Source organism: Flavobacterium sp. GNP002 (genome assembly GCF_054343795.1).
In genome coordinates, this window is the sequence record NZ_JBTGUW010000001.1 from 1,441,787 (window position 1) to 1,903,159 (window position 461,373).

General features: G+C 34.5%; 393 protein-coding genes, 10 tRNA genes, 3 rRNA genes, 4 pseudogenes and 2 riboswitches (2 of these 412 only partly in view). Of the genes and pseudogenes, 246 read left to right on the forward strand and 164 right to left on the reverse strand.

Annotation, left to right across the window (positions count from 1 at the left end; all coding sequences use genetic code 11):
- Nucleotides 1-741 carry the 3' portion of a polyprenyl synthetase family protein gene (locus ACXX80_RS06320; RefSeq protein WP_458552471.1) on the forward strand. It extends 234 nt beyond the left edge of the window, so only the last 741 of its 975 coding nucleotides appear in the window; its start codon lies beyond the left edge, outside the window; it ends in the stop codon at nt 739-741.
- A 139-nt stretch (nt 742-880) separates the two neighbouring features.
- Nucleotides 881-1,231: a hypothetical protein gene (locus ACXX80_RS06325; RefSeq protein WP_458552473.1), complete on the forward strand. Its 351-nt coding sequence runs from the start codon at nt 881-883 to the stop codon at nt 1,229-1,231.
- Here ACXX80_RS06325 and ACXX80_RS06330 read toward each other — a convergent pair whose 3' ends face one another.
- Both ACXX80_RS06330 and ACXX80_RS06335 read right to left on the reverse strand, forming a co-directional pair.
- A complete protein-coding gene (locus ACXX80_RS06330) occupies nt 1,232-2,563 on the reverse strand; it encodes an alkaline phosphatase D family protein (RefSeq protein ID WP_458552474.1) in 1,332 nt (443 codons plus the stop codon).
- 9 nt (nt 2,564-2,572) lie between these two features.
- Nucleotides 2,573-3,115 (reverse strand): hypothetical protein, encoded by a 543-nt coding sequence (locus tag ACXX80_RS06335; protein ID WP_458552476.1) that lies wholly within the window; start codon nt 3,113-3,115, stop codon nt 2,573-2,575.
- 119 nt (nt 3,116-3,234) lie between these two features.
- Here ACXX80_RS06335 and ACXX80_RS06340 point away from each other — a divergent pair, with 119 nt between their 5' ends.
- The 3 genes from ACXX80_RS06340 (at nt 3,235) to ACXX80_RS06350 (ending at nt 10,686) form a co-directional block, all read left to right on the forward strand.
- The gene (locus tag ACXX80_RS06340) at nt 3,235-6,006 is read left to right on the forward strand and encodes a 2-oxoglutarate dehydrogenase E1 component (protein ID WP_458552477.1); all 2,772 of its coding nucleotides are present in this window, start codon (nt 3,235-3,237) and stop codon (nt 6,004-6,006) included.
- Nucleotides 6,007-6,165: 159 nt separating this feature from the next.
- The gene (gene odhB, locus ACXX80_RS06345; RefSeq protein WP_458552479.1) at nt 6,166-7,392 is read left to right on the forward strand and encodes a 2-oxoglutarate dehydrogenase complex dihydrolipoyllysine-residue succinyltransferase; all 1,227 of its coding nucleotides are present in this window, start codon (nt 6,166-6,168) and stop codon (nt 7,390-7,392) included.
- A gap of 405 nt (nt 7,393-7,797) precedes the next feature.
- Nucleotides 7,798-10,686, forward strand: coding sequence for a T9SS type A sorting domain-containing protein (locus ACXX80_RS06350; protein ID WP_458552481.1), 2,889 nt, complete (start codon nt 7,798-7,800; stop codon nt 10,684-10,686).
- Nucleotides 10,687-10,744: 58 nt separating this feature from the next.
- Here ACXX80_RS06350 and ACXX80_RS06355 read toward each other — a convergent pair whose 3' ends face one another.
- Entirely contained in the window at nt 10,745-11,185 is a 441-nt protein-coding gene (locus ACXX80_RS06355) for a retropepsin-like aspartic protease (protein ID WP_458552482.1), read from the reverse strand.
- Between the two features lie 168 nt (nt 11,186-11,353).
- Here ACXX80_RS06355 and ACXX80_RS06360 point away from each other — a divergent pair, with 168 nt between their 5' ends.
- The 4 genes from ACXX80_RS06360 to ACXX80_RS06375 all read left to right on the forward strand — a co-directional run bounded on the left by ACXX80_RS06360 (nt 11,354) and on the right by ACXX80_RS06375 (nt 14,489).
- Nucleotides 11,354-12,121 carry a TatD family hydrolase gene (locus ACXX80_RS06360; protein WP_458554083.1) on the forward strand — a complete coding sequence of 256 codons (768 nt, stop codon included), beginning with the start codon at nt 11,354-11,356 and terminating at the stop codon, nt 12,119-12,121.
- 65 nt (nt 12,122-12,186) lie between these two features.
- Entirely contained in the window at nt 12,187-13,323 is a 1,137-nt protein-coding gene (locus tag ACXX80_RS06365) for a 1-acyl-sn-glycerol-3-phosphate acyltransferase (protein ID WP_417992291.1), read from the forward strand.
- Nucleotides 13,313-14,341, forward strand: a complete 1,029-nt coding sequence (locus ACXX80_RS06370) for an asparaginase (protein WP_417992292.1) — start codon at nt 13,313-13,315, stop codon at nt 14,339-14,341. Before ACXX80_RS06365 ends, ACXX80_RS06370 begins: the two co-directional genes overlap by 11 nt.
- Nucleotides 14,342-14,402: 61 nt before the next feature.
- Nucleotides 14,403-14,489 (forward strand) — tRNA-Ser (locus ACXX80_RS06375).
- A gap of 245 nt (nt 14,490-14,734) precedes the next feature.
- Here the strand turns inward: ACXX80_RS06375 and ACXX80_RS06380 are convergent.
- From ACXX80_RS06380 to ACXX80_RS06470, 19 genes are all read right to left on the reverse strand, one after another.
- Nucleotides 14,735-15,829: a Fic family protein gene (locus ACXX80_RS06380; RefSeq protein ID WP_458552484.1), complete on the reverse strand. Its 1,095-nt coding sequence runs from the start codon at nt 15,827-15,829 to the stop codon at nt 14,735-14,737.
- A gap of 65 nt (nt 15,830-15,894) precedes the next feature.
- A complete protein-coding gene (locus ACXX80_RS06385; protein WP_458552485.1) occupies nt 15,895-16,839 on the reverse strand; it encodes an SH3 domain-containing protein in 945 nt (314 codons plus the stop codon).
- Nucleotides 16,840-16,927: 88 nt separating this feature from the next.
- A complete protein-coding gene (locus ACXX80_RS06390; RefSeq protein ID WP_458552487.1) occupies nt 16,928-18,826 on the reverse strand; it encodes an SIR2 family NAD-dependent protein deacylase in 1,899 nt (632 codons plus the stop codon).
- Nucleotides 18,827-19,007: 181 nt separating this feature from the next.
- Nucleotides 19,008-20,321, reverse strand: a complete 1,314-nt coding sequence (locus ACXX80_RS06395; RefSeq protein ID WP_458552489.1) for a hypothetical protein — start codon at nt 20,319-20,321, stop codon at nt 19,008-19,010.
- A 75-nt stretch (nt 20,322-20,396) separates the two neighbouring features.
- Nucleotides 20,397-23,618, reverse strand: a complete 3,222-nt coding sequence (locus tag ACXX80_RS06400) for a type ISP restriction/modification enzyme (RefSeq protein ID WP_458552490.1) — start codon at nt 23,616-23,618, stop codon at nt 20,397-20,399.
- A 225-nt stretch (nt 23,619-23,843) separates the two neighbouring features.
- Complete coding sequence (locus ACXX80_RS06405) at nt 23,844-24,629, reverse strand: plasmid recombination protein (RefSeq protein ID WP_458552492.1); 786 nt, start codon at nt 24,627-24,629, stop codon at nt 23,844-23,846.
- 683 nt (nt 24,630-25,312) lie between these two features.
- Nucleotides 25,313-26,506, reverse strand: coding sequence for a VapE domain-containing protein (locus ACXX80_RS06410; RefSeq protein WP_458552494.1), 1,194 nt, complete (start codon nt 26,504-26,506; stop codon nt 25,313-25,315).
- A 94-nt stretch (nt 26,507-26,600) separates the two neighbouring features.
- A complete protein-coding gene (locus tag ACXX80_RS06415; protein ID WP_458552495.1) occupies nt 26,601-26,915 on the reverse strand; it encodes a DUF3853 family protein in 315 nt (104 codons plus the stop codon).
- 239 nt (nt 26,916-27,154) lie between these two features.
- Nucleotides 27,155-28,141 carry a hypothetical protein gene (locus tag ACXX80_RS06420; RefSeq protein WP_458552496.1) on the reverse strand — a complete coding sequence of 329 codons (987 nt, stop codon included), beginning with the start codon at nt 28,139-28,141 and terminating at the stop codon, nt 27,155-27,157.
- A 2-nt stretch (nt 28,142-28,143) separates the two neighbouring features.
- Nucleotides 28,144-29,430, reverse strand: a complete 1,287-nt coding sequence (locus ACXX80_RS06425) for a site-specific integrase (RefSeq protein ID WP_458552497.1) — start codon at nt 29,428-29,430, stop codon at nt 28,144-28,146.
- A 293-nt stretch (nt 29,431-29,723) separates the two neighbouring features.
- Nucleotides 29,724-31,142 carry a gluconokinase gene (locus ACXX80_RS06430; protein ID WP_458552499.1) on the reverse strand — a complete coding sequence of 473 codons (1,419 nt, stop codon included), beginning with the start codon at nt 31,140-31,142 and terminating at the stop codon, nt 29,724-29,726.
- A 19-nt stretch (nt 31,143-31,161) separates the two neighbouring features.
- Nucleotides 31,162-32,481, reverse strand: coding sequence for a gluconate:H+ symporter (locus tag ACXX80_RS06435; RefSeq protein WP_458552501.1), 1,320 nt, complete (start codon nt 32,479-32,481; stop codon nt 31,162-31,164).
- 56 nt (nt 32,482-32,537) lie between these two features.
- Nucleotides 32,538-33,437, reverse strand: coding sequence for a phosphogluconate dehydrogenase (NAD(+)-dependent, decarboxylating) (gene gnd, locus ACXX80_RS06440; RefSeq protein ID WP_458552503.1), 900 nt, complete (start codon nt 33,435-33,437; stop codon nt 32,538-32,540).
- A 233-nt stretch (nt 33,438-33,670) separates the two neighbouring features.
- Entirely contained in the window at nt 33,671-34,258 is a 588-nt protein-coding gene (locus ACXX80_RS06445) for a hypothetical protein (protein WP_458552504.1), read from the reverse strand.
- Nucleotides 34,259-34,265: 7 nt separating this feature from the next.
- Complete coding sequence (locus ACXX80_RS06450; protein ID WP_458552506.1) at nt 34,266-34,853, reverse strand: hypothetical protein; 588 nt, start codon at nt 34,851-34,853, stop codon at nt 34,266-34,268.
- 2 nt (nt 34,854-34,855) lie between these two features.
- Entirely contained in the window at nt 34,856-38,998 is a 4,143-nt protein-coding gene (locus tag ACXX80_RS06455; RefSeq protein WP_458552508.1) for a hypothetical protein, read from the reverse strand.
- Between the two features lie 38 nt (nt 38,999-39,036).
- A complete protein-coding gene (locus ACXX80_RS06460; RefSeq protein ID WP_458552510.1) occupies nt 39,037-39,819 on the reverse strand; it encodes a hypothetical protein in 783 nt (260 codons plus the stop codon).
- 312 nt (nt 39,820-40,131) lie between these two features.
- Nucleotides 40,132-40,776, reverse strand: coding sequence for a hypothetical protein (locus ACXX80_RS06465; protein WP_458552512.1), 645 nt, complete (start codon nt 40,774-40,776; stop codon nt 40,132-40,134).
- Nucleotides 40,777-41,051: 275 nt separating this feature from the next.
- Nucleotides 41,052-41,696 carry a hypothetical protein gene (locus tag ACXX80_RS06470; RefSeq protein ID WP_458552513.1) on the reverse strand — a complete coding sequence of 215 codons (645 nt, stop codon included), beginning with the start codon at nt 41,694-41,696 and terminating at the stop codon, nt 41,052-41,054.
- A 293-nt stretch (nt 41,697-41,989) separates the two neighbouring features.
- Here ACXX80_RS06470 and ACXX80_RS06475 point away from each other — a divergent pair, with 293 nt between their 5' ends.
- Nucleotides 41,990-42,721 (forward strand): porin family protein, encoded by a 732-nt coding sequence (locus ACXX80_RS06475; RefSeq protein ID WP_458552514.1) that lies wholly within the window; start codon nt 41,990-41,992, stop codon nt 42,719-42,721.
- On the opposite strand, the gene ACXX80_RS06480 is transcribed toward ACXX80_RS06475, so the two are convergent.
- Nucleotides 42,716-43,321 (reverse strand): hypothetical protein, encoded by a 606-nt coding sequence (locus tag ACXX80_RS06480; RefSeq protein ID WP_458552516.1) that lies wholly within the window; start codon nt 43,319-43,321, stop codon nt 42,716-42,718. The two genes, ACXX80_RS06475 and ACXX80_RS06480, sit on opposite strands and share 6 nt — an antisense overlap.
- Nucleotides 43,322-43,790: 469 nt before the next feature.
- Here ACXX80_RS06480 and ACXX80_RS06485 point away from each other — a divergent pair, with 469 nt between their 5' ends.
- The 12 genes from ACXX80_RS06485 to ACXX80_RS06540 all read left to right on the forward strand — a co-directional run bounded on the left by ACXX80_RS06485 (nt 43,791) and on the right by ACXX80_RS06540 (nt 57,765).
- The gene (locus ACXX80_RS06485) at nt 43,791-46,232 is read left to right on the forward strand and encodes a bifunctional UDP-N-acetylmuramoyl-tripeptide:D-alanyl-D-alanine ligase/alanine racemase (RefSeq protein WP_458552517.1); all 2,442 of its coding nucleotides are present in this window, start codon (nt 43,791-43,793) and stop codon (nt 46,230-46,232) included.
- Between the two features lie 85 nt (nt 46,233-46,317).
- Nucleotides 46,318-46,734, forward strand: a complete 417-nt coding sequence (gene mscL, locus ACXX80_RS06490) for a large conductance mechanosensitive channel protein MscL (protein WP_417981542.1) — start codon at nt 46,318-46,320, stop codon at nt 46,732-46,734.
- Nucleotides 46,735-47,127: 393 nt separating this feature from the next.
- Complete coding sequence (locus tag ACXX80_RS06495) at nt 47,128-48,117, forward strand: aspartate-semialdehyde dehydrogenase (RefSeq protein ID WP_458552518.1); 990 nt, start codon at nt 47,128-47,130, stop codon at nt 48,115-48,117.
- Between the two features lie 99 nt (nt 48,118-48,216).
- On the forward strand, nt 48,217-48,570 hold the full coding sequence (locus ACXX80_RS06500; protein WP_458552519.1) for a hypothetical protein: 354 nt from the start codon (nt 48,217-48,219) through the stop codon (nt 48,568-48,570).
- A 147-nt stretch (nt 48,571-48,717) separates the two neighbouring features.
- Nucleotides 48,718-50,937 carry a TonB-dependent receptor gene (locus tag ACXX80_RS06505; protein WP_458552521.1) on the forward strand — a complete coding sequence of 740 codons (2,220 nt, stop codon included), beginning with the start codon at nt 48,718-48,720 and terminating at the stop codon, nt 50,935-50,937.
- A gap of 272 nt (nt 50,938-51,209) precedes the next feature.
- Complete coding sequence (locus tag ACXX80_RS06510) at nt 51,210-53,309, forward strand: prolyl oligopeptidase family serine peptidase (protein WP_458554084.1); 2,100 nt, start codon at nt 51,210-51,212, stop codon at nt 53,307-53,309.
- 317 nt (nt 53,310-53,626) lie between these two features.
- The gene (locus ACXX80_RS06515; protein ID WP_417965097.1) at nt 53,627-53,848 is read left to right on the forward strand and encodes a helix-turn-helix domain-containing protein; all 222 of its coding nucleotides are present in this window, start codon (nt 53,627-53,629) and stop codon (nt 53,846-53,848) included.
- A 2-nt stretch (nt 53,849-53,850) separates the two neighbouring features.
- Complete coding sequence (locus ACXX80_RS06520; RefSeq protein ID WP_417965099.1) at nt 53,851-55,110, forward strand: DNA cytosine methyltransferase; 1,260 nt, start codon at nt 53,851-53,853, stop codon at nt 55,108-55,110.
- A complete protein-coding gene (locus ACXX80_RS06525) occupies nt 55,107-56,186 on the forward strand; it encodes an HpaII family restriction endonuclease (RefSeq protein WP_417965101.1) in 1,080 nt (359 codons plus the stop codon). Before ACXX80_RS06520 ends, ACXX80_RS06525 begins: the two co-directional genes overlap by 4 nt.
- A complete protein-coding gene (locus ACXX80_RS06530; protein ID WP_417965103.1) occupies nt 56,183-56,806 on the forward strand; it encodes a PDDEXK family nuclease in 624 nt (207 codons plus the stop codon). Before ACXX80_RS06525 ends, ACXX80_RS06530 begins: the two co-directional genes overlap by 4 nt.
- Before the next feature lie 75 nt (nt 56,807-56,881).
- Nucleotides 56,882-57,322 (forward strand): very short patch repair endonuclease, encoded by a 441-nt coding sequence (locus tag ACXX80_RS06535; protein WP_417965105.1) that lies wholly within the window; start codon nt 56,882-56,884, stop codon nt 57,320-57,322.
- A 128-nt stretch (nt 57,323-57,450) separates the two neighbouring features.
- Nucleotides 57,451-57,765, forward strand: a complete 315-nt coding sequence (locus tag ACXX80_RS06540; protein ID WP_099713737.1) for an HPF/RaiA family ribosome-associated protein — start codon at nt 57,451-57,453, stop codon at nt 57,763-57,765.
- A gap of 96 nt (nt 57,766-57,861) precedes the next feature.
- Here ACXX80_RS06540 and ACXX80_RS06545 read toward each other — a convergent pair whose 3' ends face one another.
- Nucleotides 57,862-59,439, reverse strand: coding sequence for a L,D-transpeptidase family protein (locus ACXX80_RS06545; RefSeq protein ID WP_458552523.1), 1,578 nt, complete (start codon nt 59,437-59,439; stop codon nt 57,862-57,864).
- A gap of 603 nt (nt 59,440-60,042) precedes the next feature.
- On the opposite strand from ACXX80_RS06545, the gene ACXX80_RS06550 reads away from it, so the two are divergent.
- The 8 genes from ACXX80_RS06550 to ACXX80_RS06585 all read left to right on the forward strand — a co-directional run bounded on the left by ACXX80_RS06550 (nt 60,043) and on the right by ACXX80_RS06585 (nt 67,058).
- Entirely contained in the window at nt 60,043-62,499 is a 2,457-nt protein-coding gene (locus ACXX80_RS06550) for an AsmA family protein (RefSeq protein WP_458552525.1), read from the forward strand.
- 13 nt (nt 62,500-62,512) lie between these two features.
- Complete coding sequence (locus ACXX80_RS06555; RefSeq protein WP_458552527.1) at nt 62,513-63,022, forward strand: nuclear transport factor 2 family protein; 510 nt, start codon at nt 62,513-62,515, stop codon at nt 63,020-63,022.
- A 194-nt stretch (nt 63,023-63,216) separates the two neighbouring features.
- A complete protein-coding gene (trmB, locus tag ACXX80_RS06560) occupies nt 63,217-63,894 on the forward strand; it encodes a tRNA (guanosine(46)-N7)-methyltransferase TrmB (protein ID WP_315211030.1) in 678 nt (225 codons plus the stop codon).
- A 30-nt stretch (nt 63,895-63,924) separates the two neighbouring features.
- Nucleotides 63,925-64,560, forward strand: a complete 636-nt coding sequence (locus ACXX80_RS06565) for a LysE family transporter (protein WP_458552528.1) — start codon at nt 63,925-63,927, stop codon at nt 64,558-64,560.
- Between the two features lie 44 nt (nt 64,561-64,604).
- A complete protein-coding gene (locus ACXX80_RS06570) occupies nt 64,605-64,934 on the forward strand; it encodes an MGMT family protein (protein ID WP_458552529.1) in 330 nt (109 codons plus the stop codon).
- A 202-nt stretch (nt 64,935-65,136) separates the two neighbouring features.
- Nucleotides 65,137-66,264, forward strand: a complete 1,128-nt coding sequence (locus ACXX80_RS06575; RefSeq protein WP_315210915.1) for an Mrp/NBP35 family ATP-binding protein — start codon at nt 65,137-65,139, stop codon at nt 66,262-66,264.
- Between the two features lie 70 nt (nt 66,265-66,334).
- Nucleotides 66,335-66,574 carry a NifU family protein gene (locus ACXX80_RS06580; RefSeq protein ID WP_073205171.1) on the forward strand — a complete coding sequence of 80 codons (240 nt, stop codon included), beginning with the start codon at nt 66,335-66,337 and terminating at the stop codon, nt 66,572-66,574.
- A gap of 166 nt (nt 66,575-66,740) precedes the next feature.
- Nucleotides 66,741-67,058: a 2Fe-2S iron-sulfur cluster-binding family protein gene (locus ACXX80_RS06585; protein ID WP_035668621.1), complete on the forward strand. Its 318-nt coding sequence runs from the start codon at nt 66,741-66,743 to the stop codon at nt 67,056-67,058.
- A 31-nt stretch (nt 67,059-67,089) separates the two neighbouring features.
- Here the strand turns inward: ACXX80_RS06585 and ACXX80_RS06590 are convergent, their stop codons facing one another.
- From ACXX80_RS06590 to ACXX80_RS06625, 8 genes are all read right to left on the reverse strand, one after another.
- Nucleotides 67,090-67,986 carry a serine/threonine protein phosphatase gene (locus ACXX80_RS06590; RefSeq protein ID WP_458552531.1) on the reverse strand — a complete coding sequence of 299 codons (897 nt, stop codon included), beginning with the start codon at nt 67,984-67,986 and terminating at the stop codon, nt 67,090-67,092.
- Nucleotides 67,987-68,067: 81 nt separating this feature from the next.
- Nucleotides 68,068-68,805, reverse strand: coding sequence for an SGNH/GDSL hydrolase family protein (locus ACXX80_RS06595; RefSeq protein WP_458552533.1), 738 nt, complete (start codon nt 68,803-68,805; stop codon nt 68,068-68,070).
- Between the two features lie 63 nt (nt 68,806-68,868).
- Nucleotides 68,869-69,651, reverse strand: a complete 783-nt coding sequence (locus ACXX80_RS06600) for a DUF3050 domain-containing protein (RefSeq protein WP_417951122.1) — start codon at nt 69,649-69,651, stop codon at nt 68,869-68,871.
- Between the two features lie 92 nt (nt 69,652-69,743).
- The gene (locus ACXX80_RS06605; protein WP_458552535.1) at nt 69,744-70,922 is read right to left on the reverse strand and encodes an acyl-CoA dehydrogenase family protein; all 1,179 of its coding nucleotides are present in this window, start codon (nt 70,920-70,922) and stop codon (nt 69,744-69,746) included.
- A 238-nt stretch (nt 70,923-71,160) separates the two neighbouring features.
- Nucleotides 71,161-71,868, reverse strand: a complete 708-nt coding sequence (locus ACXX80_RS06610) for a tRNA1(Val) (adenine(37)-N6)-methyltransferase (RefSeq protein ID WP_458552537.1) — start codon at nt 71,866-71,868, stop codon at nt 71,161-71,163.
- 71 nt (nt 71,869-71,939) lie between these two features.
- Nucleotides 71,940-72,305 carry a four helix bundle protein gene (locus tag ACXX80_RS06615; protein ID WP_458552538.1) on the reverse strand — a complete coding sequence of 122 codons (366 nt, stop codon included), beginning with the start codon at nt 72,303-72,305 and terminating at the stop codon, nt 71,940-71,942.
- Between the two features lie 129 nt (nt 72,306-72,434).
- A complete protein-coding gene (rimM, locus tag ACXX80_RS06620; RefSeq protein ID WP_315210905.1) occupies nt 72,435-72,959 on the reverse strand; it encodes a ribosome maturation factor RimM in 525 nt (174 codons plus the stop codon).
- A gap of 15 nt (nt 72,960-72,974) precedes the next feature.
- Nucleotides 72,975-73,535, reverse strand: a complete 561-nt coding sequence (locus ACXX80_RS06625; protein ID WP_035668607.1) for a 30S ribosomal protein S16 — start codon at nt 73,533-73,535, stop codon at nt 72,975-72,977.
- A gap of 199 nt (nt 73,536-73,734) precedes the next feature.
- Here ACXX80_RS06625 and ACXX80_RS06630 point away from each other — a divergent pair, with 199 nt between their 5' ends.
- Nucleotides 73,735-74,220, forward strand: coding sequence for a DUF6252 domain-containing protein (locus ACXX80_RS06630; protein ID WP_458552540.1), 486 nt, complete (start codon nt 73,735-73,737; stop codon nt 74,218-74,220).
- 154 nt (nt 74,221-74,374) lie between these two features.
- On the forward strand, nt 74,375-74,737 hold the full coding sequence (rbp, locus tag ACXX80_RS06635; RefSeq protein ID WP_066079550.1) for an RNA-binding regulator: 363 nt from the start codon (nt 74,375-74,377) through the stop codon (nt 74,735-74,737).
- A 159-nt stretch (nt 74,738-74,896) separates the two neighbouring features.
- Here rbp and leuB read toward each other — a convergent pair whose 3' ends face one another.
- The 4 genes from leuB to leuC all read right to left on the reverse strand — a co-directional run bounded on the left by leuB (nt 74,897) and on the right by leuC (nt 79,781).
- Nucleotides 74,897-75,958 carry a 3-isopropylmalate dehydrogenase gene (gene leuB, locus ACXX80_RS06640; protein WP_458552542.1) on the reverse strand — a complete coding sequence of 354 codons (1,062 nt, stop codon included), beginning with the start codon at nt 75,956-75,958 and terminating at the stop codon, nt 74,897-74,899.
- A 33-nt stretch (nt 75,959-75,991) separates the two neighbouring features.
- Complete coding sequence (locus ACXX80_RS06645; RefSeq protein ID WP_458552544.1) at nt 75,992-77,518, reverse strand: hydroxymethylglutaryl-CoA lyase-like TIM-barrel protein; 1,527 nt, start codon at nt 77,516-77,518, stop codon at nt 75,992-75,994.
- 137 nt (nt 77,519-77,655) lie between these two features.
- Entirely contained in the window at nt 77,656-78,252 is a 597-nt protein-coding gene (leuD, locus tag ACXX80_RS06650) for a 3-isopropylmalate dehydratase small subunit (protein ID WP_458552545.1), read from the reverse strand.
- Nucleotides 78,253-78,386: 134 nt separating this feature from the next.
- Nucleotides 78,387-79,781 carry a 3-isopropylmalate dehydratase large subunit gene (leuC, locus tag ACXX80_RS06655; protein WP_458552547.1) on the reverse strand — a complete coding sequence of 465 codons (1,395 nt, stop codon included), beginning with the start codon at nt 79,779-79,781 and terminating at the stop codon, nt 78,387-78,389.
- A 721-nt stretch (nt 79,782-80,502) separates the two neighbouring features.
- On the opposite strand from leuC, the gene ACXX80_RS06660 reads away from it, so the two are divergent.
- The 13 genes from ACXX80_RS06660 (at nt 80,503) to ACXX80_RS06720 (ending at nt 98,209) form a co-directional block, all read left to right on the forward strand.
- Nucleotides 80,503-81,579 (forward strand): helix-turn-helix transcriptional regulator, encoded by a 1,077-nt coding sequence (locus ACXX80_RS06660; protein ID WP_458552548.1) that lies wholly within the window; start codon nt 80,503-80,505, stop codon nt 81,577-81,579.
- A gap of 284 nt (nt 81,580-81,863) precedes the next feature.
- Nucleotides 81,864-87,755: an MBG domain-containing protein gene (locus ACXX80_RS06665; RefSeq protein WP_458552549.1), complete on the forward strand. Its 5,892-nt coding sequence runs from the start codon at nt 81,864-81,866 to the stop codon at nt 87,753-87,755.
- A gap of 73 nt (nt 87,756-87,828) precedes the next feature.
- Nucleotides 87,829-88,662, forward strand: a complete 834-nt coding sequence (locus ACXX80_RS06670; RefSeq protein WP_458552550.1) for a hypothetical protein — start codon at nt 87,829-87,831, stop codon at nt 88,660-88,662.
- Between the two features lie 149 nt (nt 88,663-88,811).
- The gene (gene dnaE / locus ACXX80_RS06675) at nt 88,812-93,356 is read left to right on the forward strand and encodes a DNA polymerase III subunit alpha (RefSeq protein WP_458552551.1); all 4,545 of its coding nucleotides are present in this window, start codon (nt 88,812-88,814) and stop codon (nt 93,354-93,356) included.
- 162 nt (nt 93,357-93,518) lie between these two features.
- Nucleotides 93,519-94,382, forward strand: coding sequence for an outer membrane beta-barrel protein (locus tag ACXX80_RS06680; RefSeq protein ID WP_458552552.1), 864 nt, complete (start codon nt 93,519-93,521; stop codon nt 94,380-94,382).
- A 364-nt stretch (nt 94,383-94,746) separates the two neighbouring features.
- Complete coding sequence (gene trxA, locus ACXX80_RS06685) at nt 94,747-95,064, forward strand: thioredoxin (protein ID WP_024980008.1); 318 nt, start codon at nt 94,747-94,749, stop codon at nt 95,062-95,064.
- 166 nt (nt 95,065-95,230) lie between these two features.
- Nucleotides 95,231-96,169, forward strand: coding sequence for a DUF58 domain-containing protein (locus tag ACXX80_RS06690; protein ID WP_458552553.1), 939 nt, complete (start codon nt 95,231-95,233; stop codon nt 96,167-96,169).
- 86 nt (nt 96,170-96,255) lie between these two features.
- Nucleotides 96,256-96,329: transfer RNA gene (locus ACXX80_RS06695), tRNA-Asp, on the forward strand.
- Nucleotides 96,330-96,722: 393 nt separating this feature from the next.
- A tRNA-Asp gene (locus ACXX80_RS06700) sits at nt 96,723-96,799 on the forward strand.
- A gap of 66 nt (nt 96,800-96,865) precedes the next feature.
- The gene (locus tag ACXX80_RS06705) at nt 96,866-97,114 is read left to right on the forward strand and encodes a GIY-YIG nuclease family protein (RefSeq protein WP_458552554.1); all 249 of its coding nucleotides are present in this window, start codon (nt 96,866-96,868) and stop codon (nt 97,112-97,114) included.
- 136 nt (nt 97,115-97,250) lie between these two features.
- Nucleotides 97,251-97,499, forward strand: coding sequence for a GIY-YIG nuclease family protein (locus ACXX80_RS06710; RefSeq protein ID WP_458552554.1), 249 nt, complete (start codon nt 97,251-97,253; stop codon nt 97,497-97,499).
- Between the two features lie 136 nt (nt 97,500-97,635).
- Nucleotides 97,636-97,884 carry a GIY-YIG nuclease family protein gene (locus tag ACXX80_RS06715; protein ID WP_458552556.1) on the forward strand — a complete coding sequence of 83 codons (249 nt, stop codon included), beginning with the start codon at nt 97,636-97,638 and terminating at the stop codon, nt 97,882-97,884.
- 136 nt (nt 97,885-98,020) lie between these two features.
- Nucleotides 98,021-98,209 (forward strand): GIY-YIG nuclease family protein, encoded by a 189-nt coding sequence (locus tag ACXX80_RS06720; RefSeq protein ID WP_458552558.1) that lies wholly within the window; start codon nt 98,021-98,023, stop codon nt 98,207-98,209.
- A gap of 186 nt (nt 98,210-98,395) precedes the next feature.
- On the opposite strand, the gene ACXX80_RS06725 is transcribed toward ACXX80_RS06720, so the two are convergent.
- The gene (locus ACXX80_RS06725) at nt 98,396-98,896 is read right to left on the reverse strand and encodes a DUF456 domain-containing protein (protein WP_458552560.1); all 501 of its coding nucleotides are present in this window, start codon (nt 98,894-98,896) and stop codon (nt 98,396-98,398) included.
- 51 nt (nt 98,897-98,947) lie between these two features.
- Here ACXX80_RS06725 and ACXX80_RS06730 point away from each other — a divergent pair, with 51 nt between their 5' ends.
- Together ACXX80_RS06730 and ACXX80_RS06735 are read left to right on the forward strand one after the other, a co-directional pair.
- Nucleotides 98,948-99,337 carry a hypothetical protein gene (locus ACXX80_RS06730; protein ID WP_458552562.1) on the forward strand — a complete coding sequence of 130 codons (390 nt, stop codon included), beginning with the start codon at nt 98,948-98,950 and terminating at the stop codon, nt 99,335-99,337.
- Nucleotides 99,338-99,379: 42 nt separating this feature from the next.
- Nucleotides 99,380-99,856 carry a hypothetical protein gene (locus tag ACXX80_RS06735; RefSeq protein ID WP_416855312.1) on the forward strand — a complete coding sequence of 159 codons (477 nt, stop codon included), beginning with the start codon at nt 99,380-99,382 and terminating at the stop codon, nt 99,854-99,856.
- Nucleotides 99,857-99,957: 101 nt separating this feature from the next.
- Here ACXX80_RS06735 and ACXX80_RS06740 read toward each other — a convergent pair whose 3' ends face one another.
- Entirely contained in the window at nt 99,958-101,076 is a 1,119-nt protein-coding gene (locus tag ACXX80_RS06740) for a glycosyltransferase family 2 protein (RefSeq protein ID WP_458552565.1), read from the reverse strand.
- A 4-nt stretch (nt 101,077-101,080) separates the two neighbouring features.
- Nucleotides 101,081-102,043, reverse strand: a complete 963-nt coding sequence (locus ACXX80_RS06745) for a hypothetical protein (RefSeq protein WP_458552566.1) — start codon at nt 102,041-102,043, stop codon at nt 101,081-101,083.
- A 55-nt stretch (nt 102,044-102,098) separates the two neighbouring features.
- On the opposite strand from ACXX80_RS06745, the gene ruvC reads away from it, so the two are divergent.
- The 13 genes from ruvC (at nt 102,099) to ACXX80_RS06810 (ending at nt 114,401) form a co-directional block, all read left to right on the forward strand.
- A complete protein-coding gene (gene ruvC, locus ACXX80_RS06750; RefSeq protein ID WP_315208488.1) occupies nt 102,099-102,653 on the forward strand; it encodes a crossover junction endodeoxyribonuclease RuvC in 555 nt (184 codons plus the stop codon).
- 57 nt (nt 102,654-102,710) lie between these two features.
- The gene (hemW, locus tag ACXX80_RS06755) at nt 102,711-103,847 is read left to right on the forward strand and encodes a radical SAM family heme chaperone HemW (RefSeq protein ID WP_458552567.1); all 1,137 of its coding nucleotides are present in this window, start codon (nt 102,711-102,713) and stop codon (nt 103,845-103,847) included.
- 84 nt (nt 103,848-103,931) lie between these two features.
- Complete coding sequence (locus ACXX80_RS06760) at nt 103,932-104,714, forward strand: cyclase family protein (protein WP_458552568.1); 783 nt, start codon at nt 103,932-103,934, stop codon at nt 104,712-104,714.
- A 9-nt stretch (nt 104,715-104,723) separates the two neighbouring features.
- Complete coding sequence (locus ACXX80_RS06765; protein WP_458552569.1) at nt 104,724-105,089, forward strand: MmcQ/YjbR family DNA-binding protein; 366 nt, start codon at nt 104,724-104,726, stop codon at nt 105,087-105,089.
- A gap of 115 nt (nt 105,090-105,204) precedes the next feature.
- A complete protein-coding gene (locus tag ACXX80_RS06770; RefSeq protein ID WP_458552570.1) occupies nt 105,205-105,618 on the forward strand; it encodes a response regulator in 414 nt (137 codons plus the stop codon).
- A 3-nt stretch (nt 105,619-105,621) separates the two neighbouring features.
- The gene (locus ACXX80_RS06775) at nt 105,622-106,164 is read left to right on the forward strand and encodes a heme NO-binding domain-containing protein (RefSeq protein ID WP_458552571.1); all 543 of its coding nucleotides are present in this window, start codon (nt 105,622-105,624) and stop codon (nt 106,162-106,164) included.
- 4 nt (nt 106,165-106,168) lie between these two features.
- Nucleotides 106,169-108,853 carry a PAS domain S-box protein gene (locus ACXX80_RS06780; RefSeq protein WP_458552572.1) on the forward strand — a complete coding sequence of 895 codons (2,685 nt, stop codon included), beginning with the start codon at nt 106,169-106,171 and terminating at the stop codon, nt 108,851-108,853.
- Nucleotides 108,854-108,856: 3 nt separating this feature from the next.
- The gene (locus ACXX80_RS06785) at nt 108,857-109,990 is read left to right on the forward strand and encodes an FIST signal transduction protein (RefSeq protein ID WP_458552573.1); all 1,134 of its coding nucleotides are present in this window, start codon (nt 108,857-108,859) and stop codon (nt 109,988-109,990) included.
- Entirely contained in the window at nt 109,990-111,027 is a 1,038-nt protein-coding gene (locus tag ACXX80_RS06790; protein WP_458552574.1) for a sensor histidine kinase, read from the forward strand. Before ACXX80_RS06785 ends, ACXX80_RS06790 begins: the two co-directional genes overlap by 1 nt.
- Nucleotides 111,014-111,331, forward strand: a complete 318-nt coding sequence (locus ACXX80_RS06795) for an Hpt domain-containing protein (RefSeq protein ID WP_458552575.1) — start codon at nt 111,014-111,016, stop codon at nt 111,329-111,331. The genes ACXX80_RS06790 and ACXX80_RS06795 overlap by 14 nt, the downstream gene beginning before the upstream one ends.
- Before the next feature lie 11 nt (nt 111,332-111,342).
- The gene (locus ACXX80_RS06800; protein WP_458552576.1) at nt 111,343-112,050 is read left to right on the forward strand and encodes a LytR/AlgR family response regulator transcription factor; all 708 of its coding nucleotides are present in this window, start codon (nt 111,343-111,345) and stop codon (nt 112,048-112,050) included.
- Nucleotides 112,051-112,339: 289 nt separating this feature from the next.
- A complete protein-coding gene (locus ACXX80_RS06805; protein ID WP_458552577.1) occupies nt 112,340-113,437 on the forward strand; it encodes a response regulator in 1,098 nt (365 codons plus the stop codon).
- A 253-nt stretch (nt 113,438-113,690) separates the two neighbouring features.
- Complete coding sequence (locus ACXX80_RS06810) at nt 113,691-114,401, forward strand: PH domain-containing protein (protein ID WP_458552578.1); 711 nt, start codon at nt 113,691-113,693, stop codon at nt 114,399-114,401.
- A 74-nt stretch (nt 114,402-114,475) separates the two neighbouring features.
- Here the strand turns inward: ACXX80_RS06810 and ACXX80_RS06815 are convergent, their stop codons facing one another.
- The 3 genes from ACXX80_RS06815 to ACXX80_RS06825 all read right to left on the reverse strand — a co-directional run bounded on the left by ACXX80_RS06815 (nt 114,476) and on the right by ACXX80_RS06825 (nt 117,809).
- Nucleotides 114,476-115,576, reverse strand: a complete 1,101-nt coding sequence (locus tag ACXX80_RS06815) for a DUF4407 domain-containing protein (protein ID WP_458552579.1) — start codon at nt 115,574-115,576, stop codon at nt 114,476-114,478.
- A gap of 164 nt (nt 115,577-115,740) precedes the next feature.
- Nucleotides 115,741-117,342, reverse strand: a complete 1,602-nt coding sequence (gene pckA, locus ACXX80_RS06820; protein WP_458552580.1) for a phosphoenolpyruvate carboxykinase (ATP) — start codon at nt 117,340-117,342, stop codon at nt 115,741-115,743.
- A gap of 74 nt (nt 117,343-117,416) precedes the next feature.
- Nucleotides 117,417-117,809, reverse strand: coding sequence for a DUF423 domain-containing protein (locus ACXX80_RS06825; protein WP_395381109.1), 393 nt, complete (start codon nt 117,807-117,809; stop codon nt 117,417-117,419).
- A gap of 180 nt (nt 117,810-117,989) precedes the next feature.
- Between ACXX80_RS06825 and ACXX80_RS06830 the strand changes: the two genes are divergently transcribed.
- The 3 genes from ACXX80_RS06830 (at nt 117,990) to ACXX80_RS06840 (ending at nt 121,894) form a co-directional block, all read left to right on the forward strand.
- A complete protein-coding gene (locus ACXX80_RS06830) occupies nt 117,990-119,360 on the forward strand; it encodes a saccharopine dehydrogenase family protein (RefSeq protein WP_458552581.1) in 1,371 nt (456 codons plus the stop codon).
- A gap of 403 nt (nt 119,361-119,763) precedes the next feature.
- On the forward strand, nt 119,764-120,858 hold the full coding sequence (locus ACXX80_RS06835) for a DUF3644 domain-containing protein (RefSeq protein WP_458552582.1): 1,095 nt from the start codon (nt 119,764-119,766) through the stop codon (nt 120,856-120,858).
- Between the two features lie 166 nt (nt 120,859-121,024).
- A complete protein-coding gene (locus tag ACXX80_RS06840) occupies nt 121,025-121,894 on the forward strand; it encodes a hypothetical protein (RefSeq protein WP_458552583.1) in 870 nt (289 codons plus the stop codon).
- A 187-nt stretch (nt 121,895-122,081) separates the two neighbouring features.
- Here ACXX80_RS06840 and ACXX80_RS06845 read toward each other — a convergent pair whose 3' ends face one another.
- From ACXX80_RS06845 to ACXX80_RS06860, 4 genes are all read right to left on the reverse strand, one after another.
- Complete coding sequence (locus tag ACXX80_RS06845) at nt 122,082-123,542, reverse strand: M56 family metallopeptidase (protein ID WP_458552584.1); 1,461 nt, start codon at nt 123,540-123,542, stop codon at nt 122,082-122,084.
- Entirely contained in the window at nt 123,539-123,913 is a 375-nt protein-coding gene (locus tag ACXX80_RS06850) for a BlaI/MecI/CopY family transcriptional regulator (protein WP_458552585.1), read from the reverse strand. The genes ACXX80_RS06845 and ACXX80_RS06850 overlap by 4 nt, the downstream gene beginning before the upstream one ends.
- 2 nt (nt 123,914-123,915) lie before the next feature.
- Nucleotides 123,916-124,266 (reverse strand): hypothetical protein, encoded by a 351-nt coding sequence (locus ACXX80_RS06855; RefSeq protein WP_458552586.1) that lies wholly within the window; start codon nt 124,264-124,266, stop codon nt 123,916-123,918.
- 318 nt (nt 124,267-124,584) lie between these two features.
- A complete protein-coding gene (locus ACXX80_RS06860; protein ID WP_458552587.1) occupies nt 124,585-125,973 on the reverse strand; it encodes a dipeptidase in 1,389 nt (462 codons plus the stop codon).
- A 108-nt stretch (nt 125,974-126,081) separates the two neighbouring features.
- Here ACXX80_RS06860 and ACXX80_RS06865 point away from each other — a divergent pair.
- Nucleotides 126,082-126,163: transfer RNA gene (locus tag ACXX80_RS06865), tRNA-Leu, on the forward strand.
- A gap of 474 nt (nt 126,164-126,637) precedes the next feature.
- Here ACXX80_RS06865 and ACXX80_RS06870 read toward each other — a convergent pair.
- Both ACXX80_RS06870 and ACXX80_RS06875 read right to left on the reverse strand, forming a co-directional pair.
- Nucleotides 126,638-128,329, reverse strand: coding sequence for a tetratricopeptide repeat-containing sensor histidine kinase (locus ACXX80_RS06870; RefSeq protein ID WP_458552588.1), 1,692 nt, complete (start codon nt 128,327-128,329; stop codon nt 126,638-126,640).
- Between the two features lie 78 nt (nt 128,330-128,407).
- A complete protein-coding gene (locus ACXX80_RS06875; protein WP_458552589.1) occupies nt 128,408-128,641 on the reverse strand; it encodes a hypothetical protein in 234 nt (77 codons plus the stop codon).
- Nucleotides 128,642-128,986: 345 nt separating this feature from the next.
- Between ACXX80_RS06875 and ACXX80_RS06880 the strand changes: the two genes are divergently transcribed.
- The gene (locus ACXX80_RS06880) at nt 128,987-129,865 is read left to right on the forward strand and encodes a hypothetical protein (RefSeq protein WP_458552590.1); all 879 of its coding nucleotides are present in this window, start codon (nt 128,987-128,989) and stop codon (nt 129,863-129,865) included.
- Between the two features lie 457 nt (nt 129,866-130,322).
- On the opposite strand, the gene ACXX80_RS06885 is transcribed toward ACXX80_RS06880, so the two are convergent.
- The 9 genes from ACXX80_RS06885 to ACXX80_RS06925 form a co-directional block, all read right to left on the reverse strand.
- Complete coding sequence (locus tag ACXX80_RS06885; RefSeq protein ID WP_458552591.1) at nt 130,323-132,080, reverse strand: DUF885 domain-containing protein; 1,758 nt, start codon at nt 132,078-132,080, stop codon at nt 130,323-130,325.
- A 209-nt stretch (nt 132,081-132,289) separates the two neighbouring features.
- Complete coding sequence (locus ACXX80_RS06890; protein WP_458552592.1) at nt 132,290-132,652, reverse strand: nuclear transport factor 2 family protein; 363 nt, start codon at nt 132,650-132,652, stop codon at nt 132,290-132,292.
- Between the two features lie 84 nt (nt 132,653-132,736).
- Complete coding sequence (locus ACXX80_RS06895) at nt 132,737-133,645, reverse strand: pseudouridine synthase (RefSeq protein ID WP_196852801.1); 909 nt, start codon at nt 133,643-133,645, stop codon at nt 132,737-132,739.
- 269 nt (nt 133,646-133,914) lie between these two features.
- Entirely contained in the window at nt 133,915-134,868 is a 954-nt protein-coding gene (locus tag ACXX80_RS06900; protein ID WP_458552593.1) for a geranylgeranylglycerol-phosphate geranylgeranyltransferase, read from the reverse strand.
- A 216-nt stretch (nt 134,869-135,084) separates the two neighbouring features.
- Entirely contained in the window at nt 135,085-135,492 is a 408-nt protein-coding gene (locus tag ACXX80_RS06905) for a response regulator transcription factor (protein ID WP_458552594.1), read from the reverse strand.
- Nucleotides 135,476-136,909 (reverse strand): sensor histidine kinase, encoded by a 1,434-nt coding sequence (locus tag ACXX80_RS06910; protein WP_458552595.1) that lies wholly within the window; start codon nt 136,907-136,909, stop codon nt 135,476-135,478. Before ACXX80_RS06910 ends, ACXX80_RS06905 begins: the two co-directional genes overlap by 17 nt.
- A gap of 294 nt (nt 136,910-137,203) precedes the next feature.
- The gene (locus ACXX80_RS06915; protein WP_417991630.1) at nt 137,204-138,142 is read right to left on the reverse strand and encodes a mevalonate kinase family protein; all 939 of its coding nucleotides are present in this window, start codon (nt 138,140-138,142) and stop codon (nt 137,204-137,206) included.
- 53 nt (nt 138,143-138,195) lie between these two features.
- Entirely contained in the window at nt 138,196-138,390 is a 195-nt protein-coding gene (locus ACXX80_RS06920; RefSeq protein ID WP_417981667.1) for a hypothetical protein, read from the reverse strand.
- Nucleotides 138,391-138,431: 41 nt separating this feature from the next.
- Nucleotides 138,432-139,514, reverse strand: coding sequence for a diphosphomevalonate decarboxylase (locus ACXX80_RS06925; protein WP_458552596.1), 1,083 nt, complete (start codon nt 139,512-139,514; stop codon nt 138,432-138,434).
- A gap of 317 nt (nt 139,515-139,831) precedes the next feature.
- On the opposite strand from ACXX80_RS06925, the gene ACXX80_RS06930 reads away from it, so the two are divergent.
- Nucleotides 139,832-140,308, forward strand: coding sequence for a TspO/MBR family protein (locus tag ACXX80_RS06930; RefSeq protein ID WP_458552597.1), 477 nt, complete (start codon nt 139,832-139,834; stop codon nt 140,306-140,308).
- Between the two features lie 8 nt (nt 140,309-140,316).
- On the opposite strand, the gene ACXX80_RS06935 is transcribed toward ACXX80_RS06930, so the two are convergent.
- From ACXX80_RS06935 to ACXX80_RS06980, 10 genes are all read right to left on the reverse strand, one after another.
- Nucleotides 140,317-141,051 carry a BamP family beta-assembly machinery protein gene (locus tag ACXX80_RS06935; protein WP_458552598.1) on the reverse strand — a complete coding sequence of 245 codons (735 nt, stop codon included), beginning with the start codon at nt 141,049-141,051 and terminating at the stop codon, nt 140,317-140,319.
- A 125-nt stretch (nt 141,052-141,176) separates the two neighbouring features.
- Complete coding sequence (locus ACXX80_RS06940) at nt 141,177-142,397, reverse strand: BaiN/RdsA family NAD(P)/FAD-dependent oxidoreductase (RefSeq protein ID WP_458552599.1); 1,221 nt, start codon at nt 142,395-142,397, stop codon at nt 141,177-141,179.
- 34 nt (nt 142,398-142,431) lie between these two features.
- The gene (locus ACXX80_RS06945) at nt 142,432-142,839 is read right to left on the reverse strand and encodes a GxxExxY protein (protein WP_417991636.1); all 408 of its coding nucleotides are present in this window, start codon (nt 142,837-142,839) and stop codon (nt 142,432-142,434) included.
- Nucleotides 142,840-143,169: 330 nt separating this feature from the next.
- Nucleotides 143,170-143,847, reverse strand: coding sequence for a glycerophosphodiester phosphodiesterase (locus ACXX80_RS06950; RefSeq protein WP_458552600.1), 678 nt, complete (start codon nt 143,845-143,847; stop codon nt 143,170-143,172).
- Nucleotides 143,848-144,169: 322 nt separating this feature from the next.
- Nucleotides 144,170-145,828 carry an alpha-amylase family glycosyl hydrolase gene (locus ACXX80_RS06955; RefSeq protein WP_458552601.1) on the reverse strand — a complete coding sequence of 553 codons (1,659 nt, stop codon included), beginning with the start codon at nt 145,826-145,828 and terminating at the stop codon, nt 144,170-144,172.
- 49 nt (nt 145,829-145,877) lie between these two features.
- On the reverse strand, nt 145,878-147,683 hold the full coding sequence (locus ACXX80_RS06960) for a glycoside hydrolase family 13 protein (protein WP_458552602.1): 1,806 nt from the start codon (nt 147,681-147,683) through the stop codon (nt 145,878-145,880).
- 292 nt (nt 147,684-147,975) lie between these two features.
- Entirely contained in the window at nt 147,976-150,279 is a 2,304-nt protein-coding gene (locus tag ACXX80_RS06965; protein WP_458552603.1) for a maltose phosphorylase MdxK, read from the reverse strand.
- A gap of 93 nt (nt 150,280-150,372) precedes the next feature.
- Nucleotides 150,373-151,032 carry a beta-phosphoglucomutase gene (gene pgmB / locus ACXX80_RS06970; protein ID WP_458552604.1) on the reverse strand — a complete coding sequence of 220 codons (660 nt, stop codon included), beginning with the start codon at nt 151,030-151,032 and terminating at the stop codon, nt 150,373-150,375.
- Nucleotides 151,025-152,545, reverse strand: a complete 1,521-nt coding sequence (locus ACXX80_RS06975) for an MFS transporter (RefSeq protein WP_458552605.1) — start codon at nt 152,543-152,545, stop codon at nt 151,025-151,027. The genes pgmB and ACXX80_RS06975 overlap by 8 nt, the downstream gene beginning before the upstream one ends.
- Before the next feature lie 189 nt (nt 152,546-152,734).
- Nucleotides 152,735-153,757, reverse strand: coding sequence for a LacI family DNA-binding transcriptional regulator (locus ACXX80_RS06980; protein WP_282731121.1), 1,023 nt, complete (start codon nt 153,755-153,757; stop codon nt 152,735-152,737).
- A 411-nt stretch (nt 153,758-154,168) separates the two neighbouring features.
- Between ACXX80_RS06980 and ACXX80_RS06985 the strand changes: the two are divergent.
- The 4 genes and pseudogenes from ACXX80_RS06985 to ACXX80_RS07000 all read left to right on the forward strand — a co-directional run.
- Nucleotides 154,169-156,967 (forward strand): annotated as a pseudogene (locus ACXX80_RS06985) (SusC/RagA family TonB-linked outer membrane protein); the annotation flags it as partial.
- Between the two features lie 41 nt (nt 156,968-157,008).
- Nucleotides 157,009-158,613 (forward strand): RagB/SusD family nutrient uptake outer membrane protein, encoded by a 1,605-nt coding sequence (locus tag ACXX80_RS06990; RefSeq protein WP_458552606.1) that lies wholly within the window; start codon nt 157,009-157,011, stop codon nt 158,611-158,613.
- Nucleotides 158,614-158,635: 22 nt separating this feature from the next.
- Nucleotides 158,636-159,454, forward strand: coding sequence for a SusE domain-containing protein (locus ACXX80_RS06995; protein WP_458552607.1), 819 nt, complete (start codon nt 158,636-158,638; stop codon nt 159,452-159,454).
- 64 nt (nt 159,455-159,518) lie between these two features.
- Entirely contained in the window at nt 159,519-162,425 is a 2,907-nt protein-coding gene (locus tag ACXX80_RS07000) for an alpha-amylase family glycosyl hydrolase (protein ID WP_458552608.1), read from the forward strand.
- Between the two features lie 119 nt (nt 162,426-162,544).
- On the opposite strand, the gene acs is transcribed toward ACXX80_RS07000, so the two are convergent.
- From acs to ACXX80_RS07040, 8 genes are all read right to left on the reverse strand, one after another.
- Nucleotides 162,545-164,452 (reverse strand): acetate--CoA ligase, encoded by a 1,908-nt coding sequence (gene acs / locus ACXX80_RS07005; RefSeq protein ID WP_458552609.1) that lies wholly within the window; start codon nt 164,450-164,452, stop codon nt 162,545-162,547.
- Nucleotides 164,453-164,466: 14 nt separating this feature from the next.
- Nucleotides 164,467-166,365, reverse strand: coding sequence for an acetate--CoA ligase (locus tag ACXX80_RS07010; RefSeq protein WP_458552610.1), 1,899 nt, complete (start codon nt 166,363-166,365; stop codon nt 164,467-164,469).
- A gap of 17 nt (nt 166,366-166,382) precedes the next feature.
- Nucleotides 166,383-166,745 carry a response regulator transcription factor gene (locus ACXX80_RS07015; protein ID WP_315208579.1) on the reverse strand — a complete coding sequence of 121 codons (363 nt, stop codon included), beginning with the start codon at nt 166,743-166,745 and terminating at the stop codon, nt 166,383-166,385.
- 2 nt (nt 166,746-166,747) lie between these two features.
- Nucleotides 166,748-169,453, reverse strand: coding sequence for an ATP-binding protein (locus ACXX80_RS07020; RefSeq protein ID WP_458552611.1), 2,706 nt, complete (start codon nt 169,451-169,453; stop codon nt 166,748-166,750).
- A 321-nt stretch (nt 169,454-169,774) separates the two neighbouring features.
- A complete protein-coding gene (locus tag ACXX80_RS07025; protein WP_417981696.1) occupies nt 169,775-170,002 on the reverse strand; it encodes a DUF6814 family protein in 228 nt (75 codons plus the stop codon).
- 11 nt (nt 170,003-170,013) lie between these two features.
- Nucleotides 170,014-171,549 carry an MFS transporter gene (locus tag ACXX80_RS07030; protein WP_458552612.1) on the reverse strand — a complete coding sequence of 512 codons (1,536 nt, stop codon included), beginning with the start codon at nt 171,547-171,549 and terminating at the stop codon, nt 170,014-170,016.
- Between the two features lie 24 nt (nt 171,550-171,573).
- A complete protein-coding gene (locus tag ACXX80_RS07035) occupies nt 171,574-172,953 on the reverse strand; it encodes a porin (protein ID WP_458552613.1) in 1,380 nt (459 codons plus the stop codon).
- Nucleotides 172,954-173,055: 102 nt separating this feature from the next.
- Nucleotides 173,056-173,475 (reverse strand): IS1/IS1595 family N-terminal zinc-binding domain-containing protein, encoded by a 420-nt coding sequence (locus tag ACXX80_RS07040; protein WP_315208593.1) that lies wholly within the window; start codon nt 173,473-173,475, stop codon nt 173,056-173,058.
- Nucleotides 173,476-173,850: 375 nt separating this feature from the next.
- Here ACXX80_RS07040 and ACXX80_RS07045 point away from each other — a divergent pair.
- From ACXX80_RS07045 to ACXX80_RS07055, 3 genes and pseudogenes are all read left to right on the forward strand, one after another.
- Nucleotides 173,851-174,076 (forward strand): annotated as a pseudogene (locus ACXX80_RS07045) (cyclic pyranopterin phosphate synthase MoaA); the annotation flags it as partial.
- A 505-nt stretch (nt 174,077-174,581) separates the two neighbouring features.
- Complete coding sequence (locus tag ACXX80_RS07050) at nt 174,582-177,395, forward strand: tetratricopeptide repeat protein (protein WP_458552614.1); 2,814 nt, start codon at nt 174,582-174,584, stop codon at nt 177,393-177,395.
- A gap of 467 nt (nt 177,396-177,862) precedes the next feature.
- On the forward strand, nt 177,863-179,173 hold the full coding sequence (locus ACXX80_RS07055) for a M28 family metallopeptidase (RefSeq protein WP_458552615.1): 1,311 nt from the start codon (nt 177,863-177,865) through the stop codon (nt 179,171-179,173).
- A gap of 363 nt (nt 179,174-179,536) precedes the next feature.
- On the opposite strand, the gene ACXX80_RS07060 is transcribed toward ACXX80_RS07055, so the two are convergent.
- The 4 genes and pseudogenes from ACXX80_RS07060 to ACXX80_RS07075 form a co-directional block, all read right to left on the reverse strand.
- Entirely contained in the window at nt 179,537-179,830 is a 294-nt protein-coding gene (locus ACXX80_RS07060; RefSeq protein WP_458552616.1) for a type IV pili methyl-accepting chemotaxis transducer N-terminal domain-containing protein, read from the reverse strand.
- Between the two features lie 125 nt (nt 179,831-179,955).
- Complete coding sequence (locus ACXX80_RS07065) at nt 179,956-180,543, reverse strand: DUF4202 domain-containing protein (RefSeq protein ID WP_458552617.1); 588 nt, start codon at nt 180,541-180,543, stop codon at nt 179,956-179,958.
- Nucleotides 180,544-180,572: 29 nt separating this feature from the next.
- Nucleotides 180,573-180,704: pseudogene (locus tag ACXX80_RS07070) on the reverse strand (Rieske (2Fe-2S) protein); the annotation flags it as partial.
- Nucleotides 180,705-180,951: 247 nt separating this feature from the next.
- A tRNA-Phe gene (locus tag ACXX80_RS07075) sits at nt 180,952-181,024 on the reverse strand.
- Between the two features lie 98 nt (nt 181,025-181,122).
- On the opposite strand from ACXX80_RS07075, the gene ACXX80_RS07080 reads away from it, so the two are divergent.
- From ACXX80_RS07080 to ACXX80_RS07105, 6 genes are all read left to right on the forward strand, one after another.
- Nucleotides 181,123-181,857 (forward strand): type III pantothenate kinase, encoded by a 735-nt coding sequence (locus ACXX80_RS07080; RefSeq protein WP_458552618.1) that lies wholly within the window; start codon nt 181,123-181,125, stop codon nt 181,855-181,857.
- Entirely contained in the window at nt 181,850-183,100 is a 1,251-nt protein-coding gene (bamG, locus tag ACXX80_RS07085) for a BamG family beta-barrel-assembly machinery protein (protein WP_458552619.1), read from the forward strand. Before ACXX80_RS07080 ends, bamG begins: the two co-directional genes overlap by 8 nt.
- A 47-nt stretch (nt 183,101-183,147) precedes the next feature.
- Nucleotides 183,148-183,702: an LPS export ABC transporter periplasmic protein LptC gene (gene lptC / locus ACXX80_RS07090; RefSeq protein WP_458552620.1), complete on the forward strand. Its 555-nt coding sequence runs from the start codon at nt 183,148-183,150 to the stop codon at nt 183,700-183,702.
- An 11-nt stretch (nt 183,703-183,713) separates the two neighbouring features.
- Entirely contained in the window at nt 183,714-183,908 is a 195-nt protein-coding gene (locus ACXX80_RS07095) for a hypothetical protein (protein WP_458552621.1), read from the forward strand.
- A gap of 3 nt (nt 183,909-183,911) precedes the next feature.
- Complete coding sequence (locus ACXX80_RS07100) at nt 183,912-185,171, forward strand: hemolysin family protein (protein ID WP_458552622.1); 1,260 nt, start codon at nt 183,912-183,914, stop codon at nt 185,169-185,171.
- A gap of 108 nt (nt 185,172-185,279) precedes the next feature.
- Entirely contained in the window at nt 185,280-187,376 is a 2,097-nt protein-coding gene (locus tag ACXX80_RS07105; RefSeq protein ID WP_458552623.1) for a peptidylprolyl isomerase, read from the forward strand.
- Nucleotides 187,377-187,485: 109 nt separating this feature from the next.
- On the opposite strand, the gene ACXX80_RS07110 is transcribed toward ACXX80_RS07105, so the two are convergent.
- The gene (locus ACXX80_RS07110) at nt 187,486-188,403 is read right to left on the reverse strand and encodes a GYDIA family GHMP kinase (protein ID WP_458552624.1); all 918 of its coding nucleotides are present in this window, start codon (nt 188,401-188,403) and stop codon (nt 187,486-187,488) included.
- A gap of 51 nt (nt 188,404-188,454) precedes the next feature.
- Nucleotides 188,455-189,771: a hydroxymethylglutaryl-CoA reductase, degradative gene (locus ACXX80_RS07115; RefSeq protein ID WP_458552625.1), complete on the reverse strand. Its 1,317-nt coding sequence runs from the start codon at nt 189,769-189,771 to the stop codon at nt 188,455-188,457.
- Between the two features lie 179 nt (nt 189,772-189,950).
- On the opposite strand from ACXX80_RS07115, the gene ACXX80_RS07120 reads away from it, so the two are divergent.
- The 4 genes from ACXX80_RS07120 to ACXX80_RS07135 are packed head-to-tail and all read left to right on the forward strand — an operon-like array spanning nt 189,951 to nt 195,993.
- Nucleotides 189,951-192,122, forward strand: a complete 2,172-nt coding sequence (locus ACXX80_RS07120) for a S9 family peptidase (protein ID WP_458552626.1) — start codon at nt 189,951-189,953, stop codon at nt 192,120-192,122.
- Nucleotides 192,123-192,131: 9 nt separating this feature from the next.
- Nucleotides 192,132-193,676, forward strand: coding sequence for a peptide MFS transporter (locus ACXX80_RS07125; protein WP_282743533.1), 1,545 nt, complete (start codon nt 192,132-192,134; stop codon nt 193,674-193,676).
- A 4-nt stretch (nt 193,677-193,680) separates the two neighbouring features.
- A complete protein-coding gene (locus ACXX80_RS07130) occupies nt 193,681-195,486 on the forward strand; it encodes a peptide MFS transporter (RefSeq protein ID WP_417991663.1) in 1,806 nt (601 codons plus the stop codon).
- 45 nt (nt 195,487-195,531) lie between these two features.
- A complete protein-coding gene (locus ACXX80_RS07135) occupies nt 195,532-195,993 on the forward strand; it encodes a thioredoxin family protein (RefSeq protein WP_458552627.1) in 462 nt (153 codons plus the stop codon).
- Here the strand turns inward: ACXX80_RS07135 and ACXX80_RS07140 are convergent, their stop codons facing one another.
- The 5 genes from ACXX80_RS07140 to surE all read right to left on the reverse strand — a co-directional run bounded on the left by ACXX80_RS07140 (nt 195,994) and on the right by surE (nt 200,937).
- Nucleotides 195,994-198,033 (reverse strand): ComEC/Rec2 family competence protein, encoded by a 2,040-nt coding sequence (locus ACXX80_RS07140; protein ID WP_458552628.1) that lies wholly within the window; start codon nt 198,031-198,033, stop codon nt 195,994-195,996.
- Nucleotides 198,034-198,105: 72 nt separating this feature from the next.
- Nucleotides 198,106-198,627, reverse strand: a complete 522-nt coding sequence (locus tag ACXX80_RS07145) for a C40 family peptidase (protein ID WP_458552629.1) — start codon at nt 198,625-198,627, stop codon at nt 198,106-198,108.
- 47 nt (nt 198,628-198,674) lie between these two features.
- A complete protein-coding gene (lpxB, locus tag ACXX80_RS07150; RefSeq protein ID WP_458552630.1) occupies nt 198,675-199,787 on the reverse strand; it encodes a lipid-A-disaccharide synthase in 1,113 nt (370 codons plus the stop codon).
- A 105-nt stretch (nt 199,788-199,892) separates the two neighbouring features.
- On the reverse strand, nt 199,893-200,165 hold the full coding sequence (locus ACXX80_RS07155; RefSeq protein ID WP_458552631.1) for a hypothetical protein: 273 nt from the start codon (nt 200,163-200,165) through the stop codon (nt 199,893-199,895).
- Complete coding sequence (gene surE / locus ACXX80_RS07160; protein ID WP_458552632.1) at nt 200,158-200,937, reverse strand: 5'/3'-nucleotidase SurE; 780 nt, start codon at nt 200,935-200,937, stop codon at nt 200,158-200,160. Before surE ends, ACXX80_RS07155 begins: the two co-directional genes overlap by 8 nt.
- A gap of 209 nt (nt 200,938-201,146) precedes the next feature.
- Between surE and ACXX80_RS07165 the strand changes: the two genes are divergently transcribed.
- Together ACXX80_RS07165 and ACXX80_RS07170 are read left to right on the forward strand one after the other, a co-directional pair.
- Nucleotides 201,147-203,324 carry a carboxy terminal-processing peptidase gene (locus tag ACXX80_RS07165; RefSeq protein WP_458552633.1) on the forward strand — a complete coding sequence of 726 codons (2,178 nt, stop codon included), beginning with the start codon at nt 201,147-201,149 and terminating at the stop codon, nt 203,322-203,324.
- Nucleotides 203,325-203,558: 234 nt separating this feature from the next.
- Nucleotides 203,559-204,419 (forward strand): DNA/RNA non-specific endonuclease, encoded by an 861-nt coding sequence (locus tag ACXX80_RS07170; protein ID WP_458552634.1) that lies wholly within the window; start codon nt 203,559-203,561, stop codon nt 204,417-204,419.
- Between the two features lie 37 nt (nt 204,420-204,456).
- Here ACXX80_RS07170 and rodA read toward each other — a convergent pair whose 3' ends face one another.
- The 6 genes from rodA to purH all read right to left on the reverse strand — a co-directional run bounded on the left by rodA (nt 204,457) and on the right by purH (nt 211,679).
- Nucleotides 204,457-205,692 (reverse strand): rod shape-determining protein RodA, encoded by a 1,236-nt coding sequence (rodA, locus tag ACXX80_RS07175; RefSeq protein WP_315208671.1) that lies wholly within the window; start codon nt 205,690-205,692, stop codon nt 204,457-204,459.
- 5 nt (nt 205,693-205,697) lie between these two features.
- Nucleotides 205,698-207,650, reverse strand: a complete 1,953-nt coding sequence (gene mrdA, locus ACXX80_RS07180) for a penicillin-binding protein 2 (RefSeq protein WP_458552635.1) — start codon at nt 207,648-207,650, stop codon at nt 205,698-205,700.
- Nucleotides 207,647-208,153: a rod shape-determining protein MreD gene (locus tag ACXX80_RS07185; protein WP_315208677.1), complete on the reverse strand. Its 507-nt coding sequence runs from the start codon at nt 208,151-208,153 to the stop codon at nt 207,647-207,649. Before ACXX80_RS07185 ends, mrdA begins: the two co-directional genes overlap by 4 nt.
- The gene (gene mreC / locus ACXX80_RS07190) at nt 208,146-208,970 is read right to left on the reverse strand and encodes a rod shape-determining protein MreC (RefSeq protein WP_458552636.1); all 825 of its coding nucleotides are present in this window, start codon (nt 208,968-208,970) and stop codon (nt 208,146-208,148) included. Before mreC ends, ACXX80_RS07185 begins: the two co-directional genes overlap by 8 nt.
- A gap of 100 nt (nt 208,971-209,070) precedes the next feature.
- The gene (locus tag ACXX80_RS07195; RefSeq protein ID WP_035668436.1) at nt 209,071-210,099 is read right to left on the reverse strand and encodes a rod shape-determining protein; all 1,029 of its coding nucleotides are present in this window, start codon (nt 210,097-210,099) and stop codon (nt 209,071-209,073) included.
- A 53-nt stretch (nt 210,100-210,152) separates the two neighbouring features.
- Entirely contained in the window at nt 210,153-211,679 is a 1,527-nt protein-coding gene (gene purH, locus ACXX80_RS07200; RefSeq protein WP_458552637.1) for a bifunctional phosphoribosylaminoimidazolecarboxamide formyltransferase/IMP cyclohydrolase, read from the reverse strand.
- 198 nt (nt 211,680-211,877) lie between these two features.
- Between purH and ACXX80_RS07205 the strand changes: the two genes are divergently transcribed.
- Complete coding sequence (locus tag ACXX80_RS07205) at nt 211,878-213,128, forward strand: ABC transporter permease (protein WP_458552638.1); 1,251 nt, start codon at nt 211,878-211,880, stop codon at nt 213,126-213,128.
- Nucleotides 213,129-213,242: 114 nt separating this feature from the next.
- On the opposite strand, the gene accD is transcribed toward ACXX80_RS07205, so the two are convergent.
- The 3 genes from accD to tamL all read right to left on the reverse strand — a co-directional run bounded on the left by accD (nt 213,243) and on the right by tamL (nt 217,867).
- Nucleotides 213,243-214,097, reverse strand: a complete 855-nt coding sequence (gene accD / locus ACXX80_RS07210) for an acetyl-CoA carboxylase, carboxyltransferase subunit beta (RefSeq protein WP_099713614.1) — start codon at nt 214,095-214,097, stop codon at nt 213,243-213,245.
- 74 nt (nt 214,098-214,171) lie between these two features.
- A complete protein-coding gene (gene fbaA / locus ACXX80_RS07215) occupies nt 214,172-215,239 on the reverse strand; it encodes a class II fructose-bisphosphate aldolase (protein WP_315208690.1) in 1,068 nt (355 codons plus the stop codon).
- A gap of 60 nt (nt 215,240-215,299) precedes the next feature.
- Complete coding sequence (gene tamL / locus ACXX80_RS07220; protein ID WP_458552639.1) at nt 215,300-217,867, reverse strand: translocation and assembly module lipoprotein TamL; 2,568 nt, start codon at nt 217,865-217,867, stop codon at nt 215,300-215,302.
- Nucleotides 217,868-217,904: 37 nt separating this feature from the next.
- Here tamL and ACXX80_RS07225 point away from each other — a divergent pair, with 37 nt between their 5' ends.
- Nucleotides 217,905-218,630: an RNA methyltransferase gene (locus tag ACXX80_RS07225; RefSeq protein ID WP_458552640.1), complete on the forward strand. Its 726-nt coding sequence runs from the start codon at nt 217,905-217,907 to the stop codon at nt 218,628-218,630.
- 3 nt (nt 218,631-218,633) lie between these two features.
- Here ACXX80_RS07225 and porT read toward each other — a convergent pair whose 3' ends face one another.
- From porT to ACXX80_RS07245, 4 genes are all read right to left on the reverse strand, one after another.
- Nucleotides 218,634-219,359: a type IX secretion/gliding motility protein PorT/SprT gene (porT, locus tag ACXX80_RS07230; RefSeq protein WP_458552641.1), complete on the reverse strand. Its 726-nt coding sequence runs from the start codon at nt 219,357-219,359 to the stop codon at nt 218,634-218,636.
- 22 nt (nt 219,360-219,381) lie between these two features.
- Nucleotides 219,382-220,113: a bifunctional demethylmenaquinone methyltransferase/2-methoxy-6-polyprenyl-1,4-benzoquinol methylase UbiE gene (gene ubiE, locus ACXX80_RS07235; protein ID WP_458552642.1), complete on the reverse strand. Its 732-nt coding sequence runs from the start codon at nt 220,111-220,113 to the stop codon at nt 219,382-219,384.
- Nucleotides 220,114-220,687: 574 nt separating this feature from the next.
- On the reverse strand, nt 220,688-221,170 hold the full coding sequence (locus ACXX80_RS07240) for a dihydrofolate reductase (RefSeq protein WP_458552643.1): 483 nt from the start codon (nt 221,168-221,170) through the stop codon (nt 220,688-220,690).
- A 13-nt stretch (nt 221,171-221,183) separates the two neighbouring features.
- On the reverse strand, nt 221,184-221,516 hold the full coding sequence (locus tag ACXX80_RS07245) for a 2TM domain-containing protein (protein ID WP_315208708.1): 333 nt from the start codon (nt 221,514-221,516) through the stop codon (nt 221,184-221,186).
- 237 nt (nt 221,517-221,753) lie between these two features.
- Here ACXX80_RS07245 and ACXX80_RS07250 point away from each other — a divergent pair, with 237 nt between their 5' ends.
- The gene (locus ACXX80_RS07250) at nt 221,754-222,050 is read left to right on the forward strand and encodes an isoamylase early set domain-containing protein (protein ID WP_458552644.1); all 297 of its coding nucleotides are present in this window, start codon (nt 221,754-221,756) and stop codon (nt 222,048-222,050) included.
- Nucleotides 222,051-222,074: 24 nt separating this feature from the next.
- Here ACXX80_RS07250 and ACXX80_RS07255 read toward each other — a convergent pair whose 3' ends face one another.
- From ACXX80_RS07255 to ACXX80_RS07275, 5 genes are all read right to left on the reverse strand, one after another.
- The gene (locus ACXX80_RS07255) at nt 222,075-222,899 is read right to left on the reverse strand and encodes a thymidylate synthase (RefSeq protein WP_458552645.1); all 825 of its coding nucleotides are present in this window, start codon (nt 222,897-222,899) and stop codon (nt 222,075-222,077) included.
- Between the two features lie 31 nt (nt 222,900-222,930).
- Nucleotides 222,931-224,214 (reverse strand): metal-dependent hydrolase family protein, encoded by a 1,284-nt coding sequence (locus ACXX80_RS07260; RefSeq protein ID WP_458552646.1) that lies wholly within the window; start codon nt 224,212-224,214, stop codon nt 222,931-222,933.
- Between the two features lie 125 nt (nt 224,215-224,339).
- Complete coding sequence (locus tag ACXX80_RS07265; protein WP_315208718.1) at nt 224,340-224,963, reverse strand: bifunctional nuclease domain-containing protein; 624 nt, start codon at nt 224,961-224,963, stop codon at nt 224,340-224,342.
- A 146-nt stretch (nt 224,964-225,109) separates the two neighbouring features.
- Complete coding sequence (locus tag ACXX80_RS07270) at nt 225,110-226,078, reverse strand: electron transfer flavoprotein subunit alpha/FixB family protein (RefSeq protein ID WP_417991680.1); 969 nt, start codon at nt 226,076-226,078, stop codon at nt 225,110-225,112.
- A gap of 102 nt (nt 226,079-226,180) precedes the next feature.
- On the reverse strand, nt 226,181-226,927 hold the full coding sequence (locus ACXX80_RS07275) for an electron transfer flavoprotein subunit beta/FixA family protein (RefSeq protein ID WP_458552647.1): 747 nt from the start codon (nt 226,925-226,927) through the stop codon (nt 226,181-226,183).
- A gap of 291 nt (nt 226,928-227,218) precedes the next feature.
- Here ACXX80_RS07275 and ACXX80_RS07280 point away from each other — a divergent pair, with 291 nt between their 5' ends.
- The 5 genes from ACXX80_RS07280 to ACXX80_RS07300 all read left to right on the forward strand — a co-directional run bounded on the left by ACXX80_RS07280 (nt 227,219) and on the right by ACXX80_RS07300 (nt 234,729).
- Nucleotides 227,219-228,199, forward strand: a complete 981-nt coding sequence (locus ACXX80_RS07280) for a pyruvate dehydrogenase complex E1 component subunit beta (protein WP_091204253.1) — start codon at nt 227,219-227,221, stop codon at nt 228,197-228,199.
- A 135-nt stretch (nt 228,200-228,334) separates the two neighbouring features.
- The gene (locus ACXX80_RS07285) at nt 228,335-230,818 is read left to right on the forward strand and encodes a DUF5686 and carboxypeptidase-like regulatory domain-containing protein (RefSeq protein ID WP_458552648.1); all 2,484 of its coding nucleotides are present in this window, start codon (nt 228,335-228,337) and stop codon (nt 230,816-230,818) included.
- Nucleotides 230,819-230,918: 100 nt separating this feature from the next.
- Entirely contained in the window at nt 230,919-231,521 is a 603-nt protein-coding gene (locus ACXX80_RS07290) for a DNA-3-methyladenine glycosylase family protein (protein ID WP_417991682.1), read from the forward strand.
- A gap of 106 nt (nt 231,522-231,627) precedes the next feature.
- Entirely contained in the window at nt 231,628-232,158 is a 531-nt protein-coding gene (locus tag ACXX80_RS07295; RefSeq protein WP_113637499.1) for an inorganic diphosphatase, read from the forward strand.
- Between the two features lie 111 nt (nt 232,159-232,269).
- Nucleotides 232,270-234,729 (forward strand): sodium-translocating pyrophosphatase, encoded by a 2,460-nt coding sequence (locus ACXX80_RS07300; RefSeq protein WP_458552649.1) that lies wholly within the window; start codon nt 232,270-232,272, stop codon nt 234,727-234,729.
- 51 nt (nt 234,730-234,780) lie between these two features.
- On the opposite strand, the gene ACXX80_RS07305 is transcribed toward ACXX80_RS07300, so the two are convergent.
- The 3 genes from ACXX80_RS07305 to ACXX80_RS07315 all read right to left on the reverse strand — a co-directional run bounded on the left by ACXX80_RS07305 (nt 234,781) and on the right by ACXX80_RS07315 (nt 236,173).
- The gene (locus ACXX80_RS07305) at nt 234,781-235,242 is read right to left on the reverse strand and encodes a hypothetical protein (protein WP_417965389.1); all 462 of its coding nucleotides are present in this window, start codon (nt 235,240-235,242) and stop codon (nt 234,781-234,783) included.
- 7 nt (nt 235,243-235,249) lie between these two features.
- Nucleotides 235,250-235,789, reverse strand: coding sequence for a Panacea domain-containing protein (locus ACXX80_RS07310; protein WP_458552650.1), 540 nt, complete (start codon nt 235,787-235,789; stop codon nt 235,250-235,252).
- A gap of 132 nt (nt 235,790-235,921) precedes the next feature.
- A complete protein-coding gene (locus ACXX80_RS07315; RefSeq protein ID WP_417965393.1) occupies nt 235,922-236,173 on the reverse strand; it encodes a helix-turn-helix domain-containing protein in 252 nt (83 codons plus the stop codon).
- A gap of 99 nt (nt 236,174-236,272) precedes the next feature.
- Here ACXX80_RS07315 and ACXX80_RS07320 point away from each other — a divergent pair, with 99 nt between their 5' ends.
- Both ACXX80_RS07320 and ACXX80_RS07325 read left to right on the forward strand, forming a co-directional pair.
- Nucleotides 236,273-237,853, forward strand: coding sequence for a site-specific DNA-methyltransferase (locus tag ACXX80_RS07320; RefSeq protein ID WP_458552651.1), 1,581 nt, complete (start codon nt 236,273-236,275; stop codon nt 237,851-237,853).
- Between the two features lie 2 nt (nt 237,854-237,855).
- Nucleotides 237,856-240,489 carry a DEAD/DEAH box helicase gene (locus ACXX80_RS07325; RefSeq protein ID WP_458552652.1) on the forward strand — a complete coding sequence of 878 codons (2,634 nt, stop codon included), beginning with the start codon at nt 237,856-237,858 and terminating at the stop codon, nt 240,487-240,489.
- Between the two features lie 129 nt (nt 240,490-240,618).
- On the opposite strand, the gene ACXX80_RS07330 is transcribed toward ACXX80_RS07325, so the two are convergent.
- A complete protein-coding gene (locus ACXX80_RS07330) occupies nt 240,619-241,233 on the reverse strand; it encodes a deoxynucleoside kinase (RefSeq protein ID WP_099713600.1) in 615 nt (204 codons plus the stop codon).
- On the reverse strand, nt 241,233-242,024 hold the full coding sequence (locus ACXX80_RS07335; RefSeq protein WP_458552653.1) for a hypothetical protein: 792 nt from the start codon (nt 242,022-242,024) through the stop codon (nt 241,233-241,235). The genes ACXX80_RS07330 and ACXX80_RS07335 overlap by 1 nt, the downstream gene beginning before the upstream one ends.
- A 114-nt stretch (nt 242,025-242,138) precedes the next feature.
- Here ACXX80_RS07335 and ACXX80_RS07340 point away from each other — a divergent pair, with 114 nt between their 5' ends.
- Together ACXX80_RS07340 and ACXX80_RS07345 are read left to right on the forward strand one after the other, a co-directional pair.
- Nucleotides 242,139-243,029 (forward strand): GLPGLI family protein, encoded by an 891-nt coding sequence (locus ACXX80_RS07340; protein WP_458552654.1) that lies wholly within the window; start codon nt 242,139-242,141, stop codon nt 243,027-243,029.
- Nucleotides 243,030-243,085: 56 nt separating this feature from the next.
- Complete coding sequence (locus tag ACXX80_RS07345) at nt 243,086-245,788, forward strand: carboxypeptidase-like regulatory domain-containing protein (RefSeq protein WP_458552655.1); 2,703 nt, start codon at nt 243,086-243,088, stop codon at nt 245,786-245,788.
- 54 nt (nt 245,789-245,842) lie between these two features.
- Here ACXX80_RS07345 and ACXX80_RS07350 read toward each other — a convergent pair whose 3' ends face one another.
- Both ACXX80_RS07350 and metK read right to left on the reverse strand, forming a co-directional pair.
- Complete coding sequence (locus tag ACXX80_RS07350; RefSeq protein WP_458552656.1) at nt 245,843-247,615, reverse strand: DUF4153 domain-containing protein; 1,773 nt, start codon at nt 247,613-247,615, stop codon at nt 245,843-245,845.
- Nucleotides 247,616-247,750: 135 nt separating this feature from the next.
- On the reverse strand, nt 247,751-249,001 hold the full coding sequence (metK, locus tag ACXX80_RS07355; protein ID WP_458552657.1) for a methionine adenosyltransferase: 1,251 nt from the start codon (nt 248,999-249,001) through the stop codon (nt 247,751-247,753).
- Nucleotides 249,002-249,762: 761 nt separating this feature from the next.
- Between metK and ACXX80_RS07360 the strand changes: the two genes are divergently transcribed.
- Complete coding sequence (locus tag ACXX80_RS07360) at nt 249,763-251,055, forward strand: O-acetylhomoserine aminocarboxypropyltransferase/cysteine synthase family protein (RefSeq protein WP_458552658.1); 1,293 nt, start codon at nt 249,763-249,765, stop codon at nt 251,053-251,055.
- A gap of 196 nt (nt 251,056-251,251) precedes the next feature.
- On the opposite strand, the gene ACXX80_RS07365 is transcribed toward ACXX80_RS07360, so the two are convergent.
- Nucleotides 251,252-251,434: a hypothetical protein gene (locus ACXX80_RS07365; RefSeq protein WP_458552659.1), complete on the reverse strand. Its 183-nt coding sequence runs from the start codon at nt 251,432-251,434 to the stop codon at nt 251,252-251,254.
- 144 nt (nt 251,435-251,578) lie between these two features.
- Between ACXX80_RS07365 and ACXX80_RS07370 the strand changes: the two genes are divergently transcribed.
- The 17 genes from ACXX80_RS07370 (at nt 251,579) to metF (ending at nt 272,019) form a co-directional block, all read left to right on the forward strand.
- On the forward strand, nt 251,579-251,788 hold the full coding sequence (locus ACXX80_RS07370; RefSeq protein ID WP_458552660.1) for a hypothetical protein: 210 nt from the start codon (nt 251,579-251,581) through the stop codon (nt 251,786-251,788).
- Between the two features lie 230 nt (nt 251,789-252,018).
- Nucleotides 252,019-252,126: riboswitch (SAM riboswitch) on the forward strand.
- A gap of 78 nt (nt 252,127-252,204) precedes the next feature.
- Nucleotides 252,205-253,167 carry an alpha/beta fold hydrolase gene (locus ACXX80_RS07375; protein ID WP_458552661.1) on the forward strand — a complete coding sequence of 321 codons (963 nt, stop codon included), beginning with the start codon at nt 252,205-252,207 and terminating at the stop codon, nt 253,165-253,167.
- Nucleotides 253,168-253,185: 18 nt separating this feature from the next.
- Nucleotides 253,186-255,600, forward strand: coding sequence for a bifunctional aspartate kinase/homoserine dehydrogenase I (gene thrA, locus ACXX80_RS07380; RefSeq protein ID WP_458552662.1), 2,415 nt, complete (start codon nt 253,186-253,188; stop codon nt 255,598-255,600).
- A gap of 146 nt (nt 255,601-255,746) precedes the next feature.
- Complete coding sequence (locus tag ACXX80_RS07385) at nt 255,747-256,172, forward strand: OsmC family protein (RefSeq protein ID WP_417951226.1); 426 nt, start codon at nt 255,747-255,749, stop codon at nt 256,170-256,172.
- 67 nt (nt 256,173-256,239) lie between these two features.
- Nucleotides 256,240-257,412 (forward strand): trans-sulfuration enzyme family protein, encoded by a 1,173-nt coding sequence (locus ACXX80_RS07390; protein WP_458552663.1) that lies wholly within the window; start codon nt 256,240-256,242, stop codon nt 257,410-257,412.
- 93 nt (nt 257,413-257,505) lie between these two features.
- On the forward strand, nt 257,506-257,916 hold the full coding sequence (locus ACXX80_RS07395) for an RrF2 family transcriptional regulator (RefSeq protein WP_315208763.1): 411 nt from the start codon (nt 257,506-257,508) through the stop codon (nt 257,914-257,916).
- A 117-nt stretch (nt 257,917-258,033) separates the two neighbouring features.
- A complete protein-coding gene (locus ACXX80_RS07400) occupies nt 258,034-258,936 on the forward strand; it encodes a sulfite exporter TauE/SafE family protein (RefSeq protein WP_315208765.1) in 903 nt (300 codons plus the stop codon).
- 14 nt (nt 258,937-258,950) lie between these two features.
- Nucleotides 258,951-259,652 carry a phosphoadenylyl-sulfate reductase gene (locus ACXX80_RS07405; protein WP_458552664.1) on the forward strand — a complete coding sequence of 234 codons (702 nt, stop codon included), beginning with the start codon at nt 258,951-258,953 and terminating at the stop codon, nt 259,650-259,652.
- A gap of 81 nt (nt 259,653-259,733) precedes the next feature.
- A complete protein-coding gene (gene cysD / locus ACXX80_RS07410) occupies nt 259,734-260,633 on the forward strand; it encodes a sulfate adenylyltransferase subunit CysD (protein ID WP_099713587.1) in 900 nt (299 codons plus the stop codon).
- A gap of 159 nt (nt 260,634-260,792) precedes the next feature.
- Nucleotides 260,793-262,037, forward strand: coding sequence for a sulfate adenylyltransferase subunit 1 (locus tag ACXX80_RS07415; protein ID WP_417981787.1), 1,245 nt, complete (start codon nt 260,793-260,795; stop codon nt 262,035-262,037).
- A gap of 67 nt (nt 262,038-262,104) precedes the next feature.
- On the forward strand, nt 262,105-264,195 hold the full coding sequence (locus ACXX80_RS07420) for a ferredoxin-like domain-containing protein (RefSeq protein WP_458552665.1): 2,091 nt from the start codon (nt 262,105-262,107) through the stop codon (nt 264,193-264,195).
- Nucleotides 264,188-264,961: a uroporphyrinogen-III C-methyltransferase gene (cobA, locus tag ACXX80_RS07425; RefSeq protein WP_458552666.1), complete on the forward strand. Its 774-nt coding sequence runs from the start codon at nt 264,188-264,190 to the stop codon at nt 264,959-264,961. The genes ACXX80_RS07420 and cobA overlap by 8 nt, the downstream gene beginning before the upstream one ends.
- A gap of 2 nt (nt 264,962-264,963) precedes the next feature.
- The gene (locus ACXX80_RS07430; RefSeq protein WP_458552667.1) at nt 264,964-265,554 is read left to right on the forward strand and encodes a precorrin-2 dehydrogenase/sirohydrochlorin ferrochelatase family protein; all 591 of its coding nucleotides are present in this window, start codon (nt 264,964-264,966) and stop codon (nt 265,552-265,554) included.
- Between the two features lie 110 nt (nt 265,555-265,664).
- Nucleotides 265,665-266,717, forward strand: coding sequence for an NAD(P)/FAD-dependent oxidoreductase (locus ACXX80_RS07435; RefSeq protein ID WP_315208782.1), 1,053 nt, complete (start codon nt 265,665-265,667; stop codon nt 266,715-266,717).
- Between the two features lie 92 nt (nt 266,718-266,809).
- A riboswitch (SAM riboswitch) is annotated at nt 266,810-266,929 on the forward strand.
- Between the two features lie 271 nt (nt 266,930-267,200).
- Entirely contained in the window at nt 267,201-268,202 is a 1,002-nt protein-coding gene (locus ACXX80_RS07440) for a homocysteine S-methyltransferase family protein (protein ID WP_458552668.1), read from the forward strand.
- 83 nt (nt 268,203-268,285) lie between these two features.
- On the forward strand, nt 268,286-270,967 hold the full coding sequence (gene metH / locus ACXX80_RS07445) for a methionine synthase (RefSeq protein WP_458552669.1): 2,682 nt from the start codon (nt 268,286-268,288) through the stop codon (nt 270,965-270,967).
- Nucleotides 270,968-271,062: 95 nt separating this feature from the next.
- The gene (gene metF / locus ACXX80_RS07450; protein ID WP_458552670.1) at nt 271,063-272,019 is read left to right on the forward strand and encodes a methylenetetrahydrofolate reductase [NAD(P)H]; all 957 of its coding nucleotides are present in this window, start codon (nt 271,063-271,065) and stop codon (nt 272,017-272,019) included.
- A gap of 69 nt (nt 272,020-272,088) precedes the next feature.
- Here metF and gldA read toward each other — a convergent pair whose 3' ends face one another.
- Complete coding sequence (gene gldA / locus ACXX80_RS07455) at nt 272,089-272,985, reverse strand: gliding motility-associated ABC transporter ATP-binding subunit GldA (RefSeq protein ID WP_458552671.1); 897 nt, start codon at nt 272,983-272,985, stop codon at nt 272,089-272,091.
- Between the two features lie 148 nt (nt 272,986-273,133).
- Between gldA and ACXX80_RS07460 the strand changes: the two genes are divergently transcribed.
- The 10 genes from ACXX80_RS07460 (at nt 273,134) to queA (ending at nt 283,375) form a co-directional block, all read left to right on the forward strand.
- Nucleotides 273,134-274,387, forward strand: coding sequence for a dicarboxylate/amino acid:cation symporter (locus ACXX80_RS07460; protein ID WP_458552672.1), 1,254 nt, complete (start codon nt 273,134-273,136; stop codon nt 274,385-274,387).
- 389 nt (nt 274,388-274,776) lie between these two features.
- The gene (locus ACXX80_RS07465) at nt 274,777-275,604 is read left to right on the forward strand and encodes a prephenate dehydratase (protein WP_458552673.1); all 828 of its coding nucleotides are present in this window, start codon (nt 274,777-274,779) and stop codon (nt 275,602-275,604) included.
- 51 nt (nt 275,605-275,655) lie between these two features.
- A complete protein-coding gene (locus ACXX80_RS07470) occupies nt 275,656-276,807 on the forward strand; it encodes an aminotransferase class I/II-fold pyridoxal phosphate-dependent enzyme (RefSeq protein WP_458552674.1) in 1,152 nt (383 codons plus the stop codon).
- A gap of 67 nt (nt 276,808-276,874) precedes the next feature.
- Nucleotides 276,875-277,732: a prephenate dehydrogenase gene (locus tag ACXX80_RS07475; protein WP_458552675.1), complete on the forward strand. Its 858-nt coding sequence runs from the start codon at nt 276,875-276,877 to the stop codon at nt 277,730-277,732.
- A 63-nt stretch (nt 277,733-277,795) separates the two neighbouring features.
- Nucleotides 277,796-278,878, forward strand: a complete 1,083-nt coding sequence (locus ACXX80_RS07480) for a chorismate mutase (RefSeq protein WP_417951245.1) — start codon at nt 277,796-277,798, stop codon at nt 278,876-278,878.
- Nucleotides 278,879-279,020: 142 nt separating this feature from the next.
- Complete coding sequence (rsgA, locus tag ACXX80_RS07485; RefSeq protein ID WP_417965440.1) at nt 279,021-279,998, forward strand: ribosome small subunit-dependent GTPase A; 978 nt, start codon at nt 279,021-279,023, stop codon at nt 279,996-279,998.
- Nucleotides 279,999-280,034: 36 nt separating this feature from the next.
- Nucleotides 280,035-280,487 (forward strand): D-aminoacyl-tRNA deacylase, encoded by a 453-nt coding sequence (gene dtd, locus ACXX80_RS07490; RefSeq protein WP_458552676.1) that lies wholly within the window; start codon nt 280,035-280,037, stop codon nt 280,485-280,487.
- A 1-nt stretch (nt 280,488) separates the two neighbouring features.
- Entirely contained in the window at nt 280,489-280,815 is a 327-nt protein-coding gene (locus ACXX80_RS07495; protein ID WP_035668323.1) for a nucleotide pyrophosphohydrolase, read from the forward strand.
- A 106-nt stretch (nt 280,816-280,921) separates the two neighbouring features.
- Complete coding sequence (gene aroA / locus ACXX80_RS07500) at nt 280,922-282,151, forward strand: 3-phosphoshikimate 1-carboxyvinyltransferase (RefSeq protein ID WP_458552677.1); 1,230 nt, start codon at nt 280,922-280,924, stop codon at nt 282,149-282,151.
- Between the two features lie 174 nt (nt 282,152-282,325).
- Complete coding sequence (gene queA, locus ACXX80_RS07505; protein ID WP_282713097.1) at nt 282,326-283,375, forward strand: tRNA preQ1(34) S-adenosylmethionine ribosyltransferase-isomerase QueA; 1,050 nt, start codon at nt 282,326-282,328, stop codon at nt 283,373-283,375.
- Between the two features lie 191 nt (nt 283,376-283,566).
- On the opposite strand, the gene ACXX80_RS07510 is transcribed toward queA, so the two are convergent.
- Complete coding sequence (locus tag ACXX80_RS07510) at nt 283,567-284,301, reverse strand: SIMPL domain-containing protein (protein WP_458552678.1); 735 nt, start codon at nt 284,299-284,301, stop codon at nt 283,567-283,569.
- A gap of 177 nt (nt 284,302-284,478) precedes the next feature.
- On the opposite strand from ACXX80_RS07510, the gene kynU reads away from it, so the two are divergent.
- A complete protein-coding gene (gene kynU, locus ACXX80_RS07515; RefSeq protein ID WP_458552679.1) occupies nt 284,479-285,765 on the forward strand; it encodes a kynureninase in 1,287 nt (428 codons plus the stop codon).
- Nucleotides 285,766-285,854: 89 nt separating this feature from the next.
- A complete protein-coding gene (locus ACXX80_RS07520) occupies nt 285,855-286,286 on the forward strand; it encodes a YMGG-like glycine zipper-containing protein (protein ID WP_458552680.1) in 432 nt (143 codons plus the stop codon).
- Nucleotides 286,287-286,369: 83 nt separating this feature from the next.
- On the opposite strand, the gene ACXX80_RS07525 is transcribed toward ACXX80_RS07520, so the two are convergent.
- A complete protein-coding gene (locus tag ACXX80_RS07525; protein WP_458552681.1) occupies nt 286,370-287,902 on the reverse strand; it encodes a cryptochrome/photolyase family protein in 1,533 nt (510 codons plus the stop codon).
- 3 nt (nt 287,903-287,905) lie between these two features.
- Nucleotides 287,906-288,547, reverse strand: a complete 642-nt coding sequence (locus ACXX80_RS07530) for a flavin reductase family protein (protein ID WP_417981832.1) — start codon at nt 288,545-288,547, stop codon at nt 287,906-287,908.
- Nucleotides 288,548-288,709: 162 nt separating this feature from the next.
- On the opposite strand from ACXX80_RS07530, the gene ACXX80_RS07535 reads away from it, so the two are divergent.
- Nucleotides 288,710-291,100 carry a penicillin acylase family protein gene (locus ACXX80_RS07535; protein WP_458552682.1) on the forward strand — a complete coding sequence of 797 codons (2,391 nt, stop codon included), beginning with the start codon at nt 288,710-288,712 and terminating at the stop codon, nt 291,098-291,100.
- 62 nt (nt 291,101-291,162) lie between these two features.
- Nucleotides 291,163-292,500, forward strand: coding sequence for an FAD-dependent oxidoreductase (locus tag ACXX80_RS07540; protein WP_417981836.1), 1,338 nt, complete (start codon nt 291,163-291,165; stop codon nt 292,498-292,500).
- Between the two features lie 56 nt (nt 292,501-292,556).
- Here ACXX80_RS07540 and ACXX80_RS07545 read toward each other — a convergent pair whose 3' ends face one another.
- The gene (locus tag ACXX80_RS07545) at nt 292,557-292,919 is read right to left on the reverse strand and encodes a cupin domain-containing protein (RefSeq protein WP_282731201.1); all 363 of its coding nucleotides are present in this window, start codon (nt 292,917-292,919) and stop codon (nt 292,557-292,559) included.
- Nucleotides 292,920-292,980: 61 nt separating this feature from the next.
- The gene (locus ACXX80_RS07550) at nt 292,981-294,501 is read right to left on the reverse strand and encodes a helicase HerA-like domain-containing protein (RefSeq protein ID WP_458552683.1); all 1,521 of its coding nucleotides are present in this window, start codon (nt 294,499-294,501) and stop codon (nt 292,981-292,983) included.
- Nucleotides 294,502-294,875: 374 nt separating this feature from the next.
- On the opposite strand from ACXX80_RS07550, the gene ACXX80_RS07555 reads away from it, so the two are divergent.
- The 7 genes from ACXX80_RS07555 to ACXX80_RS07585 all read left to right on the forward strand — a co-directional run bounded on the left by ACXX80_RS07555 (nt 294,876) and on the right by ACXX80_RS07585 (nt 301,490).
- Nucleotides 294,876-295,694, forward strand: a complete 819-nt coding sequence (locus ACXX80_RS07555; RefSeq protein WP_458552684.1) for a MotA/TolQ/ExbB proton channel family protein — start codon at nt 294,876-294,878, stop codon at nt 295,692-295,694.
- A gap of 90 nt (nt 295,695-295,784) precedes the next feature.
- The gene (locus ACXX80_RS07560) at nt 295,785-296,384 is read left to right on the forward strand and encodes an ExbD/TolR family protein (RefSeq protein ID WP_417981840.1); all 600 of its coding nucleotides are present in this window, start codon (nt 295,785-295,787) and stop codon (nt 296,382-296,384) included.
- Nucleotides 296,385-296,403: 19 nt separating this feature from the next.
- Complete coding sequence (locus ACXX80_RS07565) at nt 296,404-296,952, forward strand: ExbD/TolR family protein (RefSeq protein ID WP_417951262.1); 549 nt, start codon at nt 296,404-296,406, stop codon at nt 296,950-296,952.
- 37 nt (nt 296,953-296,989) lie between these two features.
- Entirely contained in the window at nt 296,990-297,787 is a 798-nt protein-coding gene (locus tag ACXX80_RS07570) for an energy transducer TonB (RefSeq protein ID WP_417951263.1), read from the forward strand.
- Nucleotides 297,788-298,020: 233 nt separating this feature from the next.
- Nucleotides 298,021-298,944, forward strand: a complete 924-nt coding sequence (locus ACXX80_RS07575) for a PstS family phosphate ABC transporter substrate-binding protein (protein WP_458552685.1) — start codon at nt 298,021-298,023, stop codon at nt 298,942-298,944.
- A gap of 16 nt (nt 298,945-298,960) precedes the next feature.
- Entirely contained in the window at nt 298,961-300,628 is a 1,668-nt protein-coding gene (locus tag ACXX80_RS07580) for a tetratricopeptide repeat protein (protein ID WP_458552686.1), read from the forward strand.
- A 229-nt stretch (nt 300,629-300,857) separates the two neighbouring features.
- The gene (locus tag ACXX80_RS07585; RefSeq protein ID WP_315208863.1) at nt 300,858-301,490 is read left to right on the forward strand and encodes a 7-carboxy-7-deazaguanine synthase QueE; all 633 of its coding nucleotides are present in this window, start codon (nt 300,858-300,860) and stop codon (nt 301,488-301,490) included.
- 70 nt (nt 301,491-301,560) lie between these two features.
- Here the strand turns inward: ACXX80_RS07585 and ACXX80_RS07590 are convergent, their stop codons facing one another.
- Together ACXX80_RS07590 and ACXX80_RS07595 are read right to left on the reverse strand one after the other, a co-directional pair.
- Nucleotides 301,561-302,103, reverse strand: a complete 543-nt coding sequence (locus tag ACXX80_RS07590; protein WP_458552687.1) for a YfiT family bacillithiol transferase — start codon at nt 302,101-302,103, stop codon at nt 301,561-301,563.
- A 14-nt stretch (nt 302,104-302,117) separates the two neighbouring features.
- A complete protein-coding gene (locus ACXX80_RS07595; RefSeq protein WP_458552688.1) occupies nt 302,118-302,834 on the reverse strand; it encodes a class I SAM-dependent methyltransferase in 717 nt (238 codons plus the stop codon).
- A gap of 92 nt (nt 302,835-302,926) precedes the next feature.
- Between ACXX80_RS07595 and ACXX80_RS07600 the strand changes: the two genes are divergently transcribed.
- A complete protein-coding gene (locus tag ACXX80_RS07600) occupies nt 302,927-303,424 on the forward strand; it encodes a YkgJ family cysteine cluster protein (RefSeq protein WP_458552689.1) in 498 nt (165 codons plus the stop codon).
- 97 nt (nt 303,425-303,521) lie between these two features.
- Here the strand turns inward: ACXX80_RS07600 and ACXX80_RS07605 are convergent, their stop codons facing one another.
- Nucleotides 303,522-304,718 carry an exo-beta-N-acetylmuramidase NamZ family protein gene (locus ACXX80_RS07605; RefSeq protein ID WP_458552690.1) on the reverse strand — a complete coding sequence of 399 codons (1,197 nt, stop codon included), beginning with the start codon at nt 304,716-304,718 and terminating at the stop codon, nt 303,522-303,524.
- Nucleotides 304,719-304,851: 133 nt separating this feature from the next.
- Here ACXX80_RS07605 and ACXX80_RS07610 point away from each other — a divergent pair, with 133 nt between their 5' ends.
- From ACXX80_RS07610 to ACXX80_RS07650, 9 genes are all read left to right on the forward strand, one after another.
- The gene (locus ACXX80_RS07610) at nt 304,852-306,078 is read left to right on the forward strand and encodes an ABC transporter permease (RefSeq protein WP_458552691.1); all 1,227 of its coding nucleotides are present in this window, start codon (nt 304,852-304,854) and stop codon (nt 306,076-306,078) included.
- Between the two features lie 1,069 nt (nt 306,079-307,147).
- A 16S ribosomal RNA gene (locus tag ACXX80_RS07615) occupies nt 307,148-308,661 on the forward strand.
- A 124-nt stretch (nt 308,662-308,785) separates the two neighbouring features.
- A tRNA-Ile gene (locus ACXX80_RS07620) sits at nt 308,786-308,859 on the forward strand.
- A 92-nt stretch (nt 308,860-308,951) separates the two neighbouring features.
- A tRNA-Ala gene (locus ACXX80_RS07625) sits at nt 308,952-309,025 on the forward strand.
- 130 nt (nt 309,026-309,155) lie between these two features.
- Nucleotides 309,156-312,039 (forward strand): 23S ribosomal RNA (locus tag ACXX80_RS07630).
- A gap of 145 nt (nt 312,040-312,184) precedes the next feature.
- Nucleotides 312,185-312,294: ribosomal RNA gene (gene rrf, locus ACXX80_RS07635) — 5S ribosomal RNA — on the forward strand.
- The 16S, 23S and 5S rRNA genes sit together here with 2 tRNA genes alongside, the layout of an rRNA operon.
- Nucleotides 312,295-312,720: 426 nt before the next feature.
- Nucleotides 312,721-319,605: a T9SS type B sorting domain-containing protein gene (locus ACXX80_RS07640; RefSeq protein WP_458552692.1), complete on the forward strand. Its 6,885-nt coding sequence runs from the start codon at nt 312,721-312,723 to the stop codon at nt 319,603-319,605.
- 60 nt (nt 319,606-319,665) lie between these two features.
- Complete coding sequence (locus tag ACXX80_RS07645) at nt 319,666-320,583, forward strand: PorP/SprF family type IX secretion system membrane protein (RefSeq protein ID WP_458552693.1); 918 nt, start codon at nt 319,666-319,668, stop codon at nt 320,581-320,583.
- Between the two features lie 19 nt (nt 320,584-320,602).
- Nucleotides 320,603-322,468, forward strand: a complete 1,866-nt coding sequence (locus ACXX80_RS07650; RefSeq protein WP_458552694.1) for an OmpA family protein — start codon at nt 320,603-320,605, stop codon at nt 322,466-322,468.
- A 75-nt stretch (nt 322,469-322,543) separates the two neighbouring features.
- Here ACXX80_RS07650 and ACXX80_RS07655 read toward each other — a convergent pair whose 3' ends face one another.
- Entirely contained in the window at nt 322,544-323,125 is a 582-nt protein-coding gene (locus tag ACXX80_RS07655) for a MiaE family protein (RefSeq protein ID WP_091173449.1), read from the reverse strand.
- A 110-nt stretch (nt 323,126-323,235) separates the two neighbouring features.
- Between ACXX80_RS07655 and ACXX80_RS07660 the strand changes: the two genes are divergently transcribed.
- A complete protein-coding gene (locus tag ACXX80_RS07660) occupies nt 323,236-324,477 on the forward strand; it encodes a glycosyltransferase (RefSeq protein ID WP_458552695.1) in 1,242 nt (413 codons plus the stop codon).
- Nucleotides 324,478-324,538: 61 nt separating this feature from the next.
- On the opposite strand, the gene ACXX80_RS07665 is transcribed toward ACXX80_RS07660, so the two are convergent.
- The 5 genes from ACXX80_RS07665 to porU all read right to left on the reverse strand — a co-directional run bounded on the left by ACXX80_RS07665 (nt 324,539) and on the right by porU (nt 332,981).
- A complete protein-coding gene (locus ACXX80_RS07665; protein WP_458552696.1) occupies nt 324,539-326,194 on the reverse strand; it encodes a dihydrolipoamide acetyltransferase family protein in 1,656 nt (551 codons plus the stop codon).
- 7 nt (nt 326,195-326,201) lie between these two features.
- Complete coding sequence (pdhA, locus tag ACXX80_RS07670) at nt 326,202-327,200, reverse strand: pyruvate dehydrogenase (acetyl-transferring) E1 component subunit alpha (RefSeq protein ID WP_315210889.1); 999 nt, start codon at nt 327,198-327,200, stop codon at nt 326,202-326,204.
- Between the two features lie 143 nt (nt 327,201-327,343).
- Nucleotides 327,344-327,826, reverse strand: a complete 483-nt coding sequence (locus tag ACXX80_RS07675) for a cytidine deaminase (protein WP_458552697.1) — start codon at nt 327,824-327,826, stop codon at nt 327,344-327,346.
- A gap of 74 nt (nt 327,827-327,900) precedes the next feature.
- The gene (porV, locus tag ACXX80_RS07680; RefSeq protein ID WP_458552698.1) at nt 327,901-329,106 is read right to left on the reverse strand and encodes a type IX secretion system outer membrane channel protein PorV; all 1,206 of its coding nucleotides are present in this window, start codon (nt 329,104-329,106) and stop codon (nt 327,901-327,903) included.
- Nucleotides 329,107-329,144: 38 nt separating this feature from the next.
- Nucleotides 329,145-332,981 (reverse strand): type IX secretion system sortase PorU, encoded by a 3,837-nt coding sequence (gene porU, locus ACXX80_RS07685; protein WP_458552699.1) that lies wholly within the window; start codon nt 332,979-332,981, stop codon nt 329,145-329,147.
- A 207-nt stretch (nt 332,982-333,188) separates the two neighbouring features.
- On the opposite strand from porU, the gene gldJ reads away from it, so the two are divergent.
- Together gldJ and ACXX80_RS07695 are read left to right on the forward strand one after the other, a co-directional pair.
- Nucleotides 333,189-334,874, forward strand: a complete 1,686-nt coding sequence (gene gldJ / locus ACXX80_RS07690; protein ID WP_315210882.1) for a gliding motility lipoprotein GldJ — start codon at nt 333,189-333,191, stop codon at nt 334,872-334,874.
- A 64-nt stretch (nt 334,875-334,938) separates the two neighbouring features.
- Entirely contained in the window at nt 334,939-336,222 is a 1,284-nt protein-coding gene (locus ACXX80_RS07695) for a UDP-N-acetylmuramoyl-tripeptide--D-alanyl-D-alanine ligase (protein ID WP_458552700.1), read from the forward strand.
- 65 nt (nt 336,223-336,287) lie between these two features.
- Here the strand turns inward: ACXX80_RS07695 and ACXX80_RS07700 are convergent, their stop codons facing one another.
- Nucleotides 336,288-339,161 carry a triple tyrosine motif-containing protein gene (locus ACXX80_RS07700; RefSeq protein ID WP_458552701.1) on the reverse strand — a complete coding sequence of 958 codons (2,874 nt, stop codon included), beginning with the start codon at nt 339,159-339,161 and terminating at the stop codon, nt 336,288-336,290.
- Between the two features lie 347 nt (nt 339,162-339,508).
- Between ACXX80_RS07700 and ACXX80_RS07705 the strand changes: the two genes are divergently transcribed.
- From ACXX80_RS07705 to ACXX80_RS07770, 14 genes are all read left to right on the forward strand, one after another.
- Entirely contained in the window at nt 339,509-342,619 is a 3,111-nt protein-coding gene (locus tag ACXX80_RS07705) for a SusC/RagA family TonB-linked outer membrane protein (protein ID WP_458552702.1), read from the forward strand.
- Nucleotides 342,620-342,633: 14 nt separating this feature from the next.
- Nucleotides 342,634-344,142, forward strand: coding sequence for a RagB/SusD family nutrient uptake outer membrane protein (locus tag ACXX80_RS07710; protein WP_458552703.1), 1,509 nt, complete (start codon nt 342,634-342,636; stop codon nt 344,140-344,142).
- 14 nt (nt 344,143-344,156) lie between these two features.
- Nucleotides 344,157-345,254, forward strand: a complete 1,098-nt coding sequence (locus ACXX80_RS07715) for a hypothetical protein (RefSeq protein WP_458552704.1) — start codon at nt 344,157-344,159, stop codon at nt 345,252-345,254.
- Between the two features lie 7 nt (nt 345,255-345,261).
- Nucleotides 345,262-346,218, forward strand: a complete 957-nt coding sequence (locus ACXX80_RS07720) for a hypothetical protein (RefSeq protein ID WP_458552705.1) — start codon at nt 345,262-345,264, stop codon at nt 346,216-346,218.
- A gap of 80 nt (nt 346,219-346,298) precedes the next feature.
- Nucleotides 346,299-347,387 (forward strand): family 16 glycosylhydrolase, encoded by a 1,089-nt coding sequence (locus ACXX80_RS07725; RefSeq protein ID WP_458552706.1) that lies wholly within the window; start codon nt 346,299-346,301, stop codon nt 347,385-347,387.
- A 142-nt stretch (nt 347,388-347,529) separates the two neighbouring features.
- Nucleotides 347,530-348,330, forward strand: a complete 801-nt coding sequence (locus tag ACXX80_RS07730) for an endonuclease/exonuclease/phosphatase family protein (protein WP_458554085.1) — start codon at nt 347,530-347,532, stop codon at nt 348,328-348,330.
- Between the two features lie 60 nt (nt 348,331-348,390).
- The gene (locus tag ACXX80_RS07735; protein ID WP_458552707.1) at nt 348,391-349,797 is read left to right on the forward strand and encodes a glycoside hydrolase family 30 protein; all 1,407 of its coding nucleotides are present in this window, start codon (nt 348,391-348,393) and stop codon (nt 349,795-349,797) included.
- Between the two features lie 27 nt (nt 349,798-349,824).
- Nucleotides 349,825-351,282: a glycoside hydrolase family 30 protein gene (locus ACXX80_RS07740; RefSeq protein ID WP_458552708.1), complete on the forward strand. Its 1,458-nt coding sequence runs from the start codon at nt 349,825-349,827 to the stop codon at nt 351,280-351,282.
- A gap of 30 nt (nt 351,283-351,312) precedes the next feature.
- The gene (locus ACXX80_RS07745; RefSeq protein WP_458552709.1) at nt 351,313-353,052 is read left to right on the forward strand and encodes a cellulase family glycosylhydrolase; all 1,740 of its coding nucleotides are present in this window, start codon (nt 351,313-351,315) and stop codon (nt 353,050-353,052) included.
- 70 nt (nt 353,053-353,122) lie between these two features.
- Nucleotides 353,123-355,348: a glycoside hydrolase family 3 N-terminal domain-containing protein gene (locus ACXX80_RS07750; protein WP_458554086.1), complete on the forward strand. Its 2,226-nt coding sequence runs from the start codon at nt 353,123-353,125 to the stop codon at nt 355,346-355,348.
- An 18-nt stretch (nt 355,349-355,366) separates the two neighbouring features.
- A complete protein-coding gene (locus tag ACXX80_RS07755; RefSeq protein ID WP_458552710.1) occupies nt 355,367-356,278 on the forward strand; it encodes a sialate O-acetylesterase in 912 nt (303 codons plus the stop codon).
- A 237-nt stretch (nt 356,279-356,515) separates the two neighbouring features.
- The gene (locus tag ACXX80_RS07760; RefSeq protein WP_458552711.1) at nt 356,516-357,925 is read left to right on the forward strand and encodes an ADP-ribosylglycohydrolase family protein; all 1,410 of its coding nucleotides are present in this window, start codon (nt 356,516-356,518) and stop codon (nt 357,923-357,925) included.
- 163 nt (nt 357,926-358,088) lie between these two features.
- Nucleotides 358,089-358,436: a glycoside hydrolase family 3 C-terminal domain-containing protein gene (locus ACXX80_RS07765; RefSeq protein ID WP_458552712.1), complete on the forward strand. Its 348-nt coding sequence runs from the start codon at nt 358,089-358,091 to the stop codon at nt 358,434-358,436.
- Nucleotides 358,387-358,830, forward strand: a complete 444-nt coding sequence (locus ACXX80_RS07770) for a fibronectin type III-like domain-contianing protein (RefSeq protein WP_458552713.1) — start codon at nt 358,387-358,389, stop codon at nt 358,828-358,830. Before ACXX80_RS07765 ends, ACXX80_RS07770 begins: the two co-directional genes overlap by 50 nt.
- A gap of 221 nt (nt 358,831-359,051) precedes the next feature.
- On the opposite strand, the gene ACXX80_RS07775 is transcribed toward ACXX80_RS07770, so the two are convergent.
- A complete protein-coding gene (locus tag ACXX80_RS07775; protein ID WP_458552714.1) occupies nt 359,052-361,382 on the reverse strand; it encodes a glycoside hydrolase family 3 C-terminal domain-containing protein in 2,331 nt (776 codons plus the stop codon).
- Nucleotides 361,383-361,707: 325 nt separating this feature from the next.
- Between ACXX80_RS07775 and ACXX80_RS07780 the strand changes: the two genes are divergently transcribed.
- Nucleotides 361,708-362,463 carry an NUDIX hydrolase gene (locus tag ACXX80_RS07780; protein WP_315210859.1) on the forward strand — a complete coding sequence of 252 codons (756 nt, stop codon included), beginning with the start codon at nt 361,708-361,710 and terminating at the stop codon, nt 362,461-362,463.
- Between the two features lie 113 nt (nt 362,464-362,576).
- On the opposite strand, the gene ACXX80_RS07785 is transcribed toward ACXX80_RS07780, so the two are convergent.
- From ACXX80_RS07785 to ACXX80_RS07815, 7 genes are all read right to left on the reverse strand, one after another.
- A complete protein-coding gene (locus ACXX80_RS07785) occupies nt 362,577-362,828 on the reverse strand; it encodes a GIY-YIG nuclease family protein (RefSeq protein ID WP_458552715.1) in 252 nt (83 codons plus the stop codon).
- Nucleotides 362,829-362,876: 48 nt separating this feature from the next.
- Nucleotides 362,877-362,948 (reverse strand) — tRNA-Arg (locus ACXX80_RS07790).
- Nucleotides 362,943-363,194, reverse strand: coding sequence for a GIY-YIG nuclease family protein (locus tag ACXX80_RS07795; protein WP_458552716.1), 252 nt, complete (start codon nt 363,192-363,194; stop codon nt 362,943-362,945). Before ACXX80_RS07795 ends, ACXX80_RS07790 begins: the two co-directional genes overlap by 6 nt.
- A 48-nt stretch (nt 363,195-363,242) precedes the next feature.
- Nucleotides 363,243-363,314: transfer RNA gene (locus tag ACXX80_RS07800), tRNA-Arg, on the reverse strand.
- A complete protein-coding gene (locus ACXX80_RS07805) occupies nt 363,309-363,560 on the reverse strand; it encodes a GIY-YIG nuclease family protein (protein ID WP_282744019.1) in 252 nt (83 codons plus the stop codon). The genes ACXX80_RS07800 and ACXX80_RS07805 overlap by 6 nt, the downstream gene beginning before the upstream one ends.
- Nucleotides 363,561-363,608: 48 nt before the next feature.
- Nucleotides 363,609-363,683: transfer RNA gene (locus ACXX80_RS07810), tRNA-Val, on the reverse strand.
- An 86-nt stretch (nt 363,684-363,769) separates the two neighbouring features.
- Nucleotides 363,770-365,002 carry a bifunctional folylpolyglutamate synthase/dihydrofolate synthase gene (locus tag ACXX80_RS07815; RefSeq protein WP_458552717.1) on the reverse strand — a complete coding sequence of 411 codons (1,233 nt, stop codon included), beginning with the start codon at nt 365,000-365,002 and terminating at the stop codon, nt 363,770-363,772.
- A 129-nt stretch (nt 365,003-365,131) separates the two neighbouring features.
- On the opposite strand from ACXX80_RS07815, the gene ACXX80_RS07820 reads away from it, so the two are divergent.
- Nucleotides 365,132-365,827: a MotA/TolQ/ExbB proton channel family protein gene (locus ACXX80_RS07820; RefSeq protein ID WP_458552718.1), complete on the forward strand. Its 696-nt coding sequence runs from the start codon at nt 365,132-365,134 to the stop codon at nt 365,825-365,827.
- Nucleotide 365,828: 1 nt separating this feature from the next.
- Nucleotides 365,829-366,224: an ExbD/TolR family protein gene (locus ACXX80_RS07825; RefSeq protein ID WP_099713490.1), complete on the forward strand. Its 396-nt coding sequence runs from the start codon at nt 365,829-365,831 to the stop codon at nt 366,222-366,224.
- Nucleotides 366,225-366,452: 228 nt separating this feature from the next.
- Here ACXX80_RS07825 and ACXX80_RS07830 read toward each other — a convergent pair whose 3' ends face one another.
- The 3 genes from ACXX80_RS07830 to ACXX80_RS07840 all read right to left on the reverse strand — a co-directional run bounded on the left by ACXX80_RS07830 (nt 366,453) and on the right by ACXX80_RS07840 (nt 369,912).
- The gene (locus ACXX80_RS07830; protein ID WP_458552719.1) at nt 366,453-367,352 is read right to left on the reverse strand and encodes an energy transducer TonB; all 900 of its coding nucleotides are present in this window, start codon (nt 367,350-367,352) and stop codon (nt 366,453-366,455) included.
- 195 nt (nt 367,353-367,547) lie between these two features.
- The gene (locus ACXX80_RS07835) at nt 367,548-368,774 is read right to left on the reverse strand and encodes a Glu/Leu/Phe/Val dehydrogenase dimerization domain-containing protein (protein WP_458552720.1); all 1,227 of its coding nucleotides are present in this window, start codon (nt 368,772-368,774) and stop codon (nt 367,548-367,550) included.
- 67 nt (nt 368,775-368,841) lie between these two features.
- Nucleotides 368,842-369,912 carry an anhydro-N-acetylmuramic acid kinase gene (locus ACXX80_RS07840; RefSeq protein ID WP_458552721.1) on the reverse strand — a complete coding sequence of 357 codons (1,071 nt, stop codon included), beginning with the start codon at nt 369,910-369,912 and terminating at the stop codon, nt 368,842-368,844.
- An 88-nt stretch (nt 369,913-370,000) separates the two neighbouring features.
- Here ACXX80_RS07840 and ACXX80_RS07845 point away from each other — a divergent pair, with 88 nt between their 5' ends.
- From ACXX80_RS07845 to ACXX80_RS07890, 10 genes are all read left to right on the forward strand, one after another.
- The gene (locus ACXX80_RS07845) at nt 370,001-371,140 is read left to right on the forward strand and encodes an acyl-CoA dehydrogenase family protein (RefSeq protein ID WP_458552722.1); all 1,140 of its coding nucleotides are present in this window, start codon (nt 370,001-370,003) and stop codon (nt 371,138-371,140) included.
- An 85-nt stretch (nt 371,141-371,225) separates the two neighbouring features.
- The gene (locus tag ACXX80_RS07850; protein ID WP_458552723.1) at nt 371,226-371,903 is read left to right on the forward strand and encodes a Crp/Fnr family transcriptional regulator; all 678 of its coding nucleotides are present in this window, start codon (nt 371,226-371,228) and stop codon (nt 371,901-371,903) included.
- Between the two features lie 80 nt (nt 371,904-371,983).
- Nucleotides 371,984-372,583, forward strand: coding sequence for a peroxiredoxin-like family protein (locus tag ACXX80_RS07855; protein ID WP_417991160.1), 600 nt, complete (start codon nt 371,984-371,986; stop codon nt 372,581-372,583).
- A gap of 2 nt (nt 372,584-372,585) precedes the next feature.
- Nucleotides 372,586-373,044: a YHS domain-containing (seleno)protein gene (locus ACXX80_RS07860; protein ID WP_458552724.1), complete on the forward strand. Its 459-nt coding sequence runs from the start codon at nt 372,586-372,588 to the stop codon at nt 373,042-373,044.
- 13 nt (nt 373,045-373,057) lie between these two features.
- A complete protein-coding gene (locus ACXX80_RS07865) occupies nt 373,058-373,438 on the forward strand; it encodes a DoxX family protein (RefSeq protein ID WP_458552725.1) in 381 nt (126 codons plus the stop codon).
- A gap of 9 nt (nt 373,439-373,447) precedes the next feature.
- Nucleotides 373,448-373,936: a DinB family protein gene (locus ACXX80_RS07870; RefSeq protein WP_458552726.1), complete on the forward strand. Its 489-nt coding sequence runs from the start codon at nt 373,448-373,450 to the stop codon at nt 373,934-373,936.
- A complete protein-coding gene (locus ACXX80_RS07875; RefSeq protein WP_458552727.1) occupies nt 373,924-374,634 on the forward strand; it encodes an NRDE family protein in 711 nt (236 codons plus the stop codon). The genes ACXX80_RS07870 and ACXX80_RS07875 overlap by 13 nt, the downstream gene beginning before the upstream one ends.
- Nucleotides 374,635-374,644: 10 nt before the next feature.
- Entirely contained in the window at nt 374,645-375,679 is a 1,035-nt protein-coding gene (locus ACXX80_RS07880; protein WP_458552728.1) for an ATP-grasp domain-containing protein, read from the forward strand.
- Nucleotides 375,680-375,683: 4 nt separating this feature from the next.
- Complete coding sequence (locus ACXX80_RS07885; protein WP_458552729.1) at nt 375,684-376,337, forward strand: hypothetical protein; 654 nt, start codon at nt 375,684-375,686, stop codon at nt 376,335-376,337.
- Nucleotides 376,338-376,355: 18 nt separating this feature from the next.
- The gene (locus tag ACXX80_RS07890; protein WP_458552730.1) at nt 376,356-377,336 is read left to right on the forward strand and encodes a M28 family peptidase; all 981 of its coding nucleotides are present in this window, start codon (nt 376,356-376,358) and stop codon (nt 377,334-377,336) included.
- Here ACXX80_RS07890 and ACXX80_RS07895 read toward each other — a convergent pair whose 3' ends face one another.
- Nucleotides 377,337-377,906, reverse strand: a complete 570-nt coding sequence (locus ACXX80_RS07895) for a GNAT family N-acetyltransferase (RefSeq protein ID WP_458552731.1) — start codon at nt 377,904-377,906, stop codon at nt 377,337-377,339. It lies immediately after the preceding gene.
- 131 nt (nt 377,907-378,037) lie between these two features.
- Here ACXX80_RS07895 and ACXX80_RS07900 point away from each other — a divergent pair, with 131 nt between their 5' ends.
- On the forward strand, nt 378,038-378,715 hold the full coding sequence (locus ACXX80_RS07900) for an SDR family NAD(P)-dependent oxidoreductase (RefSeq protein ID WP_417991167.1): 678 nt from the start codon (nt 378,038-378,040) through the stop codon (nt 378,713-378,715).
- An 11-nt stretch (nt 378,716-378,726) separates the two neighbouring features.
- Nucleotides 378,727-379,329: a SprT-like domain-containing protein gene (locus tag ACXX80_RS07905; protein WP_113636767.1), complete on the forward strand. Its 603-nt coding sequence runs from the start codon at nt 378,727-378,729 to the stop codon at nt 379,327-379,329.
- A gap of 4 nt (nt 379,330-379,333) precedes the next feature.
- Here ACXX80_RS07905 and ACXX80_RS07910 read toward each other — a convergent pair whose 3' ends face one another.
- The 6 genes from ACXX80_RS07910 to gcvP form a co-directional block, all read right to left on the reverse strand.
- Nucleotides 379,334-380,095, reverse strand: a complete 762-nt coding sequence (locus ACXX80_RS07910) for an ABC transporter ATP-binding protein (protein WP_417981354.1) — start codon at nt 380,093-380,095, stop codon at nt 379,334-379,336.
- Nucleotides 380,092-380,841, reverse strand: a complete 750-nt coding sequence (locus ACXX80_RS07915; RefSeq protein WP_315211282.1) for an MlaE family ABC transporter permease — start codon at nt 380,839-380,841, stop codon at nt 380,092-380,094. Before ACXX80_RS07915 ends, ACXX80_RS07910 begins: the two co-directional genes overlap by 4 nt.
- A 68-nt stretch (nt 380,842-380,909) precedes the next feature.
- Entirely contained in the window at nt 380,910-381,758 is an 849-nt protein-coding gene (locus ACXX80_RS07920) for a glycosyltransferase family 2 protein (RefSeq protein ID WP_458552732.1), read from the reverse strand.
- Nucleotides 381,758-382,282 (reverse strand): class I SAM-dependent methyltransferase, encoded by a 525-nt coding sequence (locus ACXX80_RS07925; protein ID WP_417981350.1) that lies wholly within the window; start codon nt 382,280-382,282, stop codon nt 381,758-381,760. Before ACXX80_RS07925 ends, ACXX80_RS07920 begins: the two co-directional genes overlap by 1 nt.
- Nucleotides 382,283-382,517: 235 nt before the next feature.
- Entirely contained in the window at nt 382,518-383,576 is a 1,059-nt protein-coding gene (locus ACXX80_RS07930) for a 3-oxoacyl-ACP synthase III family protein (RefSeq protein WP_458552733.1), read from the reverse strand.
- A gap of 291 nt (nt 383,577-383,867) precedes the next feature.
- Nucleotides 383,868-386,717, reverse strand: a complete 2,850-nt coding sequence (gene gcvP / locus ACXX80_RS07935) for an aminomethyl-transferring glycine dehydrogenase (RefSeq protein WP_458552734.1) — start codon at nt 386,715-386,717, stop codon at nt 383,868-383,870.
- Between the two features lie 147 nt (nt 386,718-386,864).
- Between gcvP and ACXX80_RS07940 the strand changes: the two genes are divergently transcribed.
- Complete coding sequence (locus tag ACXX80_RS07940; RefSeq protein WP_458552735.1) at nt 386,865-387,677, forward strand: UbiA prenyltransferase family protein; 813 nt, start codon at nt 386,865-386,867, stop codon at nt 387,675-387,677.
- Here the strand turns inward: ACXX80_RS07940 and ACXX80_RS07945 are convergent.
- The 3 genes from ACXX80_RS07945 to ACXX80_RS07955 all read right to left on the reverse strand — a co-directional run bounded on the left by ACXX80_RS07945 (nt 387,657) and on the right by ACXX80_RS07955 (nt 390,943).
- Nucleotides 387,657-388,115, reverse strand: a complete 459-nt coding sequence (locus tag ACXX80_RS07945) for an SRPBCC family protein (protein WP_458552736.1) — start codon at nt 388,113-388,115, stop codon at nt 387,657-387,659. The two genes, ACXX80_RS07940 and ACXX80_RS07945, sit on opposite strands and share 21 nt — an antisense overlap.
- On the reverse strand, nt 388,115-388,828 hold the full coding sequence (locus ACXX80_RS07950; RefSeq protein ID WP_458552737.1) for a YqjF family protein: 714 nt from the start codon (nt 388,826-388,828) through the stop codon (nt 388,115-388,117). Before ACXX80_RS07950 ends, ACXX80_RS07945 begins: the two co-directional genes overlap by 1 nt.
- 87 nt (nt 388,829-388,915) lie before the next feature.
- Complete coding sequence (locus ACXX80_RS07955; protein WP_458552738.1) at nt 388,916-390,943, reverse strand: M3 family metallopeptidase; 2,028 nt, start codon at nt 390,941-390,943, stop codon at nt 388,916-388,918.
- Nucleotides 390,944-391,170: 227 nt separating this feature from the next.
- Here ACXX80_RS07955 and ACXX80_RS07960 point away from each other — a divergent pair, with 227 nt between their 5' ends.
- Nucleotides 391,171-391,842 (forward strand): hypothetical protein, encoded by a 672-nt coding sequence (locus tag ACXX80_RS07960; RefSeq protein ID WP_458552739.1) that lies wholly within the window; start codon nt 391,171-391,173, stop codon nt 391,840-391,842.
- 52 nt (nt 391,843-391,894) lie between these two features.
- On the opposite strand, the gene purE is transcribed toward ACXX80_RS07960, so the two are convergent.
- The 3 genes from purE to ACXX80_RS07975 all read right to left on the reverse strand — a co-directional run bounded on the left by purE (nt 391,895) and on the right by ACXX80_RS07975 (nt 394,236).
- On the reverse strand, nt 391,895-392,377 hold the full coding sequence (purE, locus tag ACXX80_RS07965) for a 5-(carboxyamino)imidazole ribonucleotide mutase (RefSeq protein ID WP_315211270.1): 483 nt from the start codon (nt 392,375-392,377) through the stop codon (nt 391,895-391,897).
- A 107-nt stretch (nt 392,378-392,484) separates the two neighbouring features.
- The gene (locus ACXX80_RS07970; RefSeq protein WP_458552740.1) at nt 392,485-393,636 is read right to left on the reverse strand and encodes a 5-(carboxyamino)imidazole ribonucleotide synthase; all 1,152 of its coding nucleotides are present in this window, start codon (nt 393,634-393,636) and stop codon (nt 392,485-392,487) included.
- A 54-nt stretch (nt 393,637-393,690) separates the two neighbouring features.
- Nucleotides 393,691-394,236 carry a HEAT-like fold family protein gene (locus ACXX80_RS07975; protein ID WP_458552741.1) on the reverse strand — a complete coding sequence of 182 codons (546 nt, stop codon included), beginning with the start codon at nt 394,234-394,236 and terminating at the stop codon, nt 393,691-393,693.
- 99 nt (nt 394,237-394,335) lie between these two features.
- Here ACXX80_RS07975 and hpt point away from each other — a divergent pair, with 99 nt between their 5' ends.
- The 4 genes from hpt to obgE all read left to right on the forward strand — a co-directional run bounded on the left by hpt (nt 394,336) and on the right by obgE (nt 398,010).
- The gene (hpt, locus tag ACXX80_RS07980) at nt 394,336-394,866 is read left to right on the forward strand and encodes a hypoxanthine phosphoribosyltransferase (RefSeq protein WP_458552742.1); all 531 of its coding nucleotides are present in this window, start codon (nt 394,336-394,338) and stop codon (nt 394,864-394,866) included.
- A gap of 12 nt (nt 394,867-394,878) precedes the next feature.
- The gene (locus ACXX80_RS07985) at nt 394,879-395,451 is read left to right on the forward strand and encodes an adenylate kinase (RefSeq protein ID WP_417952029.1); all 573 of its coding nucleotides are present in this window, start codon (nt 394,879-394,881) and stop codon (nt 395,449-395,451) included.
- A 217-nt stretch (nt 395,452-395,668) separates the two neighbouring features.
- Nucleotides 395,669-396,943, forward strand: coding sequence for a hemolysin family protein (locus tag ACXX80_RS07990; RefSeq protein WP_458552743.1), 1,275 nt, complete (start codon nt 395,669-395,671; stop codon nt 396,941-396,943).
- Nucleotides 396,944-397,008: 65 nt separating this feature from the next.
- Entirely contained in the window at nt 397,009-398,010 is a 1,002-nt protein-coding gene (obgE, locus tag ACXX80_RS07995; protein ID WP_309756124.1) for a GTPase ObgE, read from the forward strand.
- A gap of 55 nt (nt 398,011-398,065) precedes the next feature.
- On the opposite strand, the gene ACXX80_RS08000 is transcribed toward obgE, so the two are convergent.
- Both ACXX80_RS08000 and ACXX80_RS08005 read right to left on the reverse strand, forming a co-directional pair.
- Nucleotides 398,066-399,067: a glycosyltransferase family protein gene (locus ACXX80_RS08000; RefSeq protein ID WP_458552744.1), complete on the reverse strand. Its 1,002-nt coding sequence runs from the start codon at nt 399,065-399,067 to the stop codon at nt 398,066-398,068.
- 35 nt (nt 399,068-399,102) lie between these two features.
- Nucleotides 399,103-399,297 (reverse strand): hypothetical protein, encoded by a 195-nt coding sequence (locus tag ACXX80_RS08005; protein ID WP_458552745.1) that lies wholly within the window; start codon nt 399,295-399,297, stop codon nt 399,103-399,105.
- A gap of 255 nt (nt 399,298-399,552) precedes the next feature.
- Between ACXX80_RS08005 and ACXX80_RS08010 the strand changes: the two genes are divergently transcribed.
- Genes ACXX80_RS08010 through ACXX80_RS08035 form a run of 6 tightly spaced genes read left to right on the forward strand, consistent with a single transcriptional unit; the run spans nt 399,553 to nt 404,290 of the window.
- Entirely contained in the window at nt 399,553-400,257 is a 705-nt protein-coding gene (locus tag ACXX80_RS08010; RefSeq protein ID WP_458552746.1) for a tetratricopeptide repeat protein, read from the forward strand.
- Between the two features lie 37 nt (nt 400,258-400,294).
- Nucleotides 400,295-401,650: a UDP-N-acetylmuramate--L-alanine ligase gene (locus ACXX80_RS08015; RefSeq protein ID WP_458552747.1), complete on the forward strand. Its 1,356-nt coding sequence runs from the start codon at nt 400,295-400,297 to the stop codon at nt 401,648-401,650.
- Nucleotides 401,651-401,657: 7 nt separating this feature from the next.
- The gene (locus ACXX80_RS08020; RefSeq protein ID WP_458552748.1) at nt 401,658-402,116 is read left to right on the forward strand and encodes a GNAT family N-acetyltransferase; all 459 of its coding nucleotides are present in this window, start codon (nt 401,658-401,660) and stop codon (nt 402,114-402,116) included.
- Nucleotides 402,117-402,128: 12 nt separating this feature from the next.
- Nucleotides 402,129-402,824, forward strand: coding sequence for a RadC family protein (gene radC, locus ACXX80_RS08025; RefSeq protein ID WP_458552749.1), 696 nt, complete (start codon nt 402,129-402,131; stop codon nt 402,822-402,824).
- Nucleotides 402,825-402,833: 9 nt separating this feature from the next.
- Nucleotides 402,834-403,523 carry a YjjG family noncanonical pyrimidine nucleotidase gene (locus tag ACXX80_RS08030; RefSeq protein WP_458552750.1) on the forward strand — a complete coding sequence of 230 codons (690 nt, stop codon included), beginning with the start codon at nt 402,834-402,836 and terminating at the stop codon, nt 403,521-403,523.
- 2 nt (nt 403,524-403,525) lie between these two features.
- The gene (locus ACXX80_RS08035) at nt 403,526-404,290 is read left to right on the forward strand and encodes a hypothetical protein (RefSeq protein ID WP_458552751.1); all 765 of its coding nucleotides are present in this window, start codon (nt 403,526-403,528) and stop codon (nt 404,288-404,290) included.
- Nucleotides 404,291-404,366: 76 nt separating this feature from the next.
- On the opposite strand, the gene ACXX80_RS08040 is transcribed toward ACXX80_RS08035, so the two are convergent.
- The gene (locus ACXX80_RS08040) at nt 404,367-405,644 is read right to left on the reverse strand and encodes a replication-associated recombination protein A (protein WP_458552752.1); all 1,278 of its coding nucleotides are present in this window, start codon (nt 405,642-405,644) and stop codon (nt 404,367-404,369) included.
- Nucleotides 405,645-405,901: 257 nt separating this feature from the next.
- On the opposite strand from ACXX80_RS08040, the gene ACXX80_RS08045 reads away from it, so the two are divergent.
- A complete protein-coding gene (locus tag ACXX80_RS08045) occupies nt 405,902-406,690 on the forward strand; it encodes a rhomboid family intramembrane serine protease (RefSeq protein WP_458552753.1) in 789 nt (262 codons plus the stop codon).
- Between the two features lie 60 nt (nt 406,691-406,750).
- On the opposite strand, the gene rlmB is transcribed toward ACXX80_RS08045, so the two are convergent.
- The 4 genes from rlmB to ACXX80_RS08065 all read right to left on the reverse strand — a co-directional run bounded on the left by rlmB (nt 406,751) and on the right by ACXX80_RS08065 (nt 414,068).
- Nucleotides 406,751-407,485, reverse strand: coding sequence for a 23S rRNA (guanosine(2251)-2'-O)-methyltransferase RlmB (rlmB, locus tag ACXX80_RS08050; RefSeq protein ID WP_458552754.1), 735 nt, complete (start codon nt 407,483-407,485; stop codon nt 406,751-406,753).
- A 78-nt stretch (nt 407,486-407,563) separates the two neighbouring features.
- The gene (locus tag ACXX80_RS08055; protein ID WP_458552755.1) at nt 407,564-409,015 is read right to left on the reverse strand and encodes a SusD/RagB family nutrient-binding outer membrane lipoprotein; all 1,452 of its coding nucleotides are present in this window, start codon (nt 409,013-409,015) and stop codon (nt 407,564-407,566) included.
- Nucleotides 409,016-409,018: 3 nt separating this feature from the next.
- Nucleotides 409,019-412,276, reverse strand: a complete 3,258-nt coding sequence (locus ACXX80_RS08060) for a SusC/RagA family TonB-linked outer membrane protein (RefSeq protein ID WP_458552756.1) — start codon at nt 412,274-412,276, stop codon at nt 409,019-409,021.
- An 85-nt stretch (nt 412,277-412,361) separates the two neighbouring features.
- Entirely contained in the window at nt 412,362-414,068 is a 1,707-nt protein-coding gene (locus tag ACXX80_RS08065; RefSeq protein ID WP_458552757.1) for a BamA/TamA family outer membrane protein, read from the reverse strand.
- A 181-nt stretch (nt 414,069-414,249) separates the two neighbouring features.
- On the opposite strand from ACXX80_RS08065, the gene rpsL reads away from it, so the two are divergent.
- The 33 genes from rpsL to carA all read left to right on the forward strand — a co-directional run bounded on the left by rpsL (nt 414,250) and on the right by carA (nt 432,866).
- On the forward strand, nt 414,250-414,633 hold the full coding sequence (gene rpsL / locus ACXX80_RS08070; protein ID WP_007136570.1) for a 30S ribosomal protein S12: 384 nt from the start codon (nt 414,250-414,252) through the stop codon (nt 414,631-414,633).
- Nucleotides 414,634-414,707: 74 nt separating this feature from the next.
- Nucleotides 414,708-415,184: a 30S ribosomal protein S7 gene (gene rpsG, locus ACXX80_RS08075; RefSeq protein ID WP_035668130.1), complete on the forward strand. Its 477-nt coding sequence runs from the start codon at nt 414,708-414,710 to the stop codon at nt 415,182-415,184.
- Between the two features lie 10 nt (nt 415,185-415,194).
- A complete protein-coding gene (gene fusA, locus ACXX80_RS08080) occupies nt 415,195-417,351 on the forward strand; it encodes an elongation factor G (protein WP_417952016.1) in 2,157 nt (718 codons plus the stop codon).
- Between the two features lie 11 nt (nt 417,352-417,362).
- Entirely contained in the window at nt 417,363-417,668 is a 306-nt protein-coding gene (gene rpsJ / locus ACXX80_RS08085; RefSeq protein ID WP_011963470.1) for a 30S ribosomal protein S10, read from the forward strand.
- Nucleotides 417,669-417,822: 154 nt separating this feature from the next.
- Nucleotides 417,823-418,440: a 50S ribosomal protein L3 gene (rplC, locus tag ACXX80_RS08090; protein ID WP_099713444.1), complete on the forward strand. Its 618-nt coding sequence runs from the start codon at nt 417,823-417,825 to the stop codon at nt 418,438-418,440.
- Entirely contained in the window at nt 418,440-419,069 is a 630-nt protein-coding gene (gene rplD / locus ACXX80_RS08095) for a 50S ribosomal protein L4 (RefSeq protein ID WP_458552758.1), read from the forward strand. Before rplC ends, rplD begins: the two co-directional genes overlap by 1 nt.
- Before the next feature lie 6 nt (nt 419,070-419,075).
- Nucleotides 419,076-419,366 (forward strand): 50S ribosomal protein L23, encoded by a 291-nt coding sequence (gene rplW / locus ACXX80_RS08100; RefSeq protein WP_035668124.1) that lies wholly within the window; start codon nt 419,076-419,078, stop codon nt 419,364-419,366.
- A 6-nt stretch (nt 419,367-419,372) separates the two neighbouring features.
- Nucleotides 419,373-420,197 carry a 50S ribosomal protein L2 gene (gene rplB, locus ACXX80_RS08105; protein ID WP_035668122.1) on the forward strand — a complete coding sequence of 275 codons (825 nt, stop codon included), beginning with the start codon at nt 419,373-419,375 and terminating at the stop codon, nt 420,195-420,197.
- 6 nt (nt 420,198-420,203) lie between these two features.
- Nucleotides 420,204-420,482 (forward strand): 30S ribosomal protein S19, encoded by a 279-nt coding sequence (rpsS, locus tag ACXX80_RS08110; protein ID WP_007136562.1) that lies wholly within the window; start codon nt 420,204-420,206, stop codon nt 420,480-420,482.
- A 6-nt stretch (nt 420,483-420,488) separates the two neighbouring features.
- Nucleotides 420,489-420,902 carry a 50S ribosomal protein L22 gene (gene rplV, locus ACXX80_RS08115; RefSeq protein WP_113636701.1) on the forward strand — a complete coding sequence of 138 codons (414 nt, stop codon included), beginning with the start codon at nt 420,489-420,491 and terminating at the stop codon, nt 420,900-420,902.
- Between the two features lie 5 nt (nt 420,903-420,907).
- Nucleotides 420,908-421,666 (forward strand): 30S ribosomal protein S3, encoded by a 759-nt coding sequence (gene rpsC / locus ACXX80_RS08120; RefSeq protein ID WP_035668118.1) that lies wholly within the window; start codon nt 420,908-420,910, stop codon nt 421,664-421,666.
- A gap of 19 nt (nt 421,667-421,685) precedes the next feature.
- Nucleotides 421,686-422,111: a 50S ribosomal protein L16 gene (gene rplP / locus ACXX80_RS08125; protein WP_007803637.1), complete on the forward strand. Its 426-nt coding sequence runs from the start codon at nt 421,686-421,688 to the stop codon at nt 422,109-422,111.
- Between the two features lie 13 nt (nt 422,112-422,124).
- On the forward strand, nt 422,125-422,316 hold the full coding sequence (gene rpmC, locus ACXX80_RS08130) for a 50S ribosomal protein L29 (protein ID WP_035668115.1): 192 nt from the start codon (nt 422,125-422,127) through the stop codon (nt 422,314-422,316).
- A gap of 17 nt (nt 422,317-422,333) precedes the next feature.
- Entirely contained in the window at nt 422,334-422,594 is a 261-nt protein-coding gene (gene rpsQ, locus ACXX80_RS08135; RefSeq protein WP_039110222.1) for a 30S ribosomal protein S17, read from the forward strand.
- A gap of 2 nt (nt 422,595-422,596) precedes the next feature.
- Nucleotides 422,597-422,965, forward strand: coding sequence for a 50S ribosomal protein L14 (gene rplN, locus ACXX80_RS08140; protein ID WP_026717863.1), 369 nt, complete (start codon nt 422,597-422,599; stop codon nt 422,963-422,965).
- 11 nt (nt 422,966-422,976) lie between these two features.
- Nucleotides 422,977-423,291, forward strand: coding sequence for a 50S ribosomal protein L24 (gene rplX, locus ACXX80_RS08145; protein WP_282711769.1), 315 nt, complete (start codon nt 422,977-422,979; stop codon nt 423,289-423,291).
- Between the two features lie 2 nt (nt 423,292-423,293).
- Nucleotides 423,294-423,845 (forward strand): 50S ribosomal protein L5, encoded by a 552-nt coding sequence (gene rplE, locus ACXX80_RS08150; RefSeq protein WP_099713443.1) that lies wholly within the window; start codon nt 423,294-423,296, stop codon nt 423,843-423,845.
- Between the two features lie 3 nt (nt 423,846-423,848).
- Complete coding sequence (gene rpsN, locus ACXX80_RS08155) at nt 423,849-424,118, forward strand: 30S ribosomal protein S14 (protein WP_026707007.1); 270 nt, start codon at nt 423,849-423,851, stop codon at nt 424,116-424,118.
- Nucleotides 424,119-424,217: 99 nt separating this feature from the next.
- Nucleotides 424,218-424,616, forward strand: coding sequence for a 30S ribosomal protein S8 (rpsH, locus tag ACXX80_RS08160; protein ID WP_269685551.1), 399 nt, complete (start codon nt 424,218-424,220; stop codon nt 424,614-424,616).
- An 18-nt stretch (nt 424,617-424,634) separates the two neighbouring features.
- Nucleotides 424,635-425,177, forward strand: a complete 543-nt coding sequence (rplF, locus tag ACXX80_RS08165) for a 50S ribosomal protein L6 (protein WP_458552759.1) — start codon at nt 424,635-424,637, stop codon at nt 425,175-425,177.
- Nucleotides 425,178-425,188: 11 nt separating this feature from the next.
- On the forward strand, nt 425,189-425,539 hold the full coding sequence (gene rplR, locus ACXX80_RS08170; RefSeq protein ID WP_039110219.1) for a 50S ribosomal protein L18: 351 nt from the start codon (nt 425,189-425,191) through the stop codon (nt 425,537-425,539).
- Between the two features lie 6 nt (nt 425,540-425,545).
- Nucleotides 425,546-426,073: a 30S ribosomal protein S5 gene (rpsE, locus tag ACXX80_RS08175; protein ID WP_035668102.1), complete on the forward strand. Its 528-nt coding sequence runs from the start codon at nt 425,546-425,548 to the stop codon at nt 426,071-426,073.
- 12 nt (nt 426,074-426,085) lie between these two features.
- Nucleotides 426,086-426,268 (forward strand): 50S ribosomal protein L30, encoded by a 183-nt coding sequence (gene rpmD / locus ACXX80_RS08180; protein ID WP_027310825.1) that lies wholly within the window; start codon nt 426,086-426,088, stop codon nt 426,266-426,268.
- 11 nt (nt 426,269-426,279) lie between these two features.
- Nucleotides 426,280-426,732 (forward strand): 50S ribosomal protein L15, encoded by a 453-nt coding sequence (rplO, locus tag ACXX80_RS08185; protein ID WP_066081007.1) that lies wholly within the window; start codon nt 426,280-426,282, stop codon nt 426,730-426,732.
- Between the two features lie 13 nt (nt 426,733-426,745).
- Complete coding sequence (gene secY, locus ACXX80_RS08190; protein ID WP_099713440.1) at nt 426,746-428,092, forward strand: preprotein translocase subunit SecY; 1,347 nt, start codon at nt 426,746-426,748, stop codon at nt 428,090-428,092.
- A gap of 3 nt (nt 428,093-428,095) precedes the next feature.
- Nucleotides 428,096-428,311 (forward strand): translation initiation factor IF-1, encoded by a 216-nt coding sequence (infA, locus tag ACXX80_RS08195; protein WP_007136545.1) that lies wholly within the window; start codon nt 428,096-428,098, stop codon nt 428,309-428,311.
- Nucleotides 428,312-428,323: 12 nt separating this feature from the next.
- Complete coding sequence (ykgO, locus tag ACXX80_RS08200; protein ID WP_008992256.1) at nt 428,324-428,440, forward strand: type B 50S ribosomal protein L36; 117 nt, start codon at nt 428,324-428,326, stop codon at nt 428,438-428,440.
- Nucleotides 428,441-428,442: 2 nt separating this feature from the next.
- On the forward strand, nt 428,443-428,817 hold the full coding sequence (gene rpsM, locus ACXX80_RS08205) for a 30S ribosomal protein S13 (protein WP_091203660.1): 375 nt from the start codon (nt 428,443-428,445) through the stop codon (nt 428,815-428,817).
- An 8-nt stretch (nt 428,818-428,825) separates the two neighbouring features.
- The gene (rpsK, locus tag ACXX80_RS08210) at nt 428,826-429,209 is read left to right on the forward strand and encodes a 30S ribosomal protein S11 (RefSeq protein WP_024981527.1); all 384 of its coding nucleotides are present in this window, start codon (nt 428,826-428,828) and stop codon (nt 429,207-429,209) included.
- 92 nt (nt 429,210-429,301) lie between these two features.
- Nucleotides 429,302-429,907: a 30S ribosomal protein S4 gene (gene rpsD / locus ACXX80_RS08215; RefSeq protein WP_282711735.1), complete on the forward strand. Its 606-nt coding sequence runs from the start codon at nt 429,302-429,304 to the stop codon at nt 429,905-429,907.
- Between the two features lie 21 nt (nt 429,908-429,928).
- The gene (locus ACXX80_RS08220; protein WP_039110214.1) at nt 429,929-430,921 is read left to right on the forward strand and encodes a DNA-directed RNA polymerase subunit alpha; all 993 of its coding nucleotides are present in this window, start codon (nt 429,929-429,931) and stop codon (nt 430,919-430,921) included.
- Between the two features lie 31 nt (nt 430,922-430,952).
- Nucleotides 430,953-431,438: a 50S ribosomal protein L17 gene (gene rplQ / locus ACXX80_RS08225; protein WP_417981309.1), complete on the forward strand. Its 486-nt coding sequence runs from the start codon at nt 430,953-430,955 to the stop codon at nt 431,436-431,438.
- Between the two features lie 327 nt (nt 431,439-431,765).
- Complete coding sequence (gene carA, locus ACXX80_RS08230; protein WP_458552760.1) at nt 431,766-432,866, forward strand: glutamine-hydrolyzing carbamoyl-phosphate synthase small subunit; 1,101 nt, start codon at nt 431,766-431,768, stop codon at nt 432,864-432,866.
- A gap of 82 nt (nt 432,867-432,948) precedes the next feature.
- On the opposite strand, the gene ACXX80_RS08235 is transcribed toward carA, so the two are convergent.
- The 3 genes and pseudogenes from ACXX80_RS08235 to ACXX80_RS08245 all read right to left on the reverse strand — a co-directional run bounded on the left by ACXX80_RS08235 (nt 432,949) and on the right by ACXX80_RS08245 (nt 434,231).
- On the reverse strand, nt 432,949-433,263 hold the full coding sequence (locus ACXX80_RS08235) for an erythromycin esterase family protein (protein ID WP_458552761.1): 315 nt from the start codon (nt 433,261-433,263) through the stop codon (nt 432,949-432,951).
- A gap of 74 nt (nt 433,264-433,337) precedes the next feature.
- Nucleotides 433,338-433,493: an erythromycin esterase family protein gene (locus ACXX80_RS08240; protein WP_458552762.1), complete on the reverse strand. Its 156-nt coding sequence runs from the start codon at nt 433,491-433,493 to the stop codon at nt 433,338-433,340.
- Between the two features lie 279 nt (nt 433,494-433,772).
- Nucleotides 433,773-434,231: pseudogene (locus ACXX80_RS08245) on the reverse strand (erythromycin esterase family protein).
- Nucleotides 434,232-434,686: 455 nt separating this feature from the next.
- Between ACXX80_RS08245 and eno the strand changes: the two are divergent.
- From eno to ctlX, 4 genes are all read left to right on the forward strand, one after another.
- On the forward strand, nt 434,687-435,979 hold the full coding sequence (gene eno / locus ACXX80_RS08250; RefSeq protein ID WP_458552763.1) for a phosphopyruvate hydratase: 1,293 nt from the start codon (nt 434,687-434,689) through the stop codon (nt 435,977-435,979).
- Nucleotides 435,980-436,135: 156 nt separating this feature from the next.
- The gene (locus ACXX80_RS08255) at nt 436,136-437,419 is read left to right on the forward strand and encodes a citrate synthase (RefSeq protein ID WP_417991194.1); all 1,284 of its coding nucleotides are present in this window, start codon (nt 436,136-436,138) and stop codon (nt 437,417-437,419) included.
- 64 nt (nt 437,420-437,483) lie between these two features.
- The gene (locus ACXX80_RS08260) at nt 437,484-438,395 is read left to right on the forward strand and encodes a dimethylarginine dimethylaminohydrolase family protein (RefSeq protein WP_458552764.1); all 912 of its coding nucleotides are present in this window, start codon (nt 437,484-437,486) and stop codon (nt 438,393-438,395) included.
- A 78-nt stretch (nt 438,396-438,473) separates the two neighbouring features.
- Nucleotides 438,474-439,409: a citrulline utilization hydrolase CtlX gene (gene ctlX, locus ACXX80_RS08265; RefSeq protein WP_458552765.1), complete on the forward strand. Its 936-nt coding sequence runs from the start codon at nt 438,474-438,476 to the stop codon at nt 439,407-439,409.
- A 60-nt stretch (nt 439,410-439,469) separates the two neighbouring features.
- On the opposite strand, the gene ACXX80_RS08270 is transcribed toward ctlX, so the two are convergent.
- Nucleotides 439,470-440,099 carry a MarC family NAAT transporter gene (locus tag ACXX80_RS08270; RefSeq protein WP_315211482.1) on the reverse strand — a complete coding sequence of 210 codons (630 nt, stop codon included), beginning with the start codon at nt 440,097-440,099 and terminating at the stop codon, nt 439,470-439,472.
- Nucleotides 440,100-440,246: 147 nt separating this feature from the next.
- On the opposite strand from ACXX80_RS08270, the gene ACXX80_RS08275 reads away from it, so the two are divergent.
- The gene (locus ACXX80_RS08275) at nt 440,247-440,612 is read left to right on the forward strand and encodes a CoA-binding protein (protein WP_458554087.1); all 366 of its coding nucleotides are present in this window, start codon (nt 440,247-440,249) and stop codon (nt 440,610-440,612) included.
- A 98-nt stretch (nt 440,613-440,710) separates the two neighbouring features.
- Here the strand turns inward: ACXX80_RS08275 and ACXX80_RS08280 are convergent, their stop codons facing one another.
- Entirely contained in the window at nt 440,711-442,219 is a 1,509-nt protein-coding gene (locus ACXX80_RS08280) for a sodium:solute symporter (protein WP_458552766.1), read from the reverse strand.
- A gap of 100 nt (nt 442,220-442,319) precedes the next feature.
- On the opposite strand from ACXX80_RS08280, the gene recR reads away from it, so the two are divergent.
- From recR to ACXX80_RS08365, 17 genes are all read left to right on the forward strand, one after another.
- Nucleotides 442,320-442,940: a recombination mediator RecR gene (gene recR, locus ACXX80_RS08285; RefSeq protein ID WP_458554088.1), complete on the forward strand. Its 621-nt coding sequence runs from the start codon at nt 442,320-442,322 to the stop codon at nt 442,938-442,940.
- Nucleotides 442,941-443,011: 71 nt separating this feature from the next.
- The gene (locus ACXX80_RS08290; RefSeq protein ID WP_458552767.1) at nt 443,012-443,803 is read left to right on the forward strand and encodes a polysaccharide biosynthesis/export family protein; all 792 of its coding nucleotides are present in this window, start codon (nt 443,012-443,014) and stop codon (nt 443,801-443,803) included.
- A gap of 15 nt (nt 443,804-443,818) precedes the next feature.
- Nucleotides 443,819-446,284, forward strand: a complete 2,466-nt coding sequence (locus ACXX80_RS08295; RefSeq protein WP_458552768.1) for a polysaccharide biosynthesis tyrosine autokinase — start codon at nt 443,819-443,821, stop codon at nt 446,282-446,284.
- Between the two features lie 34 nt (nt 446,285-446,318).
- Complete coding sequence (locus tag ACXX80_RS08300) at nt 446,319-447,302, forward strand: SDR family oxidoreductase (protein WP_458552769.1); 984 nt, start codon at nt 446,319-446,321, stop codon at nt 447,300-447,302.
- A 60-nt stretch (nt 447,303-447,362) separates the two neighbouring features.
- Nucleotides 447,363-448,754, forward strand: a complete 1,392-nt coding sequence (locus tag ACXX80_RS08305; RefSeq protein WP_458552770.1) for a UDP-glucose 6-dehydrogenase — start codon at nt 447,363-447,365, stop codon at nt 448,752-448,754.
- Nucleotides 448,755-448,907: 153 nt separating this feature from the next.
- Nucleotides 448,908-449,372, forward strand: a complete 465-nt coding sequence (locus tag ACXX80_RS08310) for a UpxY family transcription antiterminator (RefSeq protein WP_458552771.1) — start codon at nt 448,908-448,910, stop codon at nt 449,370-449,372.
- A 571-nt stretch (nt 449,373-449,943) separates the two neighbouring features.
- The gene (locus ACXX80_RS08315; protein ID WP_458552772.1) at nt 449,944-451,227 is read left to right on the forward strand and encodes a nucleotide sugar dehydrogenase; all 1,284 of its coding nucleotides are present in this window, start codon (nt 449,944-449,946) and stop codon (nt 451,225-451,227) included.
- Between the two features lie 54 nt (nt 451,228-451,281).
- A complete protein-coding gene (locus ACXX80_RS08320; protein ID WP_458552773.1) occupies nt 451,282-452,289 on the forward strand; it encodes a mannose-1-phosphate guanylyltransferase in 1,008 nt (335 codons plus the stop codon).
- Between the two features lie 6 nt (nt 452,290-452,295).
- Nucleotides 452,296-453,246, forward strand: coding sequence for a GDP-L-fucose synthase family protein (locus ACXX80_RS08325; RefSeq protein ID WP_458552774.1), 951 nt, complete (start codon nt 452,296-452,298; stop codon nt 453,244-453,246).
- A gap of 176 nt (nt 453,247-453,422) precedes the next feature.
- A complete protein-coding gene (gmd, locus tag ACXX80_RS08330; protein ID WP_458552775.1) occupies nt 453,423-454,508 on the forward strand; it encodes a GDP-mannose 4,6-dehydratase in 1,086 nt (361 codons plus the stop codon).
- 134 nt (nt 454,509-454,642) lie between these two features.
- Complete coding sequence (locus tag ACXX80_RS08335; protein WP_458552776.1) at nt 454,643-455,938, forward strand: MATE family efflux transporter; 1,296 nt, start codon at nt 454,643-454,645, stop codon at nt 455,936-455,938.
- Nucleotides 455,935-457,041 (forward strand): hypothetical protein, encoded by a 1,107-nt coding sequence (locus ACXX80_RS08340; RefSeq protein ID WP_458552777.1) that lies wholly within the window; start codon nt 455,935-455,937, stop codon nt 457,039-457,041. The genes ACXX80_RS08335 and ACXX80_RS08340 overlap by 4 nt, the downstream gene beginning before the upstream one ends.
- Nucleotides 457,034-457,588: an acyltransferase gene (locus ACXX80_RS08345; protein WP_458552778.1), complete on the forward strand. Its 555-nt coding sequence runs from the start codon at nt 457,034-457,036 to the stop codon at nt 457,586-457,588. Before ACXX80_RS08340 ends, ACXX80_RS08345 begins: the two co-directional genes overlap by 8 nt.
- 113 nt (nt 457,589-457,701) lie before the next feature.
- Nucleotides 457,702-458,826: a glycosyltransferase family protein gene (locus ACXX80_RS08350; RefSeq protein WP_458552779.1), complete on the forward strand. Its 1,125-nt coding sequence runs from the start codon at nt 457,702-457,704 to the stop codon at nt 458,824-458,826.
- A gap of 103 nt (nt 458,827-458,929) precedes the next feature.
- A complete protein-coding gene (locus tag ACXX80_RS08355) occupies nt 458,930-459,421 on the forward strand; it encodes an acyltransferase (protein ID WP_458552780.1) in 492 nt (163 codons plus the stop codon).
- On the forward strand, nt 459,406-460,686 hold the full coding sequence (locus ACXX80_RS08360) for a glycosyltransferase family 4 protein (RefSeq protein WP_458552781.1): 1,281 nt from the start codon (nt 459,406-459,408) through the stop codon (nt 460,684-460,686). Before ACXX80_RS08355 ends, ACXX80_RS08360 begins: the two co-directional genes overlap by 16 nt.
- Nucleotides 460,673-461,373, forward strand: the 5' portion of a protein-coding gene (locus tag ACXX80_RS08365; protein WP_458552782.1) for a hypothetical protein. Its footprint extends 571 nt past the window's final position; 701 of the gene's 1,272 nt are visible here — the first part of the coding sequence; it begins with the start codon at nt 460,673-460,675; its stop codon lies off the right edge, out of view. The genes ACXX80_RS08360 and ACXX80_RS08365 overlap by 14 nt, the downstream gene beginning before the upstream one ends.

Consider the following 461,373-nt stretch of genomic DNA (forward strand, 5'->3'; position numbering starts at 1 on the left):
GATGATATTATGGATGATGCGCCATTGCGCAGAGGTCAGGAAACGGTTCACGAGAAATGGAATTTAAACACCGGAATTTTATCGGGTGATGCAATGCTGATTTTAGCGTACCAGTATTTCGAACAATATGAACCTATTATTTTTCGGAATTTAGCTAAGTTATTCAGCAAAACAGCTCTTGAAGTTTGCGAAGGGCAACAATGGGATGTCGATTTTGAAGAAAGAAATGACGTTACCATTCCGGAATACCTGAAAATGATTCAATATAAAACAGCTGTTTTAGTTGCTGCAGCCATGAAAATGGGGGCGATTATTGCAGAAACTTCAGAAGAAAACGCAAATTTGATTTATGATTTCGGATTGAATTTAGGTTTGGCTTTTCAATTACAGGATGATTTCCTGGACGCTTTTGGTGATCCGGAAACCTTTGGAAAACAAGTAGGCGGGGATATTATAGAAAATAAAAAAACATATTTATATCTAAAAGCTGTTGCTTTTTCAAAAGAAGCAGAAGCAGAAGAATTGAGACGATTGTTCTCTATTCAGCCAGAAGACAATACTGAAAAAATCAAAACGGTAAAAGAGCTTTTTAACAATTCAGGTGCTTCAAAAGCAACTCAAGATGCCATACAAGATTTTACATTTAAGGCTTTTCAAACTTTGGATAAAATGAATATCAGCGTTGATAAAAAAGAAATGTTGAAAGCTTTTGGTGAGAATTTAATGGGAAGAAAAGTGTAATTCAATTTCAATAACAATTTCAATAATCAATAGCAACGTTGATTTTGAAAGTTGATATTTAAAATTAACAAGAAGTAAATTGTACCATAACAACAATATTGAAAATTGCTATTGATATTGCCATTGAAATTTTAAAGATATGTTTATAGTTCCAAAAAATACGGATTTACTACTTAGTGAAGCAGAAGGCGAAAACTTATATTTGAAATTAATCGAACAAATAAATAAGGATTTCAATTTGGCTAATGAAGCAATTGACTTTCCTTTAAGTATTTCTCCTAATGAATTAAAGTTACAGCTTCATGAAAAAATCTACCGACTTATTCAGTATAAATTCGCCGAATACCTCAATTTGCTTTACATAATTGATGTTTCTGAGGAAGAAATAAAAAAACTAGACGGTTCGGATTTAGTAATTCTGGCAGAACAAGTCGCTTTTCTAATTCTAAAAAGGGAATGGCAAAAAGTCTGGTTTAGGAATAAGTATTAGTTATTGTAAGTCTTTTTTTAAGATTGTTTTATTCCATAATTCAATTCCTTTGGAGTCAAAAACAGTTAGTTTAATTTGGCGGTTTTCTTTGGAACCTAAGAATGAAATCGTACCAAAATTATGTTGCGTAATCAAGCTGCCTTTGGTTCTATAAATATTGTTTTCCTTTAACGCAACTTCAGAAGCAACGCCTGAAGTTAATGGTGAAACAGTCCAGTCAAATAAGGAATAAGTATTCTCTCGGGGAACTTCAGAAAACTCAGTAAAATGTCTGTCACCACTTATGAATAAAACTCCTTTAACTTTATTCTCGAGAATTTCTTTTAGCAGTTTTTCTTTCTCTTTAGGATAATTGCTATAGTTTTCTTTTTCTGTTACTGAGTTTAGTACTTGTCCGCCAATCACAATTATTTTAAAGTTGGCTTTTGAAGAACTTAAGGCATTAATCAGCCAATCTAGCTGAGTATTGCCTAAAACCGTTCTCTCGCCTGTAATCCTGTTGTTAGGAGTTTTGAAAAACCGATCATCCAGTAAAAAGAACTGCGCATCACTCCAGCTAAACGTAGAATAAATGCCTTCATTTTGCTCTGGATTCATGCCATAGCTTTTGTTTGCCCAAAAATCTTTAAATGCTTTTTGAGTCAGAAATTTGTTGTAAAAACTGCCATCGCTATCATCCGGACCAAAATCATGATCATCCCAAATGGCAAAATTCTGGGTTTTTGCTAGTAAAGGCTGTATTTCTTTTATGGACCTTGAATGAGTGTACCGATGATAAATTCCGGTTTTACTATCCCAGTCAGCTTCTCGTAAATATATATTGTCACCACTCCAAATCATAATTTCTGGATTTTTGTTGGCAATACTTTCAAAAATACTATATTCACTTCCATACGCTTTTCCTGGTCTGTCCAGTGGAGTTTCGTTAAAATAGGAACAACTTCCAATTGCGACTGTGAAATCAGGAGCATCTTCTCGCCATTCCCAGAGTTTTTTTGATGAAAAAGAAGTCTCGTAAGGCAAGATGATTTTTTTGTCATTTATGAAAACATCATACTTATATTTTTTTCCAGGACTTAATTCGTCTAAAATGATATGATGGGTGAAACCAACTTCTTTTGAAGACGAATAAAAATCTGAGTAAAATATTTTGGTAGGATTGTCAATGGCAAAATAAGCTATTTTAACCGAGGCTTTTTTGCTAGTTTGCAACCAAATGACAGCTTCTGTCATTTCACAATACCCTATCATGGGTCCGGATTGCAAAAGGCTATTTTGCGCAATACTATAGGTTGAAAATACTATAAGTAAGAGTTGAAAAATTTTTTTCATGTGAAATGATTAAAAATAAACTCTGATAAAAGGCATAAAGGCACTGCCATAAATATTATTCTTATCGGTCAAAACATTGTAACGGGCACCAATTGTTGCATTTCCAGATCTATATCCAGCGCCAAGAAACAATCCGGTATTCCAATAATCTTGTGAATTGCTATTAGATCCATCTAAGTTTACATTGACTCTTAATTGTTCCAGTTCAGCCGAAAGTTGAATTTCGTGTATTGGATTAAATAATCCTATAACACTCCCGCCGTACAAATGGGAAGCGTAATAATCTCTTTGCTTTAAATATTTATATTGTAAGCCAACACCCAAAGCCACATATTCATTGAAATTGTAAATGGCGCTTGGTGCTAATGAGATATCCGTATAACCAGAACCAAAGCCTAAGCCAATTCCGCCCCCAAATTGCACATTTCTCCAAAACTGATTTTCTGTTTTTGGAGGCGATGTATTTTGCTGTGCAAACAAGCAACTTGAAAAAAATAGGATAATAATCACCAATAATGATTTGGAATCGTATAAAAAGCTATTCTTTGTCATAAGTTTTCAGTTTTTTAACATTTTTCAATGTAAAAGTATCTTAAAATAAATTATAAATTTATTCTATTATTGTACTTTTGCCAAACTATTTTAACAAAAAAGTATATTCACCACATATTATGGATAGGTTTTCATTTTTAAACGCAGCACACACCGAATTTTTCGCACAATTATACGATCAATATTTAGAGAATCCAGACAGCGTTGAGCCAAGTTGGAGAAGTTTTTTTCAAGGTTTCGATTTTGGGATGACGACTTACAATGAGGAAAACAAAGTGGAGCAAATCGCTAATTTTGCAGCTAATAATTCAGATATCAATTTAGTATCAGATAAGCTTCAAAAGGAATTTAATGTATTGAAATTAATAGATGGGTACCGTTCTCGTGGTCACTTGTTTACCAAAACAAATCCAGTTCGTGAAAGACGTACAACATCGCCAACACTTGAAATCACAAATTTCGGACTATCAGCAGCAGATTTAAATACTGTTTTTGATGCGGCAAAGGTTATTAACATACAGCCTTGTACGCTTCAGGAAATTATAACTCACCTTGACACCATATATTGTCAGCACATTGGTGTGGAGTATATGTATATCCGTAAACCGGAAGTGGTAGAGTGGATTCAGAAAAAATTAGGAGTTAATGACAATCAGCCTAAATTTTCTTTGGACGAAAAGAAATCAATTCTAAATAAATTAAACCAAGCTGTTTCTTTTGAAAACTTTTTGCACACTAAATATGTAGGTCAAAAACGTTTTTCTCTTGAAGGTGGAGAATCAATCATACCTGCTTTAGATGCTTTAATTGAAAAAGCAGCCGAAAAAGGAGTAGAGCAATTTGTAATGGGAATGGCACACCGTGGTCGTTTGAATGTTTTGGCAAATATTTTTGGCAAATCAACCCAAGACATTTTTGGAGAGTTTGATGGTAAGGATTACGACCAGGAATATTTTGACGGAGATGTAAAGTACCATTTAGGACTTACTGCTGACAAAGTTACCAGCACTGGAAAAAATATAAATATCAATTTAGCCCCAAATCCTTCACATCTTGAAACTGTAGGTGCAGTAATCGAAGGAATCACAAGAGCAAAACAAGACAAATATTTCCCTAACGATTTCTCTAAAGTATTGCCAATAGCCGTTCACGGTGATGCTGCAATTGCAGGTCAGGGAATTCTTTATGAGATTGTACAAATGGCACAACTGGACGGTTATAAAACCGGAGGGACAATCCATATTGTAATCAATAATCAAGTAGGTTTTACCACTAATTACCTTGATGCGCGTTCTTCTACATATTGTACGGATGTTGCCAAAGTAACGCTTTCGCCAGTATTACACGTAAACGCAGATGATGCTGAAGCGGTAGTTCACGCAATGTCATTTGCATTGGATTTCAGAATGCAATTTGGTCGTGACGTTTTCATCGATTTATTAGGATATAGAAAATACGGACATAACGAAGGTGATGAGCCTCGTTTTACGCAGCCAGTATTATACAAAATCATTGCAAAGCACAAAAATCCGAGAGATATTTACATGGATAAATTGCTTGCCGAAGGAGTAATCGACAGCACTTTTGTAAAAGGATTGGAACATGAATACAAATCAAACTTGGAGGTAAACTTAGAAGAATCCCGTAAAAAAGATTTGACTATTATTACTCCATTTATGAAAAATGAATGGAAAGGTTTTGAGCAAGTTACCGACAAGCAAATGCTTGAAAAATATGATACTTCTTATACTAAAGACGGATTAGATTCTATCATAAAAACAATCTCAAGCCTACCGTCAGATAAGAAGTTCATAAACAAAATAAGTAAAATTGTCACTGATAGAAAAACAGGTTACGACAATAACACTATAGATTGGGGAACTGCAGAGACATTAGCTTATGGTTCGCTTTTGACAGAAGGTTTTGATATTCGTATTTCAGGTCAAGACGTAGAGCGTGGTACATTCTCTCACCGTCACGCTGTGGTTAAAGTAGAAGATTCTGAGGAAGAAGTAATCTTATTGAATGCTATCGAAAATAAAAAAGGGAAATTCAATATTTTCAATTCTCTTTTGTCTGAATACGGTGTTTTAGGATTTGATTATGGATATGCTTTGGCAAACCCAAATACATTAACCATTTGGGAAGCGCAATTTGGAGATTTCAGTAATGGAGCCCAAATTATGATTGACCAATACATCTCTTGTGGAGAAGATAAATGGAACAACCAAAACGGAATTGTTTTATTGTTGCCTCACGGTTATGAAGGTCAAGGAGCAGAGCACTCCTCAGCCAGAATGGAGCGTTATTTACAACTTTGCGCCAGACATAATATGTATGTTGCGGATTGTACAACGCCAGCCAATTTCTTTCACTTGTTAAGAAGACAAATGAAAACAACGTTCCGTAAACCACTTGTGGTGTTTACACCAAAGAGTTTGTTACGTGATCCAAGATGTGTATCTACAGTAGAGGAATTAGCAACAGGTAGTTTTCAGGAAACATTCGATGATGAAACTGTAAATAAAGCTGATGTGAAAACACTGGTTTTCTGTACTGGAAAATTCTATTATGACATTACTGCCGAAAGAGAAAATAACGGTCGCAAAGATGTAGCAGTTGTTAGAATCGAACAATTATTCCCATTGCCGGTAGAACAATTAAAAGCGATTATAGCTAAATATCCAAACGTTGATGATTATGTTTGGGCACAAGAAGAGCCAAAAAACATGGGAGCATACAGCTTTATGTTGATGAATTTCGATTTAGTGAAATGGAGATTGGCGTCTCTAAAAGCTTACGCGGCTCCTGCAGCTGGTAGTTATACAAGAGCAAAACGCCGTCAGGCCGATGCAATAAAAATGGTTTTTGATAAAAATTTATTTAGATAATAAGGAGCTATTTCCTGCTGTGCACTATATCTTTTCCTAGCTAAAGAAGCTAGAAAAAGGATGCCGTTTCCATCAGGGCTAAAAAATAGTATATATAATAAACATAGGTTGTTCTAGAACAATTTAAAACTTAAAATTCATAATTTAAAATAATAAGAGATGATTTTAGAAATGAAAGTCCCATCACCAGGGGAATCTATAAAGGAAGTTGAAATTGCAACTTGGTTGGTAAAAGACGGAGATTATGTAGAAAAAGACCAAGCAATTGCTGAGGTTGATTCTGATAAAGCAACATTAGAATTGCCAGCAGAAGCAAGCGGAATCATTACTTTAAAAGCAGAAGAAGGCGATGCAGTAGCAGTAGGAGCGGTAGTTTGTTTAATCGATACGAGTGCAGCAAAACCAGCAGGTGATGCACCGGCGGTGGCAGTTGAAGCACCAAAAGCTGAAGTTAAAGCAGAAGCACCAAAAGCAGCTCCCGTAGCAGCAGCTCCAGCAGCAACTTACGCTTCAGGAACTCCATCTCCAGCAGCAAGAAAAATATTAGACGAAAAAAATATAGCGCCAGCTTCAATAACTGGAACTGGAAAAGACGGAAGAATCACTAAAGATGATGCCGTAAATGCTGTGCCTTCAATGGGAACTCCTACAGGTGGATCTCGTGGAACAGAGCGTACTAAATTATCTATGTTGCGTCGTAAAGTGGCTGAAAGATTAGTTGCCGCTAAAAACGAAACAGCAATGTTGACTACTTTTAATGAAGTAAACATGACGCCAATCAATTTGATTCGTAATGAATACAAAGATGCGTTCAAAGCAAAACATGGCGGAATAGGTTTAGGATACATGTCTTTCTTTACTAAAGCAGTAACCAGAGCGTTGCAGCTTTTCCCAGATGTAAACTCAATGATGGATGGTGATCACAAAATTGCTTTCGATTTTTGCGATATTTCAATTGCAGTTTCAGGACCAAAAGGATTAATGGTTCCTGTAGTTCGTAATGCTGAAAACTTGACTTTCCGTGGAGTTGAAGCAGATATTAAAAGATTAGCGCTTAAAGCACGTGACGGACAAATCACAGTTGATGATATGACCGGAGGAACGTTTACGATTACTAATGGTGGTGTTTTTGGAAGTATGTTGAGTACACCAATCATCAATCCTCCACAATCAGGAATTCTTGGAATGCACAACATTATTGAGCGTCCAATTGCTGTAAATGGTAAAGTTGAAATTCATCCAATGATGTATGTAGCATTGTCTTATGACCATAGAATCATTGATGGTCGTGAGTCTGTTGGATTCTTAGTTGCGGTAAAAGAAGCGTTAGAAAACCCAATGGAATTATTGATGGATAACAACCCTAAAAAAGCTTTAGAGTTGTAAAATTGGCTTTGTCAACTTTATAAAAATATATCTTAATCCCGCCTTGTTGAATAACACGGCGGGATTTTTTTGTTGATTAATTTACGAACTATAAAAGCGTATTTATTTTTGTTTTTTATTGCGATTATGATTTTTAATTACATAATTAATTATATTTTATTTAAAAATAGATGTGTTGTCTTAGGAATAAGCCATAACATTACCACAACATTATGGATTTTTATGCTGTTGTGCATCTTTATTTTATGTCTCATAAAATAAAGTTAAGTCCTTGTATTAGTAGGATTTCCGGCAGTTTCTATCTGTAAAATTTCTTTGTGGTACTGTATAGTTTTTAGATAGGTATCATTTTAAATCACAACACAATACCTTCATAAATTTGAGAACAACTTATAACTCAATATTATGAAGAACTTTACTTTAATCATTTTCCTTTTGCTTTTTTCAATTGGATACTCACAAAATGCACCAATTACCTTTGAGAACGGAGAATTCGGTTCAACATGGTCCTTTACAACTTTTGAAAATGGAACTGGGGCTGGATATTCCAAAGTAGCTAATCCATTCCCAGGAGGAATCAATAACTCAGCAACAGTAGGAAAATTTATAGCTGGCAGTACTACTTCAGGAGCTGCTCCTTACGCCGGATTTGAGACGGCTCATGCTTCGGGACTCAATGGCATTGGAACTTTTACCTTGAGCGCATCCAACAGTATTGTCAAAATAATGGTTTATAAATCAGTTATTAGTGATGTAGGAATCAAATTTGCAATAGGGAATGGTGGCGCACAACAGGAAGTTAAAGTGCCTAATACTAAAATTAATGAATGGGAAGAACTGACTTTTGATTTTTCAGGAAAAATAGGCTTGTTTGAAACCATCAATATCGATCAGATTATATTCTTTTTAGATTTCAATGCCAGAACTGCTGAAACGACCACTTATTTTGACAACGTAACTTTTTTAGCAAAACCTGCTGCAACTCTACCAACGGCTGCTGCGCCAACACCAACTGTCGCATCCACAGAAGTTATTTCGTTATTCAGCAATGCTTACACAAATGTTCCAGTAGACAATTGGAGAGCAGATTGGGGGCAATCTGGGAATGTTTTATCTGATATTCAAATTGCTGGAAATGATACTAAAAAGTACACGGATTTAAGTTATTTTGGAGTAATTACTGAAGCCAATAAAATTGATGCTTCAGCAATGCTTAATTTTCATATTGATGTTTGGACTCCGGATGTGACAACTTTTAAAATTAAAATAGTTGATTTTGGAGCTGATGGCGTGTATCAAGGCGGTGATGATAAAGAGTTTGAAATCACCCGCACCTTAACTTTAAGTGGTTGGAACAGTTTAGAAATTCCGCTTTCCCAATTTACTGGTTTGACGACAAAAGCACATATTGCACAGTTTGTTTTCTCGGGTTCTGCAGGAACAATATTTATAGATAATGTTTATTTTAATAAGGTTGCTATTGTTGCTCCGCCACCTGCAGCTCCTTATGCACCCGTTACTTTTGAAACTGGTGAATATGGTTCTACTTGGGTTTTGACTTCTTTTGATAATCCATCGGGAGGTTCAACAGCTTCTTTGTTAGCAGCAAATCCTAATAAAACAGGAATGAACACTTCAAACACAGCAGCTAAGTTTACAGCACTGGTTGCAGGCGCGTGGTATACTGGTTTTGAAACGACTCATGCTTCTGGTACAAATGGTATTGGAACGTTTACGTTGAATGAAACCAATAGTACGATTAAAATGATGGTCTATAAAGATGTAATCAGCAAAGTAGGTATTAAGTTGGCACGCCCTGATGGCGGTTCTACAGGTGAAATCACGGTTACCAATACTAAAATTAATGAATGGGAAGAATTGACATTTAATTTTGCAGGAAAAATAGGAGAAGGAGTTTCCACAGGAATAGATCAAATTATTGTATTTCCTGATTTTATTCCTGAAGGGACAACAAGAACAGCAGATCATGTTTGCTATTTAGATAACATTACGTTTTCTGCAAAAATAGCCGCTCCTGTTGCTGCAACTTCTCCAAGCGTAGCCGCTCCAACGCCTCCTGTAAGAGATGCTTTGGATGTTAAATCAATCTTTAGTGATGCTTATGCTGTATATAAAGCGGGTGACTGGTGTAAATGTTGGGGGCAGTCTACGGATGTTACCGAAGAACTTATTGGGGGTAACAACACAATAAAATTAACAAATTTCAACTATCAAGGGGTTACCTTGCCAGGTACTGAAGTTTTTGATCTTTCGAATATGACAAAAATGCACGTAGATTTATGGTCTTCAAGTGCAACATCTGTAAAAATTAATCTAATCAATCAAGGTCCTGTTGAAGCGGGTGTAACATTGACTATCGCAGCAGGTTGGAATAGTTTTGATATAGTATTAAATGCTACCAATTTTCCTGGGATAAACCTCGCTACCGTTTTTCAAATGAGTTTGTCATCAGTTCCTGCAGGGACAACGGTTTATCTGGATAACTTTTATTTTTATAAATCAACGGTTGTGGTTGCGCCAACAGAGCCAACTATTGCTGCGCCAACGCCTACAGTTTCCGCATCTAATGTTATTTCTATGTTCAGCAATGCCTACACGAATGTTCCTGTTACCACGTGGAGAACGGATTGGTCATCAGGAAGTACTTTGACAGACATCCAGATTGCTGGAAATGATACTAAAAAATATACTAGTTTAAGTTATTTTGGAGTAGATGTTAACGGAACAATAGATGCGACTCAAATGTTGTATTTTCATATCGATGTGTGGACGCCAGATTTAACAGCTTTCCGAGTTAAATTAGTTGATTTTGGTGCAAACGGAGTGTATCAAGGGGGCGATGATGTAGAGTTTGAAGTGACGCGTACCCCAACATTATCTGGTTGGAATAGTTATGATATTCCTTTATCAGATTTTACAGGTTTAACTACCAAAGCACATATTGCTCAGTTAGTCTTATCTGGAGCACCAGCCGGAACGGTTTATATTGATAACGTTTATTTCAGTAAAACAGTTGCTAATTTAAGTGTTGCTAATTTTGAAATTTCAAAAGTGATAATGTATCCAAACCCGGTTACTAATTATTTTACAATTGAAGCCAATAGTGCCATCGAAAAAGTTAGTGTTTACACTATTTTAGGTCAGGAAGTTTTAGTCAAAAGCCCAAAAAGTAATTCCACAACTATTCAAACAAGTCAACTTTCAAAAGGAGTTTATATTGTAAAAACAGTTTTAGATGGAAAAGTAACCACCACCAAAATGGTTAAAGAATAAGTTTGTTTTGGTTTGTAGTTGAAGCAGAGCGTATCGATTTTCGATACGCTCTTTTCTTTTATTTCAACAAATACAAATAATGATTGTAATAATCCACAATCGCTTTTCCTTTCATTAAAATATCAGCGCCAATGATTCCATGAACTGGTTTTGCTTTGTGTTGCAGTAAAGCTTCATTAACGTGAGACAAATCAAAAATAACGAGTTCAAAATCGGAATCTTTCCAAGAACCAAGTTGCAATTGATTTTTTAAAGCTAGTTGGGTAAACATTCCGGTGGCGCCAGCACCTGAGGCTTTTGTCTTTGATTTTTTTGCGTCTAATAAAAACAAATCAATACTCTCAAATCCTACGCAGCTATTTGAAGCTCCTGTATCCAGAATAAAATTCCCTATCACACCATTGATTTTTGCTTTTATCAAAAGATGCTGTGTTTTAGTAATCTTAAATTTTATTTTTTTGTAGTTTTCTTTTTTAAGAATATCTTGGAGGTTCTTCATTTATGCGGAATTTATTTCAGTCATTTTTTTCTGTTTTACAAAGATACATGGAGTTAGTGAAGGAATTGTACGAATCTATTTTTCTATGCGAATCTTTTTAAAACCATTTTTTCAACAACTTTTATTCTTGTAATTTTGTACACTTAAACTTTACACTTGGAAGCAACTATAACAATCACTGATACACATACCCATTTATACTCAGAGGAATTTGATCAAGATCGAAACGAAATGATACAACGCGCTATTGACGCCGGTGTTTCGCGTTTTTTTATTCCCGCAATCGATTCTACCTGCACCCAATCGATGTATGAATTAGAGAAAAACCATCCCAATAATGTTTTCTTGATGATGGGGTTGCACCCAACGTATGTAAAAGACAATTATCTGGAGGAATTGCAACATGTGGAAAGTGAATTGGCGAAAAGAAAATTCTACGCGGTAGGCGAAATTGGAATCGATTTGTATTGGGACAAAACCCATTTGCCTCAGCAACAAATCGCTTTCAAAAAGCAAATTCAATTAGCCAAGCAATACAAATTGCCAATTGTGATTCATTGCCGAGAAGCTTTTGATGAAATCTTTGAAATTTTGGAAGAAGAAAAATCAGATGATTTATTTGGTATTTTTCATTGTTTTACAGGTACTTATGAGCAGGCTTTACAAGCGATTTCGTATAACATGAAGCTGGGAATAGGTGGTGTAGTGACTTTTAAAAATGGAAAAATCGACCAGTTCCTGAACCAAATTGATTTAGAACACATAGTTCTAGAAACGGATTCTCCTTATTTATCACCGATCCCTTTTAGAGGAAAAAGAAATGAAAGTAGTTATATTGTTAATGTAGTAGATAAGTTAGCGCAAATTTATAGCCTTTCGGCAAATGAAATTGCGGCAATCACCACAGAGAATTCTAAAGCTATTTTTGGGATTTAAAGTAGAATTTACCTTATTTTGATATTTTTTTTGTTCATTTGCCCACACAAAAATTGAGAACCAAAATGCAGAAATTTGACGCTATTCGGCCATTTTATGATTCCGAAATAAACGAAGCACTTCAGAATGTTGTTAATCATCCCATGATGAAAGCATTGATGAATTTTACTTTCCCGGATGTTGCGGATGAAGTTTGGAAAGAACAACTTCGCAAAACGCATTCTATTCGTGATTTTCAGTGTAATTTCATTTACCAATCGGTCCAAAAAGTATTGGAAAAAAGCTCCGAAGGCTTGACGACTTCCGGTTTTGAAAATTTAGAACCTAATACTTCTTACTTATTTATATCAAATCATCGCGATATCCTTTTAGATACAACGTTGTTGAATACGGCTTTGTTTGAGCACGGTTTAGTGATGACTGCTTCAGCGATTGGTGATAATTTAGTCAAAAAAGCTTTTTTGAATACATTAGCAAAACTGAACCGGAACTTTCTCGTACAACGTGGCTTAACGCCAAGGGAAATGCTGCAAAGCTCAAAGTTATTGGCAGAATATATTGGGAATTTATTGCTTCATGAAAACCGTTCCGTTTGGATTGCACAACGCGAGGGAAGGACTAAAGATGGGAATGACGAGACTAATCCTGGTGTTTTGAAAATGCTTGGAATGGGTTCTGATGAAAAGAACTTGATGGACTATTTTAAGAAAATAAAAATTGTACCGGTTTCTATTTCATACGAATACGATCCTACTGATGCTTTGAAAATGCCTCAATTAATGGCTGAAGCCAATAATGAAGTATACGTTAAAGAGAAAAATGAAGATTTCATGACGATTCTTAGCGGTGCATTGGGACAAAAGAAAAGAATTCATATTCACGTAGGCAAAGTTTTAGATACAGAAATTGAAGCCATAAAAACAGAAAATGACAGTTCAAACAAGCAAATAGTAGCTTTGGCACAAGTAATTGATGATGCTATATTGAGTAATTATAAATTATGGCCAACAAATTTCATTGCGTTTGATATTGTTAACAAGACCAGTCGCTTTGCTCATTTATACACCGAAAATGAAAAATCATTATTCGAACGTAGACTTGAAATGCGAATTGATCATGACAATCCAGTTGCCTTAGACGGTTTTCTGGCGATGTATGCCAATCCAGTTTTCAATAAATTAAAATACCACGATGTTGTATAAAGCCAGAATACTTTTAATCTATACCGGAGGAACAATCGGGATGAGAAAAGATTTTGAGACGGGAGCGCTCAAAGCTTTCAATTTTAGTAAATTGTTACAGCGCATTCCAGAGTTGAAACAACTTGATTGTGAAATAGAAACCATTTCTTTCGAAAATCCTATTGATTCCTCGAATATGAATCCTGAAGAATGGGCTAAAATTGCTACCATTATTGAGGATAATTACACTTCATTTGACGGATTTGTGGTGCTTCATGGATCAGATACCATGTCTTATTCGGCATCGGCGCTGAGTTTTATGCTCGAAAATTTATCGAAACCCGTAATTTTTACCGGATCTCAATTACCCATTGGAGATTTACGTACGGACGCCAAAGAAAACTTAATTACTGCCATTCAAATTGCATCTTTACGAGAAAATGATGAACCAGTTATCAGCGAAGTGTGTCTTTATTTTGAGTACAAATTATATCGAGGGAACAGGACTACAAAGATAAATGCGGAACATTTCAAAGCATTCACTTCTCCAAATTATCCTGAATTAGTAGAGTCTGGTGTACATTTAAAATTGAATCCAGAATTATTCTTGGCTAAAAATGAGAGCGATGCGTTCAAGGTTCGTAAAAATTTAGACAATAATGTGGCTATCATAAAAATGTTTCCTGGTATCAGCGAAGCAGTTTTGGCAGCGATTTTTGATATTCCAAATCTAAAAGGAATTGTATTAGAAACGTATGGAGCCGGAAATGCACCTACTGAAGATTGGTTTTTGAACTTATTGAAAAAAGCAATTGCTAGAGGTTTACACATCATCAATGTAACACAATGCTCCGGCGGAAGCGTGAGCATGGGGCAATATGAGACTAGTACAGGTATGAAAGAAATTGGAGTGATTTCCGGAAAGGATATCACAACTGAAGCGGCAATCACTAAGTTAATGTATCTGCTAGGCCAAAAAATTGATCAAAAAGACTTTAAAACTATTTTTGAAACTTCTTTGCGAGGAGAAATAGCATAATAGTTAGATTTTACTTTTCTAACTCATTTTTTTTATTGTTATTTGCAACCTCAAATAAAATAGAGAGGTGTCCGAGTGGTTGAAGGAGCTAGCCTGGAAAGCTAGTATGTGGGTAACTGCATCGTGGGTTCGAATCCCATCCTCTCTGCGATATCATTTGATTTTCAGTGTTTTACGAATTTTACACCCAGTTTTACACCCAGAAAACAATATTTGAACGAAGTTTTAAATAAAAAACCAACTGCTTCAGTTGGTTTTTTTGTGTTTTAAAGGGATAGTAATAGCTATTTAAATAAGTTACATTTTATCGATTTGTTTAACATGACTATTGTAACGTGTTAACTTTTTTCTTTTCTTTTAACATGACAAGACAAACGTGTCAACAAAATTGAATTATTTGAACTTGAGTTTTTGTGGAGCATTTTGTAAAAATTCGTAAAGCGCAGTATTTATATAAAAGTTTTCTTTGCCTATTTTATGTAAAGTAATCAGTTTTAATGCTATTAACTGATCCAAGTATTTTGAAGCTGTTTGTCTGGTAATACCTAAGTCTTCAACAATGAAATCGATTTTTGTGTATGGATGTTTAAACAAATTATTGATCAAATCTTGAGAATAAATTTTGGGCAAGTTTAAACGGATTTCTTTTTTATACTCCATCATTAGTTTTTTTATCCCTCGAATAATTGCTGTTGTTTGAATAGAGGTTTGTTCAACTGCTTCAAGCATAAAAAGAATCCAAGGTTCCCAATCTTGAGTTATCCTAGTTTCTTGTAATAGATGGTAGTAATTAGCTTTGTTTTGATTAACATACCTACTTAGATATAGAATAGGTAGATGAAGTAGATCTTCCTTTACAAGGTACAGAATGTTGATTATTCTGCCCGTGCGGCCATTTCCGTCGTAGAATGGATGAATACTTTCGAATTGATGATGTATAATAGCCATTTTTATTAATGGGTCTAAATCGGTTAATTCATCATCATTAATAAAAATTTCCAAATTACGCATCAGGTTTACTATTTCTTCATGTACTTGAGGTGGGGTATAAACTACTTCACCAGTTTGACCATTTTTTAATTCTGTTCCTGGAAGTTTTCTGAAGCCTGATTTTGTTTCTTCTAAAACACCCTGAATTTCTATAATTTGATTGCTAGTTAAGATTTTATTTTCACGAACCGACTTGAAACCCTCCTTTAAAGCGGTGGCATAATTAAAAACTTCTTTTGCAGCTGTACTTGCAAATTGTTGCGCAATACTGTCACTTGAAAATAATTCATCATGTGTCGTTATAATATTTTCAATTGCAGAACTATCTTTTGCTTCCTGTAATGACAAAGTATTTAATACAATAACTTCATTAGGGATTGTCTCGGCAACTCCATTAAGTTCAGCAAGAGCTCGATGTGCTAAGGCTAGTTTTTTTAGGACTACTTTAGTTTCTACATCTTGTTCAAAAGGTAATATAGGAAGTTTAAACTTGCTCATGGTATTCTTGTTGGTAATTAAAAAGGCTTACACTGTAAGATATTATTGCTTCAAAATTAGTTTTTTTATTTGATCTTATCTAAATACTTCTTCATAACCCAACCTGTTTCCATTAAATTGTCTTTGGGGTTAGTATAGCTAATAAAAGCCCATTTGTGATTAGTGCTCAAGATAGTAACTTGATAATTTTGCGGTAACGTTACAATAATAATAGTTTTTGTTTTTGGTTTAAACATAATTTTAGAAATACGATTTGTAACACGGTATTCTTTATGTTCTTTAAACTTTAATTCGATTGCTTTAAATATTTTTGATTCAAATTTTGCCATATCTTCTTTAGTAAAAGCTTTTGGTTTTGTCTGAAACGAGTCATAAATTTGATATACTCCATAAAGAAGAACGATCAAGTTTAAGAAGCTGTAAGCTTTTTTTCCTAAATGCTTGTTCTTTTCAATAAACTCAAAAACAGTATCAATTAGCTGTTGAAATTTTACATTTTCTTCTATAAATATCTCATCAGAATTAATGGTTAAATCAAAAGCCTGCTCATTTATTTCTTCAAAATCATTGATTAACTGCCAATTGCTATGATGGGTAGCAATTTTTAATATCTGCTCTGAAATTCCAGTCATTGCAAATTCTAGGTTATTTACTTGATTTAGAAATGGCATTTGACTTTCAATAATTGCTTTAGAAAGACCTTTTAAATCATCAAAAAAAACTTTTTGCACATGAATTATTTCCGTAAAAGCTTCCAATGAAGAATAAGGAACCTGATATAAATTCGCTTGTATCTGTAAGGTTCTTGAAAGGGATTCAAAACCAGCAAAATTTTTATAAAGATTGTTAACACCTTTCATTAGTTGTTGACTAAAAGATATTCCGGCGTAATTATTCAATAAAGTATGAGATTCCAACATTTGATTAAAAGTGTTATTTATTCCCAAATTTTTATAGAAATTTTGTGCAATCATGTTACCGTTATTAAATTTATCAAACGTATTTTTCATAAACGCAAAATTGTAATTGGATTAATTCTAATTATCTTTAAAAAAAGAGTTCATTTTAAATATTTAATTTTTTACTTCAAACTAATATTTATTCCTGTTCAGAATCATTTTGATTTGAAATAATGTTTTTCTCGTCGCTATATTGAATTTGCATTGAATTTGATTTACTCTTTAGTTTTATGGTTCTAGTTTTTTTGCTCAGAATATCTTGTTTGTTGGCTATGTAAGCATCCATAATAATATGATGTTTAAAGCCTATACTGAAATCTAAATTGTGCAAATTATAACTTGATATTTCTGGTTTTGAATAAAATAGTGCCAATTCATTTTCCGGTGCAGTAAGCATGTGCTGCACTTGTTCGTGGTCATAATCTTTTAAAGTAAGTCCATCAAATTTAACTTTAAGGGCTCGTTTTTCAACATATGCTAATACATTTTCAACAATATTTTCATTTATATGATCACAGTCTATATTAGAGAATTTCACATTATAATGTTGCTCAATTTTTTTTAAGTTCTTAAAATAATCTAAAAGAAATTTCTCATTAAAATTATTTTCGTCAAATTGGATTTTATTATTATAGGTATAAAAAAGTTTGTCTTCTTTAAAGAGTTTAAAAGACTGTCTATTAGTAATTCTTGAAACTATATTGTAAAAATTTAAACCACTTTTTACAGATGAAATGAGTTTCTTTGGAAGGATCTCAATTTTATATTGCGTTCCGTCGTCTTTAAAAATGATTTCAATATTTATGGTAAAATCAATAAAAACAATTTTTATTTCTGATTTATTTTCTTCTGGATTAATTATAAAAATATCCATCTTATAATTGTCAAGTTCAAAACCATCTTCAAAAACAAATTCAAAGTCACCATGGATATCTGGGATTTTTTTCACCAAGAATTTTTTTACATTGTTTTCATCCGAAATTCGAAAACCATTGAAAAAATGGCTGAACTCTCTAATTATTTCTGAATCTATAATGACATCATCAAAATTTTTACCGTTGAGAGCATCTAATATTCTATCCTTTTTGTCGTCTGGTAATTCAAGATTAAACTTTATTTCAGTTTTTCCTAAACCATGCAATGAAGATAATTTGTCAATTTGTAGAGAATCTTTATGTTTACTAATTTGTAAGTCAATTTTATTTAATTGCCCAAATGTAAATGCGGTGTCTGCGGTTCCATTACCTTTCGTCAGACCTGGAATATAATTTAATTTTAAATCTTCGTAGATCTCTTTAATCAAGTCTTCACCTGTGCTTTCAATATAATTAATTTTAGATCTTTCTAAAAACTTTCTTTTAGATGAGTTAATAGATGGTGATACGAAGAAAAGTTCTTTGCCATGATCACCCAATTCACGTAAAATTTTATTGAACATCACCATAATATTGGAATCTTCTAGAGAGTAACCAACAAATAAAATGTGGTTTGATGCTAATCGATCTTTTACAGCGGTCCAAAAAACGGTCTCTGCTTTATTTTCAATAAAAAAATTATTATAATCAGAGTTAGTAAGAATGATGTTTTTTGTGTCCGATAGATCACCATGTATTTTAAATAATAGCTGCTTTTTTGGATCGATAATAGGATAATCTGAACTTCTTCGAATTACTTCTAAATTTTTGTTTGTACTTTCAAAAAGATCATCATAATTGGTAGTTATCACAGTTTTTATTTGTGGTATTTTAGCTAGTATGGTATGTGTTTCAGTATTACTGGGCTCTTTCTGGAACTCTTTCTTTAAAATCTCAATTAGGAAGTTTTTACTACCGTTTTTAAGATTATAGATATCTTCAGTTACTTGTAGTAAATTGGATGTAAGTTCAATTTCATCCTGTTGATTAGGAGTGAGCTTGTTGTGTATTTTTTTGGCTAATTCCTTGCCTGAAGGATATCCAGCATACATGGAAAAGCCTGCGCCTGCAAATAGCAGTACTTCCTCTTTCCTTATTAATTCAAAAAGTCTTTCTTTTTCCATTCATAAAAAATTAAATCTCAATCTTATCAATTTCCTTCATAATCCTATCGCTCTCACTCAGCGCCATAATAACCTTTTTGTAATGTAGAATGTCCTTAAAGGATAATTCTCTTTTCTTGCGGTATTTAAACCATTTTTAGCAGACAAACATGTCAACGATTAAATTATTGACTACAATTTATTAATGCGCGTTTTCAAATTTCCAGTCATTAATTCCCATTAGGTTTAGAATTAGTATGCCATTGATCCTATATAACAATGCATTTGCATCTTTAAGTTGTTCTTTATCTATTTTGTCTATCCTACCGTGCGTTACATTGTCTCTTAACTTCTTTAAATCATTAATACTCACTGAAAAATTTTTTGGATTTAATTTTTGACTTTCTAAAAATGCGACAAGTTGATTTTTCATTGGTTTATAGCCTAAATTTTTTTGTGAATTTTGCCAGTGATCCTTAAACAGCGCATGTTCCTTTGGATCGATCATCTCCAAAAGTATCTCTAACGCTTTATTTCTTTTTTCTTTTTTTTGTTCTTTATTAAGTATGGTGGTGAAATGTTCATTTTTAAACTGTTGTTTATCACAAATTTCAATAATGTTATAACGGATTAAAAAAGCGGAAGAATTATCAACTAAAAGTGATTGATTAAATAATGTAACTGCTTTTGAAAGTAAATGAAAGTTTTTTAAAGTTTCTTCTTGCCAGCTCTTATTTAGAAAGTCCTTAAAGCGACCATTAATTCCGAAGGATGATAGATTTCGATTTCTTTCGGTATAATTTTTTTTCTCTATGTTTTTGATAGTAATTGTACTATCTGGTAAAAACATTCTACGAAATCTAAAATCAATTTGCATGTGATGATAAAATGAAGCTACTAGTAAAACAACCTCTCCATATAAAATAGATTTCTCTTCTGTTATTCCTTCAGGATATTCAAATTGAATTTTTGGCTCTTTTGTAATGGTAGCAGTTCGTCCTCTTTCACTGTCTTCTAAACGAAAATAGAACTCTGGACGAAAGAGCGATTGACCAAGTTTGTAAAAATTTTTAGAATCATTTATTCGATTTATCATAAAATCTTCATTATATCCCGAGTATTCCTTAGGTGATAGGTAACCGTAAAAAGAATTGACAACATTAAAACCTTTATCGTCTAAATAAAATTCTGCTGAATTTTTTCTAGCGGGATTAGGTTCCCAATAGAATTTTACTGTATCGATTTTTATAATTACATATTTATTAACGTCTTCGTAATATCCCGTACTAACTGAAAAACTAAGCCATTTAGAATCAGAAAGATCTATTTTTTGCAAACTGTCGTTTCTCTCATTTGGTGTAAGATTTACTTTCATGAAAGTACCTATATTTTTGTTCTCTCTTAGCCACTCTCCTAATTTTTCCCCAAAATAACTGCTGTCCTCATAAAAAAATCTGAGTTCAATTTCATCTTTTTTTGAGTACAAATGGGCATGATGAACTTTCTCGATTTTCATTTGACTTTCTATATAAAAAACGTCGAAGTCGACCCCTGGAAATTCTATATCGAGGCAATAATAATGTTCTTCCATCTATATCTCAATCTTATCAATTTCTTTCATAATCCTATCGGTCTCACTTAGCGCCACAATAATCTTTTGGTAATGCAGAATGTCCTCAAAGGATAATTCTCTTTCCTTGCGGTCTTTGAGCCATTTTTGAGCGGGTTGGTAGCCACCTATGTAAAAATTCCAAGCTACTTCGGGAACATTGTCAAAATATTGTGTGTCGTTGATGTACACGCGCCCCATTGGTTCGGTAGTATCATTATGGTTTATAGTGTCGTTCTCCATCACGAAGTTGCGTTGTTCGTACTTTGGTTTACCTACAATGTTGTCGCCATCTTCGGGATACTCTGTGATGTAATTTTCTACTGTGTCACTTTCTAGTAAATGGATTTGACGTAACTCGCCACCTAATGCTACTAACTCATAAAACTTTTTAATATCAGTAGGATAAGGAACTCTTGGAAAATCAATTTTTAAAAACTCTTTGTATTTCTCTCTGTAGGTTGGACTGTGTAATACTGCATAGATGTAATCAAGTATGTCAATTGGCGTTAAAAGATCCGATTGCATACTTTCAATCTTTTCAGGCGAAAATTTCATCAACAGATCATTACATATTTTGTAAACAATTTCCATGTTAAGATTAGGCGTGCGAACCACTTCATCTAATAAACTTGGCTGCTCGGTTTTTTCTGGGTATAGGTAGAGTGGGAAATTCATATTACCACCTCTATAAAACATATTGGAATCTAATATATCTTTATTAATATAAACTAAATTCCATGGCATTGAACCGACTGCTTGCCCTTGTCTCCCTAGAACTAAACTAAAATTGTTTTTATTTATGATATGTTGATGAATATTATGTCTTGGATAAGAATGAAAACCTTTTGATTTACCGGTGTAAATTGTTTTTCGATAATCAAAAGGGCGATAATGTACATTGGTTATTGTACTTGGGTTATTTTTTATGTCATTTTGAGCTGTGCTTATTTTCCAATCTCTACCATCTTTTTCTAAGTTATATTTACTACGAAATGCTTCAGGATCCAGTTCAACTATCTCAATTTTTATTTTTTCTAAAGGGGATTCTTGAAATTGAATTGTCAAATTATCTCTTTCTGTTTTAATTCCATTTGCGCCAATTACAAATAAATCATTAACTCCAAAGCAATTATTTTGATAGAATTTTAATTGTTTGTTATCTTGTACTTTAAAAAGTAAATCGTTACTTAAATGTTCAACTTTTCCCCAGTCAATATCATTTAAAGAATTTGAATTTAAATACTCATACTTTAGTTCTCTTTTTCCTTGTAAATCAAACTGCAGTACTTCTCCAAATTCATTTTTCTTTTTCTTTCCTGTTTTTACAAATAAATTAATAGAAACTCCTTGCATGATGTCAAACACATTTTGGTCAGGTGAACCATTAGGACAAACTTCTTTTTTCTTGGCGTTACCGTGTAAATCGAGAATGTAAATTTTATCAAAGCTCTCTAATAAATGTTTTCGCATTTGGCGGTGGATAATACCATCAATAAAACTATTGTTAGAAATATAAGCTAAAACACCACTCCCGTTTTTATCAATAAAATGTTGTCCAAAACGAATGAATTTTATGTAATCATCTGAAAGAGGTTGTATGTTTCGCTCTTTCATATCCTTTTTATAGTCGGCTGTTAAACTTTCTATCCAGGGGCTTTTGTTTGTACTACTCACACTATACGGCGGATTCCCTATGACAACCATAACGGGTGCATCGCGTTTTATGGCGTTGGCTTGGTCGGCTTCGTCAGAAAGCCATGAGCTAAATAAGGTTTGAGTGTCGGGGTGGGCTTCTTCTAAACTATTGGTTAGGAAAATCTTAAAACGTTGGTCATCGGTGGGTTTGTAACCTGTTTCGGTTAATAGCATATCCATTTTCAGGTGCGCCATGGCGTAAGAGGCCATTAATAACTCAAAACCATTCAAGCGCGGTATTAAATCGTTAGTAACATACTTGCTCCAAATGCCTTGTTGCCCCTTGAATTTCTTGTGAATGTGTTTAACCACTTCGGCAAGAAAGGTTCCCGTTCCGGTAGCGGGATCTAAGATTTGAACTTTGTGAACTTCAACTTCGGTTTCTACTTCTACAATTTTAGATTTAGCACCTACACCAGTTTGCGTAACGGCTTTTTTCTTGATTTTAATTTTGCTCGTATCGGCCAAACCTTGTGGTAAGTTGAACTCGGTTTTTAAAATATCATCTACGGCACGCACTATAAAATTTACTACAGGTTGTGGCGTGTACCAAACTCCGCGAGCTTTACGTAAGGCTGGATTGTATTCTCCTAGAAAGGTTTCGTAAAAATGCACCACAGGATCTTCTTGCTTGGTGCTTTTTCCGAAATTCTTCATAATATCTTCGACATCACTAGCCAAGAAAATAGATATTAATTCATCTACTATCCAAACCAAGCGCGTATCTAAGTCATAACCTGCTATATCTTGAAATAATTTTCGCAAGAACGGATTGCTTTTAGGTATAAGCGTGGCAGCTTCTTCTCGTGAAAAATTTTCTAATGTTGGGTCGTGATAACGAGCGGCAAACATTCCGTAAGCAATGGTTTGTGCATAAATATCGGCGAAAGCCTTATTGTCGATATCATGAATTAGCATTTGCTGAAACGACAACATTTGCGATTTTAGTTGCGAACGGTTGTTGTGTTCATCATCATTGATTAGAGATTTTTCAATAACATCGGCCATTAACTTTGCTTTACCGGCCATCATTTGCGCCAGCTTTGTGGGGCTTTTAATGGTTTGCGATATGGTTTCGGCAAAGTTTTTAATCAAGTTTTTAAACTGGTCGAAGTTTTCGGGTTTACCTATTATGCTTCCATTTTCTAAAGAAGCAATTTCAATTTTAATAACAAATTCACCATCTTTATAAAAATGGAAATCCATGTAATCTGTAAATATCAAATTACTTAAACCCGCTTTGTATCGCTCAAACTGTTCTTTGAGTTTTTTATCTTTTAGATCTACACCAATATCTTTAGCTTCTACATACCCAACAGGAATGTCTTTACGTGTCAATACATAATCAGGTGCGCCACAAGCCACTCTAGCGGGCTCATTTGTAACTAAAACATCTGGTAAAATGGCCATTAAAAGATTCTGCAAATCCCCACGGTAGGAGTGTTCTCGTGCGTTACCTGTTTGAAATAAAGTATTTATTTTAGTAATGTATTGTTCAATGGTCATGTAGCGAATTTTTATTGTTTGATTTTTTACATGCAGTGATCCCTTTAATAACAGTTTTAAAATCGTGGTATTTTAAATGCTGTTATCATTTTTTTTAGGTACTGATATGTAATGATGCTTTACTATAGCGTTTGAAGGCTAAATGTAAGAAATTAAGAGTTGAATGTCATAATATCTTATCAACAAAAAAGAATTTGTGGTACAAACACAAAACGGGAGTAGGTTTTAACTAGGTTTATGTTTTTGGTTTGTTCTAATTGTTTTTTTTGTTTTTAGTTCAGCCAGTTTTTCTTTAAACTCTTTGCCCAATGGATGTTGTTCAACAAAAACATTGTACTTGCTCTTCATTTCAAGGTTAAGTTCTTTGATTATAAAGTCAGAAAAAATTTTGCTTTGAAGCAATAGTGCTTCTTTGTTTTTAATTACTGCATGAGATCTTTGAAGTAATAATAGTGCTTCATGTTCTTTTTGTACTTTGTATTCTAATGAATTGAGATGTCTTTTCTCAGATTTTATCCCTCGCTGCATATTTAGAGCTTCGGCAAAAAAATCTTGAATATTAGAGAGATCTTCTTTATTCCATTTGACTGATTTCCCTGTGTTTCTATTTATATTTTCAAGCACAATGTGAGCATGAAGATTTGGTTTCCATTCATTTGTTGATTTTTCATAATGGCCTTCATCTCGGTGAATATGTAATTCTTTTACACGTACCTTGAATTTTTTACTAAATTCTTTTGCAACGTTTAAAAGATCTGTATTGGAATGTTTTTCAGTAAAAAGGAAAACGCCTTCAAGTAAAAATTTGGCTTTGGCTTGTGCAGTCCTTCCAGTTTTATTTTTTACAATATCTTTTAAATCATTTATTACTTCAGGATGTGGCTTCATATCGCCGTAGGATTTATTCATAGGAGTCAAATCCTTGCGGACATAGTCGAACTCTCGTAGCCTGAGATTATGAGATTGACTTGTTGGTTTTACATTTTCAAAATGGACAGAAGATTTATTCATATAGTTCAGATTAGAGGCATCGCAGATTCCCTCGGAAGAGACCACAACTAGAGATTTTTCATCTCTAGTTATAGTGGGCTATAACTACCAAGGTATGTCTTGTGTACATGCATAGATTTTTTTTGATTTTTACTCTTTAGATAACAGTATTAAGCAAGTTTGTATTTATTAAAAAAAAGAGCTTAAAGGGAAAAAAAATACGATAGCAATTTTTATTTCCCTTTAAGCAATCCAATTGTATTTTGTTTTTTAAATGGGAGTTCAATTAATTTTTTGAAATTGGTGAATAACTTACTTACCTACTTACCTAAGCCAATGAATTTAAGAGTTTCTACGTTTTTTACCGCTTACCTTGAGTTACCTCACTTACCTAATTAGGTAAGTGAGGTAGGTTGCCTTTTTAAAACTTACCTAGCAAAAGCATTATAAACAGAGGGTTTAGGTAAGTAGGTAAGTAGGTAGGTTGGATTAATACAATTCTGTAATTCTTCATAGTGTTTCCATTTTAGGTTAACTTATTTCTTTTTAATTTGTTTCTTTTTAATTTATTTCTTTTTAATTTATTTCTTTTTAATTAATTAACTAATTAATTAGTTTCAACATTCTCACATTCTCACATTCTCACATTCTCACATTCTCACATTCTCACATTCTCACATTCTCACATTCTCACATTTTCACATTTATTTTTTCATTAGTTCCTTTGGACTGATATCGAATTTTGGCTTCGCTAGATATCCATATAATGAATTCTTTGGATTTTTGATTTTGGTAAATTTGTAACCTGTCAAGGCTCTACCCATATTTTCTCTACTTAGTTTTAAGCCCAATGGCATTAGTTTCTGTATGATATCGGAGGCATTGTGGAAATAGGCACTATCGTCTGTTACATCGAAATATTTAAGTAAGAGCTCTTGCTCAGTTGTAAGAATAGTATATTTTACATTTCGCTTTTCGTTATCAATAACGTCTTGCTGTGTTAACTCTGGTTCAAAGTTCTTGTCGTGATATGCCAAATAATAAGCCTGTGACCATACATTGTCGATGTTTACTTCTTTGGAATAATTAAAATTTAGTCTTCCTATGACATCAAACACTATCCACCGCACTGATCCTGTTGAATCTGTCAAAAATTCTGCCTTGTTTGTAGATCCAACAAACGAGCATATACGCGGCAAGTTTTCAGCACGTCTTTCATATGGTAAGCGTTCGTTAATGAAAACCTTACTTATTAATGATTTTAAATAATTAACTTCTGTTTTTCCAATAACGGACAGTTCTTCAAGGTTTATAATAAGATTCTTACACATTTTAATTCGAGAGTCCTTATCTGTTCCTAAATCCTCAGCGATATAATTCGAAAGCTTTTTTGGAATAAATTTTTGAAGATACGTTGACTTTCCAGCATGTTGCTCGCCATTAGCAAGGACCAAGCAATGTTTGTTTATTTTATCCTTTTCGCAGGCGCAAATGACAGCTCTTGCAAACCACTTCTTTAAATGATAAATAAAGGCTTCATTGTCATTTGTTGTTACGAAGGAAGCTAAATGTTTGATGTAATCAACTTGATTGTCCCATATAGGTAGCTCTAGCATATACTCTTTGATTGGGTCATATCGTTCAATCAGATTTGATTTTAATAATGTCTCTAGTTTGTTATAATTGGTGTCAATGTTGTTTCTGGTTAATTCGATAAGTAAAGAGTTTATATTTAAAGATTCCCAGTGACTATGTCCAATTATATTAATTTCATAATCCAATGAAATTGTGTTAAATCGAATTCTATATTTAGAATTTACGTATTTGATGATCCTATCAAAAATCGTATTTGAATCTATATCAGATTGATATAGTTTTTCTTGAGGTTTGTTTTTCATACAATAGAAGAATTATTGTATATTTGTAAATATACGGATGGTTACAAAAGGTAAGCACAAGAGAATTCGCAGTTCTTCTGTGCTTTTTTATTGGTTATTTTGTTTGTGTTCTTCTTCTTTTAGAAACTTTAGTTAGCTTAAGTGCTAGTTCAGCATCTACAACTATTATTCTGCCGTCTTGGCTTATTGCGGGCTCAATTTTCCCACTACTTTTTATACGACTTGCTGTTGCGATGCTACAGCCAAAAAGAGTTGCTATTCCCGACAAACCATATACATAAGTTTTGATAGGGGTTGTACTTTCGGTGGTTGCTGTAATTGTACTCTGAGAATCTCTTTTATTAATGAACAAAAATTCTTCGGTAGTAAGTTGAAAAAGGGGTTTTTTTAATAGTTCTTGAATTTCCATAATATTTAAACTGTTACATTAAACAATAACCTTGATCAGAGGTCTGTGGTGTTCGAACAGTGTAATGTTACGAATGGAAAAGGAGGGAAATGGGTGGAATTGCAACTTTTTATTTTTGTAAACGATACAAATTCAATTATTTACAAATTATTTTTTGTAATATGGAGGGAATTGGTGTTGTTTGATAGTTTATGATTCTATTTTTTATTCGAAGATGACATTAAAGCATTTATTGAAGCTTAATTTACGGGATGAAATATCAATTTTAAATCATTAATAAAAACTTCAGCTCTATTGCCATCATTTTTTTTCTGCTCCAAAGTATTAGCTTTCTTTTCAAAGGCTTTTGTCAAATTTAAATTCTTTAAAATCGTATTACGCCAAATTAAACTTTTTGGAGAATCGTTGTTGTCAAAAAGTTTTTTTATTAAATAACATGCGTAGGATAGGTTCCTTTCTTTAACAACCAGATTTTGGTCACTGTTAAGTAAGTTTAGATTATTGTAGAAATCATTGAATGGAATGTCGTTAAAAACTACTTTATTGGTGATGTTGTAAATTCCTTCAATTGTCTTTTTTTCGAAGAATATTTCAATCTTATTATCGAAGATTAAAATGTTTTCAGATATAAACTTTAAAAATTTGTTGTCTAAATAATTGATTTTTTCAAATATATTTTCGGAATAATGCATCACGATATTGATATAATACTCGTTCTGTTCTGATACCATTCTACCATAATCGGCTGATGCTTTTAAATATTCCTGTCTTTTGTTTTGGTATTTATCAAGTAGATGATTTCTTTTGTTTTCATCAAAATCATAACTGTCTAAATGCCTTACCATATTTTGGATTGCATCTTGTTCGTCAGAGATTTTCTTTAGTTCTTTTTCTTTTCCTAAAATAGAAAAACTACTTTTTTCACTTTCAATTTTACAAATTTCTCTAGTATTAAAATCGTCGAAAAATGATTTTTCGTTTGTATAAATGGCTATTAATTCTTTTAGTATTTTGACTAGATATTTAATTTGTATTTTATGATCAATTTCTTCATTCCTAATGTTAATCATTATTGAATAGATGTCATTAATTTTTGCGATATTATCGTAAAATTCTATTAGCGTTTTCTGATTATGAAATGTTAGTACTTTGGATTTATGAATGTGTAGCATTAAATTGTAATAAACGATGTACTTATCTAATATCTGCTTGAAATCTATATTCATATTTAGATAGTATTAAATTTTGACATTGCATCTGCTTTAATGGAATCTGCTATTCCTATGTAGGGTTTCATAGACTTAAAGTCGCTATGCCCTGTCCATTTCATAACGACTTGTGCTGGGATTCCAAGGGCCAAGGCATTGCAAACAAATGACCTACGGCCGGCATGTGTTCCAATTAATGCATATTTGGGGCGAACGATATCAATTCTTTGGTTTCCTTTATAATGAGTTTCACTAACTGGTTCGTTGATCTCCGCTAGTTCAGCGAGTTCCTTTAAATAGACGTTCATGTTCTGGTTTGTTATTACCGGTAGTACTTTGTTTTCCTCAAAGTTTATGTGCTTATACTTTTCGAGAATTGATTCGCTATGTTTATTTAACTCTACAATAAGACGATCGCCAGTTTTTTTGGTTATAAAATCAAGATGGTCCTTTTTAACGTTATTTTTTTTGAGATTATAGGCGTCACTGAATCTAAGTCCGGAGTAGCAAGTAAACAGAAAAACATCACGCACTCGCTCTAGATATTGTTTTTTATCTGGTATTATACAATTAGTGAGTTTTGTCAATTCTTCCACAGTTAGAAAAATCACGGTTTTTGGAGCTTTTTTTAGTTTAGGTCTAAAAAACTCATAAGCTTTGTTTTTGTTGTACCCCTTTTTATCAGCCCATCTTAGAAACCATTTGAAGAAGCTTAACTGCTTTTCAATAGTTGAATTACGCATTTTTTTATCATCACGTAAATAAATTATATAGTCATTTAAGCCGCTTTCTGTAAAAAAATCAAAATCAAGGTTTGGGTTGAAAGATTTGAGATGCTTTTTCATTGTAGTAAACTTTTGGAACGTAGCATCAGTCCAATTGTTTTGCCTGCCCATTTCTGTTGTGAATTCATCAATTACCGCTATGAAATCTATTTTTTTGGATGTAGATTCTTCCGCAGATTCCGACTGGATAGCTGTTTTAAATTCTTTTTTTAATTGTTCCGCACTAGGAATAAAGCCTTGAGCTTCAAAATTTTTAAAGATATTTTGCATGCAAGAATAGTAATCTGAAAGACCAGTGTTAATGTCAGATGAACTTTGTTTTAGTTTATTCGTGCATCCGTTTTTTACTCTTTCTCTATCCTTTTCCCATTTCGAAACATCTATGCGATAGCCAGTAGAAAAATCGATACGGTTATTGGCGAAAATAACGCGCATTCTGATTGGGACATTTTCAACTATGAGAATGTTATCTTTTTTTCTGTTTTCTAAAGTGAAAATTATATTTCGTTTGATAGTATTCATAATTGGGGTCAAATAAATTACACCCAAATCTACACCCAATTATTTTGATATGCAATGATACTTTATGATATTTTATTTTATTAAAGTCCCTATAAGTGCCTGATATATATAAAATTTGACTCTTTGTGATTATTGGTGATTACGTACATTCGAATCCCATCCTCTCTGCGAAAAAATAATGCTTTCCGAAAGGGGAGCATTTTTTGTTTTATGGCGTGGCAAACTTTTTAGTTTGTCTAAGCTATAAAACAAAAAAGAATCAGGCATGAAATGCCGAGCATTAATTTCTTATTTTAAATATCTTTCAACAAAGAATAAATCTTTTTAAATTTTTCAAAGCTTTGTTCGTAGATTTCCTTATGATTTCTATTTGGCGAAAAGGTTTTTCCTATTTTATTTTCGGATGGAACGGCAATATCAGTAGCTTTAAAACCAATCAAAACAGCTCCCCAAGCAGAAGCTTCGATTGTTTCAGCAACGATTACTTTCATTTGAAAAATATCAGCGACCATTTGCAGCCAAAATTCACTTTTTCCAAAACCGCCACTCGCCATTATGGTGATTTTGTGTCTTTCTTCTGGATTTGGGAGTAAGATTTCGGTAATACTTAATAGCCCAAATAAGATGCCTTCCAGTGTCGCTCTAATTAAGTGTGCTTTGGTATGGATAATTTGGATTCCTAAAAGTGTTCCTTGGGCAGAAGCATCCCAAATAGGAGCTCTTTCTCCCAATAAATAAGGGACAAAAAGCAAGCCTTCGGATCCAGCAGTAATTGTTTCAGCTTGTTTGAATAATTCTTCAAAAGATTCGTCTGTTTTTAAGATAGATTCTTTTAGCCATTGCAAAACAATGGCGCCATTATTAACCGCTCCCAGTTTCAAATACTGATTGTCCATCAAATGATAACATTGCGTTCGCATTTCAGGATCAATAAAAGGTTTGTCAGTGGGTAAACGTACCGCGCCACTGGTCCCAATAGATAACGCCATTCGGCCAGCTTCCATAGCGCCGGTTCCTAAATTTGCCAATACACCATCACCACCACCCAAAACATAATAGAATTCATCAGATTGTCCTTTGGTTTTGTGGGTTGGACTAACAATTTTAGAAAGTTGGAATTCATCTATTTTTAAATAATCTAAAATATCTAAATCCCACTGTAGTGTGTGAATGTTCATTAAGCCAGTTCCGGATGCCATCGAGGAATCAATTACATATTCGCCGGTAAGATGATGCCAAATGTATTCTTTGATGCTAATGAACTTATACGTTTTAGAAAAAGTGATTGTGTCGTGTTCTTTTAACCAAGCAATTTTGGTCATGGGTGAAAAGGTATGAATAGGAATTCCTGTTTTTTGATAGAAATTTTTTCCTTGTTCGGATTTTTTTAATGCTTCGGCTAATGCATGCGCTCTATTATCGGCCCAAATAAAGGCATCGGTGAGCGGTTTTCCATTGCTGTCGATTGCTATTATACTTTGCATAGCCGAACTAAAACTGATGAATTCAGGCTGAATCCCTTTTGTGATTTCTTGGATGCATCCTAAAACTGACGCTAGAATTTCATTAGGTTTTTGAATGCTCCAATCTGGCTTCGGATGATACATAGAATAGGATTGACTGCATTCCCGAATCACTTTCCCGGTTCTGTCAAAACACACGGCTTTAGTTGCTGTAGTGCCAATGTCTATTCCGATGTAAAATTGCTCCATTTTTTTAGTTTAATTGGGGTTATCCCACTAGTAAATTCAGTAATAATACACCAATCAATCCCATTATTCCAATGATAGTTTCCATAACGGTCCATGTTTTAAACGTATCCGATATACTGATTCCGAAATACTCTTTAAACATCCAGAATCCCGTGTCATTCACATGAGAACACATTAAACTTCCGGCTCCAATTGATAATACCATCAATTCTGGACTTATTCCTGAGCTTACTACTAAAGGCTGTACAATCCCTGCCGCAGTTAATCCCGCAACAGTTGCTGAGCCTAAAGCTATCCTGATAATTGTTGCTACAAGCCAGCCCAATACTAATGGAGAAAGTGTCGATGTTTCGAAAAAAACAGCTAAATCAGTACCAATGCCACTGTCAATCAATACTTGTTTGAAAGCTCCTCCTGCCGCAATAATCATAATAATCATCGTGGCGGAACTCAGTGCTGAACTGGATTTATCCATTACGTCCTGCATTTTTCTGCCGCGATTAATCCCTAAAAAAACAATGGCAAATAATACCGCGAGAAGCATTGACGTGGTTGGACTTTCAATAAATCCTAGTGTATGACGCAAAGAAGATGTTTCCGGCAAGGTTAATTCGCTTATGGTTGCCATCGCCATTAAGATAACAGGAATCAAAGCCGTCAGAAAACTGATTCCGAAAGAAGGCATTTCGTTTTCAGCGAATGTTTTACTTTCGAATAATCCTTTGGGTGGATTAGCGACAATTTTCTTAATGAATTCCGGGAACACAATTCCCGCAATCAATAAAGTAGGAATGGCAATTATCAATCCGAACAACAGCGTTTTGCCAATGTCAGCCTTGAAAATTACTGCAATGGCTGTAGGTCCCGGATGAGGGGGCAAAAAACCATGTGTCACCGAAAGTGCAGATGCCATAGCAATTCCAAGATAAATTATGGGTTGCTTCGTGCTTTTTGCGACAGCGAAAACCATAGGAATCAAAATCACAAATCCGGCATTGTAAAACATCGAAATTCCTACTGCAAAACCCGTAAGCAACATCGCCCATTTTATGTGCTTAACGCCAAAAGACCGAATCATCACCGAACTTATTCGTTGTGCCGCACCACTATCTGAAAGTATATTTCCCAGTATAACTCCAAGCGCAATAATCAAAATCAAAGAACCGAGTGTGCTTCCAATTCCTTGTTGGAGGGAATTTAGAATGTCAGGAAAGAGCATGCCTTTGGCAATTCCCACAAAAAAGGAAGCGATAATCAACGAGAGGAACGCATTGAGTTTTACTGCGGATATCAAGACAAGTAATAAAAGGATACTTGCAATTAAGATCAATATTGACATGTACTTGAATTTGAAAAATTAAAAATTATCTTCGAATGGGTTTGTTGTGTAATCAGTTATTCGTTTTTTTCGACAGCGTGACCGCCAAATTCATTGCGAAGTGCTGCTACCACTTTTCCGGAGAAAGTATCTTGCATTTGGGAACGGTAACGCATCATTATTGACAATGCAATAACCGGAGTAGGAACGCCCAAATCTAAAGCGGTTTCCAGCGTCCATTTCCCTTCGCCAGATGAGTGCATAATTCCTTTGATGCTGTCTAGTTTTGGGTCTTTTGAGAAGGCATTTTCAGTGAGTTCCATTAGCCAACTGCGCACCACGGAACCGTGATTGAACAGTTTTGCTGTTTTTTCGAAATCAATGTCAAATTCAGAATGTTCAAAAACTTCGAAACCTTCAGCAATAGATTGCATCATTCCGTATTCGATTCCGTTGTGAACCATTTTCGTGAAATGTCCGCTTCCGGCTGCACCAGTATAAAGATGTCCGTTTTCGACAGAAATATCTTTGAAAACTTGCGCGACATATTGAAATACGGCTGGTTCTCCGCCTATCATCGTACAAGCGCCATGTAAAGCTCCCGATGTTCCACCTGAAGTTCCGCAGTCTAAAAAGTCAATGCCGAGTTCCTTGAGTTGTGAATAACGGCGTTTGGAATCTTTATAGTTAGAGTTTCCTCCGTCAATGATAATGTCGTTTTTTTCTAAAAAAGGAAGTAAAGAAGTGATCACTCCGTCTACAATTTCACCTGCAGGAACCATTAGCCAAATCACTTTTCGGTCGTTCAGTTTTTGACATAATTCTTTCACGGAATGCGCGGTTGTGATTCCTTCCTGACCAATTTTTGAAACAAAGTCAGTATTGACATCTTGGGCTATTACTTCGTAACCGTTTCGCTGTAGATTTAAGGCAAGGTTGAAGCCCATTTTTCCTAATCCTATAATTCCAATTTGCATGACTGTTTCGTTTTAAGTGTAATTTGAAAATGCTTTTAAGTAAGCGCTAAAAAATTTTTACAGTAAAAATATTGGTTTTAATTTTTTAACAAGCAATTTATTCGAAAAATATTACACTAGTTATAGTCAATATGTTAATTAGTTTTAATGCATTTTAAAGATTGTGTTTTGAAGAGTCAATACGATATTTAAACCCAAAAAATAGGCCTATTTTTCTGAGTTTTTGCTGCTATTTACAAGGTCAAACTTGCGGTCACGGTATAGTTAATTTCGATATTATAGATACCTGCCGGGCATAAGGAGCTAGGTTTTATCCTGAATTGAATCGGTATATCTTTTCTACAGCCTATGAATTCCATAATTTTTACAGCTTGGGTAGCGTTGTTGGGAACTACAATGTAATTGCCACCATTAGATGGCATTAGGTTTCTTTGACCTAAAGGTTTGATTAATAAAGTATCATAAATACTCACTGTTGGGAAACGTAGTCCGCTGTTTACAGTTGTTTTTGCTTCAAGAATTATGTTTGCTGGTGCATTAACTGAATTGATGTAGACTCTATATCGATATACATTTTGTTCACAGAGAAGAGACGACGAGAGTAATAATATTGGATCTAGTACAAAACCAATTTTAGTCGCGTCAAAATTACTCTCGAATCCTACTGTTGCGTCATCAACACCGGCCTCTACTACAACTGCATTAACAGACTGCGTAAAACTTGGCATTCCTGTAACATTCAAAGTTCCTGCGAAAATTTGGGCTTGTGAATAGCTAAACGATAGCAAGAAAGATACTGTTATGATAAATAAATTTTTCATTTTGGTTCTATTTAATTTCATAAATAATTTCAAATCCATTGGGTAATGATAATCCACTTTGATTCTCTACAGTAATACGAAGATTATAACCAGTGCCTAATCCATTCCCAGTGTAGCCGCCTGCGAAACTGTTTATCAAGACTTGTTCAGCGGTACTCAAGGTAATTGGGCTGTTGTTTTGATTAGCGATATATGAGCCCCCGATATTTGTTGCAGCTATAACTTTAATTTTTATCACAATGCCAGCAGGAACTATTTGGTTTGTGCGAACATAAATTTTAGCATTAGCTAAATTTGATGCTCGATAGGTATAATTCAACCAAATGTTATCATTTGTTGCAATTCCGCCAACACCAGTTGCAGGTAAACCTGCTTCTAAGGTACTACTGCTAAGACCAAAGCTAATAGTGTTGCTAGGGTCTGGCTCTGCATCAACAATAGCAATGGGTTGAAGACTCAAAGTTGCAAAGTTAGAGCGTTGTCCTCCTCCAAAAATGAAATTACTACTAATTGTAACATTCAATATTTCCTGTGCCCCGCAAACGAAGAAGCATAAGGTAAAAAGAGCCGCTAGTATATAGTCTGTGTTTTTCATAATTACCCTCCTATTGTAAAGTTTTTACTTTTAAATTGTACTTTGCGTTCTTTGCCTTTTACTGGTACATTGATAGTGATTTTTTGTCCTTCTTTTACAGTAATTTGTGTCTCTTTCTCAATTTCAAAAAATTCTTTTCCTTTATAACGTGTTAGTGTCAATTTGTATGTTCCTGGAACAATATTTTGAAATTTAAAAACGCCTTGCGCATTAGACTCTACATTGTACGTGAAGTTTTCATTTTCAATTTTTAGATACCCTTCTAGATTATCACCGTTTGGTCTTGTCAATTCTGGAAAAACAAGAGTTCCCAGTATGGTAGAAGCTCTAACGATCGTAATGTTTAATTCTGCTTTTTTATCTTTTTCTACAAGAACCTGAAATGGGGTTTTTGTAGCGGTAATTATTCCAAAAGGCAGTGTGGATTCATCCATCAAGATATAGTTGTTTCCAAGGGGTAGGTTATTGAATTCAAAAACACCTTTTTCATTGGTAACAATGCTTTTTCCAGCCGCTATAATTTTTATTCCTTTTACGTCTATACTTTTATCATTTACTTGAATTAAGCCGTTGACACCACCTTGTTCTAATATTCTTTTTAAAGGTACTCCAAAGGAATACATATAGGTTCCAAAGGCTAGCAGTTCCTTTTTATTGGTTACACCAGGATTTTCAAAATAATTAGCTCGGATTTCAAATAAATGATTTTTAGCTACAGTTACCATTAACATTGCATTTATGAAATCACGTCTTAAATAGGTGTCTTCTGGACTAAAACCACTATTGTATGTGGAATTGAATCTAAAGTTTTTGTTGAAATTATAGTCAATACCAACACTATAGGTATAGAAGTTTTCATTTACATTCATATCATTATATCGATTGCTGTAATTGTGATTAATACCGCTTCTAAGTGAAAAATGATCTGAGAACCTATACGAGGCATCTAGATTATGTGAATATGTTTTTCTGTATTGCAAATCGTTACTTAATAAATTTTGTGTTTCGGCAATTCTTCCAGTAAAGCCAAAAGCAAAAGTCCTACCAGAGAAAATATATCTGTAATCGATTCCAGATTCTCTATAAAAATAACTTTTAGGCTCAAGTTGGTCTTCTCTTATTCTTCTATCTAAGCGAATATCAATATAACTTTTAGGCCCAAAACGGTATCCTATTCTTCCGTAATAGTTTTCAAAATAGGGCTCAGCAGCAAAAAATAAAGGGTCTAAGCGTTTATTTACTTTAGATACGGTTTGTCCAACAACAAAATCGAATTTTCTAAATTTATAGAACAAGCTATTGGTATATTCAATACTGTTTCTAATAATTCCAAAGTAATTTTTACCTGAAAAGGTAAAACTGCCACTATAAGTCAAACCGATCATCTTTTGGACTAGGTTGAAAAAATGAGCATGATCAACATTTTGATTTGTCACGCTTAGCGAAGACTCTGCGTTGATGAAAGTGTTTTTAGCCCGAAGTTCAAAATTAGCAGTGCCAATTTGACCTTTTTCATCAGGGTTAGCTTCTATGTTTTTGTTGGCTCCCATTACAGTTCCTTTAGAGCTTTCTACTGCAAATCCTAAAAAGGCGTTCTTGTTAAAACGATAAACAGATTTAAAACCAAATAGTGCTTCTGAATTAAAGCTGTACAATCTTGGCTTAGAAAAGAAAGCAGATAGTGTCCAATTGTTTACATTTTGATCAACTCTAAAACCCATCCCAAAGCGGCTGTCAAAACCTAATCGATTGATATAGTAGGCGTGATCCCCAAGATATACGGTCGTACTATTATTGTATTTATAGATTAAACTGTATTGATCTGTAATACCGAAATTTTTAAGATTTTTTTGTTGAGGTGCTCTTATGATCAAATTTAAGTGATTTTTTCTATCTAAATCTAAGAATCCATCGCCTATAAATTCCCCTGAAATTGTTGAATAATGTTCATCTTGAAATGTATTACTGTTATAGTTCACACTAAAGCGTACTGGATATCTAAAAAACGGATCTGATTGTTTAAGTTTTGTGGGGAACACTTTTGTGCTGCCGTATGCTTTGTAAGACTTACCAGAGGTAATACTCATTGCACTTAAAGAGGTTCCGATAGTAGTAAAATCATAGTATTTTGCGTCAGTTTTTTGCGTTATTTCAACTGTTGCCGTCATATTTGGGCCTAGTTTAATCAATTTTCCTCCTTTAATAGTGTTTGTGCTGGATAATGAGATTTCTTGTTCCACATTTCCTTTGTTTTTTATTTCATATTTTGCCTCTATAATTTCCCCTGCTTGTACGTTGTTTGATGTGTATAAGTTGTAAACTTCTAGTTCTAAGTTTGGTTCAATGTTGAAAACAACTTCTTTTGAGCCAATTTTATTTCCATTTAAATTTTTAACAGTAAAGGTCGCAGCGATGTTTCCGGATGGATTGTCTACCGGTATATTGAAACTAATTAACACCATTTTTTTTTGGTTCGCTTCCAAGACTCCCAAATCACTTATAGAAATCAAGTTCCAATTGCGAGGTAATTCTGCAGTAAGTTTTAAATTAGATGTGCTGTTTTCACCGTTTTCAATTTCAATAATTAAAGTATGGCTTTTATTTGTTGGATAACTTTCTTTAAGGTTTAAGACACGAATTTTAATTTGCTCGATTCCCGTAGCACTTTGTCTTTTTTCTTTTGTTTCAACAATTGAGGCGTTAGAAATTTTGATGTTTTCGGTTGAGGTCCCACTTTTTTTATTGGTTTCTGGAGTTACTTTAGCTAAATCGTTCTTAGAATTAGTAGTAGGTACAACTTTTTGTTTGTCTGCGGTTTTAGGGTTATTAGTGTTTCCTTTTTCTGGAGCTATTGTATTTTTAGTGTTTCGTTTTGCGGTTGATTTTTCACTCGTGTTACTGTTGTCTTTTATAGTGTTTTGTTTTGATACATTTGATTTCGATGCGTTTGTAGCAGCAAGTTTTGCATTAGCCTCTTTTGCTGGTACTCTTGCTGATGAACTTGTAGCCGTATTTGCTACGCTATTTATTGCTAATTTTTTGTCGTTTTGTTTTGACTGTGGCTCTTTTACTGCTGCAACAGCAGTAGCCTTAATATTCGTTTTTGCCACTGCCGCAGTAGCTGTTTCATTTAGAACAGCACTTGCCTGGGTTTTGTCTTTTGCAATAGTACGTTGCATCTCCTCTTTGGTAAAGGATTTTACATCGGTTTGTTTTTTGTTATCTGCTGTAGTATTTTTAGTCGTATTTACTGCTGTTGTATTGTTATTTTGTTTAGACTTTAATTCCTTTACAGTCGTAACTCCAGTAGTATTGGTGTTCGTTTTTGATGCTGCCATTGGAGCTGTTTCATTTAGGACAGCACTTGCTTGAGATTTATCTTTTGAGAAAGTACGTTGCATTACTTGCATTTCCTCGTTGGTAAAGGATTTTACATCGTTTTGTTTTTTGTTTTCTGCTGTAGTATTTTTAGTCGAGTTTATTGCCGTTGTATTGTTGTTTTGTTTAGATCTTAATTCCTTTACAGCCGTAACTCCAGGAGCGTTACTATTCGTTTTTGCTACTGCCACTGGATCAATTTCATTAGAATCAGAGCTTGCTTGAGATTTATCTTTCGAGAAAGTACGTTGCATTATTTGCATTTCCTCTTTGGTAAAGGATTTTACATCGTTTTGTTTTTTGTTATCTGCAGTGGTATTTTTAGTCGAGTTTATTGCTGTTGTATTGTTATTTTGTCTAGACTTTAATTCTTTTACAGTCGTAACTTCAGGCGCATTAGTATTCGTTTTTGCCACTGTCACAGGAGCAGTTTCATTTACATCAGAGATTACTTGAGATTTATCTTTCGAGAAAGTACGTTGCATTATTTGCATTTCCTCTTTGGTAAAGGATTTTACACCGTTTTGTTTAGAAGTAACAGCATTAGGTTGTTTTTCTGTGATTATTGATGTTGGTTTTGCATTTGATGTCTCACTTGCTTTTTTCTTATAGTAATTCAATGAGTCATTTTCCTCGTACAAAGCAGATGTATTTGAAGATGTTGTACTACTTATATTTACTGTATCCAAATCTTCAGATTGAACTCCCATTCCACATCCTACATAGAGGGGCAGCAAAAGATAGATGAAGTTATATACAGTTTTCATAGGAAGGAGTTTTGATGAATAGAAAGTGACTTTATTCCTTAGTCAATAGCAAGGCTAATGTTAGTCCCTACAAATTTTTCTCTTGAGTCAGCAACTAAAAGGCATTCGTAATTTCCTGTAGGTAAATCGGAAATGTCGATGATGTAATCTTTGCAAAAACCAGGGAAAACTAGACCTCTGATTGTTGTTTTTTTAAAGATATTTTTCCCTTCAGAATCATAAATTTCTAAAGACAATTTCACGCCTTCAATAAATGAATGTTGATTAGCAATTTTTATCGTTAAGTTTTTGTTTCCTGTAGTTTTGTCAATGTCAACTTTTTGGAAATCTAAACTTACTTCATCAAGGCTATTTACGTTTGTTATTAATGCAATAGCATATCTCATTTTTGTATTCAGACCTATGTTTTGAGCAAGTTTTTCTTTTTTAATAGGCTTTTCTATGTCTACCATTAACATGTTCCAAAAGGTGCCTCTTAGTGCTTGGTCTTGTGGGATGTTGATTATAAACTTATAAGTATATTGTTCTCTTGGATTTAGTACTTTGTCCATCAAACTACCATCAAACCATTTTAAAGACGATTTTAAGTGGGATTGTGTAGTTGAAAAAGTTCGATCTCCTGTGCAAGAAAAGATAGCTTCGTGTAAACTAAAGGAGACTGTTTGCGGTTCATCTGAATTATTTAATAATATAATTTCTCCCTGGATTTGAGTTCCAGACATTCCAGAATAAATATGTGTTAATCCGTTTGTTACAATAACACTAGAGTAGGTTAAATTCACGAATAAAAATAACGCGATAATTATGTATGTTTTTTTCATTTTTAGCTTCTTTAGTATAATTATAAAACAGGGGCTTTTAGTCACTATCAAAGTTAACGTGTAAGTTGAGAAATTGATAGTAGTTTTCGATAGCTCGCTAGTTACTGTAGTTAAATGGTATTAATTTGTCTTTAAGCTATTTCAATAAATCAGCATGATATTGATGGGGTATATTTTTGATTGACGATGTCATACAAATTAGACTGCTGTGTTGCTGTTAAGCGTGTTTTTGGAATCAATCCTAAAAGAGAAAGGTTCTATACATAGTGTAAAGAACCTTTTCTTGTAGGTATTAAAAAGATTTGGAATACATTAAATATCTGTCAAAGTATATCTAAGAGTTGCATTGTAATCTCCGGCACGGTATAATGCGAAGTTTCCATTTTGTTCTAGCGTGTAGGTTAATTTTACACCTCTAGCTAAATCGCCAGTGTATACACTTTCAATACTGGTTACTAATAGTGCATCTGTACCAATTGCGTTGGTTACTCCTAAACGTACTCCTGCAGCAGTTACTGTTCCAGCAGAATCTGTTGTACCTCCATTAGCAATAATTGACGGAGCTACAGGTGTGATTCTTAAATCTAAACTTGCTGGAAATGTACTGCCTGCTTCTAACTGAACATTGATCTGACGGGTTAAGTCGTATCCGCTACCATTTACTGCAGTAGCTACAACACTAGTATAATTCAAGTATAAATTTGTGTAACTCAAGGCTGAAAACGCATACAAACCAGCTTCAGCGTTGATACCATTTTGTGTAGCATTTGCCATGTTGAATACAACGGTTGCAGCTTCTGTTCCGGTATTGCTGTCATAAATGTCTATCAGTGCCACTTCTGGTACATTCACATTTAATACGTGTGATGCAATGTTTACATCACTGTTGTCTTGAGCATTTGCATTGCTAGCAAATAATGCGGCAACGGTTACGAGTAGTAGGTTAACTTTTTTCATAATTTGGGGTTTTTTATTAATTAATATGTAGTAAAACTACAATCTAAGTTCGGTCGTAGATCTGGTTTTTCGTTAGACTGCATTGAAGTATAGGCGAATAAAAGCTTTTAAAGTCTTGTCGTAAATTTTGCGCACTTGTTTCAAAGGGAAAAATTGAAATTATTTCTTAATTTTCTATGATTGCTAAGTTTACCTGTCGATTCCTAAAAATAGAAAGGTTCTATACATTGTGTAAAGAACCTTTCGATGTAGATGATAAAAAGAGTTGTAGTTGATTAAATATCTGTCAAAGTATATTTGATAGTTGCATTGTAATCTCCAGCACGGTACATTGCGAAGTTTCCATTTTGTTCTAGTGTGTACGTTAATTTCACACCTCTAGCTAAATCGCCAGTGTATACACTTTCAATACTTGTTACTAATAATGCATCAACACCAATTGCATTAGTCACTCCTAGAGCTACTCCTGCAGCAGTTACTGTTCCAGCAGAATCTGTTGTACCTCCATTAGCTATAAGTGATGGTGCTACTGGTGTGATTCTTAAATCTAAACTCGCTGGAAATGTACTACCTGCTTCTAACTGAACATTGATCTGACGGGTTAAGTCGTATCCGCTACCATTTGCTGCTGTAGCTACAACACTAGTGTAATTCAAGTATAAATTTGTGTAACTCAAGGCTGAAAACGCATAAAGACCAGCTTCACGGTTGACCCCAGTTTGTGTAGCATTTGCCATGTTGAATACAACGGTTGCGGCTTCTGTTCCGGTATTGCTGTCATAAATGTCTATCAGTGCAACTTCTGGTACATTCACATTTAATACATGTGAAGCAATGTTTACATCACTGTTGTCTTGAGCATTTGCGTTGCTAGCAAATAATGCGACAACGGTTACGAGTAGTAGGTTAACTTTTTTCATAATTTTGGGTTTTTTAATTATTAATATGATGTAAAACTACAATCTATGTTCGGTCTTAGATCTGGTTTTTCGTTGGACGGCATTGAAGTATAGACGAATAAAAGATTTTATCAGTTCATGAGAAAATAGGTTTTCAAAAAGGTGTTGGGTTACGTCCTAGTTATTAGTTTTACGTTTCTCTTTTCTCGACGCTGTTACTGTATTCGAGAAAATTCAACAAATAAATGTGTCAAAATCCTATCTTTGTATGGCTATAGAGAATAGCACTCGTCAATACTATATAAAAAGGGAATATGAAAATGATATCTGTCAAGAACAAATCTGCGTGGTTATTAATAAATTGCTTTCTACTACTTCCTTTTACTGCTGTTTTTTCCCAAGAAAATACAACAACTCAAGATACTGTAATTGTAAAAGTTGATTCCTTGTATAGAGAGGATCAGTTTTATTTTGCAATAACATATAATACTTTGATGAATAAGCCATCCGGAGTGTCACAAAGTAAATTTTCTTCAGGGCTATCGGCAGGTTTTCTGAGAGATATGCCTATTAATAAAAAAAGAACGGTAGCCATTGCTTCTGGTATTGGTTTTTCATATAATAATTACAATCAGAATCTAGCCATTTCTTCACCTGCGGGAACGCCGGTATATACTATTATTGATTCGGATATTGCATATGATAAAAACAAGTTCTCTATGCTTTCAGTTGATGTTCCTCTTGAGTTCAGATGGAGAACTTCTACTTATGAAAGTCATAAATTTTGGAGGATTTATGGAGGATTTAAGCTGAGTTATTTGCTTTATGACAGATCTATTTTTAATAGTGCTGATGGGAAAGTGATAGTGACAGGAAATCAAGATTTTAATAAATTTCAGTACGGTGCTTACATTTCATCAGGTTATAATACGATTAATTTATATGCGTATTATGGTTTGAATTCGCTCTTTAAATCTGCAAAAGTAAATGACGAATCTGTAGCTATGAAGTCATTGAATATGGGAATTATATTCTACATTTTATAACCACAGCACTAATAAAAGCAGCTGAGGCACTGCTCCCAGGATAAAACCTATAACCAATTCTTTATTGGTGTGTGCATTCATTTCTAATCGTGAAGAAGCTACAAAACCATTGAGTAGAATCAATACAGCAATTGTAAATGTGTTTTGAAGTTGAAGGTGTAAGCTTAATCCAATTATAAATAACGTCAAGGAACTGATTGCTATCATGTGAAGGCTCGCTTTTACATTGACAAACAAAAGAATAAGCGCTAATATAGTACTCAAAAGCGCACCCAGAAGAAAAAAATGCAACTCAGGATATCGGTCTATTGTAATACTTTTTTTTACCAATAAAATAAGTAAAAAACAGTGAAGTATTAATGGAATTTTACGTTGTGATACTTCGGCAAGCATAATGGAATCTATGTTTCCTGCTGTACGTAATAGTAAAAATGCCAAAGAAGGTAAAATTACAGTTACAACCAGAACCTGAAAAAAAACAAATAGTTTTTCTTGATTTACAAACTCAGCGTCGTTAAAGGAAAGGTAAAACATCGTGGCCATTGCCGGTATGAATATCGGATGGAAAACATAGGAAAACAATGGAAGGATTTTTTTCAAAACGTCTGATTTTTATCTAAAAACAAATATAAGTAATCTGCTAAAATTAGTAAAGCTAATGCTATTGTTTCTTTTTCTTAAATAAACGGAATTGGGTATAATTAACCCGTTGGGTGTAATTAATAAAAATTTCAATTAGTCTTAAATAAAAAAATTGAACCACATAGAAACATAGAAAAAAGAGTCGGATAGCCCAATTGCTTCGCCTGTTCGCTATCGTTCGGGTCTTGGGTTCACATAGCTATGGGTTTCTCTAAAAAAGTGAAACACCCTCCAAAATTTAAATATCTATGTTTCTATGTGGTTAAAAAATTAAACAAATTGAATTACACCCAACGGGTTATAATTATAGTATATCTAAGTCATCGTTTTGAAAAGAAGTGTTATTTTTGAGGAAGTTTTACAAATAGCGAACTATTAAAAGAATAATTTCTAAACCAGAAATCTACTTCAATCTCTTTCTAATTCCATGAGCCAGAAAATCCTAAAAAGTATTCAAAATATCCCTGCTAAATTTATTGGTAACAACACTAGTTTGGCAATAGATGCCATTTCTATTGACAGTCGTTCTTTGCAAAACGGATCACAGACCTTGTTTTTTGCATTGGTCGGAGCCAATAATGATGCACATCGATACATCAAGGATTTAATTGCAACAGGCGTTCAAAATTTTGTAGTTACTCATATTCCGGAAGAATGTGAGGGAAAAGCTAATTTCTTTGTTGTTGAAAACACCCTGATTGCTTTACAGCAATTTGCGGCAAACTATCGCAGTCTTTTTGATTTTCCTATTATTGGACTGACAGGAAGCAACGGTAAAACGATTGTCAAGGAATGGCTTAATTTTTTATTGAGTCCTGATTATAACGTGATCCGAAGTCCAAAGAGTTATAATTCCCAAATTGGTGTTCCGCTTTCTGTGATTGCGATTAATGAAAAACACAATTTAGGTATTTTTGAAGCGGGTATTTCCACTCGTTCTGAAATGGATAAATTACAGGAGATTGTCAAACCAACCATTGGAATCCTTACAAATATTGGAACTGCACACGATGAAGGTTTTTTAAGTACAGAAGAAAAAATAACCGAAAAATTAAAACTCTTTAAGCACGCTGAGGTTTTAATTTATCATAAAAATAAAAGTATTGATATTGTTGTCGACCCGAAAACCAAACTGTTTTCATGGAGTTTCAATGATAAAAGTGCATCTGTTTTTGTTTCCAAAAAAAGTGTTTTAGAAAATACAGTTTTGAATATTGAATTCGGCACCAACCATTTCGACATAAAAATTCCGTTTCAAGACGAGGCATCGGTAGAAAACGCTATCACTTGTTTGATGGTTTTGTTGTATTTTAAATACGATGAAAAAACTATTCAAAACCGAATGGAATTACTATATCCAGTTGAGATGCGGTTGAAAGTCAAGAACGGAATCAACAACTGCAGTATTATTGACGACAGTTACAGTTCTGATTTTCAGTCGTTGAAAATTGCATTGGATTTTCTCGAAAGTCAAAAGCAATACAAGAAGAAAACGGTGATTCTTTCGGATATTTTTCAAAGCGGTTTGTCTAATGACGAGTTGTATACTAAAGTTTCCCAGTTGATTGTTTCGAATAAAATAGATCGTGTAATCGGTATTGGAGAAACCATTTCGGCATTCGAAAAGAAGTTTGCCAATTGCATAACTTATAGAAATACAGCTGAGTTTATATCAAAATTTGATGATTTGAATTTTGCTAATGAAACCATTTTAATCAAAGGAGCAAGAACGTTTCAATTTGAAGAAATTGTCTCTTTATTAGAGGAAAAAACACATGAAACTGTTCTGGAAATCAACCTAAATGCGATTAGTTACAACCTGAACTTCTTTAAATCAAAGTTGAAACCGAATGTCAAGATTATGGTGATGGTGAAGGCTTTTGGATATGGAAATGGCGGTTTTGAAATCGCTAAATTACTGGAACATCATAAAGTAGATTATCTGGGAGTGGCTTTCGCCGATGAGGGAATTTCGCTGAAAAGCGCAGGAATTCATTTGCCTATTATGGTTTTAAATCCTGAAACGACTAGTTTTCCGGCGATTATTCAACACCAGTTAGAACCTGAAATTTATAGTTTAAAAGGACTTCATGCGTTCCTTAAAATTGCCGAACAAAAAAAATTAAACCAATTTCCGATACATATCAAACTTGATACAGGAATGCACCGTTTAGGTTTTGAGGACAATACGATTGATGATTTGATTGCTACTTTAAAAGGAAATCAAACCGTTAAAGTAAAAAGTATTTTGTCGCACATGGCCACAAGTGATGATTTGGAATTCAAGGATTTTGCAAATGCGCAAATTGCTTTATTCGAAAAGTTATCGTCTAAACTGATGTCAGAATTGCAAATTGAGCCGTTACGACATATTTTAAATACGAGCGGAATTAGTAATTATCCGGATTCACAATACGACATGGCGCGTTTGGGTATTGGTCTTTACGGCGTTTCAAATGATGCCGAAGAACAAAAACAGTTGGAAAATGTGGGGACTCTGAAATCAGTGATTTCACAAATCAGAAGTATTAATGCCGGTGAAAGTGTAGGTTATGGCAGACGATTCATTGCGGTGAAGCACACAAAAATAGCCACAATTCCTATTGGGTATGCCGATGGAATTTCTAGAGGTTGGGGAAATGGATTGGGATTTGTGATGGTAAAAAATACCAAGGCCTATATCGTTGGCAGTATCTGTATGGATATGCTTATGGTTGATGTTACGGAGATAGAATGTTCAGAAGGAGATCAGGTGATTGTTTTTGGCGAATGCCCAACAGTATCTTTTATCGCTGAAAAATTAAATACTATTCCCTACGAAATTCTTACCAGTGTTTCTCAGCGGGTAAAACGTGTTTTTTATCGATAAACATTTTTTTTTTGTGTAAAGTATTAAAAGTATGTTAAAATTTAATTATTTTCGTTTTTAATATTTAACAATCTAAAAAAAAAATATGGGATTTTTCAGTGATTTCAAGGCTTCTTTAATGAAAGGAGATGTTTTAAGTTTAGCAACAGCTGTTGTTATTGGTGGTGCATTTGGTAAAGTAATCGGTTCTGCCGTTGACGATATTGTTATGCCAATAGTTGGTTTGTTAACAGGTGGTGTAGATTTTACTACTAAATTTATTGCGTTAAATGGAGAAAGCTACGCTAATCTTGATGCTGCTAAAGCTGCAGGAGCTGCTGTAATGACTTACGGTAATTTAGTTCAAGCAATTATCAATTTTGTTATTATTGCATTTTTTGTTTTTGTAGTTTTAAGAGCTGCAGAAAAAATGAAAAAGAAAGAAGAAGTTGTTGCTGCTGCACCAGCTGGACCATCTCAAGAAGAATTATTGACTCAGATCAGAGATTTATTGAAAAAATAATTTCCGCTACATTATATATTCTAACTAAACCGCTTCATAACCGAAGCGGTTTTTCTTTAAAAGTTTGTCTAAAACAGTAGCAGCTTTTTTATCATTAAGAAATTAAGATACATTGAGAAACACTTTAAAACTTAATCTTCTTAATTTCTTAATGGTTCAAAAATTATATAGAACGTTATTTCACAAGCTTTGCCATTCAAAACAACAACAATTACTAGAAACAATTTTACTTTCTTTTTTTATGTTTCGTAGTTAGATGTTATAAATTTAACAATTTGTTATTTTTTGTTAACACCCTTGTTTTGATTTCAATATTACTTACTTTTGTACTTCAAATTTAATATTCACCCGAGCTTGGAAGGCGAACGGACGAAGTAATAATAAAAATATAAGATGAGAATAGCAGTTGTAGGCGCTACTGGAATGGTTGGCGAAGTAATGTTGAAAGTTTTGGCAGAAAGAAATTTTCCTGTAACAGAATTAATTCCGGTTGCTTCTGAGCGATCAGTTGGGAAAGAAATTGAGTACAAGGGTAAAAAATATAAAGTAGTAGGCATGCAAACGGCAGTCGACATGAAAGCAGATATTGCTTTGTTCTCTGCAGGTGGCGATACTTCACTGGAGTGGGCTCCAAAATTTGCGGCAGCTGGAACAACAGTTATCGATAATTCATCGGCTTGGAGAATGGATCCGACCAAAAAATTAATCGTTCCGGAAATCAATGCTGGAGAATTGACTGCAGCGGATAAAATCATTGCAAATCCTAACTGTTCTACGATACAAATGGTATTGGTTTTGGCTCCTTTGCACAAAAAATACAACATCAAACGTGTGATTGTTTCTACCTACCAATCCATCACTGGAACAGGTGTAAAAGCAGTGCAACAATTAGAAAATGAATACGCAGGCGTTCAAGGTGAAATGGCTTATAAGTACCCAATCCACAGAAATGCGATTCCACAATGTGATTCCTTCGAAGAAAATGGATACACTAAAGAAGAGATGAAACTGGTTCGTGAAACTCAAAAAATTCTTGATGATAGAACGATTGCCGTTACAGCAACTGCGGTTCGTGTGCCAATTGTAGGCGGACACAGTGAAGCCGTAAACGTAGAATTCTCGAATGATTTTGATGTAAATGAAGTACGCAATATTTTGCATCACACCGATGGCGTAGTGGTTCAGGACAATAATGATACGTATACATACCCAATGCCAATGTATGCACAAGGAAAAGATGATGTTTTTGTAGGTAGAATTCGTCGTGACGAAAGCCAGGAAAACACATTGAATATGTGGATCGTTGCGGACAACTTGAGAAAAGGAGCAGCGACAAATACAATTCAAATTGCTGAATATTTGATTGCAGCCAAATTGGTGTAAATCAATTTTTACTTTAAAATGAAACCATTTGTTTAGCAAAAATATATTTTGTGAGACAAATGGTTTTCTTTTTTGCTGTTTTTGTTACCTTTGGTTCGAATGAAAAAGAATAAACTCATAGTAAGTCTTTCTCTGATTTTTACAGTATTGTTCTCAATGCTGTTCCAGTCATTGCATACGTATGAGCATTTGGCTAAACAGCTTTCCCAAAAGCAGTGCCACCATAAATACAATGTTACCGGAACAGAGATAACGCACGAACACCAGAAAGTTGATCATTGTTATGTTTGTGAATTTGCTTTAGGAAGTTACATAACTCCAAAAGATTTCTTCTATCAATTGTATTCCAATATTGAAGAAATCCCTTATTTTTTTACTGCAGCGGAAACAGTTATTTCGTTTTCCGGCAGTTTGTATTCCCTACGAGGCCCACCAGTAAATAGTTTAAGCTGAATTTATTTCAGCTTCTGTTGAATTTATTTTCCATGCAAGTTCATTAATTTGATTTTGTTGGATGCTTTTTTATTTACTAAATAATTCCATTCTCGGCAATAACTCTTTTGGAGAAAGCCGACAGTAGGAATGCTACAATCATTTCCAATGAAAAAATTTTTTATAGCCCTATTCTTGGGGTTTTCAGCGATACTTCAAGCGCAAAATACCCTTTCGGGAACCGTAACTGATTTAAAAAACCAACCCATAAAAGGCGTTTCAGTCTATGCATCAGAACTGCATAAAGGAACCACAACAGATGAAAACGGAAAATACACATTTTCAAATCTGCCCAATAGAAACTTAAAAATTAGCTTTACGTTCGTAGGATTTGCAACCCAAAATAAAACCATAAACAGTCTTCAAAAAGAAAACACACTTGATGTTATTCTCGAAGAGACAATTTTCGAAATGGACGAGGTAATCGTCTCTACCGCTTTCAATAAAATTCAATCGCAAAACGTGATGAAAGTGGAGCACGAAAGCATCAAAAATTTGCAACGAAAAGGAACGGCCACTTTAATTGAAGGATTGGCTACTATTCCCGGAGTTTCTCAAGTTTCTACCGGAACATCTATTGGGAAACCGGTAATTCGCGGGTTGAGCGGCAATCGTGTTTTGGTGTATTCTCAAGGCGTTCGAATAGAAAATCAACAGTTTGGTGACGAACACGGTCTGGGATTGAACGATTCAGGAATAGAAAGCGTTGAGGTAATCAAAGGACCGGCTTCTTTGTTGTATGGTTCCGATGCTTTGGGTGGTGTTTTGTATTTTAACCCAGAAAAATTTGCCGATGCGAATACTTTTAAAGCAAATTTCAGTCAAAAATATTTCTCGAATACCGCCGGAAGCAGTTCTTCTTTAGGTTTGAAAACATCCACAGACAACTGGAAATTCATGGCTCGTGGGAGTTACAACACGCATTCTGATTACAAGATTTCTGGTGGTGACCGAGTAACAAATACTCGTTACAACGAAACCGATTTCAAAACAGGAATTGGCTACAGCAATGCTAAATTCTCAAGTGTATTACGTTACAATTACAACGAATTGGATTTAGGAATTCCGGAAGATGGCATAGCAGATCAAACAACGAGCATGAAAACTGGATTTCCAAAACAAGGCGTTTTCAATCATTTATTGAGTTTAAACAATGTTTTCTTTTTCGAAAAATCAAAATTGGATCTTGATTTAGGTTATGTTGCTAATGATCGAAGCGAGTTTGAAGACAGCGATGTGGCCATTTTACACATGAAATTGAAGACATTCAATTACAATGCAAAATACCATTTACCAAAAATGGGAAAAATAGAAACCATTGTGGGAGTTCAGGGAATGCACCAAACCAATACAAATTCAGGAGAAGAATATTTAATTCCGGATGCTATTACAAATGATTTTGGTGTTTTTGGAACAGCTAATTATGAGTGGAATTCCAATGTGTTGCAAGCGGGATTGCGTTTCGACAATAGAAATATTACTACGGATGCGCAAGGAATTGCAGGTGAAGAAGGTTCTTTTGAAGCAATCGATAAATCATACGACAGTTTTAATGCTTCGTTGGGTTACAAAACCAATCTGGCCGATGATGTAACGTTGCGTTTGAACGTAGCTTCTGGATTTAGAGCGCCAAATCTGGCGGAGTTAACTTCTAATGGAGTGCATGAAGGAACGAATCGCTATGAAATAGGAAACAGCGATTTAAAAACGGAGCAAAACGTACAAACGGATTTAAATTTAGAATACAAAACGGATCATTTTGAGTTTTTTGTGAACGGATTTTACAACCACATTAACAATTATATCTACACTTCGCCAACAGGAGAAGTGATTGACGAAAATGCGGTGTTTGATTATGTTCAGGATAACGCCAAATTATACGGAGGCGAAATTGGATTGCATTTTCACCCGCATCCATTGGATTGGTTGCATTTTGAAACGAGTTTTGAAACCGTGACCGGCGAAAAAGAATCCCGAAGCGTCGGGAGAGATTACTTGCCGTTAATCCCGGCTAACAATTGGAACAACACCATTAGAACCGAATTTAAAATTAAAAACTGGTTGGAAGATGGTTTTGCAACTTTGAATGTTTCCAGCACTTTCAATCAAAAAAATGTAAGCGGATTTGAGACAGAATCAAATGGCTATAACTTGGTGAATTTGGGTTTTGGCGGAACAGTAAAACTGGGTAAAACCGCTTTTGATGTCAATATCAACGGGAATAATTTATTTGATAAAAGATACATTGCGCATCTTTCCCGTCTAAAAACGGATGGCATTCCAAACATTGGAAGAAACATCGTTTTTGGTGTGAATTTTAACTTGTAAATCAGCTGCTTAAGTAAACACACCAAAAAAAAGCTATTCGAAATAGTAGCGTTTTTTTTGGTTTTATTTAAGACTTGGTCAACTTTAGAACACTAACTATTTTCTTATTTTTGTAACAACCTAAAAAATTAACTAATGAAATGAGCATGAAGGTAATTGGGTCGCAAGCACCAATGATCATATGCGACTCGAGCATAGCGAACAGGTGAAACAATTACATATGACCGATGAAAAACAATAAATATAAACATATGAAAAAAACTTTTTTAATAATGGCTGTATCTTCTGCAATGGCGACTTTTGGCCAAAACCAAAAACCGGTAACTTATCCTGTAACTACCAAAGGGGAAACTGTTGATGTGTATTTCGATACTAAACTTCCGGATCCGTACCGCTGGCTCGAAGACGACAAATCTGCTGAAACAGGAGCTTGGGTAAAAGCACAAAACGAAGTGACCTACGGGTATTTAGCCCAAATTCCGTTTCGGGATTTGCTAAAAGCAAGAATGGAAAAACTTTGGAATTATGAAAAAATAGGAGCACCTTTCAAAGAAGGCAATTTTACGTATTACTATAAAAACAATGGTTTACAAAACCAATCGGTGTTGTACAGAAAAGACGCCAAAGGAACCGAAACGGTGTTTTTAGACCCCAACACTTTTTCTAAAGACGGAACCACTTCGCTTGGTGGATTGGATTTCTCCAAAGACGGTTCTAAAGTAGCCTATGCCATTTCAGAAGGTGGAAGCGACTGGAGAAAAGTCATCATCATGGATGCCATTACCCAAAAAATAATTGAAGACACGATTGTCGATGTAAAATTCAGCGGAGTTTCTTGGAAAGCAAACGAAGGTTTCTACTATTCCAGTTATGACAAACCAAAAGGAAGCGAATTATCGGCAAAAACCGACCAACATAAACTGTATTTCCACAAGTTAGGAACCGCACAAAAAGACGATAAAGTAATTTTTGGTGCTGACCAAAAACGCCGTTATGTAGGCGGTGGCGTGACCGAAGATGATCGTTATTTAGTTATCACAGCGTCTAATTCTACCTACGGAAATGAGTTGTACATCAAAGATTTGACAAAACCCAACAGTCCTATTGTGACTATTGTGGATAATTTCAAGAGCGATAACAACATCATCGAAAACGAAGGCGGAAAATTATTCATAGAAACTGATTTGAATGCACCCAACAAACGCATCGTTACCGTGGATGTCAACAACCCAAAGCCGGAAAACTGGAAAGACTTTATTGCAGAAACTGAAAATGTGTTGTCTCCATCAACAGGTGGCGGTTATTTCTTTGCTAATTATATGAAAGATGCCGTTTCGGTGGTGAAACAATATGATTATTCCGGGAAACTGGTTCGTGAAATTAAATTGCCGGGCGTAGGAACTGCCGGTGGTTTTGGCGGTAAGAAAAAAGAGAAAACATTGTATTATTCGTTTACAAATTACATTACTCCAGGTTCTACTTTTTCATTCGAACCACAAACTGGAACTTCGGCGGTGTATCAAAAACCGAAAGTAGATTTCGACAGCGAGCAATACGAGTCCAAACAAGTGTTTTATACTTCTAAAGACGGAACCAAAATCCCGATGATTATCACCCACAAAAAAGGATTGAAACTTGACGGTACAAATCCCACGATGCTTTATGGTTACGGAGGATTCAACGTGAGTTTGACACCAAGTTTCAGTATTGCCAATGCCGTTTGGATGGAAAACGGAGGCGTTTATGCCGTGCCAAATTTACGTGGCGGTGGCGAATACGGAAAAAAATGGCACGATGCGGGAACCAAAATGCAAAAACAAAATGTATTTGATGATTTCATCGCTGCCGCTGAATACCTGATTGCTCAAAAATACACGTCTTCACAATATCTGGCGATTCGTGGTGGGTCAAACGGAGGATTGCTTGTAGGTGCTACCATGACGCAGCGTCCAGAGTTGATGAAAGTCGCTTTGCCGGCGGTGGGCGTGATGGACATGTTGCGCTACCATACCTTTACCGCAGGTGCAGGTTGGGCGTATGATTACGGAACGGCGCAGGACAGCAAGGAAATGTTCAGCTACATCAAAGGGTATTCTCCCGTACACAACATAAAAAAAGGGATTCAATATCCGGCAACCATGGTCACAACGGGCGATCACGATGATAGAGTAGTACCGGCGCACAGTTTTAAATTTGCTGCCGAATTACAGGAAAAACAAACCGGACCTAATCCAACCCTAATCCGTATTGACATCAATGCAGGACACGGCGCCGGAAAATCCGTGGCGGCAACCATTCAGGAAAATGTCGATATTCAGGCCTTTACCTTATTCAATATGGGCGTAACCGAATTGCAAAAATCACCTAAATAAGATTTATTTTTAGGAGCTTATTCCTGCTATCCGTTGCAATCTTTATATCCGCCGAAAAGGCGGAAATAAAGGATTTCCTCTGCTATCAGGGCTAGGGCATTCGATTCCACATACGATTGTCATTGCGAGGAGTTGCGAGGTACGTGGCAAAGCAATCACATCATAAATTGATACAAAATTAAAAAAACGCTATTCGAAAGAGTAGCGTTTTTTTTGTGGAATGAATTTACTTATCAAAAAATCAAGTTGAAAACTAAAAATTAATGAGGACAATTGTAAGCAGGTCAATTGTCCACGCAAAACTATTTTTATAGGTTATGAATATTAAGGAAAAATTCGGTTTTAAAGTCAAACAATTACGAGAAGAAAAAGGCTTCTCGATTGAATATTTGGCCAATATATCAAATGTAGACAGAACCTATATTTCAGATATAGAAAAAGGAAAAAGAAATGTTTCAATAACAATAATTGAAAAAATAATCCTTGCGCTCGATACTGATTTTATAGAATTCTTCAACGATAATAATTTTAAGAAATGAAAATGAAAGAGAAAATATCAATTGAGGAATTTGATAGTAAAAAATTCAAGGCTCAAAATGTAGAGTCTGAAGATAATAAAAAGGCCGTAGTCACGCATTATCTCCATAATTATCATAATGGTGTAAAAAAGCATTATGAAAAAGAAGCAAAAAAATATATAAAGGAAATTGTTGAATACAAAAATGAAGAAGAAAACTTAAACATTCTTTATGATGATGCAGAACAATATTTTTTATTTGAAGTCGAAAACATCCCTTTTCCAACACCTAAAGATTATTCTTTTGAATTCATTGATCTTTTTGCGGGAATTGGCGGGTTTAGAATGGCGCTACAAAACTTAGGAGGGAAATGTGTATTTACATCTGAATGGGATAAAAATGCAAAAGTAACATATAAAGCAAATTATGGCGAGACCCCTTTTGGAGATATCACAAGAGATAGTACTAAAAATTCCATTCCTGATAATTTTGATGTTTTGTGCGCAGGATTTCCTTGTCAAGCTTTTTCGATTGCAGGAAAAAGAGGTGGTTTTGAAGACACAAGAGGGACACTTTTTTTCGATGTGGCTGAAATAATAAAATTGAAGAAACCAAAAGCAATTTTCTTAGAAAATGTAAAAGGTTTAAGAAATCATAATGGTGGTAAGACATTAGCTACAATATTGAATGTTTTACGTAATGATTTGGGTTATTATGTGCCAGAACCGCAAATAATTAATGCTAAGAATTATGGAGTTCCTCAAAACCGAGAACGAATATATATTGTCGGTTTTAGAAATGATTTAAATATTGATTCATTTTCATATCCTGAACCTTTAGAAGAAAAAGTTTTTTTCGGAAAAGTAAAAGAAGAAAATGTAGTTCCTACAAAATATTATTTATCTACTCAATATTTGCGAACCCTAGTTAGTCATAAAGAAAGGCACGCAAGTAAAGGAAATGGATTTGGATATGAAATTATCAAAGATGATGAAATATCAAACGCAATTGTTGTTGGTGGAATGGGTAGAGAAAGAAATTTAGTTATTGATAATCGAATAACAGATTATACTCCAACTACTCATATCAAAGGCGAAGTAAATCGTGAAGGAATTAGAAAAATGACTCCAAGAGAATGGGCAAGATTACAAGGTTTTCCTGATAATTTTATAATTCCTGTAGCCGATGCATCTGCTTACAAACAATTTGGGAATTCTGTTGCGGTTCCTGCGATTCAAGCAACAGCAGAAAAAATAATTGATTTGATAAAAGCTAAATTATGATTACAGGAAATAAAGGGGAATGGAGTGAAATATATACTTTATTCAAACTTTTAGGTGATAAAATACTTCAACCAGGGGATGAAAATATCATGAAAATTGAAAATGTATTTTACCCAATAATCAAAATATTACGCTCTGGCACTAATGGGAATTATGAATATTCAATTCAAGATGATATTGTATTGATTTCAGGTAATGAAGAAGTTCTAAGAATTCCTATTCAAGAATTTAAAGAGAAAGCTATTTTTTTATTAAACTTAATAAAATTAAACAGAGAAACTACATTTTCTATTCCTGAAATCGAGCAGTTTATGCTTAGTATTAATTGTATTTCTTTGAAAGCTAATTCTAATACTAAAACTGATATCACAATTGTTGTGCACGATCAAAGAACAAATCAACAACCAACTCTTGGATTTAGCATAAAATCTCAATTAGGAAACCCTTCAACTCTGCTTAATGCAGGAAGAACTACAAATTTTATTTTTAAAATTAATGGATTGAATCTTGATGAAGAAGAAATTAATACGGTTAACGCTATAGAAACTAGAAGTAAGATAAAAGATCGTATTGAGTGTATAGAAAAAATAGGTGGAGTTTTTGAATTTGCCAGAACCGAACAGAAGGTTTTTTCTAATAATTTAGTTTTAATTGATAGTTTACTACCACAAATTTTAGCAAGTATTATTTTTAATTTTTATACGAGTAACTCTTCAAAAATCATTGATTTGATTTCAAAAGTTGAAGAGGACAATCCTTTAAATTTTGATATTTCTGACAAGCATAAATTTTACACATATAAAACTAAACGACTTTTAACGGATATAGCTTTAGGAATGATGCCTTCAAAAGTTTGGTCTGGAGATTATGATGCAACTGGGGGTTATTTAATCGTAAAGGAAAATGGGGATGTTTTATGCTATCATATTTATAATAAAAATGAATTTGAAAACTATTTAATAAACAATACAAAGTTAGATACTGCCAGTTCAACTAGACATGACTTCGGATGTATTTATGAAGAAAATGGGGAGTTATTTTTTAAACTAAATTTACAAATTCGATTTATAAAATGAGCAAACTTAATCAATTGGGAATAACTTTAGGAAAAGGTAAAAAAGCCAATATTATATTCGATAGCTTGTTTCCAAACTTTTTAGATATTAAATATGAAAAACCTTCCGAATATATTTCGATTTATTGGGAAGCCTATAAAAAACTTCCTGAAGGGAATAACAATCTCAATGGGAAGATATTTGAATACATACTTGCGACTTTATGTGTTCGTGAAAATATTTTGCCTTTATATTTAAGTGCTAAAGTTGCATTTGTACCAAATGTTATATATGATTTGATGTTTTATACAACAGAACGAGGTCCAATATGTTTATCTGCAAAGACAAGTTTAAGAGAAAGATATAAACAAGCCGACCTTGAGGCTATTGCTTTAAAATATGTTCATAGAAAAGCTCTAAGCTATCTGGTAACTCTTGACGACACTGAGGCAAAAGGTGTAAAAGCAAAAATTAAAAGCGGAGATGTTATTGGACTTGACAAAGTTGTGGTAGCAACCAGTGAGGAATTCAATGATTTAATAAAGGAATTAAAACAATATATGTTTTCCGATCCTCCAACGGTTAAAGTAATTGAGAGTTCCCAAATCATAACTAAGGAAAAGCTTTTGAGTCTTAAATGATATAATTTTTATCTTGTTCATAGAGTATGGCAAAAAAAGTACTAGCTTTATATAACGACTTTAAATCGTTATCTCATGGATCGTGTCACACCACAACAACGTTCCAAAAACATGCGAGCCATTCGCAGCACCAACACCAAAGCTGAAGTCCGTTTGGCAAAAGCTTTATGGAATCTCGGCTATCGCTACCGTAAAAACAACAGAACTGTTTTAGGTACACCGGATTTAACTTTCAAAAAATTGAAGATTGCCATTTTCGTTGACAGCGAATTCTTCCACGACAAAGATTGGGAAATCCAAAAAGACCGCGTGAAAACCAATACGGAGTTTTGGCAAAAGAAAATAGAGCGCAATATGCAAAGAGACATTGAAGTCAATAATTATCTCGAATCACAAAATTGGAAAGTCCTTCGTTTCTGGAGTGCGGAGATAGAAAAAAAACTGGAGGATTGCGTGGCTACAATCCAATCCGAAATTATTTTGAGACAAAATCAAAAAGTGCAATCCCAAACTTGAGACAAGAATCCAATCCCTTCCTTAAATCCACTTTTTCTCTCTTTTATTTTCCCAATGTTTTATTAATTGGTTCGGTTTTTTGTGTTTCAATCGGTAAATTTGAGAATAGAACATTAAATAAATAAAAAATGACAGTACAAATCAACACAGACAACAATGTAGAAGGACACGCACGGTTGAAAGCGTATATAGCGGAGGAATTAGGAACAGCTTTGGCGCGTTTTGAAGATAAAGTTACCCGTTTAGAAGTGCATCTTGCAGACGAAAACAGTGATAAATTCGGAATCAATGACAAACGATGCCTAATCGAAGCCAGACCCGTAAATATGCAACCCGTTGCAGTAACGAATCATGCCGATACTACAGAGAAAGCATTTCACGGAGCCTTAGACAAAATAAAAAAAGTGTTGGACACAGCTTTCGAAAAACAGAAAGCGTATTAAATAGTTGCCTTTTGGCAAACCAAAAAATGACACTGTCTAAATAAGATAGTGTCATTTTTTTTTGGTTGTTATTCTTTGTAGGAAGAGGGTATGCTTTTATTTGTCAAACAGTAAGGTTGCTAATGCTTCGTCTTTTTTGTAGACGTCTTCATAGAAATGAACCACGCCGTCCGCATCTACCCAAGCAGTGAAATAACCAATGTATACCGGAATTTTGTTTTTGAGCGTGTACCAATATTCTTCTCCGCCGTTCATCGCGCTTTCTATCTTTTCAGGATTCCATTTCTTGTCATCTTTCATAATCGCGGCAGCCAGTTCTTTTGGCTTGGCGACACGAATACAACCGTGGCTAAAAGCTCGGTCTTCCTTTCCAAAGAGACTTTTGGATGGTGTATCATGTAAATAAATCGCATTCGAATTTGGAAATAAAAACTTCACTAATCCCAATGAGTTTTCCGGTCCAGGTCTTTGTCTTACATTGCTGTCTTTCCATTCCATGTCGTGTTCGGCCAAGTAATTTGGATTCTTTTCAATAGCAGGAAGAATTTCTTTCTTAAGGATACTGGTCGGCACATTCCAATACGGTCTGAACACGATGTACTTCATTGGCGCACTAAAAATCACCGTTTTGTGCATCGCTTTTCCCACAACAACTTTAGAGCGTAATTCCGGTTTTCCATCTCTGAAAAAAGTCAGTTCATAAGCTGGAATATTCACCACGATTAATTCCTCGGATTTGGTGATGTCATTCGAAATCCATCGACAACGTTCCATATTGACCATAACAGTTTTGATGCGATCCGCAACTGATACATTCATGTAATTGATGTGTTCCGGCAGAATCGTTTTGTTGAGCAGATTGCCACTTCTCTTTTTGAATTTCAAAATCCCGGTTGCTAATTCATCATCATAAACGGCACTTTTTGAATCTCGCGAAAGATCATCCGTGATAAACAAGCGGGTTCTGATTTGCGCAATGGTAGTGGCACTGTCGCCGGGTTTGTATGATTTTACATTTGGATCCAATGCAATGGCTTTCCAGCCTCCTTTCTTTTCTATTTTGCGGTATTCCTGCAACACATCTTTAAGCAGGTAATACTGCTTCAATACGCCTTTTTCTTCTTTGTTAATTAACGAAGGATTGATTAACAGCGAATCTAAATAATTGACATACGATTGTTTTTTTCGAGGTAAAAACCACTCTAACTCTTTCGATTTTTCAGTGCTGATGCCATCGTAAACTTTATCAGCATAAAAGAAGTATAGCGCAGAACTCAATAACTCGGTTTCAATACTTGCTTTTTGATTGTCATCCGGATTATCATAAATAGCGTCTAATTTTTCCTTGTATGGAATCTCAGTTTCAATTCCTTCCTGACTCAAATTATTCACTTTGTTGTATAGTAAACCTGCAAATTCATTGAGTCCGTCTTTGTCAAACCAGATGTAATGAAATTGATGCTTGCGGTATAATTTTTCTACATCGCCTTGATACGGCTGCAGTTTTGGATATTTTCCGAAGAATGTTTTGATTTGCGTGCTGTCAAACGCAACTTCTATAGCATTAATACTCGATTCCTTTTTAACTTCGTTTCCATCTTTCTTTTTGCAGGAAACAATAGTAAAAAGCAATATTAAAACAGCCAAAAGGATTGGGGAATGTAACTTTTTCATAGATAAGCTTTTAATTCGCCTTGAATGTGTTTAAGGTATTACAAAAATACATCAAATCCAGTGAGATACTACCATTTTTGGACTGCGTAAGGTTTTACAAAGCGAAACTCAATCTTTACTTTAAGGGTATTTTTGAATTCAGAATCTAAATTAAGTGTATGTAAATTAATTAGTTATGAATTTTATTTTGTTAAGGAGATCTTTTTTTTTGTTCAATATATTTTCATAAATCCAAAAATTATGAAATAAATAGTCTTGCAAGATGTAAAATTGTTCCTGCAACTCCATTTTGTCGAAAGTGACGAAAAACCAATAATATTACCGTTTTTACAAAAGTAAAATCAAACGATAAAACCCAATAATTATTCCTTTTCATGTGATTTTACTCAATGGAAAATTTTAAAATTTTGAACTTTTCAAGACGAAAAGATAGATTGAACTTAGCGGTACTTAATTTTAAAAATGTGGTTCAACAGCCTGAAATTCCAGAAATGAAAATGCCATCACAGTCGTTCAAAAGGGGTATGAAATCCGTTTTTGGATTAATAATTCTTAAACCGAATGTTTTTAGCTACCTTTATTTAAAATAGTAATGGAATACGTATGAATCAATATTTGCAGCGCACAAAGTCTTATTTTCAAACCATAAATTTTCGAAAAATAATCAAAATAATTGGTTTTTTACTTCTCGGAATTGTGGCTTTTTTCGTGATATCTTCCGCGGTTTTTTCAGTGTATTTTAATAATAATAAAGCGAAAATAGTAACGCAAATTAATGCTAAAATCAACAAAAATATTACCGGCACAATCGATATTGGCGATATTGACTACAAGTTTTTTAAGGGTTTCCCCAATATGACTTTGGCATTAAGCCAAGTAGAATTAAAGGATAGTTTGTGGTCTTTACACAAGCGCACGTTGCTCAAAGCGGAACAAATTGAAGTGCGCGTCAATGTTTTGGGATTGCTTTCTAATGAGATCAACATCGATAAAATAGAAATTCAGCAGGCCACTTTGCATTTGTTCAAAGGGAATAATGGAATTGTAAACACAAATATTTTTAGGCCTAAGCCAAAAAACAAAAAGTCAAAAAGCTCCACCGATTCTAAAGTAAAAGAAGTCGTTTTAGACCAAGTGCATTTCATTTCCGAAAATCAAATGGGACATAAATTATTTGATTTTAATATCGTTGCACTGCGAAGCCAAATAGATCATGATAACGAGAATTGGCACACGAATTTATATTTGAAAACGCTTGCTAAAAGTATGGCTTTCAATACCAAAAGGGGAAGTTTTATTCAAAATAGAATGGTAGAAGGGGTTTTGAAAGTTGATTTCTCAGAACCGAAAAACCAAATTAGTGTTGCCACGGAGAATTTCGGAATTGGGGAAGAGTTTTTTGACATTAAGGCGCATTTTAGTTTGGATAAAAACAAATCTCCTTTTGATATTGCCATAAAAACTACGATTTTGTGGCGTGATGCTTCCGCCTTATTGAGCGCTAATATCAGTACTAAAATTGATCAGTTCGATTTAAAAAAACCAATTGATGTAGGTTGCACGATTATTGGCGATATGAATGTTACTGGCGATCCGGAAATTGTGGTGACGACAAAAATAAAAAATAACGAACTCAAAATACCGGACGGAATCATTACGGACTGCAGTTTTGACGCCAGTTTTACCAACCATTATAAAAAAGGCGCCGGTTGTAACGACATTAACTCGACAATAACTTTAACGGATTTTTCAGGGAAATACAAAACGATTCCATTTGCAATTCCAATCGGGATTATTTCCAATTTTGAGAAAACCACTGCGGCAGGAAGTTTTAAATCGGACTTTGCCGTTTCGCAACTAAATGAGATAGTCAATGCGGATTTAATGCATTTTTCTGATGGTCAGGCCAAAGTGAATTTGGATTTTAAATTTGATGTGGTGCACTTAAAAATACAAAAACCCTTATTCACGGGAAGTGTAGCCGTTAAAAATGCAACTGTAAATTATGGCCCACGGAATTTGACTTTTGTAAAAACAGACATTCAGCTTGATTTTACGGAAAAAGCCTTATTAATCAAGAAGATCAATTTTAAAGATCGTCGGAACATGGTTTTTATGGAAGGCAAAATTGATAATTTCCTGACGTTATATTACGAGAATCCTGAAAAAATGGTTGTCAACTGGGATATTTATGCTCCTTTTTTGGACGTGAAACAATTTGTAGGTGTTTTTACAAGTACGGGTAGAAAAGTTCCAAAAACCAAGAACAAAAAAGATGATTTTTCAGATGAATTGTATTCCGTGATTGAAATGAGCCAAATGGCGTTACAAGTTAAAGCGGACAAAATGGTCTACAGTAAACTCGAGGCGACGAATGCGAAAGCAACGATTTTGTTACTCAACAATAAATTAATTGTCAAAAATGGCTGGGTTCAAAGCGTTGGCGGGAGCATTGCTTTTGATGGGGAATTAGTTCCTGATGGAGATCATTTTCTGCTGGAATCCAATGCGAAAATCAACCGGGTTAACATTGGCCAATTCCTTTCCGGCTTGAATAATTTTGGGATTCAATCTTTTGAACCTAAAAACATAGAGGGATTTTTAACAGCTTCGGCAGCGCTTAAAGGGAAACTACTTTCCGGCGGAGAATTAAAAACGAACTCTCTTTCAGGTGCGGCTAAATTTAAGGTGGCTCAAGGTGCTTTAATCGATTTTAAACCCATTACAAATATAGGTAAGTTCGCTTTTCCTTTTAGAAATGTGAACCATATCGTTTTTAGTGATTTGTCCGGAAATTTTAAAATCAATGGAGATTTAGTAGATGTCAATGATTTGAAAGTGAGTTCCAATGTATTGAATTTAGACGTAAATGGTGTTTATTCGTTCAACAGAGGTACAAATTTAGCGATGACTATTCCGTTGAGAAATCCAAAAAAAGATGAACTTATCACCGATGAAGCGGAAAAAGCTGAAAAACGTACGAAAGGAATCGTGCTGCATTTATTGGCCGTTGATGTTGATGGAAAAATAAAAATCAGATGGAATAAAAACCATGAATAAATACTTAAATCAGATGAAAAAAATACTGGCTGTTCTTGTCGTTCTCACTTTATCCGGATGCAAAAGCATGATGGAGAATCAAACAATTTCAAAAACAAACATCAATTCAACACTCGATGCTTGGCACAAAGCCGCAGCAGATGCTAACTATAACGATTATTTCAGTTTAATGACGGATGATGCCGTTTTCATTGGTACTGATGCGACAGAGAATTGGAATAAGACAGCTTTTCAAGCCTATTCAAAACCACATTTTGACAAAGGGAAAGCTTGGAGTTTTACAGCTTTGGAACGCCACATTTATTTTGATGAAACGGGTAAAACAGCTTGGTTTGATGAATTACTGGATACTCAAATGAAGATTTGCCGTGGTTCGGGTGTGTTGATAAAAATAGGCAAGGAGTGGAAAATAAAACATTATGTTTTATCTATGACGATTCCAAATGACAACTCGAATGAAGTTATAAAAGTTAAAGCTTCTATCGAAGATGCTATGATAAAAAAATTACAAGTAAAGCAATAAAATTTTTAGCTCTTGTTTTATTGTTAGTTTTAAATTCCATCAATAAAATGTAGTGTTGTCTAAAAATTATTTTTAATTAAATAATAGATTAAGAGTTGTAATTGGTCTAATTTTCAAAACGTTTTTTCATTTTTTCGTTTGTAGGCCGCTCGGTCTTATATATTTCCTTAATTTTGCCGAAATATTCTGAAAAAGTGGGAAGCAAAAATAAATTAAAAAGGTTCAAGGAAAACGAAACATTCACTAACGTTTTTCAACCAACGAGAGAAGAGGTAGTAGGAGATTTATTTCCGCTTAGAGGCAAATGGAATTCGGAATTCTTCAAAAATGAAAATCCATTAGTGCTGGAATTAGGCTGTGGAAAAGGAGAATATTCAGTAGGTTTAGCTGAAAGATATCCTAATAAGAATTTCGTTGGAATCGATATCAAAGGAGCGCGTTTCTGGCGTGGTGCTAAAACGGCTGTTGAAACCGGATTGCATAATGTGGCTTTTATCAGAACCCAAATCGAATTAATCAATCACATTTTTGCTGAAAATGAAGTAGACGAAATCTGGATTACTTTTCCAGATCCGCAAATTAAATACAAACGCACGAAACACAGAATGACAAATTCAGAGTTTTTGCAATTGTATAAAAAAATCCTTAAAAAAGACGGTGTCGTAAACTTAAAAACCGACAGTGAGTTCATGCACGGATATACTCTTGGGTTGTTACACGGTGAAGGACATGAAGTTTTATATGCCAATCATAATGTGTATGTAAATGAGGGAAGTCCGGAAGAAGTAACCGCATTTCAAACTTTTTATGAAAAACAATATTTGGAAATAAACAAAGCAATTACGTATATTCGATTTAAAATTAAAGAATAATTTTGCTTTTTTGATTCTCGTATCTTGCCTATGAATTTAATTGTTTCTTTGTTTTTGGGTTTAATTACAGCCATTGTAGGGATTACGCCTCCGGGATTAATCAATATGACAGCCGCTAAAGTGAATCTAAAAGAAGGAAAGGTAAGCGCGTATTGGTTTGTTTTAGGAGCGGTAATTGTGATTTTTTTTCAAGCTACATTGGCAATATTATTTGCAAGGTACATTGAAGGCAGACCAGATGTTATTGTATTGCTGCGAGAAGTGGGATTTGTTATATTTTCAGTACTAACCATTTACTTCTTGCTGATTGCCAAAAAGCCAAAAGCAAAGAAAGGGAAAATCAAAAAAAAGAGCACATCTACTCGTTTTTTTCTTGGGATGTTGCTTTCTGCACTTAATTTTTTCCCCATTCCATATTATGTTTTTGTAAGCGTCACTCTGGCTTCTTATAATTTGTTTGTGTTTGATAATTCCCATGTTTTTGTTTTTGTTACCGGTGTGGTATTGGGTTCTTTTTTAGTTTTTTATTTATACATCACTTTCTTTCAGAAAATAGAAGGCAAAACGGATTATATGATGAAAAACATGAATACCATCATAGGAAGTATAACAGGATTGATTGCTTTAATTACTTTGATTAATATTATTCGATATTATTTGAGGTAGTTTTAAACAGCCTAAAAATACCGTTTTACCTGATTTTATAAAATATGTCAAACGACAACTTTTTTGAACGTGTGTACGCCATCGCCAGACAAATTCCTTACGGAAAAGTGACTTCTTATGGCGCTATTGCAAAGGCTTTAGGAACTGCTCGTTCTGCTCGAATGGTGGGTTGGGCAATGAATGCTTCGCATAATCTTGAAGATGTTCCGGCGCATCGTGTGGTGAATCGAAAAGGATTGCTAACAGGAAAACTTCATTTTGACGGAACAAATCTAATGCAGCAATTATTGGAAAACGAAGGTTTGACTGTCATTGACAACCAAATTGTAGATTTCGAAAAACATTTTTGGCAACCGGAAGTTAGGATTGAGTAATCTGTAAAAGTTCAATTCATAAGGTTTGTTACGGTCAAAAAGCGATGTTTTATCTAATAATCGCCCTCAATTTCTTCATCAATAAATGCGATACAAATTCTTTATAATAAGAACTTTTCACAGTATCTTTGTAATCTGAAATCAGTTTAAATAAAGATAATATTCTGGTGGTAAAACACTAATAGAAAACAGTTAACTAAAAATGAAATTAGATAGAAAAGAGATTCTTAAAGCTTTAGAAACGATAACTATAGCTGGAGAAGGAAAAAACATGGTGGAGAGTGGTGCAATAGCAAATGTAGTTACTTTTGGCGATGAGGTTGTAGTTGATTTAGTATTGCATACACCGGCAATGCACATAAAAAAACGTGCCGAAGACGATATCAAAAAAACAATTCTTGAATTAGTATCTCCGGATGCTAAAATCAAAATCAATAGTAAAGTTGAGGTTGCTGACAAACCAGAAATCAAAGGAAAGTCAATACCGGGAATCAAAAATATTATTGGCGTTGCCTCTGGTAAAGGAGGAGTAGGGAAATCTACTGTGACTGCAAACTTAGCGGTATCACTAGCTAAAATGGGTTTCTCAGTTGGAATCCTTGATGCTGATATTTATGGGCCATCTATGCCAATCATGTTTGATGTAGAAAATGAAAAACCAATCTCTGTAACAGTTGATGGGAAATCAAAAATGAAACCTGTTGAAAGCTACGAAGTGAAAATTCTTTCAATAGGATTTTTTACAGCGCCAAGTCAAGCGGTAATTTGGAGAGGACCAATGGCTTCTAAAGCGTTGAACCAGATGATTTTTGATGCTGACTGGGGAGAATTGGATTTCATGTTAGTCGATTTGCCTCCGGGAACAGGTGATATTCACCTTTCAATCGTACAATCATTGCCTATTACAGGTGTTGTGATTGTTAGTACGCCACAAGCAGTAGCTTTGGCCGATGCCAAAAAAGGAGTTTCAATGTTCATGTCTGAAGCTATAAATGTTCCTGTCTTAGGAATTATAGAAAACATGGCGTACTTCACACCAGAAGAATTACCAGAAAATAAATATTACATCTTCGGAAAAGAAGGAGCAAGAAATCTTGCAGAAGATTTAGAAGTTCCGTTCCTTGGCGAAGTACCTATCGTACAATCTATTCGTGAAGCAGGAGATTTTGGTCGTCCAGCAGCGATGCAAACAGGATCAATTATTGAAACTGTTTTCGAAGAAATCACTAGAAATGTAGTACAGGAAGTTGTAAGCAGAAACGAAAATTTACCTGCGACTGAGGCTGTAAAAATAACAACTATGGCTGGTTGTTCAGCAGTAAAAAAATAGAAATTAGAATCTTTTGAAAATGATTTATAATATTTCAATTTTCTAATCTTTCAATCTTTAAATAAAGAAAATGACAACAGAAGAATTAACAATAGAAGTTCAAAAAGCACTCGAAGAAATTAGACCTTTTTTGAATTCTGACGGCGGTGATATCACACTGATTTCCATCGAGGACGACAAACACGTAAAAGTACGTCTCGAGGGGGCATGTACCAGTTGTAGTGTAAACCAAATGACACTAAGAGCCGGGGTGGAAACCACCATCAAAAAGTTTGCACCACAAATAGAAACTGTTGTAAATATTCTATAAATTTTTTAGGCGTGCCCCTTTTAAGAAAAAAGGCTACTCGATAAACTGGGTAGCTGCCTTTTTTCTTAAAAGCGTCGGGCTATCCGCGCTACTTCGGTAGCTTGCTGCTATCCCTCACGCAAATTTGCATACCCACAACTCATAACTTATAACTCATAACTGATTTATGGATGTATTAATAAAAATTAAAGATAGAGAAGGAGTAGTGCACGAATTACAGGCTCCTACAGATATGGCCATGAATATCATGGAATTATGCAAAGCCTACGAGCTTCCTGTAGAAGGAACTTGCGGCGGAATGGCTATGTGTGCTTCTTGTCAATGTTATGTTCTTAATGATGTAGCTTTACCGGAAATGGGCGATGATGAAGAAGCGATGCTTTCAGAAGCATTTTACGTAAAATCAAACAGTCGATTGGGATGTCAAATCCCAATCACCGAAAGTCTCGAAGGATTAGAACTGGAGTTGGCTCCTGAAAATTAATAAAAAAGCGTTTGCCTAGGCAAACGCTTTTTTATTTGTAATCTTTTAGATTTGTCGGACCTTCAAGTACTTCTCTTACAACCTGAAGAATGCCATTCTCCTTTGTGTCGATAAACCATTTTATAAGTGTTATAGTTCCATTTACAATTTCAATTCCAGTGATGCTTCTAGGATGTACGCAGCTTCCATCATTGAAGTAAGGTGTCGTGTTCTGACTTGGATAGGAAAAACTAGGTCGATGCGTATGACCCACAATAGTAATTTTTCGATTATTGTTCTCAATCCATTTTTTGATGCGCAGTTCGATTTTTATTCGCTCTACATAATTTTTAGCGGGACTTGTGGGATCAGATATTCCCCAAATTTGCAACGGTTTCCATAAGATGCGCACCATAAATCTATTGATTTTCCAACCCACATAATTCATGAAATCGGCCTGATGACCATGAGTTAAAAACAATTCCTGATTGGTTTCCTGATGCACTAAAACGATGGCTTCGTGGCATTGTATACCAGTGAACAAGGGTTCAATTCTGTCGTTTTGGGTGTTTGTATACGTCGTAAGCGTTTTTTCTACATGGTCTTTATCTCGAAAAGTCATTTCGTGATTACCCCAAATTTTATGGTACCTATTAGAATCATGAAATTTCTTTAGTAAAAGATAGACGTTTTTGTGTGCTTCGAAAATAGTTTTAAAAAAAATATTCTCCCATAATTCATCCCCATCACCCAGCTCACAATACGTAAAGCCATCGTTATAATATTGGGTCATCGCATGAAAATAGACGTTTCTATTGCTGGCAAAATCATCAGCAAAACTATTGTCGCTTCTGTGGCAGTCACTAAAAAGGATAAATTTTGATTGATTGTCAAAAGGAACTCTTTTGGCTTCTTTGTAAGCTTTTGTTAATCGTTCTTGGGAAGACATTTATTTATTTTAGATATTAAAGATAAAAAAAATAGCGAAGAAAGCTGTTTTTTCATTGATACTTCTTTTACCAAATTGTTTTTAATTGCTTAAAGCTGTTGCCGCTTTTGGTAAAATTCGTTCTACAAATAAAGAGTACGTTAATTCCGAAGGATGCAGTCCATCTTGGGCTACAAGATTTTTATTGATCAAACCTTGTCTGGTGATGTCGGTTATATTTATAAACACTATAGCATTGTCATCACAGTATTTTTTTGCAAAAGCATTATACTGATTTATTTCTGCAGAAATTGTAGTCTGGTTCCCTGATGCTTGGCCAAAAGGAGTATAGGCATAATCTGGAATAGAAACTACAATTATCTTCGTTTTGTCTCCTTTTGCAAGCGCAATAGCCTTATTTACTAATTCAGGAAATTCTTTTTCATATAACAGAAAAGACCTGTTTTGATATTGATTGTTTACTCCTATTAGCAGTGTGACCAAATCATAATTTGAAGTTGGATTTTGTGTATTTATCGCCGAAATTAAATTGGTGGTAGTCCATCCGGTTTGTGCGATAATTTTCAGGGAATGGGTATTGTTCGGATTTAAATTACCTAAACTTTTTGATAATTGTGCCGGGAATCTGCAGGTTTCACAAACGCTCTGTCCAATGGTATAACTGTCTCCAAGTGCTAAATAATTATAGGTTTTCGCTTGTGTTTGCGGAGCTGTAATTATTGGTGTGGGAGTTGTTTCAGGAATTGGGCTTTCAGTGCTGCAGCCCGCAATAAAAAGCAGAAAAAAGAACGCAACTATTACTTGGAATTGTTTTTTCATTATTTTGAAATTTGATAGAATTCATTTCTAAATAATAGTTACGTTTATTAGGAAGTATTGGTTTTATGCCAATTCAACATTCATCATAATTGTTTCTTCGATAGCGTCCCAAAGTCCAATACGTTTTTCCAGTGCTAAAATTGATATTTCTTCTACATCAGACCATTTTTGAGCATCAGTCCCGCAAAGTTCAGTTATCATTTCCATTGCCATTGGGCCATGATCATCAGCATCTAATTCGATATGTCTTTCAAAATAATAAATCAGTTTGCTCAAATCAGTTTGCGGAAAATTTTCTTGAAAGTTTTTCAGAATAGCGGTAAACATACTTGGGATTAAATCTTCTCTACCAAAAGTGAATGCAGCTGCAATTTCATGAGATTTCCCTTCGTCAATAACTCTGAAAGTAAAGTCTAAGAAAGCTTTAATGTTAGGGTGTAAATTGCTTTTTTTGATAGCAACAAATATGTTTTTAAGCGAATTTACTTCAGATAAAAAATGTTCAATTCCAGCGGTGTTTGCTCCGCAAGCTTCCATCGCTTCAATGTACATTTCATAATGACTTTGGCGACGGCCATCAATTGTCAAATCAGATTCTTCCGCAACTACTATTTCATTTATCAAATACCTGGTTTGAGGATTTTGAGTGGCAAACCAAGGAGTAGTTGTGCAGGTCAACTTAGATTGCAGTGCTTTTAATAATGACATGAAATCCCAAACGGCATAAACATGGTTTTCGAGAAAACACTGTAAATCTTCAATGGTTTTTACTTTTTTGTATAAAGAATGTTGTAACAATAGTTCTTTTTGGGGCTGAATGCTATTGTTGATTGTCTCAATATTCATAGGTGGTATTTTTTATGTAAAGATAAAAAAGCTTCCTGTTTCCAAGAAGCTTTTGTTATCAATTTTATATATACTTTAATAGTCGTTTACTACTATTTAAAAGCTGGAATTCCAGTAATATCCATTCCGGTAATCAATAGGTGGATATCATGAGTACCTTCATACGTAATTACGGATTCCAGATTCATCATGTGTCGCATGATAGAATACTCTCCTGTAATTCCCATTCCGCCCAGCATTTGTCTGGCTTCGCGGGCAATATGAATCGCCATATCTACATTGTTTCTTTTTGCCATAGAAATTTGAGCAGTTGTTGCTTTGCCTTCATTTCTTAAAACGCCTAATCTCCAAGTCAATAATTGTGCTTTAGTGATTTCAGTAATCATTTCGGCTAGTTTCTTTTGTTGTAATTGAGTTCCTGCAATAAGTTTGTCAAACTGGATTCTTTCTTTTGCGTAACGCAGTGCCGTATCATAACAATCCATGGCTGCACCAATGGCTCCCCAAGCAATTCCGTAACGTGCTGAATCTAGACAGCCAAGCGGTGCTCCTAGTCCAGATTTATTGGGTAATAAGTTTTCCTTTGGTACTTTTACATTGTCAAAGATTAATTCTCCAGTTGACGAGGCACGAAGTGACCATTTGTTATGTGTTTCTGGAGTAGAAAAACCTTCCATTCCGCGTTCTACGATTAAACCGTGAATTCTTCCTTCTTCATTTTTTGCCCAAACAATAGCAATATCAGCAAACGGAGCGTTTGAAATCCACATTTTGGCGCCATTCAATAAATAATGGTCGCCCATATCTTTAAAGTTTGTAATCATGCTGCCTGGATCTGAACCGTAATTAGGTTCTGTTAATCCAAAACATCCCATGTATTCTCCTGTAGCTAACTTAGGTAAGTATTTTACGCGTTGCTCTTCATTTCCGTATTTCCATATTGGATACATTACTAAAGATGATTGTACAGATGAAGTGGAACGAACACCAGAATCACCGCGTTCAATTTCCTGCATAATTAAACCATATGATATTTGGTCTAAACCTGCACCACCATATTCTTCTGGAATGTAAGGACCAAAACCACCTATTTCACCCAAACCTTTAATGATTTGTTTTGGAAATTCTGCTTTTTGAGCATATTCTTCTATAATAGGAGATACTTCGCGTTTTACCCATGCACGGGCAGAATCACGTACTAGTTTGTGTTCTTCTGTTAGTAAATCGTCTAAGTTATAATAATCTGGAGCTTGAAATAAGTCTGGTTTCATGGTTTGGTAATTTTATATGACGCAAATTTACATAAAGAAATATAACAAAAGCATTAACAAATGTTATATTTTTTTATTTTAATCGAAAATTACGAATTTTGTAATCAAATATGATATTTTTCAAAGCATGATTTTAATGAAAAAATAGCATTGCCTACTAATTTACAATAAAATTGTTAATTGCACTTTCAAATTTATTTTAAATAAGACTGTTGATGTATTTAGATAGAATCCAGAATTACATTTTCAAATAAAAATCTTTTGTCAATTCGATGTATTCTGAGGTGTATTGATGTCTTGAGGTTTCGATAATCAATTCATCAATAGTAATAACGGCGTTTTCATTTCGGCTAAAAGCCAATAAACTGCGTTTGATTTCGGTAGTTGGAGTTCCTTTTACGCGAGTGATTTTTAAAGGAAATAATTCGTATACTTTGGCTAGAGCCAAGAAATTTTCTTCTTCTTTAAAAGGAATTATGACTGCGAAAATTCCGTTTTCAGAAAGTAGTAAAGCGGCAGCTTCGATTAAATCTTCAAAAGGCATAGCGTCAGCAAAACGGGCTAAATCGCGTTGCTCGTTTTCGGATTTGTAATCGTCAGTGTAAAATGGAGGGTTGGAAACAATTAAATCGTACTCGTCTTCTGGTTCTTCTACAAATTCGTCTAAACCGGCATGAAAACAAAATAAGCGATCGCTCCAGGGGGAGTTTTCAAAATTATCTACAGATTGTTCGTACGCTTCTTCGTCGATTTCCAAAGCGTCAATTTGTTCCGCGGTACTTCTCTGCGCAAGCATTAAAGCGATGACACCTGTTCCAGCTCCAATATCTAAAATGCTAAAAGGGTTGTTTTCAATGGGGGTCCAAGCGCCAAGCAAAACACCGTCAGTTCCAATTTTCATGGCGCAACGGTCCTGCTCTATAACAAATTTTTTAAATGAAAACATAATTTAGGATTTAAGGAGATAATGAAAATTCCAAATTTTTTAAATTCCAAATTCCAATAAAAGGAAGAATTTCAATTTTGGAATTTCAATTTTGTTGTTTTTGTTATTATTGCCGATAAAATCTTTCTTAATTCTTCGACTTCAAACAGTAAATTTTCTGAATTTGCTTTTAATTCTGGATTTAATTCTTGTAATAACCGAAGCCAATATTTAGATTCTTTAGCTTCTTTTCTGGCTATTTTCAAACGAAATGATAAATCCTTTTCTCCTAGTTTTTCGTTGGCTTCAATGTAATTTGCGCCAACAGAGCCTGAAGATCTTACTAATTGTTTACCATCTTCAATATTTGAAATAGTTTTCGGCAGCTTTTGAACATAGATTCTACATTCTCTAGCAAACAAAAAAGTTCTTTCTTCTAAATCGAATGGTTTTTCCATAAAATGTTAAATCTCAATTTTTTTAAATTCTAAATTTCAACCAAAGCCCAGATTTTCAAATTTAGATTAAAATATTGGAATTTTCCTTTTTTACGTTGGAATTTGGAATTTAAAATATTGGAATTTCCCCTAAAGATACATTTCGATCAATCCTTCGGGAAGGTCCATGATGACTTTTTTATTTTCTCTGTCAATTTTCACAAGGAAATGGTCAATCATAGGAATAAGAATTTCTACTTCGCCGTTTAAAACTTCAAATAGTGGCTGAGCAGTAGTGTCATTTATGGATTCAATTTTTCCAACAACACCAAGGCGTTTGTCTTCAACTTCAAAACCAATTACTTCATGGAAGTAGAATTTATTACCGGTAAGTTTTGGTAACATATTTAAGGGAAGATATAAGTCGTTACCTATTACAGCATCGGCATCTTCTTCGGTATTCATATCTTCAAAACGAATTCTGAGAAAGTCGTTTTTGTGCAGTGAACTGCTTTCAATAAAAAAAGGAACCAAGTGTTTGTTGCATTCAACAAACACTGATTCCAAGTTTTCGTATAACTCAGGTTCGTCCGTGTCTAAATAGGCAAGAACTTCTCCTTTGAAACTAAATTTTTTAGCGATTTTACCTAAGTAGAAACAATCTTCTTTACGCATCTTCGCCTTCTAAAATTATGCTTCAGTTGTTTCGTTATTTTCTTCTGCAGCAGGAGCTTCTTCAGCTTCAACTTCAGCAACTTCTTCTTCAACAGCTGGAGTTGCAGCAGCAATAGCATCAGCCTCTGCTTGTGCAGCAGCAGCTAAACGTTTTGCATTTACTTCTTGTTCTGCTTTGAAAGCTTTTGCTTTATCAGCAGCTTGTGCTTTAGTCAATCCTTCTTTTTTAGCGTCAACTTTTCCAGCTTTAGCTTCTAACCAAGCTGCTAATTTTGCGTCCGCTTGTTCTTGAGTTAAAGCTCCTTTACGAATACCTCCATCAAGGTGGTGTTTCAATAAAGCACCTTTGTAAGAAAGAATAGCTTTAGCAGTATCAGTAGGTTGAGCACCATTGTGCAACCATTTTACTGCGCTATCAAGGTTCAATTCGATAGTTGCTGGGTTAGTGTTTGGATTGTAAGTACCAATTTTTTCTAGGTATTTACCATCTCTTTTTGAGCGTGCATCTGCAGCTACAACCCAGTAAAAAGGTTTTTGTTTTTTACCGTGTCTTTGTAATCTAATTTTTACTGACATAATCTTGTGATTAAATTTTGAGGTACTCGACCTCGATTAATTAAGGGTGCAAAGATACATTTTTTATCGATAAATACTAATTCGATTGGTATTTTAATGAACAGTAATGTTTTAGGTGTGGCTGTTGTTTTATTTTTTAATGCGATTTTATTTTTTTAAGGTCTAATGTCATACTTTTGTTGCTCTAAAAGATGCGTTTATGAAAAAATATTTTTTGTTTATTGTCGTGCTTTTTTCTTTAGTCTCTTGTGAGGAGGACATTAGTTTTAATAATCCTTCGCTTCAGGGCATGAAGGATAATGTGTTTTGGAGAGGGGTGCAATCTAGAGCAACACTAGCAGCTGATGGATCCTTGCTCATAGAATCTTTTACAGCAAATGAAACACTATCCTTAAAAACTACTTCTACAACTGCTCAAACTTATTTTTTAGGAACCAGTGAGTCTAAAAAAGCAATTTATACAGTAACTGATCCTACGAATGGTTTAGTTACTTTTTCTACGGGTTTTGGTATAGGAGAAGGTCAGATAGTGATAACTCAATATGATGCTGTTAATAATACTGTTACAGGCACTTTTAAGTTTAATGCTAAAAATACAAATAGTAATTCGTTAGCCAGTCCGGTTGTTAATTTTCAACACGGAGTTTTTTATAAGGTTCCTGTAGTTAGTTCTCTTGCTCAGTAATCTATGAGGAGTTGGTTTGATAAAATGCCTAATCATTTGCTTTAGGATGTTCATTTCCTTTTTTTGAAATTAAAATAAAAACATAAATAAGCTAATATATAGTAGATTAGAAAAAAATTAGAGTACATTTGTTCTATTATTTAAATAAGTACATATGAATATTTTTGTTGGAAGCCTTCCATTCAGTATTGAGGAAGCAGATTTAAGAGAGTCTTTCGAGGCTTACGGAGCAGTTGATTCAGTTAAAATTATTACTGATAAATTTACTGGAAGAAGTAAAGGATTTGGTTTTGTTGAGATGCCAAATGATGACGAAGCTCAAAAAGCAATTGACGAATTGAACGGAGCTACTGTTCAAGGACGTGCAATCGTAGTAAACAAATCTGAGCCTAAACCAGAAGGTGAAAGAAGAAGTTTTAACAATAACAGTCGTGGTGGAGATTCACGCGGTGGTTATGGTGGTGGAAACAGCCGTGGTGGAGAAAACCGTGGTGGTGGAAACAGAGGAGGATATTAATATTTTTTTCTAGCTATAAAAAAAGGTGTCAATTTATTGACACCTTTTTTGTTGTTTATTGTTTTGTTTAAAGCTGAGTAAAAGCTAAAAGAGAGTGTTGTTTTTTCAGGTTGTAATCTTAGCTATTACTCAATTTTAAACAAATGAAACTTTGAAAACTTATAGATTAGCAACTAGCCAGTCACCCACTTCACTAGTTTTGTATGCTTTTGAGTCTTTAGAAGCTAAATCCTCGGTTACAATTCCTTGTTCTAATGATTTATTCACAACTGCTCTAATAGCTTCTGCTTCTTCTTTTAATCCAAATGCATCTTCAAACATCATCGCTGCAGATAATACTGTCGCTAGTGGATTTGCAATATTCAATCCCGTGGCTTGTGGATAAGATCCATGAATAGGCTCGTACAATGAAGTATGTTCTCCAACAGATGCAGATGGCATCAATCCCATAGAACCTGATATTACAGAAGCTTCATCTGTTAATATATCTCCAAATAAGTTTTCAGTAATCAATACATCATAAGAGTTTGGCCATTGTACTAAACGCATCGCAACTGCATCTACAAATTCATAACTTACAGTTACTTCAGGATAATCCTTTTCCATTGCTTGTACGGTTTCTCTCCACAAGCGAGAAGTTTCCATTACATTAGCTTTGTCCACGCAACATAGTTTTTTAGTTCGGGTCATAGCAAGTTCAAAACCTTTTTTAGCCAAACGCTGTACTTCAGCTCTGGTGTAAGTACAAGTATCATACGCTGTTTCGCCATCGTCTTTTCTTCCTTTTTCTCCAAAATAAATTCCTCCAGTAAGTTCTCTTAAGAAAATTAAATCAGTTCCTTCGATGCGTTCTCTTTTCAAAGGAGAATTATCAATCAAAGATGGGAATGTAAAGGTTGGACGCACATTGGCAAACAAGCCTAATTTTTTACGCATCAATAATAAACCTTGTTCGGGTCTTACAGGCGCACTTGGGTCGTTATCATATTTTGGATGTCCAATGGCTCCGAATAAAACAGCATCAGCAGCCATACAAATTTCATGCGTTTCATCAGGATAAGGAACTCCTACGGCGTCAATGGCACAAGCTCCTGTAAGTGCAGGTGTCCAAGTGATTTCGTGGTTGAATTTTTTTGCAATAGCATCCGAAACTTTTACAGCTTCATTGATTACTTCGGGTCCAATTCCGTCTCCAGCTAAAAGGGCTATGTTAAATTTCATTAGGTATATTTTATATTAATGTATTTCTATTTATTATTGGGCAGCAACGACATTTAACATCTTTTGTGTTGCAATGATTGCGGCAACTGTTTGGTCTGAATCAAGTCCTCTAGTTTTGAATTCTTTTTCATTATTCGTCCAGGTGATTATGGTTTCGCATAAGGCGTCAGAACTACTTCCTGGCGGAATTCGGACAGCATAATCAATCAATTTAGGTAATTCTAAATTTTTGCTTTTATATATTTTTGCCAGTGCATTCATAAAAGCATCAAATTGCCCGTCACCTTGTGCGTGCTCTTCAATGATTTCACCATCTATTTTTAAAGATAAAGTAGTCGATGGACGCATGCCTTTTGCGTGAGATAGTATATAGGACTCAACAATAATTTTTTCCTGATAGGTCTGGCTGTCTAAAACATCAGAGATTATATAAGGTAAATCTTCTTTGGTAACGGTTTCTTTTTTATCACCTAATTCAATGATACGTTGCGTAACTAATTTTAAATCCTCAGGGTTTAATTGAAGGCCTAATTCCTGAAGATTTTTTTCAATATTAGCTTTTCCAGATGTTTTACCTAGAGCATACTTTCTTTTTCTTCCAAAACGTTCCGGAAGTAAATCATTAAAATATAAATTATTTTTGTTGTCCCCGTCAGCATGAATACCGGCTGTTTGTGTAAATACATTGTCACCAACAATTGGTTTGTTTGCCGGAATTCTATATCCTGTAAAAGTTTCGACCAACTTACTCACAGAATATAATGAAGATTCTTTTACGCCAATTTCTATTTGTGGAAAAAAGTCATTAATTACAGCAACAGTGCTTTCAAGTGGAGCATTTCCAGCGCGTTCTCCCATTCCATTTACAGTCACGTGCAGTCCTTGAATACCAGCTTTTACAGCTTCCATTACATTTGCGATGCTTAAATCGTAGTCGTTGTGGGCATGAAAATCAAAATGGGTGTTTGGGTACCTTGCTATAATTTTCGAAATAAATTCAAAAGTTTCAGAAGGGATCAAAACGCCTAAAGTGTCCGGTAGCAAGACTCTCTTGATAGGTTGTTTGGTCAGAAAATCTAAATATTGAAAAACATATTCAGGTGAATTTCGCATTCCGTTACTCCAATCTTCTAAATATACATTAGTCTCAATATTATTTTCCTTAGCCAAAGCTATGGTTTGTGCAATTTCAGTAAAATGTTGTTCGGGTGTTTTTTTTAACTGATGCGTTAAATGATTCAAAGATCCTTTGGTTAATAAATTCTGGACTTTAGCTCCGGTTTTTTTCATCCAATCTATGGAAAGTCCGCCATCTACAAAGGTTAGAACTTCAATTCTATTGGAGTAGTTTTTTTCGTTAGCCCAAGTCATAATCCCTTTTACACCTTGAAATTCCCCTTCACTCACGCGTGCAGAAGCAATTTCGATTCTATCAATATTTAATTCTTCCAACAACAATTGGGCAATGGTTAGTTTTTCTACAGCAGAAAATGATACTCCCGAGGTTTGTTCACCATCACGGAGTGTCGTATCCATTATTTCAATTTTTCTTTTTTTCATTATAAATTTGAAGCTAAAAGCAGTTTTGATTTCAGTAATTTGAAGTCTTGCTGTTGTGTTTTATAAAAAGGTAAAAGCAGTTATCTGGCTTAACAATACTATTGAGCTTAAGATAACTGCTTTTTTATTGTTTGTTTCTAATAAGGGAGTTGATTGGCAAACCCAACAATTTCTTCTTTGATGTTTTGCAAATAATCAATATCATCAAAACCATTAACCATATTGTCTTTTTTGTATCCGGAAATATCAAAAGATTCTTTTTGACCAGTTGCTTTTAGTGTAATGGTTTGTTCAGGAAGATTAATTTCCAATTCTGTTTTTGGATCATTCTCAATAGCCTTGAAAATAATATCGGCAAATTCTGGACTAACTTGTACCGGTAAAACACCAATGTTTAAACAATTTCCTTTGAAGATATCTGCAAAGAAACTTGAAACTACAGCACGGAATCCATAATCGTATACTGCCCAAGCTGCGTGCTCTCTGGAAGAACCTGAGCCAAAGTTTTTTCCGCCAACTAATATTTTCCCGCTATACGTTGCGTCGTTCAATACGAAATCTGCTTTTGGAGTATCGTCTCCATTATATCTCCAGTCTCTGAATAGGTTGTCTCCAAAAGCTTCCCGTTTGGTAGCTTTTAAGAAACGTGCTGGGATAATTTGATCGGTATCCACATTTTCTATTGGTAGTGGTACTGCACTACTGGTAAGAATATTAAATTTATCGTATGCCATTGTGATTTATGATTTTAGATTTAGGATTTTAGATTTCAGACTTTCCTTTTGAAAAATTGACTTTTAAAAAACTAAAACCTTTATATTTTTAATTCTCTTTTGATATTGTTATTGCCATTGAAATTGACATTCAACTAGAACAAATCTCTTGGATCTGTCAACACTCCTGTTACTGCAGCAGCAGCGGCCATAATTGGACTTGCCAATAAGGTTCTTGAACCAGGACCTTGACGACCTTCGAAGTTTCTGTTTGAAGTACTTACTGCATATTTTCCTGCAGGTACTTTGTCATCATTCATTGCTAAACAAGCCGAGCAGCCTGGCTGGCGTAATACAAAACCAGCTTCAGTAAGAATGTCCAAAAGTCCTTCTTCTTTGATTTGTGCTTCTACTACATGAGAACCGGGAACTAACCAAGCCGTAACATTTTCTGCTTTTTTACGTCCTTTTACAATTTCTGTAAAAGCTCTGAAATCTTCAATTCTACCATTAGTACAACTTCCCAAGAAAACAAAATCGATTGGTTTGCCAATCATTACGTCATTTTCTTCAAAACCCATATAGGCCAAAGACTTTTTATATGTTTCCTCGCCACCTTCTACTTGGTTAGCATTCGGAATATTTTTTGAGATACCAATTCCCATTCCAGGATTCGTACCATATGTAATCATTGGTTCAATATCTGCAGCATCAATATTTAATTCTGCATCAAAAACAGCATCAGCATCGGTTTTTAGAGTTTTCCAATATTCAACTGCTTTTGTCCAAGCTTCGCCTTTTGGAGCGTATAATCTTCCTTCTAAGAAATCGAATGTTTTTTGGTCAGGTGCAATCATACCACCACGAGCACCCATTTCGATACTCAAGTTACAAACAGTCATACGACCTTCCATCGACATATCTTCAAAAACGTTTCCTGCATATTCTGCAAAATATCCGGTACCTCCAGAAGTTGTTAATTGAGAAATAATATAAAGCGCAACGTCTTTAGGGCCAACACCTTTGCTCAATTTACCATTTACGTTGATGCGCATTTTCTTTGGTTTTGGTTGCATGATGCATTGTGTAGCCATAACCATTTCAACCTCTGAAGTTCCGATGCCAAAAGCAATAGCACCAAAAGCACCATGCGTAGAAGTGTGTGAATCTCCACAAACAATAGTGGCACCGGGTAAAGTAATTCCGTTTTCAGGACCTACTACATGTACAATTCCATTTTTTTTATGACCTAATCCCCAGTGCGATATGCCATATTCTGCAGCATTGTCTTCTAATGCTTTTAATTGATTGGCAGATAATGCATCTTGAACTGGTAAATGTTGATTTATAGTTGGTGTGTTGTGATCCGCAGTTGCAAAAGTACGCTCCGGATATAATACTGAAATTCCTCTTTCTTTCAAACCTAAAAAAGCTACAGGACTAGTAACTTCATGGATGAAATGACGGTCAATGAAAAACACGTCTGGTCCATCTTCAATTTTACGCACCACGTGCGAATCCCATACTTTGTCAAATAATGTAGTACTCATTTTAATATGTTTTTAATGTATTTTTTTATAGCCAAGTTGGCTAAGATGATAACAATGAGAGCAAAACTAAAAAAAGAATCAAGTCTTTATTATTTAATATTTCATTATATACGATACCCAAAAACGCTTTATGCAGATATCCGAAAATATTTTTGTAATTATTATATAGAAAGTCTTCTTTTGTTTCTGCTTTAATTCTCTTCTTTAGAAGCTTCAATTTTTAAAGGCAATTGTTTTTAATAATTTATCAAATTAATGTAATTACGATACAATAACTGATTTTTAGCATCAAAAGCATGATTTTTTAATAAAATCAGTAATGATTAGCAGGTTTTGTGTTTGGTTATTAGGTGGTGTTTTTTTTCTATTTTTTAAATTAAAGGCTTTTAAAAGTGGATATTTTTCTTTTTTTTTAAGATTTAATTTTACGACATCCAAAAGAAAATTATTGCCGTTGTTTTTTTTAATTACAAATAGATTTTAGGCTCAAATAAAAATGTAAATGCTGTAATGTGATAAAAATAAAAAAGCAATGTTCATTTAGATGGTTCATATTTATTTAAAAATAATTACGTAGCTTTTTTGGCTTGTAATAGTTTTTTGTTAATTTGCTCCAAATTTAGTCCTCTTTGATGCGGTTTTATAAGTTCTATTGGATTTTTATGTAAAAGAATCTTAATTGAAGGTTTTGTCGCTTAGATATGATATGTAAATTAGAAATATGAATTTAACAAAGTGGTTCCAATTTATCAAACCCAATCTGAAATTTTATCAATCCGGTTTTTTTGAATTTCCTTTTTTGGCAAATACGCCAGAGTTGATGATAGAAGCAACTATAAAAACTCCAGGAAGCAAGCATCATGTAAAAGATCAGCTGGTAGTTAGGAATAATCCTTTTATAAAAGGGACTTTTCGTTATCGGAAAATTGATGAAGGTTGCTGGCTCACGATAACTAACATTGAGTTTAAACAAAACGCTTTGATAAAAACGGTTTATGATGAACTTATTCCGAGTGAACATTATACGCTTACTTTTACGATGTATGAAAGCAAAGTAAAACTGCAAAATAGGTTTATTGATGACATCCCTTTTCAAAATAAATTTTGGGGTTTTAAGAAACCAGGAACTGATGTAGGTGCGCATTTTTACAAAGGTTCTAAATGTGAGTTTTATATCTATCATTTTCATCCAAACTGGATCAAAAAAAACATTCCTTTTGATAAATTAGAGGAGAACCTTCCTTTTAAAAAGTTTTTGGATTCAGATAAAGGATTTATATCTTACCAAGATATTGTGCCAAATGCCGAAGAGTTGTCTCATGAAATTGAACAAACTTTTATAAATTTCAATAATGATATTTTTAGTGATACGCTTTTAAAATCTCAAACATTGAGTTTGGTTTCCACTTTTTTCAAGAATGCTTTCGCCGATTTGAGAAAGGAAGATTACAAAGTAAAAGATACTGTAGATTATAAAAAGATGTCGCAATGTGAGCGGTTAATATCAAGAGATTTAGCGTTACCCTTTTTAGGAATTGAAGCTATAGCTCAAAAGTTAAATGTATCTCCTTCAAAACTAAAAATGGATTTTAAGTTGGTGTATGGAACATCGATCCTGCAGTATAATATTGATAAAAAAATGCAATTTGCCATGCAATTACTTTTGAATACTAATATGCAGGTCAAGCATATTGCGTTAGAAGTTGGGTATGATAATCACAGTAAATTTAGTGCTGTTTTTAAGAAAAAGTTCGGCGAACTCCCGTCAGAATCACGTCCAGAAAGTATGATACATTAAAATTACTTTTTTAGAGTCAAAATTAGCGCTACCGAATAACAAGGATTCATGCAACTTATCATTTTGCTTTAATCCTTTTTTTAGTTGCTTGTTTTTTACTTTGGGAGCATCGTTTTTGTATTCAAGGATTTATGTTTTTTTTTTTTTTCTTCTTAAAAAAAACATAAAAAATGTCCGAATGGGCTATCGATTTGTCCGAATGGGCTACTCGAATGTGATTGGAATTATTAATTTTGCTCCTGCAATGGACTTTGCATTTACATTTAACTTAAATAAAAATATTTATGAAAAAACAATTACTCTTTTTCATGGCACTTTTTTGGAGTGCATGGTCCTTTGGACAATCATTTACCGACGGTGAAATTTTATATAATGTTACTTCCACTTCGCCAGCAACTGTTGAGGTTGGTGATAATTCTTGGGTTGGTTCTAATCCTTTTAATGGTCCTATTGCAAATATACCAAGTACGGTAACATATAATGGTAATACGTACTCCGTAACTGCTATTGGAAATTTTGCTTTTGAGTATAATACTAGTTTAATATCTGTAACTATTCCTAATTCGGTGACATCTATTGGAGGTTATGCTTTTAGGAGTTGTACTAGTTTAACATCTGTAACTATTCCTAATTCGGTGACATCTATTAGAGGTGGTGCTTTTTCTGATTGTACAGGTTTAACATCTGTAACTATTCCTAATTCGGTGATATCTATTGGAAGTTTTGTTTTTCGTAGTTGTATTAGTTTAACTTCCGTAACTATTGGTAATTCGGTGACATCTATTGGAGGTTCTGCTTTTAATAATTGTACTAATTTAAGAACAGTAAATTGTTATGTGCTAAACCCTATTGCTATTAATGCAAATGTTTTTGGCGGAACAACAAACCAAGGAGGATGTGCTTTAAACGTACCTACTGGTAGAGAAGCAGCTTATAGTGCAGCAGCAGTTTGGACAGATTTTAACGCAATAATTGGAAATTTAACTCCTGTAAATATCGCTCCAACAAATATTTCACTTTCTGCATCAGCTATTAATGAAAACGTAGCTGCCAATTCAACCGTTGGAACTTTTGGTTCTACAGATGCAAATACAGCAGATACATTCACATATACTTTAGTTTCGGGAACAGGAAGTACCGACAATGCTTCTTTTACTATCAGCGGAAATGATTTAAGAATTACAGCCAGCCCAGATTTTGAGACTAAAAGCTCGTATGCAATTAGAATTAGAACTACAGATCAAGGTGGTTTGTTTTTTGAAAAGCAGTTTACTGTTACTATTAACAATTTATGTGATGTATCTTTTACAGTGGCTAAAACCAATGTGTCTTGTAATGGAGGATCAAATGGGGCAATCAATTTAACTCCAACTGGAGGAACTGCTCCATACTTTATCGTCTGGTATGATGGAGTCATAGGTAAAGATAGAACAGGATTGGTAGCTGGAACCTATACATTTACAATCGATGATGCAAATTATTGTACACCACCAACACCAATAAGTATTACCATTACCCAACCAACAGTTTTAACAGCAACAACAGCTCAAACCAATGTGTCTTGTAATGGAGGATTAAATGGGGCAATCAATTTAACTCCAACTGGAGGAACTGCTCCATACACTTTCAACTGGGGTGGAGGAATCACAACTGCAGGCAGAACAGGATTAGCCGCAGGAACATATACTTGTACAATCACTGATGCAAATTCGTGTACAACAACAAAAAGTGTTACCATTACCCAACCAACAACAGCTTTAGTAGCAACAACAGTTCAAACCAATGTGTCTTGCAATGGTGGATCTAATGGTGTAGCTTCGGTAAATCCTAATGGTGGCACAACACCTTATACTTACAGTTGGACAGGTGGCGGCACAAATGCAACTAAATCTGGATTAGCCGCAGGAACATATACTTGTACAATCACTGATGCTAATTCTTGTACAACAACAGCAAGTGTTACCATTACCCAACCAACAGCTTTAACAGCAACAACAGCTCAAACCAATGTTGCTTGTAATGGTGGATCTAATGGTTCAGCTTCGGTAACTCCTACTGGTGGAACATCAGGTTATACTTATTCATGGTCTCCAAGTGGTGGAACAGCTGCAACGGCTTCTGGATTAGCCGCAGGAACATATACTTGTACAATCACTGATGCAAATTCTTGTACAACAACAGCAAGTGTTACCATTACCCAACCAACAGCTTTAACAGCAACAACAGCTCAAACCAATGTTGCTTGTAATGGTGGATCTAATGGTTCAGCTTCGGTAACTCCTACTGGTGGAACATCAGGTTATACTTATTCATGGTCTCCAAGTGGTGGAACAGCTGCAACGGCTTCTGGATTAGCCGCAGGAACATATACTTGTACAATCACTGATGCTAATTCTTGTACAACAACAGCAAGTGTTACCATTACACAACCAACAGCTTTAGTAGCAAATCTTGCAACGCAAACCAATGTGTCTTGCAATGGTGGTTCTACTGGAAGTGCAACAGTATCTGTATCTGGTGGCACAGGAACTTATACTTACAGCTGGACAGGTGGCGGCACAAGTGCAACCAAATCTGGATTAGCTGCAGGAACTTATACTTGTACAATCACTGATGCAAATTCGTGTACAACAACTCAAAGTGTTACCATTACTCAACCAGCAGCTTTAGTGGCAAATCTTACAACGCAAACCAATGTGTCTTGCAACGGTGGTTCTACTGGAAGTGCAACAGTTTCTGTATCAGGTGGCACGGGAACTTATACTTACAGCTGGACAGGTGGCGGCACAAGTGCAACCAAATCTGGATTAGCTGCAGGAACTTATACTTGTACAATCACTGATGCAAATTCGTGTACAACAACTCAAAGTGTTACCATTACTCAACCAGCAGCTTTAGTGGCAAATCTTACAACGCAAACCAATGTGTCTTGCAACGGTGGTTCTACTGGAAGTGCAACAGTATCTGTATCTGGTGGAACATCAGGTTATACTTATTCATGGTCTCCAAGTGGTGGAACAGCTGCAACGGCTTCTGGATTAGCCGCAGGAACATATACTTGTACAATCACTGATGCTAATTCTTGTACAACAACTCAAAGTGTTACCATTACTCAACCAACAGCTTTAGTGGCAAATCTTACAACGCAAACCAATGTGTCTTGCAACGGTGGTTCTACTGGAAGTGCAACAGTTTCTGTATCAGGTGGCACAGGAACTTATACTTACAGCTGGACAGGTGGCGGCACAAGTGCAACTAAATCTGGATTAGCTGCAGGAACTTACACTTGTACAATCACTGATGCAAATTCGTGTACAACAACTCAAAGTGTTACCATTACTCAACCAACAGCTTTAGTAGCAAATCTTGCAACGCAAACCAATGTGTCTTGCAATGGAGCTTCTACAGGTAGCGCAACAGTTTCTGTATCAGGTGGCACAACACCTTATACTTACAGCTGGACAGGTGGCGGCACAAGTGCAACGGCTTCTGGATTAGCCGCAGGAACATATACTTGTACAATCACTGATGCTAATTCTTGTACAACAACAGCAAGTGTCACCATTACACAACCAACAGCTTTAGTAGCAAATCTTGCAACGCAAACCAATGTGTCTTGCAACGGTGGTTCTACTGGAAGTGCAACAGTTTCTGTATCAGGTGGCACGGAAACTTATACTTACAGCTGGACAGGTGGCGGCACAAGTGCAACCAAATCTGGATTAGCTGCAGGAACTTATACTTGTACAATCACTGATGCAAATTCGTGTACAACAACTCAAAGTGTTACCATTACTCAACCAACAGCTTTAGTGGCAAATCTTACAACGCAAACCAATGTGTCTTGCAACGGTGGTTCTACTGGAAGTGCAACAGTTTCTGTATCAGGTGGCACAGGAACTTATACTTACAGCTGGACAGGTGGCGGCACAAGTGCAACTAAATCTGGATTAGCTGCAGGAACTTACACTTGTACAATCACTGATGCAAATTCGTGTACAACAACTCAAAGTGTTACCATTACTCAACCAACAGCTTTAGTGGCAAATCTTACAACGCAAACCAATGTGTCTTGCAACGGTGGTTCTACTGGAAGTGCAACAGTTTCTGTATCAGGTGGAACATCAGGTTATACTTATTCATGGTCTCCAAGTGGTGGAACAGCTGCAACGGCTTCTGGATTAGCCGCAGGAACATATACTTGTACAATCACTGATGCTAATTCGTGTACAACAACAGCAATTGTTACCATTACACAACCAACGGTAATTGATTTCACAACAACAGTTTTGTCTGGTTATGATTATAATACTGGATATAGTCAAACTATAGTAGCTTCAGGAGGAACAGGATCTAAAACGTATGCAGTCACAGCGGGAAGTTTGCCTTCTGGTTTTTCGCTATCAACAGCTGGACAGATAACAGGTATTTCAACTCAAATTGCTGATAGTAATTTTACGGTTACCGCTACTGATGCTAATAGTTGTAGTGCTACCTATGATTATGTACTGAAATTAAATCAAATCCCAATTACCGTAACTGCAACACCTTCTCAAACTAAAGTATATGGGGAAAGTGATCCTGTTTTAACTTATACAGCGTCACCAAGTTTGCTTTCTGGAGATTCATTTACAGGATCTTTAACAAGAGTTAGTGGTAAAAACATTGGTAATTATGCTATTAATCAAGGTTCACTTTCAGCTGGGTCTAAATATTTAATTACTTACGCTGGTGCTAACTTTTCTATTACCGCTAAACCAATCACAGTAACAGCTGATGCTAAAACTAAAGTCTATGGAACAGCCGATGTTGCTTTGACATACGTTGCTGTACCTAGTTTATCAGGAACGGATGCTTTTACAGGAACTTTGTCAAGAGTAGCTGGAGAGAATGTGAGTACGTATGCGATTGCACAAGGAACATTAAATGCCGGAGCTAATTATGTAATTAATTTTGTTTCGTCAGATTTTACAATTGCAGCTAAACCAATTACTATAACAGCAACTGCTGGACAAACAAAAGAGTACGGTGCTCAAGATCCTGTTTTCACGTATAGTTCAAGTGAGGTTTTGCTTGCAGGAAATAGTTTTACAGGTAGTTTAGGTCGTGTAGCAAATAATAACGTTGGAACCTACAATTACACTAAAGGAGATTTATCTGCAGGACCAAACTATGAACTGACAGTAGCTGGTACTACTAGTTTTACAATTACTCCTAAATCCATCAACGTAACTGCAGCTGCAAAAACTAAAGTTTACGGAACAACAGATGTTCCTTTAACTTATGTTGATACGCCTAGTTTACTCGGCGGAGACTCCTTTACTGGAGCTTTAAATAGAGTAACAGGTGAGAACGCTGGTACGTATGCAATTGGACAAGGAACATTAAGTGCTGGAGTAAATTATGCGGTTACTTTTGTGCCTGCAAACTATTCTATCACTAAAGCAAATCAAGTAATTACTTGGAATCAAACCTTAGTTTCAGCTTGTGGTAGCTCAGCGTCAATAGCGTTGACTGCGACTTCTACTAGTGGTTTAGGAATCAGTTTTTCATCTTCGAATAGCAATGTGGCAACAATTGTAAATAACGAATTGGTGTTTGTGAATCCTGGTTCAGCGACGCTTACAGCTTCTCAAGCAGGAGATAATAATTACAATGCAGCATCAAGTATTGTATTGCCAATTGTAAATAGCCAGCCAAATTTGATTAGAAAACAATTTGATAATATTATTTTCTTTGACAATAGTTCAAATCAATTTGTGGCTTATACATGGTATAAAAACGGAGTAGTAGTTGCTGGTCAAACAGCGCAATACTTCAAAGAAACAGGCGCTTTAAATGGTTCTTACTATGCAGTTGCAACAAAGAAAGATGGAACAGTAATAAGAACTTGTTCATTAGTTTTAACATCTAATGGAGTAGTAGAAACCATGAATATTGCTCCTAATCCAGTACGAAGTAACTCAAGCTACCAATTAATTACCAATATAGAGGCTGCTAAAATCCAAAATGCTCGCGTTACGGTATTCAACTTACTTGGGGCATTAATGACAGACAAAGTGGTTAATGAAAGCACAATTGAGATGGTTGCACCAAGTGTAGAAGGTATTTATATTGTGAAACTAGTTTTGTCTAATGGTAAGGTGTTCACAAAAAATCTTTTGGTAAGAAATTAACTAATTTAAGGATATGAAATCCTCTTTTTTAAATAAAGAGAGGATGAATTATTCATATGAAAATAACATATATATGAAATTTAACAATAAACAGATACTAGGACTAGTTGCCGCGCTTTTCTCTACAGCAGCAAGTGCCCAGTTTTACGTTGGCGTACAGTCAGGAATCGCTAATATTCAAAGCGATGTCAAAGGCGTTAGAGCGAGTCATGAAATAGGAGGCGCTGTTAAAGCAGGATACATTTATAATATAACAGAACAAATTGGTATTGGATCTGGTGTCGAATTTGCACAATACAAACAAAAAGTATTTTTGACTCAGGGCGATGCAACGCAATCAAGTTTTGAAGTTGATGAGACTACATCTGCATTTATTTATAACGTAATAAGTGCTAATTATCGGGAGGAGCAAACGCTGCAAGCTATTCAAATTCCGTTATTTGTGCAGTATAAAAGAAACATTAATGTAGGTGTTGATTTCAACTTTAGAGCTGGAGTTAAGTATTTTTTACCTGTAAATTATAAGATCGAAGCTGCTGCAAATGCTGTTACTGGAGTTGGTTATTATCCGGATGTTAATTTAACTATTAATGATTTGCCAGAATATGGTTTTGGAACACAGTCAGCTTATTCTCAATCAGGAAAATACCAGACAAAAGGTATATTGATGAGTAGTTTTGAATTGGGTTTTACTTTTCAAATGGGAGAGAAGAACGCCTTGTATGCTGCTATGTTTTTAGATAGTGGTTATGGTACCATTTTAGATCAAAAACAGAATGAGTCTTACATTGGATATAATCAAAAATCGATTACCGATAGAAAAGCAAATGGTTTGTATAGCACAGATAAGGAGGCAACAATTAAACCTGTAGCATTTGGATTGACATTAGGTTGGAATTTTAAATAAGTAGTTTGGTTTTGAATAATTCCTAAGGTCTTGAGAAATCAAGGCCTTTTTTTTGTTCATAACTTCCCTTTTCTTTAGATTAAAAAAAGCCTAAATTTGAAATTCATTTTTTGCGATTTTTTAAAATCACAAACACTTCAACTCCAGATATGTACTTAATATTCGACACCGAAACTACAGGATTACCAAAGCGTTGGGGCGCTCCCATTTCAGATACGGATAACTGGCCGCGTTGTATTCAAATCGCTTGGCAGTTGCACGATGATATGGGAAAACTCATCGAGCATCAAGATTATTTGGTCAAGCCCGAAGGTTTTAATATTCCGTATGACGCGGAACGAATTCACGGTATTTCTACGGAACTAGCGGAAGCTGATGGTATTTCGTTGTCTGAAGTTTTAGAAAAATTCAATATTGCATTAGGCAAAGCCAAATTTATTGTGGGTCAGAATTTAGGTTTTGACATCAATATTATGGGTTGTGAGTTTTATAGAATGGGCGTTGAAAGCCAAATGAGTTCCATGCCCATTCTCGACACTTGTACTGAAGTTACCGCTTCCTTATTGAAATTGCCGGGTGGTCGAGGAGGAAAATTCAAATTGCCTACGTTAACGGAATTGCACTCGTATCTTTTTAATAAACCTTTCGGTGAAGCGCACAATGCGACTGCCGATGTGGAGGCAACTACACGTTGTTTCTTGGAGTTAATACGTCGTGATGTTTTCACAAAAGAGGAGCTCGATGTTCCAGCCAGTTATTTTCAAGATTTCAAAAGTAAGAATCCAAGTGAGATTAAACTCATTGGTTTAAAACATATAAATCTCAAGGAAGCTTCGGATAAAATTCGTCAGCAGTTTGGCGAAAAACAAGCACCGGCCGTTTCCAGAGCAGAACTTTCTGAGAATAAAAAAGTTCTTATTGATGCACCTTTTGTGCATTTGCACAATCACACCCAATTTTCCGTGTTGCAATCTACAATTAGTATTGCGGCATTGGTAAAAGCGGCAGCACAGCAAAAAATGCCTGCGGTTGCTATGACGGATCATGCAAATTTGATGGGTGCTTTCCATTTTGTCCGTGATATTTTATATCATAATAAAGCGGCTGAAGCCAAAAATAAAGCGGCTATCGAAAATGGTGAAGAACCTACTGAAGTTCCGATGAAGCCAATTGTGGGTTGTGAATTTTTTGTGTGTGAAGACCATAAAAACAAGTCGGTTAAGGACAATGGATACCAAATAGTACTTTTGGCGAAGACCAAAAAAGGCTATCATAATTTGGCTAAAATGTCTTCCATCGCTTATACAGAAGGTTTTTACTATGTCCCAAGAATAGACCGAAAAGTCATTCAGGAATTCAAAGAAGATATTATTGTTTTGTCTGGAAACTTATATGGTGAAATCCCAAATAAGATTTTAAATATTGGTGAAAACCAAGCCGAAGAAGCCTTGCTTTGGTGGAAAAACGAGTTCAAGGAAGATTTCTACATTGAAGTAATGCGTCACAATCAAGAAGATGAAAATAGGGTGAATGCGTCTTTGATTTCATTGGCAAGAAAACATGAGGTCAAAATTATTGCGACGAATAATACTTTTTATATAAATAAAGAAAATTCGAATGCACACGATATTTTGCTTTGTGTACGGGATGGCGAAAAGCAAACTACGCCAATAGGTCGTGGTCGTGGCTATCGTTACGGATTGCCGAATCAAGAATACTATTTCAAGTCGGGAGACGAAATGAAACAGCTTTTTGCAAATTTGCCCGAAGCGATTTCGAATATTTCGGAGATTGTGGATAAGATTGAAATTTTCGATCTGGCACGTGAAGTTTTGCTTCCAAAATTTGAAATTCCGGTTGAATTTAATAATCCCGAAGATGCAGTTGATGGCGGTGTGCGAGGTGAAAATGCGTATTTAAGACATCTTACTTTTGAAGGAGCAAGACGACGATATCCAGTAATTACTGAAGAAATTCAGGAACGATTGGATTTCGAATTGTTGACGATATCCAATTCTGGTTATCCAGGTTATTTCCTGATTGTACAGGATTTAATTGCTGAAGCGAGAAGTATGGGCGTTTCTGTAGGGCCGGGAAGGGGATCTGCGGCAGGATCGGTGGTGGCGTATTGTTTAAAAATTACCAATATTGATCCATTGATGTACAACCTGCTTTTTGAGCGTTTCCTGAATCCGGATCGTGTGTCACTGCCCGATATTGATATCGATTTTGATGATGAAGGACGAAGCAGTGTAATGGATTATGTGATTCGAAAATACGGCTCCAAACAAGTGGCGCAAATTATCACCTATGGTAAAATGGCTACGAAATCAGCCATTCGAGATACGGCTCGTGTACTTGATTTGCCCTTATTTGAAGCCGATAAAATTGCCAAATTAATTCCGGGGATGATGCCGTCCAAGTGGAATTTAGCGCGCTTTTTGAACGAAGATGAAAATCTGATTAAAAAAGCGGTTCGTCCGGAAGAATACGATAAAATTAAAGAATTAATAGGTCTAGCTAATGAAGATGATTTGGGTGGAGAAACCATTCAGCAAGCCAAAGTTTTAGAAGGGAACTTAAGAAATACTGGGATTCACGCTTGTGGAGTAATTATTACGCCAAGTGATATTACCAATTTTGTTCCTGTGGCTACCGCCAAAGATTCCGATTTGTATGTGACTCAATTCGATAACTCGGTCGTAGAAAGCGCCGGATTGCTGAAGATGGACTTCTTGGGTTTGAAAACCCTGACTCTGATAAAAGATACCGTTAAATTAGTAAAATATAGAACTGGAATTGATCTTGATCCAGACACGTTTCCAATTGATGATTTGAAGACGTATGAGCTTTTTCAACGCGGAGAAACGGTAGGGATTTTTCAGTATGAGAGTCCGGGAATGCAGAAATACATGAAGGAATTGAAACCAACAGTATTTCCCGATTTGATTGCGATGAACGCCTTGTATCGTCCGGGACCTATTGCTTATATTCCGAGTTTCGTAAAAAGAAAAAATGGCGAAGAGGAGATTATTTATGACCTTGATGCCTGTGAAGAATTACTAAAAGATACTTACGGAATTACCGTTTACCAGGAACAGGTAATGCTCTTGTCTCAAAAACTGGCAGATTTCTCGAAAGGTGATGCCGACGTTTTGCGTAAAGCAATGGGAAAAAAGCAAAAAGACGTTTTGGATAAAATGAAACCCAAATTTATCAGTCAGGCTGCCGCCAAAGGTCATGCCGAAGATAAACTGGAGAAAATATGGAAAGACTGGGAAGCCTTTGCGGAATATGCCTTTAATAAATCACACTCTACTTGTTATGCATGGATTGCATACCAAACAGCATTTTTGAAAGCGAATTATCCTGCCGAATATATGGCTGCGGTTTTGTCCAATAATATGAGTGATATCAAGCAAGTTTCGTTCTTTATGGAAGAATGTAAACGTATGGGATTGCAGGTTTTAGGACCTGATGTAAATGAGTCTTTTTATAAGTTTACCGTTAATGATGATTACGCAGTCCGTTTTGGAATGGGAGCGATAAAAGGCGTTGGTTCTGGAGCTGTAGCGACTATTGTTGAGAGAAGAAAAGACGGAAAATACAAGTCCATTTTTGATTTGACCAAACGAATTGATTTGCGCGCTGCCAATAAAAAAGCGTTAGAAAACTTAGCGTTGGCTGGAGGTTTTGACTCTTTTGGTGATACAACAAGAGCGCAATATTTTCATGATGATGGCGATGGAATTACTTTTTATGAAAAAGCGATTCGGTATGGTGCTAAATTTCAGGAAAATGAGAATTCATCGCAAGTGAGTTTGTTTGGCGACAGCAGTGATGTTCAAATTGCAGAGCCTATCGTGCCGCCTTGCGAGGATTGGAGCACAATGGAAAAACTCGCTAAAGAGAAGGAAGTCGTAGGGATTTATATTTCGGGACATCCATTAGACGATTTTAAATTTGAAATGAAGTATTTCTGCAATTCGAAATTGGAAATGCTTAAAAACATGGAACTTTACGTGGGTAAAACACTTGCTTTTGGTGGTATTGTTTCTAATGTGCAAAGACGAACAGCCAAAAACGGTAAGGAATGGGCGATTTTTAACTTAGAAGGTTTTGACGAAAGTTTTGAATTTAAAATATTTAATGAAGAGTACCTGAATTTTCATAGATACTTGCTTCCTAATAATTTTGTTTATTTTAAAATAATGATCAAAGACGGATGGGTTAATAGAGAAACCGGAAAAAAATCTGAGCCAAGAATGCAGTTTACTGATGCAAAACAATTACAGGATGTATTGAGTATTTTTGCTAAGAAATTAATCTTGCTTCTGAATATATCAGATTTAGAAACGGATTTTATCCATAAATTGAGTCACCTTTTTCAAGAAAATAAAGGCGATAACACGGTGTCTTTTGAAGTTATGGAATTGGAAAAAACAAAACGCCTAGTTGCTGTTGCCCCGGTTGAATTAGAGAATGAAGAAGTTGCTTTTGTTGATGAAAATGAAGATTCTGAAATGGAAGCTCTCGAAATTCCAGAGACAAGTACCACAGCTAAAGTAGAAGAAGTAGAAGAAATAAAAGTGGTTACAAAACTAACAATGCCAAGCAGAAAACTAAAAATCAAGATTTCGAATGAATTGTTAGTGGAGCTGGAAAAAATGCAGATTAACTTTAAGCTGAATTAACTTTTTGAATGCTGATCCTTCAGGAAAATAAAAATGAATTTCAATTTCTATAAGTACTTGAAAATTAAACTTTAATCAGTTTTAACATATATTTGGTACTAAATAGTGGTAAATTTTCATCAAAAATGGTTTATTTTTGTAAAAACAGTAATAAACTAAATTATGAAAAAGGAGTTGATTTTGTTCGGATTTATGTTTTGTTCTATAGTAATGATGGGACAAACTGAAAAGAAAGAAAGTTGGTATTTTAAATTAGGAGGATCCTATTTTGTTCAGACTGCTGCTACTGAGTTTCCTACCGTAGGAGGTCAGGAAGCTTTAAGCAAGGTTTATGTTGGAGGAAATTTGGTTTCTGAAGAAAGCATTACAGGTTCTTTTGGAGAAGGTTTTCGTGCCGGAGGTGCTGTTGGATACCGTTTTACGGATCGTTTGGGTCTGGAAATGGGAATTAATTACTATAACAGTATTGATAAAACAATGGTTAAAAGAGTTGATGATGGAGTAACTACCTTAAAATCTGTTGGTCAAATCACTGCTTTTGATTTAGCTCCGGCAGTTGTGTTGTTCTTGGGTGAAGTAAAAGGATTTGAAACCTATTCTAAAGTAGGGGTAATTGTTCCGGTTCACGGAGATTTAACGATTAAAACAAATGCAGTTGCTGCTCCGGGAGTAAATGTTTTTAGTAAGGATGTAATCAGGCCAAAACCAACTGTAGGTTTTCAAGCGGCTTTAGGTACTTCTTATAAATTAGCTAAAAATCTTTCGGCTTTTGCAGAATTAGAATACCGCAATTTTACGGTGCATGGAAAAGATAAAGAAACTACTGAGTTTACTGTTAATGGAACGGATCGATTGAGTACACGCAACACTTCTCAGGTGCATTCTAATTATACAGATCGCTTGGACAGTAATTCTAATAACGCGCAATTTAATACGGTAGATACAACAAAACCAATGGATGAATTGAGTTCTTATGTTGGTATCAGTGGATTGGGTTTAACTCTTGGGGTCAAATACAGTTTGTAATAAACCATTTTTAAATATTTTTCAAAAGGCTGTCTGAAAAGATGGCTTTTTTTGTTTGCTAGCGAAGGAATTTTCTTTGGAAATTGATTTTGTTGTGACACAAATGTCCTAGCCCTGATGGTCGAATTGCTAACGCAATTACCTTTTCTGGCTTTCTTTAAGCCTGAAAAGATAAAGCGTACAGCAGGAAGTAGCGCTTGATTATTGTAATCTTAAATGCATTGAAATCGAGTGATAAGAATTGACGATATATTAATAGTCAAAACTAATTTATGAATGGCGTTTGATTAGTTTTTAATTTCTAAATTTGTAACCTAGTTTGAGACTTTAAATATTCAAACGATAAACTTAAATAAAAATAAATATGGCATTAGCAATAACAGATGCTACTTTTGAAGAAGTAGTTTTGAAATCAGACAAACCGGTAATGGTGGATTTTTGGGCAGCTTGGTGTGGACCTTGTAGAATGGTAGGTCCAATCATTGATGAATTGAGCAACGAATACGAAGGTAAAGTTGTTGTAGGTAAAGTTGATGTTGATGCAAACCAGGAATTTGCTGCTAAATACGGAGTTAGAAATATCCCAACAGTACTGGTTTTTCATAATGGTGAAGTAGTAGGGAAACAAGTAGGAGTTGCTCCGAAACAAACTTACGCTGATAGTTTAGACGCTTTGTTGTAATCGGTAGATTATGATTTATATAGAATCTGAAAAGATTCAAATAAAAGGTTTGGCGAAAGTCAAGCCTTTTTTTGTTTAAGCGGAATGGATTTCAGCTTCTTGATTAAGTTTTGTTTCGATAATCTTTTAATTTTTAAATCGTTCAATCTTTTAATATATTTGGTAGATGAAGATTGAATCACAAATAGAGAAAATTTCTAGTTTTCAGCATCTGGAATTACTGGCCAATCAAGTGGTTGAAGGTTTTATTTCAGGAATGCATAAAAGTCCGTTTCATGGCTTTTCGGCTGAATTTGCTGAGCATAAAGTCTATAATGTTGGCGAAAGTACCAAGCACATTGATTGGAAGTTGTTTGCTAAAACGGATAGGTTATACACCAAACGATTTGAGGAAGAGACTAATTTACGATGTCATCTTATTATCGATAATTCCTCGTCGATGCATTATCCTAAATTAAAAGACAGTCAACAGTTTTATGAAAACAAAATTGGCTTCTCAGTTTTGGCTTCGGCGGTTTTAATGAATCTTTTAAAGAAGCAACGCGATGCTGTGGGACTTAGTGTGTTTTCTGATGCATACGAGTACTACGCTCCTGAAAAAGGCAGTGATAGGCATCACCGAATGATTTTAAATACACTTGAAGGGCTTTTAGAGAAACCTGTGGTAAAGAAAAGCACTGATACAATTACATTCTTGCATCAAATAGCCGAGAAAATCCACCGTCGTTCGATGATTATACTATTTACAGATATGTTTCAGTCTGGTCCCGAAGCCTCGGGAGAAGAAGCGCTGTTTAATGCCTTGCAACATTTGAAGCATAATAAGCATAAAGTAGTTTTATTTCACGTTGTCGATAATAAAACAGAGCTGAATTTTGACTTTGATAACGCTCCAAGGAAGTTTATTGATGTAGAAACAGGAGAAGAAGTAGCTGTTTTTGCCGATAATGTCAAAGAAGAATACGAAAAACAGATAGAAAGTTACTTCAAGAAACTCGCTTTGACCTGCTCACAAAACCGAATAAAGTATATTCCGGTAAGCGTTGGTGAAAGTTTTGAAAAAATTTTAATGACATACTTGGTTGAAAAACAAAACTTTGGATAATACGGAGAGATTTTGTCAAATTTTTTTTCAAAAAACGCTTGTGTAAACGGAAATCTATTGTATCTTTGCCACCGCAATAACGCAGAGGTTTGGTAGTTCAGTTGGTTAGAATACATGCCTGTCACGCATGGGGTCGCGGGTTCGAGTCCCGTCCAGACCGCAATATTGGGGAAAGCCTTTCGTAACAGAAAGGCTTTTTTGCCCCATAAGGTTTTTAACGTTAGTTGTGTTGTTTGCTACGAATTTGTAACTCGTAGCGGGTTTAGTAGTTAGACCAATGAAAAGCTTTCCACTTTTGTGGATAGCTTTTTTGATTAAAAAGAAAGTAAGGTTTTAGATCGTTAGATTGAGAACGTACAAGATTTTAGTTGATTTTAAAAGCGATTAGGTTACATCGAGCAACTAATTTTAGAATCAAAAAGGTTATAGATTAAAATACTGGTTTGGTAGTTCAGTTGGTTAGAATACATGCCTTTCATCTCGTCTTTTGGGACGAGACGGGTTCGATTCAAGAACTGTGTTTAAGAATTAGAATGTTATAGATTAAAATACTGGTTTGGTAGTTCAGTTGGTTAGAATACATGCCTGTCACGCATGGGGTCGCGGGTTCGAGTCCCGTCCAGACCGCCAGTAACAAGAAGCTTTTCGTAATAGAAAAGCTTTTTTTGTTTTTGTAAAATTCAAATAGTAATCGATATGTATTTTGTTTACATCATAAAAAATCATAAAGGATTATTTTACAAAGGCTTTACTCAAAATCTTGATAAACGTATTTTTGAACACAATAATGATTTAAGCCGATACACTTCTGGAAAAAGTCCATGGGTTTTGGTGTATTTCAAAGAATTGGAAACAAAAACAGAAGCATTGAAAGAGGAATTACGATTAAAAAAGCTTAATGTTGCTTCGATAGAAAGATTAATAAGCAGTTTTCAAGTTGACTAGAATACATGCCTGTCATCTCGTCTTTTGGGACGAGACGGGTTCGAGTCCTCTCGTTCCAAAAACGAGACCAGTAACAAGAAGCTTTTCGTAATAGAAAAGCTTTTTTTGTTTTTGTAAAATTCAAATAGTAATCGATATGTATTTTGTTTACATCATAAAAAATCATAAAGGATTATTTTACAAAGGCTTTACTCAAAATCTTGATAAACGTATTTTTGAACACAATAATGATTTAAGCCGATACACTTCTGGAAAAAGTCCATGGGTTTTGGTGTATTTCAAAGAATTGGAAACAAAAACAGAAGCATTGAAAGAGGAATTACGATTAAAAAAGCTTAATGTTGCTTCGATAGAAAGATTAATAAGCAGTTTTCAAGTTGACTAGAATACATGCCTGTCATCTCGTCTTTTGGGACGAGACGGGTTCGAGTCCTCTCGTTCTAAAAACGAGACCAGTAATAAGAAGCTTTTCGTAATAGAAAAGCTTTTTTTGTTTTTGTAAAATTCAAATAGTAATCGATATGTATTTTGTTTACATCATAAAAAATCATAAAGGATTATTTTACAAAGGATTTACTCAAAATCTTGATAAACGTATTTTTGAACACAATAATGATTTAAGCCGATACACTTCTGGAAAAAGTCCATGGGTTTTGGTGTATTTCAAAGAATTGGAAACAAAAACAGAAGCATTGAAAGAGGAATTACGATTAAAAAAGCTTAATGCTGCTTCGATAGAAAGATTAATAAGCAGTTTTCAAGTTGACTAGAATACATGCCTGTCATCTCGTCTTTTGGGACGAGACGGGTTCGAGTCCTCTCGTTCTAAAAACGAGACCAGTAACAAGAAGCTTTTCGTAATAGAAAAGCTTTTTTTGTTTTTGTAAAATTCAAATAGTAATCGATATGTATTTTGTTTACATCATAAAAAATCATAAAGGATTATTTTACAAAGGATTTACTCAAAATCTTGATAAACGTATTTTTGAACACAATAATGTTTTAAGCCGATACATTTCTGGAAAAAGTCCATGGGTTTTGGTGCATTTCAAAGAATTGGAAACAAAAACAGAAGCATTAAAAGAAGAATTGTGATTGAAAAAGCTTAATGTTGCTTCGATAGAAAGATTAATAAGCAGTTTTCAAGTTGAATAGAACGCATGCCCGTCATCTCGTCTTTTGGGACGAGACGGGTTCTAGTCCTCTCGTTCCAAAAACGAGACCAGTAATAAAAAGCTTTTCGTAATAGAAAAGCTTTTTTTGTTTTAGTATGTTTATAAATTAAAACAACTCGGATTTATAGTTCCACACAATCCATACAAACAATCCCAAATACATCACGCAAACTACAAATTTCATAAAGCTGGAAGCTAAAAAACCTACAAAGGATCCCGCGGCTGCTTTCAAAGCCCGATTATGATCTTTAAAATCATAAATAAGTTCTCCTATCAGCGCACCAACAAAAGGGCCTATAATGAACCCAAAAGGAACAGGAGCAAGAATCCCAACGATCAAACCGATGTTAGTTCCCCAGATACCATACGAGCTTCCACCAAATTTCTTGGTTCCTTTAGCCGGAATGACATAATCTAAAACGGATATGATTACAGTGACTGACAATGCAATTCCTAAAACCCAGTAATTTGCCGGAACAGCATTTGTGAAATACAATAATGCCAATCCAACCCAACTGATGCTGGGTCCGGGTAAAACCGGTAAAAAACTACCGAAAATACCCAAAATCACACACATAAAACCAAGAACCAAAAGGAGTACATCCATAAATTTATTTTTAGTAATTTTGAAAACACAAAAGCAACATTCAACTAGCTTATGAAAAAGATTAAATTAATAGCTTTATTTTCGATTGTCTTTTTTTTTACTTTTTCTTTTTGGGCAGTAAATGCTCAGGAAAAAAATGTAAAAAGTAACGATATGCTTTTAAAGGAAGCTATTTACAACGAGAATAGAGTAAAAGTATTAAATTTTTCCTTGAAAGAGTTTGATGCGCTTTTTTTTGAGTTTTTTGATAAAAAATCAAATCCAAATTTAGTGTTGACAAAGGAGGAATTCTATAAATATACGATTCAGATCGCTATTTTCTCAGATCGATTGGCGGCTCTGTATCCAGATCAAAAAGAAATTGCAGCCGAAAACAAAAAGAAATGGTTTGCTGAAAACTACGAAGATTATTTGCTTTCGAAAGCATCTCAAAAAAAATAATTGTATTTTTATAGAATATTAGTCCAATTCAAAAACAAAACCTTGAAGCAGTATTACCTCTTTTTAGTATTTATATTTTTTAATTCCTGTCAATATTTTGACAAGCAAATTCCTTCGGAAAAGGAATTGTTGCAAAAGGAACTGAAATCCATCAACTGGAAAGAAGTCGATGAATACCCATCGGTAGTAGATTGTGAAAAAATAGAAGATAAAAAGCAACGCCAACAGTGTTTTTTCGAAGTTTTAACGCAGTTGATTCAGGAGAAATTGAGCGTTGATACCCTTTCGGTTCTCTACCCTGAACTCGATACGATTGAAGTAAAGGTCACTGTTTTTCCAAATGCGACGATGCAATTCGAACCTCAATTTCCCAAAGATTCCGTTGCTTACGACAAAATCAAAATCGACAGTATTCTTAAAGTCCGTTTAGTTGATTTTCCAAAAATTAACCCAGCCATTAAACGGGGAATTCCAGTAAAAACACAATTTATTCTTCCGGTTATTCTAAAAGTGGAGTAGTTTTTCAGGAGCTATTTCCAGCTGTTCACTGTATCTTTTTCTTTTTTAAAGGAAAAAATAAAAAGGATGTCGTTTCCATCTGGGCTAGGCATTAGTGTAAATTAGAACTTTCTGCCTTTCCATTCATATTTTCCAAACAAAGAATACAAAGCTACGCTCACACTAAAAAATGGATAGAACAAACTGCTCAAAATTAAATACTGTATTTTATTGTTGTTTAAAAAATCATTGGTTTTGTAAATCAAAATCGTATCAACTGTGAACTTGAAAGTGCATACTAAAAAGATATTTTGAAAAGCAGTTAAGCCTAAGATCCAAGATCCAAGAATCAAGAGCCAACTCAAATTTCCTGCAAACACTAACAGTCCCAATCCTTTCCCGAAACTACTTTGATAGGAGCTGGTTTTAGATGCCCAACGAACGCGCTGGTAAAATAACGAGTTCCAGTCGTTCAATGGTTTTGTGATGACTATATTATTTTGAGATTTTAGATAATGAACTTTTTCAGGCGATTTTGCAATTGCTTTTTGCAACAGGAAAACATCATCGCCACTGGCAATTGCATCGTTTCCTTTAAAACCATTTAGCTCGTAAAAAAACGATTTGGTGTACGCAAAGTTGGCGCCATTACACATAAATCCTTTGTTGATGCCAAAACTTCCAATGGTTGCGCCTTGTAGACTCGCCAAATCTAATTGCTGGAAATAATGCAAAAACGAATTGCCGCAATCGTAGGTGACCGCTCCGGCAATCATCTCCACATCATGAAGTTGAATATAATTATCCAGTGTCAATAACCAGTTTGCATTGACTGTGCAATCTGCATCGGTGGTGATAATCCAGTCCGTATTTGTAATTTGCATTGCGGTTACAATTGCATCTTTTTTGGGTGAATTAGAAACCCGAATGTTATTTATTATTTGAATGTTGTTTCTTGACTGCGCTCGAGATGACAATGGAATGCTGAACTCTTCTTCAGAAAAGTCATCAACCAAAATCACTTCAAACAATTCCATCGGATAATTCAACTTTGATAAACTCTCTAGTAGAATAGGTAAATTTTCGGCTTCATTCCGGAAAGGAACGATAATGGAGAATTTTGTTTTTGGCGCAAAGCCGGTATACTCAATTGTATTCACTTTCGTAAAACCATAAATCAGTGCAATTATCGCAAAGCAATAAGAGAGGATTATGAGGTATAAAACAATTGTAATCACCATCTTTTTATTGCGATTTATCTCCTTCTACTTTAGAGATGATTTTAAAATTCAATACATAATAAGTGCCAATTATCACGGGTAAAACCACATTCAAAAACCACATTAAAGTCGAAATAAAAATCACAATCCATTCATTAACGCCTAGAATCCCAAAGAAATAAACGGCGACACTTCCTTTTACGGCAAAGTCTAAAAACTGAAAAGTAGGCAAGGAAGACGCTAAAAAATAAACAGACGAAATGGTTGCAATCAATGTAGAATAAGGCAAATCAACATCAAAGGCTAAAAACAAAAAGTAATATTGGTGCGAGAAAACCAGATAGCGACAAATTCCCAAAAAGATATTTTTTTGATGAATGGATTTTGGGATTTCATTGATCTTATGAATCAGTTTTTCGATAGAGTAGCCTTTGATAGTAATTTTTTTGACTGAGAATAAAACAATGAAAAGCAGTATTAGAAATCCAAAAAGAATTGCAACCGTTTTTGTTGTTATTACATTATACTGTGCATTGAAATACAACAACCCAAAAATTCCAAAAATAACGGTCAATATCATTTGGATTCCGTTGCAAATCAGGTTCAAGAAAATTACTTTTTTAGTATTTGATTTATCAAAAAACAATGCTTTTCCAGCATATTCTCCAACTCCATTCGGCGTAAAAAGTCCCGCAGTTAATGCACCAAGAACTTGTTTGGTTGCTTCTCCTAAAGAGATTTTATGGATAAATTCGACCAGGTTTTGCCATTTCAAGATTTCAAAAAACCGATTTAGAACACTTAATAACAAAATAAACGCGATTCCGCCAATAGATTGATTTTTTTGGAATAAAACAATGAATTTCTGCCAATCCAGTTTGTCGTTATTGGCCAATTGATTGTAAATAAAATAAAACGCACCGCCCACAATCAAAAGTTTGATTAGAAGTACGAGGAATTGCTTAGTTTTGTGTGGAATTGAAATCATTGGTGCAAAGTAACAAAACTTTAAACTTTTAGACTTTAAACTTTAAACTAAATCATTGGCAAACGAACGCATCATATTAGGAATTGACCCTGGAACCACGATTATGGGTTTTGGATTGATAAAAATTGTCAATAAAAAAATGGAGTTTTTGCAACTGAACGAATTGCAATTATCTAAATACGACAATCATTATCAAAAGCTGAAAATAATTTTCGAACGTACGATTGAGCTAATCGATACACACAATCCAGATGAAATTGCAATTGAAGCGCCTTTCTTTGGTAAAAACGTACAATCGATGCTAAAGTTGGGACGTGCACAAGGCGTTGCCATGGCGGCGGGACTTTCGAGAGATATTCCCATTACGGAATACGAACCAAAAAAAATAAAAATGGCAATTACCGGAAACGGAAACGCCACCAAGGAGCAAGTTGCCAAAATGCTACAACAACTTTTAGGACTGAAAGAATTACCTAAAAACCTAGATTCAACTGATGGATTAGCTGCGGCGGTTTGTCATTTTTTCAACTCTGGAAAAGTGGTTGGTGCCAAAAGTTATACCGGTTGGGATGCTTTTGTAAAACAAAACGAAGAACGAGTTAAAAAATAGTAGTCGGTTTTCAGTTTGCAGAACTGACTACTAAAACTGACCACTGAATACTAATAAATGAGCGGAATCTACATTCATATCCCTTTTTGTAAGCAGGCATGTCATTACTGCGACTTTCATTTTTCGACTTCGATGAAGAAGAAAGAAGAAATGGTTTTGGCTATTGCCAAAGAAATTCGAATGCGCAAAAGCGAATTTGAAAAGGAACAAGTTGAAACCATTTATTTTGGAGGAGGAACGCCAAGCATTTTAACTTCTGAAGAAATTAATTTTTTGATTGCTGCAGTTTATAGTAATTATTCTGTAATTGAAAATCCCGAAATTACACTCGAAGCCAATCCGGATGATTTGTCAAGCGAACGAATAATTGAATTGTCTAAAAGTAAAATTAATCGTTTAAGCATCGGGATTCAGTCTTTCTTTGAAGACGATTTACAATTGATGAACCGCGCTCATAATTCGGCGGAAGCCAAAAAATGTTTGGAAGAAGCCACCAAGTATTTCGACAATATTTCCCTCGATTTAATTTACGGAATTCCGGCAATGAGTAACGACAAGTGGAAACAAAACATTGAAACCGCCCTGTCTTTTGGCATTCCTCATATTTCGAGTTACGCTTTAACGGTAGAACCAAAAACGGCTTTGAATAAACTGATTCAAACAGGAAAAATTGCGGCTCCTAAAGATGAAGTCGCGCAAGAGCATTTTGCTATTTTGGTAGAAACGCTTGAAGCCAATGAATTTATTCATTACGAATTATCAAATTTTGGGAAGGAAAACTATTTTTCCAAGAATAATTCGGCGTATTGGTTGGGTAAAAAATACCTTGGAATTGGTCCTTCGGCGCACAGTTATGATGGCATTTCGAGAAGTTGGAATGTGTCGAATAATGCACTTTATTTAAAATCGATTCAAGAAAATAAACTGCCTAACGAAACTGAAATCCTTTCGATTACGGATCGTTACAACGAATATGTTATGACGGGTTTACGAACGATTTGGGGTGTTTCTTTGGATAGAATTGAAATCGAGTTTGGAAGTAAATATTTAGAATATTTGAACAAACAATCTCAAAAATTCCTTAGTGATGATTTAGTTTTTATCGAAAATAACATTCTAAAACCGACTCCAAAAGGAAAGTTTTTGACGGATGGAATAGCAAGTGATTTGTTTTACTTAAATTTGGAAGAGTAACGTAACCGCAAAGGTCGCAAAGTTTTACGCAAAGTTGAAAGGAATTTTGTGTCGTAGCGTCTGATTAGCATAAAAAAACAACTTGTGTTAGCAACAGTTCAACATAACAATCAAACAATTAAGGTCGACCTATCAAAACCCATTGATATTTCGATTCCATTGACAAATACAGATGAAAATCCAATTGCTTGGTATATAGATAAACCAGTAATTGAACCTGTAGTTTTTGGGGATTGGATTGGTAAAGTTTCGGAAGGTAAATCATCGACGAACTTTAATAATATCTTTTTCAATCCGCACGGACACGGAACTCACACGGAATGCTTGGGCCATATTACACGAGAATTTTACAGTATTAATCAATCGTTGAAACAGTTTTTATTTTTGGCTGAATTGGTTTCGGTTGTACCGGAAATACGAGGAGAAGATTTGGTGATAACTAAAAATCAGATTGAAAAAGGATTGTCTGGAAAAACTCCTGAGGCCATAATAATTAGAACACTTCCTAATTTTAAAATAAAAAAATCATTAAAATATTCGAATACTAATCCGCCATATTTGGAGGAAGATGCTGCGCGTTTAATTCGCGAAAGCGGTATTCAGCATTTATTGATTGATTTGCCAAGTGTAGATAAAGAAAAAGACGATGGCAAATTATTGGCGCACAAAGCATTTTGGAATGTAACCGATGTTAATAATTTGAATGATGATGCACGATTGGACTGTACGATTACCGAAATGATTTTTGTGCATGACGAAGTAAAAGACGGTACGTATTTGCTGAATTTACAAATCGCATCTTTTGAGAATGATGCGAGTCCTAGTAAACCTATTTTGTATGCTATTTTAAATGAGGAATCAAAATAATTTTTAAAAATGAACTTAGAAACGTACTACGAATATTGCTTGTCTAAAAAGGGGGTGACAGAACATTTTCCATTTGATGAAGATACGTTGGTTTTTAAAGTGGGTGGAAAAATGTTTGCATTGTCGTCTTTAAGTCAATGGGAGAAAGGACAACCAGCAGTTAATCTAAAATGTAATCCGGAGCGAGCTGAGGAATTACGTGCTGAATACGATGACATTCAGCCGGGTTTTCACATGAGTAAAATACATTGGAATACAATTGCGATTAACAATGAGGTTCAAGATAAGCAAGTTAAGGAATTAATAGACCACTCTTACGAGTTGGTTTTTAAAAGTTTAACTAAGAAAATACAGGAAGAAATTTTAAAAGAATAAAAACTATTCGTCGACACATTTAGGTTATTCAACGACACCAATATTATAATTAACGAAAATTAAAATCTTATTTTTGGAATTGTAGTATTTTTAAATACAAATTTTACATAAAAAAATGGCAAAATCACTAAATATTTTATTAATTGAAGACGACGCAATTGAAGTTATGAAATTCAATAGAGTTTTAAGTACAATGGATTTAAAACATAAAATTGTTGAAGCTAATAATGGAGAGGAAGCCATCGCAATATTGAAAGTCAAAGAGGTTGTTCCTGATATAATAATTTTAGATTTGAATATGCCAAAAATTAACGGAATAGAATTTTTAGGGATATTAAAAGGGGATGACTACTTAAAATATATTCCAGCAATAATTTTAACTACATCCAACAATCGAAAAGATATTTTAGAATGTTATAAAATAGGAATTGCGGGATATCAGTTAAAACCTCTTAAATATGATGACTATGTCGATAGGGTAAAACGCTTAATAGAGTACTGGAGTGATAATGAATTAATATCTCAATAATGTATGTACGGAATTGTAAATAAGGCAATCGAAGAATTAGTTGTGGCTAATTTTGGAGCGGATAAATGGGAGGCTATTAAACTGCGAAGTGGAGTAGATGTTGATTATTTTATAAGCAGTGAGCCCTATGATGATGATTTGACTTTTAAGTTGGCTCAAGCAGTTTCTGATGAAATGGACATGACATTGAGTGCCGTTTTAATAGCTTTTGGAGAATGGTGGGTTGTTAAAACAACAAAAGATAAATATGGTGGATTGATGGAAGCGGGAGGTGATAATTTAAAAGAATTTTTAATAAACTTGCCTCTCTTTCATAATCGAGTAATGCTGATATACCCAAAACTGACTCCACCGGAATTTAAAGTGAGTGATATTAACGAAAACAGTATTAATTTGCATTATTTTTCAAAAAGAGAGGGGCTTCAGGACTTTGTAAGAGGCCTTATTCAAGGATTGGGGATAATGTACGATACACCTGTTACAATTAATTTACTTCAAACCCGTGACGAAGGAAGTTCACATGAAATTTTTAATGTAATTTGGTAAAAACATGAACAAATTAGAATTTAATTTTGATGAAGATAGTTTTAATAAGCTATTCCCTTTCTATATTTTAATTGATTCTAATTTGAAAATAAAAAGTTTTGGTAAGAGTTTGGCCAAGACTTTGCTTGGAATTAAATTAAATGATACTTTTTCATCCACTTTTGAAGTTAAAAGACCTTTTGTTGAAAATCCAACTTTTGATAGCTTAACAGCTATTTTTGATCAATTAATCGTATTGGGGACAACCTCTGAAACTGTTGATTTAAGGGGGCAGTTTCAGCAATTTAATGATTCTATTTTATTTGTAGGGTCTCCTTGGTTTGTCTCTATGAATCAAGTTAGAGAAAGGAAATTAACGCTACACGATTTCGCTTTTCACGATCCTTTACTTGATCTTCTCCATGTTTTAAAGACGCAGGAAATAACTACCCAAGAACTTAAAGAATTATTAATTAAAATTAATAATCAAAAAAAAGATTTAAAAAGAGATCAAGAAGAGCTAAGCAGACTTTCCCTTGTGGCTAGCGCTAATGAGAATGGCGTTGTTTTTACAAAACCTGATGGTGTGATTTTTTGGTGTAATGATGCTTATTTAAAATTGACGGGCTTTTCTAAAGAGGAAGTAATAGGGAGAACTCCTGTTGAGTTAGGTAAATGCGAGTATACAAACAAGGAAGATTTAAAGAACATGATTGTTCCGTTTTTAAATGGAGAAATGTTTGATGTAGAGCTGGTTCATGGTAGAAAAGACGGAAGCTATTTTTGGACTAAAACAAAAGGGCAACCTGTTCTGGATTCAACAGGAAATGTCATTCAGTATTTTGCGATGATTGAAGATATCACAGAAAAAAAGAATGCAGATTTTAAATTAATTGAATCGGAAGACAGGCTTTCATTTCTAATCCGTAATCTACAAACAGGTATTGTTTTAGAGGACGAAAACAGAAGACTTTTATTAGTAAATAAAAAATTCTGTTCGATGTTTGATTTTGAGGTAGAACTAGATACTTTAATCGGCATGGACTGCTCTGGTTCTGTCGAAGATTCAAAACGTTTTTTCAAAAGTCCGGATATATATGCGGAAAGATTGAACAGTATATTTAAAAGTAAACAACCTGTCTATAATGAAGAATTAGAGCTTATAGACGGAAGGTTTTTTGAGAGAAGCTATATTCCGATCTTTAGTAATGGTATTTATAAAGGCAACCTTAGATCCTATGTTGACATTACTATAAAAAAGAAACACGAGGAAATATTACAAAACGAAAAAGAAAAATACAGCAACATCATAGCTAATATGAACTTAGGTTTGATTGAGGTTAATCAAAACGATCGGATTACTTTAGTGAATCATAGTTTTTGTGAAATTAGCGGGTATACTGCAGCGGAACTAATTGGGAAAAAGGCATCAAATTTATTTCTAGTCGAAGAAAACGGACAGCTTTTTGAAACTAAAAATAAGTTGCGGACTCACGGGGTGACTGATTCGTATGAAGTACAGGTAAAAAACAAAAAAGGAGAAAAAAGATATTGGTTAATAAGCGGGGCACCAAATTATGATATTAATGGAAAAATTGTTGGTTCTATAAGTATTCATTTGGATATAACAGAACAAAAAGAACAGGAAGAAAAACTCTATTTACTCTCCTTAATTGCTGAAAAAAACATCAATGCAGTTGTGATTAGTGATGTAGAGGGCAAGATAGAATGGGTTAATTCCAGTTTTGAAAAAATGTCGGGCTATACTAAGAAAGAATTGATTGGAATAAAACCTGGGAAGCTATTGCAAGGCGCATCCACAAATCCTGAGACTATTAATTACTTAAAAAATCAAATTAGTAAAGGGCAACCCTTTAACTGTGAAATTGTAAACTATTCCAAATCAGGAGAAAAATATTGGGTAAAAATTCAAGGGCAAGCATTATATAATTCTAGAGGTGAGGTAGTTCGATATTTTGCTATTGAAGAAAATGTAACCAATAAGAAACTATTGGAAAATCAACGAGAAGAGTTAGTAGTGAGTTTAGCAAAAACGAATAAAGAACTCGAAGATTATGCTCAAATAGTATCACATGATTTAAAATCTCCTTTGCGAAGTATTCATTCATTAATTTCATGGATAAAAGTGGATAATGATAAGGAATTTAGTGATCAAACGTTAAGTTATTTTTCCATGATTGAGAATAAAGTGGAAAAAATGGATTATTTAATTCAAGGGATATTAACCTATTCTAAAATTGACAAAGAGGAGTTGCCTCAAGAAAGTATAAACACCCATCAAATTATACAGAGTATAATTAACATGATTCATATCCCAAAACACATCAGTATTACTATTAAAAATCAACTACCGATGCTGCATGCCGATCGTTACAGAATTCAGCAATTGTTCCAGAATATAATAGGGAATGCTGTCAATTATATTGAAGAGGAAGTTGGATTAGTTGAGGTCGCTTCGGAAGAATTTGATGACTATTATGTTTTCTCCATTAAAGATAATGGCGTTGGTATTGTAAAAGAGCATCATGAGAAAATATTTAATACCTTCCAGTCCTATACTAAAAGTGAGCACTCAACCGGACTTGGATTGGCAATTGTGAAAAAAATTATAGATGCTTATAATGGTAAAATATGGGTTGATAGCGAATTAGGAAAGGGTTCAACTTTTTTCATAAAGCTTAATAAATAAACTATGAAAATTATTCAGGCATCGAAAGTAAAAAATCAAGGTTGGAACTATTTTCAAGAAAAAACAACTTTAAAAAATCCTTTAGTTTTAGTTTTTGGCAATAGATTTCTGTTGGAGGACGAAGCAGTTATAGAAGATATTCGAAAAGAATTTCCTTATGAGGATATTGTTTTTGGATCTACTTCAGGTGAGATTTTATGTTGTAATGTATATGATAATTCCATCTCAGTAACGGCGATCGAATTTGAAAAAAGTTCTTTTGTAGTGGAACGAGAAAATATTCTAAACTATGATAAGAATGCCAGAACATTAGGGGAAGCACTGTATAATAAAATCCCAAAAGAGAATTTAAAACACCTGTTTGTAGTGTCAGAAGGTAGTTTTGTAAATGGTAGTTCATTGATAAAAGGATTAGAAAGTAATATTGATTTCTCAATTTCAATAACCGGTGGGATGTGTGGTGATGATGCTCGATTTGAAAAAACTCTTGCCTCTTATAAAGAAAATCCAAAAGTTGGGGAAGTCATATTAATAGGTTTTTATGGAGAAACACTAGAAATCACCTATTCCAGTTTTGGTGGTTGGATTCCATTTGGGCCAGAAAGGATAATTACTAAATCAGAAGCAAATATTCTTTATGAAATTGATGGGCAACCAGCACTTGATTTGTATAAAAACTATTTAGGGGAGAAAGCCAGTGAATTGCCTCAAGCGTCTTTATTATATCCTTTGAATGTAACTCCTGAAGATAAAAAAGAACCGGTAGTTCGAACTATATTAAATATAAATGACGATAATCAATCCATGATTTTAGCGGGCGATGTACCAATTTATTCAAGAGTTCAGCTAATGATGGCATCTATTGATGGTATTGGTGCAGGAGCAAAAACGGCTGCTGAATTTGCGATGAAAAACAGAAAAAAGAAACCTGAGTTAGTACTATTAGTCAGTTGTGTCGGTAGAAAATTAGTGATGAATCAAAGAGTGGAAGAGGAATTGGAGGAAGTTCGAGAAACTATTGGAGAGAAGATCCCAATGGCAGGATTTTATTCCTATGGAGAGATGGCGCCTTTTAATGGAAGCAGGTCTTGTGAACTCCACAATCAAACAATGACTTTAACTCTAATTAGCGAATAATGAATTCATTACTAAAAAGGCAAATAGACAAAAAACTTAAAGGAGGACTGAATGATTTAGATCTTTTTTTAGTGGCTATTAATGAGTCCTATGAAAATTTTGAAGACCAAATAGGGTTGTTGCAAAGAGCAATGAAAATTAGTTCAGATGAGCTTTTTGCAGCGAATCAAAAGCTTAGAGATGAAGCCGAAAGTCTGAAAGAAGTTAACAGAAACTTAGAATTTATTCTTAAATCGATGAGTCTTGATGGCATAATTGCGTCCAAAATTGATTCATTTGATTCATCTGAATATATTAAACAACAATCGATAGAAATTGTAAAAATTAACAAGCAAAGAGAGGAGTTGCTTTTAGATCTTGAAAAGCAAAATAAGGCCTTAAATGAATATGCTCATATGGTGTCCCATGATTTAAAAGCGCCATTGCGAAGTATTGATACATTGATAAATTGGTTTATTGAAGATAATAAAGACATGATGAATGAAACCAATATGAAATCATTAAATTTAATACTTTCAAATGTGGAGAAAATGGATTTATTAATCAAAGGAATCCTAAATTATTCTGCTGTTGAAAACATTGATAATCAAGATAGGGTAATTGATTTAAACATTTTAATTGATAAAATTCTTAACGTCATGCCTTTGTCTGAACAAGTTGTGATCACTCTGAAAAATCCATTACCCAAAGTATTTGGAAATGATTTTAGGTATAAACAGTTATTTCAAAACTTGATACAGAATGCCATAAAATACAATGATAAAGATAAAATTTCAGTAGAAATTGGTAATTCAGAAAATGATGTTGAATTCCAGTTCTATATAAAAGACAACGGAATTGGTATTCCTGAAAAATACCACACTAAAGTTTTTGATGTTTTTTCCAAACTTGAAAATAATGATAACTCTCCAGGAATAGGACTTTCGATAGTAAAAAAAATTATAGAATTTTATAAAGGAGAAATTTGGTTGGAAAGTCAAGAAGAGGTAGGCACAATTTTTTATTTTACAATAGCAAAGAGCAATGGAACAGCCTAATCTAAAATACATCAATAAATTGTCAGGGGACAATATCGAATTCAGAACAAAATTAATTGGAATTCTTAAAAAAGAACTTCCAGAAGAAGTAGAGGGATACTTACAGGAAATGAAAAATGTTAATTTTTCATATGCCGCTCAATCCGTGCATAAGCTAAAACATAAGATATCTTTACTTGGTTTAGAAAAAAGTTATTATATTGCTGAAGAATATGAAGATAACTTAATGACGGGAACTACTATACTGAAACTTGAATTTGAAACTATTTTGAAATCCATGCAAGATTTTGTAGACCGCCTATAATCACTTACTTTATGAATTGCATTATTATTGATGACGAAGAGATGGCAAGAGCGATTATGACTGAGATGGTGAACAGGCATCCTGATCTTAAGTTAATCCAAGAATTTCCCAATGCCATTCAAGCAATAAAATTCTTGAATAATTTTGAAGTGGATTTGATTTTTTTAGATATTCATATGCCTGATTTTACTGGGTTTGATTTCATTCAAAGTTTAAAGAATCCTCCCAGAATTATTTTAGTAACTTCAGATAAAAACTTTGCTATTGAAGCTTTTGAATACGAGTGTATAGTAGATTATTTAGTAAAGCCTATTTCTGAAGATCGCTTTCAAAAAGCAATTCAAAAAGCTAATTCCTTTAAAACCGCTGCCAAACCAAGAGAGATAAAAGCAGTAGAAAAGGATAATGTAAACGAGTTTTATATCAATATCGACCGAAGATTGATAAAAATAGACATGGCATCTGTAAATATTGTGGAGGCTAAGGGCGATTATATTCATATAAGAACGGAAAGTAAAAATTATGTGGTCCATTCTACCCTAAAGAAGATAGAAGATAAATTACCTAAAGATTTATTTTTAAAAGTGCATCGCTCTTTTATTATCAATACTAAAAAAATCATTGATATTGAAGACAATAGTGTCTTGATCGCTAAATATGTAATTCCAGTAAGTCGCGCTAATAGATCTGAATTAATGAAAAGATTAAATTTGTTGTAATCAATAAATAGTCAAAAAACAGTTTTGTGTTTATTACTGTATTTAATTTATTTTGCCATACAATATGATTATTTTCATAATATTTAATACATTATTTTGATCTAATAAACTTTTTTAATTCGAATTAATTTACTTTTAATTACTTTCCTCTTTTTTTTAAATAAAGACGATACTGAATATCGTAATATTAAATAATTTCAACGACACTTTTTGCCACTCTGACTTAAAAATAATACTGTAACATATTCTATTTATATTTTTGTAATGTTAAAAATAAAGAATCAGAACGATGAAAATACTTATTATAGACGATCAAGAGTTGGTTTTATTAACATTAGAAAAATATCTACATGATTTAGGATACCTTGTTAAAAAAGCGAATAATATGGCTGATGGAATAGCTATGTATAATGAGTATCAACCTGATTTAGTTATTACCGATGTTGATATGCCAGTTGTTGCAAACTCAAATTTTGAATTTAAAAGCTTGGATTTTATAAAAAAGAAATCAGGTTTAGAGATTATAAAGTATATTCGAGTTTTAAAGAAGGAAACGACTCCAGTTATGGTCCTATCAGGGAATAGGCAAGTAGAAGTAATTTCAAAAGCTTTATCATTAGGGGCCGATGATTATGTAATAAAGCCGGTAAGTCTCGATATAATAAGTAGGCGGGTGGAAAACCTAATAGGGAATATTAGCATTGATAAGAAGAATGTTAATAAGGAAAGCTGTATTCATAATTCTTTTGTAGGAGTCGTAATTCCTTGTTATTATAGCTTAGAAACCATGCTGAGCGACGAATTTTTAAATTTTGTAAACACCAATCTTAATTATCATTTATGTTTTGTTAACTACAGCAATGAGGAAATGTCTGCTAAGATTTTAAATAAATTTAGCAAAGGCAAGGGAAAAAGGATAAGCGTTTTGAATTTTGATCACGCTGTAAATAAAACAGAGGCTATAAGATTAGGGATGTTACAGTTAGAGCAAACGCATCAGTTCGAGTTTATAGGTTTTTTAAACGAAGATTTTTCTGTTAATTTTGATACCTTCAAAGAATTAGTTAGTATAATATCCGCATCTGATTATAAAAATGTTGTGGGTTTAGAAGTTGGTTCAGCAGATTCTACTTTGTGGGGTTTTCCAATAAAGCACTTTGCTAATAAAAAAATAAATAGTTTCTATAAGAAATTTTTAGAAATCCACAGAAAGGAAAAGAGTAAGTTTATAGAGGTGTTTGACAATGAAATAGTAAAAGATATTTTTAAAAATAAATTTTTGTCGGAAAGTAAATTTGAAGAGGAAATATCCAATAGAACAAAATGTTTTTTTGGAGATGAGAAGTGGAATGAGATGGTTTGTGTTAAATTGCTTAAGCTCGCTTAGATTAATAATTAAAGTTATGAATTGCACGTGCCATGGGATAATCGCAATTCATTATAAATAAAACTACTTTTAAGATTAAAGGTCTAAGAGATTATGCAATTTGTATAGTCTCTTTTTTTGTGGATTTCATTTGGTTTTCAAAAGTTTAACAAAGAAATTACAAATCGAAATTATTGAATTAGAAAATTAGGCATTACTTTTGCGAATAAATTTCGAATAAAATTATAAACACTGAAATAATTCAGCCTATCATATGAAAGAACAATTTAAGAAGTTTTTAAACGAGGAACAAGATCCAAAAGCCATCGAAAAAATCGCTGCTAAATTGAGTGATTTATTGATGAAGAATGAAGAAATAGGGTATATCGCTGTACAAAAAAAGCCAGCGATTACCGTTTTACCAGATAGTATTGTATTGACGAATAAAAGAATCATCATTTGTCAGCCTAAAAATCTGGGACTTTCAATGAATTTTATTGATTACACTTGGGACGAGATAGAAGGAACATTTGTAAAAGAAAATATTCTAGGATCAGAGTTTTCTTTTACAACCAGAACTAATATGGAGGTTTCCATTGATTATATCCCTAAAATTCAAGCGAGAAAGATTTTTACATATGCTAAAGAACAATTGGATATATTGAAAGTAGGGTCTGTATTGAATGCAACCATGATGGATGAAGTTCCGGTTGCTCAAATCGATGAGGTGGAGATTATCGAAGAAATGGAAACCGAAGAGGTGACTAGTTTTGCTGAAATAATGCCAGTTTCACAACCCAATTTCATTGCTGAAAATCAAGTATTCGAAGATGTTCCAGCAAGTTCAAAAGACAAATCGTTAAGTGATTTATCACAAGACGAACTTTTTGAAAAACTGCAGAATTATAAAAAATTATTGGATAACGGATTGATTTTACAAGGTGAATATGATACTTTCAAAAAAGAAATTTTGAGTCATATGTAATTAGTCTTAAAGTCGAAAGTCCTAAAGTCAAAAGATAGTTGTACCTTTTGACTTTAGGACTTTAAATCTTTGACTTATAGCGTTCTTTTCTGCTTTTCTACAAAATTATTGGATTGTAATTCTAATAAATCAGTGGCATTCTTTCGCTGCAAATCATACAGTTTTTTATCGTCAGCAATATCTCCGTAGACTTTGTCGTGCATCGTGGCGCTAGTTTTTACAAGCAGAGTGCGTTGGTATTTGTCTTGTTCTATTGTGGCTTTCAAAGCTGTTTCCAGATTCTCCAGTTTATAATCGTATTCGCCTTTTGGAGATAAAAGTTTAGCAATAATAGGAGAGGTTTCAATGGCTAAAAACAAGAGCATGATAAAAAACGAAGGCAGCCAAGGTAATTTATCCAAGGCATTGATTCGAGCCATTAAGCCGTCAAATCCATCAATAATAGGTTGGGTCTCGGTAACTTTCTTGTCTAAATCGGTTTGCAGCGTTTTGGTGTTTTTCTCCATTTCAGCAATTTTAGCCAAGTTTGTTTTTTGTAAGGTGTCCAATTCTTTTTTGGCTAAATCATGTTTAGCAATTTTTTCTTTAAAAACAGGTCCTTTGCCTAATTTTTTGGTTCCTGCGGTTCCTTCGGCTTCAGTGATGTAGGTTTCGTAAAGTGTATTGACTTCTTTTTCTTTCTTAATAATTTCCGATTTCAAACCTGCTATTTCGGCTTTATTTTTGTCTAAATCCGATTTGAAATAATTAGCCACTTCTTTTTTGTTATTCAAAGCCATGGCATTTTTCTCTTTCAATAAGACGGTATTAATTTCTTTCTCGAAGATTTTAATTTCTAACGGTTTCGAAATAACAATGGCAATAATTACCGCCAAAATAATTCGGGGAGTAGCCTGTAGAAATTCACTTCCTAACTTGTCTCTTTTTCGAATAGTGGAAACAATAAAACGGTCCAAATTAAAAATAAGTAAACTCCAAACGATACCAAATGCGATTGCTGGATAAATACTGTCAAAGACGGTAAACAGTGCATATAAACTGGCTAGGAAAGCCATTACTGCGGTGAAGAAAACAGTGGCGCCAATACCGACGTATTTGGTTTGCTCGCCTTCGGAACAGCCTTCAAGAAGGTCTTTGTCAGCTCCGGAACAAAGGATAAAAAATTGTTTTAACATGATTTATGATTTTTTGAGTGATGATTACAAATTTAACGCCAAAAAATGAATCTTGGTATAAATACTTGATAGGTATTTATTTAAGGCTTTTTGTTACGGTTTGTACAAAATAAAATAGAGCCGCTCTTTACGAACGGCTCTATTGGTTTTGAATTAATATTAACTTAAGCTAATGGTGCTCCTGCCATAATTTCGGCATTGGCAAATTCTTCAAATTTGGCGAAGTTAGCTTTGAATTTTTGAGCTAATTCTACCGCTTTCTTATCGTATAGTTCAGGGTCTTCCCAAGTATTTCTTGGATTCAATATTTCACTAGGAACATTTGGACACGTTTGCGGTTTTGCAATTCCAAATACTTTGTGATTCTCGTAAGCCACATCGTCCAATTCTCCGTTTAATGCAGCAGTAATCATGGCACGCGTGTATTTTAATTTCATTCTGCTTCCTATTCCGTATGGACCGCCTGTCCAACCTGTATTGATTAACCAAACTTTTACATTGGCATCTTTCATTTTTTTACTCAACATTTCAGCATATTTTGTTGGGTGTAATGGCATAAATGGTGCGCCAAAACAAGCAGAAAAATTAGGCTGAGGTTCTGTAATTCCAGCTTCAGTTCCAGCTACTTTTGCTGTGTAACCAGAAATAAAGTGGTAAGCAGCCTGTCCTGGAGTCAGTTTAGAAATTGGAGGTAATATTCCGAATGAATCGGCCGTTAAGAAAAATATATTCTTTGGGTTTTTCCCAATAGAACCAGGCTGAATGTTATCTATGTGATAAATAGGATAACTTACTCTGGTGTTTTGAGTGATAGAAATATCCTCAAAATCAACTTCATTAGTGTCTTTATTGATTACTACGTTTTCTAGAATTGCTCCTTTTTTTATAGCTCTAAAAATGTCTGGTTCGTTTTCTTCAGAAAGGTTAATGACTTTTGCATAACAACCTCCTTCAAAGTTGAAAACTGTATTTTCATTAGTCCATCCATGTTCATCATCACCAATTAATTTTCTGTTTGGATCTGCAGATAAAGTTGTTTTTCCGGTTCCTGATAATCCAAAGAAAATAGCAGTATCACCGTCTTTCCCCACATTAGCACTACAGTGCATTGGCAAGGTGTTTTTGAAAACTGGTAAAATAAAATTCAATGCAGAAAAAATTCCTTTTTTCATTTCTCCAGTGTAGCCAGTTCCGCCTATCAAAACTACTTTCCTTGTAAAGTCAAGAATTGCAAAATTGCTTTGACGCGTTCCGTCTACTGATGGATCTGCCATAAAACTTGGTACACATAAAAGAGTCCATTCTGGGTCGAAGTTTGCTAATTCTTCCATTTCAGGTCTCAAAAACATATTGTAACAAAATAAATTTGCCCAAGGGGTTTCTGTGATTACGCGAACGTTTAATCTGTAATTTGGATCAGAACATACGTATGAATCTCTTACATAAACCTCTTTGTTGGATAAATAAGCGGTAACCTTGTTGTATAAAGCTTCAAATGCTGCTGGTTCAAAAGGGATATTTACTTTTCCCCACCAAACTTGATTTTCACTGATACTATCTTTTACGATATATCGGTCTTGTGGCGATCGTCCAGTATATTCTCCGGTATTCACTGCTAATGCTCCAGTAGAAGTCTCAATTCCTTGACCTGTTTTTATAGTTATATCTTGTAATTCTTCAGGGGATAACTGGTAATGAATTTTGGCGTTGTCAATTCCTAATTCTTTTAACGAAATCGATTGCGAGAAAAGCGTGTTATTGTCCATAAATTTATTATTGTGTAGTTACTTTTTATAGACTGCAAAAGTAGAAATTATATTTCAGATAGCCTTTGATTCTTCTAATTTTGTGATTTTTTATTCATAATATTCAGTAATAAAACGCCCCAGCCCAGTATTAATAGGAGTCCGCCAATAGGAGTAACGAATCCGATAATTTTAAAATCAAAAGAAGTAAGATCATTTGTAGCTAACAGATAAATGGATCCAGAGAATAAAATTACTCCAAAAAGAACTAAAAAATAGATGGTTCTTTTTGCTTTTTGAGTGATGTCTTTCATTAATCCCAAAAATAATAAAAACAACGCGTGGTACATTTGATAGCGTACACCGGTTTCAAAAGTTGATAATTGTTCAATAGACAGTACTTTTTTTAGGGCATGTGCGCCAAAAGCGCCAAGAATTATTGCAATCATTCCCAAAATAGTAGCCGTCGAAAGTATCTTTTTGTCCATCTTAATTGTCTTTACTGCAAAAGTATTTCATCTCGAATGAATTTAAAAGGATTTGCAACGATAGTTTTATGTAGTAAAGCAGAATATCTGAAAACGGTTTTTTAATTTATTGCAAAATAAACGATGGCGGTTTGTTATAAATACAACATTTTTGTATGTTTGTGTTATAAATATATAAAAATGAGGACAATTTTAATCATTGGGGCAGGAAGATCTGCTTCATCGCTGATTCAGTATCTTTTAAATAAATCTGAAAAAGAGAATTTGCATCTTGTCATTGGTGATTTGTCTTTGGCTTTAGCCAAAAAAAAGACAAATAATCATCCTAATGCAACGGCGATTGCCTTAGATATTTTTGATGAAAATCAAAGAAAAGAAGCAATTCAGAACGCCAATATTGTCATCTCGATGTTGCCGGCTCATTTACATATTGAGGTAGCTAAGGATTGTATTATTTATAAAAAACACTTAGTTACCGCTTCCTACGTGAGTGATGCGATGCAGGAATTAGACGCTGCCGCAAAGGAAAACAATCTGATTTTCATGAATGAAATTGGACTTGATCCTGGAATTGACCACATGAGTGCCATGAAAGTGATTGACGAGATTAAAGAAAAAGGCGGTGAAATGCTTCTTTTTGAATCTTTTTGTGGTGGACTTGTAGCTCCAGAATCCGATACGAATCTTTGGAATTACAAATTTACCTGGGCACCACGTAATGTAGTTCTTGCCGGTCAGGGTGGCGCTGCTAAGTTTATTCAGGAAGGGACTTATAAATACATTCCGTACTGTAATTTGTTTCGCAGAACTGAGTTTTTGGATGTTGAAGGTTATGGTCGATTTGAAGCGTATTCGAATCGGGATTCCTTGAAATATAGAAGTGTGTATGGTTTAGACAACGTACTCACTTTATACAGAGGAACAATCCGAAGAGTTGGTTTCTCGAAAGCATGGAATATGTTTGTGCAATTAGGAATGACGGATGATAGTTACGTTATGGAGGATTCGGAGAACATGAGTTATCGAGAATTTGTGAATTCTTTCTTGCCGTATCATCCAACGGATTCTGTAGAAATCAAGACCCGTTTGATTCTCAAAATTGATCAGGATGACATCATGTGGGATAAATTGTTGGAACTCGATTTGTTCAATCGTGATAAAAAAGTAGGCTTGAAAAATGCTACTCCGGCACAAATTCTGGAGAAAATATTGACCGATAGCTGGACGCTTCAGCAAGATGATAAAGATATGATTGTCATGTATCACAAATTTGGATACGAATTACATGGCAAAAAAGAACAAATAGATTCTAAAATGGTTTGTATTGGTGACGATCAAACCTATACAGCCATGGCAAAAACCGTTGGTTTACCAGTAGCAATGGCGACTTTGTTAATCTTGAATGGTAAAATTACGACTCCGGGAGTGCAATTGCCTATTCGTAAGGAAGTCTATGAGCCTATTTTGAAAGAATTAGAAGAATACGGTGTTGTTTTCAAGGAACAATCCATGTCGTATTTAGGATACAATCCAGATAAAGAGTTCAGTTAGTAGTTTTTTTTAGATTTTTAGTTTGATAAATCCGCTCTTCTTGAAGCGGATTTGTTTTTTAAAATTCTTTATTTATGCTGAGCGTAGCCGAAGTATGGGCGTGACCCTGCAAATTGCTTCGTCGTTCCTCCTCGCAATTTTGGGTCGGGCTGTTCGCTGCAATCTTTATGTTTTTAAAGAAAAAACATAAAGGATTTTTCCCGAAACTTCGGGACCATCCCTCACGCAACGCATTTCAATGATTTGAAGTCGTTATTGTAATTTGTAAGAAAATTTAATTATATTTGGAAATGACTAAAGCGAATCAAACCTTCGCTTATCTACCTATGTGTGGGTGTGTATACGAAGGTTTGTTTGCTTATATACAAGTTGTGCAACACCTTAAAAAAACCGCTGAAAAAACATGCAATTAAGAAAAGGAAAGACAAAAACACTATTGGAAAGTTCAATAGATTGCGCCTTATTATCAGTGGAAATTTACAACAAGCCAAGAGCACCTTTTAGAGTAGAAAGCTTTATTACTCATATGATAATGTCTTGGACAAGACTTCTGCAAGCACACTTCAATCATACTATTGGAGAAACTTTTTTTTATAAAGAGATTAATGGAAGATATAAATTAATTGACGGCGAAAAAAAGGCTTGGGAATTAAAAACTTGTATTCAAAAATATGGTCAACTTTCAGAAGCTGTTAAATCTAATTTAGAATTTTTCATAAAACTTAGAAATAAAATCGAGCACAGGACAATTTCAAAAGACGAAATTGGATTAATGATTTTTGGAGAGTGTCAGTCTTTACTTTACAATTATGAAAATGAATTAATTAAACTATTCGGTTCAGAATATGCAATAAATGAAAGTTTAGCATATTCACTTCAATTTTCAAGATTAAGAACGGCAAAACAAGTAGAAGCCAATAAACAATTATTATCAACGGAAGTAAAAGAAATTAAAGACTTTATAGAAAAATATCGTTTAAATGTTAAAGAGAGTATTTTTAATACACAAGAGTTTAGCGTAAAATTAATTCAAGTCCCTAAAATTGTTAATACAAATAGAAATGACTTAGCAATTGAATTTGTTCATTGGAATTCAGTTTCTGAGGAGGACAGAGAAAACTATGAAAGAATAACAACTTTAATAAAAGATAAAGTTCAAAAGACCGAAGTTATAAATCCTGCTAAACTAAAACCAGGTGCTATTGTAAAAACAGTAAACCTAAGTTATCAAAATGTTTTCAATCATTACGACCATAAATGTTTGCTCTACATATTTTCAATAAAGCCAACAAAAGAAGATGGCGAAAATATTGACCCATTCGAAACAAATACAAAATATTGTCATTATGACGAAGCTCACAATGACTATCTATTTAAAGAAGAATGGAATTCTTTTATAATAGGAAATATTACTAGTGGCATGTTAACAAGAGAAATTTGGAAAACTAATTTTGACAATAAACGAAAGTTAGATATTACTAGATACGAAATTGAATAAGAAAGGCGATCGCACAACAGCCATTTTGAACTAGCTCGGATTTAGTGGAATTACCCTTTCGCATCAAGATTTCGTTAAGCCGAAAATTGAGCGGTTACGAACTTCCAGCCATCTCAAAGCAGCAAAACGTTAGTGGAACTCTATAAAAACTAAACTAAATTTGGATATGGATTTTAATTATTTGACAAGTCTTTGGAAAAACTACAATAATGCGAGTTCATTATTGACAAAAGCTATGGGGGGAACGGCAAATGAAGTTGGCGAATTTGCTGAAAGATTAGTTGCTGTTTATTATAACGCACAACAACTAACGGCTTCAAATAAAAGTGCTGATTTAAAAACAAGTGATAATAAGCTAATTCAGGTTAAATCACGAAAACTAGACAAATTAACTACAACAAGTTTAAACGTTTTTAGAAGTTGGGATTTTGACATTTTGGTTGTTGTTTTATTCTCAAAAGACGGGAACATTCTTAAAGGTATAGAAATTAACTCAAAAGACGCTCAAAAGATTGCAACTAGTAACAGTCATCAAAACGGTGATGTTCTTACAACTAATAGCTACTTGTTAAATCACTCAAACGCAGTGGACATAACAATCGCTTTACAATCTTTAATTAACGGACAAACAAATACTAAAACTATTCAAAAAGGTGACGTTTCAAGGCTAAACAGTACGCACAATGTAACATCATTAACAACTAAAAATGTTTTTGACCGAATATATAAAACTATTTGTGAGGACCTAAAATCTGGTTCAATTAATGCAGTTGGAATTACGCCAATCACTATTGATAATGAAAAAAATCGGTTTGGCAACGACAAAAGAACAGAAAGCAGAAAAAATATGGCTTTACTTTTTGACTATTTTATTCAAAAAAATAAAACTCAACTTTCGCGCAATCGTGAGGATTGGTTCAGTTTAATTAATGAACTGACAAAAGGAAAGACTAAAACTATTGATTATATTTATTACACGGACTTTTTACAAGAAATGCTAAATCGTTATTATAAACTTTCTCAGAACAAAATATAAGAACAGCGATCGCATTACACACGTTTGGTTAGATTGCGGATTTTGTGATAAAACAGGTTTTCGTTTCGCAAGAAACTTAATTTTTAAAAGAAAATAAGTACTTCTGAAGTCCGCAACCTCGCCAAACGCAGGAGCGTTAGTTTAATAAATCCGCTTCTTTTTAGAAGCGGATTTGTTTTTTTTACTATTATGATTTTGATTGTATAGTTATTGGTAAGCTGTACATTACTCTAACAGGTACGTCGTTCAGTTTTCCGGGAATCCATTTCGGGCATATTTTCAAAACACGGATGGCTTCTTCACCAGTTCCAAAACCAATATCTCGTATGTTTTTTATGTCGCTTAAACTGCCGTCTTTTTCTATGATAAAGGTGATGTATACTTTTCCTTTTAAGTTAGGTTGTTCTGGAGTTTTAAAATTATTACCGACAAATTTATAAAATTCCATAATTCCTCCCGGAAAATCTGGTTTTTCGGTTATTCCAGCAGTATTATAGACTTCATTTTCCCCTTTTTGGACGAACTGATTTTTAGCATCGTACGTGTCAATTTCAATTACTTCAGGAGCTCCTTTGCTTAATGTTGCCAAAAGTTCCTCGTTTGTAGGCAATTCTTTTTGTTTGGATACGATAGAAGGTATAGCTCTCTTTTCTACAGGAGTTAGTTCATTGTATTTTTTTTCGCTGGCAACCTTTCCTTTTTCATCTTTGATTTTAAAAGTAGTTTTGTCGTAATACGTTTTAATTAAATTTTCAGATTTTTTAGGAGTAGCTTCTTTTTTTACATTGGTTTCTTGTGCAACGACTTTCGTACACAATAAAAACAATAAGGCAGTTACTACAGGGATTAGCATTGCTTTTTTTAATAAAGCTTCTGTTTTTGATGTGGTTTTTGTCATCATGAGTAATCGTTTTTTAGTTATTAAATAATTCAAATTACTGGCCAAGTAAAAAGTTTGGTTCTCGTTCGCTTTCGATAATAATAAAGATTGATAAAACGGAACATTGTTATAGGAGGTCACTACTTTCTCGTCAGCAAGAAATTCGTGATTGAGTTGAATTGCTTTTTTGTAAAAAATAAAAATAGGGTTGAACCAAAAAACGCTTTTCAATAGTTCGATAAACAAAATGTCCAAAGTGTGCTTTTGATTCACGTGTGTGAGCTCATGTGTGTACAATTCAGCTTCAATTTCACGGTTGTTATATTCCGTTTCGTTGATGAAAATCGTATTCAGGAAAGTGTGTGGCACCGTTTTTTCGGGGACCAAAATCAATTTGGCATTCTTATAATCAATTGCTGTATTCGACTTCATTTTAGACGAAATCTTGATGATATTGCTGATAAAACGAAATGCTAAAACGAGTGTTACTGCACAATACAAACTCCATAATCCTATTGCCAGATAGTTAGTTTCCTCCATCATTTCAGCGCTTCCTTGCAGTATTTGGATATTTCCCGGATTGACTGCAGGTTGTGCTAATTCCTGAATTACTTCAATAGTTATAAATGGAATCACCATCGAAAAGACAAGACTGAACAACAAGTAAAACCTATTGAAAACGTGTATTTTTTCTTTTTCCAAAAAGAGATAATACACCGCCAGTAGCACGAATAAAGTAATTGTCGATTTGATTAGAAAGTCGGTCATTTTTTCTTTTTTAGAATTTCACTGTCTATTATTTTCTTGAGATCTTCCAATTCCGTTTGCGTTAAATTGGTTTCTTTGGTAAAAAAAGATGCGAATTGTGATGCCGAATTGTTGAAGAAATTACTAATCAATCCGTTGACGTGTTTCGAGAAATAATCGGTTTTCTTGACCAAAGGATAATATTCCCGAGAGTTCCCAAATTCATTATAGGCTACAAATTGCTTGTCGATCATTCTTTTCAATAAAGTAGCGATGGTTGTAGTTGCGGGTTTTGGTTTTGGATAAGCTTCGAGCAAGTCTTTCATGAAGGCTTTCTCGAGTTTCCAAAGATGTTCCATTACTTGTTCTTCGGCGTTCGTTAGTTGTTGCATGTTTATTTAATTTCTATTTCGGAAACTGATTCTCCGTTATAATATTTCTTTATCGTTATTAGTTTTCCATCTTCATTAAAGAAGTTCCAGTCACCAAAATAAAACCAATGCGCGTACTTATCGCTCGTTTCCATTTTTGTTTTTCCTTTTGACTGTATTTTTCCATTTTTATGATAAAAAGTAGTGCTGCAAATGTTGTCTTTGTATTTTTCTCTTTTTATGATTTTGCCATTTAAGTAATAACTCCATTTTTTTACGGGATCTCCTTTTCGATATTTCCCAACCGATTTATATTGGGAACTGTCTTGTGCGTATTCTTCAATCCAAAGTCCTTCTCTAAGTTTATTTTTCATTTGATTGGTTTTGCAGCCAAATAATAAAAACACCAAGCCGATTACAATTACAGTTTGTCGCATAAAATGATTTTGTTCTACGAAAATAGAGTTTGCTCTACAAATGTAGAATATAATTTGAAATAAACAAATTTTGAAGAAAAAATATTATGATAGTCAGCGGTTTGCGTTAAGGATGGGAGTGGAAATCCTTTTTATTTTTTTGTTTTAAAAAATAAAAAGATTGAGAACGGACAGCCTGACCCGCTATTTTCAGCGGGGAACGCCCAAAAAAAATCCGCCCTGTTTAGAGCGGATTTAGTATTTATGGAAAGGAATTTATTTTGATAACTCCACAAAATATTTGTAAAACAACGGAATGGTTTCAATTCCTTTTAGGTAATTGAAGATTCCGAAGTGTTCGTTTGGCGAGTGAATGGCATCGCTGTCCAGACCAAATCCCATTAGGATAGTTTTGCTTTTTAGTTCTTTTTCGAATAACGCTACGATAGGAATACTTCCTCCGGAACGCACCGGAATTGCGGGAACGCCAAAGGTTTCAGTATACGCCATGTTTGCGGCTTTGTAGCCAATGCTGTCTATTGGGGTTACGTAACCTTGTCCGCCATGATGCGGTTTTACTTTCACGGTAACGCCGGCAGGAGCAAGGCTCGTGAAATGTTTGGTGAATAATTCGGTGATTTCTTCCCAGTCTTGATTTGGTACCAAACGCATCGATATTTTAGCGAAAGCTTTGCTGGCAATAACTGTTTTAGCACCTTCTCCGGTGTAACCACCCCAGATTCCGTTGACATCCAATGTAGGACGAATGGAATTTCTTTCGTTTGTTACATAGCCTTTTTCGCCATAAACGTCATTAAGGTCTAATGCTTTTTTATAGTCTTCTAAATTGAAAGGCGCTTTGGCCATTTCAGCTCTTTCTTCTAAGGATAATTCTGCTACATTGTCATAGAAACCGGGAATGGTAATGTGGTTGTTTTCATCATGAAGCGAAGCAATCATTTTAGACAACACATTGATAGGATTGGCAACAGCTCCTCCGTACAATCCAGAATGTAAATCACGGTTTGGTCCTGTAACTTCTACTTCTACATAGCTTAAGCCACGTAAACCTATTGTAATTGACGGCTGCTGATTTGAAATCATTCCGGTATCCGAAATTAAAATCACATCGTTTTTTAGTTTTTCCTGATTGCGTTCTACGAACCAGCTTAAGCTTTTGGAACCAATTTCCTCTTCGCCTTCAATCATGAACTTTACGTTGCAAGGCAAAGTATTGGATTGCACCATATATTCTAATGCTTTTACGTGCATGTACATTTGGCCTTTGTCATCACAAGAACCACGGGCAAAAATTGCACCTTCAGGATGAATTTCGGTTTTCTTGATTACGGGTTCAAAAGGTGGAGAAGTCCATAATTCGATTGGGTCTGGTGGTTGCACATCATAATGTCCATAGACTAAAACGGTTGGTAATGCTGGGTCTATAATCTTTTCACCATATACGATTGGATACCCTGGAGTATCACAAATTTCAACAAAATCACAGCCTGCTTTTTCTAAACTGGCTTTTACGGCATCAGCTGTTTCAAAAACATCGTGAGAATAAGCAGTGTCAGCACTTACGGATGGGATTTTTAATAATTCGATTAACTCATTGATAAAGCGGTCTTTGTGTTCTTGAACGTATGCTTTAATATTTTCCATTATTTGAATTTTGTTTATATTTCAAAAGTACAAAAAAGAGTATGAATATTTTTTATCAAAATTGTTTTGAAAATTGGAAGTTAAGTGTATCTTTGCACCCACAATTGCGCGGATATGGTGAAATTGGTAGACATGCCAGACTTAGGATCTGGTGCCGCAAGGCGTGTAGGTTCGAGTCCTATTATCCGCACTTTAAAAACCCAAAACATTGATAATAAGTGTTTTGGGTTTTTTGTTTTTTAGAGTTGCCCAACCAGTGCCGAGAATATTATAGATCAAGTCCAAAGGGTTTCATTTGTGCTTTTTTCTTTTTTGGGTCTTACTTGTTTTGGGATAACTTGTTTTGGGGTAACTTGTTTGGCCATTAAATTTGATGCTATTTCTGTAAAATTATACTCATCGCTATGGTATTAAAAAATACTCCTTAGAGAATGTGGGAAACCATAAAAGGTATGCGTTTTTCAGATTAATTCTCAATAGTTTATTTAGCATGTGCAGTTGTACCATCGATATGTGCTTTATTAATTTTTAACAAACCTTCATCACATTATTTTGCATATTGAATGTTGGGAACATCAAGTTCCTGGAGTATTTGACCTGCATCCACACCATTAAAAGCTATGTCATCTGCACTTAAAACTTTTGTGAACCTATTTTTCTTGTATTATTTAGGAAGTAAAATTTTAGCTTTGAAACCTTTATTGATTTGAGAATTAAATGTAAGTATCCCTTTTACTGCCTTAATGCGGTTTTCTGCATTTTGAAGTCCATTTTTTAAAATTAGTTTTTCCGCGAAGCCCACCCCATTATCTGAATAGTCAATTATCACATTAGTCTGATCACTATCAAACCCAATGATTACAAAATTGGCTTGGCTGTATTTTTTCATATTAACCATGAGCTCTTGCAATACTCTTTGCAATGCTATCTTTTTTCCGTTTTCGATTTTTGACCAATCTATTGATTTTCCATTTTTTATAATAACTTCAACATTGTCACATTTATAATTACTAAGCATTTGTTTTAGATTGTGTTCAAAACTTTCTCCCGTTTCTATAGTACTATTCTCCTTAGAGAAATCTCGTGTTCTAAGATATATTTTATCAAGATTGTCTAACAGCGTTTCTTTTTTTATGGGGTTTAATAAATCTTGCGTTTCGGCAAAAGTCATAGCATAAAAGATATCATTAGCAAGTTCATCATGGAGTTGTTTAGAAATTCGAGTTTCAGTATTGTAACTTGCTACTAATAGCTCTCGTTTACTTTTATTTTTAAAATAGTGGATAAGGAAACCGATGCCGCCAAGTAGTACAACAACTCCAAAACTAAGCAAGTATTTTTCGTTTTTTTGCGTTTCAAGTTGCAAAAGGGTTTCTGCTCTTTGCCCCTTGTATTTTATATTTTCCAAAGTCGCTTCTCTGGAATCATATTTAATTTTTGCAAACTGATTTTTAGCATTGCTTCGTACGGTTTTAATGCTATCATTGAGATTTACAAACATTTTGGCATAACTATTTACCCCTTTTTCTTGATTATATGACATTAAAAATCCCAAGGCTTCCAATCGTTCATCGATACTTTGATACTTTGTGGCTACCTTATAAGCCTGCAATGCATTCTCCTTCGATTTTTGATGATCCCTATTTTGATAAAAATCCGCTAAATGCAAATGGCTTTCAATGCTTCCATAAGAATCGTTAATTCTGGTTCTGATTACTAAAGCTTTATTCATTAATGCTAGTCCCTTTGGAATCTGATTGTCTTTATAATAAGCAAATCCTAGATTGTCAATAATTCTAGCTTTTTTATTCTGTAGTGTATCTAAAATGGCAGACTTTAAAAATGGTTCTAAAAGTACTATTGCTTTTCTGTACTTTTTGTGTTCCAGATAAACTGTAGCGATATTATTGAGAACTGCGACTCTAGCTACAGAATCTTTTACAGTTTTTAAAATTGTATTATAATAACGAACGGCGTCATCGTAATTTTTCAGTTCTTTTGCTGCAATTCCAAATAAATTATTTGCCGCAACCAGATACTGTGAATCATTTTTTATGTATGGTAAAGCTTCTGTCAAAGTTTCTTCACTGCTATAATAATCTCCATAGGTCTGTTGGATATGTGCCATTCCAACTAAATTATAGGCAATATATGTGCTATTTCCCTCTTCTTTAAATAATTCTGTAGATTTTAAATAATAATAGAAAGCACTATCCAGTTTATTATCCCTCATAAATAAATCACCTGATTCTGAATATTTCTGGGCTATAATTTCTTTTTGGCTTTCTTGTTTTTTAGAAGTATCAATACTTGTTTTTACACTCTTCTGACAAGATACAATAGAAAGCAAAAACACTAAGATTAAAAACGGGGAACGCAACATAAAAGTTTCTTTCCCCGAAATTAGTATTTAATTGTAAATTAATACATCTTCTTATGGTTTTTTTGGTGGTGTTATGATAATTATTTCATCACAAGGGCCGTCACTAGCAATAGGATTATTTGTATTAGACAAGGGACTAGTATAACTTTCGTTGAATTTCTGATCTGTTTTTTGAACTCCAAAATCTTTTGCTTTAGCACTTGCACTATCAATCCCATCGGCATCACAGGATACTATAACTAAGCTCGATACTGCAAAAGCAGCTATAAAAAATATTTTTTTCATGATTGTAATTGTTAAAAATTGGACATAGGTTTGGCCGTTCGATATCTGTAATCGAATAAATAGCAGTGGCCTAACCAGTAAAATGAGAACAGTTTGTTTTGGTTTCGGGAAGTAAAGTGAGCTAGTACAGAACTGTTTGATTATACTTCCCGGAATAAAAATTCTGTTCGATATAGCGTCACTTTTATAGAAGTAGTTTTGTACATTTGTTCGTATCGTGAAATAGAACAACAACTAATTCTGAGGCAAAGTACCGACGCTTCTGAAGTAAAATTGATATGAAATTCCTATGATTCCCAGTATGACGAAGGATTCCTGAAAATTCCTAAAAATTCCTTTAAGCTTATGGTGAAAAATACTTTAGAAGGTTATAAAGCAGCGATTAAATTGAAGTATGAGACAGAAAAATGGGGATGTCATTCCAGTTTTTTGCTAAATCCTTCTCGCGCTAAATTGAGGAAATTATGTGCCGAGTTATTTAAAAATGAGGCAAGCGCTGACGATTTAAAAAGCTTTTCTGTTTTTTTTCAATTTGATTTTCTTCCAAATTGCTCCAACAAATTAAAAGATCAAACAGATAGATTCAGGCCCATTGAAACCTTTTTTAAGGGAGAAACAGATTTAACTGATATTGAAGCGGTGAATATTGCCGCAATATTGGTTGGTTTTAATCCAAGACCTTACCTTAAATTTTCAAAAACAGAATCTTTAAAAAAAGAGTTTAGTCTTATTGATAGTTGTGAAAATAGTGTTGTGCACCAAGTTACCGTAGAAGATAAAAGGGCTATAAATGACTACAGAGAGAATGATGGAATAATCCAACCATCGTTCTTGGTGAAAAAGCGAATGCGATTTTTACAGACGAAGCAAATTATTCCTGTAATGCTTTTGATTTTAGTCCTAGTTGGTTTCGGATATTGGTTTTTTTTAAAAAAAACATGTATGCAATGGCAAAAAGACCATTATGAAGTGGTTGAGTGTGAAACTGAAGAAGTCGGGATTGTAAACATTTACTCGAAACTACCGATAAATGAAAATATGCTAGGTTTTAAAAAAATTGAGGTAACGGATACAACAACTTTTTTTAAGCATAATAAACCCGTTTTATGGTATTGTAAAAATGGAGACCATCTTGATTTTTTTAATGGCCCAGGTTTTCATCCTGAAAATGATAAAACGTTAAAACCCATCACCCAATATATGATAGATAAGTACGTGAGGTAAGTCTTCACTACTGAAACATTCGAACGGTCTCTTTAAGGTTGTTTATTTTTTATCCGTTGGAACGAAATTGCCATTTGTCTTTTAGGATATTGTTACCAAAGTAGAATTAATGGTTTTAAAAGCTTGTATTAGGTTTAAAAGCGTTAAAAATCAGCTTTTAAATAATGTTTCTTTCTTCACTTTACAGTAGAAATTGAAAATCTCTTTGAAATTATATTTGAGAAACTAAACAGTACTAAAAAAAATTTCGAAGAAATACATCAAGATAAACTGATTTCTTCTGCAATTTAACTAATGGATGTATTTGTATATTCAATAAGAGTGAAAGTACTTTATTAAGCTGGCGGTATGAGCTTTTTGGATACCTTAACGAAATTATTAAGATCTGTGATCCGCACAAAAAAAAAGAGCTTCTCAATTGAGAAGCTCTTTTTATACCTGCTTACAAGAATTATTTCTATTCTATCCAAGCATTAATTTTCTTTTCCAATAATGCTAATGGCATTACTCCAGATTCTAATACTTTTTCATGGAATTTTTTGATGTCGAATTTGGTACCCATTTTAGTTTCCGCTTTTTTGCGTAACTCCATGATTTTTAACTGTCCAATTTTATACGAAAGCGCTTGTCCTGGAATCGCCATATAACGCTCAATTTCAGGAATAATGCTCGCTTCGCTTTCGGCTTCATTTGCTAACGAATATTTAATAGCTTGCTCTCTGGTCCAGCCTTTTGAGTGTAATCCGGTATCAACAACTAATCTAACCGCACGGTGCATTTCATTGCCCAGCATTCCAAAATACTGATACGGATCTTGATACAATCCAAGTTCTTTTCCTAAGCTTTCCGTGTACAAAGCCCAACCTTCGCCGTAAGCGCCAAACCAATTGAATTTTCTGAAATCAGGCAAACTTTCGTTTTCTTGTTGTAATGATATTTGAAAGTGATGTCCCGGAATCGCTTCATGCAAAAACAAATCTTCATCTCCGTATATGTTATAATTTGCTACATCAGGAATTGGAACATAGAAAATACCGGGGCGCGTACCATCAGCAGTTCCTTGATTGTATTCAGCACTCGCTGTTTGTTCTCTAAAGGCTTCTGTTCGTCTGATTTCAAATTTTGTTTGCGGTTGTAATGCAAATAATTTGTCTACGTTGGGTTTAATACGAGTATAAATACTTTGAAAATTAGCGATAACCTCTTCTGGTTTTGTAAATGGTTTTAATTCTTTTTTGTTTCGAACTTCCTCAAAGAATTCCAATAAAGTGCCTTTAAAACCCACTTGAGTTTTTACCTTTTCCATTTCGGCTGTTAAACGGGCAACTTCTTTCAATCCCAGTTCATGAATTTGTTCGGGAGTCATTTCGGTAGTGGTCCATTGTTTTACGTAAGTGGCATATAACTCTTTTCCAAAAGGCAAACTTCCAATTCCGCTGGTTGTTCTGGAAGCAGGAAGATATTCTTTATTCAGAAAATCAGCCATTTTCTTATATTGTGGAATCAGTTTGGTATTGATTGTCGCTGTGTATTTTGCTGTTAAATCTTCTTTTATGCTGTCAGGGAAAGAGGCAGGCATTAGTTTTATAGCTGAGTAAAATAAATTGTCTTCTATATTTGGCGTAGCCATTTCTGCAAATTGTGGAATCAGTTTTACCGTTAACGATTTTGGTAAAGCAACACCTTTATCAAGTCCTTTTTTCATGTACACCATCGCTGAATCAATCCAAACAGCATATTTATCCATTCTTTTTAGGAAATTGGTATAGTCCTTTTCTGTTTTAAAAGGTTGCGCGCTGGTTCCGCCTGCAAACTGCCCCATAGTCAGATGTGTTCCCCAAAATTGATGAACAGGAAGCAAATTTGTAGGTTGTTTTAATAAGTCTTTACCAATCTCAACTTCCCATTTGATGATTTCGTAACTGTTTTTTTCTTCTTCGGATAAATCTTCAACAGTGATATTTTGAAGGGCAGATTGGTATTTGTTAAAGAAAGCTTCTTGCGACTTTCTATAGCTGTCTGTCATTTCAAATTGCAACTGATCGTTGTATTGGTTTTGACCACTTTGTGTCGCATCCAATGGGCTCATCGCATTTTTGTCGTCAAAATAATTTTTCGTCAGACTGCTGAAGTCTTGTTTCTTATCTTCGGATTTACAGTTAACCAGCAATAAGGACGCGGTTACGGAAAGTAAAAGAGTGGTTATTTTTTTCATAGTTTAGATGTGATTATTGGAAAAGCTAATTTATCCAAAAATAATTGATTATTACCCAAATATATTACTAATGTAATGCAGTACAGGGACTTTTTATATTTTCATTCCTTATCGGTCAAAAAAAAATCCCATTCGGTTTAAAACGAATGGGGTCTTAGGTTTCAATTTTGGTATATCCTTACAATACCAGATTGGAAAAAAATAATTTTTTATCCGTGATAAACTCTCGAAGCAATTATTTTGTCTTCTCTTATGTCTAATACTTCCGCTACCAGCAAATCTTCTTCACCAGTAACTGTTCTTGTGTATTCCATAAAAACGCGGTCTCCATTGGCGGTAAGCGATTTTACTTTATAATTTAAAGAGGGTAAACGCTCAAAAGCATCTTTCCACCATTCTCGCAAGGCTTCTTTGCCGGTAACAAAACCGTTACTTTCTGGTTTGTACATTTTTAGTTTTGGACTAAAATGAACGGCATCGTCATCGTATAAAGACAATAATTTTTCTAATTCTTTATTATTGAAAGTTTCAAACCATTTAAAAGCAATTGATTGTAATTTTTCTGGTGTCATACTTATTTAGGATTGAATTTTTATTAAAAAAATCCCATTCCGTATAAACGGAAGGGATTTCATATTTATAATTTCAAAGAAATATTAAACGTTCTTCAAATTGATAATTTCTTGTTCAGTAAGCAATCTCCAGTTTCCTCTTGGCAAATTCTTTTTGGTCAAACCAGCAAATGAAACTCTGTCAATACGCAATACATCATAGCTAAAGTGTTCAAAAATAGAACGAACCACTTTCACGTTAGCCGATCTTAATTGTAATCCAATTTCACTTTTCGCTTCACCTTCGATATAGCTTACATCTTCCACAAAAACGCGGTGTCCGTCAAGAGTCAAACCTTTATTTATTTTTTCTAAATCCTCAAATTTCAAGTTTTTATCAAGTGAAACTTGGTAAATTTTAGATGATTTTTGACTTGGTAACGTAAATTTACGAATCATATCCGTGTCATTCGTGAACAATAACAAACCAGTTGTATTCTTGTCCATTCTTCCCACTGCACCAATTTTTGCAGTCGTAGAACCTTTAACTAATTCCAATACATTACGATATTCCTGACCTTCGTCCATCGCAGTGGTAAAGTTTTTAGGTTTGTTCAGTAAGATGTATACTTTTTTCTCCGGAGTCAAAGTAGCACCGTCAAAATTTACAACATCACCTGGTTTTACCATATATCCCATTTCGGTAACAGGAATTCCGTTTACTTTTACCGTTCCGGATTGAATATAAATATCCGCATCACGACGCGAGCACGCACCAGAATTAGCAATGTATTTATTCAAACGAATTTCGTCTTTTACTTTCGGTCTCTTTGGTGCTTGATTTGGTTTTTTCTCTACTTTATCAGTAGCGATATCGGCAACTTTAGTATTTACTTTAACTTTTTTCGGCCCTTGAGCTCGCTTCTGCATGGCAGGTTTTGGCTTATTCGAACTTGGTCTTGAGCTAGCTGCTCTTGGACCACTTTTCTTATTATTGCCTTCCTTGTTATTCATAATATTCCAATAATTTGTGCAAAGATACTATTTATATACTTGACAATCAATAACCACCAATTATAAAAACGCTAACTATCTAGTTAATAAGCTAATTAATATGATTCTTTTGATTTTTTAGAGCTATTTCCCGCTTTCCACTCTATCTTTTTCTTTTTAAAGGAAAAAGAAAAAGGATGCCGTTGCAATCGGGGCTATGCTAATCGGGGAATATAGGAGAATTTCGAGAATGGTTTTTTATCCTTTTAATAATTTGGAAAAAGGCAAAATTAAACCATCAACAATCTTTTCCCGTGCCATAAAACACTTGGGTTAATCAAGACAATGCAAAAAACACCAGCAACAATAAGGAATTTTAAGATGTTGTGAAGCAATAAAAACTGTGGTTTCGCATTAGATTTCCATAAGTATAACAAGAAAAATATCAAAACGATGAGGCAACAGTAAAAATAAATATCCATGTAGCCCACATCGTAAATATCGATTAAAGCGTACACTGGAAGAATAGTCAGAATTGTTAAAACGGTAATGATTTTTTTTGATATTTCTTCGCCATAAACAATAGGAATCGTTTTATAATTATTGGCTAAGTCGCCTTTGAGATTTTCTAAATCTTTAATCATTTCCCGAATCAGCAATAGCAAAAATAAAAAAGTGGCATGCGAAAAAATAACTCCAAGTTGTGTTTTGTAATTTTCAATCTCTTCATATGGAATCCGTGTATAAAAATACAACAGTATGGCAAAAAAGGGTAAAATAGCAAGTAATGCAGCAGTTAGGTTTCCTATTATTGGGTATTTTTTTATTTTGTGGGAATAAAACCAGATGAAAAATATATATCCTGAAAAGAATAAAAATACGCGCCAGGAAACAAAGAACGCCATCAAGGCAACAATAAAATTGAGTGTAAAATAAACCTTCAGTTTTGTTTTTTGACTTACTAATCGATCCAGCATTGACTTGTTAGGTCTATTGATTAAATCTTTTCTGTTGTCATAAAAGTTATTGATGATATATCCCGAAGCAATCGTAAGTGAAGAAGCAAAAACAAGAATGAATAAATTGAAATCGAGCAGAATGTCTAACGCTCTTTTTTCCGGAGCCAAAATAAATATCGCGGAAAGGTATTGCGCCAAAATTATTACTGGAATGTTATAGCCTCTAACGACAGAGAACAAACTGATAATTTTCATTAATAAAAGTTTCTGTTTTCTGCTAAACATTTTTTATTAGTATTTTTTTGTCAAGTTTTTGCATTGGTATAACAAACTTGCCTATTTGTGCTCAAATTTAGGATTTTGTTTTTAAAATTAACTTGATTTTTTTACAAAAACACATGCACGAGAATTCTTTTAAGAGGATATTGTGAAATGCCACGATTATTTTGCGAAAATACACAAATAATAATTCTGATTTCATTTGACCCAAAATCAATTGTTCTATTTTGAAGAAGAATCGGTATTTATCATTTCTCCAAATTCTTTTACTGGCAAAGGTTTGCTTAAAAGATTTTTTACGTATTGATTGTTTTTTGCACGTGCAATATCATTAGGATTTAATGTAGAGGAGAGCATGAAAATTTGAGTTTCTTTTTTCAATTCTTCGGGTAGCGTTTCATATTCCAAAAGGAATTCGAATCCATCCATTTCGGGCATTTTAATGTCTAACAGAATAATTAGAGATTTTTCAGTATTACTTTTGTGATTACGAAGCCATTGAATTCCTTCTTTGCCATTATTAGCAGTACTTATATCAGTTATACCGAGTGTTTTTTTTAGCAATTGTTTCGTGACAATTTGATCAATTATATTATCGTCAATTATCAAAATTTTATAATTGTGCTTCATAAAGTTTCGGTATTGTTACTATAAATGTACTTCCAATATTCATTTTAGAATCTACGGTTATGCTTCCATTAAGATTTTCAACAGCTTCTTTTACTAAGTAAAGCCCTAAACCGGAGCCTTTCTTGTTGTTATTAGTCACAAAAAACATTTCAAAAATTTTGACTTGGTATTCTTTATTAATTCCAATGCCATTATCTTCAATTTCTATTTTGTAAAATTCCCCTTTGGCGTAAGTTTTAATAGAAATATAACGATGCTCTTTTTTTTCATCAGAATACTTGATAGCATTTGATAGTAAGTTATTCAAAATAATCTTTAATCTCAATCCATCACTTTGAACTTCATCAACGGATAAGTTTTTTTTGATAGCAATTTCATGGGTTCCTTTAATATAAAAATGTTGAGAAATGATTTCATCTATAATTTCATTTATACTAACAGCAGCAGCGGTTACTTTTTTTCTTTTATTTCTCGAATAATCAATTATATCTCTTATAAATTGATCTTGCTTATCAAGACTTTGATGCATTAAATCTAAATAATCTCTAATTTCATCCAAATCATCTTCTAATTTTACAATCTCTATTAATCCTTTTAAGGAGGAGATGGGTGACCTTAGATCATGAGAAGCACTGTACACAAATTTATCCAGTTCTTTATTGGCTATGATTAAATTTCTGTTTTTATCATCAGTTTCCTGTTTCGAGCGTCTTAGTCTGTTAACCATTACGGAGTAGTAAATGCAGACGCTTCCAATGATTATCAACGTAAAAAAGATATTGGTAAAAAGAAGGTAGGATTTAATTAAACGAGTACCTTCTCCTAGTGCATCAGAGAAATTACGCTCATATATTGTTAATTTATCAGTAATGCTGTTTATCCGTTGAAAAATATTTTGTTTTTCATCCGGTTTTAAGACATTAGCATTCATTTTTTTATGAGTTTCATTTCCAATGGATTCTAATTGCACAATTAAATCATCCGCTTTTCTCCATTCATTGATAGCCTTTGCCAAGAAAGGAACGGTGTGAAAATTTCTAAATAGCCAAACCATGTCATCCAGATCTTTTTCATGATTTCTGCCAGCCCTTAATCCATCTTTAATGGTGTTGATGTCACCATTATTGGATAGGCCGATTCGTGCTATTCTATCTCCTATAGGAACACTTAATTCTTCTTTGAATAACTTCCATTGAATGGAATCTTTAGTATAAATGTAGGTGATAAGGTATCGGGTTGCATCTTTTTGCCCTTTAGAATAATGGGATTCTCCATTTACATACGCCCTTGATACTGACAAGATTTTAATAGTCAGGTAGTTGATGATGATCAATGAAGAGCAAGATAGAATTACTATAATCAGAGGTATGAAAATATTGCGTAGCTTAAAATTTTCAAGAATTTTATTTTCAGTCATATAGTTTTTTTGTTTGTAGTAGGGCAAAAAAAATCAGATGATTAAAGATAAGATGTTTTTTATTGAAATGTAAGATTTTGTTTAAATTTATTTACATCGAATAATTTGGTTTTTATTTTTATAGGTTTTATCAAAAAAATATTTTTTTAGTAAATAATTTTTTTAATAAGCATAAAAAAAACACGAATGTTACAAGGCAGCTTGGCCAGGTAAATTCGTGTTTTTCTAATTTAAAATTAGTTGTTTTCAACAAAATTGTGCCGTCAGCATAAATTTGTTGTACTAATAAATTTTTTAAAATTGATATACTACTTCTAGTTTATAATCTTTCAGGGAAGCTTTGGCTTTTTCTAAATCTTCGGTGAAACCTAAGATATAACCGCCACCGCCAGAACCGCACAGTTTTAAATAATAATCATTACTGTCAATTCCTTGTTGCCAAATTCCGTGAAATTGTTCCGGAATCATTGGTTTAAAGTTATTCAAAACTACTTTTGATAATTTCTTGGTATTCATAAATAATGATTTCATGTCTCCGCCAAGGAAGTTTTCTACACAAGCATCTGTATATTTTACAAACTGATTTTTCAACATCGCACGGAAACCTTTGTCTTTTAGGCTTTCCATGAAAATATTTACCATCGGAGCCGTTTCGCCCACAATTCCTGAATCTAATAAAAAGACAGCGCCTTTTCCGTCAAAACTTTGTGTTGGAATTCCGGTGGCTTCAATATTATCTTTAGAATTAATAAGAATCGGGATGCTTAAATAACTATTTAATGGATCTAAACCAGAACTTTTTCCGTGGAAAAAACTCTCCATTTGAGAAAATATGTTTTTTAATTGCAATAATTTTTCACGAGTCAAATTCTCCAGAACCGTGATTTTATTATTTGCATATTTATCATAAATAGCGGCTACAAGCGCGCCACTGCTTCCTACCCCATATCCTTGAGGAATACTGGAATCAAAATACATTCCGGTTTCAACATCGTTTTTCAATGCAGTCAGGTCAAAAGTAACTAAGTCAGATTGTTCGTTTTGCAAAGTTTCTAAATAAGTTACAAAACGTCTCAAGTGACCATTTGATTTGATGGCTTCTTCAGATGGATTTTCATCTCTTTTAAGTGCACCGTTGTAAAAATTATAAGGAATTGAAAGCCCTTTTGAGTCACGAATAATTCCGTATTCTCCAAAGAGTAGTATTTTTGAGTAAAACAAAGGTCCTTTCATATAGTATTGTAAATTAACAATTTGGGGTTGGTAATTAAGTATTTTTTGCTGTTTTATAAATCAACTTGGTCTCCGCGATTTGCTTCTAAGATTCCCAGATCAATTTCTTCTTGTTGTTCAGGAGATAAATCTTTCCAAACGTCTTTTTTTTGTGATTTGAAAATGTTTTTGATAGCTTCGATTATAGTTGTATCGTCAGTTTCTAACAGCATTTTAATCAATTCTAATTTATCTGATTGAATATCCATAATTTCAGCTCTTTAAAAAATAAAGATAGGTAAAAAACAAATTAAATCAACACAGCACCATTTCCAATTTCGTCACAAATGTACTGACCATTTTGACAATAGCCAACTAATTCGTTCTTAATAAATTGTAAAACTGTTTCGGCAACATTTTCAGGATACAAAACATGCACATTTGCACCGGCATCTAGCGTGAAACAAACCGGAATTTTAGTCTGATTTCTAAATTTCCAAATCGCATTTATAATCTCCAATGTGTTCGGTTTCATTAATATAAAGTAAGGCATCGAAGTCATCATCATAGCATGCAACGTCAAGGCTTCGCTCTCTACAATTTTGATGAATTCGTCCAAATTTCCACTTTCAAAAATTGAAATTAGTTGGTCTAAATTTTCATGCGCTTGTGCAAATCGCCTTTCGGCAAAAGGATGGTTGTGCATTAAATCATGTCCCACCGTACTTGAAACTTGTTTTTCACCTTTGTCAACCAGTAAAATGGTATCTTTAAAATTCTTAAAATTAGCATGAATCGCATTTGGAAATTCAACCCCAAATAAATCAGAGCTTCCAGAGATATTTGCATGATTTCCCCAAACCACTACTTGTCCTTTTACGCTTCTACAAGCACTTCCGGAACCCAAACGCGCTAATAAAGATGCTTTTTGATAGAAATATTCCTCAGTCATTTCAGGATATAACGCTTTTTCTAAACTCATTAAGTTCATCGCTAAAGCTGCCATTCCAGATGCTGATGAAGCAATTCCGGAACTGTGCGGAAAGGTATTTTCTGTGTCAATCGTAAAATGATAGTCTTTTAGAAACGGCAAATAGATTTCTATTCGTTCCAGGAATTTTTGAATTTTCGGTTTGAAATCTTCTTTTGGTTGTCCTTCAAAAAGTAAATCAAAGGAAAATGTACCATCGTTTTCTTTTTTGGCGAAAGCCAATTTGGTAATCGTTTTACAATTATTCAAGGTAAAACTCACCGAAGGATTCGCTGGAATTTGATTGTCCTTTTTCCCCCAATATTTTACAAGGGCAATGTTGCTGGGTGCGCTCCATTGAAAATTTCCGTTTTCAACTGAATGCGTATATTTTGATGGAATAAAATCGTTTGCTGAAATCATGAATGTATAAATTTACGCAAAGATACTTTTTTTGATTTATTTGTTTATTCGTTTATGTGGTTAATCGGTAGAAAGATTTAAGTAAATTTGGCCAATAAAAAATAATCATATAAGTCCATCTAAGGGCTTGTTTAATAATTAAGAGTCTTTTTTAAACCATTAAGAAATTAAGCTTCATTAAGGCATAGTGCGTAATTTTTCTTAATTTCTTAATGGTTAGAATTATAAAGTATAAAGGAGAATCAATATTTTTTTTTCTTAAATGACTTATATGGTTAAAGAATATATGTTGTCTTGAAATATTTAAAAGCATAAAAATGAATAAAATCACCCGAATATTAGCTGTTGTTGTTACGTGTTTAGCTATTGGTTATTTCTCTGGAACGGTTACCCGTTCTGCTATCACTACTTGGTATCCCAGTTTGATAAAACCAAGTTTTAATCCGCCCAATTGGATTTTTGCACCTGTTTGGAGTATGTTATATGTAATGATGGGTGTTGCCGCAGGATTAGTTTGGGATAGAATAGAATCTGATAAAGAAATCGTTAAAAAAGCCTTGGTTTTCTTTGCGATACAATTGGCATTAAATGCTTTGTGGTCGTATTTATTCTTTGGTTTACACAATCCAATGTTAGCGGGATTAGAAATTATCATACTGTGGTTGATGATTTTTGAAACGTACATTCAGTTTTCTAAAATCAATAAAATTGCGGGCTATTTATTCCTTCCGTATTTGGCTTGGGTAAGTTTTGCTGCGGTTTTAAATGGAAGTATTTGGTGGTTGAATCGATAAGATCCTGTTTATAGTTTTTTAAATTCAATATTTTTCGCAAGCAAAAAATCCATTACAGTCAATACATTGTTGCTTTCGGCAACTGTTTTTGATTTAGGATCCGCATCGCAAAATTCTAGGAACAGCTCTATTTGGTCTGGTTTTAATTTTAAAGTTTGAAAATAAAACTTTTCATCACAGCTGCTTTTTGCCAATGCTTTGAATTGAATTTGATGTGCTTTTTCATTACTCTTTTCTTTCACCAAAGCTGTAAATATAGTTTCCCCAATTCGAGCTAAATTCAGTCCTTTGTCAATGGTTAGGTCGTCAATTCTTGTGTTTTTTAATCTTTTTTCATCCCTTTCTGCAGTAATCTCATCTCTTTTTACCTGCTCCCATTTTGTATCTAATTTCCAATCAATTTTTGGTGTTTGTTTAATGATAATTTCTTCTAGTTCCTCGGGTTTTTTAACCATTGAAATTGATATATTATTGGTCGCAATATCGTTTGGTCTTAATTGGATTTCCTTTAAATAATATTCTTTTCTATAGAAAATAATAATATCATTGGTTTTGGCAGATAATACAAAGTTACCTTTGATATCGGTAGTAGTACTTTTTTGTGTTGTTTTATTTATAACATCAACTTTTTCCACCGGAAATTGTTCGTGTAAAACTTTGCCGTTGATTAATTTTTCGGTTTGCGAGAAACCAAACTGAAATACAAATAATAATAATATAATAGAAGAGTAGGTTTTTATCATTCGTAATGATTTGATTACAAAAATATTCAAATCATCCCATGAAAACGAAAACAGAATGGTAAAGTCTTCTTAATCAAAAACTAAAATTCTCTTAATTAAAGTGCTGAAATGTAATAACTTTATTTCTATATAGCGCTCGCCACAATAAACCCGCTAGTCCAAGCATTCTGAAAGTTAAATCCACCGGTAATGGCATCGATATTGACGATTTCACCAGCAAAATATAGGTTTTTGTGTAATTTGCTTTCCATGGTTTTGAAGTTGATTTCTTTTAAATCAATTCCGCCAGCGGTTACAAATTCTTCTTTAAAGGTGCTTTTTCCGTTGACTTGAAAAGTTCCATTTGTCAATTGATTCGCTAGATTTTGCAGTTGTGTTTTAGATAAATCGGCCCATTTCGTCTCCACTTCAATTCCGGAAGCGAGCACTAAACTTTCCCATAATCGATTGGTGATTTCGAAAGGGGATTTCTTAGAAACTGATTTTTTTGCGTGTTCTTGTTTTAATTCTTTTAGCTTTTTCTCAACATCCGCTGTGTCTTCATCATTCAACCAATTTACGTAAATCGTAAACTGATAATTTTTGTCATGCAAGATTCGGGCACCCCAAGCGGAGAGTTTCAAAATCGCTGGGCCACTCATTCCCCAATGGGTAATTAACAAAGGTCCCGTTGAAGTAAGTTTGGTATCTTTTACTTTTACGGTAACTTGTGCAGCAACTCCGGGTAATTCCTTTATTCTAGAATCTTTGATGTTGAAAGTGAATAGGGAAGGAACCGGACTGACAACAGCGTGTCCAAAATTTTGTAACATTTCCCATACTTTAGGATTGCTCCCTGTGGCTAAAATTAACTTTTCGACAAGATAGTTTTCAGTTTGGGTTTCGATTTTCCATAAGTTTTCTCCCGAAACTTCGAGATTGAAAATAGATTGTACACTTTGTCCGGTAAGAACCGAGATTCCTAGTTTTTGAGTTGCTTTTAGAAAACAATCAATAATTGTTTGTGAGGAATTCGAAACGGGAAACATGCGTCCGTCCGCTTCAATTTTTAATTCTACGCCATTTTTCTCGAACCATTCAATCGTATCGCCAGAACAAAACTGATGAAAAGGACCGCGTAATTCTTTTTCGCCACGTGGATAAAACTTCACCAATTCATTCGGTTCAAAACAAGCGTGCGTGACGTTGCATCTTCCACCGCCGGAAATTCTAACTTTTTGCAATACTTCTGCACCGCGTTCTAAAATTGCGACTTTCAGTTTTGGGTTTTTCTCCACAATATTAATCGCTGTAAAAAATCCTGCTGCGCCTCCGCCTACTATTATTATATCGAAATTCTGATTCATTTTTTAACCATTAAGAGAGTTAAGATTTTTAAGTTTACTCATCCGCTAACCTTGAAAAATATTCGTTAATTAAAGGTTTGCATGATTTTGTTATATTGAGAGTATTAAAATTGATGAGTAGCCCTTGTGGAATACTTAATAGTTTCATGTAAGTTAGTAGTTTAGCTTCATCAATTGGGTGAAATTTTTCAACCGTTTTCAACTCAACAATAATACAATCATTTACTAATAAATCTAATCTTAATGGATTGGCAAGTTCTAAATCATAGTAATCTATTGCGACACTAAATTGTTGCTTCACATTGTACCCATTTTTTTCTAACTCATATTTCAAGCATTCTTCATAAATTTTTTCTAATAGACCGGGCCCTAGTTTTTTATGAACTTTTATTGCGTAACCAATAATTTCATAGGATAATTGTGTTATCTCTTTTTTTGTCATAAACTGAATTATTTACCTCGTTACTTAATTGACTTAAATTATTTAATGGTTTCGAAATAAAATCTTATTTGGAACAGCGATTATGTTTATATCTAATTTTATTTAATAAACCATTAAGAAAGTTAAGATTTTTAAGTTTAATGCATGGCTAGAAAAATATTATTTAATAAAATTTTATATGATTTAGGGACTGCTATATTTGTAAGTGTTTTTTAGGGATATTTAATGATTCCATAAGACAATGGAGTAGTCTCTTTTTTGTCATAAACAAACTATATATTCCATTACTTAACTGACTTAATTCTCTTAATGGTTTGAAATTATTCTGCTTCATATTCTATTTGGGAAATCAGTGATGATTCCGTTTACGTTGAATGATTTTATTTTTTGAATATCTTCAAATTCATTGATTGTCCATGGAAAAACCTGCAATCCTTTTCCCTGCATTTGTGCCGTGTTTTCTTTTGTCAATAAATGAAAATGAGGATGAATGGATTTTGCCTGAATGAATTTGGCGAAAGCCAACGCCAAATCTAAATCGGTTTCAGTTAAAACTCCTATGGGAATTTTATCATTTAAAAATGCCACTTGTTGCAAGGCGTTCCAATCAAAACTGGAAACTAAAAAACGATCGTATTTCCAACCTTTTTTAGTGACATACTTTTCAATCAGTAAAACTACTTTATCCGTTGCCTCATAACTTTTGAGTTCAATATTGATAAAACAATCTTGGTTTACCAAATCAAAAACCTCCTTAAGAGTTGGAATTTCGTATTTTCCATCTATTCGAAAAGCACTCAATTCCCGCAAAGATAATGCATTTACAAAACCTTTTCCATTGGTCGTTCTGTCAATAGTTTCGTCGTGAATAACGATTATTTCGCCATCAGCACTCAAATGCACGTCGAGCTCAATACCGTCCACTAGCATGTCTAATGCTTTTTGGAACGAAACAAAGGTATTCTCTGGTTCATATCCTTTTGCGCCACGATGTCCAATTTTGAGCATTGTCTTTTATTTTTGGTAAAGGTAAACATAAAAAAAACGCCTTCATTTCTAAAGACGTTTGGATTAAATTATTTTAAAAATTAATCTTGTGGGTATAATTCAATTTGATTAATCTTTTAACCACATAGAAACATAGATTTTGAAATTTAAAAGGCGTTTTACTTTTTTAGAGAAAACCATAGCTATGTGAACCCAAGACCCGAGCGATAGCGAATAGGCGAAGCAATTGGGCTATACCACTCTTTTTTCTATGTTTCTATGTGTTTCAATTTTTTATTTAATATTGATTGATGTTTTATTAATTTAATTCGACTGATTAAAATTATTTTTTCGATTCTAATAAAACAATATCAAATCCAGAATCGATTGTCACTTTTCCATTCACAACAAATACTTCTTTTCCGGAATACGCATCTTTTAATAAGGTGCCGTTTGCGAAAATTGAATCTACAGCAAGTACTTTGGTGCCAATTGCCAAATCCAATCCTACCACCACTGCATCTGAATAATCTCCTTTAGAAAAAGTTCTGGAAAAAGTATAGGGTTGGGCCGAAATTTGCTTGTGAATTCCTGCTCCAACTGATGGGTGATTTTTTCTGAATTGCCCTAATTTTTGCCAATGCAAAAGTGTTTTTTGGGTTTCAGGATTTGATTTGATAGCTTCCCAATTCATAAATGAACGCAATGTAGCATCGCCCTGAGTGCCTTCTATAACTAACGAACGAGCACTTTCGTCACCATAATATACTTGAGAAAGTCCTGGACTCAGTAATAATTTTGTTCCGCTTTCTATAGTTTTGGTGCGATTTCCATCAAATGGTCCGCCGTCATCATGCGAAGACAAATAGTTCAAAACACTATATCCTTTCAAGTCATTGTTCAGCTTGTTTGAATATTTGGAGAATATAAATTCATAGTCTTTTTGTGCATCCCATTTGAACTCAAAATTGATCATGTTGTTAAAACCATTTTTAAAATAGTTTATTTTTTTGTCTCCAAAATCAAAATCTTGTCCGCCACTAATGCCATAATTATAGACTTCAGCAATGGTATAAAAAGGATTATTGTCCAAAACTTTTGTCGGGTTGTTTTTCTTCCAAGTTTCAAAAGCGTAATCACATTGGGTTTTAAAATCTGCCCAAACGGTTTCATCAGTATGTTTTACGGTGTCGCCTCTGTAACCGTCAATTCCGTAATCTGCAATATAATCCGTCAACCATTTTATGATGTAATATTTTGGCGCTCTTGGATAACCGGTGCGAGAAAAAAACATATCTAGCTCTTTCATTTCTTGTTCGTATCGCCCTTCTTTTTTCCATTTTTCGATTAAAAAAGGAGGTAAAGTCACAGCTTGATTACTCTCTGTTTTTATATCCGGAAGATTAGATACCAGCGTGCAGGCAGTTGTGTTCTCAAAAGATTTATAATCGCAATTAGGTCCCGTTCTCACCCAGTCATTTGGCCAAACTGTATCGTCAGCAGTAACAGGTCCTGTATGATTGATTACGCCATCTAGGATAATTCGTATCCCGTGTGCGTGTGCTTTTTGAACTAATGCCGCTAAATCTTCTTTCGTTCCAAAGTTAGGATCTAAGTTGGTCCAGTCTCTCGCCCAATAACCATGAAAGCCATAACTTAAACCGGTTCCTTCGTCAACTCCATCGTGAATTTGTTCCACTATTGGTGTAAACCAAATGGCATTAATTCCTAATTTATCAAAATAGCCGTCGTCAATTTTTTGAGAAATTCCTTTTATATCTCCACCTTCAAAACCACGAAGTTTTCCTGTTGTTTTGGTTCTGTTGAAGTTTATATCATTTGAAGTGTCACCATTGTTAAAACGATCTGTCATCAGGAAATAAACATTCGCCCCTTCCCAAACGAATGGCGTCTTGTTACTCTCAGCAATCGTTTTTGTGCTGGAACAACTGCTTAAAATTGTCATGGTTAATAGTAAAAGTGGGATTGAATATTTTTTCATTTTTTTTAGTATGAAATGATTTGTTTCTTAGCTTTTGATGTGGTTTGTGTTACTTCAACTCTAAAATCAAAACCGATTTAGGTTCTATTATTATTTCGTTTGTAACGTCAAATGTAAGTTCAGAAATCACATCTTTTCCTGTCTTAAAGTTCTTTATGTTTTCTTTAAAACGATGCGTGTTTACAGTTTTGGTATCGTTGCTATTGTTTATTAAAACCATTACCGTTTCATTTGTGTTGTATCTAAAATAAACGTAGGTATTGTTCTCTGGAATGTAATGTGTCATTTTTCCAAAGTGTACTGCCGCTTTTGTTTTTCTCCAATTGAATAACTTTGAAGTAAAATTAAAATACTCGCTTTGTCCTGGGGTTCTTCCTTCTTCGACAAAAGCATTGTTTTCATCACCTTCCCAACCGCCTGGAAAATCTTGACGAATATCAGCATCGCCTTTGTCTTTGTCGCCGGCCATTCCTATTTCGCTTCCATAATACAATTGTGGAATTCCTCGAACGGTTGCCATCAAAGTCATTGCCATTTTGTATTTTCTGATGTCGTTTGCGTAGGTTTGATTGAACCGATTGGTATCATGATTTTCGACAAAAATCAACATGTTATTGATGTTTGGATATAGAAAATCATTAGTGAAATTGTCATACATTTTGACCATTCCTTTGTCCCACGCACCTTCATCTTCATTAAACGCTTTGCTGGTTGCTTCATACAATGTAAAATCCATTACACTTGGTAAATACGAATTGTAATTCTGAATTTGAGCAATTTTACTGTCTTTTTGCCAATAGGCCATTTGTGCTTGACTTTGCATCCAAATTTCTCCTACAATATTAAAATTTGGGTATTCATCTGTAATGGATTTAGTCCATTTTGCAATTCCTTTTGGGTCGGAATAATTGTAGGTGTCGACTCTGAAACCGTCCAAATCAGCGTATTCAATCCACCAAATCGCATTTTGAATCAGGTATTTTAAAGTCAAAGGATTCTTTAAATTTAAATCGGGCATCGAAGGAACAAACCAACCGTCTATCGCAATTTTTTTATCAATTTCAGATGCATTCGTGTCATGAATAACCGTTCTTTTATGATTGGATTGGGTGTACGTGTCGAATTGATTGATCCATTCTTTTGTGGGCAAATCTTTCATCATCCAATGTTCAATTCCCCAGTGATTCGTCACATAATCCATTACCAGTTTCATGTCTCTTTTATGCATTTCAGAAGCCAATTTAGCATAATCAGCATTAGTTCCATAGCGAGGATCTATTTTATACACATCAGATTGGCCGTAAGTGTGATACGAAAACTTAGCGTCGTTATCCTCACAAAGCGGCGTGCTCCAAATGGTTGTTGCACCTAAGGATTCAATATAATCCAGGTTTTTTATAATTCCTTCTATATCGCCACCGTGTCTTCCGCCGGGTAATGCTCGATTGTATTTTTCTTGGGTCGAATTTTCGCTGTCGTTATTTCTATTTCCATTGGCGAAGCGGTCGGGCATCAATAAATACATCATGTCCGAAGAATCAAAGCTTTTGCGTTGCGCAGAATTTGCTCTTCTTTTCTTCAGAGAATATTTTTGTGTAAACGTTTCTTTGTTTTTGCTTTTAAAAGTAAAAACGAAATCAGAGGCAGCTACTTTTTTGGTGTCTATTGTGACAAAAATGTAGTTGGGATTCTCAGTTCTTTTTACGTTAGTTATCTTTATACCGTTAGAAACCGTGACTTGGTATTGAGAAATGTCTTTACCATAAAAAAGAACTTGCAGTTCTGGGTTTTGCATTCCTGCATACCAAAAAGGCGGTTCAACTTTGTCGATTTGAGCGTTTAAAGTTAAAGACATAAAAAAAAGGAATAAGGTTATTTTTTTTAGAAAGCTCCTATTTATGAGCGGAAACGAACCTATTTTATTCATTGCTAAATATATTTTATTGGCATTAGATTTTTCTCTCACTTAAAATAAAATCTTTTTTACTTTAAAATAGTTAGCCGATTTTATAAAAATTGAAATCCTCAAATTTGGATTAAGAACAGTTATCAATTAAACAATCCCAATGTTAATTGGGATTGTTAGTAAGCCTACCGAGGCTTGAAATCAAATGATAGAATTAACTACAAGTTCTAGCAATTGTTTATTATACCGTAACTAAATTCTCAGACTTAACGACTACAGGCTGACCATTTACTATGATTTTCAATTCTTTGTTGCCATCAATTGAAAAAGTTGTTTCCTTATGATTGATTGCTACTTTTAAAATTTGATTTCTGAAATTAATTTTAAACGAGTAGCCTTCCCATTCTTTTGGAATTTTTGGAGAAAAATGAAGCGTATCTTCTTTAATTCTCATTCCGCCAAATCCTTCAACGATACTCATCCAAGTTCCGGCCATTGAGGTAATATGACATCCTTCTTCTACTTCTTTATTGTAATCATCTAAGTCCAGACGTGACGTTCTTAAATAGAACGTGTATGCCATGTCCATTTTGTCCAATAAAGCTGCTTGAATCGAGTGTACGCAAGGCGAAAGTGAACTTTCATGAACCGTAAAGGATTCGTAAAATTCAAAATTATTTTTTAGTTCTTCTTTCGAAAAATGATCTTCAAAGAAATAAAAACACTGTAAAACATCGGCTTGTTTGATATAAGGCGAACGTAAAATTCTATCCCAAGACCATTTTTGATTGATAGGTCTTTGGCTTTTATCCAAATCGGCTACGCGAACTAATTCTTTGTCCAAGAAACCGTCTTGCTGCAAGTAAACATTATGTTCTTCTGAAAATGGGAAGTACATATTATCCGAAACTTTTTTCCAAGATTGTAATTCGGAATCCGAGATTTTTACTTTTTCCGAAATTCTTTTGTGATCTTTCGGATATTCCAGAGACACTTTTTGAATTTGTTCGTACGTATATTCTAAACACCATTTTGCAATATAATTGGTATAGAAATTATTGTTTACGTTGTTTTCATATTCGTTTGGACCTGTAACACCAAGAATTACGTATTGGTTTAAATTTGTTGAAAAGTTGGCCCTTTGATGCCAAAAACGAGCAATTCCTATTAATACTTCTAGTCCTTTTTCAGGGATGTAGCTGTAATCGCCGGTGTATCTGTAAAAGTTGTAAATGGCAAATGCGATGGCGCCATTTCTATGAATTTCTTCAAAAGTAATTTCCCATTCGTTATGACATTCCTCGCCGTTCATGGTTACCATTGGATACAAAGCAGCACCGTTAGTAAATCCTAACTTTGCAGCATTTTCTATGGCTTTGTCCAATTGATTGTAGCGGTAGGTCAATAGATTTCGAGCTACTTCTTGGTCTTTGGTCGCCATGTAAAAAGGTATACAATAGGCTTCGGTGTCCCAATAGGTAGAACCACCATATTTCTCTCCGGTAAATCCTTTTGGACCAATATTCAATCGAGAGTCTTTTCCTAAATAAGTTTGGTTCAACTGAAAAATATTGAAACGAATTCCTTGTTGTGCTTTTACATCGCCATCAATTGTAATGTCTGACATTTCCCAAATTTTTGCCCAAGCATTAATCTGGTCCTGCAACATTTTGTCGTATCCTAATGTTAATGCTGATTGAATCACTTTCTCCGCAGCATTAATAGTATTTTCATGATTTAAAGATACCGTGTAACCGCCAATTTTTTGGATAGATGATTTTTGGCCTTGACCCACAATTACATCATAACTAAATTGAATTTTATCAGAAGTTGCATCAATATTGGAAGGAGAAATAGACGTTTTTTCACCATTAGTCAAAATGCTATTTTGCATGAAAGTGGTTACTTTGAAATGTGTTTTGAACGTTTGAGCGGTTACAAAACCTTCATTCCCTGATTTTTTTACTTCAAGTGGTTCCCAGAATTTTTCTTCCCAGTTAGCATCTTCATTGGTTACACCAGCATCAATATAAGGTTTGTAAACTATCTTTGAATCTTTGTTCAAAGGTGTGATTTCGTAATTAATAACTCCAACTTCATCCAGAACGATAGAAAGAAAACGGCGAATAGTAACTGCAATTTCGGTTCCGTTTTTCAATGTGGCTTCAAAAGAACGATTGTACCATCCTTCTTTCATATTCAGCTCACGGCGAAAATTTTTCACTTCGGAACATGTATTCAAATCTAATTTTTCTCCGTTGATTTCGATATCGATTCCAATCCAGTTTGGAGCATTTAAAACTTTGGCAAAATATTCCGGATATCCGTTTTTCCACCAGCCCACTTTAGTTTTGTCCGGATAATATATTCCGGCGATATAACTTCCCTGGAATGTTTCTCCAGTATAATTTTCTTCAAAATTAGCACGTTGTCCCATTGCACCGTTACCAATGCTGAACAAACTTTCAGATGATTTTACGCTCTCTACATCAAATCCTTCTTCTATGATGGACCAATTATCGGGTTTTATATAATCTTGATTCATTCTTTCTTTGTTGTTTAAAGTTTGAAAAATGTATGGTTTAAAGGTTCTATGTTATGGTTTTGTCACCGTTTATAGAACCTATTATTTTTTATTCTATCTGTTTATTAAATCTTCTATGAAGTTGGTGTCTATTTGTGTAAAATCTTTAAAGATGTATTTTGCTTCATGCAAAATACCAGATTCCCCAATTCCTATACTGGTCATGTTTCCAATATTGGCTGCTTGAACTCCTGCCACTGAATCTTCAAAAACAAAGGCGTCTTCCGGTTTTGTGTCTAATAATTTAGCTGCAATCAGGAAAACTTCAGGATCAGGTTTAGCATTGGTAACATCATTTCCATCTACGATAACATCAAAATAAGATAATATTCCTGTTTTCTCTAGAATAGGTCTCGCATTTTTACTCGCAGAACCCAATGCTATCGGTTGATTTTTTTCTTTTAGAAATTTTAAAACTGGAAAAACTCCGGGAAGAATTTCGCTTTCGTCCATGTCAACTAAATAGGATAAATAATCCTCATTTTTTTGAACTAACCATCGGTCTTTATCTTCTTGTGAAGCTTCCACTTTTCCTAATTCTAATATAATATCTAAAGAGCGCACGCGGCTGACTCCTTTTAATAATTCATTATGTTCCAGTGTGAATTCAATATTTAGTTCATTTGCGATTTTTTGCCACGCTAAATAATGGTATTTTGCTGTGTCAACAATTACTCCGTCCAGGTCAAATATGAATGCTTTTCTATTATTCATGAATTTCAATTTTTGTTCTGTTGTTTACTCTAAGGGTTAGTAAACCGGCAAATATCATCGATACTCCGCCAATTAATAATGCGTAAATAGGTTCGTTTTGGAAAAATTGTTTGACAATAAAACCTAAGATTGTTGCGGCAACAATTTGAGGAATAACTACAAAAAAGTTGAAAACTCCCATGTAATAACCCATTTTTGCAGCGGGTAAAACACCTGATAACATTGCGTAAGGCATTGATAAAATACTTGCCCATGCGATACCAACTCCTAACATTGGAATTAATAATAAATATTTGTCTCCAATAAAATAAATAGAAAGTAATCCTATACCACCAGAGCACAATGCCAATAAATGTGTAGATCGAACACCTACTTTTTTTGCTATTACAGGCAATAGAAAAGCAACTGCAGCGGCTACTCCGTTATAAACCGTGAAAAGTACGGATACCCAGTCAGCAGCATCATTATACACTTTTGAAGTTGTATCTGTTGTTCCGAAAATATGCTGTGTAACGGCTTGTGTCGTGTAAATCCACATAGAGAAAAGTGCAAACCAAGAAAAGAATTGAACCCAAGCCAATTTTTTCATTGTAGTGGGCATGTTCAATAAATCGGTCATGATGATTGTGAAACCATTTTTTATTTGGACAACTCTAAGTCTGGAAGTAACCATGAATAAAATTCCAATCACAATTAAGCCTACAAATAAAATATAGAGTTCTTTAGTAAGTCCGTTTTCGTAAATAAAAAAAGAAATAATACTTCCTAACAGGGTCATTATAAGTCCTAAATTGAATTGTCTTTTGATATTCGCTTTAGTCTCAAATTCAGTTTCAATTGGAACTACTTCTTTAATGTCTTTATCTTTTTGTTCAAAAGCTTCTAATTCTGCGGGAGAATATTCAGTAGATTTAAAAACAGTCCACAACACAGCCAATAGAAAAACAACTCCTCCTATATAGAAGGACCATTTCACAGAGTCTGGGATGATTCCTTCTGCTGCGGTATTGCTTACGCCAAAAACATTTGTGAAAATGTAAGGGAGTAAGGAGCCAACAACGGCGCCCAATCCAATGAAAAAACTTTGCATAGCAAAACCTAAAGTACGCTGTTTTTCGGGTAAATTATCCCCTACAAAGGCACGGAAAGGTTCCATTGAAATGTTGATTGAGGCATCCATCATCCATAATGTTCCTGCAGCAATCCACAACGAAGGAGAATTGGGCATTATAAATAAGGCTATCGATGATAAGATGGCACCTATCAGAAAATAAGGTCTGCGTCGGCCTAATCTTGTCCAAGTTCTATCACTAAAATAACCAATTATGGGTTGGATAACTAAACCTGTTACAGGAGCAGCAATCCATAAAATAGGGATTTCATCAACTTTTGCACCTAATGTTTCAAAAATTCTTGAAGTGTTTGCGTTTTGCAGTGCAAAACCAAATTGTATTCCTAGAAAACCGAAACTCATGTTCCAAATTTGCCAAAAACTTAATTTACGCTTTTCCATTATCGTAATTTAAAAATTAATACGATAAGCGCTATGCTTATCAAAACTTATCTTATTTTCGAAGTAAAAGTTGAAGCTTTGAACGGGTAAATATAAAAATATATTTCAAACTTTTGTTTTTCAGAAAGAAATAAAAGGAAACATTTCCAACTACAAGGTTGTAGTAATGAATAAACTAACAAATAAAAATTAATTAGTTGATTCTCTTTCTATCAAATGGGTTTCAATTACTTCAGTTTTATAGTTTTCGTCCTCTTCATCTTCTTCAGATTCGAGTCTTTCAATTAGCATTTTTGCGGCTTTATTTCCCATTTTTATTCCACTCTGACTTACAGTAGTAATAGTAGGTGTAGAATATTTGGAAATTATACCATCTGTAAAGGCAATAACTGCTAAGTCATTAGGGACATTCAGTCCTATTTTATTAGCCGTTTTGATTATGGTAACTGCAAAAAGTTCATTTACTGCAAAAACAGCATCAATAGCTTTGTCTTCCAGTAGTTTTCCAATGGTTATTTCGCAGGTGTCGATGTCTTCAATTTTGATGATTAGATTCTCATTAAAAGGGATTCCGTTATCAAGAAGTGCTTTCGTATACCCATCAGTCCTTAGTTTTCCTACGCTTACATAATCAACGGTGGTAACTAGGGCAATTTTTTTTCGTCCTTTATCAATTAAACTTTGAACTGCTTCATATGCTGCATATTTATCGTCTATAATTACCTTGTCACAAAGGATATCATTGGTAACTCTGTCAAACATTACAACGGGCATTCCTTGATTGATGACTTCTGTGATATGATGAAAATCACCTCTGAATTGGGTTTCTTTTGAAAGTGACATTATGAAGCCGTCAATGCTGCCATTGGCAAGCATTTCCATATTAAGTACTTCTTTATCAAATGAATCGTCTGACAGACAGATGATAACGCTATATCCATTTTCATTTGCAACTTGTTCGATTCCGTTAATGACTGTTGAAAAAAAGTGGTGGACTATTTCGGGAATAATAATTCCGATGGTTTTGGTTTTTCTGTTTTTTAAACTAAGTGCTATGTTGTTTGGCTTATAGTGGTAAAATTTAGCAAATGCCTGCACTTTTAGTCTGGTTTCTTCGCCTATTTCGAGGCTGTTTCTCAAGGATTTTGAAACGGTAGAAATGGACACATCTAATTCTTTTGCAATTTGTTTAAGCGTTATTTTCCTTTTCATGTTGAAGATGTGGTAAAAAATTATTTCTTAATAAAGATAAAATTAAATTTTATAAATGGTAATTAAACTGATGAAAATTTATGTAAATCAGAAAGTTTTCAACACTATTACGTTTTCGTAAGTCAAATAAAATGGGGCCTTGTCGGACGTGACAAAATTTACATAAATTTAACATTCGAAGTAATAGTTAAGGTTGAAAACTCAACAAAAAATTAAATTAATTTAAACAAAAAGTATGAAAACAATTTATAAAAAGTTGTTAATTTTATTACTGCTACTCCCTTTTAGTATTCTGGCTCAGAACACTGTTGGCGGAACTGTTCTTGATAAAGTCTCAGGACAGCCAATTCCAGGGTAAATGTAAATGTACAAGGTGTCGCTAATGGTGTTTCTACTGATTTTGATGGTAAATATCAGTTATCTAGCGTTAAGAAAGGCGATAAAATCGTATTTTCTTACATAGGATATAAAAATACTGTTGTGGATTATGTTGCCCAAAAATCATTTAACGTTTCTTTAGAAGAAGATGCAAATCAATTAAAAGAAGTTGTAATCCAAGTAGGTTACGGTACGGTTAAGAAAAAAGATGCTACTGGAGCAGTAACTGTATTAGGCTCGAAAGATTTTAATAAAGGACAAAATGTTACTGCCGAAAGCTTGATTACAGGGCGCGTTGCGGGAGTAAGTATTACCGGTGGCGGATCACCTGGTGCAAAAGCTAACATTAGAATTAGAGGAGGGTCATCTTTGAATGCTTCCAATGAGCCATTAATTGTATTGGACGGACTTCCGTTAAGTAATGCTGTGCCAAACGGATCTACCAGTATATTATCAACTATAGATCCTAATGATATCGAAACTTTTACGGTTTTAAAGGACGCTTCTGCAGCCGCAATTTATGGATCTAGAGCTGGAAATGGAGTAATTGTAATTACAACAAAAAAAGGTTCTAAAGAAGGATTGAAAGTTTCATTTAATTCGCAAACCGGTTTAAGTACAGTAACCAATACAGTAGATGTTTTGAGTGCGGATCAATTTCGTGCTTTGGTAAACGCAAATGGTTCTGCTGCACAAAAAGCAAAATTAGGTACCGCTAATACAGATTGGCAGGATGAAATATTTAGTAACGTTTTTACTTCGGATAATAACATTTCTTTAAGTGGTTCTTTATTCAAGAAAGTTCCTGCCAGACTTTCTGTTGGAAATACGAATACACCAGGGATTTTGAAAAACACCAGGTTTGAAAGAACGACCACATCGTTGTCTTTGAACCCAACATTTTTTAAAAATCATTTAAAAATTGATCTTAATGGTAATTTGTCATTTGGTAAAAACCAATTTCAAGACGAAGGAAGAGTAATCGGAAGCGCTATAGGATTTGATCCTACGCAATCGGTTTACCAAGCGGGTTCTCGTTATAATGGTTATTTTGAATGGTTGGAAGCAAATGGAGATGTTAACTTACTCGCCGCAAAAAACCCTGTTGCTTTATTGAATCAAAATAACAGAAGATCTACTTCGACCAGAAAATGGGGTAATGTTAGAGTAGATTATAAATTTCATTTTTTAGAAGCATTAAAAGCGGTTGCTGAATTGGGTATTGATAAATTTGATAGTAATGGTTTTGAAGAAACAAGTACACAAAGTATTACTGGATATCAACCAAAAACATTTTCTTCAGGACAATGGACCGATTTAGGAGATTATAAAACCTATACCGATTCGCGTCAAAACAAAAACTTGAATGCCTACTTGAACTATGTTGAAGAATTTGGTAAATTCAAGGTTGATTTGACAGGAGGGTACAACTACCAATTGTTTGAAAGAGAAGGTTACGTTAGTGGAGATTTAAGAAGACCAAACCCAGCTGAAGACGTTGCTACTGATGCAGATATTAATTTACAATCCTATTTTGGACGTGTTAATTTAGGGTATGACAGTAGATACTTGCTTACTGTAAATTATCGTAGAGATGGAACTTCTCGTTTTTCTGAAGAAAACAGATGGGGTAATTTTGCTGGAGCTGCCTTTGCATGGAACATTGCAGAAGAGTCATTCTTAAAAGACAGTAAAACAATTTCAGCCTTAAAATTAAGATTAGGGTACGGATCAACAGGACAACAAGATATATCTGCTTCTTATGATTATTTAAGAAGAGTTACTTTGGGTACTACAAGTTCTAATTATGTGTTTGGCGATACCGCTTACCAAGTTGCAAAGACGGAAGGGTATAATAAGGATATCAAGTGGGAAGATATAAAAGAAATAAACCTTGGTTTTGATTACGGATTGTTCAATAACAGAATCAATGGATCTGTGAATTATTTTAGCAAAAAATCAACCGATCTTTTAGCTGAAATTGCCTACCCAGATGGCGCAAACTTAAGAAACTCAGGCTTCTCTAATATTGGAAAAGTTACCACTAATGGTGTTGAATTCAATATTAATGCTGACATAGTTAAAAACGACAATTTAAACTGGAATGTTGCATTCAATACAACTTATATACAACAAGAAATAACAAATTTAGGCCTTACCGTTCCTGAATTTCAAGGATATTTAACTGGAGATAATATTGCTGGAGGAAGCAATAATAGGGTAAAAATCAATACAGTTGGATTTAATCCGGGTGCATTCTATGTGTTTGAGCAATTGTATGATGCAAACAAAAAACCTATTCAAGGGGCTTATGTGGATAGAAACGCTGATGGGAAAATTGATAATAACGATAGATACAGATTCCATAAGCCTAATGCCGACCATACCTTTGGATTGTTTAGTAACTTAAACTATAAGAAATTTGATTTGTCAATGAGCTGGAGGGCTAGTTTAGGAAATTTCATCTTCGATAACATCAATTCAGACAAAGGATATTTGCAAGCGGCATTGCGAAGAGATTCGGATTTAGCGAATATTACGCCGGATTATTATGCAACAGGGTTCACTTTTGAGGATAATGGTACGCAACGTTATTTGTCTGACTATTTTGTCAAAGATGCTTCTTTTATAAAATTAGATAACGTAACTGTTGGGTATAGTATGGATAAATCATTACTTAAAGATGTTTCATTACGATTTTCATTAGGTGTTCAAAATGCTTTAGTCTTTAGTAAATACAAAGGTTTAGATCCGGAAAATTTTTCAGGTGTTGACGGTTCAGTTTACCCACGTGCTAGAACTTTTGTGTTTGGCGTAAATGCTAATTTCTAATTATATATTATTTATATAAATAAAATTTAAAAACAAATAAAATGAAAATATCATTTAAAAAAACAGCTTATTTACTTCTAATGATTTTAGGACTAAATATTGCTTTTACTTCATGTACAGATGACTTGAATGTAACACCGAAAGATGATGATGAATTTCTAACGGATGATTTCTTCAAAAATCCAGCTTCTTACAAACAGGTTTTAGCTAAGTTATATGCGGGTTTATATGTAGGAGGAAACGATGGAGATGGTCAAGGGGATATTTCAGGTATCGGAGGAGATTTTAGCAGTTATCTAAGATTGCTGTTTGTGACCCAGGAGTTTACTACTGATGAAGCAATTATTGCTTGGGCAGATGGTTCATTGCCTACGATGAACACCCAAACATGGAGTCCAAGTAATGAATTTTTGTACGGTGTGTACTCTAGGTCTTTTTATCAAATTAGTCTTGCTAATGAATTTCTAAGACAAACTAGCGATGACAAATTAACTGAAAGAGGCGTTGATGCTGCTTTGAAAGCGGAAATAGCAACTTTTAGGGCAGAAGCTCGTTTTTTGAGAGCTTTTGATTATGTGCAATTAATGGATTTGTTTGGGAATGTGCCTATTACAACCGAGGCAGATCCTGTAGGTTTTTATAATCCCGTTCAAAAATCGAGAGCAGAAGTTTTTGCTTTTGTGGAAAAAGAATTGAAAGATCTAGATTCAAGTCTAAAGGCATCAAAGACTAATGAATACGGAAGAATTGATAAAACTGCTGCTAAATTTTTATTGGCACAAATTTACCTGAATGCAAAAGTATATACGGGAACTGCTAAAAATACAGAATGTATTACCGCTTGTAAAGAAGTAATTAATTCAGGTTATTCTTTTGCTAATGTTCCCTATGCGTATTTGTTTTCTGCGGATAACAATACCAATGGAGCGCAAAATGAAATAATTTTCCCTGTTGTAAGTGATGGAAACTTCATAAGAGCTACAGGTGCAGGAATGAGTTTTATTATGCATGCTTCTATTGGAGGTTCTATGACAGCAAGTGATAGAGGTATGGATGGTGGATGGTGGGGAATTAGAACAAGAAAAGAATTTGTTCAATCCTTTCCAGACGAAAACGGTGTTGGGGATAAAAGAGGTACATTTTATAAAAATGGTCAGACTTTAGATATTAATACTATTGGACAATTTACGGATGGTTATGCAGTAACTAAATTTACCAACAAAAAAGCAGACGGAAGTGCAGCCCAAAGAAATGATATACCGGATACTGATTTTCCTATGTTTAGAATGGCTGATGTGTATTTGATGTATGCAGAAGCTGCTCTAAGAGGCGGCACTGGTGGTGATATTCCAACAGCAGTTGGTTACATTAATAAATTAAAAACTAGAGCAGGTGCAACTGCAATAACTGCTACGGATTTAACGCTTGATTTTATTCTTGCAGAAAGAGGTAGAGAGTTGTTCTGGGAATGTCATAGAAGAACCGATTTGATTCGTTTTGACAAATTTACGGGATCTGCTAAGTTATGGCAATGGAAAGGCGGTGTGAAGAATGGGACATCGACAGAATCATACAGAAACCTTATGCCAATTCCGGCTACAGCAATTCAAGCAAACCCAACATTAAAACAAAACATAGGATATTAATCTTAATAAAAAATCATTGAAAATGAAAAATTTAAATAAAATTTTAATCGTATTTATTAGCGTATTAGCAGTGTCATGTAATGCTGATGATGTAGAAAACAGACCAGTAATTACAGCTGCAACAGCTCCAGTGTTGCTTACTCCAAAATCAGATTTCAATAGTGTACTTTCTAAAGCAACTGAAAATGATGTCGTTACAACCGCAGTGTGGGATGACGCTACTTATGCGGGTAGTGCAACAGTAGTGAATTACAGTATTGAGATTGCAAAAACAGGTACTAAATTTGCAACTCCTTATATTGTAGCAACAACAACAAGTCGTTTTAAAAGCCTAACGGTAGGAGAGCTTAACGCAGCTTTAATAAATGCTGGATTCCCTGCTAAAGTTGAGTCACAAGTAGATATTCGTATTAAATCTACTATAGGTGGAGTAGGATCAACACCTCAAGTGTCTAATTCTTTTACTATAAAAGTTACTCCTTATCGTGTACCACTTGCAAGTTCTCATTGGCTAGTTGGGGCTGCTACACCGGGCGGATGGTCTTGGAGCGGTGATAGTGAAACAGAATTTCCATTGGTTGCTGGTAAAACAGATGTTTATGAGGTTGCTCTTGTGTTAAAAAATAATGATTCATTTAGAGTGTTTTTAGGAAATAATTTCACTAATGATGGTAACTGGGGATCTAGTCGTAATTATACATATTATGCAAGTAATGGCTTTGCAATTACTTCAGAATTAGTAGATGCTTTAGATGGCGATAATAACTTTAAATATACCGGTACTACAGCTGAAAGAGTTTTAAAGATTGATCATGCTGCCAAAACAATTACTTTAAAATAAGTATTGTTTTAATTCATAAAGAAGGCTGTCGTTTGGCAGCCTTTTTTTATACAACTAAAAAGACATGAAAAAAAAATATTTATTTAGTTTATTGGTCGGTTTTTTGTCCTTTCTGGCCTACGCACAAGTAAGTATTGCGCCTTCTGCATTTAATGCTACAGACCAAATTACAATTACCGTTTCGTTTGCGAGTGCCACTTGTAATACTATGGGAATAAGTCCTGCAAAAGTATATATGCATGCGGGTATAGGGGATGACGCAAATGCCTTTGGGTTTGCAGTTGTTGGGAATTGGGGAACAGACGATGGTGTTGGTTTAATGACAAACAACGGAAACGGTACTTGGAGTAAGACTATTACACCAAGTACTTATTTTGGATTGAATGCAACGCAACAAGCAAATGCAACCAAGCTGGGAATGGTATTCAGAAACGCAAATGGTTCACAAACATTGAAACTCGCTCCCAGTTGTTCTGACTTTATTTTTAATGTTGGATTGTTTCAAGTGACACTAACAGCTCCTGAAGAAAATAATTCTACAATTATTTCTTCAGGTGGAAGTTTGAATATTGCAGCTTCTAATACCGGTGGAAACGCTAGTTATGTATTAAAGTCAAACGGAACAACTTTAAACACAAATACAGCTACTTCCAGCTATACTTTTAATCACACAAATATTATAGGAAATCAAAACTACGAATTACAGGCAACCCAAGGGGCAACTGTAATCACAAAAAAGTTCAGTGCTATTGTGAATCCAAATGTGGTTAGTGAGGCAATGCCGACTGGTTTATTAGACGGAATCAATTATAATGCTGCTGATGTTACAAGGGCAACTTTAGTTTTGGATGCGCCATTCAAAGATTTTGTTTACGTAGCAGGAAGTTTCAATAGTTGGAAGCCTACAGCTACTTATGCGATGAAAAAAGATCCTGTTTCGGGTAAATTTTGGTTAGAATTAACCGGATTGGTTTCAGGTACAAATTACACCTATCAGTATTGGGTAGTTGATGCTACTCCTATTGCAGGAACACCTTCTTTAGTGAAAACTGCTGATCCTTATTCGACTTTAGTATTGTCACCATTTGATGATCCTTTTATTTCGGCTACTAATTATCCAAATCTTCCGGTTTATCCAGTAGGTCAAGACAGAGAAGTAACGGTATTGCAAACTGGGAAAACAGCTTATGCTTGGAGTAGCGCCACCACAAATTTTATTAAACCAGAAAAAGAAAAACTAGTTGTTTATGAATTGTTGGTTCGTGATTTTGATGCTAACAGAAGCTATCAAGACTTGATTAATAAAATCGATTATTTTAAAAATTTGAAAATAAACGCGATTGAATTAATGCCTGTGATGGAATATGAAGGCAATGAAAGTTGGGGATACAATACTTCTTTTCACATGGCTTTGGATAAATTCTATGGTACTTCGGATAAGTTAAAAGAGTTTGTGGATTTATGCCATCAAAACGGAATCGCCGTTATTCTTGATGTGGCATTGAACCATGCTTTTGGAAGAAATCCAATGCTTCGTATGTGGATGAATGATCCTGATGGTGATGGTTGGGGTTCTCCTTCAACTGAAAATCCTTATTTTAATACAACGGCAATGCACAGTTATAGTGTAGGAGAAGATTTTAATCATCAACAGCCAAGAACGCAAAACTATGTGCAGCGTGTCATTAAACAATGGGTAGAAGAATATAAAATTGACGGATTTCGATGGGATTTAACCAAAGGATTTACTCAAAATTGTCCTACCAATGTTACTGGTGGTCAAGAAGCCTGCACTGGTGTTAAACAACAAGATCGAGTGGATGTATTGCGAAAATATGCTGATTATTCTTGGAGTTTAGACCCAACACATTATACTATTTTTGAACACTTAGGGAATGATGATGAAGAGCAACTTTGGGCGAATTACAGAATTACAGGTGAGTCTGATGGAATTAGTAAGGGAATTATGATGTGGGGAATAATGACCAGTCAATACAATGAATTGTCTATGGGATATTCTGGAAATATTTCTCGCATGAATAGTACGAGCAGAGGCTTTACCACAAATAGATTGATGGGTTATGCCGAAAGTCATGATGAAGAACGACTAATGTATAAAAATTTGCAATTTGGGAATAGTGCCAATGCAGCCCATAATGTAAAAACACTAAATGTAGCTTTGTCTAGAATGTCAGCAATTGGAGCTGTCTCTTTATTGGTTCCAGGACCAAAGATGATTTGGCACTTTGGGGAATTAGGTTGGGAAAATTCTATTTTTGCGTGTAACAATGGAACGGTAAATACTTCGTCAGATGCTACATCTGGGGATTGTAAATTAGATACAAAACAGCAACCGCAATGGGTTAATAATTGGCTTGGAGATACCAATAGAAGTGAAATTTATAACTATTGGTCCAAAATGATTACGATGAAAACGGTAGAGCCTGTTTTTTCAGGAACTGCAACTATGTCGAATACCAGTTCGTTGTATCCAAATATTAAAATTACCAATAGTGCTTTGGCGTCAAGCCAACTTAAAGATGTTTTGATCTTGGCTAATTTTAATGTAACCACACAAAATGTAGCAACTGGATTTCCTTACACGGGGCAGTGGTATAATTTGATGGATAATACAACAATCACGGTGACTAATGTAAATGACCCGATAACAATTCCGGCTGGTGAATACCGAATCTACGGTAATAAAACAGCATCATTGGCAATAACTGATTACGAAAAATCACCAACGATTACGTTGTATCCAAATCCGGCTTCCAGTTATTTTACTTTGAATGCTACAACTTCTAAAGTTCAAATTTTTTCTATAACAGGACAATTGGTAAAAACGTTTGATGCAAATCAATCCGAAGGACATCAATATATAATTAGTGATTTGAATAAAGGGTTTTATATAGTAAAAGCGTATGATGAGAATAATGGAGTTCAGATATTGAAGTTCATTAAGGAATAATACGGTTTGTTTCTTTTGTTTTAAATGTTTGAAAGGCTGTCTCTACCAAGACAGCCTTTTTTGTATAAAAAAACTGCTCCATGAATGAAGCAGTTTTTAACAACAATTAAAACTAAAAACTATATTTTACCATCTTTGATTTCGTCTACAATTTCAGGATTCAACAAGGTTGAAGTATCTCCAAAATTAGAGTAATCTCCCTCGGCAATCTTACGCAGAATCCTACGCATGATTTTTCCGGAACGGGTTTTTGGTAAACCGGAAACAAACTGGATTTTATCCAATTTGGCGATTGGTCCAATATGATCCGATATGTGTTGATTGATTTCTTTACTTAGGTTTTCTCTATCGCGATATTCTCCGGTTTCTTTTAGAATTACAAAACCATACAAGGCATTTCCTTTGATGTCATGTGGAAAACCAACAATAGCACTTTCGGCAACTGCAGGATGCTCATTGATGGCATCTTCGATAGGTGCAGTTCCCAGATTGTGTCCAGAAACAATAACCACATCGTCTACACGGCCAGTGATTCTGTAATACCCAACTTCGTCACGCAAAGCGCCGTCGCCAGTAAAATATTTACCGGGAAAGGTAGAAAAATACGTGTCTTTATAACGTTGGTGATCGCCCCAAATGGTTCTGGCAATTCCTGGCCAAGGAAATTTAATACATAAACTTCCGGTCACCTGATTGCCTTCGATTTCGTTGCGCTTTTCGTCCATTAAAACGGGTTGGATTCCTGGTAATGGTAATGATGCATAAGTAGGTTTTGTTGGCGTTACAAAAGCAATTGGCGAAATCATAATTCCTCCGGTTTCCGTTTGCCACCAAGTATCTACAACAGGACATTTCTTGTCTCCTACGTGGTTGTTGTACCAGTGCCAAGCTTCCTCATTGATAGGTTCTCCTACAGATCCAATTACTTTCAAAGAAGTCAATTGATATCTTTGTACATATTCGATACTTTCTTTTGCCAAAGCTCTAATGGCTGTTGGTGCCGTGTAAAACTGGGTCACTTTATGCTTTTCGATGGTTTGCCAAAAGCGACTGAAATCAGGATAAGACGGAACGCCTTCGAAAATTACCGTAGTAGCTCCGTTCAATAACGGCCCGTAAAGAATATAAGAATGTCCGGTAATCCAGCCAATATCAGCGGTACACCAGAAAATATCATTGTCTTCATAATTAAAAACATTCTTAAACGTATAGGCGGAATACACCATATAACCCGCTGTAGTGTGTACCATTCCTTTTGGTTTTCCAGTAGAACCGGAAGTGTAAAGGATGAATAAAGGATCTTCGGCATCCATGATTTCTGCTACATTATTATCAGAAGCTTGGTCTAAGAGTGGTTGCAACCATTGGTCACGACCTTCTTTCATCTTGATAGTTGAGTTGATTCTTTTAGCCACTAAAACGTTCTCAACACAAGGACAATTCAATAAGGCTTCATCAACGATACTTTTCAAATCGATGGTTTTGTTCCCGCGATAGCCACCATCTGAAGTGATAACCATTTTACATTCGCTGTCGTTTATTCTTGCTGCAACTGCCGAAGCGGAAAATCCTGCAAAAACAACCGAGTGAATGGCTCCAATTCTGGCGCAGGCCAAAGTGGTAATTGCTAATTCAGGAATCATTGGCAAGTAAATACAAACACGATCTCCTTTTTGTATGCCTTGTTCTTTTAAGACATTTGCCATTTTGCAAACACGTTCGTACAATTCATTATACGAAATATGCAAAGCTTCTTCATTTGGATCATTTGGTTCAAAAATGATAGCTGTTTTATCTCCTTTTTTGGCAAGATGCCTGTCGATACAGTTTTTTACAATGTTTACTTTTGCATTGGTAAACCATTTTATATCGGCTTCAGCCATATTAAAATCCACTACTTTATCCCATTCTTGGTACCAAGTAAAATTTTCAGACGCGACTTTGTCCCAGAATTTTTTGGGTTCACGAACTGATTTTTTGTAATGTTTGAAGTATTCTTCTAAATTGTTAATTTTATAGTAACTCATGATTTTGGTAAATATTAAATATTATAAACGCCTATTTTATACTTTTTTAATGTGGTAACGATTTCTTCCACAATGGATTCGTCATCAATGGTGGAAGGAATCTGGAATTCCTCGCCATCGGTAATGCTGCGCATCAGTTTTCGCAGGATTTTCCCCGAGCGCGTTTTGGGTAATCGCTGTACAATCACTACATTTCTCAATGAAGCAACTGCCCCAATTTGGTGTCGAACCAGTTTAATGATTTCTTGTTCCAATTGATAATGTTCGATGTCATCTCCTGATTTGGTTACCACCAAAGCCAAAGGAATTTGTCCTTTCAACTCATCTTGAATTCCAATAACGGCGCATTCAGCCACGGAATGGTGGGAAGCAACAACTTCTTCCATTTCAGCCGTTGACAATCGATGTCCCGCTACATTTATCACGTCATCCGTTCTTCCGGTGATGAAAATATAACCGTCTTCATCTTTATAACCTCCATCGCCAGACAAATAATAGCCGTCAAATTTACTGAAATATCCAGCTTTGAAACGTGCTTCGTTTTCCCAAATACCCAACATATTTCCCGGAGGTAAAGGTAATTTTACAACAACCAAGCCTTCTTCATTGGCTTTTAGTTCGTCGCCGTTTTCATTAAAAATCCGAATGTCATATCCACAAACTGCTTTTGTTGCTGAACCGGATTTCACAGGCATTTTTTCAATACCAAGAGAATTAGCAATCATTGGCCAGCCTGATTCTGTTTGCCACCAATGGTCAATTACGGGAATAGGAATGTGCTGTTGATACCATTCTAGTGTGGCATTATCACAGCGTTCTCCCGCCAAAAATTGGTTTTTAAGAGCGCTCAAATCATATTGTTTGATGAATTCTCCGTCGGGATCTTCTTTTTTGATGGCTCTAATGGCGGTTGGAGCCGTAAACATGGTACCCACTTTATGCTCCGAAATTATTCTCCAAAACGTACTAGCATCAGGAGTTTTTATTGGTTTTCCTTCAAAAATTATAGTTGTATTTCGGTTTAATAATGGTCCGTAAAGAATGTAACTGTGCCCAACTGCCCAACCCATATCCGATGCTGCCCAAAAAGTCTCATCTTCTTTTACATTATAAATGTATTTCATGGAAAATTTCAATGCTACTGCATACCCGCCGGTATCTCTTACAATTCCTTTCGGTTTTCCCGTAGTGCCGGAGGTGTATAAAATATACAGTGGATGATTGGAGTTCAAAGGAACACAAGGGGTTTCTTCGGAGCCGTAAACTAATGCGTCGTAATCCACATCATACTTCTTAAACGGAATTCTAGCGCCTAATTTTCTATTAAAAACGATTACTTTTTTTGGTCGGTGCGAAGCAAGTTCAATGGCTTCATCAACCAAAGGTTTGTAAGCAATTAACCGGTCTATTTCAATCCCGGATGATGCTGTTATGATTGCTCTGGGTTTGCAATCGTCGATTCTGATGGCCAATTCATGTGGTGCAAAACCTCCAAAAACAACTGAATGAATCACTCCAATTCTCGCGCAAGCCAACATGGCAAATGCAGTTTGAGGAATCATGGGCATATAAATTATTGCGGTGTCGCCTTTCTTTAATCCCAATGATTGCATCCCTCCCGCGAGTTTTGCGACTTCGGTTTTTACTTCTGAATAGGTGTATTTTTTTATAGTTTGTGTTACTGGAGAATCATAAATAAAGGCGGTTTGATCGCCATATCCGTCTTGAATATGTTTGTCTAATGCGAGATAACAAATGTTCAATTCGCCATCTTTGTACCAAAGCGGATATCCATTTTCATCTTTCGACAAAATAGTTTCCGGTTTGTTGTACCATTCAATTTCATCGGCCTGTGCTGCCCAAAATGCTTCTGGTTGGTCGATGCTTCGGGTATAAATTTCTTCGTATTTCATGGTGTTGAATTTGTTCTTTATTGAATTAAATCCTGTACTTGTTCTACTAATTTTTTGACTGAAAAAGGCTTGACTACATATAAATTTGCACCTAGTGAAAGTCCTTTTTCAATGTGTTTTTCTTTGTTTTTTGCCGAAAGGAAAATGACTTTGCAATGCCGCAATCGTTCGTCTTTTTTTATTTGTTCCAATGTGGCAAAACCATCGACCATGGGCATCATCACATCCAGAATAATCACATCTGGAAGTTGTACTTCTAAAATATCTAAAGCCTCTTGGCCGTCGCGTGCTATAAAAACTTCAAAATTGTTCTTTTTGAAAGTATATTCCAGAGCCATTACAATATTTGGCTCGTCATCTACAATTAAAATCTTCTTCATTTTCAACTATTTTCTGTTGTATTATAATTGGGTAATGTAAAGATGAAAGTGGCTCCGTCAGTTACATTGTTTTCACTCCAAATGCTTCCTTTATGGTGTTCTATAATTTGTTTGCAAATGGCTAATCCTAAGCCGCTTCCTACTGGTTTCTTGATATTCTGGTTTCTGGATTGATAGAATTTATCAAAAATCGCTTCGGCATCTTCTTCTTTTATGATTTTACCATTATTGTGAATTTTTACTTCTATATTGGTTTCATTTTCAAGTATCGAAATAGCTATTTTTCCATTTGTTTCTGAACAAAATTTTATGGCATTAGACAACAAATTATGAATCACCTGAACAATTCGTTCTTCGTCATAAAAAGCTCTTATTAACTTGTTTGAATCATCAAATTCAATGCTTATTTTTTTGTTTTTAATTAATTGATTTAAGGATTCTAAGGTGTTTTTAATGGTTTTTGTAATGTTGTTTTTAGATAAATAAATTTTTTGTTTTCCAGTTTCAAATTTTTCTAAATCCAGAATTTTATCAATTAAACGATTCAAACGATCGGACTCCGATATGATGTTTTGCAAAAACTGCTTTCTCAACTCCTCCGGAATGTCGTCATCATCGTGAAGGATTTCGCTCGCTGCACGAATGGCGGTTATTGGTGTTCTCAATTCATGGGTAACAGTATCTAGAAATTCATCTTTTTGGATGTCTTTGTTGACGAGTTCCTGATTGGCATTTTTGAGTTGTTCTGATATTTTTTTTAATTCATTCGAAGTGTCCGTCAACTTCTTGTTGATGATGATGTTTTCTTTGGATTCCTCCAAAATTCGCAATACTTCGGGCAAACTGATTTTGTCTTCTTTGACCACACTCGATATTAATATTTTGGCGGAAGCCGTACCAATATGTCCTGTCAATAAATTCTCGGCAAACTTTATAAATCGGGCATCGGCAGTCGTTATATTTTTATCGATGTTGTATTTTAAATTGAAAATAGTCAAAGCTCGTTTTGTTCGGTCTTCGCCAAGAAAGCGCTGCAACACTTTTTGAATATCAGAGATGTAAGCAGTTCCTTTCCACACAAAAGCGTTTTCGTGATTGGTGATGTATTTGTCAATATCCACAAACATTTCGGCATAATTACGTTCTCTGTAATTTCCTTTGAAACTCACCGATACTGCAGCATAACTCATGATGTTAATCAATAAGCTCCAAAAAACAGCATGTGGAATAGGCTCTAAATAATCCAATCCAAAAAGTTGAAATGGCTTTAAGAGGGAAATGCCCCAAGGTCCTTCGGTAACAAAAAGACTGACTGAATTAGTCATTCCGGTTGCATACGGAATTAGTAAGGTATAAAAACAAACAGCAAATCCGAGAATGATTCCTGTGATAGCACCATTTTTTGAGCCTCGTCGCCAAAAGATAGCGCCAAAAAAGGAGGGCCCTAATTGGGCAATGACTACAAATGCTACTAAGCCTATTGAAACCAGTGAATAGTCTAGAATAAATAATCTGTAGATGGCATAGGCCAAAATAATTAGAGAAAAAATTCCGATTTTACGACTGTTTACGATGCGTTTGTTGTTTTTTTCTTGCGACGAATTTTCTAAGGAACCTATAAAGCCATACGGAATCAATAAGTTGTTACTTAACATAGTGGCTAGAGATATAGACGAAACGATAATCATTGAAATCGCTGCAGAAAATCCACCCAGAAAAACCATCACTGTCAATACATTATTGTCAAAAAACTGTGGAATCAATAAGGAATACGTATCAGAATTATGTCCTTTGCCTTCAAAAAGAATGTTGCCGCCCCAAGCTATTGGAAAAACAAAAAGATTGAAAAGTAGCAGGTACAATGGAAAAAGCCAAATGGCTGTTCGGATGTGACTTTCTTTATTGTTCTCGACAATCGCCGTGTGGAATTGTCTTGGCAAAAGGAAAATAGCAAACATGGATAGAATACAAAGGAAGAACCAGTTGATTCCGTTTGTAATGCCACCAATGGTATTTTTTTTGTCAAAATCCTTGAGGACAGCCGCTTTTTGATAAATATCATCAAAACCGTCAAAAACAAAATAGGTAACATAAATCCCCACGATCAAAAAGAAAACTAACTTCAGAATAGATTCCATGGCTACGGCAGTTACTATTCCGCGTCTTTTCTCAGATGCATCAACATATTTAGTTCCATAGTAAGAGGCAAAAAGGGCTAGAGCAAGACATACGTAGGTTGTTGTATCAGTAAAAATATTTGAACTTGCTTGTGTTTTTGTAACAATATGAAAAGTATCTGATATCGATTTTAGTTGTAAGGAAATGTAGGGTAAAATTCCAGATATACAAACTATGGTAACCAATGCTCCCAGAAATCTACTGTTTCCGTATCGTAAAGAAATAAAATCTGCAATGCTGGAAATTTTATTTACTCTCGAAATTCGGATAATTTTCTTAAGAATAATCATCCACGTTGGGATAATTAATATGGGGCCTAAATAAATGGGTAAATAACTCAAGCCAGATTCTGCAGCAACACCAATACTTCCGTAATAGGTCCACGCTGTACAATATACGGCTAATGAAAAGGAATAAATGTAGGGATTATTTGTCCATTTAGAATGGCTTCTTTTTTCGGACCAATAGGCAATGTAAAAAAGAATCGACAAATAAAGCACCAATATTAATAAGAGTCCAATGCTATTCATAATATCTTTTTATAATTAGGTACGATATGGCGATTGAAAACAGCCAAGCCGAGAAGATATAAATGTAGATAATTGGGAATCCAAAAAGTGGTTGCGAACTGTCAAATAACAGCAAGAGTGGCACGTTCAAAGCTAATAACATTAGCATTGAAAGTATAACCAACTTTTGTTCATGTCTCTTTTTCATAAGAAGATGCAGTTTGCTTTTCAGCGGTATTGCTTTCGCTTTTTAAAGATTCTGTTGTTGAATCGTTATGTTTAAAAAAAATAAACAACCTCTGCAATTACATGCAGAGACTGTCTATTTTGGTAATGGTTTGGTTAACTGTCTTTTTCATCATAATCACCCATTAAGGAAAAATACCCAAAGGTTCCTAATCCTAAAACGATTAATGGTGTAAGTATAAAAAGGATGATAATCCCGAATACTAGATCCTCTTGTTTTCCTGACATAAATTTTGGCAATCCAAAAGTGAAGATGCAAAAATACGCTGCAGCAGCAGCACAAGCAATCCAAACTAATCCTAAAATTCTTTTTATTTGATTCATAGCTGTGTTTTTTATACGTGAGCGTTTTTGTCTTTATTTTTAATGTAAACCATTCCAACTACAAAACTGACTGCAGCAATAACAATTGGATACCAAAGTCCTTCCAGGTAAAACTCCGGATGGCCTAAGTCTTTTGCATTGGTCACAAAATAGGTTGAAATAGCAGGAAGTAACCCTCCAAAAATTCCATTTCCTACGTGATATGGCAATGACATTGATGTGTATCTAATTTTTACCGGGAACATTTCAACCAAGAATGCTGCAATAGGTCCATAAACCATCGTTACAAATATTACTTGAACAAATACTAGAAATATCAAAGCCCAATTGTCACTAGAGTTAATTTTAATTGTGGTTTTGGTATCCACTTTTGGTTTACCATCCACAACTATTACTGCTCCGTTTTCTAAATGTACGGTTTTTATTTCTTGAAAAGTAGTTCCATCCACATACTCTTTGTTAGTGGTATAGATAGAATCCATGGTTTGCTTTTTATTTTCTTTCAATTCAGCAAGTACCGTAGTTTTTTCGACTATTTCGGTTTTGTTTTTCACCGATGTGGTTTCGTACATTTGTTTGTAGATTGGTCTGTATAATAAGATAGCCAATAACATTCCGCCCATCATAATGTATTTTCTACCTACTTTATCACTTAACCAACCAAAAAACACGAAAAATGGGGTTCCAATAATTAAAGCAATTCCTAATAAAGTATCCACTTGAGAGGAGTCAATGGCCATTACTGTTTTCATGAAATTCATTGCATAAAACTGACCAGTGTACCAAACAACACCTTGTCCCATTGTAGCTCCAAATAAAGCCAATAATACAAATTTCATATTGTAACGATTTCCAAAACTTTCTTTCAAAGGATTTGTACTTGTTTTTCCTTCGCTTTTCGCTTTGGCGAAAACAGGTGATTCATCCATGTTTTTACGAATCAAATACGAAACTCCAACCATAACTATGGATAACCAAAACGGAACTCTCCATCCCCATTCATCAAATTGTTCTGGTGTTAAGATATTTCTTGTAGCAAGAATTACCATTAAAGAGATGAACAAACCAACTGTTGCGGTAGTCTGAATCCAAGAAGTCCAATATCCTCTTTGTCCCACTGGCGCATGCTCAGCCACATAGGTTGCGGCTCCGCCATATTCACCACCCAAAGCAAGACCTTGAAGCAAACGAAGAATTAATACTAACAAAGGAGCCATAAACCCAATAGTTTCATAACTCGGGATACATCCTATTAAGAATGTTGCACCACCCATCAAAAGTAAAGTGACCATGAATGTGTATTTTCTTCCAATTAAATCTCCTAATCTACCAAAGAAAAGAGCTCCGAAAGGACGAACTACGAATCCTGCCGCGAATGTTGCCAAGGTTGACAAGAAAGCTGCTGTAGGATTATCTGAAGGGAAAAATTTAGTTGAAATAACAACGGCTAAACTTCCAAAGATGTAGAAATCATACCATTCGATCATTGTACCCATTGAGGAGGCGGAAATGACTTTCCAAATTCCTTTTGTTGATTTTGTACTCATAAATTTATATTTTTTAAAATTGGTTTATAGATAGATTTGTATTTGTACTATGAAGTCTCCCAATGATCCAGAACGAGTTGTTGGAGCGGTATAAACAGGTCTAGTAGAATATTGTGCTGTTATTTTTGCATGATGTCCGTCTAGGAAAAAGTTAGATCCTACATCAAATTGAGTGCTTGATTGTTCTAAAGCATCAAATTTTTTATAAGTAACAGCTCCAAATGGCTGAATACGAACTTTAGGTTTCGCCTCTTTGTTAGGCAATAATATTCCGGCTTGTGTGTACCATATGTTTCCGGAACCTATAGTAGGTTGTGCATTTCCAGCTCCTGCAATTGCTCTGCTTCCTGCGAAATTAGGATCTACTGATCCAATGTTCATGATACCAACATTACGCAAATAATTGGGTCCAAAATCATAATCATACAGTACACTATATCCCGTTAAAGCCATTTTATTTTCTTTTTTTCCTACTGGTAAATCAAGGAACACATCAGCTGAAAAAAGTTTGATATCATGCTTGTTGACAGTTCCGTTTACAGATGATCTTGTCGCGTCAGGAGCGGTGTAAAAACCAGCACCTACATTGAATACTTTTTTGGTTCCTAAATAACTCCCCACTTTAAAAGGCAGTACGTTTGCTTCTTGCTCTAGAAACTGATATTCAAAATAACCTGCTTTTGACCATTTTGTCATTCCGCTATTATCAACGGCTACAGCATTTTCAGCAGTCGTTACATTGGTAGGAACTAGGTTTGTAGCATATGGTTTATTATAGCTCAAACGGTACTCTAATTTACCATATTTTCCTTTTGCAAATAACCCCACTTGTCTCGCAAATTGATCTGAGTTTTCAATTAATGGCCAGTTAAAAATAGGCGCATCAATAGTTAAGAAGTTAAGTGTAGAAGCCATCGTTAAGCGGGATAATCCCATGTAATAATGCAATCCAGCACCTAATGACATGCTGAATTTTTTCTCTTTTTGAGGTAATACAACCGCATATTCGTTCCAAGCATCATGGAAAAATAAACCAGGTTTTTTGCCGGCTCCATATCCACCCGTTCCAGAGGTCCCTGCCGCTCCACCATTGATGAAAGTTTGGTTATTAATCCCAAAATGGGTTACAATCATGTATCTTTTTGATACTTGTGCGTAGGCGAGAAAGCGCAAACGTCGGTTACCAATGTCTGTTGCGGTCGAAGTTGCTTCGCCACCTATCATGGTTCCAGGATTCATTTGAGCAGAGCGCATCCAAATTTGGTTCCATGCAATTACACGCATGAATTTAGAGCCATCTTCGTTCAAATTAAATTTCAGTCCAGCGCCATAATCGGTGGAGCCTTGAGAAAAACCTTTTAGGGACAATAAGAGTACTGCCGCTATAAAAAATATTTTTTTCATAAATAAAAGTTTGGTTGTTAAATGGTTGGTTAATAAAGTGCCAAATTCTATTATTTTATTCTGAAAAAAAATTTAGATATATTTATGTGTAAATGTATATAGTTAATCTTTAAATCTTTCCCATTTTATAAGCATAAACTTATCTCCAAGTTCTGTTATTATCATACCTGCTCCGGACAGTAATTGTTTGTTTTTTAAATATTCTACCAGTTCTAAGTGGCTAAAAATCTTATAGGTAGGATGGTAGTTGGCGTGAGAGGGTTTTTTTATGTTGAAGGTCTTTACCCAGTTGCTTACGGTGACGTGGGAAACCCCAATAATTCGCTCAATTTCACGAAAACTCAACCCTTCAAGGTAGAGTTGCAATGCTTTGGTTACATAGTAATCATCGATCTTTTTGCCTATTTTATTTACCGTAAAAAAATAGTTACATTTTTTACATAAATACCTTTGTTTGCTGTTGATTATGCCACTTTTTATAATGTGGTTGTTTTGGCATTTCGGACACGTTAAAAGCTCCATATATATAAATTTTGCATAAATATAGTAATTTAGCAACTATGCAAAAGAGAATTATATAAAAAAAATGTTTTAAATTTATGAAAGGTGCATTTTTATTGAAAAAAATGTATGTGTTTGGTAAATTTTAGGCTTTTTAAATAAAGTCATTGGTTAGAATGTTAAATGTGTTTTCAAATCGTTTTGTTTGCAATACTATCTTTCGGTTGTCGTAATAACGCTGTGATGTGGAATTATTGGTTAATAATATGCTCAATAACGAACAACAGAAGTTTGAGTTTTCAAAAACAGACACAAATACTATCTATGCCCTTGCTTTCGAAAATAAATATACTTCAGTTGCAAGTGCAACTATTGAAATCACTGCTGTTCTTGCATTGCAACAGAATTCGCCTTACGGCCAATGGCAAATTAAAAAACTGTCTGTTCTCCAACTCCGAAACAGATCTACTGACGCCATTCCGGAATGGCGAAGCGATAAAACTTGATTGCTTTTGCTATTAAAAACAAAAAGAAAGTACGCGCAGGAATGACTATTATCGAGGATGTAAACAATCCCACTTTGCATCAATACAACCGCCGCATGATTGCTATTGGCGGTTAATTTTCTACAAAGTTTTTTAGGAGCTTTTTACTTCGTCTGTTCGTTTCACTCGGGTCTGTTATTCGTTACCCCCTGTTTGGTCTCCAACCATTTTTCTAGGCGCTGGCAGGAGCTTTCTTCGGTCGCTCTGCCACCACCAGAAATAGTGGTTTCCCACCTGCATGGGGTTTTCACTACTACCGAGGCTAGGACATTTGTGTAAAAAACCGTGAATGTGGTTTTCCGTAAAGTTTACATGTAAGAAGGAATTATCTTTGAAAATAAGTTAATTATCAAAGCTGATTTATCAGATTTTTCGGTGATTAAATAGTACATTTGAAATAAGTAATGTCTGATGATTTCAATCGTATATACTAGTTGGAGGTAATTTACTTATAATCATGCACTTATTTCTTAAGATAATGAGGTGAAAAAAATGAATTAAGATAAAAAAACAAGTTTATAAACAACTGATTTACATGATATTAAAAATATTAATTAGTTTTAAAACAGAAAATATTAGAAAATGATAATTAACAATAGAAGAGATGCAGGTTATACTATTATTTCAAGATTTGAAGAAAATTTCAGATACTTTCTTGAAAACGCACTTGTTTTAAAATATGAAAATATATATGAAAACATACCACTAGGTATATACGAAAAAGCTATCAATAGAAATAATAATATACCTTTTGAAAACAGCACAGATTTTTTTGAAAACATTGATTTTCCTGACCTTAAAGAAATATCAATTTATAAAAATCATTTTTCAGAAATAATTAATAATGCTTTAAATAAAAATGAGTTTTGTGAAATAATGAATGAATTATACACTTTAAGATGTAAGATAGCACATATTAAAGGCTATTTTACCAGTGTAGATTTAGACAAACTTATTGAGTTAACTGGATTGATTTCTATTGCAATAAATCTAAAAGAATTTAATATTGTACTTAATAAAATTAAAACTGATCCAAGTTCAATAATTATAAAAATTCCAACAGATTTTATAGAAGATATTCTTGATAGAAATGGAATATTAAATAATTTACCTGTTCCAGATTACGAATATGAAGGTGGATTTGTCGGAAGAGAAGAAGATAGAAAAAAAATAATTCAATATTTACAAAGTGAAAAATTCCCGGTAATTACAATAACTGGCTCTGGTGGAGTAGGTAAAACATCTCTTGCATTAAAAGTAATTCAGGACATGACTGAAAAACCTGAAAATAAAAATTTTGATGCAATAATTTGGTTGAGTGCAAAAGATAATAAACTTTCAGACTTAGGAATTGAAGATATAGAACCCTCTTTAAAAAGTTACGACGAATTATTAGATACTATTATTGAAGTTTTTGGTTTTTCGAATGAAATAATCGAAGATGAAATTCAAGAAAAAGAGAAGTTGGTTAATTATATAATTGATTTAACGGATAAAATGCTAATTGTTATTGATAATCTTGAAACAATTACTGATCAACGAATAATAAATTTTATACTGGATGCTTCCATAAAAATAAAATTTTTAATAACATCAAGAAAAGGTTTAGGACAGTTAGAAAGAAGGCACGAATTAAGAGAATTAAAAGCAAAAGAAGCTGTATATTTATTTAGGCAGCTATCTAAAGACAAGCAACTATCTAGTTTAATTTCATTACCTGATGAAACAATAAAAAATTATGTTTCTAAAGTATCATTTTACCCACTTGCTATTAAATGGGTTGTTGGTCAAGTAGCTAGAGGAAAGGATATTAATAAAATAATTAATTCTATTCATTCTAATGAGAGCGATATATCTAAGTTTTGTTATGAACAAATTTTTGGTACTCTAGATGTGAATTCGCAAAAAATAATGTTCACACTTAGTTTAGTAAATGATACTCCGACTGCTAGTATTCTGCAATATGTAGTTGAATTAGAAGAAAATCAATTTGAAGATGCAATAGAAGAACTTATATTAGTTTCACTAGTAATTCCTGAACAATATCAAAATGAAAAAAAAGAGATTTCAACGAAGTATACATTATTACCTCTCACTAAAGGGTTTACTCGAATTCAATTGAGTAAAAATTTAAATCTTAGAGAAGAACTTAAAAACAGAATCAATCAAGTAGAAAACACAATAACAACTACCGAAAGGGCCAAAAAAGAGTATAAACATAGTTTGTATAATTTTGGAGCAAAATCAGACGAAGAAAAAGTTGCAACCATTATTGCACAAACGGCATTTCAAAAATACCAATCAGGAAATTATGAATTAGCTGTTGAAGAATATAAACGCGCAATAAAAGTAGCATCTAACTTTGCTCCATTATACAGAAATTGGGCTCTAATGGAGGCATATGAAGGTCATTTAACTGAAGCAGACAGTTTAATGGAAAAAGCTTCTAGACTCGATCCAAATGATCCACAAATATTTTTAATTTGGGGGAATATTTATAGAAAAAGTTCAAAACATACTGAAGCACATAAAAAATACGCAATTGCATATTCGCTTACTCCTGAAGACCCTATTATTCTAAATGCATATGGTCAATCTAAATGTTGGTTAGGCTTTTATGATGAAGCAGAAAAATTATTATTAAGTGCCTTAAATTCTAATTTTGATTCCATTAAACATGAAGTTATTTGTAGGACTAGTCTTGCTGAAAATTATATAAGTTGGGGAGATTCATTATTTAAAGACAGAAATTATAAAGAATCAGAAAATAAATATTTACTTGCAAATAGTCAATGCAAATTAGCATTAGACACAAATGCAAAAGACGCAAAAATATTTAATGCTCTTTCTAAATCAAATTTAAAAAGAGGAATACTATTGTTGAAATTAAAAAAAGATATAAATGCCATAAGAGCTTTATATACGGTTTGCAATTCAAGTCCAATAAGCTTTAAACAAAGTTTATACAAATTAGAAGCTCTAGTTCTTCTAGGAGAATATTATTTAACAAAACAAAATGTCTCTGAAGTTAGAAAAATAATTAAAAATATTGAACTAGAGTTTAAATCTTCACCTGTTTTAAGGAAAAATAATCTTAATGACAGAATCACTGACCTTATAGAATTTGTTTCTCCAGAAAATTTCAGAAATGGAAGAATTATAACTGTTAATATTGATAGAGGATTTGTAATAATTGAAGAGATTGCAACTCAAGCAACATATTTGGGACATAAATTTAAATTTATCCCTCAATTAGAAATCCTGAGCCATAAATTATCCGATGCATTAGTGACTTTTGTTCCTTTAATTGAAGTTGTAAATGGAGAAGAACGAAAACAAGCTAAAAACATAAGAATAACTACCGCAAACAGTGGTTTTAAGAAATTGGGGATTTAGTGATTAATTTAAAGATTGTCTTGTATTTGTAAAGTTTAGTCTTAATCCACCTGCTAGCGCGAGCGTCTCGCTCGTGCCCGTAAAGGATTTATATTTTTAAAACTAATTGAAACATAATTACTGAAGTAAACAGAGAGAAGAGAAATGTGATTGTGTGCACGAGCGGGAAGCTCTCGCTAGCTTTTGTTTACTTCGTTCCTCGCAATAACCAGATTGTGAAAAAGGTATTATGAAAATAGTTCGTGATTCCTAGCCCTGATGGTAGCGGCATCCTAGTAACCCCGATCCCGAAACATCGGGACGGGATTGCAAGATATAGCGCACAGCAGGAGGTTTCGTTCTTGAAAACAGCAATCATTCTGCTCCAAATTATAAATAGGTCCAAACCTTTTTAGTAGTTTTACTGTAACACAATTTCAATACTGTACTCTTACTGTAGAATCTATTGTCATTAAACGCTATACTTTATGAAAAAAATTGTTTTAAGTGCCGTTGTACTTTGCTCGGCTTGTATGTTGCAGGGGCAGAACATCAATAAAATTATCAAAACAAAAGACGTTACCAAGATAGAGAAAGTGCTTTCGGCGGATGATATGCAAGGCCGAAGAGCGTTTACTCCGGGTATCGATAAGGCTTCCTCTTTTATTGAATCTCAATTTAAGAAAATAGGACTGCAAACATTTAACGGTGCGAAAGATTTTAAGCAGGAGTTTTTCATGACGGAGTCTAAAAATGTTTCTTTAAATGTTTTAATCGATGGTAAAGCGATAGATAAAGCGGATGTGGTTTCTTTTTCCTACCAACCGCAAATGGCAATGACTGAAAAAAGTGATGTTCAGGTGGTGAAAATAAATGCCGGAGATAAATTTGGCCCGAAGTTTTACGAATATTACCAGAGCGCTAAAAACCTGTTGGTTCTTGTGGATGCTTCTTTTAAAGCCCGAATCCCAAATGTGAGACACATTACGCAAATGAGCGCTAATCCTGGAGGAAATACGGTGGTGTTTGTTTTTGGTGCTACTGAGGCGACGCAGTTTTCAATAGAAGGGACCAATACTGTTACAAAAAAAGCATTGAATAATGTAGTAGGCGTTTTGAAAGGCAAAAGCAAACCCAATGAATATGTAGTGTTTTCAGGACATTATGACCATCTGGGTGTGGGTTCGCCTGCAGAAGGGGAGCAACATGATGCAACGGATTCTATTTATAATGGTGCCAATGATGATGCAGCGGGAACTACAGCCGTAATCATGTTAGCCAAATATTTCAAGAAACTGAATAATAATGAGCGTACGATATTGTTTACCACATTTGTAGCCGAAGAAATAGGCGGTTATGGTTCTCAATATTTTTCGAAACAATTAAACCCGGATCACGTTATGGCTATGTTTAACTTGGAGATGATTGGAACCGAATCGAAATGGGGTAAAAATTCGGCTTACATTACTGGTTTTGAAAAATCAAGTATGGGAGAAATACTTCAGAAGAATTTAGAAGGTTCAGCTTTTAAATTTTACCCGGATCCTTATCCGGAACAACAATTATTCTATCGTTCCGATAATGCAACTCTAGCAAAACTGGGCGTTCCTGCGCATACGATTTCTACGTCTAAAATGGATAGCGAACCTAATTACCACAAAGTAAGTGATGAAATAGAAACGCTGGATATGGTTAACATGACACAAATCATTAAAGCCATTGCCATCAGTTCTTCTAGTATCATTAACGGAAAAGATACACCTTCAAGAGTGGATAGCAGTGCTTTGAGTAGAAATTAGTAAAGTTCTTCGGCTTTCTTTCTTGATAAGTAAAGTCTATATAGTACGCGTTGGGTGTAATTAATAAAAATTTCAATTAGTCTTAAATAAAAAAATTGAACCACATAGAAACATAGAAAAAGAGTCGGATAGCCCAATTGCTTCGCCTGTTCGCTATCGCTCGGGTCTTGGGTTCACATAGCTATGGGTTTCTCTAAAAAAGTGAAACACCCTCCAAAATTTAAATATCTATGTTTCTATGTGGTTAAAAAATTAATCAAATTGAATTACACCCAACGGGTTATATAGTAGTAATGGGTAATTATTTTACAATCTTGCTTTGTGAAATAATTACCCATTTTTATATTTTAGAATCTGTGGAATTTATTGCAATTCTACCTTGACATTGTATTGATTTAAACTCAAAATAGTTTCAATAGACCCAAAAGTGGCAATGCTTCTTTTGTATTCTCTTTCTTTGTCAAAAGGATTGTAGTTGAATTTCCAAAGCGAGATTATTTCATTGATTCGGATGATTTCCTGCTTGCTTTTGGAAGTATCCGTCACGAAATTCAAAATTAAAATCTCCTTTGGCAATTTTTGACTCAACATTCTTTGTTTTCCAGAAATGTTGATTATTCGTGAATCGCTTCGCTGACTGTATAGTTTGTATTGCATCAAGAGCTAGCTCAATAATACGGTAATGGCAATCGTCAATAAGGCGAATAAATACAGTCTCCTTAAATTTTTGAATGAAACGGAGTCTATGGATGTTGTAGCTTTTTTTTCATGAAGAAATTGAATTACAATCCTAAAGCCTCTTTTATCAATTGAAAATTTGTAGTGCTGAAGTTTATTTTTAGGGCTTCCTGATGTCCTTTTTCAGACATTTTATTCCAAGTTTTCAGAATGATATTTTTTAGTTTTTCCCTGTCATGTTTGTGAACAAATGCGTCTAAATAATATTCTAGAAATACCAGGCAAATTACATCTTCGAGTAGTTGAGTTTCGGTGTCTTTTTTGAGTAATTTTTTTTCTATAAGAAACGAAACCCTAGCAATAAATTCTTCTGAATATCCAGCTTTTTCTAAAATTACAGCCGTAGTTTTAGCGTGAAATTTTTTTAAATCTTCACGCCATTTTAAATAACCCACGCGGTCCATTGGGTAGGATTCTCTGGCTACTTTCCATCGGCAAATATGTTGTGCCTTGGATGCAATTTGAACGGCTTCGGATGCATTTGGATGAAAATTCATCAGTCTTTCATACATTCGATTCGAATATAATAATTCTTTTGGATGAGAAATTGATTGGTATATTTCGTGATTTGGATCTTGTGCATTTTCTGCATCAATCCATGTGCTGGCGTTCTGGAATGGTGTTGTTGTCATTTGAAATGTTTAAAATCAAAGATACATAATTATTCCAAAAAGCCTACGAAGACCGTATTTTCAAGAATTTTTACCGGATAAGTGGCGATTTTTAAATCATCTCCATTCAAATTTAATCCATTGATAAGAGAAAATGTTTTCTTGTGCATTGGACAGGGAATATCTTTCAAGAAAAATAGCCTCTTCTTTGTTTGAACAATTAAAAAGGAGGGTTAAACCCCAATCATTAGCGATTTTTGTAAATGATCCAGAATAGGTGTGTTGATTGTGTTTTATTAGTCTCTATTCTATATTATGATTTTCGCCAACATAATATTTAGTTGTGGATTTTGAATAAAGAATATAGAGATAATGGATCTTTAGAAATGATGTTAAACAAAAAACCCGAATATTTCTATTCGGGTTTTGTGGTACCTCCAGGGATCGAACCAGGGACACATGGATTTTCAGTCCATTGCTCTACCATCTGAGCTAAGGTACCTCGCTGTTGCGGGTGCAAATATAGAATGATTTTTAGTTTATCCAAAACATTTTTTAAAAAAAATCAATTCGTACCTTCGCAACATCAAAAACCAAATTATGATTTTAGTTATCGATGTTGGAAATACCAGAATTAAAGCGGCTGTCTTTGAGGATGCTACCCTTTTTGAAATTTTTGTTTTTTCTAAAATAGAACTTCAAAAAAATATTGAAAATATTTTAAAAAAATTCGAAAAAATAACTGATTTGATCGTTTCGTCTGTTGGAGATGTCGAAAAACAGTCTTTTTTAGCCTATAACAACATACTGAATGTGCATTTTCTATCTCATGAAGATTCTTTTCCGTTTCATAATTGTTATGCGACTCCTAAAACTTTAGGAATTGACCGAATGGTACTTGCAGCTGGAGCAACACTTCAGTTTCCTAGTCAGAATCGATTGGTCATAGACGCAGGAACATGTGTTACGTATGATTTTATTGATGAGGAAAATAATTATTTGGGCGGAGCCATCTCGCCAGGATTGCGATTGCGCTACGAAGCATTACATAATTTTACGGCAAAACTACCTTTGCTATCATTAGAAAGCCCAAAAGATTTCATTGGAACCTCCACTTCTGAATCGATTCATTCTGGTGTGGTTAACGGTTTCGTCTATGAGATTGACGGTTTTATCGATGAATTTAAAGCAAGGTATTCAAATTTTATAATAATTTTAACGGGTGGCGACACAGATTTTTTGGCTAAACGATTAAAAAATACCATATTTGCCAATTCAAATTTTCTTCTGGAGAGTTTGAATCAAACATTTCAATATAAAATCAAAAATGATTAAAAAAATTATAATAAGCGCATGTTTGCTTTTATCATTAGTGTCTTTTGCTCAAGAAGGAACATCTTCTCCATATTCTTTTTACGGAATAGGAGATGTAAGGTTCAAAGGAACGCTTGAAAACCGCTCTATGGCAGGAGTGGCTGTTGAGCAGGATAGTATACACATGAACTTACAAAATCCAGCCAGTTACGCAAATCTTAAATTAACTACGTTTACTTTAGGAGGAACTTACGGGACTACAACTTTAAAAAACAATACTGAATCAGCTAATGCGACAAGAACTACTTTGGATTATCTAGCAGTTGGTTTGCCTTTGGGTAAGTTTGGTTTTGGTTTTGGATTGATTCCATATTCTTCTGTTGGGTATAAAATTGAATCTATTTCAGACAGTGGAACAGAAAACAACAAACGTTTTAATGGTACAGGTGGTTTGAATAAAGCTTTTTTTGGTGTTGGATATAAAATCGCTCCAAATTTTAACATTGGTGCCGATGTGAATTATAACTTTGGAAAAATTGAAAGCAATAACCTTGAATTCATTACTGGAGTTCCTATTGGGACACGCGAATTGAATTCAGCAGATTTATCAGGAGTGAATTTTAATCTTGGAATGATGTATCAAACTAAGATTTACAAAAAAATATCGGTTTTCAGTAGTTTGACTTATTCATTGGAAAGTACTTTGACATCTAAAAACACTAGAAATATTTCGACAGTAATCTATAATTCAAATTTCGATTTGGCTGTTGTTGATGCTCTTGATGATGTTAAAACAGAGGCGATAATAACAATGCCAAGTAAAATATCGTTAAGCGGAGGTATTGGAGAGGCAAGAAAATGGCTTCTTGGTGGTAATGTTTCTTATGGTAAAACTTCGGGTCAGGCAAATGAGTATAATGATGCAGCTAATGTAGGTTATGGTAAATATGGTAGTGTTAGTTTAGGAGGATATTATATTCCTAATTACAATTCGTTTTCTAGTTACACAAAAAGAATTGTATACAGAGCTGGTATTAAATATGAAAAGACGGGATTGGTGATCAACTCTGAATCGATAAATGATATGGGATTAACTTTTGGTTTGGGACTTCCTGTAACGGGTAGTTTTTCAAATGTGAATTTTGGTTTCGAATTTGGGAAAAAAGGAACTACAAAAGCAAACCTTGTTCAGGAGAACTATGCAAACTTAAGTGTGAGTTTTTCACTTAATGACAAATGGTTTGAAAAAAGAAAATTCAACTAATAACAAGAATTGGTAAAAGTGCAAAATATCTTGGTCAAGTTCAGCGTATGACTTTAGTCAAAAAAAAGTATCTTAAATCAGTTGTCACAGTTTTTGCTGTGACACTATTTTTTGGTTGCGAAAGTAATTTTAAGGAAATTCAGAAGATTAATTTTTCAGAATTTATCCCAAATAGTGACGCAGATATGGTAAATTTGAAATACACTGATTCCGGGCGAATTACGGCAATTCTTGTAAGTACTAAAATGTTGGATTACTCCAGTGTTGATTTTCCTTTTACGGAATTCCCAAAAGGAATCGATGTAACTTTATTTGATAAAAAAGCAAAGAAAACATTTATCAAATCCAATTATGCTATTTCATATAAAGGCACAAGCATTATCGATTTACAAGGGAAAGTAAAAATTTTCACCGAAGATGGTCAGACTTTAGAAACCGAGCAATTGTATTTTGATCAAAAAAATGAATGGTTCTTTACAGAAAGAAAGTTTAAGTTATCAGATCCAAAAGGAACTTCAAATGGACAAGGAATCGATTTTAGTAAAGATTTCAAAGTGATTAATTCTCAAAAAATAACTGGCGAAATAGAATCCGCCGATTAATACAATACATTATGAATTACCTAAAATATACACAATACGTTTACCTTGTTTTTGGAGCTTATTTCATTTATGACGGTGTCACTAAATTAAATGATTCCGAAGGAACGTTTTGGTTGAGTTTTATGATTGCAGGATTGGCTATTTTTATGTTTTTCTTTAGGAGAAAATTTGCCAAAAAATTTGATGACCGAAACAAAAAATCCTAATTAATGGAAGCTAGTATTATCATATTGTGTCTAATACTAAGTGCTTTTTTTTCAGGAATGGAGATAGCCTTTGTCTCTTCAAATAAAATTTATCTTGAAATTGAAAAAAAGCAAGATAATTTCGTTTCAAAAATACTTACTAAGCTTACTGAAAAACCAACTAACTTTATAGTAACCATGCTTATTGGCAATACTATAGCGATGGTGGTGTATGGTTTTTTTATGGGCGAACTGTTATTACGCAGGTTTGCGGCTTTAGGATATCATTTGTCGGATTGGTTCAGTTTACTGCTTCAAATTCTGGTTTCGACACTAGTGATTTTGATCACTGCCGAGTTTCTTCCTAAAGTTTTTTTTCAAATTTATGCGAACTCATTAATTAAGATTTTTGCTGTTCCAGCTTATTTTTTTTATAAGTTTTTCTATTTCATTTCTACTTTTTTCATTGGGATTTCTGATTTTATTTTGAAGAAATTCTTCAAAACGGAAGGGGATAATATTCAGTTGTATTTCAGTAAAATAGAACTTGGGAATTACATTACCGAACAAATGAGTAGTGTTGAGGATAATGAAATGGTGGATTCTGAAATATTAATGTTTCAAAATGCATTAGAGTTTTCCGGTGTGAAAGCCAGAGATGTAATGAGCCCCCGAACGGAAATTATTGCAGTTGAAGTATTCGATTCAATTGAAAATCTCAAAGAATTATTCATAGAAACTGGGTATTCCAAGATTGTGGTGTATCAAAATTCACTGGACGATATTATTGGTTATGTACATTCGTTTGATTTGTTTAAAAAACCAAATAAGATCAAGGAAATTGTGATTTCGGTTGAGTTTGTTCCGGAGACAATATTCATAAAAGACGCCATGAATTTGCTTACTAAAAAGCGAAAAAGTGTCGCAGTAGTGTTAGATGAGTACGGAGGAACGTCAGGAATTATTACCATAGAAGATATTGTAGAAGAGCTTTTTGGCGAAATTGAAGACGAACACGATTCAGACGAAGAATTGATAGAAAAAGAATTAGGGGACAGAGTTTTTGTTTTTTCAACTCGTTTTGATGTAGAATACTTAAACGACACCTATAAATTGGCTATTCCTGAAAATGATTCTTACGGAACACTTGGCGGTTTTATTGTCGATTTTACAAAAGAAATCCCTCAAAAAGGCGATGCGATTTCTATAGGCAATTATCATTTTATAATTGAAGAAGCCACAAATAAGAAAATAGAATTAGTAAAAATGACCGTACAAGACTGATTTTTTTTAGGAAAATAAAATTTCTTGCAAAATAAAACGCTACTAGTATAATTATTAATTAGATAATTGTATTTTCGCAAACTGAATATAAAAATTAACAACAATAAAATGGCAGTTTTACAAAAAATTAGACAACGTTCACTTCTTCTGATACTCGTTATCGGGTTTTGTTTATTAGCTTTTATCATAGGTGATATATTCAATAGCGGTGGTTTCAGCAGTACATCAAAAGATGTAGGAAGCATTGATGGAAAAGATATTTCATTCGAAGATTTTAGAGTTAAAGTAAGTAATGTTGAAAAAAGTGGTCAAGGGATTACGTCAACTGAAGCAGCAAACAGAGTTTGGGAACAAGAAGTTTCTATAGCCTTATTAACTTCTGAATTTGATAAATTGGGACTTAGAGTTGGTGAAAAACACTTATTGGAAGTTTTGAAAGCGGATCAAAATATTGGGGGAAATCCATTGTTTTTAAATGCTGCCGGTGTTTTTGATGTTGTAAAATTCAAAGAATACTTCAAAGCAAATCCTGCACAAGCTCAATTCTTGAAAGATAGAGAGAAGGATGCTGATTTGAATGCTAAATACCAAATGTATAATACTTTGATTAAAGCAGCGGTTTACACAACTGAAAGCGAAGGAAAGTTAAAATATGAAATGGAAGCAAACAAAGTAAACTTTGCTTACGTTGCAGGTTTATATTCTACAATTAAAGACAGTGAAGTAAAAATTACTGATGCTGAGATTGTTGAATTCATGAAGAAAAATGAAAAAAAATACAAAGCTGACGAGTCTCGTGAAGTAGAATATGTTTTGATCGAAGACAAAGCTTCTGCTACTGATGAAACTGAAGTTAAAACAAAAATAAATGCGTTGTTAACTGGAAGTGTGGTTTACAACCAAGCTACAGGTAAAAACGATACATTGCCAGGGTTTAGAACTACTACAAACACTGTAGAATTTGTAAATTCAAATTCAGATGTTCCTTATGATTCTACTTATATCGCTAAGAAAGATTTGCCGGCTGTAGATGCTGATAAATTATTTAACCTAGCTCCAGGTGCAGTTTATGGACCTTACATGTTTGGAAAATACTACTGTATCTCAAAATCTATGGGAATGAAATCAGGAGTTAATGCTAAAGCAAGTCATATTTTAATTAGTTACGAAGGAACACAAACTCCTAATCAAAAAGAAAAAAGAACAAAAGAACAAGCAAAAGCAAAAGCAGAAAGTATTTTGGCACAGGTAAATGCTAATCCAGATAGTTTCATGATGTTGGCTTTCACAAATTCGGATGATTCATCAGCACAACAAGGTGGTGATTTAGGTTATTTTGGTCAAAACCAAATGGTAAAGCCTTTTAATGATTTTGTTTTTAATAGTGCTATCGGTAAAGTTGGTTTAGTAGAAACTGATTTTGGTTTTCATATTATTAAAATTACGGACAAACAAGACGGAATTCGTTTGGCGACTGTAGCGCAAAAAATTGAAGCTTCAGAAGCAACTTCTGATAAAATATTTACTCAGGCAACTAAATTAGAAATGGATGCTGCTGATAAAGATTTTAATAAAGTAGCAAAAGACATGGCACTTAAAGTTGCTCCGGCTGTTTCTATAAAAGGAATGGATGAGAACTTTGGAACATTAGGAAATCAAAGAACAATTGTAAGATGGGCTTTTGAAGATGGAGTTAAAGTAGGAGCTGTAAAAAGATTTGAAGTAGCTAATGTAGGTCACGTTATTGCAAAACTGAAAAGTATTGACGATTCTGGTTTAGTAGCCGTTTCAGTAGTTAGACCTTATGTGGAGCCAATTCTCAAAAACAAGAAAAAAGCAGAACTTATCAAAGCAAAAATGTCAGGTTCTTCTCTTGAAGCAATTGCAAAAGCAGTAGGAGGAACAGTACAACAAGCTACCGCTCTTACTATGGAAAACACTATGTTACCTGGTGTGGGTCAAGAGCCAAAAGTAGTTGGGAATGCATTTGCATTAGCAGCAAACAAATTATCTGCTCCAATTGAAGGAAATACTGGAGTTTATGTGGTGAAAAATATGAGCACAGTAAAAGCACCGGTTTTGAAAAGCCATGCTGCTTATGTGACTAAATTAAAAGCACAAAGCGCTTCAGATGCAAATAGAGTAATTCCTGCATTGAAAGCTAATGCTAAAATTGAAGACAACAGAATAGATTTCAATTACTAATTTCATAAGAAGTAATTAATCAAAATAAAAAATCCCGATACATATTGAATGTATCGGGATTTTTATTTTAATGAAGTTTTATTTGAAAGCGGGGATTAATTATGAATCATTAAGACAATATCATTTCATTATACGGAACGATAGTTTTATATCCTTTTGAAACAAAATAGTCAGTTGGATTTTCAGTTGCAATCGCCATAACAAAATCGCCTCCCCAGGCACCGAGACTTTTTATCACACCATTGAAATCCGGAAACAAGGATTCTTTTATAGTATGTGTTTCCAGAATAATGCTCATTTGTACTTCGTGCTTTTGTATTGCTGTAGCAAAAGATTGAAGCGTAGTGGCATTCAAAACTTCAGAAGTTATAGTGTCATTTGAAGCAATAGTTCTCGTCAGATTGTTTTTTTTATTAATGTTGTATGCTGCTATTGCGGTTTTGCTGCTTTGCTTTTTGTTAAGGTATACAAAGTATAGGTTTTGTGTGAATTCTGGATTAAAGGTTACTTTTTCAACAATGGGATTCCCTTGTTCCAGATGATATAGGATAGGAGTGTTGTTCTGTGCGCAGGCAATATCATAACCACTGCCTCCAAAACTGTTTTTAAGCAGTATAAAGGCGTCTATTTGGAGCCATTGGGCAATATTGTTTATCAAAGTCGATGACGTTCCCAGACCCCAGCTTTTAGGAAATCCAAGTTCAGTAGTTATACGGTATCCGTTTGAATTTAAAATGAAATTCGGATTTAGTTTAAATGCTTCGTGTAAAATAGTAGTAAGTGTAGCCTTGACTGATTCGTTTTCAGTATTAACTTCTTTGGAAATATCAGAAAATAAAATAGTGTCTTCAAACCAAATACTTTCATCCGCATCATAACTTTTCCAAATGATTTCTTTGTTGCCTCCTTCTTCAATAATAAGGTTTTGCCCCATTTTTGTGGGTAATGCAAATGCTTTTGCGCCATCAAGAACCAGGTATTCTCCTGTGATTAAAAGTTTTCCGTTACTGTAGAATGTTTTTTTCATTGTCTTTTCGAGGAACGAAGCAATCTTATTTTTTGATGCTTCAAGATAAAATTATTTTCTTAAACTTTCAATATAAGTCACCACGGCGCTATGCGAAACGGTATTTTTTTTGAAATATTTCTGGATTAAAATGCGTTCGTCATCGGTGGCTTCAAACTGGTTGATGATGTTATTCAAATGCATTTTCATGTGTCCTTCCTGAATTCCTGTTGTAGTTAAAGAACGTAAAGCGGCAAAATTTTGGGCCAAACCGGCTACGGCTACAAACTGCATTAATTCTTTGGCAGAGGGTTTTTCCAGCATTTCTAATGATAATTTTACCAATGGATGCAAGGAAGTCAAACCGCCAACAGTTCCTAATGCTAAAGGGATTTCTAGCCAAAAAGTAAAAATACCATTTTCGATTTTGGCATGGGAAAGACTGGAGTATTTTCCGTTTCGGGAAGCATACGCATGAATTCCGGCTTCGACGGCGCGGAAATCATTTCCGGTTGCCAAAACTACGGCATCCACTCCGTTCATGATTCCTTTATTGTGCGTTACAGCACGGTATGGTTCGACTTCAGCAATTTGAACGGCTTGGACAAATTTCTCTGCAAATTCTAGAGGATTTAGAATGTGTTTTTCTTCTAAATCAGCAATCGGGCAAGAAACTTCAGCTCTTACGATGCAATTTGGAACATAGTTCGAAAGGATGCTCATTACAACTTCAATGTCTTTCTCCGTTTCCGTGAACAAGTCATAATTATGTGCTTCTTCTTTTAATGTTTTGGAAAATTGTTCCAGACACGAATTGATGAAATTAGCTCCCATGCTGTCTTTGGTTTCAAAAGTAGCATGCAGCTGAAAATAATTGGGCAATAAATCGGTTTTGTCTTTTAGGGTGATGTCTAAAATTCCGCCACCGCGTTTTTGCATATTTGTGGTAATCGATTCTGTTTCTGATAAAAATTTGCTTTTGTGTTGAGCAAAAAACAAATTCAATTTTGACACATCGCCTTTATAGATAAAATGAACCTGCCCAATTTTTTCAGTATTTATTACGGTTGCTTTAAATCCGCCACGCGTTGACCAAAACTTAGCAGCTTTTGCGGCAGCGGCAACCACAGAGCTTTCTTCAATTGCCATAGGAATCGTGCTGTATTTTCCATTAATCAGGAAATTAGGAGCAACTCCCAGCGGAATGTAGAAATTGGTTATCGTGTTTTCGATGAATTCATCGTGTAATTTCTGTATTTTTTCATCAGAATTCCAGTAGTTTTTCAGCAAGGAAATGGCTTCTGGAGGTGTTGAAAAATATTGATTGGCAATCCATTTAATTTTTTCTTCTTTGGATAATTTAGAAAATCCGCTAATGGCCTTATTCATTCTCAATAGATTATAATATGTATACTTGCAAAGATACGCTTTTAGCTGTTTTGTTTACTATGATAATATCCTCAATAAATGGGTGTTTATAATATTGTTTTTAACATTTAACACATCGAATGTGAAATTATTGTAAATTTTTCACTAAAATTGACGGTTTTTATATTTAAAGAAATATCATGTATTCGAAAAAAATTATTGCATTATTTTTATTCTTGTGTTTTACTGTTGTTGGTCAACAAAAAATCACAATTGATGAACTTTATAACGGTACATTTCGTGCTCAAGGAATGGATGAATTACAATCCATGAAAAATACAAATCAATACACTGTATTGAATTTAGACAACCAGTCCAGAAGTATGCAAATCGATTTGTACGATTTTGCAACTTTAAAAAAAGTAGCTACACTTATAGATACAAAATCCCACAAAGAACTTTTAAACGGGATTGATAGTTACACGTTTGATGCTTCAGAAAAAATGATTCTATTAGCTTGCAGTACCAATCAAATCTTCCGTCACTCCTTTACTGCTGATTATTATTTGTACGATATAGCCAGTAAAAAATTAAAAAAGTTATTTGATTTTCAGGTTCAGGAACCTACGTTTTCACCTGATGGAAAAAAGATTGCTTACGCCAAAGAAAATAATCTGTATCTATATGATTTAGCTTTTAATAAATCGACTCCAATAACTACAGACGGACAAAAAAACAGCATTATCAATGGTATTACGGATTGGGTTTATGAAGAAGAATTTGCTTTTGTAAAAGCATTTGATTGGAGTGCTGACAGCAAAAAAGTAGCCTACATTCGTTTTGACGAAAGTCAGGTTCCGGAATTTTCGATGTCCATGTTTGGAAAAGAGTTGTATCCAATGATGCAAACCTTTAAATATCCAAAAGCCGGTGAGAAGAATGCATTAGTTTCGCTACATATTTATGATGTAAATTCGAATGCGGTAAAAAATGTAAATCTTGGTAATTATAATGATTTTTATATTGCCAGAATGAAATGGACAAGTGACGCGAATACATTGTCTGCACAGGTATTGAATCGTCATCAAAATAATTTGGATTTGTTGTTTATCGACAGTAATTCAGGAACTTCAAAAGTAGTTTTGAACGAAAAAGACAAAGCTTATGTTGATGTTACGGATAACTTGACTTTCTTGAAAGACAACAGTTTTATTTGGACTTCAGAAAAAGACGGTTTCAATCATGTTTACTTATATGACAAGAACGGAAAATTGAAAAACCAACTGACCAAAGGAAAATGGGAAGTGACTAATTACTATGGTTTAGACGAAAAGACAAATACGGTTTTCTATCAGTCTGTAGAAAATGGATCTATTAATAGAGATGTTTACAGAATAGGTCTTGACGGAAAAAACAAAATGCGTTTGTCGCAAAATACAGGAACGAATGCAGCGACATTCAGTCCGAATTTTCAATACTACATCAACACATTTTCTAGTGCGTCTCAGCCTACGACGTATACTTTGAACGAAGCTAAAGCTGGAAAACAAGTTCAGGTTATTGAGAACAATGAATCATTGGCTGCAAAGCTAAAAAGCTATAATTTACCGGCTAAAGAGTTTTTTGTTTTAAAAACAGCAAAAGGGAATGAATTAAATGCTTGGATGATTAAACCGAAAGATTTTGATTCTGCTAAAAAATATCCTGTTTTTATGTACCAATATTCTGGTCCAGGTTCGCAACAAGTGAATAATGAGTGGAACAGTACGGATGATTATTGGTTTATGATGTTGTCACAACAAGGTTACATTGTAGCTTGTGTTGATGGACGCGGAACTGGTTTTAAAGGTGCTGATTTCAAAAAAGTGACGCAATTGCAATTAGGAAAATACGAAGTGGAAGATCAAATTGATGCCGCCAAAGTAATAGGAAATTACGCATTTGTTGATAAATCTAGAATTGGTATATTTGGCTGGTCGTATGGTGGTTTTATGGCGTCTAATTGTATCATGAAAGGAAACGATGTTTTCAAAATGGCAATTGCTGTAGCTCCGGTTACAAACTGGAGATTCTATGACAGTGTGTACACGGAACGTTACATGACGACACCACAGGAAAATGCGAGCGGATATGATGATAATTCACCAATAAACCATGTGGATAAATTGAAAGGAAAATTTCTTTTGATTCACGGTTCAGGAGATGATAATGTGCATGTTCAAAATTCCATGCAAATGATGGAAGCTTTGATTCAGGCTAATAAACAATTTGATTCCCAAATTTATCCAGACAATAATCACGGGATTTATGGCGGTAAAACCAGAATTCAATTGTACACAAAAATGACTAATTTTATCAAAGAAAATTTATAACAGCGCTTTATGACAAACGACGCATTGAATAAGGAAGAATTTTTTGGACATCCAAAGGCGCTTTTTATATTGTTTTTTACCGAGATGTGGGAACGGTTTTCGTTCTACGGTATGAAAGCCTTATTGATTTTTTATCTGACAAAGTACCATTTGTTTTCAGATACTTCTGGGAATTTACTCATTGGAAGCTACGCTGCACTCGTATACGCAGTGCCCGTTTTAGGGGGTTTTATAGCGGATCGTTATTTAGGATTTAGAAAAGCCATTGTTTTTGGAGGTATTATGCTTGTGTTAGGGCATATTGGAATGGCTTATGAAGGGAATGCCGCAACTGAATCTATTACTGGCGAAATTACGCGTGATGAAACTGCCTTGCAAATATTTTATTTTTCATTATCCTTAATTATTGTCGGAGTTGGTTTTCTAAAAGCCAATATCTCTTCATTAGTGGGGGAATTATATGAAACAGGCGATAAAAGAAGAGATTCTGGATTTACTTTGTTTTACATGGGAATCAACTTAGGTTCCTTTTTGGCTACGCTAATTTGTGTTTGGCTTGGTGAAAAATATGGTTGGAGTTATGGTTTTGGTGCAGCTGGAGTCGGAATGTTTTTTGGACTATTGACTTTTATTTCCGGAAGGAAATTATTAATGGGCAAAGGAGAGTCAAATAACCCCTCTTTCTTAGAAAACAAATCGTTTGGACTTAAAAATGAGTGGTTAATTTATGTGGGAAGTGTTTTATCAACATTATTGTTTTGGCAAATGGTTCAAAATCATGATGCGGTTTCATGGGCTTTAAAAATTGCGGGTGGTATTTCCTTTATTTATATTGTTTATTATGCGATCACACAGTTAGACGGAAAAGCACGTCATCAATTGATTGCTTTAACCATTTTGATTGTATTTACAATTGTATTCTGGGCATTGTTTGAACAAGCGTATACTTCCATGAATTTATTTGCTGACCGGATTTTAGACCGAACTATATTTGGTTATGAAGTTTCTGCTGGACAATTCTTAAGTTTTAATGCCTTATTCATAATTTTGCTAGCTCCTGTTTTTGCTTGGATATGGCCAAATTTAGGAAAATACAATCCTAATACAGCCGTAAAATTTGCTTTAGCATTAGCTCTAGTTGGTTTAGGCTTTGGAGCGTTAGTGATGGGGATAAATCTTTCTGGCACAGGAAAAGTAGCGGCAATTTGGCTAATATTAGCATATTTTTTACATACCTGCGGAGAATTGAGTTTGTCACCAGTAGGTCTTTCTGCAGTGACTAAATTATCCCCGGCAAAAATCGTTGGGTTCATGATGGGCGTTTGGTTTTTGGCGACAGCCAGCTCGGAATTTATTGCTTCCATTTTAGCTAACATAGCTTCTGTGGATACTTCAAATGGTACAGCACCTGATTTGAATTTAGCAAAACAGAGTTACTTAGTACTTTTTGAATATTTATTTTATACAGGACTCGGTTTCGGATTACTACTATTAGTACTTTCGCCAATAATCAAAAAATTAATGCACGGAGTAGACAAAGAATTAAATAATTAATAATATGAGTGAAAATACTACAGACCAATTTTTTAAAAGTACCGTTTTAGGACATCCAGCGGGATTATTCGTTTTGTTTTTCACAGAGATGTGGGAACGTTTCTCATTCTACGGAATGCGCTCTTTATTGATATTATTTTTAACCGCTTCTTTTACAGATGGTGGTTGGGAATGGACTCGTGAAAATGCTTCTGCATTATTTGGATCCTACGTTGGATTGGTTTATTTATCCACAATGTTAGGTGGTTATTTTGCCGATAAAGTGATAGGTTTTAGATGGGCAGTTGTTGTAGGTGCCAGTTTGATGACTTTAGGACACGCTTCTATGGCTGTTGAAACTGAATTTTCTATTTATTTAGGATTAGTATTGTTAGTTTTTGGAAATGGTTTTTTCAAGCCAAATATGACATCAATCGTATCTGAAATGTACAAAGACCGTCCTGAGAAGAAGGATGGTGCTTATACGTTGTTCTACATGGGTGTAAATGCCGGGGCTTTCTTTGGTATTTTACTTTGTGGTTATTTAGGAGAAAAAGTGGGTTGGACGTATGGTTTTGGTCTTGCCGGAATTTTTATGTTCTTTGGAATGTTACAGTTTTGGTTGTCACAAAATATCTTTGGAGACATTGGTTTAAAACCAAACAAAGAAAGCAAAGCGAAAGCAGAAGCTTTGGATACGGATAAAAGAAATCCTTTTTCACCAATACAATTAGTGGCTATTGCATTTTCATCATTACTAGCTTTATTGTGGCTTTTGAATGATCCTGCGTCCAAAATATCTGGAGGAAAAGTAAACGTTTTTTCTTTCTTAGGGCCAAATGGTAATTCTATTGCTATAGTTTCGGCACTGGTTGTTTTTATAATATTATTGATTTATAGATTTACCCAATATTCTAAAATCACTAAAGAAAAATTAATAGCAGTTACATTCTTTGCATTCCTGACTATTTTCTTCTGGGCAATTTTCGAACAATCTCCAAACAGTTTAACCATTTTTGCAAATGATTATACGGATCGAGTTTTAACAGGTAATTGGAGTGTAGTATTCTTAGTGATGAATTCATTGATTACTATATTACCATTAGTAATTATTACTTGGGTATTGATTTTGTTATTCAAACAAACTTTTAAATTTTACGCTCTTGCAAATATTATTCTAAGTGTGAGCTTTATAATTATTTGGACAATAGCAATATGGATGTTGGCTAAAGATTATTATACTGCAGGATATTTATCATTATCAGATGAGACGTTGCAAGCGTTGAAAATTGATAAAGTAACTACTGCATTGACCGAAGTTCCAGCAACTTGGTTTTCGACCTTAAATTCATTGTTTATTATTTCATTAGCACCATTATTTTCAAAGTGGTGGGAAAGTAAATACAACCCTTCGGCTAATTTAAAATACGGAATTGGTATGGGATTATTAGCGCTTGGTATGGCTTGTGTGGCTTTTGGTGCAAGCGGAATCGAAGCGGGTGCAAAAACAGCTTCAGTAAGTATGATTTGGTTGATTTTGGTATATCTTTTCCACACTATGGCTGAATTGTGTATCTCTCCTGTAGGATTGTCTTATGTGAGTAAATTAGTTCCTGCAAGAATGATTGCATTTATGTTTGGAGTTTGGTATCTTGCAGTTGCAATAGGAATGAAAGGAGCAGGTATGTTTGGAGAAAACATAGATAAAATTGCCAATGAACACGGATTGAGTTATTTCTTCTGGATGTTAGCAATAATATCTATTGTTGTGGCCTTATTCTCTATTTTGATGGGTCCAGTAATTAAGAAATTGATGCACGGTGTTCGATAATTTTAGGCATCATTTTTGATTTGTCAATAATTAAAAATTATAAATATGAAGAAAATAATACTTGCTTTATTATTGTTTGCGGGTTCGTTTGCCGCTGAAGCACAAGAATTAGTTTGGGAAACCAATGTGGTCAAGGCTATGGAAGTTTCTAATAAAACTAAAAAACCAATGTTGTTGTTTTTTACTGGTAGCGATTGGTGTGGTTGGTGTATCAGGTTACAAAAAGAGGTTTTGAAAACACCTGAATTTGCAGCTTGGGCCAAAGAAAATGTGGTTCTGGTAGAATTAGATTATCCTAGAAAAGCGCCACAGACTCCTGAGATTAAAAAGCAAAATGACGAATTACAACAAGTTTTTGCTATTCAAGGATTCCCAACAATCCATTTTGCGAATGTTACAACTGTAGATGGCAAAGTGAATTTTCAAGGTCTAGGAAGTACTGGTTATGTTGCTGGAGGACCATCTGCATGGTTAGCTGTTGCAAATGGATTGCTGCAGAAGAAATAATTAGTCATTCAATTTATAATATCCCTTTTCACTCGTAGCGTGAAAAGGGATTTTTTGTTTCATACAAGTCGCCTTCCATTGTTTTTGAATGGTTTTATAATTAGAAGCATCGGCTACGATCATCTTTGGTTTTGTAGTTTGTAATAAGCGTTCAAAATTTATTTTGGGAGATTGGGTCATAACAATAATGTCCGGATGTATGTTTTTTGGAAAAACTCCCGAACTGTCCAAAATGAAAATCTTCTTTCCATTGAAATAAAAAAGGTTTTGCAATTCTTTTTTAGCTTTCAGGCGACTTAAATTCCCAATTCGATACGACTTTAATGCATTGTTTTTTTGAGCGGCTTTCAAAATACTGTCATTGGCGTAGACCGTAATATTTTCGCCATTTCGTTCTGCCAGTAATGTGTTTCTTTTGATGTTGAAAACAATCCATTCTTGGTCGTGTTGAATATTCCATTGAATGCCCAAATACGAAATTTGTACAATAATGATTGAAATCAATGTCATTACTAATTTGTTGAAACTAGGTTTCTTGAACCAAATAATTGCAGTTATAACAACCAAATAACTGCTAAGCAACAAATAGAAATGCAATGGAATGTCTTGTAGGATAAATTGTTCTAAAGAAGCAATGGCATTAATGATTTTATTCAAGTAATAAATGCTCCATTCTAGTAGTTGTGAAAGGAAGATTGGAATGCTGTTAAATGCGGCTAAAAGCATGACTAAAACTCCCAAAATCATAATGATACTCAATAGTGGGATGACAATTAAATTGGTAACAAAAAATAAGCCTGGAAATTGATGGAAATAATAAATACTTAGTGGTAAAGTTCCTATTTGTGCAGCAAACGAAACCGTGAGAATGTCCCAAATATATTTTGAAATCTTATTTTTTGGTGACCAAATAGAAGCCAAAAGAGGTTGCAACCAAATAATGAAAAACAAGGCTAAATAGCTTAATTGGAAACCAACATCAAATAAAAAGGAAGGTTCAAAAAGCAGAATCAGTAAGATGGAAACTAATAAAGTATGATATATGTTGACGCTTCTTCTTAAATGATTTCCAATGGCAACGAACGAAAACATCGTTACGGAACGCACTACCGAAGGTGCTAAACCAGCAATGATTCCGAAAGTGAATAAAGAGGCAAGAATGATAAGTAACTTTATAAATGAACCACGCTTTGTGTTAGGAATAGGTTTTAGAATGAAGGTAACAAAAATTAAAATAAATCCAATATGCAGCCCTGATACCGATAAAATATGTACAGCTCCGGCATATTGATAATCCCTAATAATTTCTGGCGAAATATCCTGTTGTTGTCCCATTATTAAAGCAATGGCAACATTCAATTCTGTTTTGTTGAAGTTGTTTTTTTCTAAATTCCGAATAATCCTTGTTCTTAATTTAGAAGAATAATACCAGATGTTTTTCTCTATTTCAGTTCCAATTTTGATTTCCTCAACATCCGCATACAGCTGCGCATAGATTTGTTTATTTTCGAGATATTTGCTGTAGTCAAATTGATTCGGGTTATTTGGAGGTCTGTTTTTAGATAAAATTCCTTTAATAAGTAAAGGAGTCCCAATCTCAAATTCATGATGCAAGCTGTTCTTTTGAATGTTTAAAATGATTCTACCCGTTTGTTTTTTCTCATCCACACGGTTTATAATGGCATTGTAGCGGTCACTAAACGGACTGCTTTTTAGCTTCTCGCGAATGATTAAGGAGATGGAATGCGGTTCTTCAAAAATAGTCGTAATGTGACTATAATTGCTTTTTTGAAAATGATCAATGTGAATTACTTGAGTTGAAATTCCGATAAGAAAAGACAGGAGATATGTTGTCAAACCAAAATAGAAAACATTCTTGCTTTTGTTTTTGAATAAAAAATACAATACTCCAAAAGTACTAATGAATATTGAAAGTAAAATAAAGAGTAATAATAGTGATGGATGAAAGTAGTAGGCGAAAAGGATTCCTGAAATAAATCCAATTGTTATTCTCGCTAAAGGAAATTCGAGTACTTTCATGTATCTAAAGTACGGATTTTTAGTAAGAAACAGCTTTATTTTTACTATAAAGTAACGCTGCTTTTTGCTTGTCTACAACACCCGATTCAATTGAACAAAGGTCTTTTTATAATAAGGTTCTTTCGTTGAGGAAATAATTACACCTTTTGAAGTAGAAGAATGAATAAATTTTATCTCGTCATCATAGACTTCAATGACGATTCCTACGTGATTTATCTGTGAATTTTTGTTGGTTTTAAAAAATATTAAGTCTCCTTTTTGCGCCTCTTCACGCTTGGTATCTATAACGTCACCTATTTTTGACTGTTGATAAGAGTTGCGAGGTAGCGTTATGTTTTGTGAATCAAAAATGTTGTACATCAAGCCGGAACAATCAAAACCTGATTTTGTTGTGCCTCCATATTTATATTTTACCCCAAGATTTTCAGCAGCGGCGTCAATCAATTCTTCTGCCAAACGATTTGTTTTTCTTTTTTCTGATTTCGTTAGTTTCTCTTTTTTTGTGTCGGATTTTTTAGAAGTGACTATTGGGGAAGTCGATTTACAAGCCGTAAAAAAAACAAGAATCAGTAATACGAATGCGAAATGTTTCAAAAGAATATATTTTTGATGAATTTAAATAGTTACAAATTAGCTGTAAGCTATTGTAAATCAGAAACAATGAATTTAGCGGTTTTTTTACTAGCACCAATGCCACCTAATTTGTCTTCTAATAACGCATATTTTTCTAAAAGCGTATTGCGATGATTGGATTCCAGAATTTTTTTCAGTTCTTCTCGAATGCGTTTTGTGGTGCATTCCTCTTGGATTAATTCGGTGACCACTTCTTCATCCATTATCAAGTTTACTAATGAGATGTATTTGAGTGTAATGATTCGTTTTGCAATTTGATAGGAAGCCCAGCTGCCTTTGTAACACACTACTTCAGGGACTTTAAAAAGTGCCGTCTCCAGGGTTGCAGTTCCTGAAGTGACTAATGCAGCAGTTGAATTTCGCAATAAATCGTATGTTTTATTGGGGATGAATTTTATATTTTCATGAGAAATAAAATTTTGATAAAACGAGAATTCCTGACTTGGAGCACCGGCAATTACAAATTGATACTCTGGAAAATCATTTACAACGCTCAACATTACAGATAGCATTTTAGTGATTTCCTGTTTTCTGCTGCCCGGTAAAATGGCGATAATTGGTTTTTCGTTTAATTGATTTTCTTTTCTAAAAAGGATTGGATCAACTGCTGGTTGGTTATGTATAGCATCAATCAACGGATGCCCCACGAACTCAACCGGGAAATGATGTTTGTCCTCATAGAATTGTTTTTCGAAAGGTAAAATCACATACATTTTATCAATGTCTTGTTTGATATCAGTTATTCTACTTTCTTTCCAAGCCCAGATTTGAGGTGAAATATAATAGTGTGTTTTCATGCCTAACGCTTTGGCCCATTTTGCTATGCGCAAATTGAAACCTGGATAATCTATGAAAACAAGAACATCTGGTTGAAATTCAACAATGTCTTTTTTGCATATTTTGATATTATTCAAAATAGTTTTTAAGTTAAAGATCACTTCGATGAAACCCATAAATGCCAATTCCCGATAGTGTTTCACTAAAGTACCGCCAACATTTTTCATCAAATCGCCACCCCAAAATCTGATGTCAGCATTTGGATCTTTTTTGTACAGTTCTTTCATCAAATTTGAACCATGCAAATCGCCTGAAGCTTCACCTGCTATAATATAATATTTCATGCTTTCTTGATAAGGAATTTATAGATTTGGATTTCAAACATATAAAATCAAATTTATTTTTAATAATCTGTTTTTCAATTAGCAAAGATAAACGAATATCGTTTCTTAGATAAACATAGTTATAATTGCCATGATTATTACTGATAAAACCACACCACGCGCCATTGTTTCTTTGTTCATTTTTAGTAAAATACCAAATGCAATTAGCGTAAGAATTGAACCTAAAGTTATGATTTTGCCTAAATTCCCCTGTGATTTCATAATTTCAATTCCTGCAATGAAATTAAATTCAGTAAAAAAAGTTATAAAAAGATAACTTCCAAGAAGGGTAGTGGCAAATCCAATTAAAAATCCGATAAACAACTCTGTTTTATTCATTCCATTTCCAGGTATTAAGTTGTTGTACGGCATGATGCGCTGTCAAGTCAAATTGAACAGGAACAACAGATATGTATCCATTGTGCAAAGCCCATTCGTCAGTGTCTTCACCTTTATCTTGGTTTACGAACTCTCCTGCAAGCCAGTAATAATCCCTTCCTTGAGGTGTTTTTCTTTTGTCAAATTTCTCTACCCAAATTGCTTTCGCTTGACGACAAATTCGGATTCCTTTAATTTCTTTTTCTACTAATTTTGGGAAATTCACATTTAAAACTACTCCTTCCGGCAGTCCGTTTTCTAAAACTTCTAATGATATTTTTCGAATAAAAGATTTTATATTGTCAAAATTAGCATTCCAATCATAATCCAATAAAGAGAAACCAATGGCAGGGATTCCTTCTATACCTGCTTCAACAGCGGCACTCATTGTCCCGGAGTAAATGACATTTATGGAAGAATTTGATCCGTGATTGACGCCGGAAACACATAAATCCGGTTTTCGTTTCAGAATTTCATTTACGGCAAGTTTTACACAATCTACTGGTGTACCAGAACAACTGTATTCTAAAAACGGGTCGTTTTCTTTAGAAATTTTATTCAAATATAAAGTGCTGTTTATGGTAATAGCATGACCCATTGCACTTTGAGGGGTGTCTGGCGCTACCACAACAATCTCGCCTATTTCTGCCATAACGGCAATTAAAGCTTTAAGTCCGGGTGCCGAAATACCGTCATCATTTGTTATTAAAATTAATGGTCTATCTTTTTTCATTGTTTTATATTGCAAAAAGGGATTGTTTATTGATAATTTTGAAGACAAATGTAATAACACAAAATGGAATGTGTAAACAAAAGATAAAAATATGTTATGTTGATTCATTTAACTTAAAACAAAAGAACATTTTTATATCTTTAACAAAAATTTATGGAGGCCCTGCTACTGTTGGCATAGTTTTTACCGTAACTTAGATTAAAAGATTCATGAATACTATTATTAACTTTATGAAAAGAAATTATAAAATACTTCTTGTTGTTGTATGCCTTTCGGTAACATTGTTTGCGTTCAAAATGAATGCAACAAAATCAACCGATCCTGAAAAAGATAAATTGCTTTTAGAGTTGTTGACGTTTGTTATAGAGAAAGGACATTATAGTCCAGCTACAATTGATGATACGTTCTCCAAAGGAATATATAAAGATTATATTGAAGCATTAGATCCATCTAAGCGATTCTTTTTGCAATCAGATATTGATGAATTTTCAAAATTTGAAACGAAATTAGACGATCAATTGTTGAATAAGGATTTGAGTTTTTTCAATCTTACTTATGAGCGTTTAATTAAGCGTATGGAAGAAAGCAAAAAGATTTACAAAGTTGTTTTGAGTAAACCTTTTGACTATTCTGTTGATGAAAGTTTCAATATTGATTATGAAAAAGCACCTTATACAAAAAATGTTGCTGAACTTAGCGACAAATGGCGTAAGCAAATCAAATTATCTACTCTTTCATCTCTTGTTGACAAACAAAAATTAGAAGAAGACAAAAAGAAAAATGATGCAACGTATCAAATCAAATCTTTTGAGGTCTTAGAAAAAGAGACTAGAGAAAGTTCTGCAAAATCATTAGACGAATACTTTGGTTTTATTAAAGATTTAGATAGAAACGACTGGTTTTCAGTGTATATAAATTCCATAACAGCACGTTTTGACCCACACACGAATTATTTCGCAGCGGAAGAAAAAGAACGCTTTGATGTAAGTATCAGCGGTAAGTTAGAAGGAATTGGGGCTCGTTTACAGAAGAAAAATGATCTTACCGAAATTTCTGAACTTATTTCTGGTGGTCCCGCTTGGAGAGGAAAACAGCTTGAAGCTGGAGATTTAATTATGAAAGTAGCTCAAGGAAATGGAGAAGCGGTAGATGTTGTAGGAATGCGTTTGGATGATGTTGTGAAGAAAATTAAAGGGCCTAAAGGTTCAGAAGTTCGTCTTACTGTAAAAAAAGTGGATGGAACTATTAAGATTATTTCTATCATCAGAGATATTGTTGAAATAGAAGAAACGTATGCGAAATCTAGTATTGTAAACAAAAACGGATTGAAATATGGAGTAATTTATTTGCCAAAATTCTATATTGATTTTGAAAATAAAGACGGAAGAGACGCAGGAAAAGATATTGCTTTAGAAGTAGACCGATTAAAAAAATCAGGTGTAAACGGTATTATTCTTGATGTTCGTGATGACGGTGGAGGATCTTTATCTACTGTTGTTGACATTGCTGGATTGTTTATTGAGCAAGGTCCAATAGTTCAGATAAAATCAGCCGGTATTAAAAAAGAGGTTCTTTATGACAGAGATAAAAAAATTGAATGGGATGGTCCTTTAGTTATTATGGTGAATAGTTTCTCAGCTTCGGCTTCAGAGATTCTGGCAGCAGCAATTCAAGATTATAAAAGAGGGATTATCATTGGAAGTAAACAAACATACGGTAAAGGTACGGTTCAGAATGTAATTGATTTAAATCAGTTCGTTAGAAGTAGTTCTGTTGGGGATTTAGGAGCCATAAAAACTACTACACAAAAATTTTATAGAATTAACGGTGGATCTACCCAATTAGAAGGTGTGAGTAGTGATATTGTTATGCCGGATAGATATGCTTATTTAAAAATGGGCGAACGCGATATTGATAATGCGATGCCTTGGGATAAAATTGATCAGGCAGATTATAGTGTTTGGAACAATAATACCAACTTTAATCAAGCAATTGCCAATAGTAAAAACAGAATTAGTAAAAATCCGCAGTTTCAATTAATTGAAGAAAATGCAAAATGGATTGATAGTAGAAGTGAAGAGAATGTTTATAGTTTGAATATTGATAAATTTAAAATCGCTCAAGCTGATATTGAAGAGAAAGCTAAAAAATATAAGCCAATCGTAAACTATAAAAATACATTGACATTTACTTCTTTGCCTTATGAAGCAGAAGCGATGAGTAAAGATCTCTCTTTGAAAGAGAAAAGAGAAATATGGCATGAATCGTTATCTAAAGATATTTATGTTGAAGAGGCAATTAATGTTTTGGATGATTTACAGCCTAAATCAATTTCAAAAAAAAATATCCCAGTTAAAATAAAAAAAGATAAATTAGCAAAATCTTAATGAGGGATTTGTTAATTTATAAGATATAATGTCATGAATGACTATTGCGCTCCAAAAATTCTTCTTGAATTTTTGGAGCGTTTTTAGTTTGGAAAACTTAGGCTTGTCCCTTTTACTAAATTTTAGGATTTTATGAATTAGAAATAGCCATCAGGTGCATCTATTAATCAATGGAAATAGTTTAGTTTTGATTTTTAAACTAACGAATAGTAACATCTTTATACATGATTAGAAATGGGAAATAGAAAATCATTTACTTTAATAGTTATACTTCTTAATGGATTCTTTTTTACATCTTGTAAAAAGGATGCGCAAGTAGAAAATTCAGCAGTTTACCATGAAAGGAATGAATATATCTCAAATGAGAGTAAAACTAAGGCTGCTCGGGTTGATAGTAATCGAGAAACGATAACGAGAAATTTTGATTTTTTACCATCTTCTTCAACTAATCAGGTTGTCAAGCACCAGTATTATACCTTGTCGTATAATGAAGTTCATGAACAGGCAGAATGGGTAGCGTATGAATTGAAGAAGGATTATATTAAAAATAATAATTTTAAGCGCCCTTTTTTTATTGAGGACGATAAAGTAAAAACAGGTTCGGCTGATTGGAGAAATTACAAAAACACTAAGTATGATAAAGGGCATCTTTGTCCCGCAGGTGATATGGAGTTTGCTTTAGACGCATATAATGATACTTTTTTTACTTCAAATATTTCTCCTCAAGTGCGTAATTTTAATAATGGTGTTTGGAATAGATTAGAGCAGAAAGTACGTTATTGGGCTGTAAAATATGATGGAATTTATGTAATCACAGGTGGAGTTTTGGAATCTTCATTGATGACAATAGGGAAAGAGAAGGTTTCTGTTCCTAAGTTTTTCTATAAAATTTTACTGGATAATTCGGGTGAGGAATTGAAAATGATTGGTTTTTTAGTTCCTAATACAGAAAGTAACAAACCATTATATAGTTTTGTAGTGTCAGTTGATTATATCGAAAAATTGACTGGGATCAACTTCTTTCCTAAATTGAATGATAACATTGAAAATCAATTGGAAAAAAGTAATGATTATAAAAATTGGAGTTTTAATTAGCTTTGAATAATAGGTTTTTCACTTAAAATCTATTTAATTACCACTCGTTTACTTTATTGGCATCCATTTTTATAAATATAAATAATAATATGGTAAAGCCCCAAAGCCCAGAACCTCCATAAGAGAAGAACGGAAGTGGAACCCCAATTGTTGGAAAAATACCAATTACCATTGCAATATTTACAAAGAAATGAGTAAATAAAATTCCGGCAACACAATAGCCATATACTCTGCTGAATTTTGTTTTTTGTCTTTCTGCTAGATATATTATTCTAAGAAATAGGCCTGCAAAAAGAGCAATAACAACTAATGAGCCTACAAATCCCCATTCTTCACCTACTGTCGTGAATATATAATCAGTATGTTGCTCAGGAACAAATCCACCCTTGGTTTGTGTTCCTTCAAGAAAACCTTTTCCAAACCAACCTCCGGAACCAATGGCTATTTCGGATTGATTGGTGTTATAACCAATTCCTTTCAGATCGACTGTTTTGCCTAAAAGTATATTAAAACGGTCCCTGTGATGTTGTTTAAAGACGTTTTCGAAAACATAGTTTACCGATAAAACAAACCCAGAAATAACCACAAAAAGGATACTGCTTAAAATGATATTTCTATCCGCTAATCTTGATTTTAAATGAACTAATATCAATGTTATTAAAGCTATAAGAATTACATATTGTGGCTCTAACACCAGCGTTAATACAAATAAAAGTATGGTAATAAATCCTGTCCAAACATACCATGACGGCAAGCCTTCGCGGTATAAAACGATGATGAATATACTGTATATTAAAGCACTTCCTGGGTCAGGTTGTGGAAGTATTAGGATGACAGGTAAAAGAATAATGGCAAGGGCTTGTACCTGCCTATTTACTTCCTTCAAATTGATTTGGGTGTCACTTAAATATTTTGCTAGCGCTAAAGCAGTTGCCGCTTTAGCAAATTCAGAAGGCTGAATCGTAAAGCTGCCTATTGCATACCAGCAACGTTGGCCCGCTATGGTTTTACCAAATAAAAATAATCCTGCTAATGTAAGTAATGAAATTCCAAAAATGATACTGGCATATTTTTCATAAAATTTACCATCAACAGAAAGTACAGTAAAAATTAAAGGAATAGTTAGTATAATGAATATAAGCTGTTTTTCATGAGTGTCTTCCATTGATGAAAGAGAGGATGAATATATATTTAGCCAACCCAAAATAACTAATGATGCATAAATTATTATGCTGATCCAGTCAATGTTATTTGTTATGCTTTGGTTTTTCATCGGAATTAAATGGCTTGTTTATTCGATTTAGTAGTATCTGTTTTTACTTTAACAGTTGGAACTGTAGTTTTCTTTTTTAGGAGAGAATCGCTAATTCTTAATTGTAATTTTACAGCTTCAGACAGTCCTCCTAATTTTGCATATCGACTTTGTAAACTTGTTGCTAAAATTCTTTTTTCTAGGTCAACTCTTGTGATTTTTTGTCTCAGATATTTTTCTATCATCAAACTGGCAATAGGTCCTGCAATAGTTGCCCCATATCCACCATTTTCAACCATAACTGCAATTGCAATTTTTGGATTGTCTTTTGGTGCAAAAGCTACAAATATAGAGTGATCTTCCATTTTTACTCGTACTCCACCAATTTTTGCGAAATTTTCTGCTGTTCCGGTTTTACCGCAAATATCAATCCCTTCAACACGTAATGATCTTGCTGTTCCTAAGTTATAAACATCAAATAAACCGCTGATAATTGGTTTGAAATGTTTTTTATCAATTGTAGTTTCATGTTTAGTGGTGAATTTTTTGTCGATTTTGTGACCTTCAATTTTTTTAATGATATGAGGCGTGTAATAATATCCCTCATTCGCAACTGTTGCCATCATGTTCGCAAGCTGAATAGGTGTCATAAGTACTTCACCTTGCCCAATAGAATTAGAAACAATAGTGGTGCTTCTCCAACCACCGTTAGGATAGATGCGTTTGTATGTTTTTGAATCAGGTACTTTTCCTTTTTTACCAGTTGGTAAATCATATCCCATGAATTGTCCAAGACCAAAACTTTTCACATGATTACTCCATATATCAACTGCTTGTGCAGGTTTTGAATATTTATTTATTGTTTTCATGTAAGCCGTTGCAAAATAAGAGTTGCAGGACTCAAAAATTCCTCTATGCAATTGAAGCGCACCTCCATGACAGTGGCATCCCATAAAGCGCCCTCTTGCATAACTAAATCCTCGATTACAAAAAACAGTCGAATTTTCATCAATAACACCTTCTTGAAGCGCAACAAGTCCAGTTAAAATTTTGAATGGAGATCCAGGAGGATACTCAGCCAGCAAGCCTCTGTCATAAAGTGGTTTTGCTATAGAATCGCGGTACAATTCGGTATAATTCTTAGATCGTTGTCTTCCTACCAATATACCTGGATCATAGGATGGAGCGGTTACAAGTGCTAATATTTCTCCGGTACTTGGTTCAATTGCTACAATTCCACCTCTTTTATTAATCATTAATTCTTCGCCATACTTTTGAATTTCAGCATCTATGGTCAGATTTATGTCTTCTCCTTGAACAGCGATGGTATCGTATTTCCCTTCTTTATAAGAACCTATTTCCCTGTTGTATTTGTCTTTTTGAATGTATTTTACACCTTTAACTCCGCGTAAAAGATCTTCGTAGCTTTCTTCAACTCCTTGTCGCCCAATTAAATCTCCGCTGTTGTAATATGGGTTTTTGGCAACTAGTTTTTCATTTACCTGAGTGATGAATCCAAAAATATTGGCTCCAAAATCTACTTCATAATCACGGAGAGAACGTTTTTGAAAATAAAAACCTTCGTATTTTCTTAGTTTTTCTTGAAAAGCAGCAAATTCACTTTTGTTCAATTGAGATAAAAAAACAGATGGCAAGCGTGGACTGTATATTTTAGCTTTTTCAATTTTTTTTATGAAATCTTCTTTTGTAATATTCAATAATTGACAAAATTCTAAAGTATCAGTATTTTTAACATCTCTAGGAATGACCATGATGTCATAAGACGCTTGGTTAGCAACTAATAACTTTCCTTTTCTATCATACATATATCCTCTTTCGGGATATTCATACTTTTTTTTAATGGCATTGTTTTCAGACTTTAGCTTTAAAGTATCATCAACAATTTGCAAATAAAAGATTCGCATTACAAGCAAAGATGTAGCTATAATGATTAAAGAAGGCAACAAGACTTTTCTCATCTTTTGTTTGGCTTAATAAGGTATATTATGATAATACAAATAATGATTGTGAATACAGTACTTAATATAGTTCTGATTAGTATATCAAAAATAAAGCTAAACTGGAATGCTTCCAGTATAAATAATGTAAAATGGTGTATAACAACAGAAAGTAATATGAATGAGAATCTTTCAGGTGTCAAAACATCATTTAATTTTACGGTTTGATATTCATAACTTAGACCAAAAGCAAATTTAAAAATAGCAGGTCTAAAATAGGCTAGAACTAAACACGCAGTGGCATGTATTCCGCCTGAATTACTAAACATATCCATAATAAGTCCAAGTATGAAACTCGCAACTACAAGGCCAGATTTGTTTCCGTTCACAGGGTAAAGTATTATGAACAATATATAAGGGAAAGGACTTATGTAACCCAAAAAATTCATATTGTTGAATATGATAATTTGAACTGCCAGTAACAGAATAAATCGAAAGATATTGACTAACAATGCGCTATTCATCCTTTTCTCTTTTTTCTAAATTAGTGATTTCTTCACGATCTTTCCTTTTTATGATATAGACATGGCCTAAGTTTGTCATGTCATTGAATAGTCTGACGTTTATTTTATAATAATTAGTTTCTTCTTCGGTATAGATATTTTCGATAGTGCCTATTCCTATATTTTCTGGAAAAATTACAGATTGTCCACCAGTTACGATAGTGTCTCCTTTTCTTATAGCTGCTAATCTAGGTACATCAACCAATTGAACAAATCCAGTGCTTTTTCCGTCCCAAACAAGTGACCCAAAGTGATTTGATTTTTTGATTTTAGCATTGATTTGAGACTTTTTGTTCAGAATACTGATTACCGTCGAATAATTTGGAGATGTGTTTTCTATGATTCCAACAATTCCTAAACTGTTAATTACACCCATGTCTGGTTTTACACCTTGTAATTCCCCTGAATTTAAGGTTAAGTAATTTTCATGTACATTGTATGAATTATGTATCACTTTAGAAACAACAATATCGTCTGGTTTTACCCCTTTAATACTGTCCAGTTTTTTTATTGCAGTAGTGTCTTTACGATTAAATAAAATACTTTTCAGCTTTGCATTTTCAAGAGCAAGGGCATCATTTTGAGTTTTTAAATTTAAGTATTCGTTAAGATTGTTCACCTTTTCATAGACTCCGCCGCTTAAAAAATTTGCAGAGCTAATTATTTTGCTTCTGTGGAAGGAATGGGTTTGAATGGTGAGTGATAACGAGATACCCAAAAGCAGCAAAAACAGTAATCTATTACTGTTTTTAAAAATAAAATTAAATATTTGCTGCATTTCTTAACGGTATAATGTAAATAACTGTATGTCTTGTTTTGTAATCTAATTGCTTTAATTTGTCTTGAGCTTGAAGGCTGGCAAGTGCAACAAAAACGGATTACTTAATCAAAATGCTTTTAAATTTTGTAATGTTTTTAAGTGCCATACCAGTTCCTCTAACAACTGCTCTTAATGGATCTTCAGCAATGTATACAGGTAAATCTGTTTTTTGTGAAATCCTTTTATCAAGACCTCTTAACATAGATCCTCCACCTGCAAGGTAAATTCCTGTGTTGTAAATATCAGCTGCTAATTCAGGAGGTGTTTGTGATAAAGTTTCCATTACAGCATCTTCAATTCTTTGTATTGATTTGTCTAACGCTTTAGCGATTTCTCTATATGAAACTTCGACTTGTTTTGGTTTACCGGTAAGTAAATCTCTACCTTGAACTGACATGTCTTCTGGAGGAGTTTCTAAGTCTTCTATAGCTGCACCAATTTGAATTTTGATTTTTTCAGCAGTACTTTCTCCAACAAAAAGATTGTGTTGTGTACGCATGTAATAAACGATGTCATTTGTAAATACATCACCGGCAATTTTTACCGATTTATCACATACAATTCCGCCTAATGCTATTACTGCAATTTCAGTTGTTCCACCACCTATGTCAACAATCATGTTTCCTTTAGGTTGCATGATGTCTATTCCAATACCTATTGCAGCTGCCATAGGTTCATGAATCAAATAAACTTCTTTACCATTTACTCTTTCGCATGATTCTTTTACAGCTCTCATTTCCACTTCAGTAATACCTGAAGGAATACAAACAACCATTCTTAATGCGGGAGTAAACATTCTTTTTTTCAATGCCGGGATGCTTTTTATAAACATACTGATCATTTTTTCTGAAGCATCAAAATCAGCAATTACACCATCTTTCAAAGGTCTTATCGTTTTAATGTTTTCATGTGTTTTTCCCTGCATCATGTTGGCTTCTTTACCAACAGCGATGATTTTGCCTGAAACTCTATCACGAGCAACTATCGAAGGGCTGTCTATGACAACTTTATCATTATGTATGATTAAAGTGTTGGCGGTACCAAGGTCTATCGCAATATCCTCGGTCATGAAATCAAAAAATCCCATAAGTTTTTTAAGGGTTAAAAGTTATAAATTTGTGACGGGCAAAGTTAAACAAATTAATGTTTAAAATGACGAGTTCCTGTAAATACCATTGCAACTTTATTTTCATTACAATAATTAATACTCAATTCGTCTTTTATTGATCCTCCTGGCTGAATTACAGCAGTTATTCCAGCTTGTTTAGCTATTTCTACACAATCTGGAAAAGGAAAAAATGCGTCGCTTGCCATCACTGCTCCATGTAGGTCAAAGTGAAAATTATTCGCTTTTTCTATTGCTTGTTGTAAGGCATCAACTCTTGATGTCTGTCCTGTACCTGACGCAATAAGTGTACCGTTTTTTGCGAAAACAATCGTGTTTGATTTTGTGTTTTTACAAATTTTAGAAGCAAAAATTAAATCCTGAATTTCTTGTTCAGTAGGTTCAGTTATAGTAACGGTTCTTAAGTCTTCTTTATTGTCAGTTATGTTGTTTCTTTCCTGAACTAAAATTCCGTTTAAGCAAGTACGAACTTGTTTTTGTGGTAATTCTACTTCGTTTTGGACTAATATAATTCGGTTTTTCTTTTCTTGTAAAATGGTAATGGCTTCAGTATCATATTCTGGGGCAATTACCACTTCGCAAAACAATTTGTTTATTTCTGAAGCAGTAGCTACATCAATTTTTGTATTCGAAATTAAAACACCTCCAAAAGCTGAAGTTGGATCGCAAGCCAAAGCCGTAAGATAGGCTTCGCTAATAGTAGTTCTAGTTGCTAAACCACATGCGTTATTGTGTTTTAGGATAGCAAATGTTGGACCGTCATTTTTGAATTCATTTATCAAATTAACTGCAGCATCAACATCTAATAAATTATTGTAAGACAATTCTTTTCCGTGAATTTTGTTGAACATAGCATCAAAATCACCAAAGAAAAAACCTTTTTGATGTGGGTTTTCTCCGTATCTCAAAACTTGACCGTTAGCAATACTTTGTTTGAAAATGGTTTCGTCAGTGTTGAAATAATTGAATATCGCAGTGTCATAATGAGATGAAACATGAAATGCTTTTGTAGCCAATAATTTTCTGTCTTCTAATGTAGTCGCACCGTTTTGTTCTGTTATTAAATCCAAAAGTAAACTGTATTGATCAACCGAAGCCACAATTACTGTATCCTTGAAGTTTTTTGCGGCAGCACGTATCAAAGAAATACCACCAATATCTATTTTTTCAATAATATCTGATTCACTAGCTCCAGAAGCTACTGTTTTTTCAAAAGGATATAAGTCAACAATTACTAAATCTATTTGCGGAATGTTGAACTCTATCATTTGTTGAACATCATTCTCATTGTCTTGGCGGTTTAAGATTCCTCCAAAAACTTTTGGGTGTAATGTTTTTACTCTACCACCCAAAATAGAAGGGTAAGAAGTAACATCTTCAACAGGAATTACAGGAATTCCTAAATTTTTTATAAAATCCTCAGTCCCTCCTGTAGAATAAAGTGTAACATTTTGACTGTTTAGTTGTCTTACTATAGGTTCTAATCCTTCTTTTGAAAAGACAGAGATTAATGCAGATTGAATTTTTTTTGTTGTGTTCATTATGTAGTTATAGTTATAAAGTGCAAAAATAGTTTTTTAATGTGAAAATTAAGCCATTTGAAAATGAGATAATCTGTAATTTTTACTCCTATTTCATTGGCAAAGATAAAATAATTGATTCACACGGCAACGAATACATTTTTCATTAGGTTTTTGAATAATATTTATGGAATTTTACTTTAATACAAAAAAGATTTTATGCTAGTTTACCTTCGATTATTAAAAGAGAGTTTTGGTTTTGCAATGAATGCATTGCGAAACAATAAGTTAAGAACGTTGCTTTCTTTGTTAGGAGTTACTATTGGAATTTTTTCGATTATAGCTGTACTTGCAGCTGTTGATTCTTTGGACAGAAAAATAAAAAAAGATTTAAGCAGTTTGGATAAAAACACCATTTATTTAATGCGGTTTTCATTTGGGCCTTCTGAAATTCCACTATGGAAAAGAGAACAGTTTCCGGATGTTAAATATGATGAATATGAATACTTGAAAAGTTCAATGAATGGTATAGATCAAATGGCTTATCAATTTTTTGTAGGTAGAGAGGTTCTGAAATTCGAATCGGAATCAGTGAGCGGCGTGAATGTTGTGCCGGTATCTCACGAATTTATAGAAATTCAAGGACTTGAGTTTGCAAAAGGAAGGTTTTATAATGAATCTGAATCTAATTCTGGAGCTCCTGTAGTTGTTTTGGGTTATGAAATTGCGAACAATCTTTTTGGCGAAAGCGAACCTATTGGGAAAAACCTACGTCTGTATGGACAGCGCTTCACGGTTATTGGTGTGTTAAAAAAGCAAGGAGAAGGTATGTTTGGCGATAGTAATGATACTTCAGTTTTTATTCCGGTTAATTTTTTAAGGAGGTTATATGGTGATAATAATGATTCAATGACGCCTGTAATTCTTGTAAAGCCTCAAAAAGGGGTTGATATGGATGCATTTAAAGCGGAACTGGCTCAAAAACTGAGGAATTATCGAGGTATGAAAATCGATGAATCTGATAATTTTTTCATCAATGTTCTTTCTGGATTTACTGATTTGTTAGATGGTATTATTAGTGCCATGCGTGGTGGAGGAATTTTGATTAGTGTTTTTTCATTTTTAGTTGGAGGATTTGGAGTAGCTAACATAATGTTTGTTTCTGTAAAAGAGCGTACCAATTTAATTGGGATTCAAAAATCGTTAGGTGCAAAAAATAGATTTATACTTTTCCAGTTTCTATTCGAAGCGGTTATTCTATGTGTTATTGGCGGAGCTATTGGACTACTGATAGTTTGGTTACTGTCAATGCTTTTAACTAGTGTGTTAGATTTTGAATTTGTTTTGAGCTTTTGGAATATACTTATTGGATCAGGATTGTCAATTATTGTGGGTGTAGTTTCTGGAATACTTCCAGCTATTTCTGCTTCAAAACTAGATCCAGTGGAAGCCATTAGAACAGGAATGTAAATTATTGCGAACGTATAAATAAATATAAAAACAGCTTTCAAAATTATTTGAAAGCTGTTTTTATTTGTAGTGAAATATTAAAAATAAAAAATCCCGATTGCTCGGGATTTTTATTTATCTAATGGTATTGTTCTGAATCAAATCGATATACAAGTTAATCTTGTCTTTTAATTCTTTTCGTGGTGTTATAAAGTCTAAGAAACCATGTTCAAGTAAAAACTCAGCTGTCTGGAAACCTTCTGGCAAATCTTTACCGGTTGTGTCTCTAACGACTCTTGGTCCTGCAAATCCAATTAATGCGCCTGGTTCAGAAATATTAATATCTCCTAACATGGCGTAAGAAGCAGTCGTTCCTCCAGTTGTTGGATCCGTACATAACGAAATGTAAGGCAATTTTGCTTCGGCAAGTTGAGCAAGTTTTACGGATGTTTTAGCTAATTGCATTAATGAATATGCAGCTTCCATCATTCTTGCTCCACCTGATTTTGAAATCATAACAAAAGGTAATTTGTTTTTGATAGCGTGATCGATTCCTCTTGCGATTTTCTCTCCCACTACAGCTCCCATAGATCCACCAATAAAGGCGAAATCCATACAGCAGATAACAACATCTTTCCCTTTTGATTTTCCAACTCCGGTGCGCACTGCGTCCTTAAGTTTGGTTTTTTCCATAACATCTTTCAAACGATCTGCATATTTTTTTGTGTCAACAAAATGCAAAGGATCTTTAGAAGTCATGTTTTTATCTAATTCAACAAATTCATTGTTGTCAAACAAAATTTGAAAATATTCTGTACTTCCAATTCTAACGTGAAAACCATCTTCGGGACTTACAAATAAGTTGCGAGCTAGTTCATCGGCATCAATAATTTTTCCAGTTGGAGATTTGTACCAAAGTCCTTTTGGAATATCCATTTTGTCTTCGGTAGCAGTAGTAATCCCTTTTTCTTTTCTTTTAAACCAAGCCATATTTATTGTTTTTGTTGTTTCAGGTTTAAGGTTTAAAGTTTTGAAACCTTAAACCTGAAACTTTAAACTTTTTATTATAATGTATTTACGTTGTTCAAGTCAGCAAATGCTTGCTCAAGTCTTGTGTTGAAAGTAACTTCGCTTTCACGCAACCATTTTCTTGGATCGTAATGTTTTTTGTTTGGAGCATCAGAACCTTCTGGGTTTCCAATTTGAGTTTTCAAATAATCGATGTTTTTTACCATGTAATCACGGATACCTTCCGTAAAAGCAAATTGTAAATCAGTATCGATATTCATTTTTATAACTCCGTAGCTAATACCTTCTCTAATTTCTTCTAATGTAGAACCTGAACCGCCGTGGAAAACGAAGTCTACCGGGTTGTGTCCTGTATTGAATTTATTTTGAACAAAATCTTGAGAATTTTTTAAGATTTTTGGAGTCAATTTTACATTTCCAGGTTTGTAAACTCCATGTACGTTTCCAAAAGCAGCTGCAATTGTAAATCTTGGGCTTACTTTAGAAAGTTCTTCGTATGCGTAAGCAACTTCTTCAGGTTGTGTATATAATTTAGAACTATCAACATCAGAGTTGTCAACACCGTCTTCTTCACCACCTGTAATTCCAAGTTCGATTTCAAGTGTCATTCCCATTTTGCTCATTCTTTCTAAATATCCTTTGCAAATTTCGATGTTTTCTTCGATAGGCTCCTCAGATAAGTCAATCATGTGAGAAGAAAATAATGGTTTTCCAGTTTCAGCAAAATGTTTTTCTGAAGCATCTAATAAACCGTCAATCCAAGGCAATAATTTTTTTGCACAGTGGTCAGTATGTAAAATTACGGTTGCTCCGTAAGCTTCCGCCAAAGTATGAATGTGTAATGCACCAGCAATTCCACCAGCGATTGCTGCTTTTTCACCTACATTAGAAAGTCCTTTTCCTGCATTAAATTGTGCTCCTCCATTAGAAAATTGAATGATAACCGGAGCATTAAGTTTTGCTGCAGTTTCAAGTACACCATTGATTGTATTTGATCCCGTAACATTTACTGCTGGAAGTGCAAATCCTTTTTCTTTAGCATAATTAAAAATTTCCTGAACCTGATCTCCTGTAGCTACGCCTGGTTTTATGTTGTGTGCCATTGTAAATTTTTTAGTTATTTTATTTAGTTTTTAGTTTGCAAAAATAAGAATTAATTAGCATTAGAACGGATAATTTATTCCAAAATTTAAAACGGAGTTAGCAAAATTGTATTCTCTAAACCATCTTTTGTTAGTTTCATTGGCTGGATTGTAGGTTTTAAATCCTAAATCAAAACGAATTACAAAAAAACTTAGGTCATATCTAAGCCCAAATCCAGTGCCTAATGCGATATCTTTTAAGTCCTTAAATTGGGTAAATGTAGATTTCTCATCTTTTACATTGTCCAATACGTTCCAAATATTCCCTGCATCGGCAAAAAGAGCTCCTTTTAAACTGCCTAATATCTTAAATCGATACTCTCCACTAATCGCAATTTTCATATTTGCCTCATTAAAATCGTCTAATGCGCCACTGCTGCCAGGTCCTAAACCATATGGTTGCCATGCTCTGTTGTCATTTGAACCTCCTGAAAAATAACTTCTTGAAAAAGGAATGTAGTCTGAATTTCCAAATGGAATAGCTATCCCAAAAAACGATCTAAAGGCAAATATTTTTTCTTTGGATAAATCCCAATGTTTAATGTAGTCAAATTCTGTTTTTATGTATTCTGAATATTCTAAATTGAATATTTCATAATTACCAGTTGAATTTTTCTTTTGATTTGTTGTTGCTGCAAAAGCAGATAAAATGGTTCCTGCCGATTCTATTTTTGTTTTAAAAAGATAAAAATTATTATCTGTTAAATCCTTTTTGGTTGTTTTTGAAAAAGTGAAACTGGTTGCCAAAATAAAGTCATTCTCCGTAAGTCTTAGTCTTCGTTCCTCAATACTTTTTACAGACTGAAAATCTGCGGGTTCTAATGGTTTCAAAAAATTTGCGTTTCCAGTGAGAACATCATTAGTAAAACCAACTGTTCCTTCTTCAATAAGCAAATCTTTATCAATGTCATTGTTATAATAGGAGGGATTTGTATTGTATTCTTTGCTGATTTCATTCAAAGCATTATAAGAAGAACCGTAAACATTAAAGTAATTTTGTGGATTTAGATTTCGGACAAACTGAGTGTTGAACAAATCAAATCTAGCTGTATTGTTTCTTTTTGGAGTCCAATTGTATGATAATGCTCCTGTGAAATTCTCTTTATCTAAACCAATATTTTGTTGTTTTGCAAAACCAACTGTAATCAGAGTAGATGGAATCATGCTTTTAGGAATGATTTTTTCAGTGCTGAAAGGCATGAAAATCCTTGGGATGTTAAGTTTTAAATCTAATCCATATTCAGAAACATTGAAGAAATTATTCTTTGGATTTGCTAAATCCTTTGATGATCCAATATTACCACGCGCAGCTAATTCCAGTGTTTCGGCTCCATTGAAAACATTTCGTATCGTTTCAGAAACACTTAAGCCTATACCAAAATCCTGTATGTTAGAATGGGTAACATCTAATGTAGTCCCGAAACTATATTTTTTCCTTGGTGTTAAATATACTTTTGCAATCAATGATTGTGCAGTTGAGTCTCTAAGGTCAACTTCATATTGTATTGAAGGATAGTTGAAAATTTTAAGATTATTTAAATATCGTGTCGTCAAAACAGTTTTGTAATCTGCAAATAAACCTCCTTTTGTAATGAAGATAGCATTAGTGATGGCTCGTGGTTTGTATCGTAATTTGTTCTGACTGTATAAATTAAAGTTCTTGTAGGTTGTGCTGTCCGTAATTTTTATACTGTTATTGTTTGGTGAATAGTCAGTATAAATATTTACATCGCTTATTTTGTAAATTTTAAAAGGTTCGGTTCTGCTTGAATCTTGCTCTTGATAAGAATAATTACTAATCATCAAGTTTATATTTGCCTGATTGACTTTTTTAATGGTGTCTATATCAAAAGTTACATAATTAGGTTGGAAATAATACACTCCGTTGTTTCTGAAATGAGTGGTGATTCGGTTTTTCTCATTCTCAAAATCTTCTGTTTTATATTGATTTCCTGATTTTATAAACGTGTTTGACTTGTTTGACTCATATAAAGAGTCTAAAGCCGGTGTTAAAATAGTAGTTCTCAAGGAATCTAAAAAATAGGCATTTCCGGGAGTAATAGCGTATTTAATCTTGCCCTTTTTGATGCTCAAAGTGTCTATTTTGTATGAGGCATTGACATTAAAAAAGCCGTCGTTGAAGTAATAGTATTTCAAGCGCAACAATGATTTATCAGCTCTGTCTTTATCAATAATTACGGGAGGTTCTCCAGTTTTTTTTAAGAAATCATGGATTCCGTGGTACCAGAACGATTTTCCAAGGCGATTGACTTGTTTTTCAGATAGCCATTTTGATTTTCTTCTAAATTTTTCCGGATTATTTGTAAACTTGGCTTGATAGGTTGAATCTGGATTTAGGTTGGCAAGATTGTAAAGATTCAATCTTAAACGGTATCCAATTAAGGTGCTGTTTGGTTTTTGATACAGTTGATTAAAAACATTTTCATCCTTGATTGTTTTGTCATTTACAGTAATTTCGTTTTTTGTAAGCAGTAGTTTTCCGTCCGGAACTCTTTTTACAGCGTTACAAGCGCAAATTAGTATTGCAATTAGAATAAATGCAGTTATTTTTGTGGAAGTTTTTTTCAAGTGTTCTAAAATATTTAATTCAAAAGTACATTATTTTATGGTTAGTAAAAACCAAATAAAGCTTATAACGAGTTTGCAGCAAAAAAAATATAGAATTGCCAATAAATTATTTTTTGCCGAAGGCGTAAAAGGGATTCACGAACTGCTAGAGTCTAATTTTGAATTGGAACATTTGTATACTACTCAAAATGATTTTGAGGAAGTTCCTGTGTCGAGAAAAACGATTATTCAAGAAAATGATTTGAAAAAAATCAGTGCATTAGCAACCCCAAATACCTGTTTGGGAGTTTTTAAAATGCCATTGAAAAAACCAATTATTGAGACCGGTTTAATTGTAGCGCTAGATGCTATTCGTGATCCGGGAAATTTAGGGACTATATTGCGTTTGTGTGATTGGTTTGGTGTTAAGCAGTTGTTGTGTTCTAAGGAAACAGTTGATATTTATAATCCAAAAGTAGTTCAGGCAACCATGGGTTCAATCGCCAGAGTCAACGTAAATTATATTGATCTTGCTGCTTTTGTTGCAGAAACAAAACTGCCCGTTTTTGGAACTTTTATGGATGGAGAGAATATTTACAAATCGGTTTTGCCTAAAGAAGGCATTATTATTATGGGTAATGAGGCTAATGGAGTTTCAGCAGAAATTGAAAAATTAGCTAAAAACAGACTCACAATTCCTCGTTTTGGAGACCTTCAAAAAACAGAAAGCCTTAATGTTGCTACCGCTACCGCTATTGTATTAAGCGAGTTTTGTAGGAGCTAAGTTTTAATGGAAAGTAAAATTGATGAAGACTGCTCTGGTTTTCAAAGATTCTATGTTGCTTGTCCACGGACTGTTTGGGTCTTTGTCTCTGATTAATTCGTCATTCATGCCAAAAACACCTCTAATGGAAGGGGAGAATATGAAATATTCTGAAAAAAGATCAATTCCAAAGCCCAATTCATAATTAGTTGTCCATGCTTTTACTCTAAAGCGTTGCTCTAAATTGTCATCAATTAATTTAGAATTACTGGATAAGTTTAATGTTGCAGAAACACCTCCCACTAAATATGGGCGAATATTACCTGTTCTAAGAGAGGAGAATTTCACTAATAATGGGAAGTGGATGTAAGTACTATTTACTTCTCTTAATTTGTCAGAAGAAGTGGGAATAGTACTTCCGGAAAAATAACTTGTCGGATAATATAAATCTCTTTTGGTGTAATAAAGACCCGGTTCAAATCGCAAGTCAATGTATTCTTGAAGTTTCAAATCAGCAACAATACCCACGTTAAACCCAGTCGTTCTTTTTATAAGAATATCAGGACCCACTGTTTTATAGTCTATTTTGAAATCATACGAGTTGAATCCGAGATAAAACCCATAATACATTCTCTTTTTTTGAAAATTTTCCAAATTAATAATAGGGTCTCTGCTAAATATATTTTTAGACTTTTGAGCGTGTCCTTTTATAATAAAAGCAAAAAATAGTAAGACAATTATTTTTCTCATGTTTATGCTGAAATCTTCAGTATTATTTTTTAGAAGCTGAGTAAATGGTAGCTACACCAAAAGTTTGTGGTAAGGCTACAACATTTATAAACCCAATTTTTCTCAAAATATTGTTTAACGCTTCTCCATAAGGAAACGCAGCGGCAGATTCAGATAAATAACCGTAAGCAACATCGTCTTTAGAGAAGACTTTGCCTATTAATGGAAGAATATTTTTGGTATAAAAACTATATCCTTGTTTGTAAGGTGTTTTGTCCGGTACAGAAGTTTCTAGAATTACAAACACTCCGTTAGGTTTTAAAACTCTTAAAATTTCAGCTAAGCCTTTTTCTAAATTTTCAAAATTACGCACCCCGAAAGCAACCGTTATCGCATCAAAATAATTGTCTTCAAAAGGCATGTTTTCTGAGTCGGCTAAAATCATTTCGATAGTATTGGAAAGATTTTTTGCGGCAATTTTTTTTACGCCTACTTCCAGCATTCCTGCAGAAATATCTAATCCAATGATTTTTTCAGCATTTGTTTGCGCCATCAAAATTGCCAAATCACCTGTTCCGGTAGCAATATCCAGAATAACCTTCGGGTTTGATTTTGAAACAATTTGCAACACTTTTTTTCTCCATTTTATATCAATACCGAAAGAAATGACACGATTCAGATTGTCATAATTTCCAGAAATGGTGTCAAACATTTGGGCAACTTGTTCTTTTTTACCTAAAGCTGAATCTTTATAGGGCGTTATTTTTTCTGACATTTTTTTATTTTGTACAAATATAATACAAACTTGATGAACTTATAATCAGTTTCAAAAATTAGAAACAAGTTTTATTTTTAGTTTTTAAAATACACTAAAAACTAAAATTCAGTTTTTTTGAAATATCACTAAAAGTGGGTATTGCAACTAAAGATTTTATTGTACAAATTTGTTATTCAGGAAAATAACCATATTAAATGATTAAAAGAGAATCGATCAACCAAATCAAGTGGATAATTTTAGCGTTTTTTATCTCATTTGTTCTTGTTAGCTGTTTTGAAAACACTGTTTTACATAGCAGTGTTGTAGTTAAAGCGCAACATACGTTCTTAGGATTAAATTTGTTTTTGGAAATTTTAATTTTTTTCGTCTTTAGTACCTTCGTGGTATTTGGTATTAAAGGCTTTTTTGAGATGTATTCTCAGAAAACATCAAATATTATAATCTTCATTTCTGGAGTATTACTAATATTTGTAATTTTTATTTTATGTTATCAAATACTCTTTCAAGAGTAGGTCATCTCTTTGATTAATGGTTAAAAAAAAACATCCCGTAAAAAGGATGTTTTTTTGTTTTATTTTCTAATGAATGTCTGATAGGAATAATCATAGAGATGTTTTTCGTCTTTCTCATTAAATTCTGAGGCTACTATTTTCCATTCGTCATCATTAATCTCAGGGAAATGCGCATCGCCTTCAAAGTTGTGATGCACTCGTGTAATTTCTATTTTGTCAGTAAAAGGAAGCCCTAAAGTGTAAATTTCGCCACCACCAATTATAAATGTGTCTTCGTCTTTTGGACAAATGGCTAATGCTTTGTCCATACTGTCAACTATGATGCAGCCTTCGGCTTGATAGTCTTTCTGTCTGGTGATTATAACGTGGGTTCTGTTTGGTAATGGTTTTGGAAAACTTTCAAATGTCTTTCTACCCATTATAATATGATGTCCGGAAGTAAGGGATTTAAATCTTTTAAAATCATTTGGAAGGTGCCAAACCAGTTCGTTGTTCTTCCCTAGAGCATTATTTTCGGCAACGGCCGCAATCATTATTATCATAATAGATTTACTGTTATTTAAGGTCGTCGTTGTTGACCTGTGTTTGTAATTGATCTAGTTTTTTTTGTTGTAAAGAGACTAGTCGGTCTATTTGTTCTCTTTCCCAATTTTTATTCATAAAACGATCCGTGATAAAAATTTTTATAAAATGCAAAATAAAGAGGAACAACCATATGGTAATTACCCAAATTGACCAGTGAGAATCTACGGCAATTTCGAAAAATTTATTAGCAATAAATAAAAGTAAACTCCCTAAAACGAAAAGAACAAAATGGAAATACAGTCTTTTTTTTTGTTTAATTCTTCTTCTTGCATATTCGTACTGTTCGTGTAGTTCTTTTTCCATCGATCAAAATTTAGTTTATAAAGGTAAAATTTATTTTGGAAAGTCGCTATTTTGCTTGTAGATTATTTAGAATGAAAACGTTTTCTGATTTTTGAATAGTAAATTTAGCACGCCTATAATTATTGAATTATTCATAAATTAACATAGTTTGGGCTATTCTATTAAATCTTCGGGAGTCTGTTGAAAATTCAAATTCTTTTATTTTCTTTGTTATATAAATCTATAAATGAAATAGTTATGGCAATCAAGAAACAATTCGTTAAAACAAAACCAGTTTGTAAAGTTACCTTTTCAGTTGAAGCAAAAGATGCAAGTCAAGCGTCCGTTGTTGGCGATTTCAATAATTGGAGTGTTGCTGAAGGTGCTTTAAGCAAATTAAAAAATGGTACTTTCAAAGGTGTATTCGATGTAAACAAAGATGCAGCCTATGAGTTTAAATATGTTATTGATGGTGCATTTGTAAATGAGCCAGAAGCAGATTCTTTCAAATGGAATGAGTTTGCAGGAAATGAAAACGGTGTTTTAGTAGTTTAACTAAAACACCGTTTTTTTATTATGTTATACCGCAACACTGCCTTTTATCAAGGCATGCGGTTCATAGCCTTCTAGTGTGAAATCTTCAAAATCGAATGCGAAGATGTCTTTTATTTTGGGATTCAAAATCATTTTTGGTAATGGTTTTGGCTCGCGTGACAATTGCAATTCGAGTTGTTCAAAATGATTGTTGTAAATGTGTGCGTCACCAAAAGTGTGAATGAATTCCCCTGGCTCCAAGTCGCAAACCTGTGCAATCATCATCGTGAGTAATGCGTAAGAAGCAATATTAAAAGGAACGCCTAGGAAAATATCAGCACTTCTCTGGTATAATTGACACGATAGCTTACCATCAGAAACATAAAACTGAAAGAAAGCGTGACAAGGAGGCAAAGCGGCTTTATTGTTAGCTACATTCTCATCAAATGATTTTGTAGTGTCAGGAAGAACCGAAGGATTCCATGCCGAAACCAACATTCTGCGACTGTTAGGATTGGTTTTTAGTTCCTTGATAAGTTCTGAGATTTGGTCAATCTCCTCACTATTCCAGTTGCGCCATTGATGGCCATAAACGGGTCCTAAATCTCCATTGGTATCAGCCCAAGCATCCCAAATTTTAACTCCGTTTTCCTGAAGGTACTTAATATTTGTATCGCCTTTTAAAAACCAAAGCAATTCATAAATAATAGATTTTAAGTGCAGTTTTTTGGTGGTAACCATTGGGAAACCTTCGTTCAGATCAAAACGCATTTGGTAGCCAAAGACACTTTTTGTTCCTGTTCCTGTACGATCTCCTTTTTGACAACCGTTTTCCATTACGTGTTGTACTAAGTCTAAATATTGCTTCATTGTATCTTTATTCTATTTTGCGGTAGCAAGTTTAGTTTTTATATATTTTTCCGTCTTTCATTACAAATACGACTTTTTCCAAAGTTTTGATTGTATTCAAAGGATTTTCATCAACTGCTATGATGTCTGCCAAAAAGTTTTCTTTGATTTGACCTACTTCATTTCCAATACCTAATAACATGGCATTTGTTGTTGTTGCAGATTGTATAGCGGCTAGTGCAGGCATTCCGGCTTCAACCATATAGCCAAATTCTTTTGCATTTGTACCATGAGCAAAAACCCCTGCATCGGTTCCAAAAGCAATTTTGACACCTTTTTTATATGCTTTTGCAAAAGTAGCTTTCAATTGTGGACCAACTTCTCTAGCTTTCGGAACTACTATGTCAGGATAAAAACCAGTAATTTCTGCATTTTTTTCTACTTCTTTTCCAGCTGTTAAGGTAGGAACTAAATAAGCATCGTATTTTTTCATCATTTCCATTGTCTCTTCACTCATAAAGGTACCGTGCTCAATGGTTTTTATTCCGCCTAATATGGCTCTTTGCATTCCTTCATCACCGTGTGCATGGGCAGCGGTAAGCATATTATAATCCTTGGCAGTTGTTGTGATAGCTTTTATTTCTTCTAAAGTAAACTGAGGGTTTTTACCACTTTTTGCAACGCTTAAAACACCGCCTGTAGCTGTGATTTTAATAACGTCGGCTCCTTCTTTATAACGTTCTCTTACTGCTTTGACGGCTTCTTCAGGAGAATTAATTACGCCTTCATGTGGGCCTGGATCTCCTACAAGTTTTCTATTGCTTCCGTTTGTTGGGTCTGCATGTCCGCCTGTTGTGGCAATCGATTTTCCTGCAGTATATATTCTGGGACCTTTTACGATTCCTTTATTGATAGCATTTCTTATGGATATATTAACACCGGTTCCTCCTAAATCTCGTACGGTGGTGAACCCTGCCACAAGCGTGATTTCTGCACAACGAACTGCTTGAAATGCAACGTCTGCCTCATTGTCTAAATATTTTGACATGTAACTTTTAGTGTTGTGCTCTCCTTCAATGTGCACGTGTAAATCGATAAGACCTGGCAATACGTATTTGTTTTTGAGGTCGATTTCAATGTCTTCGGGTTTGGATTTAGATACAAACCCATCTTGTATTTTTATGATTTTGTTTTTTGAAACAACTATGGTTTGGTTGGATGACTCTTTGCCAGATTGAGTGTTTAGAATTTTTCCGCAGTGTAAATAATAATCTTGAGAAAATACGACTGTAGAAATAAATAAGGTTACGGCAATAAGGACAAATTTTGTTTTCATAGATTAGTTTTATAACAGATGTCAATAAAAATATATAAAAAAGTGCAGCATTAAATACAGCTGCATTTTTTATAAGGTTAATCGTTTATGTATCAAATAATGCAATAATGAAAATCAAGTTAAAGTTATCTCTTCGAGATTTCGTCTCTAATTTTTGCTGCTTTTTCATAATCTTCATGAGAAACTGCTTGGTCTAACAGTTCGTTTAATTCCTGTAAACTGTGTTTAGAATAGGTTTCTCCAGATTGATTGCTTTCTTCTTCATGACCAAATGTTTCTGGATTAGAAAGTACATCGTCAATTTCTTGAGAGTCTTTGTTCGCATCTTGCGGATTCGCTTTCAAGTATATTCCGGCTTTGTCCAAAATGTTCTTATAGGTAAAAATAGGAGCATTAAAACGCAACGCTAACGCAATTGCATCAGAGGTTCTAGCATCAATAATTTCCTCAATTTTATCTCTTTCGCAAATAATACTCGAATAAAAAACACCGTCAACTAACTTGTGAATAATGACTTGTTTTACCACAATATCAAAACGTTCTGCGAAATTTTTAAATAGGTCATGCGTCAAAGGACGCGGTGGTTTTATTTCTTTTTCTAATGCAATAGCAATAGATTGGGCTTCAAAAGCACCAATGACAATGGGTAATTTTCTTTCTCCATCAACCTCATTCAATATTAAAGCATACGCTCCGTTTTGAGTTTGACTGTATGAAATTCCTTTTATGGATAATTTAACTAAGCTCATAATTCTTAAAATGGGTAAGTACAGTGTACTTATTTTTTGATGAAAATCAAGTTTCATTTTTTGTAAAAAAAAATGCTACTTAAAAGCAAAGATACAAATATCTTGTTTTAAGTAGCATTTAAATCGATTTAATGATTTTTTGTAATTTATGAATTCTGAGCTTTGAAAGCTTTAAATTTCTCAATCAATTGTGGAACAATTTCAAATGCATCGCCTACAATTCCGTAGTCAGCCACTTTGAAAAATGGTGCTTCCGGATCACTGTTAATTACCACTTTTACTTTAGAAGAGTTGATTCCTGCAATGTGTTGTATTGCTCCAGAAATTCCAATTGCAATATAAAGATTTGTAGCTACCGGTTTTCCAGTTTGTCCTACGTGTTCTCCGTGAGGTCTCCATCCTAAATCCGAAACTGGTTTTGAACAAGCAGTTGCAGCTCCAAGAACTGTAGCTAATTCTTCTACCATCCCCCAGTTCTCAGGACCTTTTAATCCGCGTCCAGCTGAAACTACAATGTCAGCATCAGCAATGGAAACTTTTCCAGAACCTTTTTCAACTGATTCTACTTTTACACCAAAATCATTGTCTCCAATAGTTGGGTTAAAATCTTCTTCGGTTAAAGTTGATGGCGTTTCAAAAATTCCATAAGAGTTTTTAGCAAGTCCAAGCACTTTTACATCAGTTGCAATTTCAGTGATATTGAATGCTTTGTTTGAAAAAGCATTTCTTTTTACTTGAAAAGGCGAAGTACTCACCGGTAAACCAACAACATTTGATGCATAACCAGCTTCTAAAGCTACAGCAACAAGTGAGGAAAGATAAATACTGTCTGTAGTTGATGAAAGTAAAACTAACTTTACGTTTTCTTTTTGAGCAGCTTGTTTGATGACATCCGCGTATGCTTTTGCAGTAAATCCTGATAATTTATCGTTGTTTACTTTTAATACTTTGTCTACTCCGTATTTTGATAATTCCGAAACATCTCCAGCATTTACTGTTACAGCCGTAACGGTAGTCCCTAATGTCTCCGCTACTTTTTTTGCGTAAGAAGCTAATTCGAATGCTACTTTTTTAAATTTTCCTTCTGCGTATTCCGCGTATATTAATATTGACATGATTTTTTATTTTAGTCTTAAAGTTTTAAAGTCTAAAGCCATAAAGGGAAATTAGTGTAAAAATTTTATCCTTTTGACTTTTGACATTCGACTTTATGACAGTTAGATTACTTTCGCTTCGTTGTGTAATAAATTGATTAATTCATCTAAATTGTCAGCAGAGATTAATTTTACTGCTGATTTAGGAGCTGGTTTTTCAAATTTTACTGCTTTTGTATTTAAAGTAGCGTCAACTGGCTCCAGAATTGTCAATGCTTTAGTTCTTGCAGTCATGATTCCTCTCATGTTTGGGATACGCAAGTCTTTTTCTTCTACTAGTCCTTTTTGTCCACCAATGATTAATGGTAAAGTAGTAGCTACAGTTTCTTTTCCACCATCAATCTCACGAACTGCTTTTACGTTTGTTCCTTCAACTGTCAGGTTGGTACAAGAATTAAGGAAGTTGTATCCTAAAATTCCTGCTATCATTCCAGGAACCATTCCGCCATTGTAGTCTAAAGATTCTTTTCCGGCGATAATTACATCGTAACCTCCGTTTTTGATTACTTCAGCAAGTTGTTTGGCAACGAAAAATCCGTCAGTAGGAGTTGCGTTGACACGAATAGCTTCGTTAGCACCTATCGCTAATGCTTTTCTTAAAGTAGGTTCTGTTTCTGGTCCTCCAACATTTACAACAGTAACAGTTGCGCCTTGTTGTTCTTGAAACCAAATGGCACGTGTCAAACCAAATTCATCATTAGGATTGATTACATATTGTACGCCATTGGTGTCAAATTCAGAATCACCGTTGACAAAGTTAATTTTTGAAGTAGTATCAGGAACGTGACTGATGCAAACTAATATTTTCATACTTATATATTTAATTATTCGTAATTTCTTTTACAAATTTAAAATATTAATTTGAATAATATACTATGCATGCATAATATTTTTTCATTACTATTTCGATTTCGTAGCCCGGATAGTAGCGGCATCCTTCCTGTGGCTCCTTTAGCCACAGGAAGATACAGCGGAGAGCCGGAAATAGCTCCTCTAAATTATCGTAGTAAATCCTGAATTAATTTAGCGTAATTTATGCTTTTAAGTGATATAAAATATTTATTTTTGCTTTTCGAAAAATAGACACATACAACATATAATATGAGAACGATACAATTTAGAGAGGCCATTTGCGAAGCGATGAGTGAAGAAATGCGTCACGATGAGTCCATATACTTAATGGGTGAAGAAGTTGCAGAATATAATGGTGCTTACAAAGCATCTAAAGGAATGCTTGCTGAATTTGGCGAGAAAAGAGTTATTGATACTCCTATCGCAGAGCTTGGTTTTACTGGTATTGCAGTAGGATCAGCAATGAACGGATGTAGACCAATTGTAGAATACATGACGTTCAATTTTTGTTTAGTGGGGATTGACCAAATTATAAATAACGCTGCCAAAATGCGTCAGATGACCGGTGGACAATTTAATGTGCCAATCGTTTTTCGTGGTCCAACAGCTTCGGCAGGACAATTAGGAGCAACTCACTCACAAGCATTAGAAAACTGGTTTGCCAACACTCCAGGTCTTAAAGTGGTAGTTCCATCTACAGTTTATGATGCAAAAGGTTTGTTGAAAGCGGCTATTCGTGACAATGATCCTGTAATTTTCATGGAATCAGAACAAATGTATGGTGATAAAGGTGAAGTGCCAGATGGTGAATATACTATTCCACTTGGAGTTGCTGATATCAAGCGTGAAGGTACGGATGTAACAATCGTTTCTTTTGGAAAAATTATTAAAGAAGCTCATATTGCTGCTGATGAATTAGCCAAAGAAGGAATTTCTTGTGAAATTATCGATTTGAGAACGGTACGTCCTATGGATTATGAGACGATTTTAACTTCGGTTAAAAAAACGAACAGATTAGTTGTTCTTGAGGAAGCTTGGCCTTTTGCAAGTGTCGCTTCTGAAATTACCTATATTGTTCAAGAACGTGCTTTTGATTTCTTGGATGCGCCTATTCAACGTATCACAACTGCTGATACTCCAGCGCCTTATTCTCCAGTATTATTGAAAGAATGGTTGCCAAATGCAGGTGATGTGGTTAAAGCGGTTAAAAAAGTAATGTATAAAAAATAGATTTTTTTAGATTTTGATTTTTAGATAAACTTTAACAGTCGACGGTCTAAATTTCAAATAATCGAGATGTCTAAATACCTATATTTGAAACTTCATCAATTATTTAATTTGATGAAGTTTTTTTTTTGAATGATTATGAAAAAGAATCTCTTGTTTTTTCTGCTGTTGTTGGTATCAGCAACTGCTGTTTTTGCACAAACAAAAGTGAGCGGTGTTGTGGTGGATAAATCAAATCTACCCATTCCATTCGCTAATGTGGTTTTCAAAGATTCCAGCGAAGGAATTGTTACCAATGAAGATGGTCGATTCTATCTAGAATCCCAAAAAACATATACCACTTTAGTAATATCTTCAGTAGGTTTTTCTGAGAAGGAAATTATTTTAGACAAACCCGTAAATTATAATTTCAAGATTCAGTTAAGCGAAGCCGAAAGCTTAAGCGAAGTAGTTGTTTTTGCTGGTAAAACGTCCAAAAAAAATAATCCTGCGCTAGACATTCTTAGGAAAATTTGGGAAAGAAAACGTAAAAATGGGTTGTATCAGTTTGATCAATACCAGATGGAAAAGTATGAAAAAATAGAATTTGACATGAATTCTATTGACAGTGCTTTTATGAAAAGTAAACTTTTCAAAGGGATGGAATTTATATTCGATCAAATGGACACTTCCAGAGTAACCGGGAAAACCTATTTGCCTATTTTTATAAATGAATCACTCAATGATGTTTATGGAGACAACAAATTAAAGAAAGTAAAAGAGAAAATAAAAGCTAATAAAACGTCTGGTTTTAATGGAAATCAACAGATTTTATCTTTTGTAAAAGACTTGTATTCCGATTATAATATCTATAATAATTACTTGACTTTTTTTGACAAAAGCTTTACCAGTCCGTTATCTAAAACTGGGATTGATGTTTATAATTATGTATTGAAAGACAGCGCGTATATTGACAATAAATGGTGTTATAATATTGTTTTTTATCCAAGGCGTAAAAACGAATTGACTTTCAAAGGAGATTTTTGGGTGAATGACTCGACATTTGCCATCAAGAAAATAAATATGGCAGTTACCAAAAGTGCCAATATCAACTGGGTAAAAGATATTTACTTAGAGCAAGAATTTGAAGTAGTAAGTGATTCGGTTTTCTTATTGACGAAGGATTATTTGATGTCCGATTTTGCTTTGAACAAAAAAGAAAATTCTAAAGGAGTTTACGGCAAACGAACCAGTTTTTATAGAAATCATCAATTCAATAAGGAGAAACCAGTAGCTTTTTATAAGGATGAGGTCAATTATATGGATGACGAAGTCTACAATAAATCCGATGAATACTGGAATGAAAATCGTTTTGAGAACTTAAGTAAGGATGAATTGGGCGTTTATAAAATGCTTGACACGTTGCAAACAGTAGATAAGTTTAAGCGATTGTATAGTTTGGTTTCTATTCTTGGAAGCGGTTACGTAGAATTTAAAAACTTCGATTACGGGCCTGTTTTTTCCACATTTGGATACAATGAAGTCGAAGGTGTACGCTTGCGAGTGGGAGGAAGAACTTATTTTGGACCCAACGATCCTTGGCGTATTCAAGCCTATACGGCGTATGGATTTGATGATGATAAATTCAAATACGGACTTTCGGGAAAATGGATGGTCGACAAGAAAAACCGAATCATTTTGTCCGGAGGAAATAGGCGTGACATTGAACAAATAGGCGCCAGTTTAACAACTACGAACGATGTTTTGGGCAGAAGTTTTGCTTCGTCATCCGTATTTTCGTCCGGTAGCAACGGTAAATTGACTAATATCAATTTGACCAATATGGCGATAGAAATGGAGCCCGTTAAAAATTTAATTTTTCAGACTGGTATTTCGTACCGTACGCTGGAGTCCGCATCGCCAACTTTTAGTTTAGATTATTATACGGATATAGCAAACTCGATTACTAAAAGTGATGTCAAACAATCCGAAGCGAACTTTCAGATTGAGTATTCGCCAAAGCGAAAAACAATAGGTTTTGGGGTTGAAAGAAGCAATGTTGACAGTCCGTTTAGTCGTTTCTTTATTAATTACAGTCATGGATTCAAAGGGCTTTTGAACAGTGATTTTAAATATGATAAAGTACAATTGTATTACAAACAGCCCATAATTATAGGGCCTTTAGGAAGAACAAATATTATTATGGAAGTGGGGAAAACCTTCGGGAAAGTGCCGTTAGGATTACTGAGCGTTATTCCTGGGAATCAGACTTATTTTACAATCGAAAACACATTTAGCAACCTTAATTTCTATGAATTTGTGTCAGACCAGTATGCTACTTTACAGTGGAATCACAATTTCAATGGCCGAATTTTTTCCAGAATTCCGTTCATGCGTAAACTCAATTGGAGAGAAATTGTATCTGTAAAAGGGGTTTATGGAACCATTTCTGATGAAAATCGAGCGATTAATGCATCGGGTTTAATTTACAATGCACCTGAAAAAGGCTATTGGGAATACAGCGCCGGAATTGGGAATATCTTCAAAGTATTCCGCATCGATTTTGCTTGGCGAGGCAATTATCTCAACACGCCCGACACGAATCGTTTTACTGTAAAAGGATCGTTCGGGTTTAATTTTTAGGAGCTATTCCAGCTGTACACTATATCTTTTTATAAGGCGAAGAAAAATCGCCTTATAAAAAAGGATGTCGTTTCCATCTGGGCTAACAAAACATCAGATTATGCAAGAAGCCATCGACTACCTTTTAGAAAAAGATACCATTTTCAAGTCAATCATTGAAGAATACGGAATGCCAACCATTCCCAAAAGACCACAAGGTTTTGAGACTTTGGTGTTGTTGATTTTGGAACAGCAAGTATCTATCGATTCTGCTAAAGCCACTTTTTTAAAAATAAAAGCCAGTCAAAAAGCCATAGCTCCTGAAATTCTTCTTCACGTATCGGACGAGGAATTTAGGAATCTTGGCGTAAGCCGACAAAAAACGTCTTATATCAAAGCTTTGGCAACAGCGATATTAAATAAAGAGCTAGATTTAGAAAGTTTACCAGCAAAAACGGCTCATCAAGTACGCGAAGAACTCATCAAAATCAAAGGAATAGGTAACTGGACCATCGATATTTACTTAATGTTTTGTCTGGAATCCCCGGATTTATTGCCTTTAGGAGATATTGCGGTCGTAAATACCATAAAGGAATTGCTGGATATTCACGATAAAGATGCTATGGAAATTCATGCAAAACAATGGAGTCCGTATCGTTCTTATGCAACCTATCTTTTGTGGCATCATTATTTAAAGAAACGAAATAGGACCGTGGTTTACTAAAGTACTCACTGTTAAAATTTAATCAAGAGATAACATCAAATTTTTATTGTAAAAAGGGATACTTTCCTTACTTTTGCACCCATAAATATAGATAAGAAAAACTAAAATGACTGCAGACAAATTAACAACTTTCGATGTCTTAATCGAAATACCAAGAGGAAGTAGAAATAAATACGAATATGATTTCGAAATAAAAAGAATGCGTTTTGATAGAATGTTATTCTCTTCCATGATGTACCCGGCTGATTACGGATTTATCCCAGAAACATTAGCATTAGACGGAGATCCTTTAGATGTTTTGGTTTTGGTAAACGAACCAACTTTTCCTGGATGTGTAATGGAAGTAAAACCTATTGGTGTTTTCCACATGGCAGATGATAAAGGACCGGATGAAAAAGTAATTTGTGTTCCGGTTTCAGATCCAATCTGGAACTCTTTAAACGATTTGTCAGACATGAATCCTCATTTACTAAAAGAAATCGAACATTTCTTTCAGGTTTATAAAGATCTTGAAAACAAAACAGTTGATGTTGGTGGTTGGGGCGATGTAAATGAAGCGTACGCCATTATCAAAGAATGTACAAAGCGTTTTAATGATATTGAAAATAAACCAGAGGGATTATTTAGTATTAAATAATTTCACATCATAATTTTTACAAAAAGAGCAATATTCTGTTAAGAGTATTGCTTTTTTGTTTAAATTCGTTTCGTTACACTATTAATATTAACTAAAAACCAAACCAAAATTATGAATACAATAATGATTTATTTGCCAATAGCCATGGCATTTATTGGACTGGCATTTATGTTTACAAAACGTGCATGGGTTTTAAAACAAGATCCGGGTGACGGTAAGATGAAAGAGATTTCAGATTATATTTACGAAGGAGCCTTAGCTTTCTTAAAAGCAGAATATAGGTTATTGACTTTCTTTGTAATTGGAGCAAGTGTTGTTTTAGCCGGAATTTCATTTATCGTCCCTACTACACATATATTAATAGTAGTTGCTTTTATTTTTGGAGCTTTTTTCTCGGCTTTAGCGGGGAATATGGGGATGAAAATTGCAACAAAAACAAATGTTAGAACTACTCAAGCTGCACGTACGAGTTTGCCGCAAGCATTAAAAGTTTCTTTTGGCGGTGGAACCGTAATGGGATTAGGAGTTGCAGGTTTAGCCGTTTTAGGGCTGACCACTTTCTTTATTTTCTTCTTTCACTTTTTTATGAATGGAGTTTGGACTTCAACAGAAGATATGACCATTGTTCTGGAAACATTGGCCGGTTTTTCTCTTGGAGCAGAATCTATTGCTTTGTTTGCCAGAGTTGGTGGCGGAATTTATACTAAAGCTGCCGATGTTGGAGCTGATTTAGTAGGAAAAGTAGAAGCTGGAATTCCCGAAGATGATCCTCGTAACCCTGCTACAATTGCAGATAATGTAGGTGATAATGTGGGTGATGTTGCCGGAATGGGAGCTGATTTATTTGGTTCTTATGTTGCAACTGTTTTAGCAGCTATGGTTCTTGGTAATTATGTTATCAAAGATATGGGCGGAAATATTCAAGATGCTTTTGGCGGAATAGGACCTATTTTATTACCAATGGCAATCGCCGGTTTTGGAATTTTATTCTCTATTATTGGAACGATGTTGGTGAAAATTACGGATGATAATGCAAAAGAAGCACAAGTTCAAAAAGCGTTAAATATAGGAAACTGGGTTTCTATTCTATTAACGGCTGTCGCTTGTTTCTTCTTAGTACAATACATGTTGCCGGAAACCATGAAAATGGATTTCTTCGGAGAAGGGACTAAAGAAATTTCATCGATGCGCGTTTTTTATGCTACAATAGTCGGATTAGTGGTTGGTGCCGTTATCTCATCTGTTACAGAATATTATACAGGATTGGGTACAAAACCCGTTATGGCAATTGTACAAAAATCAAGTACGGGAGCTGGAACAAACGTAATTGCAGGGTTGGCAACAGGAATGATTTCTACATTTCCAACCGTTTTATTATTTGCGGCTGCGATTTGGACATCGTATGCTTTTGCAGGATTTTATGGTGTGGCTTTGGCTGCTTCAGCGATGATGGCAACAACGGCGATGCAATTGGCAATAGATGCTTTCGGACCAATATCCGATAACGCAGGTGGAATTGCTGAAATGAGCGAATTACCAAAAGAAGTACGCACCAGAACCGATATTTTGGATTCTGTAGGAAATACAACAGCTGCAACGGGAAAAGGTTTTGCTATCGCTTCGGCGGCATTAACATCACTGGCTTTATTTGCAGCGTATGTAACATTTACAGGAATTGACGGAATCAATATTTTCAAAGCACCCGTTTTAGCGATGTTATTTGTGGGTGGAATGATACCTGTAGTTTTCTCTGCTTTGGCAATGAATTCTGTAGGTAAAGCTGCGATGGACATGGTGTATGAAGTACGTCGTCAGTTTAGAGAGATTCCCGGAATTATGGAAGGAACCGGAAAACCGGAATATGCAAAATGTGTCGATATTTCTACAAAGGCTGCTTTGCGCGAAATGATGTTACCAGGAATTTTGACTATTGGTTTCCCAATTGCGATTGTTTTATTAGGGAAATTAGTGTATTCAGATAACAACCAATTAATTGCAGAAATGTTAGGTGGATATATGGCTGGAGTTACCGTTTCTGGTGTGCTTTGGGCTGTTTTTCAAAACAATGCAGGTGGTGCTTGGGACAACGCTAAAAAATCTTTTGAAGCAGGAGTTATGATTAATGGTGAAATGACATATAAAGGTTCTGATGCGCACAAAGCAGCGGTTACTGGAGATACCGTTGGAGATCCATTCAAAGATACTTCTGGACCTTCGATGAATATTTTAATTAAATTGACGTGTTTGATAGGTTTAGTAATTGCTCCAATTTTAGGAAACGGAAGTCATACAATTTCTAATAAAGCAGCCTGTTGTGCTACAACTGAAATGTGTACTTCAATGTCTAAAGAAGAGTGTATGGCTCAAGGATGTGACAGTAAAACGTGTAAATTTATGAATGCAGCTGCAATGCCAAATCATATGATGTCTAAAGAAGTTTCTATCGAAAAAATAAATGTTGACGGAAAAGTAAAAGCTACTATTAAAACAAGTGTTAACGGAAAAGTAGATATTCAAACTTTTGAAGGAACTGATGAAGAAGTTCAGGCTAAGATTGATTCTTTGAAGTAATTAAAAATCTTGTAAATAATAAATGCCTCGCAATTGCGAGGCATTTATGTTTTAAAGTTGATCCTTAATTTTTATTAATTCTTTTTCAATATTTAGGTCGATAAAGTTAGATTTCAACATACATTTCAAAAGTCTTTTCAAAAAAAGTTTTGATAATTTTTCTTTTAAAACAATGTTACTTTTGTCATATTTTATGAAAGAAACTAAATTTTCTTTACGAACATTATTTCTGAAAAATATAAATGTGTCTTTATCAAAACTAAATTGATTTTCTCCTAATACAGTTTTTTTTTGAATAAAAAAGTACGGTATGTTTCCAGCAACTAAGCATCCAAAATTGTCAGAAGGTAAACTTAATTTGTTTTGTGATGTTGTCAAAGTATGAATGATGTAAGCAAATTCATCATTTCGATTTAATACAATTAGAAATTTGTCTTTACTGCCATTACCATCTTGAAATTGATAATCTTCAATTAATATTAAATGTCCTTGTTGTAAAATTTCGTCAAGCATATCAAATCTAGCTTATGCTTTCTTGAAAAGATAAGGCTTCAAAAGAAGATTTTGCAGCCATTTGTAGAATAGGATTGTTTTCTAACAAATCATTGAATTCAATAGAATGATTAGTTCTTTTTCCTATTTGCTGAAAATGATTGATTAAGTTATGTTCGGAAACCATTTTGTGCCAAAGTGAGCCTTCTTCGTGTAGGAAGTTAATTAATTCTGTTGCATTCCAATTTCCATATTTAAAAACTATGGTTTCTAATAGATTTAATTCATATCTATTGAAAATGGTTTTATCAAAATCACCATTAGGTTTTAAGAAAACCTCCTCAGAATTTCTATCAGTATTGAATTTTTTTTCAAGTTGAATGGAATGTAGTAATGATAATTCTTTTCCTTGATAACAAAAAACTTCTTGATGTTTGATTTCATTGTAAACATCTATAGCAACTGGGCCGTTTTCCCAAACTTTATAGTCTAGCCAAGTTACGGGCGTGCCCGTTTCCTTGATAGAAGTTTCGTCAAGAATGTACAATAGTTTTAACGTTTTGGTCATAGATAAATAGTCTATCTGTGACGCAAAATAGATTAAAATATTGCTGATTTTGTCGTTGTTGATTCGTCTAAACATACGTAAATATAAAGAAATAGTTCAATATTCTTTGTTAAAGGACTGCAAATGTACGGTTTATTTGCTGATTTTTAAATCTTTGATTAATTCTGATGCTTCAATATTTAATGCAAAAGCAATTTTCAACATTGTGCTCACTTTCATTTCTTGTTTTCCTTTAATATACTTTCTTAAATTCTCTACGTCCATATCAGCATCGTGGGCAACTTCCCTAGTCTTCAAACCTTTTTCTTTGATTATTTCCTCTATACGATTCCCTAAAAGAAAAATTTCTTGTTTCATTTCCGATTTCCGAACTCTTTTTTCCATAATTGGAAAGTTACTTTCGTCGTATTAAATAAGAGTGATTGTAAAAATCAGATTGTTTACAACTGATTATTTAATTATATTTGAAAAAATTAATTAAGAATGCCTACACTAAATTGGATTGGTAAAGACAAAATCATCAATCATCATCAAGAAGTTCCCTATAAAGTACTGAACCACGAATATGGTTTTTCTGAAAATGAAAAAACCAATACTATAACCGATTCTGGAAATCTCATTATCAATGGGGATAACCTTGAAGCGTTGAAATCTTTATTACCCCAATACGAAGGGAAAGTTAATTGCATTTACATTGACCCACCATACAATACAGGAAATGAAAGTTGGGTGTATAATGACAATGTTAATTCTCCAAAGATTAAAAAATGGTTAGGCAAAGTGGTAGGCAAGGAGAGTGAAGACTTGACCAGACACGACAAGTGGTTGTGTATGATGTATCCACGATTGAAACTACTTCATAAATTATTAGCAAAAGATGGTGCGATTTTTATTTCTATTGATGACAATGAACAAGCCAATTTGAAATTGATGATGGATGAGATTTTTGGGATTGGGAATTTTGTTGCTAATTTTATTTGGAACCATCGAAAATCAAGTCAGAATGATACGGATGTTTCACTATCTCATAATTATACATTTTGTTATTCTAAAAACAGAAACTATTTCAGAATAAAACCATTAGCTATTATTGAAAAAAAATTCACTAATTCGGATAATGATCCAAGAGGCGCATGGGTAGCAGATCCAATGGATGCGCCCAACATAAGAGTAAATCTTGAGTATGAAATTAGCAATCCTAATACAAATGAAGTTTTTTTACCTCCAAAAGGTCGTCATTGGCGATTTACAAAAGAAAAATATGAAGAAGCTTTAAAAAATAATAGAATAATTTTCGGAAAAACAGGAAAGACGAAGCCTCAATATAAAAGATTTCAGTTTGAAGCCGAGGCAAAAGGTATGAACCCTTTTACAATTTGGAATGAATTAGGGACTGCCACTGATGCTACAAAAGAATTGATGATGATATTTGATGGTGAAAAATTATTTCAAACTCCCAAACCTTCAAGTTTGATTGAAAGAATAATAGAAATTTCCACAAACAAAAACTCCATAATCCTAGACAGCTTCGCAGGTTCAGCAACAACAGCGCACGCGGTTTTAAACTTAAACAAACAAGACGGTGGCAATCGCAAATTCATTTTAATAGAAATGGAGGATTATGCAGAAACCATCACTGCCGAACGTGTCAAAAGGGTAATCAACGGTTATGCAGACAAAGAAGGAACTGGAGGAAGCTTTGATTATTATACTTTAGGCGAGCCGCTTTTTGACGAAAACAATAATCTTAATGAAACGGTCGGAATAGATAAAATTAGGGAATATGTATGGTTTACTGAAACTCGATGTTCTTATTCCCCTCCTTCGGAGGTGTGTCCGCAGGACGGGGTGGTTTTTTTAGGAACTCACAACGACACCAGTTATTATTTTGTCTATGAAAAAGAAAATTTAACCACGCTTGATTATGAATCTTTAGCTCAATATGTACAACAAAAAGCGGAGCGATATATTATTTATGCTGATAATTGTTTACTACCGGAAACTTTTATGAGAGAAAAAAATATTGAATTCAAGAAAATCCCTCGCGATATAACTCGTTTTTAATTATGGAACTAAAAACCTATCAAAAGCAAGTCATTGACGATTTGCAACAATATTTCGAGTATTTGCAAAACCATAAAAAAGCGGATAAAGCTTTCAATTCTTTTTGGCAGGAAAAAGTGGGTTTCTACAATCCAATAACTGGCGAAGGAATGCGACCGTATCAAAACACTGTTCCAAATGCAGTGCATTTGAGTATAAAAGTGCCAACTGCGGGAGGGAAAACCTTTATTGCCTGTAATGCATTGAAAACTATTTTTGATGCTATGCCAGACACTAAGGCAAGAGCAGTTGTATGGCTTGTGCCCTGGAGCAATTTATTAGACCAAACCGTAAAAAATCTTTCAAATCCCGATCATCCATATTGTCAGAAACTGAATTCTTTGTTCAATAATCGTGTTCAAGTTTATGAAAAACGGGATTTGTTACAAGGGGCTAATTTCAATCCCTCTTCGGTACAAGAACAATTGAGCATAATGGTTGTGAATTTTGCTTCCATACGGGCCAAAAATAAAGAGGACAGGAAATTTAATGAACAAAATTCTAATTTATCCAGCTTTTCAGATTCCATTGATGATGAAATTGTTTTAGACGGGACTGAAAAAGAAGCATTAATTAATGTTATTAGAAGTTTAAACCCAATTTTGGTTGTTGATGAAAGTCACAATGCTGAAAGTGATTTAAGTGTTGAAATGTTGAACAACCTCAATCCAAGTTTTATTTTGGATTTGACCGCAACACCCAAACAGAATGCTAATATTGTGAGTTTAGTTTCTGCTATTGAACTCAAAAAAGAGCACATGGTTAAATTACCAGTGATTGTTTATAACCATCAAAATATTGAAGGTGTAATAGAAAGTGCGCTGCATTTGCAAAACAAACTGGAAACAGAGGCTAAAATTTTGGAAGAAAATGGAGGGAAGTACATTCGTCCCATAGTTTTGTTTCAGGCACAATCCAAAGGAAAAGAAGATAATACCACTTTTGACAAATTGAAAGCCCAATTGATTGCTGTTGGAATTCCAGAAGAGCAAATCAAAATCAAAACTGCCAATAAAGACGAGTTGAAAAATGAAGATTTAATGAGTGCGGCTTGTCCTGTTCGTTATATTATTACCATTAATGCGTTGAAAGAAGGTTGGGATTGCCCGTTTGCTTATATCTTGGCTTCCTTGGCTGATAAATCTTCGGAAGTTGATGTTACCCAGATTTTAGGTCGAGTTTTGCGTCAGCCTTACGTGATGAAACATAACAGCACGATGCTAAATTTATCGTATGTAATTACGGCTTCGGTTAAGTTTCAAAACACTTTGCAAAATATTATCAAAGGATTGCAGCAATCCGGTTTTAGCGAAAAAGATTATCGAGAAAAAGACGTTATGCCAGAATTTGTAAAAGAAGAAGTGAAGCAAGAAACATTAGATAATTTCTTTTTTCCTGAGCAGATAGGAGTTGTAGAAGAAGGTTTGATTGATGTTCAAAAAATTCATTTCAATCCCAATGAAATGAGTAACTCTCCTAATATTGCTGTATTTGAAATGGAAAAAATGGCAATTGAAGATAGTCTAAAAATGGAGATTCAAATTGCCAATCAAGATAATTCTAACACAGTTCAACAAATTTATTCTGAAGTGGGAATGAAAGTGAAACAATATAAAATGCGTGAAAGTGTTGCTGAACAAGCTTCGGCAATTGTATTGCCAAAATTTGTAGTTGAAGTTCCTCAAAATGAATTTCTTTTAATGGAACAAGGCGACACACAATTGTTAGACAGGGTGAATCTTTTGAAAGATTTTAAGCTTTCGGATAAAGATATTCAAATCCCTTTTAAAAGTATTTCTTCGGATTTATATAAAATTGATACTGAAAAAACGAATGATGGCGGTTATAAAATGGTTTCGTTCAAAATAGAGAATGTAGTTCAAGAAAAAATGACGGAATACATTTTAGCTAAACCTAAAGAAGGACAAATTAAAGATTTAGCACATTTTGTAGTCAAGCAAATTGATAAATTACCACCTATTGCCGATAATGAAATTAAGAAATACGTCAATAGAATTTTAGAGAATATGTCCGCACAGGAGTTGATAGATTTCAATCAATATAAACTGACGTATTCGGATTCTATTAAAGAAAAAATCAATCAATTAGCGGATACTTATGCTGAAGAAAAGTTTAATGATTGGCTTGAAATTGATAAAATAAAAGCACAATCAATCTGGAAATTTGAAACAATGATAATTCCGCCAAGAATTGGAAATGACATTGGCAATTCATTGTATGTTCATGAAGGTGATATGAATGGATTAGAAGAGCAATTTATTTTGGAAATTTCCAGTTCATCAAATATTGCTTTTTGGCATCGTAATTTAGGAAGAGGTAAAGGATTCTCTTTGAATGGTTATAAATCCAATCATTATCCCGATTTTATTTTAGTTACCAAAGCCAATAAAGTTATTGTAGTAGAAACCAAAGGTTCCCATTTGAATAATCCAGATACCGCAGCAAAGTTAAGGCTGGGAAAATCTTGGGCAAGGCTTTCAGGATCTAGTTATAGTTATATGATGGTTTTTGATAAAAATGCTATTGATGGTGCTTATAATTTGGAGAAAGCAATAAGCTTGATAAAACAAATGTAGATTTTTGGAAATCTTTATAAATAAAAATGCCTCGCAATTGTGAGGCATTTATGTTTATATGTGTTTTTATCTCCAATTCCTAATCTCTTTCCTTTGGAGAGTCCCGAAGCTTCGGGAGAGGAGAGGATTCTAAAACAACCCGTTCAATTCAGCATCGATACGGTTAAAAATATTTCCTAAATCTTCTGGATTGTCAACAAAATTTATGTTGTCAACGTCAATAATTAATAATTTTCCTTTGTCGTAGGTTTGAATCCAACCTTCATATCGTTCGTTCAAACGGCTCAAATAATCAATAGATATTGAGTTTTCGTATTCACGGCCACGTTTGTGTATTTGCCCCACTAAATTAGGTATAGAACTTCTTAAATAGATCAATAAATCAGGAGCTTTAACCGTAGATTCCATTAATTCAAAAAGAGAAGAATAATTCTGGAAATCACGATTGGTCATTAAACCCATTGCATATAAATTAGGAGCAAAAATATGTGCATCTTCATAAATAGTTCGGTCCTGAATGATTTTTTTACCGCTTTCGCGAATTTGCATCACCTGACGGAAACGGCTATTCAAGAAATAAATTTGTAAATTAAACGACCAGCGTTCCATTTGATGGTAAAAATCATCCAAGTATGGATTGTCAACTACATCTTCAAAATGCGGTTCCCACTTAAAATGTTTTGCCAGTAATCGAGTTAAAGTTGTTTTTCCGGAACCTATATTTCCTGCTATTGCTATGTGCATTACGGTATTGTGATTTTATAATTTGTAATTCCTGTTGATGTAAAAATAGATAAAATTTGGTCCTTGTAATAGAATTTTTTAAACGTTTTTTCTGAAATTTCAATTTCAGTTTTTTTACCTTTTTCTAAATCGTATAAAATCAAAACAGCGTCCTTAGAATAAATAAATTGATTCTCATTGATAATTACAATGGAATCAAAATCAGGAATTATTCCTTTACTTATTATTTTTCCAAAAATGTCACATACATACCAGTTGTTTTTACTGTCAACCCAATGAAAGACATTGTAATCTGAAGAATAACTCTTGATGCTTTCTGTAAAAGGAACTGAAATGGTCTTGTAATTATTACTTAAATAATCATAAAGTCCCAGTTGCTGATTCATGCTATTGTAAATCCAAAACTGATTTTGAGAAGCTATTCCAATTGCAGTAGCCACAATAGGAATTGTATTTTCTGAAAAATTGATTTTTTGAGTTTCATTCAATTGATTGTCCAACACTATAATAGTGTTGAAATTCTCGTAAAACAAAACGATTTTAAGTGGATTTTGCAAGTCAACTTTGGTGATTTTACCCAAAGAAATATTTTTATATTCTAAAGTATCTCGTTTGCTGATTTTAGAAAAAACATTGTTTTTAATGGTGTAATAAAAACCAAATGAATCGTATCCTAAAAATGTATCTCCATCAAAACGAGTGGAATCAATTTTAAGGGGAGTCAGTTTTTGGTTTTGACTAAATACAACTGAAAACGAGGCGATAAAGAGTAATAGCACTAATTTTTTCATGAAAGCGAAATTACAATTAAACCTTTTGTAATTAGGAATGTCTTATTATTATTTTAACATAATGCTAGTAACAAAAATAGTATTTTTCAGTCTTATTTATTAAAATCCAAAAGTATGTATAAAGTAATTTTCACATTAGTAGTAACAGTCGCATCATTTATGGGACTTCACGCTCAGGAATTTCAAGGAATGGCAGTTTACGAATCGAAAACGAGCACGTCCGATTTTAAAACGCGAATGGAAGGCAATAAGGACATGACTCCGGATATGCAAAAAAGGATCGAGGAAAGAATGAAGAAAATGTTCGAAAAAACATTCATTCTTAATTTTGATAAATCGGCATCGATATACAAAGAAGAAGAAAAGCTGGATACTCCAGGCCAAGGTGGTGGCGGAATGCGAATGATGATGTCTATGACCGGTGGTGGCGGAACGTATTATAAAAATGTAAAAGACAAATCGTATACCGTTGATAAAGAGTTTATGGGGAAAGAGTTTCTTGTAAAAGATTCGTTGCCTAATTTGCAATGGAAAATGGAAAGTGAAACCCGGGTTATTGGTGGTTACAATTGTTTTAAAGCAACTGCTGTGCGCCCTGCAAGCAAAACAGATTTTAGAAATTTCAGACCAAAAAAAGAAGATGCAACAACAACAAAACCAGCTGATGCCGCAAAGAAAACGAATCTTATGGATGAGTTGGATATGCCGAAAGAAGTTACAATTACAGCTTGGTATACACCGGAAATTCCAGTGAATCAAGGACCAGAAAACTACTGGGGATTGCCAGGGTTAATATTGGAAGTAAATGACGGTAAAACGGTTACTTTATGTTCAAAAGTAGTTCTGAATCCCAAAGTTAAAACCGAAATAAAAGCGGCAACGAAAGGAAAAGTAACCACTCAAAAAGAGTTTGACGAAATCGTATTGAAAAAAATGGAAGAGTTTAGAGAGATGAATCAAGGGCGTGGAGGTAATGGCGGAATGCACATGAGAATTGGAGGATAAAATAAGCCATATCAGAGTTTAAAACCAATACTATAGATTTCATCCATAATTTCTAAATGAAAAATACAATACTAATTGCCCTGTTTTTTATTACCTCAATTTCCTTTTCACAATCCGTTAAATTAGAAGGTCTCATAACCGATTCAAAAACAGTTGGGCTTGAAATGGCCAATGTGATGGCAGTAAATAAAGCCACAAAAGCTATGGATTCTTATGCCATAACAAATGATAAAGGAAAGTTTCTTCTTAATCTAAAACCAAATACAACGTATAGCTTAAAAATCAGTTATTTGGGAATGCAGAATAAAGAGCTGGAAATTACCACAACTTCAGAAAATAGTATTAAAAATATTGCATTGGAAGAAGGCGGAATTGAATTGGATGGTGTTGAAATTGTGCGTGAAATGCCGGTTTCAATAAAAGGAGATACTATTGTTTATAATGCCGATTCCTTTAAATCTGGAACAGAACGAAAACTGGAAGATATTCTCAAAAAATTACCCGGAGTTGAGGTTAACGCTGATGGCGAAATTGAAGTTGAAGGGAAAAAAGTATCCAAATTAATGGTGGAGGGTAAAGACTTTTTTGATGGCGATACTAAGTTAGGCGTCAAAAATATTCCAGCAGATGCCATTGATAAAATCCAAGTATTGCGAAACTACAGCGAAATTGGTGCGCTAAAAGGAGTGGAAAATAATCAGGATAATGTTGCGATGAACATTAAACTAAAATCAGGAAAGAAAAATTTCTGGTTTGGGGATATGACTGCTGGAATTGGAGTGGCGCATGAGGAAAGTCGCTATTTGATCAACCCGAAATTGTTTTATTACAGTCCAAAATACAGCATCAATTTAATTACAAATTTCAATAATATTGGCGAATTGCCTTTGACGGTTCAGGATTATTTTAAATTCACGGGCGGTTTTAGAGGTATGATGCAAAAAGGCGGTTCTAGTTTTAATGTGTCTTCGAATGATTTAGGAATTTCACTTTTAAGAAATAATAGAGCCAAGGAAATTGAGACAAAGTTTGGAGCTACAAATTTCTCCTACAATGTAAATAAAGCGTGGACGTTAAGCGGTTTTGGAATCCTTTCCTCTTCAGAAACGGATTTAGAAACAAAGTCACAAACGAATATTTTACAGCCTAATTCTTCTGAAGTTCTTTCAACAGAAAATCGTCAGGAAATAGCAAATCAAAAAAGTAATTTAGGATTATTTAAATTGAGTTCCAGTTATAAACCAAGTGCGAGGCTTCAGTTTGATTATGATGTTTTGACCAAATTGTCCAAGCAAGACGAAAATAATTCGTTATTGAGAGAATCTATTGTGAGCAATAATGCTACAACTGAAAATATCAATACGTTAAAAAAACAAGATCCAATTTCGGTAAATCAGAACTTGAGTTTGTATTACACGCAAAGCGATAAAAATATTTTTGCTTTCGAAATGCAACATTTGTACCAAGAGGAAGATCCTTTTTACAATGCTAATTTGCAATCGCAACCTTTTAATTTAGCTGATTATATTTCTGGTCAAAACAGAAATAACATCAATCAAAGTCGGTTTGTGAAAACCAGTAAGATTGATGCTAAATTGGATTATTATTACATGGTTACCCCAAAAAGCAACATCAATGTGACACTGGGAAATACGTACTCCCATCAAAATTTCAATTCCAATATTTTTCAGATTTTAGATAACGAAACGGTCAATACTTTAGACGATGTAGCGAATACAAATGATGTGAATTACAATTTCAATGATACGTTTTTAGGATTACATTATAAGATTTTGAGCGGAAAATTCACCTTTACACCAGGAGTAAGTTTGCATACCTATACTATGACAAATGAGCAATTAGGAAGCAGTAATGGTCAAAATTTCTTTAGAGCATTACCTGATTTCTTAGCGATTTATCAAATCAAAAAAGCGGAAACATTAACCTATAATTTTTCGTACACCAATAATTTTACGGATATCAATCAACTGGCCGAAGGATTTGTTTTGTCAAATTATAACAGCCTGACCAGAGGAAATCGACTTTTAGAGAACGCCACCGCACAAGTACATTCGTTACGCTACTTTAAATACAACATGTTTAATTTTGAAAATATTACCGCTTTTGTCAATTATTCCAGAAGAGTTGATGCGATAAAAACTCGAGCAGTATTCAACGGAGTCAATCAAACGTCATCTCCGTTTAATTCTGATTTTGCAGATGAAACATTGTCAGGAAATGGTTCTTATGGACGTTCTTTTTTGAAAAATTATAAAGCCTCTTTGGGAGCCTCTCTCAATTGGTCTAAATTTAATAACATCCAGAATAATGTGTTGTCAACAAACGAGAGTTTTACCCAAAACTATACTTTGAAAGCATCGACGAATTATAAAAACATGCCTAATTTAGAGTTGGGATATAATATTGTAACCAACGATTATAATAATGCTACTTTTTACACAGAAAAGCCTTTTGCTAAACTGGATTATTTCTTTTTAAAGAGTTTTTCTTTTGTTGCTGAATATGAGTTTTATCATTATTATAACAACACTAAAACGGTCGATAATGAATATGATTTCTTAACCGCCAGTTTGATTTATCAAAAGAAAGGCAGCAAGTTAGAATATAAAGTAAGCGGAACTAATTTATTGAATACAACCTCATTAAATGACGATAATTTCAGTCAGTTTGCAACCAGAACCTCACAATACACCGTTCAGCCTCGGTATGTAATTTTTTCTTTAAAGTATAATTTGTAGTAGATTTGCCAGAAGATAAAAGGCCTTTGAAGTTCATTCTTCAAAGGCTTTTTTTTAGTTTTTAATTCCTACCAATACATCAATATGGAACTGATCTACCGTTTTTTTGTTTCCTTTTCTTTTACCACTTACGTTTATATAGTATATTAAAATGGTGTATTTAGGCGTTTCAATTTTTTGTATTATCTTTTCTTTCCAATTTTCATTTTGGTCAAAAGCAGGAGTTTGGCTGACAAAATCGACTATCTTCAACGGAACAATGTCCTGATTGATTTGTAAGTCTACTCCGTATTCTTTTTTAGTAGAAATAATAGAATAGGACTTATTGTCGATTGTAATACATTCGGTACATTCTAAATCTTCGCTATTTGCAATGGAAAAAGACACATCATAGCCTTGAATGTTTTCTATATTTTGATTGTTGTTTTCGTAAAAATTATAAAAATACTCGTTGTTGTTGTTTATTTTTTGGTCATATTGAGCGCGATAATTGAGTCCCAATGCTTTCATGATTTGGGAGGAATTTGGGTTTTTGTCCTTTTTAATCAAGGTAGTTAGTTTGTCTTTTGTAAATGGAAAGAGTACTTCTGAGCCATAGTTTTCTTCTAAGAAATCTATAATACTGCTTAAATCTTGCTCTTGTTCAAAAGTGAGTTTTCCCTTTTCTATTTTTTTTAAATAGGACTCAAATCTGGAAAGTTGACTGTTTTTGGATATTGTATCTGCGCTTTGTGGTCCAAGAATGGTTAGCAATGCCGTTATGCACATCGTGATAGGAATGAACTTTATTTTAGGTTCTTTTTTGATTATAAAATAGGCTACTACAATGGTTAACCAAATTGATAATGCCAATACATAATAGCGCTCATGTGTGAATCCGTATAGGTGGATTCTATATAAAATAGCCCAAAACAATAATCCCAATAACGGGACTAATAAATAATAAAACCAATGGTTAAAGGTTCGCATCCAAAGATTTCCAGTTTCTTCGGCAATAGGATGCACGAGTAAAAAAGAAAGTATTCCAAAAATGGCAAAAACCAAAACGAGATTAGAAACCCAGCCCACAGGTAAAGAAAGTTTAACTAAAATTTTTGTTTCGTAACAAATCAAAATCACCAAATAAATGCTGATTAATGGAAGTAAAACATATTGAGTGAAATTTTTAAGACCTTTTGGATATTTTAAAATAAGTGGAGACGATTGGTTGTTGGTTTCAGGAACGCCAGATAAAAAGAAAACCGTATTAAATATTCCTGCGATGATGAAAAATAGGTGTAGGTATATTGTATCATAAAAATCTACATTGAATAAATGGTGTACCGCTAAAATAGCCAAGGATAACCCGGAATACAACACAACGCTATACAAACTAGCGGTTAGAATACGAAGAAAAAGCTGTTTGTTGAATTCCCAGAATTCATCTTGCTCATAGGCTTTTGGTAAAAAACCAGCGAACGAAACCAGTATATGCAAAGCAATATTAAGTACTAAAAATTGCAATGCTTCAACCTCTGTTATTTTTTCCGAAAAGCTAAATATAAAAGCAGTTACTAATCCACCAAGTATTAGACTGATTAAAAATCGAATCCAACTGTTTTTGTGAGTTGCAGAGAAATATAAACTAATGGAAAGAAATAAAACCAAACACAGCGAGCAACACATGATGCTTTTAGTATAAAAATTCTCCATTGTGTCATTTCTTTCCTCTGAGAGTAAAATTGCGAATACCGTCCCTAAAATCGTTAGTATGGTTTCTAGCGGAAATCTGGAAATGGTTTTTTGTGAAGCTTGTAATACGCTTTGGAAAGAAGGGAATTTAGCCATGATTTTGGTAAGTTATTTTTACTAAGTAAAGAAAAATACCGCATATAGGCAAACAAAAAACCCGAAGTCTGCAGTAACAGAATTCGGGGTTTGATATATAATTTGATTTAAATTTTTAAGGTTCTAAAACCAAAATTACAATCCAAATGCTGTTTTAACTTGGTCAACAAAATCTAATTTTTCCCAAGTAAACAATTCAACAGTAACTGTTTTTTCGTTTCCACCTGGTGCAGAAAAAGTTTTAGTAACAGTTTCTGGAGTACGTCCCATGTGCCCGTAAGCAGCAGTTTCGCTATAGATTGGGTTTCTTAATTTCAAACGTTGCTCAATAAAGTACGGACGCATATCAAAAATAGCTTCTACTTTTTTAGCAATTTCACCATTAGTCAAGTTTACTTTTGATGTTCCGTAGGTGTCAATAAAAATACCCATTGGTTTAGCCACACCAATTGCATAAGAAACCTGAACTAAAATCTCGTCAGCAACACCGGCTGCAACTAAGTTTTTAGCGATATGACGTGTAGCATAAGCCGCACTTCTATCTACTTTACTTGGATCTTTTCCAGAGAATGCACCACCACCGTGAGCACCTTTTCCACCGTAAGTGTCAACGATAATTTTTCTTCCTGTCAATCCAGTATCTCCGTGCGGTCCTCCAATTACGAATTTTCCGGTTGGGTTAATATGGTAATGGATTGCATCATTGAATAAATGTGCATGCGTTGGATTTTTTGCAATAATCCTTGGAATTAATATTTCAACGATGTCTTTTTTGATTTTTGCAAGCATTGTAGCTTCTTCGTCAAAATCATCATGTTGTGTTGAGATTACAATAGCATCAATACGAGTTGGTTTATTGTCATCGCTATATTCTAAAGTTACTTGTGATTTAGCATCAGGACGCAAATAGGTAATTTCGTTATTTTCACGTCTTAAAATGGCTAATTCTTGCAATAATTTATGAGATAAATCAAGTGCCAAAGGCATGTAATTTTCTGTTTCATTAGTAGCATAACCAAACATCATTCCTTGGTCACCAGCGCCTTGCTCTTCAGGATTTTTCCTGTCTACACCTTGATTAATGTCAGCAGATTGTTCGTGAATAGCTGAAAGAATTCCACAAGAATTGGCTTCAAACATGTATTCGCTTTTCGTATAACCAATTTTTCTGATTACGTCACGAGCGATTTGTTGTACGTCTAAATAGGTATTTGATTTTACTTCACCAGCCAAAATTACCTGACCAGTTGTTACTAAAGTTTCGCAAGCTACTTTTGAGTCAGCATCAAATGCCAAAAAATTATCAATTAATGCATCCGAAATTTGATCTGCAATTTTGTCTGGATGTCCTTCGCTTACAGATTCTGACGTAAATAAATAGGCCATAATAATTATTATTTTAAAAATTAAGCGAGAAAAAATAATTGCTGAAAAGGACTAAAGAAGAGTTTCTGCTTTAGCATTTTTTCTACTGAAAAATTTTCAGTATTCATAATGAATTGATTTCATTATGAAGAGGTTGCAATCAGTTCAAATTTTTCCTCTTGTATTCGGGTGCAAATGTATGAAACCATTTTGAATTGCAAATTAATCTTTTGATTTTTTTAATTTAATTAAAAGATATTTAATAAGCCTACTTATCCCATAGAGTTTTGGAAATAATTTGATTTTTATTTGGTAGATTCAAAAATAGTGTGCAAATTTGTGTCATCAAATAAAGAAAAAATGAAATTATTTTTTACAAATATGTGTTGCATGATGCTGGAATTCTCCGCAGAGTAACCTATTGTATAGTTTTAAAATTTTAAAATATATAATAAAAGCCTCTGCTAACATCTGAGGCTTTTATACTTTATAACCAAAAAGAAAGTAAACTCAATTTCACCAAACTATAAAGGAAGTTGAAATAAAGTTAGTACAACTAAATGAATAAAATAAGAATAAATATAATGATGATAGATTGTACGATGCAAATGTGCATTCTAACAAGCTATTGCTAAAAGTAAAAGAGAAAATCTTTGTTATAGTTCAAACTATAAGTCCTTTTGGTAAGTCTTCCAAAAGGACTTTTTTTGTTCAAGAACATAAAAAAAGCATAAAATAAATGAAACATAAAATATAATTTACTAATATAAAACACTTAAAACATGAGCACACAAAAATTTGCAACAAACGCATTACACGCAGGACACGACGTTACAAAAAACGCTGGAACCAGAGCCGTTCCCATTTATCAAACCAGTTCGTATGTTTTCAATAACTCAGAACATGCCGCAAATCTTTTTGGTCTTGCGGAACCCGGATTTATCTATACCAGATTAAATAATCCTACCAATGACATTCTGGAACAACGATTGGCGACTTTAGAAGGCGGGATTGGAGCTGTTGTTACAGCATCAGGCACTGCTGCAATTACCACAGCATTATTAGTATTGTTAAAAGCGGGAGATCATATTGTGGCTTCTAACAGTTTATATGGTGGTACTTATAATTTACTAAATGTGACCTTACCACGATTAGGAATCACCACCACATTTGTAGATCCATCAGATCCGGATAATTTTAAAAAGGCTGTACAGGAAAATACCAGAGCATTATTTGTAGAATCTTTAGGGAATCCAAAATTAGATGTGTTGGATTTGAAAGCTATTTCGGCTGTGGCCAAAGCAGTGAAAGTGCCTTTTATAGTTGATAATACAGTAGCTACTCCTTATTTATTGAACCCAATTCAATACGGGGCGGATATTGTTATTCATTCTTTGACAAAATACATAACAGGTAACGGAACTTCTTTGGGTGGGGTTGTTATTGATGCAGGAAACTTTGATTGGACCAATGGGAAATTCCCGGAATTCACAGAACCTTCCGCGGGTTATCATGGTTTAATCTATCACGAAGCCCTTGGAAATGCGGCTTTCATTGCCAAAGTTCGTATTGAAGGTTTACGAGATTATGGCGCTGCTTTGAGTCCATTCAATGCGTTTCAGATTATTCAAGGACTGGAAACCTTGCCGATTCGAATTCAGAAACACAGCGAGAATGCTTTGGCTTTAGCCCAATGGCTGGAAAGTGAGGAGGAAGTGGCATGGGTAAATTATCCAGGATTGAAATCGAGTAAATATTATCTTTTAGGGCAACAGTATTTGCCAAAAGGACAAAGTGGCGTGGTTACTTTTGGATTAAAAGGTGGATTTGATGCAGCCAGAAAAGTAGCCGACGAGACTAAAATATTCTCACTTTTAGCAAATATTGGCGACACAAAATCGCTGATTATTCATCCAGCAAGTACCACACATCAACAATTGTCTGACCAGGAGCAAATTGCAACAGGAGTTTCTAAAGATTTAATCCGACTATCTGTTGGTTTGGAAGATATTGAAGATTTAAAAGAAGATTTGAAAGCTGTTTTTGAAAGCTTAAAAAAATCACAATTAGTATAATTTTTTTGTGTATCAAAACAAAACTGTTTATTTATAATGAAAGTTCAAAACCAGATTTTTTTTTAATTTTATTAGGATATTAAAAAAATAATTTGCAAATTTGATTATTCAAAATAAAGTAAAAATGAAATATAACAATTGTACAATGTTTAAAGTCGCACAGGAAAATTCCTGAGGGTCGCTTATTGCATAATTTTTAAATTATATAGTAAAAGCTTCCCAGATAACGGGAAGCTTTTTTTTTTGAATACAACCGAATAATTTCACGGAAATAATAGCATAAATGAATAACCTGAAAATCCAGAATACAAACAATTTTAAAGTCAAAAATATGATTTGCGCCAATGCCATTATGTGCATTCGTGTCTGTTGATTCCAAAAGTATAAGTTTATAGCACAACTTAAAACCCTTTTGGATACGTATCTAAAAGGGTTTTTTCATTCAGATTAGTTTGAAAGTATAGAAACTTTTCAGAAATCAAAAAATAATTAAAACAAAACTAACATCGTAAATTCAAATAGTATGAGCACATTAAAAAATTTCCCGAAGACATTACGGTTACTAAATGGCTTTAGTTTCAGAACCAAAACAAAAAAGGAAAACGATTCAAAAAATGAATTGACCAATCCAAGATTTGAAATATCAAAAAATGATCCTTTGGCGCAAAAAACAGTGCCGAGTTCATTACTGTTTCAAATGTATTCAAAAGAAAATGAAGAACTTTTTATTTAAAAAAGGGATAGTCATTTTAGCTTTTGAATCGCCGATAGTAAATCTCAAATTATGATTTCGACGAAAGATAAAACGATGCTATATTGTTTTTATCTTTTGTCGGGATGATGATTGTGTATGATTTTTTCAAGTCAATTTGCAATAAATCAATTAGAACCAATTTGATAAAAATTTGGTTGTTTAAAAAAATAGTAGTTAATTTGTACCTTTAAGTTCACAAACGTATTGAAATGTTATAAAGAAAGGCAGAGGGATTAGACCCGATGAAGCCTTAGCAACCCTTCGATTTATCGAAGAAGGTGCTGCATTCTACCACGCTCATCGTGGAAAGATAACACTAAGAATTTGTCTAGATAACTCCTAGCTTTCTTTCTAATATTTCCAGACACAAATCAAAAATCATAAAAGATTTGAAATTGGAAAATAAACCAACATCTATTACATTACAAAATTTTACCACCGAAAGTGGGGCTTTTTATGCTACCTTAAACTTAAGTTTTCAAGTTTTTGGACCAGCTTTACATACAGCTCCAATCGTTTTGGTAAATCATGCATTGACTGGAAATTCACAAGTTGTGGGAGACAAAGGTTGGTGGAATGATTTAATTGGTGAAAACAAAACCATCGATACCAATAAATATACAATACTGGCTTTTAATGTTCCGGGAAATGGTTTTGATGATGCTATCATTGAAAATTATTCGGATTTTAATACCAGAGATATTGCCAGAATTTTTATTAAAGGCATTCATTTTCTTAAAATAGAAAAGCTTTATGCCATTATTGGTGGTTCTGTTGGCGGAGGAATTGCTTGGGAATTGGTTGCATTGGAACCAAAAATCACACAACATTTAATTCCTATTGCAACTGATTGGAAATCGACAGACTGGTTAATTGCCAATTGCTTTTTGCAAGAGCAAATTCTCAAAAATTCTTCAAAACCTATTGAAGATGCTCGAATTCATGCCATGCTTTGCTACAGAACTCCCGAATCTTTTACTGCAAAATTCCAGAGAACTACTAATGAGGAGTTAGCCATTTTCAATGTAGAAAGCTGGCTGAGTCATCATGGTAAAAAGCTTCAAAAACGTTTTCAAATTTCATCATACAAAATGATGAATCAATTGTTGAAAACGATAGATATTACCAGAAACAGCAATTCATTCGCAGATGTGACATCAAAAATTGAAGCTGATATTCATATTATCGGAATCAATTCAGACTTGTTTTTTACGGCAAATGAAAATAGAGCCACTTACGAAGAATTAAAAAAATATAAAAATAATGTTACCTATCAGGAAATAGTTTCCATTCATGGACACGACGCTTTTTTGATAGAATACAAACAATTAGACAATTTGCTTCAGGATATATTCTAAGCCAAAAAACACAACACAATGAAAATATTAAAATTTGGAGGTAAATCGTTATCGAATGGCGACGGAATAAATAAAGTTATTGCGATTATTACCGATAAAGTAAATCAAGGAGAAGAAATTGCCATTGTAGTATCAGCAAGAGGAAATGCTACGGATGAATTGGAAGAAATTTTAAGTATTGCTTCTAAAAACGGAGATTACAAACCGCTTTTTGAGGATTTCAAAAAGTACCAACAAGACGATTATCAAGACGTAGATTTGTCTGAGGAATTCAATGTTCTAGAAAAATTATTTGAAGGCGTAAGTTTAATTGGCGATTACAGCAACAAAATTAAAGATCAGATTTTATCTAAAGGAGAATTGCTTTCTGCAAAATTACTGACGGCTATTTTGGTTGAAAATGGCATAAATGCCCGTTTTGCCGATACTCGAGAATTGATAAAAACTGATTCTAAATTTGGTGATGCGCAACCTTTGGAACAAATTTCGAAGAAAAATGTCATCAATTATTTCAAACAAAACAACGGAACAACCGTAAATATTGTTACCGGTTTCATAGGTTCTAATAACAATAATGACACCACTACTTTAGGAAGAAACGGCAGTAATTATACCGCTTCTTTGATTGCAAATTACTTAAATGCAGACGAATTACAGAATTATACACACGTAGACGGAATTTATACCGCGAATCCTGACTTAGTGCTTGATGCGAAGAAAATTGACCATTTGACTTTTAACGAGGCGAATGAGTTGGCTAATTTTGGAGCAACAATTCTTCATGCAAAGACTATTATTCCTTTGTTGGAAAAAAACATTCCACTTCGTATTTTGAACACTTTCAATCACGAAAACAAAGGGACATTAATCACATCTAATTCTAACAAAGAAGGAATTAAAACGCTTTCGGTACTTGAAAATGTTTCGTTAGTGAATCTGGAAGGAAGAGGATTGCTAGGAAAAACGGGTGTTGATGCACGTATTTTCAGAGTGATGGGAGACAATGACATTAGCGTAAGCATCATTTCTCAAGGTTCTTCAGAAAGAGGAATTGGTTTGGTAGTTGCCGCTGATAAAGCGACTAAAGCAATGATCGAATTAGAAAAAGAATTCGAAAATGATTTCTATTCAAAAGATGTAAATAAAATCACGGTTACGGATAATGTTTCGGTGATTTCTATCATTGGCCAAGATTTGAGCACGTTTCACAAGCCTTATACGGCCTTGATAAAAAATAAAATTGTCCCGATTCTTTTCAATAATACGGTTACAGGTAAAAACGTGAGTTTGGTGGTGAAAAAATCGCAACTGAACAAAGCCTTAAACGTGATTCACGGTGAGATTTTTGGAGTATCAAAGAAAATTAACATTGCTATTTTTGGGCATGGTTTAGTGGGCGGTACGTTGATTAACCAAATATTAGAATCAGCAGCAACCATCGAAAAACGAAAAGACATTAAGTTGAATGTTTTTGCTATTGCCAATTCAAGTAATGTACTTTTAAATAAAAACGGTGTTACACCAAACTGGAAAAATGAAATTCAAAACAATGGATTCTCTTATACTATCGATGATGTAATTGCGTATGCGAATGAGCATCACTTGGAGAATTTGATTGCGATTGATAACACTGCAAGTGCCACATTTGTTGAAAATTACATTCCTTTGGCAGAAAGCAGTTTTGATTTGATATCTTCTAATAAAGTGGCCAATACGTTAAGTTATAGTTTTTATAAAAAATTACGAAAAGTACTTGCGGATAATCAAAAGAGTTATCTTTATGAAACCAATGTTGGGGCGGGATTACCTTTGATTGATACGATTAAATTATTGCACCTTTCTGGTGAAAATATCACTAAGATTAAAGGTGTTTTCTCAGGAACATTGAGTTATTTATTCAATAATTTTTCTGCAAAAGATGCTTCGTTTAGTGAAATATTGAAGGAAGCAATTGATAATGGATATACCGAGCCAGATCCAAGAGAAGATTTGTGTGGGAATGATGTAGGTCGAAAATTATTGATTTTGGCAAGAGAATTAGACTTGCAAAATGAGTTTGAAGAAGTTGATATTCAAAATTTAATTCCAGAACATTTACGTGAAGGTGATGTTTCTGATTTTTTAAATAAACTGACGGAGTTTGACCCGATTTATGCTAAAATAAAAGCCGACCAAAAGCCAAATCACGTGTTGCGATACATAGGTGAATTGTCAGGCGATTTGCAAAATGATAAAGGAAATTTGGAAGTAAAATTAGTTTCGGTACCATCAGATACTGCTTTGGGCGGATTGAAAGGTTCGGATTCTTTCTTCGAAATTTACACAGAATCCTATGGCGACAGACCAATCGTAATTCAGGGCGCAGGCGCAGGATCAGCAGTAACGGCGAGAGGTGTTTTTGGAGATATTTTGAGATTATCGGATAAAGGGTAAAGATTTAAGATTGCAGATTTTTGAATTTAGATTTCAGATATAAAAAACAAAAATCCGTTTGATCTACGTGCAATATAAATTATTAAAAAAGGGACTGCCTCCAGTCTTGGCTCCCTTTCCTTCGGGGAGGGTTGGGGAGGGGAAAAATGAAAATAACACTAAACAGAGTAAACGACAATTTCCACTTTGAATTAAAAAACGAGCGTGGTCACATAGTAAATGTTGATAGCCGACCAGAATTTGGTGGAGACGATAAAGGTCCAAGTCCGATGGAATTAGTATTGATGGGTGTTGCGGGTTGCAGTGCGATTGATATGATTTCAATTTTAAAGAAACAACGCCAAGAAATCACTTCTTTCAAAGCTGAGGTTGAAGGGGAACGTGTGCAAGTAGGAGAAGCAAAACCATTCAAGGATATTACAGTAGTCTTCTTTTTGGAAGGACCCATTAATGAAGAAAAAGCAGCTAGGGCGGCTCAACTTTCTTTCGAAAAATACTGTTCAGTTTCTAAAACATTAGAGCCAACAGCAACGATACATTACAAAGTAGTTTTGAATAATAAATCATTATAGTTTAATTAAAGATTGGATTTGAATATCCGAACAACTTTAAGCCTTAAACTTTAAACTAAAAAATAAAATGAACGATCAAGAATACGGTTTTGAAACCCAAGCCATACGCAATCAATTAGAACGCACTCAATATTTAGAACATTCAGTGCCTTTGTTCCTAACTTCAAGTTTTGTATTTGAGGATGCCGAAGATATGCGTGCTTCTTTTGCTGAGGAGAAGGATAGAAATATTTATAGCCGTTACAGTAATCCCAATACCAATGAATTTATAGAGAAAATTTGTAAAATGGAAGGTGCTGAATCGGGTTTTGCTTTTGCTTCTGGAATGGCAGCAGTGTATTCAACCTTGGCAGCTTTATTGAAATCTGGAGATCATATTGTTTCTTCTAGTAGTGTTTTTGGGGCGACACATTCTTTATTTATCAATTATTTTCCAAAATGGAATATTGAAACCTCCTATTTTGATATTAATAAGCCAGAAACCATTGAAAGTTTTATTACACCAAATACAAAGATTCTTTTTGCCGAATCCCCAACCAACCCTGCTGTTGATATTATCGATTTGGAACTGTTAGGGACTATTGCCAAAAAACATAATTTGATTTTGATTATTGACAACTGTTTTGCGACACCTTATTTGCAGCAACCGATAAAATGGGGTGCACATTTAGTGGTACACTCAGCTACAAAATTAATGGACGGTCAAGGTAGAGTTTTGGGCGGAATAACTGTTGGTGATGCTGAATTGATTCAAAAAATCTATTTGTTTTCTCGACTTACCGGTCCTTCCTTATCTCCATTTAATGCTTGGGTATTATCAAAAAGTTTAGAAACTTTAGCGATTCGTTTAGATAGACATTGTGAAAATGCCTTGAAAGTGGCTGAGTTTCTGGAAAGCCATACTCAGGTTAATAAAGTGAAGTATCCATTCTTGAAATCGCATCCGCAATATGAAATTGCTCAAAAGCAAATGAAATTAGGAGGCAACATCGTTGCATTTGAAATCAAAGGAGGAATTGAAGCGGGAAGAGCCTTTTTAGATAAAATAAAATTGTGTTCGCTTTCGCCAAATTTAGGAGATACCAGAACAATTGTTACGCATCCAGCATCTACAACTCACAGTAAATTAACTGTTGAAGAAAGATTAGCGGTGAGTATTACGGATGGTCTAGTGCGTGTTTCTGTAGGACTGGAAACAGTTAAAGATGTAATTGCTGATTTAGAACAGGCACTTTCGTAAAAATTTAGATTTCAGAATACCGATTTTTGATTGTAGATTTGAGGTCAATTAAAAATCGGTATTTTATATATCATTCATAAATATTTTTTCAAAATGCTTTCAAAGAAAACAAAATACGGAATAAAAGCATTGACTTTTTTGGCACGCCAGAAAGATCAAACGCCGATACAAATTGCTGAAATAGCAAAGAGTGAACATATTTCAATTAAGTTTTTGGAAAGTATTTTACTACTGTTACGCCATTCTGGTTTTTTAGGAGCCAAAAAAGGAAAAGGCGGAGGATATTATTTGATAAAAGATCCTAAAGAAATAAATATGGCTCATGTGTATCGAATTCTCGAGGGCCCAATTGCGTTACTTCCTTGTGCCAGTCATAATTTTTATGAGCCTTGTGATGACTGTACAGATGAATCCACTTGTGCGGTCCGTAAACTAATGACAGAGGTTCGTGACAATACGCTTATGATATTGGAAAACAATACGCTAGCAGATATCGCTTTTTAGACAATAAATCACAAAATAAATTTTGTAGTTAAGTAAAAAGTTCTACTTTTGCATAATAATCTACTATTCCGATGGGGTAATAGATATGAATAATTAAAACAGTTGAATTTTAAAAGCATGAGCAAAGAATTGAAAGCCATTAATATCAATGTAAAATCGGAAACGACTTTTAAAGAACGCTTGTGGGTTATTGTTCCGGTTGTCTTATTAGTAGGTTTAATTTCTACATTAGTGTACAATCATCATGCAGAATTTTCTTGGGATGGTTTCATAGCGGGATTTAATCAGGAGTTTTTAATCTTTTTCTGTATTGGGATATTTGCACAATTAGTAGATGGAACCTTAGGAATGGGGTATGGAGCGACTTCGACTTCTTTTTTATTGGCGTATGGAATTCCACCGGCGATTAGCAGTACAGGTGTTCACGTTGCTGAAATGTTTACTACTGGAGCTTCTGCCATTTCTCATCATCGATTTGGGAATATCAATAAAAAACTAGTGAGACATTTGTTGATTCCAGGTGTTTTAGGTTCTATTGCAGGTGCTTATTTATTGTCGGATGTGATTGATGGAGATGCGATAAAGCCTTTTATAGCAGTATATATGATTGCGCTGGCAGTTATAATTATTAGAAAAGCATTAAAAAAGAATATCATTAAAAAGAAAACTAAAAAATTAGGTGTTTTGGCTTCTTTTGGAGGTTTTATGGATGCTGTTGGTGGTGGTGGATGGGGTCCAATCGTGACTTCAACTTTACTTGGAAACGGCAGAAATCCTAGATACACTATCGGTTCTGTGAATGCAGCCGAGTTTGCAGTAGCTTTTGCAAGTGGTGTTACATTTATGCTTTTTGGAGGAATACAAGGATGGCAAGTGATTATAGGGTTGATTTTAGGTGGTGTAATTGCCGCTCCAATTGCCGCTATTTTAGTCAATAAAATAAAGAGAAAACCTATGATGATTTTGGTAGGGATTTTAATTATTATTTTGAGTTTAAAAACACTGTCTAAATTATTATAAAGAGAAACGAAATTATGAGCATAGCAATAACCAATACTTTATTAGATAAAACAAAGGATTTTTCAATTGAAGAAACACTTTCGTTTTTAGCTAATGAATACAAAGATAAAGTGGTTTTTTCTACTTCTTTTGGGCAGGAAGATCAAGTAATAACAGCTTTAATTGGTCAAAATAATTTACCAATTAACATTTTTACGTTGGATACTGGTAGATTATTTCAAGAAACGTATGATGTTTTCCATAAAACATTAAAAAAGTATAAAATCGATATTAAAACGTATTTCCCAGACACAACAGCAGTAGAGGAATTATTGAATAAAAAAGGACCAAATAGCTTTTATGAATCGGTAGAGAATAGAAAAGAATGTTGTTTCATTCGAAAAGTAGCGCCTTTGACTAAAGCGTTGAAAGGAAATGACATTTGGATTACCGGTTTAAGAGCCGAGCAATCCGAAAACAGAAATGATTTAGCTTTTTTTGAATATGATGCACATTTTGATATCATCAAATTCAATCCGTTATTAAAATGGACTTTAGAAGAGGTTCAAAAATATATAGATGATAATAATGTACCACAAAACACCTTGCATAAAAAAGGTTTTGTAAGCATTGGTTGTGCACCTTGTACCAGAGCAATTGCACCTGGAGAAGATATCAGAGCAGGAAGATGGTCTTGGGAATCGAGTCATAAAGAATGTGGTTTACACCAGAAGTAATTTTAAATTATGAATTATAAATTATAAATGATTGATGGAATCTTTAAATTTTTCAATCATTTAAATCTTTAAATTAAAAAAATGAGTACCATATTAAAAACAAACGCTTTAGAAAGCGAAGCGATATACATATTTAGAGAAGTTATTTCTCAGTTTGACAAGCCGGTTTTACTTTTCTCTGGTGGAAAAGATTCGATTACATTGGTGCGTTTAGCACAAAAAGCATTTTTTCCTGCAAAAATTCCTTTTCCATTGTTGCACGTAGATACCGGACATAATTTTCCTGAAACGATTGAATTCAGAGATAAATTGGTTGCTGAACTAGGATTGGAATTAATCGTTCGTAATGTACAAGATGCTATTGACGAAGGTAAAGTTGTAGAAGAATCTGGGAAATATTCCAGCAGAAATAGTTTGCAAACGACAACACTTTTGGATGCAATCGAAGAATTCAAATTTGATGCTTGTATTGGTGGTGCGCGCCGCGATGAAGAAAAAGCAAGAGCCAAAGAACGTATTTTCTCTGTTCGCGATGACTTTGGTCAATGGGATGAGAAAAACCAACGTCCGGAATTGTTTGATATTTTGAACGGAAAAATTGAAAATGGTCAAAACGTACGTGTTTTTCCAATTTCGAACTGGACTGAGCTTGATGTTTGGAGTTATATAGAGCAAGAGCAAATCGAAATTCCATCGATTTATTTTTCACACAAACGTAAAGTATTCTTGAGAGACGGTATGATTTGGTCACATTCTCCATTTGTTTACCAAGAAGAAGATGAGGAAATTGAAGAAAGAATTGTTCGTTTTAGAACCGTTGGCGATATGAGTTGTACCGCGGCTGTTGATTCTTACGCAGCAACAATTCAAGAAGTAGTAGGCGAAATCAGATCTTCGACTATTTCAGAAAGAGGAGCGAGAATTGATGACAAACGTTCTGAAGCTGCAATGGAGAAAAGAAAACAACAAGGGTACTTTTAGAAAATAATTATAAGTTATGAATTTAAAATTATGAATTGTTCCGAGACATTTAAAATTTAAAATTCAACATTTAAAATAAAAAATCAAATTTAGAAGTGTATGTAAGGTGTTTTTGGGAAACTTGAAACCTTAAACTTTTAAACTTTAAATAAAATTCAGATGGAAGTTTTAAAAATAGCAACAGCAGGAAGTGTAGATGACGGAAAGAGTACCTTAATCGGGAGATTATTGTACGATACAAAATCGTTGACTACAGATAAGATTGAGGCAATAGAAAAAAGCAGCAAGCAAAAAGGATACGATTATTTAGATTTTTCTTTGGCTACCGATGGTTTGGTTGCTGAGAGAGAGCAAGGAATCACGATTGATGTGGCACATATTTATTTTTCGACAGCAAAGAAAAGTTACATTATTGCCGATACTCCAGGTCACGTAGAATATACTAGAAACATGGTTACCGGAGCTTCGACTTCACAGGTTTCTATCATTTTGATTGATGCTCGTAAAGGAGTTATTGAACAAACATACCGTCACTTTTTCATCAATAATTTATTGAGAGTAAAAGAAGTGATTGTTGCGGTAAATAAAATGGATTTAGTTGATTATTCAGAAGAAGTATACAACAAAATCAAAGCTGATTTCCAGGAATTAAATAGCAAAAGTGCTTTTAAAGAGCAAAACGTAAGTTACATTCCGTTAAGTGCTATTAACGGAGGAAACGTTGCAGACAAATCAGAAAACATGCCTTGGTACACCGGACAAACGGTTTTGGAACATTTAGAAGCTTTAGAGCCAGAAGATGTTTTTGAAACAGGAAAAGCACGTTTCCCGGTTCAAACGGTTATTAGACCAAAAACAGAAGAGTATCATGACTTCAGAGGATATGCCGGAAAATTATACGGTAATAATATTAAAGTGGGCGATGCGGTAACCGTTCTTCCTTCTTTAACAGAATCTAAAGTGACTAATATTCACTTTTTTGACAAACAATTTGATGAAGCTACAGCAGGTTCCTCGATTACTTTAGAACTGGAAAATGATATCAATGTAACAAGAGGTGACATGATTGTAAAATCGAATGAGTTGCCTAAAATTGAAAAAGATATCAATACAACGATTTGTTGGATGGACAGCAAAAAGTTAGTTCCAGGTACAAAATATTTGGTACAACACAATACGAACAGAGTTTTGGCGAAAATTGAAAGCGTAAAAAACGTAATCGCAACCGATTATTCTGGAGTTACACCAGCGACTCAATTGAGCATTAATGAAATTGGTGAAGTAAATATTAAATTGAGTAAAGCCTTGTATTTTGATGCCTACAACGACAACAAATCAAACGGCGCTTTTATTTTAATAGATGTTGCTACTAATACCACAGCGGGAGTTGGATTTATTCGTTAGTTTTTGGCTTAAGCCAAAAATAAAATCCAAACATAATTAATATCCAATAGCCTAAAGTCAAGAAAAGATGGAAAGTTTTAGAACCGAAATAGAAGATCCGATTGTCCAAAAAGACATTATCGATTTAGAAAGAAAAATTGCTTTATTCCGTGACGGGAAAATTGATGATGAGCGTTTCCGTAGCCTTCGTTTGGCGAGAGGAGTGTACGGTCAGCGTCAGGAAGGCGTACAAATGATTCGTATCAAATTGCCTTTTGGTAAAGTGACCAGCGAACAATTGTTGCGTATTACTAAAGTTTCTGATGAATATTCAACAGGACGTTTACACATTACAACGCGTCAGGATATCCAGATTCACTATGTAAGTTTGGACAGAACACCACAACTTTGGGCTGAACTGGAGAAAGATGATGTTACACTTCGTGAAGCTTGTGGAAATACCGTTAGAAATATTACAGCTAGTGAAACAGCGGGAATCGATGGAGAAGAGCCTTTTGATGTTTCGCCTTATGCGCACGCTATGTTTCAGTTTTTCTTGAGAAATCCGGTTTGTCAGGAAATGGGACGTAAATTCAAAATGTCATTTTCATCTTCAGATAAAGATACAGGATTGAGTTATTTGCACGATTTAGGTTTTATTCCAAAAATTGTAAATGGCGAAAGAGGATTCAAAGTAATGTTAGGTGGAGGATTGGGTTCTCAACCAAGTCATGCGGAATTGCTTTCTGAATTTATTCCGGTAAACCAAATTATCCCAACAACCGAAGGTGTTTTAAGAATTTTTGATCGCTATGGCGAAAGAGCAAAACGTTTGAAAGCGCGTATGAAATTCCTAATCAAAGATTTGGGAAGAGACGAGTTTTTACGATTAGTGGAAGAAGAGAAAAAAGCCTTGTCTTACCAAACAGTTGAAATCGATACAACTGCTTTTGATGGTGAAATTCCAGCTCCTTTATTGGAAGCACCAAAAGTAGTAATCGAAGACACAGCAGCTTTCGAAGCTTGGAAAAAATCAAATGTAATCGCGCAAAAACAAGCGGGTTATGTAGCGATTGGAATCAAAGTTTTATTGGGTGATTTTTATACAGATAAAGCTAGAGCATTGGCAAAATTAATCAAAAATTATGCGGCTAATGAATTGCGTTTTTCTTTGAGACAGGATATTTTAATTCGTCACGTAAAAGAAGAAAACCTACCGTTTTTCTACCAAGAATTAGCCAAATTAGATTTTGTGGCTTTGGGTTACAATACCATTTCAGATATTACAGCTTGTCCGGGAACAGACACCTGTAATTTAGGAATTGCAAGCAGCACCGGAATCGCAGTAGAATTAGAAAGAGTTTTAGAAACGGAATATCCACAATACAGCAACAATCAGGAAATCACGATTAAAATCAGTGGTTGTATGAATGCTTGTGGACAACACAATATGGCCGAAATTGGTTTCCAAGGAATGTCAATCAATTCAGGGAAATTAGTGGCGCCAGCACTTCAAGTGTTATTAGGCGGAGGAAATTTAGGAAACGGAAACGGAAGATTTTCTGACAAAGTAATCAAAATTCCAAGTAGAAGAGGACCTGATGCATTACGTTTCATCTTAAATGATTTTGAAGCGAACGGAAACGGACAATCATTTTTGAATTATTATGATGCCAAAGGAGAAAAATACTTCTACGAATTTTTGAAACCATTAGCCGATTTGACTAATCTTACCGAAGCTGATTTTGTAGATTGGGGAAATGCTGATAACTACGTAAAGGCAGTTGGAGTAGGAGAATGTGCTGGAGTTGTAATTGATTTAGTAGCTACTTTGATATTAGAAGCTAAAGATAAAATGACTTTCGCACAAGAAGCTTTTGATGAAGGAAAATGGGCTGATGCAATTTATTTGGCATACGCAGGATTTGTAAATGGAGCTAAAGCATTGTTACTTGCTGAAAACCAAAAAACAAATCACCATGCAGGAATCATCGATTTGTTTGACACGGTTTTCATCGAAAGCAATAAAATCGAGTTGAACTCAACGTTCAAAGATTTAGTATACCAAATCAGAGCGAATGAGCCTTCTGCAGAATTTGCACAAAAATACATTCAAGAAGGAGTTGCCTTTTTTGAAAACATAGAAAAATACAGAGCAAAAGATTTAGCTAATGCATAATATAGTACAACCCAAAGTAACTTTAGTAGGCGCTGGTCCTGGCGATCCGGATTTGCTTACTCTAAAAGGAGTAAAAGCACTTGCTGAAGCAAATGTGGTTTTGTATGATGCGCTGGCCAATGATGAAATAATGATTCATGCACCAAAAAATGCCATCAAAATATTTGTAGGCAAACGAAAAGGCTGTCATGAATATACACAAGACCAAATCAATCAGTTGATTGTTGATAATGCGCTTACCTATGGAAATGTCGTTCGATTAAAAGGTGGCGATCCATTTATTTTTGGTCGAGGAAGCGAAGAAATAGAATTCGCAGAAAGTTTTGGAATCCCTACATTTGTAGTACCCGGAATTTCATCATCGATAGCAGTTCCCGCTTATCAAGGAATTTCTTTGACAAAAAGAGGTGTTTCGGAAAGTTTTTGGGTAATTACAGGTACAACCTCTGATAGAAAATTGTCAAATGATGTGGCTTTAGCAGCGCAATCATCGGCAACTGTTGTTATTTTGATGGGAATGAGTAAATTATCACAAATTGTTTCATTATTCCAAAAGGAATCCAAAGGAGAAACTCCCGTTGCGATTATTCAAAACGGAACTACTCCACAAGAAAAAATTGGAGTTGGAACGATTGACACAATCCAAGAAGTGGTAATAGAAAACAAATTAAGTTCACCAGCCATTATTGTGATTGGAGAAGTAGTCAAAGAAAGCAATAAATTGAAAGGGTTTTACGAAGAATTCATATCAAAAGAAATACAATAACATTGGAAAGGAACGAATTATATCCAATATTTTTAAAATTACACAACCTCAATGTACTTATTGTAGGTGGAGGAAATGTGGGTTTAGAAAAATTATCTTTCATGTTGAAATCGAGTCCGAATGCGAATGTTGAGGTAGTTGCCCCAAAGTTTTTACCAGAACTGGAAAGCTTGGCTGCAAAACATCCTTCGGTGCAATTAACCCATAAAAAGTTCAATCGCTGGATGCTTCGCAAACGCCACATGGTAATTGCCTGCACAGATGATTTAAAAGTAAATAAAAGAGTATACGATTTGTCCCGAAAAAGATTTCTGATTTGCAACATTGCTGATACACCGCCATTATGTGATTATTATTTGGGCGGAATTGTAACTAAAGGAAATGTTAAAATCGCTATTTCAACTAACGGAAAATCACCAACAACTGCCAAAAGATTACGGGAGTTTTTTGAAGAAATCATTCCGGACGATATCAATAAAATGGTCGAAAACCTGAATGAATATCGCAAAACGCTGAAAGGAAATTTCGAAGAAAAAGTTCAAAAGATGAATGAAATTACCGAGTCGTTGAAGAATAAAGAGCCAAGAGAATAGAATAAAGAGCAAAGAATTCGACTGATATTTATCATTTAAAATAGTAAAAATCAATCGTTAATTTGCAGTAAAATAGTTTAGCACAATTACATTATATAAAGAATAAAAAAATGGTTAAAACAGACATACTTATAATAGGAGCCGGACCAACAGGTTTATTTGCAGTTTTTGAAGCAGGATTGTTAAAACTGAAATGTCATATTTTAGATGCTTTGCCACAAGCAGGTGGACAATTATCTGAATTATACCCAAAAAAACCTATTTATGATATCCCGGGATTTCCGGAAGTATTAGCAGGAGATTTAGTAGATAATCTAATGGAACAAATCAAGCAATTCGAACCAGGTTTTACACTCGGAGAACGTGCTGAAACAATTGAAAAACAAGAAGACGGAAGTTTTATTGTGACTTCAAATAAAGGGAAAAGATTTCATGCGCCAGTAATTGCTATTGCTGGAGGATTAGGAAGTTTTGAACCAAGAAAACCATTAATCGAAGACATTGAATTTTACGAAGACAAAGGAATTAAATACTTTATTAAAAACCCGGAAAAATTCAGAGACAAAAGAGTAGTGATTGCCGGAGGAGGAGATTCTGCTTTGGACTGGAGTATTTTCTTGTCGAATGTTGCTTCTGAGGTAACTTTGATTCACCGTAGAAACGAATTTAGAGGCGCTTTAGACTCTGTAGAAAAAGTACAGGAATTGAAGAACTCAGGAAAAATAAAAATGATTACACCGGCAGAAGTAGTTGGTTTAAACGGTGCCGAGCATTTAGAATCAATTGATATTGAAGAAAATGGAGCGCACAGAACTATTGCTACGGATTATTTTATTCCGCTTTTTGGATTAACACCAAAATTAGGTCCTATTGGAGACTGGGGATTAGACATTGAAAAAAATGCCATCAAAGTAAATAATGCTTTGGATTACCAAACGAACATTCCAGGAATTTTTGCCATTGGTGACGTAAATACCTATCCAGGGAAACTAAAATTAATTCTTTGTGGATTCCACGAAGCCACATTAATGTGTCAGGCAGCCTACCAAATCATCAATCCAGGTAAGAAATATGTATTGAAATATACTACAGTTTCAGGTGTTGACGGATTTGACGGAACTCGTAAAGAAGCTCCAAAAGCCGTGGTGAAAGCCATAGTTTAACAACTTAGTACAAACTAGTTAAAAAATATAGCGCTAATACTTGCAAGTATTAGCGCTATGTCTTTACTTTGCACTGTTCATATATTTATTGAAAGTTATCACGAAAGGCGGAGGGAAAGACCCAATGAAACCTTAGCAACCCTTTATCTTTAAAGAAGGTGCTACATTCTACTTTATGCTGAACCAGTTTCAGTATCTAAGATAGATAACACACGAATACTCACTTAGTATTTCTCAAACCTTTTCTTGACAACATATCGATATTTAGCCTACTGAATTAATTTCAGTATCAGGAGCGAACAATTGGCGTTTTTTTGCCAATACCGTTCCCGCTTTCCGTTGCAATCTTTTACTTTTTTAACAAAAAAAGTAAAAGGATTTTCACTGTAATCGGGGCTAAAGAGCTTAAATAGTGAACTTTTGTAATTATTAATCAAAAGTGTGAATCCGATACTTATCGAGATTTACAAGAAATAAAAAGAAATGTCAAGTATTCAAGAAGCCATTAAAAAAAACATACTCATACTCGATGGAGCTATGGGAACCATGTTGCAACGCTACAATTTTTCTGAAGAAGATTTTCGAGGAGAACGTTTCAAAGATTTTCCGCATTCCTTAAAAGGGAATAACGATTTATTGTCACTAACGCAACCACAAGCTATCAAAGCAGTTCACGCAGCTTATTTTGAAGCAGGAGCTGATATTGTAGAAACCAATACGTTCTCAGGAACGACTATCGGAATGGCAGATTACCATCTTGAAGATTTGGTGTATGAACTCAACTACGAATCGGCACGAATTGCCCGTGAAGTAGCCGATGAATTCACAGCCAAAAATCCAGACAAACCTCGTTTTGTAGCCGGGTCAATAGGACCAACAAACAGAACGGCAAGCATGTCACCAGATGTAAATGATCCGGGATACAGAGCCGTAACTTTCGATGATTTGCGCATTGCTTACAAACAACAAGTTGAAGCTTTGATTGACGGAGGAAGTGATTTGTTGTTAGTAGAAACTATTTTCGACACGTTAAATGCTAAAGCAGCACTTTTTGCTATTGAAGAAGTAAAAGACGAACGCAATATTGATATTCCAATCATGGTTTCAGGAACCATTACGGATGCTTCAGGAAGAACACTTTCAGGGCAAACCGTAGAAGCTTTTTTAGTTTCGGTTTCTCACATTCCATTGCTAAGTGTTGGTTTCAATTGTGCCTTGGGAGCTGATTTGTTGAAGCCTTATTTGCAAACTTTATCACAAAACACTTCGTTCAATGTGTCGGCGCATCCTAATGCAGGATTGCCAAATGCTTTTGGAGAGTACGATGAAACACCAGAGCAAATGCAAGCTTTCATCAAAGAATATTTAGACGATAATTTAGTCAATATCATAGGTGGTTGTTGCGGAACAACGCCAGAACATATCAAGTTGATTGCTGATATTGCGAAGGATTATAAACCAAGAGTATCAACAGCAACGATGTAAACGTAAAGATGCGCTTTACCGCGTCTGAATTATAGCCACGAATTCATTGTAATTATTGGGTTTGAGGCACAAAAAAATAAAAAATGGCACAAGCAGAAACTAGAAAAAACCTTGTATTATCGGGATTAGAGCCTTTAATCATTACGCCGGAAAGCGTTTTTGTGAATATTGGTGAACGAACGAATGTTACAGGTTCTAGAAAATTCCTTCGATTAATCAAGGAAGAAAAATACGAAGAAGCACTCAGTATTGCTAAAGAGCAAGTAGAAGGTGGCGCACAAATCATCGATATTAATATGGATGAAGGAATGCTGGATGGTGAATATGCCATGACAAAATTCCTGAATTTAATTGCTGCCGAACCAGATATTTCCAGAGTGCCAATCATGATTGACAGCTCGAAATGGGATATTATAGAAGCAGGATTAAAAGTAGTTCAAGGAAAGAGTGTCGTAAACTCTATTTCTTTAAAGGAAGGAGAAGAACAATTTATTCATCACGCTAAATTGATTAAGCGTTATGGAGCTGCGGCTATTATTATGGCTTTTGATGAGGTAGGTCAAGCTGACAATTACGAACGCCGAATAGAAATTTGCCAGCGTTCGTATGATATTTTGGTAAACAAAGTTGGTTTTCCTCCGCAAGACATCATTTTCGATTTAAATATATTCCCAGTGGCAACTGGAATGGAAGAACACCGCTTGAACGCATTGGATTTCTTTAGAGGAACCAAATGGGTTCGAGAAAATTTGCCTCATGCACACATTAGTGGTGGAGTAAGTAATGTTTCGTTTTCGTTTAGAGGAAATGATACCGTTCGGGAAGCGATGCACTCCGTTTTCTTGTACCACGCTATTCAAAACGGAATGACGATGGGAATAGTAAATCCTGAGATGCTTTCTATTTACGACGAAATTCCAAAGGATTTATTAGAACACGTTGAGGATGTAATCCTAAACCGTCGTGATGATGCAACCGAAAGATTATTGGATTTTGCAGAGAATGTAAAAGGAGATGTAAAGAATAATGAAAAAGCAGTTCAAGAATGGCGTTCGGGAACCGTTCAAGAACGAATTACCCACTCACTTGTAAAAGGGGTCGATGCCTTTATAGAACTAGATGTTGAAGAAGCACGATTGGCAGCTACAAAACCTATTGAAGTTATCGAAATTAACTTGATGACAGGAATGAATGTTGTAGGTGATTTGTTTGGTTCCGGTAAAATGTTTTTGCCACAAGTAGTGAAATCAGCGCGGGTAATGAAAAAAGCGGTGGCCTATTTGTTGCCTTACATTGAAGCTAGCAAACAAGCGGGTGACAAAAAAGGAAATGGAAAAATCCTGATGGCAACTGTAAAAGGCGATGTACACGATATTGGTAAAAATATTGTTAGCGTGGTGCTGGCCTGTAATAATTATGAGATAGTAGATTTGGGCGTAATGGTACCACCTGAAAAAATTATTGCAGCTGCTATTGAGCACAACGTAGATATTATTGGATTAAGCGGATTAATCACGCCATCACTTGATGAAATGGTTTATCTCGCCAAAGAATTAGATAAACGAGGGCTGAAAATCCCAGTAATGATTGGTGGAGCAACGACTTCTAGAGCACATACTGCGGTGAAAATTGCACCTCAATATAGAGAAACAGTAATACACGTAAACGATGCTTCGAGAGCCGTGACGGTGGCTGGAAGTTTATTAAATAAGGACAGAAAGATATACGCAAGCGATATTAGAGCAGAATATGATGCGTTTAGAGAAACATTTTTAAATCGTTCGCGTGATAAAAATTTCCTAACCATTGAGCAAGCCCGAAAAAATAAATTACAGTTGGATTGGGAGAATTTTACTCCTGTAAAACCCAATGTAATTGGAGAACAAACTATCGAAGTCGATTTGGATGTTTTGGTTCCTTATATTGACTGGACACCATTTTTCAGAACATGGGAATTGTTCGGGAAATACCCGGCGATTTTAACAGATGAGGTAGTAGGAGAGCAAGCAACTTCTGTTTTTGCAGATGCACAAGAAATGTTGGAAGTTATTTTGAAAGAAAAGAAATTGACAGCCAAAGGAATTTACGGAATTTTTCCGGCGAATCAAGTCAACGACGATGATATTGAATTGAGTGATGAAAACGGAAAACCATTGCAGACATTCTTGACGTTGCGTCAGCAATCACAAAAAACTAAAGGTGCTCCAAATATCGCATTGTCGGATTTTATTGCTCCGAAAGATAGTGGTAAAACGGATTATATGGGTGCGTTTTGTGTAACGACCGGTTTTGGGGTTGATGAATGGGCGGCTGAATTTGAAAGAGATTTGGACGATTATAATTCGATTATGGTGAAAGCATTGGCGGATCGTTTTGCAGAAGCTTTCGCCGAATACCTTCACGAAAAAATCCGAAAGGAAATATGGGGATACGCTGCTGATGAAAATTTAACTACCGAGGCTATGATTGAAGAGGTTTATAAAGGAATTCGTCCAGCACCGGGTTATCCGGCTTGTCCTGACCATTTAGAAAAGCCAACGATTTGGAAATTACTAAATGTAGAACAAGAAATAGGAGTGACTTTGACGGAGAGTATGGCTATGTGGCCAGCCTCATCGGTTTCTGGATATTATTTTGGAAACCCGGAAAGTAAGTATTTTGGACTTGGAAAAATAAAGGAAGACCAAGTTATTGATTACGCTAAACGAAGAAGCGTTTCAACTGAAGTAGCCATGAAATGGTTGAACCCGAATATTGCGGATTAGAAATAGTTTAAAGTTGAAATTTTGTTTAAAGTTTAAAGTTTAAAGTTGTTCGAGAGAACCTTAAACCTTAAACCTTAAACTTCAAACTAAAGAAAATGAAAGTAACACAGCATATAGAAGCAGCTAAAGGAGAAACTTTATTCTCTTTTGAAATTATTCCGCCTCAAAAAGGCAAAAGCATTCAGGAATTATACGATAATATTGATCCGTTAATGGAGTTCAAACCGCCATTTATCGACGTAACCACTTCTCGCGAAGAGTTTATTTATGTTGATAAAGGCAATGGATTATTGGAAAAAAAACTTACCAGAATGCGTCCTGGAACGCTTGGAATTTGCGCTTCAATCAAGCATAAGTACAATGTAGATACAGTTCCTCATGTGCTTTGCGGTGGTTTTACAAAAGAAGAAACCGAATATTTATTAGTCGATTGTCATTATTTGGGAATTGATAATGTGATGGCTTTGCGTGGCGATGCGATGAAGGACGAGCAGTCTTTTGTTCCTAAACAAGGAGGAAATGATTTTGCTGTTGATTTGGTAAAACAAATTAACCAACTGAATTGCGGGAAGTACTTGCATGATGTGATGGATGTTGATAACAAAGCCAATTTTTGTATTGGAGTTGCGGGATACCCGGAGAAACATTTGGAATCTCCATCTTTAATTTCCGATTTGAAAAGATTGAAAGAAAAAGTAGATGCAGGTGCTGATTATGTGGTGACGCAAATGTTTTTTGATAATGCTAAATACTTTGAATTTGTTGCTAAAGCCAGAGAAATGGGAATTACCGTTCCTATTATCCCGGGAATTAAACCAATTGCAGTACAAAGACACTTACAGGTATTGCCACAAATTTTCCGAATCGACTTACCCGAAGATTTAATTAATGCTGTTGATCAATGTAAAAATAATGCGGATATTAGACAAGTAGGAATCGAATGGGCGATTCAACAATCGTTAGAATTGAAAGCAGCCGGCGTTCCAGTTTTACATTATTATTCAATGGGAAAATCAGAAAATATTAGACAAATTGCGAGTAAGATTTTTTAATTTTTAATCGTATTTCATAAAAAAAGCTCGTTTAAAATTGGATTTAAACGAGCTTTTTTGTTGTTGTAACTATTTCGTAATCTCTCTAAATACGGCCTCTAAATTTTTATTTTTCTGATTCAGCTGCAAGGTTTTTAAACCATTGGCATTGGCAAAATCAAAAACTGCCGGGCGCATGTCTTTATCCGCTTTGAAAGTCAATTCCCAAATCATATCGTGTGTATTTTTATAAGAAACAAGATTTTCGATTTTGGAAATAGCTTGTTCTTCTATTTTATAATCAAATTCTACTTCGATAACTTGTGCTGCATCTTCGGAAATTAAGTTGTCTAGTTTTTTATCGGTAACAATTTTGCCGTTATTGATGATAATCACGCGGTCACAAATCGCTTCAACTTCCTGCATAATGTGCGTAGAAAGGAAAACCGTTTTGTCTTTACCCACGTTTTTAATCACATTACGAATTTCCATCAATTGGTTTGGGTCTAAACCTGTAGTTGGTTCATCAAGAATCAAGACGTCAGGATTGTGCAATAAAGCATTGGCAAGACCTACACGCTGGCGATATCCTTTAGATAATTGCCCTATTTTTTTATGACTTTCGGTACTTAAACCGGTCAATTGAATTACTTCTTCGATACGGGATTTGGCTACTTTATAGACATCAGCATTGAAAGCCAAATATTCCCTCACATACAAATCCAAATACAACGGATTGTGTTCTGGAAGGTAACCAATAGAAAGTTGAACGGCTTTTTGTTGAGTGTTTACATCGTTTCCATTTACGATTGCTGAACCTTCATCGGCATTAATGTAGGTTGTCAATATTTTCATCAAAGTCGATTTTCCGGCTCCATTTGGACCTAAAAAGCCAACGATTTCTCCTTTTTTTATAGAAAACGAAATGTTATCCAATGCTTTTTGGGCACCGTAGCTTTTTGATATATTATTTACTTCTATTGACATGGAATTTTATTTGTTGCAAAAGTAAACAGAAAAAGCATTGATTTATTGTTTTTTGTAGCTCAATAGCTAAAAAGTCCTTTGTCAAAGTTTTACAAAGCGGGATGATATTCTATTTTAGATTTATATATTTACCCTAAACTATATAGATATGAATTTGAAAAATACACAATCGGGCAGTTTCTTGAAAAATTACAAAAGTATTTTATTGCTACTTGGCGGAATTCTGGCAGGAAGTATTTTGGGTTTAGTTTTTGGAAAAGGAGTAGAGGTGATTAAGCCTTTGGGCGATATATTTCTGAATTTATTGTTTACAGCAATTATCCCGTTGATTTTTTTTACGATCGCATCTTCGATTGCTAATTTAGAAAAATCAGAGAAACTAGGAAAATTGTTTGTCATTGTCATTGGAGTATTTTTAAGTACAGTACTGATTTCTGCTATTTTGATGATAGTTGGTGTATTGTTATTTCCCATTCAGCAAGATATTATCATTTCTAAAATCCCACTAGAAACTATTCAGGAAAGCACTACAGGTTCACAAATTACCCAGTTGCTTACAGCGGGGGATTTTTATGAGCTACTTTCTCGAAAAAGTATGTTGGCGCTCATCATATTTTCGTTTTTAATAGGATTTGCCAGTTTGCAATCGGGCGAAAAAGGGAAAGATTTCAGTCGGTTCTTGAATTCAGGTAATGAAGTGATGAAACAATTGTTACACATCATTATGAAAACAGCTCCAATAGGATTGGGTGCTTATTTTGCATATCAAGTTGGGATTTTTGGACCGCAATTGTTTGGTGCTTATGCAAAACCATTGGGACTGTATTATGCGGTTTGCGCGTTTTATTTTGTCGTGTTTTTTAGTTTGTACGCTTTTATCGCCGGAGGAAAATTAGGATTTAAAGTGTTTTGGAAAAATAATATTACACCTTCTTTAACGGCGTTAGGAACTTGTAGCAGCATTGCAACAATTCCTGCCAATCTGGAAGGTGCAGAACAAATGAATATTCCGAGTCATATTAGGAATGTAGTTATTCCACTTGGCGCACCTTTGCATAAAGACGGTTCTAGTATGTCGTCGATAATAAAAATTGCGGTTATTTTTGCTATGTTTGGTAAAGATTTTACAGATCCAAATACCTTATTGATGGCATTGGGAATTACAGTTATTGTTTCGGTGGTCGAAGGCGGAATTCCAAATGGAGGTTATATAGGAGAAATTTTGGCGATAACCGTTTATGGATTTCCTATGGAGCAGGCTTTGCCGGCTGCAATGATTGTAGGAACTTTGGTAGATCCAATGGCGACGTTGCTGAATGCGAATGGTGATTTAGTATCGGCAATGATGGTAACTCGAATTTCGGAAGGGAAAAAATGGCTTACTGAAAAATTAGTAGCGTAATTTGGTTTGATTTTAAGGGTAAAATTCTGGAAAAAGAATATTTCAATTTCTGAAAATCATAAAGACACGCTGATTAAAAAATATTTTAAAAGCCTTTTTTTAATTATTACATAATTAATAACCAGTTTTTTAGCGAATCCTTTTTTTGTTCAATAAAATCAGCTTTTTTTTTGGGTTAGCTGGAAATTATGTATACATTCGCAGAGTAATTAATACAAAATAGCAACAAGATGTTGAGTAACCGATTTTATTTTAGCAATTCTTATTATTTCTTCTGGAAAGTAGAAAGGGATTGTTGTATGGTTATTTGATTATAAAATTAAATTGATACTATAAATATACAATCCCGATGAAAATCGGGATTTTTTTTTGCTTAAAAAGGTGTAAAAATGAATGAAATAATTGGAATACAGGGGATAACGGGTTCTTTTCACCATCAGGTGGCACAAGAATATTTCAGTCAGGCAGTTGCTGTCGATGAATGTTTGTCTTTTGAAGAATTAGTGGATAACCTACTTTCAGGCAAATCAGATCAAGCAGTTATGGCGATAGAGAATTCTATTGCGGGTCCTATTATTCCAAATTACGCATTGATTGACAAAAATAATTTGCACATAATAGGAGAACATTATTTGAGAATTCATCAGAATTTAATGGCTTTAAAAGGTCAAAAAATGGAAGATATTCTGGAAGTACATTCGCATCCTATGGCTATTTTACAATGTATGGAATTCCTGAAAAAATACCCAAACATAAAATTAGTCGAAGACAAAGATACTGCTGAAACGGCACGTAGAATTCAGGAAAAACAGTTGAAAGGAATTGCCGCGATTGCCAGTAAAACCGCTTCGGAAATGTATGATTTAGAAATTTTGGCTCCGGAAATTCAAACGATTAAAAATAATATGACTCGTTTTGTGATTATCAAAAAGGACAATTCTTTTGTCCCGGAAAACGAAATAAACAGAGCGTCCATTAAATTCGAATTGGATCACAAACGTGGCAGTTTGGCTGCAGTACTAAATGTAATGAGTGATTGTAAATTGAATTTAACCAAAATTCAGTCGTTACCAAAAATAGAAACACCTTGGAAATATTCGTTTTTTGTGGATGTTACTTTCGAGAAATACGAAGATTATGCAAAAGCAAAGTCACTATTAATCATCATGGCGGAGTATTTCAAAGTGTTAGGCGAATATAAAAACACAAAATTATAATTAGTCGAAAGCTACAAAGTTACAAAGTCAAAAGAATCTTAAAATTTAAACATGATTACTACAGCGAAACGTCTCGATATAATTGAAGAATATTATTTCTCATCAAAATTGAGAGAAGTAAGACAACTGGCTTCTGAAGGGAAACCAATTATTAATATGGGAATTGGAAGTCCGGATTTACAACCGTCACAAGCAGTAATTGATGCAGTAGTTCTGGCAATGCAAGATGAAAATGCGCATCAATACCAAAGTTATCAAGGATTACCGGAATTGCGTCAAGGCATGGCTGATTTTTACAAAAATAATTACGGAGTTGTGTTGAATCCGGCTAACGAAATCTTGCCTTTGATGGGTTCCAAAGAGGGAATTATGCATATTTCACTGGCTTTCTTGAATGAAGGCGATCAGGTGCTGATTCCAAATCCAGGATATCCAACATACACTTCGGTGACTAATTTAGTAGGAGCAGTTCCAGTTTATTATGACTTAAAAGAAGTGAATAATTGGGAACCGGATTTTGAAGCTTTGGAAAAACTGGATTTATCGAAAGTGAAAATAATGTGGATTGGTTATCCGCACATGCCAACAGGAGCAAGAGGAAGTTTGGAGTTGTTTTCAAGATTAGTGGCTTTCGCCAAAAAAAATAATATTTTGTTAGTCAATGACAATCCGTATAGTTTTGTTTTGAATGACAATCCAATGAGTTTGTTGCAAGTTGAAGGCGCAAAAGATGTGGTTTTAGAATTGAATTCTTTGAGTAAGACTTTTAACATGGCGGGCTGGAGAGTTGGAATGCTTCTAGGAAATGCAGCTTGTATCGATGCAGTTTTAAAAGTAAAAAGCAACATGGATAGCGGAATGTTTTACGGGATTCAAAAGGGCGCAATTGAAGCATTGAAAAGTGACAAGACTTGGTTTGAATCGATGAATGCGATTTATAGAAAACGCAGAATTCTTACCGAGCAACTGGCAGAGAAATTAGGTTGTAAAGTGTATAAGGAAGGTGTTGGATTATTTGTTTGGGCAAAATTGCCAGACGGGATTACATCAGCAGAGAAATTTATTGATGAAATTTTATATGACAAATCTATTTTCATTACACCGGGAACCATTTTTGGTTCTAATGGAGAAGGATACATACGATTTGCACTTTGTGTAAAAGAAGAAAAAGTACAGGAAGCTATAGAAAGATTTAGGAATTAGGATTTTTTGATTTAGGAATTCAAATTAATCCTAATTCGAAAATCCCGAATCCCAAATAATATAAAATATGAAAATATACGTAATTGGAATAGGATTGATAGGCGGTTCGATGGCATTGGACATTAAAACGTTGCATCCTGAAGTCAAAATTTATGGAATTGATAGCAACGAAAGTCATTTGGCGGAAGCCATAGCTTTAGGAGTTGTTGATGAAGGCGCGGCATTTGATGATTTAGTGGATGCAGACTTTGTTATCGTTTCGGTTCCTGTTGATGTAGCGCTGGTTGTATTGCCAAAAGTATTGGATGTTATTGGGGATAATACGATTGTTTTTGAAGTGGGTTCAACTAAAATGCCTATTTGTGAAATGATTGCCAATCATCCTAAAAGAAGGAATTTTATAGCCACACATCCTATTGCAGGAACGGAGTTTTCAGGACCTTCTGCGGCAATAAAAGGATTGTTTCGAGGGAAAACGAATATCATTTGTGAGGTCGAAAAAACAACTTTCAAGTTACAAGAAAAAGCGTTGGATTTGTTTAAAGCAATGGGAATGAGAATCCGTTATATGGATCCAAAATCACATGATAAACATATTGCTTATGTGTCGCATTTGTCGCATATCAGTGCCTTTATGTTGGGAAAAACGGTAATCAATAAAGAGAAGGATGAACAGGATATTTTTGATATGGCAGGTTCCGGTTTTGAAAGCACAGTTCGATTAGCCAAAAGTTCCCCAGCAATGTGGACGCCAATTTTTAAACAGAATAAAAAGCATGTTGTAAAAACTTTGGAAGAATACATTTCGAATTTGTCAAAGTTTAAAGAGTTATTAGAAAAGGAAGATTACGATGCGATTTACAATGAAATGCAAAGCGTCAATAAAATAAAGGAAATATTAAACGGAATGAACGTGAAAAAGTGATCAGTCACATTTTACAGTTAAAAAAGAACAACACAAAAAACTAAAAAAATAAAATTAGAAAAGATGGAAAACAAGAAAGAAATGAGAAATTGGTTGAATGAATTCAATTTGACTCATCCATTTGTGATCGCAGGACCTTGTAGTGCTGAAACAGAAGAACAAGTATTGAAAATTGCACATGAATTGAAAGATTCAGATGTAAGTGTTTTTAGAGCAGGAATTTGGAAGCCAAGAACGCGTCCGGGAGGATTTGAAGGTGTTGGAGAAATTGGATTGAAATGGTTAAAAAAAGCGAAAGAACAAACCGGATTGCTAATGGGAACGGAAGTGGCAAATGCTGCTCACGTAAAATTAGCTTTGGAATATGATATCGATGTATTATGGATTGGTGCCAGAACGACCGTAAATCCATTTGCAATGCAGGAAATTGCAGATGCTTTAGCGGGAACTAAAAAAATCGTATTGGTTAAGAATCCGGTAAATCCAGATTTGTCTTTATGGTTGGGTGGTGTTGAGCGTTTATACATGGCAGGAATTGAAAAATTAGGAGTAATTCACAGAGGTTTTTCTACATACGAAAAAACAAAATACAGAAATATTCCAGAATGGCAGATTGCTATCGAATTGCAAAATAAATTCCCTGATTTACCTTTAATCATTGACCCGTCTCATATTACAGGAGACCGTAAAATGATTCTTGAAGTAACGCAGGAAGCTTTGGATTTGAATTATGATGGTATGATTATCGAAACACATTACGATCCGGACAATGCTTGGAGTGATGCTGCACAACAAGTTACACCAGACGCTTTGAAACAAATTTTTATTGATTTGAAAGTGAGAAAAGTAAATGATGTATCTGATGAGTTTACTCAAAAAATGGCTAAGTTAAGAGCTAATATAGATGTTTTAGATGCTACTTTATTGGAATTATTAGGGAAGCGTATGAAGGTAGCAGACGAAATAGGTCAGGTGAAAAAAGATGCTAACGTTGCTGTATTGCAAAACAATCGTTGGAATGAAATCCTTGGAAAAATGATTTTAGAGGGTGAGAAAAAAGGATTGACTGAAGAATTTGTACTAAAAATGTTCAAAGCGATTCACCAAGAAAGTATTGGTCACCAAGAAAAAGTATTGAACGCATAATCATTGTTTTTTTTCAAAAAATAAATCCCTACAGCTTTTTTCAAAAGGTGTGGGGATTTTTTATTTATAGGTAGTTTCAAAAACTTTAAACTTTATCCCGAAGTGTCGGGATAAACTTGAAACAAAATTTTACCTTTGCACCATGACAGGACTAGTATACAAATCTACAGGAAGTTGGTACACCGTAAAATCTGAACAAGGTGATTTTATCGAATGCCGTATGAAAGGGAAATTCCGAATCAAAGGAATCAAAAGTACCAATCCTATTGCTGTGGGCGATATTGTGGATTATGAACTCGAAGAATCCTCAGATACTGTTACGGGAACCATTCACAAGATTCACGACAGGAAGAACTATATCGTTCGGAAATCTGTGAATTTATCACATCAAATGCATATTATTGCGTCTAATATTGATAGGGTTTTCTTGTTGGTTACCATTAATAATCCGCCAACGACTTTTAATTTTATAGATCGTTTTCTGGTTACTGCCGAAGCATATGGAATTGAAACGATACTGGTTTTTAACAAAATAGATACGTTTGACGATGCCACTTTAGATGAACAATTATACATGCAACACGTATATCAAGAAATTGGATATAAATGTTTGAGAGTTTCTTCGACTGAAATGAAAGGAATTGAGGAGTTGAAAGCAATGATGATTGGTAAAGTGAGCATGTTTTCCGGGCATTCCGGTGTGGGGAAATCAACATTGGTAAATGCAATGGAGCCTTCTTTACATTTAAAAACAAAAACAATTTCTGAAGCAAGCAAGCAAGGACAACACACAACTACTTTTGCCGAAATGTATGATTTGTCTTTTGATGCTAAAATTATTGACACGCCAGGTATCAAAGGTTTTGGAATTGTAGACATGGAAAAAGAAGAAATTAGCGGCTATTTTCCTGAATTTTTCAAATTGAAAGATCAGTGTAAATTTAATAATTGTTTGCATAAAGACGAACCGCATTGTGCTATTAAAACCGCATTAGAAAAAGACGAAATCGCTTGGTCCCGTTATAGAAGTTATCTTAAAATTCTGGAAGGCGATGATGAAAATTACCGAACGGATATTCATAATGAAGATAGGATAATCAGTGATAAAACGAGGGAATAACAATAGCAATTTCAAAAATCAATTTCAATTTCAAAAATGAAAATCGTCCTTCAAAGGGTTTCCTCCGCCTCCGTAACTATAGACAATAAAATTGTAGCCGATATCCAAAAAGGACTATTGGTTTTAGTTGGTATTGAAGATGCCGATACTCAAGAAGATATAGATTGGCTGGTTAATAAGATTACTAACATCCGCATTTTTGGCGATGAAAATGATGTGATGAATTTATCTGTAAAAGATGTTGACGGAGATATTATTGTGGTTAGTCAATTTACATTGCATGCTTCTACCAAAAAAGGCAATCGTCCTTCCTATATCAAAGCTTCAAAACCAGAAGTGGCCATTCCATTGTATGAGAATTTTGTAAAAAAAATAGAAATAGAATTAGGTAAAAAAGTACAAACGGGAATCTTTGGTGCGGATATGAAAGTGCTTTTGCTGAATGATGGTCCTGTAACGATAGTAATTGACAGTAAAAATAGAGAATAAAATGAACCTAAAAAATTCCCAACTCGACGTAGATACTTGGATAAAAGAACACGGCGTTCGTTATTTTAACGAATTGACCAATATGGCGCAACTTACTGAAGAAGTAGGTGAGGTAGCCCGTATCATTGCCCGCCGTTATGGAGAACAATCCGAAAAAGAAAGCGATAAAAATAAAGATCTTGGTGAAGAATTAGCTGATGTGGTTTTTGTGGTATTGTGTTTAGCAAATCAAACAGGAATCGATTTGCAGGCTGCTTTCGATAAAAAGATGGATTTAAAATCTATTCGAGACAAAGATCGTCACAAAAACAACGAAAAACTCAAATAATTTGTGAATTGTAAATTATGAATTGTGAGTGAGTAGTGGTAAATTGCGACTTTAAATTTTTTGAGTCGAAAGCTTAAGCTATAACTCATAACTCATAATTAAAAATATGAATTTACTGTTACAAACTTCCCATTCTAATTTACAAGCTCAAATTGCAGTTACCGGTTCAAAAAGCGAAACCAACAGACTATTATTATTGCAAGCTTTGTTTCCAAATATTACTTTGACGAATACTTCTAATTCAGATGACAGTGAAGTGATGCAAAAAGCTTTAAAGGGAAATGAAGAAATAGTTGACATTCATCATGCTGGAACTGCGATGCGTTTTTTAACCGCTTATTTTGCTGTAAACGAAGGTCGTGAAGTAGTTTTAACTGGTTCTCAGCGAATGACAGAGCGTCCTATAAAAGTTTTGGTGGAAGCGCTAGAGCAATTGGGTGCGAAAATCTCCTATGAAAAAGAAGTAGGATATCCGCCTATTCGAATCAAAGGACAAAAAATCACAGCTTCTAAGGTTAATATTCCTGCAAATGTAAGCAGTCAATACATATCGGCATTGTTATTAGTGGCGCCAAAATTGGAAAACGGTATCGAAATCACGTTAGTAGGTGAGATTACTTCAGTTCCTTATATCAAAATGACATTGGCTTTGTTGAATGATTTGGATGTTAAAACCAGTTTCGAAGGGAATGTAATTACCGTTTATCCAAAACAAAAAGTGGAATCGAAAGTAATGACCGTAGAATCCGATTGGAGTTCTGCATCGTACTTTTTTAGTTTGGCTGCTTTGGCTGAAAATGCCACTATTTCATTGACCAGTTATAAAGAAACCAGTTTACAAGGCGATTCAGCTTTGGTTAAAATCTACAAACAAATGGGAGTTGAAACGCATTTTGAAGAAAACAAAATGACGCTTACAAAACAAGTGGGTTTTAAACCCGAAACTTTAAACCTAGAATTAAATAATACGCCAGATATCGCCCAAACGATAGTGGTTACTTGCCTTGGATTAGGAATTGGTTGTCATCTTACGGGGCTTCACACCTTGAAAATTAAAGAAACTGACAGACTGGAAGCACTTAGAATTGAGTTAACAAAATTAGGGGCCAATATTTCAGTGACTAATGATAGCTTGACGCTTATGGCTTCAAATGAAATCAATCACAATGTTAAAATCGCTACCTATAACGATCACAGAATGGCGATGGCATTTGCCCCATTAGCTTTAAAAGTGCCAATAATTATAGAAAATGCCGAAGTAGTTTCTAAATCATACCCTGATTTTTGGGAAGACATGAAAAAATTAGATTTTAATGTATCTGAAATTACATCTTAATTCTCAATGTTTACGGGGCTAAAGCTTTGCTGCTTTGTTACTTTGCAATTTTGAAACTAAATTAAACAGCAAAACACTTGACAACGCCTATCTCACAATCGTATATTTGCACACGATTTAGAAGCATGACCTCAAAACTCACACTTCATAATCTATAACTCATAACTTTATCAAATGAAATTATCACATTTTCAATTCGATTTACCTAAAGAACTTCTTGCTGAATATCCAGCTGAAAACAGAGACGAAGCTCGTCTAATGGTTATTGATCGTAAGAAAGGAACTATAGAGCATAAAATGTTCAAAGATGTTATCGATTATTTTGATGACGGCGATGTTTTAATTTTGAATAACACTAAGGTTTTTCCAGCACGTTTGTATGGAAACAAAGAGAAAACTGGAGCAAGAATCGAAGTTTTTTTACTTAGAGAATTAAACTCTGAGCAAAGACTTTGGGATGTTTTAGTTGATCCGGCTCGTAAAATCAGAATTGGTAACAAACTATATTTTGGAGATGACGATTCGTTAGTAGCTGAGGTTATTGACAACACGACTTCTCGCGGAAGAACATTGCGTTTTCTTTACGACGGTTCTTATGAAGAATTCAGAAATAAATTAACAGAACTTGGAGAAACTCCAATCCCAAAATATATTTCTAGAGACGTAACTCCGGAAGATGCGGAACGTTACCAAACTATTTATGCTAAAGAAGAAGGAGCTGTAGCAGCGCCAACTGCAGGATTGCACTTCTCGAAACATTTATTGAAAAAACTGGAAATCAAAGGAATTAAATTTGCCGAAGTAACGCTTCACGTAGGTTTGGGAACTTTCAACCCAGTTGAGGTTGAGGATTTATCAAAACACAAAATGGATTCTGAGGAATTAAAAATTACTCAAGAAGCTTGTGATATTGTGAATGAAGCCAAAGCTAAAAAGAAACGTATTTGTACCGTAGGAACCACTTCTATGCGTGCCGTTGAAAGTTCAGTATCGTCACAAAACACTTTGAATCCTTTTGATGGATGGACAAATAAATTCGTTTTTCCGCCACATGATTTTACAATTCCAACGTGTATGATTACTAATTTTCACACGCCAAAATCAACTTTATTAATGATGGTTTCCGCATTTTGTGGACATGATTTAATGAAAAAAGCGTATGCCGAAGCTATCAAAGAAGAGTATAAATTCTATTCTTACGGTGACGCGATGTTAATCATCTAATCTGTCCCGAAACTTCGGGATAATCATATTCTAAATAACAAAATCTCGTCAGTAATGGCGAGATTTTTTTTGTGTGTGCCCCAAGGGTCGGGTTGTACGCTGTATCTTTATTTTCTTAAAGAAAGAAAATAAAGGATGCCGCTTCCATCCCTCACACAAAACATTTTGAGGATGATTCCTGATTTGAATTTTTAATTCACTTGATACACCAGTCGTACCGTTATATTAGCCGTTTTGTTTTTGGATTGCGTATTAAAGGAACCGCCATAAGAAAAATCTTCCGATGAGTTTTGACCCGTAATTTGAAAAACACCCATGTCCGATTTTTTTAGATTTCCTAAACTCGCATCTGCATTTTCGGCAATACTTTTAGCTCTGATACTGGCGTCTTTTGTAGCTTCGGCAATCATTTTTATTTTTAATTCGGCAAGTTTAGTGTAGTAATATTCCGGGGGAGAAGAATAAAATTCCACACCAGAATTTATTAACTCACTGGATTGTCTGGACAATTCTTCAATTTTATTTACTTCCTTAGATTGGATGCTCACGCTTTGGGTTAAGGTAAATCCAGTAAAAATTTGCTGTCTTGTCGTTCCGTTTTCGTTAAAGGTAGTTTCAAAATCTTTATTGAAATTAACTGCTGAGAATACCATCTCATTCGGAGCAATTCCTTTGCCTGATAAATAGTTTTTTATTTTCTCTCTGTCAGAGTCCAATGCTGCGTAGGCTTCTTTCAATGTCACGCTTTTTTTAGAAAAAGAACCGTTCCAAACAATCAAATCCGAGACGAAATCTTTCTTTCCCGAGCCAGTAACACTTATGGTATCATTACTTTTATTTCGATTCTGAAAAGCATTCGAAAATAAATACGAGGAAATTACCACGGCGATAGCAATAATAATAACATTCAAACTGTTTTTAAGCATAGCTAGGAGTTTTAAATTCAATATAGTTAAATAACGAGTAGTTTCTTAATTCCGTATAGGAATCTGAAACTATTTTTTTGCATTCGAAAATTTAACTCTTTTATGGTTTGCCAATCAGTTAAAAGTCTTTTATCTATCGGTCCTTTTTTACTACTTTTACAAAACAAAATACAAATCATGACTTTCGAAAACACCCTTAAATTTGCAAAACAACTTGATTCACAAGATCAATTACATAAATACCAAGATGAATTTATTTTTCCGCGGGTAAATGGAAAAAAAGTAATTTATTTTACAGGAAATTCACTGGGATTACAACCCAAACGTACTAAAAATTATGTGGATGAGGTGATGAATGATTGGGCAAATCTCGCCGTTGAAGGTCATTTTTACAGTAATAAACCATGGTGGGATTACCACGAACGATTTGCAAATCCGTTGAGTAAAATTGTGGGTGCGTTACCGAGTGAAGTTACTGTGATGAATACATTGACCGTAAATCTTCATTTGTTAATGGTGTCTTTTTACCGACCAACAAAGACAAGATATAAAATCATTTGCGAAGAAAAAGCATTTCCTTCGGATCAATATATGTTTCAAAGTCAGGTTCATTTTCATGGTTACGAACCAGAAGATGCTATTGTTGAAATCAAGCGTCGCGAAGGAGAACACAACATTCGCTTAGAAGATGTTTTGGCCAAAATTGATGAAGTAGGTGACGAGTTGGCTTTAGTTTTAATTGGCGGTGTTAATTATTACACAGGACAAGTTTTTGATATGAAAACCATAACAGCAGCTGGTCATAAAGTGGGTGCTTATGTGGGTTGGGATTTAGCGCATGCTGCAGGAAACATAAAACTGGAATTGCACGATTGGGATGTGGATTTTGCAGCTTGGTGCAGTTATAAATACATGAATTCAGGTCCTGGAAATGCTTCTGGTTGTTTCATTCATGAAAAACACCACAACAATTCGGAGTTACCAAGATTTGCGGGGTGGTGGGGACATAATAAAGAACGTCGTTTCAAGATGGAACCCACTTTTGATCCTGTTCATGGAGCCGATGGTTGGCAAATAAGTAATTTACCAGTGCTTTCTTTGGCACCTTATTTAGCATCCGTGGAAATGTTTGATGAAATAGGAATGGACGATTTAATTCAAAAAAGAGATGCAATTACTTCGTATTTAGAATTCATTCTGCACGAAATAGACAAAGAAGTCGATAGTACTTTCGAAATTATTACACCGTCAAATCCATCCGAAAGAGCGTCGCAATTATCAGTCTTACTGCATGGGGAAGGGCGCAGTTTATTTGATTATTTGATGAAAAACGGAGTCATAACGGATTGGCGTGAACCTAACGTTATCCGCTTAGCACCGGTGCCTTTATATACTTCTTTTGAAGACATGTTTGAGTTTGGTCAGATTCTGAAAGCAGGTATTTTGGACAAAGTAAATCTTTAAATTATATAAATAATAACCTGAATTGCATAAGTGTAATTTACAGGTTTAAACGTTTCTTTGTAGCATTAGAAATTAAAAAAATTCAAATTATGAAAGCATTATACTTTATTCTTGTAGCTGCAGTTGTTGTTTCTTGTCAGAACCAAGGAAAAATGGAAATTGAAAAGGCTAAAGTAGCAACGGTAGATTCCATGAAAGTTGAAATGGAAAAGGAAAGAGTAATTGACTCTATGAAACAAGAAATGGTCAAAATTGAAGCTGCAAGAATTGAAACACAAAAAGAAGTTGTTGTCGTAAATAAGCAATCACCTTCAACTACAACAACTACAACAAACACTACTACGCAAAGAAAAGGCTGGAGTAGTACTGCAAAAGGTGCTGTCATTGGAGCTGGTGTAGGTGCTGCAACTGGAGCTATTATCAGTAAGAAAAAAGTACAAGGTGCTATTATTGGCGGTGTAGCTGGTGCTGGAGTAGGTGCGGGAACAGGAGCTATTATAGATGGAAGTAAAAAGAATTAAATTTATTCTTTTTATAATGAAAATAAAGAGTGTTTAAGTTCGTATAGAATTTAAGCACTCTTTTTATTTATGGATGTTTCGGTTTAATAGGAATCCATGTCTTGGATAATGGAATTGGCCTTAACTTTAATTTTATATAATTCTTCGGGATTCATTTTATTTAATAAATTCAACATCATTCCCATGCGTTGATTTCCTTTAAAGTACTCTTTTTTCTCATCTAGAAAATTCCAATATAACGTATTGAAAGGGCAGGCATTATCTCCAAATTTTTCTTTTACATTGTAATGGCATTTGGCACAATTATTACTCATTTTATTGATGTAACTTCCAGAGGAAACATAGGGTTTTGTGGCGATAATTCCGCCATCTGCATATTGTGACATACCGCGAGTGTTGGGCATTTCGACCCATTCAATAGCATCAATATATACGCCTAAATACCACGCGTCTACTTCGTCAGGATGAATTTGTGTCAGTAGCGTAAAATTTCCAATTACCATCAGCCGCTGAATATGATGTGCGTAAGCTTCGTCTAAACTTTGATTGATAGCATGGCTCATACAATTCATTTTGGTTTTACCCGTCCAGAAAAAATCTGGTAATTTATTTGTATTTTCCAAGATATTCATTTTGGCATAATTGGGCATTTCTTTCCAATAAATTCCTCGGATGTATTCGCGCCAACCTAAAATTTGCCTAACAAATCCTTCAACTTGTGAGATACTTATTTCAGTTTCATTTGCATGATAAAAAGAAATAACGGTTTCGATTACTTCTTTTGGCGAAAGCATTTTACTATTCATTGCAAAAGACAAACGGGAATGGAAAAGGAATTTTTCATCGGTATGCATCGCATCTTCATAATCACCAAAATACTTCAGCAGATTTTTGCAGAAATAATCTAAAACTTCCAACGATTGCTCGCGCGAAGTAGGCCAACTGAAATTATCTGGATTAATGTTTCCAAAAGTCACGATTCCTGCTTCTTTGATTTGTGCAATAACTTCAGAAACATTGGTATGGAAATTTTTTTCTGAAGGAACCGGAACTTCACCTTTATATTTTTTGCGATTATCAGCATCAAAATTCCATTGATTGCCTAACGGAGTGCTTCCATCCATTAAAACATGATGTTTTTTGCGCATGTTCCGATAAAAAATCTCCATTAATAACAACTTCTTTCCTTCAAAAAAATCAGAAAGTTCGTGACGCGTGGTGTAAAAATGTTCGGAGTCAAATGCCTCTGATTCGATTTTTAGATTCGAACAAATAGTTTTTAGTTGTTGGTCTAGTCGATATTCATCGGGTAATTGATATTCGAATTTTTGAATGTTATATTTTTCAATACAAAAGGCAATGATTTTTTCTAAATTTTGTGGATTCTCAACATCGGTAATTTGAAAATAGACCGCTTGATGTCCATTTTCTTTTATCGCTGTGTAAAAATTCCTCATCGACAGAAAAAAGGCCGCCACTTTTTGGATATGATGTTTTACATAATCCGTTTCCTGACGCATTTCGGCCAAGACATATATTGTGTTGTCATCACTTTCCTGTAACCAAGAGTGTTCTAAATTCAACTGATCACCAAGGATTAATCGCAGCTTTTTCATTTTTTATTTTTTAAAAAATGAAGTGGTTGGAATTTCTTTTCGAGCATACTGAAAGCGGTCTACTAATTTGGGTAAACAATACCCATCGAGTCCGTTTAGTGCCACAACATTTCCTTTGTCAATTTGTAACCAGCCGTCTTTATGTTCTAATTCTTCTTCAAAAAATAAATTTTCGATTGACGCAATTACATGAATCGTATCATTTTCCTTGATGTAATATTCGTTTACGTATTTGCAATACAACTGAACCGGACTTCCTTTTACAAATGGAATTTCTATATCATTTTTATACTCTTCTTCCAGATTGGTTTTGTCAAATTCAGAAATACCTAATTCATAATTTGCCGATGTATGGTGCGCATCTTCAATCATGTTTACCGTAATATGATTTACAGTAAAATAACCGGTTTCTCGTATGTTTTTGTATGTATCTCTTGGGACGGTTGTGGGTCTCATTATAAATCCTATTAGAGCAGGATTGCTTCCTAAATGCGTCACGCTGCTAAAAATAGCCACATTAGATTTTCCATCAAGGGATTTTGTAGCCAGAAGATTAGCTGATTTATATCCAGTGCAAGAATTAATTAAATTCAATCTTTCGACTTTCTCCATTTGAGAAATATCATCTCTAGAAATGTGTTTCATATCTTTTTAATTTGGAACAAATATACTTTTTGTTTAATTAATTTTAAAATAAATTAAACAAAATAATTGTATTTACTCGATTTACCTAAATTACACTCGTTTAAATAAATTGTTTTAAATCATTTTCAAATCCTATATATTTGTTTATCAATTTATTTAAATATGAAAAAACTTAAAATAGTCCTTCTGGCTTTACTTTCGGTAGTAGCCGTTTTAGCGGTAGCTTTAATTATTTATGGGTTTTATTTAGAACCAAAATACGAGGGCAAATTGCAACTGAAAAATATTCAAAAAGAAACAACAGTTTATTTTGATGAGTTTGGCGTTCCACATATTTATGCAACAAATTCAAAAGATGCGATGATGGCTTTGGGTTATGTGCATGCCCAAGATCGATTATGGCAAATGGAATTGATGCGTCGAATTGCACCGGGACGATTATCAGAAATTTTTGGTTCGGTGGCACTTAAAAACGATAAATTCTTTGCTGGATTGGGAATTGAAGAGGCTTCTGCAAAAGCGATTGCAGCATTGGATAAAAACAGTCCAAGTTATCAATTGACGATGGCTTACTTAGATGGAATCAATCAATACATGGACGAAGGAACTACACCAATAGAATTCAGTTTAGTTGGGGTTAAGAAAGAGAAATTTACAATCAAAGACGTTTATAATATTTTTGGATACATGTCTTTTAGTTTTGCGATGGCTCAAAAATCAGATCCATTATTGACTGATATTCGAAACAAATACGGAATGGAGTATCTCAAAGATTTTGGTATTGATGGTTCGTTTAATACCACCCGAATTAAAAATGCCAATGAAACTGCTCAAGAATATAGCGCTATTTCAAAGTCGATAGCCTCGATTTTAGATCAGTCTCCAATTTCTCCTTTTATAGGAAGTAACAGTTGGGTTATTGCTCCAAAGAAAACTAAAAACGGGAAAGTCATTTTTGCTAATGATCCACACATTGGGTTTTCGCAACCGGGAACTTGGTATGAAGCACATCTTGTAACGCCAGATTTTGAATTGTATGGTTGTTATCTGGCTGGAACTCCGTATCCTTTATTGGGGCACAATCGCGAGTATGCGTATGGTTTGACAATGTTTGAGAATGATGATATTGATTTGTATCAAGAGGAGAATAATCCAAATGATACAAATGCTTATAAGACACCAAGTGGTTTCAGTGCGTATGAAATTCGAAAAAAAACAATAAAAGTAAAAGATTCTGCTAATGTGGTTTTGAATGTAAAAGTGACTCGCCACGGGCCGATTGTTAATGACTTGATTGATGGTTTAATGAAAGATAAACCTGTTGCAATGTCTTGGATTTATACGCAGCAACCCATACAAATTCTGGATGCTGTTTATCAACTTTCGCACGCTAAAAGTAAAGCCGATTTCCAGAAAGGGGTCAGTTTAATAGCAGCGCCAGGATTGAATGTCATGTATGGAGATGCCAAAGGAAATGTGGCTTGGTGGGCAACGGGAAAATTATACAAGCATAATGCTGGCGTAAACCCTAATTTTATTTTGGATGGTGCCAGTGGTAAAGATGATATTAAAGAATATTTGGATTTCTCCAAAAATCCTTCGGCAGTAAATCCAAAATGGAATTATGTATATTCTGCTAATAATCAGCCGGAACCTATAGATGGATTTTTATATCCAGGTTATTACCTTCCTGAAGACAGAGCAAAAAGAATTACGCAGTTATTAGAGCCAAAATCAAATTGGGATAAAACTGCTGTTGGGGAAATGATTTTTGATAATACATCATCTGTTTCCCCGGAAGTAGTGAAGCAGTTAATCTCAAATTTGGACGAGAAATCACTTTCTGAAAACGAGAAAGAAGCTTTGACAGTTTTGAAAGAATGGAAAGGTTCGAATAACCTTGCTGATGTTGGGCCAACGATTTACAATAAATGGATTTTTAACTATTTGAAAAATACTTTCGAGGATGAACTTGGCGCCGCTAATTTCAAGCAATTTTTAGGGACACATGTTATGAAGCAAATAATTGCTAAGCAAATTGTTAATGCAACGTCACTTTGGTGGGATAATGTCAATACTAAAAACGAAAAAGAAACCCGAAGTAAAATTATATCACAATCGTTTAAAGAGTCGATTATAGCTTTAGAAGAACAATTGGGAGCTACGGTTGCTGATTGGACTTGGAATAAAGTGCATACGGTAGAACATCAGCATCCGTTGGGGAAAGTGGCTGCTTTAAGAAGGATTTTCAATGTAGGTCCTTTTGAAGTTTCAGGTTCCACAGAAGTTATTAATAATTTGTTTTTTGATTTTACCGATGATGGAAATTATATCGTAAAAGGAGGTCCGTCAACGAGAAGGATTATTGATTTTTCGGATATAGAAAATAGCTGGAGTGTTCTTCCTACAGGGCAATCGGGGAATCCTTTAAGCGCGCATTACAGTGATCAAGCGGAGCTTTACAATGCAGGAAAATTTAGAAGAATGATGCTTAACAAGGAGGAGATTGTTAGGACTTCAACAAAATTGATTTTTATTCCACGTAAAAATTAATAGTTTTAAAGTTCTTAGTCTAATAAAATCAGTAATTTTGCTTAACTTTTTATAAAAAATTAATGCAAATTCCAAAAAAAATAGCGGTTGTAGGTTCTGGATTAGTTGGATCTTTATTAGCTATTTACCTTCGCAAAGCTGGTCATACTGTTCATGTTTTCGATAGAAGCCCTGATATTAGACAAATTCAGTTTTCCGGCCGTTCTATTAATTTAGCCATGTCTAACCGAGGTTGGAAAGCACTTGATGCGGTGGGAGTGGGCGATGCCGTGCGAGAAATTGCCATCCCGATGGATAAAAGGGCCATTCATCTTGTTGATAAACTTAATTTTCAAAATTACGGTCAGGAAGGAGAATCTATTTACTCCATTTCCAGAGGGACTTTGAACAGGAAAATGATAGATTTGGCGGAAGCCGCAGGAGCTGAATTCTTTTTCGAACATAAAATCTGGGATGTAACCCTTGATGATGCTACTTTGCATATTGGAGAAACTGAAAGAGGTGCCTGGGAAGAAATGAAATACGATATGGTTTTTGGTGCTGATGGTGCTTTTTCCAGAATCCGCCATCGCATGCAACGTCAAAGCATGTTTGATTATTCGCAAGAATTTTTACCTATTGGATATAAGGAATTGAATATTCCTGCAAATTCGGATGCAACTCATAAATTAGACAAGAATTCGTTTCATATTTGGCCAAGAGGTGAATATATGTTGATTGCATTACCCAATTTAGATGGTAGTTTTACTTGTACTTTGTTTATGCCTTTTGAAGGGGATAATTCTTTTGCTTCTTTGAAGGATCAAAAAGCGGTGGAAGCTTTTTTTGAAAAGAATTTACCGGATACTATTGATGTAATTCCAAAATTGACTGAGGATTTTTTTAAAAATCCAACAAGTACTTTAGTGACCATGAAATGTTTTCCGTGGACTTATGAAGATAAAATTGCTTTAATAGGTGATGCTTGTCATGCCATTGTTCCATTTTACGGACAAGGAATGAATGCGGGCTTTGAGGATATTTCGATTCTTTATGATATGATTGAAAAGTATGGCGATGATTGGGAAACGATTTTCTCTGAATACCAAAAATCCCGTAAACCTAATGCTGATGCCATTGCAGAGCTTTCCTATCGCAATTTTATGGAAATGAGTTCTAAAACGGCTGATGAGAAATTCTTATTGCAAAAGAAAATAGAAAAATCATTTTCAGATAAATATCCTGAAAAATGGATTCCACTTTATAGTAGAGTTACCTTTAGTGATCGTCCTTATGCAGAAGCTTTGGCTATTGGAGATTATCAAAATGCTATTATGGAAGAAGTTTTGAAAATGGAGAATATTACTGAAATATGGGATTCAGAAGCTGTTGAAAATAAAATACTAGAGCTGTTGCGATAGTTTTTCCAAGTTACTCACTTGAATATTTACGATAGTATTTATTTTACTCACAGTGTTTATTCTTCACGGTGAACTTTAGTAAAATCGAAAGCAGGTTTGCAAATGGCAATATATTCACAAGGTTCGTCAAAAGGATTGGAATATTGCACCCGAGTATTTTTCTCAATTTTTATGGATTGACCCGCTTCAAGAATTACAATTTCATCTTCGATGATGAATTGTTTTTTTCCTTTTATGACATAGGTGTACTCTTCAAATTCTGGTGTTTGAAAGGGTTCGCTCCATTTAGGCGGAGCAATCATATGGGCGATTGAAATTTCAGGATTGTTTGTGGTTGCAATTCCGTGATGTTCTTCTATCAATTTGCCATCAGTTGTTGGAACAACAAAAGGTGTTTTTTGTATAAAATATTTTTTCATTTTTAACATTACTTTTTTAAATACCCTTTTAGAGGTTTAATTCTAAAAGGGTATTAGTACTTTATTTTTTGAACATTTTGGTTAATACACCAAAAGCGCCTCTTATAAAAGTAGCACTTGTCAATACTTTTAAAACAGATTTCCCCACTACACTAGCGGTACTTGGACCTTTACTTTCTTCTTTTTCAGATGCTTTTTCCTGTTCTTGCTCTGCAGCTTCTTCTTCAATAACGGTAATTTTTTTATTTAGCATTTCATAAGCGCTTTCACGGTCAATAAGTTCGCTATATTTTTTTACCAGTTTAGATTTGTTGTTGATTTCTTGAATCTCACTCTCGGTTAAAATATCCATTCGGCTCATAGGAGCACGCATCATTGTAGCTGCAAGTGGTGTTGGAATTCCTTTTTCATTCAGAGCTGTAACGAGCGCTTCACCAATTCCCAGGCTAGTTAAGATTTCATCAGTTTTATAAAATTCAGATGTAGGGTAATTATCTGCAGTTTGTTTGATGGCTTTTCGATCATTGGCAGTAAAAGCCCTCAAAGCATGTTGGATCTTTAAACCCAATTGCGCCAAAACACCACTTGGAATGTCCATTGGGTTTTGTGTGATAAAGTAAATTCCAATTCCCTTAGAACGAATTAGTTTTACTATCGTTTCTATTTGTTCTAATAATGCTTTGCTGGCTTCGTTGAAAATTAAATGAGCTTCATCAATAAAAATTACTAATTCTGGTTGATCCGAATCTCCTTTTTCAGGCATTTGCTGGTAAATTTCAGCTAATAAACTCAGCATAAATGTTGAAAATAGTTTTGGTTTGTCTTGAATGTCGGTTAATCTTAAGATGTTGATGTATCCTTTTCCATTTTCATCAATGCGCATTAAATCGTCAACGTCAAAAGACATTTCGCCAAAAAATAGTTCGGCACCTTGTTGTTCTAATTCTATTATCTTTCTAAGTATGGTACCCGTTGTTGAAGTGGAAATCTTACCATAGCTTTCCTCAATTTCGTCTTTTCCTTCTTCAGTGATGTAATTGATTACTTTTTTGATGTCTTTCAAATCCAATAAAGGCATTTTATGATCATCGCAATATTTGAAAATAACAGAAACAACTCCAGCTTGGGTGTCATTTAAATTTAGAATTCGGGAAAATAAAACCGGTCCAAACTCAGAGATAGTAGCGCGAAGACGTACACCATTTTGTTCCGATAAACTCAATAATTCAACAGGAAAATTTGCCGTATTATAAGGGATGTTTATTTTAGCATGACGTTCGGTAATAAATGCTTTCTCTTCTCCTTCTTTTGCAATACCACTAAAATCTCCCTTTATATCCATCATCAATACAGGTATTCCAAAGGATGATAATTGTTCTGATAATACCTGTATGGTTTTGGTTTTTCCTGTTCCAGTTGCACCGGCAATTAATCCATGACGGTTTAATGTTTTTAGAGGTATTTTTACATGTGCATCAGCCAAAGCCTCTCCGTCTAATATTGCACCACCCAGAATAATGCTTTCTCCCTTGGAGCTGTATCCATCAGAAATATGTTTACTGAAATCTTCTTTTCTGCTCATAATAAGTATAGATTTAAATCATTTGCAAGGTATTATTTTTTTTATAAAACCTGAAATTTTAGTGCATACTGCAGTTTTCCTGCTTTTTTGTTGTTAATAGTATAAAATATTAGTTTTCATAATAAGGGGGTGGTTGTTGAAATATTGTGTTAATATATCATAAAAAATTACGTTTTTTTTTATAAAAGAGTAGATTTGTTTGAGTATTTTGATATAAATGCAAAGTGTTAAATTGCAAATGTATTTTTGAAATAAATTTAATTATAATAAAATAAAAAAAAGTTTTTTTATTTAAACTAAAAATATAAATTTGCTCCACTACAAGTTTAATATAACTAAGATAATTTATTTAAAACTATTAAAATTAAAAAAAAATGGCAAACGTTAAAAAAGAAAAATCGGCAAACGGAGGAGGAATGATTTCAGGAATCATTATTGTAGCATGTATTTTTGTTGGATGGTTAATTTGGAATTTCATAATGGGTAATGGCGCTAATTTCGAGGGCGGCGTTAATACAGGTCATCCATTACCAGGAAATATGTTAGCAATGGTTTACAAAGGGGGACCTATTGTACCAGTATTGTTAGGATTATTATTAATGGTTGTTGTGTTCTCATTTGAGCGTTATGCTGTAATTTCAAAAGCAGCTGGTACAGGAAATCTTGATCAATTCATGACAAGTGTACAAAAAGATATTAAAGCAGGTAATATTGAAGGAGCTATTGCTTCATGTGACAAACAAAAAGGTTCTGTTGCAAATCCAATAAAATCAGCTTTATTGAAATACCAAGAAGTTAAAAGAGAAGGTTTAGATAGCGAAGCTGCTGCAGAAACTATTCACAAAGAAATCGAAGAGGTTACTTCGTTAGAAATGCCAATGTTAGAGAAGCACATGACTGTACTTTCTACAATGGTATCTTTAGGAACTCTTGCTGGATTATTAGGAACAGTAACAGGGATGATTAAAGCATTTAGTGCTTTATCTGCTGCTGGTACTCCGGATCAAGCTGCACTTGCAAATGGTATTTCTGAAGCATTGATTAATACAGCTACAGGAATTTCTACTTCAGCATTAGCAATTATCGCTTACAACTTTTTTACTTCTAAAATTGATACTTTGACTTACTCTATTGATGAGGCGGGTAATACAATTGTGAATACTTACAGACACTTCAGAAGTACACAAAAATAATTAATAATTTAATTTACAGGAAAATAGTGGTCTGAAAAGAAAGATCCTATTTTCTTGTAAATATAAAAAATAATATTGATGGCTATAAAAATGAAGAAAAAAGCAGGGTCTACCGATATGACTGCTATGTGTGATGTCGCTTTTCTTTTGTTGTCGTTCTTTGTAATGACAGCAACTGCTAAGATACCGGAAGCATTGCCAGTAGATACGCCTGCGTCAACGGTTCAATCTAAGTTGCCAGAAGATAATTTAGCTACTATAACTATTGGTAAAGGAAAAGTTTTCTACGACCTGAAAGGGAGAGAGGTTAGAAAAAGAGCTCTTGAGTTGATGGGACAAAAATATGGTGTTGAATTTACAGAAAGTGAATCTGAAACTTTTGGTTTAATGGAAGGTATTGGAGTTCCGATTTCAGGACTTAAACAATTGATTGCTATGAAAACTGCTGACAGAAGTAAGCCTGGTGTACAATCAGGGGTTCCTAAGGATTCACTAGATAATCAATTGAAAGAATGGATTTACAATTCTCGTATTGCAAATATTGATGTAAATGATAAAGAATTGCAAATTGCCATAAAAGGTGATGCGAAAGAAGAATATCCTGCTATCAAACAAGTGATGGATGTTTTACAAGATCAAAAAATCAATAGCTTTAACCTAGTTACTGGTTTAAGAGCAACAGAAAAATAACTAATAAAAATACACTAAAATGGCTGAATTAAATACTGGCGACGGTGGAGGCAAAAAAGGTGGAAAAGTAAGAAGTAAAAAATCAAATTCAAAAGTAGATTTAACTGCTATGGTGGATTTGGCGTTCTTATTGATTACATTCTTTATGCTTACGACTACGTTGTCTAAACCGCAATCGATGCCTTTGGGTTTGCCAGATAAAGAAGATGATAAGACTAAGGATAAGCCAATCAAAGTTGACGAAAACCGCACACTAACGGTTTTATTAGGAGACAATGATAAAATGGTATATTATATGGGTTTATTAGCAACTCCAATTGCTGGTCCTAAAGATATTTCTTATGGTAAAGAAGGGATTCGTAAGGAATTATTGAAAAGAAAAAAATCAGTAGTTGAATACACTGGTAACAAAGACAAAGGTTTAATTGTAATTATCAAACCAAGTAAAAAATCAAATTATCGTAATTTAGTAGATATACTTGATGAGATGGCAATTGTAGGAGTACCTTCTAATGCAATTGTAAATGATTTTTCTCCAGAAGAACTAAAATTGTTAGAAAGTAAATAGTATTCATATTTACTCTATAACCTAATAATTAAGAAAAATGAAATTAGATATATTCACAAACCAATGGCTTGATATTGTATTCGAAGGTCGTAATAAGGCTTATGGCGCTTACGAACTAAGAAAATCAAATAACAAGACTACTGTTAGAGCGCTTATCTTTGGTGCAATTATTTTTGCTATAGCAGTTAGTATGCCACTTATTTTAGGGTTATTGCCTGATTCTTCTGATGGTGATGATACTTTAGATACTAAAATTGTTAGTATCAAATTACCTCCTAAAAAAGAAGAAGTAAAGAAAGATGTTCCACCACCACCACCACCACCGCCAAAAGTAGATCAGGTAAAATTTGTTAAGCCTGTTGTTGCTAAAGCGGAAGAAGTGACTGAAGAGCCACCTAAAACTGTCGAAATAAAAGATAAGAAATTAGGAGCTGAAACTATTAAAGGAGATCCTGATGCTGTCTTAACTGTTGAACCAGTAGGTACAGGAACTGCAGCTGTTGTAGAAGAGGTTGATAACCAAATTTATAACACTGCTGGTATTGAAGTTAAACCTGATTTTCCAGGTGGTATTGACAAGTTTTATAAATTTGTTGGTAATAACTATCAAACTCCAGAAGAAGAAGGATTAAAAGGTAAAGTTTATGTTACTTTTGTAGTTGAAAAAGATGGTTCGTTAACTGATATCAAAGTAATTAGAGATATTGGTTACGGTACAGGAAAAGAGGCTATCCGTGTTTTAAAAAAATGTCCTAAATGGACTCCAGGTGAGCAAAATGGTAAAAAAGTTAGAGTACTTTATTCGCTTCCTATTACTATTCAATCTGCAGAATAATGTTAAATAACATACTTAATAATATTAAGAAGAAATCGCTTAAAGAGCGATTTCTTCTTGTTTTAGGAATTTTGTTTTTTCTAGTTTATCTTGTTTTAGGTTTATTTATTATCTTTATGAAGAATTTTCCTTTAGCAATGACGCCTACATATAGAATAGCTTTTGGTGTTTTGCTTATTGTTTATGCTTCTTTTAGATTCTTCCGAATTATTAATGATAATAATAACTAGATCATGAAAAATCATTCTAAACTTTCTCTTTTTATTTTGTTTTTAGTTGCAGTATTGGTTTTTGCATGTAATCAAATATCAGATAAAAATGCCAAGGAGACTATTCTAAAAGGTTCGACGATCATTTATGTAGACGAAACGTTAGCACCTATTATTGAAGAGCAAGTTTCGGTATTTGAAAATGAATACGAAGCCAAAGTAACGCTTGTCGCTAAATCTGAATCGGAGACAGTGAACTCTTTATTTAAAGAAAAGGCAGCTATTGCTATTTTATCTAGAAATTTATCTGCCGAAGAATTGAAGATTTTCAAACAAAGAAAAATTAATCCTAAAACAACTGTTTTTGCTACCGATGCTATAGCTTTTATAGCAAACAAAAACAATAAAGATACGCTTGTTGCGTTACAAGATGTTATTAGTTTCATGCAAGGTAAGCCTGTAGCATCAATCAAAGGATTGGTTTTTGATAATCTAAATTCAAGTACAGTTCGATACATGAATTCTTTGGCAGGTATAAATGCTATTCCTGAAAAGGGTGTTTTCTCATTTAAATCTAATGATGAAGTTATAAAATATGTTTCTGAAAATGATGGTATGATTGGAGTAGTTGGTGTTAATTGGCTTTCACAACCATTACCCGCAATGCAAACATATGTTGATAATGTTACTACTTTAGGTGTTAAAGGTCTTAAAAGTGATAACTATTATATTCCATCACAAAATAATATTGCAGAAGGAAAATACCCTTTGGCACGCGATTTGTATATAATCAATTGTCAAGGTTTTTCTGGTTTAGGAATGGGCTTTGCCTCATTTGTTGCTGGAGATGTCGGACAAAGAATAATTTTAAAATCTGGATTGCTACCGGTTCGTATTCCAACAAGAAAGTTTACAATAATTGGTAAAGACCAAAATGATAAAAAATAAATTAACTACAATTAAAATGAATAAATTTAAATTTTTTAGTGTTGCATTGTTGGCTTCCGCTTTTGCGAGTCAAGCACAAGATATTAATCAGGCAAAAAAGGCTGTCGATGCAGAGCAATTTGAAAGTGCTAAATCGATATTAAAATCGATTATCAAAGCAAAACCAAGTAATGGTGCAGCTTTCTTTACTTTAGGGAATGTATATCTTACTCAAAGTGTTGAGGATTCTGCTAAAATTTATTTTCAAAATGGATTAAATACATCTGAAGGGGCTAAATTAAATTATATTGGTTTAGGTCAAATGGATTTAGATAAAAATGATGTGACTGGAGCACAAGCTAAATTTGCTTTGGCTACTAAGGACATTAAAAAGAAAGACGTACAAGAGTATGTTTATATAGCAAGAGCTTACATGAATGTTGCGAAACCAGATTATAAAAGTGCAATTGCTATCTTGAACCGTGCTGTGATCAACAATCCTCAAGATGCTCAATTACAACTAGCATTAGGAGACGCTTATTATGGTGATGGTAAACAAAATGAAGCTTATGTAGCGTATAGAGGTGCTTTTCAAGCTGATAATACTTTGCTAAGAGCTAAAATGCAATTGGGTGTTTTGTTGAAAGGCGCTAAATCGTATGACGAAGCTTTGAAAGCTTACAATGAAGTTATCGCTATAAACCCTAATTATGGTCCTGTTTATAGAGAACTAGCTGAAACATATTATAAAATTGCACGTAACAAACCGTCTCAAGCTGCTGCAAATTATAAAACTGCGATTGGATATTACGATAAATACATGTCTTTGACAGATTATTCTATTCACTCAAGAATGCGTCGTGCTGACTTCCTTATCTTAGTAGAAGATTATGCGGCTCTTGAAGTTGAAGCTAATAAAATGATTGAATTAGATAAAGTTAATCCAAGAATCTATCGTTATTTAGGATATGCTGCTTATAAAAATGGAAATGTTGATGTTGCTATTAAGTCATTGGAAAGTTTTATCAGTGCTCCAGGAAATAAAGCAATTGCTTTAGATTATTTATATTTAGGTTTGACCAAAATTAAAAAAGGAACTAGTGCAGATGGATTAGCAATTGATGCAGGAGCTTTTAACGCGGGATTAGTAGATATCAAAAAGGCGGTTGAAATGCAACCTTTGGCAGTTCAAGATTTAAGTGAAGTTGGTAAAAAATTATTTACACTAAAACTTTACAAGGAAGCTGCTTCAATTTTTGAATTTGGATCTAATGTTATGGATTCTAAAACATATCTTGATGATAATGTTTATTATGGTTTAGCAAATTATTATGCTAATAATGGTAAAGATGTGAAACCAGATGTTATTTCTTTGCAAAAAGCAGACGCTGCTTTCGAAAGAGTATTAGTAGCATCTCCGGCATATCATGAAGCATATCTTTACAGAGCTAGAACGAATAGATTGCTTGAAAAAGATGATGTTATGACTAAGAATTATGAGGATTATGTTGCTAAAGTTACAGCTTTAGGTGCAGAAGAAACAGCTAAACCTGCTGTTAAAGCTAAAATTATTGAGTCATACAATAATATTGCTGCTAATTATGCTAATACTGATAAAGCGAAAGCAATGGATTATTTCAGAAAAACATTAGCTCTTGATCCTGCTAATGCTTACGCAACTGAATCATTGAAAACATTGAAATAAAATAATTGTTTCTTCATATTATAAACCGATAGTTTTTTAACTATCGGTTTTTTCTTTTTTAATAGTATTTGAAATTTTAAAATAATAGGGTTGAATTCTGGTTGTAAAATCATTGCGAACAATTAAATAGCAACTGTGAATTTTGGTTCTTCAAAGTTTATTGTTTTAGTTTCTGTTTTCAAATTATCTCATTTTCAAATTAACTATCTTTGCACTTTAAAATTAAATAATGTTATCAAAAGAAATACAATTAGAAGTTAATAAAGGTGCTATGCTACCATTAATGGAAGAGTTCTATACTATTCAAGGGGAAGGATTTCATACAGGAACTGCTGCATACTTTATTAGAATTGGTGGATGTGATGTGGGTTGTCATTGGTGTGATGTTAAAGAAAGCTGGAATGCTGAATTGCATCCTCCAACAGGTATTGATTTAATTGTTTCTAACGCAAGTAAATATTCAGAGACTGTTGTAGTTACTGGTGGGGAGCCTTTAATGTGGGATATGACTTTGCTGACGCAAAAGCTAAAAGATAATAATAGAAAAGTTCATATTGAAACTTCGGGTGCATATCCGCTTACCGGAACTTGGGATTGGATTTGTCTGTCTCCAAAGAAAAATAAATTACCCACAAAAACTGTTTATGATAATGCACATGAGTTAAAAGTTATCATTTACAATAAACATGATTTTATTTTTGCCGAAGAGCAAGCTGAAAAAGTAAATAGTAATGCTATTTTATTTCTGCAGCCAGAATGGAGCAAAAAAGAAGAAATGACTCCACTTATAGTAGATTATGTGATGAATAATCCAAAATGGCGTGTTTCTTTACAAACACATAAATATTTGAATATTCCTTAAAATTTAAAAATCCCAAATGCTAACTGTATTTGGGATTTTTATTATTGGAGAAAATAGTTTAAACGTTCAATTACCAACCTTTTTGCTTTTTCAGTTCCGTGATATGCGCTAAATGGTGGTTTCCATGCCAAGCATAAGTTCCTATTATTTTCTTAATTTTAAATTCTTTGTTATTCTCAGGATGTATAAATGTTTTTTCTAAATCTTCGTTAGATAAACTATTCATTAAATACGCCAAACGATAGTGCAATCCTTCCAGAAAGGAAAGCGTAGGCTGGATAGGCATTGTTAAATTATCATGTAATTCAGCCCAACGATCTTCATGATAGAATTTTATAGTTGGATTTTCCTCTGTCAGCGCCCATTTTATTCTAATGAAACAATTCATGTGGCTATCGGCACAATGATGAATTACTTGACGGATAGTCCAACCATCTTGACGATATACTGTTTCAAGTTGTTCTTCGGTTAAGTGAAGTACTTCTTTTTTCAATTGTTCAGGGAAACTTGCGATTTCTGCTATTTTATTAGTTATATATTCTCCTGAATAGATTTCTGGTGCGATAAATTTCCCAATAGGATAACGTAAATCTTCTAATGTTGAGTTTTCCATATTATAAATGTGTTTTAAATCGAAAGCTTCGCTAAATAGTCATAATGTTCCCCTTCAAGAATTAACTCGCTTTGTAATCCATTGGCGAATGCCGCATTTTGTAGCGTGTTATAATCTAAATACAGCCAAGGGAATTTGTCTTCTTTTTCGTTTTTATAACGTATTGTAAAAGTCAATTCGCCATAGTAACCATTACTTGGAATCCATTTTCCGCCATCTTCATCATTATCAAACATGTAAATGATATCCGAAGAATCAATTAAAATTTGTCCGTTTAGATTTAGCAAGCTTTTTAGTTTCTGTAAAAATTTAGTGGTATCTTTTAGTGTTCCAAAAATACCGGTTCCATTCATTAATAATAAAATGGTGTCAAATTTATTTTCAGGATTGTCAGAGTCCATTTCAAGAATGTTTTGAACTTGAGCATTTTTTAACCCTCGTAGGTGACAAGCTTCAATTGCATTTTGAGAAATATCAATTGAACGAACATCAAAATTTCTTTCGTTTTGCAAATACAAACTATGGCTTCCAGCGCCACAACCTACATCCAGAATTTTTCCCTTTGCTAGTTGTAAAGCTTTTTGCTCCAGTTTTGGCATTTCATTATAAGTACGAAATAGATATTCAACACTCATTTCATCTTCTTCAGAAATAGAGGTTTCTGTGATTAAATCTTCCGGGGAATTATTAGTTTGAAAATCAAGTATGGCTTTGCCAAAAAGGTCTTTCATTGTAGTTGATGTGTTAATTTGGTAATTTGTTGATTTGTTTTAAGTAATTTCGCGGAATGTTTTGTCGAATAACCGAAAAAACAAACCTACGAATGGATAATATTTTAAACAATCTTCCTAAAGAAGCCAAAGATAAGCATATCGAAAACAAAAAGTATTTCGATAAGCTGAAAAAGAAGACACCAAAGAATCTGGATTATGTGATGCAGGACTTGCATGATGCTGAATTTAAGAAAACGGATTGTTTAAAATGTGCCAATTGTTGTAAAACGACAGGTCCATTATTCACGGATGCGGATATTGAGCGTGTTTCAAAATATCTTAGACAAAAACCCCAACAGTTTATTGAGCAATATCTTCGTATCGATGAAGACAGAGATTATGTTTTACAAAACGTCCCGTGTACTTTTCTGGATAATGAAAATGCGTGTATGATTTATGATGTTCGTCCAAAAGCGTGCAGAGAATTTCCACATACCGATAGAAAAAAGTTTCAACAGATTACTGATTTAACATTGAAAAACGTGGCAATTTGTCCGGCTGCTTTTAATATTATCGAGGAAATGAAGAAGAAATTACCACTTTTTTAGTCATAAAGTCAAAAGTCTTAAAGTCATAAAGAGAATAGTTTGAATGTTAAATGCTATTTTGAAGGTACTTTAGGACTTTTGACTTTAAAACATTAGACTAGTATATCAAATATTTCGTTCTCATTTTTTTAAATTCAATTAAACCTTTCTCCCAGCTTTGTCTGATTTTATATTCCGAAGTTCCTGCTTCAATTTGCTGTTGCAATTTTTTGGTTCCTGCAAGTTTTGTGAAAAAAGGATTGAAGAATTTTGATTTGTCCTTTGTGGTTAGATACGCCTTAATTATCCATTTTAATTCCAGTCGATTTACTCTTGAATATGTTGACAAATCTTCGCCATAACAAAGTACTCCATTGTAAACAGGATTTTGTGCGCCAAAATTTGGTTTAGGAGTAAAACTAAAGTCACTTTTATTTAAATAAGGAGAGCCATAAATCTGAAATTGTTTTTCAGTTCCTCGGCCTACGCTTATATTCGTACCTTCAAAAAGGCATAGACTCGCATAAAGATTCACGGCCTGGTCATTCGGAAGATTTGGTGATGGCTTTACAGGTAAACTATAATTCATTTTTCTGTTGTAATTACTGCAGGGAATAACAGTCAATTTACATTGTACTCCATTCTTTAACCATTTCTCGCCATTTATCATTTGTGCATATTCTCCAATTGTCATTCCGTGAAGCAAAGGAATAGGATGCATACCCACAAAACTACTAAATCCCTTTTCAAGAATTGGTCCGTCTACAATACGTCCGTTCGGATTTGGTCGGTCAAGAATCAAAAGCGGAATGTTATTTTCGGCACAAGCTTCCATTATGTAATGCAGCGAAGAAATATAAGTGTAAAATCTCGCACCTACGTCCTGCAAATCAAAAACCATGATGTCAATACCTGCGAGTTGCTCTGGTTTTGGTTTTTTATTGTCACCGTAAAGCGAAATAATTGACAGTCCTGTTTTAGCATCTTTTCCATCAATGATATGTTCGCCCGCATCAGCAGTTCCGCGAAAACCATGTTCTGGGGCAAATATTTTTTGTATAGCAATATTTTTTTCTAAAAGAAAGTCGACCAAATGTGTTTTGTTAGAGAGAATGCCGGTTTGATTGGTTACAATCCCAATTTGCTTGTTATTTAATAATGGTAAATAGTTGTTGTAATTATCTGCTCCAGTTTTTATTTCTGTTTTTGGTTTGTCTTTAACTATTTCTAAATCTGATTTTGCATTTAGCGTTGCGTCTGTTTTTCTGGCTGAACAGAAAGTCGGAATGATTGTTAAGAATATAAAACTAATCAATATTTTAAAAAAAGAGTTCATATATAGGTTCAAATAAAATTAAGGCCAATTAGTGTAATTCATGTTTTAGCTGTATTTTTGGCTTTAGCAACGCAAACTGGCGTAGTAAATCCAAATTAGAAAAGCAATCAAATTGAATTTAGAATATTTCATCGCCAAACGACTTATAACTGCTAAAGATTATAAAAGTAGCATATCTGCACCAATTATAAAAATTGCAATCTCGGCAATTGCCATTGGTATGATTATGATGATTGTTTCGGTGGCGACAGGAATAGGACTGCAGCAAAAAATCCGAGAAAAAGTATCGGCTTTCAATGGGCATATCATTATTTCTAATTATGATAACAATCAATCCGAGGTCACCCTGACACCTATTTCTATAAAACAAGATTTTTATCCAAAATTTACCTCGGTTCCCGCAGTTAAGCACATCCAAGCGATAGCCAGTAAAGCTGGAATTATTAGAACTGAAACTGCTTTCGAAGGAATTATTTTCAAAGGAGTAGGAAACGATTATAAATGGGATAATATAAAGGAATACATTATAGAAGGAAGAATTCCAAAAGTTAAAGGGGATTTAAACGAAGAAGTTGTGATTTCTCAGTTTATTGCAAACAGACTGAATTTAAAAGTGGGTGATGGATTCAATACTTTCTTCATGAAAGAGAAAGGGTATAACCTAAGGAATTTTGATGTTGTTGGAATTTTCAATTCGGGCTTTCAAGAATTTGACGCTACTTATATAATAGGAGACATACGCCACATGCAGCGCATCAATAAATGGGCTCCAGACCAAATCGGAGCTTTCGAAGTTTTTGTAGATGATTTTAATACTATAGAATCTACGGGAGAACAGGTTTATGCGCAAACTGCTTCAACATTAGATTCCAAAACTATAATAGAAAAATACAGTTATATATTCGAATGGCTTCAACTATTCGATTTCAACATTATCGTTATATTAGTAGTCATGATTCTTGTCGCCACAATCAATATGGTAGTAGCGCTATTAGTACTTATCTTGGAGCGAACACAAATGATAGGGATTTTAAAAGCGTTGGGAGCTAATAACTGGTCAGTACGGAAAATATTTCTTTACAATGCCTTCTACCTGATAATAAGAGGGCTGTTCTGGGGAAATCTAATTGGTATCTCATTATTATTAATCCAACAACAATTCGGGATAATTCAACTTCCTCCTGAGAACTATTACGTCAATCAAGCGCCAGTTTATTTAAATTGGGGATATATACTTTTATTGAATCTGCTTACCGTGACCGTTTGTTTCTTGGTATTACTAATTCCTTCCTATATAATAACTAAAATTTCACCGGTAAAAGCAATACGTTTCGATTAGAATATTATTTTGGGCGTTCCTCATTATATAAACAAAGGCGGTTATCAAAAAAGATAACCGCCTTTGTTTATATAATGAGTCGGGCTATCCGCTACAAGTCCTCGTCTGGTTGAGTTTGAGACTCAACCAGACTGCGGGCTTTCTGCTTCTATCCCTAACGCGAACTATAGTAATCCAGAGTTTTTTGGTTATTCGACTAATTCAAAATGACATCTACAAGACAAATTTTTGTTTCCTTATATATAAGAGAGGCTATATATAGGAGCGAATAAAAAAAAGGTATATTATTATAGTATATACTCATTACACTGATTCATACGATTTTTTGGTTAGTAGGCAGAGAGCTGGAGCTTTTTCAGGAGTAAGATGTACAAAGTGGCTGTAAAAAAGGTAAAGTGCAATAAGGTTGTATAGGTAAAGAAAGGTGTGATCAGGTTGTCTATAGGTAATATGATTCACAGTTTTCTGGGGATAAAGCCAAGCTTTCCTTTGAATAGGGCCAGGGAGAGTAAAATAATTTACTTTCAAAATTCACGGTTTCAACGAGTTAAAGTTTAAGTTAAGAAAACATCAAAAAAAAGTGATTAAAAAGCTTGAATAACTCAATAAACGGTGTAGTTTTGCACCCGCAATGACGCAGACGTTCTTTTAAATACTGACAAGTAAAGTTAATCAAATTAGAAAATTTATTTTCAAAAAAAGATTAAAAAAAGCTTGTGAGATTAGAAAACAGATGTTACCTTTGCACCCCGCAAAACGCGCAAAGTTCCTTGAAAGATTGATGAGAAAATAAGAATTAAACGGAGATAAAAATTTCCTAAAAAAACTTCAAAATTTTCTTGCCAGTTAAAAAGAAAGTTGTACTTTTGCACCCGCTTCGAGAAACACTATAACAAGTGTTAACGGAGCTGAAAAAAAGAGATAAGAACACGTTCCTAGACATATTGAATTGACAGCCGTTCCGATGAAAATCGGAACAAAAGAATAAGAGTAATAGAATCGAGAGATTTGAAAAAACCACTAGAATTTAGTCGAATAACAATAGCTTGAGCAATCAAGCAAATAATATACGATGAAGAGTTTGATCCTGGCTCAGGATGAACGCTAGCGGCAGGCTTAACACATGCAAGTCGAGGGGTATAGGTTTTCGGACCTAGAGACCGGCGCACGGGTGCGTAACGCGTATGCAATCTACCTTTCACAGAGGGATAGCCCAGAGAAATTTGGATTAATACCTCATAGTATTATATAGTGGCATCACTTTATAATTAAAGTCACAACGGTGAAAGATGAGCATGCGTCCCATTAGCTAGTTGGTAAGGTAACGGCTTACCAAGGCAACGATGGGTAGGGGTCCTGAGAGGGAGATCCCCCACACTGGTACTGAGACACGGACCAGACTCCTACGGGAGGCAGCAGTGAGGAATATTGGACAATGGGCGCAAGCCTGATCCAGCCATGCCGCGTGCAGGATGACGGTCCTATGGATTGTAAACTGCTTTTGCACAGGAAGAAACAACGCTACGTGTAGCGTCTTGACGGTACTGTGAGAATAAGGATCGGCTAACTCCGTGCCAGCAGCCGCGGTAATACGGAGGATCCAAGCGTTATCCGGAATCATTGGGTTTAAAGGGTCCGTAGGCGGTTTAGTAAGTCAGTGGTGAAAGCCCATCGCTCAACGGTGGAACGGCCATTGATACTGCTAAACTTGAATTATTAGGAAGTAACTAGAATATGTAGTGTAGCGGTGAAATGCTTAGAGATTACATGGAATACCAATTGCGAAGGCAGGTTACTACTAATGGATTGACGCTGATGGACGAAAGCGTGGGTAGCGAACAGGATTAGATACCCTGGTAGTCCACGCCGTAAACGATGGATACTAGCTGTTGGGAGCAATCTCAGTGGCTAAGCGAAAGTGATAAGTATCCCACCTGGGGAGTACGTTCGCAAGAATGAAACTCAAAGGAATTGACGGGGGCCCGCACAAGCGGTGGAGCATGTGGTTTAATTCGATGATACGCGAGGAACCTTACCAAGGCTTAAATGTAGATTGACCGGTTTGGAAACAGACTTTTCGCAAGACAATTTACAAGGTGCTGCATGGTTGTCGTCAGCTCGTGCCGTGAGGTGTCAGGTTAAGTCCTATAACGAGCGCAACCCCTGTTGTTAGTTGCCAGCGAGTCATGTCGGGAACTCTAACGAGACTGCCAGTGCAAACTGAGAGGAAGGTGGGGATGACGTCAAATCATCACGGCCCTTACGCCTTGGGCTACACACGTGCTACAATGGCCGGTACAGAGAGCAGCCACTGGGTGACCAGGAGCGAATCTACAAAACCGGTCACAGTTCGGATCGGAGTCTGCAACTCGACTCCGTGAAGCTGGAATCGCTAGTAATCGGATATCAGCCATGATCCGGTGAATACGTTCCCGGGCCTTGTACACACCGCCCGTCAAGCCATGGAAGCTGGGGGTGCCTGAAGTCGGTGACCGCAAGGAGCTGCCTAGGGTAAAACTGGTAACTAGGGCTAAGTCGTAACAAGGTAGCCGTACCGGAAGGTGCGGCTGGAACACCTCCTTTCTAGAGCCTTAGTGTTAGTATTAATACACGCTAGGGAAAGAAGACGAAAGTTCGAGTTGGAAACAAGTTTCAACATTATATTACTCTTGCTGTTAGTTCAAATAATACCATTTAAGAATAAGAGTGTCTCGTAGCTCAGCTGGTTAGAGTACTACACTGATAATGTAGGGGTCGACAGTTCGAGTCTGTCCGAGACAACTATTTTAGACTTAAAAAAAGAAGAAATTCTAGAGTTGAGGAGTTATGAAGTATAAATTCATAATTCATAATTCACAATTCATAATTAGATTGGGGGATTAGCTCAGCTGGCTAGAGCGCCTGCCTTGCACGCAGGAGGTCAACGGTTCGACTCCGTTATTCTCCACAAATCCGAAAGGATACAAGTTCATTGACATATTGAGATAAGAAAATAATAAAAAGTAGAAAGCATTTTTTGCTTGTTTATCATTAGACAAGTAAAAGAAACGGTCTTGTTTTAACTAACGAGATTGGTACAATAAGCAAAATAAGGGCGTATGGGGGATGCCTTGGCTCTCAGAGGCGATGAAAGGCGTGATAAGCTGCGAAAAGTTACGGGGATTGGCACACACGATATGATCCGTAAATACCTGAATGGGGCAACCCACTATGTTGAAGACATAGTACACCGATAGGTGGGCAAACCCGCTGAACTGAAACATCTAAGTAGGCGGAGGAGAAGAAAACAAAAGTGATTCCGTAAGTAGTGGCGAGCGAACGCGGATTAGCCCAAACCAATGTTGTTACGGCAATATTGGGGTTGTAGGACCACGACATTTGTTGCGGATAGAATTAGAATTTACTGGAAAGTAAAGCCAAAGAAGGTGATAGCCCTGTATAAGTAATAGAAGATAACGATAGTGGTATCCTGAGTAGGGCGGGACACGAGAAATCCTGTCTGAATTTGGCGGGACCATCCGCTAAGGCTAAATACTCCTGAGAGACCGATAGTGAACCAGTACCGTGAGGGAAAGGTGAAAAGAACCGTGAATAACGGAGTGAAATAGATCCTGAAACCATACGCTTACAAGCGGTCGGAGCCCTTTCGTGGGGTGACGGCGTGCCTTTTGCATAATGAGCCTACGAGTTAACGTTGCTGGCAAGGATAAGTGGTTAAGCCACGGATCCGTAGCGAAAGCGAGTCTGAATAGGGCGCTTTAGTCAGTAGTGTTAGACGCGAAACCGTGTGATCTACCCATGGGCAGGATGAAGCGCTGGTAACACAGTGTGGAGGTCCGAACCGGTTGACGTTGAAAAGTCTTCGGATGACCTGTGGGTAGGGGTGAAAGGCCAATCAAACTCGGAAATAGCTCGTACTCCCCGAAATGCATTTAGGTGCAGCGTTATGCGTAAAGTTATATAGAGGTAGAGCTACTGATTGGATGCGGGGGCTTCACCGCCTACCAATTCCTGACAAACTCCGAATGCTATATAATGTTTCATAACAGTGAGGGCTTGGGTGCTAAGGTCCAAGTCCGAGAGGGAAAGAACCCAGACCATCAGCTAAGGTCCCCAAATATATACTAAGTTGAAAGAACGAGGTTTGTCTGCCCAGACAGCTAGGATGTTGGCTTGGAAGCAGCCATTCATTTAAAGAGTGCGTAACAGCTCACTAGTCGAGCGGACGAGCATGGATAATAATCGGGCATAAGTATATTACCGAAGCTATGGATTTAGAGTTTACTCTAAGTGGTAGGGGAGCATTCTAACAGGGTAGAAGGTGTTTCGTAAGGGATGCTGGACTGGTTAGAAAAGAAAATGTAGGCATAAGTAACGATAATGCGGGCGAGAAACCCGCACACCGAAAGACTAAGGTTTCCACAGCTATGCTAATCAGCTGTGGGTTAGTCGGGACCTAAGGCGAACCCGAAAGGGACAGTCGATGGACAACGGGTTAATATTCCCGTACTAGTTATTACTGTGATGGGGTGACGGAGTGATGAAAGCGCCGCGAACTGACGGAATAGTTCGTTGAAGTACCTACCTATAAGCTGCGCAGGCAAATCCACGCGGCTTGGGGAAATACGATAGTACTCGGAGTCTTCGGACAAAGAGATAGTGCGCCTAAGGGCTTCCAAGAAAAACCTCTAAACTTCAGGTAATAAGTACCCGTACCGCAAACCGACACAGGTAGTCGAGGAGAGAATCCTAAGGTGCTCGAGAGATTCATGGCTAAGGAATTAGGCAAAATAGACCCGTAACTTCGGGAGAAGGGTCGCCAGCAGCAATGCTGGCCGCAGTGAAGAGGTCCAGGCGACTGTTTATCAAAAACACAGGGCTCTGCAAAATCGTAAGATGAAGTATAGGGCCTGACACCTGCCCGGTGCTGGAAGGTTAAGAGGAGATGTTATCTTCGGAGAAGCATTGAATTGAAGCCCCAGTAAACGGCGGCCGTAACTATAACGGTCCTAAGGTAGCGAAATTCCTTGTCGGGTAAGTTCCGACCTGCACGAATGGTGTAACGATCTGGACACTGTCTCAGCCATGAGCTCGGTGAAATTGTAGTAGCGGTGAAGATGCCGCTTACCCGCAGTGGGACGAAAAGACCCTGTGCACCTTTACTATAGCTTAGTATTGACCTTGGATAAATGATGTGTAGGATAGGTTGGAGACTGTGAAGTGGCGTCGCTAGGCGTTGTGGAGTCATTGTTGAAATACAACCCTTTGTTTATCTGAGGCCTAACCCCGTAATACGGGGGACATTGCTTGGTGGGTAGTTTGACTGGGGTGGTCGCCTCCAAAAGAGTAACGGAGGCTTCTAAAGGTTCCCTCAGTACGCTTGGTAACCGTGCGTAGAGTGCAATGGCATAAGGGAGCTTGACTGAGAGACATACAGGTCGATCAGGTACGAAAGTAGAGCATAGTGATCCGGTGGTTCCGCATGGAAGGGCCATCGCTCAAAGGATAAAAGGTACGCCGGGGATAACAGGCTGATCTCCCCCAAGAGCTCATATCGACGGGGGGGTTTGGCACCTCGATGTCGGCTCGTCACATCCTGGGGCTGGAGAAGGTCCCAAGGGTTGGGCTGTTCGCCCATTAAAGTGGCACGCGAGCTGGGTTCAGAACGTCGTGAGACAGTTCGGTCTCTATCTACTGTGGGCGCAAGAAATTTGAGTGGATCTGATTCTAGTACGAGAGGACCGAATTGGACAAACCTCTAGTGTATCTGTTGTCACGCCAGTGGCATCGCAGAGTAGCTACGTTTGGAAGGGATAAGCGCTGAAAGCATATAAGCGCGAAACCCACCACAAGATGAGATTTCTTTTAAGGGTCGTGGGAGATGACCACGTTGATAGGCTATAGATGTAAAGGCAGTAATGTCATAGTCGAGTAGTACTAATAACCCGTAAGCTTATGTACGCTTTTCCCCCGATGCAAGTCGGGGGGAGAAACTTTCTAATAAAAAAAACTTTTCTTTATCTCAGTATGTTAAGATATTATGTGATTGATGTTTATTATACAATAAACAACATTACAATAATTGCCCAAAGCAATTATAACCTCTTAAGGTGGTTATTGCGGCGGGGCTCACCTCTTCCCATCCCGAACAGAGTAGTTAAGCCCGCCTGCGCAGATGGTACTGCAGTTATGTGGGAGAGTATGTCGTCGCCTTTCTTTGAAAAACCCTATTCCTATCGGAATGGGGTTTTTTGTTTTACAATGCTACCAGTGTTAGGCTAATGCATAGATGGGGCGCATTTCTTTAAACTTAGCTCGTTCTGGATTCTATTATAATCCTCATCATGTTTGATGAGGATTTTTTGTGTTTATAGGTTATGTTTTGGTTAATGTAGTTGAATAAGAATTACCAGCATAGCTATTTAACATCTTTATTTTTAAATAGTTAAATTTTTATTAATATTTGATTTGTTCATTGAAAATAAAAGAATACTTTTAAGTATTAAAAATATTATACTCTTATATATTAACTACAAAAATCAGTTTATGAAGAAAAAATTACTTTTATTTTTATTATTTCATATATTATTTGGGTTTACATTAAGTTCAAAAAATTTAAGCAATCGTGTTAAATTACATGACATGAATTTTGATGTTTATTCAAAATTGATTTCTACAGATACAATAAAAAAAAAGATAAAATCATCAAGGGTTTCAAAAACTAAAGCTGTTTTAACTCCGCCTTCAACTACTGCTGGTAGTTCATGTGGTGATGGTGTTTCTTTAGTTCAGGTTAATGTTTATGCATTTGGAGCTAATAGTTCAGAAATAATTGAATGGTTTACTTCTCAAACATCAGTAACTCCAATATATACTGGGACAGTTTATAGTCCGAGTATTAGTTCAACCAGAACGTATTATGTACGCAGTCGATCAGGTAGTGATATTAGTACACGTGTGCCGGTTGTGGCTTCAATTTATGTAGCGCCTTCAGCAGTTACTTTGACAGCTTCTCCACCAAATAATACTACAAACCCGTTATGTTTTGGTACGCCAGTTACTTTTACTGCATCTGGTGGAGCTGATTTGTTTGAATTCTCTGTTGATGGTGTCGTAATGCAAGGTATGTCAACAAATAGAATGTTTACAACTAATACTTTAACAGATGGACAAGTTGTTAAAGTTAGAACTAGATATGCAGTTACCATGGATGGATCTATTACTGAGACATCATGGGGAACGGGAGCTTTAGAGGATAATTTTCTTTCTGCGCCATTATCTGTGAATGCTTCATCAGGTTATGTAAATTCTTTGAAAATTAGTGCTTTTGAAAATAAAGTTGTTTTAGGGATTGCGGGTAAAGTTTTAAATAATAGAAGCATTTTGCTGTTTCTTGATACCAAATCAGGAGGGTTTAATGTTTCAAATTATGGAGAGGAAGCAGATGCTGATCCATTAGTGAGAGCTTTTAATATTTTTAACAATAATCCCAGTACATTCGATTCTTATTTCCAAGCTGATTATTGTTTAGTTATTTCTACAGATGCGGCTGAAACTAATTATTATGCAAATGTTATTGAATTAAGAACTGGCGCTTCTGTTAAATCCTATTTAGGAAGTGCTGCTACAGGTTTTCCTTCAGCTGTAATGGGTGTTAATAAAAATAATAGTGGAATTAATGATTATAGTCTTGGTTTTGAAGTAGAAGTTTTAAAATCTCTTATTGGTTATACAACAGGAGATATTAAGTTTTTTGCATTGACTATGAATGACAAGGAAGATGGCAGCCAGTTGGTTACTAATTCATTTTTGAGTCCGGAAAGAAGCAGTAATTTAGATTATGGGATTGGTGCTATAGATTATAATATCAAAGACCCAAATCCTGTTGTTGTTGCTTCAGCATCATTAACACCTTGTTATTCTGAGGCTAATATTACAATGAATTTTGTTTCTATCCCCACGTCTGCCAGTACAACACAGCCAACTTGTGCTTTGCAAACCGGAACTATTTTAATTACGACACAACCTGGTGTTGAATACAGTATAAATGGTACCCTTTATCAAGATTCCAATAGTTTTTCGGGATTAGTACCTGGAAATTACACCTTATATGTAAGGAATAAATTAGATACTACTTGTGTGCTTTCATCAGTGACACCAGCTGTTATAAATGCAATTCCAACTCCGCCAGTATTACCAACAACGGCAAGTGTTGTTCAACCTACGTGTGGGACACCTTCGGGAAGTATTTCGATAACAACACAAACAGGGGTAGAGTATAGTTTAGATGGTATAACCTATCAGACTTCAAATACTTTCAGTGGATTAGCACCGGGAATTTATCCTTTATATGTTAGAAATATAGATGATACAACTTGTATAACTTCGTCTGGGTCGTCAACTACAATTAATGCAATTCCAACTGCTCCGGTAATTCCATCAACGGTAAACGTTACTCAGCCTACTTGTGGAACACCATCAGGAAGTATTGCCGTAACAGTACAATCTGGGGTAGAGTATAGTTTAGATGGGATAACCTACCAAGCATCAAATGCTTTCAGCGGATTAGCTCCGGGTAATTACACTTTGTATGTTAGAAATACTGCAGATATTACTTGTGTAACTTCGTCTGGATCATCAACAACAATTAATTCAATTCCAACTCCACCATTAGTTCCAATAACGGCAAGTGTTACTCAGCCTACTTGTGGGACACCATCAGGAAGTATTGCCATAACTACACAAACAGGCGTAGAATATAGTTTGAATGGTACAAGTTATCAGGTTTCAAATACGTTCACAGGATTGGCTCCGGGTTCTTATACTCTGTATGTTAGGAATACAGCCGATACTTCTTGTATAACTCCATCAGGATCTGCAATAATGATTAATGCAATTCCAACTCCTCCGTTAGTTCCGACAACAGCAAGTGTTCTACAACCGACTTGTGGGACACCTTCGGGAAGTATTTCGATAACAATACAAACAGGGGTAGAGTATAGTTTGGATGGTATAACATATCAAGCTTCGAATATTTTCTCAGGATTAGCTCCAAGTACTACTTATAATCTCTATGTTAGAAATATAGCGGACAATACCTGTATAACTTCTTCCGGATCAGTAACTACAATTAATGCAATTCCAAACCCTCCAGTGGTTCCAACAACGGCGAGTGTTATTCAACCTACTTGTGGAACACCATCAGGAAGTATTGCCATAACAGTACAAACAGGAGTAGAGTATAGTTTAGATGGGATAACCTACCAAGCATCAAATGCTTTCAGCGGATTGGCTCCGGGTAATTACACTTTGTATGTTAGAAATACTGCAGATATTACTTGTGTAACTTCGTCTGGATCATCAACAACAATTAATTCAATTCCAACTCCACCATTAGTTCCAATAACGGCAAGTGTTACTCAGCCTACTTGTGGGACACCATCAGGAAGTATTGCCATAACTACACAAACAGGCGTAGAATATAGTTTGAATGGTACAAGTTATCAGGTTTCAAATACGTTCACAGGATTGGCTCCGGGTTCTTATACTCTGTATGTTAGGAATACAGCCGATACTTCTTGTATAACTCCATCAGGATCTGCAATAATGATTAATGCAATTCCAACTCCTCCGTTAGTTCCGACAACAGCAAGTGTTCTACAACCGACTTGTGGGACACCTTCGGGAAGTATTTCGATAACAACACAAACAGGGGTAGAGCATAGTTTGGATGGTATAACATATCAAGCTTCGAATATTTTCTCAGGATTAGCTCCAAGTACTACTTATAATCTCTATGTTAGAAATATAGCGGACAATACCTGTATAACTTCGTCTGGGTCATCAACAACAATTAATGCAATTCCAACTCCACCATTAGTTCCAACAACGGCGAGTGTTATTCAACCTACTTGTGGAACACCATCAGGAAGTATTGCCATAACAGTACAAACAGGAGTAGAGTATAGTTTAGATGGTATAACCTACCAAGTATCAAATGCTTTCAGCGGATTGGCTCCGGGTAATTACACTTTGTATGTTAGAAATACTGCGGACATTACTTGTGTAACTTCGTCTGGATTACCAACAACAATTAATACAATTCCAACTCCACCATTAGTTCCAACAACTGCAAGTGTTACTCAGCCTACTTGTGGGACACCATCAGGAAGTATTGCCATAACTACACAGACAGGCGTAGAATATAGTTTGAATGGTACAAGTTATCAGGTTTCAAATACGTTCACAGGATTGGCTCCGGGTTCTTATACTCTGTATGTTAGGAATACAGCCGATACTTCTTGTATAACTACATCAGGATCTGCAATAACGATTAATGCAATTCCAACTCCTCCGTTAGTTCCGACAACAGCAAGTGTTCTACAACCGACTTGTGGGACACCTTCGGGAAGTATTTCGATAACAACACAAACAGGGGTAGAGCATAGTTTGGATGGTATAACATATCAAGCTTCGAATATTTTCTCAGGATTAGCTCCAAGTACTACTTATAATCTCTATGTTAGAAATATAGCGGACAATACCTGTATAACTTCGTCTGGGTCATCAACAACAATTAATGCAATTCCAACTCCACCATTAGTTCCAACAACGGCGAGTGTTATTCAACCTACTTGTGGAACACCATCAGGAAGTATTGCCATAACAGTACAAACAGGAGTAGAGTATAGTTTAGATGGTATAACCTACCAAGTATCAAATGCTTTCAGCGGATTGGCTCCGGGTAATTACACTTTGTATGTTAGAAATACTGCGGACATTACTTGTGTAACTTCGTCTGGATCACCAACAACAATTAATACAATTCCAACTCCTCTAGTTGTTCCAACAACGGCAAGTGTTATTCAACCTACCTGTGGATCACCATCAGGAAGTATTGCCATAACTACACAAACAGGCGTAGAATATAGTTTGAATGGTACAAGTTATCAGGTTTCAAATACGTTCACAGGATTGGCTCCGGGTTCTTATACTCTGTATGTTAGGAATACAGCCGATACTTCTTGTATAACTCCTTCTGGATCTGCAATAACGATTAATGCAATTCCAACTCCTCCGGTAGTTCCAACAACAGCTAGTGTTGTTCATCCTACTTGCGGAACACCATCAGGAAGTATTGCTATAACAGTACAATCTGGGGTAGAGTATAGTTTAGATGGCATAAGCTACCAAGCATCAAATGCTTTCATCGGATTAGCTCCGGGTAATTACACTTTGTATGTTAGAAATACTGCGGATATTACTTGTATTACTTCATCATCTTCATCAACAACAATTAATGCAATTCCAACTCCTCCAGTAGTTCCAACAACGGCGAGTGTTATTCAACCTACTTGTGGATTACCATCAGGAAGTATTGCCATAACAGTACAATCTGGGGTAGAATATAGTTTGAATGGTATAAGCTACCAAGCATCAAATGCTTTCAGTGGATTAGCTCCGGGGAATTACACTTTGTATGTTAGAAATACTGCGGATATTACTTGTGTAACTTCGTCTGGATCACCAACAACAATTAATACAATTCCAATTCCTCCAGTTGTTCCAACAACGGCAAGTGTTATTCAATCTACCTGTGGATCACCATCAGGAAGTATTGCCATAACTACACAAACAGGCGTAGAATATAGTTTGAATGGTACAAGTTATCAGGTTTCAAATACGTTCACAGGATTGGCTCCGGGTTCTTATACTCTGTATGTTAGGAATACAGCCGATACTTCTTGTATAACTCCTTCTGGATCTGCAATAACGATTAATGCAATTCCAACTCCTCCGGTAGTTCCAACAACAGCTAGTGTTGTTCATCCTACTTGCGGAACACCATCAGGAAGTATTGCTATAACAGTACAATCTGGGGTAGAGTATAGTTTAGATGGCATAAGCTACCAAGCATCAAATGCTTTCATCGGATTAGCTCCGGGTAATTACACTTTGTATGTTAGAAATACTGCGGATATTACTTGTATTACTTCATCATCTTCAGCAACAACAATTAATGCAATTCCAACTCCTCCAGTAGTTCCAACAACGGCGAGTGTTACTCAGCCTACTTGTGGAACACCATCAGGAAGTATTACCATAACAGTACAATCTGGGGTAGAGTATAGTTTGAATGGTACAACGTATCAAACTTCGAATCTCTTCACAGGATTAACTCCAGGAACTAATTATACTTTGTATGTAAGAAGTCTTTCGGATGCAACTTGTGTCGCTTCTTCAGCATCAAGAACAACAATTAATCTTATTCAAGTAGTTCTAGTACCAACAGTAGTTAGCGCGGTGCAGCCAACATGTGCTGTGCAATCAGGAACTATTGTAATAACAACACAACCTGGAGTAGCGTATAGTTTAAATGGTTTAACGTATCAGGCTTCAAATACATTTGCAGGATTGGCTCCGGGTAATTATACCTTGTATGTAAGAAACACAGCTGATACTAGCTGTTTAAATACGTCAACATCTCCAGTAACTATTAATGCTATTCCAACTCCTCCCGTAGTTCCAACAACTTCTAGCGTTGTTCAACCAACATGTTCCGTTACATCTGGGACTATTGTAATAGCTGCTCAATCTGGAGTAGAATATAGTTTGAATGGAACAACCTATCAAGCTTCAAATACGTTCACGGGATTAGCTCCAAATAATTATATTTTATATGTTAGAAATATTGCTGATAATACATGTTCAGTTCAAAGTCTTACAAGTGTAACTATTAATCCACTTCCTTTATTGCCGTCAACTCCAACTTTGGTGCAAGTTGTGCAACCTACATGTTTAGTGCCATCAGGAAGCATTACAATTAGTACTCAGGCAAATGTTCAGTACAGTTTAGGTAATGGCTACCAAAACAGCAATGTGTTTAATAATTTGGCGCCAGGGAAATATACAATGAGTGTGCGATTTACAAATAGTATTGCGTGTATAACTCTAGGTGCTGAAATAACTATAAACGCGATTCCTCCACAAATTCAATTTGAAACAATAGGTGATTGTGAAAATAAAGAATATATTTTAACAGCAAATCCATTATCAGGCTCATATGATCCAAACAATGTTTCTTATCAATGGAAAGATAATTCCGGAGCTCCTGTAGGAACTAATTCAAATGTGTTAAATCTAACTGATGTTATAGCCTCAACTCCAAGCGGACAAGTAGTATTTCCTGTGACATATACCCTTACTGTAACTTCTACAAATACAGGTTGTGAAACATCAAGTAATGTAGTTATAGAGTCTGCTTATTGTAATATCCAAAAAGGTATTTCTCCTGATGGGAATGGTTCAAATGACTTCTTTGATTTAAGATTAATGGATGTTAAAAAACTGGAAATATTTAATAGATATGGTATTAAAGTTTACAGTCAGTCGGATTACACAGACCAATGGAAAGGTCAGTCAAACAAAGGAGAAGATCTTCCAAGTGCTACCTATTATTATGTGATAGAATTCAATAGTGGAGAACCAAAAACAGGTTGGATTTATTTAATCAGAGAAAAACAGTAATTAATATATTTATTTGTCTGTAAATTTTGAATAGACCAATAAACCGAAAAATAAATAGATATGAACAAAAAAATATTGATGTCTCTTTTAATTCTTATTGCTTATATAGATGTTAAAGCGCAACAAGACCCACATTATACTCAGTACATGTATAATATGAATGTTATTAATCCTGCCTATGCAGGTTCTAATGAGAGTATTTCTTTTGGTCTTCTATATAGAAAACAATGGGTAAATATTGAAGATTCACCTGCTTCATTTACTTTTGCAGGTCATACTCCTGCAGGCAAGAATGTTGGTATTGGTCTATCATTTATATCAGATAAGATTGGACCGGTAACAGAACAAAATGTATTTGGAGACTTCTCTTATACTTTAAAATTAAGTGACACGCAAAGATTGGCTTTTGGTTTAAAAGCTGGAGTTTCTTTTCACAAAGTAGGACTTAGAGATATTCAATCGAGTTTGCCAGATCCTAATGAGGGTATTTTTGGAGAAGATATAAATGACACATCATTTAATTTAGGATCCGGATTGTTTTATTATACAGATAAATATTACGTGTCATTATCGATTCCAAATATGATTAAATCGGCGCATTTAGATTATAACGGACGTGAATACGGTTCAGATGTATCCCACTATTTTTTAACAGCAGGTTATGTTTTTGATGTTAATTATGAATTGAAATTCAAGCCTTCATTAATGTTAAAATCTGCATTTAATGTATCTCCGTCTTTAGATGTTTCTGCCAATTTTTTATATCAAGAAAAATTTGAGATTGGAGCAACTTATAGAGTGGAAGATAGTTTTGGCGGAATGGTCAACTTTGCTATCACACCGGAATTAAGAATTGGGTATGCTTATGATCATATTATTTCAGATTTGAAAGTGACTTCCCCATCCTCACATGAATTCATATTATTATATGATTTATTTGAATCGAAAAAAGTTTCACGTTCTCCTAGATTTTTCTAAAATTTAATTTTTATAATTAATGAAAAAAAATACACTATTACTGTTTTTTGTGCTTGCAGGTTTCTCACTTTGCGCACAAAATAAAGAGACTAAGAATGCAGATAAATTATTTGAAAGCTACGATTATGTTGAAGCTGTCGAAGGATATTTAGCCTTAGTTGAAAAAGGAAATACAGATGCTTATGTAACTAAACAGCTTGGTGATAGTTATTATTATATGCACAAGACCGTAGAAGCAGAAAAATGGTATGCCAAAGCATTACAAACAAAACAAGATGCAGCAACGTATTATAGATATGCTCAAATGTTAAAATCTAACGGGAAATACACGGAGTCTGATACTCAAATGAAAATATTTTCAGGTTTAGTGCCAGACGATAGCAGAGCTAAACAATTCAATAAAAATCCAAATTATCTTTTGGAGCTATTGAATAAAGAAAAACTTTTTGATGTAGATAAGATTTCCGTTAATTCTCAAAGATCTGATTTTGGGGCAAGTCTATATGGAGATGAGCTTTATTTTGCAAGTGCCAGAAATGAAAGCAACAAAATATACGGTTGGAATAACGAACCTTATTTAGATATTTATCAGTCTACTTATAATTCTGATGGAAGTTATTCAGAGCCAATTCCTGTAAATGAATTAAACAGTAGGTTTCATGAAGGTCCGGTAACAATGACGAAAGATGGTAATGTTATTTACTTTTCAAGTGAAAGTTTTAAAGATAAATTATTCGAAAAAGATAAAACACACAAGCTGAAGTTTGGTCAAGTGAATCTTTACAAAGCATTTAAAGAAAACGGTAAATGGGGAGCCGTTACTCCATTACCGTTCAATAGTAAGAGTTTTTCTATGGGGAATCCATCCATAGATGCAGATGGGAAAGTGCTTTATTTTGCATCTAATATGCCTGGTTCTCTCGGAGGAACTGATATTTGGAAAGTGAAGGTGAATAATGATGGCACATTTGGTGCACCAGAAAATTTAGGAGATAAAATTAACACAGCTGGTGACGAGAATTTTCCTTTTGTAACGGATGATTCTGTTTTATATTTTTCTTCAAACGGCTTGACAGGTTTTGGAAGTTTAGACGTTTTTTCTGTAGATTTAAATAAAGTTGAGGAGCCGTATAATCTTGGTAAACCTGTGAATACGGAAAAAGATGACTTTGCTTTTACATTTAATAAAGAAAAAAATATTGGCTATTTATCCAGTAATCGCAGTGGTGTGGATCATATTTATAGCTCTATTCCGGTATGTAAAGGACAAATTCTTAGTGTGGTAAAAAATGCCAAAAATGGAGAGCTATTGGCTAATTCCAAAGTTGTTGTTTTAGATGCAACTAACACTGTTTTAGACACTCAAATGTCTAACATGAATGGAGAAGTTCTTTATGACGTAGAATGTCAAAAGCCATATACTATAGAAGTTTTTAAAGATGGTTATGTTTCAAAATCTTTTCCAGTAGCTAAAATTAGTCAAGGAAAAGTTATCGTTGATGCAGTAATTGATCCAATTGAAGTGATTGTTACTGAAACAGAAATTATTTTGAATCCTATTTATTTTGAATATAACAAAAGCAATATAACTAAGAAAGGTGCTGCAGAGCTTGATAAATTAGTTTATGTAATGTCTCAAAATGATAAATTGAAAATTTATGTTAAGGCACATACTGATTCCAGAGGTACTGATGAATTTAACTTAGATCTTTCAGAAAGAAGAGCAAATGCTACTGTAGCATACATTGTTTCAAAAGGAATTAGTATTGATAAAATAACCGGAAAAGGTTTTGGTGAATCCGAATTTAAAGTGGATTGTCAGGAAAATTGCACCGAGGAAGAACACGCCTTAAACAGACGTTCTGAATTTATGATTTTGAAATAATCTACTTAGATTGCAAATAAAAAAACAGGATGCTTAACGGTATCCTGTTTTTTTATTTAATATAGATTCTTTTAATTAACCGTGGATAGTTTCTTGTTTACCATAGTTAGTGATAATTGAAGTTTCAAATTCAATCCATTCCTTCCATCTTTTGTCTACATCAATATTGTCGGCATATTTTCTTGCAAAGCCCAAAAAAGTGGTGTAATGTCCCGCTTCAGAAATCATTAGATCTCTATAAAAAGTGGCTAATTCAATATCTTTTATGTTTTCTGATAAAACTTTAAACCGCTCACAACTTCTTGCTTCAATCATTGCTGAAAATAGCAATCTGTCACAAAGAGCATCTTTTCGGCTCCCATCTTTTTTCATAAACTTAAAAAGTTCATTTACATAATGATCTTTCCTTTCTCGACCTAAGGTCAATCCTTTGCTTTTGATTAAATTATGAACTAATTGCAAATGATCTAATTCTTCTTTTGCAATAATCAGCATCTCGGTTACTAATTCTTCTAATTCGGAGTTGTAAGTAACCAGACTTATTGCATTTGATGCTGCCTTTTGTTCACACCAAGCATGATCCGTCAAGATTTCTTCTATATTTGATTCAACTATATTTACCCAACGCGGGTCTGTGGCTAATTTTAATCCTAACATGATGATGAAATTTAATTAGAACAAAATTAGTGTTTTCTAATCTATTTTTGGTCTAAATGACCAGATTGAACTCAAAATAGCATTATTTTGTAATTGAAATTTATAATAGTATGAATCTAGTTCAAAAGCTTTTAATTATTGGTTTTGTTTGGCCAGAACCCAATTCGTCAGCAGCAGGAGGAAGGATGCTGCAACTGATATCACTTTTTAAAGCACAAGGTTTTAGCATTACGTTTGCTAGTCCTGCGCAAAATAGTGATTTCATGGTTGATTTAGGCGAATATGAAGTTGATAAGAAATCAATCGAACTTAATAATTCTAGTTTTGATATATTTATCAAAGAATTAAATCCATCCTTAGTTTTGTTTGATCGTTTTATGATGGAGGAGCAATTTGGTTGGCGTGTAGCTGAAAATTGCCCTGATGCGTTGCGAATATTGGATACAGAAGATTTACATTGTTTGCGATTGGCTCGTCAGAAAGTTTTCAAAGAAAATCGTTCTTTTCGTACAACTGATTTATTTGTAGAAGAGGTTGCGAAACGCGAAATCGCAAGTATTTTACGTTGTGATTTGTCTCTAATGATTTCCGAGTTTGAAATGGAATTATTAGAATCTGCATTTAAAATTGATATCTCTTTATTGTATTATTTGCCTTTATTATTGGAACCAATTGACGATGCTGAAATAGAGGAACTGCCTTCTTTCGAAAATCGAAAAGATTTTGTTTTCATCGGGAATTTTCTTCACGAGCCTAATTGGAATGCCGTTCAATACTTACAAGATACAATTTGGCCTCTAATTAAAAAACGGCAGCCAGAAGCTGTATTGAATGTTTACGGCGCTTATCCGTCGCAAAAAGTCCTGCAATTACATAATAAGAAAGAAGGCTTTTTAATAATGGGACGAGCTATTAATGCTCAAGAAGTTGTTCGCGAAGCGCGAGTTGTCTTGGCTCCCTTGCGTTTTGGTGCCGGTATTAAAGGAAAATTATTGGAAGCGATGCAATGCGGAACACCAAGCATAACGACTTCCATTGGTTCAGAATCCATGCATGGTGAGTTGCCTTGGAACGGTTTTATTACGAATGATATTGCTGATTTTGCGGATAGAGCAGCACAATTGTATCAAGACAAAATAATTTGGAGTAATGCCCAACAAAATGGAATTGCCATTATTAATCAACGATATTCTAAACGCCTTTTCGAGATTGACTTTAGAGCAAAAATAGAAATTTTACAATCTAATTTAGAGCAACATCGATTGAATAATTTTATCGGAGCCTTGTTGCAACACCATACTTTAAAAAGTACCAAATATATGTCGCGTTGGATTGAGGAGAAGAATAAATAAAATAAAAAAATCCCGTCAAGTTTTTAAACAAGACGGGATTTGTGTTTTAAAAACAAAGTTATTACGCAAGCATAGTAACAGGGTTTTCTATAAATTGTTTCAATGTTTGTAAAAATTGAGCTCCAGTTGCACCATCAATTGTTCTGTGATCGCAAGCTAAAGATAACATCATTGTATTTCCTACTACAATTTGACCATTTTTCACCACCGGTTTTTCTACAATAGCTCCTACAGATAGGATAGCAGAATTAGGTTGGTTGATGATAGAATTGAATTCTGTAATACCAAACATTCCAAGATTAGAAACTGTAAAAGTACTTCCTTCCATTTCTGTAGGTAATAATTTTTTGTTCTTAGCTCTTCCTGCAAGATCTCTTACGCTTCCGCCAATTTGAGATAAACTCATAGCATCTGTAAAACGTAATACTGGAACTACTAATCCGTCCTCAACAGCTACAGCAACTCCAATATTCACATGGTGATTGATAAGAATTGAATCTTCTCTCCATTGTGAATTCACTTTTGGATGTTTTTTCAAAGCCATTGCGCACGCTTTTATCACCATATCGTTAAACGATACTTTTGTGTCCGGAACGCTGTTAATGATAGTTCTGGATTTCATTGCTTCATCCATTGCTACCTCAATTACTAAGTTGTAATGTGGAGCTGTGAATAAAGATTCTGCTAAACGTTTAGCAATGATTTTTCGCATTTGCGAATTCTTGATTTCTTCTGTGAAAACTTCTCCTGCTGGAACAAATACTTTTGGCGCAGCCGCAGTTTCTGGTTTTTCTGGTGCAGGTACAGTTATCGGTGCCGGAGCAGCTACAGTTTGTGGGGTAAAGTTTTCGATATCGCTTTTTACAATACGTCCGTTTTCACCAGAACCTTTTACTTGTGTTAATTGAATTCCTTTGTCACTTGCAATTTTCTTTGCTAATGGTGATGCTAAAATTCTTTGACCGTCAGTTGATGGTTCTTGAACGATTGGTTCCGAAGCTTTTTCTGTTGAAGCAACTTCTTTTTCTTCAGCCACTGCTGGAGCTGCTTGTGGCGCTCCGCCAGTTTTGTAGTTTTCAGCAATTCCGCTAATATCAGTTCCTGCAGGTCCAATGATTGCCAAAAGGCTATCAACTGGTGCAGTATTGCCTTCTTCAATTCCTATGTATAATAAAGTTCCTTCGTTGAAAGATTCGAATTCCATTGTAGCTTTATCAGTTTCGATTTCAGCAAGAATGTCACCTTCAGCAACAGCATCACCTACTTTTTTTAACCAAGTCGCTACAGTTCCTTCAGTCATGGTATCACTTAAACGAGGCATGGTAATCACTACAACTCCTTTTGGTAATGAAGCTGTTGCGGGTGCTGCAGCTTTTGTAACTTCTGGAGTAGTTGCTGTTTCTTCAGTAACTTTTGTTTCTTCTTTAGCTGGAGCTGCATCAGCTGGTTTTCCTGCTAATAATGCCGAAATATCCTCGCCTTCTTTTCCTATAATTGCTAATAAAGAGTCTACTGGTGCTGTTTCACCTGCAGGGATTCCTATATGTAAAAGTGTTCCTTCGTTGAAAGACTCAAATTCCATTGTTGCTTTATCGGTTTCAATTTCTGCAAGGATATCACCTTCGCTTACTTTATCACCTACTTTTTTTAGCCAAGTCGCTACCGTTCCTTCCGTCATCGTATCGCTCAAACGAGGCATTGTAATAATTGTTGCCATAATTGATTTATAGTTTATGAGGTAAAAATGGATAGTTCTCTTGTTCGTATACTACATCATATAGCTGTTGAATAGGTGGGTATTCAGATTCTTCGGCAAATGTTACACATTCTTCCACTAAATCTTTTACTCTTTGATCAATTGCTTCGATTTCTTCTTCTGTAGCATATTTTTGATCTTTAATTACATCTAAAACTTGAGTAATTGGATCAATTTTTTTGTACTCTTCTACTTCTTCTTTCGAACGGTATAATTGTGCATCCGACATAGAGTGACCTCTATAACGGTATGTTTTCATTTCTAAGAAAGTTGGTCCGTCTCCACGACGTGCTCTGTCAATTGCTTCAGTCATTGCTTCAGCCACTTTTACAGGGTTCATTCCGTCAACTGGTCCGCAAGGCATTTCGTAGCCTAAACCTAATTTCCAGATATCAGTATGATTAGCTGTTCTTTCTACAGAAGTTCCCATGGCATATCCATTGTTTTCAACAATAAATACAACTGGAAGTTTCCATAACATAGCCATGTTAAAAGCTTCGTGTAAAGAGCCTTGACGTGCTGCACCATCACCAAAATAGGTCATAGTAACACCGCCAGTTTCAAAATATTTGTCAGCAAAAGCTAATCCAGCACCTACAGGAATTTGTCCTCCTACAATTCCGTGACCACCATAAAAACGGTGCTCTTTTGAAAATATGTGCATAGAACCACCCATACCTTTTGAAGTTCCGGTAACTTTTCCTAAAAGTTCTGCCATAACGCGTTTAGGATCAACTCCCATACCGATTGGCTGAACGTGATTTCTGTAAGCAGTAATCATTTTGTCTTTTGTCAAGTCCATAGCGTGCAATGCACCAGCTAATACAGCTTCTTGACCATTGTATAAATGTAGAAATCCTCTAACTTTTTGTTGGATGTATAATGCGGCAAGTTTGTCCTCAAACTTTCTCCAAAGCAGCATATCTTCATACCACTTTAAATATACTTCTTTTGTAACTTCTTTCATCTGAATTTTTCTTTTGCTAAAGTGTTATTGTATTATCAATTTGTACCTATAACGCAAAATAGTTTCCTCCCACAAATTTGCGAAATGCAAAAATAAGACATTCCAAGTAAGAACTAAAATTTAATAGGCAATTTTTGGAATTTTTACAAGAATTTTTTATCGAACATAAATGGAAGCAAGTTTTTCAGGGATTCTGATTTGTAAATTGCGCCGATTTCTCCCATAAAATAGATTTCTATAGGGGTCTCTTGTTTGATTTCATATTCTGCAATTGATTGTCTGCAAGAGCCACAAGGCGGAATTGGAGCTGTAGTTTGGTTTGAGTCTGAGGCAGCAGTAATTGCCATTTTTAAAATTTTGGCTTCCGGATAAACTGCTCCGGCATAAAAAATTGCGACACGTTCCGCACAGAGTCCCGAAGGATAGGCTACGTTTTCTTGGTTTGAACCTAGTACAGTTTTACCGTTGTCTAAAAAAATTGCAACTCCAACTCTGAATTTTGAATAGGGTGCATAAGCATTTTTTCGAACTTCAATGGCTTGTGTCATTAAATCCTGAATTTCATTTGGTAACTCTTGAACGGAATCGAACACTTTGAATTGTGTGGTAATTGTTATTTCTTTCATACTTTTTTAAGGAAAAAAAATCCAAACTTCATAGTGTTGAAATTTGGATTATTATTTGTGGATTTTATTTATGTTTAATATTCGTCATATTTGTCTCCAAAATTGAAGGTAAGTGAGAAACGCAAGGTGTTTTCTAAAGGGTTTTTTACTTTTGATGCCGAAAATAAATACGAAACATCTACTTTGACAACATTGTATTTGAAACCTGCTCCCAGCGATAAAAATTGTCGAGCTCCTTTTAGAGGACTTTCGTGAAAATATCCCAAACGCATCGCAAAGGAATCTTGGTATAAATATTCGGCGCCTACAGCATAGGTAACTTCTTTCAATTCTTCGCTGAATCCATCAGGAGCATCACCAAATGATTTGAAAACCCCAGATGTCCATCCAATAGCTTGGTAATTAGTGTTAGCCGTAGCCGTTCCGTCATTAGCAGGTTCTCCAGAATCGGTGGTATCCCCATCTCCATTTAAATCAGTTGCTGGCTCAGAAACAGGAATTTGTGGTGTTGGAATTAATAATTTATTAAATTCAACATTCACGGCAACCTTGTTATAGTCGTCTAAAATAAAATCAAAACCAGTTCCTATTTTTAAATTGGCAGGTATGAAGTTGTTGTTAAAATCATCGTTGTCATAACTAATTTTTGGACCTAAATTTTGAATATTAAATCCTGCTCTCCATCTACCGTTGAATTCGTTGAATGCTATTTCTTCGGATTGGTAAAAACCGGCTACATCAACAGAAAATGTACTTGCAGATGAGGCATCGTTATTTTCTGAGGCTACTTTTAGATTTGAATTAATGAATCTACCTGCAATTGCCATCGAAAATTTTTCGCTCAATTTCAAGGAGTAAGATCCGTCAATAGCAAATTCGTTTGGAGAGACTGTAGGGAAAGACTCGTTAGGATCGCCTGTTTGACGTAATTCAATGTCACCAAAACCAAAGTAACGCAGGCTTCCTGCAAATGCACTTCGATCATTCAGTTTTTGATAATAAGTTAATTGTCCTAATGAAATATCATTTGCTAAATCAGTAAGGTATGGTGTGTAACTTATAGAAAATCCTTTTTGGTCAGTTGCAAAGGCATATTTTGCTGGATTCCATTGTTGTGAAAAAGCATCAGCTGATGTTGCAACTCCAACGTCGGCCATACCTGCAGCTCTTGCGTCAGCTGTAACTAATAAAAAGGGAACTCCCGGATTTATAACTCTATCTTGTGCTTTTGTAAAAGAAATTACAAATAAAAAGATAAAAAGTAATGTTATTTTTTTCATTATTGTAGCAAGTTTTATTAAACAAATATAGTATTTTATTAAAGTATAACAAGTTTTTCAAATTTTTCAGTTTTCTTATTTGTTAAACTTGATTTGACGGTTAGTTTGTAGACATAAACGCCTTTCCCTATTTTATCTCCAAAATCATCTTTGCCATCCCAAGTGATTTCTTTTGATAAAAATCCTTCAGTTGTAATAATTTGATTTTTCGTCCAAACCACTTTTCCGGTTATCGTCATTACTTGAACCTGAACGTCTAATGGTTCAAATGGTCTGTTGTGTGTAAACCAAAATTCAGTATAATTAACGAACGGATTTGGATAATTCAGCACATGTGTCAATGTTATCGTTTCATCGCCTACAACAATAAACTGAATCTCAGCCGTTATCGGGTTGTTGTATACATCCCATGCTTTGAATGTTATAGTGTGTAATCCGGGAGCTAAATTGCGCAACGGAAATCGGAGAGTTCCACTTGTAAAATCGTCTAATGTTGTTTGATAATAATCATTCAGTACAAAGGGATTGCTTACATCTCCATCAAGAATAGCAACAATATCATGACCTATTCCGCTTGCCGTATTTATTCCGTTTTCATCTTCAAGTAGTGCAACAAGAAATGGGGATTCATTAGTTGTTCCGCCAGAAACAAAAGTCTCGTCATTCATATATAACTTAACTCTTGGGCTAATATTGTCTGCCGTTGCATTTTCATTTATTCCTCCTATTTTTATACTGGAATCGTACCCGGTTTCGTTCTGTAATAATTGATTTTTTTTGGAATAAAAACTAATTCTTCCCTTTGCTAATGGGACTCTGATGTCTCTGGGTACAACAAAACTAAATTCAAATTGACCATTAGTGACTGATGCGTTTCCTCTGAATATTGTTTCTCCTAAAACATTGAAATTGATAGGAGGACTATTGCCGTCATTATTATAGGTTGTTCTTGAAACTGTTTTGTCAAAAATGGTTGTGGAAACTTCTCCGTTATAATTCGTCAGCAGGTTGTTGTTCTCATCAGTAACTTCTCCGGTTAGTTTCATTTTTGCCAATGATTTGAAGTCGTCAATGGTTTGGGTAACCGGAATGTCATTTACTTTAGTTAATCTAATTTTTGGTTTTGGAATAGCAAGCATTAATGCGGGATCACCAATGTAAAAAACAACATTGGTAGCTGAATTAGGATTGCTGTTTTTTGAAATTCTCAGCGCTTCTGCAATTGAAGTATATTGATTTGAATTGTATGATAACAAATTTTTTGTCAGCAAGTCATTGAAATTTTCTGCACTGAACTGCCCAATAGAACGAATGGTAGTAATCATTGCTATTGCACCGCCTTTTGGGTTCCAATAAGTATATTCTCCAGCAGTTGGTCTTAAAGGATTGTCAAAACGTGAAAATTCACAAGTAATAGTTATGAATAAAGGGTACTTATATTGATTGCTTAAGTTTTGTCCGTCTGATTTTTCCCAAATGCGTTCGCTTGATAAGCCATCTTCGCCGCCATGTCCTAAATAATTAAATACCAAAGCCCCTTTTTCGAAAGCATTGAAGAAGTCCGTTTTAGCTTTTGGATATCTTGAACCTCCTGCAGATGCTTCTTGGACATAAGAATCTAACAGAATTTTATTCACATTTAGAAATGGTTTCTCGGTAGCAATTGTGTTTGCAAGGATGTTTTGCCTGTTTTGTAAACTGGCATCAGATAGGATGTCTGAATCATCAGAAACTAATGCGAAGTTGTTTCTCCAGCTTCCGTAGGATTTTAGATCATGATATTCTATTACTTTATTTACCATTTCCTCAGCCTGTTTAGCATCATTGACTAACATTCTGCCTACTGCAATATCTATTCCTCCAAAATATGACACAACATTTCCTTCTGTTGGGTCCATTAGTCCAAAAAAGTCATCTGAGGCAAAGGATGATTCGCCAGTTGTGCTGCTGTTTAAAGCGTGATAAATAGGTACAACATTAGTGTTATTTGATATTCTGTTTTTAAAATCATAAGAGGCATCGCCAAAAAGATTGACAAATTTTACTCTTTTCTCCGGTGCAGAAGCATTTTCGTAGATGTATTTGATGCAATTTCGTATTGCAGCAACATCTTGTTTTCCGGATGAAAATTCTTGATATATGGATTCTAAAGGAATTACTTTTACATTTAAATTGGATTGGGTGCGATGGAAAGTTGCTAGTTTTTCAGCTTGAGTAGCTATAAAGGTTGGTGTGATAATCACGTAATCGATGTCTTGAAATTGACCTTGTCCGTTTCTAAATAATGTTCCCTTTAAATTTTGATTTGCGATTTTAGATTTAGTGTCTTTTAAAGGAGTATAATAATCAGAAGCATCTAAAGCAATATATTTTCTGAGCTCTCCTAAGTTTACTTTAAAATTTATTGTACTCTGATTGGAATTTTCGATTGTGGTTACATTATATATATCAGTAACATCCCAAACTTGAGGAATAGTTGCTGTGTTTGAAATGCTGTAATTTACAATTCCAAGACTTGAACTGGATTGGTTGTATTGAAAATGAAATTGTTTTCCGTAGCCTTGCAGTTTTCGTTTGGCGATAAGTCTGATGTTGTCAAGAAAACCTTTGGAACCTGGAACACCATTGTTATTGTATTTTAATTTTATTTTTATGTTTTCTGTACCGCTGAAACTGGTGTTGTTTGGTAAAGAGCCTAAAACAAACTCCGTTTCGGTATTGTTGTTTAAAGCAGGGAAAGAAATAGTTCCGGTTGCTGTTCCGTTTGCAGTCGCATTCAAAGAAGTAGGAGTGAATGCAGCTGAAGCAGCGGTTAGCATCAGTTTTACAGGAGTTGCAGAGTCAATATTAGGGAAATTAAAATCAAATTCCTGTTCGTCTTTGACTTCAAATGATTCGCCAAACCATTGACGACCTAATCGCGCTATATTAATAAGGTCTACTTCGTGGTATTGATGATCGTCAAAAGAAGTTACGGTTAAAGTACTGTTTCCGGAAGGTTGAGTCATAGGAGTGATTCTTTTCCCATCGGTGCCCTGAACAGTAATGTAGTAATAGGATTTTGTATCGTACAAATTAGTAAAAGTCAGACTTTCGGCATTCCAAGTATCAACTCCTTCGCCATAAAAAAGAATGTAGTCGTCGTTGTTGAAAATTCCGTCAGCTTCACCATCAATTTGAATTGCATTTTCGGTTAGGTCATTTGGGTAAAAAACACTGTTTGATAACGGAAGCATTCGTCCGCCATTACCATATACTTTTATTTTTCGGGGGTCTAAAGTATTTGCGTCTAATCCTAATTGTTGTAAAAAAGTTTTAGTGATTTTATATACACCAGATTTTTCAATGTAAAATTGATACCAGTTGCCTGTTGCTAAAACAGAATTGACGATGCTATTTGTGTTGGCACTTTTGCTGGATTGTGAAATTCTACTAGTGTTATTTTCCACTTCATAGGAAAAAGACGTGATTCGTTTGAATCCGAAGTCATCCTTAATTATCGGTGATAGCGTAATGAAAGCTTCTTTGGTGTCTCTTGAAATGTTTACTCTTAGATTTGAATTTGTGGTTTTAGGAATGTTTTTAGAATCCAAATCGCCAAGTTGATCTGTTGTGATTATTTCGTAAGTTATATTTGTTATTATGACTTTTCCTTCGTTAAAAGTGACTGCTTCTTTTATTTTTAAAGTATAAAGTAATGCCTTTTGAGAAGCATCATAATGAAAGTTATTTTCAGAAAATTGAGGGATAATGACTTTGAAATCGCCGTAGGACATTTCTTTTTTGTCTGTCCATTCAATGACTGCGTTGCCTTTAATTTGAGCAAAAGAAACAAAAGGAATCAGGCTTAAATAAACCAAAAGTATTTTTCTCATCGTTTTTTTAACGTGATTAATAGTGAGTTATTATTTATCAGTAAAAATAAACCATTTCGTGTGATTTAAATAATAAATATTATAAATTTGCGTTTTGATATATAATTTATTGTTAAAGTTGCGTCTACGAAAATTATTTAAAAGTATGATGTTGATTAATGGTTAATTATTATATTGCGGCACTTAAATTATTACCTACTAAAGAGTATGAAAGCAAACAAAATTATGGGCTTACGGTTGTTGATCTCAATCATATTAGTAATTGGTTTTTCCAGTTGCAGTAAAAAGTCTAGCTCCAAAAATACCTCAAGAGCAACCGGTTGGAATATGGACAGCAAAAAAGCAGGTTCAAGTAAAAAACAACAAGCAGGACCAGGTTTGGTTTTTGTTGAAGGTGGTACATTTACTATGGGTAAAGTAGAGGATGATGTAATGCATGATTGGAATAATACGCCAACACAACAACACGTTCAGTCTTTTTACATGGATGAAACTGAGGTTACTAACTCTATGTATTTAGATTATTTAGATTGGTTGAAAAGTGTTTACCCACCCACTGAAGAGATTTATAAAAACATATACGAAGGAGCTTCACCTGATACGTTAGTTTGGAGAAATAGATTGGGTTACAATGAAACGATGACTAATAATTATTTAAGACATCCGTCTTATGCTGAATACCCTGTTGTTGGTGTAAATTGGATTCAAGCAGTTGAATTCAGTAACTGGAGAACACAACGTGTAAATGAAGCGCTTTTAGAAAAAAACGGGTACCTTAAAAAGAATGCAAAAACATTAGATGTAACTGCTGATAGTAATTTTGATACTGAAACTTATTTGAATTCGCCTACCTTGGCTTACGGAGGAAATGAAGAAATTGTATTAAAAGGAAAAAATGGAGGTAAAAAAACTCCTAAAGCTGGAAAAGACGGTAAAGTTATTGAGCCTAAAAATGTTTATGCACAACGCTCTTCAGGAATACTTCTTCCTGAATACAGACTTCCAACTGAAGCAGAATGGGAATATGCAGCTGCAGCTGATGTAGGACAAAGAGAGTACAATATCTATAAAGGTCAGAAAAAATACCCTTGGTCTGGTGGTTACACCCGTTCAGGTAAAAGACAAAGTAAAGGAGATCAGTTAGCCAATTTCAAACAAGGTAATGGAGATTACGGTGGAATTGCAGGCTGGTCAGATGATGGTGCAGATATCACAAATGAGGTTAAAAAATATCCTGCAAATGATTTTGGATTGTATGATATGGCTGGAAATGTTGCCGAATGGGTGCAAGATGTTTACAGACCAATAATTGATAATGAAGCAAATGATTTTAACTATTTTAGAGGAAATCAATACACTAAAAACAAAATTGGTGCAGACGGTAAAGTTGAAATTGTTACTAAAGAGAATATGAAATTTGATACTTTAAGTAATGGTAGAATAGTTGCCAGAAAATTCCCAGGTCAAATTGCTCAAGTTCCTGTTGATGAAAAAGAGACGTATTTGAGACAGAATTTCGATAAAAGTGATAATACAAATTACAGAGATGGTGATAAACAATCGACAAGATATTATAACTTTGGATCTTCTGAATCTGACACTGAAAAACAAAAAGATGAGAAAATCATGTATAACTCTCCTAAACATAATGTTACCACAGATAGTTTAGGTAAAATGGTTAGAAAATATGATAAATCAAGTAAGAGAACAACTTTAATAAATGATGAAGTTAGAGTTTATAAAGGTGGTTCTTGGAGAGATAGAGCTTATTGGTTAGATCCTGCGCAAAGAAGGTATTTTCCACAGGATATGGCTACAGATTACATCGGGTTTAGATGTGCAATGTCTAGAGTAGGTCCTAAAGCAGATAAGAAAAAATCAGCTAGAAATTAAATTTTTTATAAAATAAAAATAAAAGCCCTTTGATTAGGGCTTTTATTTTTTTAAATCGTGTCAAATGGATATTAATTACATTCATAGTTTATTTTTAAAATGTAAATCGGTTTCGATAGATACTCGCAAGATTGAGTTAAATTCCTTATTTGTCGCCATAAAAGGGGAGCGTTTTGATGCAAATACATTTGCTAAAGAGGCATTAGATAAAGGTGCTTCTTATGTGATAATCGATGACGAATCTTATTTTATTGACCACAGAACTATCTTAGTCGATGACAGTTTAACAGCATTACAGAATCTGGCTAAATTTCATCGGGAATATTTGAAACTGCCTATAATAGCGCTTACCGGAAGTAATGGTAAAACAACGACCAAAGAACTGATTCATGTCGTTCTTTCTAAAAAATTCAATACCAAAGCAACTGTAGGAAACCTAAACAATCACATTGGAGTTCCATTGACATTGCTTTCGTTTAATTCAGAAACAGAAATTGGTATAGTTGAAATGGGAGCTAATCACAAAAAAGAAATTGAATTTCTATGTGAATTAGCAAAACCGGATTATGGCTACATTACTAATTTTGGTAAAGCACATTTAGAAGGTTTTGGTGGTGTTGAGGGAGTGATTGAAGGAAAAAGCGAAATGTATCAGTACCTTTCGGCAAATGATAAACTAGCTTTCATAAACTTAGAAGATCCCATTCAAGTTGAAAAGTCAAGGATGTTAAAGGCATATTCTTTTGGTGTGAATAAAACAAATGTAGATATAAATATTACTTCTGTTAAAGCAAATCCATTTGTAGCGGTAAACTATTCTAATTTGACTATTTCAACGCATTTAATAGGCTTGTATAATGCCAATAACATTAATGCCGCTTTGACTATTGGAAAGTATTTTAGAATTGATGATGTTGCAATAAAAGAAGCTTTAGAAAGTTATGTTCCTGAAAATAACAGATCGCAGTTGTTGACCAAAGGAACTAACCAAATTATTTTGGATGCCTATAATGCAAATCCAAGTAGTATGGCTGTCGCTATTGAAAATTTCCTCCAGTTAGAGAGCCCAAATAAGGTCATGATTTTGGGAGATATGTTTGAGTTGGGAGCGGAAAGTCAGCAGGAACATAAAGCAATAGTTGACCTGCTTTTGAATGAAGATAAAGTGAAATGTTATTTTATCGGTTCAGCATTTTATGCCAATAAAATGGAAAAAAGCAACTTTTGGTTCTACAATACATTTGAAGAGTTTTCGAATGATTTAGCAACGACTGAATTTGATGCTAGTACTATTTTGATAAAAGGTTCGAGAGGAATGGCACTGGAGCGAACATTAGATTTTCTTTAAACAAGGCAATTTTTTTTATAAGAGTAATGCCATCATAATAGACTATGATGGCATTTTTAGTTTTTTTAAATGCTCATTAGAAATCCAATCAAATTTTCTTTTTTGTTGAGTCCTAGTTTTTTTCTCAATCGGTAACGTGCAAGTTCTACTCCTCCGTTTGAGATATTCATGATTTCTGCAATCTCTTTGGTTGACATATTCATTAATAAATAGGTCGACAAATCTAATTCTCGGGGAGATATTGTAGGGTATTTTTCTTTTAATCTCTTGAGGAAATCAAAATGGACATTCTTAATGTGTTTTTCCAAGTCTTTCCAGCTCTTGTCCGCATTAACCTCTTTGGTGATACTTTTATTCAATTTTGTAAATTGGAATTTGGTAGAATCGTCAAAGGATTCAACATTGATGTCTTTTAATTTATAAATGATGCCATTTAGGATTTTGTTTTTCTTGACTACTTGAAGCGAGTTGTTGACTAATTCTTTATCCTTTGCTAAAATCTTAATTTGTAGCTTGTCACTTTTCAATTTTTCAATTTCTTTTTCCAGTTCATATTGTTCCTGTCTTATTTTAGATTCTTTCTCTAAATAAAGTCTTCGCTGTTCAATAGTTTCGTAATATTTGTTTTTTCTAATTTTCATTTTCACTCTGTTTCGAATGAAAAAAACAGAGGCGACAACTAGTAGAATATAAAATAAATATGCTAAAAAATGCCTGTACCAAGGTGGAGAAACGGTAAAAGTAGCAATAGCTTCTTCTGATTGAATTCCATGACTATTTCTCACTTTTAATTTCATCTTATAATCACCTTCTCTTAAATTGGTGTATTCTTTAATTGAAATAGAAGACCACGTGCTCCAACGATCATCAAAACCTTCCAGTTGATAAGAGAATTCTACATTTTCAAGATTTTCATAAGTTGGTGACGAGAATGTAAATTTCACTCGATTTGCTGAATAAGGTATTTTAAGCATCTCAATTTTATTGGGTCCATTTCCTAATATTATAGTATCTCCAGGATATGAAAAACTTCGTATAAATGCCATTGGTTTTGATGCGGAATAATTTTGTAGTTTGGAGTTATAATGTGCTAAACCATCTGTTAAACCAATTAGTATATTTTCAGGATTAATCGTGTTAATAGATATGTAGTTGTTTACGAGATTGCCGGTTAAACTGGAAAAAGGAGCAATTGTGTTTTTATAGCCGCCACTTTTCTGCTTCATTAAAACGCCTAATGACTCACTAAAAACATACCAGATATTACCATAATTATCTTCGGTTATAGAATGTATTCGTGGAAGGTCTTTGAATATTGCACTGATTTTTTTATCTTCAAAAAACAAATCTTGTTCGTGCGAATATTTATAAAAACGATTATTAGTTTGAAAGTATAAGTTGTTTTTCATTCGTTGCAAACTTCCTATTCTTTTAACTGAGCTTGATAAATTTTTATGCGTTTTTATAGATTTAAATTTGTTTAAATCATCAGAGAGCGTTAACTGATAGATTAAATTATCCTTTATTAACCATAAATTATGTTCGTCTATTTCAAACGTATTGGTAGATAGGTCAAATCCTTCTACTCGATTTTTATAGGACAATCCGCTAACTGTTTTTTCAAATATGGTAAATCCATTGTATGTGGATCCTATTAAGTAATTAGGGCGATTAGGAATTGGCTTAAAGCCAAAATGGCCCTTATTGTCTAATGTTTTAATAACTTTTCCTCCAGAAACTAACAGTGCACCTCTATTGTGAGCGCAAATTAGCTGGTTGTCTATCACTTGAATATTCCAAGCCTGACCAGTAGTTCCTTCGACAAGTTTAAAAGCATCCTCTTTAATACTGTTGTTCCAAGAATGGTAAAAAAGACCTTGATTAGTAGCTACGTAAAGATTTTCTTTATAAGCTACAGAAGCATAAACGGTACTTAAATCATAACTGAATCCAAAATAGGTAAACGGAGAGTTTTCATTGACAAAGGCAATTCCATTGTCTAGGCCAAGCCAAAGATTGTTTTTGTTGTCAATAAATGAAGTTAGGACGGTATTGTTTTGAAGTCCCTTTTTATGGTTTATGTGCTGAATTATATTTCCGTTGAAGTCGCAGATGATCATACCGTCTAATACCGAATTCAGAATGATAAATGTATCTTTTATAATTACGCCTCCAAGGGAACTATTTTTTTTGATAAAATAGTTGGCTTCAGTGTCCCAAGAAGTGATTTTTTCATTGTCGTATATAAAAAGTCCTTTGTCTAAAGTTGTAATAAGAATTTTATTTTCCGGCATTGGAAGCATACCCCAGATTTCTGTAGTGTTTAAAGCGGTTGTTCCTTTTAACGGAAATAATTTTCCGTTTTTATATTCTAATATTCCTGCAGAAATATCCTGAAAATAAAGTTTGTCTTTTACCTGAAATGAAAACTGAAATCTGTTGGGAGACTCAAGCAATTTAAGTTTCTGATTTTTGAAAATATAGGCTCTTGTAAAAGATTGGAAAATTACTTCTCCTTTATGAATGTGAATTTTCCAGATGAAGTCAATTGCTTTGATGTTGTCATTGTTTATCAGTTTTGAAACTGAAAAATAAACTAGTTTTCCTTTAGAATTAGCCTTGAAATATCCAAATTCATCATAGCCTCCTACAAAAATTTTTCCCGAATCATCAATTTTTAAGCATCTGATAGCAGATGCATTTGGAAGACTGTACTTCTTCCATGATGATCCGTCAAATTGAAAAAGACCATTGTTGTTTGCAAAATATAAATTGCCGTTTTTATCTTGATCTATGTTCCAGTTTTGAGTACCTCCTTTATAATCTGTTCTTTTATAATTTCTGATTTCTGGCAAGCCAATGTTTTTTACCTGTCCATAAATGGTTGTTAAGGATGATGAAATCAGAAAAATTAGAATATGCAGTTTGATAAATCTCATAATTGAAGTCTAAGCTGATGAGTTGATTGATATTGAAAAAAGACAATATTTTTTATTTATAAGATGATGGTTCTTAGATTGTTTTCAATCGAATTCTATAAATAAAACGCAATATCTCTTTATTTTATAAATGTAGTGGTTTTTATTTTAATTAACATTTAAATAACGATTTAAAAAAATATTTAAACTATTTAAATATAGGTAATTATAATTTTTTTGATGTGTTTTTGTTAAGTATTAAAAAAGCATTTGATGTGTTTTTGTAGTAAATAATTAAAGTGAATATAGAAAAAATAGTGATAATATTGCTTAAAATTACTAATTAATTAACCAAAATTTTTAGAAATATGAAATTTACAAAACTGTTTGTTTTTTGTCTTTTATCTATTCTATTCTCAGTTTACGCACAAGCACAAGATGTTACTGTAAACGGAAAAGTATACGATGAAAATGGGCTTCCAATCCCAGGAGTCTCTATTTTAATTAAGGGAACATCGAAAGCTGTAGTAACCGATTTTGATGGAAATTATCAAATTAACGCCGATGCTAAAGGTACTTTAGAATTTAGTTATGTAGGATATACTACAATGAAAGAACTAGTCAATGGAAGGGCTAAAATTGATGTTAGACTTAAACCTTCAACAGAAAGCTTACAAGAAGTTGTAGTTGTAGGTTACGGAACTCAAAAGAAAAGTGTTGTCACTGGAGCAATATCCAGTGTGAAAGCAAAAGATCTTGAGAAAGTACCAAATGGTCGTATCGAGCAAGCTTTACAAGGTAGAGTTTCCGGGGTTACTATTGCTGCCAGTTCTGGGCAGCCAGGTTCTGCATCCACAATCCGTGTCAGAGGGGTAACTACTTTTGGTGATGGAGGCAATAATCCACTTTGGGTTGTTGACGGTGTTGTTGTAGATGGTGGGGGAATAGGATTCCTTAATCAATCAGACATAGAGTCGATTGAGGTGCTTAAGGATGCTGCTTCAGCTGCAATTTATGGTACTCGTGCTGCAACAGGAGTAATTTTGGTGACAACCAAAAAAGGAAAATCAGGAAAAATTTCGGTGAACTACAATGGTTTTTCAGGAATTTCATCACCAGAAAAGACTTTAAATTTATTGAACGCCACACAATATGGGGCTTTGTTAAATGAAAAATCAGTTGCTGCCGGCGGACCTGCAATATTCCCTAATTTATCTGCTTTAGGTGTTGGTACAGATTGGCAAAAAGCGATTTTTAACACAAGTGCTTTCCGTTATTCTCACGAATTGAGTATTAGTGGAGGAACTGATGTTTCTAATTTTTATGCTTCTTTTGGACTTCAAGAACAAGAAGGAATTGTTTCCACAGAAATATCAAATTACAGCAAAAAGAATTTCCGTTTAAACTCAACACATAAAATATCTAATGTATTTACTTTCGGACAGACTTTAGGTTTTTCGAGACAAAAGTCAGTTGGTATTGGAAACACAAACAGTGAGTTTGGTGGACCATTAAGTTCAGCAATCAACTTGGATCCAACTACTCCTTTGGTTGAAATGGATCCTGTAAAAGCGAATGCTGCACCTTACAGTACTAATCCTGTCATTCGTGATGCAAATGGTAATCCTTATGGGATTTCAAGTTTAGTTGGTCAAGAAATGACGAATCCTTTGGCTTATGCCAAAACAAGATTAGGAAGTTATGGAACGTCAGATGATATTGTGGGTAACGCATATATTGAAGCGGCTATAACAAGTCATATTAAAGTGAGATCAACTTTTGGTGCAAAACTAGCAACATGGGGAGGTCAAGGATTTACACCTGTTTTCTATTTGAGTGCTACTTCAAATGTGCTTAAAAATAACTACAGTAAATATGAAAATAAGAGTTTTGCATGGAATGTTGAAAACATATTGACATATACAAATAAATTTGGAAATCATAACGTAACGGTTTTATTAGGGCAAGGATCTTATGTTGAGAATATTGGTGGGGGTCTTGGAGCTACAATGTTTGGATTACCGGTAACTAATTTTCAAGATGCATCTTTCAACTTTGATATACCCCAATCGGATAGAAGCAGTTATACATTTGATATGACTGAACATAAATTGACATCATTGTTTTCACGTGTAAACTACGATTTTAAGGAAAAATATTTGTTTACAGGGATTATTCGTCGAGATGGTTCAAGCCGCTTTGGTGCCAATAATAAATTTGGGGTATTTCCTTCGTTTAATTTAGGATGGGTTTTAACCAAAGAGGATTTTTGGAAAGAAAGCAAAGTAATTAATACTTTTAAAATAAGAGGTGGATATGGAGTTGTTGGGAATGATGCCATTCCAGATTTTAGATACCTTTCTTTAGTTGCAGGAGGTTATAATTATTCTTTTGGTAACGCAGGAGCAATTACTACTGGTTATGCTAACCTTACACTTGATAATCCGGATTTGAGATGGGAGGAAACTTCTCAGGCAAATATTGGTTTTGAATCGAAATTTTTTAATGACATAAGCCTTACTGTAGATTTATACAAAAAATCAACTAACGGTATTTTGCGTCCAATAAATATTCCAGGTTATGTAGGTGTTACTGCAAGTCCAATTGGGAATGTAGCTGATATGGATAATAAAGGTATTGAGGTTGAATTAGGGTATAAAAAGACTTTTGGAGATTTTAATTTTTCTGTAAATGGTAATGTTGCATACCTAGAAAACAAAGTTACTTACTTGGCAGCTGATTCTGATTATATTTCAGGAGACGCTTCTTTTCAATCTATGGGAGCAGTAACAAGAACACAAGTAGGACAATCGTATAACTCATTTTACGGATTTAGAACAGCAGGTATTTTTCAAAATCAAGCTGAAATTAATGCTTATACAAATTCATCAGGAGGTTTAATTCAACCAAGTGCACGTCCTGGAGACTTCCGATGGGTTGATACAGATGGCAATGGTTCAATTGGAGATGATGACAAACAATTTTTAGGAAGTAATATTCCAAAATACACTTTTGGTTTGACATTAAATTTAGATTATAAGAACTTCGATTTGATGGCATTTGCGCAGGGAGCTGCAGGAAATAAAATTTTCCAAGGTTTGCGTAGACTAGATGTAGGAAATGCTAACTATCAAACAATTGCTTTAAGCAGATGGACAGGTGAAGGAACTTCAAATGATTACCCTAGATTGACCAATAATGATACTAATGGGAATTTTGGGAAAATGTCAGATTTTTATTTAGAAGACGGAGATTATCTTAGATTGAAATTAGTTCAACTTGGATATTCATTGCCTAGTAGTGTTGTAAGTAAAATAGGAGCTAATAAAGTACGCTTTTATTTAACTGCCGAAAACTTATTGACTATAACTAAATATACGGGTTACGATCCTGAAATTGGTGGAGGTGTATTCGGTATAGACAAAGGGATTTATCCACAAGCAAGAACATTTATGCTTGGAGCTAATTTACAATTTTAATACAATCAAGAATTATGAAAACGATAAAATTTAAGTATTTATTTATTGCAGCAGCTGTGGTTTCATTCGGTTCCTGTACAGAAGAATTTGTAGATGTAACACCTAAAGGCTCTTTTCTTTCGGATAATTATTATGCAAATCAAGATCAAGCAACAGCCGCTTTAGTAGGAGTATATGATCCAATTAGAAAAAACACAGGTGGATTTGATAACATGATAGGAATGATGAATGCTGGTTCTGATGATCATTTTGCTGGTGGAGGAGGTTCTACAGATGGAGCAGGAATTCAAGGTTTTTCAACACACACACTTACTGCTACAACTGTTCCGGGTAGTTTTTGGAATGATCATTACCAAGGGATTTTTAGAGCAAACACTTTGTTGTTGAAATTACCTGGTGTGGCTATGCCAGATAATGTGAAAGCTCGATTTACGGGGGAATCAAAAGCATTGAGAGCAATGTATTATTTCAATTTGGTTCGATTGTTTAAAAATGTTCCATTATTATTGAATCCTTTGGATGCAACCAATATGTATGAGGCTGAGCAAGCTACTCCAGAAGCTGTATATGCTCAAATAGAAAAAGATTTGATTGATGCAATAGGCGCTTTACCGACAACTGTTCTTGCTGATACTGAATCTGGACGTCTTACAAAAGGGGCAGCACAAGCTTTGCTTGGAAAAGTCTATTTACAGGAAGGTAAAAAAACCGAAGCAGCAGCAATTCTGGCTTTGGTAAATGGTACACCGGGCGGAACAAATCAATATGGCAACAAATTGTTAACTAATTATAATGATCTATGGGTAGTTTCCAATAAGTTTAATACAGAGTCACTTATTGAAGTTTCTCATACCAGTGCCGGTAATTCTGACTGGGGATTTTGGGGTTCTGGTGGAGACGAAGGGAATTCATTGAATGTTATGGTAGGTCCTAGAAGTTATTCAAGACCATCAGGTTCTACGGCACCTGATTTACCATCAGGATGGAGTTTTAATGTTGTCACTCAAGATTTATATGATGCCATTAAGTTAGATCCAAGATTTGGTGCTACAATATTAGACTTAAAAGCTTTGAAAGCTGCAGGTAAAGCAGATTATATTGGGGGGTATCAAGATACCGGATATTTCTTGAACAAATTTCTTCCTCGAAAAGAAGATGTGAGAACTGGTGGTGGAGCCGCAGAATTAAACTACAAACAAAATTCTTACATCATCAGATTGGCTGATACTTATTTAATGGAAGCCGAAGCGTTAGGCTCAGGAGCAAGAGCTCAAGCTTTACTTGATGCCGTTAGATCAAGAGTTGGTTTGCCTTCTGTTCCGGTTACACTTGCCGCCATTAAAAATGAAAGAAGAATGGAACTAGCAGGTGAAGGACACCGATTTTTTGATCTTGTTCGATGGGGTGATGCAGCTACTAAGTTATCAAACAGAGGTTTTGTTGCCGGTAAAGATGAAATTTTCCCAATACCAATAAGAGAACTTCAAGGAACCAAATTGAAACAAAACCCTGGCTATAATTAATAAAAGATAAAATTATGAAAAAGATAAAATTAATTTTCAGCTTTATACTAGTACTGTTTGTAGCTATAAGTTGTACAGTGGAGGGAATCAGTGATGATACGGCTCTTTTAGGCACAGAATCATCTGCTAATCTCAATAAAATATTTGATATCAGTACTGATAATTCAGGAAAAGTAATAATAACACCAACAGCAGATGGGGCAATTTCTTTCAAAGTAGAATATGGTCACGGAACTACATCATCAGTTACAGTGCAACCCGGAGCTAGTACAACCCATGTTTATCCAGAAGGAAAATATACGGTAAAAATTACCGCTACATCAATTTCTGGAGCGAGAACTGAACAAACATTTCCATTAGATGTTGTGTATAGAGCACCTGAAAAGTTAGCAGTTACTTTAAATAAAAACATTCACAATTTAAAAGTAAAAGCTAAAGCAGATTATGCAAAATCGTATTTAGTTTATTTTGGGGATGTTACTAATGAAGTAGGTACGCCATTAGCTGCTGATGGAGAAGTTTCTCATGATTATGCAGTTGCCGGAACTTATAATGTAAAAGTTGTTGCGTTAAGCGGTGGTGCTGCCAAAACAGAAAAAACGACACCAACAATTATTTACAATGCTTACGGGTTACCAATCACATATGAATTAGCGACTCAAAATTATGGAGTTGGTGGAACTTTTGGCGGAATTTCAACAGCAGTAGTAGCAAATCCTTTTCCAACAGGATTAAACACTAGCGCAACTGTTTGGAAATATACAAAAACTACCGGAGCAGAAACTTGGAGTGGAACCTATACTCCTTTAGATTCTCCAATAGATTTTGCAACAGGAAATAAAATCAAATTACTGATGTATGCTACAGAAGTTGGTAAAAGTCTAAATGTAGAATTAGAATGGGCTGTAGGAGGAACGCCTGCAAATGGTGTTGCTGTTTTAAAAGTAGCTAATACTGTAGCCAATTCTTGGCAAGAATTAGTCTTTGATTTCAGTACAATTGCAGCAATTCCGGCTAATGCCAAATTTACTCAACTTGTATTTAGATACGATGATTCAGCAAAAGGATCAGGGGAAGTAATTTATATAGACAATATTAGATTAACTAATTAAAAAAAATATGAAAACAAATATCAAATACATTTTAGGGCTTTTCATAGTAGCACTAACATTTATTAGCTGCAACGAAGAAGAATATAGTTTGGGCGAATTATCGGCACCGGCAAATGTTGTAATAAATACTGAGGTTGTCGGAGTAGATGCAACGCATCCAAACGGTGATGGTTCGGGAAGTGTAAAAATTACTGTAACAGGAGACAATGCTCTTTCGTATAAAATTGATTACGATGCCAATACCCCATTAGATTTAGTGCATTTACCAACAGGTATGACTACTAAAAAATACACTTCTGTTGGCGTAAACACGTATAGAATAACTGTTGTAGCTTATGGCAAAGGAGGATCTTCTACGAATGTTACTAAAGATGTTACCGTAAGAAGTGATTTTACTGTTGCTCCGGAAATTGTTACTGCATTAACGAATAATGCTTCAAAAACTTGGGTAGTAGATAAAAGTGTAGCAGGTCATCTTGGTGTAGGTCCTTGGAACGTTGCTTCGATCAGACCAGAATGGTGGGCTGGAGGTGTTAATGAAAAAGTAGCTTCTGCAAATTGTATTTACACAGCCACTTTTACTTTTGCTAAAGTTGCTTCCTCGGGAACATACTCCTTGAAAGTTGCTACTCCGGACGGGGCATTTACAAAAACAGGTTCACTAACAACTCTTCCGGGTATTCCGGGTTCAGGAGATGAAGGATGTTATAATTACGGCGGTGGAACTTCTGCTTTTAGTTTTATACCAGCATCATCAGGTGCACCGGTAGTAATTACGAATGCTGATAATTCGACTTCGACTCAAACCAGTATTTTATTGTCTGGCGTTGATACTTTCATAGGATATGGAGCAGTTCAAAAAGAATATGAAATTTTGGTTATAACACCAACTTATCTATATGTTCGTGTACAAGGAACCGAAACTGGAAATGCTTGGTATCTAAAATTGAAACCGGCACTTTAATAAATCATAAGATATAAGCTCAGAACAATTAAAAGTTCTGAGCTTTATTTTAAGCATTAATCATAAAAAGCTTTTAAAAGATGAGAAATAATTGGGTACTTCAATTTTCGAAAAATAAGAATTATATGTTTTTGGTGGCTTTAGTTAATTTTTTCCTGTTGTTTTCTTGTAGTGGTAGCAATAATAGTGAAGATGGAACAGTAACTGCACCTTCAAATCTTTCGGTTTCAGTAACGGTAGCTGGAGCAACGGCACAAAATCCAAACGGTGATGGCAGCGGGACCGTGAACTTTAACATCAGTGCAACTAATGCCACTTCCTATAAAATTTTACTTGGTAATGGAGAAACTAAAGAGTTAACAAATGGAAGTTTTACTTACACCTATACAACAGCGGGCACAAACACCTATGTTATATATGTGTCAGCATATAATTCAGGACAATTTGTTTCTTCCACTATTTCAGTAACGGTTTTCGTAGGTGCTGCTTTAGTTTGGTCAGAGGAGTTTAATGTCAATGGGGCACCGGATAGTTCAAAATGGGGTTATGATTTAGGCGCAGGTGGCTGGGGAAATAACGAATCTCAGTACTACACAAACAGACCGGAAAACGTAATTGTTCAAGATGGTATGTTGAAAATTAAAACGCTAAAAGAAAGTTTCAGCGGAAGCAATTATACTTCGGCCCGAATTCTTACAAAAGATAAATTTTCGTTCAAATACGGAAGAGTGGAAATAAGAGCAAAATTGGCATTGGGCGCTGGAACTTGGTCCGCTTTATGGATGCTTGGAAGTAACATAAATACTGCCAGTTGGCCTGCTTGTGGAGAAGTTGATATTATGGAACACGTTGGCAACAGCCAAAACAGGGTTCATGGATCCTTGCATTCTCCCGGGCGTTCAGGAAACACACCAGATACCAGTACGGTTATGGTTCCTAATGCTTCCACAGAGTTTCATGTTTATGCTATCGATTGGTCAGCAACATCTATCAAGTTTTACGTTGACAATCAATTGTTTTATACGTTTGCAAATTCGGCTAGTCTTCCTTTTAATCAGAATTTTTTCTTAATCATAAATTGTGCAATGGGAGGGAATTTTGGCGGAGCAATAGACCCAAATTTTACATCTTCCACTTTTGAAGTAGATTATATTAGGGTTTATAATTAAATATGTTTTTGTTAGGTTTTGTTAGGTCTTCATTGGGGGCTTCTATTTGTAAGTTGGATAGAAGCTCTAATGAAGAATATGAATTTAAAATAAAAAAATGAAGCAGTCAAAAAAAATAATTATTTCGATAGTTTTCATTCTTATGGGAGCTTTTTCCAATGCGCAAACATTGAAAGTGATGACGTATAATATTCGCTTAGATATTGATAGTGACGGGGTCAATGCTTGGAGTCTTCGTAAAGATTATTTCTCTTCTCAAATTCAGTTTTATAATCCTGATATATTTGGAGTCCAAGAAGCAAAACCCAATCAGGTAATTGATATTGCAACATCACTTCCGGAATATAATAATGTAGGTATTGGAAGAGACGGAATTGGGCAGGGAGAATCGTCTAATATTTTTTATAAAAAAGAAAGATTTATGGTTAAAGAAAGCAATACTTTCTGGCTTTCTGAAACACCAAATACAATTTCAAAAGGTTGGGATGCTGCCTTAAATAGAGTTTGCACGTACGCGCTATTCAAAGATTTAAAAACAAAACAGCTCTTTTGGGTTTTTAATACACATATGGATCACATTGGAGAAGTAGCCAGAACCAAAGGAATCCAATTAATCCTTTCGAAAATAAAGGAATTAAATACTAAAAATTATCCTGTGATTTTTATGGGGGATTTAAATTCAGAACCTAAAGAAGACAGAATAATAATGCTTAAAAAAGCAATGGATGATACCAGAGAAGTTTCGCAAGAGAAACCTTTTGGCCCTTATGGGACTTTTAATAATTTTAAACACAACGAACCCGTAACTAAATTGATAGATTATGTTTTTATTTCGAAGAATAGTAATTTGAAAGTAAAAAAATATGCTGTTTTAAGCGATTCAAAAGATTTGAAATACCCATCAGATCATCTACCAGTTTATGTTGAAATAAACTTTAAATAAATTATGAACACTATAAAAAATACTATGAAATTTTTAGCTGTATTAACCCTAATGCTGCTTATGTCAAAATGTTCTCCGTCTGGAGATCCTGTTGATCCGGCTCCAACGCCAACGCCAAATCCGCCTGCAGCAGTAACAAATGAAATGGATTTTTGGTTGACAAAAGGCAATCAAAGCGCTACACTTCAAAAGCAAACATCAATTCTTTCATTTGGTACAACCTATAATACTTATGCTAATATTGAGGTCGATGATGCTAAAACGTTTCAAACAATCGATGGTTTTGGATATACTTTAACAGGAGGAAGCGCTCAGGTTATCAATCAATTAAACACACAAAAGAGACAAGAATTATTAAAAGAATTGTTTGGTTCTGATGCTAATTCAATTTCCATTAGTTATTTAAGAATTAGTATTGGCGCGTCAGATTTGAATGCTGCGCCATTTACCTATGACGATTTGCCAAGCGGACAAAAGGATTTAAATCTGGATAATTTTAGTTTGGCACCAGATAAAACGGATTTGATTCCAATGCTAAAAGAAATTGTAGCAATCAATCCAAATATTAAAATTATGGCAACTCCATGGTCGCCACCAGTCTGGATGAAGGATAATAATGGTTTTGTTGGCGGAAGCTTAAAGCCGGAATATTACGCAGTTTATGCAAAATATTTTGTAAAATACATTCAAACAATGAAAGCCGAAGGAATCACCATTGATGCCATTACACCTCAGAACGAACCGTTGCATCCGGGCAATAATCCTAGTATGTTGATGATTGCATTGCATCAGGCTGATTTTATAAAAAATCATTTAGGGCCAGCTTTTAAAGCTGCAAATTTGGCAACCAAAATTGTAGCGTATGACCATAATTGCAACAAACCCGAATATCCTATTGCAGTGTTGAATGATCCAGGAGCGAATCCCTATGTTGATGGTTCTGCCTTTCATTTGTACGAAGGAGATATCAGTGCCTTGTCTACAGTTCACAGTGCTTTTCCCAATAAAAATATCTATTTCACGGAGCAATACACGTCTTCTACAGGAAGTTTTGAAGGTGATTTAAAATGGCATGTCAAAAATGTAATTATAGGTTCGATGCGCAATTGGAGTAAAACAGCATTAGAATGGAACTTAGCCAATAACGCTTCTTTTGGACCAAATACTCCGGGCGGTTGTACTACTTGCAAAGGCGCATTGACGATTAACAGCAGTGATAGTTTTACAAGAAATGTAGGATATTATATCATTGCTCACGCTTCTAAATTTGTTCCTGCAGGTTCCGTGAGAATTTCGAGTAACTTTAGTGGAAATTTGAATAATGTGGCTTTTAAAACGCCTAGTGGAAAAAAAGTTTTAATTGTTGAAAATGACGGAAACACTTCCGAAATTTTTAACATTAAATACAATGGAACTTGGATAACAACTTCACTGGAAGCAGGTTCAGTAGGAACGTATATCTGGTAAAATAACAATAGCATAATAATTTCTATCATGAAAAGAATAACTACAGTAGCCCTTTTAGCAGTGACTTTTTTGGCTTTTTCGCAGCAAAAAAATAAAACAAAACAAGTGTCTTTTTCGACTAAAGATAAAACGATTACCGTTTATACTACAGCAGAAAACACAAAGTTACGATTGACACAAACCGATAAGTTGAGTTTTAGTAGTTCAAAGCAACCTTTGGAAACAGAGATTTCTGTTTTTGTGGAGCCTAAAAAAACATTCCAAAATTTCATGGGAATTGGTGGAGCAATAACCGATGCCAGCGCTGAGGTTTTTGCAAAATTGAGCAAAGAGAAACAACAGGAGCTTTTGAACGCCTATTATAATAAGGAAAAAGGAATTGGGTATTCCTTATTGAGAACCACTATCCACAGTTCTGATTTTTCTAGCGGAAGTTATACCTATATCAAAGACGGAGACAAGGATTTAAAAACGTTCAACATTGATCACGACAGACAATATCGTATTCCAATGCTTAAAGAAGCCATAAAAACGGCTGGCGGGAAATTATTGCTTTATGTTTCGCCATGGAGCCCACCTGCTTTTATGAAAAGTAACGGTAGCATGCTAAAAGGAGGAACTTTACTTCCAGAATATTACCAGTCTTGGGCAAATTATTACACGAAATTTATCAAAGCGTATGAAAATGAAGGAATGCCAATTTGGGGATTAACTGTTCAAAACGAACCTATGGCAACGCAAACTTGGGAATCATGCGTATATTCTGCGGAAGCTGAAAGAGATTTTTTGAAAAATTTTCTGGGACCAACAATGAAAAAAGAAGGTTTAGGAGATAAAAAAATTGTGGTTTGGGACCACAATCGTGATTTGATGAACCAGCGAGCCAATGTTATTTTCTCAGATCCGGAAGCTTCAAAATATGCTTGGGGAATGGGATTTCATTGGTACGAAACTTGGGCAGGAGGAGAACCAATGTTTGATAATGTTCGAAAAGTACACGAAGCCTACCCGTCTAAAAATTTATTATTTACAGAAGGTTGTGTTGAAAAATTTGATGCTAAAAAATACCAATTCTGGGCAAACGGAGAACGATATGGAACTTCTATGATTAACGATTTTAATAATGGAACTGTAGGTTGGACAGATTGGAACATCCTTTTAGACCAAAACGGTGGGCCAAATCACGTAGGGAATTTTTGTTTTGCACCTATTCATGCCGATACCAATTCGGGAGAATTAATCTATACACCCTCGTATTATTATATTGGGCATTTCTCAAAATTCATTCGACCAGATGCTAAAAGAGTCAGCACAGCGGTAAGCCGAAGCAGTTTGATAAGTACGTCATTCCTGAATAAAGACGGGAAAATGGTTACTGTAGTGATGAATCAAAGTGATAAAAACGTGACGTATAATTTAATTATTGCTACCGAAAAAACGGTTGTCGTAATTCCGGCTCACGGGATTCAAACATTAGTATATTAATTTTAAACTGTTTTATTAAAAACTAATTGTATGAAAAAAACAGTTTTAATAGCCTTTATTTCTTTTTCAATTGCCTCGTTTGGACAGGGTTTTTTGCATAGAAATGGACAAGAAATTGTCGATGGAAATGGGAGAAATATTGTGTTGCGCGGTTTGGGATTGGGCGGATGGATGGTTCAGGAAGGATATATGCTTCAAACCGGTTCGTTTGCAGGTCCACAACATGTGATTAAACAAAAAATTACGGATTTAATTGGTGCTAAAAACACCGAAGAATTTTATGATGCTTATAAAGCAAATGGAATAACTAAGAGAGATATTGATTCATTGGCGGCTTGGGGATTCAATTCCGTTCGCTTGCCGATGCATTACAATTTATATACGTTGCCTCTTGACGAAGAAGCAGTTTCTGGTCAGAATACTTGGCTGGAAGAAGGTTTTAAAATGACCGATGAGTTGTTGAAATGGTGTGCTGCGAATAAAATATATTTGATTTTGGACTTGCATGCAGCTCCGGGAGGCCAAGGAAAAGATGCCAATATCTCTGATTATAATCCTGCAAAGCCATCACTTTGGGAAAGTACCGCCAACCAGGATAAAATGGTTGCGCTTTGGGAAAAATTAGCAGAGCGTTACAAAGATAATCCTTGGTTAGGAGCGTATGATATTATCAATGAGCCCAATTGGAATTTTACGGGAACGAATCAAAATGGTTGCGATGAAACTTCAAATGCGCCTTTAAGAGCTTTGCAGGTTAGAGTCACAAATGCCATTCGGGCCATCGATAAAAATCATTTAATTTTCATTGAAGGGAATTGTTGGGGGAATAATTACAACGGAATGTTTCCGCTTTGGGATGAAAATATGGCGTTGAGTTTTCATAAATATTGGAATCAAAACGATGTGGCTTCGATACAAAAAATGCTGGATTACAGAATGCAATACAATGTGCCAATTTGGTTGGGAGAAAGTGGAGAAAACTCTAATGTTTGGTTTAAGGAAGCTATCTCTTTAGTGGAGACAAATAACATTGGTTGGGCTTTTTGGCCAATGAAAAAAATCGAAAATTTAGCGGGAGTTACTTCGGTTACAAAAATACCTGAATACGAGCAATTGCTGCAATATTGGAATAATAAAAGTGCTAAACCTGATGTTGATTTTGCCAAAAAAGCATTGATGCAAATAGCCGAAAATTTCAAAATTGAAAATCTGACCATCAGATATGATGTGATTGATGCGATGTTCAGACAAGTTCAAACAACCGATACTAAGAAATACAAAAACCATTCTTTGCCCGGGAAAGTATTTGCAACAGAATATGATTTAGGACAAAACGGATACGCTTATTTGGATAAAGATGTCGCTAATTATGACGGTACTAAATTTACTAAATGGAACAAAGGTGGAATGATGCGAAATGATGGAGTTGATATTGAGTCTTGCAATGATACAATGACAAACGGATTTCAGGTTGCTTTTATTGAAGATGGTGAATGGTTGCAATACACCGTTGAGGTGAATACCAAAACTATTTTTGATGTTGCTGTACGTTATGCGAGTGAGGCTTCAGGTGGAAAACTTTATTTAGAAGATGAAAACGGAAAAATCTCTGAAACAATAGCAATTCCATCTTCAGGCGGAAAAGACAATTGGAAAACGGTGATTTTAAAAAATGTACTTTTACAACAAGGAACGAATAAAGTCAAAGTACGTTTCGAAAAAGGAAATTTTAATTTGAACTTTTTGGAATTTAAAAAGTCAAAAAAATAAAAGACAACCAAAACTATAAACTCGTTTCATGCTATTTTTAATAGCTACTGAAACAACAAAGAAATTTGAAATGAAAAAAATAGGAACTACAATTCTTTTATTGGTTTGTTTTCTTGGGTTTTCCCAACAAAAAACAATTGACCAAAAAGTGAATGCTTTACTAAAGCAAATGACACTCGAAGAAAAAATTGGACAACTCAATCAATATACGGGAGATAATCAGGCTACAGGACCCATAACGATAAATCCAAATAAAGAAATCGAAATTAAAAAAGGTTTAATTGGTTCGATGTTGAATGTTTTAGGAACTAAATATACGCGACAGTATCAAGAATTAGCGATGCAATCTCGATTGAAAATTCCGTTGTTATTTGGTCAGGATGTAGTGCATGGATACAAAACTACTTTTCCACTTCCTTTGGCTGAAGCTGCGAGTTGGGATTTAGACGCGATGGAACTTTCGGCAAGAATTGCTGCTGTTGAAGCATCTGCAAGTGGAATTCACTGGACATTTGCGCCTATGGTTGATATTTCTCGTGATCCGCGTTGGGGACGAGTGATGGAAGGCGCTGGAGAAGATACTTATTTAGGTTCAAGAATTGCTTACGCCAGAGTCAAAGGTTTTCAAGGGAATTTGGGAGATGTCAATTCTGTAATGGCTTGCGTGAAACATTTTGCGGCATATGGCGCAGCTGTTGGTGGGAGAGATTACAACTCAGTTGATATGAGCGAAAGAATGCTTTGGGAAACGTATTTGCCTCCTTTCAAAGCAGCTTTGGATGCAGGAGCGGCTACTTTTATGAATTCGTTTAATGATATTAATGGAATTCCGGCTACCGGAAATAAATACCTGCAAAGAGACATTCTGAAAGGGAAATGGAACTTTCAAGGTTTCGTTGTTTCTGATTGGGGTTCGATAGGAGAAATGGTTAATCACGGATTTTCAAAAGACAATAAAGAAGCCGCATTACAAGCCATAACTGCAGGAAGTGATATGGATATGGAAAGCAATGCGTATCGATACCATTTAGCAGAATTAGTTAAAGAAAATAAAGTGCCAATTGCTTTGATTGATGATGCTGTAAAAAGAATTTTACGCAAAAAATTTGAATTAGGACTTTTTGATAATCCTTATAAATACTCCAATCCGGAGAGAGAACAAGCTGCGTTGAACAATCCGGAGCACAGAAAAGCAGCCAGAGATATTGCAGCAAAAAGTATCGTTTTATTAAAGAATGATAGAAACATTTTACCACTTTCTAAAGACACAAAAACGATAGCTTTTATTGGGCCTTTAGTTAAAGAACACAAGCAAAATATGGGTTTTTGGGCAGTGGAATTACCAGGGCTGGATTATGACAAACAAGTGGTTTCCCAATGGGAAGGTGTACAAAATAAGGTAGGGAATAAAACGAAATTGCTTTACGCCAAAGGGTGTGAAATCGAAGGGGATAATAAAGATGGTTTTGCGGAAGCAATTGCTGTTGCTAATCAAGCTGATGTTGTGATTTTGAGTATTGGGGAACGTTGGGATATGAGCGGCGAAGCCAAAAGTAAAAGCAATATTCATTTGCCTGGAGTTCAGGAAGAATTGGTAAAAGCGATTCAAGCAACTGGAAAACCGGTTGTAGTTTTAATTAACGCCGGAAGACCGCTTGTTTTTAATTGGACTGCAGATAATGTTCCTGCAATTGCTTACACATGGTGGTTAGGAAGTGAAGCAGGAAACGCCATTGCTGATGTTTTGTTTGGCGATTACAATCCTTCGGGGAAATTGCCAATGTCTTTTCCAAGGGAAGAAGGACAAATTCCTATTTATTACAATCATTTTAATACAGGAAGACCAGCTCCAAATGAAACAGCTTTTAATTATGTGTCGGCGTATACAGATTTAAAAAATAGCCCTAGATTTCCTTTTGGCTATGGATTGAGTTATACTACTTTCGAATATTCAGATTTGAAATTATCGAAAAATAAAATTAAAAATACTGAAAAGATTACTGTTTCATTAAATGTAAAAAATTCAGGAAAAGTAGCAGGTGAGGAAGTGGTTCAGATGTATTTGAGAGACAAAGTTGGATCAGTGGTTCGACCAATAATTGAGTTGAAAGATTTTCAAAAGATAAAACTGAATGCTGGAGAAACTAAAGTGGTGAAGTTTATCATTGACAAAGAAAAAGTATCTTTTTACAATGCTGCATTACAGTGGATTGCTGAGTCTGGAGATTTTGATTTAATGATTGGATCTTCTTCAGTCGATATTCGATTAAGAGCTGGTTTTGAATTAGTGAATTGATTTTAGAAAATAAAAAAAATGAAAAATGTAGTACTGTTTTTTCTAATACCCTTTTTATTTTTCGCACAAACAAAAAAAGATACTATTAGAGTATTTTATTTGGGAGGGCAGTCAAACATGCAAGGGTATGGGTATGTAAAAGAACTTCCGGACTCTTTAAAAAAAATAAATAAAAATGTTTTTATTTATCAAGGAAACCCTGTAGGAGATAATGATAAAACCGGCGGTTTAGGGAAGTGGGAAGTACTTCAGTCCGGTAATGGAACAGGGTTTGCATCGAATGGGATTAAAAATACGTTTTCGGATAGATTTGGTGTAGAACTTTCGTTTGCCAAAAAGCTACAGGAATTATATCCAAACCAAAAACTCGCCATTATAAAATATGCAAGAAATGGATCCTCGATTGATAGTATTGGGACTTCCTTTTTTGGTGCTTGGGAGCCTAGTTTTAAAGGCGGGAAAGGAATAAATCAGTACGATTATTTTCTAAAAACAGTTAATAACGCCATGGCTGTAAAAGACATAAATGGTGATGGTGTCGAAGATGTTTTGATTCCATGCGGTATCATCTGGATGCAAGGCGAAAGTGATGCCGATAAAACAGAACAAATCGCAAATCAATATTATGCGAATTTAAAAAGGTTGATGGAACTCATGCGAGCCACTTTTAGAAATAATGATTTGCCTATTGTAATTGGAAAAATATCCGATTCTGGAGATGATGTCGATGGAAAAGTTTGGGGTTTTGGCGAATTGGTGCAATATGGACAAGAAAAATTTGCCGCAACAGAACTTAATGTTGGCATTGTAAGAACAACGAGTCACTATAAATATTCAGATAAATATCATTATAAAAGCGACGGATATATTGATTTGGGCAACGAATTTGCAAAGGCAGTTTTCCTATTGATTACTAAAAAAAAACAATAAGTCCAAAGGACAGATTTCGAATTGATTTTTTATAGATAGTTGAATCGATGAAAGTTCAAAACAATTCAGCCTACGATAGAGAATCTAAAAATGGAGTTTGGTTTTGATTCGAGAGACTTTGATTCGACGATTAGCTTTCATCGGTCAATTTTCTTTTGAAGGACAGTTTTCAAAATAGAATTTGAATATAAAAACAAACTGTCTAAAAAGACAACCTCATTTGTAAAAACAAATTAAATGCTTAATATGATTGGTTTAGATTATGATTTCCGTTTAAAAAACAATTCTAAATTGCTGTTGTATTTCTGTGTGGTAGTACTATTTACGTCAAATTTACCAGCTCAAAAGACAGGGGGTAAAAAAAGCATTCATAAGGATAATAAGTTACAGCCTGCAAATTTAGTGTTCTCAAGGCAGGATTATAAAAATAAATTGGAGGGTTTCTGGTTAGGGGAATGTATTGCCAATTGGACGGGATTAGTAACGGAAATGGATAAAATAGGTGACATAGGCGAAATTAAAACAGGTCGTTTTTACACTCGTGAAGATTGGGGAAAAAAGGATGTGCCAAGCATTTGGGGACAAGGAATTCCGAGTAACTTATCTGAGGAGATAGATTTTGTTTTTGAAAACAAAGAGGGTAATTGGGGTTCTGATGATGATACAGATATTGAATATATTTATCAAGAGCTTCTTTTGAAAAATAAAACAGCGTTACTTTCTGGGGAGCAGATTAGAGAAGGTTGGTTGAAACATATAAAAGTTGAAGAAGAAAATTATTTGTGGGTTTCCAATCAAAAAGCGTATAATTTAATGAGAGAAGGAATGATTCCTCCCGCAACAGGAGATCCAAAAAACAACCCCGAATTTGAAATGATTGATGCGCAACTAACCACCGAAATTTTTGGATTATTAGCTCCGGCACGTCCAGATATTGCATTAAAGATGGCTCATATACCAATACAAACAACGGCAAGATTTAATTCGCAATGGATTTCTGAATTTTATGTCATCATGCATTCATTAGCTTCCAGAGTCGATACTAAAATGCCTATGAAAGATCAAATAATGTGGATGGCCGATCATTCCCGGCAACGTTTGCCAAACGATTCATATTCGGCTAAAATGTTTGATTTTGTAAAAAGTCAATATCTTAAAAGTGTACCATGGGAGCAGGTTCGGGATTCGGTTTATCAAAGGTATCAGGTTGATCAAAAGGATGGTTATAATATGACCTCTCAGGGAAGGTATTGTAATGGTTGTTTTGCGGCCGGAATCAATTTTGCATCTAGTATAATTAGTCTTTTATATGGTGAAGGTGAACTGAAAAACACAATAAAAATTGGGGCTTTAGCGGGTTGGGACTCGGATAATCCTACGGCAACATGGGGTGGGTTACTTGGGTTTATGATTGGAAAAGTAGGGGTAGAAAAAGCCTTCAATAGAAAATTTTCCAATCAATTTAACATTCATCGTACAAGGGTTGGTTTTCCAAATAACGGCATAGATACCTTTTCGAATATGGCAAATAAAGGGCTGTTTATTATAGATAATGTGGTGCAAAAACAAATGAAAGGAAAAGTAGATCTTAAGAAAGGACTTTGGTATATACCTAATAGTCAGCTTATGATTTCAAAAGGAAATTAGTGAATTTCAATTGGCGGAATAGTAAAAAATAACTAAAAGAATAGTTTTAAACTGAAAACAAAAAATGATAAATTTTTAAAATTGCAGGTTCCTTTATTTTCAAAAAAAAAATGAACTAAATTGCTTCTTTCAAAGGGTATAATTTAATTACTAGATAGATCGCATGTTAAAAGCCATTATAGATAACAAGGAAAATTATCAGCCGGGTTTGTCAATAGATTGTATGATTTTCGGATTTCATGACAATCAGCTCAAAGTGTTATTGATAAAAACAAAGTACAGTGATAAATGGGCTTTACCAGGAGGTTTTGTGTCTGTAAATGAAGATGTTGATGAGGCTGCTGTCACTGTTTTGTTTGGCGATTACAATCCTTCGGGGAAATTGCCAATGTCTTTTCCAAGGGAAGAAGGACAAATTCCTATTTATTACAATCATTTTAATACAGGAAGACCAGCTCCAAATGAAACAGCTTTTAATTATGTGTCGGCGTATAACGGATTTAAAAAATAGTCCTAGATTTCCTTTTGGCTATGGATTGAGTTATACTACTTTCGAATATTCAGATTTGAAATTATCGAAGAATAAAATTAAAAATACTGAAATAATTACTGTTTCATTAAATGTGAAAAATTCAGGAAAAGTAGCAGGTGAGGAAGTGGTTCAGCTGTATTTGAGAGACAAAGTTGGATCTGTGGTTCGACCAATAATTGAGTTGAAAGATTTTCAAAAAATAAAACTGACTGCTGGAGAAACTAAGGTGGTGAAGTTTATCATTGACAAAGAAAAAGTATCTTTTTATAATGCTGCATTACAATGGATTGCTGAGCCTGAAGATTTTGATTTAATGATTGGATCGTCCTCTGCAGATATTCGTTTGAAAACGACTTTTGAATTAGTAAAATAAAAAAAACTCAATCGGCAGTACTTCAAAGAATTCTGTCGATTGAGTTGAGTTTTAGATAAAAAAAGTATTGACTCTAGATCTATTGTCTAACGAACTTGTAGTTATGGTATTTAATTAGGAAAATAGATTTGATAAGAGAGAATTTAATTTAGATGCCTCTATAGACGATGTCCAATTAAATTCTTTTTCAATACTTTTTTAACAACAATTAATAACAATTTTTAATTTTGGTTGACAGCTTTCAAAATACCATCCAGATTTTCTTCTGTGAATTTTCCTCCTGATAATAAAAGAAATTTATTAATTGGCATATCGGCTAACATTGCTTCTAAAAATGAAGCTGCTTTTTTTTCATCTTCTGTTTCTGGTTTTTTATTCGCACCAGTGAAACTTTGAACTAGTTGTTCGTATATCGCTTGACTGTTTGGAGATTTTTTGAATTCCTTAAATAATGATTCACGTGTCAGCACTATTTTTGCAGCTTTTGTAGTTTCAATAGCTATGGTTTGTTTTAAGGGTAAATCACGAGATGAACTTCCAATAAGGATGTCAAAGTTTCCTGATTTTATTGCCCAATCATGAGATTTTGAATTAAAATAAGCAAAATCACGTGAAGTCAATTGAAATGTAACTGTTTTTTCTTCTCCGGCTAGCAATGCTATTTTTTCAAAGTGTTTCAGTTCGTTTTCGGGTCTTGCCACTTCGCTTTCTTGTTCATGAACATACAGTTGAACGACTTCTTTACCCGCAATTTTACCTGTATTTTTTACTTTTACTGAGATTGTGATTACGTCAGAATCTTTAGCTGATGTAGTATTGGCTTTAATGTCAGAGTACGAAAAAGAGGTGTAACTCAAACCGTATCCAAAAGGAAAGTTAGGTTCAATTTTCTTTTTGTCATAATAACGGTATCCAATAAAAATCCCTTCGCCATAATTTGCATTTCCATCTTTTGATGGGAAATCCATTGCCGTTGGAGTGTCTTCCAAACGTGCAGGAAAAGTTTCAGATAATTTTCCGGAAGGATTTATTTTTCCAGTCAATACATCAGCAATTGCACCACCACCGGCTTGACCACCAAGATACGCTTCAACGATTGCTGCAACATCATTTTTCCAAGGCATAGAAACAGCAGCGCCATTCATCAATACTACTACAATGTTTTTGTTAACTTTTGCTACTTCTGAAATCAATTTGTTGTGACCTGCAGGCAAGTCCATGCTGTTTCTGTCAAAACCTTCTGATTCATAGCTGTCTGGTAAACCAGCAAAAACAATCACTAATTCTGAATTTTGTGCATTTTGAACTGCTTCAGCAATTTTAGCATCATCCGTTTCTCCTGCAGTATTGTATCCAGTTGAAAACGAAAATTGAGTTCCTTTTGCCATTTTTTGCAATTCATTCAGTGCATTTACTATTTGTGTAGGTCGCACTTGTGAACTTCCGGCTCCTTGATAACGTGGGTTTTTTGCAAAATCTCCAACAATAGCTATCTTTTTTAAAGCTGATTGTAATGGTAAAATCGCATTGTCGTTTTTCAATAAAACAATACATTCGGCACTTACTTGTCTGGCCAATTCATTGTGTTTTACTTTGTCTACAACAATTCCTTTTTTGTGGCTGTCTTTTGCTTTTAAAGTAATGGCAAGTAAATCTGTTACGATTTCATCCAATCTGGCTTCCGCCAAAGTTCCTTTTTTTACTGCTTCAACAATCTTTTTATCATTGAAACCACCACTAGCAGGCATTTCTAAATGCATTCCGGAATTAACTCCTAAAGCTCTTTCGTTTACTGCACCCCAATCCGAAACTACAAAACCTTGTAAGCCCCATTTTTCTTTTAGCATTTGATTCAATAAATAAGAATTTTCGGAAGCATATGTTCCGTTAAGTTTATTGTACGAACACATTACTGTCCAAGGTTGTGCTTCTTTTACGGCCATTTCAAAGGCTGGAAAATAGATTTCGTTTAAAGTACGTTCGTCAACATTAGAACTATTAGACATACGTTCTGCTTCCTGACTGTTTGCCGCAAAGTGTTTCATGGAAGTTCCTACACCTTGACTTTGAACTCCATTTATAAAACCGATAGCAATTTTTCCGGCTAAAACTGGATCTTCAGAAAAATATTCGAAGTTTCTTCCTCCAAGAGGCGAACGCTTCATATTAACTCCGGGTCCTAATAATATTTGAACATCGTTAGCTTGAGATTCAATTCCTAAAGCTTCACCCATTTTTTGTGCCAATGCTGGATTCCAAGAAGAAGCAAGTGCTGATGCTGTTGGAAAGCAAGTAGAAGGAACACTATTAGTAAAATCGAAACCTTCTGCTTTACGTAAACCATGCGGTCCGTCAGTCATAAAAATGGACGGAATGCCTAATCTGCTAATTGCTTTTGTTGACCAAGCTGTTTCACCGGAACACAAAGAAGCTTTTTCTTCTAAGGTCATTTGTGAAACTAATTTTTTTGCTTTAGCGCGGTAATCTACTGCTTGGGCATATGATTGTGATGACAATGTAAGTCCAATAAGTAGTAAAATGATTTTTTTCATAGTCTTTAGTTTGGTTGTTTTTTGGTAACTATTTTAAATAACTAATCTTATGTGTTATTTTGACGCAATGTACATCTTTTTTTGATTCACAATGCATTTACTATAAAATTTCACATTTTTTTTTCATAAATGATTTTTTTTACTATTTTTTTGTCTAAATGTGTTTTCTTGTCAAATGGATTTGTTTCTTTGCCGAAATATTTTTTTGGGTTTAAACCAAAAGCAAAGTATGGCGGATTTTCAAAATTAGGCCTTCTTTTATTTTCTTAAAAAAATGAACTAAATTGCGTCTTTCAAAGGGTGTATAATTACTAGAATAAATCACATGTTAAAAACCATTTTAGATAACAAGGAAGACTATCAGCCAGGTTTATCAATAGATTGTGTGATTTTCGGATTTCATGACAATCAGCTCAAAGTGTTATTGATAAAAACAAAGTACAGTGATAAATGGGCTTTGCCAGGAGGTTTTGTGTCTGTAAATGAAGGTATTGATGAGGCCGCTGTCACTGTTTTACATGGTAGAACAGGATTGAAAGGGATTTTTCTGAGGCAGTTTTCCACCTTTGGAGCAGCCAGAAGGTGTAATGTTGATGTTAGTAATTCTGTTTTAGATTTTTACGGAATACCTTTAGACGAGGGGAAATGGTATGCTAGCCGTTTTGTAACGGTTGGTTATTATGCCTTAGTAGATTTTTTACAAACGGTTCCACAGCCTGACGGGAAAAATGAAATTGTAGAGTGGATTGATCATAATGCTGTTCCTGAACTAGTTTTAGATCATAAGGAAATTTTAGACAAAGCATTAGAAACCCTTCGAATGGAGTTGAATCTAATGCCGGTAGGCTATAATTTACTTCCTGAAAAATTTACTATTCCGGAATTACAAAAATTATATGAAACCATTCTAGGCAGAAAACTAGACCGAAGAAATTTTTTACGTAAGATAACGGCAATAGGCATTTTAACAAAGCTGGACGAAAAGAAAAGTAATGTCGCGCATAAAGCGCCAAATTTATATAGTTTCGATAAAGAAAAATATGAAGAAGTCGTTAAGAATGGATTGACCCAAGGTTGGTAATAAAAAAAGTTATAAAAAAACTCCATTAGAAATAATGGAGTTTTTTGTGGGCGATGAGAGGTTCGAACCCCCGACCACTTCCGATAGAATCGGAATGCTATGAGTCAGCTGAACTAATCTTTTTTTGAAATTAGTTCCTGAATTTTAATCCTACTTTTCCAAGATTTGATTTGTAATTCTCTTTGTTGAGCTAATTCTTTTGTTTCGTATTTTTCGATATAAACAACTTTCCAATCATTTACATTGTCAGTAAAACCTTTGCTTTTTTGATTATGCCGAATAATACGTTCTTCTAAATTAGAAGTGAAGCCAATATAATATCTATTTTTAATTCCGCTAAAAAGGATGTAAGTAATGTGTTCCATAAACTATTAGGCATAAAAAAACTCCATTATTTCTAATGGAGTTTTTTGTGGGCGATGAGGGGTTCGAACCCCCGACCACTTCCGATAGAATCGGAATGCTATGAGTCAGCTGAACTAATCTTTTTTTGAAATTAGTTCCTGAATTTTAATCCTACTTTTCCAAGATTTGATTTGTAATTCTCTTTGTTGAGCTAATTCTTTTGTTTCGTATTTTTCGATATAAACAACTTTCCAATCATTTACGTTGCGAGTAAAACCTTTGCTTTTTTGATTGTGCCTAATAATACGTTCTTCTAAATTAGAAGTGAAGCCAATATAATATCTATTTTTAATTCCGCTAAAAAGGATGTAAGTAATGTGTTCCATAAACTATTAGACATAAAAAAACTCCATTATTTCTAATGGAGTTTTTTGTGGGCGATGAGGGGTTCGAACCCCCGACCACTTCCGATAGAATCGGAATGCTATGAGTCAGCTGAACTAATCTTTTTTTGAAATTAGTTCCTGAATTTTAATCCTACTTTTCCAAGATTTGATTTGTAATTCTCTTTGTTGAGCTAATTCTTTTGTTTCGTATTTTTCGATATAAACAACTTTCCAATCATTTACGTTGCCAGTAAAACCTTTGCTTTTTTGATTATGCCTAATAATACGTTCTTCTAAATTAGAAGTGAAGCCAATATAATATCTATTTTTAATTCCGCTAAAAAGGATGTAAGTAATGTGTTCCATAAACTATTAGACATAAAAAAACTCCATTATTTCTAATGGAGTTTTTTGTGGGCGATGAGGGGTTCGAACCCCCGACCCCCTCGGTGTAAACGAGGTGCTCTGAACCAGCTGAGCTAATCGCCCTAAACAATTTGGTTACTTTCGTTTCCGTTATTGCGTGTGCAAATATACGACTAGAATTGGTATTTGCAAGTAAAAAAATAAAAAAATTATAAAATTTCTGCTACGACAAAGGTGCTTCCGCCAATGTATATAAAATCAGATTTTGCAGCGTTTCCGATTGCTTTTTGATAAGCTTCTGAAACAGAATTATATACTTCGCCTTTTAGGTCGAAGCTAGCCGCTTTTTGTTTTAAAATTAGAACATCCAGGCCGCGAGGAATATTTGGCTTACAGAAATAATAGATTGCTTTTTTAGGGAACAAAGGTAGGATTTCATCTAAATCTTTGTCATTTACAACTCCCAAAACAATATGTAAAGTATCAAAATCTTCTTTTTGGATTTGATTCAAAACAATTTCTAGTCCGTTTTTATTGTGTGCGGTATCGCAAATAACTTTTGGAAATTCATTCAATTGTTGCCATCTTCCTTGAAGTCCGGTATTTTTCACCACATTCAATAAACCTGATTTTATATTCTCCGGAGTGATTTTAAATTCGTTTTGTTCGTTTAAAATTTTGACAGTTTGTAAAACAGTTTTTTTATTATGAATTTGATAATCTCCAATTAAGTCAGAAAAATAGGTTTCTGAAATCAAATCAGCAGCAAAATAGATTTCCGAATTGCATTCTTTGGCTTTGGCCAAAAAAACTGGCTTGGTTTCAGGAGTATATTCTCCTATTATTACAGGAATTTTGGGTTTGATAATCCCCGCTTTTTCGAAAGCAATGGCTTCTAGCGTATTTCCCAAAAATTGTGTGTGATCCAATCCTATATTGGTAATCACCGAAACTAATGGCGTAATGATATTGGTAGCGTCTAACCGTCCACCCATTCCCACTTCAATAACGGCGATGTCTACTTTTTCTTTGGCAAAATAATCGAAGGCTAAACCAACGGTCATTTCGAAAAAACTCATGTCATTCGATTCAAAAAAACTTTTGTGTTCATTGGTGAAATCAGTAACAAATTCCTCGGAAATATCTCCCGAAACTTCGGGGCCGTTAATTTTTATACGCTCTCTAAAATCCTTTAAATGGGGTGAAGTGTACAATCCAACTTTATAACCCGCTTCCTGAAGAATCGATGCCAACATATGCGACGTAGATCCTTTTCCGTTAGTTCCTGCAATATGAATGCATTTTAATTTTTCCTGTGGATTTTCAAGATGCGCTAGTAGCAAATGCGTGTTAGTTAGATCTTTTTTATATGCCGAAGCGCCCTGAAGTTGGTACATCGGGAGCTGGTTAAACATCCAATTTATGGTTTCCTGATAGTTCATTTTTGTAATAAAATAGTAGTTGTTTAAAATATTTTTCGATTTTTTTAGTTTAATAGTACATCGAAAAGTATCTTTAGTGCAAAATTGAAATAATTTTTAGAATTAATGATTAAAATACAATAATATTATATGTTTAGTTTTATACAATTACAGGCCGACACCATTACCAACGCTGCTTCAAACGTAGTTATCGAAAAAATTGCTCCAAATGCCGAAATATCCACTTTAGGATTCCTTTTAAAAGGTGGTGTGTGGCTTATTCCAATTGGGATTCTATTATTTTACACTTTTTATGTGATTATTGAACGCTATTTGTATATCAATAAAGCATCAAAAATCGATACTCTTTTGATGCGTGATGTTCGAGATAATTTAAATTCAGGAAATCTTGATTTGGCTCGTTCTATTGCTGAAAGAAATAGTACAGCTTCAGGTAATATCATCAAAGAAGGAATTCTGGTTATTGGTAGACCCATCATTGAAATTGAATCCAATATGGATCGTGCTGCAGATATCGAAATAGGAGGAATGGAAAAGCATTTAGGACATTTAGGACTTATTGCCGGAATTGCGCCTACATTAGGATTTATTGGAACAATTTCAGGAGTTATTAAAATATTTTATAGTATTTCGGTAACTGAAAATATTAGTATCGGTAATATTTCTGGAGGATTATATGAGAAAATGATCAGTAGTGGTGCTGGATTAATCGTTGGTATTATTGCCTATAGCGGATACCATTTATTAAACGGCAAAATTGATAATTTTGCTTTAAAAATTCAAAAACAAATATTAGAATTTGTAAATATTATTCAAAGATCATAATATGTCTATAAAAAGAAAAAGAAGATTTCATGCCGAGGTCGCGACTTCTTCATTGAGTGATATTATGTTTTTCCTGTTGTTATTTTTCTTGATTATTTCAACGTTGGCTAATCCTAATGTTATCAAGATGACGTTGCCAAAAGCACAGTCCAATGAGAAAACAAACAAGCAATACATTAGTTTATCTGTCACAGAAGATAAAAAATTCTATATCGACAAGCAACCTGTTTCATTTGAAGAACTCGAAACAACTTTGATGTCTAAGATGGATTCATCGAAAGACCAAACGGTTATTGTTCGCATTCCGTTCAATTTACAAGTGCAAGATTTAGTTGACGTACTGCAAATAGGAGTGAAGAACAATCTGAAGTTTGTAATAGCTACTTCTCCAAAGTAAAAGTTATTTGTAGTTTTTACGAAGCATCTGCATTATTTGGGCGTGACCACAATAGAAAAAGGAGCTGATCAACTTTATGCTGATTAGCTCCTTTTTCTATTACGGTCGGGCTATCCGCAGTACTTCGGTACTTACTCCTATCCCTCACGCAAATTCGTAAAATATCAAATTCTTGAGTTGTCATTGCGAGGTATCCTTGAAAACAAAAAAGTGACGTTTCTAATTGTTCTAATTCAAATTGAAATTATAAACAATCTTACCGACTTGCTTTTCCGGTGCATCGTTGCTGGCGTCCCATCTGGTATTCATTGCTGCAATTCTGGCTTGGTCTAACAAACATTTCGCAGTATTTGTTGTTCCTTTTACACCGGCAACTGCATTTATTGTCCTTCCGGTTCTGTCTACAGAAACTTCTACGACTACTTTTCCTTGTTCATTACAGGTATATTTTGGTGCAGGTTTAGATAATGCTTTTCGGTTTCCTAAAGAATACCCAACGCCTCCGCCAGAACCACTTCCGCTTCCGCCACCGCTTCCTGAACCATAACCGCTACCAGTTCCTATTCCTGTTCCAGTACCATTTCCACCGCCTGTTCCTCCACCGGAACCACCAGTTCCATAATACCCGTTAGAACTTAAACTTCCATTGGTTTTTCCTTTGTTTCCGGCAGCTTTATCATCTCCATCACCACCTTTATTAGAACCTTTTAATATGCTGGATAAAGCATCATTTGTATTGTTAGAAACTTTAGGTTTTACAACCACTGGTTTCGTTTCTTCTTTTACAACGACTGTTGGTTTTTTAGTTTTTTCTTTCGTCGGAATCACAACACTTTCTTCAGTAGTGTTTTCTTGAGATAAAATAGCTTCGTCTGGAGTTGATTTTGCAGGAGTTTGTCTGCTTTGGTTTTTTACTTCCAAAACTTCACTTTTATAATCTGCTCCAGAACCAAAATCGCTGTCGCCAAAATTTACCGTAACGCCGCCGCCACCGCCACCACCGGCAAGTTCATCCATGTTTGCAGGAGGCCAAAAGCGGATGAAAAATAAAATTAACAACATTGTCGCATACAAAAGAATGGATATTGCTAAGGATTTCTTTTGATCTGATGAAATGGTGGAACTCATTTGTGTTATAAATTTTAAAAAGTGTATTACTAAAAAACGTTGAAAAGTACTAAAAATTGTCAAGAGTAAAAAGCGACTGCCGGAATATAAATAATATTGCTTTCACTTAGAATTAGAAATAAGAACTGGGATTAAATAGATTTTAAAATCTGCTTAATCCCAGTTCCGGCAAATAGTTATAAATACTATTTTATTTTAAGTAAGCTGCTTTAATGCGATTTCAAAAGCAGTTGCACTAATATTTGTTTTACTTGGGTTTAAAGCATGTGCTTTTTCAATAGCTTTTTTGATGATTTCTGAAGTGTCTTGAAAAATAGCTTCATCTGTCATTTGTACTTTCTTTTCCATAAAGTAAGCAAAAACACGAGCCATACCGCAATTAGAAATGAAGTCAGGAATCAAACTTACTTTGTGATCTACATCTTCCATAATTGGACCAAAAAAGATTGCTGTGTCTGCAAAGGGAACATTTGCACCACAAGAAATTACTTCAAGACCGTTAGCGATCAAACTGTCAATTTGAGATTGAGTTACTAATCTGGAAGCGGCACATGGAGTGAATATTTCAGCACCAATGGTCCATATTTTTTGATTGATTTCTTCAAAAGGAATCATGTTTTCGGCAACTAGTTTGTTCCCGTCTTTGGCAAGAAATAAAGCTCTTATTTCTTCAAAAGAGAATCCTTCTTCGTTAATTAATCCACCGTCTCTGTCGATGATACCAATTACTTTAGCACCCATTTCGGCTAAGTAAAAAGCGGCAGCAGAACCTACATTTCCAAAACCTTGTACGATTGCTTTCTTTCCTTTTACATCTCCACCATAAATGGTGTAATAATTACGAACGGCTTCGGCAACGCCATAACCGGTAATCATATCGGCAACAGTATATTTTCTGGAAACATCAGGGGAGAATTTTGGATTTTCAATCACTTTCACCACACCTTGACGCAATTGTCCAATTCTGTTGATTTTGTCTGCTTCGGTCGGTTTGAAATGACCATTAAAAACGCCTTCTTGCGGATGCCAAACCCCACACTCTTCCGTCATTGGGATTACTTCGTGAATTTCATCTACGTTCAAATCACCACCGGTTCCATAGTAACTTTTCAATAATGGAGAAACGGCTTTATACCAACGTTGTAAAACGCCTTTTTTTCTTGGATCGTTCGGATCAAAATTAATTCCAGATTTTGCTCCACCAATAGCAGGTCCAGAAACCGAAAATTTCACTTCCATAGTTTTTGCCAAAGACAAAACTTCATTCATATCCAACCCTTTTCTCATTCGTGTTCCACCACCGGCAGCACCACCACGAAGCGAATTGATGACTGTCCATCCTTCTGCTTCAGTTTCAGCATCTTTCCAATGGAAAACTATCTCAGGTTCTTTGTTTTCGAATTTCTTTAATAAATCTTTCATTTGTTGCGATATGTTTAATTTTGGCAAATATAAAAAATAGAATAAAGTTAAATATGTATTTTTAATTTTATTTTGGAGAATAAATAATTCCAGAGCTATGATCGGTTTTTGCGCCTGTAACGCTACTCAAAACATTGGTTTCTCTGCGTAATTTTAAAACACCGAGTAGTGCAAAAATCAACGCTTCTTTGAATTCCAAAATCTTTGCAGACGGAATTATGATTTTCATTTCGGGTAAATGGTACTGAATTCTCTCGATAAGAAAATCATTGTAAGCGCCACCGCCGGTAATAAAAAGACTTCTTTTTTTATTGGGCAAAGCCACAGCAATTTGTAAAGCCACGTGTTCCGTAAAAGTGAGCAGTTTGTCTTCAAGGGAAATGGAGTAGCTTTCGATAATAGGCAAAATTGTTTCTTTTACAAATTCGAAACCCAACGATTTAGGATATTTTTTTTGGTAGAAATCCAAAGTATTTAATTCCTGTAATAAATTTTCGTTACAAATTCCAGTTCTCGAAATACTACCTTTGTCATCATAATCCAATCCCAATTGATTGGCATAAAAATTCAAAACGGTATTTACAGGCGAAATATCAAAGGCGATTCGCTCTTTATTTTTTTCGAAAGATACATTCGAAAAACCACCTAAGTTCATGCAATAATCGTACTCAGAAAATAAAATTCGGTCGCCAATAGGAACCAATGGCGCGCCTTGTCCGCCAAGTTGCACATCCTGAACCCTAAAATCACAAACTACGGTTTGATTAAGTAAAGCCGCTATTTCAGGCAAATTACCAATTTGAAGTGTGAATCCGTTTTGGGGCTGATGCAAAATAGTATGGCCATGGGAACAAACGGCATCGAGGTCTTTTATTTCGTATTTTTCGATAAAACTTAAAATAATCGAAGCAAGATGTTGCGTATAGTCTTGATTCAGTTTTTCGAGTTGCCCTTCAGAAAAATCGACGGCTATTTTTAATTTGTTTAACCAATCGGTTGTATAAGAAATAGTTTCAGATTCCAGAATTTGAAATTCCCATTTATTGTTTTTTACAGTAAAAACAATGTGTGCCAAATCTACGCCGTCCAGCGAAGTTCCGGACATGACCCCTATTGTGGTATACTTTTCTTTAAACATAGGCTAAATTTACGAAATCGTTTGAAATCTGATATTTAATAATTACTTTTGAGCACAAATTTAAGAACATTTAATTTACAATAAAAATATGGATTTTAATCTAACCGAAGAACATTTAATGATTCAGCAAGCCGCTAAAGATTTTGCTGTAGCAGAATTATTACCGGGTGTTATTGAACGTGATGAACATTCAAAATTTCCAACGGAGCAAGTGAAGATGATGGCCGATTTAGGTTTTATGGGAATGATGGTAGATCCTAAATATGGAGGATCTGGTTTGGACAGTATTTCCTATGTTTTGGCAATGACGGAAATTGCAAAAGTTGATGCTTCTGCAGCTGTAATCATGTCTGTAAACAACTCTTTGGTTTGTGCAGGTCTTGAAAAATATTGCAATGAAGAGCAAAAAATGAAATATTTAGTTCCACTTGCTAAAGGAGAAGTGATTGGCGCATTTTGCTTGTCAGAGCCTGAGGCAGGAAGTGACGCTACTTCGCAAAAAACAACAGCGATAGACAAAGGAGATCATTATTTATTAAATGGTACAAAAAACTGGATTACTAATGGATCAACTGCATCTACTTACTTAGTTATTGCTCAAACGGATATTGAAAAAAAACACAAAGGAATCAATGCTTTTATCGTGGAGAAAGGTTGGGCTGGTTTTGATATTGGACCAAAAGAAAGAAAAATGGGAATTCGTGGAAGCGATACGCATTCTTTAATGTTCACTGATGTAAAAGTTCCTAAAGAAAATAGAATTGGTGAAGATGGATTTGGATTTGCTTTTGCAATGAATGTTTTAAATGGCGGAAGAATTGGAATTGCATCACAAGCGTTAGGAATTGCGACAGGTGCTTATGAAATTGCACTAAAATATTCGCATGAGAGAAAAGCATTTGGAAAAGAAATTTTCAATCATCAAGCGATTGCTTTCAAACTGGCTGATATGTATGTAAAAGTTACTGCAGCAAAATTATTGGTAATGAAAGCGGCTTGCGAAAAAGATGAAGGTAAAGATATTGCGCACTCCGGTGCTATGGCAAAACTATATGCGTCAGAAATCGCTTTAGAAGTGGCCAATGAAGCCGTTCAAATTCACGGTGGAAACGGTTACGTAGCTGAATATCATGTGGAACGTATGATGCGCGACTCTAAAATCACGCAAATTTATGAAGGAACTTCTGAAATACAACGAATTGTGATTTCAAGAGGATTGGTTTCGTAAAGAGAACAAAATAGTTGTTTAAGCCCTTTCTAATTTCGGTTAGAAAGGGTTTTGTTTTTTTAATACATTTACTAAAATAATTTTTATGTACGAAGATTTAAAATATTGGTATTTGCGCGATCACAAATTGTTTAGAACGTTGAGTTTTGGGCAAATCAGACAGTTGTGTATTATTACTGGTTTTAAAAAAGCGCAGAAAGGCGAAATTATCTATTTTTCTTCTTCGGATTTACCAAGAATTTTTTTACTGAAAAAGGGAAACATAAAGATTGTTGCAGTTGATGAAGACGGAAACGAGACTATAAAAGATATTATTCAAAAAGGAGATTTATTTGGAGAACTGACTTTGGAAGCAGACAGCCAGTCCAATGAATATGCAAAAGTACTTTCGGATGATGTGGCTATTTGTAGTTTTCTAATGTCGGATTTTGAAAATTTATTACTTAGAAATCCAAGTCTGGCATTGTCGTACACCAAGTTTGTAGGTCTAAAGATGAAACGCATTAAGAACAGTTATTCTAATCTGATTTCTAAAGATGCTAAAACCAGATTGTTTCAGTTCTTAAAAGATTGGGCAGATAAAGAAGGTGTAAGGACTGAAAATACAGTTGTTATTGATAATTACCTGACCCAAAATGATATTGCACAAATTATATGTACTTCGAGGCAAACCGCTACCCATTTGCTAAATGAAATGGAAACGAGTGGCACTATTATTTACAGCAGGAAAGAAATAATTATAACGGATATCAGTAAATTGTAATTATTTTACTAGAACTGTAATATAGCCGACAAATCATTTCGAAATAGCACAGTAGTTTTACAACTTCAAAATGTAACACTATGAAAAAAATAATTTATCTAGCTTTATTTGCAATTGGATTATCAGTTCATGCTCAAAATGACTTACCAAAACAGGCAATAGAAATCGCTCCGTTACTCATTGGGGAAAAAATTCCTAATGTCACTTTGAAATCTGTAGAAAATACAGATGTTGATTTAACGGAATTAATAAGTAAGAAAAGAACAGTTTTAGTTTTTTACCGTGGTGGTTGGTGCCCGTATTGTAATGCTCATTTGGCAGCCTTGGTCGAAGCCGAAAAAGAATTACTAGATTTAGGATATCAAATCATTGCTATAAGTCCTGATGCTCCAGCAAACTTGAAGGTTACAGACGATAAAGAAAAATTAAATTATTTATTGTTATCTGACAGTACAGGTAAATTATCGAAATCCGTTGGTATTGCATTTCAAGCTCCAGAAAATTACAAGGCTACAATAGCTAAAGGTTCTGATGGTATGAATAATTCTTTTTTGCCTGTTCCGGCGGTGTTTATTTTAAATGTAAATGCTGAAATTGAATTTGAACACATCGCCCCAAATTTCAAAAATAGAATTTCAAATGATTTGTTGATTGCTGTTGCAAAATCTTTAAATAAATAATCATGAAAAAGCTACTGTTTGTTCTAATTGTATTGTTTGCTCTTTCTGGCTTTGCGCAAAAGGACAGCAAACGAATAACTCATTTTAATCTTGAAAAAAATGTGGCTATTCAAGGATATGATCCTGTGGCTTATTTCAAACAAGGAAAAGCTGTCAAAGGGAAAAAAGAAATAACAGCATTGCATGAAGGCGTGGTTTATTATTTTTCGATGCCAGTTAATAAAGAATATTTCTTGAAGAATCCTTCAAAATTTGAACCGCAGTATGGAGGTTGGTGTGCTTTTGCAATGGGCGACTCTAATGAAAAAGTATCTGTAAATCCGGAGACTTTCAAAATTAGTAATGGAAAATTGTATTTGTTTTACAATGCTTTCTTTAATAATACATTGAAAAGCTGGAACAAGAATGAATCTGGATTGATGATGAAGGCTGATACAAATTGGAATAAAATAGTTAAATAAAAAAATAGAAATCATGAAACTATCTCTGTTTTTCTGGTTGCTGAGACTTGCGGTAGCAGTAATTTTAGTGCAAACACTGTACTTCAAATTTACCGCTAGTGAAGAGTCGGTTTATATTTTCTCTGCTTTGGGAATAGAACCGTATGGAAGGATTGGTACTGGAATTGCCGAGTTGATTACAGTAATTTTGATTTTAATACCAAGAACTTTGTTGTTTGGTGCTATAATGGGTTGCGGCATCATGGTTGGTGCGATTTTTGCTCATCTGTTTGTGCTTGGGATTGAAGTGAAAAATGATGGTGGTACACTTTTTATTTTGGCACTAATTACCTTTCTTTGTTGTATTACTTTGGTTTTTAAGGATAGAACTAAAGTGATGAATTTGTTGAATTAAAACTTAAATATGCTAATACCTTCTATTAATAATAGTTTAAACGAACTGATTGATTTGCTGAAACAATTGTCGCAAAATGAATATTCAAATTCTTGTGCGGAATTAAGTAATGCAACTATTGGGGAGCATACAAGGCATATTATTGAAATGTTTCAGTGCTTAGAAAATCAATATGATTTTGGCATTGTGAATTATGACAAAAGAGAACGGAATATTCGTATTCAAACGGATACTGCTTTTGCCATTGAAAACATCGTCTTGATTCAACAAAATTTAGATAAAAAAAATAAAAATATCGAGTTGTTACAAATCATTGATGGAGAGGAAATTCGAATTGAAAGTAATTATTTCAGAGAATTACTGTATAATCTAGAGCATTGTATTCACCATCAGGCGCTTATAAAAGTAGCTATTTTGCAATGTGAAACAGTAACAATTGATCCTAATTTTGGTGTTGCTCGATCTACCATAGAATATAGAAATCAATGTGCACAGTAAGTTTTGTTAAAACGAATGATAAAATTATCATTACTTCAAATCGGGATGAAAAAACAGTAAGACCGAGTGCAATACCACCAAGAAGTTATACTGTAAATGGAAAAAATCTTATTTTTCCAAAGGATCCAAAAGCAGGAGGAACGTGGTTTGTGGCTAATGCAGATGGAGTAATTTTAGTGCTTTTAAACGGAGCCGATGAAAAGCATGAAGTACGGCTTCCGTATCGAAAAAGCCGTGGCTTGATTGTTTTAGATATGATCAGCAGCTTATCGCCAAAGGATTTCTGGAGCGAAATTGATTTGGAAAATATAGAACCTTTTACGTTAGTTTTATTTCAAGATAACGCTCTTTTCCAATTGCGCTGGAACGGAATAGAAAAGCGAACAACTCCTTTGGATATTCATCAAAATCATATTTGGTCTTCATCGACTTTGTATTCCTCATCGATTCGTGAAAAACGTGCCGAATGGTTTCATACTTTTATGAATGGGAATTCTGAAATTTCCGAATCAAAAATGCACGATTTTCATCGCTACACCGAAGAAGAAAATGATGAAAACGGTTTGGTCATCAATAGAAATGACGAGATGAAAACGTTGAGCATCACACAATCGGTTATTGAAAAAAATAAAGTAGCTATATTGCATTACGATTTGATTGCGCAACAGGATTTTATGACCTCATTTATCACCGTTTAAAGAACTTAATTTGAAACTATTTTTTCATAAAATTACCCATTGGGAATATTGGCCTTTCCAGATTGTTTATATTCCAATTTATTTTCTTTGGTCCTATTATTCCATCAAAGCAAAATCTATTTTTTTCTTCAATGCCTCTAATCCAACCATAAAAAATGGCGGTTTTATGATGGAGTCCAAAAAAGAAATTTACAATTTGATTCCACAACAGTATTACCCAAAAACGGAATTAATAAAAGAAGAAACTACTCTTGAAGATGTTTTAAATGTGATTGAAGCAGCAAAAATAAAATATCCTTTGATTGCAAAACCAGATATTGGACTGCGAGGGTCTGGGGTCAAAAAAATTAACACAGTTCAAGATTTAAAAGAATATGCTGAAAAAGCAAATTTCGATTATGTAGTGCAGGATTTAATTCCGTACGAGAATGAAGTTGGAATTTTTTATGTGCGTTATCCTCATGAAAAAGTGGGCAGAATTACAGGGATAGTTTCCAAAGAATTTTTGATTATTACCGGAAACGGATTCTCTACCGTAGAAGAATTAATCAAAGAAAGTCCTCGGTACGAACTGCAATTAAAGGTTTTGAAACAGGAATACGGAAAAAAACTACTCGATATTCTTCCAAAAGGGGAAAAATTGAATTTGGTACCTTATGGGAATCATGCACGAGGTGCAAAATTCATTGATGGAAGTCATTGGATAACACCAAAATTGACACAAACGATCAACGAAATGTGTCTCCAAATTCCAGGTTTCTACTTTGGTAGATTGGATGTGATGTATAATACAATTGAAGAATTAGAACAAGGATTACATTTTTCAGTTGTGGAACTGAATGGTGCTGCAAGTGAGCCTACCCATATTTATGACCCAAAACATTCTTTGTTTTTTGCATGGAAAGAACTTGCACGTCACATTACGTATATGTATGAAATAAGTGTGGCAAACCATAAAAATGGCGCTCCATATTTACAACATAAAGATGGGATGAAGGAATACAGAATGCATTTGGAACAAAGCAATAGAATTGTAAATTTCTAAAATTATGAAGGCATTAAAAAACATTTTCGTTGGTTTTTTAGTGAGTTTTATCGGTTCGATACCGTTGGGATATTTGAATGTTGTAGGTTTTGAAATCTATTCGAAGCTAGGAATGAACAGCTTCGTTTTCTTTTTATTGGGAGTTATTTTTGTCGAGATGTTTGTAATTTATTTCACTTTAATTTTTGCAAAACAATTGGTCAACAATAAAAAATTAATGAAGATTATTGATTTTTTTGCCGTCTTCTTTCTGTTGATTTTAGGGTATACTTTTCATGCTAATTCCAATCAAACAGTTGAAGAACAAGGGATTTTGGAGAAATATGCAATGTATTCTCCTTTCCTTATCGGCGTGTTTTTGAATTGTATCAATTTTCTTCAATTGCCGTTTTGGACCGGTTGGAATCTTTATTTGATGAATGGGAATTATATTTCCATTGTAAAAAAGCTAAAACTGTATTATGTTTCAGGGACTTTGATAGGTACATTTTTTGGGATGTTAACTCTAGTTTTGATTTTGAATACCTTATCTCAAAACACAACCAGTTTTTCTAAATATGTAATGCCCGTAATAATTCCGTCATTTTTTGTGATTTTAGCTTTTGTTCAAATGGTTAAAGTCTACAAGAAATATTATCGAAATAAAGCCATGTTATAAAATAGAAACCTCAATATCATGAAAAAAGCATTCCTATCTCTTTCTTTAGTTTTCTTCGGTTGTCTGTCAACTCAAGTTATCATTGCCCAAACAACTAGTGAGGCGCAATTAAAAACAGTTGATGTCGAATATAAAGTGAAAGAAGAAAATGTTGCCGAAATATTGAAATATTTAGCTTCGGATGAACTGGAAGGACGGGAAACCGGAAAAGCAGCGATGGTAAAAGCTGCTGATTATTTAGAGCAAATTTTCAGGGATAATAATGTGAAACCTTATTTCAAGTCGTATCGCGATACGTTATCAACTTTTAAGGGAACTGCTTTTAATATCGTCGGTGTTGTTGAAGGAAACGACCCAGTTCTAAAGAATGAATTTATAATTCTAAGCGCACATTACGATCATATTGGATTAGATAAAAAAGGGGTGAATGGAGATTTCATTAATAATGGAGCCAATGATGATGCCTCAGGAACAACTGCAGTTGCTGAAATGGCAAAATATTTCAGTATTGCTAAAAACAATAAACGCAGTATTCTTTTTGTGTTTTTTGCAGGTGAAGAAAAAGGCTTGTTAGGTTCTAAACATTTAGCCAAAAAACTGAAAGCACAAGATTTTAAATTGTACACTCAATTTAATATTGAAATGATTGGTGTTCCAATGAAGAGAGAATATCTAGCTTATATTACTGGTTTTGATAAATCCAATATGGCGGGTAAAATAAATGAATACACTGGAAAAAATACGATTGGTTTTCTTCCAAAGGAAGCCGAATATCAATTGTTTTACAGATCAGACAACTTCTCTTTTTATGATGTTTTCAAAGTGCCTTGTCAATCTGTAAGTACGTTTGATTTTGAAAATTTTGAATTCTACCATCATGTTTCTGATGATTTCAAAGCGATGGATATTCCGCACATGACTTCCTTTATTCAGGAATTATTACCTGCTGTAACGCAAATGGCAAACACGTCAACGCAAGAAATTATAGTGCTTAAATAGTTAAGAAACAGCCTGATTCATGTCGTACGCTAAAATAAAGTATTCATTATTATTGAATTGAAAATCCCCAATAATGGTCCATTTTAGTTTTTCCGTATGCGCTTTTGTAGACGGGATATTTACTTTGTTGATAAAGGTCAAAGCCAATGGGTATTTCTTAACAACGTGTTTTCTCATGAACTCAAAAAGTGGGATTATCAATCCCTTCCCTCTATATTCCTTGTGAATGCAAATGGGGCCGTATTGAAAACTATTGGTGGTGGTGATGTCAAAATCTAAAAAGTTCAGTTCCGGAAACAATGAACTCATGTAATTGAAAATAGGCCATTGTTTGAAAAATTCCCAACTTCCAGCAAAAATATAAGCAATGATTTTGTTATTGTCTTTGGCAACAAATAAGTTATTTTCATGGATAACTTCGGTTAGTTGCTCAATAGTAAATGGCGTGGTAACAAACCCGGAAGCTTTTTCTTCTTCGGATAAATTAGCTACAAGATACAATTCCTGTAATGCCAATACACCATCGATGTCATTCATTTTTGCAGTTTCGAATTGTATGCTTTCTGTCATTTTATGATAATTCAGGTGTTAATTTGATTTACCAAAAATAAGCAAAATTATAGGAATCTTTAATTTTTATTGTGACAACAATCCTTTGCGTAAAGCATTAGTTTTTTATGGTTTTTGTTTATTTTTGCTCTATGAAAAATATCATCATCACAGGAACGAGTAGAGGTATAGGATTTGAGTTGGCATTGCAATTTGCCAATGAGGGACACCAAGTGTTAGCCATTTCCAGAAAAATTCCTCAAGCTTTGTTGGGTAACGAAAATATCACCTGTCTTTCAGTTGATTTATCTGCTGAATCCGAATTATTGAAAGTAAGCGATTTCCTTTCCAAGTCTTGGAAACAAATAGACGCAGTCATTCATAACGCGGGAAGTTTATTGCTAAAACCTTTTTCAGAAACCACTCAGGAAGATTTTGAAAATATCTATAAAGTCAATGTTTTTGGAGTTGCTAATTTGACTCGAATTTGCCTGCCTTATTTACAACATGGAAGCCACGTAGTAACAATAAGTTCTATGGGCGGCATTCAGGGAAGTTTAAAGTTCGCAGGACTGGCAGCTTATAGTTCGAGTAAAGGAGCCGTTATCACTTTGTCTGAATTACTGGCAGAAGAATACAAAGAGCGTGGGATTTCTTTCAATGTTTTAGCTTTGGGTTCCGTTCAAACAGAAATGCTGGCTGAAGCTTTTCCAGGCTATCAAGCTCCAATAACTGCGGGCGAAATGGCAAATTATATTTATGATTTCACTTTGACTGGAAATAAATACTTCAATGGTAAAGTCTTGCAAGTATCTTCTACGAATCCTTAATTCATATTACTTTGAGCGAAACCTTAGCCAGATACATTCCAGAGCATGCTGTAAAACCCGTTTTCGAACTTATTGTTGCCAATCAAGTGCATCTTAAGATTGTAAACGAGCGTCAGACGCGTCATGGAGATTATCGAAAAGGGTTGAACGGAAAGCATGAAATCACGGTGAATTCAAATCTAAATAAATACAAATTTTTGATTACTTTGATTCATGAAATCTCGCATTTAGTGGCGTTTGAAAAATTTGGAAGAAACATTAAACCTCATGGAAACGAGTGGAAATATTCTTTTCAACGGTTGATGATTCCTTACATTCGACCAGAAATTTTCCCGAATCACTTGTTGCCTTTATTAGCGAGGCATTTCAAAAATCCCACAGCCAGCAGCGATACCGATGCTACTTTGGCATTAGCCTTGAAACAATTTGATCAGCAAAATGATAAGAATTATGTTTTTGAAATTCCGTACGGCAGTGTTTTTCGAATCCAAAACGGAAAGATTTTCAAGAAAATAGCGATAAGAACCAAGCGTTTTGAATGCCTCGAAATGAGTTCTGGAAAGACTTATTTATTCAATCCTAATGCTGAGGTAGAATTGTTGAAATCAAGTTAGCCTTCTATTCTTTCAAATACGCTTCTCTTACTTTTTTGAATAAATTAGAAGAATAAACAAAGGCAACAACAGCCTCATTATCGGTTCTGAAAATTTCTTCTTTGGTTCCTTCCCAAGCTTTTAAACCATCTTTTAAGAATAGAATTTTCTCTCCTATTTCCATTACAGAGTTCATATCATGCGTATTTATTACTGTCGTGATATTGTATTCTTCAGTGATTTCTTTGATAAGATTATCAATCAAAATAGCCGTGTTTGGATCTAAACCAGAGTTTGGCTCATCGCAAAACAGGTATTTTGGGTTGTTTACAATCGCACGCGCAATCGCAACTCGTTTTTGCATTCCTCCTGAAATTTCTGAAGGTAGTTTTTTATGGGCGTCAGTAAGGTTGACTCTCTTTAATACAAAGTCTACGCGTTCCTGTATTTTTGAATTATTGTCTTTGGTAAACATTTTCAACGGAAAGCCTACGTTTTCGGCAACTGTCATGGAATCAAACAAGGCACTTCCTTGAAAAACCATTCCTATTTCAGTACGTAGATCTCGTTTTTCATCCGGATCAAGCTCAGAATATATTCTTCCGTCAAATGAAATGGTTCCAGATTCTGGAGTGTGTATTCCTAAAAGACTTTTAAGCAGAACTGTTTTTCCAGATCCACTTTGTCCAATAATTAAATTCGTTTTTCCTGTTTCAAAAATAGTGGAAACACCTTTAAGAATTTTGATACCGCCAAATGATTTTTCTATGTTTTTTACTTCTATCATGAGCCAAGTAACAATTGAGTTAATATGTAATTAAAAGTAATTATGGTAACTGATGTCCAGACAAAGGATACCGTACTTGCGCGTCCTACTTCGAGTGCACCACCTTTCATATAATATCCGTGAAAAGAAGGAATAGTTGCTAATAACATAGCAAAAATTAAAGTTTTAAGAAAAGCATAAACGATATGAAATGGAATAAAATCCAATTGTGCGCCATTTATAAATTCATCGCTGGAAGTAAATCCACCATAAACTCCAGCCATCCAGCCGCCCAAAACACCAAGAAACATACTGATTCCAATAACAAAAGGATAAAGAAGTAAGGCAATTATTTTAGGGAAAACTAAATAGTTTAGCGAGTTTACTCCCATCACTTCAAGAGCGTCAATTTGTTCCGTAACTCGCATGGTTCCAATGCTTGACGTAATAAAAGAACCCATTTTTCCTGCCATAATCACCGAGATGAACGTAGGAGCAAATTCTAATATTACAGATTGTCTTGTAGCAAAACCAATAAGGTATTTTGGTATTAATGGATTGGTCAAGTTTAATGCGGTTTGTATGGCAACAACGCCTCCAACAAAGAAAGAAATGAATGCTACAATACCAAGGGAGCCAATAATTAAATCGTCTATTTCCTTAAAAATTAGATTTTTCATCACAGACCATTTTGTCTGTTTATTGAAAATTTCTTTTAGCATTAAGAAGTATCTTCCTATCTGCGTTATATATCGAATGAGCATCATAGTTTTGTGATTATGGGCTAAATTACAAAAATAGTTATGAGTTATTAGTTTTGGGTTCGTAGTTTTCGTTAGAAAATTTTTTCTTTCATTTTCTTCAAACGATACTTGCGAATAAATTTAGCTTGTTCCGCGGTTACCAATAAAGGTGTTTTAGCTGCTTTAGCTTTCCAAAAACCTTTGATGTAATCTAAAAAGAGTAACGGTTTCTTTTTCATCATCGCCAGTTTTGCCGAAGCTATGGAAGTGATTAAAAACCCGTAACCTAAAGTATAAAACGCTTCTCCTTGTTTATAACGGGCAGTTTTGTTGTAATTAGCTCCAGTTGGTTTTAAATGTTTTACTATTAATGAAGCATCGGTAACTACTTTCCATCCGTAAAATTTTGATAACAATTCATCAACAGTGTCCCAACCCATAGCTGGTTTTAAATTCCCTATTTGTTGGAAGCATGCTTTTCTATACGCTTTGAATGCGCCACGAATGTGGTCTTTATCTGTTAGATTTTCCAGAATCCATTCGCCATTTTTTTCAATATAGGCAAATCCGCCAGCCATTCCTATCGTTGCATCTTTTTCGAAAATGTTTAAAATAGTTTCAAAATAATTGTTAGGTAGAATTAAGTCGGCATCCAGTTTTACGATAACGTCATACTCATCGTCCAATGTTTCGAATCCTTTATGAAAAGCCTGTATAACTTTACTTCCCGGTAAATGTATGGCACTTGAAGTTTTGTTTACCAAAGAGATAAACGGATTTTCTTTGGAGTAAGCGGTTACTATTTCAGCTGTTTTATCCGTAGAGTTATCATTGACAATCACTACTTTTTTTGGTAAAACAGTTTGAGAAATCAAAGAATCTAAAGTTAAAGCGATGAAAGCTTCTTCGTTATGAGCCGGAATAACAATGTAATAATTCATTATTTTATTTTTTCAGCGTAAACAATATAATATCTATTGGTGAACTTTCTTAATAAGGGGCGAAGGCCAAATTTCTTTACTGGATTTGTCCATTTTTCGCGGTCGATTATTTTCCAACCTGTTTTTTCCAATAACCAGTCCAATTGCCAATCTTCAAATTCATGGTAATGTCTGTCCCACATATCGGTTTTACTTCTATAAGCTGGTGAAAACCACAAACGCATTGGGATAGATATGAAAAGTTTATCCGATTTTATTTCGCTTAAAATCGTGTAAGGATTCAATAAATGTTCAAAGATTTCGAAAGCGGTTACCACATCTTTTTTTTCTGTTGAAAATACGGATTGGTCTTTGTCTAAGTCTTCTCCTGTTGTATTTGTTACTGTAAATCCTTCGGATTTCATGATTTTAGAAAAAGGATTTTCTACTCCTAAATCTAATATGGTTTCTGAAGTTGAGACGTGTTTTTTTAGAAATTCTAAAGTATGTTTGAATCTTTTATTGGGAAACGTTTTTTCGTACATGTTTTTTTGATTTTGCCACTAGGGCACCAAGGCACAAATATAGTAATAAATGTGTTTTTGGGCATTGTTTTTTAGCCCGGATGGGAATGAAAATCCCGGAGCTTTAAAATGTAGTTTTTCAAGGTACAAAAAGCGACTGAAAGAAGCTTTCTTGTACCTTAGAAAAACAAGTTTTGAAGTGAGGAATTGTAGTGTACAGCCGGATTAGCTCCTGATTGTTGTGTTCCTCGAATGATTAATATCTGTAAACAAATGCGTTGATGTTCATTCCTGCTCCCACGGATGCAAAGATAAGAACATCACCTTTTTGTATGGATTGATTTTCTATTTGTCCGCGAATTAACAGATCAAAAAGAGTTGGAACGGTGGCTACGCTGCTATTTCCCAGTTCATGGATACTCATGGGCATGATGTCTTTTGGGACGGGTCTGTCGTATAATTTGTAAAAACGTTGAATTATGGCTTCATCCATTTTTTCATTGGCTTGATGGATAAGAATCTTTTTTACATCATCAATACCTAAACCGCTTTTGTCCAGGCAACTTTTCATTGCTGCAGGAACTTGATTTAATGCAAATTCATAGATTTTGCGCCCGTACATTTTTATGTAACGAATGTCTGGGTCTAAATCTGGGTTGTATGATTTTCCAAAAAACAAGTAATTAGCTTCGTCATTAGCATAAGTTGCACTTTCGTAAGCCAGCATTCCAGTTTCGTCATCAGAAGCTTCAATAATAGAAGCACCAGCACCATCCGAATAAATCATGGAATCCCTGTCATGCGCATCAACTACTCTCGAGAGCGTTTCAGCTCCAATTACTAGACATCGTTTTGCCATGCCTGATTTTATAAATGCGTTGGCTTGAAGTACACCTTCAATCCAACCCGGGCATCCAAAAAGAATATCGTAAGCAACGCATTTTGGATTCTTTATTTGTAGTTTATTTTTAACACGTGTGGCTAAACTTGGAATCATATCGGATTGATTTGTTCCGCATTTTACATCACCAAAATTATGTGCAAAGATGATGTAGTCAATTGTTTCCTTATCAATCCCAGCATTTTCTATTGCTTTTTGAGATGCAAAGAAAGCTAAATCAGAAGAGGTGTATTGGTCTTCGGCATAGCGTCTGTGTTCTATACCAGTAATTCCTTTAAATTTATTTATGACTACTTCATTAGGGTAACCAAAAGCTGTTCCGTCTTCATTCAAAAAAACATGTTCACTAAAGTCAGTATTGCTTACTTTTTTCTCAGGAATATAACTTCCTATTCCAGTTATTTTTATTTTCATCGGGTTGTTTTTCCAAAAATTCACGCTAATTTAATGATAAATAAATTAGTACACTCACAAAATTTACTATGCATGCATATAATTGTGAAATAATAATTTATTGGCAAAAATATTGATTATTTTATTACGAATTGTAAAAAATGATGCGATATTTATTTCGTAATTCTTGCAATTGATAAAATTGATATTTCGAGGATTTGGATTAAATTATTTTCTGAAGGTTGTGAAATTTTAAAAACAAAAAAAAATGTCCCGATTTCTCGAGACATTTTTTTTAAACATATTCAAAAATTAACTTTCCATGTACGCTTCAATTGGCGCGCAAGAACAAACTAAATTTCTATCTCCATACGCTTCATCTGCTCTACGAACGGTAGGCCAGAATTTATTTTCGGCAATGTATTCTAATGGAAATGCTGCTGCTTCACGAGTGTATGGGAAATTCCAATTATCAGTGGTTACCATCATCAAAGTATGTGGAGCATTTTTTAGTACATTATTTGGATTGTCTAAAGTAGCGGCTTCAATTTCTTTTCTGATTGCTATCATAGCATCACAAAAACGATCTAACTCTTCTAAGTTTTCACTTTCAGTAGGTTCAATCATTAAAGTTCCGGCAACGGGGAACGAAACGGTTGGAGCATGGAAGCCATAATCCATCAAACGTTTTGCTATATCAGTTACTTCAATTCCTCTTTCTTTAAATGGACGACATTCCAAAATCATTTCGTGTGCCGCACGACCCATTTCTCCAGAATATAATGTATCATAGTGACCGTTTAATTTCTCTTTAATATAGTTTGCGTTTAAAATTGCATATTGAGTAGATTGTTTCAAACCTTCAGCGCCAAGCATACAGATATAACCATACGATATCAAACAAACCAAAGCGGAACCCCAAGGCGCAGCAGAAATTGCAGTAATAGCGGTTGAACCACCAGTTGGGATTACAGGATTTGTAGGTAAAAATGGAACTAATTGTGGAGCAACACATATTGGTCCTACACCAGGTCCACCACCTCCATGAGGGATAGCAAATGTTTTGTGTAAGTTCAAGTGACAAACATCAGCACCAATAGTTGCAGGATTTGTTAATCCAACTTGTGCATTCATATTTGCACCATCCATATATACTTGTCCACCATTATCGTGGATTAATTGTGTGATTTCTTTTATGGCACTTTCAAAAACACCATGAGTCGATGGATAGGTAACCATCAAACAAGAAAGATTGTCTTTGTGAAGAATTGCTTTTTCACGTAAATCTTCTACGTCGATATTTCCGTTTTCCAATGTTTTAGTAACCACAACTTTCATTCCTGCCATAGCTGCCGAAGCTGGATTTGTTCCGTGAGCTGATGATGGAATTAAAGCAATGTTTCTATGGTGATCTCCTCTAGACTGGTGGTACGCGCGAATAACCATTAATCCGGCATATTCTCCTTGAGCACCTGAATTAGGTTGTAAAGTAGTTCCGGCAAAACCAGTAATGACATTTAATTGTTGCTCTAGTTTAGCTAACATTTCTTGGTATCCTTGTGCTTGATCAAGTGGAGCAAACGGGTGAATATTATTCCACTGAGCCATACTTAGAGGCAACATTTCTGAAGCTGCATTTAGTTTCATCGTACAAGAACCCAATGAAATCATGGAGTGATTCAACGCTAAATCTTTTCTTTCCAGCATTTTGATGTAACGCATCAAAGCGGTTTCTGAATGGTGCTTGTTGAAAACATCATGTTGTAAGAACGTTGATGTTCTGTTTATCGTTTCTGGGAAATGATTCGTTTCTGATAAACCTTCAATTGTAGTTGCTTGAGTACCTTTTGCGGAAGCGAAAACGGTTACAATTTTATTTAAATCGGCAATACTTGTTGTTTCGTTTAATGAAATTGAAACGGTATTCTCATCGATGTAGTAAAAGTTGATTTCGTTTTGTTCTGCAATCACTTTTACTTTTTGGGTATCAGCTTTAACAACAATAGTGTCAAAAAAAGCGGTATTGGTTTGTTGTAAGCCTAATTTTTCTAATGCATTTGCCAATGTTGCTGCAGATGCATGGACTTTGTCAGCGATATATTGCAATCCTTTTGGACCATGATAAACCGCATACATTCCAGCCATAACGGATAATAAAACTTGTGCAGTGCAAATATTTGAAGTTGCTTTATCACGTTTAATGTGTTGCTCGCGTGTTTGTAATGCCATACGCAAAGCACGATTTCCATCAGTATCAACAGTTACACCGATGATTCTTCCTGGCATACTTCTTTTGTATTCTTCTTTTGTAGCAAAAAAAGCGGCGTGTGGGCCACCATAACCTAACGGAATTCCGAAACGTTGTGTTGTTCCAAGAACTACTGCAGCACCCATTTCTCCCGGAGGAGTCAGTTTTGCTAAACTTAAAATATCTGCAGCAACGGCTACTTTTATTTCGTTTGCAGCTGCTTTAGCGATAAAATCGGTATAATCATGAACTTGTCCAAATTTTCCAGGATATTGAAGGATTGCTCCAAAATATTCCGATGAAAAATCGAATTTTTCATGGTTTCCTATTACTAATTCAACGCCAATTGGTGTAGAACGTGTTTGTAAAACCGATAAAGTTTGTGGTAATATTTCCTCTGAAACGAAGAATTTATTGATGTTATTTTTCTTTTGGTCGCGAGAACGTACATCAAAAAGTAACGCCATTGCTTCAGCTGCAGCAGTTCCTTCATCTAATAAAGAGGCATTAGCGATTTCCATCCCTGTTAATTCGATAACCATGGTTTGGAAATTCAAAATTGCTTCTAAACGTCCTTGAGCAATCTCGGCTTGATACGGTGTGTAAGCAGTGTACCATCCTGGGTTTTCAAATACATTTCGTTGGATTACTGCAGGAATAATTGCTGCATTGTATCCTAAACCAATGTACGATTGAAAAACTTTATTTTTATTCCCTAATTTCTGGATGTGATTTGCAAACTCATATTCAGTCATTGCAGGTTCTAAGTCCAAATCAGATTTTAAACGAATATCACTTGGGATAGTTTCATGGATCAATTGGTCAAGTGTTGCTGCCCCAATTGTCTTCAACATATGTTCTAGATCATTTTCTCTTGGGCCAATGTGTCTTAATGCAAAAGCGTCTGTTTTCATTATATATAAAATGGGTTGTGTGTTTCTTGTTTTAAAAGATTGTAAAAATAAATATTAATCTGCTATTAAAAGACTTTTTTAACTTGATTTTCTGTGAATTTTTCAACTAAAAGCCATTCTTGTTAACACTTTGATTAATTTTGTCTAATGAGGTTTTTGAAACTAATATTCGATTTTTATATTAATAGTAGCATTCACGTGGGTTTGTCTTGTTATGCCTTGGTGAGAATGACGCAACATATGTTCCACATTTCTATTGATGAGCCAGTTGCTAACTTTGCTTTTTTTGGAACAATTGTAGGATATAATTTTGTAAAATATGATGCGCTGGCCAGAGTTCAAAGATTACAAATGCGCAAGGAGTTAAAAACGATTGCTTTATTTAGTTTTTTTGCTCTTTTTTTGGTCGGATATTATTTTTTTCAACTCCAAAGGACAACTCAAATAGTTGCAGTAGTTTTCTTGAGTATTACATTATTGTATACGCTTTCCTTTTTTCCAAATAAGAAAAATGCAAGAAACTGGGCAGGAGTTAAAATTTATATCGTAGCATTGTGTTGGGTAGGAGTTACGTTGGTTTTGCCGATTTTAGATTCGGGAATACCAATTACTTCCGATTTCTATTTAAAATGCATACAGCGCTTTATCTTAATTTTTGTGTTGATTCTTATTTTTGAGATTATTGATTTGGCGAAAGACGATCCGCATTTAAAAACTGTGCCGCAACAAATAGGAGTGAAACGCACTAAAATAGTAGGATTACTACTTTTAGTTCCATTTTATTTTTTGGAAATTTTTAAAAGTAATTTTGACAAAAATCAATTGATTATCAACTTGATTTTAGTGATTGTCATTTCGTTTTTTATTCTTTTTGCTAATGAAAAACGTACAAAATATTACACTTCTTTTTGGGCAGAGAGTGTACCGATTTTTTGGTGGTTATTGCTTCTCATTTTCTGATAAAGCTTTCAGTGTTTTATTTCTTTCGAGAATGAAATTAATCATGTGATTTTTCAAAAATAAGAAATCAAATAATTCTCCAAAAAAACCGTACGGAACTTCGTAATATATTTTGTCTTTCATAACGGTTAATCCGTTTTTTTCGTAAAAAATATGTTCATGACGAAAGGATTTGAATTTCCCTTCCTCCATTTCATCTACAAAATAATCATACAGGTTCATCGCTGTTATTCTACTTTTGTGGGTCATATAAAAACCAAAATGTTTCCCACGCCATGTAACCGTTTCATTGTAATTGATCAATCCAGATGTAACGCCGTCAATAGCGATTTCGTTTGTACGACTGGCAGATTCTTGGTGTACATCGATGTCCCTGGAAATGTCAAAAACTGTTTGTATGGATGCGTTTATTTTAGTCCGAATTTTTATTCTGGTCATTACAGTTTTATTTTTCTTTTGTCTTCAATAGTGATTTTAGAGCCTATTGCTAGAAATACGGAGGTTGGTTTTAAGTCCTTGATAAAAGTAAATTCTTTTCCATAAACTCCTTCGAAATCAATAATAGATTCGTTGTTGGTTACTTCATATTGTTGCCATCTGGGATGGGTAACTTGGTATTCAAAAGTTTCGTTTTCATTGATTTTGGTATAGCCAAAATAATGCTCCGTGATAAATTCAGCTTCAGAATCGGGTTCAATTGCAATAGGGTTTATACCGGTTTCAACATTAATAGTATTCCAATTATTATTTACCTTCCATTGGTATATAAATTCTCGGGAGTTTTCATTTACTTTCAGCATATGTTTCATGGGCAAAGTCTGGTAATGCTCATTGTAAAAGGTATTGGCGACAAATGAAATCGCATATTTTGGAACAATTTCACTGATAAAAACCGCACCTCTTTTCCACACACCGTTTTCAAAACGTCTCACATAAAACCGAAGATTTACCTCTTCGAAATCAGAATGAAACGGTATTTTCATTCCCAAAACACGAACATTTTCGAATAGGAATCCAATAAAACTAACATAACATTTGCCGTTCCAGAAATCTATTTCCGTTCCTGCAGGAACATACTTTTGCAGGATTTCGGGATTGACTTCATAATTAATCATGGCTAAATTGTTCCATTCGGCTTTTAAAAAACTCATTTTTTGTTCGTTTTAATTTTTTCTAGGTATATAAATGGTATTAAAAAACCCGAAGTCTGTTACTTCGGGTTTCCAAAAAATATGTTTCTAAAGCAATCCCGCTCTTCTTAATAGCGCTTCCGGTTTTGGTTCTTGTCCTCTAAAACGTTTGTACAAAATCATCGGATGTTCTGTTCCACCTTTCGAAAGGACGTTCTCCTTAAATTTGGTTGCAACTTCTTTATTGAAAATGCCGCATTCCTGAAAATATTCAAAAGCATCTGCATCTAGAACTTCAGCCCATTTGTAGCTGTAATAACCGGATGAATAACCGCCTTGAAATATGTGTGAAAAAGAAGTACTCATCGCGTTTTCTTTTACTTCAGGATACAATTGTGTCGCGGCGAACTGTTCAGTTTCAAAAGCTTTGATGTCTTTGATATTCGACGGGTCTTGTGCGTGCCATCCCATATCCAATAATCCAAAACTCAATTGGCGCATCGTTGCTATTCCTTCTTGGAAACTCGCACTTTCTTTGATTTTATGGACTAATTCCATCGGAATCATTTCGCCGGTTTCATAATGATACGCGAACAAAGCCAATGCTTCCGGTTCGTAGCACCAATTTTCTAAAATCTGACTTGGTAGTTCCACAAAATCCCAATATACACTTGTTCCGGATAAACTTGGATAAGTTGTGTTAGCTAACATACCATGTAAAGCGTGACCAAATTCATGAAACAAAGTCGTTACTTCATTGAAAGTTAACAACGATGGTTTCGTCTCAGTAGGTTTTGTGAAATTACACACAATAGAAATGTGTGGTCTTTCGTTGATTCCTTTTTTGATGTATTGGGATTTAAAAGAGGTCATCCAAGCACCGTTGCGTTTGCCTTTTCTTGGAAAAAAGTCAGCATAAAAAACAGCAACCAGTTGGTCTTCTTCATCTTTTACTGCGTATGTTTTTACTTCTTCGTGGTATTTATCCACGTCAAAAATTTCTTCGAAAGTAATTTCAAATAATTTTTGCGCTACTGCAAAAGCACCGTCCAGAACTTTTTCTAATTGAAAATAAGGCTTTAATATTTCATCATCCAAGTTGAATAATTGCTGCTTCAATTTTTCGGAATAATACGCGCCATCCCATTTTTCGAGTTGCTCGATTCCGTGTTGCTCTTTTGCAAAAGCAGTCAGTTGTTCAAATTCTTTCAAAGCAGCCGGTTTGGCTTTTTCTAATAAATCATTCGAAAATGTTTTTACTTTCTCCGGACTTTCGGCCATGCGTTCTTCAAGCACAAAATGAGCATGAGTAGCATAACCTAGAACTTGAGCTCTGTCAAAACGTAATTTGGCAATTTTTAGTACGATTTCCTGATTGTCAAATTCGTTGTTTTGAAAACCTTTGGCACCAAAAGCAATTGCCATTTTCTTGCGCAATTCGCGATTATCAGCATACGTCACAAACGGTACGTAGCTTGGATAATCCAAAGTAAAAATCCAACCTTCCTTTTCTTGGCTTTTAGCCAACGAGCGAGCGGCTTCGATAGTTCCTTCGGGTAAACCGGCTAAATCGGATTCATTGGTAATATGCAATTGATAAGCTTGTGTTTCGGCCAAAACATTTTCGCCAAACTGCAAACTCAATTTTGATAATTCTTTGTCGATTTCTCGCAACTGATTTTTTTTGTCTTCCGGCAAATTGGCTCCGTTTCTGGAAAAGCTTTTGTATTTTTTGTCCAAAAGCGTGGTTTGCTCCGGATTGAGATTCAGTTTTTCTCGTTGATCATACACCGTTTTTACTCGAGCGAATAAATCCGGATTAAGACGAACATCGTTTCCGAATTCAGAAAGTAAAGGTGAAACTTCCTGAGCAATTTTCTGAATTTCATCATTAGTTTCCGCTGAATTCAAGTTGAAAAAGATACTTGAAATTCTGTCCAAAACATCTCCGCTGAACGCTAATGCTTCAATCGTGTTTTCGAAAGTTGGTTTTATAGGATTTCGTACAATAGCATCGATTTCGGCTTTTGCTAATTCGATTCCTTTTTGAAAAGCAGGAAGAAAATCTTCGTTTTTAATTTTCGAAAAAGGCGCAGTATTGTACTTCGTATTGAAATGGTGTGTTAAGATGCTCATTTGTATTTTGTAATAAAAATAATTCGATGTTTAAAGAAATCAAAGGTACGGATTTAATAAAAAAAATGGGGTTGTCGAGGGAATTGATTTGGATCAAAATAGTGGATTCTAAAGTGTTATTTAAATGTTATTTATTTCGTTTGGCAGTAATAAAGCCTTAAATTGTAAAAAAAATGATTGGTTTTATAAAAGGCGAATCAGAAAAAATATAATAAATTACATAAAAGATGAATTATCAAATTACAATAAATAGAGCGAATACTGTTGATGAGGTTGAAGAATATTGGACAAGTGAAGATTATATAAAGCTATTGGAAAAATTCGATTATCCCGATGCTGCGGAGGCGGATCCTGCGAGTTTAAGAGAATTGTTATTTATGGCAATTTCTGATTTTGAGCCCAGAGACGCGGCTGTTGTAGTATTAGAATATAAGTTGTCAGAAGATTTGAATGACGGTCAGATTCAGCAAATTTCAAATGATATGTTTTTGGACAAAGTATGTGAAGAATATCCGGAAATAGGATTACACTCGACTTTGTTTCATATTAATCAATTGCTTTTCAAAGCATACAATGGTACTTTTCCAAATGCAAAAGCGACGATTATCGAATGTAGTTTGGCGCCAGCAGAAGGTGAAAATGAAAATGAATTGACTAAAGAAAGTATTTTGAAATTATTAAACAACGGATTATCTGGTAGTAATTTGATCAAAAGATTATTTGACAGCCAAATGACTGAAAACGTGCCTTTCCCAGAAGCCGAAGATATTTTATGGGATGTTAAGACTACGGATAATGTGAATTATACGATTATGACTTCTGAATATTGGATGAGCAAGGACGATATCATTGCATCAGAATTTGAAGGAATTCTTGAAATTGTAGTTAATGCTGAATAACTGTTTCAAGAACTAAATAAATAAAAAAAAAGCTCCGTAATGGAGCTTTTTTTTATTTATTTAGACTTTCAGAAGCGATGTTGACGGCTTCTTTCAATCCTGTTTTGTACTTAATTATTTTCTCCATCACATTTTTGTCGTGACTTCCTATGATTTGAGCGGCAAGGATTCCTGCGTTTTTTGCCCCGTTAAGGGCAACTGTTGCAACTGGAACACCACCTGGCATTTGAAGAATAGATAAAACGCTATCCCAGCCATCGATGGAATTACTTGATTTTATGGGCACGCCAATTACTGGAAGTGGAGACATTGAAGCGACCATTCCCGGTAAATGTGCAGCACCGCCGGCACCAGCAATTACTACCGAAATGCCGCGAGTGTGTGCATTGTTGCTGAAATCAAATAATTTTTCGGGAGTTCTGTGGGCTGAAACGATATCGACTTCAATTTCTATTTCGAATGCTTTTAGGATATCGATGGCTTCTTGCATGATTGGCATATCGGATATGCTTCCCATTATTACGGCTACTTTCATTGTTTTTTATTTAAAGATTTAAAGATTTAAGTATTTAAAGATTTTTGAGAAATTCAATTTAGTTAATGTTCTGAATTTTTCAATCTTTAATTTTTTCAATCTTTCAATTAACTTATAACTCTTATCGTATTCTTAACATCTTCAGCAATTCTTCTTGCTTCATCGATGTCTTCGTTTACTATGGTTACATGTCCCATTTTTCTGAAAGGGCGTGTTTGTTTCTTTCCGTAAATGTGAGGCGTAACACCATTCCAGTCTAATATTTTTTCGATATTTTCATAGAGTACATTTCCAGAAAATCCTTCGGCACCTACTAGATTTACCATAATTCCAGCTACTTTACTGTCCGTATTTCCCAAAGGCAAATCAAGAATTGCACGCAAATGGTTTTCAAATTGCGACGTATAACTAGCTTCAATAGAATAATGACCTGAATTGTGCGGGCGTGGAGCGACTTCGTTAACGAGGATTTCATCATCTTCGGTTTGAAACATTTCAACTGCTAATAATCCCACATGATTGAATTTTTCGGAAACATTCAATGCGATTGCTCTTGCTTTTTCGGCAACTTTATCATCAATTCGAGCAGGACAAATCACGTATTCCACTTGGTTGGCTTCGGGATGAAATTCCATTTCCACCACAGGATACGTTTTTATTTCGCCCGAAGGATTGCGGCAAACGATAACAGCCAATTCATTTTTGAACGGAACCATTTCTTCAGCAATGCATTCTACATTGGCTAAATTATCCAAATCTGAAATGTGTCGAATCACTTTTACGCCGTTTCCATCATAACCAAATTCCGTACATTTCCATACAAACGGAAGTTTTGTTTTCGAATCCAGAATGTCAACAATTAGACTTTTTAGATTGTCAAAACGTTTATAATTTGCTGTCGGGATGGCATGTTGTATGTAAAAATCTTTCTGAATTCCTTTGTTTTGAATCAGTTTCAATGTTTTTGGTGAAGGAAATACTTTTAATCCTTCTTCTTCGAGTTTTACCAAAGCTTCTAGATTAACCAACTCAATTTCGAAAGTCAAAACGTCTACTTTTTTACCAAAGTTATAAACGGTTTCAAAGTCCATTAAATCCCCTTTGAAGAATAGGTCACAAGCAATTTTACAAGGCGCTTCATCACTTGGATCCAAAACATATGTTTGTATGTCGAATTTTCGGGTGTCAAACAATAGCATTTTGCCCAGTTGTCCGCCACCGAGAATTCCTAATTTGAAATCAGAAGAAAAATAATTCATGGTGTAGTTGTATGTTTACGCAAAGATACTTTATAATGATTGAATCCGAAAATGCTATTTTATTTTCTTCAAAATTTCTCGCGCTACCGCTTTATAGGCAGTCGAATGATTTGCATAATTTTGTATAAGAATAACTTGTAATTCTGGATAAATCCAATCAAAATGCTTTCCTAATAGGTGTAGGGTTCGAATAGAATAGCATTTTGAGGCTACTTTAATATCGCTTATTAACCAGTCAAAGCAGTTTTCTGTAATTTTTTGCAGATGATTTTCTGAAAGTTGTATTTCTTTGTTTTTGAAATGAGAAGTCACCAAAAGCTGGCAAATTTTCGCCATTGGTCGAATCGCACTTTCATGTTTTAGTTTCCCAATGTTTTCGCAATAAAAATCCATGTACGGTTGCAACCATTTTAACTTTTCATAAGATACAAATTCTAAAATCCAACAGGCTTTGTGCGAATTTTTATCAGAAACAGCAAAACAAATTGTAATTAATTCGTCAAGAAAATTCGGATTCTCTAAAACAAGGTGTGCTATTTTTAGTCGGGTTTCTCTGTAAGCTTTAAGGGAATCAAGGTTTTTTTGTAATTCAGTAGACATCTCTTTTAAAATTTTACTTAAAATTACAAATTAATGCCCAATTATCAATTGTCAAATCCGAATTCTGTATCTTTGCGCATTATTTTAAACACGAAAATAATGATACAACTTCACGATAAACAATTTGTTCCGTTTATTTCTGCTAAAGAAATTGATTTTGCCATTGCTAAAATGGTTGCGCAAGTAGAAGCTGATTTTGCTGATGAAACACCGGTATTTGTAGGAGTATTAAACGGAGCTTTTATGGTAGTTTCTGATTTTATGAAACAATACAAAAAACCATGTGAAGTATCTTTCATCAAAATGGCATCATATGAAGGAACTTCTTCTAGTAACGAAGTGAAACAATTAATAGGTATAAATCAGGATTTGACTGGACGTTCTGTTATCATAATCGAGGATATAGTTGATACCGGAAATACATTAGTAGAACTGAAAGAATTATTCAAAAAACAAAATGTAAAACATTTTAAAATAGCAACACTTTTTTTTAAACCAGAAGCTTACACAAAAGACATCAAAATAGATTATATTGGGATTAGAATCCCCAATAAATTTATTGTGGGTTTTGGCTTAGACTACGATGGATTAGGAAGAAATTTACCCGAAGTATATAAACTAAAAGAATAACGACACAACAACATGACTAACATTGTTTTATTTGGAAAACCAGGAGCTGGTAAAGGAACTCAAGCCGAGTTTTTGAAAGAAAAATACAAATTAACACATATATCAACTGGAGATGTATTTCGTTTTAATTTAAAAAACGATACAGAACTAGGCAAACAAGCAAGAGTATTTATGGATGCTGGAGATTTAGTTCCAGATGAATTGACTACAAAAATGCTGATTGATGAGGTAAATAAACACCCGGATACGAACGGGATTTTGTTTGACGGATATCCAAGAACAATTTCACAAGCCGAAGCTTTAGACGCATTTCTTACCTCAATTGGTTCAAATGTTGCTGCAACAATTGCGCTCGAAGCTGATGATGAGATTCTAGTGCAAAGGTTGTTAGAAAGAGGTAAAACAAGTGGTAGAATTGACGATCAAGATGAAGAAAAAATCAGAAATCGCTACCAAGAATACAATGAGAAAACCGCGCCTTTGATGAATTATTACGAGGAGCAAGGGAAATTTTTCGCCGTAAATGGAATTGGTTCTATTGCAGAAATTACCGAAAGAGTAAGTAACGTTATTGACAATTTATAGGAGCAATTCCAGCTTTACGTTACAAGTCCTCGCTAAAAACAACATTTTTCTAAGTCATAAAAGGAGCTTCCTTTGATCGCTCTTTTAGGACAAGAAAAATAGTTTTTTTACCTCCGGGCTTTTCACTTCCATCTGGGCTACACTATTACGCATACAAAAAACCGATTTCAAAAAATTAGAAATCATATTTTAAGATATAAACGAATCAATTAAGAAATTGGAAATAGTAATAATATTTTTTCTAATACTGCTAAATGGGGTTTTCTCTATGTCGGAAATCGCATTGATTTCAGCACGAAAGAATAGACTAGAAACTGCAGCGAAAAAAGGAAATAAAAGCGCCAAAATCGCTTTAGATTTGGCAAATTCACCTAATAAGTTTTTATCAACCGTGCAAATAGGGATTACCTTGATAGGAATTCTTACTGGTATTTATAGTGGAGACAAAATAACGAAAGATGTTGAAACTTTTATAAAAGGATTTGAAGCTTTGGTACCTTATGCGCATCCTGTTGCTGTAGGTATAGTTGTTGTTACTTTGACTTTTTTCTCTCTTGTTTTAGGGGAATTATTACCAAAAAGAATTGGACTAAACCATCCGGAAGCAATCGCAAAAGCCGTTGCGTTGCCGATGAAAATAGTTTCAATTGTGACTGCACCATTTATTTGGTTGTTAACTCATTCTACTGATTTTTTATTGGATATTTTACAAATAAAACCCACCGCTGACGGTAAAGTAACCGAAGAGGAAATAAAGGCAATTATCAAAGAAGGAACTGAAGGTGGTGAAGTTCAGGAAATAGAACAAGATATTGTAGAGCGCGTTTTTCACATTGGAGATAGAAAAATAAATTCATTGATGACACACAGGAAGTCAGTGGTTTTTTTACCTTTGCATTCTGATAAAGAACAAGTTAAAGAGTTTATGCTCAAAGAATTACATTCAATTTATCCGGTTTACGGTGAAAATTATGACGATATTGTTGGAGTTGTAAACCTAAAAAATATTTTTGCCCATTTTGAAAATGAAAACTTCAATTTGTCAGCTATCATGACCGAAGCGCCTTTCATGATGGAACAAACTACGGCCTATGTCGCTTTAGAAAATTTTAAAAAGTCAGGAATTCATTATGCTTTTGTGTCCGATGAATATGGTGTTTTTCAGGGAGTTATTACACTGAATGACATTCTGGAAGCCTTAGTTGGCGATGCTTCTGATTTTTATAAAGATGATTTTCAGTTGATAGAAAGAGAAGATGGAACATGGCTGGTTGACGGGCATTATTCGTTGCATGATTTCTTGACCTACTTTGAATTAGATGAATTAATCAATGATTATGAAGTAACTACGGTGAGTGGACTAATAATGACTGAACTCTCTCATATTCCAAAACAAGGGGAGAAATTAGTTTGGCAAAAATTTGAGCTAGAAGTTATCGATATGGATGGCGTGAAGATTGATAAAGTGATGGTGAAGGCGATTAAATTATAAAAATAGATGTAGGTTGGAAGTTTGAATGTGTTCAATCTGAGAGCTGAAATCTGAAATTAAAAAAAATGACAGAAGGGAATTTTGTAGATTACGTTAAAATATATGTTTCATCCGGTAAAGGAGGAAAAGGATCTACGCACTTGCACAGAGAAAAATTTATTGAAAAAGGTGGACCTGACGGTGGTGATGGTGGTCGTGGAGGACATGTATATTTAGTGGGGAATAAAGGTCTTTGGACATTATTTCACTTGAAATTCGCCAGACATATCAAAGCTGGTAATGGTGGAGATGGTAGTGGTGACAGAAGTACAGGTGCTGATGGAGATGATAAATTCATCGAAGTTCCATTAGGAACGGTAGTAAAAGACAAAGAAACAGGAGAAATATTATTTGAAATTACCGAAGATGGTGAAAAACAAATTCTATCTCGCGGTGGAAAAGGAGGTTTAGGTAACTGGCATTTTAGAAGCTCTACGAATCAAACGCCAAGATATTCACAGCCTGGATTACCGGGTGTGGAAATGGATGTAATTTTAGAATTAAAAGTACTAGCTGATGTAGGTTTGGTAGGTTTTCCTAATGCAGGAAAATCAACATTGTTGTCAGTATTAACTTCTGCTAAACCAAAAATTGCGGATTATCCGTTTACAACTTTAAAACCAAATCTTGGAATTGTAGCCTACAGAGATTTTCAATCTTTTGTAATTGCTGATATTCCCGGAATTATTGAAGGTGCTGCCGAAGGAAAAGGTCTTGGACATTATTTCTTGCGTCACATTGAGCGTAATTCGACTTTGTTATTCTTAGTTCCAGTGGATACTCCGGATATCAAAGCAGAATACGATATTTTGGTAAACGAATTGACAAAATACAATCCTGAAATGCTGGATAAAGAGCGTTTGTTGGTGATTTCTAAATGCGATATGCTTGATGATGAGTTAAAAGCAGAATTAAAAACAGAATTAGACGTAGCTTTCAAAGACATTCCTTATATGTTCATTTCTTCTGTAGCCCAACAAGGTTTAACAGAGTTGAAAGATAAATTATGGAAAATGTTGAATGATTAACATTTTAAATTTTTTATACAAACAGGTGTTCTGAAAAGAGCGCCTTTTTTTGTTTTTATAGGTGTTGCTTGCTGTTATAAGTGTCAAATAAAAATTGCAAGGTTTCAGGAATGTTATTGGCTTGTACCTTCGGGTATTTTATAGCGGAATCAAGCCAATTCCCTATTATTAAATAAAAATCATCTTCAACATCATAAAGAACAGGAACGCCCATTTTTTTGAGCGCTGCTGCATTGCATTCTTGTTCATAATGCTTCCGAATGGGAATCGAAAGTATTTTTTTTTCTAAATACAATGCCTCGGCAGGCGTTTCAAACCCTCCACCGGTAATAATTCCTTCACAATTGATGAGACTTTTATTGAAGTACTCTTGATTAACGGGGAAATAAGTAACGTTTTTTATCGTATGTTTGGTTTGCACATCATTCAAAAACCAATGAAAATGGAAGTTTGGAAGTTTGTTGAATGCTTTTTCTAAACAATCCTTTTGAAAAGAAGGTAGATAAACGGTAATATGGCCTTTGTTTTTTGGTACGGCATTTATGATTTCATCTTTAATAATTGGAGGAAGTATAAAGGAGTCGTATTTGTCAAAATGCAATCCAATATATTGTGGCGAGGGCGCATAATGTTTCAGAATCATTTCTCCCATAATGCTCTTTTTTTCAGGTCTGGGAGTCAAAGGGGATATAAAACTTGCCTGATGTCCAAATTGTATTGAATGTACCTTTTGTAATTTGCAAGCCAAAGAAGTAATCGAATCAAAATCATTGATGACCACGTCATAGTTTTTAAGCGGTAAAGAATTCGCGTCTTTATATATTTGTTGCGGTTTTATGTTTTTGGCAATATCCCAGTAATTCAAACCGCCACATTTACTATAATGCAGGCTGCAACCCTCGCTTTTGAATTTTATTGGCAAATTTACCTCCAGACTGGCATTGTTACCACTCATAAAAAAATCAACTTCGCCAAATTTTTGCAGATAAGGATATAATTGTATCGCTCTGCTGATGTGACCATTACCCGTTGCCTGAATGGCATAAAATATTTTCATGTGATTTATTTAGAAAGAGGGCATTTATAAAATAGCTAGGATAAGATTTTGATAACAATATTATTGATGATTTTGTCTTCGTTGCTCCCATGATTTCCGGTAATGTAAATAAAACGGATTTTTTGATTTGACATTTTTATGATTTGTCTCAATACATTCATGTGTGATTCTGGAAAATAGCTTTTGCTAAAACTCCACATATTGATAGTATCCCCATTTAAAACCGGCATTTTTCGTTAAATTGACTAAAATATAGCAGTAATTCTTTAGCTTGACAACCGTATGTTCCTAAGTGTACATCGCTAAATACAACTAAAGGAATTTTTATCTTTCTTTTCATAATTTGTTTTGGCCAAATTAATCACTCTATGTTATGATACTGTTTCTTGTTTATTATTATTTCTCTCAGTATTATTATGTTTGTTCACTTTTTTTATGAATAAAAAAATCTGTTTAATACTTCAAAATTTCCCTATTTTTGAAGAATGAAACATATTTTTTATTTATTTGTATTTCTACCAGTTATGATGTGGGGTCAATCTGATTTTGATAAAGCAGAAAAACTATATAAGGCCAATAAAATGGATCAAGCCGAGTTGGTCTTTGAATCTATTTTAAAGTCCAGTCCATCTGATTTAAAAACAATTGAATATTTGGGAGATATTGCAGGTTATTATAAATCATGGGATAAAGCGATTGGGTATTATAAAAAACTCAAATTGCTGAAACCATCTGAAGCGGATTATCATTATAAATATGGTGGAGCATTAGGAATGAAAGCCAAAGAATCAAATAAATTCAAAGCGCTTGGGATGATTGATGATGTTAAGGCTTCCTTTGAAAAAGCCATCAGTCTGAATCCAAAACACATTGAGTCGCGTTGGGCATTGATAGAATTATACATTCAGTTACCCGGAATAGTCGGTGGAAGCGAGTCTAAAGCTATAAAATACTCCAATGAATTATTGCGATTGTCTCCTGTTGACGGTTATTTGTCAAGAGGACATATTGAGGAATATTTTAAACGATATGCTACAGCTGAACAACAATATAAAAAAGCGATAAGTATAGGAGGTTCTAAAACAAGTTATCAAAAGTTAGCTAACTTGTATAAGACTAAGATGAGAGACCCTGAAAAAGCAAAAACAGTATTAGAAACTTATAATAAAAAAATTCAGGACCGATTATAACTTATCCTGAATCCAAAATCCATAAACCAAAATTAGAATGCGTACACATTTTATAGCTATCGGCGGAAGCGCCATGCACAATCTGGCTTTAGCACTGCACAACAAAGGGTATCAAGTTACGGGAAGTGATGATGCGATTTTTGAACCATCAAAATCTAGATTAGATAAAAAGGGGATTTTGCCTCCAGAATTAGGCTGGTTTCCCCAGAAAATAACGGCAGATATTGAAGCAGTTATTCTTGGTATGCATGCAAAAGCAGATAATCCTGAATTATTAAAAGCACAAGAATTAGGACTAAAAATATACTCTTATCCAGAATTTCTTTACGAACAATCAAAAAATAAAACGCGTGTTGTTATAGGTGGTTCTCATGGGAAAACGACGATAACTTCAATGATTTTGCATGTAATGCATTACCACGACATCGCTGTAGATTACATGGTTGGTGCACAACTGGAAGGTTTTGACACGATGGTGCATCTTACAGAAGATAATGATTTTATTGTTTTGGAAGGAGATGAATATTTGTCTTCGCCAATTGATCGCAGACCTAAATTTCATTTATACCAACCGAATATTGCCTTAATTTCAGGAATTGCTTGGGATCATATTAATGTTTTTCCAACGTATGAAAATTACGTAGAACAGTTCGAAATTTTTATTGGCAAAATTACAAATGGTGGAATTCTCGTTTACAATGAAGATGATGCTGAGGTAAAACGTGTTTCCGAAGCTGCGACAAACCCAATTCGAAAATTAGCGTATAATACCCCAAAATATACCGTAAGCGATGGTGTGACACTTCTGGAAACTCCAGAAGGTGACATGCCAATTGAAGTTTTTGGAGGACATAATCTTAATAATTTGGCTGGAGCCAAATGGATTTGTCAAAATATGGGCGTTGATGAAGCTGATTTTTATGAAGCTATTGCCAGTTTTAAAGGTGCTTCAAAACGATTGGAAAAAATTGCCGAAAGCAAAACAAAAGTGGCGTATAAAGATTTTGCCCATTCACCAAGCAAAGTGGCTGCTACTACGAAAGCGGTGAAAGAACAATATCCTAATCGAACTTTAGTGGCTTGTTTAGAATTGCATACGTACAGCAGTTTGAATGCTGAATTCCTAAAAGAATACGAAGGCGCACTGGAATATGCTGATAAAGCAGTTGTTTTTTATTCGCCCGATGCGGTAAAAATCAAACAGCTGGAAGAAGTTACGTACGAGCAAATTGCTAAATCTTTTAATCGTGAAGATTTGATTATTTATACGAATCCAAAAGATTTTAAGGATTATTTGTTCAACTTGAATCTTGAAAATTCTGCTTTGTTGCTGATGAGTTCCGGTAATTACGGTGGATTAAACTTTGATGACGTAAAGGAATTGGTAAAGTAAAAATGGTATGAAAGACAAAGTTAGAATTGTTAAAACTACCAGTGAAAATCCAGATTTTGTCAATTTGATTGCCGCTTTGGATAAAAGTTTATGGGAACGTTATCCGGAATTGAAATTTGATTATTGGGGGAATAATATTTTGGAAATAAATCCAAATGTGGTTATTCTTTATTTAGAAGACAAAGCCGTTGGTTGTGGTTGTTTCAAAAAATATGATGAAAATGCAATAGAAATAAAACGTATGTTTGTTTCACCCGAAGTTCGAGGAATGGGTTTGGCACAAACTATTTTACTTGAATTAGAAGGTTGGGCACATGATTTAGGATATTCTTTTTCTGTTTTGGAAACGTTATACAAACAAAAAGAAGCTATTGCTTTATATCAAAAAACAGGATATTCCATAGTTGATAATTACAAACCTTATGTAGGTTTAGAAAATAGTATTTGCATGCGGAAACTAATTTAAACAACAAAATGAATGGCTGAAAATTCCTTTTTTCCTATAACGAATTGGTCCGAAGATGATAAACCACGTGAAAAATTGATGCTGAAAGGCAAAAGTGTTTTGAGTGACGCCGAATTGATTGCCATTTTGATTGGATCAGGAAGCAGAAACGAATCAGCCGTGGATTTAAGTAAGCGGATTTTGGCTAGTGTTGATAATAATTTGAATGCATTAGGGAAATTATCGTTATCGCAGCTCATTCAATTTAAAGGAATAGGTGAGGCCAAAGCCATTTCCATTATAGCTGCTTTAGAATTAGGAAGACGAAGAAGGGCGGAAGATGCAGTGGAATTAAAGAAAGTTACTTCCAGTAAGATAATTTTTGAAATAATGCAGCCTATTATTGGGGAATTGCCGCATGAGGAGTTTTGGATTATTTATTTAAATAATTCGAATAAAGTGATTGCAAAATCCCAATTGAGTAAGGGCGGAATCACGGGAACATTAGTTGATGTGCGAATTGTTTTTAAATCAGCGCTCGAGATGGGAGCTACCGCTTTGATATTGTGTCACAATCATCCTTCGGGAACTTTGATTCCAAGTGATGCGGATAAACAGATTACTAGAAAATTAAAATTAGCAGGCGATAGTTTAGAAATAAAAGTATTGGATCATCTCATTGTAACTGAAACCAGTTATTTCAGCTTTTCCGATGAAGGAATATTTTAAAAATATAAAATGAAACATACTATAATAACTGATGTTTTCTTTGATTTAGATCATACACTTTGGGATTTCGATAAAAATTCAGAGTTAACATTTGAGACAATTTTTAATAAAAATCATCCAGCAATCGAAACCAAGGTCTTTATTGAAAAATATGTGCCAATAAATCAAGAATGTTGGAAACTATTTCAATATGATAAAATTACGCATGAAGAATTGCGTTACAATAGACTGAAGTATTCTTTTGATGCACTTGATTATACAATTTCTGATGAAGAAATTGACACTATATCGAATGATTATATTCGTTTTTTACCCGAAAATAATCATCTTTTTGATGGAACTTTTGAAGTTTTAGAATACTTGAATCAAAAATATAATCTTCACATAATTACAAATGGATTTGCTGAAGTTCAATATAAAAAAATTAATAATTCTAATATTGGGAGTTATTTTCAAACTGTCACAAATTCTGAAATGGCTGGAGTGAAAAAACCAAATCCCATTATTTTTGATTATGCTTTAGATTTGGCCAAAGCCAAAAAAGAAAATAGCATCATGATAGGGGATAGCTTAGATGCAGATGTTCAAGGTGCTCTTGACGCTGGATTAGATGCTATTTTTTTTAATGAAAGTAAAATACAAGTAGAGCAACATATTAAACAAATTAATCATTTATTAGAACTTAAAAAATATTTATAAAGATGAAAAAACAATTTCTATTATTGTTATTATTGGTTGTTAGTTATTCTTACGCTCAGTCCGTAAATGACTATAAGGCTGTTGTTGTTCCTTTAAAATACGATTTCCTTAAAGGTGAGAACCAATATCGCTTGAGCACATTGACTAAATTTAATTTGAATAATGCTGGTTTTGAAGCATTTTATAGTAATGAGGCTATTTCAAATGATTTTAGTGATCGATGTCGTTTATTGTACGTTGATGTAGTAAAAGAAAACGGCTTTTTGACGACAAAACTTTTTATAACGCTGAAAGATTGCTACGGAAAAGTAATTTTCCAATCGATAACAGGAAAAAGTAAAGAAAAGGAGTATCAGGTTGCTTATACCGAAGCTTTGAACGAAGCATTTAAATCTGTTTATGATTTGCAATATAAATACAATGGAAGTTTGGTAGCGAATGTTTCGTCTGCTATACAACCAGAAGTTGTCAAAGCTACGCAACCTCCTGTTTCTGCGGTTAAGAATACAGTTAAGGAGCTAGATGAGGTCAATACTGTACTCGCAGATTCTAATTTACTGTATGCACAACCTACGGCTACTGGTTTTCAATTGATAGATAGTACACCAAAGGTTATTATGAAGTTATTTAAAACCTCTCAGCCGAATTCTTTTATCGCAATTAAAGACACGGTTCAAGGGTCATTAATTCTAAAAGACAATCAGTGGTATTTTGAATATTATCAAAACGATAAATTAATGTCTGAAAAAGTAGCCGTTAAGTTTTAGGCTTCAGAAATCTGTGACCGAAAATAGTTTCATAAAAAAAATCTCTTGAGTAATCAAGAGATTTTTTTTATGAAATTTAATATCCGTATTTATCTTTCCAACGGTTTTTAAGAAATTCCCTAATGCTATTTTCTCTGGAATTGTTTCCCGGAATATATATTGGAGTTTTGCTTAAAGCCTCCGGTAAAAATTCTTGTTCGGCAAAATTGTTGTTGTAATCGTGTGAATATTTGTAATCTTCACCATAACCTAATTCTTTCATTAATTTTGTGGGAGCATTACGTAAGTGGATAGGAACAGGTAAATCTCCGGTTTGTTTTACAAGTTGTTGAGCCGTTCCTATGGCTAAATAAGAAGCGTTACTTTTAGGAGAAGTAGCTAAATAAACAGCACATTGACTCAATATAATTCTACTTTCAGGATATCCAATTGTAGCCACGGCCTGAAAAGTATTAGTAGCCATAATAAAAGCAGTTGGATTGGCATTTCCTATGTCTTCACTGCTTAGAATGAGCATTCGTCGTGCTATAAATTTTACGTCTTCACCACCGTCAATCATTCGGGCTAACCAATAAACAGCACCATTAGGATCACTTCCTCGAATAGATTTAATGAAAGCAGAAACTATGTCATAATGTTGTTCTCCAGTTTTGTCATACAAAACGGTGTTTTGTTGGACTAATGAGAACACGAGATCATTTGTGATGAAAATTTCGTCTTCACTAGACGCATTTACCACAAGTTCAAAAATATTTAATAGTTTGCGTCCATCACCTCCGGAAAGTCTCAGTAGCGCTTCTGTTTCGCTTAAAATAATATTTTTTGTAGACAAATAAGTGTCTGTTTTCATAGCGCGTTCTAGTAGTGACTCTAAATCTTTTTTTGTAAAAGCATTCAAAACATATACTTGACAACGGGACAATAGGGCAGGGATAACCTCAAAACTTGGGTTTTCTGTAGTGGCGCCAATAAGAGTAATCCAGCCTTTTTCTACTGCGGCCAACAGGGAATCTTGTTGTGATTTACTGAAACGATGAATCTCGTCGATGAATAAAATAGGATTTTTGGTCGTAAACAAACCGCCACTTTGCTTCGCTTTTTCAATGACGTCTCTAATATCTTTAACACCTGAATTGATTGCACTCAAGATATAGAACGGTCGTTTTGATTCTTGTGCGATAATTTGCGCCAATGTAGTTTTCCCTGTTCCGGGTGGTCCCCAAAAAATTAATGAAGGAATAATTCCTTTTGCAATTTGTTGCGTTAATGAGCCGTTTGGCCCTACAAGATGGGATTGACTGATATAATCTTCTAATTTTTGTGGTCGTATGCGTTCTGCAAGTGGTGCTTCCATTTTGTAAAATTACTATATTTCAAACTGAACTTGTTTTAGTTTCTGTTTTTTTTTTGGAGCTATTTCTCCCGAGCTTCGGGATACACTATATCTTTTATATCTCGTTAAAAAAACGAGATATAAAAGGATGCCGTTTCCATCTGGGCTAAGTTGTATCAGTAAAAAATGATTTTCAGTTTAAATATGACAAAATAGCATTAAATTGCTTTTGGATAAGTTTTTGAATTATAACAAGAGCATAAAACTTTATAAGAGTAATGGAAAAGCATTTTAAATTTACCAATTCAGTTATTGGACTGCCTCTTTTTTTTGTGGTATTCTTGTGGTTTATTTTTTGGCTCGAAATTCGATTTGATTTTGATTTTGTGCAAAACGGTATTTATCCTAGAACTTTTCAAGGTTTGCAAGGTGTTTTGTTTAGTCCATTCATTCATGCTGATATGGAACATCTTTATAATAATTCGATTCCGTTATTAATTTTATTGGCAGCTTTGCAATTTTTTTATGCGGAGCAATCGATAAGGGTTATTGGATACGGGATTTTAGTTTCGGGGTGTATCACCTGGATTATTGGTAGAGAAAATTATCATATAGGTTCAAGCGGATTAATTTATGTTCTCTTTAGTTTTGTTTTTTTTAAAGGTATACAAACTAAATACAATCGATTAGTCGCTTTGTCACTTGCAGTGATTGTTGTGTATGGTGGTTTGGTTTGGTATGTTTTTCCAAGTCCTGAGATAACAGGTAACAAATCTATTTCTTGGGAAGGTCATTTGGGAGGATTACTTACGGGATTCTTTCTTTCGTTAGTTTATAAAACTCCGGAGTATAAAAAAGTAATTAAATATGATTGGGAGCGCCCAGATTTTGATCCTTCAGGAGATAAATTTATGCAACGTTTTGATGCTAATGGAAATTTTGTCAACCTGCCAGAAATTGAAGAGAATGAAGATAAGTTGGAAATGGTGTCATATTATACTTGTAATTATCCAGTAGATTATGACATTGTTATAAATAAAAAAAATGAATCAAAACTTGAGTCTTGATTCATTTTTCATTATAGAGTTTAGAGCTATAAGATTCTTAAAATATAAGAAGTCAACAATCTAAGATCTTTGTCTTACTGCTTCGTATAAAAAAGCACCACAAGCGACAGATACATTTAATGAGCCTATAGTTCCAAACATAGGAAGTTTAGCCTTCTCATCAACAATTTTAAGTACTGATGGGTTCACACCTCGATCTTCAGATCCCATAATGATAGCAACAGGTTCGTTTAAAGAAATATCATAAATATTTTGATCTGTTTTCTCGGTAGCTGCAACTGTTTTAATTCCGCTTGCTTGTAAAAGAAAAATAGCGTCCTTAATGTGTTCTACTTTACAAATAGGAATGTTGAAAACTGCACCAGCCGAAGTTTTGACTGTGTCACCATTAACAGGTGCCGAGCCTGCTTTTTGAACAATGATTCCATTTACGCCTGTACATTCTGCAGTTCTAATGATAGCACCAAAATTACGTGCATCAGATATTTGATCTAATATTAAAAATAAAGGTTTTTTACCATTTTCGATTACTGATTCTATTAAAGATTCTAAGTCAAAAAAGGAAATAGGAGAGATAGTAGCTACGGCACCTTGATGATTATTAGGCGTCAATCTATTTAGCTTTTCAATAGGAACATAAGAAAAGTTGATATTTCCGCGCTTCATTACTTTCATTAAGTCTTTCATCAGTTCGCTGCTAGCTTCCTTCTGAATATAGACTTTGTCTACAGTTGCACCTGCTTGTATAGCTTCAATGATCGCTCTGATCCCAAATATTTGATGTTCTTTTTCCATGGTGCAAAGGTAAGTAAAATGTGTGTAAAAAAAAACCATCAGCATATGCTGATGGTTTTAATATAAATTAAGAGATTATTAGAATTTATCCCAAAAGATTTTTGATGTTAATTTATCTCCACCTGTTACTGTAGCAGCAGCTGCAGTAACGTTAGTTGCATTAACAGTTGCTTCACTAGCAGGATAAGTTAATCTTGTAGGAACAGATTTTATATCGTTGTAAGTTGTTGCAGGAACAACCAATGCTGGAAAATCTAGTCTTCTCCAAGAATTCCAAGCTTCAAAACCTCTATTGTATAATGCAATCCATGCTTGTTCTCCAATGCTTTTTTTCCAAGCAGCAGTTGAAGTTCCGTTGTAAGGGTTTGCAAGTAAATAAGCTGTAGCGTCAACAGTTGATACGCCCCAGCTGTTCATAGAAGCTGTAACACCATTATTGTAATGAGTTGCGGCTACTCCTGCAGCAGCAACACCTCTTGCAGCAGCTTCAGCTAGCAAAAATTCTTGTTCACTGTATGCAAGTATAGTTCCTGGGAAAGATGGAGCTAGAAGTGTATTGTTTACAGTAGAAAAGTTTGTGTAACTGTTAGATGCACCATATATTCCTCCTTTGTAAACAGTAGTACCTGGTGCAAAAGTGAAGTATTTAGCTCTTCTAGGATCAGATAGAGTTTCTAATTTGTTAAGAAAGGTATCAGCAATAACAAAATCTTTTCTTCCACTTGCAACTATGTCTGCATATAATGGGTTTGCATTAGGTTGTGCACCTAAATAATTCAAATTAGCATCATCACTATTGCTAGTCATAACTCCTGCATTGATAGCAGCAGTAGCTTGAGCAGAGGCGTAAGCAGCATCTACATCAGACATGTTTACAGCAAGTCTTAATCTAAGAGTGTTTGCAAATTTTTTCCATTTTACAACATTACCACCATAAATTAAGTCAGCTGATCCAAAACTACTTTCTGAAGTGTTTAATGCAGCTTGAGCTGCAGACAATCTTACAATAAGATCTTTGTATATAGTTTGAGCGTCATCGTATTTAGGTAGTGGATGTCCTTCAATATCTAATGCCTCAGAATAAGGTACATTACCAAAACTATCTACTAAAACACTAAATGTGTAAGCATTCATAATTTCAATGATTGCTTTTTTGTTAGCCAAAATTGCAGCTTCACTTGCGCCAGCTGTAACAACTTTGTTTAGTAATACATTAGACTCTTTAAAATCTCTAAGAACATCTCTGTAAAGTGTGTTAAAGTGAGCGTCAGGAATAGGTCTTGTAGTCAAGTTGTACTGACTTTCATCTGGATAGGTAGTTTCTGTCCATTGTTGCACTAACATTCTGAAAACATTACTGTTTACAGATGCGTTTACCATTTGGTCTACTAAAGTTTTTTGAGCATTTGTAAATAAAAACTCGGGTTTAGCTGAGGTTGGATTTTTTGTATCTGTATTTAGTCCGGTGATATCATCACTACATGATACGCTCAGCGCTAAAAACGAGATTAATAAAACTATTTTTTTCATAATTTAAAATTTAAATGTTACGTTAACACCAACATTTCTTGTTGTTGGTAAAGAACCTACTGAATATCCTGCAGAGGAAGCACTCGCACTTAATCCACTTTCTGGGTCAGCATATGGAAGGTTTTTGTCTATTATCCATAAATTTGAACCTACTATACTAAATTTCATTTCTTGAAGATTCATTCTTGAAACTAAAGTAGTTGGTAAAGAATAAGTGATGTTAACTTCTCTTAATTTAATGAATGAAGCATCATACACGAAAGCTTTACTCGGCGCTCTTCTATAACCTGATACGTTACCGTATTGGTCAGGAGCTGGAGTTCTTGTAGTATTTACTGAACCATCAGCTTTTACACCTGGTAAGATAACACCACCACCATTAGCAATAGTATTTCTAATTGGGTTCCCTAGCTCATTAAGTCCAGCAGTAACATCGTAAAGTCCTGTAGCTAAACCGTATGCTTGGTCAAGAGAGAAAATATCTCCACCTTTTTTCATGTCAATTAAGAATCCAAAAGATAGATTTTTGTATGTGAATTTGTTACGAATACCACCTAACCAATCTGGATTAACATCACCGATTACGTTATTTGCAGATGCATTAACAACATATCTTCCATTTGCTCCAACTACTTTTTCTCCGTTTAAGTACGTAAAGTCAGTACCTCTGAGTACACCATAAGGCTGCCCTACAGCAGCATTAAGAGTTACCCCTTGTCCAAATGAATTTAATCTTAAGTTTTCAATTCCTTCAGCTAGTTTAGTAACTTCATTTTTGTTTTTAGACCAGTTTACAAAAACATCCCAAGCGAAATCTTTTGTTTTAATAGGTGTAACGTTAAATTGAACCTCGATACCTCTGTTTTCTACAGTTGCTGCGTTAATATATCTTGAACTGTTACCAGTAGCAGTAGAAAAAGGAACTTGGAAAGCTTCACCGTTATTTACGTTTTTGTAAGCACTTACTTCAAATCCAAGTCTTCTGTTTAAAAATTGCATTTCTAAACCAATTTCTTGAGTATTTGTTTTTACCGCTTCTAAGTTTGGATTGTTTTTAGTACCAGCAACAGAATATTGTTGATTTGAACCAAAAGGGTCATTCTTTACATAAGTATCTACCAAAGATAGTCCTGGAGTACCCAATGGGCTTTCAGAATAACCAGCTCTAATTTTACCAAAACTCAACCATGGTTGGTTGATGTGGTTTGTAAAAACATAACTTCCAGATGCAGAGTAACTCCAGATTGCATTCTTTCCAGCTGGTAAGCTAGAAAAAGCATCTCTTCTTGCAGTTGCATCTACGAAAAAGTAATCTTTAAATCCTAAAGATGCTGATCCATAATAACTGTTAATTCCTTGGTTAGCTTCTGCCTCTAAAGGAAAAGGAACTTGTTGAACAGAATTTGATAAACTGAACAAGTCTGGAACAATAAGACCGCCTTGAGTAGAGTTTAAAGTAGAAATGATTCTAGTTCTAACTGCTGTACCTCCAGCAACACCACTAAAACTAATACTTTCAGAGATGTCTTTTTTGAATGTTAAGATGAAATCATAATTTTGTTCAGAAAACGATCTTTGATATTTTTGATATCCAGATTTTTCGTCTAATCTGTTGATTCCAAATGCACCAGCGATAGAACCGAATGCTCTTCTTTCTTCACGTAATTCGCTGTAAGAATCAGTAGATATTTTTGCTGTAGCAGTTAACCAGTCAGCAATTTTATAATCTAATTTTGAGTAACCGATAAAACGGTTTCTTTCGTCAGATTGGAAATTTTTATTTCTGATGAAATAAGGGTTGTCCCAGTAAATTTGAGTTAAATCACTTGGATCAGCATAGTTCCAGTTGATGTTCTGTCCGCCAGATCTTTCGTATACTTGTTTCAATTCCTGAACGTCTACGTTGGTTTGCCACCATTGACGGAACATTGACATAATATTTTCATTATATCCAGTTGAATTCCTACCTACAGTGTTTTGAGAGTTGTAGTTAGCAAAAACACTTGCTGATAATTTGTCTGAAAATTGATGATTAATCTTAGCACTAATACTGTTTTTTTTCATTTCACTGTTTGGAAGGATACCAGTTTGTTTTGAATTAGTGTAATTCAGTACAAAATTAGTTGTATCATTTCCATCTTCTAATGAAACAGAATTATTGAATGATGTACCAGTTTGGAAGAAGGTAGTTGGGTCATTTTTAGCAGCTACCCAAGGAGTTGCTTTCCCGAAGCTGTCAGACCAAGGAGTAAATGCATTCCAGTTATAAACCATTAAGTTAGGGTCAAATGCTGCCCCATAAGAAGCATCTTCTGAAGTTGGAACTACTAAGTCGTCAACACCATCTCCGTTAATATCTCTTGATAAGAAAAACCCAGATGCATCTTCATAAAAAGGACCATAACCTGCTCCATATTTATCTTGGTATTTTACAAATGTAGATTTGTCAATAGTACTTCCAACAAATTCAGAAGATACAGTTATACCTAATCCTTTTTTTGCTCTACCTTTTTTAGTTGTAATCATTACAACTCCATTACCACCTAAGTAACCATATAATGCAGAAGCTGCTGCTCCTTTAAGTATATTTACACTTTCGATGTCTTCTGGATTGATATCCATTGCAGCATTACCGTAATCATACGTTCCACCCGCTCCTGAAGTTTGACCTCCTGTACTACCGGTTACTAATGAGTTGTTAATAGGCATTCCGTCTATAACAATAAGCATTTCATTACTACCAGTCAAACTTTTAACACCTCTAGATACAATACTAGATGATCCACCAAAGTTATTATTCCTTTTGATATTAACACCAGCGACTTTTCCGGAAAGTTCATTGATGAAGTTTCCACTTCCTGCACCAGAATTTAAGTCTTCTGCTTTAACTTCCTGTGTAGCGTAACCTAAAGATTTTTTCTCTCTTTTGATACCTAATGCGGTAACTACTACTCCTTCAAGTTCAACTGAATCATCTTTCAGTTTTACATTTAAATTAGATGAACTAGCTTGCATTTCTTGGGTTTTCATCCCAATGTAGCTAAATACCAAGACTTGGCTTGGAGTTGCTCTGATAGAAAATTTTCCATCAAAATCAGTTTGTGTTCCAGTTTGCGTTCCTTTAACTAATACACTCACGCCTGGTAAAGGCATTCCCGCATTATCAGAAACAACACCTGAAACAGCTCTTTCTTGCGCAAAGGTAATTTGCGCCACAAGTACTAATAATAGTACTAAGAATCCATTAAACTTTAGTTTCATTTTTTAATATTTTGAATTAGTCTAGCAAACTTCTTAATAATTTGTTAACTTTCCTAATATATAAATCTCTATTTTTTTATTGTAATTAAAATTTAACATTATAACAGATGTGGATAATTGTGTTATAAAATTCAATTTGTTGGTTTTGCGTGCTGCCATTTGCGATGGCAAGTTTCAATAAGCCATTTTTTGTTTGTAGTCCAAATCCAAGTCCTAATCCTAGGAGCTTTTCGTTATTTTCTATCTTTTGAATACTTGATTTGTCCTTTAAAATGCAGTAATCTAGTATTGAATGAATGTATAGATTTGGGGAGAGTATAAGTCTGTATTCTGTAAGAATTGAGGTTATGAAATAAGCCTGCAGGCTGTTTTCTGTAAAGCCTCTTACGCTGTTGAATCCTCCAAAACGAAAAAGTTCATTTGCAATATACTTGTTGCTTTGTAAATAATAATTCTGGCTATTGATATGTATGATATTTTTTTTATTCAAGTTAAAGTTGTGTGAGGCTTGAATATTTATAAAAAACTGATTGCTTTTGGTACTATTTTCTGATTTGTTTTTGATTTCTCGTTTTCCGATTCCAGTAGTTATGGAGAAAAATGATTTTATTGGAAAAGTGTAATTAGCTAAGTCTAGTTTTGTATAATTAAAACTAGATGTTAAAAAAGAATTACTAAAATCGCTTATTGAAGTGCCGGTTGAGTTTTGAATATCACTTGATTCCGTGGTTTGGTATCCTAAATATAAGCGTTTGTTGTAATTTGTAAAGTAGCTTAGATCAATTGCTGTTTTTGTGTTTTGAAAAGTGCTGTCTTGTCTGAATAATTGAATTTGTGCTTTTAATCCTATTGGCGTCTTTAGTAAATATGGAAGTTCAATGCTAGCATTAAATGTTTTTTGATCTTCTCCGTCACTTTTCCAATAAACGGATAATTGTTCACCCGAGCCTAATATATTTTCTAGCTTTATGTCTAAGTACCCATTTAGGGTTGTTCTTTTGTTTTCATTGTTTGAAAATCCAATAAAGCCGTCAAAAGTATTGGATTTTCTTTTTTCAAGATATACGTAAACTTTTGTCGTGTCTTTTGTGAATAAAATTTCTGGATATTTTACTTGGCTAATAAAGCCAAATTTTTCAAAATCATTATAAATCTGATCTACTGTTTTTTGATTAAAAATGCTGTTTTTGTATTTTCTGTTGATTTGTGCTAAATGTCCACTTGGGAATTTATTTGTTCTATTGTTTTCTGTGTAATTTATTGTGATGGAATTTAGAGTTCTTTTTTTGTCTGACTCTAGTTTTAGATCAGCATAAATTTCGGTTTCTATTCTTTTAATATTTATCAGTTTTAGTCTTGCTAATGCAAATCCGTTTTGTTCTAATTTTTGGACTGTTTGTTTTAGAAAAGAATTAATTTCTGTGTAGGCGAGTTTTAAGGTGTCCTTTTTGTTTAGTTCAGATAAGTTGTCTAATATGTTAGTTGTACCTATATATATATGTATGAATCTTATTTTTTTTCCTAATGTAAAATTGACAACATAGCTAGAGTCTTTTCTTTTAGTTAATTCAAGAGAAGTATTGTCTATGTATCCTATTTCAGATAGTTTTTCGGAAACTCGGATTATCTCTTCGTTAATTGATTTTGTGTTTTTGTGCTCGGAATTGTATTTTAGGGAGTCTATGGTTTTTGTTTCTGATGAATTGTTCCCGGTTATTAATAATCGAAAATTTTGCGCAGAAGAACTAAGGCAAAAGATGATGAGGAAAAGTAAAACAAAAGAAGATTTCAAATGAGTATGTGTTTTTGATAAAAGTAACGCAAATATCTATTGTTTGTGATTAAAATCAAATGATAAAATAATCTTATTGAAAATTAATAGATTAACGTTTGTAGAGTAAAAAATATTTTCTACATTTGCAACCCCGTAAAAAGCGGGAATTTAATATAATAAGAAATTTTTAGTATTAATTATGCCAACAATTCAACAATTAGTAAGAACAGGAAGAACTCAGATAACTAAGAAGAGTAAATCGGTTGCTTTAGATTCTTGTCCTCAAAGAAGAGGGGTTTGTACGCGTGTTTACACTACAACACCAAAAAAACCAAACTCTGCAATGCGTAAAGTAGCGCGTGTACGTTTGACAAATGGTAATGAAGTGAATGCTTACATCCCTGGTGAAGGACACAATTTACAAGAGCACTCGATAGTATTAGTTAGGGGTGGAAGGGTAAAAGATTTACCAGGAGTTAGATATCACATCGTTCGTGGTGCGCTTGATACGTCAGGAGTAGCAGGAAGAACGCAAAGAAGATCTAAGTACGGAGCTAAACGCCCAAAAGAAGCAAAAAAGTAATTTAAAACGTTATTTCTTGTAGAGATGTGATTCGTTGCAGCTGTATGGGTATAACATTTTATTAAAAAAAAGACATGAGAAAAAGAGCGGCAAAGAAAAGACCACTTTTACCAGATCCAAGGTTTAATGACCAACTGGTAACACGTTTTGTGAACAACTTAATGTGGGATGGAAAAAAATCGACAGCGTTTAAAGTATTTTATGATGCGATTGATATCATTGAGTCTAAAAAACAAGATGCAGAGAAACCATCATTAGAAATTTGGAAAGATGCGTTAACTAATGTTATGCCTCACGTAGAAGTACGTAGTCGTAGAGTAGGTGGTGCTACATTTCAGATTCCAATGCAAATTCGTCCAGATAGAAAAATTTCTATGGCGATGAAATGGTTAATTCTTTATTCAAGAAGAAGAAACGAAAAATCAATGGCTCAGAGATTAGCAAGTGAATGTTTAGCTGCGGCTAAAGAAGAAGGTGCTGCTGTTAAGAAGAGAATGGATACTCACAAAATGGCGGAAGCGAATAAAGCTTTCTCTCACTTTAGATTTTAATTCTTAAGAAATGGCTAGAGAACTTAAATATACAAGAAACATAGGTATTGCTGCTCATATTGATGCTGGTAAAACAACAACAACAGAGCGTATATTATTCTATACAGGAAAATCACATAAAATTGGTGAAGTACACGATGGTGCTGCAACAATGGACTGGATGGCACAAGAGCAAGAAAGAGGTATCACAATTACGTCTGCGGCTACAACTTGTGAATGGAATTTCCCAACGACTCAAGGTAAAATTTTGCCTGAGACCTTGCCTTATCACTTTAACATCATAGATACTCCAGGACACGTTGACTTTACAGTTGAAGTAAACCGTTCTTTACGTGTACTTGATGGTTTGGTGTTCTTGTTTAGTGCTGTTGATGGTGTTGAGCCACAATCAGAAACTAACTGGAGATTGGCAGATCAATATAGAGTTCCTCGTATTGGTTTCGTTAATAAAATGGATAGACAAGGTTCTAACTTTTTGATGGTATGTCAACAAGTAAGAGATATGTTGAAATCAAACGCTGTTGCGATCACTTTGCCAATTGGTGAAGAGAATGATTTTAGGGGTGTTGTGGATTTAGTAAGAAACCAAGCTATTGTTTGGGATGATGCAGGAATGGGAGCAACTTATGAAGTTGTAGATATCCCTGCTGATATGATAGAAGAAGTAAAAGAATACAGAGATATTCTTATTGAAGCAGTTGCTGATTATGATGAAAACTTGCTTGATAAGTATATGGAAGATCCAGATTCTATCACAGAAGAAGAAATCAACACGGCTTTAAGAGCAGCTGTAATGGATATGGCAATTATTCCTATGATTGCTGGTTCATCTTTCAAAAATAAAGGAGTTCAATTCATGTTAGATGCAGTATGTAAATACTTACCATCTCCAATGGATAAAGAAGGTATCGAAGGAATTCATCCTGATGATGCTGAATTACTTGAAGAGGATCAAACAAAAATCTTGCGTAAGCCAGATGTTAAGGAGCCATTTGCTGCTTTAGCATTTAAAATTGCTACTGACCCATTCGTAGGTCGTTTGGCTTTCTTCCGTGCTTATTCAGGACGTTTAGATGCGGGTTCTTATGTTTTGAACACGCGTTCAGGTAATAAAGAAAGAATTTCACGTATCTACCAAATGCACGCTAACAAACAAAATCCAATCGAGTATATCGAGGCGGGTGATATTGGAGCAGCAGTTGGGTTTAAAGATATCAAAACTGGAGATACATTGTGTGATGAAAAACACCCAATTATTCTTGAGTCTATGAAATTCCCTGCACCAGTAATTGGTATTGCTATTGAGCCTAAAACTAAGGCTGACGTAGATAAAATGGGTATGGCTTTGGCTAAATTAGCTGAGGAAGATCCTACGTTTACTGTTAGAACTGATGAGGCGTCTGGTCAAACAATTATCTCTGGTATGGGTGAGCTTCACTTGGATATCTTAGTTGATAGAATGAGACGTGAATTCAAAGTTGAAGTAAACCAAGGTGAGCCTCAAGTTGAATATAAAGAAGCTTTTACTAAGAAAGCGCAACATAGAGAAACTTACAAAAAACAATCTGGAGGTCGTGGTAAATTCGGTGATATCGTATTTATACTTGAGCCAGCGGATGAAGTTGACGGTAAAGCTCCAGTTGGATTGCAGTTTGTAAATGCAGTAAAAGGTGGTAACGTTCCTAAAGAATATATTCCATCAGTTGAAAAAGGTTTTAGAGAAGCTATGAAGACTGGTCCTTTAGCAGGATATCAAGTAGATAGTTTAAAAGTAACCTTATTAGACGGATCTTTCCACCCGGTGGATTCTGATGCACTTTCTTTTGAGCTTGCAGCAAGAATGGGGTATAGAGAGGTGGCTAAGGCAGCTGGTGCTGTTATATTAGAACCAATCATGAAAATGGAAGTGATTACACCAGAAGAAAACATGGGAGATATCGTAGGTGATATTAACCGTCGTAGAGGTCAGGTGAATGATATGGGTGATAGAGCTGGTGCTAAAACAATTAAGGCAGATGTGCCATTATCTGAAATGTTTGGATACGTAACTACGTTAAGAACGCTATCTTCAGGTAGAGCAACATCTACTATGGAATTTTCACACTACTCTGAAACGCCTTCTAATATTTCAGAAGCAGTTATCAAAAAAGCAAAAGGAAACGCATAATCTTTAAGAAAATGAGTCAAAAAATCAGAATAAAATTAAAATCTTACGATCACATGTTGGTAGACAAGTCTGCTGAGAAGATTGTAAAAACGGTAAAAAGTACCGGTGCAGTTGTTACAGGACCAATTCCATTACCAACTCACAAAAAACTTTTCACTGTTCTTCGTTCTCCACACGTTAATAAAAAAGCGAGAGAACAATTTGAAGTAATGTCATACAAGAGATTAATTGACATTTATTCATCTTCATCTAAAACTATTGATGCTTTAATGAAACTTGAATTGCCAAGTGGAGTTGAAGTTGAAATCAAAGTTTAAGTAGTTTAAGAGTAAAAAGGAACGCTGTTTTTAAGCGAAAAATATTTTTTTGGTTTGTGTGTAAATAAGTTATACATTTGCACCCACTAAAAAAATAGGATTCGCTTAAATGCTGCGTTCTATATTTATATTTAATAATTAATAATTAATATTTATGTCTGGGTTAATTGGTAGAAAAATCGGCATGACTAGCATTTTCGACGAGAACGGGAAGAATATTCCTTGTACAGTAATCGAAGCTGGACCATGTGTTGTTACCCAAGTCAGAACCAAAGGTGTTGACGGGTACGAAGCGTTGCAACTTGGTTTCGATGACAAAAACGAGAAACATTCCACAAAAGCGGCTTTAGGTCACTTTAAAAAAGCGGGAACTGTAGCTAAGAAAAAAGTCGTTGAATTCCAAGATTTCGCAACAGAGCAAAAATTAGGAGATCTTATTGATGTTTCTATTTTTTCTGAAGGAGAATTTGTAGATGTACAAGGTGTGTCTAAAGGTAAAGGTTTTCAAGGGGTTGTAAAACGTCACGGTTTTGGTGGTGTTGGTCAAGCAACTCACGGTCAACACAACCGTTTAAGAGCGCCAGGTTCTGTAGGAGCTTCTTCTTATCCATCTAGAGTATTCAAAGGAATGCGTATGGCTGGACGTATGGGAGGAGACAATGTAAAAGTTCAAAACCTTAGAGTTTTAAAAGTAGTGGCTGATAAGAACCTACTTGTTATTAAAGGATGTGTTCCTGGTCATAACAACTCTTATGTAATCATTCAGAAGTAATGGAAGCAAAAGTATTAGATTTCAACGGAAAAGATACTGGAAGAAAAGTTCAACTTTCTGATTCAGTATTTGGTATAGAACCAAACAATCACGCAGTATACCTTGATGTTAAGCAATATCTTGCTAATCAAAGACAAGGGACGCACAAAGCTAAAGAAAGAGCTGAAGTAGCGGGAAGTACTCGTAAAATAAAAAAACAAAAAGGAACTGGTACTGCTCGTGCGGGTAGTGCAAAGAATCCATTGTTTAAGGGTGGTGGAACAGTTTTTGGACCAAGACCAAGAAGTTATTCATTTAAATTGAATAAAAGCTTGAAACGTTTGGCTAGAAAATCTGCTTTCTCAATTAAAGCAAAAGAGTCGAATATTATCGTTCTTGAAGACTTTAATTTTGAAACTCCAAACACTAAAAATTTCATCAACGTTTTGAAAGCTTTAGAGTTAGAGGATAAAAAATCCCTGTTTGTGTTGGGTGATACGAATAAAAATGTATATTTGTCGTCACGCAATTTAAAAGGCTCTAGCGTAGTAAGCAGCTTAGAACTAAGTACTTACGCTATATTAAACGCTAATAATTTAGTGCTTTTAGAGAGTTCTTTGGAGATAATTGAAGAAAATTTAAGTAAATAATAGGATATGAGCATCATAATTAAGCCTATAGTAACGGAAAAAGTAACCAAAGAAAGTGAAGTTTTAAACCGCTTCGGATTCGTTGTTGACAAAAAAGCAAACAAAGTGCAAATTAAGAAAGCTGTTGAAGCTGCTTATGGAGTAACTATTTTGAGTGTTAACACGATGAACGTAAGACCGGATAGAACTACTAAATACACTAAAAGTGGTTTAATCAGTGGAAAGACGAATGCAATTAAAAAAGCAATTGTTCAAGTACAAGAAGGAGAAACAATTGATTTTTACAACAATATCTAAGATAAAATGTCAGTAAGAAAATTAAAACCTATTACCCCAGGTCAGCGATTTAGAGTTGTGAATGGTTATGACGCCATTACAACTGATAAGCCGGAACGCTCTTTGATAGCGCCGATAAAAAACTCTGGTGGTAGAAATAGTCAAGGAAAGATGACCATGCGTTATACGGGTGGTGGTCACAAGCAGAGATATCGTATTATTGATTTCAAACGTACAAAAGAAGGAATTCCGGCTACAGTGAAATCAATCGAGTATGATCCAAATCGTACTGCATTTATCGCATTGTTAGCTTATGCTGATGGTGAGAAAACGTATGTTATTGCTCAAAACGGATTGAAAGTTGGTCAGAAATTAGTTTCTGGTCCAGAATCTCAACCTGAAATTGGTAATACTTTACCTTTAAGTAGAGTTCCACTTGGAACTGTAATTTCTTGCATCGAATTGAGACCAGGACAAGGAGCTGTAATCGCTCGTTCTGCTGGAACATTTGCTCAATTAATGGCAAGAGATGGAAAATATGCTACAATTAAAATGCCATCTGGGGAAACAAGATTAATCTTGTTGACTTGTTCGGCTACAATTGGAGCGGTTTCTAATTCAGACCACCAATTAGTTGTATCAGGAAAAGCTGGTAGAACAAGATGGTTAGGAAGAAGACCTAGAACAAGACCTGTTGCAATGAACCCTGTCGATCACCCAATGGGTGGTGGTGAAGGACGTTCTTCTGGTGGACATCCACGTTCAAGAAATGGAATACCAGCTAAAGGTTATAGAACTCGTTCTAAGAAAAACCCGAGTAACAAGTATATCGTAGAACGTAGAAAGAAATAATAAGATATGGCACGTTCATTAAAAAAAGGACCTTTCGTTCATTATAAGTTAGACAAGAAAGTTCAAGAAAACATCGCAGGTGGAAATAAAGGAGTGGTTAAGACATGGTCTAGAGCTTCTATGATTACTCCAGACTTTGTTGGGCAAACTATCGCAGTTCATAACGGTCGTCAATTTGTACCAGTTTACGTAACAGAAAACATGGTAGGTCACAAATTAGGAGAATTTTCACCAACTAGATCTTTTAGAGGTCATGCTGGAGCAAAAAATAAAGGTAAAAAATAAGAAGCAATGGGAGTTCGTAAAAGAGAAACAGCAGATGCAAGAAAAGAGGCTAATAAGTCTTTGGCCTTCGCAAAGTTAAATAACTGCCCTACTTCACCTAGAAAAATGCGCTTAGTAGCAGATCTAGTAAGAGGTCAGAAGGTAGAAAGAGCACTTAACATCTTAAGATTTAGTTCTAAAGAAGCTTCAAGAAAATTAGAAAAATTGGTTTTATCAGTAATTGCCAACTGGCAAGCTAAAAATCCTGACGCTAATATGGAAGAAGCTGGATTATTTGTTAAGGAAATCCGTGTAGATGGTGGAATGATGTTGAAAAGACTTCGTCCAGCTCCACAAGGAAGAGCACACAGAATAAGAAAACGTTCTAACCACGTAACAATCGTGCTTGGAGCTATCAATAACACACAAAGCAATTCTTAAGCAGCATGGGACAAAAGACAAATCCAATTGGAAATAGACTTGGTATCATCAGAGGATGGGACTCAAACTGGTATGGTGGAAATGATTACGGTGATAAACTTGCCGAAGATCACAAAATCAGAAAGTATATCCATGCTCGTTTATCAAAAGCTAGTGTATCAAAAGTAATCATCGAGAGAACTTTGAAACTTGTAACCGTTACTATCACTACTGCTAGACCTGGTATCATTATCGGGAAAGGTGGACAAGAGGTAGACAAGTTAAAAGAAGAACTTAAGAAAATTACTGACAAAGAGGTTCAAATCAACATCTTTGAAATTAAAAGACCTGAACTTGACGCGTATCTAGTTGCTACAAGCATCTGTCGTCAAATCGAAAGCCGTATTTCTTACAGACGTGCAATCAAAATGGCTATTGCTGCTTCTATGCGTATGAACGCTGAAGGTATCAAAGTTTTGATTTCAGGTCGTTTGAATGGTGCAGAGATGGCTCGTTCAGAAGGTTTCAAAGAAGGTAGAATTCCTCTATCAACTTTCAGAGCTGATATTGATTATGCTTTGGCTGAAGCTCATACTACTTATGGTAGAATGGGAATCAAAGTGTGGATCATGAAAGGTGAAGTTTATGGAAAGAGAGATCTTTCTCCACTTGCCGGAATGGACAAAAAACAATCTGGTGCTGGTGGTAAAGGTGGTGATTCTCCTAGAGGAGACAGAAAACCTTTTAATAAAGGTGGAAAACCAGACGCTCGTAAACGAAAGTAAATTTTTAAACTAAAGAAAAATGTTACAGCCTAAAAGAACAAAATACCGTAAGGTACAAAAAGGTAAAATGAAAGGGAACTCTCAAAGAGGGCATGAACTTTCTAATGGAATGTTTGGTATTAAATCTGTACATGAAGATGGAATGTTCTTAACCTCTCGTCAAATCGAAGCTGCGCGTATTGCTGCAACTCGTTTTATGAAAAGAGAAGGACAATTATGGATCAAAATATTTCCAGACAAACCTATCACTAAGAAACCTCTTGAGGTACGTATGGGTAAAGGTAAAGGTGCAGTTGAGTATTGGGCTGCCGTTGTTAAACCCGGAAGAATTATGTTTGAAGTTGGAGGAGTACCTTTGTCAGTTGCAAAAGAGGCGTTACGTCTTGCAGCTCAAAAACTTCCAGTAAAAACTAAATTCGTCGTTGCTAGAGATTTCGAAGCATAATCTATATTATATTATGAAACAATCAGAAATAAAAGATCTTTCTGCAGCGGAGTTGCAAGAAAAACTTAGCCAGACTAAGAAGGCATATGCCGACCTAAAAATGGCTCACGCTATTTCTCCAATTGAGAACCCACTTCAAATTAGAAGTGTAAGAAGAACAGTTGCAAGATTAGCTACGGAACTTACTAAAAGAGAGTTGCAATAATTGTAATCTGCTGAAAGATGGAAGAAAAAAGAAATTTAAGAAAAGAAAGAGTTGGTGTTGTTACTTCAGACAAAATGGATAAATCTATTGTAGTTGCTGAAGTGCGTAAAGTAAAACACCCATTATACGGTAAGTTCGTGTTGAAAACTAAAAAGTATCACGCACACGACGAAAAGAACGACTGTAACATTGGAGACACTGTAAGGATTAGCGAAACGCGTCCTATGAGTAAAACAAAATGTTGGAGGTTAGTTGAAATCCTAGAAAGAGCTAAATAATTATGGTACAACAAGAATCAAGACTAAAAGTAGCAGATAACACTGGAGCAAAGGAAGTTTTAACTATCCGTGTTTTAGGAGGTACTAAAAGAAGGTATGCCTCTGTTGGTGACAAGATTGTAGTTTCTATCAAAGATACTGCTCCTAACGGAAGCGTTAAAAAAGGAGCTGTTTCAACTGCAGTTGTTGTACGTACCAAAAAAGAAGTAAGAAGAGCCGATGGTTCATACATTAGATTTGATGACAACGCATGTGTGTTATTAAATGCTGCTGGTGAAATGAGAGGAACTCGTGTTTTTGGTCCGGTAGCAAGAGAACTTCGTGAAAAACAATTCATGAAAATTGTATCATTAGCACCAGAAGTGCTTTAATTCGTTTTAAGATGATAAAGCTAAAAATAAAAACAGGTGACATTGTAAGAGTAATTGCTGGAGACCATAAAGGTGCTGAAGGTAAAGTTTTACGTGTTTACCGCGAGAAAAACAAAGCGATAGTTGAAGGTGTAAACATGGTTTCAAAACATACGAAACCTAGTGCAAAAAGCCCTCAAGGGGGTATCGTAAAGAAAGAAGCTTCTATACAAATATCTAATATCTCTTTAATTGATCCTAAAACTAAGGAAACAACTAGAGTAGGAATTAGAGTTGAAGGAGATAAGAAAGTAAGATTTTCAAAAAAATCTAATCAAGTACTATAGTAATGGCGTATATACCTAGACTAAAAGAAGAATATAAGAGCAGAGTAATCGCTGCTCTTAAAGAGGAATTCGGATACGTAAACGTAATGCAAGTTCCAAAATTGGAAAAAATCGTTTTAAGTAAAGGAGTTGGTGCAGCTGTATCTGATAAAAAACTAATCGACTATGCAGTTGATGAGTTAACAAAGATCACTGGACAGAAAGCAGTATCTACAATCTCAAAGAAAGACGTTGCGTCATTCAAATTGAGAAAAGGGATGCCTATTGGAGCAAAAGTTACTTTGCGTGGAGAAAGAATGTATGAGTTTTTAGATAGACTTATTACTTCTGCTTTACCACGTGTTAGAGATTTTAGTGGAATTAAAGCTACTGGTTTTGACGGAAGAGGTAATTATAATCTTGGTGTTTTGGAGCAAATCATTTTCCCAGAAATTGATATTGACAAAGTAAACAAAATATCAGGAATGGATATATCTTTTGTTACTTCTGCAAAAACTGATAAAGAAGCAAAATCACTATTGGCTGAATTAGGTTTACCTTTTAAAAAGAATTAAGATATGGCTAAAGAATCAATGAAAGCCCGTGAGGTTAAGAGAGAAAAAACTGTAGCAAAGTATGCTGAGAAAAGAAAAGCTTTGTTAGAAGCTGGAGATTTCGTAGGTTTGCAAAAATTACCGAAAAATGCTTCTCCTGTTCGTTTGCACAATCGTTGTAAATTAACTGGTAGACCAAGAGGATATATGCGTCAATTTGGTATTTCACGTGTTACATTTCGTGAGATGGCAAATAACGGATTAATCCCAGGTGTTAAAAAAGCATCTTGGTAGACTGTAACTTAAGTTACGTCAATACAAACACATTTATAAATTGGTTAAAGGTTTATAGGATGAGTGTCCTATGAAAACCATAACCGCAAATTAATACACATGTATACAGATCCTATTGCAGATTATTTGACAAGAGTTCGTAACGCTGTGGCTGCAAACCACAAAGTTGTTGAGATTCCTGCATCTAATCTAAAAAAAGAAATAACTAAGATCTTATTTGATCAAGGTTATATTTTAAGTTACAAATTTGAAGACAACGCTGTTCAGGGTTCAATCAAAATTGCTTTGAAGTATGATAAAGATACTAAAGAGTCTGTAATTAAAGATATCCAAAGAATTAGTAAACCAGGTTTACGTAAGTATTCAGGTTCTTCATCAATTCCTAGAATCCTTAACGGATTAGGAATTGCTATCGTTTCTACATCAAAAGGTTTGATGACAGGAAAGAAAGCCAAACAATTAAATGTTGGTGGTGAAGTAATTTGTTACGTTTACTAATCATTAAAATAGTAGAAGATGTCAAGAATAGGTAAAAATCCGGTTGTAATCCCTGCTGGTGTAACTGTTGAAGTTGCAAATGGTATTATTACAGTAAAAGGAAAAAATGGTCAACTTACACAGGAGTTTTCGGACGTTACTGTAACAGTTGAAGACGGTCAAGTTCAAGTTGAAAGATCGTCTGATCACAAAGACCAAAGAGCAAAACACGGTTTATATAGATCTTTAATCAATAACATGATTATTGGTGTAAATGAAGGTTTTACTAAATCTTTAGAGTTGGTAGGAGTTGGTTATAGAGCTTCAAATCAAGGACAAAAGTTAGATTTAGCTCTTGGATATTCTCACAATATTGTTTTAGAAGTTGCTCCAGAAGTAACGTTAGAAACAATATCTGAAAAAGGTAAAAATCCAATTGTTAAATTAACATCATTTGACAAACAACTTTTAGGTCAAGTAGCTGCGAAAATCAGAGGTTTCCGTAAGCCTGAGCCGTACAAAGGAAAAGGTGTTAAATTTGTAGGTGAAGTATTAAGAAGAAAAGCAGGTAAATCAGCTTAAAAAATAAGATTATGTCATTAACAAAACCTGAAAGAAGACAACGAATCAGATTCAGAATTAGAAAAACAATTAGTGGTACTGCTACTAATCCAAGACTATCTGTATTTAGAAGTAACAAAGAAATTTATGCTCAATTAATTGATGATGTAAATGGAGTTACTTTATTGGCGGCTTCTTCAAGAGAAAAAGAAATAGGTAACGGTACGAACATTGAAGTTGCTACAGCAGTTGGAAAACTAGTTGCAGAGAAAGCTTTAAAAGCTGGGATAGACGTAGTAACTTTCGATAGAGGAGGTTATTTATATCACGGTCGTATTAAATCATTAGCGGAAGGCGCAAGAGCGGCTGGACTTAAATTCTAATATAGTATGTCTAATAGTAAATACAAGAATGTAGAGTTAGTAAAACCAAGTGGTCTTGAATTAAAAGATCGTTTGGTAAGTGTAAATCGTGTTACTAAGGTTACAAAGGGAGGTAGAGCTTTTGGTTTTTCTGCTATTGTAGTTGTAGGTGATGAAAATGGAGTGGTTGGACACGGATTAGGAAAATCTAAAGACGTTTCTGAAGCAATTGCGAAAGCAGTAGAAGATGCTAAGAAAAATTTAGTAAAAATTCCTTTAAATGGTCAATCAGTTCCTCACGAACAAAAAGGTAAATTTGGTGGTGCACGTGTATTCTTAATTCCTGCCTCTCATGGTACAGGAGTTATTGCTGGTGGAGCTGTTCGTTCAGTTCTTGAATCAGTTGGAATTCATGATGTATTATCTAAATCTCAAGGATCTTCAAATCCTCACAACGTAGTGAAAGCAACTTTTGATGCTTTATTACAAATGAGAAGCGCTTATACTGTTGCAAAACAAAGAGGTGTTTCTTTAGAAAAAGTTTTTAAAGGTTAATTCAAGGAAATTATGGCTAAATTATTAGTAAAACAAGTTAGAAGCAAAATCAACTGTCCACTTACTCAAAAAAGAGGATTAGAAGCTTTAGGTCTACGTAAAATGGGACAAGTTGTAGAGCATGATTCAAACCCTACAATCCTTGGGATGATAAATAAAGTTAAACACTTAGTTTCTGTTGAAGAAGCTAAATAACAAATACTGTTATGAATTTAAGTAACTTACAACCTGCTGAAGGTTCTACACACAATCAAAATAAAAGATTAGGTAGAGGAGAAGGTTCTGGAAAAGGTGGTACTTCTGCAAGAGGTCACAAAGGAGCAAAATCTCGTTCTGGTTATTCTAAAAAGATTGGTTTTGAGGGTGGGCAAATGCCACTTCAAAGACGTGTGCCTAAGTTTGGTTTTACAAACATCAATCGTAAAGATTACGAAGGTGTAAATCTTGATACACTTCAACTTTTAGTTGATAATGGTGTTATTAAAGATACTGTTGATATGACAGTTTATGTTGCTAATCGTTTAGCTACTAAAAATGAAATCGTTAAGATTTTAGGTAGAGGTGAATTGACAGCAAAATTAAAAGTAACCGCTCACAAATTTACTGCTACTGCAAAAGCTGCTATTGAAGCTGCTGGTGGAGAAGCTGTAACAATGTAATTTTTCAATTAATATGAAGAAATTTATTGAATCAATAAGTAATGTTTGGAAAATCGAGGAACTGAAAAATAGAATCCTAATAACATTGGGTTTGCTTTTAGTTTATCGTTTTGGGGCTCAAGTAACCCTGCCAGGTATTGATGCTACACAGTTAGGTAATTTAGCTGGGCAAACTAAAGAAGGAATTGGTTCAATTCTTGACATGTTTACTGGAGGTGCATTTTCACAAGCTTCTGTTTTTGCTTTAGGAATTATGCCTTATATTTCTGCTTCGATTGTTGTTCAGTTAATGGGAATTGCGATTCCTTATTTACAAAAACTTCAAAGTGATGGAGAAAGCGGTAGAAAAAAGATTAATCAAATTACTCGTTGGTTGACAATAGGAATTACTTTAGTTCAAGGTCCAACTTATATCTATAATTTATATAGAACATTACCTAGTAATGCATTTTTATTGGGATTCAATTCATTTGAATTCTTATTTTCATCAGTAGTTATTTTAGTTACAGGTACAATTTTTGCCATGTGGTTAGGAGAAAAAATTACTGATAAAGGAATTGGAAATGGTATTTCTTTGTTAATCATGGTTGGAATTTTGGCTAGATTACCTCAAGCTTTTATTCAAGAGTTTACAACAAGAGTTACCAATAATAATGGTGGACCGATGTTGTTGGTTATTGAAATTATCATTTGGTTATTAGTTATCATTTGTTGTGTGCTATTGGTTATGGCGATCAGGAAGATTCCTGTTCAATATGCTCGTCGTACAACATCAGGTGATTTTGAACAAGACATGTTGGGTGGAAACAGACAATGGATTCCTTTGAAGCTTAATGCTTCTGGGGTTATGCCAATAATTTTTGCGCAAGCAATTATGTTTATTCCGGCAGCCTTAGCAGGTTTGTCTAAATCAGATGCATCACAATCAATCGTTGGAGCTTTTAGTAATATGTTCGGTTTTTGGTATAATTTTGTATTTGCAACTTTAATAATTGTATTTACATTCTTTTACACTGCAATCACAGTTCCTACTAATAAAATGTCTGATGATTTAAAGAGAAGTGGTGGTTTTATTCCAGGTATCAGACCAGGAGTTGAAACTTCTGATTATCTTGACAAAGTGATGTCCTTGATAACTTTTCCAGGATCTTTATTTCTTGCTTTGATAGCTGTGTTCCCAGCAATTGTTGTGAGTCTTATGGATGTTCAACAATCTTGGGCAATGTTTTTTGGAGGTACTTCATTAATAATTATGGTTGGAGTTGCCATAGACACGATGCAGCAAATTAATTCATACTTGTTGAATAAGCATTATGATGGTTTGATGAAAAGTGGTAAAAATAGAAAAGCAGTAGCTTAACTTATGGCAAAACAATCAGCAATAGAACAAGACGGGTCAATCATTGAAGCATTGTCAAATGCAATGTTCCGTGTAGAGTTAGAAAATGGACATATTGTAATCGCACATATATCTGGAAAAATGCGTATGCATTACATCAAATTATTACCTGGTGATAAAGTGAAACTAGAAATGAGCCCTTACGATTTGTCAAAAGCAAGAATTACTTATAGATATTAAAGGATATTCAAAATGAAAGTTAGAGCTTCAGTAAAAAAGAGAAGTCCCGAGTGCAAAATTGTGCGAAGAAAAGGGAGATTGTACGTAATAAACAAAAAGAATCCTAGATTTAAACAAAGACAAGGATAATTATGGCAAGAATAGCAGGGGTAGATATCCCAAAAAATAAGAGAGGTGTTATAGCACTTACCTACATCTTCGGATTAGGAAAAAGTAGAGCTGTTGAGATTTTAGAGAAAGCTCAAGTTAGCCAAGATAAAAAAGTTCAAGATTGGAATGATGACGAGATCGGAGCAATTCGTGAGGCGGTATCAACTTTTAAAATTGAAGGAGAATTACGTTCTGAAGTTTCTTTAAACATCAAACGTTTAATGGATATTGGATGTTATAGAGGTATCCGTCATAGAACTGGTCTTCCTTTAAGAGGACAAAGAACTAAAAACAACTCTAGAACAAGAAAAGGTAAAAGAAAAACTGTTGCCAACAAGAAAAAAGCAACTAAATAATAAGTAATATGGCTAAAGCAACTGCAAAAAAACGTAAAGTTATCGTTGAATCAACGGGAGAAGCTCATATTTCTGCTACTTTTAACAATATCATCATTTCTTTGACAAACAAAAAAGGTGAAGTTATTTCTTGGTCTTCAGCTGGTAAAATGGGTTTTAGAGGTTCTAAAAAGAACACTCCATACGCAGCCCAAATGGCAGCAGAAGATTGTAGTAAAGTAGCTCTTGAAGCTGGACTTAAAAAAGTAAAGGTTTATGTAAAAGGACCAGGAAACGGACGTGAGTCTGCTATCCGTTCTTTGCATAACGGTGGAATTGAAGTGACTGAGATTATCGATGTTACTCCAATGCCTCACAATGGATGTCGTCCTCCTAAAAGACGTAGAGTTTAATACTCAAAAAAAAATATAGTATAACCAAGATTGAATATCGATTATTGAAGGATCAGACCTGAATTCATAATCTCAATCTTAAACAATTTAAAATGGCAAGATATACTGGTCCTAGTACAAGAATCGCTCGTAAATTTGGCGAAGCGATTTTCGGAGACGATAAAGCTTTCGAAAAAAGAAACTACCCTCCTGGGCAACACGGGATGGCTAAAAAAAGAGGAAAAAAATCTGAGTTTGCTATTCAGTTAATGGAAAAGCAAAAAGCTAAATATTCTTATGGAATTTTAGAAAAACAATTCAGAGGATTGTTCAAAAAAGCATCAGCTACCAAAGGAGTTACTGGTGAGGTTTTATTACAGTTGTGTGAAGCAAGATTGGATAATGTTGTTTTTAGAATGGGTATCGCTCCTTCTAGAAGAGGTGCACGTCAAATCGTTTCTCACAGACACGTCACAGTTAACGGTGAAGTAGTTAATATTCCTTCTTACCACCTTAGACCTGGTGACAAAGTTGCAGTTCGTGAAAAATCTAAGTCATTAGAAGCTATCGAACGTTCTTTATCTAATTCAAGTCATGTTTATGAATGGATTACTTGGAACAATGATATCAAAGAAGGAACATTCGTTTCTGTACCTGCGAGACTTCAAATTCCAGAAAACATTAAAGAACAATTAATCGTAGAGTTGTACAACAAATAATAATTGACTTAGTCGAAATTTATGGCAATATTTAATTTTCAGAAGCCCGATAAAGTTATCATGATCGATTCAACCGATTTTGAAGGTAAGTTTGAATTCAGACCTTTAGAACCTGGTTACGGATTGACCGTTGGTAATGCACTTAGAAGAGTTTTGCTTTCAGCATTAGAAGGTTATGCAATAACATCTGTTCGCATTGAAGGTGTAGATCATGAGTTTTCTACTATTTCAGGAGTTGTTGAAGACGTTACCGAAATTATCCTTAATCTTAAACAAGTACGTTTCAAACGTCAAATTGAAGATATCGATAATGAATCAGTTACTATATCTGTTTCAGGTAAAGACCAATTAACAGCTGGTGATTTTCAAAAATTTATTTCAGGTTTCCAAGTTTTGAATCCAGAACTAGTTATCTGTAATTTAGACAGTAAAATCAAACTTAATTTCGATTTAACTATCGAAAAAGGTAGAGGTTATGTTCCTGCTGAAGAGAACAAAAAACAGAATGCTGCAATTGGAACTATTTTTACAGATTCAATTTTTACTCCGGTAAAAAATGTAAAATATGCGATTGAAAACTTCCGTGTAGAGCAAAAAACAGATTATGAAAAATTAGTTTTTGAAATAAAAACTGATGGTTCTATCAATCCAAAAGATGCTCTTACTGAAGCTGCAAAAGTTTTAATTCACCATTTCATGTTGTTCTCTGACGAAAGAATTACACTCGAGGCTGACGAAATTGCACAAACAGAATCATATGATGAAGAATCATTACATATGAGACAATTGCTTAAAACTAAGCTTGTTGATATGGATCTTTCTGTAAGAGCGCTAAATTGTTTGAAAGCGGCTGAAGTTGATACACTTGGTGATTTAGTATCGTTCAATAAAAATGACCTAATGAAATTCCGTAATTTCGGTAAAAAATCTTTAACTGAGCTTGATGAACTTGTTGCAGTTAAAAATTTGAACTTCGGTATGGATTTAGCAAAATACAAACTAGATAAAGAATAATCTAAGCCGTAAGGTTTAAATTTACATAGCAATGAGACACGGAAAAAAATTCAATCACTTAAGCAGACAGACTGCACATAGAAAATCTATGTTAGCTAATATGGCTTGTTCTCTTATCGAGCACAAACGTATTAACACTACTGTTGCTAAAGCAAAAGCGCTTAAACAATTCGTTGAGCCGCTTATAACAAAATCTAAAGATGATACGACTCACAATCGTCGTATCGTTTTTGCTTACTTACGTAGCAAATATGCCGTAACTGACTTGTTCAGAGACGTAGCTGCTAAAGTAGGAGACCGTCCAGGTGGATACACTCGTATCATTAAAGTTGGAAATCGTTTAGGAGATAATGCTGATATGGCAATGATCGAATTAGTAGATTTCAATGAACTTTACAATGGTGGTAAAAAAGAAGTTAAAAAAGCAAAAAGCCGTCGTGGTGGAAAAGCTAAGAAAGATGAAGCTACTGAAGCTCCAGCTGCTGAAACTGATACAACTACAGAGACTGCTGAGTAATTATGAAAATAATCATTCAATAAAAATCAAGGATAAGCTATTTATAGTTTATCCTTTTTTTTTGATTTTTTCGGAGCAAAAACTTTGGGATTTAATTGCATATTGTCTTGCTTTTCACTGTGTCTTTTGCTTCTAAAGAAAAGTTAAAGGATGCCTCCCGACGCTTCGGGATCATCAGGGCTAGATAAGAATGTTTTTATTTTACAATAAATTTCAAAAACTTGCATCCATTGCTTTAAAGGATTAAATTTGCACAATATTTAACTACAGATGAAACGAGCTTTGCTAGTTCCATGAGACTATTAAAAAAATAATAGAAATCAAAGAATGAAATATACAACACGACAAAAAGCAATTCTTCTATTAAGTGACGGAACCATTTTCCACGGAAAATCTATTGGGATTAGTGGGACCACTTTTGGAGAAGTTTGTTTTAACACAGGAATGACCGGCTACCAAGAAATATTCACTGACCCTTCTTATTTTGGTCAATTGATGGTAGCAACCAATGCCCATATTGGAAATTATGGAGTTAACGATTCAGAAGTTGAATCACAAAGTATTAAAATAGCTGGATTGGTTTGTAAAAATTTTAGCTTCAATTATTCTCGTGAAGATGCTTCAGGAAGTTTAGAAGATTATTTTATCAAACAAAACCTAATCTGCATATCTGATGTAGATACTCGTGCTCTTGTAAGTTATATTCGTGATAACGGTGCGATGAATGCTGTAATTTGCACAGACGAAACTTCTATTGAAGAATTAAAAATTGCATTAGCAAAAGTTCCAGATATGAAAGGGCTTGAATTAGCTTCTAAAGTTTCTACTACTGAACCTTATTTTTTTGGTGATGAAAACGCAACATATAAAATCGCTGCACTTGATTTAGGTATTAAAATGAATATCCTTCGCAATCTTGCTAAAAGAGATTGTTATATCAAAGTATTTCCTTTTGATTCTTCTTATCAGGATTTAGCTGCATTTAATCCAGATGGTTACTTTTTATCTAATGGACCTGGAGATCCAGAGCCGCTTTCTGGAGCAATTCAAGTTGCAAAAGAAATTCTTGAAAATGACAAGCCTTTGTTCGGAATTTGTTTGGGACATCAAGTGATTGGTTTGGCAAACGGAATTTCAACTTATAAAATGTTTAATGGGCACAGAGGGATAAATCATCCTGTAAAAAACATCATTACCGGGAAAGGTGAAATCACTTCTCAAAATCATGGTTTTGCTGTTAATAAAGAGGAACTTGACAATCATCCTAATTTAGAGATTACTCATCTTCATTTAAATGATGGAACTGTTGCAGGAATGCGTATGAAAAACAAAAATTGTTTCTCAGTTCAATACCACCCAGAAGCCAGTCCTGGTCCACATGATTCCTCTTATTTATTTGATCAATTTATTGAAAACATAAAAGGCTAATATTTGGATGTCTTCCAATGTTAGTTAGGTATAGAAAAGGGTTTGACTTTTAAATAAGTCAAACCCTTTTTTATTTAATAGTTTACATGCCGAACGGATAAGTTTTAGGGATTTGATTTCCATTAACCTCAATATTTATGGGATTTAAAGCGTTTGTTTTATCGATAAAAATGAAAGCATCATATCTTTTTGGTAGTATTGTAGGAACATAATTTCCAAATCTTTCGTGTTCAGGATTATAAACTACTCCTATTGCACGATGTCTTATGAGTGATGAAAGACATTTTTCATCTTTTACTTTATTCATTAATAATAATCTAGTTTGTCCATTGTTTGCAATGTGAAAAGCATGTTCCCAGCTTTCTTTAACTGCTTCTGGAACTTTTATTTTTCTCATAGAATCTCCCTATACTCTTTCGGTAACCACACTTCCTTTGTAAGATGCAAATCCTACAGCAATAACTCCTTCACTTAAATATTTTCTCTTACTAACTGTCTCACGTTTACCATCCCTTCAGAGGACATTTCTGTAGCAAATGAATCGCCAATCTGGGTGTTGTACTGCCAAACGATTATTCTCGCATCTTTTCCATGGAATTTCATAAGTCGCTGTATAGTGGAGACCATTTGCTCATTTCTAATATTCTAGGAGGTGTAAACTCTTCTTATCATCGCCCGATAGTATTTTTGCACATTTCTGGGAATGAATGCTTTTTGTTCTGTGCTCAAAATGTTTTCTAAATCATGATTGTAATTTGGGACATTTTAATAATTTCTGTAAGCATGTCTAGGATTTCTTTTTCACACAATTCTGGAACATTGGAAGAGGCTATGGTATAAAATTGCCTTTCGTTTTTATTGTAGGGTACAAAACATTTTATGGCAGTTTTTGCATTTGCGAGTGCTTTAGGATTTTTTTTTCTTTTCTAAATATTGAATAATTGAATTCATGGATTCTCTGAAACTGTATACGTCCAATCCGTAAATCCCTATTCTTTTATCAGCTGATAAGCTTTCGTTATAAACCTTGAGCCAGTTTGTGTATGCTGCAGTTTGCCAATTTACCCAAATCTAATTTGCCCATCTTTAAAACTCATTCATAACACTAAAGATATCTTTCCCAGAATCTAAATGTCCTTAGACATATCGATTTAAACGATAGCAATCCGGCCAATCTTCTTCGACTCCTACAAAAGAGAATCCTTTTTCTTGAATGAGTCGTTGTGTTATTTTAGCTCTCCATGTATAATATTCAGGCGTACCATGTGAGGCTTCAACTAAAAGAACATATTTTGCATCTCCTATATAGTCAATTAATGGGTTTAAATCTTCTGTATTTTCTAATGTAGAAGCCGTTTTATTCAATAATGCTACAATTTCACTAGAATTTATTAAATTGTTAAGGTTCTATAACGCTTCCATCACATTTTTATTTTTCAATTTAGAAATTGATTTATCAAAATTGCTAACGAATAATTATGTAATAGTAATTGAGCTTTTTTCTTTTTAAAGAAAGAATATAAAATTAAGTTATATGATTGGTAGTTAGTATTTTTCAGTTTATTTATTTGTTAAAAATAATTTATTTTGAGATGAAATTAATATCATTACGTTTTAGTCCATGTGAGATACGTTTCTTTAATTAGATTTCAATGGAATTGAAAAAAATAACAGATAATGTAAAAATAAATTCTTAAAATAGCTTAAATGTTTTGTTTGCTAAAAAATTATAACGTTTTCGTTAATAACATTCATTATTTTCATAAAATCATTCCAAAAGATAGAATATATTTGTAATTCAAAATTTAAATTTTAGTATTATGAGTATAATTATCAAGATTCACGCAAGACAAATTTTTGATTCAAGAGGAAATCCTACAATAGAAGTAGATGTAATTACAGACAATGGTGTTTTAGGGAGAGCGGCAGTACCATCTGGGGCTTCAACCGGAGAACATGAAGCAGTTGAATTACGTGATGGAGGAAAAGCGTTTCTTGGAAAAGGAGTTTTGAATGCTGTGAAAAATGTGAATACCATTATTTCTGAAGAACTGGTAGGAGTTTCTGTTTTCGAACAAAATCTAATCGACCAAACGATGATTGATTTAGATGGTACTCCAAATAAATCAAATTTAGGAGCAAATGCAATTTTAGGAGTTTCTTTGGCTGTTGCCAAAGCTGCTGCTAATGAATTGGGATTGCCATTATACAGATACGTAGGTGGTGTTTCGGCAAATACGTTGCCTGTACCAATGATGAATATTATTAATGGAGGTTCTCATTCTGATGCGCCTATTGCATTTCAAGAATTCATGATTTTCCCGGTAAAAGCAACTTCTTTTTCTCATGCCATGCAAATGGGAACTGAAATTTTTCACAGCTTGAAAAAAGTATTACATGACAGAGGACTTTCTACTGCTGTAGGTGACGAAGGAGGTTTTGCACCAAATCTTGCCGGTGGAACTGAAGATGCTTTGGATACAATCAAAAAAGCTGTTGAAAATGCAGGATATACTTTTGGGGATGAAATCATGATTGCTTTAGATTGTGCTGCTGCAGAGTTTTATGTAAACGGGAAATATGATTACAGTAAATTTGAAGGAGAAACTGGTAAAGTTAGGTCTTCTGAAGAACAAGTGGAGTATTTAGCTGAATTAGTAGCAAAATATCCTATTATTTCTATTGAAGACGGAATGGATGAAAATGACTGGGATGGATGGAAATTGCTTACAGAAAGAATTGGCGATAAAGTTCAGTTAGTTGGAGATGATTTATTCGTTACTAATGTGGAGCGCTTGTCTACTGGTATCGAAAAAGGAATCGCTAATTCAATCCTTATTAAAGTAAACCAAATTGGTACTTTGACAGAAACTATTGCAGCTGTTAATATGGCTAAAAATGCAGGTTATACTTCAGTAATGTCACACCGTTCAGGAGAGACAGAAGATAATACAATTGCAGATTTAGCAGTAGCTTTGAACTGTGGTCAAATTAAGACAGGTTCAGCTTCTCGTTCTGATCGTATGGCTAAATACAATCAATTGTTAAGAATTGAGGAAGAATTAGGAAATACAGCTTACTTTCCTGGCAAAAATGCTTTCAAAATCAAATAATTTCTTACGATATTTTTATTTAAAGCCATTCACCTAGTGTGAGTGGCTTTTTTTTGTAATATTTAACAATTTCATTGTGTTATTCTCTTTTTAATTAGTGTTTAATTCCTTAGATTTGAGAAATTATTATTTTAAAAGTTTATTTTCAATTATATTATGTCAAAAATAGCAACATTAGAAATTGATGGTAAAAAATTTGAACTGCCGATCATTGTAGGAAGTGAAAATGAAGTTGCCATTGATATTAACAAATTACGTGATTTATCAGGTGTAATTACACTTGATCCAGGTTATAAAAATTCAGGATCTTGTAAAAGTGATATTACTTTTTTAGATGGAGAGCTTGGAATCCTTCGATACAGAGGATATTCAATTGAGGATTTAGCTGAAAAAGCAGATTTTCTAGAAGTATCATACCTTTTAATTTTTGGAGAGCTGCCTACTGTAAATCAGTTAGCACAATTTGAAACCGATATTAGAAAATACACTTTGGTAAATGAAGAAATGAAAAACATCATTGATGGTTTTCCTAAAACAGCTCATCCAATGGGTGTTTTAGCTGCGTTGACAAGTGCTTTAACAGCATTTAATCCAAAATCGGTTAATGTTGAGAATGAGAAAGAAATGTATGAGGCAGTTTGTAAAACTATGGGTAAATTCTTAGTTATAGCAACTTGGACTTATAGAAAAAGCATGGGCTATCCTTTAAATTATTATGATAATACAAAAGGATATGTAGAAAACTTCATGCGTTTAATGTTTGAATTACCTACAGAACCTTACACGGCAAATCCTGTAGTTATAGATGCATTAGATAAATTGTTTATTCTTCACGGAGATCATGAGCAAAACTGTTCTACCTCTACAGTTAGAATGGTAGGATCTTCTCACGCAGGATTATTTGCTTCAATATCTGCTGGAGTTTCTGCACTTTGGGGACCTTTACACGGAGGAGCAAATCAAGCAGTTCTTGAGATGTTAGAAGAAATCCATAGAAATGGTGGCGATGCTGATAAATATATGGCTAAAGCCAAAGATAAAAATGATCCTTTCCGTTTAATGGGGTTTGGTCATAGAGTCTACAAGAATTTTGATCCAAGAGCGAAAATTATCAAAAAAGCAGCCAATGAAGTTTTAGCAACTTTAGGAGTTGAAGATCCAATTCTTGCTATTGCTAAAAAACTAGAAGAAGCAGCTTTAGAAGATGAATATTTCAAATCAAGAAATTTATATCCTAATGTAGATTTCTATTCTGGAATTATTTACAGAGCTTTAGGAATTCCTACTGATATGTTTACAGTAATGTTCGCCATAGGCCGTTTGCCAGGTTGGATCGCACAATGGAAAGAAATGCGTGAAAACAAGGAGCCTATCGGAAGGCCAAGACAAGTTTATACTGGTCACCCTTTGAGGGATTTTGTACCAACAGATAAAAGATAAAATCAGTTTAAAAAGCTTCACTAATTTGTGGAGCTTTTTTTATATTTGCCAAAAGCTAAAATGCATGTTAGAGTTAAATGTAAAGAATGAAACTTCAAGACTTAGAGCAGTAGTTCTGGGTTCAGCAGTTAATAATGGACCTACGCCAAAGGTTGAAGAGGCCTATGATCCAAAATCATTAGAGCATATTTTAGCAGGTACCTATCCAATCGAGAAAGATATGGTGCATGAAATGGAAGTATTTGCCAGCGTGTTAAAAAAATATAATGTGACCGTTTATCGTCCGGAAATGATTGAAAATTACAATCAGATATTTACAAGAGATATTGGTTTTGTTATTGATGACGTTTTTGTAAAATCAAATATTTTACCGGACAGAGAGCGAGAATTAGATGCCATTCAATATATAATTGACCAAATTAATCCTAAAAAAGTAGTTCGTCCTCCAGAGGAAGTGCATATAGAAGGTGGTGATGTCATGTTATGGAACGAATATATTTTCATTGGAACTTACAAAGGGAGTGACTACAAAGATTACATTACGGCAAGAACAAATATACAAGGAGTACAATACATAAAAGATTTGTTTCCAAATAAGATTGTCAAAGAATTTGATTTGGTAAAATCTAAAATTGAAGCTCGTGACAACGCTTTACATTTAGATTGTTGTTTTCAGCCTGTTGGGAATGACAAAGGAATTATCTACAAAAATGGTTTTCGTGAAGAAGCAGATTATTTGTTTCTGGTAAATCTATTTGGAAAAGAAAACTTATTCCATATTACCAGAGACGAAATGTATAATATGAATTCCAATGTTTTTTCAATCGATACGAATGTTGTAGTTTCTGAAAGAAATTTTACCAGACTTAACAATTGGTTGCGAACAAATGGTTTTGTCGTAGAAGAAATTCCATATGCAGAAATTGCAAAACAAGAAGGATTGTTGCGATGTTCTACTTTGCCTTTAATTAGATAATAAATATTTGTTTAAGGTTTAAAGTTTAATGTTGCTCAACATTAACCTTTAAACTATTAAACTTTAAACTAAAAATATATGAAACAAACGACAAATTCCATACTGATGATTCGCCCGGTTGCGTTTAGAATGAACGAACAAACGGCAGTAAATAATTATTACCAAAAAGTATTAGACGGACTTTTGCCTGCAACCGTAAACGCCAAAGCGCAACAAGAATTTGATGCTTTTGTCGAAAAACTAACAGCAGTTGGTGTTGATGTTACAGTTGTCGATGATACGTTGAATCCAGATACTCCAGATAGTATTTTTCCAAACAATTGGATTTCTTTTCACGAGAATGGTGATGTAGCTTTATATCCAATGTTTGCTGAAAATCGTCGTCAAGAACGTCGCGAAGAGATTTTAGATTTACTGGAAGAAAAAGGTTTTGTGATTCACAATATTATAGATTACACTTCCGCTGAAGAAGATGGATTTTTCTTAGAAGGAACAGGAAGTTTACTTTTAGACAGAGCAAATGCTAAAGCGTATTGCGCATTATCTCCTAGAGCTGATGAAGAATTATTTATAGAATTTTGTGAGGATTTTGATTATGCACCAGTGATTTTTGAAGCTTTTCAAACGGTTGATTCGGAGCGAAAACTAATCTATCATACCAATGTAATGATGTGTTTGGGAGAAACTTTTGCAGTAATTTGTTCGGATTGTATCGATGATAAAAAAGAACGCAAAATGGTTTTGGACAATCTTAAAGAAAACGGAAAAGAAATCATTTTGATTACCGAAGCTCAAATGAACAATTTTGCGGGGAATATGCTTGAAGTTCGTGGAGCAAATGACAAACGATATTTGGTTATGAGTGCAGCTGCACATCAAAGTTTGACTCTTAAACAAATGGAGCAGCTAGAAAAACATGCTGAAATTTTGAGTTCAAGTTTGGATACTATCGAAGCTTGCGGCGGTGGAAGCGCCAGATGTATGATGGCAGAGATTTTCTTGCCAAGAAATTAAAAAAAAAGAAAACCGGATACGATTTCAAATCATATCCGGTTTTTTTGTTGTAATTTGAATTTAGGAGAGATTCCCTTTTATGATATTGATAATAGCACTTACAATATATTGAATTCCTATTGCAATTACTATGAAACCCACAATCCTTGAGATAGCAATAATTCCGGAAGCTCCAAGTATTTTGGCTAAATAATGAGCGCTTTTTAAAATAAGAAAAATGGTTACAGCAATCGCAAGAATAGCAATTGAAGATATAATTATCTCCATAGTTGTATTGTGTTCCTGGTAAAATGCAATAAGTAGAGAAATAGATCCAGGACCAGCAAGCATAGGGATTGCAAGTGGAGTCAAAGCAATGTCATTTCTTTGTTGTGCATCAGTTTCTGCTTTTTTATTAATACCTCGCTTCTTAGTGAATTTTCCGGAAAGTAATGAAAAACCAGAACTCACGATAATAATTCCTCCCGCTATTCGGAGTGCATCAATACTGATTCCAAAAAAAAGTAATACATATTGTCCAATAAAAAACGAGACAATAAGAATAATAAATACATTTATCGCCGTCCATAAAGAAATTCTGGAACGCTCTTTTTTAGTGTCATTTTGTGTAAGTCCTACGAAAATAGGAACGGTACCAATAGGATTTAATACCGAAAAAAGTGCGACAAACAGATAAATAAATAGATCCATATTTTGTTTTTTAAGATTGTAAAAATACTCTTTTTTTACTTTTTAATGTTAGGGTATTGTTTTTTATTGTAGTTGCAAGTAAACCTTAAAATTTCTAAACGGATAAACCTTTTTGATTACTTTTGCCAAATACAATTATAGAAAATGATAAAGAGTAAAAAAACATTGGTTCTTGGAGCGACAACTAAACCAGAGCGCTACGCTTTCAAAGCTGTAAATATGTTAGTAGAAAAAGGGCATTCCGTTCTTGCATTAGGCCAAAATGCTGGCGAAGTTGCCGGAGTAAAAATCCAAACTAAAGCCATTCCATTAAAAAATATCGATACTGTTACCCTATATTTAAACCCAACACGTCAGCGTGATTATTACAATTACATCGTCGAGGCAAAACCTAAGCGTGTTATTTTCAATCCAGGAACTGAGAATCCGGAATTCTATCAATTGTTGAAACTGAACGATATTAAAGTAGAAGTAGCCTGTACGTTAGTTCTATTAGCTACCAATCAATATTAAATTTTTGAGGAGCTATTCCAGCTATACGCTATATCTTTTCTTGTCCCGTTAAAAAAAAACGGAACAAGAAAAGGATGTCGCTGCTATCTGGGCTAAAACTAAAACCGCGTTTCGGAGGTGGCATTCTTGCTAATCAACAACAACCCTAGAAAAGTGATTAGCCCGTTTACGATAATTAATTCGTTATCGAAAATATATCCAAAAAACAAAGTCTTTGAATTTTCACTGATAAAGTACGTTACAGCAGGAGATAATAGGCAAATGATAGGGACAAATTTGTCTTTCACCGTTTTTGATTTTACAAACAATCCAAAGCAATACAATCCCAAAAGCGGTCCATACGTATAGGAAGCCACCCTGAAAATCATTCCCACTACAGAACTGTCATTAATAGCATTAAAAAATATTATCACCAAAAACATTAAAAACGAAAAGGTAATATGTACAAAATGTCTGGTTCGTACTACGTTTGGCTTGTTTAGATTTTCGGTTTTATCCATTCCTAAAAAATCCACACAAAACGAAGTCGTTAACGCTGTTAGTGCGGAATCCGTTGTTGCAAATGTGGCTGCCGTTAATCCCAACAAGAAAATAACCGAAGGAATTAATGTCAAATGATTAAAGGCAATTTCTGGGAAAAGTAAATCGGTTCTTGGTTTTCCGGTGACTAAATCCGTCGGTACTTCAATCCCGTTTTTAGTAGCATAGATGTAAAGTAAAGCACCCACACTGAGGAAAAAGATATTGATAGCTACAAATATTCCGGTGAACGTAAACATGTTTTTTTGTGCTTCGCCAATGTTCTTACAACTCAGGTTTTTCTGCATTAAATCCTGATCCAGGCCTACCATGGCGATAGTTACAAAGATTCCTCCCAGAATTTGCTTTGCAAAATGAAACTTACTCGACACAAAATCCTCAAAGAAAAATACTTTAGAATAATTACTGTTTTTCACTTCTTCAAAAGCTTCAAAAGCATTCAAATTTAAACTTCTGCAGATGAAAAAAATTGTCAAGAAAACCGAAGCTACTAGGAAAAAGGTTTGTAAAGTATCAGTAATAATAATGGTTTTCAATCCGCCACGATACGTATAAGCAAATATCAACGCCAGCGAAATTAAAACCGTAACGGCAAATGGGATTCCGTAATAGTCAAAAACAAAACGTTGTAAAACAATAACAACAAGATACAACCTAAAGGCTGATCCAATGGTTCTGCTAATCAGGAAAATGGTTGCGGCGGTTTTATAGGAGTAAATCCCTAATCGTTGTTCGATGTAACCGTAAATGGAAGTCAAATTCATTCGATAATACAGCGGCAGCAAAACTTTGGCGATTATTATAAAACCTATAGCATTTCCCAGAACAAACTGAAAGTATTTGAATTGCTCCCCGTTTGGAGAACCTACTTCTCCCGGAACAGAGATGAATGTCACACCGGAAAGTGCTGTACCAATCATTCCAAAAGCAACTAAATACCATTTGGAGTTTTTATTGGCTTTGAAAAAAGCATCGTTTCCGCTATCTTTTCTACTAACAAAATACGAAATCAAAAAAAGAATTCCAAAGTAGATTACTATTAGCGATAGAATGGCAAATGGAGTCATATTGTCTAAATATTGTATTTGGCCAAATTACATAAATAATCTTCAAATTTTCAAATTATCTATCCCGAACGATTGGGACAAATTAACTACTTTTGCAGTTATGGAATTTTCTTCGAAACTTATAGAAAAAGCAGTTAACGAAATGTCTCAATTGCCGGGAATTGGTAAACGAACGGCACTTCGATTGGTGCTACATTTGCTAAAACAGCCAAAAGAACAAACCGGTTTTTTATCTCAGGCCTTGCTTGCTATGCGTGAAGATATTAAGTATTGCAGCAGCTGTCATAATATTTCGGATAGCATGATGTGCGAAATTTGCGCCAATAAAAGCAGGAATCACCAGATTATTTGTATTGTCGAGGATATTCGCGATGTTATGGCAATTGAAAACACAGGTCAATTTAGAGGGATTTATCATGTTCTTGGAGGTAAAATTTCGCCTATTGATGGTGTTGGTCCCAGTCAATTGAACATTACTACATTAGTCGAGAAAGTAAAATCGGGAAGTGTAAACGAAATAATTTTTGCTTTAAGCTCCACAATGGAGGGTGATACCACTAATTTTTACATCTACAAACAAATCGCTGATTGTGAAATAATAATATCAACTATTGCCAGAGGAATTTCGGTAGGAGATGAGCTGGAATATGCTGACGAAGTTACCTTGGGAAGAAGTATTTTGCAAAGAGTACCTTTTGAAAAGTCGTTTAAAAATAATTAATCCATTTAATGAATAGTGATGCTTTTTAAATAGTAAATGAAAAGCTATATTTGTCGTTAAAAATATTGAAAATGAGCAAATCCGTATTCTGTTTATTACTAACCATAAGTGTTTTATTCACTTCTTGCATTTCTACCCAAGATTTAATTTATCTTCAAAAGAAAGATAATTCACAAGACAATATTGTTATTACAGCTATAGAATCAAAACCGTATAGATTACAAACTAATGACGTTTTGAGTATCACGATAAAAGCTATTGACCCTAAATTAGTGGCTATTTTTAGTCCTTCAAATGATGGAGGTGCTGGAGGTAAATCTGAGTCAGGATTGTATTTTGACGGTTTTACAGTGGATGACCATGGAAATATAAGGATTCCAGTTTTAGGAGAGTTAAATGTTATCGGTTACACGCTAGACGAAATCAGAGTTAGAGTTGAAAAGCAATTATTGGCAGAGTATTTTAATAAGGAAGCAAATATTTTTGTAACCGTTAAATTAGCAGGCTTGCGTTATACTATAAATGGAGAAATTGGGGGGGCAGGCACAAAAATAATGTTTCAAGAGCAGGTAAATATTATGGAAGCTATTGCTAACTCTGGAGATATTACTATTACTGGAGATAGAAAAGCTGTAACAGTTATGCGAAAAACGCCAACTGGTGTAGAAATGCACGATTTAGACCTCACGGATATAAATGTAATGCAATCACCTTATTTTTATTTACAGCCTAATGATTATATTTATATAAAACCACTCAAGCAAAAAACTTGGGGAACTGGAAAAACTGGTATAGAATCTTTAGGTACAATTATTACACTGTTGTCTTTAGCTACAACCACTTTTTTGCTATTAAAAAATTAAAACAGCACTCAAAAAATGTTAGATATAAAAGATTTTTCGATTTTTGAAAACCAAGTAAGCTTTGACTTTAAGGGGTTTTTAATAAAAATTGGAAGTTATTGGAAGTGGTTTTTGATAAGTTTATTAATTACTCTCACGATTGCTTATCAGGTGAATATTCGTAAAGAAAAAATTTACGGTATGGAAACACTTATTTCCGTAAAAGAAGAAAGTAATCCCCTTTTTACTTCAAATACCAGTTTAGTCTTTAATTGGGGAGGTACTTCGGATCAAGTTCAGACCATATCAACAACTTTGCAATCCAGATCTCATAATGAGCTTGTTGTAGATAAATTGCAATATTATATTAGTTACTTGGTTCAAGGGGAATATAATTTAGTAGACGCTTATGGATCAGTTCCTTTTTATATCAATATTGACAAGTCAAAAGGACAATTAACAGGGACTTTAATAGGGATTAAATTTATTAGTGAAGATACATATGAAATTAGAATTCCTTTTACAAGTCAAAATGTATCTTTAATTTCCTATTCTGACAATTCATACAGTAATACAGCTGTAGCAACAGGAGATTTTGTAAAAAGATATAAGGTTGGCGAAAAAGTTTCTTTGCCTTTTTTGAATTGGAAGTTACAAATAAATGAAAATCCTGGCTTCTATAAAGGAAACGAATATTTTGTACAGTTTAATGATTTTAACGGAACAGTATCAGGGTATAAAGGTATAAGCGTTAGGTCAGACGATAAAGGAGGTTCAATAATTACCTTAGGTATGCAGGGAACTAATAAAGCAAGAATGGTTGAGTATTTAAATGCGACTGTTAAAATGCTTATCAAGAGACAATTGGATAGTAAGAACCAGTTTGCGACAAATACTATAGCTTTTATAGATAGTACATTAGTCACGATGGAATCCCAGCTTAAGGAAACAGGAAATGAGTTAAAATCCTTTAGAAAAGGTAAAAACATTTATGATATTGAAGAAGGTGGAGGTAAATTTTCAGAAAAGATTTTGGAATTTGACGTCAAAAAAGACGAGATTAATCGTAAAATGGCTTATTATAATTCATTAAAAGCATACTTAAAAAACAGTGTAAACTACGCAAAACTTCCTGCACCTTCAGTTGCAGGAATAGAAGATCCAAATATTGTAGTAAATATTTCAAAGTTAATAGCATTATCTACCCAAAGATCTGAAATGGCTTATGCTGTAAAAAGTGATAAGATATTCAAGGATTTTGACAATCAAATGGAGGCTATCAAAAATGTTTTGTTAGAGAATATAGCTACTGCCAAAGCATCTCTTCAATATGATTTAGCTATGGTGAGTAGTAAAATAAATGAGGCTGAAAGTACTATAAAAGGACTTCCGGATGATCAGCAAGAGCTTATTAAAATTAAAAGAAAATATGATTTAAGCGATAATATTTACAGCACCTTTCTTCAAAAAAGAAGCGAAGCAGATATTGTTAAGGCGGCGAATTTATCAGATGTTCATTTTATAGATCCTGCTAAGGATGTTGGCGGAGGACTTATAGGACCAAAAACATCAGTTAATTATGTGTTGGCTTTATTTTTGGGAATACTTTTACCGTTGATTTTTGTATTTGCTGTTTTCTTTATCAATAATTCGATTCAGAATGCTGAGGATATCAGTAAGATGACAAAAATCCCTTTAATAGGTGTTGTTGGAGTCAATAAAGAGAATACTAATTTAGCTGTTTATGATAAGCCAAAATCAGCCTTATCAGAATCCTTTAGAGCCATTCGTTCTTCTCTTCAGTTCCTATATAAGCAACAAAATTTAGATGGAGCAAAGACCTTAATGATCACATCTTCTGTGAGTGGTGAGGGAAAAACATTTTGTTCTATAAATATCGCTACGGTATTTGCACTGAGCGAGAAAAAAACAGTGGTTATTGGTTTGGATTTAAGAAAACCAAAACTGGCAACTGAATTTAATTTGTCGAATGATGTTGGTGTAGTAAATTATCTGATAAAACAAAAAACGATTGACGAAATCATCAATCACACGCACATACCTTTTTTAGACGTTATTTTGGCAGGGCCAATTCCGCCTAATCCGTCTGAAATGATTATGAGTCAAGGAATGGGTGAGTTAATAGGAGAGTTAAAGAAAAAATACGATTATATAATATTGGATACGCCTCCAGTAGGATTGGTATCAGATGCTTTAGAATTAGCTCAATATTGTGATGTTACTTTATATATAGTAAGACAGAACTTTACTAAAAAAGATATGATTACGCTGTTAAACAACAGGGTGAAACGTGGAGAGTTGAATAATGCCAGTATTGTTTTAAATGGTTTGGAGAATAAAGCAAAATATGGTACTGGTTACGGATATGGGTATGGGTATGGATACGGGTATGGTTATGGTACCTATGCAAATGGATATTATGAAGAGGGTAAGGCTAAAAGTATTTATCAAAGAATAGCACAGAAAATTTTGAAAAAATAAACTAAGTAATTGATTGTTTTAAAATTATGAATAAATGAAAATACAAACAAAAAGTTCCGTTTTAATAACGGGAGGGGCAGGATTTATAGGTTCTAATCTTTGTGAATATTTTTTATCTAAAGATTATAAGGTTGTTTGTTTTGATAATTTTGCAACTGGATATAGACATAATTTAAAAGACTTTATAAATCATCCGGATTTTCATTTGATAGAAGGCGATATCCGTAATGTAGCTGAATGTCAAAATGCAGTTCAAGGAATAGATTATGTTTTACATCAGGCAGCTTTGGGTTCTGTACCCAGATCTATAAATGATCCAGTTACAACTAATGATGTAAATGTCTCCGGTTTTTTAAACATGTTAGTCGCGTCAAGGGATGCAAAAGTTAAACGATTTATTTACGCAGCAAGTTCATCTACCTATGGTGACTCAGAGGCTTTGCCTAAAGTTGAAGCGGTAATTGGAAAGCCACTTTCTCCATATGCAATTACTAAATATGTAAATGAGCTGTATGCTGAAATATTTAGCAGAACCTATGGTTTAGAGACTATAGGGTTGCGTTATTTTAATGTTTTTGGTCGAAAACAAGATCCTAACGGAGCATATGCAGCTGTCATTCCTAAATTTGTAATGCAATTGATGCAATTGGAAAGTCCAAAAATAAATGGGGATGGCAATTATTCCCGTGACTTCACTTATATCGATAATGTAATTCAAATGAATGAGTTGGCTATACTGACAAAAAATCCAGAGGCGATAAATACGATATACAATACTGCCTATGGAGATAGGAATACGTTGAATAATTTAGTAGATTGTTTAAAGAACTTTTTAGCGGAATATGATCCAAAAATTGCGGCAGTTGCCATAGAATATGCTCCTAATAGAGCGGGCGATATTCCACATTCTTTGGCAAGTATTGAGAAAGCTAAATCGTTGTTGGGATATAATCCAAAATATTCGATGCAAGAAGGATTAAAAGAAGCTGTTGCATGGTATTGGAATAATCTTAAATAATTTTTTAAGAAAAAGAATGCAGCAAATTAAAATATATTTGCGAAATTAAAATTTGAATAAATGAAAATTACAAAAATTTGTTGCATAGGAGCTGGATATGTAGGTGGTCCAACGATGGCAGTTATAGCTCAAAAATGCCCGCAAGTACAAGTTACAGTAGTAGACTTAAATGAAGAACGAATTACTGCATGGAATGATGAAGATGTAAATAATATACCTATTTATGAGCCAGGTTTAAGCGAAATTGTTGCTGAAGCCAGAGGAAGAAACTTGTTTTTTTCTACTAATGTGGAAAAAGCTATAGACGAAGCTCAAATTATTTTCATATCAGTAAATACACCTACTAAAACCTACGGAAAAGGAAAAGGTATGGCAGCTGATTTGAAATACATTGAATTGTGTGCAAGACAAATTGCCAAAGTTGCCAAAGACAACAAAATTGTTGTAGAAAAATCGACACTTCCAGTTAGAACTGCTGAAGCTATTAAAAGTATTTTAGACAATACAGGGAATGGAGTACAGTTTCAAATTTTATCAAATCCGGAGTTTTTGGCAGAAGGAACTGCTGTTCAAGATTTATTGAATCCTGATAGGATATTAATAGGAGGCGATTCTTCTGTAGAAGGACAGAAAGCGATTCAGGCTCTTGTTGATGTATATTCAAATTGGGTAGCGGCTGAGAAAATATTGACTACTAATGTTTGGTCCTCTGAGCTATCTAAATTGACAGCTAATGCTTTTTTAGCACAAAGAATTTCTTCTATAAATGCCATGTCAGAGCTTTGTGAAAAAACGGGTGCTGATGTAAATGAAGTTGCAAAAGCAATTGGAATGGATAGCAGAATAGGTTCGAAATTTCTTAAAGCTTCTGTTGGGTTTGGAGGTTCTTGTTTTCAAAAAGACATATTGAATTTGGTTTACATCTCAAAATCATATGGATTACATGAAGTAGCTGATTATTGGGAGCAAGTAATTATAATGAATGATCACCAGAAAAGACGTTTTTCAAATAACATTGTTCAAACACTTTACAATACAGTTTCTGATAAAAAAATAACCTTTCTAGGTTGGGCTTTCAAAAAAGATACGAACGATACTAGAGAGTCGGCTGCTATTTATGTTGCTGATGATTTGATAAATGAACATGCAAAAATTGCTGTTTACGATCCTAAGGTGTCTAATAAAAAAATTATTGACGATTTAAATTATTTAGAAACCAGAAGTGCTGAATTAAATAGTAATAGTGTCAAGTCTTTTGATAATCCTTATCAGGCATGTCAAAATGCTCATGCTATAGCTGTACTTACGGAATGGGATGAATTTGTTAAGTATGATTGGCAAAAGATATACGATTCAATGCAAAAACCTGCTTTTATTTTTGATGGGAGAAACTTGTTGAATGCTTCAGAATTAGGAGCTATTGGTTTTGTATATCAATCTATAGGTTCGTAAAAAAATAGATTATAATTAGGCTAGTTAGAAATTATAAAAATAAGAAAGAGACAAGATAGTAATGTTGTCAAATGAATAGTAGACTTATTGTCTCATGTAGAAGTTTATTCCGATTAATCACACTAAAACTAGTAATGTAATACAAAATATAAGATGAATTGGTATGTAGTTTATACAAAGCCCAAATGGGAGAAAAAAGTTGCAGAACAATTAAAAAATAAAGGAATAGAGTGCTATTGTCCTTTGATTACACAAGTTAGACAATGGTCAGACAGAAAGAAAAAAGTAGAAGTGCCTCTATTTAATTCCTATGTTTTTGTTCAATTACCAGATTCTGAACGGAATGCTGTGTTCCAGTCAGTAGGAGTGGTGCGTTATTTATTTTGGTTAGGAAAACCGGCTGTTGTCCGCGACGAAGAGATCAGTGTTATAAAAAAATGGCTAAATCCCTCTGAGGGTAACGAGGTTTCAGTACTTTCTTTTCAAATAGGAGATGCTGTACAATTGGATTCCGGACCATTTTCTAATCAAAAAGCAATTGTTCAAGAGGTTACTAATACACATTATGTGTTGGTTTTGGAATCGTTAGGGTGTGTCTTAAAAATGAAGTATAAATAATAGCTGTTATCACAATTTTGAGTAAGTGATATTCGATTCGCTATTTAATGTGTCTATGAATTTTAAAAATGTGAAAGCCTAGCTCAATTGAGCTAGGCTTTCACATTTTTAAAATTGACATGGATTTGGAATTAGAAGTGATTTTAAATAAAAATTAAAATAGGTTTATATCTGTTTGTTTCGAATAGCAAAAAAAATAGAATTGCTGCATTTTACATTTAGATAATTGATATACTTTTAATTCCATAATTCTCATTATGAGTTTAAGCTCTATAAATGTTAATTTGAAATCTCTTTTTTATGATTTTTTATCACCAATTTTCGTGTTTTTTTTTTTGATAGTTTAATTAGTTTTAGGGCTGTTGCCTCTTGAATTACAGGTGTTTATGTGTATTTTTGGTTTTTGCGGAAGCATCGTTGTGTTTTGGAGGGTAAATAGTAGATAAAAAACCGGCATATTGTACCTATATTTGCCCTCTTAAAATATTCTGATTTCAGCTCATTTCTGTGAGTATGAAGTGCGAAGCAGTATAATAAAGTTAACGATGGTTACTTATAATTTTTGAAAAAAATGAATTCTAATACAAAAATAGCTGTAATTGGTTTGGGTTACGTAGGGTTGCCATTGGCAAGATTGTTTGCAACCAAACATGCTGTTGTTGGATTTGACATCAATCAATCTAGGGTTAGTTCATTAAAATCGGGGACTGATACTACATTTGAAATAGATGATGTCACGCTGCAAAAAGTGCTGCTGGATGAATCAAGTAATGCTATCGGCTTATATTGCACTACTGATGTTAACGATATTGTAGATTGTAATTGCTATATTGTAACAGTACCCACTCCGGTTGATAAAAATAATCGCCCAGATTTGACTCCATTATACAGATCCAGTGAAACTGTAGGGTCAGTCTTAAAAAAAGGGGATATTGTTATTTATGAATCTACCGTTTATCCTGGGGTAACCGAGGAAGAATGTGTTCCTGTTTTAGAGCGGGTTTCTGGATTGAAATTTAATGTAGATTTTTTTGCGGGTTATTCTCCCGAAAGAATTAATCCAGGAGACAAGGAACATACGGTTGATAAAATTTTAAAAATCACTGCGGGTTCAACTTTCGAGATTGGCCAAAAAGTAAATGAATTATACAAGTCAGTTATTACTGCAGGGACTTACTTGGCACCATCTATAAAGGTTGCAGAAGCTGCGAAAGTAATAGAAAATTCTCAACGGGATATCAATATAGCTTTTGTAAACGAATTAGCTAAAATATTCAATTTGATGAATATCGATACGCAAGCCGTTTTAGAGGCCGCAAGTACCAAATGGAATTTTCTGCCTTTTAAACCGGGTTTAGTTGGAGGCCATTGTATAGGGGTTGATCCTTATTATTTGGCTCAAAGAGCCCAAGAGTTTGGATATCATCCTGAAATTATATTAGCCGGAAGGCGATTGAATGACAGTATGGGCGAATATGTAGCCTCTCAAGTAGTAAAGCTGATGATTAAAAAAGGAATTTCGGTTAATGGAGCGACAGTTTTGATGCTTGGAATTACTTTTAAAGAGAACTGTCCAGATGTTCGTAATACAAAAATTGTAGATGTAATAGATGCTTTAACGGATTACGGAATTACTGTAACCACTTATGATCCTCTTGCAAATCCATTAGAAGTAAAAAAAGAATACAACTTGGTTACAACAAATATAATACCAAAGCAGCAATTTGATGCCGTAATCTTGGGAGTTGCACACCATCAATTTCTGGATTTAGACTTGTCCACATTACAAAATACTACTAGTTTGTTGTATGATGTAAAAGGGGTTTTGGGTGATGCAGTTGATGGGCGGTTATAGAATATGATTAAGAAAAATAATAGCAATAATAAAGCAAAGATTTAAACGTTCAACATGGAAAATAAGCCTTCAATTACACATGTCATTCTTACTGGCGGAGTAGGTAGCAGATTATGGCCTTTATCCCGTAAAAGTCAACCTAAACAATATTTAGATTTGTTTGATGGTAAGTCATTATTTGAAATGACTGTGGAGCGTAATCGTAATGTTGCGAATAAAATTATGGTTGTGGGCAACATTGATAATTGCCACCTGAGCAGGAAAGTGATGGAGAAATCAAATACTCCTTATTTAGACATTGTTGAATCCACTCCTAGAAATACGGCTGCTGCAATAGCTTTTGCTGCTTTTGCATCGCAACCGGAGGATATATTAATAGTTACTCCTTCCGATCATATTATTGATGAAATGGAAAATTATGAAGCAGCAATTAATGAAGCAGTGGAAAAAGCTTCCAAAGGCTATATTGTAACTTTTGGAATTGTACCCACTAAGCCGGAAATAGGATATGGTTATATTGAACGAAAAGGAGATGACGTGATTTCTTTTCGAGAAAAACCAAACCAAGTAACTGCAAAGGATTTCATAGCCAAAGGAAATTTTCTATGGAACAGTGGTATGTTTTGTTTTAAAGCTGGTGTGTTTCTGGAAGAACTACAATCCTTTCAACCAGATGTATACGAGAAATCTAAAATTGCTTGGGATAACAATAGTAAAGGTACATTAGATTTACAATTGTCTCTCGAAATTCCTTCCATCAGTATTGATTATGCGGTTATGGAAAGAAGTAAAAAAATAAAAGTAGTGTCTTCCTCCTTTACTTGGTCTGATTTGGGTTCTTTTGAATCGGTTTACGACTATCTGGTTTCGACGGGTCATTCTGTTGATAAAAATGGAAATATGGTGATTGGTACGAACAATTATACTGCTTTTGTTGGTTTAAAAAACACCATTTTTGTTTATACGGAAACAGCTAATTTAATTTTGCATAAAGACAGTTCACAAGATGTTAAGAATATTTACAATCAGTTGGAAAGAGAAAATCCAGACTTGTTGAATTAAAATAATATGAAGAAAGATACTAAAATTTATATTGCGGGACATAATGGTATGGTAGGCAGTGCTATTTGGCGAACATTGTCTGCAAATGGGTACACTAATTTATTGGGAGTTTCCAGTCGCGAATTGGATTTGAGAAATCAACAAGCTGTTACCAATTTCATAGCAACTGAAAATCCGGAAGTTATTATTGATGCTGCTGCAAAAGTTGGTGGAATATTGGCAAACAATAATTATCCGTATCAATTTATTATGGAGAACATGCAAATCCAGAATAACCTAATCGATTCTGCACAGCAATCCGGTGTGGAGAAGTTTATATTTCTCGGCAGTTCTTGCATTTATCCTAAGCTAGCGCCTCAACCTTTAAAAGAGGAATACCTGCTAACGGATACTTTAGAACCTACTAACGAATGGTATGCTATTGCAAAAATTACCGGGGTAAAAGCCTGTGAAGCCATTAGAAAACAATTTGGAAAGGATTATGTAAGTCTTATGCCCACTAATCTATATGGTACGCATGATAATTTCGATTTAAATACATCACATGTTTTACCGGCCATGATGCGAAAATTTCATGAAGCTAAGGAAAACAATCATGCACCTGTTACTTTATGGGGAAGTGGAACTCCTATGAGAGAATTTCTATTTGTAGACGATATGGCTCAAGCCGTTGTTTTTGCTTTAGAAAATAGATTGCCAGACTATTTATACAATGTGGGTACAGGAGAAGATTTGACTATAAAACAATTGGCAGAAACGATTCAAAAAATTACGGGGCATCAAGGCAAAATTATTTGGGATGCCACAAAACCAGATGGTACGCCAAGAAAATTAATGGATATTACCAAAATGCATAATCTAGGATGGAAGCATCAAATTAATCTTGAAGAAGGAATCCAAAAAACCTATGATTGGTTCTTGGAGAATATTGATAAGTTTAAGGAAGTGAAGATGTAGAAAAGGTTATTGGTTAGGAAAAGTTTAATTGTTTAAGCATATAAACAACTAAACAATTAACCAGTTCACTAATTAAACCTTTCAAATAAATTTCTCTTAAAAAAATATTATAATTAGTTAATCGAGAGGCAAAACAGTTAAGCAAATAATCGATTAACCGTTTAAGCTAAAAAAATATGAGCACTACACAAAAAACAGCGTTAGTAACAGGAATTACAGGTCAAGACGGCTCTTACCTGGCAGAATTATTATTAGAAAAAGGATACATGGTTCATGGTGTTAAACGCCGCGCTTCTTCTTTTAATACGCAACGTATCGACCATATCTATCAAGACCAGCATGAAGCACATGTTAATTTTAAATTGCATTATGGAGATTTGACTGACTCCACTAATATCATACGAATCATTCAGGAAGTACAGCCAGATGAAATCTATAATTTAGGAGCGATGTCACATGTAAAAGTTTCTTTTGATTCGCCTGAATATGTTGCCAATGTAGATGGATTAGGAACTTTGAGGATTCTTGAGGCTGTTAGAATTTTAGGTTTATGTAAAAAAACCAGAGTGTATCAGGCTTCTACTTCTGAATTGTATGGAGGATTAGCAGAGAATAAAAATGCAGCAGGATTTTATGACGAAAACTCGCCGTTTTACCCGCGTTCACCTTATGGAGCGGCTAAGATTTATGGCTTTTGGATTACTAAAAACTACCGTGAGGCTTATGACATGTTTGCTTGTAACGGAATCCTTTTTAATCATGAATCTCCTCGACGAGGTGAAACTTTTGTCACCCGTAAAATTACGATGGCAGTAGCTGCTATTGCTAAAGGAAAGCAAGATTGTTTATACTTAGGTAACTTGAATTCTCAAAGAGACTGGGGACATGCTAAGGATTATGTAGAGGCCATGTGGAGAATTTTACAACAAGATATCCCTGAAGATTATGTAATTGCAACAGGTGTTACCACTTATATCAGAGATTTCGTGATCATGGCTTTTGCTGAGGTTGGAATAGAATTGACCTTTGAAGGGGAGCAAGAAAGTGAAATTGCTACAGTAGCTGCTTGCAACAATCCTTTATATCAGTTGGAAATAGGAACCGTTGTTGTGCGTGTAGATCCTGAGTATTACCGCCCAACAGAAGTAGATTTATTAATTGGAGATCCTACTAAATCTAAAACACAATTAGGTTGGAAACCACAATATGATTTAGCTGCATTAGTTAAAGAGATGGTGGCGAGTGATTTGAAGTTGTATTAGTTTAAAAACCATATTTCAAAGACGGGTTGATACAATACGATAAAATATTTCGAATAGGGAAAAGTTTAATATCTTAAACACTTCATCGATTAGCTAGTTCGATAAACAATGAATATAAAGAATTTTAAATAACTATGCAGCATAAATTTTCTCAATTGAGAGAGCATCCCAGTTATGAAAAGGCGATACAATGGGGTAAATTAATCTCTATTACAGGAGGGGCACAGGTCATTGTACAGTTATTAGGTTTTTTATCGGGTGTTTTAATTATACGACTTTTACCGCCCCATGAATATGCGCTATATACGCTTGCCAATACGATGCTGGGTACTATGACAGTCCTTTCTGATGGTGGTATCTCAACAGGTGTAATGGCGCAAGGAGGCAAAGTGTGGCAGGATCGCAAAAAACTAGGAGCTGTATTGGCTACAGGACTCGACTTGAGACGAAAGTTTGCTATAGGTAGTTTGATTGTATCTACACCAATATTGATGTATTTACTTTTGCACAATGATGCGAGTTGGTTGACAACCACAATGATCATATTGTCACTAATTCCTGCTTTTTTTGCTGCCCTTTCTGACTCTTTACTTGAGATTGTACCCAAACTGCATCAATCTATACTGCCACTCCAAAAAAATATGATAACAGTAGGTGTGGGTCGACTGGTACTTAATGCTCTAACATTATTTGTTTTTCCCTTTACTTTTATAGCAATATTGGCAAGTGGTTTCCCTCGCTTATATGGTAACATCAAACTGAAGAAGATAGCAAATAATTTTATTGATGAAACTCAGAAGCCTGATGCTGTGATTAGAAAAGAAATTTTAAAAGTAGTAAAACGAGTGCTGCCTGGAGCTATATATTATTCCATATCTGGTCAAATAACTATTTGGTTAATTTCAATGATAGGTAATTCAACCTCTGTCGCGCAATTGGGTGCAATAGGCCGGTTGGCAATGTTACTATCTTTATTTAGTGTTGTTTTTTCAACATTAATAATACCCAGATTTGCCAGATTAAAAAATGATTCAGTATTATTGATGAACCGTTTTTTAGCTACTCTCGGATTTCTTGTATTAGTATGTGTTAGTGTTATTGGATTGTTTATGGCTTTCTCAACTCAAGCTCTCTGGGTTTTAGGACATAATTATTCGACATTGAAAAATGAACTAGTACTTTATGTAATAGGTAGTTGTGTTGGATTGATTACTGGTTTTATTTTTTCTCTAAGCTCAAGTAGGGGTTGGATTTTAAATCCATATTTATATATTACTTTAAGTATTATTTCAATTATTATAGGTATTATGGTTTTTAATGTGTCAACATTAAATGGGGTATTGTTATTTAATATTTTTGTTAACTCAATCCAGACTGCTATATATCTATTCTATACTTTAATTAAAATAAGAAAAATAAATTTTTCATGAAAATACTCTCTTTGCAACCTGTTTCTCTCTATCAAAATGGGGGGATGGGACGATTGTTACGCCGCTTATATCAAGGACATGAATCGGATATAATTGGGCTATACATAAATAATGGGAATGCTCCAGTAAAGGAAGGACTTATTAAAGAAATTGTGATATCTAGTTTTCCAAAACAGAGGTCATGGATGCGATGGAAATTAAGAACATTTTTCACATGGGTGCGAGAATCTGTATTTTATTATCTCACGAAATATAAAGTAGAGAGTGCGGTAGCAAAAATATCATTTGATGTTATACACGTCATCAATCATGGCGTTTTTTCGGCTATTTTATGCGATGAAAAATTTTTAATTAAAAAACAATTATGGACTTCATTTCATGATCATTATTCATTATGTAGTTCTTATAAAGATACACAACAATTATGGAATCGCTCTGATAGAAGATTGATGATTTCGGTAGAATTGGGAGAAGAATATCAAAGACTTTTTGGCAATAAAAATTTTGAACTTATTACAGACGGGGTGTCTTATGAAGAAATTTCCAGCCCTAAAGTAATAAACCAAAATCAAATCAGTATATATTTTGCTGGATTATTACATATAGATTATTATCCGCTCTTTAAGGTTTTGTCAGATGCTTTAGATATATTAGTAAATGAGGGTTATTCATTTAAGCTTATTTTAAGAGGTACACAAGAAATAAATTTTTTGAAAGGTCGAAAATTTGTAATAGATTATAGATCTGACTTTATTTCAGATGAAGAAATCAAAAAGGAACTTGACATGGCTGACATTCTGTACTTGCCTATTAAGTTTTCGCTACCGGATTTTTACTTATACAGTTTATCCACTAAAATGATTGGTTATTTAGGTGGCTCGGGAAAAATATTATATCATGGACCATCTGATAGTGCAGCTTGTAGGTTGTTACAAAAAAATAATGCCGCAATTTCATGTGAGTCTCTAGATGAATCAGAAATGGTGATTAAGCTTAAAGAAATAATTGACAGTGACCTAAAACTAGGATATAACGCTAAAGAGTTGGCAAAATCTAACTTTGAACTGACTGGCATACAACAATCATTTTGGAAGTATGAATAATTATATCAAAAAATTGAGTTCCTTTTTATCAGAAGTTAGATTGTACTTTTGCAATCATTTTATTTCTAATATTCCAAGTCATACTATTCGTTTGTTGTTCTATAGAGAATTTATGGGTTTTAATATTGGTAAAGGAAGCTCTATATTTATGGGTTGCAAATTTGATTGTGCAAGAGGGCTCACTATTGGCTTTAATTCTGTGATCAATGCACGATGCAGGCTGGATAGCCGTGGAGGCCTTTTAATAGGAGACAATGTTTCTATTTCAGAAGATGTAATTATACTTACAGCTGATCATGATATGGATGCACCCGATTTTGCTGGACGAAACAAAAATGTTATCATAGAGGATTATGCTTGGATTGGTACACGAGCTATGATTTTGCCAGGTATCAATACTGGAAAAGGTGCAGTAGTAGCGGCTGGATCTGTAGTAACAAAAAATGTAAATGCTTTTCAAGTTGTTGCTGGTGTACCTGCTAAATTTATTAAAAATCGAAATGAAAATTTGGAATATAAAATTGACTACCAACGTTTATTTCAATAATTAATTATTCTTAAAAATAGCTTAAGTAAAATTTAAAATAGGTTTTAAATTAAATATTTGCATTTAGGATTTAAATTTTAAAATTTGCTTAATTAAGTATTATAAAAATCAAAATGAAAATAATCTTCCTTTGTGGTTCGCTACAACGAGGTCAAGATGGCGTAGGCGACTATACCAGGCGACTTGCTGGAGAATTAATTCGACAAGGCCATTCCTGTGCTATTGTTGCCATAATGGATAAAGCTATTGAACAAACAGTAGCGGAACAACAAGATAGTGAATATACCAATATTTCGGTACTGCGATTTCCGTTTAGTAAAGGATATACTGTCAACTGCCGTGAAGCTAAAAGTTGGATAGATACCTTTGACCCAGATTGGATTAGTTTGCAGTACGTGCCTTTTTCCTTTCATCCTAATGGACTGCCTTATAGATTTAGTACTGGAGTAAAACAGCTTACTGAAGGAAGAAAATTACATATCATGTTTCATGAATTGTGGGTGGGAATGAATACAGAAGCCTCAAATAAGCATAGATTATGGGGGTTTCTGCAACGAAGATTGATTGAAAATTTGGTAAAGAAACTTCAGCCAAATGTTATTCATACTCATACGACCCTTTATCAACAACAGTTATTAAAATTGGGGATTTCAGTAAGTCTATTGCATTTGTTTGGGAATATACCAGTAATGAACGACTTGACAAAAAAAAGTATTGGTTCAGTACAAAGACAAAAGTTATTTACAATAGTCCTTTTTGGTTCTATTCACTATGGATCGCCAATTGAAGCGTTTGCTACGAGTGTTAGTAAATATGCTTTCAGTAATAATTTAAATGTTGAAATTATTTTTTTAGGTCGTTGCGGTAAAGCACTACAACGGTGGATTGATGTCTGTGAATTAAACAACTTATCTATAAAAATATTGGGAGAACAACCAGCTACAAAGATATCAAAAGTACTCGGTATGGCAGATTTGGGTGTTACCACTACACCAATACTTTTAGCTGAAAAGAGCGGTACAGTAGCTGCGATGCAGGAGCATGGACTGCCTGTATTATGTGTTAGCAGGTCTTGGGAAGTTAAAGGTTATCCTGACGACTTTACTCGTTCAGATATTCAATTGTTTAAAGGAGGTAATTTAACACATTATTTACTGGTAAACAATGTTAAAATTACTGATAATAGTATTGCAAAAATTTCAAATCAATTTCTAGATTCATTATTAAAGTTTAAATAAAATGGCAAGTTTTAGTTATTTATGGTCACATCGAGCGAAGTTTCCAATAAGTTCGCTGTCATTTTACCGCTGTTGGGCGAAACGTTTGCTTTGTATAACAGAAATGATAAAAAGAAACAGGAGACGTTCTTTTTTAATTAGAAAAGGGGCACGTATTCATCCTACAGCCGAAATAGGTACTGTTAAAGCGGAAGGCCACAAATCGAATCTTACCATTGGAGCTCACTCTTTTTTGGGAGCTGTAAGTATCGCACTTCATGAAGAGGTCAGCATCGGTACAAATGTATGCATCAATGATGGAGTTCAGCTGTTAACGGCTTCACATGATGTGTCAGATCCGCAATGGAATCATATAAAGGCAAAGATCAGTATCGATGATTATGCGTGGATCGCTATTAATGCCATTATTTTACCAGGTGTACATATAGGGAAAGGTGCTGTAGTAGGTGCAGGAGCCGTGGTAAGTAAAGATGTTGCGCCAGGATGCATCGTAGCAGGTAATCCGGCGAAACCATTATCGAAGACCCGTTGTGAAGAATATAATTATAATCCATGCGAATTTTTAGCAGCCAACAGAGCATGGCTTGTCGGATAATAAAATTTAAAATAATGAAAGTACTTTTTTCTCATCCTACCGGTAATGCCAATGTCAGAGCTGCATTGAAAGGAATCCAAGAAGCGGGTTTGTTAACTACTTTTCACACTTCACTCGCCATTTTTTACGGCAGTATTTTATACAAATTAAGCAGTCTGAAATTGCTGAAAGAATTGCAACGAAGACAATTTGAATTAGACTTGCAATCCTTTACTATATCGCATCCATTTAGAGAGCTAGGCAGACTTATTACCGCTAAAATGGGATTGTTCCAATTTGCAAAGCATGAAAAAGGTTATTTTTGTATAGATGCAGTATATCATCATATTGATAATAAAGTAGCACAGTCAATTAGGGGGTCGAATGCTATTGACGTTGTGTATGCTTATGAAGACGGAGCATTGGAAAGTTTTAAAGTGGCTAAAGAATTTGGAATTTGTTGTTACTATGACTTACCTATTGGCTATTGGCGTTCTGCCAGAAGGCTGCTAGAAGAGGAACGTATTCATAAACCCGGTTGGGCAAATACAATAACCGGCTTTAAAGATTCTAAAAAAAAATTAGAAAGGAAAGATGCGGAGTTGGCCTTGGCAAATCAAATTATTGTAGCAAGTAGTTTTACCAAGCAAACATTAAACGAGTATCCGGGAATATTAGCACCAGTCACCGTAATACCGTATGGCTTTCCGCCTGTTGTACCGGGTCGTATCTATTCAAATTTGGAAGATAGACCTCTAAAGTTATTATTTGTTGGGGGCTTATCACAGCGAAAAGGAATTGCTAATTTATTGGAGGCGGTGGGTCTTTTAGGAGATGCCGTAAAATTAACCATCGTCGGGCATAAACCAGTGGAAGATTGTCACCTTTTAAACGAGGGGCTTAAACGCCATCACTATATTCCTAGCTTGCCTCATTGTGCCATATTAGAATTAATGCGAGAACATGATGTATTTGTTTTTCCTTCGCTATTTGAAGGTTTTGGACTAGTAATTACCGAGGCCATGAGTCAGGGTACTCCAGTAATTACAACCAATCGAACAGCTGGTGCGGATTTAATTACTCATGCTGAAAATGGTTGGCTGGTTGAGGCAGGATCTACGCAATCATTAAAAGAATCTATTCAAAACCTTTTGAATAATCCGCACTTGGTTGAGCATGTTGGCCAAGCCGCTATGGAAACAGCGAAGCAAAGACCTTGGGATATTTATTCAAAAGAATTAAGTTTGTTTATTCAGCAAAATGCACATTTTAATGGAGAATCTTAGAAAAGGAATTTGGATGTATTTCATCCTTTTAATTATTGAAGGTGGATTGAGAAGATGGTTTTTACCCGGTCTTGCCACACCGTTGCTTATCATAAGAGACCCCTTATCGCTTTACCTATTGTTTAATGCTATACGGTTTAATGTTTTTCCTAAAGATAAATTGATTTCGATTATGTTTTTTATAGGTATAATCAGCATTTTTACGGCACTTTTTTTTGGTCATGGTGATTTAGCAGTTGCTTTTTTTGGTGCACGAATTCTGTTGATTCAATTCCCGATGCTTTTTTTAATAGGTCATATTCTCGACCGTTCCGATGTACTACAAATGGGTAAAGTGATCTTGTGGATTTCTATTCCAATGGCCATCTTAATTACGATGCAGTTTTATAGCCCGCAAACTGCCTGGGTCAACAAAGGTGTTGGAGACAGTATTGAGGGAGCTGGATTCGGTGGAATAAATGGTTATTTTAGACCACCAGGTACTTTTTCTTTTATTAGTGGTGTGACTTCTTTTTTTGGTTTGGTTGCTTGTTTCGTTTTTTATTTTTGGCTGAAACCGCACTATATAAATAAAACGATATTAATAGCAGCCACTTTTGCCTTGATTGTGGCTATTCCCACTTCCATTAGCCGTACCTTATTTTTTGAAGTGGCTATTTCATTGTTCTTTTTTTTGTGGGCAAAATC

What these genes read in the sequence shown, in the direction of transcription:
- ACXX80_RS07025 (WP_417981696.1), bottom strand. Translation starts at nt 170,002, where the DNA reads ATGAATCAAATAAAAAGAATTTTAGGATTAGTTTGGATTGCTTGTGCT.
- ACXX80_RS08015 (WP_458552747.1), top strand. Translation starts at nt 400,295, where the DNA reads ATGCGTACACATTTTATAGCTATCGGCGGAAGCGCCATGCACAATCTG.
- ACXX80_RS08350 (WP_458552779.1), top strand. Translation starts at nt 457,702, where the DNA reads ATGAAAATAATCTTCCTTTGTGGTTCGCTACAACGAGGTCAAGATGGC.
- ACXX80_RS06885 (WP_458552591.1), bottom strand. Translation starts at nt 132,080, where the DNA reads ATGAAAAAAATAACCACTCTTTTACTTTCCGTAACCGCGTCCTTATTG.
- queA (WP_282713097.1), top strand. Translation starts at nt 282,326, where the DNA reads ATGAAATTATCACATTTTCAATTCGATTTACCTAAAGAACTTCTTGCT.
- gnd (WP_458552503.1), bottom strand. Translation starts at nt 33,437, where the DNA reads ATGCAAATTGGAATTATAGGATTAGGAAAAATGGGCTTCAACCTTGCC.
- ACXX80_RS07535 (WP_458552682.1), top strand. Translation starts at nt 288,710, where the DNA reads ATGAAAAAACTTAAAATAGTCCTTCTGGCTTTACTTTCGGTAGTAGCC.
- ACXX80_RS07715 (WP_458552704.1), top strand. Translation starts at nt 344,157, where the DNA reads ATGAAAAAGATAAAATTAATTTTCAGCTTTATACTAGTACTGTTTGTA.
- ACXX80_RS07595 (WP_458552688.1), bottom strand. Translation starts at nt 302,834, where the DNA reads ATGAAAGACCTTTTTGGCAAAGCCATACTTGATTTTCAAACTAATAAT.
- ACXX80_RS06840 (WP_458552583.1), top strand. Translation starts at nt 121,025, where the DNA reads ATGGATTTTAATTATTTGACAAGTCTTTGGAAAAACTACAATAATGCG.
- ACXX80_RS08005 (WP_458552745.1), bottom strand. Translation starts at nt 399,297, where the DNA reads ATGCCGGTTTTAAATGGGGATACTATCAATATGTGGAGTTTTAGCAAA.
- rplR (WP_039110219.1), top strand. Translation starts at nt 425,189, where the DNA reads ATGTCATTAACAAAACCTGAAAGAAGACAACGAATCAGATTCAGAATT.
- purH (WP_458552637.1), bottom strand. Translation starts at nt 211,679, where the DNA reads ATGAACACAACAAAAAAAATTCAATCTGCATTAATCTCTGTCTTTTCA.
- rpmC (WP_035668115.1), top strand. Translation starts at nt 422,125, where the DNA reads ATGAAACAATCAGAAATAAAAGATCTTTCTGCAGCGGAGTTGCAAGAA.
- metF (WP_458552670.1), top strand. Translation starts at nt 271,063, where the DNA reads ATGAAAGTAACACAGCATATAGAAGCAGCTAAAGGAGAAACTTTATTC.
- ACXX80_RS07325 (WP_458552652.1), top strand. Translation starts at nt 237,856, where the DNA reads ATGGAACTAAAAACCTATCAAAAGCAAGTCATTGACGATTTGCAACAA.
- ACXX80_RS07655 (WP_091173449.1), bottom strand. Translation starts at nt 323,125, where the DNA reads ATGTTAGGATTAAAATTAGCCACAGACCCGCGTTGGGTAAATATAGTT.
- rpsE (WP_035668102.1), top strand. Translation starts at nt 425,546, where the DNA reads ATGTCTAATAGTAAATACAAGAATGTAGAGTTAGTAAAACCAAGTGGT.
- ACXX80_RS07520 (WP_458552680.1), top strand. Translation starts at nt 285,855, where the DNA reads ATGAAAGCATTATACTTTATTCTTGTAGCTGCAGTTGTTGTTTCTTGT.
- ACXX80_RS06590 (WP_458552531.1), bottom strand. Translation starts at nt 67,986, where the DNA reads ATGTCTTCCCAAGAACGATTAACAAAAGCTTACAAAGAAGCCAAAAGA.
- ACXX80_RS08040 (WP_458552752.1), bottom strand. Translation starts at nt 405,644, where the DNA reads ATGGAAGCACCACTTGCAGAACGCATACGACCACAAAAATTAGAAGAT.
- rplW (WP_035668124.1), top strand. Translation starts at nt 419,076, where the DNA reads ATGAGCATCATAATTAAGCCTATAGTAACGGAAAAAGTAACCAAAGAA.
- ACXX80_RS06925 (WP_458552596.1), bottom strand. Translation starts at nt 139,514, where the DNA reads ATGATTTCAGCAAACGATTTTATTCCATCAAAATATACGCATTCAGTT.
- ACXX80_RS08320 (WP_458552773.1), top strand. Translation starts at nt 451,282, where the DNA reads ATGGAAAATAAGCCTTCAATTACACATGTCATTCTTACTGGCGGAGTA.
- ACXX80_RS07475 (WP_458552675.1), top strand. Translation starts at nt 276,875, where the DNA reads ATGAAAATATACGTAATTGGAATAGGATTGATAGGCGGTTCGATGGCA.
- ACXX80_RS06330 (WP_458552474.1), bottom strand. Translation starts at nt 2,563, where the DNA reads ATGAAAAAAATTTTTCAACTCTTACTTATAGTATTTTCAACCTATAGT.
- ACXX80_RS07795 (WP_458552716.1), bottom strand. Translation starts at nt 363,194, where the DNA reads ATGGAACACATTACTTACATCCTTTTTAGCGGAATTAAAAATAGATAT.
- ACXX80_RS06960 (WP_458552602.1), bottom strand. Translation starts at nt 147,683, where the DNA reads ATGTCTTTAACTTTAAACGCTCAAATCGACAAAGTTGAACCGCCTTTT.
- ACXX80_RS07095 (WP_458552621.1), top strand. Translation starts at nt 183,714, where the DNA reads ATGAATTACCTAAAATATACACAATACGTTTACCTTGTTTTTGGAGCT.
- ACXX80_RS07270 (WP_417991680.1), bottom strand. Translation starts at nt 226,078, where the DNA reads ATGTCAATATTAATATACGCGGAATACGCAGAAGGAAAATTTAAAAAA.
- ACXX80_RS07860 (WP_458552724.1), top strand. Translation starts at nt 372,586, where the DNA reads ATGAAAAAGCTACTGTTTGTTCTAATTGTATTGTTTGCTCTTTCTGGC.
- mreC (WP_458552636.1), bottom strand. Translation starts at nt 208,970, where the DNA reads ATGCAGCAAATATTTAATTTTATTTTTAAAAACAGTAATAGATTACTG.
- ACXX80_RS06780 (WP_458552572.1), top strand. Translation starts at nt 106,169, where the DNA reads ATGAACAAATTAGAATTTAATTTTGATGAAGATAGTTTTAATAAGCTA.
- ACXX80_RS07350 (WP_458552656.1), bottom strand. Translation starts at nt 247,615, where the DNA reads ATGGCTAAATTCCCTTCTTTCCAAAGCGTATTACAAGCTTCACAAAAA.
- ACXX80_RS06445 (WP_458552504.1), bottom strand. Translation starts at nt 34,258, where the DNA reads ATGAAAAATTTATTTATCATAACAGTATCTTTCTTGCTATCGTTTAGC.
- ACXX80_RS06410 (WP_458552494.1), bottom strand. Translation starts at nt 26,506, where the DNA reads ATGAAAAACAAACCTCAAGAAAAACTATATCAATCTGATATAGATTCA.
- ACXX80_RS06615 (WP_458552538.1), bottom strand. Translation starts at nt 72,305, where the DNA reads ATGGAAAAACCATTCGATTTAGAAGAAAGAACTTTTTTGTTTGCTAGA.
- ACXX80_RS06520 (WP_417965099.1), top strand. Translation starts at nt 53,851, where the DNA reads ATGAAAGAGAAAATATCAATTGAGGAATTTGATAGTAAAAAATTCAAG.
- ACXX80_RS07250 (WP_458552644.1), top strand. Translation starts at nt 221,754, where the DNA reads ATGGCAATCAAGAAACAATTCGTTAAAACAAAACCAGTTTGTAAAGTT.
- ACXX80_RS07850 (WP_458552723.1), top strand. Translation starts at nt 371,226, where the DNA reads ATGTACGAAGATTTAAAATATTGGTATTTGCGCGATCACAAATTGTTT.
- rplV (WP_113636701.1), top strand. Translation starts at nt 420,489, where the DNA reads ATGGGAGTTCGTAAAAGAGAAACAGCAGATGCAAGAAAAGAGGCTAAT.
- ACXX80_RS07815 (WP_458552717.1), bottom strand. Translation starts at nt 365,002, where the DNA reads ATGAACTATCAGGAAACCATAAATTGGATGTTTAACCAGCTCCCGATG.
- ACXX80_RS07135 (WP_458552627.1), top strand. Translation starts at nt 195,532, where the DNA reads ATGAAGAAAATAATACTTGCTTTATTATTGTTTGCGGGTTCGTTTGCC.
- rplF (WP_458552759.1), top strand. Translation starts at nt 424,635, where the DNA reads ATGTCAAGAATAGGTAAAAATCCGGTTGTAATCCCTGCTGGTGTAACT.
- rpsM (WP_091203660.1), top strand. Translation starts at nt 428,443, where the DNA reads ATGGCAAGAATAGCAGGGGTAGATATCCCAAAAAATAAGAGAGGTGTT.
- ACXX80_RS07925 (WP_417981350.1), bottom strand. Translation starts at nt 382,282, where the DNA reads ATGTACGAAAAAACGTTTCCCAATAAAAGATTCAAACATACTTTAGAA.
- ACXX80_RS06880 (WP_458552590.1), top strand. Translation starts at nt 128,987, where the DNA reads ATGGTGAAAAATACTTTAGAAGGTTATAAAGCAGCGATTAAATTGAAG.
- ACXX80_RS06625 (WP_035668607.1), bottom strand. Translation starts at nt 73,535, where the DNA reads ATGTCAGTAAAAATTAGATTACAAAGACACGGTAAAAAACAAAAACCT.
- ACXX80_RS06430 (WP_458552499.1), bottom strand. Translation starts at nt 31,142, where the DNA reads ATGGAGCAATTTTACATCGGAATAGACATTGGCACTACAGCAACTAAA.
- ACXX80_RS08045 (WP_458552753.1), top strand. Translation starts at nt 405,902, where the DNA reads ATGGAAAAGCATTTTAAATTTACCAATTCAGTTATTGGACTGCCTCTT.
- ACXX80_RS06775 (WP_458552571.1), top strand. Translation starts at nt 105,622, where the DNA reads ATGTACGGAATTGTAAATAAGGCAATCGAAGAATTAGTTGTGGCTAAT.
- ACXX80_RS06500 (WP_458552519.1), top strand. Translation starts at nt 48,217, where the DNA reads ATGAAAAAGAATAAACTCATAGTAAGTCTTTCTCTGATTTTTACAGTA.
- ACXX80_RS07395 (WP_315208763.1), top strand. Translation starts at nt 257,506, where the DNA reads ATGCTTTCAAAGAAAACAAAATACGGAATAAAAGCATTGACTTTTTTG.
- gmd (WP_458552775.1), top strand. Translation starts at nt 453,423, where the DNA reads ATGAGCACTACACAAAAAACAGCGTTAGTAACAGGAATTACAGGTCAA.
- ACXX80_RS08260 (WP_458552764.1), top strand. Translation starts at nt 437,484, where the DNA reads ATGTTAGAGTTAAATGTAAAGAATGAAACTTCAAGACTTAGAGCAGTA.
- leuD (WP_458552545.1), bottom strand. Translation starts at nt 78,252, where the DNA reads ATGGCATACGATAAATTTAATATTCTTACCAGTAGTGCAGTACCACTA.
- ACXX80_RS07960 (WP_458552739.1), top strand. Translation starts at nt 391,171, where the DNA reads ATGAATTATCAAATTACAATAAATAGAGCGAATACTGTTGATGAGGTT.
- rplC (WP_099713444.1), top strand. Translation starts at nt 417,823, where the DNA reads ATGTCTGGGTTAATTGGTAGAAAAATCGGCATGACTAGCATTTTCGAC.
- ACXX80_RS07835 (WP_458552720.1), bottom strand. Translation starts at nt 368,774, where the DNA reads ATGAAAGATTTATTAAAGAAATTCGAAAACAAAGAACCTGAGATAGTT.
- ACXX80_RS06610 (WP_458552537.1), bottom strand. Translation starts at nt 71,868, where the DNA reads ATGTTTTCATTTAAAAAATTTGTTATAGAGCAGGACCGTTGCGCCATG.
- ACXX80_RS07310 (WP_458552650.1), bottom strand. Translation starts at nt 235,789, where the DNA reads ATGACCAAAACGTTAAAACTATTGTACATTCTTGACGAAACTTCTATC.
- ACXX80_RS07020 (WP_458552611.1), bottom strand. Translation starts at nt 169,453, where the DNA reads ATGAATAGCATTGGACTCTTATTAATATTGGTGCTTTATTTGTCGATT.
- ACXX80_RS07890 (WP_458552730.1), top strand. Translation starts at nt 376,356, where the DNA reads ATGAAAAAAGCATTCCTATCTCTTTCTTTAGTTTTCTTCGGTTGTCTG.
- ACXX80_RS06975 (WP_458552605.1), bottom strand. Translation starts at nt 152,545, where the DNA reads ATGGAAAAGCGTAAATTAAGTTTTTGGCAAATTTGGAACATGAGTTTC.
- ACXX80_RS06980 (WP_282731121.1), bottom strand. Translation starts at nt 153,757, where the DNA reads ATGAAAAGGAAAATAACGCTTAAACAAATTGCAAAAGAATTAGATGTG.
- ACXX80_RS06405 (WP_458552492.1), bottom strand. Translation starts at nt 24,629, where the DNA reads ATGAATAAATCTTCTGTCCATTTTGAAAATGTAAAACCAACAAGTCAA.
- ACXX80_RS08280 (WP_458552766.1), bottom strand. Translation starts at nt 442,219, where the DNA reads ATGACTCCATTTGCCATTCTATCGCTAATAGTAATCTACTTTGGAATT.
- metK (WP_458552657.1), bottom strand. Translation starts at nt 249,001, where the DNA reads ATGGCCTATTTATTTACGTCAGAATCTGTAAGCGAAGGACATCCAGAC.
- ACXX80_RS08055 (WP_458552755.1), bottom strand. Translation starts at nt 409,015, where the DNA reads ATGAAAAAAATAGTTTTATTAATCTCGTTTTTAGCGCTGAGCGTATCA.
- ACXX80_RS06795 (WP_458552575.1), top strand. Translation starts at nt 111,014, where the DNA reads ATGGAACAGCCTAATCTAAAATACATCAATAAATTGTCAGGGGACAAT.
- ACXX80_RS06900 (WP_458552593.1), bottom strand. Translation starts at nt 134,868, where the DNA reads ATGTTTAGCAGAAAACAGAAACTTTTATTAATGAAAATTATCAGTTTG.
- ACXX80_RS07760 (WP_458552711.1), top strand. Translation starts at nt 356,516, where the DNA reads ATGCTTAATATGATTGGTTTAGATTATGATTTCCGTTTAAAAAACAAT.
- ACXX80_RS06470 (WP_458552513.1), bottom strand. Translation starts at nt 41,696, where the DNA reads ATGAAAAAAGTTAACCTACTACTCGTAACCGTTGTCGCATTATTTGCT.
- hemW (WP_458552567.1), top strand. Translation starts at nt 102,711, where the DNA reads ATGAGCGGAATCTACATTCATATCCCTTTTTGTAAGCAGGCATGTCAT.
- ACXX80_RS07985 (WP_417952029.1), top strand. Translation starts at nt 394,879, where the DNA reads ATGACTAACATTGTTTTATTTGGAAAACCAGGAGCTGGTAAAGGAACT.
- ACXX80_RS07720 (WP_458552705.1), top strand. Translation starts at nt 345,262, where the DNA reads ATGAAAACAAATATCAAATACATTTTAGGGCTTTTCATAGTAGCACTA.
- ACXX80_RS07945 (WP_458552736.1), bottom strand. Translation starts at nt 388,115, where the DNA reads ATGACCAGAATAAAAATTCGGACTAAAATAAACGCATCCATACAAACA.
- rbp (WP_066079550.1), top strand. Translation starts at nt 74,375, where the DNA reads ATGAATATTTTTGTTGGAAGCCTTCCATTCAGTATTGAGGAAGCAGAT.
- ACXX80_RS06990 (WP_458552606.1), top strand. Translation starts at nt 157,009, where the DNA reads ATGAAAATATCATTTAAAAAAACAGCTTATTTACTTCTAATGATTTTA.
- ubiE (WP_458552642.1), bottom strand. Translation starts at nt 220,113, where the DNA reads ATGTCAGAAAAAATAACGCCCTATAAAGATTCAGCTTTAGGTAAAAAA.
- ACXX80_RS06910 (WP_458552595.1), bottom strand. Translation starts at nt 136,909, where the DNA reads ATGACTGAAAATAAAATTCTTGAAAATTTTAAGCTACGCAATATTTTC.
- ACXX80_RS06335 (WP_458552476.1), bottom strand. Translation starts at nt 3,115, where the DNA reads ATGACAAAGAATAGCTTTTTATACGATTCCAAATCATTATTGGTGATT.
- ACXX80_RS07170 (WP_458552634.1), top strand. Translation starts at nt 203,559, where the DNA reads ATGGGAAATAGAAAATCATTTACTTTAATAGTTATACTTCTTAATGGA.
- ACXX80_RS07570 (WP_417951263.1), top strand. Translation starts at nt 296,990, where the DNA reads ATGAAATTAGATATATTCACAAACCAATGGCTTGATATTGTATTCGAA.
- ACXX80_RS06355 (WP_458552482.1), bottom strand. Translation starts at nt 11,185, where the DNA reads ATGAAGAACCTCCAAGATATTCTTAAAAAAGAAAACTACAAAAAAATA.
- ACXX80_RS06400 (WP_458552490.1), bottom strand. Translation starts at nt 23,618, where the DNA reads ATGACCATTGAACAATACATTACTAAAATAAATACTTTATTTCAAACA.
- ACXX80_RS06835 (WP_458552582.1), top strand. Translation starts at nt 119,764, where the DNA reads ATGCAATTAAGAAAAGGAAAGACAAAAACACTATTGGAAAGTTCAATA.
- ACXX80_RS07265 (WP_315208718.1), bottom strand. Translation starts at nt 224,963, where the DNA reads ATGAGCTTAGTTAAATTATCCATAAAAGGAATTTCATACAGTCAAACT.
- ACXX80_RS07460 (WP_458552672.1), top strand. Translation starts at nt 273,134, where the DNA reads ATGAATTTGAAAAATACACAATCGGGCAGTTTCTTGAAAAATTACAAA.
- ACXX80_RS07015 (WP_315208579.1), bottom strand. Translation starts at nt 166,745, where the DNA reads ATGAAGAAGATTTTAATTGTAGATGACGAGCCAAATATTGTAATGGCT.
- ACXX80_RS06710 (WP_458552554.1), top strand. Translation starts at nt 97,251, where the DNA reads ATGTATTTTGTTTACATCATAAAAAATCATAAAGGATTATTTTACAAA.
- ACXX80_RS07400 (WP_315208765.1), top strand. Translation starts at nt 258,034, where the DNA reads ATGAGCAAAGAATTGAAAGCCATTAATATCAATGTAAAATCGGAAACG.
- ACXX80_RS06660 (WP_458552548.1), top strand. Translation starts at nt 80,503, where the DNA reads ATGAATTTAACAAAGTGGTTCCAATTTATCAAACCCAATCTGAAATTT.
- ACXX80_RS06920 (WP_417981667.1), bottom strand. Translation starts at nt 138,390, where the DNA reads ATGGATATTCAATCAGATAAATTAGAATTGATTAAAATGCTGTTAGAA.
- ACXX80_RS07840 (WP_458552721.1), bottom strand. Translation starts at nt 369,912, where the DNA reads ATGTTTAAAGAAAAGTATACCACAATAGGGGTCATGTCCGGAACTTCG.
- ACXX80_RS06450 (WP_458552506.1), bottom strand. Translation starts at nt 34,853, where the DNA reads ATGAAAAACACAGACTATATACTAGCGGCTCTTTTTACCTTATGCTTC.
- ACXX80_RS07745 (WP_458552709.1), top strand. Translation starts at nt 351,313, where the DNA reads ATGAAAAAAACAGTTTTAATAGCCTTTATTTCTTTTTCAATTGCCTCG.
- ACXX80_RS07140 (WP_458552628.1), bottom strand. Translation starts at nt 198,033, where the DNA reads ATGAAAGTACTCGAATTTCCTTTAGCGAGAATAACAATTGGATTTATT.
- ACXX80_RS06690 (WP_458552553.1), top strand. Translation starts at nt 95,231, where the DNA reads ATGAAGATTGAATCACAAATAGAGAAAATTTCTAGTTTTCAGCATCTG.
- ACXX80_RS08255 (WP_417991194.1), top strand. Translation starts at nt 436,136, where the DNA reads ATGTCAAAAATAGCAACATTAGAAATTGATGGTAAAAAATTTGAACTG.
- ACXX80_RS07640 (WP_458552692.1), top strand. Translation starts at nt 312,721, where the DNA reads ATGAATTTTGATGTTTATTCAAAATTGATTTCTACAGATACAATAAAA.
- rimM (WP_315210905.1), bottom strand. Translation starts at nt 72,959, where the DNA reads ATGCGTAAAGAAGATTGTTTCTACTTAGGTAAAATCGCTAAAAAATTT.
- ACXX80_RS07710 (WP_458552703.1), top strand. Translation starts at nt 342,634, where the DNA reads ATGAAAACGATAAAATTTAAGTATTTATTTATTGCAGCAGCTGTGGTT.
- rplE (WP_099713443.1), top strand. Translation starts at nt 423,294, where the DNA reads ATGGCGTATATACCTAGACTAAAAGAAGAATATAAGAGCAGAGTAATC.
- kynU (WP_458552679.1), top strand. Translation starts at nt 284,479, where the DNA reads ATGACTTTCGAAAACACCCTTAAATTTGCAAAACAACTTGATTCACAA.
- ACXX80_RS06715 (WP_458552556.1), top strand. Translation starts at nt 97,636, where the DNA reads ATGTATTTTGTTTACATCATAAAAAATCATAAAGGATTATTTTACAAA.
- ACXX80_RS06785 (WP_458552573.1), top strand. Translation starts at nt 108,857, where the DNA reads ATGAAAATTATTCAGGCATCGAAAGTAAAAAATCAAGGTTGGAACTAT.
- ACXX80_RS06340 (WP_458552477.1), top strand. Translation starts at nt 3,235, where the DNA reads ATGGATAGGTTTTCATTTTTAAACGCAGCACACACCGAATTTTTCGCA.
- rplD (WP_458552758.1), top strand. Translation starts at nt 418,440, where the DNA reads ATGGAAGCAAAAGTATTAGATTTCAACGGAAAAGATACTGGAAGAAAA.
- rplN (WP_026717863.1), top strand. Translation starts at nt 422,597, where the DNA reads ATGGTACAACAAGAATCAAGACTAAAAGTAGCAGATAACACTGGAGCA.
- mscL (WP_417981542.1), top strand. Translation starts at nt 46,318, where the DNA reads ATGGGATTTTTCAGTGATTTCAAGGCTTCTTTAATGAAAGGAGATGTT.
- ACXX80_RS07000 (WP_458552608.1), top strand. Translation starts at nt 159,519, where the DNA reads ATGAAAAAAAAATATTTATTTAGTTTATTGGTCGGTTTTTTGTCCTTT.
- porT (WP_458552641.1), bottom strand. Translation starts at nt 219,359, where the DNA reads ATGAGAAAAATAATTGTCTTACTATTTTTTGCTTTTATTATAAAAGGA.
- pdhA (WP_315210889.1), bottom strand. Translation starts at nt 327,200, where the DNA reads ATGAAAGAAGTTACAAAAGAAGTATATTTAAAGTGGTATGAAGATATG.
- ACXX80_RS06825 (WP_395381109.1), bottom strand. Translation starts at nt 117,809, where the DNA reads ATGGACAAAAAGATACTTTCGACGGCTACTATTTTGGGAATGATTGCA.
- rpsC (WP_035668118.1), top strand. Translation starts at nt 420,908, where the DNA reads ATGGGACAAAAGACAAATCCAATTGGAAATAGACTTGGTATCATCAGA.
- ACXX80_RS06370 (WP_417992292.1), top strand. Translation starts at nt 13,313, where the DNA reads ATGTTGTATAAAGCCAGAATACTTTTAATCTATACCGGAGGAACAATC.
- thrA (WP_458552662.1), top strand. Translation starts at nt 253,186, where the DNA reads ATGAAAATATTAAAATTTGGAGGTAAATCGTTATCGAATGGCGACGGA.
- secY (WP_099713440.1), top strand. Translation starts at nt 426,746, where the DNA reads ATGAAGAAATTTATTGAATCAATAAGTAATGTTTGGAAAATCGAGGAA.
- rpsL (WP_007136570.1), top strand. Translation starts at nt 414,250, where the DNA reads ATGCCAACAATTCAACAATTAGTAAGAACAGGAAGAACTCAGATAACT.
- rodA (WP_315208671.1), bottom strand. Translation starts at nt 205,692, where the DNA reads ATGAAAAACCAAAGCATAACAAATAACATTGACTGGATCAGCATAATA.
- ACXX80_RS07105 (WP_458552623.1), top strand. Translation starts at nt 185,280, where the DNA reads ATGGCAGTTTTACAAAAAATTAGACAACGTTCACTTCTTCTGATACTC.
- rplX (WP_282711769.1), top strand. Translation starts at nt 422,977, where the DNA reads ATGATAAAGCTAAAAATAAAAACAGGTGACATTGTAAGAGTAATTGCT.
- ACXX80_RS07240 (WP_458552643.1), bottom strand. Translation starts at nt 221,170, where the DNA reads ATGATAATAATGATTGCGGCCGTTGCCGAAAATAATGCTCTAGGGAAG.
- ACXX80_RS07100 (WP_458552622.1), top strand. Translation starts at nt 183,912, where the DNA reads ATGGAAGCTAGTATTATCATATTGTGTCTAATACTAAGTGCTTTTTTT.
- ACXX80_RS07495 (WP_035668323.1), top strand. Translation starts at nt 280,489, where the DNA reads ATGAACCTAAAAAATTCCCAACTCGACGTAGATACTTGGATAAAAGAA.
- rpsG (WP_035668130.1), top strand. Translation starts at nt 414,708, where the DNA reads ATGAGAAAAAGAGCGGCAAAGAAAAGACCACTTTTACCAGATCCAAGG.
- ACXX80_RS07705 (WP_458552702.1), top strand. Translation starts at nt 339,509, where the DNA reads ATGAAATTTACAAAACTGTTTGTTTTTTGTCTTTTATCTATTCTATTC.
- recR (WP_458554088.1), top strand. Translation starts at nt 442,320, where the DNA reads ATGGAATTTTCTTCGAAACTTATAGAAAAAGCAGTTAACGAAATGTCT.
- gldJ (WP_315210882.1), top strand. Translation starts at nt 333,189, where the DNA reads ATGAAAGCAAACAAAATTATGGGCTTACGGTTGTTGATCTCAATCATA.
- ACXX80_RS07885 (WP_458552729.1), top strand. Translation starts at nt 375,684, where the DNA reads ATGAAGGCATTAAAAAACATTTTCGTTGGTTTTTTAGTGAGTTTTATC.
- rpsS (WP_007136562.1), top strand. Translation starts at nt 420,204, where the DNA reads ATGGCACGTTCATTAAAAAAAGGACCTTTCGTTCATTATAAGTTAGAC.
- rpmD (WP_027310825.1), top strand. Translation starts at nt 426,086, where the DNA reads ATGGCTAAATTATTAGTAAAACAAGTTAGAAGCAAAATCAACTGTCCA.
- ACXX80_RS07930 (WP_458552733.1), bottom strand. Translation starts at nt 383,576, where the DNA reads ATGAAAATAAAAATAACTGGAATAGGAAGTTATATTCCTGAGAAAAAA.
- ACXX80_RS07340 (WP_458552654.1), top strand. Translation starts at nt 242,139, where the DNA reads ATGTATAAAGTAATTTTCACATTAGTAGTAACAGTCGCATCATTTATG.
- rpsD (WP_282711735.1), top strand. Translation starts at nt 429,302, where the DNA reads ATGGCAAGATATACTGGTCCTAGTACAAGAATCGCTCGTAAATTTGGC.
- ACXX80_RS07660 (WP_458552695.1), top strand. Translation starts at nt 323,236, where the DNA reads ATGAATCTAGTTCAAAAGCTTTTAATTATTGGTTTTGTTTGGCCAGAA.
- ACXX80_RS06790 (WP_458552574.1), top strand. Translation starts at nt 109,990, where the DNA reads ATGAATTCATTACTAAAAAGGCAAATAGACAAAAAACTTAAAGGAGGA.
- ACXX80_RS07295 (WP_113637499.1), top strand. Translation starts at nt 231,628, where the DNA reads ATGACTGCAGACAAATTAACAACTTTCGATGTCTTAATCGAAATACCA.
- ACXX80_RS07010 (WP_458552610.1), bottom strand. Translation starts at nt 166,365, where the DNA reads ATGAAATACGAAGAAATTTATACCCGAAGCATCGACCAACCAGAAGCA.
- ACXX80_RS07300 (WP_458552649.1), top strand. Translation starts at nt 232,270, where the DNA reads ATGAATACAATAATGATTTATTTGCCAATAGCCATGGCATTTATTGGA.
- ACXX80_RS08220 (WP_039110214.1), top strand. Translation starts at nt 429,929, where the DNA reads ATGGCAATATTTAATTTTCAGAAGCCCGATAAAGTTATCATGATCGAT.
- ACXX80_RS06875 (WP_458552589.1), bottom strand. Translation starts at nt 128,641, where the DNA reads ATGAAAAAAATATTTTTTATAGCTGCTTTTGCAGTATCGAGCTTAGTT.
- ACXX80_RS07910 (WP_417981354.1), bottom strand. Translation starts at nt 380,095, where the DNA reads ATGATAGAAGTAAAAAACATAGAAAAATCATTTGGCGGTATCAAAATT.
- ACXX80_RS06585 (WP_035668621.1), top strand. Translation starts at nt 66,741, where the DNA reads ATGGATGTATTAATAAAAATTAAAGATAGAGAAGGAGTAGTGCACGAA.
- ACXX80_RS07315 (WP_417965393.1), bottom strand. Translation starts at nt 236,173, where the DNA reads ATGGAAAAAAGAGTTCGGAAATCGGAAATGAAACAAGAAATTTTTCTT.
- eno (WP_458552763.1), top strand. Translation starts at nt 434,687, where the DNA reads ATGAGTATAATTATCAAGATTCACGCAAGACAAATTTTTGATTCAAGA.
- ACXX80_RS07055 (WP_458552615.1), top strand. Translation starts at nt 177,863, where the DNA reads ATGAAAAAAATTGTTTTAAGTGCCGTTGTACTTTGCTCGGCTTGTATG.
- ACXX80_RS06860 (WP_458552587.1), bottom strand. Translation starts at nt 125,973, where the DNA reads ATGGAAAATATTAAAGCATACGTTCAAGAACACAAAGACCGCTTTATC.
- rpsN (WP_026707007.1), top strand. Translation starts at nt 423,849, where the DNA reads ATGGCTAAAGAATCAATGAAAGCCCGTGAGGTTAAGAGAGAAAAAACT.
- ACXX80_RS06950 (WP_458552600.1), bottom strand. Translation starts at nt 143,847, where the DNA reads ATGCTCAAAATTGGACATCGTGGCGCAAAAGGATATGAACCAGAGAAT.
- dtd (WP_458552676.1), top strand. Translation starts at nt 280,035, where the DNA reads ATGAAAATCGTCCTTCAAAGGGTTTCCTCCGCCTCCGTAACTATAGAC.
- ACXX80_RS07195 (WP_035668436.1), bottom strand. Translation starts at nt 210,099, where the DNA reads ATGGGATTTTTTGATTTCATGACCGAGGATATTGCGATAGACCTTGGT.
- ACXX80_RS06465 (WP_458552512.1), bottom strand. Translation starts at nt 40,776, where the DNA reads ATGAAAAAAGTTAACCTACTACTCGTAACCGTTGCCGCATTATTTGCT.
- ACXX80_RS06580 (WP_073205171.1), top strand. Translation starts at nt 66,335, where the DNA reads ATGACAACAGAAGAATTAACAATAGAAGTTCAAAAAGCACTCGAAGAA.
- ACXX80_RS06995 (WP_458552607.1), top strand. Translation starts at nt 158,636, where the DNA reads ATGAAAAATTTAAATAAAATTTTAATCGTATTTATTAGCGTATTAGCA.
- ACXX80_RS08305 (WP_458552770.1), top strand. Translation starts at nt 447,363, where the DNA reads ATGAAAATTACAAAAATTTGTTGCATAGGAGCTGGATATGTAGGTGGT.
- ACXX80_RS07225 (WP_458552640.1), top strand. Translation starts at nt 217,905, where the DNA reads ATGGTTAGTAAAAACCAAATAAAGCTTATAACGAGTTTGCAGCAAAAA.
- ACXX80_RS06725 (WP_458552560.1), bottom strand. Translation starts at nt 98,896, where the DNA reads ATGGATGTACTCCTTTTGGTTCTTGGTTTTATGTGTGTGATTTTGGGT.
- ACXX80_RS07665 (WP_458552696.1), bottom strand. Translation starts at nt 326,194, where the DNA reads ATGGCAACAATTATTACAATGCCTCGTTTGAGCGATACGATGACGGAA.
- ACXX80_RS06705 (WP_458552554.1), top strand. Translation starts at nt 96,866, where the DNA reads ATGTATTTTGTTTACATCATAAAAAATCATAAAGGATTATTTTACAAA.
- ACXX80_RS06475 (WP_458552514.1), top strand. Translation starts at nt 41,990, where the DNA reads ATGAAAATGATATCTGTCAAGAACAAATCTGCGTGGTTATTAATAAAT.
- ACXX80_RS07435 (WP_315208782.1), top strand. Translation starts at nt 265,665, where the DNA reads ATGGTTAAAACAGACATACTTATAATAGGAGCCGGACCAACAGGTTTA.
- radC (WP_458552749.1), top strand. Translation starts at nt 402,129, where the DNA reads ATGGCTGAAAATTCCTTTTTTCCTATAACGAATTGGTCCGAAGATGAT.
- ACXX80_RS08355 (WP_458552780.1), top strand. Translation starts at nt 458,930, where the DNA reads ATGATAAAAAGAAACAGGAGACGTTCTTTTTTAATTAGAAAAGGGGCA.
- ACXX80_RS07820 (WP_458552718.1), top strand. Translation starts at nt 365,132, where the DNA reads ATGTTTAGTTTTATACAATTACAGGCCGACACCATTACCAACGCTGCT.
- ACXX80_RS07750 (WP_458554086.1), top strand. Translation starts at nt 353,123, where the DNA reads ATGAAAAAAATAGGAACTACAATTCTTTTATTGGTTTGTTTTCTTGGG.
- ACXX80_RS07420 (WP_458552665.1), top strand. Translation starts at nt 262,105, where the DNA reads ATGGAAAGTTTTAGAACCGAAATAGAAGATCCGATTGTCCAAAAAGAC.
- ACXX80_RS06530 (WP_417965103.1), top strand. Translation starts at nt 56,183, where the DNA reads ATGAGCAAACTTAATCAATTGGGAATAACTTTAGGAAAAGGTAAAAAA.
- ACXX80_RS06905 (WP_458552594.1), bottom strand. Translation starts at nt 135,492, where the DNA reads ATGAAGCACAATTATAAAATTTTGATAATTGACGATAATATAATTGAT.
- ACXX80_RS08345 (WP_458552778.1), top strand. Translation starts at nt 457,034, where the DNA reads ATGAATAATTATATCAAAAAATTGAGTTCCTTTTTATCAGAAGTTAGA.
- ACXX80_RS07545 (WP_282731201.1), bottom strand. Translation starts at nt 292,919, where the DNA reads ATGAAAAAATATTTTATACAAAAAACACCTTTTGTTGTTCCAACAACT.
- bamG (WP_458552619.1), top strand. Translation starts at nt 181,850, where the DNA reads ATGATTAAAAAAATTATAATAAGCGCATGTTTGCTTTTATCATTAGTG.
- ACXX80_RS07110 (WP_458552624.1), bottom strand. Translation starts at nt 188,403, where the DNA reads ATGAAAAAAACATTCTACAGTAACGGAAAACTTTTAATCACAGGAGAA.
- pckA (WP_458552580.1), bottom strand. Translation starts at nt 117,342, where the DNA reads ATGGACAATAACACGCTTTTCTCGCAATCGATTTCGTTAAAAGAATTA.
- ACXX80_RS06915 (WP_417991630.1), bottom strand. Translation starts at nt 138,142, where the DNA reads ATGAAAGGACCTTTGTTTTACTCAAAAATACTACTCTTTGGAGAATAC.
- ACXX80_RS07830 (WP_458552719.1), bottom strand. Translation starts at nt 367,352, where the DNA reads ATGAGTTCCACCATTTCATCAGATCAAAAGAAATCCTTAGCAATATCC.
- rplP (WP_007803637.1), top strand. Translation starts at nt 421,686, where the DNA reads ATGTTACAGCCTAAAAGAACAAAATACCGTAAGGTACAAAAAGGTAAA.
- ACXX80_RS07035 (WP_458552613.1), bottom strand. Translation starts at nt 172,953, where the DNA reads ATGAAAAAAATATTTTTTATAGCGGCAGTACTCTTATTGTCCCTAAAA.
- ACXX80_RS08360 (WP_458552781.1), top strand. Translation starts at nt 459,406, where the DNA reads ATGGCTTGTCGGATAATAAAATTTAAAATAATGAAAGTACTTTTTTCT.
- ACXX80_RS07185 (WP_315208677.1), bottom strand. Translation starts at nt 208,153, where the DNA reads ATGAATAGCGCATTGTTAGTCAATATCTTTCGATTTATTCTGTTACTG.
- porU (WP_458552699.1), bottom strand. Translation starts at nt 332,981, where the DNA reads ATGAGAAAAATACTTTTGGTTTATTTAAGCCTGATTCCTTTTGTTTCT.
- rplO (WP_066081007.1), top strand. Translation starts at nt 426,280, where the DNA reads ATGAATTTAAGTAACTTACAACCTGCTGAAGGTTCTACACACAATCAA.
- ACXX80_RS06945 (WP_417991636.1), bottom strand. Translation starts at nt 142,839, where the DNA reads ATGACAAAAAAAGAGATAACACAATTATCCTATGAAATTATTGGTTAC.
- ACXX80_RS06390 (WP_458552487.1), bottom strand. Translation starts at nt 18,826, where the DNA reads ATGGAAAAAGAAAGACTTTTTGAATTAATAAGGAAAGAGGAAGTACTG.
- ACXX80_RS07725 (WP_458552706.1), top strand. Translation starts at nt 346,299, where the DNA reads ATGAGAAATAATTGGGTACTTCAATTTTCGAAAAATAAGAATTATATG.
- purE (WP_315211270.1), bottom strand. Translation starts at nt 392,377, where the DNA reads ATGAAAGTAGCCGTAATAATGGGAAGCATATCCGATATGCCAATCATG.
- ACXX80_RS06570 (WP_458552529.1), top strand. Translation starts at nt 64,605, where the DNA reads ATGTCAAACGACAACTTTTTTGAACGTGTGTACGCCATCGCCAGACAA.
- mrdA (WP_458552635.1), bottom strand. Translation starts at nt 207,650, where the DNA reads ATGAGAAAAGTCTTGTTGCCTTCTTTAATCATTATAGCTACATCTTTG.
- ACXX80_RS07955 (WP_458552738.1), bottom strand. Translation starts at nt 390,943, where the DNA reads ATGAGCATCTTAACACACCATTTCAATACGAAGTACAATACTGCGCCT.
- gcvP (WP_458552734.1), bottom strand. Translation starts at nt 386,717, where the DNA reads ATGAAAACAGACGCTTTTGCATTAAGACACATTGGCCCAAGAGAAAAT.
- ACXX80_RS07550 (WP_458552683.1), bottom strand. Translation starts at nt 294,501, where the DNA reads ATGAGCAGAAAAGAAGATTTCAGTAAACATATTTCTGATGGATACAGC.
- ACXX80_RS07360 (WP_458552658.1), top strand. Translation starts at nt 249,763, where the DNA reads ATGAGCACACAAAAATTTGCAACAAACGCATTACACGCAGGACACGAC.
- ACXX80_RS06395 (WP_458552489.1), bottom strand. Translation starts at nt 20,321, where the DNA reads ATGAAAATCGAGAAAGTTCATCATGCCCATTTGTACTCAAAAAAAGAT.
- ACXX80_RS06845 (WP_458552584.1), bottom strand. Translation starts at nt 123,542, where the DNA reads ATGACCGACTTTCTAATCAAATCGACAATTACTTTATTCGTGCTACTG.
- carA (WP_458552760.1), top strand. Translation starts at nt 431,766, where the DNA reads ATGAAATATACAACACGACAAAAAGCAATTCTTCTATTAAGTGACGGA.
- ACXX80_RS07785 (WP_458552715.1), bottom strand. Translation starts at nt 362,828, where the DNA reads ATGGAACACATTACTTACATCCTTTTTAGCGGAATTAAAAATAGATAT.
- cysD (WP_099713587.1), top strand. Translation starts at nt 259,734, where the DNA reads ATGAGTACCATATTAAAAACAAACGCTTTAGAAAGCGAAGCGATATAC.
- ACXX80_RS06575 (WP_315210915.1), top strand. Translation starts at nt 65,137, where the DNA reads ATGAAATTAGATAGAAAAGAGATTCTTAAAGCTTTAGAAACGATAACT.
- ACXX80_RS07695 (WP_458552700.1), top strand. Translation starts at nt 334,939, where the DNA reads ATGGATATTAATTACATTCATAGTTTATTTTTAAAATGTAAATCGGTT.
- ACXX80_RS08035 (WP_458552751.1), top strand. Translation starts at nt 403,526, where the DNA reads ATGAAAAAACAATTTCTATTATTGTTATTATTGGTTGTTAGTTATTCT.
- ACXX80_RS07480 (WP_417951245.1), top strand. Translation starts at nt 277,796, where the DNA reads ATGGAAAACAAGAAAGAAATGAGAAATTGGTTGAATGAATTCAATTTG.
- ACXX80_RS07465 (WP_458552673.1), top strand. Translation starts at nt 274,777, where the DNA reads ATGAATGAAATAATTGGAATACAGGGGATAACGGGTTCTTTTCACCAT.
- ACXX80_RS07245 (WP_315208708.1), bottom strand. Translation starts at nt 221,516, where the DNA reads ATGGAAAAAGAACTACACGAACAGTACGAATATGCAAGAAGAAGAATT.
- rpsQ (WP_039110222.1), top strand. Translation starts at nt 422,334, where the DNA reads ATGGAAGAAAAAAGAAATTTAAGAAAAGAAAGAGTTGGTGTTGTTACT.
- ACXX80_RS07370 (WP_458552660.1), top strand. Translation starts at nt 251,579, where the DNA reads ATGAGCACATTAAAAAATTTCCCGAAGACATTACGGTTACTAAATGGC.
- ACXX80_RS08295 (WP_458552768.1), top strand. Translation starts at nt 443,819, where the DNA reads ATGTTAGATATAAAAGATTTTTCGATTTTTGAAAACCAAGTAAGCTTT.
- odhB (WP_458552479.1), top strand. Translation starts at nt 6,166, where the DNA reads ATGATTTTAGAAATGAAAGTCCCATCACCAGGGGAATCTATAAAGGAA.
- rpsK (WP_024981527.1), top strand. Translation starts at nt 428,826, where the DNA reads ATGGCTAAAGCAACTGCAAAAAAACGTAAAGTTATCGTTGAATCAACG.
- ACXX80_RS06745 (WP_458552566.1), bottom strand. Translation starts at nt 102,043, where the DNA reads ATGATTTCAATTCCACACAAAACTAAGCAATTCCTCGTACTTCTAATC.
- ACXX80_RS07030 (WP_458552612.1), bottom strand. Translation starts at nt 171,549, where the DNA reads ATGAGTACAAAATCAACAAAAGGAATTTGGAAAGTCATTTCCGCCTCC.
- ACXX80_RS06510 (WP_458554084.1), top strand. Translation starts at nt 51,210, where the DNA reads ATGGCTGTATCTTCTGCAATGGCGACTTTTGGCCAAAACCAAAAACCG.
- ACXX80_RS07115 (WP_458552625.1), bottom strand. Translation starts at nt 189,771, where the DNA reads ATGAATAAGGCCATTAGCGGATTTTCTAAATTATCCAAAGAAGAAAAA.
- ACXX80_RS06435 (WP_458552501.1), bottom strand. Translation starts at nt 32,481, where the DNA reads ATGTCAATATTGATCTTAATTGCAAGTATCCTTTTATTACTTGTCTTG.
- leuB (WP_458552542.1), bottom strand. Translation starts at nt 75,958, where the DNA reads ATGAAATTTAACATAGCCCTTTTAGCTGGAGACGGAATTGGACCCGAA.
- ACXX80_RS06830 (WP_458552581.1), top strand. Translation starts at nt 117,990, where the DNA reads ATGAGGACAATTTTAATCATTGGGGCAGGAAGATCTGCTTCATCGCTG.
- infA (WP_007136545.1), top strand. Translation starts at nt 428,096, where the DNA reads ATGGCAAAACAATCAGCAATAGAACAAGACGGGTCAATCATTGAAGCA.
- ACXX80_RS07900 (WP_417991167.1), top strand. Translation starts at nt 378,038, where the DNA reads ATGAAAAATATCATCATCACAGGAACGAGTAGAGGTATAGGATTTGAG.
- ACXX80_RS06505 (WP_458552521.1), top strand. Translation starts at nt 48,718, where the DNA reads ATGAAAAAATTTTTTATAGCCCTATTCTTGGGGTTTTCAGCGATACTT.
- cobA (WP_458552666.1), top strand. Translation starts at nt 264,188, where the DNA reads ATGCATAATATAGTACAACCCAAAGTAACTTTAGTAGGCGCTGGTCCT.
- ACXX80_RS06965 (WP_458552603.1), bottom strand. Translation starts at nt 150,279, where the DNA reads ATGAATCAAGATTATATAAAACCCGATAATTGGTCCATCATAGAAGAA.
- ACXX80_RS08325 (WP_458552774.1), top strand. Translation starts at nt 452,296, where the DNA reads ATGAAGAAAGATACTAAAATTTATATTGCGGGACATAATGGTATGGTA.
- ACXX80_RS08335 (WP_458552776.1), top strand. Translation starts at nt 454,643, where the DNA reads ATGCAGCATAAATTTTCTCAATTGAGAGAGCATCCCAGTTATGAAAAG.
- ACXX80_RS07855 (WP_417991160.1), top strand. Translation starts at nt 371,984, where the DNA reads ATGAAAAAAATAATTTATCTAGCTTTATTTGCAATTGGATTATCAGTT.
- ACXX80_RS06810 (WP_458552578.1), top strand. Translation starts at nt 113,691, where the DNA reads ATGAAAGAACAATTTAAGAAGTTTTTAAACGAGGAACAAGATCCAAAA.
- ACXX80_RS06525 (WP_417965101.1), top strand. Translation starts at nt 55,107, where the DNA reads ATGATTACAGGAAATAAAGGGGAATGGAGTGAAATATATACTTTATTC.
- ACXX80_RS06665 (WP_458552549.1), top strand. Translation starts at nt 81,864, where the DNA reads ATGAAAAAACAATTACTCTTTTTCATGGCACTTTTTTGGAGTGCATGG.
- ACXX80_RS06495 (WP_458552518.1), top strand. Translation starts at nt 47,128, where the DNA reads ATGAGAATAGCAGTTGTAGGCGCTACTGGAATGGTTGGCGAAGTAATG.
- ACXX80_RS06595 (WP_458552533.1), bottom strand. Translation starts at nt 68,805, where the DNA reads ATGAAAAAACAATTCCAAGTAATAGTTGCGTTCTTTTTTCTGCTTTTT.
- obgE (WP_309756124.1), top strand. Translation starts at nt 397,009, where the DNA reads ATGACAGAAGGGAATTTTGTAGATTACGTTAAAATATATGTTTCATCC.
- ACXX80_RS06325 (WP_458552473.1), top strand. Translation starts at nt 881, where the DNA reads ATGTTTATAGTTCCAAAAAATACGGATTTACTACTTAGTGAAGCAGAA.
- surE (WP_458552632.1), bottom strand. Translation starts at nt 200,937, where the DNA reads ATGAAAAAAGATAGACCATTAATTTTAATAACAAATGATGACGGTATT.
- ACXX80_RS07755 (WP_458552710.1), top strand. Translation starts at nt 355,367, where the DNA reads ATGAAAAATGTAGTACTGTTTTTTCTAATACCCTTTTTATTTTTCGCA.
- ctlX (WP_458552765.1), top strand. Translation starts at nt 438,474, where the DNA reads ATGAAACAAACGACAAATTCCATACTGATGATTCGCCCGGTTGCGTTT.
- dnaE (WP_458552551.1), top strand. Translation starts at nt 88,812, where the DNA reads ATGTACTTAATATTCGACACCGAAACTACAGGATTACCAAAGCGTTGG.
- ACXX80_RS07330 (WP_099713600.1), bottom strand. Translation starts at nt 241,233, where the DNA reads ATGCACATAGCAATAGCAGGAAATATAGGTTCCGGAAAAACAACTTTA.
- ACXX80_RS06850 (WP_458552585.1), bottom strand. Translation starts at nt 123,913, where the DNA reads ATGCAACAACTAACGAACGCCGAAGAACAAGTAATGGAACATCTTTGG.
- ACXX80_RS07065 (WP_458552617.1), bottom strand. Translation starts at nt 180,543, where the DNA reads ATGACAACAACACCATTCCAGAACGCCAGCACATGGATTGATGCAGAA.
- ACXX80_RS08000 (WP_458552744.1), bottom strand. Translation starts at nt 399,067, where the DNA reads ATGAAAATATTTTATGCCATTCAGGCAACGGGTAATGGTCACATCAGC.
- ACXX80_RS07275 (WP_458552647.1), bottom strand. Translation starts at nt 226,927, where the DNA reads ATGAAAATATTAGTTTGCATCAGTCACGTTCCTGATACTACTTCAAAA.
- ACXX80_RS07775 (WP_458552714.1), bottom strand. Translation starts at nt 361,382, where the DNA reads ATGAAAAAAATCATTTTACTACTTATTGGACTTACATTGTCATCACAA.
- ACXX80_RS07165 (WP_458552633.1), top strand. Translation starts at nt 201,147, where the DNA reads ATGAATACTATTATTAACTTTATGAAAAGAAATTATAAAATACTTCTT.
- ACXX80_RS06890 (WP_458552592.1), bottom strand. Translation starts at nt 132,652, where the DNA reads ATGACACCAGAAAAATTACAATCAATTGCTTTTAAATGGTTTGAAACT.
- ACXX80_RS07405 (WP_458552664.1), top strand. Translation starts at nt 258,951, where the DNA reads ATGAGCATAGCAATAACCAATACTTTATTAGATAAAACAAAGGATTTT.
- gldA (WP_458552671.1), bottom strand. Translation starts at nt 272,985, where the DNA reads ATGTCAATAGAAGTAAATAATATATCAAAAAGCTACGGTGCCCAAAAA.
- ACXX80_RS06630 (WP_458552540.1), top strand. Translation starts at nt 73,735, where the DNA reads ATGAAAAAATATTTTTTGTTTATTGTCGTGCTTTTTTCTTTAGTCTCT.
- ACXX80_RS07285 (WP_458552648.1), top strand. Translation starts at nt 228,335, where the DNA reads ATGAAAAAGAATCTCTTGTTTTTTCTGCTGTTGTTGGTATCAGCAACT.
- ACXX80_RS06645 (WP_458552544.1), bottom strand. Translation starts at nt 77,518, where the DNA reads ATGAAAAAAAGAAAAATTGAAATAATGGATACGACACTCCGTGATGGT.
- leuC (WP_458552547.1), bottom strand. Translation starts at nt 79,781, where the DNA reads ATGAGTACTACATTATTTGACAAAGTATGGGATTCGCACGTGGTGCGT.
- metH (WP_458552669.1), top strand. Translation starts at nt 268,286, where the DNA reads ATGGCACAAGCAGAAACTAGAAAAAACCTTGTATTATCGGGATTAGAG.
- ACXX80_RS07125 (WP_282743533.1), top strand. Translation starts at nt 192,132, where the DNA reads ATGACAAACGACGCATTGAATAAGGAAGAATTTTTTGGACATCCAAAG.
- ACXX80_RS06770 (WP_458552570.1), top strand. Translation starts at nt 105,205, where the DNA reads ATGGCAAAATCACTAAATATTTTATTAATTGAAGACGACGCAATTGAA.
- ACXX80_RS08240 (WP_458552762.1), bottom strand. Translation starts at nt 433,493, where the DNA reads ATGGTCTCCACTATACAGCGACTTATGAAATTCCATGGAAAAGATGCG.
- ACXX80_RS07255 (WP_458552645.1), bottom strand. Translation starts at nt 222,899, where the DNA reads ATGAAGCAATATTTAGACTTAGTACAACACGTAATGGAAAACGGTTGT.
- ACXX80_RS06740 (WP_458552565.1), bottom strand. Translation starts at nt 101,076, where the DNA reads ATGGTGATTACAATTGTTTTATACCTCATAATCCTCTCTTATTGCTTT.
- ACXX80_RS08300 (WP_458552769.1), top strand. Translation starts at nt 446,319, where the DNA reads ATGAAAATACAAACAAAAAGTTCCGTTTTAATAACGGGAGGGGCAGGA.
- acs (WP_458552609.1), bottom strand. Translation starts at nt 164,452, where the DNA reads ATGAGTTACTATAAAATTAACAATTTAGAAGAATACTTCAAACATTAC.
- ACXX80_RS08290 (WP_458552767.1), top strand. Translation starts at nt 443,012, where the DNA reads ATGAGCAAATCCGTATTCTGTTTATTACTAACCATAAGTGTTTTATTC.
- ACXX80_RS06415 (WP_458552495.1), bottom strand. Translation starts at nt 26,915, where the DNA reads ATGGAAATTCAAGAACTATTAAAAAAACCCCTTTTTCAACTTACTACC.
- ACXX80_RS07120 (WP_458552626.1), top strand. Translation starts at nt 189,951, where the DNA reads ATGTATTCGAAAAAAATTATTGCATTATTTTTATTCTTGTGTTTTACT.
- ACXX80_RS06540 (WP_099713737.1), top strand. Translation starts at nt 57,451, where the DNA reads ATGACAGTACAAATCAACACAGACAACAATGTAGAAGGACACGCACGG.
- ACXX80_RS06765 (WP_458552569.1), top strand. Translation starts at nt 104,724, where the DNA reads ATGAACTTAGAAACGTACTACGAATATTGCTTGTCTAAAAAGGGGGTG.
- ACXX80_RS07650 (WP_458552694.1), top strand. Translation starts at nt 320,603, where the DNA reads ATGAAAAAAAATACACTATTACTGTTTTTTGTGCTTGCAGGTTTCTCA.
- ACXX80_RS06720 (WP_458552558.1), top strand. Translation starts at nt 98,021, where the DNA reads ATGTATTTTGTTTACATCATAAAAAATCATAAAGGATTATTTTACAAA.
- rlmB (WP_458552754.1), bottom strand. Translation starts at nt 407,485, where the DNA reads ATGGAAAAAGAACATCAAATATTTGGGATCAGAGCGATCATTGAAGCT.
- ACXX80_RS07580 (WP_458552686.1), top strand. Translation starts at nt 298,961, where the DNA reads ATGAATAAATTTAAATTTTTTAGTGTTGCATTGTTGGCTTCCGCTTTT.
- ACXX80_RS07555 (WP_458552684.1), top strand. Translation starts at nt 294,876, where the DNA reads ATGGCAAACGTTAAAAAAGAAAAATCGGCAAACGGAGGAGGAATGATT.
- ACXX80_RS07470 (WP_458552674.1), top strand. Translation starts at nt 275,656, where the DNA reads ATGATTACTACAGCGAAACGTCTCGATATAATTGAAGAATATTATTTC.
- ACXX80_RS07675 (WP_458552697.1), bottom strand. Translation starts at nt 327,826, where the DNA reads ATGAAAGAAATAACAATTACCACACAATTCAAAGTGTTCGATTCCGTT.
- ACXX80_RS08235 (WP_458552761.1), bottom strand. Translation starts at nt 433,263, where the DNA reads ATGAGAAAAATAAAAGTTCCAGAAGCAGTTAAAGAAAGCTGGGAACAT.
- ACXX80_RS07770 (WP_458552713.1), top strand. Translation starts at nt 358,387, where the DNA reads ATGAAACAGCTTTTAATTATGTGTCGGCGTATAACGGATTTAAAAAAT.
- rplB (WP_035668122.1), top strand. Translation starts at nt 419,373, where the DNA reads ATGTCAGTAAGAAAATTAAAACCTATTACCCCAGGTCAGCGATTTAGA.
- ACXX80_RS06555 (WP_458552527.1), top strand. Translation starts at nt 62,513, where the DNA reads ATGAAAAAAATACTGGCTGTTCTTGTCGTTCTCACTTTATCCGGATGC.
- accD (WP_099713614.1), bottom strand. Translation starts at nt 214,097, where the DNA reads ATGGCTTGGTTTAAAAGAAAAGAAAAAGGGATTACTACTGCTACCGAA.
- hpt (WP_458552742.1), top strand. Translation starts at nt 394,336, where the DNA reads ATGATACAACTTCACGATAAACAATTTGTTCCGTTTATTTCTGCTAAA.
- ACXX80_RS07415 (WP_417981787.1), top strand. Translation starts at nt 260,793, where the DNA reads ATGGAAGTTTTAAAAATAGCAACAGCAGGAAGTGTAGATGACGGAAAG.
- ACXX80_RS07130 (WP_417991663.1), top strand. Translation starts at nt 193,681, where the DNA reads ATGAGTGAAAATACTACAGACCAATTTTTTAAAAGTACCGTTTTAGGA.
- ACXX80_RS06955 (WP_458552601.1), bottom strand. Translation starts at nt 145,828, where the DNA reads ATGAAAAAATATTCAATCCCACTTTTACTATTAACCATGACAATTTTA.
- fbaA (WP_315208690.1), bottom strand. Translation starts at nt 215,239, where the DNA reads ATGGCACACAACATAAAACCAGGCGTAGCTACAGGAGATCAGGTTCAG.
- pgmB (WP_458552604.1), bottom strand. Translation starts at nt 151,032, where the DNA reads ATGAATAATAGAAAAGCATTCATATTTGACCTGGACGGAGTAATTGTT.
- ACXX80_RS07205 (WP_458552638.1), top strand. Translation starts at nt 211,878, where the DNA reads ATGCTAGTTTACCTTCGATTATTAAAAGAGAGTTTTGGTTTTGCAATG.
- ACXX80_RS07590 (WP_458552687.1), bottom strand. Translation starts at nt 302,103, where the DNA reads ATGGAAAACTCAACATTAGAAGATTTACGTTATCCTATTGGGAAATTT.
- ACXX80_RS07575 (WP_458552685.1), top strand. Translation starts at nt 298,021, where the DNA reads ATGAAAAATCATTCTAAACTTTCTCTTTTTATTTTGTTTTTAGTTGCA.
- rsgA (WP_417965440.1), top strand. Translation starts at nt 279,021, where the DNA reads ATGACAGGACTAGTATACAAATCTACAGGAAGTTGGTACACCGTAAAA.
- ACXX80_RS07915 (WP_315211282.1), bottom strand. Translation starts at nt 380,841, where the DNA reads ATGATGCTCATTCGATATATAACGCAGATAGGAAGATACTTCTTAATG.
- rpsJ (WP_011963470.1), top strand. Translation starts at nt 417,363, where the DNA reads ATGAGTCAAAAAATCAGAATAAAATTAAAATCTTACGATCACATGTTG.
- ACXX80_RS07765 (WP_458552712.1), top strand. Translation starts at nt 358,089, where the DNA reads ATGTTAAAAGCCATTATAGATAACAAGGAAAATTATCAGCCGGGTTTG.
- ACXX80_RS07290 (WP_417991682.1), top strand. Translation starts at nt 230,919, where the DNA reads ATGCAAGAAGCCATCGACTACCTTTTAGAAAAAGATACCATTTTCAAG.
- ACXX80_RS06515 (WP_417965097.1), top strand. Translation starts at nt 53,627, where the DNA reads ATGAATATTAAGGAAAAATTCGGTTTTAAAGTCAAACAATTACGAGAA.
- ACXX80_RS07040 (WP_315208593.1), bottom strand. Translation starts at nt 173,475, where the DNA reads ATGGAGCTTTTAACGTGTCCGAAATGCCAAAACAACCACATTATAAAA.
- ACXX80_RS06935 (WP_458552598.1), bottom strand. Translation starts at nt 141,051, where the DNA reads ATGATAAAAACCTACTCTTCTATTATATTATTATTATTTGTATTTCAG.
- ACXX80_RS07805 (WP_282744019.1), bottom strand. Translation starts at nt 363,560, where the DNA reads ATGGAACACATTACTTACATCCTTTTTAGCGGAATTAAAAATAGATAT.
- ACXX80_RS07970 (WP_458552740.1), bottom strand. Translation starts at nt 393,636, where the DNA reads ATGAATTATTTTTCTTCTGATTTCAAATTAGGAATTCTCGGTGGCGGA.
- ACXX80_RS06455 (WP_458552508.1), bottom strand. Translation starts at nt 38,998, where the DNA reads ATGAAAACTGTATATAACTTCATCTATCTTTTGCTGCCCCTCTATGTA.
- ACXX80_RS07080 (WP_458552618.1), top strand. Translation starts at nt 181,123, where the DNA reads ATGATTTTAGTTATCGATGTTGGAAATACCAGAATTAAAGCGGCTGTC.
- ACXX80_RS07440 (WP_458552668.1), top strand. Translation starts at nt 267,201, where the DNA reads ATGTCAAGTATTCAAGAAGCCATTAAAAAAAACATACTCATACTCGAT.
- ACXX80_RS07320 (WP_458552651.1), top strand. Translation starts at nt 236,273, where the DNA reads ATGCCTACACTAAATTGGATTGGTAAAGACAAAATCATCAATCATCAT.
- ACXX80_RS08060 (WP_458552756.1), bottom strand. Translation starts at nt 412,276, where the DNA reads ATGAAACTAAAGTTTAATGGATTCTTAGTACTATTATTAGTACTTGTG.
- ACXX80_RS07865 (WP_458552725.1), top strand. Translation starts at nt 373,058, where the DNA reads ATGAAACTATCTCTGTTTTTCTGGTTGCTGAGACTTGCGGTAGCAGTA.
- ACXX80_RS07335 (WP_458552653.1), bottom strand. Translation starts at nt 242,024, where the DNA reads ATGAAAAAATTAGTGCTATTACTCTTTATCGCCTCGTTTTCAGTTGTA.
- ACXX80_RS06420 (WP_458552496.1), bottom strand. Translation starts at nt 28,141, where the DNA reads ATGAATATAGATTTCAAGCAGATATTAGATAAGTACATCGTTTATTAC.
- ACXX80_RS06550 (WP_458552525.1), top strand. Translation starts at nt 60,043, where the DNA reads ATGAATCAATATTTGCAGCGCACAAAGTCTTATTTTCAAACCATAAAT.
- ACXX80_RS07700 (WP_458552701.1), bottom strand. Translation starts at nt 339,161, where the DNA reads ATGAGATTTATCAAACTGCATATTCTAATTTTTCTGATTTCATCATCC.
- ACXX80_RS06855 (WP_458552586.1), bottom strand. Translation starts at nt 124,266, where the DNA reads ATGAAAAATAAACTTAGAGAAGGACTTTGGATTGAAGAATACGCACAA.
- ACXX80_RS06730 (WP_458552562.1), top strand. Translation starts at nt 98,948, where the DNA reads ATGAAAAAGATTAAATTAATAGCTTTATTTTCGATTGTCTTTTTTTTT.
- ACXX80_RS06600 (WP_417951122.1), bottom strand. Translation starts at nt 69,651, where the DNA reads ATGAATATTGAGACAATCAACAATAGCATTCAGCCCCAAAAAGAACTA.
- ACXX80_RS07600 (WP_458552689.1), top strand. Translation starts at nt 302,927, where the DNA reads ATGGATAATATTTTAAACAATCTTCCTAAAGAAGCCAAAGATAAGCAT.
- ACXX80_RS07050 (WP_458552614.1), top strand. Translation starts at nt 174,582, where the DNA reads ATGATAATTAACAATAGAAGAGATGCAGGTTATACTATTATTTCAAGA.
- ACXX80_RS08270 (WP_315211482.1), bottom strand. Translation starts at nt 440,099, where the DNA reads ATGGATCTATTTATTTATCTGTTTGTCGCACTTTTTTCGGTATTAAAT.
- ACXX80_RS06815 (WP_458552579.1), bottom strand. Translation starts at nt 115,576, where the DNA reads ATGTTAAAACAATTTTTTATCCTTTGTTCCGGAGCTGACAAAGACCTT.
- ACXX80_RS07530 (WP_417981832.1), bottom strand. Translation starts at nt 288,547, where the DNA reads ATGAAACACATTTCTAGAGATGATATTTCTCAAATGGAGAAAGTCGAA.
- ACXX80_RS06605 (WP_458552535.1), bottom strand. Translation starts at nt 70,922, where the DNA reads ATGAAACCAGACTTATTTCAAGCTCCAGATTATTATAACTTAGACGAT.
- trxA (WP_024980008.1), top strand. Translation starts at nt 94,747, where the DNA reads ATGGCATTAGCAATAACAGATGCTACTTTTGAAGAAGTAGTTTTGAAA.
- ACXX80_RS07870 (WP_458552726.1), top strand. Translation starts at nt 373,448, where the DNA reads ATGCTAATACCTTCTATTAATAATAGTTTAAACGAACTGATTGATTTG.
- ACXX80_RS07385 (WP_417951226.1), top strand. Translation starts at nt 255,747, where the DNA reads ATGAAAATAACACTAAACAGAGTAAACGACAATTTCCACTTTGAATTA.
- ACXX80_RS06680 (WP_458552552.1), top strand. Translation starts at nt 93,519, where the DNA reads ATGAAAAAGGAGTTGATTTTGTTCGGATTTATGTTTTGTTCTATAGTA.
- ACXX80_RS07940 (WP_458552735.1), top strand. Translation starts at nt 386,865, where the DNA reads ATGAGGTTTTTGAAACTAATATTCGATTTTTATATTAATAGTAGCATT.
- ACXX80_RS07920 (WP_458552732.1), bottom strand. Translation starts at nt 381,758, where the DNA reads ATGAATTATTACATTGTTATTCCGGCTCATAACGAAGAAGCTTTCATC.
- ACXX80_RS07525 (WP_458552681.1), bottom strand. Translation starts at nt 287,902, where the DNA reads ATGAAAAAGCTGCGATTAATCCTTGGTGATCAGTTGAATTTAGAACAC.
- ACXX80_RS07510 (WP_458552678.1), bottom strand. Translation starts at nt 284,301, where the DNA reads ATGCTTAAAAACAGTTTGAATGTTATTATTATTGCTATCGCCGTGGTA.
- ACXX80_RS06535 (WP_417965105.1), top strand. Translation starts at nt 56,882, where the DNA reads ATGGATCGTGTCACACCACAACAACGTTCCAAAAACATGCGAGCCATT.
- ACXX80_RS06385 (WP_458552485.1), bottom strand. Translation starts at nt 16,839, where the DNA reads ATGAAAAATACGTTTGATAAATTTAATAACGGTAACATGATTGCACAA.
- ACXX80_RS07390 (WP_458552663.1), top strand. Translation starts at nt 256,240, where the DNA reads ATGAACGATCAAGAATACGGTTTTGAAACCCAAGCCATACGCAATCAA.
- ACXX80_RS06800 (WP_458552576.1), top strand. Translation starts at nt 111,343, where the DNA reads ATGAATTGCATTATTATTGATGACGAAGAGATGGCAAGAGCGATTATG.
- rpsH (WP_269685551.1), top strand. Translation starts at nt 424,218, where the DNA reads ATGTATACAGATCCTATTGCAGATTATTTGACAAGAGTTCGTAACGCT.
- ACXX80_RS06545 (WP_458552523.1), bottom strand. Translation starts at nt 59,439, where the DNA reads ATGAAAAAGTTACATTCCCCAATCCTTTTGGCTGTTTTAATATTGCTT.
- ACXX80_RS07740 (WP_458552708.1), top strand. Translation starts at nt 349,825, where the DNA reads ATGAAAAGAATAACTACAGTAGCCCTTTTAGCAGTGACTTTTTTGGCT.
- ACXX80_RS06670 (WP_458552550.1), top strand. Translation starts at nt 87,829, where the DNA reads ATGAAATTTAACAATAAACAGATACTAGGACTAGTTGCCGCGCTTTTC.
- ACXX80_RS08315 (WP_458552772.1), top strand. Translation starts at nt 449,944, where the DNA reads ATGAATTCTAATACAAAAATAGCTGTAATTGGTTTGGGTTACGTAGGG.
- ACXX80_RS07560 (WP_417981840.1), top strand. Translation starts at nt 295,785, where the DNA reads ATGAAGAAAAAAGCAGGGTCTACCGATATGACTGCTATGTGTGATGTC.
- ACXX80_RS07565 (WP_417951262.1), top strand. Translation starts at nt 296,404, where the DNA reads ATGGCTGAATTAAATACTGGCGACGGTGGAGGCAAAAAAGGTGGAAAA.
- porV (WP_458552698.1), bottom strand. Translation starts at nt 329,106, where the DNA reads ATGAAAAAAATAACATTACTTTTTATCTTTTTATTTGTAATTTCTTTT.
- fusA (WP_417952016.1), top strand. Translation starts at nt 415,195, where the DNA reads ATGGCTAGAGAACTTAAATATACAAGAAACATAGGTATTGCTGCTCAT.
- ACXX80_RS08030 (WP_458552750.1), top strand. Translation starts at nt 402,834, where the DNA reads ATGAAACATACTATAATAACTGATGTTTTCTTTGATTTAGATCATACA.
- ACXX80_RS07730 (WP_458554085.1), top strand. Translation starts at nt 347,530, where the DNA reads ATGGGAGCTTTTTCCAATGCGCAAACATTGAAAGTGATGACGTATAAT.
- ACXX80_RS06460 (WP_458552510.1), bottom strand. Translation starts at nt 39,819, where the DNA reads ATGAAAAAAACATACATAATTATCGCGTTATTTTTATTCGTGAATTTA.
- ACXX80_RS07260 (WP_458552646.1), bottom strand. Translation starts at nt 224,214, where the DNA reads ATGAAAACAAAATTTGTCCTTATTGCCGTAACCTTATTTATTTCTACA.
- ACXX80_RS08310 (WP_458552771.1), top strand. Translation starts at nt 448,908, where the DNA reads ATGAATTGGTATGTAGTTTATACAAAGCCCAAATGGGAGAAAAAAGTT.
- ACXX80_RS06350 (WP_458552481.1), top strand. Translation starts at nt 7,798, where the DNA reads ATGAAGAACTTTACTTTAATCATTTTCCTTTTGCTTTTTTCAATTGGA.
- aroA (WP_458552677.1), top strand. Translation starts at nt 280,922, where the DNA reads ATGAATTTACTGTTACAAACTTCCCATTCTAATTTACAAGCTCAAATT.
- ACXX80_RS06940 (WP_458552599.1), bottom strand. Translation starts at nt 142,397, where the DNA reads ATGAATCAGAATTTCGATATAATAATAGTAGGCGGAGGCGCAGCAGGA.
- ACXX80_RS06380 (WP_458552484.1), bottom strand. Translation starts at nt 15,829, where the DNA reads ATGAGCAAGTTTAAACTTCCTATATTACCTTTTGAACAAGATGTAGAA.
- ACXX80_RS07735 (WP_458552707.1), top strand. Translation starts at nt 348,391, where the DNA reads ATGTCAAAATGTTCTCCGTCTGGAGATCCTGTTGATCCGGCTCCAACG.
- ACXX80_RS07585 (WP_315208863.1), top strand. Translation starts at nt 300,858, where the DNA reads ATGTTATCAAAAGAAATACAATTAGAAGTTAATAAAGGTGCTATGCTA.
- lptC (WP_458552620.1), top strand. Translation starts at nt 183,148, where the DNA reads ATGACTTTAGTCAAAAAAAAGTATCTTAAATCAGTTGTCACAGTTTTT.
- rplQ (WP_417981309.1), top strand. Translation starts at nt 430,953, where the DNA reads ATGAGACACGGAAAAAAATTCAATCACTTAAGCAGACAGACTGCACAT.
- ACXX80_RS06485 (WP_458552517.1), top strand. Translation starts at nt 43,791, where the DNA reads ATGAGCCAGAAAATCCTAAAAAGTATTCAAAATATCCCTGCTAAATTT.
- ACXX80_RS07645 (WP_458552693.1), top strand. Translation starts at nt 319,666, where the DNA reads ATGAACAAAAAAATATTGATGTCTCTTTTAATTCTTATTGCTTATATA.
- ACXX80_RS07875 (WP_458552727.1), top strand. Translation starts at nt 373,924, where the DNA reads ATGTGCACAGTAAGTTTTGTTAAAACGAATGATAAAATTATCATTACT.
- ACXX80_RS07280 (WP_091204253.1), top strand. Translation starts at nt 227,219, where the DNA reads ATGAGAACGATACAATTTAGAGAGGCCATTTGCGAAGCGATGAGTGAA.
- ACXX80_RS07780 (WP_315210859.1), top strand. Translation starts at nt 361,708, where the DNA reads ATGTTAAAAACCATTTTAGATAACAAGGAAGACTATCAGCCAGGTTTA.
- ACXX80_RS07345 (WP_458552655.1), top strand. Translation starts at nt 243,086, where the DNA reads ATGAAAAATACAATACTAATTGCCCTGTTTTTTATTACCTCAATTTCC.
- ACXX80_RS07895 (WP_458552731.1), bottom strand. Translation starts at nt 377,906, where the DNA reads ATGACAGAAAGCATACAATTCGAAACTGCAAAAATGAATGACATCGAT.
- ACXX80_RS06895 (WP_196852801.1), bottom strand. Translation starts at nt 133,645, where the DNA reads ATGAATAACAAGGAAGGCAATAATAAGAAAAGTGGTCCAAGAGCAGCT.
- ACXX80_RS06365 (WP_417992291.1), top strand. Translation starts at nt 12,187, where the DNA reads ATGCAGAAATTTGACGCTATTCGGCCATTTTATGATTCCGAAATAAAC.
- ACXX80_RS07155 (WP_458552631.1), bottom strand. Translation starts at nt 200,165, where the DNA reads ATGAATAAAACAGAGTTGTTTATCGGATTTTTAATTGGATTTGCCACT.
- ACXX80_RS07825 (WP_099713490.1), top strand. Translation starts at nt 365,829, where the DNA reads ATGTCTATAAAAAGAAAAAGAAGATTTCATGCCGAGGTCGCGACTTCT.
- ACXX80_RS08020 (WP_458552748.1), top strand. Translation starts at nt 401,658, where the DNA reads ATGAAAGACAAAGTTAGAATTGTTAAAACTACCAGTGAAAATCCAGAT.
- ACXX80_RS07950 (WP_458552737.1), bottom strand. Translation starts at nt 388,828, where the DNA reads ATGAGTTTTTTAAAAGCCGAATGGAACAATTTAGCCATGATTAATTAT.
- ACXX80_RS07060 (WP_458552616.1), bottom strand. Translation starts at nt 179,830, where the DNA reads ATGCAATACAAACTATACAGTCAGCGAAGCGATTCACGAATAATCAAC.
- ACXX80_RS08340 (WP_458552777.1), top strand. Translation starts at nt 455,935, where the DNA reads ATGAAAATACTCTCTTTGCAACCTGTTTCTCTCTATCAAAATGGGGGG.
- ACXX80_RS06930 (WP_458552597.1), top strand. Translation starts at nt 139,832, where the DNA reads ATGAATAAAATCACCCGAATATTAGCTGTTGTTGTTACGTGTTTAGCT.
- ACXX80_RS06565 (WP_458552528.1), top strand. Translation starts at nt 63,925, where the DNA reads ATGAATTTAATTGTTTCTTTGTTTTTGGGTTTAATTACAGCCATTGTA.
- ACXX80_RS07305 (WP_417965389.1), bottom strand. Translation starts at nt 235,242, where the DNA reads ATGCTTGACGAAATTTTACAACAAGGACATTTAATATTAATTGAAGAT.
- lpxB (WP_458552630.1), bottom strand. Translation starts at nt 199,787, where the DNA reads ATGAAATATTATATTATAGCAGGTGAAGCTTCAGGCGATTTGCATGGT.
- ACXX80_RS08010 (WP_458552746.1), top strand. Translation starts at nt 399,553, where the DNA reads ATGAAACATATTTTTTATTTATTTGTATTTCTACCAGTTATGATGTGG.
- ACXX80_RS06425 (WP_458552497.1), bottom strand. Translation starts at nt 29,430, where the DNA reads ATGAATACTATCAAACGAAATATAATTTTCACTTTAGAAAACAGAAAA.
- ykgO (WP_008992256.1), top strand. Translation starts at nt 428,324, where the DNA reads ATGAAAGTTAGAGCTTCAGTAAAAAAGAGAAGTCCCGAGTGCAAAATT.
- ACXX80_RS07540 (WP_417981836.1), top strand. Translation starts at nt 291,163, where the DNA reads ATGCAAATTCCAAAAAAAATAGCGGTTGTAGGTTCTGGATTAGTTGGA.
- ACXX80_RS07845 (WP_458552722.1), top strand. Translation starts at nt 370,001, where the DNA reads ATGGATTTTAATCTAACCGAAGAACATTTAATGATTCAGCAAGCCGCT.
- ACXX80_RS07975 (WP_458552741.1), bottom strand. Translation starts at nt 394,236, where the DNA reads ATGTCTACTGAATTACAAAAAAACCTTGATTCCCTTAAAGCTTACAGA.
- ACXX80_RS06805 (WP_458552577.1), top strand. Translation starts at nt 112,340, where the DNA reads ATGAAAATACTTATTATAGACGATCAAGAGTTGGTTTTATTAACATTA.